General features: G+C 33.2%; 438 protein-coding genes, 1 tRNA gene, 5 pseudogenes and 2 riboswitches. Of the genes and pseudogenes, 68 read left to right on the forward strand and 376 right to left on the reverse strand.

Annotated features, from left to right (window positions below):
* Positions 1-205 precede the first annotated feature (205 nt).
* The 8 genes from AST02_RS03810 to parE form a co-directional block, all read right to left on the reverse strand.
* Positions 206-769, reverse strand: coding sequence for a hypothetical protein (locus AST02_RS03810; protein WP_069815745.1), 564 nt, complete (start codon positions 767-769; stop codon positions 206-208).
* Positions 770-1,218: 449 nt separating this feature from the next.
* The gene (gene mprF / locus AST02_RS03815; protein ID WP_069815747.1) at positions 1,219-3,744 is read right to left on the reverse strand and encodes a bifunctional lysylphosphatidylglycerol flippase/synthetase MprF; all 2,526 of its coding nucleotides are present in this window, start codon (positions 3,742-3,744) and stop codon (positions 1,219-1,221) included.
* A gap of 455 nt (positions 3,745-4,199) precedes the next feature.
* Positions 4,200-5,426 (reverse strand): AI-2E family transporter, encoded by a 1,227-nt coding sequence (locus AST02_RS03820; protein WP_069815749.1) that lies wholly within the window; start codon positions 5,424-5,426, stop codon positions 4,200-4,202.
* A 331-nt stretch (positions 5,427-5,757) separates the two neighbouring features.
* Entirely contained in the window at positions 5,758-6,855 is a 1,098-nt protein-coding gene (locus AST02_RS03825; protein ID WP_069815751.1) for an acyltransferase family protein, read from the reverse strand.
* A gap of 337 nt (positions 6,856-7,192) precedes the next feature.
* Positions 7,193-8,047: a glucose PTS transporter transcription antiterminator GlcT gene (gene glcT, locus AST02_RS03830; RefSeq protein WP_069815753.1), complete on the reverse strand. Its 855-nt coding sequence runs from the start codon at positions 8,045-8,047 to the stop codon at positions 7,193-7,195.
* A 160-nt stretch (positions 8,048-8,207) separates the two neighbouring features.
* Positions 8,208-9,653 (reverse strand): alanine/glycine:cation symporter family protein, encoded by a 1,446-nt coding sequence (locus AST02_RS03835; protein WP_069815755.1) that lies wholly within the window; start codon positions 9,651-9,653, stop codon positions 8,208-8,210.
* A 253-nt stretch (positions 9,654-9,906) separates the two neighbouring features.
* Entirely contained in the window at positions 9,907-12,309 is a 2,403-nt protein-coding gene (parC, locus tag AST02_RS03840) for a DNA topoisomerase IV subunit A (protein WP_069815757.1), read from the reverse strand.
* Complete coding sequence (parE, locus tag AST02_RS03845; RefSeq protein WP_141714411.1) at positions 12,306-14,300, reverse strand: DNA topoisomerase IV subunit B; 1,995 nt, start codon at positions 14,298-14,300, stop codon at positions 12,306-12,308. The genes parC and parE overlap by 4 nt, the downstream gene beginning before the upstream one ends.
* Positions 14,301-14,504: 204 nt before the next feature.
* Between parE and plsY the strand changes: the two genes are divergently transcribed.
* A complete protein-coding gene (gene plsY, locus AST02_RS03850) occupies positions 14,505-15,113 on the forward strand; it encodes a glycerol-3-phosphate 1-O-acyltransferase PlsY (RefSeq protein WP_069816476.1) in 609 nt (202 codons plus the stop codon).
* A gap of 353 nt (positions 15,114-15,466) precedes the next feature.
* A complete protein-coding gene (locus tag AST02_RS03855) occupies positions 15,467-15,763 on the forward strand; it encodes a HesB/YadR/YfhF family protein (protein WP_069815759.1) in 297 nt (98 codons plus the stop codon).
* A gap of 268 nt (positions 15,764-16,031) precedes the next feature.
* On the opposite strand, the gene menI is transcribed toward AST02_RS03855, so the two are convergent.
* From menI to AST02_RS03870, 3 genes are all read right to left on the reverse strand, one after another.
* Positions 16,032-16,490, reverse strand: coding sequence for a 1,4-dihydroxy-2-naphthoyl-CoA hydrolase MenI (gene menI, locus AST02_RS03860; protein ID WP_069815760.1), 459 nt, complete (start codon positions 16,488-16,490; stop codon positions 16,032-16,034).
* A 210-nt stretch (positions 16,491-16,700) separates the two neighbouring features.
* The gene (gene acnA, locus AST02_RS03865) at positions 16,701-19,406 is read right to left on the reverse strand and encodes an aconitate hydratase AcnA (RefSeq protein ID WP_069815761.1); all 2,706 of its coding nucleotides are present in this window, start codon (positions 19,404-19,406) and stop codon (positions 16,701-16,703) included.
* Positions 19,407-19,752: 346 nt separating this feature from the next.
* Entirely contained in the window at positions 19,753-21,396 is a 1,644-nt protein-coding gene (locus AST02_RS03870; RefSeq protein WP_069815762.1) for a glycine betaine uptake BCCT transporter, read from the reverse strand.
* 202 nt (positions 21,397-21,598) lie between these two features.
* On the opposite strand from AST02_RS03870, the gene mscL reads away from it, so the two are divergent.
* Entirely contained in the window at positions 21,599-21,952 is a 354-nt protein-coding gene (gene mscL, locus AST02_RS03875) for a large conductance mechanosensitive channel protein MscL (RefSeq protein WP_069815765.1), read from the forward strand.
* Between the two features lie 634 nt (positions 21,953-22,586).
* Here mscL and sbcC read toward each other — a convergent pair.
* From sbcC to AST02_RS14300, 13 genes are all read right to left on the reverse strand, one after another.
* The gene (gene sbcC / locus AST02_RS03885; RefSeq protein WP_069815769.1) at positions 22,587-25,616 is read right to left on the reverse strand and encodes an exonuclease subunit SbcC; all 3,030 of its coding nucleotides are present in this window, start codon (positions 25,614-25,616) and stop codon (positions 22,587-22,589) included.
* The gene (sbcD, locus tag AST02_RS03890) at positions 25,617-26,747 is read right to left on the reverse strand and encodes an exonuclease subunit SbcD (protein ID WP_069815771.1); all 1,131 of its coding nucleotides are present in this window, start codon (positions 26,745-26,747) and stop codon (positions 25,617-25,619) included.
* Positions 26,748-27,059: 312 nt separating this feature from the next.
* Positions 27,060-27,527, reverse strand: coding sequence for a CcdC family protein (locus AST02_RS03895; protein WP_002507699.1), 468 nt, complete (start codon positions 27,525-27,527; stop codon positions 27,060-27,062).
* A 397-nt stretch (positions 27,528-27,924) separates the two neighbouring features.
* Positions 27,925-28,110 (reverse strand): hypothetical protein, encoded by a 186-nt coding sequence (locus tag AST02_RS03900; protein WP_057512104.1) that lies wholly within the window; start codon positions 28,108-28,110, stop codon positions 27,925-27,927.
* A 526-nt stretch (positions 28,111-28,636) separates the two neighbouring features.
* Positions 28,637-28,858, reverse strand: a complete 222-nt coding sequence (locus AST02_RS03905; RefSeq protein WP_069815773.1) for a hypothetical protein — start codon at positions 28,856-28,858, stop codon at positions 28,637-28,639.
* Positions 28,859-29,009: 151 nt separating this feature from the next.
* Positions 29,010-29,228, reverse strand: coding sequence for a hypothetical protein (locus tag AST02_RS03910; RefSeq protein ID WP_069815776.1), 219 nt, complete (start codon positions 29,226-29,228; stop codon positions 29,010-29,012).
* Between the two features lie 136 nt (positions 29,229-29,364).
* The gene (locus AST02_RS14290; protein ID WP_069815778.1) at positions 29,365-30,081 is read right to left on the reverse strand and encodes a hypothetical protein; all 717 of its coding nucleotides are present in this window, start codon (positions 30,079-30,081) and stop codon (positions 29,365-29,367) included.
* Between the two features lie 3 nt (positions 30,082-30,084).
* The gene (locus AST02_RS14295) at positions 30,085-30,237 is read right to left on the reverse strand and encodes a hypothetical protein (protein ID WP_176723009.1); all 153 of its coding nucleotides are present in this window, start codon (positions 30,235-30,237) and stop codon (positions 30,085-30,087) included.
* 48 nt (positions 30,238-30,285) lie between these two features.
* Positions 30,286-30,486, reverse strand: a complete 201-nt coding sequence (locus tag AST02_RS03920; protein ID WP_069815780.1) for a hypothetical protein — start codon at positions 30,484-30,486, stop codon at positions 30,286-30,288.
* 32 nt (positions 30,487-30,518) lie between these two features.
* On the reverse strand, positions 30,519-30,830 hold the full coding sequence (locus AST02_RS03925; RefSeq protein ID WP_069815782.1) for a hypothetical protein: 312 nt from the start codon (positions 30,828-30,830) through the stop codon (positions 30,519-30,521).
* 158 nt (positions 30,831-30,988) lie between these two features.
* Positions 30,989-31,117, reverse strand: a complete 129-nt coding sequence (locus AST02_RS14505; RefSeq protein ID WP_256092376.1) for a hypothetical protein — start codon at positions 31,115-31,117, stop codon at positions 30,989-30,991.
* Positions 31,118-31,134: 17 nt separating this feature from the next.
* Positions 31,135-31,335: a hypothetical protein gene (locus tag AST02_RS03930; RefSeq protein WP_069815784.1), complete on the reverse strand. Its 201-nt coding sequence runs from the start codon at positions 31,333-31,335 to the stop codon at positions 31,135-31,137.
* A 51-nt stretch (positions 31,336-31,386) separates the two neighbouring features.
* Complete coding sequence (locus AST02_RS14300) at positions 31,387-31,545, reverse strand: hypothetical protein (protein ID WP_176723010.1); 159 nt, start codon at positions 31,543-31,545, stop codon at positions 31,387-31,389.
* A 353-nt stretch (positions 31,546-31,898) separates the two neighbouring features.
* On the opposite strand from AST02_RS14300, the gene AST02_RS03935 reads away from it, so the two are divergent.
* Positions 31,899-33,104, forward strand: coding sequence for an SAP domain-containing protein (locus AST02_RS03935; protein WP_069815786.1), 1,206 nt, complete (start codon positions 31,899-31,901; stop codon positions 33,102-33,104).
* Positions 33,105-33,218: 114 nt separating this feature from the next.
* Here AST02_RS03935 and AST02_RS03940 read toward each other — a convergent pair whose 3' ends face one another.
* The 31 genes from AST02_RS03940 to AST02_RS14510 form a co-directional block, all read right to left on the reverse strand.
* On the reverse strand, positions 33,219-34,931 hold the full coding sequence (locus AST02_RS03940) for a peptidoglycan recognition protein family protein (RefSeq protein ID WP_069815788.1): 1,713 nt from the start codon (positions 34,929-34,931) through the stop codon (positions 33,219-33,221).
* A gap of 67 nt (positions 34,932-34,998) precedes the next feature.
* Positions 34,999-35,304, reverse strand: coding sequence for a holin (locus AST02_RS03945; protein ID WP_069815790.1), 306 nt, complete (start codon positions 35,302-35,304; stop codon positions 34,999-35,001).
* Positions 35,305-35,465: 161 nt separating this feature from the next.
* Positions 35,466-35,810: a hypothetical protein gene (locus AST02_RS03950; protein WP_002507706.1), complete on the reverse strand. Its 345-nt coding sequence runs from the start codon at positions 35,808-35,810 to the stop codon at positions 35,466-35,468.
* A gap of 42 nt (positions 35,811-35,852) precedes the next feature.
* Complete coding sequence (locus AST02_RS03955) at positions 35,853-36,158, reverse strand: hypothetical protein (RefSeq protein ID WP_069815792.1); 306 nt, start codon at positions 36,156-36,158, stop codon at positions 35,853-35,855.
* 47 nt (positions 36,159-36,205) lie between these two features.
* The gene (locus tag AST02_RS03960; protein ID WP_069815794.1) at positions 36,206-36,385 is read right to left on the reverse strand and encodes a hypothetical protein; all 180 of its coding nucleotides are present in this window, start codon (positions 36,383-36,385) and stop codon (positions 36,206-36,208) included.
* Positions 36,375-36,758 (reverse strand): hypothetical protein, encoded by a 384-nt coding sequence (locus AST02_RS03965; protein ID WP_069815796.1) that lies wholly within the window; start codon positions 36,756-36,758, stop codon positions 36,375-36,377. Before AST02_RS03965 ends, AST02_RS03960 begins: the two co-directional genes overlap by 11 nt.
* Positions 36,751-41,634, reverse strand: a complete 4,884-nt coding sequence (locus tag AST02_RS03970; protein WP_256092377.1) for a phage tail spike protein — start codon at positions 41,632-41,634, stop codon at positions 36,751-36,753. Before AST02_RS03970 ends, AST02_RS03965 begins: the two co-directional genes overlap by 8 nt.
* Before the next feature lie 19 nt (positions 41,635-41,653).
* Complete coding sequence (locus AST02_RS03975; protein WP_069815799.1) at positions 41,654-43,138, reverse strand: distal tail protein Dit; 1,485 nt, start codon at positions 43,136-43,138, stop codon at positions 41,654-41,656.
* A gap of 14 nt (positions 43,139-43,152) precedes the next feature.
* Positions 43,153-48,219 (reverse strand): peptidoglycan DD-metalloendopeptidase family protein, encoded by a 5,067-nt coding sequence (locus AST02_RS03980; protein WP_069815801.1) that lies wholly within the window; start codon positions 48,217-48,219, stop codon positions 43,153-43,155.
* A 40-nt stretch (positions 48,220-48,259) separates the two neighbouring features.
* The gene (locus AST02_RS03985) at positions 48,260-48,580 is read right to left on the reverse strand and encodes a hypothetical protein (protein WP_231111887.1); all 321 of its coding nucleotides are present in this window, start codon (positions 48,578-48,580) and stop codon (positions 48,260-48,262) included.
* Positions 48,581-48,594: 14 nt separating this feature from the next.
* Positions 48,595-49,107 (reverse strand): hypothetical protein, encoded by a 513-nt coding sequence (locus tag AST02_RS03990; protein WP_069815803.1) that lies wholly within the window; start codon positions 49,105-49,107, stop codon positions 48,595-48,597.
* Between the two features lie 100 nt (positions 49,108-49,207).
* Positions 49,208-50,155, reverse strand: a complete 948-nt coding sequence (locus AST02_RS03995) for an Ig-like domain-containing protein (protein WP_069815806.1) — start codon at positions 50,153-50,155, stop codon at positions 49,208-49,210.
* 37 nt (positions 50,156-50,192) lie between these two features.
* Positions 50,193-50,603, reverse strand: a complete 411-nt coding sequence (locus AST02_RS04000; RefSeq protein WP_069815808.1) for a minor capsid protein — start codon at positions 50,601-50,603, stop codon at positions 50,193-50,195.
* Between the two features lie 2 nt (positions 50,604-50,605).
* On the reverse strand, positions 50,606-51,085 hold the full coding sequence (locus AST02_RS04005; RefSeq protein WP_069815809.1) for an HK97 gp10 family phage protein: 480 nt from the start codon (positions 51,083-51,085) through the stop codon (positions 50,606-50,608).
* Positions 51,075-51,419 carry a hypothetical protein gene (locus tag AST02_RS04010; RefSeq protein ID WP_069815812.1) on the reverse strand — a complete coding sequence of 115 codons (345 nt, stop codon included), beginning with the start codon at positions 51,417-51,419 and terminating at the stop codon, positions 51,075-51,077. Before AST02_RS04010 ends, AST02_RS04005 begins: the two co-directional genes overlap by 11 nt.
* Positions 51,416-51,796 carry a hypothetical protein gene (locus AST02_RS04015; RefSeq protein ID WP_069815813.1) on the reverse strand — a complete coding sequence of 127 codons (381 nt, stop codon included), beginning with the start codon at positions 51,794-51,796 and terminating at the stop codon, positions 51,416-51,418. The genes AST02_RS04010 and AST02_RS04015 overlap by 4 nt, the downstream gene beginning before the upstream one ends.
* A gap of 10 nt (positions 51,797-51,806) precedes the next feature.
* Entirely contained in the window at positions 51,807-52,091 is a 285-nt protein-coding gene (locus AST02_RS04020; RefSeq protein WP_237736275.1) for a hypothetical protein, read from the reverse strand.
* 20 nt (positions 52,092-52,111) lie between these two features.
* A complete protein-coding gene (locus AST02_RS04025; protein WP_069815815.1) occupies positions 52,112-53,206 on the reverse strand; it encodes a major capsid protein in 1,095 nt (364 codons plus the stop codon).
* A 23-nt stretch (positions 53,207-53,229) separates the two neighbouring features.
* Positions 53,230-53,598, reverse strand: coding sequence for a hypothetical protein (locus AST02_RS04030; protein ID WP_069815817.1), 369 nt, complete (start codon positions 53,596-53,598; stop codon positions 53,230-53,232).
* 3 nt (positions 53,599-53,601) lie between these two features.
* The gene (locus tag AST02_RS04035) at positions 53,602-54,252 is read right to left on the reverse strand and encodes a phage scaffolding protein (RefSeq protein ID WP_069815819.1); all 651 of its coding nucleotides are present in this window, start codon (positions 54,250-54,252) and stop codon (positions 53,602-53,604) included.
* A 256-nt stretch (positions 54,253-54,508) separates the two neighbouring features.
* A complete protein-coding gene (locus AST02_RS04040) occupies positions 54,509-54,763 on the reverse strand; it encodes a hypothetical protein (protein WP_069815821.1) in 255 nt (84 codons plus the stop codon).
* The gene (locus AST02_RS04045; RefSeq protein WP_069815823.1) at positions 54,756-56,642 is read right to left on the reverse strand and encodes a phage minor capsid protein; all 1,887 of its coding nucleotides are present in this window, start codon (positions 56,640-56,642) and stop codon (positions 54,756-54,758) included. Before AST02_RS04045 ends, AST02_RS04040 begins: the two co-directional genes overlap by 8 nt.
* A gap of 9 nt (positions 56,643-56,651) precedes the next feature.
* Entirely contained in the window at positions 56,652-58,361 is a 1,710-nt protein-coding gene (locus AST02_RS04050) for a hypothetical protein (protein ID WP_069815825.1), read from the reverse strand.
* A gap of 53 nt (positions 58,362-58,414) precedes the next feature.
* Entirely contained in the window at positions 58,415-59,809 is a 1,395-nt protein-coding gene (terL, locus tag AST02_RS04055; protein ID WP_069815828.1) for a phage terminase large subunit, read from the reverse strand.
* Positions 59,806-60,270, reverse strand: coding sequence for a hypothetical protein (locus AST02_RS04060; RefSeq protein WP_069815830.1), 465 nt, complete (start codon positions 60,268-60,270; stop codon positions 59,806-59,808). The genes terL and AST02_RS04060 overlap by 4 nt, the downstream gene beginning before the upstream one ends.
* A gap of 206 nt (positions 60,271-60,476) precedes the next feature.
* Positions 60,477-60,926 carry a hypothetical protein gene (locus AST02_RS04065; protein ID WP_002512354.1) on the reverse strand — a complete coding sequence of 150 codons (450 nt, stop codon included), beginning with the start codon at positions 60,924-60,926 and terminating at the stop codon, positions 60,477-60,479.
* Positions 60,927-60,948: 22 nt separating this feature from the next.
* Entirely contained in the window at positions 60,949-61,431 is a 483-nt protein-coding gene (locus AST02_RS04070; RefSeq protein WP_069815832.1) for a Holliday junction resolvase RecU, read from the reverse strand.
* A complete protein-coding gene (locus AST02_RS04075; RefSeq protein ID WP_069815834.1) occupies positions 61,424-61,666 on the reverse strand; it encodes a hypothetical protein in 243 nt (80 codons plus the stop codon). The genes AST02_RS04070 and AST02_RS04075 overlap by 8 nt, the downstream gene beginning before the upstream one ends.
* 34 nt (positions 61,667-61,700) lie before the next feature.
* Entirely contained in the window at positions 61,701-61,868 is a 168-nt protein-coding gene (locus tag AST02_RS14305) for a hypothetical protein (RefSeq protein ID WP_176723011.1), read from the reverse strand.
* An 825-nt stretch (positions 61,869-62,693) separates the two neighbouring features.
* On the reverse strand, positions 62,694-62,909 hold the full coding sequence (locus tag AST02_RS04085; RefSeq protein ID WP_141714581.1) for a hypothetical protein: 216 nt from the start codon (positions 62,907-62,909) through the stop codon (positions 62,694-62,696).
* Positions 62,906-63,040 (reverse strand): hypothetical protein, encoded by a 135-nt coding sequence (locus tag AST02_RS14510; RefSeq protein WP_256092378.1) that lies wholly within the window; start codon positions 63,038-63,040, stop codon positions 62,906-62,908. The genes AST02_RS04085 and AST02_RS14510 overlap by 4 nt, the downstream gene beginning before the upstream one ends.
* 98 nt (positions 63,041-63,138) lie before the next feature.
* On the opposite strand from AST02_RS14510, the gene AST02_RS04090 reads away from it, so the two are divergent.
* Both AST02_RS04090 and AST02_RS04095 read left to right on the forward strand, forming a co-directional pair.
* Entirely contained in the window at positions 63,139-63,597 is a 459-nt protein-coding gene (locus AST02_RS04090) for a hypothetical protein (protein WP_069815840.1), read from the forward strand.
* 131 nt (positions 63,598-63,728) lie between these two features.
* The gene (locus AST02_RS04095) at positions 63,729-64,337 is read left to right on the forward strand and encodes a hypothetical protein (protein ID WP_069815846.1); all 609 of its coding nucleotides are present in this window, start codon (positions 63,729-63,731) and stop codon (positions 64,335-64,337) included.
* A 12-nt stretch (positions 64,338-64,349) separates the two neighbouring features.
* Here the strand turns inward: AST02_RS04095 and AST02_RS04100 are convergent, their stop codons facing one another.
* The 30 genes from AST02_RS04100 to AST02_RS04245 all read right to left on the reverse strand — a co-directional run bounded on the left by AST02_RS04100 (position 64,350) and on the right by AST02_RS04245 (position 77,030).
* Positions 64,350-64,661, reverse strand: a complete 312-nt coding sequence (locus AST02_RS04100; RefSeq protein WP_256092381.1) for a helix-turn-helix domain-containing protein — start codon at positions 64,659-64,661, stop codon at positions 64,350-64,352.
* 49 nt (positions 64,662-64,710) lie between these two features.
* Positions 64,711-64,908 (reverse strand): hypothetical protein, encoded by a 198-nt coding sequence (locus AST02_RS04105; protein WP_069815850.1) that lies wholly within the window; start codon positions 64,906-64,908, stop codon positions 64,711-64,713.
* Between the two features lie 2 nt (positions 64,909-64,910).
* Entirely contained in the window at positions 64,911-65,123 is a 213-nt protein-coding gene (locus AST02_RS04110) for a DUF1381 domain-containing protein (protein WP_069815852.1), read from the reverse strand.
* Positions 65,111-65,623, reverse strand: a complete 513-nt coding sequence (locus AST02_RS04115; protein WP_069815854.1) for a helix-turn-helix domain-containing protein — start codon at positions 65,621-65,623, stop codon at positions 65,111-65,113. Before AST02_RS04115 ends, AST02_RS04110 begins: the two co-directional genes overlap by 13 nt.
* 13 nt (positions 65,624-65,636) lie before the next feature.
* Positions 65,637-65,900: a hypothetical protein gene (locus AST02_RS04120; RefSeq protein ID WP_081333346.1), complete on the reverse strand. Its 264-nt coding sequence runs from the start codon at positions 65,898-65,900 to the stop codon at positions 65,637-65,639.
* Positions 65,893-66,084, reverse strand: a complete 192-nt coding sequence (locus AST02_RS04125; protein ID WP_069815856.1) for a hypothetical protein — start codon at positions 66,082-66,084, stop codon at positions 65,893-65,895. The genes AST02_RS04120 and AST02_RS04125 overlap by 8 nt, the downstream gene beginning before the upstream one ends.
* Before the next feature lie 36 nt (positions 66,085-66,120).
* Positions 66,121-66,672 (reverse strand): dUTP diphosphatase, encoded by a 552-nt coding sequence (locus AST02_RS04130; RefSeq protein WP_069816479.1) that lies wholly within the window; start codon positions 66,670-66,672, stop codon positions 66,121-66,123.
* Between the two features lie 203 nt (positions 66,673-66,875).
* Positions 66,876-67,088 (reverse strand): hypothetical protein, encoded by a 213-nt coding sequence (locus tag AST02_RS04135; protein ID WP_069815858.1) that lies wholly within the window; start codon positions 67,086-67,088, stop codon positions 66,876-66,878.
* Positions 67,089-67,346 (reverse strand): hypothetical protein, encoded by a 258-nt coding sequence (locus AST02_RS04140; protein WP_069815860.1) that lies wholly within the window; start codon positions 67,344-67,346, stop codon positions 67,089-67,091.
* A gap of 16 nt (positions 67,347-67,362) precedes the next feature.
* A complete protein-coding gene (locus AST02_RS04145; protein ID WP_069815862.1) occupies positions 67,363-67,590 on the reverse strand; it encodes a hypothetical protein in 228 nt (75 codons plus the stop codon).
* Between the two features lie 12 nt (positions 67,591-67,602).
* A complete protein-coding gene (locus AST02_RS04150; protein ID WP_002507742.1) occupies positions 67,603-67,854 on the reverse strand; it encodes a hypothetical protein in 252 nt (83 codons plus the stop codon).
* A 4-nt stretch (positions 67,855-67,858) separates the two neighbouring features.
* A complete protein-coding gene (locus tag AST02_RS04155) occupies positions 67,859-68,065 on the reverse strand; it encodes a hypothetical protein (RefSeq protein WP_002507743.1) in 207 nt (68 codons plus the stop codon).
* Positions 68,066-68,104: 39 nt separating this feature from the next.
* Complete coding sequence (locus AST02_RS04160) at positions 68,105-68,323, reverse strand: hypothetical protein (protein ID WP_002507744.1); 219 nt, start codon at positions 68,321-68,323, stop codon at positions 68,105-68,107.
* A 2-nt stretch (positions 68,324-68,325) separates the two neighbouring features.
* The gene (locus AST02_RS04165) at positions 68,326-68,718 is read right to left on the reverse strand and encodes a hypothetical protein (RefSeq protein ID WP_069815864.1); all 393 of its coding nucleotides are present in this window, start codon (positions 68,716-68,718) and stop codon (positions 68,326-68,328) included.
* Between the two features lie 11 nt (positions 68,719-68,729).
* Positions 68,730-69,221: a hypothetical protein gene (locus AST02_RS04170; RefSeq protein ID WP_002507746.1), complete on the reverse strand. Its 492-nt coding sequence runs from the start codon at positions 69,219-69,221 to the stop codon at positions 68,730-68,732.
* A gap of 46 nt (positions 69,222-69,267) precedes the next feature.
* The gene (gene ssb / locus AST02_RS04175) at positions 69,268-69,771 is read right to left on the reverse strand and encodes a single-stranded DNA-binding protein (RefSeq protein WP_002507747.1); all 504 of its coding nucleotides are present in this window, start codon (positions 69,769-69,771) and stop codon (positions 69,268-69,270) included.
* Complete coding sequence (locus AST02_RS04180; RefSeq protein WP_069815866.1) at positions 69,764-70,153, reverse strand: hypothetical protein; 390 nt, start codon at positions 70,151-70,153, stop codon at positions 69,764-69,766. The genes ssb and AST02_RS04180 overlap by 8 nt, the downstream gene beginning before the upstream one ends.
* 11 nt (positions 70,154-70,164) lie before the next feature.
* Positions 70,165-70,905 carry an ORF6C domain-containing protein gene (locus AST02_RS04185; RefSeq protein ID WP_069815867.1) on the reverse strand — a complete coding sequence of 247 codons (741 nt, stop codon included), beginning with the start codon at positions 70,903-70,905 and terminating at the stop codon, positions 70,165-70,167.
* Between the two features lie 80 nt (positions 70,906-70,985).
* Positions 70,986-71,228 carry a hypothetical protein gene (locus AST02_RS04190; RefSeq protein ID WP_002507750.1) on the reverse strand — a complete coding sequence of 81 codons (243 nt, stop codon included), beginning with the start codon at positions 71,226-71,228 and terminating at the stop codon, positions 70,986-70,988.
* Positions 71,222-72,007, reverse strand: a complete 786-nt coding sequence (gene zapE, locus AST02_RS04195) for an AFG1/ZapE family ATPase (protein WP_069815868.1) — start codon at positions 72,005-72,007, stop codon at positions 71,222-71,224. The genes AST02_RS04190 and zapE overlap by 7 nt, the downstream gene beginning before the upstream one ends.
* 11 nt (positions 72,008-72,018) lie before the next feature.
* A complete protein-coding gene (locus AST02_RS04200; protein ID WP_141714582.1) occupies positions 72,019-72,876 on the reverse strand; it encodes a DnaD domain-containing protein in 858 nt (285 codons plus the stop codon).
* A gap of 90 nt (positions 72,877-72,966) precedes the next feature.
* Entirely contained in the window at positions 72,967-73,212 is a 246-nt protein-coding gene (locus AST02_RS04205; protein WP_002507753.1) for a helix-turn-helix domain-containing protein, read from the reverse strand.
* 89 nt (positions 73,213-73,301) lie between these two features.
* Positions 73,302-73,553, reverse strand: coding sequence for a hypothetical protein (locus AST02_RS04210; protein ID WP_069815872.1), 252 nt, complete (start codon positions 73,551-73,553; stop codon positions 73,302-73,304).
* Between the two features lie 3 nt (positions 73,554-73,556).
* Positions 73,557-74,372 (reverse strand): recombinase RecT, encoded by an 816-nt coding sequence (locus AST02_RS04215; RefSeq protein WP_065337918.1) that lies wholly within the window; start codon positions 74,370-74,372, stop codon positions 73,557-73,559.
* Positions 74,373-74,390: 18 nt separating this feature from the next.
* Positions 74,391-74,726, reverse strand: coding sequence for a hypothetical protein (locus AST02_RS04220; protein ID WP_069815874.1), 336 nt, complete (start codon positions 74,724-74,726; stop codon positions 74,391-74,393).
* Positions 74,727-74,855: 129 nt separating this feature from the next.
* The gene (locus AST02_RS04225) at positions 74,856-75,827 is read right to left on the reverse strand and encodes a YqaJ viral recombinase family nuclease (RefSeq protein ID WP_081333347.1); all 972 of its coding nucleotides are present in this window, start codon (positions 75,825-75,827) and stop codon (positions 74,856-74,858) included.
* Between the two features lie 107 nt (positions 75,828-75,934).
* Positions 75,935-76,201: a hypothetical protein gene (locus tag AST02_RS04230; RefSeq protein ID WP_069815876.1), complete on the reverse strand. Its 267-nt coding sequence runs from the start codon at positions 76,199-76,201 to the stop codon at positions 75,935-75,937.
* 18 nt (positions 76,202-76,219) lie between these two features.
* Positions 76,220-76,360 (reverse strand): hypothetical protein, encoded by a 141-nt coding sequence (locus AST02_RS14310; RefSeq protein WP_176723012.1) that lies wholly within the window; start codon positions 76,358-76,360, stop codon positions 76,220-76,222.
* 224 nt (positions 76,361-76,584) lie between these two features.
* Positions 76,585-76,815 (reverse strand): helix-turn-helix transcriptional regulator, encoded by a 231-nt coding sequence (locus tag AST02_RS04240; RefSeq protein ID WP_069815880.1) that lies wholly within the window; start codon positions 76,813-76,815, stop codon positions 76,585-76,587.
* Entirely contained in the window at positions 76,812-77,030 is a 219-nt protein-coding gene (locus AST02_RS04245) for a hypothetical protein (RefSeq protein WP_065337914.1), read from the reverse strand. The genes AST02_RS04240 and AST02_RS04245 overlap by 4 nt, the downstream gene beginning before the upstream one ends.
* Positions 77,031-77,216: 186 nt before the next feature.
* Between AST02_RS04245 and AST02_RS04250 the strand changes: the two genes are divergently transcribed.
* From AST02_RS04250 to AST02_RS04265, 4 genes are read left to right on the forward strand one after another with little or no spacing between them, the layout of a single operon-like run.
* Positions 77,217-77,606 carry a helix-turn-helix domain-containing protein gene (locus tag AST02_RS04250; protein WP_176723013.1) on the forward strand — a complete coding sequence of 130 codons (390 nt, stop codon included), beginning with the start codon at positions 77,217-77,219 and terminating at the stop codon, positions 77,604-77,606.
* A gap of 3 nt (positions 77,607-77,609) precedes the next feature.
* The gene (locus tag AST02_RS04255) at positions 77,610-77,966 is read left to right on the forward strand and encodes a helix-turn-helix domain-containing protein (protein WP_069815882.1); all 357 of its coding nucleotides are present in this window, start codon (positions 77,610-77,612) and stop codon (positions 77,964-77,966) included.
* A gap of 52 nt (positions 77,967-78,018) precedes the next feature.
* The gene (locus AST02_RS04260; protein ID WP_069815884.1) at positions 78,019-78,483 is read left to right on the forward strand and encodes an ImmA/IrrE family metallo-endopeptidase; all 465 of its coding nucleotides are present in this window, start codon (positions 78,019-78,021) and stop codon (positions 78,481-78,483) included.
* A complete protein-coding gene (locus AST02_RS04265) occupies positions 78,470-79,555 on the forward strand; it encodes a tyrosine-type recombinase/integrase (protein ID WP_069815886.1) in 1,086 nt (361 codons plus the stop codon). The genes AST02_RS04260 and AST02_RS04265 overlap by 14 nt, the downstream gene beginning before the upstream one ends.
* Positions 79,556-79,639: 84 nt before the next feature.
* Here the strand turns inward: AST02_RS04265 and AST02_RS04270 are convergent, their stop codons facing one another.
* The 4 genes from AST02_RS04270 to sosA form a co-directional block, all read right to left on the reverse strand.
* Positions 79,640-79,879, reverse strand: coding sequence for a YneF family protein (locus AST02_RS04270; RefSeq protein WP_002507765.1), 240 nt, complete (start codon positions 79,877-79,879; stop codon positions 79,640-79,642).
* Between the two features lie 211 nt (positions 79,880-80,090).
* Complete coding sequence (gene tkt / locus AST02_RS04275) at positions 80,091-82,079, reverse strand: transketolase (protein ID WP_069815888.1); 1,989 nt, start codon at positions 82,077-82,079, stop codon at positions 80,091-80,093.
* A gap of 77 nt (positions 82,080-82,156) precedes the next feature.
* Positions 82,157-82,405 (reverse strand): DUF896 domain-containing protein, encoded by a 249-nt coding sequence (locus AST02_RS04280; RefSeq protein ID WP_069815891.1) that lies wholly within the window; start codon positions 82,403-82,405, stop codon positions 82,157-82,159.
* 131 nt (positions 82,406-82,536) lie between these two features.
* Positions 82,537-82,770 carry a DNA damage-induced cell division inhibitor SosA gene (gene sosA / locus AST02_RS04285; protein WP_069815893.1) on the reverse strand — a complete coding sequence of 78 codons (234 nt, stop codon included), beginning with the start codon at positions 82,768-82,770 and terminating at the stop codon, positions 82,537-82,539.
* 141 nt (positions 82,771-82,911) lie between these two features.
* Here sosA and lexA point away from each other — a divergent pair, with 141 nt between their 5' ends.
* Positions 82,912-83,535 (forward strand): transcriptional repressor LexA, encoded by a 624-nt coding sequence (gene lexA, locus AST02_RS04290; RefSeq protein ID WP_069815894.1) that lies wholly within the window; start codon positions 82,912-82,914, stop codon positions 83,533-83,535.
* Between the two features lie 200 nt (positions 83,536-83,735).
* On the opposite strand, the gene AST02_RS04295 is transcribed toward lexA, so the two are convergent.
* From AST02_RS04295 to rpsN, 3 genes are all read right to left on the reverse strand, one after another.
* On the reverse strand, positions 83,736-84,758 hold the full coding sequence (locus AST02_RS04295) for a CAP-associated domain-containing protein (RefSeq protein WP_069815896.1): 1,023 nt from the start codon (positions 84,756-84,758) through the stop codon (positions 83,736-83,738).
* 11 nt (positions 84,759-84,769) lie between these two features.
* Positions 84,770-85,747: a GMP reductase gene (gene guaC, locus AST02_RS04300; RefSeq protein ID WP_069815898.1), complete on the reverse strand. Its 978-nt coding sequence runs from the start codon at positions 85,745-85,747 to the stop codon at positions 84,770-84,772.
* Between the two features lie 189 nt (positions 85,748-85,936).
* A complete protein-coding gene (gene rpsN / locus AST02_RS04305) occupies positions 85,937-86,206 on the reverse strand; it encodes a 30S ribosomal protein S14 (RefSeq protein WP_069815900.1) in 270 nt (89 codons plus the stop codon).
* Positions 86,207-86,435: 229 nt separating this feature from the next.
* Between rpsN and rpmG the strand changes: the two genes are divergently transcribed.
* Positions 86,436-86,585, forward strand: coding sequence for a 50S ribosomal protein L33 (gene rpmG / locus AST02_RS04310; protein WP_002507773.1), 150 nt, complete (start codon positions 86,436-86,438; stop codon positions 86,583-86,585).
* A gap of 578 nt (positions 86,586-87,163) precedes the next feature.
* The gene (locus tag AST02_RS04315; protein ID WP_069815902.1) at positions 87,164-87,412 is read left to right on the forward strand and encodes a hypothetical protein; all 249 of its coding nucleotides are present in this window, start codon (positions 87,164-87,166) and stop codon (positions 87,410-87,412) included.
* A gap of 100 nt (positions 87,413-87,512) precedes the next feature.
* On the opposite strand, the gene AST02_RS04320 is transcribed toward AST02_RS04315, so the two are convergent.
* Positions 87,513-89,000: a catalase gene (locus AST02_RS04320; protein WP_069815904.1), complete on the reverse strand. Its 1,488-nt coding sequence runs from the start codon at positions 88,998-89,000 to the stop codon at positions 87,513-87,515.
* 223 nt (positions 89,001-89,223) lie between these two features.
* On the opposite strand from AST02_RS04320, the gene AST02_RS04325 reads away from it, so the two are divergent.
* Together AST02_RS04325 and AST02_RS04330 are read left to right on the forward strand one after the other, a co-directional pair.
* Positions 89,224-90,669: an amino acid permease gene (locus AST02_RS04325; RefSeq protein ID WP_069815906.1), complete on the forward strand. Its 1,446-nt coding sequence runs from the start codon at positions 89,224-89,226 to the stop codon at positions 90,667-90,669.
* Between the two features lie 182 nt (positions 90,670-90,851).
* The gene (locus AST02_RS04330; protein WP_002507777.1) at positions 90,852-91,166 is read left to right on the forward strand and encodes a hypothetical protein; all 315 of its coding nucleotides are present in this window, start codon (positions 90,852-90,854) and stop codon (positions 91,164-91,166) included.
* Between the two features lie 125 nt (positions 91,167-91,291).
* Here AST02_RS04330 and AST02_RS04335 read toward each other — a convergent pair whose 3' ends face one another.
* Genes AST02_RS04335 through AST02_RS04350 form a run of 4 tightly spaced genes read right to left on the reverse strand, consistent with a single transcriptional unit; the run spans position 91,292 to position 95,412 of the window.
* Complete coding sequence (locus AST02_RS04335; RefSeq protein WP_069815908.1) at positions 91,292-92,098, reverse strand: Cof-type HAD-IIB family hydrolase; 807 nt, start codon at positions 92,096-92,098, stop codon at positions 91,292-91,294.
* A gap of 44 nt (positions 92,099-92,142) precedes the next feature.
* Positions 92,143-93,063: a homoserine kinase gene (thrB, locus tag AST02_RS04340; RefSeq protein ID WP_069815910.1), complete on the reverse strand. Its 921-nt coding sequence runs from the start codon at positions 93,061-93,063 to the stop codon at positions 92,143-92,145.
* A gap of 1 nt (position 93,064) precedes the next feature.
* On the reverse strand, positions 93,065-94,126 hold the full coding sequence (gene thrC, locus AST02_RS04345) for a threonine synthase (RefSeq protein WP_069815912.1): 1,062 nt from the start codon (positions 94,124-94,126) through the stop codon (positions 93,065-93,067).
* 5 nt (positions 94,127-94,131) lie between these two features.
* Positions 94,132-95,412, reverse strand: coding sequence for a homoserine dehydrogenase (locus AST02_RS04350; protein WP_069815914.1), 1,281 nt, complete (start codon positions 95,410-95,412; stop codon positions 94,132-94,134).
* A 190-nt stretch (positions 95,413-95,602) separates the two neighbouring features.
* Between AST02_RS04350 and AST02_RS04355 the strand changes: the two genes are divergently transcribed.
* The gene (locus tag AST02_RS04355; protein WP_069815916.1) at positions 95,603-96,970 is read left to right on the forward strand and encodes an aspartate kinase; all 1,368 of its coding nucleotides are present in this window, start codon (positions 95,603-95,605) and stop codon (positions 96,968-96,970) included.
* An 87-nt stretch (positions 96,971-97,057) separates the two neighbouring features.
* Here the strand turns inward: AST02_RS04355 and AST02_RS04360 are convergent, their stop codons facing one another.
* A complete protein-coding gene (locus AST02_RS04360; protein ID WP_069815918.1) occupies positions 97,058-97,651 on the reverse strand; it encodes a hypothetical protein in 594 nt (197 codons plus the stop codon).
* A gap of 111 nt (positions 97,652-97,762) precedes the next feature.
* Positions 97,763-98,218, reverse strand: a complete 456-nt coding sequence (locus AST02_RS04365) for a hypothetical protein (RefSeq protein WP_069815920.1) — start codon at positions 98,216-98,218, stop codon at positions 97,763-97,765.
* A 264-nt stretch (positions 98,219-98,482) separates the two neighbouring features.
* Here AST02_RS04365 and AST02_RS04370 point away from each other — a divergent pair, with 264 nt between their 5' ends.
* Positions 98,483-99,346 (forward strand): hypothetical protein, encoded by an 864-nt coding sequence (locus AST02_RS04370; protein ID WP_069815922.1) that lies wholly within the window; start codon positions 98,483-98,485, stop codon positions 99,344-99,346.
* A gap of 144 nt (positions 99,347-99,490) precedes the next feature.
* Here the strand turns inward: AST02_RS04370 and nucI are convergent, their stop codons facing one another.
* Positions 99,491-100,021, reverse strand: coding sequence for a thermonuclease NucI (gene nucI / locus AST02_RS04375; protein ID WP_069815924.1), 531 nt, complete (start codon positions 100,019-100,021; stop codon positions 99,491-99,493).
* A 210-nt stretch (positions 100,022-100,231) separates the two neighbouring features.
* On the opposite strand from nucI, the gene AST02_RS04380 reads away from it, so the two are divergent.
* The gene (locus tag AST02_RS04380; protein WP_069815926.1) at positions 100,232-100,423 is read left to right on the forward strand and encodes a hypothetical protein; all 192 of its coding nucleotides are present in this window, start codon (positions 100,232-100,234) and stop codon (positions 100,421-100,423) included.
* 223 nt (positions 100,424-100,646) lie between these two features.
* On the opposite strand, the gene AST02_RS04385 is transcribed toward AST02_RS04380, so the two are convergent.
* Positions 100,647-100,844 carry a hypothetical protein gene (locus AST02_RS04385; RefSeq protein WP_069815928.1) on the reverse strand — a complete coding sequence of 66 codons (198 nt, stop codon included), beginning with the start codon at positions 100,842-100,844 and terminating at the stop codon, positions 100,647-100,649.
* 731 nt (positions 100,845-101,575) lie between these two features.
* Here AST02_RS04385 and AST02_RS04390 point away from each other — a divergent pair.
* Positions 101,576-102,328, forward strand: a complete 753-nt coding sequence (locus tag AST02_RS04390) for a CPBP family intramembrane glutamic endopeptidase (protein ID WP_069815930.1) — start codon at positions 101,576-101,578, stop codon at positions 102,326-102,328.
* Positions 102,329-102,733: 405 nt separating this feature from the next.
* On the opposite strand, the gene glnA is transcribed toward AST02_RS04390, so the two are convergent.
* From glnA to hflX, 4 genes are all read right to left on the reverse strand, one after another.
* Complete coding sequence (gene glnA, locus AST02_RS04395) at positions 102,734-104,074, reverse strand: type I glutamate--ammonia ligase (RefSeq protein ID WP_069815932.1); 1,341 nt, start codon at positions 104,072-104,074, stop codon at positions 102,734-102,736.
* A 21-nt stretch (positions 104,075-104,095) separates the two neighbouring features.
* Positions 104,096-104,464 (reverse strand): MerR family transcriptional regulator, encoded by a 369-nt coding sequence (locus AST02_RS04400; protein ID WP_002507792.1) that lies wholly within the window; start codon positions 104,462-104,464, stop codon positions 104,096-104,098.
* Positions 104,465-104,729: 265 nt separating this feature from the next.
* Positions 104,730-105,968, reverse strand: a complete 1,239-nt coding sequence (locus AST02_RS04405) for a methionine gamma-lyase family protein (protein ID WP_069815934.1) — start codon at positions 105,966-105,968, stop codon at positions 104,730-104,732.
* Positions 105,969-105,984: 16 nt separating this feature from the next.
* Positions 105,985-107,220 (reverse strand): GTPase HflX, encoded by a 1,236-nt coding sequence (gene hflX, locus AST02_RS04410; protein ID WP_069815936.1) that lies wholly within the window; start codon positions 107,218-107,220, stop codon positions 105,985-105,987.
* A 95-nt stretch (positions 107,221-107,315) separates the two neighbouring features.
* Between hflX and AST02_RS04415 the strand changes: the two genes are divergently transcribed.
* Positions 107,316-107,789, forward strand: coding sequence for a glutathione peroxidase (locus AST02_RS04415; protein WP_065337888.1), 474 nt, complete (start codon positions 107,316-107,318; stop codon positions 107,787-107,789).
* Between the two features lie 132 nt (positions 107,790-107,921).
* Here the strand turns inward: AST02_RS04415 and hfq are convergent, their stop codons facing one another.
* From hfq to AST02_RS04430, 3 genes are read right to left on the reverse strand one after another with little or no spacing between them, the layout of a single operon-like run.
* Complete coding sequence (hfq, locus tag AST02_RS04420) at positions 107,922-108,140, reverse strand: RNA chaperone Hfq (protein WP_002507796.1); 219 nt, start codon at positions 108,138-108,140, stop codon at positions 107,922-107,924.
* Positions 108,112-109,089 (reverse strand): tRNA (adenosine(37)-N6)-dimethylallyltransferase MiaA, encoded by a 978-nt coding sequence (miaA, locus tag AST02_RS04425; protein WP_069815938.1) that lies wholly within the window; start codon positions 109,087-109,089, stop codon positions 108,112-108,114. The genes hfq and miaA overlap by 29 nt, the downstream gene beginning before the upstream one ends.
* A gap of 21 nt (positions 109,090-109,110) precedes the next feature.
* A complete protein-coding gene (locus AST02_RS04430) occupies positions 109,111-110,049 on the reverse strand; it encodes an alpha/beta hydrolase (protein WP_069815940.1) in 939 nt (312 codons plus the stop codon).
* A gap of 311 nt (positions 110,050-110,360) precedes the next feature.
* Here AST02_RS04430 and AST02_RS04435 point away from each other — a divergent pair, with 311 nt between their 5' ends.
* Both AST02_RS04435 and AST02_RS04440 read left to right on the forward strand, forming a co-directional pair.
* Positions 110,361-111,104 carry a sulfite exporter TauE/SafE family protein gene (locus AST02_RS04435; protein WP_069815941.1) on the forward strand — a complete coding sequence of 248 codons (744 nt, stop codon included), beginning with the start codon at positions 110,361-110,363 and terminating at the stop codon, positions 111,102-111,104.
* A 70-nt stretch (positions 111,105-111,174) separates the two neighbouring features.
* Positions 111,175-111,678: a MepB family protein gene (locus tag AST02_RS04440; protein ID WP_069815943.1), complete on the forward strand. Its 504-nt coding sequence runs from the start codon at positions 111,175-111,177 to the stop codon at positions 111,676-111,678.
* 83 nt (positions 111,679-111,761) lie between these two features.
* Here the strand turns inward: AST02_RS04440 and AST02_RS04445 are convergent, their stop codons facing one another.
* The 17 genes from AST02_RS04445 to AST02_RS04525 form a co-directional block, all read right to left on the reverse strand.
* On the reverse strand, positions 111,762-113,435 hold the full coding sequence (locus tag AST02_RS04445; RefSeq protein ID WP_069815945.1) for a glycerol-3-phosphate dehydrogenase/oxidase: 1,674 nt from the start codon (positions 113,433-113,435) through the stop codon (positions 111,762-111,764).
* A 146-nt stretch (positions 113,436-113,581) separates the two neighbouring features.
* Positions 113,582-115,084, reverse strand: coding sequence for a glycerol kinase GlpK (glpK, locus tag AST02_RS04450; RefSeq protein ID WP_069815947.1), 1,503 nt, complete (start codon positions 115,082-115,084; stop codon positions 113,582-113,584).
* Positions 115,085-115,267: 183 nt separating this feature from the next.
* Positions 115,268-116,086 carry an MIP/aquaporin family protein gene (locus AST02_RS04455; RefSeq protein ID WP_069815949.1) on the reverse strand — a complete coding sequence of 273 codons (819 nt, stop codon included), beginning with the start codon at positions 116,084-116,086 and terminating at the stop codon, positions 115,268-115,270.
* Between the two features lie 172 nt (positions 116,087-116,258).
* Entirely contained in the window at positions 116,259-117,293 is a 1,035-nt protein-coding gene (locus tag AST02_RS04460; RefSeq protein WP_069815951.1) for a S66 family peptidase, read from the reverse strand.
* Positions 117,294-117,518: 225 nt separating this feature from the next.
* On the reverse strand, positions 117,519-118,052 hold the full coding sequence (locus AST02_RS04465; RefSeq protein ID WP_069815953.1) for a glycerol-3-phosphate responsive antiterminator: 534 nt from the start codon (positions 118,050-118,052) through the stop codon (positions 117,519-117,521).
* An 11-nt stretch (positions 118,053-118,063) separates the two neighbouring features.
* Positions 118,064-120,013 carry a DNA mismatch repair endonuclease MutL gene (gene mutL, locus AST02_RS04470; RefSeq protein WP_069815954.1) on the reverse strand — a complete coding sequence of 650 codons (1,950 nt, stop codon included), beginning with the start codon at positions 120,011-120,013 and terminating at the stop codon, positions 118,064-118,066.
* A 12-nt stretch (positions 120,014-120,025) separates the two neighbouring features.
* Entirely contained in the window at positions 120,026-122,674 is a 2,649-nt protein-coding gene (mutS, locus tag AST02_RS04475) for a DNA mismatch repair protein MutS (protein WP_069815957.1), read from the reverse strand.
* Positions 122,675-123,119: 445 nt separating this feature from the next.
* Positions 123,120-123,617 (reverse strand): energy coupling factor transporter S component ThiW, encoded by a 498-nt coding sequence (thiW, locus tag AST02_RS04480; protein ID WP_069815959.1) that lies wholly within the window; start codon positions 123,615-123,617, stop codon positions 123,120-123,122.
* 34 nt (positions 123,618-123,651) lie between these two features.
* Positions 123,652-124,011, reverse strand: coding sequence for a RicAFT regulatory complex protein RicA family protein (locus tag AST02_RS04485; RefSeq protein WP_069815961.1), 360 nt, complete (start codon positions 124,009-124,011; stop codon positions 123,652-123,654).
* The gene (gene miaB, locus AST02_RS04490; protein ID WP_069815963.1) at positions 124,011-125,552 is read right to left on the reverse strand and encodes a tRNA (N6-isopentenyl adenosine(37)-C2)-methylthiotransferase MiaB; all 1,542 of its coding nucleotides are present in this window, start codon (positions 125,550-125,552) and stop codon (positions 124,011-124,013) included. The genes AST02_RS04485 and miaB overlap by 1 nt, the downstream gene beginning before the upstream one ends.
* A 222-nt stretch (positions 125,553-125,774) precedes the next feature.
* Positions 125,775-126,071 (reverse strand): thiamine-binding protein, encoded by a 297-nt coding sequence (locus tag AST02_RS04495; protein WP_069815965.1) that lies wholly within the window; start codon positions 126,069-126,071, stop codon positions 125,775-125,777.
* A 103-nt stretch (positions 126,072-126,174) separates the two neighbouring features.
* A complete protein-coding gene (locus AST02_RS04500; RefSeq protein ID WP_069815967.1) occupies positions 126,175-127,068 on the reverse strand; it encodes an NAD(P)/FAD-dependent oxidoreductase in 894 nt (297 codons plus the stop codon).
* Positions 127,069-127,140: 72 nt separating this feature from the next.
* A complete protein-coding gene (locus AST02_RS04505; protein WP_069815969.1) occupies positions 127,141-127,524 on the reverse strand; it encodes an RrF2 family transcriptional regulator in 384 nt (127 codons plus the stop codon).
* A gap of 106 nt (positions 127,525-127,630) precedes the next feature.
* Positions 127,631-128,266: a poly-gamma-glutamate hydrolase family protein gene (locus AST02_RS04510; RefSeq protein ID WP_069815971.1), complete on the reverse strand. Its 636-nt coding sequence runs from the start codon at positions 128,264-128,266 to the stop codon at positions 127,631-127,633.
* A gap of 196 nt (positions 128,267-128,462) precedes the next feature.
* Positions 128,463-129,329 (reverse strand): 2-oxoacid:ferredoxin oxidoreductase subunit beta, encoded by an 867-nt coding sequence (locus AST02_RS04515; protein ID WP_069815973.1) that lies wholly within the window; start codon positions 129,327-129,329, stop codon positions 128,463-128,465.
* Positions 129,330-131,090 (reverse strand): 2-oxoacid:acceptor oxidoreductase subunit alpha, encoded by a 1,761-nt coding sequence (locus AST02_RS04520; RefSeq protein WP_069815975.1) that lies wholly within the window; start codon positions 131,088-131,090, stop codon positions 129,330-129,332.
* A 113-nt stretch (positions 131,091-131,203) separates the two neighbouring features.
* Complete coding sequence (locus tag AST02_RS04525; RefSeq protein WP_002507824.1) at positions 131,204-131,992, reverse strand: TIGR00282 family metallophosphoesterase; 789 nt, start codon at positions 131,990-131,992, stop codon at positions 131,204-131,206.
* A 164-nt stretch (positions 131,993-132,156) separates the two neighbouring features.
* Here AST02_RS04525 and AST02_RS04530 point away from each other — a divergent pair, with 164 nt between their 5' ends.
* A complete protein-coding gene (locus tag AST02_RS04530) occupies positions 132,157-132,372 on the forward strand; it encodes a hypothetical protein (RefSeq protein ID WP_069815977.1) in 216 nt (71 codons plus the stop codon).
* Between the two features lie 394 nt (positions 132,373-132,766).
* Here AST02_RS04530 and rny read toward each other — a convergent pair whose 3' ends face one another.
* The 18 genes and pseudogenes from rny to rbfA form a co-directional block, all read right to left on the reverse strand.
* The gene (rny, locus tag AST02_RS04535; protein WP_069815980.1) at positions 132,767-134,326 is read right to left on the reverse strand and encodes a ribonuclease Y; all 1,560 of its coding nucleotides are present in this window, start codon (positions 134,324-134,326) and stop codon (positions 132,767-132,769) included.
* Positions 134,327-134,651: 325 nt separating this feature from the next.
* A complete protein-coding gene (gene recA, locus AST02_RS04540; protein WP_069815982.1) occupies positions 134,652-135,698 on the reverse strand; it encodes a recombinase RecA in 1,047 nt (348 codons plus the stop codon).
* 173 nt (positions 135,699-135,871) lie between these two features.
* The gene (locus AST02_RS04545) at positions 135,872-137,014 is read right to left on the reverse strand and encodes a CinA family nicotinamide mononucleotide deamidase-related protein (RefSeq protein WP_069815984.1); all 1,143 of its coding nucleotides are present in this window, start codon (positions 137,012-137,014) and stop codon (positions 135,872-135,874) included.
* A 297-nt stretch (positions 137,015-137,311) separates the two neighbouring features.
* On the reverse strand, positions 137,312-137,890 hold the full coding sequence (gene pgsA / locus AST02_RS04550) for a CDP-diacylglycerol--glycerol-3-phosphate 3-phosphatidyltransferase (RefSeq protein WP_069815986.1): 579 nt from the start codon (positions 137,888-137,890) through the stop codon (positions 137,312-137,314).
* A 54-nt stretch (positions 137,891-137,944) separates the two neighbouring features.
* A complete protein-coding gene (locus AST02_RS04555) occupies positions 137,945-138,337 on the reverse strand; it encodes a helix-turn-helix domain-containing protein (protein ID WP_069815988.1) in 393 nt (130 codons plus the stop codon).
* Between the two features lie 33 nt (positions 138,338-138,370).
* Complete coding sequence (locus AST02_RS04560; protein WP_069815990.1) at positions 138,371-139,201, reverse strand: YmfK family protein; 831 nt, start codon at positions 139,199-139,201, stop codon at positions 138,371-138,373.
* A 163-nt stretch (positions 139,202-139,364) separates the two neighbouring features.
* Entirely contained in the window at positions 139,365-140,069 is a 705-nt protein-coding gene (gene ymfI / locus AST02_RS04565) for an elongation factor P 5-aminopentanone reductase (protein WP_069815992.1), read from the reverse strand.
* Position 140,070: 1 nt separating this feature from the next.
* Positions 140,071-141,357: an EF-P 5-aminopentanol modification-associated protein YfmH gene (gene yfmH / locus AST02_RS04570; protein WP_069815994.1), complete on the reverse strand. Its 1,287-nt coding sequence runs from the start codon at positions 141,355-141,357 to the stop codon at positions 140,071-140,073.
* On the reverse strand, positions 141,357-142,646 hold the full coding sequence (gene yfmF, locus AST02_RS04575) for an EF-P 5-aminopentanol modification-associated protein YfmF (RefSeq protein ID WP_069815996.1): 1,290 nt from the start codon (positions 142,644-142,646) through the stop codon (positions 141,357-141,359). The genes yfmH and yfmF overlap by 1 nt, the downstream gene beginning before the upstream one ends.
* A gap of 10 nt (positions 142,647-142,656) precedes the next feature.
* Positions 142,657-143,370, reverse strand: a complete 714-nt coding sequence (locus AST02_RS04580) for a GntR family transcriptional regulator (RefSeq protein WP_069815998.1) — start codon at positions 143,368-143,370, stop codon at positions 142,657-142,659.
* 2 nt (positions 143,371-143,372) lie between these two features.
* Positions 143,373-144,839 (reverse strand): annotated as a pseudogene (locus AST02_RS14585) (DNA translocase FtsK); the annotation flags it as partial.
* Between the two features lie 155 nt (positions 144,840-144,994).
* A pseudogene (locus AST02_RS14590) lies at positions 144,995-145,823 on the reverse strand (cell division protein FtsK); the annotation flags it as partial.
* Positions 145,824-146,130: 307 nt separating this feature from the next.
* Entirely contained in the window at positions 146,131-147,804 is a 1,674-nt protein-coding gene (rnjB, locus tag AST02_RS04590) for a ribonuclease J2 (protein WP_069816002.1), read from the reverse strand.
* 419 nt (positions 147,805-148,223) lie between these two features.
* The gene (pnp, locus tag AST02_RS04595) at positions 148,224-150,323 is read right to left on the reverse strand and encodes a polyribonucleotide nucleotidyltransferase (protein WP_069816004.1); all 2,100 of its coding nucleotides are present in this window, start codon (positions 150,321-150,323) and stop codon (positions 148,224-148,226) included.
* A 154-nt stretch (positions 150,324-150,477) separates the two neighbouring features.
* A complete protein-coding gene (gene rpsO, locus AST02_RS04600) occupies positions 150,478-150,747 on the reverse strand; it encodes a 30S ribosomal protein S15 (protein WP_021338745.1) in 270 nt (89 codons plus the stop codon).
* Positions 150,748-150,851: 104 nt separating this feature from the next.
* Positions 150,852-151,823, reverse strand: coding sequence for a riboflavin biosynthesis protein RibF (gene ribF / locus AST02_RS04605; protein ID WP_069816006.1), 972 nt, complete (start codon positions 151,821-151,823; stop codon positions 150,852-150,854).
* Between the two features lie 13 nt (positions 151,824-151,836).
* Positions 151,837-152,754: a tRNA pseudouridine(55) synthase TruB gene (gene truB, locus AST02_RS04610; protein ID WP_069816008.1), complete on the reverse strand. Its 918-nt coding sequence runs from the start codon at positions 152,752-152,754 to the stop codon at positions 151,837-151,839.
* Positions 152,755-152,882: 128 nt separating this feature from the next.
* Complete coding sequence (gene rbfA, locus AST02_RS04615; protein ID WP_031265894.1) at positions 152,883-153,230, reverse strand: 30S ribosome-binding factor RbfA; 348 nt, start codon at positions 153,228-153,230, stop codon at positions 152,883-152,885.
* A 435-nt stretch (positions 153,231-153,665) separates the two neighbouring features.
* Between rbfA and AST02_RS04620 the strand changes: the two genes are divergently transcribed.
* Entirely contained in the window at positions 153,666-154,538 is an 873-nt protein-coding gene (locus AST02_RS04620) for an HTH domain-containing protein (protein ID WP_069816010.1), read from the forward strand.
* Between the two features lie 64 nt (positions 154,539-154,602).
* Here AST02_RS04620 and AST02_RS04625 read toward each other — a convergent pair whose 3' ends face one another.
* From AST02_RS04625 to ylqF, 26 genes are all read right to left on the reverse strand, one after another.
* Positions 154,603-155,601: a hypothetical protein gene (locus tag AST02_RS04625; RefSeq protein WP_069816012.1), complete on the reverse strand. Its 999-nt coding sequence runs from the start codon at positions 155,599-155,601 to the stop codon at positions 154,603-154,605.
* A 708-nt stretch (positions 155,602-156,309) separates the two neighbouring features.
* A complete protein-coding gene (gene infB / locus AST02_RS04630) occupies positions 156,310-158,430 on the reverse strand; it encodes a translation initiation factor IF-2 (protein WP_069816014.1) in 2,121 nt (706 codons plus the stop codon).
* A gap of 4 nt (positions 158,431-158,434) precedes the next feature.
* Positions 158,435-158,752, reverse strand: a complete 318-nt coding sequence (locus AST02_RS04635; RefSeq protein WP_002507846.1) for a L7Ae/L30e/S12e/Gadd45 family ribosomal protein — start codon at positions 158,750-158,752, stop codon at positions 158,435-158,437.
* Positions 158,749-159,033 (reverse strand): RNase P modulator RnpM, encoded by a 285-nt coding sequence (gene rnpM / locus AST02_RS04640; RefSeq protein ID WP_069816016.1) that lies wholly within the window; start codon positions 159,031-159,033, stop codon positions 158,749-158,751. Before rnpM ends, AST02_RS04635 begins: the two co-directional genes overlap by 4 nt.
* 17 nt (positions 159,034-159,050) lie before the next feature.
* On the reverse strand, positions 159,051-160,226 hold the full coding sequence (gene nusA, locus AST02_RS04645) for a transcription termination factor NusA (RefSeq protein ID WP_069816018.1): 1,176 nt from the start codon (positions 160,224-160,226) through the stop codon (positions 159,051-159,053).
* Positions 160,227-160,249: 23 nt separating this feature from the next.
* Positions 160,250-160,717: a ribosome maturation factor RimP gene (gene rimP / locus AST02_RS04650; protein WP_069816020.1), complete on the reverse strand. Its 468-nt coding sequence runs from the start codon at positions 160,715-160,717 to the stop codon at positions 160,250-160,252.
* 187 nt (positions 160,718-160,904) lie between these two features.
* Positions 160,905-165,221 carry a PolC-type DNA polymerase III gene (locus AST02_RS04655; RefSeq protein WP_069816022.1) on the reverse strand — a complete coding sequence of 1,439 codons (4,317 nt, stop codon included), beginning with the start codon at positions 165,219-165,221 and terminating at the stop codon, positions 160,905-160,907.
* 397 nt (positions 165,222-165,618) lie between these two features.
* Positions 165,619-167,319 (reverse strand): proline--tRNA ligase, encoded by a 1,701-nt coding sequence (locus AST02_RS04660; protein WP_069816024.1) that lies wholly within the window; start codon positions 167,317-167,319, stop codon positions 165,619-165,621.
* A 19-nt stretch (positions 167,320-167,338) separates the two neighbouring features.
* The gene (gene rseP / locus AST02_RS04665) at positions 167,339-168,625 is read right to left on the reverse strand and encodes an RIP metalloprotease RseP (RefSeq protein WP_069816026.1); all 1,287 of its coding nucleotides are present in this window, start codon (positions 168,623-168,625) and stop codon (positions 167,339-167,341) included.
* A 318-nt stretch (positions 168,626-168,943) separates the two neighbouring features.
* Positions 168,944-169,726, reverse strand: a complete 783-nt coding sequence (locus AST02_RS04670; protein WP_069816029.1) for a phosphatidate cytidylyltransferase — start codon at positions 169,724-169,726, stop codon at positions 168,944-168,946.
* Between the two features lie 17 nt (positions 169,727-169,743).
* Complete coding sequence (locus AST02_RS04675; protein ID WP_069816031.1) at positions 169,744-170,508, reverse strand: isoprenyl transferase; 765 nt, start codon at positions 170,506-170,508, stop codon at positions 169,744-169,746.
* Positions 170,509-170,741: 233 nt separating this feature from the next.
* The gene (gene frr, locus AST02_RS04680; RefSeq protein WP_069816033.1) at positions 170,742-171,296 is read right to left on the reverse strand and encodes a ribosome recycling factor; all 555 of its coding nucleotides are present in this window, start codon (positions 171,294-171,296) and stop codon (positions 170,742-170,744) included.
* 16 nt (positions 171,297-171,312) lie between these two features.
* On the reverse strand, positions 171,313-172,035 hold the full coding sequence (pyrH, locus tag AST02_RS04685; RefSeq protein WP_021338738.1) for a UMP kinase: 723 nt from the start codon (positions 172,033-172,035) through the stop codon (positions 171,313-171,315).
* Positions 172,036-172,167: 132 nt separating this feature from the next.
* Positions 172,168-173,046, reverse strand: coding sequence for a translation elongation factor Ts (gene tsf / locus AST02_RS04690; protein ID WP_069816035.1), 879 nt, complete (start codon positions 173,044-173,046; stop codon positions 172,168-172,170).
* A gap of 94 nt (positions 173,047-173,140) precedes the next feature.
* Positions 173,141-173,929 carry a 30S ribosomal protein S2 gene (gene rpsB / locus AST02_RS04695; RefSeq protein ID WP_069816037.1) on the reverse strand — a complete coding sequence of 263 codons (789 nt, stop codon included), beginning with the start codon at positions 173,927-173,929 and terminating at the stop codon, positions 173,141-173,143.
* A gap of 251 nt (positions 173,930-174,180) precedes the next feature.
* Entirely contained in the window at positions 174,181-174,954 is a 774-nt protein-coding gene (codY, locus tag AST02_RS04700) for a GTP-sensing pleiotropic transcriptional regulator CodY (protein WP_002507859.1), read from the reverse strand.
* Between the two features lie 23 nt (positions 174,955-174,977).
* Positions 174,978-176,393, reverse strand: a complete 1,416-nt coding sequence (hslU, locus tag AST02_RS04705) for an ATP-dependent protease ATPase subunit HslU (RefSeq protein WP_069816039.1) — start codon at positions 176,391-176,393, stop codon at positions 174,978-174,980.
* 134 nt (positions 176,394-176,527) lie between these two features.
* A complete protein-coding gene (gene hslV / locus AST02_RS04710) occupies positions 176,528-177,070 on the reverse strand; it encodes an ATP-dependent protease subunit HslV (RefSeq protein ID WP_002507861.1) in 543 nt (180 codons plus the stop codon).
* Between the two features lie 3 nt (positions 177,071-177,073).
* Positions 177,074-177,964: a tyrosine recombinase XerC gene (xerC, locus tag AST02_RS04715; protein WP_069816041.1), complete on the reverse strand. Its 891-nt coding sequence runs from the start codon at positions 177,962-177,964 to the stop codon at positions 177,074-177,076.
* Positions 177,965-178,082: 118 nt separating this feature from the next.
* Complete coding sequence (gene trmFO / locus AST02_RS04720; protein WP_069816043.1) at positions 178,083-179,390, reverse strand: FADH(2)-oxidizing methylenetetrahydrofolate--tRNA-(uracil(54)-C(5))-methyltransferase TrmFO; 1,308 nt, start codon at positions 179,388-179,390, stop codon at positions 178,083-178,085.
* Positions 179,391-179,555: 165 nt separating this feature from the next.
* Entirely contained in the window at positions 179,556-181,625 is a 2,070-nt protein-coding gene (gene topA / locus AST02_RS04725; protein ID WP_069816044.1) for a type I DNA topoisomerase, read from the reverse strand.
* A gap of 208 nt (positions 181,626-181,833) precedes the next feature.
* On the reverse strand, positions 181,834-182,703 hold the full coding sequence (gene dprA / locus AST02_RS04730; RefSeq protein ID WP_069816046.1) for a DNA-processing protein DprA: 870 nt from the start codon (positions 182,701-182,703) through the stop codon (positions 181,834-181,836).
* Between the two features lie 478 nt (positions 182,704-183,181).
* Positions 183,182-184,090, reverse strand: a complete 909-nt coding sequence (sucD, locus tag AST02_RS04735; protein ID WP_065367410.1) for a succinate--CoA ligase subunit alpha — start codon at positions 184,088-184,090, stop codon at positions 183,182-183,184.
* Positions 184,091-184,110: 20 nt separating this feature from the next.
* On the reverse strand, positions 184,111-185,277 hold the full coding sequence (sucC, locus tag AST02_RS04740; protein ID WP_069816048.1) for an ADP-forming succinate--CoA ligase subunit beta: 1,167 nt from the start codon (positions 185,275-185,277) through the stop codon (positions 184,111-184,113).
* Between the two features lie 107 nt (positions 185,278-185,384).
* On the reverse strand, positions 185,385-186,155 hold the full coding sequence (locus AST02_RS04745; RefSeq protein WP_069816050.1) for a ribonuclease HII: 771 nt from the start codon (positions 186,153-186,155) through the stop codon (positions 185,385-185,387).
* A gap of 8 nt (positions 186,156-186,163) precedes the next feature.
* Complete coding sequence (gene ylqF, locus AST02_RS04750) at positions 186,164-187,024, reverse strand: ribosome biogenesis GTPase YlqF (protein WP_002507869.1); 861 nt, start codon at positions 187,022-187,024, stop codon at positions 186,164-186,166.
* A 382-nt stretch (positions 187,025-187,406) separates the two neighbouring features.
* Here ylqF and AST02_RS04755 point away from each other — a divergent pair, with 382 nt between their 5' ends.
* On the forward strand, positions 187,407-190,004 hold the full coding sequence (locus AST02_RS04755) for a YfhO family protein (protein ID WP_069816052.1): 2,598 nt from the start codon (positions 187,407-187,409) through the stop codon (positions 190,002-190,004).
* Between the two features lie 36 nt (positions 190,005-190,040).
* Entirely contained in the window at positions 190,041-192,656 is a 2,616-nt protein-coding gene (locus tag AST02_RS04760; RefSeq protein WP_069816054.1) for a YfhO family protein, read from the forward strand.
* A 375-nt stretch (positions 192,657-193,031) separates the two neighbouring features.
* On the opposite strand, the gene rplS is transcribed toward AST02_RS04760, so the two are convergent.
* From rplS to rpsP, 4 genes are all read right to left on the reverse strand, one after another.
* Positions 193,032-193,382: a 50S ribosomal protein L19 gene (gene rplS / locus AST02_RS04765; protein WP_002507872.1), complete on the reverse strand. Its 351-nt coding sequence runs from the start codon at positions 193,380-193,382 to the stop codon at positions 193,032-193,034.
* Between the two features lie 101 nt (positions 193,383-193,483).
* On the reverse strand, positions 193,484-194,221 hold the full coding sequence (gene trmD, locus AST02_RS04770; RefSeq protein WP_069816057.1) for a tRNA (guanosine(37)-N1)-methyltransferase TrmD: 738 nt from the start codon (positions 194,219-194,221) through the stop codon (positions 193,484-193,486).
* Positions 194,221-194,724, reverse strand: coding sequence for a ribosome maturation factor RimM (gene rimM, locus AST02_RS04775; protein WP_069816059.1), 504 nt, complete (start codon positions 194,722-194,724; stop codon positions 194,221-194,223). The genes trmD and rimM overlap by 1 nt, the downstream gene beginning before the upstream one ends.
* Before the next feature lie 221 nt (positions 194,725-194,945).
* Positions 194,946-195,212, reverse strand: coding sequence for a 30S ribosomal protein S16 (gene rpsP, locus AST02_RS04780; RefSeq protein WP_069816061.1), 267 nt, complete (start codon positions 195,210-195,212; stop codon positions 194,946-194,948).
* Positions 195,213-195,468: 256 nt separating this feature from the next.
* Positions 195,469-195,567, forward strand: a riboswitch (TPP riboswitch).
* A 130-nt stretch (positions 195,568-195,697) separates the two neighbouring features.
* Here rpsP and AST02_RS04785 point away from each other — a divergent pair.
* Positions 195,698-196,450, forward strand: a complete 753-nt coding sequence (locus AST02_RS04785) for a 3-oxoacyl-ACP reductase (RefSeq protein WP_069816063.1) — start codon at positions 195,698-195,700, stop codon at positions 196,448-196,450.
* A 26-nt stretch (positions 196,451-196,476) separates the two neighbouring features.
* Positions 196,477-197,790, forward strand: a complete 1,314-nt coding sequence (locus AST02_RS04790) for an NtaA/DmoA family FMN-dependent monooxygenase (RefSeq protein WP_069816065.1) — start codon at positions 196,477-196,479, stop codon at positions 197,788-197,790.
* Positions 197,791-197,892: 102 nt separating this feature from the next.
* Here AST02_RS04790 and ffh read toward each other — a convergent pair whose 3' ends face one another.
* The 10 genes from ffh to fapR all read right to left on the reverse strand — a co-directional run bounded on the left by ffh (position 197,893) and on the right by fapR (position 209,180).
* The gene (ffh, locus tag AST02_RS04795) at positions 197,893-199,260 is read right to left on the reverse strand and encodes a signal recognition particle protein (RefSeq protein WP_069816067.1); all 1,368 of its coding nucleotides are present in this window, start codon (positions 199,258-199,260) and stop codon (positions 197,893-197,895) included.
* A 25-nt stretch (positions 199,261-199,285) separates the two neighbouring features.
* Positions 199,286-199,618, reverse strand: a complete 333-nt coding sequence (locus AST02_RS04800) for a putative DNA-binding protein (protein ID WP_069816069.1) — start codon at positions 199,616-199,618, stop codon at positions 199,286-199,288.
* Entirely contained in the window at positions 199,605-200,837 is a 1,233-nt protein-coding gene (gene ftsY, locus AST02_RS04805; RefSeq protein WP_069816071.1) for a signal recognition particle-docking protein FtsY, read from the reverse strand. The genes AST02_RS04800 and ftsY overlap by 14 nt, the downstream gene beginning before the upstream one ends.
* Positions 200,834-204,403: a chromosome segregation protein SMC gene (gene smc, locus AST02_RS04810; protein ID WP_069816073.1), complete on the reverse strand. Its 3,570-nt coding sequence runs from the start codon at positions 204,401-204,403 to the stop codon at positions 200,834-200,836. Before smc ends, ftsY begins: the two co-directional genes overlap by 4 nt.
* Before the next feature lie 155 nt (positions 204,404-204,558).
* Complete coding sequence (gene rnc / locus AST02_RS04815; protein WP_370736906.1) at positions 204,559-205,269, reverse strand: ribonuclease III; 711 nt, start codon at positions 205,267-205,269, stop codon at positions 204,559-204,561.
* A 234-nt stretch (positions 205,270-205,503) separates the two neighbouring features.
* Complete coding sequence (locus AST02_RS04820; protein WP_002507883.1) at positions 205,504-205,737, reverse strand: acyl carrier protein; 234 nt, start codon at positions 205,735-205,737, stop codon at positions 205,504-205,506.
* A gap of 248 nt (positions 205,738-205,985) precedes the next feature.
* Positions 205,986-206,720, reverse strand: coding sequence for a 3-oxoacyl-[acyl-carrier-protein] reductase (fabG, locus tag AST02_RS04825; RefSeq protein ID WP_069816075.1), 735 nt, complete (start codon positions 206,718-206,720; stop codon positions 205,986-205,988).
* Positions 206,713-207,639, reverse strand: coding sequence for an ACP S-malonyltransferase (gene fabD, locus AST02_RS04830; protein ID WP_069816077.1), 927 nt, complete (start codon positions 207,637-207,639; stop codon positions 206,713-206,715). The genes fabG and fabD overlap by 8 nt, the downstream gene beginning before the upstream one ends.
* Entirely contained in the window at positions 207,632-208,618 is a 987-nt protein-coding gene (gene plsX, locus AST02_RS04835) for a phosphate acyltransferase PlsX (protein WP_069816079.1), read from the reverse strand. Before plsX ends, fabD begins: the two co-directional genes overlap by 8 nt.
* Positions 208,611-209,180 (reverse strand): transcription factor FapR, encoded by a 570-nt coding sequence (fapR, locus tag AST02_RS04840; protein ID WP_069816081.1) that lies wholly within the window; start codon positions 209,178-209,180, stop codon positions 208,611-208,613. The genes plsX and fapR overlap by 8 nt, the downstream gene beginning before the upstream one ends.
* Positions 209,181-209,520: 340 nt before the next feature.
* Between fapR and AST02_RS04845 the strand changes: the two genes are divergently transcribed.
* Positions 209,521-211,080: a M4 family metallopeptidase gene (locus tag AST02_RS04845; RefSeq protein ID WP_069816083.1), complete on the forward strand. Its 1,560-nt coding sequence runs from the start codon at positions 209,521-209,523 to the stop codon at positions 211,078-211,080.
* A 78-nt stretch (positions 211,081-211,158) separates the two neighbouring features.
* Here the strand turns inward: AST02_RS04845 and recG are convergent, their stop codons facing one another.
* From recG to AST02_RS04870, 5 genes are all read right to left on the reverse strand, one after another.
* A complete protein-coding gene (recG, locus tag AST02_RS04850; RefSeq protein WP_069816085.1) occupies positions 211,159-213,204 on the reverse strand; it encodes an ATP-dependent DNA helicase RecG in 2,046 nt (681 codons plus the stop codon).
* A 2-nt stretch (positions 213,205-213,206) separates the two neighbouring features.
* Positions 213,207-214,076 carry an L-serine ammonia-lyase, iron-sulfur-dependent, subunit alpha gene (sdaAA, locus tag AST02_RS04855; RefSeq protein WP_057511997.1) on the reverse strand — a complete coding sequence of 290 codons (870 nt, stop codon included), beginning with the start codon at positions 214,074-214,076 and terminating at the stop codon, positions 213,207-213,209.
* Between the two features lie 13 nt (positions 214,077-214,089).
* Positions 214,090-214,755 carry an L-serine ammonia-lyase, iron-sulfur-dependent subunit beta gene (gene sdaAB / locus AST02_RS04860; protein ID WP_069816087.1) on the reverse strand — a complete coding sequence of 222 codons (666 nt, stop codon included), beginning with the start codon at positions 214,753-214,755 and terminating at the stop codon, positions 214,090-214,092.
* A gap of 502 nt (positions 214,756-215,257) precedes the next feature.
* On the reverse strand, positions 215,258-216,910 hold the full coding sequence (gene fakA, locus AST02_RS04865; protein WP_069816089.1) for a fatty acid kinase catalytic subunit FakA: 1,653 nt from the start codon (positions 216,908-216,910) through the stop codon (positions 215,258-215,260).
* Between the two features lie 14 nt (positions 216,911-216,924).
* Complete coding sequence (locus AST02_RS04870; RefSeq protein WP_069816091.1) at positions 216,925-217,296, reverse strand: Asp23/Gls24 family envelope stress response protein; 372 nt, start codon at positions 217,294-217,296, stop codon at positions 216,925-216,927.
* Between the two features lie 251 nt (positions 217,297-217,547).
* On the opposite strand from AST02_RS04870, the gene rpmB reads away from it, so the two are divergent.
* Positions 217,548-217,736 (forward strand): 50S ribosomal protein L28, encoded by a 189-nt coding sequence (gene rpmB / locus AST02_RS04875; protein ID WP_002507894.1) that lies wholly within the window; start codon positions 217,548-217,550, stop codon positions 217,734-217,736.
* Between the two features lie 106 nt (positions 217,737-217,842).
* Here rpmB and AST02_RS04880 read toward each other — a convergent pair whose 3' ends face one another.
* From AST02_RS04880 to AST02_RS05210, 72 genes are all read right to left on the reverse strand, one after another.
* Complete coding sequence (locus AST02_RS04880) at positions 217,843-218,478, reverse strand: thiamine diphosphokinase (RefSeq protein WP_069816093.1); 636 nt, start codon at positions 218,476-218,478, stop codon at positions 217,843-217,845.
* Positions 218,479-218,483: 5 nt separating this feature from the next.
* Entirely contained in the window at positions 218,484-219,128 is a 645-nt protein-coding gene (rpe, locus tag AST02_RS04885) for a ribulose-phosphate 3-epimerase (RefSeq protein WP_069816095.1), read from the reverse strand.
* Positions 219,129-220,004, reverse strand: a complete 876-nt coding sequence (rsgA, locus tag AST02_RS04890) for a ribosome small subunit-dependent GTPase A (protein WP_069816097.1) — start codon at positions 220,002-220,004, stop codon at positions 219,129-219,131.
* Between the two features lie 230 nt (positions 220,005-220,234).
* Positions 220,235-222,283: a Stk1 family PASTA domain-containing Ser/Thr kinase gene (pknB, locus tag AST02_RS04895; RefSeq protein ID WP_069816099.1), complete on the reverse strand. Its 2,049-nt coding sequence runs from the start codon at positions 222,281-222,283 to the stop codon at positions 220,235-220,237.
* Positions 222,280-223,023, reverse strand: a complete 744-nt coding sequence (locus AST02_RS04900; protein ID WP_069816101.1) for a Stp1/IreP family PP2C-type Ser/Thr phosphatase — start codon at positions 223,021-223,023, stop codon at positions 222,280-222,282. Before AST02_RS04900 ends, pknB begins: the two co-directional genes overlap by 4 nt.
* 4 nt (positions 223,024-223,027) lie before the next feature.
* Positions 223,028-224,122 (reverse strand): 23S rRNA (adenine(2503)-C(2))-methyltransferase RlmN, encoded by a 1,095-nt coding sequence (rlmN, locus tag AST02_RS04905; protein WP_002512298.1) that lies wholly within the window; start codon positions 224,120-224,122, stop codon positions 223,028-223,030.
* Positions 224,123-224,125: 3 nt separating this feature from the next.
* Entirely contained in the window at positions 224,126-225,433 is a 1,308-nt protein-coding gene (rsmB, locus tag AST02_RS04910; RefSeq protein ID WP_256092382.1) for a 16S rRNA (cytosine(967)-C(5))-methyltransferase RsmB, read from the reverse strand.
* A 2-nt stretch (positions 225,434-225,435) separates the two neighbouring features.
* Positions 225,436-226,368 (reverse strand): methionyl-tRNA formyltransferase, encoded by a 933-nt coding sequence (gene fmt, locus AST02_RS04915; RefSeq protein WP_069816484.1) that lies wholly within the window; start codon positions 226,366-226,368, stop codon positions 225,436-225,438.
* Entirely contained in the window at positions 226,361-226,849 is a 489-nt protein-coding gene (locus AST02_RS04920) for a peptide deformylase (protein WP_056935551.1), read from the reverse strand. The genes fmt and AST02_RS04920 overlap by 8 nt, the downstream gene beginning before the upstream one ends.
* 260 nt (positions 226,850-227,109) lie before the next feature.
* A complete protein-coding gene (locus AST02_RS04925; RefSeq protein ID WP_069816105.1) occupies positions 227,110-227,802 on the reverse strand; it encodes a GNAT family N-acetyltransferase in 693 nt (230 codons plus the stop codon).
* Positions 227,803-227,891: 89 nt separating this feature from the next.
* Entirely contained in the window at positions 227,892-228,086 is a 195-nt protein-coding gene (locus AST02_RS04930) for a helix-turn-helix domain-containing protein (protein WP_069816107.1), read from the reverse strand.
* A gap of 1,459 nt (positions 228,087-229,545) precedes the next feature.
* The gene (locus AST02_RS04935) at positions 229,546-230,772 is read right to left on the reverse strand and encodes a Fic family protein (protein WP_069816109.1); all 1,227 of its coding nucleotides are present in this window, start codon (positions 230,770-230,772) and stop codon (positions 229,546-229,548) included.
* Between the two features lie 180 nt (positions 230,773-230,952).
* Complete coding sequence (locus AST02_RS04940; protein ID WP_069816111.1) at positions 230,953-232,416, reverse strand: SH3 domain-containing protein; 1,464 nt, start codon at positions 232,414-232,416, stop codon at positions 230,953-230,955.
* A 14-nt stretch (positions 232,417-232,430) separates the two neighbouring features.
* Entirely contained in the window at positions 232,431-232,715 is a 285-nt protein-coding gene (locus AST02_RS04945) for a holin (protein ID WP_069816113.1), read from the reverse strand.
* Positions 232,716-232,762: 47 nt separating this feature from the next.
* Positions 232,763-233,065, reverse strand: a complete 303-nt coding sequence (locus AST02_RS04950) for a DUF7365 family protein (RefSeq protein ID WP_069816115.1) — start codon at positions 233,063-233,065, stop codon at positions 232,763-232,765.
* 36 nt (positions 233,066-233,101) lie between these two features.
* A complete protein-coding gene (locus tag AST02_RS14045; protein WP_081333349.1) occupies positions 233,102-233,254 on the reverse strand; it encodes an XkdX family protein in 153 nt (50 codons plus the stop codon).
* A 1-nt stretch (position 233,255) separates the two neighbouring features.
* Positions 233,256-233,657, reverse strand: coding sequence for a hypothetical protein (locus AST02_RS04955; RefSeq protein ID WP_069816117.1), 402 nt, complete (start codon positions 233,655-233,657; stop codon positions 233,256-233,258).
* Between the two features lie 13 nt (positions 233,658-233,670).
* The gene (locus AST02_RS04960; RefSeq protein ID WP_069816118.1) at positions 233,671-235,182 is read right to left on the reverse strand and encodes a BppU family phage baseplate upper protein; all 1,512 of its coding nucleotides are present in this window, start codon (positions 235,180-235,182) and stop codon (positions 233,671-233,673) included.
* Positions 235,183-235,193: 11 nt separating this feature from the next.
* Positions 235,194-237,809 (reverse strand): peptidase G2 autoproteolytic cleavage domain-containing protein, encoded by a 2,616-nt coding sequence (locus AST02_RS04965; protein WP_069816119.1) that lies wholly within the window; start codon positions 237,807-237,809, stop codon positions 235,194-235,196.
* A 20-nt stretch (positions 237,810-237,829) separates the two neighbouring features.
* The gene (locus tag AST02_RS04970) at positions 237,830-238,369 is read right to left on the reverse strand and encodes a hypothetical protein (protein WP_069816120.1); all 540 of its coding nucleotides are present in this window, start codon (positions 238,367-238,369) and stop codon (positions 237,830-237,832) included.
* Complete coding sequence (locus AST02_RS04975) at positions 238,362-239,948, reverse strand: prophage endopeptidase tail family protein (RefSeq protein ID WP_069816121.1); 1,587 nt, start codon at positions 239,946-239,948, stop codon at positions 238,362-238,364. The genes AST02_RS04970 and AST02_RS04975 overlap by 8 nt, the downstream gene beginning before the upstream one ends.
* Positions 239,949-239,957: 9 nt before the next feature.
* Positions 239,958-240,785, reverse strand: coding sequence for a phage tail domain-containing protein (locus AST02_RS04980; protein WP_069816123.1), 828 nt, complete (start codon positions 240,783-240,785; stop codon positions 239,958-239,960).
* 1 nt (position 240,786) lies between these two features.
* On the reverse strand, positions 240,787-245,112 hold the full coding sequence (locus tag AST02_RS04985) for a phage tail tape measure protein (RefSeq protein WP_081333350.1): 4,326 nt from the start codon (positions 245,110-245,112) through the stop codon (positions 240,787-240,789).
* Positions 245,113-245,287: 175 nt separating this feature from the next.
* Positions 245,288-246,256, reverse strand: a complete 969-nt coding sequence (locus AST02_RS04990; protein WP_069816127.1) for an HNH endonuclease signature motif containing protein — start codon at positions 246,254-246,256, stop codon at positions 245,288-245,290.
* A gap of 160 nt (positions 246,257-246,416) precedes the next feature.
* Positions 246,417-247,268 (reverse strand): phage tail tape measure protein, encoded by an 852-nt coding sequence (locus tag AST02_RS04995; protein ID WP_069816129.1) that lies wholly within the window; start codon positions 247,266-247,268, stop codon positions 246,417-246,419.
* A gap of 142 nt (positions 247,269-247,410) precedes the next feature.
* Positions 247,411-247,932, reverse strand: coding sequence for a phage tail assembly chaperone GT (gene gpGT, locus AST02_RS05000; protein WP_069816131.1), 522 nt, complete (start codon positions 247,930-247,932; stop codon positions 247,411-247,413).
* 15 nt (positions 247,933-247,947) lie between these two features.
* Complete coding sequence (gene gpG, locus AST02_RS05005) at positions 247,948-248,307, reverse strand: phage tail assembly chaperone G (RefSeq protein WP_069816133.1); 360 nt, start codon at positions 248,305-248,307, stop codon at positions 247,948-247,950.
* Positions 248,308-248,378: 71 nt separating this feature from the next.
* Positions 248,379-248,897, reverse strand: coding sequence for an Ig-like domain-containing protein (locus AST02_RS05010; RefSeq protein WP_069816135.1), 519 nt, complete (start codon positions 248,895-248,897; stop codon positions 248,379-248,381).
* A gap of 93 nt (positions 248,898-248,990) precedes the next feature.
* Positions 248,991-249,581 (reverse strand): major tail protein, encoded by a 591-nt coding sequence (locus tag AST02_RS05015; RefSeq protein ID WP_069816137.1) that lies wholly within the window; start codon positions 249,579-249,581, stop codon positions 248,991-248,993.
* Positions 249,581-249,988, reverse strand: coding sequence for a hypothetical protein (locus AST02_RS05020; RefSeq protein WP_081333351.1), 408 nt, complete (start codon positions 249,986-249,988; stop codon positions 249,581-249,583). The genes AST02_RS05015 and AST02_RS05020 overlap by 1 nt, the downstream gene beginning before the upstream one ends.
* Positions 249,989-250,008: 20 nt before the next feature.
* Complete coding sequence (locus AST02_RS05025; protein WP_069816141.1) at positions 250,009-250,398, reverse strand: HK97 gp10 family phage protein; 390 nt, start codon at positions 250,396-250,398, stop codon at positions 250,009-250,011.
* Positions 250,388-250,756 (reverse strand): hypothetical protein, encoded by a 369-nt coding sequence (locus tag AST02_RS05030; RefSeq protein WP_069816143.1) that lies wholly within the window; start codon positions 250,754-250,756, stop codon positions 250,388-250,390. The genes AST02_RS05025 and AST02_RS05030 overlap by 11 nt, the downstream gene beginning before the upstream one ends.
* Complete coding sequence (locus AST02_RS05035; protein ID WP_069816145.1) at positions 250,740-251,027, reverse strand: hypothetical protein; 288 nt, start codon at positions 251,025-251,027, stop codon at positions 250,740-250,742. The genes AST02_RS05030 and AST02_RS05035 overlap by 17 nt, the downstream gene beginning before the upstream one ends.
* A gap of 90 nt (positions 251,028-251,117) precedes the next feature.
* Positions 251,118-252,302, reverse strand: a complete 1,185-nt coding sequence (locus AST02_RS05040; protein ID WP_069816147.1) for a phage major capsid protein — start codon at positions 252,300-252,302, stop codon at positions 251,118-251,120.
* A gap of 11 nt (positions 252,303-252,313) precedes the next feature.
* Entirely contained in the window at positions 252,314-253,021 is a 708-nt protein-coding gene (locus AST02_RS05045) for a head maturation protease, ClpP-related (RefSeq protein ID WP_069816149.1), read from the reverse strand.
* On the reverse strand, positions 252,984-254,162 hold the full coding sequence (locus AST02_RS05050; RefSeq protein WP_069816153.1) for a phage portal protein: 1,179 nt from the start codon (positions 254,160-254,162) through the stop codon (positions 252,984-252,986). The genes AST02_RS05045 and AST02_RS05050 overlap by 38 nt, the downstream gene beginning before the upstream one ends.
* Before the next feature lie 15 nt (positions 254,163-254,177).
* On the reverse strand, positions 254,178-255,845 hold the full coding sequence (locus AST02_RS05055) for a terminase TerL endonuclease subunit (protein WP_069816155.1): 1,668 nt from the start codon (positions 255,843-255,845) through the stop codon (positions 254,178-254,180).
* Complete coding sequence (locus AST02_RS05060; protein WP_069816157.1) at positions 255,846-256,226, reverse strand: hypothetical protein; 381 nt, start codon at positions 256,224-256,226, stop codon at positions 255,846-255,848.
* 175 nt (positions 256,227-256,401) lie between these two features.
* On the reverse strand, positions 256,402-256,716 hold the full coding sequence (locus AST02_RS05065; RefSeq protein WP_069816159.1) for an HNH endonuclease: 315 nt from the start codon (positions 256,714-256,716) through the stop codon (positions 256,402-256,404).
* A 284-nt stretch (positions 256,717-257,000) separates the two neighbouring features.
* Positions 257,001-257,399, reverse strand: a complete 399-nt coding sequence (locus AST02_RS05070; protein ID WP_069816161.1) for a hypothetical protein — start codon at positions 257,397-257,399, stop codon at positions 257,001-257,003.
* Positions 257,400-257,948 (reverse strand): NUMOD4 domain-containing protein, encoded by a 549-nt coding sequence (locus AST02_RS05075; protein ID WP_069816163.1) that lies wholly within the window; start codon positions 257,946-257,948, stop codon positions 257,400-257,402.
* Between the two features lie 9 nt (positions 257,949-257,957).
* Complete coding sequence (locus AST02_RS05080) at positions 257,958-258,185, reverse strand: DUF1514 family protein (RefSeq protein ID WP_141714583.1); 228 nt, start codon at positions 258,183-258,185, stop codon at positions 257,958-257,960.
* Positions 258,185-258,319 (reverse strand): transcriptional activator RinB, encoded by a 135-nt coding sequence (gene rinB, locus AST02_RS14200; protein WP_141714584.1) that lies wholly within the window; start codon positions 258,317-258,319, stop codon positions 258,185-258,187. Before rinB ends, AST02_RS05080 begins: the two co-directional genes overlap by 1 nt.
* Positions 258,320-258,322: 3 nt before the next feature.
* A complete protein-coding gene (locus AST02_RS14655; protein ID WP_069816167.1) occupies positions 258,323-258,580 on the reverse strand; it encodes a DUF1381 domain-containing protein in 258 nt (85 codons plus the stop codon).
* Positions 258,580-259,110 (reverse strand): dUTPase, encoded by a 531-nt coding sequence (locus AST02_RS05090; RefSeq protein ID WP_069816169.1) that lies wholly within the window; start codon positions 259,108-259,110, stop codon positions 258,580-258,582. The genes AST02_RS14655 and AST02_RS05090 overlap by 1 nt, the downstream gene beginning before the upstream one ends.
* 16 nt (positions 259,111-259,126) lie before the next feature.
* Positions 259,127-259,267 (reverse strand): hypothetical protein, encoded by a 141-nt coding sequence (locus AST02_RS14315; protein ID WP_165349534.1) that lies wholly within the window; start codon positions 259,265-259,267, stop codon positions 259,127-259,129.
* A gap of 2 nt (positions 259,268-259,269) precedes the next feature.
* Complete coding sequence (locus AST02_RS05095) at positions 259,270-259,482, reverse strand: hypothetical protein (protein ID WP_069816171.1); 213 nt, start codon at positions 259,480-259,482, stop codon at positions 259,270-259,272.
* Positions 259,472-259,750, reverse strand: coding sequence for a hypothetical protein (locus tag AST02_RS05100; protein ID WP_069816173.1), 279 nt, complete (start codon positions 259,748-259,750; stop codon positions 259,472-259,474). Before AST02_RS05100 ends, AST02_RS05095 begins: the two co-directional genes overlap by 11 nt.
* Before the next feature lie 2 nt (positions 259,751-259,752).
* Positions 259,753-260,148, reverse strand: a complete 396-nt coding sequence (locus AST02_RS05105; RefSeq protein WP_069816176.1) for a hypothetical protein — start codon at positions 260,146-260,148, stop codon at positions 259,753-259,755.
* 12 nt (positions 260,149-260,160) lie between these two features.
* Positions 260,161-260,352 carry a hypothetical protein gene (locus tag AST02_RS05110; protein ID WP_069816178.1) on the reverse strand — a complete coding sequence of 64 codons (192 nt, stop codon included), beginning with the start codon at positions 260,350-260,352 and terminating at the stop codon, positions 260,161-260,163.
* Positions 260,353-260,365: 13 nt separating this feature from the next.
* Positions 260,366-260,554: a hypothetical protein gene (locus AST02_RS05115; protein ID WP_069816180.1), complete on the reverse strand. Its 189-nt coding sequence runs from the start codon at positions 260,552-260,554 to the stop codon at positions 260,366-260,368.
* 176 nt (positions 260,555-260,730) lie between these two features.
* The gene (locus AST02_RS05120; RefSeq protein WP_069816182.1) at positions 260,731-261,012 is read right to left on the reverse strand and encodes a hypothetical protein; all 282 of its coding nucleotides are present in this window, start codon (positions 261,010-261,012) and stop codon (positions 260,731-260,733) included.
* A complete protein-coding gene (locus AST02_RS05125) occupies positions 261,002-261,205 on the reverse strand; it encodes a hypothetical protein (protein WP_069816185.1) in 204 nt (67 codons plus the stop codon). Before AST02_RS05125 ends, AST02_RS05120 begins: the two co-directional genes overlap by 11 nt.
* Positions 261,202-261,417 carry a hypothetical protein gene (locus AST02_RS05130; protein ID WP_002512135.1) on the reverse strand — a complete coding sequence of 72 codons (216 nt, stop codon included), beginning with the start codon at positions 261,415-261,417 and terminating at the stop codon, positions 261,202-261,204. The genes AST02_RS05125 and AST02_RS05130 overlap by 4 nt, the downstream gene beginning before the upstream one ends.
* A complete protein-coding gene (locus AST02_RS14050; RefSeq protein ID WP_256092379.1) occupies positions 261,418-261,993 on the reverse strand; it encodes a DUF3310 domain-containing protein in 576 nt (191 codons plus the stop codon). It lies immediately after the preceding gene.
* Complete coding sequence (locus tag AST02_RS14320) at positions 261,983-262,153, reverse strand: hypothetical protein (RefSeq protein ID WP_002512133.1); 171 nt, start codon at positions 262,151-262,153, stop codon at positions 261,983-261,985. Before AST02_RS14320 ends, AST02_RS14050 begins: the two co-directional genes overlap by 11 nt.
* A complete protein-coding gene (locus AST02_RS05140) occupies positions 262,154-262,534 on the reverse strand; it encodes a hypothetical protein (protein ID WP_069816187.1) in 381 nt (126 codons plus the stop codon). It abuts the gene before it with no gap.
* Positions 262,534-262,719 carry a hypothetical protein gene (locus AST02_RS05145; protein WP_069816189.1) on the reverse strand — a complete coding sequence of 62 codons (186 nt, stop codon included), beginning with the start codon at positions 262,717-262,719 and terminating at the stop codon, positions 262,534-262,536. Before AST02_RS05145 ends, AST02_RS05140 begins: the two co-directional genes overlap by 1 nt.
* Positions 262,712-263,122 (reverse strand): RusA family crossover junction endodeoxyribonuclease, encoded by a 411-nt coding sequence (locus AST02_RS05150; protein ID WP_069816191.1) that lies wholly within the window; start codon positions 263,120-263,122, stop codon positions 262,712-262,714. Before AST02_RS05150 ends, AST02_RS05145 begins: the two co-directional genes overlap by 8 nt.
* 4 nt (positions 263,123-263,126) lie before the next feature.
* The gene (locus tag AST02_RS05155) at positions 263,127-263,345 is read right to left on the reverse strand and encodes a hypothetical protein (protein WP_069816193.1); all 219 of its coding nucleotides are present in this window, start codon (positions 263,343-263,345) and stop codon (positions 263,127-263,129) included.
* Positions 263,346-263,507 carry a hypothetical protein gene (locus AST02_RS14325; protein WP_176723015.1) on the reverse strand — a complete coding sequence of 54 codons (162 nt, stop codon included), beginning with the start codon at positions 263,505-263,507 and terminating at the stop codon, positions 263,346-263,348.
* Positions 263,501-264,274: an ATP-binding protein gene (locus AST02_RS05160; protein ID WP_069816195.1), complete on the reverse strand. Its 774-nt coding sequence runs from the start codon at positions 264,272-264,274 to the stop codon at positions 263,501-263,503. The genes AST02_RS14325 and AST02_RS05160 overlap by 7 nt, the downstream gene beginning before the upstream one ends.
* Before the next feature lie 10 nt (positions 264,275-264,284).
* Positions 264,285-265,004 carry a helix-turn-helix domain-containing protein gene (locus tag AST02_RS05165; RefSeq protein ID WP_069816197.1) on the reverse strand — a complete coding sequence of 240 codons (720 nt, stop codon included), beginning with the start codon at positions 265,002-265,004 and terminating at the stop codon, positions 264,285-264,287.
* Positions 264,994-265,245: a helix-turn-helix domain-containing protein gene (locus AST02_RS05170; protein WP_081333352.1), complete on the reverse strand. Its 252-nt coding sequence runs from the start codon at positions 265,243-265,245 to the stop codon at positions 264,994-264,996. The genes AST02_RS05165 and AST02_RS05170 overlap by 11 nt, the downstream gene beginning before the upstream one ends.
* Positions 265,242-265,910: a putative HNHc nuclease gene (locus AST02_RS05175; RefSeq protein ID WP_069816204.1), complete on the reverse strand. Its 669-nt coding sequence runs from the start codon at positions 265,908-265,910 to the stop codon at positions 265,242-265,244. The genes AST02_RS05170 and AST02_RS05175 overlap by 4 nt, the downstream gene beginning before the upstream one ends.
* Positions 265,911-266,462, reverse strand: coding sequence for an NUMOD4 domain-containing protein (locus AST02_RS05180; RefSeq protein ID WP_069816206.1), 552 nt, complete (start codon positions 266,460-266,462; stop codon positions 265,911-265,913). It abuts the gene before it with no gap.
* A 12-nt stretch (positions 266,463-266,474) separates the two neighbouring features.
* Positions 266,475-267,038, reverse strand: a complete 564-nt coding sequence (locus tag AST02_RS05185; protein WP_069816208.1) for a single-stranded DNA-binding protein — start codon at positions 267,036-267,038, stop codon at positions 266,475-266,477.
* Positions 267,039-267,068: 30 nt separating this feature from the next.
* On the reverse strand, positions 267,069-267,848 hold the full coding sequence (locus AST02_RS05190) for an ATP-binding protein (RefSeq protein WP_069816210.1): 780 nt from the start codon (positions 267,846-267,848) through the stop codon (positions 267,069-267,071).
* Positions 267,849-268,334 (reverse strand): siphovirus Gp157 family protein, encoded by a 486-nt coding sequence (locus AST02_RS05195; protein ID WP_069816212.1) that lies wholly within the window; start codon positions 268,332-268,334, stop codon positions 267,849-267,851.
* Positions 268,335-268,345: 11 nt separating this feature from the next.
* On the reverse strand, positions 268,346-268,612 hold the full coding sequence (locus AST02_RS05200; protein WP_069816214.1) for a DUF1108 family protein: 267 nt from the start codon (positions 268,610-268,612) through the stop codon (positions 268,346-268,348).
* Positions 268,613-268,681: 69 nt separating this feature from the next.
* Positions 268,682-268,867 carry a hypothetical protein gene (locus tag AST02_RS05205; protein WP_069816216.1) on the reverse strand — a complete coding sequence of 62 codons (186 nt, stop codon included), beginning with the start codon at positions 268,865-268,867 and terminating at the stop codon, positions 268,682-268,684.
* Between the two features lie 10 nt (positions 268,868-268,877).
* Positions 268,878-269,135, reverse strand: a complete 258-nt coding sequence (locus AST02_RS05210) for a helix-turn-helix domain-containing protein (protein WP_046465213.1) — start codon at positions 269,133-269,135, stop codon at positions 268,878-268,880.
* Positions 269,136-269,191: 56 nt separating this feature from the next.
* On the opposite strand from AST02_RS05210, the gene AST02_RS14205 reads away from it, so the two are divergent.
* Complete coding sequence (locus AST02_RS14205; RefSeq protein WP_069816218.1) at positions 269,192-269,404, forward strand: hypothetical protein; 213 nt, start codon at positions 269,192-269,194, stop codon at positions 269,402-269,404.
* A gap of 2 nt (positions 269,405-269,406) precedes the next feature.
* Here AST02_RS14205 and AST02_RS14515 read toward each other — a convergent pair.
* From AST02_RS14515 to AST02_RS05225, 3 genes and pseudogenes are all read right to left on the reverse strand, one after another.
* Positions 269,407-269,493 (reverse strand): annotated as a pseudogene (locus AST02_RS14515) (hypothetical protein); the annotation flags it as partial.
* An 11-nt stretch (positions 269,494-269,504) separates the two neighbouring features.
* Positions 269,505-270,260, reverse strand: a complete 756-nt coding sequence (locus tag AST02_RS05220; RefSeq protein ID WP_069816220.1) for a phage antirepressor KilAC domain-containing protein — start codon at positions 270,258-270,260, stop codon at positions 269,505-269,507.
* Between the two features lie 10 nt (positions 270,261-270,270).
* Complete coding sequence (locus AST02_RS05225; protein WP_081333353.1) at positions 270,271-270,471, reverse strand: hypothetical protein; 201 nt, start codon at positions 270,469-270,471, stop codon at positions 270,271-270,273.
* 210 nt (positions 270,472-270,681) lie between these two features.
* Between AST02_RS05225 and AST02_RS05230 the strand changes: the two genes are divergently transcribed.
* From AST02_RS05230 to AST02_RS05245, 4 genes are all read left to right on the forward strand, one after another.
* Positions 270,682-270,981, forward strand: coding sequence for a helix-turn-helix domain-containing protein (locus tag AST02_RS05230; protein ID WP_069816225.1), 300 nt, complete (start codon positions 270,682-270,684; stop codon positions 270,979-270,981).
* Positions 270,982-271,008: 27 nt separating this feature from the next.
* On the forward strand, positions 271,009-271,491 hold the full coding sequence (locus AST02_RS05235) for an ImmA/IrrE family metallo-endopeptidase (protein ID WP_256092383.1): 483 nt from the start codon (positions 271,009-271,011) through the stop codon (positions 271,489-271,491).
* 88 nt (positions 271,492-271,579) lie between these two features.
* Positions 271,580-272,242, forward strand: a complete 663-nt coding sequence (locus AST02_RS05240) for a VanZ family protein (RefSeq protein ID WP_069816229.1) — start codon at positions 271,580-271,582, stop codon at positions 272,240-272,242.
* Between the two features lie 58 nt (positions 272,243-272,300).
* Positions 272,301-273,506 (forward strand): tyrosine-type recombinase/integrase, encoded by a 1,206-nt coding sequence (locus tag AST02_RS05245; protein WP_069816231.1) that lies wholly within the window; start codon positions 272,301-272,303, stop codon positions 273,504-273,506.
* Positions 273,507-273,595: 89 nt separating this feature from the next.
* Here AST02_RS05245 and priA read toward each other — a convergent pair whose 3' ends face one another.
* The 4 genes from priA to gmk form a co-directional block, all read right to left on the reverse strand.
* A complete protein-coding gene (priA, locus tag AST02_RS05250; RefSeq protein ID WP_069816233.1) occupies positions 273,596-276,004 on the reverse strand; it encodes a primosomal protein N' in 2,409 nt (802 codons plus the stop codon).
* A 1-nt stretch (position 276,005) separates the two neighbouring features.
* On the reverse strand, positions 276,006-277,214 hold the full coding sequence (coaBC, locus tag AST02_RS05255; protein WP_069816235.1) for a bifunctional phosphopantothenoylcysteine decarboxylase/phosphopantothenate--cysteine ligase CoaBC: 1,209 nt from the start codon (positions 277,212-277,214) through the stop codon (positions 276,006-276,008).
* Between the two features lie 361 nt (positions 277,215-277,575).
* A complete protein-coding gene (rpoZ, locus tag AST02_RS05260; protein WP_002507908.1) occupies positions 277,576-277,791 on the reverse strand; it encodes a DNA-directed RNA polymerase subunit omega in 216 nt (71 codons plus the stop codon).
* Positions 277,791-278,414: a guanylate kinase gene (gene gmk / locus AST02_RS05265; RefSeq protein ID WP_069816237.1), complete on the reverse strand. Its 624-nt coding sequence runs from the start codon at positions 278,412-278,414 to the stop codon at positions 277,791-277,793. Before gmk ends, rpoZ begins: the two co-directional genes overlap by 1 nt.
* 159 nt (positions 278,415-278,573) lie before the next feature.
* On the opposite strand from gmk, the gene AST02_RS05270 reads away from it, so the two are divergent.
* Positions 278,574-280,271, forward strand: a complete 1,698-nt coding sequence (locus AST02_RS05270; RefSeq protein WP_069816239.1) for an Rqc2 family fibronectin-binding protein — start codon at positions 278,574-278,576, stop codon at positions 280,269-280,271.
* Positions 280,272-280,390: 119 nt separating this feature from the next.
* On the opposite strand, the gene AST02_RS05275 is transcribed toward AST02_RS05270, so the two are convergent.
* The 32 genes from AST02_RS05275 to bshC all read right to left on the reverse strand — a co-directional run bounded on the left by AST02_RS05275 (position 280,391) and on the right by bshC (position 316,028).
* Positions 280,391-280,792 carry a VOC family protein gene (locus tag AST02_RS05275; protein ID WP_002507911.1) on the reverse strand — a complete coding sequence of 134 codons (402 nt, stop codon included), beginning with the start codon at positions 280,790-280,792 and terminating at the stop codon, positions 280,391-280,393.
* Between the two features lie 128 nt (positions 280,793-280,920).
* On the reverse strand, positions 280,921-281,775 hold the full coding sequence (locus AST02_RS05280; RefSeq protein ID WP_069816241.1) for a YitT family protein: 855 nt from the start codon (positions 281,773-281,775) through the stop codon (positions 280,921-280,923).
* A 682-nt stretch (positions 281,776-282,457) separates the two neighbouring features.
* Positions 282,458-282,643: a hypothetical protein gene (locus tag AST02_RS05285; protein ID WP_069816243.1), complete on the reverse strand. Its 186-nt coding sequence runs from the start codon at positions 282,641-282,643 to the stop codon at positions 282,458-282,460.
* A gap of 22 nt (positions 282,644-282,665) precedes the next feature.
* The gene (gene pyrE, locus AST02_RS05290; RefSeq protein ID WP_069816245.1) at positions 282,666-283,277 is read right to left on the reverse strand and encodes an orotate phosphoribosyltransferase; all 612 of its coding nucleotides are present in this window, start codon (positions 283,275-283,277) and stop codon (positions 282,666-282,668) included.
* The gene (pyrF, locus tag AST02_RS05295) at positions 283,270-283,971 is read right to left on the reverse strand and encodes an orotidine-5'-phosphate decarboxylase (protein ID WP_069816247.1); all 702 of its coding nucleotides are present in this window, start codon (positions 283,969-283,971) and stop codon (positions 283,270-283,272) included. Before pyrF ends, pyrE begins: the two co-directional genes overlap by 8 nt.
* Positions 283,972-284,079: 108 nt before the next feature.
* Positions 284,080-287,253 carry a carbamoyl-phosphate synthase large subunit gene (gene carB, locus AST02_RS05300; RefSeq protein WP_069816248.1) on the reverse strand — a complete coding sequence of 1,058 codons (3,174 nt, stop codon included), beginning with the start codon at positions 287,251-287,253 and terminating at the stop codon, positions 284,080-284,082.
* Positions 287,246-288,346 (reverse strand): carbamoyl phosphate synthase small subunit, encoded by a 1,101-nt coding sequence (locus AST02_RS05305; protein ID WP_069816250.1) that lies wholly within the window; start codon positions 288,344-288,346, stop codon positions 287,246-287,248. The genes carB and AST02_RS05305 overlap by 8 nt, the downstream gene beginning before the upstream one ends.
* Complete coding sequence (locus AST02_RS05310; RefSeq protein ID WP_069816252.1) at positions 288,346-289,620, reverse strand: dihydroorotase; 1,275 nt, start codon at positions 289,618-289,620, stop codon at positions 288,346-288,348. Before AST02_RS05310 ends, AST02_RS05305 begins: the two co-directional genes overlap by 1 nt.
* Positions 289,598-290,518, reverse strand: a complete 921-nt coding sequence (locus AST02_RS05315) for an aspartate carbamoyltransferase catalytic subunit (protein ID WP_069816255.1) — start codon at positions 290,516-290,518, stop codon at positions 289,598-289,600. Before AST02_RS05315 ends, AST02_RS05310 begins: the two co-directional genes overlap by 23 nt.
* A gap of 29 nt (positions 290,519-290,547) precedes the next feature.
* On the reverse strand, positions 290,548-291,855 hold the full coding sequence (locus AST02_RS05320; RefSeq protein WP_069816257.1) for a uracil-xanthine permease family protein: 1,308 nt from the start codon (positions 291,853-291,855) through the stop codon (positions 290,548-290,550).
* A 277-nt stretch (positions 291,856-292,132) separates the two neighbouring features.
* Positions 292,133-292,660, reverse strand: a complete 528-nt coding sequence (pyrR, locus tag AST02_RS05325) for a bifunctional pyr operon transcriptional regulator/uracil phosphoribosyltransferase PyrR (protein WP_002507921.1) — start codon at positions 292,658-292,660, stop codon at positions 292,133-292,135.
* Positions 292,661-293,185: 525 nt separating this feature from the next.
* Positions 293,186-294,106 (reverse strand): RluA family pseudouridine synthase, encoded by a 921-nt coding sequence (locus AST02_RS05330; RefSeq protein ID WP_065337802.1) that lies wholly within the window; start codon positions 294,104-294,106, stop codon positions 293,186-293,188.
* A 12-nt stretch (positions 294,107-294,118) separates the two neighbouring features.
* The gene (gene lspA / locus AST02_RS05335) at positions 294,119-294,595 is read right to left on the reverse strand and encodes a signal peptidase II (protein WP_002507923.1); all 477 of its coding nucleotides are present in this window, start codon (positions 294,593-294,595) and stop codon (positions 294,119-294,121) included.
* A gap of 756 nt (positions 294,596-295,351) precedes the next feature.
* Complete coding sequence (locus AST02_RS05340; protein ID WP_069816259.1) at positions 295,352-295,825, reverse strand: CHAP domain-containing protein; 474 nt, start codon at positions 295,823-295,825, stop codon at positions 295,352-295,354.
* Positions 295,826-295,829: 4 nt separating this feature from the next.
* The gene (locus AST02_RS05345) at positions 295,830-296,624 is read right to left on the reverse strand and encodes a VOC family protein (protein ID WP_069816261.1); all 795 of its coding nucleotides are present in this window, start codon (positions 296,622-296,624) and stop codon (positions 295,830-295,832) included.
* Positions 296,625-296,815: 191 nt separating this feature from the next.
* Positions 296,816-299,566, reverse strand: coding sequence for an isoleucine--tRNA ligase (gene ileS, locus AST02_RS05350; RefSeq protein WP_069816263.1), 2,751 nt, complete (start codon positions 299,564-299,566; stop codon positions 296,816-296,818).
* 256 nt (positions 299,567-299,822) lie between these two features.
* Positions 299,823-300,440: a DivIVA domain-containing protein gene (locus AST02_RS05355; protein ID WP_021338697.1), complete on the reverse strand. Its 618-nt coding sequence runs from the start codon at positions 300,438-300,440 to the stop codon at positions 299,823-299,825.
* A 151-nt stretch (positions 300,441-300,591) separates the two neighbouring features.
* Positions 300,592-301,371, reverse strand: a complete 780-nt coding sequence (locus AST02_RS05360) for a YlmH family RNA-binding protein (protein WP_069816265.1) — start codon at positions 301,369-301,371, stop codon at positions 300,592-300,594.
* 106 nt (positions 301,372-301,477) lie between these two features.
* Complete coding sequence (locus tag AST02_RS05365; RefSeq protein ID WP_065337796.1) at positions 301,478-301,768, reverse strand: YggT family protein; 291 nt, start codon at positions 301,766-301,768, stop codon at positions 301,478-301,480.
* Positions 301,769-301,780: 12 nt separating this feature from the next.
* A complete protein-coding gene (locus AST02_RS05370; RefSeq protein ID WP_002507930.1) occupies positions 301,781-302,377 on the reverse strand; it encodes a cell division protein SepF in 597 nt (198 codons plus the stop codon).
* Positions 302,378-302,382: 5 nt separating this feature from the next.
* The gene (locus AST02_RS05375; protein WP_069816267.1) at positions 302,383-303,057 is read right to left on the reverse strand and encodes a YggS family pyridoxal phosphate-dependent enzyme; all 675 of its coding nucleotides are present in this window, start codon (positions 303,055-303,057) and stop codon (positions 302,383-302,385) included.
* A gap of 17 nt (positions 303,058-303,074) precedes the next feature.
* A complete protein-coding gene (gene pgeF / locus AST02_RS05380; RefSeq protein ID WP_069816269.1) occupies positions 303,075-303,863 on the reverse strand; it encodes a peptidoglycan editing factor PgeF in 789 nt (262 codons plus the stop codon).
* A 233-nt stretch (positions 303,864-304,096) separates the two neighbouring features.
* Entirely contained in the window at positions 304,097-305,269 is a 1,173-nt protein-coding gene (ftsZ, locus tag AST02_RS05385) for a cell division protein FtsZ (RefSeq protein ID WP_069816271.1), read from the reverse strand.
* Between the two features lie 29 nt (positions 305,270-305,298).
* A complete protein-coding gene (gene ftsA, locus AST02_RS05390) occupies positions 305,299-306,705 on the reverse strand; it encodes a cell division protein FtsA (RefSeq protein WP_069816273.1) in 1,407 nt (468 codons plus the stop codon).
* A 105-nt stretch (positions 306,706-306,810) separates the two neighbouring features.
* Complete coding sequence (locus AST02_RS05395; RefSeq protein WP_069816274.1) at positions 306,811-307,698, reverse strand: cell division protein FtsQ/DivIB; 888 nt, start codon at positions 307,696-307,698, stop codon at positions 306,811-306,813.
* A gap of 15 nt (positions 307,699-307,713) precedes the next feature.
* Positions 307,714-309,063: a UDP-N-acetylmuramoyl-L-alanine--D-glutamate ligase gene (gene murD / locus AST02_RS05400; RefSeq protein WP_069816282.1), complete on the reverse strand. Its 1,350-nt coding sequence runs from the start codon at positions 309,061-309,063 to the stop codon at positions 307,714-307,716.
* A gap of 1 nt (position 309,064) precedes the next feature.
* Positions 309,065-310,030: a phospho-N-acetylmuramoyl-pentapeptide-transferase gene (gene mraY, locus AST02_RS05405; protein WP_069816284.1), complete on the reverse strand. Its 966-nt coding sequence runs from the start codon at positions 310,028-310,030 to the stop codon at positions 309,065-309,067.
* Between the two features lie 206 nt (positions 310,031-310,236).
* Positions 310,237-312,477, reverse strand: a complete 2,241-nt coding sequence (locus tag AST02_RS05410; RefSeq protein WP_069816286.1) for a penicillin-binding protein — start codon at positions 312,475-312,477, stop codon at positions 310,237-310,239.
* Positions 312,458-312,868, reverse strand: coding sequence for a cell division protein FtsL (gene ftsL / locus AST02_RS05415; RefSeq protein ID WP_021338689.1), 411 nt, complete (start codon positions 312,866-312,868; stop codon positions 312,458-312,460). The genes AST02_RS05410 and ftsL overlap by 20 nt, the downstream gene beginning before the upstream one ends.
* Positions 312,869-312,882: 14 nt before the next feature.
* Positions 312,883-313,818: a 16S rRNA (cytosine(1402)-N(4))-methyltransferase RsmH gene (gene rsmH / locus AST02_RS05420; RefSeq protein WP_069816290.1), complete on the reverse strand. Its 936-nt coding sequence runs from the start codon at positions 313,816-313,818 to the stop codon at positions 312,883-312,885.
* A 15-nt stretch (positions 313,819-313,833) separates the two neighbouring features.
* On the reverse strand, positions 313,834-314,265 hold the full coding sequence (gene mraZ / locus AST02_RS05425) for a division/cell wall cluster transcriptional repressor MraZ (RefSeq protein ID WP_002507941.1): 432 nt from the start codon (positions 314,263-314,265) through the stop codon (positions 313,834-313,836).
* 149 nt (positions 314,266-314,414) lie between these two features.
* A complete protein-coding gene (gene bshC, locus AST02_RS05430) occupies positions 314,415-316,028 on the reverse strand; it encodes a bacillithiol biosynthesis cysteine-adding enzyme BshC (RefSeq protein ID WP_069816292.1) in 1,614 nt (537 codons plus the stop codon).
* A gap of 280 nt (positions 316,029-316,308) precedes the next feature.
* Between bshC and AST02_RS05435 the strand changes: the two genes are divergently transcribed.
* Positions 316,309-316,749, forward strand: a complete 441-nt coding sequence (locus AST02_RS05435) for an N-acetyltransferase (protein ID WP_021338686.1) — start codon at positions 316,309-316,311, stop codon at positions 316,747-316,749.
* 219 nt (positions 316,750-316,968) lie between these two features.
* Here the strand turns inward: AST02_RS05435 and AST02_RS05440 are convergent, their stop codons facing one another.
* The 4 genes from AST02_RS05440 to AST02_RS05455 form a co-directional block, all read right to left on the reverse strand.
* Complete coding sequence (locus tag AST02_RS05440; protein ID WP_069816295.1) at positions 316,969-317,655, reverse strand: YjjG family noncanonical pyrimidine nucleotidase; 687 nt, start codon at positions 317,653-317,655, stop codon at positions 316,969-316,971.
* Between the two features lie 146 nt (positions 317,656-317,801).
* Positions 317,802-317,936: a beta-class phenol-soluble modulin gene (locus AST02_RS05445; protein ID WP_069816297.1), complete on the reverse strand. Its 135-nt coding sequence runs from the start codon at positions 317,934-317,936 to the stop codon at positions 317,802-317,804.
* 42 nt (positions 317,937-317,978) lie between these two features.
* Positions 317,979-318,113 (reverse strand): beta-class phenol-soluble modulin, encoded by a 135-nt coding sequence (locus tag AST02_RS05450; protein ID WP_069816301.1) that lies wholly within the window; start codon positions 318,111-318,113, stop codon positions 317,979-317,981.
* 45 nt (positions 318,114-318,158) lie between these two features.
* Positions 318,159-318,293, reverse strand: coding sequence for a beta-class phenol-soluble modulin (locus AST02_RS05455; RefSeq protein WP_069816303.1), 135 nt, complete (start codon positions 318,291-318,293; stop codon positions 318,159-318,161).
* Positions 318,294-318,673: 380 nt separating this feature from the next.
* On the opposite strand from AST02_RS05455, the gene AST02_RS05460 reads away from it, so the two are divergent.
* The gene (locus tag AST02_RS05460) at positions 318,674-319,231 is read left to right on the forward strand and encodes a GNAT family N-acetyltransferase (RefSeq protein ID WP_069816305.1); all 558 of its coding nucleotides are present in this window, start codon (positions 318,674-318,676) and stop codon (positions 319,229-319,231) included.
* A 63-nt stretch (positions 319,232-319,294) separates the two neighbouring features.
* Here AST02_RS05460 and AST02_RS05465 read toward each other — a convergent pair whose 3' ends face one another.
* The 7 genes from AST02_RS05465 to AST02_RS14065 form a co-directional block, all read right to left on the reverse strand.
* A complete protein-coding gene (locus tag AST02_RS05465; protein WP_069816307.1) occupies positions 319,295-321,178 on the reverse strand; it encodes a glycosyltransferase family 2 protein in 1,884 nt (627 codons plus the stop codon).
* Between the two features lie 308 nt (positions 321,179-321,486).
* The gene (locus AST02_RS05470; protein WP_069816309.1) at positions 321,487-322,320 is read right to left on the reverse strand and encodes a glycerophosphodiester phosphodiesterase family protein; all 834 of its coding nucleotides are present in this window, start codon (positions 322,318-322,320) and stop codon (positions 321,487-321,489) included.
* A gap of 314 nt (positions 322,321-322,634) precedes the next feature.
* Positions 322,635-322,742, reverse strand: a complete 108-nt coding sequence (locus AST02_RS14055; RefSeq protein WP_081325319.1) for a putative holin-like toxin — start codon at positions 322,740-322,742, stop codon at positions 322,635-322,637.
* Between the two features lie 300 nt (positions 322,743-323,042).
* Entirely contained in the window at positions 323,043-323,150 is a 108-nt protein-coding gene (locus AST02_RS14060) for a putative holin-like toxin (protein ID WP_081330575.1), read from the reverse strand.
* 448 nt (positions 323,151-323,598) lie between these two features.
* A complete protein-coding gene (locus AST02_RS05475; RefSeq protein WP_069816311.1) occupies positions 323,599-324,339 on the reverse strand; it encodes an SDR family NAD(P)-dependent oxidoreductase in 741 nt (246 codons plus the stop codon).
* A 568-nt stretch (positions 324,340-324,907) separates the two neighbouring features.
* Positions 324,908-325,096: a hypothetical protein gene (locus AST02_RS14520; RefSeq protein WP_226957524.1), complete on the reverse strand. Its 189-nt coding sequence runs from the start codon at positions 325,094-325,096 to the stop codon at positions 324,908-324,910.
* Between the two features lie 303 nt (positions 325,097-325,399).
* A complete protein-coding gene (locus AST02_RS14065; protein ID WP_081332988.1) occupies positions 325,400-325,507 on the reverse strand; it encodes a putative holin-like toxin in 108 nt (35 codons plus the stop codon).
* 684 nt (positions 325,508-326,191) lie between these two features.
* On the opposite strand from AST02_RS14065, the gene AST02_RS05485 reads away from it, so the two are divergent.
* A complete protein-coding gene (locus AST02_RS05485; protein ID WP_069816313.1) occupies positions 326,192-327,217 on the forward strand; it encodes a DUF4352 domain-containing protein in 1,026 nt (341 codons plus the stop codon).
* Positions 327,218-327,536: 319 nt separating this feature from the next.
* Here the strand turns inward: AST02_RS05485 and AST02_RS05490 are convergent.
* From AST02_RS05490 to zapA, 13 genes are all read right to left on the reverse strand, one after another.
* Positions 327,537-327,610 (reverse strand) — tRNA-Arg (locus tag AST02_RS05490).
* A gap of 232 nt (positions 327,611-327,842) precedes the next feature.
* Positions 327,843-328,352 (reverse strand): YfcE family phosphodiesterase, encoded by a 510-nt coding sequence (locus tag AST02_RS05495; protein ID WP_069816314.1) that lies wholly within the window; start codon positions 328,350-328,352, stop codon positions 327,843-327,845.
* Positions 328,352-328,933 carry an XTP/dITP diphosphatase gene (locus AST02_RS05500; protein WP_069816316.1) on the reverse strand — a complete coding sequence of 194 codons (582 nt, stop codon included), beginning with the start codon at positions 328,931-328,933 and terminating at the stop codon, positions 328,352-328,354. Before AST02_RS05500 ends, AST02_RS05495 begins: the two co-directional genes overlap by 1 nt.
* A gap of 17 nt (positions 328,934-328,950) precedes the next feature.
* Positions 328,951-329,745: a glutamate racemase gene (racE, locus tag AST02_RS05505; protein ID WP_069816318.1), complete on the reverse strand. Its 795-nt coding sequence runs from the start codon at positions 329,743-329,745 to the stop codon at positions 328,951-328,953.
* Positions 329,746-330,021: 276 nt separating this feature from the next.
* Entirely contained in the window at positions 330,022-330,843 is an 822-nt protein-coding gene (gene sdhB, locus AST02_RS05510; RefSeq protein ID WP_069816321.1) for a succinate dehydrogenase iron-sulfur subunit, read from the reverse strand.
* Between the two features lie 2 nt (positions 330,844-330,845).
* Positions 330,846-332,609, reverse strand: a complete 1,764-nt coding sequence (sdhA, locus tag AST02_RS05515) for a succinate dehydrogenase flavoprotein subunit (protein ID WP_069816323.1) — start codon at positions 332,607-332,609, stop codon at positions 330,846-330,848.
* Positions 332,610-332,654: 45 nt separating this feature from the next.
* Positions 332,655-333,266, reverse strand: a complete 612-nt coding sequence (locus tag AST02_RS05520) for a succinate dehydrogenase cytochrome b558 subunit (protein ID WP_069816325.1) — start codon at positions 333,264-333,266, stop codon at positions 332,655-332,657.
* 340 nt (positions 333,267-333,606) lie between these two features.
* Complete coding sequence (uvrC, locus tag AST02_RS05525; RefSeq protein ID WP_069816327.1) at positions 333,607-335,394, reverse strand: excinuclease ABC subunit UvrC; 1,788 nt, start codon at positions 335,392-335,394, stop codon at positions 333,607-333,609.
* Between the two features lie 246 nt (positions 335,395-335,640).
* On the reverse strand, positions 335,641-335,955 hold the full coding sequence (gene trxA, locus AST02_RS05530; RefSeq protein ID WP_002507961.1) for a thioredoxin: 315 nt from the start codon (positions 335,953-335,955) through the stop codon (positions 335,641-335,643).
* 81 nt (positions 335,956-336,036) lie between these two features.
* Positions 336,037-338,388, reverse strand: a complete 2,352-nt coding sequence (locus AST02_RS05535; RefSeq protein WP_069816329.1) for an endonuclease MutS2 — start codon at positions 338,386-338,388, stop codon at positions 336,037-336,039.
* Between the two features lie 9 nt (positions 338,389-338,397).
* Positions 338,398-340,110 (reverse strand): DNA polymerase/3'-5' exonuclease PolX, encoded by a 1,713-nt coding sequence (gene polX, locus AST02_RS05540; RefSeq protein WP_069816331.1) that lies wholly within the window; start codon positions 340,108-340,110, stop codon positions 338,398-338,400.
* 119 nt (positions 340,111-340,229) lie between these two features.
* Positions 340,230-340,751: a CvpA family protein gene (locus AST02_RS05545; protein WP_069816333.1), complete on the reverse strand. Its 522-nt coding sequence runs from the start codon at positions 340,749-340,751 to the stop codon at positions 340,230-340,232.
* Positions 340,751-341,017 carry a cell division protein ZapA gene (gene zapA / locus AST02_RS05550; protein ID WP_002507965.1) on the reverse strand — a complete coding sequence of 89 codons (267 nt, stop codon included), beginning with the start codon at positions 341,015-341,017 and terminating at the stop codon, positions 340,751-340,753. The genes AST02_RS05545 and zapA overlap by 1 nt, the downstream gene beginning before the upstream one ends.
* A 317-nt stretch (positions 341,018-341,334) precedes the next feature.
* Between zapA and rnhC the strand changes: the two genes are divergently transcribed.
* Positions 341,335-342,276, forward strand: a complete 942-nt coding sequence (rnhC, locus tag AST02_RS05555) for a ribonuclease HIII (RefSeq protein ID WP_069816335.1) — start codon at positions 341,335-341,337, stop codon at positions 342,274-342,276.
* 327 nt (positions 342,277-342,603) lie between these two features.
* Here the strand turns inward: rnhC and pheT are convergent, their stop codons facing one another.
* The 6 genes from pheT to AST02_RS05585 all read right to left on the reverse strand — a co-directional run bounded on the left by pheT (position 342,604) and on the right by AST02_RS05585 (position 349,049).
* On the reverse strand, positions 342,604-345,006 hold the full coding sequence (gene pheT / locus AST02_RS05560) for a phenylalanine--tRNA ligase subunit beta (RefSeq protein ID WP_069816337.1): 2,403 nt from the start codon (positions 345,004-345,006) through the stop codon (positions 342,604-342,606).
* Positions 345,006-346,064: a phenylalanine--tRNA ligase subunit alpha gene (pheS, locus tag AST02_RS05565; RefSeq protein ID WP_069816339.1), complete on the reverse strand. Its 1,059-nt coding sequence runs from the start codon at positions 346,062-346,064 to the stop codon at positions 345,006-345,008. The genes pheT and pheS overlap by 1 nt, the downstream gene beginning before the upstream one ends.
* Before the next feature lie 340 nt (positions 346,065-346,404).
* Positions 346,405-347,145 carry a TrmH family RNA methyltransferase gene (locus tag AST02_RS05570; RefSeq protein ID WP_069816341.1) on the reverse strand — a complete coding sequence of 247 codons (741 nt, stop codon included), beginning with the start codon at positions 347,143-347,145 and terminating at the stop codon, positions 346,405-346,407.
* Positions 347,146-347,171: 26 nt separating this feature from the next.
* Complete coding sequence (locus AST02_RS05575) at positions 347,172-348,113, reverse strand: M23 family metallopeptidase (protein ID WP_069816343.1); 942 nt, start codon at positions 348,111-348,113, stop codon at positions 347,172-347,174.
* A gap of 132 nt (positions 348,114-348,245) precedes the next feature.
* Entirely contained in the window at positions 348,246-348,419 is a 174-nt protein-coding gene (gene rpmF, locus AST02_RS05580) for a 50S ribosomal protein L32 (RefSeq protein WP_002507971.1), read from the reverse strand.
* Positions 348,420-348,503: 84 nt separating this feature from the next.
* Positions 348,504-349,049, reverse strand: coding sequence for a YceD family protein (locus AST02_RS05585; protein ID WP_057511870.1), 546 nt, complete (start codon positions 349,047-349,049; stop codon positions 348,504-348,506).
* 126 nt (positions 349,050-349,175) lie between these two features.
* Here AST02_RS05585 and AST02_RS05590 point away from each other — a divergent pair, with 126 nt between their 5' ends.
* Entirely contained in the window at positions 349,176-350,309 is a 1,134-nt protein-coding gene (locus AST02_RS05590; RefSeq protein WP_069816345.1) for a nucleotidyltransferase, read from the forward strand.
* Positions 350,310-350,481: 172 nt separating this feature from the next.
* On the opposite strand, the gene coaD is transcribed toward AST02_RS05590, so the two are convergent.
* Positions 350,482-350,967, reverse strand: a complete 486-nt coding sequence (gene coaD / locus AST02_RS05595; protein WP_002507974.1) for a pantetheine-phosphate adenylyltransferase — start codon at positions 350,965-350,967, stop codon at positions 350,482-350,484.
* A gap of 1 nt (position 350,968) precedes the next feature.
* Positions 350,969-351,511, reverse strand: a complete 543-nt coding sequence (rsmD, locus tag AST02_RS05600) for a 16S rRNA (guanine(966)-N(2))-methyltransferase RsmD (RefSeq protein WP_069816347.1) — start codon at positions 351,509-351,511, stop codon at positions 350,969-350,971.
* A 69-nt stretch (positions 351,512-351,580) separates the two neighbouring features.
* Here rsmD and AST02_RS05605 point away from each other — a divergent pair, with 69 nt between their 5' ends.
* A complete protein-coding gene (locus AST02_RS05605) occupies positions 351,581-351,970 on the forward strand; it encodes a DUF7147 family protein (protein WP_069816349.1) in 390 nt (129 codons plus the stop codon).
* A 125-nt stretch (positions 351,971-352,095) separates the two neighbouring features.
* Here the strand turns inward: AST02_RS05605 and AST02_RS05610 are convergent, their stop codons facing one another.
* Entirely contained in the window at positions 352,096-352,347 is a 252-nt protein-coding gene (locus tag AST02_RS05610; RefSeq protein ID WP_065337752.1) for a YlbG family protein, read from the reverse strand.
* A 129-nt stretch (positions 352,348-352,476) separates the two neighbouring features.
* On the opposite strand from AST02_RS05610, the gene AST02_RS05615 reads away from it, so the two are divergent.
* Positions 352,477-353,397, forward strand: coding sequence for a glycerophosphodiester phosphodiesterase (locus AST02_RS05615; protein WP_069816351.1), 921 nt, complete (start codon positions 352,477-352,479; stop codon positions 353,395-353,397).
* 89 nt (positions 353,398-353,486) lie between these two features.
* On the opposite strand, the gene AST02_RS05620 is transcribed toward AST02_RS05615, so the two are convergent.
* Together AST02_RS05620 and AST02_RS05625 are read right to left on the reverse strand one after the other, a co-directional pair.
* A complete protein-coding gene (locus tag AST02_RS05620; RefSeq protein ID WP_069816353.1) occupies positions 353,487-353,921 on the reverse strand; it encodes a YlbF family regulator in 435 nt (144 codons plus the stop codon).
* Between the two features lie 17 nt (positions 353,922-353,938).
* Complete coding sequence (locus tag AST02_RS05625) at positions 353,939-354,988, reverse strand: CAP-associated domain-containing protein (protein WP_069816355.1); 1,050 nt, start codon at positions 354,986-354,988, stop codon at positions 353,939-353,941.
* 187 nt (positions 354,989-355,175) lie between these two features.
* Between AST02_RS05625 and AST02_RS05630 the strand changes: the two genes are divergently transcribed.
* A complete protein-coding gene (locus tag AST02_RS05630; protein ID WP_069816357.1) occupies positions 355,176-357,434 on the forward strand; it encodes an ATP-binding cassette domain-containing protein in 2,259 nt (752 codons plus the stop codon).
* Positions 357,435-357,575: 141 nt separating this feature from the next.
* On the opposite strand, the gene AST02_RS05635 is transcribed toward AST02_RS05630, so the two are convergent.
* Together AST02_RS05635 and cyoE are read right to left on the reverse strand one after the other, a co-directional pair.
* Positions 357,576-358,037, reverse strand: coding sequence for a DUF420 domain-containing protein (locus tag AST02_RS05635; protein ID WP_069816359.1), 462 nt, complete (start codon positions 358,035-358,037; stop codon positions 357,576-357,578).
* A gap of 24 nt (positions 358,038-358,061) precedes the next feature.
* Entirely contained in the window at positions 358,062-358,973 is a 912-nt protein-coding gene (gene cyoE / locus AST02_RS05640) for a heme o synthase (protein ID WP_069816361.1), read from the reverse strand.
* A gap of 284 nt (positions 358,974-359,257) precedes the next feature.
* On the opposite strand from cyoE, the gene AST02_RS05645 reads away from it, so the two are divergent.
* Positions 359,258-360,166 (forward strand): COX15/CtaA family protein, encoded by a 909-nt coding sequence (locus AST02_RS05645; RefSeq protein ID WP_069816362.1) that lies wholly within the window; start codon positions 359,258-359,260, stop codon positions 360,164-360,166.
* Between the two features lie 267 nt (positions 360,167-360,433).
* Here the strand turns inward: AST02_RS05645 and AST02_RS05650 are convergent, their stop codons facing one another.
* The 3 genes from AST02_RS05650 to AST02_RS05660 form a co-directional block, all read right to left on the reverse strand.
* Positions 360,434-363,889 (reverse strand): pyruvate carboxylase, encoded by a 3,456-nt coding sequence (locus AST02_RS05650; RefSeq protein WP_069816364.1) that lies wholly within the window; start codon positions 363,887-363,889, stop codon positions 360,434-360,436.
* A gap of 404 nt (positions 363,890-364,293) precedes the next feature.
* Entirely contained in the window at positions 364,294-365,529 is a 1,236-nt protein-coding gene (gene ftsW, locus AST02_RS05655; RefSeq protein WP_069816366.1) for a cell division peptidoglycan polymerase FtsW, read from the reverse strand.
* 387 nt (positions 365,530-365,916) lie between these two features.
* Entirely contained in the window at positions 365,917-366,192 is a 276-nt protein-coding gene (locus AST02_RS05660) for a YlaN family protein (RefSeq protein ID WP_069816368.1), read from the reverse strand.
* A gap of 323 nt (positions 366,193-366,515) precedes the next feature.
* On the opposite strand from AST02_RS05660, the gene AST02_RS05665 reads away from it, so the two are divergent.
* The gene (locus tag AST02_RS05665; protein WP_069816370.1) at positions 366,516-366,998 is read left to right on the forward strand and encodes a hypothetical protein; all 483 of its coding nucleotides are present in this window, start codon (positions 366,516-366,518) and stop codon (positions 366,996-366,998) included.
* A gap of 2 nt (positions 366,999-367,000) precedes the next feature.
* On the forward strand, positions 367,001-367,174 hold the full coding sequence (locus AST02_RS14070; RefSeq protein ID WP_081325282.1) for a DUF2197 domain-containing protein: 174 nt from the start codon (positions 367,001-367,003) through the stop codon (positions 367,172-367,174).
* Positions 367,175-367,444: 270 nt separating this feature from the next.
* Here the strand turns inward: AST02_RS14070 and typA are convergent, their stop codons facing one another.
* Positions 367,445-369,292: a translational GTPase TypA gene (gene typA, locus AST02_RS05670; protein WP_069816372.1), complete on the reverse strand. Its 1,848-nt coding sequence runs from the start codon at positions 369,290-369,292 to the stop codon at positions 367,445-367,447.
* A gap of 98 nt (positions 369,293-369,390) precedes the next feature.
* Between typA and AST02_RS05675 the strand changes: the two genes are divergently transcribed.
* Positions 369,391-369,582, forward strand: a complete 192-nt coding sequence (locus AST02_RS05675) for a DUF5325 family protein (RefSeq protein WP_069816374.1) — start codon at positions 369,391-369,393, stop codon at positions 369,580-369,582.
* 102 nt (positions 369,583-369,684) lie between these two features.
* Here AST02_RS05675 and AST02_RS05680 read toward each other — a convergent pair whose 3' ends face one another.
* A complete protein-coding gene (locus AST02_RS05680) occupies positions 369,685-370,503 on the reverse strand; it encodes an inositol monophosphatase family protein (RefSeq protein ID WP_069816376.1) in 819 nt (272 codons plus the stop codon).
* Between the two features lie 262 nt (positions 370,504-370,765).
* Between AST02_RS05680 and AST02_RS05685 the strand changes: the two genes are divergently transcribed.
* Positions 370,766-371,377, forward strand: a complete 612-nt coding sequence (locus AST02_RS05685; RefSeq protein WP_069816378.1) for a YktB family protein — start codon at positions 370,766-370,768, stop codon at positions 371,375-371,377.
* Positions 371,378-371,479: 102 nt separating this feature from the next.
* On the opposite strand, the gene AST02_RS05690 is transcribed toward AST02_RS05685, so the two are convergent.
* From AST02_RS05690 to AST02_RS05750, 13 genes and pseudogenes are all read right to left on the reverse strand, one after another.
* A complete protein-coding gene (locus AST02_RS05690) occupies positions 371,480-371,995 on the reverse strand; it encodes a DUF4064 domain-containing protein (protein WP_069816380.1) in 516 nt (171 codons plus the stop codon).
* A gap of 192 nt (positions 371,996-372,187) precedes the next feature.
* Positions 372,188-373,414 (reverse strand): lipoteichoic acid stability factor AuxB, encoded by a 1,227-nt coding sequence (auxB, locus tag AST02_RS05695; RefSeq protein ID WP_069816382.1) that lies wholly within the window; start codon positions 373,412-373,414, stop codon positions 372,188-372,190.
* A 73-nt stretch (positions 373,415-373,487) separates the two neighbouring features.
* Positions 373,488-374,561 carry an ABC transporter substrate-binding protein gene (locus tag AST02_RS05700; protein ID WP_069816384.1) on the reverse strand — a complete coding sequence of 358 codons (1,074 nt, stop codon included), beginning with the start codon at positions 374,559-374,561 and terminating at the stop codon, positions 373,488-373,490.
* The gene (locus tag AST02_RS05705) at positions 374,561-375,370 is read right to left on the reverse strand and encodes an ABC transporter permease (protein ID WP_069816393.1); all 810 of its coding nucleotides are present in this window, start codon (positions 375,368-375,370) and stop codon (positions 374,561-374,563) included. Before AST02_RS05705 ends, AST02_RS05700 begins: the two co-directional genes overlap by 1 nt.
* Before the next feature lie 5 nt (positions 375,371-375,375).
* Positions 375,376-376,179: an ABC transporter permease gene (locus AST02_RS05710; protein ID WP_069816396.1), complete on the reverse strand. Its 804-nt coding sequence runs from the start codon at positions 376,177-376,179 to the stop codon at positions 375,376-375,378.
* Positions 376,166-377,266, reverse strand: coding sequence for an ABC transporter ATP-binding protein (locus tag AST02_RS05715; protein ID WP_069816399.1), 1,101 nt, complete (start codon positions 377,264-377,266; stop codon positions 376,166-376,168). Before AST02_RS05715 ends, AST02_RS05710 begins: the two co-directional genes overlap by 14 nt.
* 12 nt (positions 377,267-377,278) lie before the next feature.
* Positions 377,279-377,672 (reverse strand): annotated as a pseudogene (locus AST02_RS05720) (helix-turn-helix domain-containing protein).
* A gap of 166 nt (positions 377,673-377,838) precedes the next feature.
* Positions 377,839-378,117 (reverse strand): UPF0223 family protein, encoded by a 279-nt coding sequence (locus tag AST02_RS05725; RefSeq protein WP_069816400.1) that lies wholly within the window; start codon positions 378,115-378,117, stop codon positions 377,839-377,841.
* 149 nt (positions 378,118-378,266) lie between these two features.
* Entirely contained in the window at positions 378,267-379,673 is a 1,407-nt protein-coding gene (lpdA, locus tag AST02_RS05730) for a dihydrolipoyl dehydrogenase (protein ID WP_069816402.1), read from the reverse strand.
* Between the two features lie 3 nt (positions 379,674-379,676).
* A complete protein-coding gene (locus AST02_RS05735) occupies positions 379,677-380,972 on the reverse strand; it encodes a dihydrolipoamide acetyltransferase family protein (protein ID WP_069816404.1) in 1,296 nt (431 codons plus the stop codon).
* A gap of 148 nt (positions 380,973-381,120) precedes the next feature.
* Complete coding sequence (locus AST02_RS05740; protein ID WP_069816406.1) at positions 381,121-382,098, reverse strand: alpha-ketoacid dehydrogenase subunit beta; 978 nt, start codon at positions 382,096-382,098, stop codon at positions 381,121-381,123.
* Positions 382,099-382,101: 3 nt separating this feature from the next.
* Complete coding sequence (gene pdhA, locus AST02_RS05745) at positions 382,102-383,214, reverse strand: pyruvate dehydrogenase (acetyl-transferring) E1 component subunit alpha (protein ID WP_069816408.1); 1,113 nt, start codon at positions 383,212-383,214, stop codon at positions 382,102-382,104.
* Positions 383,215-383,478: 264 nt separating this feature from the next.
* The gene (locus AST02_RS05750) at positions 383,479-384,105 is read right to left on the reverse strand and encodes a YkyA family protein (RefSeq protein ID WP_069816410.1); all 627 of its coding nucleotides are present in this window, start codon (positions 384,103-384,105) and stop codon (positions 383,479-383,481) included.
* Between the two features lie 126 nt (positions 384,106-384,231).
* Between AST02_RS05750 and def the strand changes: the two genes are divergently transcribed.
* Positions 384,232-384,783 (forward strand): peptide deformylase, encoded by a 552-nt coding sequence (gene def / locus AST02_RS05755; RefSeq protein ID WP_057511837.1) that lies wholly within the window; start codon positions 384,232-384,234, stop codon positions 384,781-384,783.
* Positions 384,784-384,842: 59 nt separating this feature from the next.
* On the opposite strand, the gene AST02_RS05760 is transcribed toward def, so the two are convergent.
* Complete coding sequence (locus AST02_RS05760; protein ID WP_069816412.1) at positions 384,843-385,115, reverse strand: hypothetical protein; 273 nt, start codon at positions 385,113-385,115, stop codon at positions 384,843-384,845.
* A 507-nt stretch (positions 385,116-385,622) separates the two neighbouring features.
* Here AST02_RS05760 and AST02_RS05765 point away from each other — a divergent pair.
* Entirely contained in the window at positions 385,623-385,838 is a 216-nt protein-coding gene (locus tag AST02_RS05765; protein ID WP_002508008.1) for a DNA-dependent RNA polymerase subunit epsilon, read from the forward strand.
* Positions 385,838-387,646, forward strand: a complete 1,809-nt coding sequence (rnjA, locus tag AST02_RS05770) for a ribonuclease J1 (protein ID WP_069816414.1) — start codon at positions 385,838-385,840, stop codon at positions 387,644-387,646. The genes AST02_RS05765 and rnjA overlap by 1 nt, the downstream gene beginning before the upstream one ends.
* Positions 387,647-387,899: 253 nt before the next feature.
* On the opposite strand, the gene AST02_RS05775 is transcribed toward rnjA, so the two are convergent.
* The 3 genes from AST02_RS05775 to AST02_RS05785 all read right to left on the reverse strand — a co-directional run bounded on the left by AST02_RS05775 (position 387,900) and on the right by AST02_RS05785 (position 391,026).
* Positions 387,900-388,559, reverse strand: a complete 660-nt coding sequence (locus AST02_RS05775; RefSeq protein WP_002508010.1) for a potassium channel family protein — start codon at positions 388,557-388,559, stop codon at positions 387,900-387,902.
* 98 nt (positions 388,560-388,657) lie between these two features.
* Complete coding sequence (locus AST02_RS05780; protein WP_069816416.1) at positions 388,658-389,674, reverse strand: cytochrome d ubiquinol oxidase subunit II; 1,017 nt, start codon at positions 389,672-389,674, stop codon at positions 388,658-388,660.
* Positions 389,674-391,026: a cytochrome ubiquinol oxidase subunit I gene (locus AST02_RS05785; protein WP_069816418.1), complete on the reverse strand. Its 1,353-nt coding sequence runs from the start codon at positions 391,024-391,026 to the stop codon at positions 389,674-389,676. Before AST02_RS05785 ends, AST02_RS05780 begins: the two co-directional genes overlap by 1 nt.
* A 202-nt stretch (positions 391,027-391,228) precedes the next feature.
* Here AST02_RS05785 and AST02_RS05790 point away from each other — a divergent pair, with 202 nt between their 5' ends.
* Complete coding sequence (locus AST02_RS05790; protein ID WP_069816420.1) at positions 391,229-391,459, forward strand: glutaredoxin family protein; 231 nt, start codon at positions 391,229-391,231, stop codon at positions 391,457-391,459.
* Between the two features lie 221 nt (positions 391,460-391,680).
* On the opposite strand, the gene ptsP is transcribed toward AST02_RS05790, so the two are convergent.
* The 5 genes from ptsP to auxA all read right to left on the reverse strand — a co-directional run bounded on the left by ptsP (position 391,681) and on the right by auxA (position 397,103).
* Positions 391,681-393,396, reverse strand: coding sequence for a phosphoenolpyruvate--protein phosphotransferase (ptsP, locus tag AST02_RS05795; protein ID WP_069816421.1), 1,716 nt, complete (start codon positions 393,394-393,396; stop codon positions 391,681-391,683).
* 1 nt (position 393,397) lies between these two features.
* Entirely contained in the window at positions 393,398-393,664 is a 267-nt protein-coding gene (locus AST02_RS05800; protein ID WP_069816423.1) for a phosphocarrier protein HPr, read from the reverse strand.
* Between the two features lie 163 nt (positions 393,665-393,827).
* The gene (locus AST02_RS05805) at positions 393,828-394,370 is read right to left on the reverse strand and encodes a DUF697 domain-containing protein (protein ID WP_069816425.1); all 543 of its coding nucleotides are present in this window, start codon (positions 394,368-394,370) and stop codon (positions 393,828-393,830) included.
* A 57-nt stretch (positions 394,371-394,427) separates the two neighbouring features.
* Positions 394,428-395,597, reverse strand: coding sequence for a class I SAM-dependent rRNA methyltransferase (locus AST02_RS05810; RefSeq protein ID WP_069816427.1), 1,170 nt, complete (start codon positions 395,595-395,597; stop codon positions 394,428-394,430).
* A gap of 204 nt (positions 395,598-395,801) precedes the next feature.
* Complete coding sequence (gene auxA / locus AST02_RS05815; RefSeq protein ID WP_069816429.1) at positions 395,802-397,103, reverse strand: lipoteichoic acid stability factor AuxA; 1,302 nt, start codon at positions 397,101-397,103, stop codon at positions 395,802-395,804.
* Positions 397,104-397,358: 255 nt separating this feature from the next.
* Between auxA and graF the strand changes: the two genes are divergently transcribed.
* The 4 genes from graF (at position 397,359) to AST02_RS05830 (ending at position 400,790) form a co-directional block, all read left to right on the forward strand.
* Positions 397,359-397,493: a glycopeptide resistance-associated protein GraF gene (gene graF / locus AST02_RS14450; RefSeq protein WP_218086511.1), complete on the forward strand. Its 135-nt coding sequence runs from the start codon at positions 397,359-397,361 to the stop codon at positions 397,491-397,493.
* A 303-nt stretch (positions 397,494-397,796) separates the two neighbouring features.
* A riboswitch (TPP riboswitch) is annotated at positions 397,797-397,898 on the forward strand.
* Positions 397,899-397,981: 83 nt separating this feature from the next.
* Positions 397,982-398,557: an ECF transporter S component gene (locus AST02_RS05820; protein ID WP_069816431.1), complete on the forward strand. Its 576-nt coding sequence runs from the start codon at positions 397,982-397,984 to the stop codon at positions 398,555-398,557.
* Between the two features lie 12 nt (positions 398,558-398,569).
* Positions 398,570-399,991 carry an ABC transporter ATP-binding protein gene (locus AST02_RS05825; RefSeq protein WP_069816433.1) on the forward strand — a complete coding sequence of 474 codons (1,422 nt, stop codon included), beginning with the start codon at positions 398,570-398,572 and terminating at the stop codon, positions 399,989-399,991.
* Positions 399,984-400,790, forward strand: a complete 807-nt coding sequence (locus AST02_RS05830) for an energy-coupling factor transporter transmembrane component T family protein (protein ID WP_069816435.1) — start codon at positions 399,984-399,986, stop codon at positions 400,788-400,790. The genes AST02_RS05825 and AST02_RS05830 overlap by 8 nt, the downstream gene beginning before the upstream one ends.
* A gap of 133 nt (positions 400,791-400,923) precedes the next feature.
* Here the strand turns inward: AST02_RS05830 and purD are convergent, their stop codons facing one another.
* The 11 genes from purD to purE are packed head-to-tail and all read right to left on the reverse strand — an operon-like array spanning position 400,924 to position 412,156.
* Positions 400,924-402,162: a phosphoribosylamine--glycine ligase gene (gene purD / locus AST02_RS05835; protein ID WP_069816437.1), complete on the reverse strand. Its 1,239-nt coding sequence runs from the start codon at positions 402,160-402,162 to the stop codon at positions 400,924-400,926.
* Positions 402,163-402,185: 23 nt separating this feature from the next.
* Positions 402,186-403,664, reverse strand: coding sequence for a bifunctional phosphoribosylaminoimidazolecarboxamide formyltransferase/IMP cyclohydrolase (gene purH, locus AST02_RS05840; protein WP_069816439.1), 1,479 nt, complete (start codon positions 403,662-403,664; stop codon positions 402,186-402,188).
* 16 nt (positions 403,665-403,680) lie between these two features.
* Complete coding sequence (gene purN, locus AST02_RS05845) at positions 403,681-404,247, reverse strand: phosphoribosylglycinamide formyltransferase (RefSeq protein ID WP_069816441.1); 567 nt, start codon at positions 404,245-404,247, stop codon at positions 403,681-403,683.
* A 2-nt stretch (positions 404,248-404,249) separates the two neighbouring features.
* Positions 404,250-405,278: a phosphoribosylformylglycinamidine cyclo-ligase gene (purM, locus tag AST02_RS05850; protein ID WP_069816443.1), complete on the reverse strand. Its 1,029-nt coding sequence runs from the start codon at positions 405,276-405,278 to the stop codon at positions 404,250-404,252.
* A complete protein-coding gene (purF, locus tag AST02_RS05855; RefSeq protein ID WP_069816445.1) occupies positions 405,271-406,758 on the reverse strand; it encodes an amidophosphoribosyltransferase in 1,488 nt (495 codons plus the stop codon). The genes purM and purF overlap by 8 nt, the downstream gene beginning before the upstream one ends.
* Positions 406,737-408,926, reverse strand: coding sequence for a phosphoribosylformylglycinamidine synthase subunit PurL (gene purL, locus AST02_RS05860; protein WP_069816447.1), 2,190 nt, complete (start codon positions 408,924-408,926; stop codon positions 406,737-406,739). The genes purF and purL overlap by 22 nt, the downstream gene beginning before the upstream one ends.
* Entirely contained in the window at positions 408,919-409,590 is a 672-nt protein-coding gene (purQ, locus tag AST02_RS05865; RefSeq protein ID WP_069816449.1) for a phosphoribosylformylglycinamidine synthase I, read from the reverse strand. Before purQ ends, purL begins: the two co-directional genes overlap by 8 nt.
* Positions 409,590-409,850: a phosphoribosylformylglycinamidine synthase subunit PurS gene (purS, locus tag AST02_RS05870; protein WP_057511817.1), complete on the reverse strand. Its 261-nt coding sequence runs from the start codon at positions 409,848-409,850 to the stop codon at positions 409,590-409,592. Before purS ends, purQ begins: the two co-directional genes overlap by 1 nt.
* A 2-nt stretch (positions 409,851-409,852) precedes the next feature.
* On the reverse strand, positions 409,853-410,554 hold the full coding sequence (purC, locus tag AST02_RS05875) for a phosphoribosylaminoimidazolesuccinocarboxamide synthase (protein WP_069816451.1): 702 nt from the start codon (positions 410,552-410,554) through the stop codon (positions 409,853-409,855).
* A complete protein-coding gene (gene purK, locus AST02_RS05880; RefSeq protein ID WP_069816453.1) occupies positions 410,554-411,687 on the reverse strand; it encodes a 5-(carboxyamino)imidazole ribonucleotide synthase in 1,134 nt (377 codons plus the stop codon). The genes purC and purK overlap by 1 nt, the downstream gene beginning before the upstream one ends.
* A complete protein-coding gene (gene purE, locus AST02_RS05885; protein ID WP_069816455.1) occupies positions 411,674-412,156 on the reverse strand; it encodes a 5-(carboxyamino)imidazole ribonucleotide mutase in 483 nt (160 codons plus the stop codon). Before purE ends, purK begins: the two co-directional genes overlap by 14 nt.
* A 204-nt stretch (positions 412,157-412,360) precedes the next feature.
* On the opposite strand from purE, the gene folD reads away from it, so the two are divergent.
* From folD to rihC, 7 genes are all read left to right on the forward strand, one after another.
* On the forward strand, positions 412,361-413,218 hold the full coding sequence (gene folD / locus AST02_RS05890) for a bifunctional methylenetetrahydrofolate dehydrogenase/methenyltetrahydrofolate cyclohydrolase FolD (protein ID WP_069816458.1): 858 nt from the start codon (positions 412,361-412,363) through the stop codon (positions 413,216-413,218).
* Positions 413,219-414,034: 816 nt separating this feature from the next.
* Entirely contained in the window at positions 414,035-414,352 is a 318-nt protein-coding gene (locus AST02_RS05895; protein WP_069816460.1) for a DUF5011 domain-containing protein, read from the forward strand.
* Between the two features lie 271 nt (positions 414,353-414,623).
* A complete protein-coding gene (gene qoxA, locus AST02_RS05900; protein WP_069816461.1) occupies positions 414,624-415,745 on the forward strand; it encodes a cytochrome aa3 quinol oxidase subunit II in 1,122 nt (373 codons plus the stop codon).
* The gene (gene qoxB / locus AST02_RS05905; RefSeq protein WP_069816462.1) at positions 415,745-417,733 is read left to right on the forward strand and encodes a cytochrome aa3 quinol oxidase subunit I; all 1,989 of its coding nucleotides are present in this window, start codon (positions 415,745-415,747) and stop codon (positions 417,731-417,733) included. Before qoxA ends, qoxB begins: the two co-directional genes overlap by 1 nt.
* Positions 417,723-418,328 carry a cytochrome aa3 quinol oxidase subunit III gene (gene qoxC / locus AST02_RS05910; protein WP_065337699.1) on the forward strand — a complete coding sequence of 202 codons (606 nt, stop codon included), beginning with the start codon at positions 417,723-417,725 and terminating at the stop codon, positions 418,326-418,328. Before qoxB ends, qoxC begins: the two co-directional genes overlap by 11 nt.
* Positions 418,325-418,615 carry a cytochrome aa3 quinol oxidase subunit IV gene (gene qoxD, locus AST02_RS05915; protein WP_065337698.1) on the forward strand — a complete coding sequence of 97 codons (291 nt, stop codon included), beginning with the start codon at positions 418,325-418,327 and terminating at the stop codon, positions 418,613-418,615. Before qoxC ends, qoxD begins: the two co-directional genes overlap by 4 nt.
* A 204-nt stretch (positions 418,616-418,819) precedes the next feature.
* Entirely contained in the window at positions 418,820-419,728 is a 909-nt protein-coding gene (gene rihC, locus AST02_RS05920; protein WP_069816463.1) for a ribonucleoside hydrolase RihC, read from the forward strand.
* 154 nt (positions 419,729-419,882) lie between these two features.
* Here rihC and AST02_RS05925 read toward each other — a convergent pair whose 3' ends face one another.
* Together AST02_RS05925 and AST02_RS05930 are read right to left on the reverse strand one after the other, a co-directional pair.
* Positions 419,883-421,031, reverse strand: a complete 1,149-nt coding sequence (locus AST02_RS05925) for a serine hydrolase domain-containing protein (protein WP_069816465.1) — start codon at positions 421,029-421,031, stop codon at positions 419,883-419,885.
* Positions 421,032-421,050: 19 nt separating this feature from the next.
* On the reverse strand, positions 421,051-422,709 hold the full coding sequence (locus tag AST02_RS05930; protein ID WP_069816466.1) for a phospho-sugar mutase: 1,659 nt from the start codon (positions 422,707-422,709) through the stop codon (positions 421,051-421,053).
* Between the two features lie 476 nt (positions 422,710-423,185).
* On the opposite strand from AST02_RS05930, the gene AST02_RS05935 reads away from it, so the two are divergent.
* The 4 genes and pseudogenes from AST02_RS05935 to AST02_RS05950 form a co-directional block, all read left to right on the forward strand.
* Positions 423,186-424,490, forward strand: a complete 1,305-nt coding sequence (locus tag AST02_RS05935; RefSeq protein ID WP_069816467.1) for an LCP family protein — start codon at positions 423,186-423,188, stop codon at positions 424,488-424,490.
* Between the two features lie 21 nt (positions 424,491-424,511).
* The gene (locus tag AST02_RS05940; RefSeq protein WP_002508047.1) at positions 424,512-424,982 is read left to right on the forward strand and encodes a DUF2538 family protein; all 471 of its coding nucleotides are present in this window, start codon (positions 424,512-424,514) and stop codon (positions 424,980-424,982) included.
* Between the two features lie 78 nt (positions 424,983-425,060).
* Complete coding sequence (locus tag AST02_RS05945) at positions 425,061-425,483, forward strand: GNAT family N-acetyltransferase (protein WP_069816468.1); 423 nt, start codon at positions 425,061-425,063, stop codon at positions 425,481-425,483.
* A 233-nt stretch (positions 425,484-425,716) separates the two neighbouring features.
* A pseudogene (locus AST02_RS05950) lies at positions 425,717-426,332 on the forward strand (GW dipeptide domain-containing protein); the annotation flags it as partial.

Genomic DNA, 426,332 nt, shown 5'->3' on the forward strand with positions numbered 1-426,332 from the left:
TAATAGAACAATCGTATGTTTTATTTATTAGATTAATTTTCTGTAGAGCTATTTGCAGTTTTTAAAAATAAAAAACGGTATTCTTTTAACTTTAGAATACCGCTCTAACATATCAATGCCTTTATCAAATCATATGTAATGTCGTTCAATACTATGACTATTTATCTGGATATATTAAATAACTATAATTGCCACTTTGTACTTTTTAATGATTGTCCGTTACTTGATCTATACTTTCTATCCCCTTAATTTCACCATTTTGACCTACATAAACTTTTACCGAGAATTTATTATTAGGATTATCATCATAGATCATTGTATTTTCTTCGTAGTTTATTGTTCTTGTACCATGTACTTGTCTAAATTGTTGGACATTCACGTCTTCCGGTATGATAAAGAAGCGGCTCACTTTATGATTGGTATAGTGAACCCCAATGTCACCGTATTTAACAACTTTCACACCGGCAATATTCATTGTTTTTTCACTTTTACCAAATTCAGCTTCTATTTTATCTTTGTGCATCCCCTTCGATACTTTATGATAACCATGTCTTGTATCACGATTCATGAAATCTGTGCTAAATTGCTGTGCTAATACATCTATTTTCGGCGGATGACCGTTACTTTTTTCTTTATTGTACTCATTACTCTGAGAAACTTGATTTGTCCCTTTATAATTAGAATTAAGGGATTGGTATAAAAACGTGCCTGCAACGATTAATGCAATAACTAATAAGGCTAAGATAATGCCAATTATGATCTTCTTCATTTTAATACGCCCCAATATTTTTAATTTATTTTATATCTTACTACAAATGATGAACTGATTGAATCTATTTTTAATATTAAATAATTATCATACAATTCTATTTTTAGCGATCGTTCCACTCCTAGCAAATAGTAATAATACAATTAAATTTTAAAAAGAAATTATGTAGATAAAATGTCATTTTTTATTTGAATAATCTTACTCCCCACCATTGAAAGCGTTTTCTAATGATGATATATTATGATTATACCTTAACAAAGGGGTAACGAGAAATTCATATATAGTTAGAGTCAAATGATATTTAGAACAGTTCTACCAGTTAGTTTATTTAAAGTAGTTAATAACTTCTCCAGATATTAACTACAGAAACCATTAAACACTTTTAAACTCCTTAAAAAAAGCAACCAACACATAAAACGTGTGTTGGTTGCTTTTATATTTCTTCCTTCTTATTTATGCTTTCTAATTACACGTATCACTTTTAACATACTAAGCCATAATGAATGATGTTTTCTATAAACTAAAAATCTTGGTTCCCAAAGAGGATTGAATTTCTCTTTGTATCTTCTGAGACCTTGAAATCTATATAGACCATTAAAATGTTCAAAAACTCTACCTGCGATCCTCTCTCCATAAAATGAAAACGGCACTTGCCCCACATTAGATAATGTAGCCATACCCATATTAAAATGCTCATAATTATGCGCCTTTGCCCATAACAACATATTCAAATACAAGCCATCCATTAAAGGTAACTTACTATCTGCCTTCCAACGAATTAAATCTACAGAAAGTGTTGCTTTGTAATACGTAGGCATAAAGGTACAAAATGCGATGATAGATTCATCTTTATCTTTAATGATCGCTATAGGTGCTTGCGATACATAGTATTCATTAAAGCTACCTACAGAAAAATGCATTTCATTCCTTTCTGCCAACCAATCGTCACTAATGTTTTTCAAATCCGCAAGTAATTTGGATGAAAACGGTGGGTCTAACACTTCAAAAGTTAGATTAAGATCATCAAACTTATTTAATGTTGCACGTAAGCCACGTTTCTTTTTACCTGATGTAGTAAATGTAGTTAAATCTATAACCGCTTCTTCGCCTAATTTGAAAAATTGATTGCCAAAATCATGGTAAAGTGACATATATTTATCAGTTACTTGATAAAATATCACATCATAACCTAAGTATTGTGCTTCACGGTAAAACGTTTCTAATAATTCATGAAACGATTCTGGATTGCCTACTGGGTCACCTAATACAATATAGGCACTGTATTTATAACGATACATAAGAAAGGCATCTTCTTTTTCATTAATAAAACAATGCTTATCTCCACTATACATTAAATGGCTTAAATAATTACCGCCATTTTGCGCTATGATTGCTTCACATATTTCAATATTGTTACTTCTATTCTTTACTCTATAACGATACTCAAACCACCAGACGATTGCACCGACAATAATAGCAACGAGTAGAATTGTAAACCAGAAATAATACCTTAATATTGAACTGTCCATTTCCAAATGATAAATATCTAATGTATAGAATGTCCCATCTATAACAATATGATTAATATACAAAATGAGTGCACCGACAGCGACACTTAACCATAATTTTGTATATCTGAATGGTCTTTTAATTGTATTTGAGCGTCTATAAAATACCAATAGTAGGACAAACATAACTGCTAGCCAACTCAGTAGTATAAAAGAAGCATAAGTATAAGCTGTAACAATAAATATTAAACTAATCGAAATCATTGAAAATAAAATAGCTCGTTTAGAGAGATGATATACACCAATTATATTTAATAATAAAAGTAAACATGCCGATGTATGTACTGATACGATAATGTAATAAATATAATGATTCGGATCATATAAACCATCATATATAATCGTCATATTATTTAAAAAACATATGAGGCTTGTATACATCAACAATAGTGCAATTGAAAACGATGGCACTCTTACAATTATATCTTTTTGATACGATGCTACGAGTGATGTCATATCTTTCACTGGTAACCTAAGCTTTGAATCTTCCCAATAGCGTTTTGCAGTACTTCTGAATTCAAATGTAGAAAGAATCAACGCGATTAACACTGGGAATAAATAATATGCAAAACGATAGAGCAATAATGCTAAAACAATTTCTTCTTCCGGTACATTTAGACTTTTCAAACCTAATAATACGACTAAATCAAATGTTCCAAACCCACCAGGAATAAAACTAATTAAACCTGATAGTGATGCTATAATAAATATGCCCATAAAAGCAGTAAATGGTATGTGGATGCCTACAATGACTAAAGCCATATATAATACAAATGACGCTATCATCCATTCAATACCAGAAACAACTGTGCAATAAATACCAAGTAATTTATGTGATTGTTTAACTGGTTTTACATAAGTAACTATGATAAATATTGGTAAAAATAGTGCCACAATATACAATAACCATCGAATCCATGGAAAAGGGCTAAATATGTGCGTCACGTCAAATACGTGAATCACTACAAGGATAGACAGTAAACTAAGTCCTGTTAACATTGATATTAAAACAATAGAGATTGTATGTACTAACGCCTTTTTATCATCAGTTGCGTTCTTGTACAATAGAAAACGTACACTTGCACCAATAAAACCTCCAAAGCCTACGACAGCATTAAGTGCATTTACAATATAACCAATACGAATCGTTTTCAATAAAGAGAGTTTCAACTTTAACGTTTTTACTAAGAGGACGTCATAAAGCGATAATACAATAATAGATAACCCACCACTTAAAAATAAAGCAACTAACCATACTCTATTAATTTCTCCAAATGATTTTACTGTTTCTTTAAGATTAATATGTGAGAGTTCTTTATATAATGTGAAAACAACAAAAATAAATAACGTAACTGCAAATACTATTTTTAATATAGAAAATAATTTACTTCTTAATTCCTTAGACATATCTTCACTTCTCTTTTCAGTGTTTCTATTGTGTCATAAAAAATATAGCACAACACTAAAATATAATAAATAAATTTTTAATGACATCTATATAACATAATTGTTAGGTGGCTTTCATTCAAATCATTTATACGATGCACAGTGAAGTCATTATGAAACGCAGAGCATATAAAAACGACAAGTTTCAGCCTTTGTCATTTTATGCGCGCTTTCTGCGGTCACAACCTTTATTGTTATATTAGCAATAGATTTCTATCCACTCCCATGCCCAGGCAAGCATATAATTTCAAAATCAAAAATTTTCTAATAAAAAAGGAGCGGTGATAGGAAATCAAAATCTGATTTCCTATCACCGCTCTATAAGACTGACTCGAAAAAGTAATACAGGAACTTGAAACAACTTCACTTAGGTATCAAGCAGCTACTATGCAATCTAATTGAAGGATGCGTTGATATTAACGAATTTCTTCTTCTGATGAAGTTTGATACTCGCCTGCATCTTGACCATAATATTTATTATATCTACGTTTATACATAGAATATAAGTGTGAAATAAGCACTTTTAAGATAGCGTATGCTGGTATACCTAAAATAACCCCAACTACACCGAGTAAGTTACCCGCACTTAACAAGATAAAAATAATTGTTAGTGGATGTATTTTCAGTGTTTTACCCATTACATTCGGTGAAATAAAGTGCCCTTCAATAAATTGTACAGCAGTCCACACGATAATTAATTTCAACAACATAATTGGTGAAGTAATTAATGCAATAATAATTGCAGGTGAAATTGCAATCGTAGGACCAATGTATGGTACTACACTCGTTACAGCTGCAATAGATGCTAAGATTAAACTATAATCTAATCCAATAATGCTATAACCAATAAATAATAGTATTCCAATACAGAACGAAACAACAATTTGTCCTTGGATATAAGAACCTACTTGAACACTCATTTTGTCTAATAAATCATGAAAATCTTTTCTGAATTTTGGTGGCATCAATTTTGTAGAAAAATCTTTGAAACGATAGCCATCTTTTAACATAAAGAATAATACAAATGGTGTTGTTGCAATTACTACACCAACATTGACTAATGCTTCGGCAAAATTCTTGATTTTAGATCCAAAACCATTAAAATAATCAGAAACCATACCTGGTAATTTTTTTGCTAATGTATCAAGTTGATCTTGAATCTGCGTATAGAAATTAGATATCACAGAAAATTTAGTAAGACTATCAATAAATTGATTCACTTTATCAACATAGTATGGAAAATTATTACCAAAACTTTTGAATTGTGACCCAATCACTGGGATAAGTAGATTAATTGCCAATGATATTACACCAACGATGAGTAGGAATAAAATGATAACGCCCCAAACTCTTGGAATATTATATCGTTCCATTAAATTAACTACCGGGTTAAATAAATAATAGAGAATAATTGATACAATGATAGGTGCTGCAAGCGTATTAAATACGATAATAAATGGTTTGAAAATGTAAGAAACTTGATCAAATATAAAAATTGAAAAACCTACTAATATTAAAATCAACAAACCAAAAAGTAAATCTTTACCGCCTAAAAACTTCATGAAGCGGGTTTCTGGAAAACTCAGTCTCAATTTATCTTTTCCACTCTTTTTTTCTTGCTTTATATTTTCTTCATTCGACATATACTCACCATACCTTAATTTGATTCTAAAATTATAATTTAACATTAAATGATACAAATCGTAGTACAAAACTACGAACATAAAATGCATTGTCGATTTATTTGCTAATATTAATATTAACACATTCGTCATCTTCCAAACATATATTTTACCACATTATATATCGTAAGAATCTTTTTGAGAAATTATACACATAATAAAAGTACAACAATACTTTCATTATTTTTGTACTACTACAGCTTTTAATAAAAAAAGACAAACCAAACGTGAAAATTTGCTTGGTTTGCCTAGAAGTTAGTATATTCCACAATAATACGAGAGCTCTAAATTGTTAATTTAAAGTGGGTTCATTTTCACGAACTGGTTCTTCGGTAATATCTTTATTTTTATTCGTCTTCTTTTTAGGAATCGGAACGATATAATTGCCATAAGGTAATTTACCAATTAAGTATACTAATAATGCAGATAGTGCAACTGCTGCAATAAAGACACTCACAAATTTACTTTGTGGTGCTATATTCTCTACAATTGGTAATCTTTTCACAAATTGTATGGCAACATAGTGAACTAAGTATATCCCCATTGAATAGTTACCAATTACCGTTAACGTATTTAATACAATCTTATTTTTCTTAACATGCTCGTACATGTAATTAAGAAAAACGATAAAGAATGGAATATAAATAATGTTCGATATTGTGATTGAACTATTGAGATTTTCTAAATCAATACTTATGAGTAAATCTATAAATAATATTGCAATAATTATAGTAAGCAGCGTTTTATACTTAAATATCAATTCTTTTATTTCATTATAAAATTTAGCATATACAATGCCTAGCATAAAGAATGAAATCCAATTCAAAATAAACAGTTTATCATTAACAAAGCGTTCGACGCCTCCGCCACCTAATGAAATTGGCTGAATGACGATCCAAACAATGTTGACAATGGTCGCTAAAATGAAAACCGATATGATTGGCCAACCTTTTTTAAATTTATGCACAAATGGAAAAAGAAAATAAAATTGAATGACAGTCAAAATAAAGTATAAATGAAAATTAGCTTTACCATAAACAAAATAGTTAATTAACTTACCGTCGTCCTCAAGGTTATGTAAAAAATATTCTCTATATAACAAATAAAAAATCGTCCAAATTATGTAAGGGATAAAGATTTTACTAAATCTAGATTTCATAAAGTAATTCAAACTAAATCCTCTATTAATAACTGATATCGTCAATAAAAAAGCACTAATAACAGCAAATATAGGCGTGCCTAATCTTGCCATTTGATTGATATATCCTAAAGCGTCAGAAGTAAAATCGCCTGTTGAAGCTGAATAACCAATACTATTGACTGTATGAATTGCTACAACTAACATAGCCGCTACTGCTCTTATAATAGGCACTTCATCATAATACTTCACGCAACTGTAGCCCCCCTACTCATAATTAACCTGAAGACTAAGTCTATAATGTTCAACATAAGCTGTAAACCTTGTTGGCGGTGAAAAGTTGAATCTTAATACATTATTATATGTTATTTAATATTTTCTAAACACTCTTTACATTTCAACATTTTTAAAAAGTAAAATTACTTTTTATTTAAATTAAAATAGCAAAGTTTTTTAATTTAGTTTGTGGTTTTAAAAAACAGCACCTAGTCATTTGAAATGACTAAGTGCTATTAGCAGTGTTAACTGGGTCATATAATAATTTTTATACATAAATTTATATCATTGTCCGATTTTGTGATGAATTAAATTACGTTTGATCTGACGGCTTAGCAGCCATAAAATGATAAACATGTAATGTTAAATAAATGACCTCTGCCTCATATATAGTAACATTCAGTTCTTGTTGCAACATTTTCATTATTTTCAAGGCGATATTAAAACACAAAGGGTACTGCGTTTTTAATAATTCTTCAAACGCACTTGTTTTTTGCAATACTTCCCCTTTATTTAATCTTCTTATTAAAAATTGAATATGTCTAATAAATCGTTGATATTGTACCGTTTCTTTATCTATTGTATGTTTCAAATCATGCTCTAAAATAAAGATGCTTTTATTAATCAACACATTTATCGTTTCCATCTCACGTATGGACACTGTTTCAGTATTAGAAGCGATATGTAATGCGATAAAACCAATCTCATCCTCAGGAAAATTCACTTCTAAAACATCGTTTAATCGTTCAATTACTTTTTCTGCTATTTCATATGCCTCACTATATAATTGCTTTGTTTCCATGACGAATGGATTATTAATTAATTGATTTTGTTTCATACGCTTATAAGCAAAAATAATGTGATCTGTTAACGATACAACCAATTTTTGATTGTCTATTTTCATTACCGAATTGGTAATAATATTTACTGCATCAATCACGGCTTGTATCAAGTTATCATCAGCTAATTCAACCAATGTTTTATAATGATCTTGTTGTGATTTTTGATCTAATATATATACTTTTTCAATGGATTGGTTTTCATGTAATGTCATTCCAATCTTTTTATTAAAACCAATGCCTTTTGCAATTAATACATATTCTTGCATTTCATTAGTACAAATAATTACATTGTTATTTAAAACCTTTGTAATAAGGTAAGAACTCATGTCACTCATCCTTCTTATTATGTCAATAAGCATTATATAGTGAAAATTATAAAATTGAAAGTAGTAAAACGCTTTTCTATTAATTTCATAGTATTATTACATAAAAAAACTATGCATTTCCATTTTATAGAAAATACATAGTTACAATCACTTTATATAATTATTTCTTTTTCATGCCCCAGCTTTCAATGCCAAATAAATTAATTTCTAATTCTTCTGGTTTAAAGACAGGCTTTTTACCTGCTTTACGTTGACGTTGGTAATCATTCATAACTGCAAATGCAATATTAGATAATCCTATAATTGCGACTAAGTTGACGATTGCCATTAAGCCCATAAATACATCGGCTGTGCCCCAAACAGTTTCTGTTTTAATTACTGCACCTACAAATACAAGTACAACAACTAAACATCTAAAAACAAATAATAATGCTTTGTTTTTTGATAAAAATTCAATATTTGACTGTCCATAGTAATAATTTCCTACCACAGATGAAAAAGCAAATAATGATATTGCTACTGTTAAGAAAATACCACCAGCACTACCTAAATGTTCATTAAGTGCAGATTGTGTTACTGCAACACCTTGTGCCGCATTTTCACCAAATTCTAATCCTGTATATAATAAAATCATAATCGCAGTTGCTGTACAAACAAGCATAGTATCAAAGAATACACCTAGCGATTGAATTAAACCTTGTTTTACAGGGTGAGGAACGGCTGCTGTTGCCGCAGCATTAGGTGCAGAACCCATACCAGCTTCGTTGGAGAATAAACCACGTTTAACTCCTTGTAAAATCGCTGCACCAACAGCACCACCAGTCGCCTGTTCAAACCCAAAGGCGCTCTTAACAATTGTAGTAATCATTGGAATAATTTGATCATAATTGATAAACAAAATAACAGCTACAAGACCGATATATATGATTGCCATAAATGGTACGATGACTGATGATATTTTGGCAATACTACGGACACCACCAAAAATAATAACACCTGTTAGTATTGCTAAAATGACACCTGTTACAACAGGGCTTACGTTATATTGTGTTTTTAATGATTCAGCGATCGTATTAGATTGCACAGTGTTAAACACAAATGCAAATGTCACTGTAATTAATATGGCAAATAAAACACCTAGCCATTTTTGATTTAAACCTTTAGTTATGTAATAAGCTGGTCCACCACGGAAACCACCATCTTCATCAGGTACTTTATATACCTGTGCTAAAGTTGCTTCTATAAAAGCACTCGCTGCACCAATCAATGCGATAACCCACATCCAGAACACAGCGCCTGGTCCACCTAAAACAATTGCAGTAGCCACACCTGCGATATTACCTGTACCGACACGAGATCCCGCACTTATTGCAAAAGCTTGGAATGGCGAGATACCTTTCTTACCACTATCTAGTGTTTCGGGTTTTTCGCCAATGGCACGAAACATTTCTGGAATCCATCTTAATTGAACAAATTTAGAACTAATAGTAAAGTATAAACCTGCTGTTATTAGTAGTCCAATTAGGTATTGCGACCAGATTAAATCATTCCCGACTTGAACAAAAGTTTTGAACCAATCTGGAATTAAACTATCAAAATTACTCAATTTAATCCCTCTCATCTATATAATTTAAATTTTATAGCAAAATCAAGAGATTTATAGTTATTTCATGTACATATTAATAATCAAAATGCATATGTGCACATGAAAGTGAGCAAAGGTTTAAAAGTGTTTAGCTAAAGGCTTTGCACTATCATATCTTGCTCCACTATAAATCTCTTGGTTTTATTTTTTATTGCACCTAAAAGGTATTTTATCATTATATAGTTGCATTTACTAACAGTTTTTTCAATTTATATTATTTAACAACTAAATTTTCCACTTCTCCAAAGTCATTAACATCTACTATGAAACTACCATTTGTGTATTGTTCTGATAAATGAATATCTTTAATCTCGCCTGTTTCTTGTTGTTTATTTGAATAGATTGTATATTGCTTTTGTCCTGGTTGGACAACTTCGGCAGCTACAATACGATGTGGCGCTTTCTTAAGTTCTTTCAACAATGTAAGGCCACGTTGTGCGCGTTTTGCTGTTTGCAATACTTTAAATCCTACACGTTTTAATGAACCTCTTTGTGTCGCCATTAGAATTGAATCCTTTTCAGATATCAATTGTGTAAGCACTGCATAATCTTCGTCTTTTAAGTTAATAGATTTAACGCCAGCTGCTCTTAAGCCAGTATCAGAAAGTTCATCACTACTATATGTTAAGGACATACCTTTATGTGTAAGCACTGTGATCAGTTGTGGTTCTTCTATGCGCATGACATTAATGATTTCATCATCCGTTTTTAACTTCATTGATACTAATGGTTTATTAAAGCGTGAAGTTTTGAACATAGAAACATTACTTTTCTTAATCATACCATCACGTGTAGCAAGAATATAAAATGCTTCAGGTTTAAAGTCACGTTCACAAAAGACATCTATGACATGTTCACCTTCATCAATAGGTACGATTTGTGATACGTGTTGACCCAAATCTTTCCATTTGATCTCTGATAATTTATGCACTGGAATATACAAGTAACGTCCTTTATTAGTAAAGACAAGTGCTGTATCTAAAGTATTAACTTCTTGATATTTTAGCAATTCATCGCCTTCTTTAACACCCACTTCTTCGGCGCCACTTGCATTAAAACTACGTAAAGAAGTACGTTTGATATAACCATGTTTCGTGACACTCATGATTACAGTTTCACTTGGTATCATAACTTCTTTATCAATTTTGATTTCCGTAATTTCCGCTTCAATTGAAGACAAACGTTTTTGTTTATAGCGATTTCTTATTTCAGTTAATTCTTCTTTAATAACATTTAATAAGGCATCATGATTATCTAGGATGTTTCTTAAAGCTTCGATCGTTTTTTTCAATTCATCATGTTCATTTTGTAATTCAACAATATCTGTATTTGTAAGACGATACAATTGTAACGTCACAATCGCTTCAGCTTGAGCATCACTAAAATCATATTCAGCTACTAAGTTATTTTTAGCATCTTTTTTATTTTTAGAACTTCTAATGAGTTTTATGACCTCATCCAAAATAGAAAGTGCCTTCATTAAACCTTCTACAATATGCATTCTACTTTCAGCATGGTTTAATTCATAGCGCGTACGTTTTGTCACAACATCAATTTGGTGATTGATATAGCTATCAATAAATTGGCGAATGCCCATAAGTATAGGACGTCCATCACTAATCGCAACCATATTAAAGTTATATGCAACTTGTAAATCAGTGTTTTTATATAAGAAGTTCGCCACCGCTTCACTATTTACGTCTTTCTTCAATTCAATTGCTATACGTAAACCAGTTCGGTCTGTTTCATCACGTACTTCAACGATACCATCTACTTTTTTATCTGCGCGTAACTCATCCATTTTTTTAACTAGTGAACTTTTATTCACTTCATAAGGTACTTCAGTAACGATAAGCTCTTTTCTACCATTTCGTAGTTCCTCTAATTCTACTTTAGAACGGACAATGATTTTACCTTTACCGGTTTCATAAGCTTTTTTGATACCGTCAATACCTTGGATAATACCACCAGTAGGAAAATCTGGCCCTTTAATATATTTCATCAATTGACTCACTGTAATATCAGGGTTATCAATATATTTAAGCGTTGCTTGTATTACTTCTGCCAAGTTATGCGGTGGTATGTCTGTTGCATAGCCTGCAGATATACCGGTACTACCATTAATCAATAAATGAGGTAACCTTGCTGGTAAGACCATAGGCTCCATTGTCGTATCATCATAGTTGGGCATAAATGGCACTGTTTCTTTATTAATATCTCTTAATAATTCTTCTGAAATAGGGCTTAATTTAGCTTCTGTATAACGCATAGCTGCCGCTGGGTCATTATCAATACTACCATTGTTACCTTGCATATCCACTAACACATGGCGTAATTTCCATCCTTGACTCAGTCGAACCATTGCGTCATATACAGAGGAATCACCATGTGGATGATATTGTCCAATGACGTCACCGACAGTTTTAGCACTTTTACGGAAATTTTTATCATATGTGTTTCCACTTGAATACATTGCATATAAAATACGTCTTTGAACAGGTTTGAGCCCATCACGAACGTCTGGCAATGCACGCTCTTGAATGATGTATTTACTGTACCTACCGAATCGATCGCCAATAACATCTTCTAGCGATAAATCTTGAATTATTTCACTCAATTTATTTCCTCCTCATCGGGGTTTTCCTGTTCTAAAATTTGAATTTCATTATTATCCAAAATACTTTGTTCTTGTTGTAAGCCAAATTCAACATTTTTTTCAATCCATTCACGTCGTGGCGCTACTTTATCACCCATTAATGTTGTCACACGTTTAGAAGAACGCAATTCATCTTCAATTTGTACTCTAATTAACGTTCGAGTTTCAGGATTCATTGTTGTTTCCCACAATTGATCGGCGTTCATTTCACCAAGACCTTTATAACGTTGTAGCGTAAAGCCTTTACCTAGTTTATTTTGTAATTGCTCTAATTCTTCGTCAGTCCAAGCATACTCAATTTTTCTCGAAGCACCTTTACCTTTTTCTAATTTGTATAAAGGAGGTAGTGCAATAAATACTCTGCCAGCTTCTACTAAAGGTTTCATATACTTAAAGAAGAATGTTAATAACAATACTTGGATATGTGCGCCATCGGTATCAGCATCTGTCATGATGATGATTCTATTATAATTGCTATCTTCAATCTTAAATTCGTTACCGACACCCGCACCAATTGTATGGATAATTGTGTTAATTTCTTCATTTTTGAATATATCATCCAGTTTAGCTTTTTCTGTATTTATTACTTTACCTCTTAGCGGTAATATAGCTTGATACTTACGATCTCTTCCTAATTTAGCAGAACCACCTGCTGAGTCACCCTCTACTAAGTATATTTCTTTCTTCTCAGTATTTTTACTTTGTGCAGGTGTTAATTTCCCAGAAAGTAATGTATCTTTACGTTTGTTTTTCTTACCTGAGCGTGCATCTTCTCTTGCTTTACGTGCTGCTTCTCTCGCCTGTTGGGCTTTCAGTGCTTTTTTCACTAGTGATTTAGATAATTGCCCTTTTTCTTCTAAATAATACGGCAATTTGTCAGAAACAACAGAATCAACTGCACTTCTAGCTTCTGGCGTACCTAATTTAGACTTGGTTTGTCCTTCGAATTGGAGTAATTCTTCCGGAACACGTAACGATATAATTGCTGTAAGCCCTTCTCTTATATCATTACCATCTAGATTCTTATCTTTCTCTTTTAATTCATTAATACGTCGCGCATAATCATTAAACACACGTGTCATAGCTGATTTAAAACCAACTTCATGCGTGCCTCCATCTTTAGTACGAACGTTATTAACAAAACTCAAGATACCTTCTGAGTATTGATCGTTGTATTGAAATGCTACTTCTACTTCAATCTTATTCGCTTCACCTGAAAAATTAGCGACTTCGTGTAATACTTCTTTGCCTTCATTAACATAACTCACAAATTCTTTAATGCCATCTTCATAGTGGTAAACATCTTCACGTTCTTTACCAGCTCTTAAATCTCTAAGCGTGATTTTTAGGCTTTTAAGTAAAAAAGCCGACTCTTGCAATCGTTCACTTAACATATCGTAATTAAATGAAGTTGCTGCTTTGAAAATTTCAGGGTCTGGTTTAAACGTTACTTTTGTACCTGTTCTTTTTGTTTTACCATGTTTTTCAAGTCCTGATGATGGTTTACCACCATTTTTAAAACTTTGGGTATATATCGTACCATCTCTACAGATTTCAACTTCCAACCATTCACTCAGCGCATTGACAACTGATGCGCCCACACCGTGTAATCCACCTGAAGTCTTATATCCGCCTTGTCCAAACTTACCGCCTGCATGAAGTACCGTGAAAATGACCTGAACAGTAGGTTTCCCTGAAGTGTGGATACCTGTTGGCATGCCACGTCCATTATCTTCTATTGTAATACTTTCATCTTTATTGATAGTTACTATGATTTCACTACCAAAACCGTTTAATACTTCATCGACGGAATTATCGACAACTTCATACACTAGATGATGTAATCCACGTTTATCGGTAGAACCAACATACATACCAGGTCTTTTTCTTACGGCCTCTAACCCCTCAAGAACCTGAATGGAATCATCCGAATAGTTATTTTGTTTATTCATTGCCAATCGTTTCGCCCTCCTACAAACATACGTTCGTTTTTAAAACTATACATTAGTTATTCTTATATAAATCTGGATAAATTGCAAGCACCAAATCAATTTTCAAAAAATAATTCATTCCTCTATGAAAATTTTTATTCGTCTTATTATGGTCTTGTATGGTAAAATAATTTTAATGTCATTAAAGGATGTGGATTATATATGATGATGATTATAATCATGTTGATACTAAGTTACCTCATTGGTGCATTTCCAAGTGGCTATGTAATAGGAAAATTATTTTATAAAAAAGATATCAGACAATTTGGTAGTGGCAACACTGGCGCGACAAATAGCTTTAGAGTATTAGGTAAACCAGCAGGCTTCCTAGTTACTTTTTTAGACATATTTAAAGGTTTCATTGTTGTCTTTTTCCCACTATGGTTACCTGTCAGTGCAGAAGGTCCTATTAGTTCATTTTTCACAAATGGATTAATCGTTGGTGCTTTCGCAATTTTAGGTCATGTATATCCAGTTTACCTTGGATTCAAAGGTGGTAAAGCCGTTGCTACAAGTGCTGGCGTTATACTTGGTATGAATCCTGTCTTATTAATTATACTAGCAGCTATTTTCTTTATAATATTGAAATTAACAAAATATGTTTCACTTTCAAGTATTATTGCGTCAATCTGTTGTCTTATTGGTGCTGTACTCATTCGAGACGTCATCTTGGTTATCGTTAGCATCGGTGTAGTTGTATTGCTGATTATTAGACACCGTTCTAATATTGTAAGAATTTTCAAAGGTGAAGAACCCAAAATAAAATGGATGTAACTATTACACAAGTCACTATGTAAACAATCAAGTAATTAAAATAAAAAGCTAGAGGACTTCATTGCCTCCAGCTTTTTATTTTTAGCTTAAGACCCTAACATCCACGTACGAAGAATTAATTTCTTCGATCACTTTAAAACATCATTACTTCTATTATACTACTAATGTAGCGCTTTAACATAGATTTTCGCTATTTCACATATGTCTAAATTGATTTTAAATAATTTTTTGATAATTTATGCTATAATATCTTTAGTATTACTCAAAACGGGTAATGTATATAATACTAATTTTTAGATTAGTCACTAACTATCATAAGTTAAGCACTTGTGAACCGAAAGGAGACTTTTATTATGGAAATAGAACTTTCAAATAATGCAGTGTCTTGGTTTAAAGAAGAACTTGAATTACCCGAAGGTGATAAAGTCTTACAATTTTTCGTTCGTTATGGTGGAGAATTTCAGTTAAAACAAGGATTTAGCCCTGCCTTTAGCGTAGACAGAAAAGATGAAGTTGAAATTGGTTACGAAAATAATTACGAAGGTTTAGACGTTGTAATCGCTGAAAAAGATTTATGGTATTTTAAAGATGATAATTTATTCATCGATATAAATGATAGTGTTGATGAAATTTCGTATACTACTAAATAATATATAGTTAAATTATTTTGAACTTAAGTTAATGTACAATCAGTGTTGATTATTATCTTCCTTCTATATAATATTGCTTACACAGTTGTATTTAAACTTTTAGATTCAAATGATTAATCATTAGTATAATTAAAGAAGCTTTCGAGATAAAAGAATTAAAGTTAAACAAGAAAAAGGATGATTTCTATTAAATAATATAGAAATCATCCTTTTTTATTTGTTTTATCATGTATCTTTTAATCAATACTTAACGAAAAGTATTATTGAGTTAAATACCTTGTACAAGCTCTAACGTTTCGCCCGCTTTATTTCTTTGATCAATATCAAGATAAGCTGCATGCCACTCTGGGAAATACTTATCTAGTCTAATTGGTTTAAAGTCTTCCTTTTTAATACAAGTTAAAGTAGTAGATCCTGTAGTCGCTAACTCGCCTACTTCATTAAAAATCTCATAACGATAAACATATCTCAATCTAGAGTATTTATCTACCCAAGTCTTAATTGTTACCTTTTCTGGATATGTGATGGATTTAATATATTTAATATCTATATCTGTTACTGGTGAGATAATACCCGCATCTTCCATGTCTTTATAACTGAAGCCCAATTTAGAAATATAGTCTGTACGTGCGACTTCGAACCATGTAGGATAATTACCATGATAGATTACGCCCATTTGATCTGTCTCTTGATAACGTGATTCTATTTTTGTCATACTGTAAATCATTTTACGTCCTCTTTTCAAATACACATAGTCATTATTACACATTAAATATTAACATAAAAAAGGGAGCAGGACAGAAATCAACGTTTGATTTCATTTTCCCACCCCCACAAGACTGATTAGATAAAGAAGTACAAGTGCTTAAGCTCTTGCATAAGAACTTAAAACAAGTGAATTTATATATCAGACAGCTACTGTGTAATCTTTAAGTTATTAATTACTAGCTAATTTTTTTCTTAATACAAGTTGTAAGATACCACCATGGCGGTAATAATCCATTTCTACATTTGAATCAAAACGTGCAACTGCTTCAAATTCAATGACTTTACCATTTTCTTTTTTAGCTTGTACTTTAACTAAATCATGAGGTTTAACATTTTCATCAATATCAACTGAAATAACTTCAGTTCCATCGATGCCTAAACTTTCTGAAGACTCTCCGTCTTTAAATTGTAAAGGTAATACACCCATCATAACTAAGTTTGAACGGTGAATACGTTCGTAACTTTGAGCAATAACTGTTTTAACACCTAAAAGGTTTGTACCTTTAGCTGCCCAGTCACGGGAAGATCCCATGCCGTAGTCATTACCTGCTAATACTACTAAACCAGTGCCATCTTCTTTATATTTCATTGCTGCATCGTATATTGGCATTTGTTCACCTGTTGGCCAATACGTTGTGAATCCACCTTCTGTACCTGGAGCCAATTCGTTTTTAATACGAATATTAGCGAAAGTACCACGGACCATAACTTCATGGTTACCACGACGTGAACCATATGAGTTAAATTGACGAATTGGAACATCGTGATCCAATAAGTATTTACCTGCTGGTGTGTCTTTACCAATAGCACCTGCTGGCGAAATATGGTCAGTTGTTACTGAATCTCCAAATTTACCCATAACACGTAAATTTTCAAGTGATTCAATTGTTCCAGGCTCTTTAGATAAGTTTTGGAAGAATGAAGGGTTTTGAATATAAGTAGATTCAGAATCGAAGTCATATAATGGTTTGTCTGTAACATCGATTTCGTTCCACATTTCATTATTATTGTATACCGTTGCATATTCTTCTTTGAACAATTCAGGTGTAACAACATTATCTACAGTATCTGAAACTTCTTTAATTGTAGGCCAAATGTCTTTTAGATATACATCTTCGCCATCTTTGCCTTTACCTAGAGGTTCATTTTGTAAATCGATATTTACTGTACCTGCTAAAGCATAAGCAACAACTAATTGTGGTGAAGCTAAGTAGTTACCTTTAACTAAAGGATGGATACGTCCTTCAAAGTTACGGTTACCTGATAATACAGATGTAACTAATAAATCTTCTTCTGCTATAGCTTTTTCAATTTCTTCACGTAATGGACCTGAGTTACCAATACAAGTTGTACAGCCATAACCTACAAGGTTGAATCCAAGTTTATCAAGATAATTGTTTAAACCTGAATCATTTAAATAGCCGGTAACAACTTTTGAACCCGGTGCTAATGAAGTCTTAACGTATTCTGGCACTTCTAATCCTTTTTCTACTGCTTTCTTAGCAACTAGTCCAGCACCTAACATTACATATGGGTTAGATGTATTTGTACATGATGTAATTGCAGCAATAGCTAGGTCGCCCGTTTTCATTGTTGTACTTGAACCGTCTTTAAATTCAATATCAACAGTTTTATCAAATTCGCTCTCATCAAATCCGTGACCTTGGTTACCTGCTGGTGCAGTAACTGATTTTTGGAATTCAGTTTTCATATCACTTAAGAAAATTAAATCTTGAGGACGTTTTGGCCCTGCTAATGAAGCTTCAACAGTTGATAAATCTAATTCAACAACTTTAGTATATTCTGGTTCATCATCTTCTACTGTGAAGAACATGTTGTTTTCTTGTAAATATTTTTTAACAAGTTGGATTTGATCCTCAGAACGACCTGTTAAGCGCATATATTTTAATGCTTCTTCATCTACTGGGAAGAAACCACAAGTTGCACCATATTCTGGAGCCATGTTTGCAATTGTTGCACGGTCTGCCAATGGTAGATGTTGTACACCTGGACCAAAGAATTCAACAAACTTGCCAACTACGCCTTGTTTACGTAACTCTTGAGTCACACGTAAAGCTAAATCTGTAGCTGTTGCACCTTGTGGTAATGCGTTAGATAATCTAACACCAATCACTTCAGGGATTGGGAAGTATGAAGGTTGACCAAGCATTCCGGCTTCGGCTTCGATACCACCTACGCCCCAACCTAATACACCAAGACCATTGATCATTGTCGTATGTGAGTCAGTACCAACTAATGTATCAGGAAACGCTACAGTTTCACCATCTACTTCACGAGCATGAACAACATTTGCTAAATACTCTAAGTTAACTTGGTGAACGATACCAGTTGCTGGTGGCACTGCACTGTAGTTGTTAAATGCTTTAGTAGCCCAATTTAAAAATTGATAACGCTCGTAGTTTCTTTCAAATTCTAATTTCATATTACGTTCTAATGCATCTGGATTTGCATAGCTATCAACTTGAACTGAGTGGTCAATAACTAAATCTACTGGTACTTCTGGGTTGATTTTATCCAAATCTCCGCCAACATCATTCATTGCTTTACGTAATGATGCTAAGTCTACAACAGCAGGAACCCCTGTGAAATCTTGTAGAATAACACGAGATGGTTTAAATGGTACTTCGCCTTCTGCACCTTTGTTAAAGTCAGATAATGCTTTGATGTGTTCATCAGTGATTACAAAACCATCTTCTTGTCTTAAAACAGACTCTAGTAATACTCTAATTGAGTATGGTAATTTTGATACTTTCGTTAAACCTTGTTCTTCTAACGTGTTTAAATCATAAAACGTATATGATTTTCCGTTAAGCTCAAACGATTTTTTCGCTTGTTGTTTGATATTAGAAGCCATAAAAATCCCCCTTGAAATTTATATTGATTATATGCCGTTATCTGAATTGTATAATTAAATGCAACTTAAAACAACTACATAATACTAGAAACCTATATAATTTAGATTTGATTTTTCAATCAGTATGTATAAGTATAACTTATCACGCTATGATTGTGTAATAAGTTAATGTTATCAATTGAGAATCATTATCACCTATATTTAATTATATATACAATTCTTTTTACTGTTTTACTTATATTTTTTATTTATATTAAACGCTTTAACAAAACCGCTCCTGCTTAATATTTAATCTTTTTGCGCACAAAAAAACTGGGGGTCCATTAGGATCCCCAGTTAATTCACATTATTTTTCGTTTTTTTCATCGTCTCTTAATGGTTTACGTCTTTCAATAATGTCATCTTCATAATCATCTTCTTGATGTTGTACATAATCTTGCAATCTATGTTTATTAGGTGCCAATGTTAAGCCTAAGAACTTACGCTCTTTGTTGGCATCTTTGTAGAATGAAATCATCATCATTATAACTACAAAGGAGAACGGTAAGGCACTTATAATGGCGGCACTCTGAATCGCGTTCAGCGCTTGTGCACCATCACCCCCACCTGCAAATAATAATACGAAAGCAATTAATGACTGTGCAATACCCCAAGTGACTTTAACGTAATTCGAAGGATTTAACGAACCATATGTCGTTTGCATGCCTAGCACGAATGTCGCTGAGTCAGCTGATGTAATAAAGAATGAAGCAATTAATAACAGTGCAACGATTGATAATATAATACCCATAGGTATTTCGTTAAACACAGCAAAGAGTTGTGTCTCTACGGTCATGTCGAATATTTCAGGATTTTTCTTACCAGTTTCAATACCTAGTACACCAAATACACTGAACCAAACGAAACTTACTAATGCAGGTACTAAAAGTACACCTGCGATAAATTCGCGGATAGAACGTCCTTTAGATACACGTGCAATAAATATACCTACGAATGGACTCCAGCTTAACCACCAGCCCCAATAGTAAAGTGTCCAACTAGACATCCATTCACTCTTTTGAGGATTTAAAGCTGCTGTATCAAATGAATTAAATAAGAATGTGTTCAATAAACTACCTGTTGAACTTGTCATCATATTTAAAATTAATACTGTTGGACCAATAATTAGTACAGCTACCATCAATATTAAACCTAAACTAATGTTTAGATTACTTAAATATTGGATACCTTTACTTAATCCAGACCAAGCACTCATAAGGAATAATATTGTTACTATTACTATGATAATTCCTTGTACCCATATGTTAGTTGGGACGCCAAATAAGTAATTCAGACCACCATTGATTTGTAATGCACCCATACCAAGTGATACGGCTACACCTACAACAGTAGCAAAGACTGCTAATACATCAATCATTGTTCCAATAGGACCTTCTACTTTATCACCTAAGATAGGTCGTAAAGTTCTAGAAATAAGTCCTGGTTCGCCTTTTCTAAATTGAGCATACGCAAGCGCTAATGCTACTACGCCATAAATTGCCCATGCGTGGAAGCCCCAATGGAAGAATGTTGCGCGTAAGCCTTCAGTATATGCTTCAGTTGTTTTTGGATCTGCAGTTGGTGGGGCAGCAAAGTTAGCCATTGGTTCAGCCGCTCCATAGAATACAAGTCCAATCCCCATACCAGCACTAAATAACATTGCAAACCATGAAATCGTATTAAATTCTGGCTTGTCATTTGGTTTACCTAGTTTCAATTTACCAATAGGGCTAAATATTAGGAAAACACAGAAGAAAACAATGAGCGTTGTAAGTATTAAATAATACCATCCAAGTTTGTCCGTTATCCATAGTTTGATTGTATTCGTTACAGTGTCAAACTGTTCTGGTAGAAATGCACCAATAAGCACTACAATCGCTACAATGATCGCACTATAGATAAAAACTGGAGATATCTTCTTACCGCTAGGTTCGTTGTTAGAAGAATTCATTAATAATAACTCCCTTTCTCATCTTATTTAATTTTTTTAAAATCCCAAATAGAAAAATTACAATAAATTCTATTTTTATGTTTCGCCACGTCTTAGAATAACAAACCCCCGTGTTAATATCAAATTTAGTTAAAAAAACTATTCTCTTTATTTAAAACATATTGTATAATAAAATTTATATTTAATTAAGAGGTGTTGTAAAATGTTGAAGGAATTTAAAGAATTTGCATTAAAAGGTAATGTCTTAGATTTAGCGGTAGCTGTAGTTATGGGTGCAGCTTTCAACAAAATCGTTACAGCACTAGTTGCATACATCATCATGCCTTTAATTGGTTTGATTTTCGGAACTGTTGACTTTGCAAAAAGTTGGACGTTCATGGGCATCGAATATGGTATGTTTGTACAATCAATTATAGATTTCATTATCATTGCTTTTGCATTATTCATCTTTGTTAAAATTGCAAATACCTTAATGAAACCTGAAGAAGAAGAAGTTGAAGAAAACACTGTTTTACTAACAGAAATCCGTGATTTACTACGTGAAAAAAATCAATAAAAAGCAATAAGCGTTTGATATTCATCGCTTCTTACTACCAACTAAGTCTAACGATTTTGTTGGTATTTTTTTATGCATGTTTACCGCAGACAAAGACTCAGTCTGTTGTAGTCTTTGACTAGCGTATTTCCTGCATGGGTCAACCCAAAGCACCATCATTTTCAAAAATTCAACAGTCAAAAAATATTGATGTATAACCAGTTTTGGTTTCTTGAATGCTATTTTTGTTTTCAAACGAATGTCACTTCGTGGGTTACCTAAAGTTAAACGAGAAGTAGAATTAGTATTAATAGCAATAAATATAAGTAAAATAGTAACTCATCGAGCTACTAAAATGGATAAGCGCATAAAAATGGTGGTTTCTACTTTATTTCACGTAGAAACCACCATTTTTTAGTTCACTGTGAATCCTATGTCTCAGACTCTTCTATAATTATATTGGCAGTAGCTGACTCAATTGAAAATGTGCTTATATCATGCTTTTAAAGAACGACTACTTCATTTATGAAGATACGTAGTTCTTTAAAAGCGCTTCAGCTCTTGTATTCCATTTTATAGTCAGTTTTGCCGGACTGGGCTCATGCGACGAAATCTTTTTAGAAAAACTAGATTTCCGTCTCAATCCCTTATTCAATTATTGCCTTTTAAATTGTGTAGTACTTTGATATTGCTCTGTACTAACTTCAAGTATTAACGGAATTCTTTGCTTAAGTTCACTTACGTGAGAAATAATACCTACCATTCTCCCTGTAGATTTCAAACTCAGTAATGTATCTAACGCTGTTTCTAATGTTTCTTGATCTAATGTTCCGAAACCTTCATCTACAAACATTGAATCTAAAGCAATTCCTCCAGACTCTTGTTGAACTACTTCACTAAGTCCTAATGCTAGGGCTAATGATGCTTGGAAAGTTTCTCCACCAGACAATGATGAAATATGTCGAGATTGATTCGAATGCGAGTCAAAGACGTCTATTTCAAGTCCACTGTAGCCCTGTGATATTTGTTCTCTTCTTGTTAATTGATAGCGTTGCCCTGTCATCAATGCTAAACGTTGATTGGCTTGAGCAAGAATTCGTTCCAAGTAGTAAATTAATACATAGTTTTCTAACGTTAACTTTTGATCATTTTTACCTGACAATATTTCGGCTAATTGAAACACTTCTTGCTGTGCTTTCAATTCCTTTTCTAATGTTTCTATAATTGTATTAATCTCATTGATTTTCTTCTGATTAAAATCAATCTTATATTCATGTTGGCTTAATTCCGTAGCTACCTTGTCTAATACTTGTTGCTTTTGTTGATAGATTTCTTTTAAATGTTGGCTATCTTCAAGTTTTTTATTTTTCGTTTCCTCACTAAGCTGTGTAATAATTAATTCTAATGACTGTTTCTCTTTATTGTAAGTATTGACCTCTGCTTCAATTTTATCTTTATCTGCTACTTTAACTATTGTTGCTTCCACCTGCTCAAATTGGGTGAAGCCAATTCTATCCATTTCTTCATCTATCTTCAGATTCATATTTTCCAATTCATTTTTTAATTCTTTTAAACTTGATTCTAAATATGTTTTACTATTTTCTTCAATAGACAGTTGTTGGTTATTATTTAGAATATTTTGTTCTAATTTATTAAAAACATTGTCATATTCTTTTATCTTTTCTAAATTACTTTCATAAGCTTTCACAAACTCAACAACATTATCAAATTCGGTGTTATGTTCGAAGTCATTTATAGTAATATCATTTTCTCTTAGAGTATGTTGCTTATTTTTCATATCTAATTCAAGCGTATGATGAGTTTGTTCGTTTTTTTGTAATTGCTCTTTTAATTGATTAATCTCTTCATTTTCTTTTTCTAAATTCTCTTTTTCATCATATTTATAATCAATATGCTTTTCAAGTTCATGATAATTCGTATTATTAAGCTCTTCTTGAGAAAATTTTTCTATTTGTTCATTTAAATAGTTTAATTCACTTTCACATTTTATTTTTTTCTCTTTTATATCTTTATGTTGTTCTTCTATTGCAGTTAACGCTTGATGTCTTTCCGTTAGTTCATCAAAGTCTAGATGTTGCTCAATTGAATGTACTTCATTTCCACAAACCGGGCATGTATCACCTGAATTTAATGCTGATTGAACTTTTGCAATAATATCCTTTTTATTGTTTAAATCTATATTCGTTTTGTCTATATTAGAGTATTTGTCATCTAATTGTTGAAGTTGCATATGAAATTTTTCTATATCTGTTAACTTCTGTTTTTTTCTGTTTTGTAAGCTTTCAAATTCAATTTTTTTGAGTTCATTCTGTTTTAACTCTTTGATTTCATTATTTAAATTGTAAATTTGTGCATTAAGCAATTCAACTTTTTTATAATCACTCTTACGATGGTTTAACTTCTTAGCGAGATCATCCAGTAGTTGCTTTTGTGTTTTAACCTTTTCTTCAAGTGTTTTATAAGCTTTATTTATTGTTTCACGTTGATGATATGCCTCTCGATATTTACTTGCTTTATCATAAAACAACTTACATTTTTCTACATACTTTCTAAAACCTTTTAATATATCTGAAGACTGTAAATGTTTTTCGAGTTGTTTTTTATTTTTATGTGACTTATCTTTGAGCGTATTAATCGATTTTTCTTTTTCTTCGATATCTTTTATTGATTTTTCTTTTTTTAAAGTTAACGTTTCTTTAGACTCTAACAAATTAGCTAACGGTCTTACTTCATAAATTTCATTTAATAGTTTGATTTTCTTTTTGATTTCGTCATCAACTAAAAGTAACTGTTCATATTGCAGTTGTTTCTCTTTAAGCTGCGTTAATGCTTCTTCAAGTTTTAAATTATAATTTAAATTATTTTCTGCCGAGGTCACTTCATCTTTATATTTACTCTTTTTTTCTTTTATTTCTTGTTGTATTTTTCGTGCTTTTTCTTTAAATTCTGGTAATACTTCCATAATTCGATTTGTTTGTCTAGCATTGATTGTTTTATATTCAGTTAATAGTTCATCGTTAAATGTTTCAATATCATGCCAATTATTTTCTAACATATTGAATCTTTTTTCAATTTGTTCTCTAACTTCTTTTACGTCGTTACTCAAGTGTTTCTGTATTTCTTCAAAACGCTGACTATTAAAAAGTGTCCTTAAAATTTCTTGCTTCTCTGAGCTTTTAGATAGTAAAAATCTCTTGAATTCTCCCTGAGGTAATATAAAAAGTTGTCTGAATTGCTCAGCGTTTACGCCTAATAAATCTCTGATAAATTGATTACCCGTATTTATTTTACTCTCTCTGAGATTATATTCATTGTCTTCGTATTGGTATATTGCTAACTGGCCTAGCGTTTTATTTTTATTACCTTCTTTAATAAATGCACCTTGTCGCACAATCTTAAAAATATGGTCTCTTAGTTTAAATTCAAATTCTACAATCATAGGTGTCTTGCTATCTGCAAAATGACTTCTTAAATCACTCTCTTTTCTATCTTTAGTAGACGCTTCACCAAAAAGTGCATACACAATTGCGTCAAAAACCATTGTCTTACCTGATCCAGTTTTACCACTGATTAAAAAAAGTTGATTATCTTTTACGTTATTAAAATCTATCATTTCTTTTAAGAAAGGTCCGAAATTATTTAAATTTAATGTTAAAGGTCTCATTTATTCAGATCCTCCTTCGAGTAAATCATTTAACACCTTAGCTACTGTTTTACTTTGAGTTTGTGTTAGTTCTTCATCAGTAATATTTTTATAGAATTTATCAATTATCGTTTCATCATCTAATTTTTGAATTTCATAGTTATCTTGATGAATGTGTGCACTAAAATCAAAAGTCTGGTTTGTAAGTGCTAATGTATTAGGATAAATTTGTTTTAAATGTACCATTGGATCACTGACATGAGACATATGTTTTAATTTGAAGTGTAAATAATTATCTTTATCTTTTACCTTTAATTTTTCTTGTATCGCGTCTTCGTAATCGCCTTCTATAACTTCTAATTGTCTTAAAGGCGCAATCGGTATGAATTTCTCTTTAATTGTATCTTCATTAATTTCAATGGTTCTATACCCTTTAGGTTGATTCACTTCAGAAAAAGAATATTGGAGTATAGATCCACTATAGCTTATAAAATCAGAATCTATGCTAAACGGATGGTGTAGATGACCCAGCATAACTCTATCAAACTGTTGAAACGAATCAGCTTCTACAGATTCGACTGTCCCTATAGATAAAGGTCTCTCTGATTCTGAACGCACACCACCTTGTACAGTTAAGTGACCAATAAGAATATTGGTATTATTCTTATTTATATTATTACTCATATATTCAATAGATTTACTTAAAGCTTGTTGATAAGTTTCTATCGTATTATCTTTTAAAAAGTGTTGAGTTTCATTAATTGTTGCAAACGGTAACGTATAAAAATCTATAGCTCCAATTGAAATAGGTGCATTCATATCTTCAAGTTTTGTACGTATATATAAATTTGATTTTTCAAACCACTTGGCACCATAGTTTAATCGTTCTTTACTATCATGATTACCGCTTATCATAATGAGCGGAATGCCCATCTCTAGATTTAAAGTATCAATTGTACTTTCTAATAATTGAATCGCATCTTTATTCGGATAACTTGTATCATATAAATCACCGGCAATCACTATGACATCCGGTTGTTCATTGTCCATCGCTTCTATAAAACGATTTAAAATATACGCTTGGTCTTCTAATAATGATTTACCGTTTAAAATTCTGCCTAAATGCCAATCGGCTGTATGTATTACTTTCATTTTAACACCTCTAATAGAACGTTTGTTCGTATTTATATATTATAATATTTTTACCACTAAGACAAGTATAACCATAATGGCGATGAGACAAAAAACTAATTTTTCTAATAAAATTTTGTCATATGACTCCAGTTCACAAAGATGACTATAAAAAAAGACAATAGCTTCAGCTCTTATATAAGAACTGCTTATCTTCATAAATGAAGAACTAATGCTTTAAAAGTTTCATATAAAGGAATTTTTACTTCTTTCAACTGCTGCCAATATAACAATTGAGGCTGAGACATGTATTTATGCCCCAGCCTCTCCAAACTATTGAATTAACGTGCTTTTAAGCTTTTTATATTTATATAACATCGCTAAACGCCAAGGAACAATCATAGAAAAACCAAGTAAGAAAAACATGCCACCAATTTCTCCTGGATCTATTTTATTGCTAATAAATATTTTAAGTAATGTACGTATTAACAGTAGTGAAATAAGAATGATAGGAAAAGCTTTAGAGCGCTTCATATATATTTCACTGCCCTGAGTTTCAAATTTAGATGTCCATATTAAAATTGTAGAAAACGCTATACCTAAAATAATACATTCTACAATTTCAAGACCAGTTAATCTAAAATATGGAACAACGTACATTAAAGCACCTGTTGCCATAAAAAATGGTGGTAATATAATTTTCTTTTCATTAACTGGAAAATTTTGCGCTTTCATTCGCACAAAGATAGCACCTAGTCCCATTATAAAAGCGAAAATTATAGAAATTACTAAATATAACACACTTACACCTTCTTTAAATTTCTATAAGATGATATTTACTTTCGATAGTATATCACTTAACAAAATATTAATCAGTATTTTTAATTCGTTTTCAACTATTTTATCGTTTCTAACATTACATAGTATATATTAGCATTTTTAAATTAAGTAAATAACAACTATCAATATCTTTTCCCTCTATAAATAATAAATTTCTTATACTAAATATGCTTAACATCTATGCGAATAATATAATTTTTTCTATTGTTTTATTCTTGGGAAAGTGAAGTGCTATGACTAAAGCTTTGTGAGACTATAAAATCTAAAACATACACCATAAAAAATGCCAACAAAGTCGTTAAGACTTTGTCGACAATGTGAATGAACCTTGGTAAAGGTTTATTCTATCATTTTTGCTCTATTGCACATGTGAATTAACACATGCTGATAATGCATCATTTAGTGTATATCTAAGATAATTCATATCATGAATTTGCATTGCGTTATGATATTTCTTAAAAGCTTCATCGTTCGGAAAGTTAATGTGCATATTAGCTAGTCGATCTAATACTTCTCTGTCTTCCATGTCATAAGCATCCTTCACTTATCGATACCTCCCTTATATATACACAATTATAACAAAAATCATATCACAATCAAATATTTTCTGAATATTTGAAATATAAATCTCACATTTTAATTATTGAATACTTTAGGGTTCGCGACATAAATCCCTTGATAAAACTATCATTCACTTTGAAATTATTTAATATGCCTAAGGGTTTAATGTTTTAATCTTATTGTTAAAAAATAAAGGTTCAAACCAATTCACTTATTGGCTCGAACCCTTTATAGAACATTATTTTGTTTTTTTCATTTGATCTTGTTGATTTTTGTTCATCATTGTCATCATTTGACCCGAACATTAACAAATACTTTAAAATCAACAATTTAATTTTAATTTTTTAAAATGTTTAAAAGGCGTCGTTAAAGGGTTTTAAAACTTTTTTTAAAAGTTTTGTTGCCAATCTGTTGCCACTAGGTGTTTAACACATCACTTTTATATGTTCGTGTAAACATTTGAATAATAGAACGTACATTCCCTTTTCCACTTAAAATAACACTACTCGTTATGAATAGTCAGTACCTAGAGATAAAAAGAAAACAATTATAAAAGTTGCTGTTGGTAGTCCAAAAAATATAAGACCTGCTATAACTTGAATAATATTGTTTTCTATTGCCATTAATGGTGTAACTGCATACATAACGACAAACAACATTATCAAAGTAACTATAATTGCCATAACTAAACTAATACCAATTTGCGACAATATACCACCTATCACAAACATCACTTACACCCCTTTTAAAGTCGTTCCTTCTTTTTACATTATAATGGAAGGAACACGAAATTATTAACGTATTTGATATGTATAAATGCAATACACTCAATATATCAAAAATTAATAATTCATGCGCTACCTAATAAGTGATTTACCGAAATTATTTTAATTCCGGGTACTTGTTGGCGTAATTGTATAAAACAACAATTTTACCAAATCTCAAATTATTTATTTTCGCTTTGTCGTTTCTTAATCTACTTATTATACCTCTATCTACGCCGGTATCAACTTGAATTTTATTTGCCGTTATATCAGAATCTAACAATCGTTGCACTTTATCATACATCTGTTGCGGTACATCGTTTGTGTTGTTTGTCATGCTGTTGCCTCCTTTACGTATCGTCCCAATTTAACCCATGCACTTGCATTAATTCGCTTATTTGCTCGTTTATGCTGTCTGTGACTCGCTGAGTTGCCTATGTGTTGAATCTATTCTCTAACATATGCAGCACCTCCTATTTTTCAATTGTTTCGCGTTTTGGCTCTTCAGGTTCAATTACTTTTTGCTCAGTGTTCTGCTTTTGTTGAGTTTGTTGTTGATGAGTCTGTTGAGTCTGTTGGGTTTCTTGAGTTTGCGGCTCTTGTTGAGTTTGTTGTTGCTCTTGCTGTTCTAAACTCTGTGACTGTTCGGTATTGTCGCTCTCTGCCTGTTTCTGTTTAAGCTGTTTTTCTTGTCTTTTTCTAAGTTCTTCTTTTTCTTTCTCTGTTTCAGGCGGTGTGATTAATGCCGTGCCACCTCCATTACCTTCTAATTCATTTCTTTTTTTATTATTATAGGCTTGATTCTTTTCATCATTTTCAGCAGGTGTACTACCTTTCATTTCTAATAATTCATCATAACGTTTTTGCTGTTCTTTTGTTAAATAAGACCTTTTTTGAGTTAATAAATATGTATCATATTCTTCAGGAGTCATTTCCTCAATAGGTTTAGCTTGATTTAGACCATCAGTATTTTTTTCTTGTTCCTCCTTTTGTTCGTTTGTCTCTTGCTCCTCCTCCTTTTGTTCGTTTGTCTCTTGCTCCTCCTCCTTTTGTTCGTTTGTCTCTTGCTCCTCCTCCTTTTGTTCTTCTTGATTACTCTTCTCTTGCTCTTTGTTCTCTGTTTCTGCTTTGCTGCAACCTGCCAACGTCAACAGCATTATTGGTATAACCAAAAGTAGTAGTTTCTTCATGCTTTACATATCCTCCCATGTTAGGTTTAAATCGTTCATAAGCTGCGTGATTTGTTCATCAAGTCGCTCCTTAGTGCTTGGGTCGTCCGTTTCTTCCATAATGTCTGTGAGGCTAGTTAGTAAGCCCTCGATTATGCTTTTCTCTTTTTTATCCATTATATTTCATCCTAAAATTTTAAAAATGGTAAATCATGGATCAATTTTTTATATATCGCTTATAATAAATTCGTAATCTATACCGGTTACCATTTCCAGCAATTTGCTATCGCTTAAATTTTCTACACTTGCAAAATCTGTTACCAACATTTCTTGCACTACATTTTTAACTTTTTTATTAAACTCTTTGATGTCTGTAGTTGCAAATAATGTTTCATTATATGAATCTGATAATCTGTATAGTTTCATATTAATTAGCCCTTTTTAGGTAGTTTTCAATTTCAGCTTTTTTTAGTTTTTCCGACATTGGCTTTTACAGTGTGCATGCCTATTCTATTTATATTTTTGCGCATTTCTTTTAAAGTTGACTCATCTATATAATTTTTCCATCTCAAAGTTTCAGTAATTGACCATAAAGCATGCTTTTGTGTAACAACGCCAAAATCCCCTTTTTGGAATTTGCAACTTATTCCGTACCCTTTAGCCCCTTTTTTTATTTCAAAATCTAAACCGTTACAGCTTAAGGTCATGTGTTTGTTGTCACCACTATGTTCTAAATTAAAATCTTTAGCGAATTTCTTAATATTTCTCATGCTGCTTTCCTCCAAGTTTATATGTAGAGGGCTTTCGCCCCCTCAGTATTATTTATTTAAGTAGTTTTCAATCTGCTTTTCTTTTTTCTCAATTTCAGATTTCATTTTTTCAATTTCCGTTTGGTCGGTTGTTTCTGTTATTTTTCTTTTAAGCGTTTTTATAGATGATTTTTTAATCTAACGTAACCGCTGTTCTCTGTTTTATTTCTCTCTAGCCCGTTATCTGAGATATTGCTTAATAAGTTCTTGCGTCTATCAATTTTCAAACCATGTGCTGATTTCTTCATAGTTATCGCCCCTTTTTTTAAATTTTGCTTATATTGAATTGATAGCCCATATCCGTTGCCGTTTGTAAAAGCCCTTTGTAAGTTAAGTTGTTCAAATCTTCAATTTCTATTTCCACTACTTCTTTTATTAGGTTATAAAGTTTTTTGTTAAACTCTTTAATGTCAGTGGTTGCAAATAACGTTTCGTTAAATGAATCTGATATTCTATATAACTTCATTTTTGTTTGCTCCTTTGTTTAGTATTTGAAAGGTCTATGCGCCCCTGTGTTTTATGCTTGACCTTTGATTACTTTGATTTGATTTAATACTCTTTCAATTTCGCTTACAACATGCGGAGCAAAGTTTGTTTTTTCTGCTACTTTTATTAAATCGTTCAATTCGTTTTGGTATTCGTTTAATTTTTTCTCTGCTGGAGATAGGTTATTCATTTTAATTCCCGCCTTTGTTTTTATTTGCCTCTGTTGGCTACAATTAATACTATACCACTTGCGTTGTTCTTTAACAACACTTAAACTAAAAAAAGTGAGTAGGTTCAAGAAAACCTACCCATAATTCCAGTCTGGAGAACTGCCAAACTATCTTAAAAACAGAATATCAACACAAGTATTATATTAACATCATTTGAATTATTTTAAAAACCGAATGTAATAAAAAATGTATAAAACAACAGAAATTATAAGTATGATGTTTTATGTTAATATATATAAATATCAATACTGTTCTTTTTTTATGAATAGATTTTTACTATAATAAATAAAATTAAAAAAGGAGTTAAGATTCTATGAATTTAAATGCAAATGATTTGTTAGTTTTACATAAAATTGTCACCCGAACGGTTGAAGAAGGTCCTTATGACTCATCATATTTCTTCTTAAATAAAGTTGATATTCCTAAGTCGATAAATAAACTAATCGACAACAAAGTGTTGGTGAAAGATAACACTTTAGAAATTAGCCTAAAAAAAATTAAGAACCCAAAATTATCAGAATTACTTAAGAACGCTGGGTTAAAATCAGGTGGTAACAAGAATGAACTTGTTACCCGTATGATTGACAATATAGATGAAGTTAAAACCCACAATGAAGACCTTGAGTTACCTTTAGTATACACCGCTACTGAAAAAGGCAAACAATTATTATATGAAACAACATACATACCACATTTTGTAAATACTACAATAAGTCTACCACGTGCGCATAAAATAGCTGAAACTTATCTAAGTAGTTCTTCAGAAGATAAAACTATAGATTTATATAACTTTGAAATTAAGCGTCTATTTAAATTGGATTCTAACGACCATGAATTGCGCAGAAACTTTGAACATTTAGCCAACTATTATTATGAATATAAAAATGACAATGAAAATGCAAGATTGTATTGTCATTTGGCTTATACAATTAACATAAATAATACTTTAGAAAACTTAAGAACATTCCCTCGCTCTTATTATGATTTTGAAGATAAGTTTGATTATGAAAGATTGAAACGTGACATAAGCACAGAAAATAATTTTCAAGTTGAGCAAGTTTATAATCAATTGATTTTTATTGATAAACTATCCAATGAAAGTGTACATGATTTATTTGTTAATGATATCGTTAACTATTATGAGCTAGACAGAGACCTATCAAAGAAATTAGTGGATTTCATGGTTGCAGTTAGAACAAAAGAAAATGAGAATCTAACATTTTCTAAGATTTTAGATTATATAAATGAGAATAACATTATAGATAAGGAAACTGTCGAAAAATTTTCTAGAGTTAGATTTGATGACGAATATATAGAAGATGAAGAAAATATAGAAGATGAAGAAAATATAGAAGATGAAGAAAACGAAGATAATTTTACTTTTAAAACTAGCCTTAATAAATTAATTGATAAAAATTTAGATGTGGAAGTAGAGGTAGATATAAATACCGGAGAATTATTTCTATTTTTAGAAGATAGTGATGTTAAAGGTTTAGTTGAAGATGAATTGGGAAATTAAAATAAATTAAATAAAAAAGTGGGTGGCTTTTATTAGCCTACCCACTTTTTATTATTCATCAAACTTACGTTGTAATAACGCCTTACAAACTCTCTAACTATGGTTTTATCATAATTAAAAAGTTTCTACAACTCGTAAGCGTTGATGCCATACCCAACCGTTGTTTGAAGATGAATAAACTCTTGCCCAACCGTCCAATATCTCGAATATATAAAATTGGTCGTAACCGGCATTATAGCTTTCGTTTGTTAAGTGCCAATCATAGTTACTACTGTTTCCAGTACGTTTAGTAACAGTAGCACCATAACTATCTATACGACCTCTAAAGTATGCACTATCAGACCAATTTAAATCACTTGGTGGAATTGAACCAATCGCTAAATCGTCTAATATATTATCATATGCACTCAAATTATCGTGTAGCTCATTACCACCAGCCGGTTTATATACTTTGTTTATGCGCAATCTTTCATACCAAACGAAACCGTTGTTATCCGGCGAATAAACTCTTGCCCAACCGTCACGAATTTCATATATATATAAGTCATTATAACCGGCGTTATAACTTTCACTAGTCACAACCATTACATTATTGTGGTTCGGTCTACAGATTGAAACACCTTCGCTGTCTGCTGTTGCTCTATAGTATGGTTGGTTAGACCAAGTTAATTTTTTAGGTGGTACATTGCCGATTTTAAGCGTTGTACCTTTCTTAACTTCTTTTATTGGCATCGGCGTAATGTCTGATAAATCTACATCTTCATCTACGAAATCGGGAACAATAAAGTGTGTTAATCCGGCGTAATTATCCGTTCTTAACATTGCCGGGCTATTTGCTAACGTGTCATAGTTTTGTTCTAAGATAACAAATGATTCAGTGCCTCCGCTGTTGTCCCAAACTAAACCAGTATGACCCCATTTTTTATAAATGCCTTCGGTAAATACTGCAATAGTACCGATAGGTGGCACATAATCGGGTGTGTTTTCAACAAATTTCCAACCTTTAGGTAAAGCAACCCATGTTAAATCTTTTGCATTACCCCATATTCTGTAGCAATTTGTTACGTGGTCTGCATAGTCTACGATTAAGTCCATACACTGATAAGCAAACGCATTATCGAAATCAACAAATATACCTTTGAGGCTGTGCATATACTCAATAGCCTCTTTATAAGAAATATCTGTATGTGGGCTTTCTGTTGGTTTCTCTTTCGTTGGTTCTGATAATTCTTTTGAAGGTTCGCTATCGCTTTCTTCGTCCACACCGTCGATATATTTAGCAATGATTTTATCTAAATCACTAACGTCACGACCATAACCAGCATGTTTTAATAAATTACCGGGGTCAACTTTACCTACTTGAATATCTTGATGTCCCGGCATACCTGTTTTGTAATCAATTTCCCAATAATTACATAGATAAGCTATTACACGTGCCAAATTATCTAGTGACTTTTGAGAACGTGATTTATCACTGAAATATGAACCTTCGGCACCAAATGCCCCATCGTTAGCATCTACACCATACATTTTATTATCTGCACTTGCACCATATAATACATGCCATGCCTTTTCGGTAACTGGTATACATACCACACATTCTTTATCATCTACAAAAATATGTGCGCTTGCTACTATAGACCAATCAATATTATATGAGTTTTTATAATAGTCTACATTATCTTGTGCTGTAGTATCTTTATTGCCTGTATCATGTGCAACCATAAATTTAGGATTACCAGTTGTTAATGGTTGCCCACTACGTCTTGTGCCTATTGGTAACCAGTCATAACGTACCGGAACACCATTCCATTTTTCTTTTGTCATTTGTAAAACCTCCATTTAAATTTTTGTATATAAAAACCGACTAGTTTAATAGCCGGTTAATAATTAACTATTTAATATTGCCCCCACCTTGTTTTTGGTGGTCTTGTTTTGTCTTTCCATTATGTTGTTTGCCTGTTTCCCATAATCCAGTAGCCATTAGACCACTGATAATACCGCCTAGAATACGTGCGCCAATAGATAAATCGGAAAATATTTCCGGTATGAATATAGACACACCACCGATTAGACCACCTATCATGATTGATATTAACGGTATAATATTTTTAGGTATTGCACCGGTCTGTTTAACGCCTTGTATAATTCCAATTGTTAACACTGAAATGATTGTTGCAAAAGTTATAATTTGTTCCATTTATAAAACCTCCGTCAAATTAGATAAAATTAAAAAAGGTCACTACCTTTATAGGTAATAACCTTTATGATTAGTTAAATGCCAAGTAATACTAGACCACAATGTACGCCATATAATATACAAGAACCCCAATCTAAAAACATGCTTAACACCTCCCTTCATTACATAAATAAAGCGTTTAAACTTGAAGTAATAACGAATATAATAACTAATGCCACAAGCCCCCACAATGCACCTAACAACCATTTTTGAAGGTCTATAGAACGTGCCTCGTTCTTTTGTGCTTGTTCTGTTTGTGCTTGTGATTGGTAATAGATTTTATTTAGCAAATCATTTTGTTGGTTGTTTGTTTCAAATAATGAGCTGTGACTTTCTTCTTGTTTTTTGGTTAAACTGTCGATTTTGTCATCTATCGTCCAATATTTCGCCTTTAAATCTTCAATTTCTGTTTCTAAAGTTGAAATTCTGTTTTTAACTTCTTTTAGTTGGTCGCTTTCAAGTTGCACACCTAAACACACCCCCTTTCTAATCTGTGATGTTAATTTAAATTATTGTGTTGATGTACTTTCTGTAGTGTTATCATCTATATTCTCGCCGTTTTTATTAAATAAAGTTCGTGTTATATTTTCTTCTGAATAATAAACAATGCTCGTTTCTCCAAACATTTCATTCATGCTGTTTTGCAATTGACAAGCTGATTTTACTTTCTCTACAGTGTCAAATTTATAAGCGTTGAAAGTTGTTGATGTTCGAGAAAATGAACTGCTATTATAATTTTTTTGTAAAGGGTATTCTTTACCTGTTTCATTGTCTTTCTCGACTAAATAAAATAATTGTTCTTTGCGTTCTAGCATAATAATTCACTCCTAATATATATTTGTATAATAAAAAAGCTAACGATTTAACCGTTAACTTCTTGTGATTCGTTTAACTCTTGAAATTTTTCGTTTTGCTCTTGGATAATTGCTTTTAACATTGCGTTTTCTTTAGTTAATCTTGCGTTCTCATCTACTAAGTAATTAACCATGTAGTCCGAATTAGGTTTGTGTTGTTGTGATTGTTCATTTTGGTTATTCTGCATTATATCCACTCGCTTTCATTTGTATTTCATAATTGTAATAAACACTTTTACCTACTTGTCCTAGATGTTCTTCAACTGTAAGGTAGCATTGTAAATCTTCATTTAATTTATCACTGTGTAAAATAGTTAAATATTTTTTCTTGTTACTACCACTTGGCATTTCAACCATTCTTAGTGGCGTTAATGTTTCTTCAAAATATTCTCTAATATCTGTTTGTAAATTTGAAGGCGTTACACCACTAAAACTCATTGATTCTTCATTTTCTGTAGTACGATATATTTTATTAGTATAATCATCTACATACAAATGCTCTTGGTATTCATAACCCTCAAATTTATATGTTAAGATTCCTAGTTTTTGTAATTTATCCATTAACGATAGCCTCCAATGATTTTATTTTTCTTTCTAATTCATCATTTCTTTCAATTTGCTCTTTTAGTGCTTTAGTGTTTGTTGAAACCATTTCATACAAATCAATTGTATCAGTCCCTTTAATATGGTCCGGTGTTTCTCGTTCTAAAATAACCCCATGTTTTTTTATATCTTCGCCACGTTCTAAGTCCGAAATATAATTGTATTCGTATAGTTTTGTGTCACGCAATGTTTGAGTTGCATCAATATTCCAATTTTCTATATTTGTTTTATATTTCTCAGAAGAATTGGGTTCAAGTGAACCATAAAAGGTGCGTGCTCTCACATTTTGATATTGCGTATCTCCACCGTTCCACCAATTATTTGCTGTGATTCTTAATTCGTTATAACCTACACCAAAATAAACATCAGACCCACTGTGGTTAGCAAATGCGTAACTATGATAGGTGTTTAAACGCATTGCCTCTATATCTCTATAATTAGGGTCGCCACCGTTATAACCCATGATGTCGGTAACTCTTAATGAACCATTACTTTGTACACAAGCGTATAAATTAGTGTTTTTAGTTAGCCAATCGCCTTGAAAACCTTCGCCGTAGAAATAGCCACTTCCCATGTCGCCATTGTCATTTGTAGCGTAAACTACTGGTGCGCTTTTACTAAATCTGATACCGGAACCCATTTTGGTGCCGGAACCTGTTAAGTTACCGTATAGTAATACGCCGTCTGTTGCGTCGGCTGTCGGATTGTCCTTAACATAATATTGAAATTCATTTACACCAACACGTGTATTTGCGAATGGTCTAAGGTATACAGAATATTTATTACTACCAATGTTTACGGTGTCGTCTGCCTCAATAACCATTCGGTTTGCATCAGCCCTTAATGCCACAACACCTAAACCGGATTGCAATGTCACACCACGTGCGCCACTATCGTATGTGTAATCAAAAAACTCTAGTGTCCCCGATGCGTTTCGTGGGTCGCCATCAAGATATGTTGAAACGCCAAAATCAGATAAATAAATAGAACGGCTTAAATCATTATTTCTAAATCTTAAATGACCGTCTTTTAATCTTGTAAAAACTTCGTTGTAATCTGTTGAGCCTTGCCAAGTTCTTGTGTAACTCCCATGTAATTCGATAGTGTCGTTTTCGATATTTAAGTATTGATTGTTGTCGCCACCTCGAATACCTAAATTATTAACGTCAATATCCAAGCCTTCGGTAGATAGGTTTAAACGGTTAATGATATTGTCTTGGTCTACTTTATTATCTACATCTTGCGCTATAACTTTAAAATCATCGTTCACTGTTATATCTACGCTATCGCCTTTGATTGTCACGCCATCATTTCCAACGTTAAAGTTTGTTATCTTGCCGTTTTCATCAAACGTATACGTTAAACCGTTTGTAGTGTCTTGTGTTAGCGTTGAAACCACTTGTGATAGTGTTTTATTACTTTCGTTAAATTCAGTTAAACTAACTCTATCTTGAATTTGTTCGCCGTTTTGTGAAATTGATGTTTCCATTTCAGTTAATCGTGTGTCGGCTTGTTCTGGTGCCTTGTCATAATCTCCGACTTTATTACCTTCAACTAACATTGCATTTTTAATAACAAAATCTTTTGTTGGGTCTGTTAAACCGGCAAGCCCTTTATAAAGATACATTTTTCCGCTTTTTTCTTTTGCTTTAAAAGTTGAAACCACTTTATTATCCGTGACAGATACATCTTTTCGTTCGCCCGCCGGTTCATATGGTAAATAACTAACTTGATTTATTGGTTCGCCGGATAAATCGTATATCTCGTAAGATAACGTGTATTCATTGCCTACTGTTAACGGTCTAGTTAATTGATATTCAATGTATCTAAACGTGTCATCTAAGCCTATGAAATCATCACGTTCTTTTGTGTCTAACATTAAGTTACGTGTACCAATATTAAGGTTTTGATATTCCGATAAAGTCACTCTATCGTTAATTTCGGTACTTAATTGTTGGCGTTCGGTTTCTGCATTATCCAAACGATTTACCACGTTTTCTTGGTCTGCTGTATATTTGCTTTCTGATACTTTGCTGTTGATTTCATCAGCTTGTATGCCTAACTGTGCTTTGTTGTCTTGTACTTTTGATTCAACTTCGCCCAATTGTTGTGTAACTGTAGATTTATCAGCTTTTAAATTGATGCTATCTTTCATTAGTGATAATTCTGTGTTTTGTTCCTCAACCGATGTACTAACACTATTAAGCTCGTTTTGAAAATCTTCGGGCGCTGGTGTCCAATCTGTAGCCACCGTACCTTTTTCAAGTTTCAAATTAGTGATTCTTATTGTGTCACTTTCTGATACTTCAATTGTTTTAACGGGTTCTTGTGTTGTACCGTCTGTTGTTGTGTTGTCTATCGTTGTATCTTGTGTAGGCTCTTGTGTAGTCGTTGTATCGTTCGTTGTTGATTCTATTGTATTTGTATCGGTTGTTGTATTTTGTTCGTCTGTGATAGGCTCTGTAGTTTCTGTGTCGTTATTTGTTTCGTTTTGCGTTTCATTATCTTTCATTACGTTACCGTTAAACAAATTAGAATAAGCTAATAAATCAAAATTACCCGATTTCATTTCAAATGTTTCTTCTATATGTTCGGTATAACCTATTTCTCGTGGCATTTGTTTTCTTGAACGCATTACATAATCATTTGTAATTTTATCAAAAAGAATTAAACCCGTTGATAATTCTGTAGGTTCTAACTGTTGGTCTACTTCCGTTAATCCAATAACTTCAACATCATATGAAATCGTGTACTGTGTTTTGGTTTTCAATTTTTGATTAATATATTCGTTTGAATACAAATCTACGTCCCAACCGGAAAAATCAAAACCTTGTGTGCTTTCAATATAAGGTTTGACCATTCCGTTATATTGGTCTGCATAACTTACTAATAAATTTCGTGCGCCTATTTCTAAGCCGTCCACTTGTTCTTGAACACTTGTAACACTTGCGCTTAATTCTTCTTTTGTCGCTGTAATATCGGTGTTAATTTTATCCACTAAATTATCGTTAAGCGTTTTTATTTCGCCGTCTACATAAGCATTAACGGTTGTTTTTAAATCGTTTAGTTGGTCTTGATTTGGTATATCAGCTAGTAATTGACCTGTTTCACTGTTCCATTCTCCGTTTGGTAGTGTTTTTGCTACTTCGGTCATTGCGTTATTAAATTTTTCTTCGGTGTATTGTTGTTGTAATAATTTTAAACGCTCGTCAATGCTTATTTTAGCGTTTTGTACGCTATCATTTAGTTTCTGTAGGTTTTCCCTATAGTCTTGAAACATTGCTTGCGTATCTATCAATTTGCCTATTGTAGCCGTATCTTTATCCATGCTATCTAAATTAGTTTTGATTTGATTAAATACAAGACTTACACTGTCTAAATCTGTTTGAACTTGGTCTTTTAACTTGGTATCAACTAAATATTGACTATTAATCACTTCGTAAACATCAGTTTGTAGCATTGAATGTTGCAACTGTAAATCATCAAAGGTTCTTGTTAATTCGTTGTATATCGTTTCTTCCCTTGTCATACCACCTAATTGTTGTACGTCGCTTGCTGTTTGGTTGTGCCACTCGCCGTTTCTGTATCTTCTTAATACTGCAACGTCCGGATTGCTTGTGTCGTACCATAACATGTCGTCAACGGGATTTGTGGGTGGTTCGGGCTGTTTAATAATCTTTTGTTCGTAATATTTTTCTGTATACTCTGCCGTTTCTTGTAGTTGGGTATTAAGATTTGTAATATCATCATTTAATTTATTTCTAATTTCTTGTAAACGTTGTCTAAAGAATTGTGTCAAATCTTCTTCGTTATACCTTATAACTTTACCAAATGAGTAAACACTTTCTTTTGATAATAAATCGTATTCTTCGCCAATTACGTCAGCCTCTAAATATAAGGGTTGGTTAAAATCTTCATCTTTAACTCTTATAGTATCGCCGATTGATGTTGATTCATGTTGATGTAAATAATCAATATCTAAAGAAGAAATTTCATAAGTAACGCTTGCTGTTTTGATTTTATCCAATTCATTTTCGCCCAATGCTTTCAAACGACTTTCGGTAATGTCATTATTTTGCGATTCTGGTTTGTACACGTCCCATATATAACGCTGTGGCAATCCGAATTGTTCTTGGGCTTGGTCGTCTGTTACGATAACTTCGGTTGTGTTTCCGTCGTTATCTTCGGGACCTACAACCATTAAAGCTGTTTTAATTTCAGTGAAATCTATTTGTCTTGATAGCCCTGTTAAGTCTTTACCAAAAACAATTTCTTTACCCTTAAACAATTTTTTAGGTTTCTTCAATACGGCGTAACGATGTTCAACTTTATTTGAACCTAGTTCGATATAGAAATCTAATTCCATATCATAAGTAGTTTCAAGCTGTAATGCTACATCGTAAGGGGCTTTGTGTTCCGTCCATGTTGTTGGTTTTAAGCCATTGTATTCTGTGTCGGGTGCTACTTCCCAACCTGTATCACGTAACGCCTCATAAAGCGCCTGTGAAGTTGTCATATTTTCAAGTTTGCCCGGTACAAATGGTTTAGCTGTGCCAATATCTTCAAGATATGATGCGTTACTTTCTATCTCGGTTAAACCGTCCATATCATCAGAAATACCAGTTATTATAAATTCTCTATATCGTCCGTTACTATCCTTAGTAATTACTCGGTTGCGTTCTCTGAATTTTTTAGCTCTACTTGAAAGTATAGTGAAATCAAACGTTTCTTTTTTATCTTTTTGTTGTCTGTCATGAGTTGCCTCAAATAAAGAACCGTCTTTTTCAGAAATGAAATCTATGATTTCGTCTTTGAAATTTAATAGATGAATCAATTAAACACCTCCAATCGTTTTATAAATATCTATCTCGCCAAAATATTGAAGTATCAAAAGTCTTTTCCGGTAGTATAACCAATTCGTTCGTACCACTTTCTATATTAAAGAAGTCACTTGCAAATGTTTTTTCTTGTAACATAGGTTCTTCGTTTACTACTACAATATTTTCTTGTGTATCTATTCTTATATCATCGCCTTTTTGGATTATCATATCTCTAGCGCCTTCGGGTTTCTCTAATAATTCTCTGTTATACGTTCCTAGAATATAAATGTTAGCAAAATCGGTATTTTGATACCTTGCCTCATAAAGTGTTGTGCTTGCTACTTTACGTTGGTAAAAATTACCGGAATCAGTAAAAGTCTTTTCATTAACTGCGATTGGTTCAAGTCTTTGTGGATATGGCGTTTCGTCATATTTCCAACTTTTAACAGTAAACTCATTACCTTTTCTAGTTAAAGCGATATATATAACAAAACTATCAAGCCCTTGTATATATGGGTCATTATCAAAGTCATATATTTTCACTTGTTCCCCACTTTGATTAAATAAAGTTACGATAATTGTTCCTGTTCTTCTTGATTCACTTTTCTTAACATATCCGATTGATGCCAATAACCTATTATCTACATCATAGATAAATTGTGAAAATTTAGCTGTTCCCTTTTTCGTGTTATTAAGTAGAATTTTAGCTGTTACTCTAAAATCTTGAACACTTTTGGAGAATGATTTTTTAAGACCGCCACCGTTCCAACCGTCGTTTCCTAATGTGTCTACATTAAGATACAAACTATTATTTGATGATGAGCTTTGTAATTCTCCACCAGTGGTGCCACCTAAATAATTATCGTTAATACTGCCATTACCTAATTCAATCCAACCTCTCATATCTCGCATTTCAGACGTTAATACGGGTGGGCTGTAATTATCTAACGGTTTATCTACATCATCATCGCCAATCATAAAAAATTCGTCGCTATCGCCGTTATATCCTTTTGCAATCATAAAGTGACTGCTTGGTTCTAAGGCTCTTGCTTGTATCTCGATTGGTGTATCTTTATTACCGGCATTGTATAACGTTGCTTGGTCTGATATTGCCGTTTGTTTTGTTCTTGTACTAGCGTATTTATAAGGGTCAATACAAAGAAAGTTAATTGTAGCTTTACCAAAATTAACAAAATAATCTTTATCAATAGTGCCTTCTAATATCCCGTAATAAATTCTATCGGGTTCTCTATCGAATTGTATTGTCTTTGGTTCATCAGTTGTTAACCAGTCTGCCAAATCTTCGGCGACGTGTTCCAAACTTTCGCCTACTTCCAAACTATCAACTAACAACTTAACTTCGATATTTCTAACTTTATCTCTAACAGATGTTAGGACGGTACCAGACCGTCCGTTTACATCAGTGGTATTAATTTCTCTATCTTGTCCCCAACTTGTTTCATAGTCGGTATAATAACAGTAATCTTTTTCGATACCATTAAATGAGAAATTACTCATTAGCAACCTCCTTTCTATTTACGATTAAAGCGTTTGTTTCTTCTTTCGATGTTTTCAATTTCAGTTTTAACCGTATCTGCAACTTGTTTACCAACTTTCTTATTATCAAGATAAATTGGATTGTTACCGTTGTTACGTGTATTAACTTCGATTGTTTCGTTCGTTTCGTTGCTTTCTTCAATGAGTTGCATAATACGTTGTAAAGTTTCGCCTTCGGTACTGAAACCTAGCTTGTCGCCTGTTTCTTTCCAAATTGCTTGTGATTTAACTTTGTTTGCTGGGTCGTGACTGATTACACTTTCGGGGAAACCACCTTCGGCAAGCCATGCAATTTCCGGACTATTGATAATACCACCATCAGCGTAACCATGCCCATGACCGATTACATCAAGTAATGAAGAACCGTATCTTGAACTTGCATACCGCATACCGGCAATTAAATTATCCATACCGTTCATGATATTGTTATGACCCGGTAATTGGAAAGCATCAAAGGTACCCGGTTTTACTTGTACTAAACCTTTTGCGTTACCGTCGCTTAATCCATCGTTGCCACCAATAGCTTTAGCGTTGCCACCACTTTCGGTTTGTATCTGTCTTTGCCATGCACTTACATAATCTTTTGAAGTTGGTAAACCGGCTTTTTTCAATGCACCTTTAACGTCCCATTTACCGCCGGAACCACCAACATGTGATTTCAACCACGGTAACGGGTCTACTGGTTTACCGTCTTGACGGTGTTCATAATGAAGATGTGGTCCCGATGAACGCCCTGTGTCGCCCGACGTTCCTAGTAGGTCGCCGGCTTTAACTTGTTTGTTTCCATCAAATGCTAAATCGCTTAAATGTCCGTAAATGACTTCTAAGCCATTTCCATTTTTTATTGAAACATGATTACCAAAACCGCTACCATCTTGTGGTATAGCTTTAGCAAGACCACTGATTGTTGAGTAAACTTTTTCATAAACGTAATTTAAATCAATGCCCATATGTGGACTATTAAAAGGATATCCCGGCGCCCTTCCATTCGGACTGAATGGGAAATTTAAATTCTCCGGCGAAAAGTCTAAGAAACTACTATTGCCGGCTGTTGCTTGCGCAAACCAACCTTTGATTTTTTCAACTGCGCCATCTTTAAGTCGATTTAAACCACCTTTAGCAAAGTCGCCAACAATTCCGGAATAATCTCCGAAATCTACACCAAAACCTTCTAATGCTTTATCTAAAAGTTTACGGGGGCTATCAACCCAATCCATAACATCGCCGACACTATCTTTTAACCAGTCTGCGCCTTTACCTACTTTGTCTTTAGTCCAATTATAGCCTTGACCTAATTTATCGCCCGCCCAACTTAATGCGTTGCCGACTGTACCACCGTTTAAGTGTGGGTATGCGTCGCCACCTAGCTTGCTGTTGGTTGGACTTTGATTTAATAGTGCGTGTGTTTGTTTACCACTATATACTTTTGAGCCTTTAGGTAAATAAGTGTTGGTATCTCTATTTGGTGTAAATGATATTTTGCCATTTGGATATTTAATCATTTCATTACGATAACCACCCGGTCCATTACCTCTACCTTTGTCGCCAACTGTAGCAAATGTACCTTCTTTTAATGCACCGTCACTTGATGTTTTAACTTTTCTATTAACTTGTTGATTGTGTGTTGTACCAGTGCTTAAATGTGGTATCTCTTTATCAATACCTAATTTGTCGCCAACCCAATTAATACCGTCAATTAATTTATTTAATCCGTCCTTAATTGAACCGACCATATCATCTATGAAACCTTTGATTTTATCAATAATATTTGATAAACCATTTTTCATATTGTTAAACGTTGATTCTACTCGGTCCCATAAATCAGCTACCGTATTTACTACTGTATTTCTGATTGTGTCCCAAATATCCGAAAGGTAGTTAAACACGTTGTTAAAAATACGTTTTGATGTATTCCATAAATCAGTAAAGTAATTTGACACTTTATCATATAAATCTACAACAAAATCTACTACTGTATTTCTGATTTTTCGCCAAGTATCATATAAGAAGTTTTTAACAGATGTGAATATTGATTTGATAGAACCCCACAAGGAATTAAAAGCGCTTTTCACTTTTGACCAAATATAGCGTGCAAATGAAATCACTTTATCAGAAATGTAATTCCAAGTTGAAACTAACCAATTCTTAACAGTTGTAATGATTGATTTAACATTTCTCCACAACCAAGTGAAATATTGCTTAACTTTAGACCAAATATTACGGGCAAAACTAGATACCTTATTATAAATATAGTTCCACGTACTCACTAGCCAATTTTTAACAGATGTGAATATTGATTTGGCGCTGTTCCATAACCACGTGAAGTATTGTTTTACTTTCGTCCATATCCAACGTGCGAAAGTCGAAATCTTGTTGTAAATATAGTTCCACGTACTTACTAACCAGTTTTTAGCTGTCGTAAAAATTGACTTCGTGTTATTCCATAACCATGTAAAATATTGTTTTACTTTCGTCCAAATTAGCCTTGCATAATATGAAATTCGATTTGTAATTGTAGTCCAAATAAATATTAACCAGTTTTTGACTTTGGCAAAAATCACTTGGATATTAAACCAAATTTTATTGAACCAAAATTTCACTTGATTAAATATTTGTACTACTCTATCAATTATTTGTGTTTTAATTAAATTCCAAACCCAAATAAAGAAATCTTTAATACCATTAAAAATCATAGCGATTGTAGTTTTCCAAAATAGGAAATTCGCTTTAAGGTTTTGCCACCACAATTTTATAATAGTCATTACTAGATTTTTTGCCTTCGTCCATATTGAAACTAAGAAGTTTTTAACGGCTGTAAAAATAGTAACTGCCCAATATTTAATTGAGTTCCATATTCCTATTACCGCATTTCTAAACCCTTCGTTGGTTTTCCATAAATGAATGAATATACCAACAAGCGCTGTAATGATACCAATAATAATTGTTACGGGTCCGCCCATGAAACGTATTGCTAAACCTACTGCCTTCATAATTGGTGGTAGTATTTTCAATACCATTGCTAAACGTCTGATAATTGGGAATAAAATTCCAATACCAATACCAACTACTTTAATAATTCCGGATAAGGCTACCGCCGACGCTACAAATTTTGTTATTTGTGGGTGGGCTTTCATAAACTCGGCTATCATCTTACTTACTTTAACTGCAATGCTTAATACCTTGGCACCAATCGGCGATACTGCTTGTACAAATTGTACAAACACATCAACGATATTACCGATTAAATCGCCGACCATCGGGGCATTTTTTCTTATATACGCTAGGAAGTTTTGAAACGATTTATTTTGACTTAATTCAGCCGACCAATTTTTAAACTTATTAGTCATACTATCTAAGCCATTTAATACCCAACCTGTTTCACTGCTAAATGCTTTGAATAAATTGATTATGCCATTAAATACATTGCCAAATATACTACCTAAAATCGGTAGGTTTGTTTTTGTATAGTTGATAAAGTCTTTAATACCGTTTGCCGTTGATGTACTATTTGCCCAATCTTGGAAACTTTTAGCCATGTTTTGAAAGCCTTTTGATGCCCATGTAAACAATGGATTGAGTTTGTTAAATAAGGCTACTGCTCCGTCGCCGAAACTACCAATAGCATTTAATATATTCTTGAACACTTTCGGTCCAATCTTATTTAAGATACTAAACATTTTTTGGGCGTTCTCGCTGTTCTTAACCCAATCAAGCAACTTATTTGATGCTTTTGATGTAATACTCGCAATTTCATTTATAGCCGGTGTGAGTTGGTCTAAGGCAAAACTTGCTGTATTAATACCATTTGTCATGGTGTTAAATATCTGTGCTTGATTACCTTTAACTAAACTATCAAATTGTGTTTTAATACCGGCTATCGCATCTTGATATTTTTGTGTTTCTGCTGTTGCTTTTAACAACCCTTCATCAAGCATTGCTAATGCACGTTTTGACATGCCAACCATTGTCATTGCGCCGGCACCAGCTATACCAAATGCACCACCAAGACCAATAGCACCACCAACTACGGCTGTTAATGATGAACCAATAGCCATAACACTTGAAACAACGGCGCCCGCAATTGGAATGATTGAAGTTAAACTTGAAAGTACAAGCCCTTTAAACATTCCACTCGCTACTTCGCCAACGTTACGCAAGCTAGTACCGATTTTGTTTATAGTTTTAAATGTTTTTGATACATCGTTTCTTACGCCACCGAATGTACGTTTAACCGAACCACCAACACTATTGACAACCCTTGTCGTCCTACTGAATTTATCGTTCATAAATACAATATCTTTGTTGAGTGAAGTCATTTCATTTCGTATTGAGCTAAACGCAATTTTTGCCTTACCCGGTAGCTGTGAAAATGAAATACTTTTAATGTCTTTATTTAATTTCTGCGTCGTTTCGTATGATACGTAACCAAATTGTTTAAATTCCTTTTCGGCTTGATGCAATGTTGCGTTGATTTCGTGCATACTTTTTGAATATGCTTTGAAATCACTGTCGTTCATTTTCTTTTGCATATTATATAACGACAATTCAGTGCTATTTAATTTACTTTGTAAGTCTTTAAAACTATATCCAACTGTTTTGAAATCATCGCCTAAAGACTTACCAAAATTAATTTTGTCAATCTCTGTGAGTTGTGTATCTAACTTGCCAACATCTTTTGACAATGTGTTAAATGCTTTACTTGTCTTGTTAGTCATTTCAGATGTATCAACTTTAGATATTGACTTTTGCAAATTGGTAAAGGTCTTTTGCGATACACTACCAGTGTCTTCAAATTCTTTTTTAGCACCGTTTAATTCTGATTTAACATTACTTAAATCTACATCATCGCCCATTTCAGCCATTGATTTATCTACTTTAGAAACTGAATTATTCATCATATCAAAGCGTTTGTTAACGTTCTTTTCAGTAGACGTTGTTTTGTCGTCAAACTCTCGCATTTTACGTTCCATACGGTCTACGGCTCTTGTAAATTTCGTAACATCAGCATTAAACTTTACATTAACTTTATCCATTTCAGCCATTCACTTTTTCCCTCCTTTCTTACCACTTATCGTTAAACACCTATGAGTTTTCGATTCGTTTTAACTTTTCGATATCGTCCCACTCTAATTCATCGCTCGAACGTGCTTGATTACTACCTTTGTCATTTTGTTGACCGGGTTCAATGTTCTTCATGAATTTTTTGTTAGCTTTGTCTTGGTTCTTGTCTTGTGGGTTTGCGTGCATACGTGATAGGTGGTTAAGATACAAGCGTTGTTTTTCTCTGTCTGCCTCTTGTTCTAAGGTTTCAAAGTGAATTAATAAATAACCTAGTAAATCAACCGCCGGTGCGTCTATGACTTGTTCACGACCACCAACGATTGGACTAAGCGTATATACCAAACTATCTTCAATTGTTATTGTTTCTTGCTTGTTGTTTGTTTTGCTGTCTTGTTGAAGTTGAGTGCCTTTCCCACTTTATCCATAAGTGATTTAACACGTTTAACAATTTTTTCGATATCGTTCACTTCAACTACTGCCTCGATAATTTCAAAGAAAGTATCCATATCTTGGTGTTCTAAATAAGCGCTGTCGATACCACTTGCTACACTTGTTAGTTCAATTGTTCTTTCCGGTACTTTCTCGATTAGGAAACCTAATGCGTCTAAAACATCGAAAATATTAAAGTCCTCATTACGGATTAAATCTTCAATATCAAAACCTTCTGTGTATTGTCCGAATAGGTTTGTTACTGTAGCTTGAAACTCTTTGTTGTCTTGCAAGTCTTTTTGAATTGAGTTAATAACTTTTGCAATTGCGCCTAACTGTCCGGGTCTTACTGGTTTGATTTCGATTGCTTTTGATTGGTCTGTTTCGTGTAGATTGCCTTGTTTGTCTTGGTCGAATAATTTGATATTTACTTTAGTCATTTAAAATTCCTCCGATTATTGTTTGTTTTTGCTTAAAATATTGATTTTTTGAAAAATAAAAAAGGTAGCCAATTTGACTACCTTGTAACTCTTGAAACTATTATGAAACTGTAACCGTTACCGTTGCCGTCACGTTGCTACCGTCATTTGCTGTTGCTGTAATTGTCGCCTCGCCTGTTGCTACTGCTGTAACTACACCGGCACTATCTACAGTTGCGATTGATTCATCGCTTGATGTGTAAGTTAATGATTTATCAACTGCGCCCGACGGTTGTACAGTTGGTTGTAATGTTACGGTTTCACTAACTGCTAACGTTTGTGTCTCGCTATTAAATGCAATGCTAGAAACTAATGTGTTATCTGTGTTTGAAGTGTTGCCATTTAATAAGTCGTCCCATTTAGGTAAAATACCGTTAGGGTCAAAGTTACCTGTATAGAAATAATTACCTTTACGTTTTGGTGTTGCACCGTCACGTGGATAAGCCACCATTGCAATTTCTAATGAACCTTGTTCGTTTGCACTTGAAATTTCTAGTTCCCCATTAGACGCCGCCTTATAAATATTTATATCGTTTTCATGTGTACTGTGCGAACGTTTATGAATACGTACTGATTTACCACGTTTGCGGTTTGATGCGCCTAATGGTGCGTCTGCTACACCTGTAACTTTTCCATCTTGTTCAACTGTTTCTGTACCTGCAAGCGCAAGTTTCAACATCTCGATTGTTTGTTGGGCTGCGACAATGTTAACTGTTACGTTATACCCTGTTGAGCGTTGGTCCCATGGACTGTTACCATGGTCGGCAATTGTGATATCTTCCATTTCTGGTTCAAATGATACCGAACCACCTTCGGCTTGGAAGTATGATTTTGCGTCGCCGTCTACACCGTCGAATTTAATAATTTCGTCGCCTTCCCCAATGATAATATCCGATAATCCGAAAATAATTTCATCTTCACCGTTACGTGTAGATTGTGCAAAGTGTTGTAAGTTTAATTTGATATGGTCGCTTTTATCAGCGAACGGAAATATTTTTTGTTGTGTCATTCCTTTTTCCTCCTTGATTGCATTAAAAAAGCGAACGCTATTTTTTGCGCTCGCTTGCTTTCTTGATTTGTGTTTCGAAATTCAAACTATATGACATAATGTTATCTTCATCTACACCCAACCTAGCCGGTAGGTGCAACCCGTCTATTGAATACACATTGTAATCAACTTCACATGTCTTATAACTAACTGTCATAGTATCGTTTCTATGTTGGTGTAATAACTCGTAAACTTTGATTGCTACATCGTTCGCTTTAGAAAAATCAGACGACTTAACAATTATTTGATAACGTGGTCTTATCAATTGCCCTTCATACATACTCGGCGGTTCTCCGGGGTCGCTATAAACAACGATTGTATCGTCGTTACGTGTAGTGAAATTCATAGAAATTAACATATCTGTTTGTATGTTCGATTTTAAAAAATTCATTATCGCTTGTTCTATCATGTTTAACCTCCATAAGTTTCAGTAACGACGTTAGCCAATTGACTGCGCCATCTACTTTGATTAAGTAGTTTTGCATTGGTTAAGAATTTTCTTCCCGGTTCAAAACTACCTACATTAGGTTTGGCACGTGTTAATTCGCCCCGTCCGTTAATATAATAATCGGTATAGGTAACGCCTCTAGCGTATTTATTGTACATACCTTTTCTTGAAGGTTCTTCGTGTCTACGCAAAGCATAAACTAACGGGGAACCAACAGATAAAGACAATTGACCGTTTGCATATTTTGCACCGGTACTTTGAATTGATTGTTCTAACTGCCCCGTATCTCGTGGTGCTAATGCTTTCGCATCTGCCTCCACTTGGTAGCCTACTTTATTCGCCTTTTTAATCATATTGGTAACTAATTTTTTATCAGACGTTTTCATTTTGGCAATAAAATTTTCGGTATCTTGGTTATTGATACCAAAATGTTTATTTGCCATTGATAATCAACGTTCTAAAGGTAGTACGACTAGCCGATAAATTAGTAGTTTCCGTATAACTTTTAACGGTACCTGTCTTAACTGTTCCACGTCTTGTCGTGTATTCAACTTCAATACCTGTATCTACGGGTACATCGTGCATTACGTCTACTTCGTCTACTGCATCATCATATACAAAAGTTTTATTCCTTTGTAATTCAGCGTGTTCATTCACACGACATTTGAATGTTGATGTATCAGTTAACGGCTGTCCGTAATCGTCGTAACTTTCATTACCGTTTTCATCAAGTATTGGTACCGACATTGTTATGCTTTGTCGCATTGGTGGAATCATATTAACCTACCTACTCTCATCGTTGTTTTCGGTGTACCGTTTTTCTCGTGTTCCTTTTCAATAATAGAAACAACATTAGGGCTTAATATTTCGTCTTGTTCTAATACGGCTTTCACATCTTTAACAGTATAATCAGTGATTCCCTGTCTTTTCAACATCGCTATGCCTTCATACTCTGATTCAACATTGTATAAAGTTTGTAGGGCTACCATACGCTTTGATAAATCTACATTAGGATAGTTTGTTAGGAAATCTTTTATTTGTTCCTGTGCGCTAAATATATGCTTTGTAAGTGCGTCATGTGTTAACTCGTCGAAATAATCCGGTGTAGGTAGTTTTGACAAATAATCTTTAACTTCTTGTTCGTTTACTTCCATACCTCACACCTCATTTCTCTAATTCTTCTAATGCTTTAACGTAATCTGATTTTTTAGCTTTACGACCAACTTCGATATTATTATCTTTTACTAGTTGCTGTAGCTCTTTAACTGTCATTGATTCATAGTCAACACCATTTGTATTGTTTGATTCTTTGTTGTCTATTTCTTCGATAACTTCGACCAAATGATTAAGGCGACTATATTCATCATCGTTTAGATAAATATAACCGCCTGTGCTAACTAATGATTTATGATGTGATATTGAGCCTTGTATAACTCTACATTTCTTCATCATAAAACACCTCTAATTAATTATGCTGTTGTTCCGTCGTCTACTGTGCCGTCGCCTGTACTTCCACCGTCTGTAGGTTGTTCGCTACCTGTTGGTGCTACATCTAAGTAAACTGTACCGTTAACGTTTTTAGTAACTGGCATAACAACTTGTCCGACAATTGTTTTTTCTGTTACTGGGTCTTTATCAATAACAGTGATAACAAATTTACCTTTTTCGAAATTGTTTTCAACACTTGGTCCACTCATAGTAGAACCTAATACAGATGAACGTAATACTACTTTATCGTCTGCTAAATGTTCATGTGTTTCAATCTCGCCAAGTTCGTTTTCAATCGCTGTTTCTGTATCATCAATAACGATTTGTGGTAACTTAACAGAATTTAACAATGCTGTAACGTCATCATCTTTAACGATGCGTGGACTGTTAGTGTCGTTAAACAATTCTGTTTTGATTTGTCCGGAACCAACTAACTTGTTATAAGTAGTTGAGTTCATGTTAATAACTTCCGGTTTCTTACGACCATTAGTTTTTTGGAATTGCTTAACGGCGTTTTGCAAGTCTGTAATTGGTGCGCCTTGTTCCGTTCCCCATTCGTTCGCTACTGTAATGTTGTTTTCTTTCGGACGGTCTAAGTCGAAAGTTAAACGTGTTTGCGTCATTGGGTCTGCATAATCTACACGACCGTTGTAAGCCATTTGAGAACGGATATACTCTACTGTGTCATCAACTGAAACCGATAACTCGTTCGTGTCGATTAAAACACCATCAACGATTTTTTGACGTTCTGAATCATTACGTGGGTTTCTGTAGTGATACATTTCAATTTCATCTAAGAAATTAGCGTTTTGAATTTTAGTAAGGCTTGCAATTGCTTGTTTGCCTTGTCCTTTGTTTCTAATTGGTGCGCCTGCTTTAAAGCCTGTAATTGATGCCGACGCATTAATTTGTTGTTCTACAATGTTGTAAACATTTTCGATTTCTTCTACTTCTTCAACCGGGTATGCGCTCGCTAAAGGGTACTGATTCGGCGTATCTTCCGAACGTAATTTATCAGCCTCTTTAACAAACGATTTTAAACTCGCTTGTTGTAAGCGTTTATCTTCTAATACCATTAATAATCCTCCTTATGATGTGATTAAATATCAAATCTGATATAACCTTGTGTCGCTTTCTTAAAGTTATCTGTAACACCTTTACAACGTGCCTCAATAACCGATGCGTTACGTACTGCACTAACAATTTCATTTTCATTAGGCTCTACTGTTACATCGTTCGCTGTTAATACTGCACCTTTCATTGATGCCGGTGTACTTCCTGTTACAAGTTCAAATAAACCTGTTTCTTCATTACGGAAAATAGCCGTACCAATTGGCACTTCTGTTACTTCTGTGAATGTTGAACCATCTAAAGTAGTATTACCTACTGTATATTCAACGTTCTTGCCATCACGTAAAAACTCAACTGATTTACCAAATGTTTTGTATGTTTTTGGTTTTAAATTCATTGGTTATTCCTCCTTACCTAATAATCTTTGTGCATTATTTTTCCCGATTGCCTCATCACTGTTATCAAAACCGTTATTGCCTTTTTTAGCACCCGGATTATAACCACTCGTTTGTGATTGGGCTTGTTGCTGTTGTTGTGAGCCTTGAGCTGGGTCATCAGAATTTGTTGAATCTAGGAATAAGTAAGAATCTGATTCACGTAACTTTTCCAATTGGTCTTGTAATCCTATAACCTCGTTATCTTCATCATTGAATTTAAGGTTTTCTGATTCAAGTAAAGACCTAACCGCCTTAACGTTACGTGCGCCCGAATCACGTAATTTATTTTCTAAACTGTGATTAAAGTTAAGGTCTTTAACTTCTTGTTTGCGCTGTTCTTCTTTATCTTGATTCGCTTGTCGTAAGTCACTAATTGTTTGTTGCAAATCATCGCCGTTTTTAGCTTTCTCTTGTAAGTCTTTTAACTCATTGTCTTTTTGCTCGTTATCTTCTTTGTAAGAATCAACGGTATTTTGCAACTCGTTAAGTTTCGTATCTTTTTGACTTACCTTGTCTTTAAAACCCTGTATTTCTTGACCATGTAGTGACATCACTTTTTCCAATGATTCATCATCAATTCCGATGTTTCTTAAATCTTCTCTTGTAAAACTCATTTACAATTCCTCCTTACGTTTTTTTCTACGGTGTTCGACACCGATAGGATTAAGCGTTGTATCGTAACGCCTACGAATCATGTATAAAGGGAACAAAAAAGGCACACACCTTTTATTGATGTGTACCTTCAAAATTTATGTTCGCCAAATACATGAGGGATATATAATGACCACAACTTTCGTTGCAAGTTATATTGTACCGGATTACGTTACTTTATAGCAAACTATGTTATATACGTCACTTGTGCCACTGTATTTAATTCATGTACGGCTTATAATCTTCTATATTTTTATCGTGTTCCTTCGCTATATCCTTGTCGGCATCATCTACGTATTTATACAACTCATTAGGCATCAACATAAATATATGTTCTAACGGGTCATCGTCTGCATACGCCTCGATTACATCATCAAAACTTTGTTCGTTTTCAAACGATTGCGCTATGTTATAACGTTCAATTGCTAACGCTAGTATTTTGTCTAGCCAAAACATTTGTGTTTCTCTAGTCATTTACAACACTCACTTTCCCACGATTTAATAATACATAATATTGTTGTCCTTCAATATACAACACATCATAGCCTAACATAATAGCTAAATTTGAAGAATTGCGTGTAATACCTTTTAATAAATCTTTTGTATTTGTATCTAAATCAGATAACTTAATATCCATTTCCCATTCCTTTTTAATCTTATTCAAATCTTTTTTACTTATTACGTTAGCATCATCATTAACTTTCATGTTCATTATATTGTTTGCGTTGTCTTTGGCATAACGTGATAAGACAAGTTCTTTATTTTCTTCGGTCATTACTGCCGTATAAGTACCATGCCCAAATATGCCACGACCTATATAATGTTTGCCTGTCTTGTATTGTTCTATTAACTCACTTGCCGGTGTATCGCCAAAATCATTAAGCCCTCGCATTAATTTATTACCTTCGTCTAACTTATCAAATTCATCTTGTGTAATTAACTGTGGTAATTCATTATATCCAAACATTTCAGAAATAACTTCCTGTGATTTTCTATTGAATGGTATTTCGCTTTCTTTATCAAAATCATCAAGTTCAAATTTAAATTCATTTTTTGGTGCATCTGCAAATTTAGTTCCTAATGTATTATCAATTGTTTCTAATAAACTTGGTGCTAAATCTATTAATTCATCTAACGTTTCAATAGGTTCTACTAAATCATTATCCTGTGTTTCGTTTTCAGTATCGTTTTTTGCTTGTTTATCTTCAACTTGATTATTTGTATCAGATATATTGTTTTTGTCTGTGTTTTCTTCCTGTGTGCTTTGTGGTTTATCTGATACTTTGTTAGGGTCATAGACTTTTTTCATCTGTGCGACCCATTCATTATATTTAGGTTTGTCATTCGTTTTAACTTGCAAATACTCTTTAAACGTTTGCGGTCCTTCATTGCCTAATCGGTTACGCATCTTGTTGTATGAAAGGTTATTGCGTCTTGCTTTAGCCTTTGCCTTTTGGTCTGTGTTGTATCGTTCCTTTTCTGCCTGTGTTCGATTGTCTGTAGATTCATCAAATGATTTCGAATGTTCCAAATCTCGTTTAATTTCATCATCGCTTTTAAAGTGTATGATATACGGTCTAAAGTTACATTGACAATTAGGGTGTTTAGGAAACGTTGTATATAAATTAATGTAAGGGAATTGGTCGCCACGTTCAGTAGCAAACACATGCCCTCTATATCTAACACATTCCCCGCATGTAGGAATATTACCCGTAACATACACATGTTTTATATCATCTTCGGCGTATCTATTTAAATGACTATGATTATATGCCGTTTGTGTTTTTGTTCTTACTACTGTTTCGGCGTAAAAGTCCAATGGCAAATGTTTGCCGTCTACTGTAACGAAAGAAGTCATACCCTGTTCTCCAAACTTTTTAGCAACTCTTTGTGACATCTGCTTATTAGTCATGCCAACCATTAAACCTTTTGCTATTTCTTCTTGTACATCTTTTACTGCAACGTCCACATTCTTTATTGAATATTTTTTAGCTGTCCTAAATGCACTTGCTAAGTCTTGCATAGTATCAGTGACGATTGATGTTATAGCGTCTGTATGAACAAACTCTTGGGCAATTGCATTTTGCACATTAAATGCGCCGTTACTTGTAATTAATCCTACATCAATTAATTGTTGTTGTGCGTTAGATAAACCATTTGCGTATTGCTCGTATATCGTTTGTGGCACTTCTTGTTGTACACTTGACCCTATGTTATCAAATAACTTTTCTATAGCCATATACATACGTTGTGTGTCCTTATCGCTTTCGATGTTTACGCCACTAACTAATTCTTTAACTTGATTCTGTAAAAACTGTGATAACTTCTTAATTTGTTCTGGTGTCAATGCCATTTATAACACCTACTCATTCAATGTTGGTGCATTTGTATTTTGTTCAATAGGGTTTCCCATTTCATCAAGTGGGTTGCCGTTGTCATCACGATTGTTCATAAAGTTTTGTAGTGATTGATTGCCTAAGTCCATACTCATGCTATCGCTTTGTGTCTGATTGCTTTGTATACGTTCAATTTCTTCTTGTACCCATTCTTCCGACTTTTCCGGATTAATGCGTCTTATTGTTTCTTCTAACGATTGAACACCGGCGTTATATTTAGAAATGTTTTCAGTGCTTACTTCTTCTTGTGGTTTCGGCAACATGTCTTTAACAATGATATTGGGTCTTTCGATAATGATTTCGTTGTCTTTATCATTCGCAAACCATAAAGCCGATTCAAAGGCATTTTGTAAAAACTCTACGTATTCATCACGTATCTTTTCAGATTTGATTACAGATAACATTAAGTCATAGAATTTAGCTATGCCGGATTGAGTACCACTACTTGATTCTTTTACTAACTCAATAGCACTTTCCGACGTTTGCGTTTCTGCTAACATCATACGGACGATATCTTTTACATACGACATATCGCCAATTTTACTTGTGTCGATTTGGTGTATCTCCATTGATTTACCGTTTTCGTCTATTTCTGTAACTTCTAAGTCCCTGTGGTCTATCTTGTTTTCATCTTTATATTTATCTTGCGCAATGATTTTAAGCTGTTCCATTGTTCCTTTTGGTATAGATATTCTAGGCTTGCCGTTACGTTCAAATGTTTGCGCTGTACGTGTTACCGTCCAATTGATTTCTTCTTGCTTACCAGATATACCACGTAAAGCCGAATTACCTAGTTTGTTAGTAAATGTTGAGTCGTTTGCTAGATAACTTACGAACGTACGTTGACGCCCTTTAAATACTTTGTGTGTGTCTGCTAAATCAATTTGTAGTTTCTCTTGGATTATTTCCGGTTCTTCCACTAATACAAGATTGTTTTCATCGTTAGATTTATATAATCTATCTAGTGTTTCAATAGCATCTTCGCTTTCCCTTTCAGTGTATACGTGTACAAACCTAACGCCTCGTTCTTCTTCTTGCTGTGTTGGTTCCAACTCATATACTAAATCAATGCCTTGCCCGTCATCGTGTGGATAATAAACATTACGTTCTTTAATATCAATTGCTATTTTACCGTTCTTAATCATTGGTACGGCTACGATTCCACCGTCAATTTGTAATTGGTTTAGATTCATAGTGTGATTGATATTACTATTCTTTTTAATTTGGTCTATAACTTCCTGTTGCTTGTCTGTTGTTTGACCGTTAAAGTCGTTTGTTTCTGTTTGCTCTATAAATTCTTCTTGTTGTTGTCCTTGTGTGCTTACTGTAGTTTGTTGTATGTTGTTTAACATATCTTCTTGGGCTAAACTATCGCTTGGATAATTGGTCTTAATTCCGTTAAGTGTGCGTGCTACAAGCATACTAGGTAAGTCAACTATCACACGACTAATATTAATCATTAGGTAAGGCGTGCGAACGTTCTTCGATGCTACTTCATTTTGTGTGCTGTACACGTCGATAATCTCGCCTTGTTCGATTAGGTTAATTGCACGTGGGAACAACTCGTGGTGTCTGCCTTCGTATAATCCCCTGTAGTAATACATATCGTCATGTACTTGCTTAATGACTTCTTTATCAAATTTAACCCATGTGTTATCTTGATTTCTAAATTGCATTGTGTACCTCCTTAATTCTATTTAGGTTATCTATTAACCTAATACGTTACATATTACCATGCGTTACCTGTTATCACATTAGCCGTTGGTTTAGATGCAAAGTAGTTTAACGCTTGTGTCATAGCATCTACGGTATCGTCATGTACTGCGTTATCAAACATTGTTAGTTCATCAATGAAATCATCAACACTAGGAACCTTCTTACCAACAAATACATTACCCGCCTCAAAGAACGGCGTTACTGCGTATGCTCTCGCTACCTTACTTTCTTTAGGTGTAATAGGTATAATGCCACTAATCTTTTGCTTTAATGTTGTAATGATAGCCGGTCCATTTGCTTTATCCTCAATCAATATCTTTCTACATTTAGGATATTTATTCTTCATGCTTTCTACTGCTCTAACGCTTTGTGTGAAGTCCATTTTTGCACGTATTTGGTCGATTAAATAAAAGTCTGCACCTTTCTTAATCCACACTTGCCCGACTGCATAGTCGCTTGATTCACTATCTTTAAAGGTAAAGTCCCAACTTACTAACATATCATCATGTTGTGGTGGCACTCTATCATAGTATTGTACCCATTCACGTTTAAATATGGTACCTTGTGCCGGCGACGGTCTTTGTTGATATAATGATGCCCATGTTCTCGAACCTACCTCACGTTTTTTAAGGTCTGCCCATTCTTCATCAAAGCCCAATTCTCTACATAACGGTTCGCCTTCATCACGATTTAATAAATCGTCGTCATCTTCTGCAATTGCCGGCAATCTTAACCTGTTCCAATCATAAGGCGATTGTTCTAATAAACGCCCTATAAAATCGTCTTGATGCCAACGGGTCATGATAACTATGACACTTGCGCCGTCGTGTAAACGTGTAGATAATGTGCTTTCCCATTCGTCCCAAATGTTCTCACGTATTGTTTTACTTTGTGCCTCTTTTGAGTTCTTAATAGGGTCATCAATTATCATTAAGTCGGCACCTTGTCCGGTAATACTACCGCCAATACCTGTTGCAATCATGCCACCGTTGTAATCTGCTAAACCCCAATCGGTTGTACTGTTGTTATCAGCCGATAAGCCAAGATTAAATAAATCACTCGAAAATTCTTCAAACTTGTTACGGTTTAATCTACCGAATTTACGGGCTAAGCCTTCGGAATAAGCCGATGTAATAACTCGTTTACTTGGGTTGCGCATTAAGAAGTACGACGGAAACGTTTCGGTAACTGTCATTGACTTACCATGACGTGGTGGCATTTCAATCATTAAGTGCATTTGCTCGCCGTCTGCAATACGTTGTAAATACTCACATATCAAATCAGTGTGTGCGTAATGTTCAAAGTTTCCATGGTGCACCGATTTAACATAACTGCGATAACTACGCCTTGCGCTTTCACGTCTTGCCTCTTGTATAATTAACTTCTTTTGTTCTGCTGTCATCGTCATTCTTCATCACTCATATTCGCTAATTTTTCTATATCTTTATCGCTTAATCCCGATAAATCAACTTTCTGTTCTATGCCACCGGCGTGTTCAATATTTTGTTTCTCTCGCCATACTTCTTGCTTACGGTTTTTAAGCCAAAATATTTGTGCTGTTGTATTAGGCTTTGCGTATTTCTCTACATCTACTACTTCGCCTGTATCTGTTAATTGTTGTTCTGTATATTTAAAGCCTATTGCGTTTTTAAACAAAGCGTTCTCTACTTGCCTATCAGCACTATCACGATTTACCTTTAGGGCGTTAAGAAAGTTAGTATCTCTTTCTTGCCATTTGTATAATGTAGGCTTTGTAATACCGATGTTATGGGCTATCTGTTCCATTGTTAGTCCGTCCCTCGCCCAACCTTGTACACGTATTAAATTATCTTCTTTCAACCAATCCTCTAACCTTATACGTTTTGCCACTTTCACACCTCCTTAATTAAAATATGGTAAAAAAATAAACGCCACTTAATTAAAAGTGACGTTTTAAACAAAATAAACAAAAGAAAAAGATAAACAGATGAACAAAAAACACTAGAACACCATTTATTGATGTTCTGTTTTGATTTTACCACCCGTTTAAAATAACGACTACGAATGTCATTCACTGTAATAAACGTCACTTATTGTTAAGCAATATCATGCTTTTGTTTATACTGCTTATATTCTTCGTCAGATTTGCACATAACTTGCGCCATCTCGTTAATAATGTTTTGTACCCTAGTTCGTTTAACTCTTAATGTATCTGCAATGTATTGGCACGTATGCCCTTGTATTCGTAAAGCAAATACAATAATATGTTGGTCTTTGTGTAGCTTGTATGCGTTATTATCTATAAATGCTATTTTCTGTTCTAAATTACGAATAACATTATTGCTTTTCATTAGTTGCTTTGCTTTTCTAAATGTTGGGTCGCTAACACCATTACCTTTTGGCATCATTGCATCAGTTCCATATGCCATTGCACTTGCGCCCGGTTCCATGCTGTCGTTATATTCTTCAACTAAACAATGTAATGTATGAACATCATCGTTGTATGTTTTAAGCATATTAATAACTTGCTTTGGTTCGTATATCAATATAGCACCCACTTTTCATTTGTTATGTGATATTTAAGTAATCGTAATAAATACCGTTTTTGCTTTTAATTTGCGTCTTGTTTTCTCTAAACCAATCTAACGGAATTGATTTCCGTTCCATGTTTTCTTTTAAATACTCGTACTCGCTTATTGTTAGCTTGTACAGTTCGTTTTCTTTAGTAAATAGTATTAATATAAACGCTAAGCCTTTTTGCTTATGTGCGTTCTTTAAATAGCTTTCTTGATGTTCTTGCAATCTACTAAAATCAAATCTAGGTGTATTACATTGTTTAGCATCGAATGAAACAAATTGACCTAGTGAAACACCTGTAAAATCAACTGTACTTTTCTTTGTATATCGAAATGTATTTTTTCTAGTGTTACCACTCATTGGCGTTGGTATTTTGTCTATCAATGCTAAACCACGTTCTAAATATTGGTTGTTGGACTTCTCTATTACTTTTTCTAAAAAAGCCCCTCTATTCTTGTATATTGTATTAGTCATTTATAATTACTTCTTTTCTTTTTAATAAGTCGGTCAAATTATGAAACGACGGTGTACCAACATGTATTGGCATGATGTTTAAATTCTTAATTTCCCAACCGCCTATAATCTCGTCATTCTCGTTAATCATTACCAAACTAGGTTCGCCCGGTATTGAGTACATAAAATATCTATCGTTTGATTCCTCACTTATGTGTTCATCTTGAAAGTTTAAATTTTCATGGTTGATGTGCATTGTAACGCCTCCAAAATCAATGTATCTCAATCCGTTACTTAACTTTAAATAAATAACTTTCCGGTCTTTCGTAAGCATCTTTAACGTGTGCTTTGGGTTTGTAATCCATATAACCTTTAGTAAATTGATATATAGTTTTTGAACATTCCCAAATAGATATTACTAGAAATCCACTTATTAATTTTAATACAATTTTCTTCATGCTATCCCTCTTTCCTAAAATAACGTAATACGTTACTACTGTCATTATTATATCATTTGTAGCCTTACAATTCATGTTAGATAAATAAAAAACCATTGAAATTAATCAATGGTTAAAAAGTTCGTACTTAATAAATAAAGGAGTTTGTAACATAGCTTTAAATTACGTCTGCAATTAAAAGTAAAACAAAAACTGTAAAAATATAAGGAAACAAATATATGGAAAAACTAAAAAAATAAGAAAGGTATAGATGAAATAATCTATAAATATATATTATAACGTATTACGTTATTTATCAACTCAAATGCAATAAAAAAACAACGCCTTTTATTGACGTTGTTTAGTAACACATAATATAGTATTGCGTTGATTTATACATAAACCGTTTTACATATTGGTATTAATGTAAGTAAAAAGTACAAGGAATAATATAAGCGTATATTTAATATAACGTATTACGTTATTAGTTACAAATAAAAAACAACGGTCTGTTTATATGCAAACCGTTGCTAACCTGCTAAGTGGGAATATTAAATTTGAAAAAATATAAAAGTTAGGTTTGAGCGACCTATTTACTATAATAACTTATTCCGTTACTTAAGTCTAATAAAAAATACTTGTTAGAACACAGTTGTGTCAATTAACAAATACACTGTGACGACCATATAAATAATTAAAGTAACTACAAATAAAAATATTCCAAACGCTATTTCTTTGTTGTCTTCATGTTCAATGCCCTTTTGTGCTGTAATAACACTATTAACCAATGGATATACAAGCAACACATAAGCTGTAATATAAAGAATGATTGTTAACACCTACTTGTTATACTATTTTAAATTGAATAGCCTCTATATCCTTCTCATATAGCATGTGTGCTTTTTTAGTTTTATCGACAACAAACATTCTTGATATTTGATAACCTTCGGCGTGTATATCTTCAACGCAATCAAATATACAATCCTCAATGATTTCATTTTTTGTTAAAACTGTTATGACTTCGCCCCTACGTATTTTATCAGTAATTAATTTTAAATTCATAATACCATATCCCATAACCAATATACACCGGCACCCAATACAGATACTACAAATAATGCTAGTGCAATCATTACGATTACCACAATAATGTTTATTACCTTATTTTCTATATCACTAAGATTATTTTTCAATTTATCCCTACTTTCTTGAAAATCAATTTTGAAACAGAATGTTTTTATAGTATAATTAATTTATACAAATAATAAATGAAAGGAAGTGAAACAACAAAATGGAAATATGGGCTTTTATAATTTCAATAGGTGCCTTTTTAGTATCTGCTTTTACATTCATAAGAACGTGGTACGTTAATAAATTTAAAATTGATGTAAAACTAATAAATACTTACGAAACACCGCATCAAGGTTTTTATGCAAAACTACAAATAGAAAACAAATCAGCAAGCCAAGTATCAGTAACCGGATTAAGTATTGATGGTATTCAATACAATTCGTCGGGTAAACTAGCTGTACAAGGTTCAGAAATAAACCCACCGATTTATAACCAAGTAATACCGGTAGATATTGGTGGATATAATGCCAAAAAGTTTTATGTGCATTTTAGAACCAACAAACGTTTGTACAATTTCGACGATGTAGTTAATTTAATTGTTTATACATCACGGGGAAGTCATGAAATTAAAGTGAATATCAAAGACGTTGAAAAACCTTTGGATAAAATATGGGACTAGACTTTTTGTCTAGTCTTTTTTATTTGCTCGATATTTTAAGTTTATCTTTACTCTCTATATATTGATATTCGATTTAACTTTATCTATAGTTAAAGTTAAATATAAATATAATTAGACTAGGGGTCGTTAATTTGAACATATCCAATATTCCACCAACATTTTTTAGTTCTGAAGATAATAGAAAACGTATAGAAATAATTAGCAATATAAACACCGAACGTTTGCTTGAAAATGTAAAAAAAGCCACTACTATCGACACTGATAAAATGATTCAAAATTTTAAAATTGCTACTACTATCGACACTGATAAATTAGTAGAATCTGTTAAATTAGCACCTAAAATAAATGAAATTATAAGTAGAAATGATATTCAAGCAATTTCAAATAAATTCTTTCAACAATATAACTTTTCAGAGACAATACAAAATTCTGTAATCCGTAATGTATCAAATTCAAAAATTAGATTAGATACATCAAACGGGACTTATAAAATAAAACCAATGAGTATACCTAATAAAGAAGTGATTAAAGATTACACACCAATTCTCGACTATGCTATAAAATGGAATGAAAGAACGGCGTTCGGTATTGAAGGTGGTTATAGTTTATATTCACTTATAGGTGATATGCCAACCGAATTTTTCATTTTTATAGGCTTTTTACACCTTTTAATTGCACTTGTACTTGTAAATGCTAAACATAATCAAAAGATTAAACTTGAACAAAATGAAAAGGAATAGTTATCTATTCCTTTATTTTCTGTCTAACACATTAACAATATCCCTTACTTGCTTTTGTTGTTCCTTTGTCATAATTTGCATTTTTCCAATTACTTCGAACATGTCATCACTAATATTCATTTTAAACTTATCATCGACGTTCTCGTGTCGCTTTCTTCCGACTAAATAATCTATTGATACATCAAAGTAATCAGCCAAAACACTCACTTTATCTACACTAGGTGAGCTTTTTTTCAATTTACCTAGTTGTCCGTTTGATAATCCTACTTCTCTTTCCAGTTGTGAAAGACTAATCCCGTTCATTCTACAAAGTTTTTTTACAATTTCAAATTTAACATTTTCTACTTTTTACAATCCCTCTTTTACTCTTAATCTAATTATCCATTATAAGAAACATCATACCGCCAATATAAAGCAACCATACACAAACTAATGCAATTGTGAAAATTACTACTACTTTTGTATAACCTCGCTTATATGATTCTTTAAGGTCTTTTACAAACCCAATCGTTTGGTGTAACAAGAAAGCAAACGCTATAGCGCCTACAACGTAAATCAAAACGTTTAACATGTTTACCCCCTTTTTTTTATTCTTTTTGAAACTTCATTCAGCTTATCTGCATAATATTTTATATTATTTCCAAATTGTTGCATATCCAATTTAGCTTTTAATTCTACTGAATTTTCAGCCTCGACAATCATATAACTTTCATTCTCTTTTACTTTCTTCGCATCTGCAAATACTTCGCCTGTATCGTGTTCTGTTTTTTTAACTAAATATTCCATTGTGTGACCTCCTTTAATGATTGCTTTGATATATACAGTTTAATCATAGGTCTTATGGTTTCTTTTATAAGTGCTTTCATATTATCATCTAAAACAACTTTTTTATTGATACCTTCTATTTCTAAATCAAATGTAGCATCATTTGAAATTGAGCTTAATATATAATTTAAATCATTCTTTTCAGTGTTCTCATTCAATAATTTATACTTGCTTTGCTCAAAATATTTTTCTTTCTTTAATATTTCCATTTTATCTTTTTCAGTATAACCTTCTATGCGTTCTAACAACTCATTCATAGTTTCAAATTTATCATAACCATATTTAGTAAATGCGTCTGCAATACGAACAACAATATCTGCTTTTGGGGAATTTTGTTTTCCTTTTTCAATATTATATAAATATGTTCTACTCATTGAAGCATCAACAGACAACTGTCTATTACTTATGTTTACCTTTTTTCTCTTTGTTTTAATAATTTCGCCTAGATTTTCAGTATTCATATAATCCCCCTAATCAAACCAATTCGTATGTTTTGTGGAATATATCCGGCTTGCATGGATAAACTTCGCCGTTAATACCTTTAATGATATAATCGCCTGCATTAACTAACATGTCACCTTCTAGTGTATTTACATACAAATGCTTTTGTAATGTATCATTTTCAAAAACTAATTCGATTTGGTCGTTAGACCAATCGTATAAATCGACAATGTTTGTACTGTTTGTGTACTCTACAAACTCAATTTCTATCGGTTTTTTTCTCGCTTTGTTAATCATTTTTAGACTCCTTTAATAACTCGTCTGCCTTACTTTTAACTTGCTGTCTTTCAATTTCTGCTACATTGCCATGTGATTCAGTTTCTAGCTTTAAAGATTGTACAAAGTGCATATTAACCAACCATTTAATAAATGCGTCTTTGTCTTGTATTTCGTCTAATTGTCTTTTTATAACACCTGTCATTTACCTAGCACCTCTTTTAATTTTTCGTATATATCTTTAGATTCCTGTTGACCCGAAACCGTTTTGCCCTCTTGCTGTTTCATTGCTAAATTCATCTACTTTCTGTAATTCCGGCGTCCATATCGGAACGATAACCAATTGAGCTAACTTGTCGCCTTTATTGATTTGGTACTTTTTGCCATTAACTATTTCGAACGGGTTACCATTGTCTATTTTTCGACCCTTTATATCGTATAACAACGGTTCTTTGCCTCGGTCTAACTCCTCGTTGTTTTGTATTGTATGCCAATCCAAACGCTGTTCATCGTTCTTAATATTAATCTTCATATGACCTTGAAAACCGGCGTCAATCTTACCTGTTTCTATTACAAGGTTTGAATCACTGCTTACCCCACTGCGACTTGTAAGTAATCCTACATAGCCTTTAGGAATGTTAACGGCTACGTCTGTTTTAATCTTTGTTTTGTCTTGTGGTTCTAATATCTTTGTTTCTGATGCGTATATATCGTAACCGGCGTCTGTATCATGGTGTCTTTCTGGCATTGTTGCCTTATCACTTAATAATTTGATTTCTAATGTATTGTTCATTGGTTCGCCCTCACATTCATTTTTGTTTATTTCATCAAATGCTTTTGCTTTCTTCTCTACCTCTTCAATGTATTCATTTTCAACATACACGAAACCAATTGGACGTGGTGCGCCTCCTTCTACCTCTAAATCTTCGTTATTCATTAAATTATTACTATCTACGTTAAAAATTGTTTCATCTTTCATTTATTCGTCCTCCTCATTTAACCCATAATATTATCGTTATCTAATCTATCAATATACTTTCTTGAAGAAACATTTTTATTTCCGGTATTATTTATAGCTTTGCAAATATGATTAGTTGCCACTGTTATTGTTGCAACTATGATTAAAGTATCAAATTTGAAATCGTGGTATTTATTCAACCCCTCTTTAAGATTTTGGTATACTTTTTCAAGTTCTAATAAAGAATACATTTACTCGCCCTCCACATTCATATTCGATTGTATATTGTGTTTTCTAGTTAATTCGTTTTTCTCGTTTCGCAATTGACCGTTCTCACGTTGTAATCTTACGTTTGATGCTCTTACAACTGGCAAATCGTCGATTAATGTATCTCGTTCTTCCTTCATCTTTTTATATTCATTCAGCAAAGTATTATAATCATTTTCTAAACTTGATAAATTCGCTTTTAATTCTTTAACTTGTTGTGTTAATTTTGTTTCATTTTCCATTTCGTGAACCTCCTAATTAATAAAGCACTACGCCCAATTCTTTTTCTAATTCAGCAACACTTACGCTTTCGGCAATCAACTTTTCAAATTGTGGGCTTTCTTCTCGTTTTGATAACCCACTTGCCATACGTCTGAATGTACTTGATTTAATATTCAACTTTTCTATTACTTCTTTTGCTGTACCCCCACAAATTACTTCATCGCCTTTATAAATCACGTATTCACGTTTTGGTTTGTATGCCATGTCTAAACCTCCTTACATAAAACTAAATAAATCTAATTGTTCTATTTCATTTTGTTTATAATCTTCTACTTTTGGTACCTCACGATTGTATTCAATTTCATAATCGCCAATGAAAAAACCTTCAATTGCTCGTGTGTTGCTGTTTCTGTCTTTGCCTAAGAACATATCAATGTTTCCTGTTTCACGTTTGAAAAACTCTATATATGCTACGTCGTTTATACCTACTTCCAATGCTTTATCTTTATTACAAACTTTTTCAATCATTTTATTACCCCTCTACGCTTTTTAAATTGTTATCAAAGATAATAAAGTTGTCGTTAATTTCTACTTTGATTCTTCCAATTCTAATTACTGCCGTACAGTCGCCGTCGTTATATATTAGGTCGTCCACAACCCCAAAATGTGATTGCGAATGACCTTTCTTAACAAACCAAACTTCTTGTTCTTGTATCAGCTCATGTGTTTTTAAGTACATATAAACCTCCTAACGTTACAAAGAAACTTATTACGTTACTCAATATTGCAATAAATCATCTAAACTTATTTGTCCTAATTCATATTCGCTTACAACGTCGAAATTTCGTTTGAATTCTTCCAGTTGATGTTCGGTTAACATTTCATCTTTGTAGCTTATATTCGTGCCTGTGTGTCCTTTCAAATGGAAATCAATAGCATTTACTTTTATAACTGTCGCTACTTTGTTTCTTGAATGGTCGTAAAGGTAAAATTTCAATGTTATACCTCCCTGTCTAAATCTTTATCAAATTCGATTTGTACATCGTGTAATTTTGCCAAATCACTTGTAATTGATTCCGTTGGGTCTGTATATCGTGTGACTATATTACCTATCGTGTCTGTTGAAAAATTTACGTTGCTTAATTTTAATACGGCTGTTAACAATTCGTTATAATCATAGTCTTTAACTTGATTAAAAATATCTTGCCATTGCTCGTTATTCGTTTCATATGTGACTAGCGCTATTATCTGTGGTGCGTCATTTTGTGGACTAACGCTTTTATAGTCGATTGGATAGATTATCGAATGACTACTTATAAAATCATTTAACAAATTTTCAAAGTCTGCCATGTTGTCCGTATATCCACTTATTGTTTCAACTTGTAAACTCATTTGTTGACCTCCTAGAATTGTTTCATCATTTGGTTATATGTGACTTTCCAATACTTACTAAATTTTACTTTTTGAGCTTTGTCTTGTTTAGTATCATTTCTTAACTCTTTTGCTTTGGTTACATTCTGTTTTTTATTTTCGTTATATTCTTCGATAAACAATCGTTCTTCAAAATCTTCTATGTTCTCACTTACTTTTCTTTTTATCGCAACTTCAAAAGGCTCCCCTTTCGCAATGCGTGTATAAATTCGGTTTAAATCAACGCCAATTTCTACTAAATGCAAATACTGTTCACTTGAAAGATGGTATAAATTACCTTTAACATTCAGTTGCTTATAAATTAATCCGTCGTTTGCCATTTTGAAAGTTCTTGGTAATGATATTGTTTCTTCTAGTGACCAACCTTGATTAATTCGTTTGTTAAACATCTTGTTTGTTACGCTGTTATGTTTCATTAGTGCTTTTTGTTCTTCCGTTAATTCCTTTACTAAGTCTATGTTCATTGTTCTTACTCCTTTTATTTCATTTTATATATTTTGTATTTTTAATTTAGAACGGTAAATCGTCATCTTGTATATCAATTGGACCATTAGCATTAGCAAAAGGGTTTCCTTGTTGTTGATTACCTTCTGCTTGGTTGTTTTGCTGTTGCCAATTATTTTGCGCTTGTCCTCGCTGTTGTTGTGGTTGTTGATTGTTAAAGTTGTTTTGCTGTTGTGATTCTTGGTTATTTCTACCTGTATTGATTAACTGAATGTTGTCTGTAACTACTTCTGTTAAATACACCATTTGACCTTCTTTGTTTTCGAATTGTCTTGTTTGCATACGTCCATGAATATTACATAAATCGCCTTTGTTCAAACGGTCATTCGCAATTTGCGCCGTACCTTTAAAACCTATAACATTTATAAAATCAGCTTGATACTCGCCGTTTTTGTCTTTAAAACTTCTTTGTACTGCAAGCGTAAACCTTGCTACCTGTACACCACTTGTTGTTACTTGATATTTAACTTCTTTTGCTAAGCGACCACTTAACGTTACCGAATTAATCATTTTTTAATTCCTCCAATTTCATAAAGTTTTTAAACATTATTAATGTTTTAAGCATTTCTATTTTTTTGTCTGTTTCTTGGTAAATTTTCGAAAGTAAATTTAATACATCATTTTTATTTAGTCGTTCAATATTTTTATAATTCGAATTAAATCTTTCGTCATTAACGAATAGACTATAAAGTAAAAGTTTGTTGATTCTGAAATAAGTTTCTTGTTTTTTTAAATCTTTAACTTTTAAATCTAAGGTTTTTGAAATTGTCTTTTCAGTTTCGTGCACATTTTCAACTTTCCAATTTTCTAACAAGAATTTCAGACCGTCTATACTCTCGTCTAGTTTGTCTAAAATTAAATCACTTTCTAAATCGTATAATAATTTATTCACTTTTTATCCTCCTACATAGCTTGTTGTTCGTTATCGTCATTAATTGCTTGCTTGATTAAAAATACTGTCGATTGTGACGGGTACCAATTTAAAATCATATCCAGCACATCGTTAAAGTGTTTTTGTTTTAATTGCGTTCTAGTAACGATACCTGTCATACGCTTAATTTGACCGTTGATATCCTTGTATAACTCTTTGTTAACCTCGTTTGCATTTGAAAAGTTATACGCCGATTTGATGTATTTAACCCTGTTAGATACCGAAATACTGATTTGATTATATTCGCCTGTATCTAGCCTTTGGTTTTCTTTTAAGTCTTGTACTTCATCTTGCAAGTAATCAACTTGTTCTTTCGTTTCCATTTGTGCTTGCATTGTTAACGTCAATTGTTCGTTAGATGTCATTGGTGGTTGGTAACTTCCGTTTTTTCTAATTTCTTTTAAAATCTCTTTAACTTGTTTCTTAAATACTTTTGCAATCTTTTTTTGTGATTGCATTAATACTTCATAAACTCCTTGTTCTGTTAAAAAGGCTTTACTACCGCCACTATTACTATTTGTAATAGTCGTTTTTTCATCTTCATCAATTGTCATAAGCATTTTAGACACGTTGTAATAGCCTTGACTTGTTTTACTGTAGTCTATCCATTCTGCTATATCTTTCGCTAAGAACAACGGTTCTTCTGCTGTTCCATAAATCATAAAATCATTACCTAATATATCTTTCTGTTCTAAAACTTTTAATTCATTCATAGTCTTGAACCTCCTATATTTTTACTTTATATCGTAATCCGTTACTAATTTCTATTTTAAAGTACCTCACAGTCCAAATATCAAGCGTATTTATGTTTTGGGATATAATCTAAAGGATTATGATTTTGCTTTAATTTGATACCTCTATTTTCTTCTTGTGGTTTAACTTCCAAAATCGCTTGATTATTTCGTTGTTTGTATAACTGTCTGTCGATTTGATAATTTAACTTGTCATCGTCGCCGTCTGCGTACTCTACAATCTTTTGTGCGTATATCTCACTACAATTTAAAACCTCTTGTATATCTTTAATTAACGTTACCATGCGTCGCCCTCCCTGTAATCATCGCCTAATACATTTAATCGTTTAGCATTAAACTTCATTCGTGAATAAACACGTTGCCAATTCAAATCATCGTTTAGTTGCTTGTTAGTATAGTTTGTTGTGAATATGTTGTTTAACCCTGTTCTATTATCAACGATATCCGATAGCTTGCTTATTGCGTGTGCGCTGTCGTCTACGCCTACATCATCAAGAACCAATAAATCTAATTCGGTTAATTGCTTTATAATATCCTCGATTGTTTCCGTTGCGTCACGTTTATAAGTTGATTTAATTCGATTCATTAATTTAGGTATGTGCATAAATGCTACTTTGTAACCTTGATTTTTTAGTGCTTTAGTTATTGCAAATGCTAAATGTGATTTACCTGTGCCAACAGAACCATGCAATATTAACGATTTAGGATTATCTAACGAAAAGGTTTTAACGTATTCAATGGCTACCTCTTTCGCTTTTTTCTGTTCTTGCGTTTGTGGTTGGTAGTTATTCACTGTAGCTTGTTTGATTGACGGGTTAATCTGTGATTGGTTAAACATTGCGTCAACTTTACGTTGCTCATGTTCCCTTTTGCGTCTTTCGTTTGTTTCTTTTGCTTGTCTGATACTTTCACACTCGCAACCGTCTTTTACTGTATAACCACTTTCAAACTTGTGTAAATCGTATTTATGCCCACAACGTTCACAATATAAATCATGTGTGACGTTTGTAGCCTCGTACTGCTTTAGTTGTTCTTTAATTTTTGGGCTTATTAATTTTTGCATTTGTTTACCTCCTAATCCCAATAATCCGGGTCTTGCATTGCATCTTTCAACGCTTGCCCTCTTAATTGTCCGTCGGTGCCATTACTTTGTTTAGTTCTTTGATTTTCTAGCGCTTGAATATCTTCAACGCTCTTAATACCTTTTTGATACCACGCTTTTAATATTCCGTTTGCATAGTTCCAATTAGTCTTATTATTCATCAGTGATACTTTCATTGCCTCGATAACTATTTCATCGCCGTTTTCTTTGAAGTCATCTAACCACGCCCCTATTTGGTCGGCTATAAATGGTTGTAACATTCCAAAACCATTTTGTTGGTAAAAATCAAACGATGACGACGCTTTTTTATTATTGCTAGTATCACTATTACTATTATTTGTATTATATATATAGTCGTCGTGGTCGTCTTTGGTAGTCGTTGTAGTAGTCTTTGTTGTAGTCTCTTGGTAGTCTCTGGTATAGGTCGGTTCATTTTGACCTACTCCATGAGGTCGTTTTGACCTATTCGTGAGGTCATTTTGACCTATTCGTGAGGTCATTTTGCTATCTTCGATGGGGTCATTTTGACCCATTCGGTCGTGTAGGCGTTCAAGCCTTATATAATCAATGCTATACCATTTCGTTTTATCAAATTTTGCCTTGTTGTAATTGCTAACAAATAATAATTTTTGATTTTCAAGACTTCTAATAGTTCTCTTAATTGTTGTTAAAGACCAAAAAGGAAATTGCTTTTGCCAATCCGGATAACTGTTATATATCCACGTTCTGTCATCGTGATTATTATTACTTTTCTCTTGCCAATAATGTATTTGCTGTAAAACTATTGATTCGTTTAATCCAATCAAATGCGCTAACTTTGGTAATACCATTATTGGGTAATCGTTTATTAATAATTTACTCAATTTGTATTACTCCTTATCTACATCGTTAACCGATGTTAATTTTTAACATGCTTGTTTTTACTTACTCATACTACCGGCTGTTACGTCCCTAATTTCGAAAATATCATCAAATTCCACACCTAAGTTATCGCAAATCTTTTGTGCTACTGCTGGTGCCGGACTTCTTCGGTGTCCTACTATCATCGAAATATAATTCTGTGTAATGCCACAACGTTTACCTAATTCAGTAAATGTTAATTCTTTTTGTAACAACAAAATTCTAAAATCAATACTTTTCAAAACAACTTTTCTTTTTAATATCATTGTTTTTCCTCCCGTGATTAACTGATAAATACAGTGTAACAGAAATTGATTTACTTGTAACGGATTATGTTACTTTTAGTTGTGAAAAGTTAATTCCAATAAATTAACTTGGCAAAAACTCTTTCATGTTCTGTTGTATGCGTTTCTATCCAATCATCTAAGTATCTTAACGATTCGCCCGTTACAAATTCTAATTCGTGTTCACTTTCAATCATTTCTTGGTATATAATTTCATTTTCTGATAACGGCGTAAGCATTAAAGCTACGCCCTTACCAGTTAATTCAATGTTTTTGTTAAATTTAAAACCTTTATAAATGAATGTACCTTTGTTGCTACGCATAAATTATTTGCCCTCCTGTAGTTGTTCCGGTTCGTCATTAACTTGTGAGTAGTTTGTAACGTCAATGATATTTCCGTCGTCATCTAATTGTTGTGCTTTACTATCACTTGATACTGCGTCGTTCATTTCGATTGATTTAGGCGCAAATTTCAATAAATCTTTTAATACTGTCTTTTTAGCCATTGCGTTAAAATTTGTTTTCCATGGACTTTGCCAACCTTTTTGTACGGCTTTAGAAAATTGGTTTGCGTGTTGGTCTACTTTTGCTCTACTCCAATATGCGAAATCATAGCCACCATTTAACAAGTGATAAACTGCATAATATCCAATTGGTTCGCTTTGTGGATTGTCTGCCGGCTTGTGCACTAAATCTTTTTGTAATCCATACTGATATTCAAAGTAATCTTCTTGGTACACTTCATGAGCGTAAATTGCCTTATATTGCTTACTGCGGTTTGCTAGTTCAATCATGCCTAAATATGAAACTTGCAATTGTACTTCTTTACCGTATGGAATTAAATATGCTTGTCCTAAATTTGTATTTGGTTCTAATCCTATTTGTGATGCTTGCATCAACGCCCCTATTAGTGATTTAGGGTCACACTCTAATAATTTCGGTGTACTTGATACTGCTGTCATTGCTATACGTGCCATTCTGTCTGCGTTCATGTGTTTTGGTAATGCTTTTTGTATTTGGGGTGCCATTTGGTCTAACAAGTTACTAATTTGTTGTTTTGGTCCTACTGCCTTTTGTTGCGGTTGGTTGTTGCCGTCTTTCTTTTGTGTTAATTGATTTTTAAATTGATTTTGTGTAGCCATGTTTATATTCCTCCATTTTTATATGTTATTAATTTCTTGTTTTAACTTCATTCTTATGTCTTTTTTAGCTTGTTCATAACCTTTTTCAAAACCTTTATCTAAACCGTCTTTATAAGTTTTTGGTTTTTTATCTTGGTGCTTTCTGTTAATTTCATCTGTACTTAATTCTAAAAACTCAATAAATTTTTCTGTAATTTTATCTGAATAATTACAGTTTGTATTTTGCAATTTTCTATAATATGTCCCCGTAATACCTAATATCACACCTATTTTATTAGTTGGTATGTTATATTCTCTTTTTTTATCCTCTACTCTATTAAATAGCTTTTGTTTTTCTTCACTTCTAGTTTTCATTTGTTGCCCTCCATATTTGCCCGTACAACGTTTATACGGGCTGTTATTTATTTTAAGTAGATTTATTCATAAAACTTATTTTTGTTTAATGTGCGCTTTGTATTTACAACATAACGTTACTTTGTATCTTCATCCGTTACTAACTTTCAGTTTTTTAACATTCAAAGTACGTGTTGTACTTGATTTCTTATATTGCTCGTATAATTCCGGGTTTTCTTCTTTAAAGCGTTTAGCATCAAATGATTCTCGGTTTTGTTTCTTCCAACTTGCTTTGTATTCTGATACTTCGCCAAACTCGTTTTCGCCTAATAACTCTTTGAGTTGGTTTTGATGCCCTTTTAATTGTTTGTCTAATTCCTTTTGTTGTTCTTTAATTGCTAAAATACCTTTGAACAATGCTGTTTTTTCTTCGTCAAAGTTTACGACATCATTTTTTGTTTCTTTCCAAAAATTATTTAATGCTTTTGAAGTAATTTCGCTATCGTCTGCCGGTGGTCTTTGACCCTTAACGATATATTCGTTCCAAAACTCAACTTCGGCATTTATAATATCGTTTATGACTTCTTCGTCACGTTCAATTGTTTCATAATGAAATTCACTGTTTCCAAACAATACGGCTATATAAACAACGTCCACGCCTGTTACTGCCATGTAGTGATAACATTGTGCCATGTAACTTTCCGGTACGTTTCCGTCTTTCCATTTATCCTTTAGAAACTCACTTGTTGTTTTACATTCTAGCAAAGCATTTTCGCCAATTACTACTCTATCAACGTTTGCACTAATAAAATCATAATCTTTGTGATACATCATTTTATTATGCTTGCGTAATTTCTTCCCTGTTTTTTCTTCAAATAGTTTCGCTACAAATTGTTCGTTGTAATGCCCAAATTTAACTTGTATCTTGTCGCTTATATCTTCTTCGTAATTGTCTGCCCACAATTTCTTTTGCCATAATGTGAACGGACTTTGGTAATTATTCATACCTAATATTGTGCCACAATCAGAACCCCCGATTGAGTGTGTTCTTAATTGTTTCCATTCTTCATCGCTCATATTTTTAGTGTTAATTGACTTCAATTTATTCATAGGTAATGACAAATGCTTATCCTCCTTGTTATCATGTACTTATGCTTTTCAATAAGCATATACTCTTTTTTAGATACATTTTTTATATTTTGGCGTTCGGCTGACAACCGGACGTTTTTTTATTTCAAAAAACAATAAACTTCTTTAGTGAAATTAAAGTTAGCGTTATTTTTTAACAAACAAGCCATAGTTTCTAAAATATCATTTTGGTTACTTCCACAAATGACTTGGTCAAAAGTGTTACTACTCATTTCATAATATTTATAATTTGATTTTGTTTTACGTTTAATAACAATTTCATAATCTGCAATGCTTAAAACCACATTTTCTTTTTCTTGCTTATAACCACACTTAAATGTTCTTGCAAACCTTTTTATTGTTTCCAATTGTTATACCTCCCATTATTAACCTCGTATATTTCTTTCTTCTCTCATTTCGTCATATGCGCTTTCTTCTAAATATCCGAAAACATTTTCTTTTTCGTCCTCGTCATGAATTGCGTCAAATTCTGCTAAACCATAAATTTGTCTGATTAAATCGTTCATTTATAATCTCTCCTACTTTTAAATGTGTTATTTGATAACGTATTACGTTACTATTTTACAAAAAATTTTGAACGTAATACTTTCCTATTTGCTTAATTCCAATCGCTATACCCATAAAGATAAAGAAGTAAAGGAATGTAAGCCATGCGCCGTCGTTTACAAAATACGATGTAAAGTGACTAAAAAGTAAAGTTAATGCAATTCCTGTAAAAACTAATGTTACATTAAACAACTCTTTTAATATTTTCATGTTCGCCGTCCTCCCAAAACAAATCATCTAAAGTCTTGTTGAAAAGTGTTGCTAGAATTTTCATTTCTATTGATGAAAAATCACGTTTGCCGTTTTCTTTTGCATTGTATGATTGTATCGAAATGTTTAATTTGTCTGCCGTTTGCTGTTGTGAATAACCTTCTCTATCTCTCGCATTTGATACCTTCAATCTTTTCTTTGTCATTGCTGTTCCTCCCCTATATAGACCTCAAAGTAATCTTCTAACTGACCTCCTAAATACTTCGACAACTTTAAAGCACCTTTTAATGTTGGTTTTTCTCCCACAATGTTATATAAATTTGTAGGCGACATACCAATTTCATTTGATACTTTTTTTAAATTTGTTTCTTTGTTAGCCAACGCTATATTTATAGCTTTACGTCTAGCTTTTATTTTCATCGGGACCTCCTGTATACAAAGTATAATTTTTTGTTAACTTCAATAACTTCGTGTATATAATGTATAATATATTTTATACTTTGTAAACAGTTTTTTTATACTTTCTTAAATTTTGTATCGAAATACGTTACTTTTTCATATATAATAACGTATGAAGTGAATTATAAAATGTGTGGAGGTCTATTAATGAGTAACAATGAAAAAACAGTTGAAGAATTGAGCGAATTATTATTGAAAACTCGTAAAGATAAAGGGTATTCTTTGCAAAAAGCGTCTATTAAAACTGGGATTTCTCATTCTTTCATATCCCAATTAGAAAGAGGCAAAAGACCTGTTCCGATTCCTAAAATTTTAAGGCAGTTTGCAGACGGATACGGATTAGATTATGAATATTTAATGGTTAAAGCCGGTTACTTAGATAAACCAAGAACAAACAATGGTGATGAACATTTAATGTTTAGAGATAAAGAGGCTTTTGATAGTTTAGCACCAGAGGACAGAGAAAAAATTTTAACTGCATTACATGAACAAGCCGATTTTATGATTGCTAAATATCAAAAAAACAAAGGAGATTAGAAAATGGAAGATTATAGTAAAAACATAAAATTTTTAAGGAAACAAAAAGGTATGACGCAACAAGATTTAGCTGATAAAACGGGACAAACAAAACAAGTTATTTCAAATTTAGAACGTGGTTATAGTTCGCCTAACAATAAGCAACTTTTAAATTTAGCACATGCGCTTGATTGTACAACTAACGATATATTGGGAGATGTTGAAGTAGACAAAAGAAATTATCAAGCCATTATGTTTAAAGATAAAGAGGCTTTTGATGATTTATCAAGTGAAGAAAAAACAAGGATTATACAATCTTTAGAGGACCAAGCCGATTATTTAATATCGAGAAGTATTGAAAGAAAAAATAATGATAAATGATTATTTTTCTTTAAAAAATAAAAATGACAACTTTATTTAAAGGGGATTATCTATGCTAATTGATGACACTGTGAATGATTTAACGAACGAACTTATTACTAATGAAGTTGAATTAACTATTGAAAGCGTATCTGATTATTTAGACATAATCGTTGTATATAACGATTTTATGAGCTGTAATATGAACGTAAAAGGTTACAAGGTATTATATATTAAGACTGATAGCGCACGTAAAATGTGGGAAGATTTTACGCACGAATTAGGTCATTATATGTTACATGAAACAGACCAACGCAATATGCACGACTTGTTTAATTATAAACAAGAAAATGAAGCAAACAAATTTAGCCTTTTATTTAGAATGCCACAACCGGAAATAGAAAGACACGAACTTTTTACAGAAAATGAAATTATGAGATATTTTGATGTTCCACACAATATAGCCAGACAACGTTTAATTAACTTGTGTAATTATTATTGTAGTAGTGAAACGAGAATACCAAATGACTGTTCATAAAGACCCTAACACCCTTAAATGGTTTTATTCTGTACGTGTCGAAAATGTACATGGCGAAAAAATACACAAGAAAAAAAGAGGTTTTGCTAAAAAGAAAGATGCCCTGCTTGCCCAACAACGTTTTTTAGAAACATATGATACCGAAATTGAAGAACAATATACCTTTCGTGAAATAGCCGAAAGGTTTATGCGTTACTCAAAAGGACGTAAAAAAGAAACGACAATATATAATCAAAACAATTTAATAAACCACATTTTAATTCCGCACTTCAAAAACACACCAATTAAAAATATCAAGCCAAAACATATTGATGATTTTTACCAATCCATTTTTGATAAGTACAGTAATTCAATGCTCGGTAATATACGACGCAACTTATCGGCTATATTTAACTTTGCTGTTAACTTCTACAATTTATCTCGTAATGTAGTAAAAGTCGTATCACTTCCAAAACATGAAGAACGACGTAAGCAAGAATATTGGACTATTGATGAATTTAACCACTTTATAAATGTAATAGACAATGTAGTATATAAAACTTTGTTTATGGTCTTGTTTTGGTCCGGCGCTCGTAAAGGCGAAATATTAGCCTTGCGATATTGCGATGTTGATTTTGAAAATGAAGAAATAGAAATAAACAACTCGTGGAATGATACAACAATCACTACCGTTAAAACTACACCGTCAGAACGTACTATAACGATTCCTAGCCACGTAATTGAACAATTAAGGGAATTGGAACAATTTCAGATTGATAAGTTTAAATACGTTAATGAAGATGATTTTATTTTTACAGTTAGAACGATAGCAAAACCAATGGCACTTTCAAATGTTAACAAACAATTTAAGATTGGTATTGATAAAGCAAATGTAAAACCAATAAAGGTACACAATTTGCGCCATTCACATGCAACATTATTGATTAATAACAATGTACAACTATACACAGTATCTAAACATCTAGGACATTCAGATATTACGACTACTGCGAACACATACGGACACTTATATCCGAACACTGAAAAGGAATTACAATCTATATTGACTAACGCATATAATGATAGTTTGTAATTTTGTTGCCAATTTGTTGCCAATAGCAAAAATGACGGGATTTACTAACACTTTTAAAAGTGTTGTAAACCCCGTCATTATGGTTTATTTGGACTTTTTCAATTGGTCCTGTTGGTTCTTGTTCATCATTGTCATCATTTGATTTATTTTCTTTTGAGATGGTTTTTGACCCATTTGCATCATCATCATACGTAGCATCTCTTCGTTAATTGGTGGGTTCTTTTTAAGATAATCCATCATATATTTTCTTGCAAGGAAAAATCCACCGACTAGTCCTAGAATTAGTGCTAACACGATTAATAAAATTGCTAACCAAGTTGCCATTGTTTCACCCACTTTCCTATCCTAATGAATTTTACTAAAATTGGTGCTCCTTTTCAAGAGCAACTCAATTAATATATTTTTTTCAACCTTATGTATTATATCAATTACAAAATCAATTTGTAAATATAAGCTATGCTTTATATCTAATAATAAAAATTGGTATGAGAACTTTCGCTCTCATACCAACAATTTAAATAATTAATTATATTAATTAGAATGTTTGTATTTGATTCAATACGTTTTCTTTAGTGAAACCATATTTTTCAATTACTAAATCGCCAGGCGCACTTGCACCAAATCCATCAATTGCGATGACTTTGCCTTGTGTGCCGACATATTTATGCCAACCAAGTGGTGAAGCCATTTCAATAGCTACACGTTTTGTAATTGATGATGGTAATACTGATTCTTTATACTCAGCAGATTGTTGATCGAATGCATTCCAGTTAGGCATTGATACAACACGAACGCCTTTACCTTGTGCTTCTAAATCTTTTGCTGCATCTACAGCAAGATTAACTTCAGATCCTGTTGCTAATAATAAGAATTCTGCTTCTTTGTCAGATTCAAACACTACATAAGCACCTTTACGTACACCCTCTTCAACTGTTTCTTTTGGTAAGTCCATTGTTGTAAGGTTTTGACGCGTTAATACTAATGATGTTGGTGTACTTTCTGATTCTAGAGCTACTTCCCAAGCCACACGTGTTTCGTTACCGTCTGCAGGACGAATCACATTCATATTAGGAATCGCACGTAAACCAGCTAATTGTTCGATTGGTTCATGTGTTGGACCATCCTCACCAACAGCAATTGAATCATGCGTAAAGATGAATGTTGAATTTAAGCCCATAATTGATGATAAACGAAGTGCTGGTTTTAGGTAGTCACTGAATACGAAGAATGTTGCACCGTATGGATGTAATCCACCATGTGCAGCCATACCATTTACTGCAGCTCCCATTGCGAATTCACGCACACCAAACCAAATATTTTTGCCTTCTGGTGTATCTTTGTCAAAATCAGCCGCATCTTTTACGTTTGATTTGTTAGAACCAGCTAAGTCCGCTGACCCACCAAAGAATGAAGGTACTGTTTTACTTAATGCTTGTATTACTTCACCAGAATCAGCACGAGAAGCACCACTATGGCCAGCTTCGAAGTTTGGTAACTCATCTTTATAATTTACTGGTAATTTACCACTAATAGCTAGTTTAAATTCTTCAGCTAAATCTGAGTACTTACTGCTATATTCTTCAACAAGTTTATTCCATGCTTCTTCGTTTTCGTTAGCACGTTTTAGCATAGTTTGTTGGAAAATTTCATATACTTCTTCAGGCACATTGAAACGTTTTTCAGGATCTAAACCATAATTTTCGAAAGCTAATTTTCTTTCGTCTTCACCTAATGGCGCACCGTGCACACCATGAGAAGCTTGTTTGTTTGGTGCACCATAACCAATAATTGTTTTAACTTCAATTATTGTAGGTACATCATTAGACTTCGCTTCTTCAATTGCTTTATCAATTGCTTCGATATCATTACCGTCTTCAATTAAAATATGTTTCCAACCGTATGCTTCGAAACGACCTTTAACATCTTCAGAAAATGCTTTATCTAAATCACCATCTAAAGAAATATCATTTGAATCATATAAAACAATTAGTTTATCTAATTGACTATGACCTGCTAATGAAGCAGCTTCATGTGAAACACCTTCCATTAAGTCACCATCAGAAGCAAGTACATAAGTATAATGATCTACAACTTGTGCGTCATCTTTATTAAATTTACCAGCTAAGTGTTTTTCTGCCATTGCCATACCAACTGACATAGCGAAACCTTGTCCAAGTGGACCTGTTGTTACTTCAATGCCATCCGTATGTCTAAATTCAGGATGACCTGGTGTTTTAGAATCCCATTGTCTAAATTGTTTTAGCTCTTCTAATTCTAAACTACCTGAAACATGTAATAAACTGTATAATAACGCAGACCCGTGTCCCGCAGATAATACAAAGCGATCTCTATCAAAGAAATCTTTTGATTGGGGGTTAAAGTTTAAATGACGCGTCCATAAAGTATAGGCCATAGGAGCTGCGCCCATTGGTAATCCAGGGTGACCTGAGTTTGCTTTTTCAATAGCATCGATACTTAACGCTCTAATCGTATCTATCGCTAATTGATCTTTTTCTATATTCATCTAACATGACTTCCTTTCTTCTAGCAAGATTCAATACCATTATACATTATTTTTCTTCTATTTAACAAAAAATTGATTTAGTTTTTATCTTCTTTGTCTTTAGAATCTAATATTTTTTTCACTTTATTAGGTGTAACATCATTTCCTTCTGAATCAATAATTCTAGTACTTTCAATTTGTTGCTTGAACTTGCCTCTAAATTCGTCTAAATAAGCTTTGCGCAACTTAGATTGCTCTTTGGCTTCAATTTGAGTAAGTCCCTGTTCTTTTTTCTTCTTTGCTAATTCATTAATACGTTCTAAATCTACGCTACCCTTGTTAGCCATAGTTAACCTCCGTAATTTATAATCTAGGGAAAATATAACAAAAAAGTGAGCGAAACTAAATCGTTTCGCTCACTTTATCCCTATTTACTATTAACATGCTTGCTTTCCCAAATCACTTCTATTTTAAAAAATTATTTAACAGCTGCTATAACCGGTTGTTGTTCGTGTTCGCTATTCTCTTCGATTTTCACATTATATTGTTCGCTTTGTGCTGGTTCATGCGTTATTTGATGATCGGTCATTTCGTACGTCTGTTCTGATTCTGCATTGTTATGTGCACTTAAAATAAATAATGCGCTTAATAGCATCGTAACAAGTAACACTGTTACATACGCTTTTATTTGGTGTTTATATATTTTCAACATTAATAGCCACTCCTAGAACGTTTGTTTGTATTTACACCTTACCAGAACACTTGTTCCGAGTCAACAAGAAACGAACAAACGTTTGTAATATATATATATGCATGCTATAATAAAAACAAATTAATCTAGGGAGTGCCTACTATGAGAGAGTTAACAAAGCGACAAAGTGAAATTTTCGAATATATAAAACAAACAGTTCATTCAAAAGGATATCCGCCAAGCGTAAGAGAGATTGGTGAAGCCGTAGGATTAGCATCAAGTTCTACAGTGCACGGTCATTTATCAAGATTAGAAGAAAAGAGTTATATAAGAAGAGATCCTACAAAACCTCGTGCAATTGAAATTGTATCAGAACAATTAGGCGATACTTTAAATATGGAAGAAACTATTCATGTTCCTGTAATCGGTAAAGTAACAGCTGGTATACCGATTACTGCCGTAGAAAATGTTGAGGAATATTTCCCGTTACCCGAACACTTCACTTCAACTCATAATAGTGACATTTTCATTCTCAATGTCGTTGGAGACAGTATGATTGAAGCAGGTATCTTAGATGGTGATAAAGTAATCGTTAGAAGCCAAACAATCGCTGAAAATGGAGATATTATTGTTGCTATGACTGAAGAAAATGAAGCTACTGTTAAACGGTTCTATAAAGAAAAGACACGTTATCGCTTACAACCTGAGAATAGTACAATGGAACCTATCTATTTAGATCATGTAACTGTATTAGGTAAAGTTGTAGGCCTATTTAGAGAAATGTAATTATAAATTGAATCCTTTAAAAACACTCTCACAAAAACAAGAGATTGAGCAATGAGCTCAACCTCTTATTTTTTGTCTTTTTTATCTAAGACTTCTTTTACTTTTTCAAGTATATCCTCTGTTTTATCTTTTTTATTTGTTGTCATAACTTATTCATCCTCACAAATTATAAGATACCCTCTTATAACAATCAATAAACACTATCCACTGTAATTTTCAGTCCAATAAGGTTGTCTATCTTCATTAAAGTCGACACCTACACCTAATGTTTTGAATTCTTTTTTTAGTATGTTCTTTCTATGTCCTAATGAATTCATTAAACCTTGGTGTGCATAAATGCTACTTGTTTGACCATAAGCTAGATTTTCACCTGCTGCATTAAAATCATGACCGTCAGCTTCTAATCTGTCGAACGGTGAATCACCTGATAAATTATCATGATCAAAATAATCATGCTCTGCCATATCTACACTATGTTTTCTAGCAGTATCAGAAATACTAGCCGAATAATTTAACGAGGCTAAATCACGTTGGACTCTCTCAGCGTTAACTAAATCAAAGTTTTGTAATTCAAAACTTTGCGCTAACCCTTCTGATGGTGCAGCGTATTGTTGTTGTAAGCGGTTTTCCATTTTTTCACTAACTTGTAAAAGTGCAGTTAAGTTATTGTTCTCATGTTTGTCGTAAAAAGCTGTTGTATAAATCTGATCATCATGGAAATTGTCGAATTCGTCATCTTGCACATCAAATTTTACATGACCTTTTTCTTTTTCAGTAATAGGTTCACCTAATCTATCTCTAACGACTTCTTTGGGTGTTCCATATTTAATTTTTGATTTTGATGAAATCACATTCTGATTACTATAAAGTGCATTTACTTTATCATCAATGTAACTCACCATCACAAATGATCTATAATCACCAGAATAGTAAGTATGCCAATTTGTACCGTACTCATTAGAAGACACACGTTGTGCGTCTCCTAACTTTTTGTCAACTTCATCTTTAGTCATGTTCATTTGAATATTATTCACAGCAAATTCTTGTTCACTCGGCACTTTCAACGCATCATCAGAAGTAGATTGTTCAGATGTCCAACCATCTACTTTTGATTTAAACTGTTGTTGTAACGATGTCATAGGAGTTGTTTCTTTGATTGGAACGACTAATACTATGATTAACAAAACAACTATATATAATAAAATTTTTCTGATTTTATACACCCACTATAAAACTAGTCTCTATCACCATTAAAAATAGAGTTTCTAACAATTACATAATCCACTTTTCTTAATGCATTCAAATCTTTGCCACCTGAATACGAAATTGAACTTTGTAAATCTTGTTGCATTTCTATTAAAGTATTCAATAAAGAACCTTTGTGTTCAACAAACATTTTTTTACCTTCAACATTTTTGTGTTCGCCTTTTTGGAATTCAGAAGCACTACCAAAGTATTCTTTATACATTTTACCATCTAATTCAACAGTTTCGCCAGGAGATTCTTCATGAGCTGCAAATAATGAGCCCACCATTACCATTGATGCACCAAAGCGAATTGATTTAGCGATATCACCATGTGTTCTGATACCACCATCAGCGATGATTGGTTTTCGTGCTGCTTTACTACAATGGTTGAGTGCTGATAACTGCCAGCCACCAGTTCCAAAACCAGTTTTAATTTTAGTAATACAAACGCGACCAGGGCCTATACCTACTTTCGTAGCATCTGCACCGGCGTTTTCAAGTTCACGAACGCCTTCAGGTGTGCCCACATTACCAGCTATTACAAATGTCTCTGGAATATGTGTTTTTATATGTTTAATCATATTAATGACTGAATCTGAATGACCATGTGCAATATCAATTGTAATATAGTCAGGGATTATTTTTTCTGCTGCTAATTTTTCAACAAAACCGAATTCACGTTCTTTCACTCCTACAGAAATAGATGCGAACAAACCTTTATCTTGCATCCTTTTAGTAAATGGAATACGAGCCTCTTCGTCAAATCTGTGCATAATATAAAAATAATTATTTTCTGCAAACCATTCTGCTAATTCTTCATTCATCACTGTTTGCATATTTGCTGGTACTACCGGCAATTTAAAGTTTCTTGAACCAAATTTAACAGTTGTATCACATTCAGAGCGACTATCAACAATACATTTATTTGGTATCAGCTGGATATCTTCATAATCAAAAATTTTCATAATTTAACAAACCCCTAACATTTTTAATAAAACAATAATATAATGGTAAGATTTTCATGATGATTTTAAATATATATAAGGAAAATACATGTTTTTACATCAGATTCCGAACAATAACTTTTTAATTTATCTTAACCAATTGATAATATACATTGTTTTACTATAAATGTAAACGAACTTGGGTCGTATTTACCAACTTGATTTTTTAACACCTGGAATTTGTCCTTTATGTGCATATTCACGAAAAGCAATTCTAGACATTGCAAATTTTCTATAAACACCTCTAGGTCTTCCAGTAACTTTACAACGACGTGTTAATCTTGTTGGTGAGGCATCTCGTGGTAATTTTCTTAAAGCTTCATAATCTCCTTTAGCTTTCAATTCTTGACGTAATTCATAATACTGAGCGACTAACCGTTCTCTTTTTTGTTCTTTTGCTATTTTTGATTTTTTTGCCATTAATGTGTCTCTCCTTATAAATCGTAATCATTTCGTTTTAAATCATAACACATCTATTTAATTAATCAAATAGAAAGTTCTAAATTCAAATCTTTATTACAATTTGTTTGAATGAGATAATTCGTATCTTCTTTAATGCATATATTTTTAGAAAAGTAATTGAAATTGAATAATTTATATGATAGAATTTTAAAGCGTAATCATTCCTGTTAAGAAAGAGGTGTCAACTTTGCGCGTAAATATTACATTGGCTTGTACTGAGTCTGGCGAGCGTAACTATATTACTACTAAAAATAAACGTAATAATCCTGAGCGTATAGAACTTAAAAAATTCTGCCCAAGATTAAACAAATATACGTTACATCGCGAAACAAAATAATATGATGTTAGACCTTATCTTTTGAATACGACATATTTAAAAGTAATACAGAACTTAAATGATTTGTTAAGTTCCAGAAATAAAGGTGTTTCCGTAATGGAGACGCCTAAGAACGGAGATAGGGAGTGGGACAGAAATCTAATTTTTCTAATAAAATTTCGTCGTCCCACCCCGGCACAGCTGACTAGAACTGAAAAAAGCTTGATATAAGCGCATTTTCAATTCAGTCAGCCACTGCCAATATAAAAATGAGCCTGAGGACATGTGCTATGTCCCAGGCTCTATTTTTTTATAATCATTTTTATTGAGAATATCTTTTTTGTTTATTTCATTATCTATAGTCTTTTCATAATAGGGCTGCGTTTATTTTTATTTGAAATCTTAAATTTCATTAGATCATCACACATAAATAAACCCTTTTGCCATGCATTCCATAGCTTTCAAATCTTATAGGTCATTAATAAGTGTTAATTAACATTTTACAACTTAATTGTCACTTTTAAATTTTTACGCAGTCTTCTAATCAACCGTAAAACATCTTATAATAGTATAAGTATCTATTATTGGAGGAGAATTTTATGGAAAATCGCCACATGTCAGACGAGCAGAAAAGTCATATCATTAATTCAATAACGACAAAAACAAAAGACAAAAGTATTTGTAATTGTGAACATCCCAAAATCGAAATTTTAAATGGGCATTATTTCGCGCCCTTATTAACAGCTTCATTAGGAAATGATGCAACGCCGTTAATTGCACTAATGTGCAATAATTGCGGTAAACTCCATTTTTATTCACAAAACTTTTTAGGAATTAAAACGAGATAACATAAAAAGGTAGCCTCCATTATATTGGAAGCTACCTTTAATTATAAATTCTGCTTTAAGGTTTTAAAAATCTTAAAAAGTTAATACCCATCATATTAACTTAGTCTGCTACTTCTAAATCTACATCATTGATATCAATACCTAATGCATTCGCCACGCCTTTACCATATTCACTATCAGCTTTGTAACAGTGACGGATATGACGGTGTTGAACTTCTAATGTAGTACCTTGCATTTCATTTCCAGTATTTACAAATATACGCTCTTGTTGCTCTTTAGATTGTAATCTAAACAAGCGACCTGGTTGTTCGAAGTAATTGTCATCATCTTGTCTATAATCATATTCATATGCTTCGCCTTCAATTGGTAATCCAGGTTTTTTAAATTGTGGTTGATCTTCAAAAGAACCATCACTATTTGGATAATAGTGTGTGCCACCGCCTTGATTATTATCTAAAATTCTCATTTGACCATCTCTACTGAATGGACAAATATTTTCAACACCTACACCTTTAGGTTGGTTTACTGGAATTTGCCAATGGTTAGCACCCAGTCTGTAACGTTGTGTATCACCATATGAGAATAAGCGGCCTTGTAACATTTTATCCGGTGAAAAATCTAATCCTGGAACAATGTTTGTTGGCGCAAATGCAGCTTGTTCAACATCTTGGAAGTAGTTATCAGGGTTACGGTTAAGTTCCCATTCACCAACTTCAATTAGCGGATAATCACCTTTATACCAAACTTTAGTTAAATCGAATGGATTATCTTTATGATTTCTTGCTTGCTCTTCAGTCATCACTTGAATATATAATTTCCATTTTGGATAATCTTTATTTTCGATTGCTTCGAATAAATCACGTTGTGATGATTCTCTATCGTTAGCAATAACGCTTGCTGCTTCCTCAGGTTGTAAGTTTTCAATGCCTTGTTGAGTTCTGTGATGGAATTTCACCCATACACGTTCACCTTTGTCATTGTACATTGAATAAGTATGAGAACCAAAGCCATGCATATTTCTAAAACCTTTTGGAATCCCTCTATCTGACATCAAGATTGTTACTTGATGTAATGCTTCTGGTAACGAAGTCCAAAAGTCCCAATTGTTTTGCGAACTACGCATATTAGTTCGTGGATCACGTTTTACTGCGTGGTTAAGACTCGCGAATAATTTAGGATCTCTAAAGAAGAATACTGGTGTGTTATTACCTACTAAATCCCAGTTACCTTCATCCGTATAAAATTTCAAAGCAAACCCACGGATATCACGTTCAGCGTCTGCTGCCCCACGTTCTCCAGCTACCGTTGAAAAACGTGCAAACATTTCTGTTTGTTTCCCAACTTCTGAAAAAATACTTGCAGAAGTATATTTTGTAATATCATTTGTTACTGTGAATGTACCAAATGCTCCAGAACCCTTCGCATGCATGCGTCGTTCTGGAATAACTTCTCTATCAAAATGAGCCATTTGCTCTAAAAAGTACCAATCTTGCATTAATAGTGGTCCTCTAGGTCCTGCCGTCATACTATTTTCTCTGTCCGAGACTGGCGCACCAAAAAGGCTTGTCAATTTTTTATCATTACTCATAAAAATTCCCCCTCGATTTTCTAAATAATAATAATTATTATCTAGCACTTATTTTAATGTAATATGATTTTAAAAGCAACAAAGTATCATTGAAATATGTGAAAGTTTTCTAAATATTTAAATATTTTATGAATTTTAAGTCATAAAAGGCATTGCTTGTATCACTTAAAAGCATTAAAATGGACTGTATATATAAAATTCAATAGATTATAGGAGATTTTTTATGGCACAAAATAATATGAATCGTGGTCTTAACTCTCGACATATTTCAATGATAGCAATAGGCGGCGCCATTGGTACTGGTTTATTTGTAGCAACTGGGAATGTTATATCTCAAGCTGGTCCAGGCGGCGCAATATTGGCGTACTTGATTATTGGCGTAATGCTATATTTCTTAATGTCATCTATCGGTGAATTAGCTACGTTTTATCCTGTTTCGGGGTCATTCAGTTCATACTCTACCCGTTTCGTGGATAGTTCATTAGGCTTTACGATGGGTTGGTTATATTGGGCAATATGGTTACTCGTAACGAGTGTTGATATCATTATATCTGCAAGCGTACTTTATTATTGGGATGTATTTCAATTCTTCTCACCAATGACGTGGAGTATTATCTTTTTATGTTTACTCTTTTTACTGAACATTTTTTCAGTTAAAGCTTTTGGTGAAACAGAATTTTGGTTATCACTTATAAAAGTTATCACAATTGTTGTATTTATTGTGATTGGTGTATTAACTATTGTTGGTATCTTAGGTGGTAAAACATATGGTTTAAGCAATTTCACAAGCGGAGAAGCACCGTTTGTTGGTGGAATTTCAGGCTTCTTAGGCGTATTATTGGTCGCAGGTTTCTCAGTTGGTGGTACTGAGGTTGTTGCTGTAACGGCTGGAGAATCCTCCAATCCGCATCGTTCAATGCCTAAAGCAATTAAACAAGTATTTTGGAGAATTTTATTATTCTATGTATTATCAATAGCTGTCATATCAGCAATTATTCCTTATACTGATCCAATGTTATTGAACAAAAGTGAATCAGTAGCGCAAAGTCCATTTACAATTGTATTTGACCGTGTAGGTATTGCATTTGCAGCATCTGTAATTAACGCTGTAATTTTAACTGCATTATTATCTGCAGCGAACTCAGGTATCTATACTACGAGTCGTATGCTATTCTCAATGGCAGAAGATAAGCAAGCGCCAAGATTCTTAGGTAAATTAAATAAAACTACAAAATTACCAATGGCTGCACTTTTTGTTACTTTTATCATTGTATTAGCTATAATTATTATCGCCCAATTCAAATCTGATATTATTTTCACATTACTTAATATCATTGGTTCTTTAGTCATTGTAATTTGGGGATCCAGTATTTTAGCACAAATAAGATTACGGTCAGCAATTAAAAAACAAAATAAAAATCCTGATGATGTACTTCCTTATAAAGCACCATTTTACCCATTAGGACCTATCATTGTAATTCTTGCTTTACTATTCTTATTTGTTGGAAATTCATTTGGTGCTGTAATGGCTGGTGATTTCGGAGCATTATTCCGAAATATTTTCCCTATGGTGATTTTAGCTATTGTTTACTTTAGTCATAAGTATTTCAAAAAAACTAAAATTGTTAAACTTGAAGAGTTGGATTTAAAGAGTCACGATTACAGTTAATGTCTTAGCATTGATGCAATGAAGCAATTATTTGTTTCTTGGGTCAATGCTTTTTCTTTTATAATAAATCGTGTTTATTGAATTCAACACATATTCAAATCTATAAGGCGATGATATTTTCAGTTGAAGAGAAATATAGTATAATGGATTATAATAATAAACGTAACTTAGAGGTGGAAATTATGATTGGACAAACGAATTTATTTGACGATATTTTAGAAACTGAGGAACGCTTCGTTATTGTTGTGCAATCACTTGAAGATAGACATAACCGCTTAATTAAACGCACATTAAGGGAGTATAGTAGTTTAGATCATTCACAAATGGAAAGTCTTTTTAACCATCTTAAAGATTTATTTCTCGAAGAAGATTTTGAAGAGAATCAATCCGCATTTTCTATTACAGTCTACACAAATTTAGATTATGCAGCTGATCAGGTATACGCGCATGTTAAACGACATCGCGGTAAAAATGAATGGACACATACAGCAAAATAAATACGTAAACGAACTTAAGACGATTGCTCTATTCATAAAACAAATCACCAATTCAATGGCTTGATATGCCAAGAAATTGGTGATTTTTTAAATTGAACAAATATAAACTAAACTTAAATCCAAGCCTATTTTATTATTTTTTGTAACGTATGTGGAATGCCATTATCAATATTACTTAAAGTAATTTCATCAGCTACAGCCTTCACAGCGTCATTTGCGTTGTCCATAGCTACTGCATAGCCTACAACTTCAAGCATTGATATATCGTTAGAACTATCACCAAATGCGACGACTTGTGCTATATCTATATCCAATTTCTCACATAGAGCAATAATTGCATTTCCTTTAGATACGTCTTTTGTCATAAATTCTAAAAAGTAAGGTTTGCTTGTTGTAACATCTACAGCTTCATTGAAACTGCCATCTAATTCAGTGTTAATAGCTGAAACTTTAGAAACATAATCAACGCCCATAATTTTAGGCACATCTGATTGAATATACGCCTTTATATCAACTACATGCTTCATTGGTAAACCAGTAAGCTCTGATTCAATGTTCATGTATTCGTGTTCACCTTCATATATGATGTGACCATCTTGATAAGTTAAAACAAACAATTCATGTTTTCTACAAAAATCTACAATTAAATCAAAATTTTCTTTCGTTATTGCTCGGCTCACTTCAACCGCTTCATCACGAACATTGATTGTTTGACCACCATTGTAACTAATCACATAACTATTATGTCGATCTAACTCTAACAATTTCGCAGTGGGTAGCATACCTTCAGTTGGACGACCTGAAGCTAAAATAACTTTATACCCTTGTTTTTGTATCTCAATTAAATAAGATTCTGTCTCAGGGCTGACTTTATTTTCAGCATTCATCAACGTATCGTCCATATCCATTACTATTACTTTATATTTACTCATGTTGCCTATCTCCTTTCAACATCTTCTTTCTATACTACACCAAATTAAAGATGTTGGTACAATACTTTAGTTTCTACACCAGATTCGTTGATTGTAACAAGTTCAGATCGGCAACTTTCAAATTCATGCTTTAATTCTCTTACCAACTCACCACTACGTTCAGGTGCAATTAAATTTAATACTGTAGGCCCTGCACCACTTATTACTGTCGCATAGGCTTGGTATTGTTTAGCAATCGCTTTAATCGATTGGAACTCAGGTATTAAATGCTGTCTATAAGGTTCATGGAAGCCATCTTGCTCCATCATCTTGCCAGCAAGTTCATAATTATGCTGTATGAGTGCACTAATCATCGTATTACTTATTGCACTGTTTTGAACCGCTTTTTTGTGTGAAAAAGTATCAGGCAACGCATTTCTTGAGTCAGTTGTCTTCAATTCATATGATGGAATTGTGATAATAATATCTACTTTCGGTGTATCAATATAAGACACATCTGTAACCTTTGTATCTGGATTATAATACCCGAGTACTAAACCACCATATATCGTAGGTGCGACATTATCAGGATGCCCTTCAAATTCTGTAGCAAGTTGAAGCAATTCATACTTAGACAATTCTATGTCACCAAAATAGTTAGCAATATAAAGCGCACCTACCAATGCAGAGGCTGAAGAACCTAATCCTCTCGCTAATGGAATTTCACTTCTCATTTCTATATCTAAGTTGGGTAAAGTAACGTTATACTTACGCGCAACCTTTTGAGCAACTTGGAAAATATAGTGACTGTCATCAGTTGGTAATCCTTCAACATTTGGGCCGTTATGGTTAAATGTCCAAACATTATTCTTACTTACTTTCACATCTAAATATAAAAATTTATTTAAAGCCATTCCTATAGAATCAAAACCGACACCTAAATTTGCAGTAGATGCCGGAATTTTTAAATATAACCTATCGCTCATGCTATAGTGCTCCTTTGATGTAGTCTAGAATACTCTTTCTATCATTTGGTAAAGGTTTAATAGGGTTATCTAATAAAGAAATTGCAGTGTCAGGATCTTTTAAGCCATTACCTGTTAATACGGCTACTACCTTTTTACCTTTTGGTAGTTTTCCAGAACGGTGTAGTTTAATTAATCCCGCGATTGAAGCATTACTTGCAGGTTCACTAAAGACACCTTCTTTTCGTGCCATAAGTTGATATGCTTCTAAGATTTCTTCATCAGTTACACTGTCGACTAATCCATTAGATTCATTCAATGCATTTGTCGCTTTATCCCAACTTGCAGGGTTCCCTATTCTAATTGCTGTTGCAACTGTATCAGGATCCTTCACTACTTTGTTTTGTACAATTGGCGAAGCACCTTCAGCTTGGAATCCGTACATGTTAGGTAATTGCGTATCATGCTTGTCGTGATATTCTTTAAAACCTTTCCAATAAGCCGAAATGTTTCCAGCATTACCTACTGGTATAGATAAAATATCGGGTGCAGCACCGTCCAATTGTTGAATTACTTCAAAGGCACCTGTTTTTTGACCTTCAATACGGTATGGATTCACTGAATTTACAAGTGCAATTTCACCATTTTTAGCAACTTCTTGAACAATTTCTAAAGCTTCATCGAAATTGCCTTCTATTGAAACAATTTCAGCACCATACATAACAGCTTGAGATAATTTGCCTAAAGCAATTTTCCCTTCTGGTATTACAACGATTGCTTTTAAACCAGCACGTGCAGCGTATGCTGCAGCTGATGCTGATGTATTACCTGTAGAAGCACAAATCACTATTTTTTTGCCTTCTTCTTTTGCTTTGGCCATAGCCATAACCATACCTCTATCTTTAAACGAACCTGTTGGATTTGCACCTTCATACTTCACATGTAATTCAATATCAAGCATCTCTGACATGTTCTCACAGTAAATTAAAGGGGTATGTCCTTCATTTAATGTTAACTGTGGTGTTGCTTCATTTACGGGTAAATATGATTTAAATTCTTCTACTAATCCTTGCCATCTTTTCATAAATATTAAACCCCTTCTACTGGATAAATTTTCTTAACAATATAACCTGACTCTGTAATAGAGGTCTCTGGTGCTTCATCGATACCAACGATGACTATACCTACAGTATGCGCATCACGCTCTGATACTGATAATGATTTATGGAAAGGTAATATACTTTTAATTTGAGTTTCAACTTTGTTTATTTCTTCACCATCTGTTTGGACTACTAAGTAATAACTTTCTTTATCTTTAAACGAAATTGTATCCTCGTCATCCATCATTTCTTTTGTTTCTGCAGTTTTCAATTCAAAGTGTGGTGGTAATGTATGCAAATTCGTTTCAAAATTTAATGTGACATTCAATAAGTCACTTACTACAGCACTACCTGTAGCTAAACTACCTGCACCTTTACCATAGAACATTGTTTCACCGACAGCATCACCGATAACATAAATTGCATTGAATTCATCTTCAACTGAAGCTAATTGATGCGATTTATTAACTAGTGTTGGCGCTACAGAAGCTTGTACTTGGCTATTTTCATATGTACCTTTACCAATTAATTTGATTTTATAGCCTAATTCATCGGCTACTTTAATATCTGAAAGTTCAACGTCACTAATACCATGTCTATCTACATCAGCTAAATTGATGACTTGGTTAAATGATAAATAAGACGTAATTACTACTTTTCTTGCTGCATCGATGCCTTCAACATCATCAGTAGGATCTGCTTCAGCAAAACCTAATCTTTGCGCTTCGTCTAAAGCATCTTTAAATGATGTTTCTTCTTGTGTCATTTTACTTAAAATAAAGTTTGATGTTCCATTTAAAATACCCATGAATTTACTGATATTATTTGCATTTAAACCGTTATTTATCGCATTGACGATTGGTATACCACCTGCAACACTTGCTTCATATTTTAAAGCTACATCATTTTTTTGAGCTAATTCTTCTAATACATTCAAGTGAACTGCCAATAAATCCTTATTTGCTGTAATAACATGTTTTTTCTCGCTTAAAGCACGTTTCAACCAATCTACTGTTGGTTCAATACCACCCATGACTTCTACGACGATATCAATTGAATCATCATTTAATATTTCATCAATGTCTTCCGTCAAATGATACTTCGAAACATTTATAGGTCTTGAACGACTCTTGTCGCGTACCAAGATATGTCTAATATTAATATCTTTGTTCATTGTTTCTTTAATTTGTTCTCTATTCTCTTCAATAATTTTTACTACACCTGAACCTACAGTACCTAAACCGAGCAGGGCTACATTTAATTCCTTCATAAATTCATTCCTCCGATTGTTCTTCTAAAAAATACAATTGTACAGTTGAAAAATACTTGAATATGGTATAGTATAAATTCATTCATTATTTTTGTAAAGCTTGAAAATCTAAATCGTATATCTATCCTATCACTCTCGTGATAAAAACTAAACAAAATTTTCTGATTTTTTAGAAAGGTTGTATGTCACTATGAAAGTTTCAAAATTTGGAGGAAGTTCTGTTTCTAATGCAGAACAAATAAAGAAAGTATTAAATATTGTTAATTCGGACGAAGATAGAAAAATCACTATTGTTTCTGCACCAGGGAAACGACATAAAGAAGATGTGAAAACAACTGATTTATTAATTCGTCTATACGAAAAAGTAATTGATCGTTTAGACTATGTTTCTAAAAAAGAAGAAATCATTCAGCGCTATGCCGATATTATTCATGAATTACATATGAGTGATACATTACTATCTACGATTGATCAAACACTAGAATCTTACATTGCTACATTAAAAGACAAACCTTCTCGTTTGTTAGATGCTTTATTATCTTGTGGAGAAAACTTTAATGCTCAATTGATCGCTGAGTATAATAACAGTCAAGGTATCCCTACCCGTTATATTTCGCCCGGAGATGCTGGCATAACTGTTACAGATTTACCCCAAAATGCCCAAATCTTAGATCAATCTTATGAAACATTGTATAAATTAAGAGAATATGATGAAAAATTAATTATTCCCGGTTTCTTTGGCCTTTCAAGACAAAATTACATTGTTACATTCCCACGTGGCGGTTCTGATATTACTGGAGCAATTGTCGCTAGAGGTGTTAGAGCAGATATATATGAAAACTTTACAGATGTATCTGGTATTTTCAGAGCCAATCCTTCTATAGTAAAAGATCCTGAAGTGATTGATGAAATTACTTATAGAGAAATGCGTGAACTTTCATACGCCGGCTTTGGTGTCTTCCATGATGAAGCACTGCAGCCATTGCATAAAGATAGAATTCCTGTCGTCATTAAAAATACGAATAGACCTAATGATATAGGGACATATATTCGTCATGATAGAGAAATAAACTCTAATAACGTTGTCAGTGGTATTAGTTGTGACAAAGACTTCACAGTACTGAACATCAAAAAATACTTAATGAATAGACAAGTTGGTTTTACACGTAAAATATTAGGTGTACTTGAAGATTATGAGATTTCATTCGATCACATGCCTTCAGGTATAGACAGTATCAGTATCATAATGCGTTCAAAAGAAATTCAACATAGAGAAGAGCAAGTCTTAAACGATATTCGTGAACGTTGTGATGTTGATGAGTTGAGTGTAGAGCACGATTTAGCTGTACTCATGATCGTAGGTGAAGGTATGCATAGAATTGTCGGCACAGCCAATACAATAACGCATGCGCTTGCCGAAGCTAATATAAATTTAAAAATGATGAACCAAGGTGCTTCGGAAATATCTATCATGTTCGGTATAGATGTAACAGATGCAGAAAAAGCGGTTAAATCAACATATGAATACTGCTATAATGATCAATGTTTAAAAATCTAACACGATGCATTCATAAATATTAAATAAAGAAATCCTTCAAATCAAATGTGCTTTAGTTAAAAGACTGACATTCTGATTTGAAGGATTTTATATTGCTTTCTTTTCTGAAATTAATGCTTGGTTAATACGTTCATCTCCAACAACTAAGCGTAAGATAACGAATTGATAATAACTTAATGAATCAATGACACTTCTATAATTAGGAATTTGATGATAATCGATAGGATCCAACAATTCATACATCAAGACGATTTCTGGTTTAACATAATCTACATCCCATTTGATTGAATGGAAATAAATATGTTTCTCAGGCATCCTAATATTATGATTCCATCTAAACATCCAATCTTCATCTTCTACATCATAAACAATAATCGTCATGATGATATCTTCGTTATCAAAGATATTAGCGTGTGTCACTTTAGGAAAATCAATTTTCGTGAAATCTGACGTTGAGGATGTGCCATCATATAGCACAGATTTAAATGTTTTAGGTATATATTTTAAAACTTCCCCTAAAAATTTTCTTTCAACACTTATGTCTACTTTTCCATTTAAATTAAATTTATCATGCAAAAATAATTGTTTAGCAACTTCACCGTTATATTTAAATAAACTAGCTACATTTTCATTTAGCGTCTCTACAATTTGTTTAATATTATTATTTTTAGTATCTGGCAAATGAGCACCTCCTATTCAAAGTAAGCGTTTCCAATAATATTCATTATATAATTTGTAGAAGCGTTTTTCAATGTATAAAACATGAAAATGTGAAATAAAACACATTTAATTTTAAAAATCACCTATATGTATAAAATCATGTGCTAATCTGGTATTTAAAAATTCAGGTCTATTAATAAGCAAAAATTGATCAGCACTTTGTATTAGCGCAACTTGAATTTCAGCTACTTCAGGTATAGTCTGATATAATGAATTATCTGCCATATAAGGCATAGCAGCAAAATACCGACTAATACGATATTTTGAAAATGTTTGGGCAACATCTGTACCTACTATAATATGATATTCACTGCTAACCACACCATTTGATAATATAATATTAAAATTTGTATGTTTAGCTACATATTTAATAATATCCGTAGAATAACTAATCACTGAGATTTTAATTCCATTATAAAATAATTGATCAATTATTTTATAAGCAGCAGGATGATTATCAAATGCGATAATTTCATTTTCATTGATCTTCTCAGTAATTTGCTCGAGATAACTTTTAATAGCACTCAAATTGTCGTCCTCCATCTACACTATTTATATTGCGCATAATTTATTATATCTATTTATAGTCATAAGTAAAACTATAAATCATTGTTCAAACGTTCACTTTGTTAACTTTTATTATAGAATTAATCGCACAAATCATTACAATTGTTATTAATAATGATTTTATTGTATTTTTTATAACAATTTAATAAATACAATTTGTACTACTTTAAAGAAAGGCGTAAAATAAACCTTGTTAAAAATTAAATTAAGATTAGGATGATACACATGTTTTTAATTTCTATTTTACTTATAATAATTGTTCTATTAATTATTATTGTATTTATAAATCATCACCTTATGAAACATAAGCTTGATACTGAAATATATTCTAAGAATCAATTAGTTAATAAAATCAGTATGGTTACGAGTGAAAACACATACTTAAAAAATCAGATGTTAGATATTGATGCAAATAACGATACATATCATCATGGATTAAGAAAAGCCAAACAGGATTTAAATGAAATTTTATCACAATACAAAACAGACGCTAAGATTAAGTTTTATGACATCATTGCTACAAGTAATCTTGCAGTAAAACATCCGTTATTTGAATATGCAAGAACATTCGATTATATCGTGATAACTGATAAAGGGCTCTTCAACATTAATGTTAAAAATTGGAAACAAAAAACGTTCTACCATTTTAATGTAGACCCTAACTTAGAATCTTTATCTAATAATGAAGACACAGTAAATCAAACTGTCGGTCGCTACATTGCGAATCAATATCATTCACAATTTCAAACAACACGAAAAACAAGTTATACATTTATAGAACGTATCAAAAATAACTCAGTGATTTTTGAATTTTATAATTATGATCCATATGAACAATCTTCTCAAAATGCCAAAGTATTAGAAGATAAAATAAATGAACACTTAAAACGTCAAATCAAGAGTATAGGACTTGTTTATTTTACAGATGGTAGTGTGAATATCATAGATGGACCAACAATTAGAGGAGATTACGCAGAAACCGTCTCTTCAAAATCGTCTTTAAAAGAAGTGATTGGTGAAACACTAGCATCTTCAAATGAATCATTAACTGAAGAACAATATAATAAATTAGTGAATCATATGCATTAATCGATATTACTAGAAAGAATAGTAGCAAAAATAAAAAGGTAGCTTCCTAAAATGGGTAGCTACCTTTTATTTTGTGCACAAAGTCACATGATTCCTTTTAGCATTTATATGCATTCTTTGTACAACCATGTGCGGTTAATTACTTTAACTCCAAATATTCTCATTGTTGTTTTTTGCTTGTTGTTCGGCTTTTTCAAATACGTCTCTGTATTTACCATTAGGTGCATAATATTTTTCTTTAGCCAAACCTTTTTTTATTAATTCTTCATTAAACATTGTATGCTTATCTAACCATAAATAAGCTAATGTTCTTCCATATTGATCTTCTTGTTCTTTATCATATTCCAAAAAAACATCTTTGTTTGTCAATTGTGCTTTAGAATAATCAGAAGCTTCTTTACCGTATGGTTGAACTGGAGTATCAGGTTTAACTGTTTCTGGTGTGTCCACTCCGATAAGTCTAACCTTCAGTTCTCTGTTATTGTCATCTTTGGCAACCAAAGTATCACCATCAACAACACGTTCAATGTGCACTTCCTCAGTTTCGTTAGGTCCAGACTTTGATTTTGATCCATTATTTTGAAAAGGCCCTGTTCCATTTATAAATTGAAACGCAAGTACACCTAACACAATCACACTAACAACCAATATTGTCATTTTTTTAGTCGATTTCACAGTTGCACCTACTTCTTTTGAATTGTCCAAATTATCATATAGAAAATCAATTAAGTCGTCAAGTTAGCGTAGTCCACAATATTTTATACTTTAATTCAAATGACAAAATTCTGTTATAATATTCAACGTAATTATAATGACGAATAATAATATTTTATTTTATATCACTGATAAACTCGTGCTATAATACATTAGATAGGAGTGAACAAATTGAGTATATTTAAAGAGAATATGATTACAATCATCGCAGTGATTATTGCAGTGATTGTAGGACTCATATTACAAAATCAATTTCAATTACCGTTAATGGTATCAGCAGTCGTAGCGATTTGTTTAGGTGTCCTTATTGGTTTCATTGTTTTTGTTATCCAAGCAGTCGTAACGAAATATAAAAAGAAATAACCTTTACTGCCGCATATCAAATGCAGGCAGTTTTTTTATGTATCATTTTAATACGTATTAACAATAGAACGATAAGAAATAAAATTTTTCACTTTAGTTTACATAACTATATTATAGTAGTTTTAACATCTTTCTTAAATTATCGTCGTTACTTTATAGATCCTTTTCACAAAATAAAAAAAGTCGAGTAAAAAGTTAAAACTTCATACTCGACTTTTTTATTTTAAGTATTTTTTATGAATGTCAGTATAGCATTAAACTCTTCTTCATTCGATGAGTATGTGCGTTCCTCAACTTCTCGCACTGTAGCATTTAGTAACTGATAACCTGCCACTTCATCATCTTCTAAAAATGCATTAATACTACTCTCTAATTCTTTTAATGATGCCGCTCTCAATGTACTTAGTTTAATCTTGTTCATCTTCCCATCCCCTTATCAAGATAAATAATGTTTATTAGTTACATATTACTACTTATACATCATACATACAATTAATAATACAATAGCTTCAAATATTAATGTGCATTATAATGCTCTTTGTTGACTGTGATAATCCTTTTATCTTAAAATTAAGTTTCAGTTTATAATGATTGAGGTGATTATTTTCTTCAAATCAAAAGAAGCGCGTGCATTTATTATATACTTTGGAATATGTCTTACTTTATTTACATTATATTTATTACCTTTCGTGCACGCGATATTCGGTTAATATAGGTGTATCATTACAATTATATTATCTCAACAAACAGCCCCAAATAACTCAAATCGAGTTATTTGGGGCTGTTCTTTATTAATAATGTTTTAACGTAAGATGTTATTAAAATAGCTAAGATTTGCATGAGTAATATAATTAATAGGTGTCGCTTCTTTAGACAACATATCCTGTGATTTAATTAATTTTTGTATTTGCAAATCATTTTTATGCTTGTTTTTCATCTGACTTTTAGTAATAAAGTGGGCTAAAAATGGTATAACTATGATAGTGATTATCCAGTTTGGAATTTAAAACCACCAATTAATACCTTCCATGAAAACTTCATCTATATCTTCGTCTCATTTTCATTATAAAATTTATACAATATTCTTTTTGAAAACCATTTCAATAGTAATTTTACTCTCTTTTTTGTATACTAAATTAAAGGAGGAATTAAATGAAAAATTTAATTAAAAAATACCCTATTTTATTCTTTTTCATTTTAACAGTTTTTTTAGTTATTTTACTTAAACTAACTATGAATTTTTTGCATTTTTCAGAATTTGTCAATACTATTATCGCGGAATCTTTTCTAATAATAATATTACTTGTAATATTGAAATACCTTAATTCACTAGATCTTTTTAAGTTTACAATAAATTCATTTTTCAAAGGAATTCTCTATGGTTGGTACGCTATAATTATATGTTTTATATTAATTGCTACTACTCTTAACGAGATTATTGAATTTAATCCAAGTGTTTATACATTATTGTTGATTATTGTAGCTAATCTATTAATTGGCTCATTTGAAGAAATATTATGCAGAGGGATTATCTTTAAAAATTTATTAAAAAAATACACCCCTTTAAAATCTGCTCTTATCTCGTCTCTAATATTTGCATTAGCCCATATAGGTAATTTTTTTACTAATGATAACAATCTAGAAGTAATTTCTCAGATAATCTACGCCTTCTTTTTAGGAGTGTTGTTCTCTGCTATATTCTATGTCACTAAAAATATTTGGTCAGTGATTTTACTACATGCTTTAATTGATTTTTCTGGAAGTTTATCACCAAATAAAAGTGCTCCAAACTTAGATATAATAAATATGATTATAAATGCATTTATGAGTTGTCTAATTGTTTTACCAGCACTATTTATAGGTTTAATGATATTCAAGAAAATTAAAGTTTCAAGAGTGTACTAATTTGTACACTCTTTTTTCTCAACACCTCTATAATTTTATCTAGTATATCTTATGCGTACAAGTTTTATTCTTTCACTATTTTTCTTTTCTATCTTTAATATCGTTAAAGAAGATTTGTACACACGATGTTAAGTCTGTATCATATTGTTTTGAAATGTAATCCAAGAAAGACTAGGTCATAAAACAATGAGTATAACTGAATAAGTGTATAGTCATGTAACAGAAAAAATGAAGCATAAATCAAAAGAAAACTTCGAAAAATTCATTCAAAATAAAGAACTCTTTTGAAACCTGCACCCAAAGCACTTCCTAACATTAAATCGGCGCAAAAAAACAACCCAAGATCATTCATTCAGAATGACCCGAGTTGTTGATATTACTCATATTATCCCTCTTGCTTAGCACCTAGTATTCTTTAAGGTATTGTTCTCTTTCCCATTCAGAAACTTGTGTTCTATAATAATCCCACTCAATTGATTTAGAGTTAATAAATTGATTATAAATATGATTGCCTAAAGCTTCTTTAATTGGTGCGTTATTTTTCATTGCTTTAACAGCAGTGTATAAAGTTGAAGGTAAATCTTCTATACCAACAGCTTCACGTTCTTCGCGATTCATTTCATAAATGTTTTGGTTAACTGGTTCTGGAACTTCTAGTTTATTTTTAATACCATCTAAACCTGCTTCTAAAAGTGCTGCTAATGCTAAATATGGATTGGCAGCTGGATCTACTGAACGTACTTCAACACGTGTAGATAATCCACGAGAAGTTGGTACACGGATTAATGGTGAACGGTTTTTACCACTCCAAGCGATATAACATGGTGCTTCGTAACCTGGAACTAAACGTTTGTATGAGTTTACTAAAGGATTACATACAGCTGTGAAACCACGTGCGTTTTTCAAAGTACCTGCTATGAAATGATAAGCATCTTTCGTCATTTGCATATCGCCATCTGGATCATAGAATGCGTTCTCTTTGCCCTTGAATAATGACATGTTAAAGTGCATCCCACTACCATTAACACCGAATAAAGGTTTCGGCATGAACGTCGCATGTAGATTATGTTGACGTGCAATTGTTTTTACAACAAGTTTAAATGTTTGAATGTTATCACAAGCTGTAATTGCATCTGCATATTTAAAGTCGATTTCATGTTGACCTGGTGCGACTTCATGGTGACTCGCTTCAATATCAAAGCCCATGTCTTCAAGTTCTAATACAATATCACGACGACAATTTTCACCTAAATCTGTTGGCGCAAGGTCAAAGTATCCACCATTATCATTTAATTCTAATGTTGGTTCACCTTTTTCATCTAATTTAAATAAGAAGAATTCTGGCTCAGGCCCTAAATTCAAATCTGAGAATCCTAATTCTCTCATATTTTCTAAGACACGTTTTAAGTTTGAACGTGGGTCACCTTCAAATGGTGTATGATCTGTTTTATAAACATCACAGATAAGTCGAGCAACTTTTCCTTGTCCTGCTGTCCATGGGAAGATAACCCATGTATCTAAATCTGGGTATAAATACATATCTGACTCTTCAATTCGAACGAAACCTTCAATTGAAGAACCATCAAACATCATTTCATTATCTAATACTTTTTCTAGTTGGCTAACTGGTACTTCTACGTTTTTAATTATGCCTAAAATATCAGTAAATTGTAAGCGTAAATATCTTACGTTTTCTTCTTTAGCAAACTTATGAATGTCTTCTTTAGTAAATGTACGTTTTGGCATTGTAAATGTCCCCCGTTAATATTATTTGATAAAACGTGATAAGTCACCACGATTTATCGGTATTGCTTCTCGTTGTGGTTTCTGGGTAGCTTCAACTATCATTTGTTTTCTTGTTTCTTGTTCATCATCAGAAAGATGACTTTGCTCTTCATTAAGAATTTGCTTAATACCCTTGATATTAAATCCTTTTTCAATCAGTTTTTTAATTTCTAAAAGTCGTTCCAAATCATTTAATGAAAAGAGCCTCTTATTGCCTTCTGAACGTTGTGGTTTAATCAGTTCATGTGTTTCATAGTAGCGAATTTGTCTTGCGGTTAATTCACTCAATTTAGTTACAACACTGATAGAGAATACAGGCATATTGCGTCTTAATGTATCGTTTGACTTCAATTCCCTCACCTCTATTTTTGAACTTGTTCTAAATTTAGCACAATTTTTCAATAATTTCAAAAATATGTAAGGTTTCCTCACATATACTTTGAACCCTTGGTATCACTAACGTGCGTCTTATCAACACTTGTAAATCATATTAATTTTTAGAAAATTCCTTTAATTTGTTCAAAAAAATCCATATATTTTATCTAAATTCACATCATTAGCAAGTATATTACTTCAAAATGTGTATTTGATACAATACATGGATTTCAACTTCCTTTTATATCAGTTGCTGTGATTTAAGATTTGCTGCAGCTCTTGTTACTGCCAATTTCACATGCTCGTAAGTTAAGCCACCTTGTACATAGGCTTCATGTGGTGGTCGAATTGGACCATCAGCTGATAATTCAATAGACGAACCTTGGATAAACGTACCAGCAGCCATAATAACATCGTCTTCATAGCCTGGCATAGAAGCAGGTTCTGGCTTAAAGTGCGCGTTAATCGGTGAAGCTTGTTGAATACTTTGGCAAAATTGAATCATTTGCTCTTTCGTATCAAATTCAACTGTTTGTATAAGATCCGTTCTTGGAACATCATATCTTGGTTTTGTACGCATGTTCATTTTTTCTAATAGTAGACTCGTAAACAATGCGCCTTTTAAACTTTGGCTAACAACATGAGGTGCTAAGAAAAAGCCTTGGTACATTTCTTGTAATGAGTTAAGAGAGGCACCCGCTTCTTTACCTATACCAGGTGCAGTTAAACGGTATCCACATCTAGCAACCAAGGATTCTTTGCCGGCAATATAACCACCAATTTTAGCTAAGCCACCACCTGGATTTTTAATTAATGATCCAGCAATTAAATCTGCACCACATTCTATCGGTTCACGCGTTTCAACGAATTCACCATAACAATTATCTACAAAAATAATCACGTCTGGATACTGTGATTTTATTGTTTGAATTGCGCGCTCAATCACTTCTAAATTAAGAGAAGGTCGTTGATCATATCCTTTAGAACGTTGAATTGCAATAACTTTGGTTTGTGGTTTGATTTGATTCATTACTTCTTCTATATCTATATCATCATCTTTTAAATCAACTTTATTATAACTCACGCCGTATTCTTTCAAACTTTCAATACCATTTCCATTTATGCCAATAACCTCTAATAAAGTATCATAAGGATTTCCTGTTATATATAACAGCTCATCACCATATTTTAATGTGCTTTGTAAAGCAATCGTTATCGCATGGGTACCTGAAATAATTTGCGGTCTGACAATAGCATCTTCTGCTTTAAAAACATGAGCATAAATTTCTTCTAAATGGTCTCTACCAAAATCATCATAGCCATAACCAGTAGTGCCTTGCAAGTCATTTTCAGTTGCTCTAACCGCATGAAATGCATCTAATACTTTTTCCTGATTAACATATGCTGTTGCCTCAATGTTTCTGAAATATGGTGCTAACGTTTCTTCTGTATTAGCAATCAGCTGTTTCATATCTTCCATTAATCATTACTTCCTTCTATTCTTTTTTATATCCTTTAATTTCATAAGTCGCATCATCTTCATTAAATATTAATTCTGAGACAAGTGTATGCTGTTTGAGAAAATATAATCTATCCGCATTCGCACTTGGTATGCTTTCTTCATAATATGTGAGTGATTTTTGTACTTGATCAAATAGCAATTGTTTTACTTTGTCTATATCTGCTTCATCTCGACTAGAAACAAATACCGATGGCTTATTCGTTGTCGGTGTCGCGCCTTCATGTAAATCTTTTTTATTAAATATAATCGCTTGCGGAATTTGTGCCATATCTAAATCTGCAACAATTCCATTCACAGTATCATATTGCGCTCTATACTCAGGATGACTACTATCAACGACATGTAATAATAGATCCGCATTTTTTGCTTCTTCAAGCGTTGATTTAAAAGCTGCAATTAATGTCGTTGGCAGCTTTTGAATAAATCCAACTGTATCTGAAATAATTAAGTTAAACCCATCGTTTATCTGGATTTGTCGTGTTTTAGGATCAAGTGTTGCGAATAATAAATTCTTTTCATATGTTGTTTCATTGGCAAGCATGTTAAACCAAGATGATTTACCTGCGTTCGTATAACCTATGAGTGCAACTTGGAAAACATGGTTCTGTTCACGTTTATTACGATAACGTTCACGATGTTCAACTACTGTTTCTAATTGATGTTTAATTTCATTCATTCTCGTTCTAATATGACGGCGGTCCGTTTCTAGCTTCGTTTCACCAGGGCCTCTTGTCCCAATACCGCCACCTAAACGTGACAAACTACGTCCATGTCCTTGCAATCTTGGCATTAAATAATCAAGTTGCGCTAATTCAACTTGTAATTTACCATCTTTACTGCTTGCTCTTAATGCAAAAATCTCTAATATTAATTGCGTTCTGTCGATAATTTTCACATTTAAATTTCCATTTAGAGCTTTTGATTGTGCTGTTGTTAATTCATCATTAGCAACAACGACATCGATATCATGATATTCAATATACGCTCGAATATCTTCTAATTTCCCTTTACCAACATAATATTTTCTATCAAAATGCGTTCTGTTTTGAGTAAACTGTTCTTGAACGTTTAGTTGACACGTTTCTGACAATGATGCTAATTCTTCCATTGTCGACTCAAAATCAAATTCCTCATCATTTTGAGCATGTACTCCAACTAAAATAGCTGTTTCTAATTCTTTTTTTGTATTATAAGTTTGTTGTTGGGTCATAACATGCACCTCTTTTCTTAGCTATTCTATCATAGTGTATATATAAAGACTACAGCGCCAATTTATGTTAGATTATTTATAAGAGGTGAATTAAAATGACTATATATGACATAGAAGTTCAGAAACCAAATGGAGAATCCTACAAATTAGATACGTACCAAGGACAACCCATGTTAATTGTTAACACGGCTAGTGAATGTGGTTTTACACCACAGTTCGAAGGACTTCAAAGTTTATATGATAAATATAAAGATCAAGATTTTATAGTATTAGGTTTCCCTTGTAATCAATTTGGAGGTCAAGAGCCTGGCACTGGTGAAGAAGCTACACAAAACTGTAAAATTAACTATGGCGTTACTTTCCCAATGCATGAAAAAGTTGATGTCAAAGGTGAAAATCAACACCCACTATTTGAATTTTTAACTAAAGAACAAAATGGTGTCTTCAATGAAAAAATCAAATGGAACTTCACTAAATTCCTAGTAGATAAAGATGGTAAAGTTGTAAAACGCTTTTCTCCACAGAAAAAACCTAATCAAATCGAATCAGAAATTGAAGCATTATTATAATTTGAAGATTCTATGATTTTCTGAAACAATATTAATCATTACAATATCTATAAATAAATATAAGCTACACTAGATATCAATTAATCTAGTGTAGCTTTTTTAGTTTTTAATTTTTAATTATATATTTTCTGATTATGATGTTTGAGGTGCATCATCAATTGTAAAAGTACTGATAGCATGTTTATAAATAAAATGCTGTTTACCTTGAGATAATAAGCATACTACATACTTATCATAATCCTCAATAACACCTTTCATTTGAAAACCATTCATTAAAAACACAATCACTTTTGTTTGATCAGTCTTAAATTGTCCTAGGAATTTATCTTGGATGTTTTCTGTTGTCTTCATGTTCTATACTCCTTTTCTTTATTTGGACTGAAACTTCATCTAACATCGATGAAAGTGACATTTTCTCTTTATCTAACCATACTACGTCTAGCTTATTTTTGAACCAAGTCATCTGTCGCTTTGCATAGTTTCGAGAATGTTGCTTTAATTTATCTATTGCGTCATTTTTATTTGTACCGCACTTCACTACAGGCAACATTTCTTTATAGCCTATAGCTTGCATACTTTGACATGATTCATATCCCGCATCTACGAGTTGTTTCACTTCATCAAGTAAACCACGTTCCAACATTATATCTACGCGTTTATTTATTCTTTGATATAATATGTCACGCGACATTTCTATCCCTAATAATAATGTATCATAATTTTCTGTATATTGTTGAACTTTCTTTCGAGAACTTAAAAGTTTTTTTGTTTTTAAATAATATTGTATTGCCCTGCGCACTCTTTTTCTATTATTAGGATGAATATCTTCTGCTGACTCACTATCAAATGATGATAAATACTGATGTAACGCTTCATTTGATAGCTGATCTAATTCTGCTAATGTTTTATCTACTACTTCACTTTCTTCTTCTGTGATTGTTTCATCTTCAAACGCATAATCGTGAATCAGAGACTGGATATATAAGCCCGTGCCTCCAGCAATTATAGGCACACATCCTCTATCAGTAATCTCAGTTATTAATTGCTGGGCTCTATTTTTAAAATCAAATGCAGAAAATGTTTCATCTGGTTCTAATATATCTATCATATGATGTGGCACGCCTGACATTTCATCTGGTGTAATCTTTGCTGTACCTATATCCATATGCTTGTATACTTGCATTGAATCGCCACTGATAATTTCACCATTAAATTTTTTCGCTAATTCAATGCTAAATTCTGTCTTTCCAACAGCAGTCGGTCCTACAAGTACGATTAAAAAAGGTTTATCGTTATGCACGTGTATATCAACTCTCTTTAGTTATTTACTATTATTATTTATCTTTTTTAAAATTTGCTTTTCAATCCATTCATACATGTTATTCCATGTAATATCAGAATCCGTATCGAATAAAACTTCATGGCGTTTATTTTTGTATAAATGGACGGTTACATGTTTCACACCACAGCGTTTATATAATTTTCCTAGTTTTCTAATACCTTTACCTTTGCCACCTAACGGATCGTCTTTACCCGATATGAGTAGTACAGGAAGCTCTGTATTCATTTTTTCAATATTTTTTACACGACTTGTGGCTAATGCGTGTTTTATTATTTGGTATATAAGTTGATTGGAAACTAAAAAACCAGTATTCGGATCTTTTATAAATTTAGCCACTTCTCGAGCATCGCTAGATAACCAATCGCTTGAAGTTTTTTGATTTTTGATATCTTTATTGAATGATTTATACATTAATCGGTTAATCCACTTCAATCGACGTCGTTTCCCTAATATTAAAGTAATGATTTTCATTAATGCAGCAATGGGTAGACCTAAATACTTTGGATATTGTGCTGTGCCACTAAGAATTAAACCTTGCGCTGCATCAGGATATTTTTGAGCAAATACACGCGCTATAATAGAACCCATAGAATGACCAATCATAATGTATGGGATGTTCGTATAGTGTGTACACATTGTTTGAGCAATTTCATATGTATCATCCGCTACTTGCGATATATCATCTATATGTCCGCGTTCTTTTTCATTTATTTCTTTACCATGACCTCTATGGTTATGGCGTAATACATCATATCCTTGTTGATTAAACGATTCAACAAGTTCATCATATCTTCCCATATGTTCTGCCATACCATGAAGCAAATGTACAACACCAATTGTTTCATGTTTGGCTTTATCTAATTTCACTTCTAACATTGTGCCATCTTCAACAGTAATCTTAAATTCCTTTTGACTCATGTGATAGCCCCCAAATCATGCATCATTTCAATCTTCTTATACTATACAATATACCCTCAAAATTCAATGTTATCAAATAGAATGCAAAACGTTAACCACTAGACAACGATATATTAAAAAACATTGATTTTATAAATACTTAAGAAAATCTTCTCACCAATAAAAATGCAATAATCCTTCGAAACCCTAATATGATTCTATTTTAAAAATGTTATACTCAATATCAAGTATTGAATCAATAATAGGTATTGAGTTAATCATGCTCATCATAAAATGTAAAACAAACAACAATTCGTCGAGGAGGACATCTAATGGATATAACGATTTTTATTTTTATTTTATTAGCTATATTCTTAGGTGCTTTAGTCCGAACATACTTTGGCTTTGGAGAAGCTTTAATCAGCATGCCTTTATTAGCTTTAATAGGTTTAGATATAAAAACAGCTATATCTTTAGTGGGTATCGCTGGTCTAACTGTGGCTTTATTCAATATTTTTTCTGAAATGAAGCATATTAAATATAAGACTTTGGCAGTCATGATGTCCGGTAGTTTAATCGGCATACCTATAGGCATATGGATACTCCATCATTTTGATACTGAAAAAATACAATTACTGTTAGCTATTTTTCTAATCTTTTATGGTATTTATGCATTTATCAAGACCGTTTTTCTTACCCATCACGCTAAAATTAAACTTAAATCTTCTCTATGGGAAGGTTTGGCAGGACTTGTTTCCGGCGTGCTAGGCAGTGTTTATAACTCTCATGGTGTACCAATCGTTATTTTCGGAACGCTAAGTCAATGGCATATTAAAGACTTTAAAAGTACAATTCAGGCTCATTTTCTATTAACAGCTATCTTTGTTGTCATAGGTCAATTGTTGGGTGGTATATGGACGAGTCAAACTATTCAATTATACTTAGCTACTTTACCTGTATTGATTGTTGCAGTTTTATTAGGTAAGTATTTATCGAAAAAGACACACCATAATCATTTTGAAAAATGGATTTATATTTTTATAGTTATCTTAGGTATATTAATGCTTTCAACATAGTAATTAGATTTTATATTACTTGATTCAGAAAACAAAGACTTAAATATAATTTAGCAAAGGTTGGTTTATTATGTTTGAAAATTATGCTTCTAAAAAGTTAATAAATAAAATGCACGAAATGGTAAATGACTTTTCTCCAATTAATTTTGAAGTTGAAAAATGGAATCATGAATATGAGGCTTTTAATTTTAACTTATCTCATCATACTTTTAAAAGTCGGTTAGCTAAGAAGACACCTAAAAAAACTGGTTATTTTGTTGCAATGTGGCATAAAAATGAAATAGCTCAAAATACTCCTTTTAATTGCGAGGGTTCTAAAGATTACTTGGTTATTAATATTATTGATGGTGATCGTAAAGGACAATTTATTTTTCCGAAAGATATTTTGTTAGCAAATGGCGTCTTAACTTCAACCCAATACAAAGGCAAAATGGCAATGCGTGTTTATCCCAATTGGGAATCAAATTTAAACAAGACTGCATTAAAAACACAAAAGTGGCAAAGCCCTTACTTTTTAGATTTATCTGTCCCCTTCAACGAAAAAGATATCTATACATATTATGATATAAAGTAACACAAAGATATATTGAGGTAGACAAACAAAAACTGGCGACAAAGTCCTAAGACCTTGTCGCCAGTTTTACTATTTATACATATTTATTCTTTAACTGCTGGTTGGTTATTACCTGTTTGTGCTTCTTTAATCGCAGTTTCTAATTCTTTTGTATATAATTCTTTTTGAATATTTGTATAGCCTAATAATTCAGCCATTACATCAATTACTTGTTCTTTATAATTTAATACATCATCAATTTTGAAATATAATTTACCTGTACGACGGATAAAGAAATCTGTTGGACGGTGAACCATTTCATTTTGAATTGAATAAATTAACTCTGTGTAGATATCTAATGGTAAACCAGTTTCTTGATATTGCGCAGTTTGTGCAATTTTGAATAGCTCTTCAGCGTTTGAACCATATTTAGATACAAAGTGACGTGCAGTCGCTTCGTCTATTTGATAAGCTTTTGCATCTTCAACTTTTTGTTCAATATATTTATCAAAGTTTTTACTGCCGCCTACATCGCCGCCAGAGATTGGTAAGTGTTTTGTTGCCGCTTTAGCGAAAGTAAGTTTATATTCTGATTTTAAGCGTTTTGCTAATAAATCAACAATTTCTACTGCCATATGACGGTAACCAGTTAATTTACCACCTGCAATTGTTAATAAACCAGATTTACCTTCCCAAACTTCGTCTTTACGAGAAATTTCTGAAGGATCTTTACCTTCTTCTAAAATAAGTGGTCTCACACCAGCCCATGATGATTCAATATCTTCATCAGATACGTTAACATCAGGGAACATATAGTTAATTGCTTCAATTAAATAATCTCTATCTTCTTGGTTAACTAATGGTGATGTCTTAACATTGTCATAAAAAGTATCTGTAGTACCAACATATGCTTTGCCTTCACGTGGAATAGCAAAAATCATACGGCCATCGTTTTCTGTATCAAAGTATACAGCTTGACCTAGTGGGAATTTAGATTGATCAATTACAACATGAACACCTTTTGTTAAACGTAATTCTTTATTGTTACGTGCATAATCGCCACTACGTACTTCATCTACCCATGGTCCACTTGCATTGATAACTTTTTTAGCTTTAATTGGGTAAGTTTCATTGCTAATTTGGTCTTCTACTTGAATACCATTAACTGTTTCATTTGAATCATATGTGAAATGAACAGATTTTGTATGGTTAATGATAGTAGCGCCTTTTTCTTCAGCACGTTTCATTACTTCAATAGTTAATCGTGCGTCATCTGTACGGTATTCAACATATGAGCCACCAGCTTTAAGTCCAGCTTTCTTAACAAGTGGTTCTTTTGCAAGTGTTTCTTTTGCATTTAACATTGTTTTACGTTCAGCTTTTTTAACACCTGCTAATCTATCATAAACGCCTAAACCAATCGATGTAGTGAATTTACCCATAGATCCGCCTTTATGCAATGGTAATAACATGCGTTCTGGTGTTGTTACATGTGGACCATTTTCATAAACAATCGCACGTTCGCGACCAGTTTCTGCTACAACGCCTACTTGTAACTGTTTTAAATAACGTAATCCACCATGTACTAATTTAGTAGAACGTGAACTTGTACCTTGTGCAAAGTCTTGCATTTCTACTAAAGCGACTTTCATACCTCTGTTACTGGCATCTAAAGCAATCCCAGCTCCGGTAATTCCGCCACCGATAATCACAACGTCATAAGCGTCATTTTTCAATTCTTTCTTAATCTGTTCTCTTTTTAAAGTTGATAAACTCATAAAATCCAGCGCCTCCTAAAGTATTAAAAAAAGAGAGACCCATCCCATACATATATAATTGTACGAATTGAATCTCTCATTTCTCATCTCGATATTATTAACTTACCCGTATTGTAGCACAGATAACACTTTTAAGTCTAATTTTTTTACTCATCATCTAATTTAAAGACTTGAGTAGCTTCTACAGCTTTCTTCCAACCTTTATAATGTTTTTCTCTTTCTTTTTCTTCCATGTCTGGATTGAATTGTTTTTCTAATTTCCAACGGTTAGCAATTTCATCTTTACTATCCCAGAATCCAACTGCAAGTCCAGCTAAGTATGCTGCACCTAATGCTGTTGTTTCGCTAATTTCTGGACGTTCAACACCAATGTTTAAAATGTCGGATTGGAATTGCATAATGAAATTATTCTTAACTGCGCCGCCATCGACACGTAAATTATTTACTTTAATACCAGAATCTTTTTCCATCGCTTCTAATACGTCACGTGTTTGGTAACATAATGATTCTAAAGTAGCACGAATGAAATGTTCTTTTTCAGTACCACGTGTAAGTCCGAAAATAGCACCACGTGCTTCTGCATCCCAGTATGGTGTACCAAGACCAACAAATGCTGGCACAACGTATACACCTTCAGTTGATTCGACACGTTCTGCATAATTTTCTGATTGTGGCGCTGAATTAATCATTCTGAGTCCATCTCTTAACCATTGAATTGCAGAACCTGAAACGAAGATAGAACCTTCAAGTGCATAATTGACTTTACCATCAATACCATACGCGATTGTTGTTAATAAACCACTCTTAGAAGTTACAGCTTCTTCTCCTGTATTCATTAACATGAATCCACCAGTACCATAAGTGTTTTTCGCATCACCACGGTCGAAACATGCTTGGCCGAATAGTGCTGCTTGTTGGTCACCAGCGATACCAGAAATTGGCACTTCTTTACCGAAGAAATGATAATCCACAGTATTAGCATAAACTTCACTAGAAGATTTTACTTCAGGTAGCATTGAATTCGGAATTTCTAAAATGTCTAATAATTCTTGATCCCATTCTAAATCATGAATGTTGTAGATTAATGTACGACTTGCATTTGTATAATCTGTGATATGTGCTTGCCCACCTGATAATTTCCATACTAACCATGAATCAATTGTTCCGAATAGTAAGTCACCATTGTCAGCTTTTTCTCTTGTACCTTCAACATTATCAAGTATCCATTTTACTTTTGTACCTGCAAAGTAAGGATCTAATAAAAGGCCTGTTTTTTCACGGAATTTGCTTTCTAAACCTTGGTCTTTTAAGTCTTGACAAATACTTTGTGTTTGACGCGATTGCCATACAATTGCGTGATAGACTGGACGTGACGTATGTTTATCCCAAACTACTGCTGTTTCACGTTGATTTGTAATACCGATACTCGCGATTTGATCTGCGCCAACATTTTCTTCATTAAGCACTTCAGCAATAACTGCCAATACAGACGTCCAAATTTCGTTTGCATCATGTTCTACCCAACCAGATTTAGGAAAATATTGTTTGAATTCACGTTGTGCTACGCCTTGGATTTTCCCATCTTGGTCAAAAAGAATCGCTCTTGAACTTGTTGTACCTTGGTCAATTGACAAAATATATTTTTTCATATTGATAATCTCCCTTTTATTATATTTGTTGAATAAATAATGTATGTGAAATGTATGTTTCCCAACAATCTATCTGTATACATTTCTTTTTAATAATTCAACAAACATATTCATATTATTTATTTTTTTATAATATAAGACCTGTTTATATTTTAACGTATAAACAGGACAGTTAAAACTTATTTAATAAATTGTTTCGATACCTTTTGCACTTTTTGCTTTGTTTAAAGCGATTCCAAGCGCAATTGTTACAATTAATAACACGATTGATACAACAGACATCATATCAAACGCACCTTTATAGAACAATCTATAAATGACCGCACCCATCATACCACCTGTAATAGGTCCTAAAACCGGAACAATTGCATAACTCCAATTTGATTTGCCTTTACCAGCTATTGGTAAAATGGCATGTGCGATACGAGGTCCTAAATCACGAGCAGGATTAATGGCATAACCAGTTGGACCACCTAAACTTAAACCAATCGCAACAATTAAACTACCAACAATTAATGGATTTAAGCCATCAGCTATTTTATTCATTCCAATGAATAATAAACCCATTGTTAAAGCAGCAGTACCAATAATTTCACTTAAAAAGTTGGCAAAGTAATTTTTTATTGCTGGTGCTGTAGAAAACACAGCTAATTTTGTATCTTTATCTTCAGTTGCTTTCCATTGTGCTAAATACATTAACCAAACTAAAATACCACCGATGATACCACCAAGTATTTGACAAATGATGTATCCAGGAACCATACCCCAGCTTAATGCACCGTCCATTGCGAACGCTAAAGTAACAGCCGGATTTAAATGCGCACCAGATATTTCACCAGTAGCGTAAACGCCCATAGTTACGGCAAGCCCCCAACCTGTAGCAATTACAATCCAATCAGCACCGTTACCATTGCTTCGTTTTAAATTAACGTTGGCAACAACGCCACCCCCAAATAATACTAATATTGCTGTTCCCAATAATTCAGCAAAATATACACTCATAGAGACTCCTCCTAAAAAAAGACAAAGAGACTCCTACAATTATGTCCAGTGTTGAACCACTGGTTTAATGACTGTAGAAATCTCCCATCTCTGTTCTAATTATTAACTTGTGTTTATCTTACACCTCTATTGAAAGCGTTGTCAATCTTTTTTGTAAAAAAATTGCCACAATTTAAAAATCAATAACAGCGCTTTCTTTAATTTCGAATTGCTGAGTATAACAATTGATTTTTGCTGATAAGCCATAAGGCATGCTGTGCTTGGGTTCATTGTGTCCAAATGACAAATTATATAAAATTGGAATGCTTGGTTTATTACTTCTTTTAATAATTTTTAATATTTCATTTTTATACGCTTCATAATATATTTGATTAAATGGTTTACCAAAAACAATGCCTTCTACTTTATCTAACACCCCTATTTGTAATAATTGATTAAACATTTCCGAAAATTCTAAAGGAGATGGTGTATCTTCTGAAGTTTCTAAAAAAAGTATCGCATGATTGAAATGCTCTAATTCCGGAAATATGGGAGTATCTATCAAACTCACAAATGTTTCTAAATTACCTCCAATTAAATGGCCACTCACAATACCTGCCCCATTTATAACTTCATAACTTTGGTTGTCTCTTTTAGTCCTAGCAATATTTTTATTTTCTACTTTCCATTCTAATCCTGTTGGTCTTGTATAAGGCGTAGGCAATCGTTCGCCAATTGCTGAACTATTGAACCAACATTTTTCAATATCTTTAATTGTATAGCTATCCATTTCTATATTCTCCGCAAAATCTGTCAATAAGGCTTGTCCATAAAAACTAACGATACCCATTTTATAAAACATCATGTGCACAGTCGTTGAATCGGAATAACCCGAAAAAATCTTGGGGTTATCATAAATTGCTTGAAAATCTACATAGGGTAATATGCTAATGGCATCTTCACCACCAATACAACTTATAATCGCTTTTACCTCACTATCTTTTAATGCTTCATTTAAATCTGAAGCACGCAGTTCAGGGTGTTCACGAACATATTTAATACCTTTGAGTGCATTGGGCATAATTTTTACATGCAAACCAAATACGGATTCCAGTCGTTCGATTCCTTGTTTTGTTCGCCATAAAATAGAATCTTCTCCGGCTAAACCAGAAGATAAAGATACAATTGCAACAGTGTCACCTCTTAATAATTTCCTCGGTTTTATCATTAAATGTTCCCCCTAGGTTTTTAATTTACATAAATTGATACTTAATCATTAAAAAATGGTATAAAAAAGAATTAGCTATAAGCTTTAGAAATGATTATACATTAATAAAATGATTTAATCCGTTTCTAAAATAGCTAATTCTATTAAGACAATTACATTATGATCAACATCATTCAATCTTTATGCTTTAATAGAACGATTGTTAATTTAACTGCTTTAGCTTTATTACCATAAATCCCGATCACTTGTAGTGATATATTTCGCACCATTTTTTACCGCAACATCAACTTCCTCAACGTCATTAATCAACCCACCAGCAATCACAGACGTATTCGTCTCTTCATTAATGATTTTTATGGCCTTTGTTGCTATACCTGGCAACACTTCAACAAAGTCAGGCTCAACACGTTTTATAAGCTCAATGCTTCTAGTTAGTGCATGACTATCTAGAATAAATACACGGAAAACCGTAGTCGTATTCAACGCTTTGGCTTTGTTTATAACTTTCGTTTTTGTCGATACGATGCCTTTGGGATGATAGTTTTGAATGATAAATTCACAAGCAAATTCATCGTGACTCATACCTCTAATTAAATCAATATGCATATACACTTCTATATTATTCTTCTTCATCAATTCCATAATACTTTTAATATGACCTATATGCGTATCTAATAACACACATTCTTTATAATCTGTCTGTATCAGTTTTTCTAAATCTTTCATTGAGCGAATAGCCGGTAAAATATATGGCTTCATCCACTAACCTCCTATATAATGCGCTTAAATAAGCGTTCTAATTCATAATTTGAAAAATTAATGATTATCGGTCTGCCATGTGGACATGTAAATGGATCTTCTGTTTCTCTCAATTGATTCACTAAATCTGCCATTTCATTATTTTTTAAATAGTGATTTGCTTTAATTGATTTCTTACAACTCATCATTATAGCAGCTTCTTCACGTATTTTTTTAACATTCACTTTTTTATGTTCTAAGACATACTCAATCATATCTTTAATAATTTCTTCCGCTTCAGCAGCAGGAAACCACACTGGATAACTATCAACAATATAATCATTACCACCAAACGGTTCTAAATGCACGCCCACTTTATCTAATTCTTCAACGTGTTGATTGATAATCATCAACTCGTCTTTGGAGAAGTGAAAAGTTAAAGGAATTAATAAATTTTGTATTTCATTAGATACATCACCTATTTTTTCTCTGAAATATTCGTATTTAATCCGTTCTTGCGCAGCATGTTGATCAATCATAAACATACCGTTCTCATTTTGCGCAATAATATATGTGCCATGTACTTGACCTACGACTTCCATATAAGGTATACGCTGTGAAGGATTGCTACTGATACTTCCTTTAATATCTGGTGCTTCAGCTACATCTTCAGAAGGTGCTAATGTATTAGTAATATCTTGTTCTTCCATATCTGTCAAGACATCTCTTTGCGTCTTAGCATAATCATAAGTCGATTCTTGTACTGAATAGGAATCCTCTGAGGAGGTATTCGGACTTGAGAGTGTATGATCTAAGGCTTGATTAGATTGATTTGTTTCATTCGGCTGTTTATCCTCAAGGTCAAAGTTCAAATTGGTTGAATGTGTAGTATCTCTTTGCTGTTTGCGTTTCTCAAAATCAATTTTCTGTTGTTCAAATTTATCCAGCACTTTATTTTTCTGCGTCAATTTATTCATATCATTTTGTGGTATTAAAATACGATCTTTAAAAGCTTCTCGTATTTTTTCTACAATCAATTCAAACAACTGATCTTCTTTAGATAAACGTACCTCTAATTTAGTTGGGTGCACATTGACATCGACCAGTATCGGATCCATTTCAATATTAATATAACAAATCGGGAATCTGCCAATCATTAGCAGCGTATGATAACCTTCTAAAATTGCTTTGTTTATCAAAAAGTTTTTGATATATCTACCATTAATAAAAATAGATATATAATGTTTATTACTTCGGGAATGTTCTGGTTTAGCAACATATCCCTCTAAGCGATAGTCGCTCGTTTCACCAGAGATATGTACTAAATCTTTAGCCACTTTCATTCCATATATTTCTGCCATTACTTCATTTGTACGTCCTGAACCATTTGTTTTTAAAATCGTTCTGCCATCTGAAATAAGTGAAATACGAATGCCTGGATGACTCATTGCCATTCGATTTACGATATCAGTAATTTTACCTAATTCAGTATATAAACTTTTAATATATTTTAAGCGCGCTGGTGTATTATAAAATAATGATTCAACTAATATATCAGTACCTTGTTTCGCTTTTGCAGGTTTTTGATTAAGAATTTCACCATTTTCCACATAAATCTCTTGGCCTTCTTCATTATCTGTACATGTTTTCAGTGTCACTTTGGAAACAGAAGAGATACTCGCTAATGCTTCTCCACGGAATCCAAGTGTGCGAATATGAAACAAGTCATCATCTGCATCTAATTTACTTGTTGCATGACGATGAAAGACGAGACCTAAATCTTCTATATGAATACCAGTACCATTGTCAACCACACGAATGGATGCTACGCCAGATTGTTCAACTTCGATATTGATTTCAGTCGCTTGGGCGTCAATGGCATTTTCTAATAACTCTTTGACTACTGAGCCTGGACGTTCAACAACTTCCCCAGCAGCAATCTTATTCGCTAATGATGTTTGCAACTCTTTAATTTTACCCATTTGACTTCACCTCTATTTCAATTGTTTTTGTAATTCACTTAATTTAATTAATGCTTCTATCGGCGTCATGTTAGATAAATTCAACGTCTTAATTTCATTTTCTATTTCAGATTGCTCGACCGGCGCATCAAATAGTTCAAATGCTGTTTGTTCAAATTGATTTCTATTATCATCCTGTTTTGCATATTCAGATTGCTCCGGATATGTTGCAACTGCTTCTTCTACATTTGAGTATTGCACTTCTTGAATACTTGAGTCTACTTCAAGTTTGTTAACTACGACTTGGTTTTCTTGTTTATCAGTCTGTTCAAACGCATCTAATATAACTTGCGCACGTGAAATTACTTCATCAGGTAAATGTGCTAATTTAGCTACTTGAATACCATAACTATCATCTACTGCGCCATCTTTAACCTTATGCAAGAAGATAAGTTCACCTTTATATTCGTTTGCTGCTACATGCACATTTTTCAAACAAGATAAAGATTGATCTAAAGTTGTTAACTCGTGATAATGCGTAGAAAATAGTGTCTTAGCATGAGACGTATTCGCAACGTATTCTATCATCGATTGTGCAAGTGCTAATCCATCATACGTCGATGTACCTCTTCCAATTTCATCAAAAATAATCAAACTATTTTCTGTCGCATGTGCGAGTGCTTTCTGTGCTTCTAACATTTCAACCATAAATGTACTTTTACCTGATACAAGATCATCTGCGGCGCCTATTCTTGTGAATATTTGGTCAAATACCGGTAGTGTTGCAGATTCACAAGGGACGTATGCTCCCATTTGGGCCATAATACTAATTATGGCTACTTGACGCATATAAGTGGATTTACCCGACATATTAGGTCCAGTTATTAAATAGACAAATGTATCTTGATCTAATTCACAATCATTTGGCACATAATCATTATGGTCCATCACGCGTTCGACAACCGGATGACGCGAATTTGTTAATTGTAGTGTTTTATCTTCACTAAAATTCGGACGTGCATAGTTATATTTTTGCGCAATTTCTGCAAAACTTTGTAAACAATCAAGTTCTGATATAACTTTAGCTTGTTTTTGTAAACGTTCTGTATAGGTTTTAATTTTTTCTCTTAGCTGAACAAACAATTGATATTCTAATTCGATTGCTTTATCTTCAGCGCCAAGAATGATGTCTTCTTTTTCTTTCAATTCATCTGTGATAAAACGTTCTGCGTTAGATAATGTTTGCTTGCGATGATAACCAAATGCTGTGGGATCGAAGTCTTGTAAGTTCGCTCTAGTAATTTCAATAAAGTAACCAAACACTTTATTAAAACTAATCTTTAATGATTTAATGCCAGTACGTTGGCGTTCTTTAGCCTGTAATTCAGCTAGCCATGACTTCCCATTTTTAGATGCCTCTAAATACTCGTCTAACTCACTATTAAAACCAGTTTTAAAAAGGCCACCCTCTTTTACAGAAATTGGTGGTTCTTCTTTTAAACTTTCTTCTAGTAAGCCAAGTAATTCATCTAAGGGCTCTAGCGCTTTAAATTGTGCAGTCATCTGTTCATCAAAATCATTAAGTAGATTTTTAATATTTGGGATTTCTGAAATAGAATGTTTCAACTGAATTAAATCGCGTGCATTGACGTTGCCATAACTTACACGGCCTACTAAGCGTTCAATATCATAAACTTGATTCAAATGATTTCTTAATGTATCTCTTTCGATGAAATGATTAATAAACTGTTCTACTGTATCTAAGCGAGATTCTATATGTGCTTTATGGATAAGTGGTCTATCAATCCACTGTTTTAATCGTCTGGCACCCATTGGCGTCTTAGTCTCATCCATTAACCAGAGCAATGTTCCTTTTTTAGTTTTTAAACGAATACTTTCTGTTAATTCTAAATTTCGTTTAGCGTAAAAATCCATTTTCATAAAGTCTACCGCTTCATATTTAACAACTGCTTCAATATGGGATAAATCTCTTTTTTGTGTGTGATATATATAATCTAACAACAATTGTGTCGCATTAAACAAGTTGTCTTCCGTCATAGTATTCACACTATACTGTGCATCTGAAATTTCCGATAATACCGTTATTGTTTCAGTTGTTAAACTGATTTGACGTTTTAAATCATCATCAATATTCTCATTTACGACGATTTCATTAGGATTAATAGTTGTAATTTCATTCATTAGTGTCGCTTCATCTTCGAAATGTGTAACTTTCAATTCTCCAGTTGAAACATCACAATAACTTAATGCGTAAGCGACATTATCTTTCACAAAACTTAATATATAGTTGTTTTGTTTTTCATCAACGCCACCTTTATCCATTACCGTTCCAGGTGTAACGATTCTAACAACTTCACGACGAACCATACCTTTAGTCTGTCTTGGATCTTCCATTTGCTCACATATAGCTACTTTATATCCATTGCTAATCAATGTTTCAATGTAGCCATCTGCTGCATGATAAGGTACACCACACATCGGTATCGGGTTCGTTTTTTTGGCATCCCTTTTCGTCAAAGTAATTTCTAATACTCTTGACGCCTCTTTCGCATCATCGAAAAACATTTCATAAAAATCGCCCAATCTAAAAAATAACAGACAATCTTGATATTGTGATTTTATTTTTAAATACTGTTGCATCATAGGAGTTTGGTTAGTCATTTTGATATTTCACAATCCTTCTATTAGTTTCTTACTTTTCAAAAATTAAATTCAATTATTATTGTATCTTTGAATATGTATGTGTAGTCATGTAGCACACATTTAAAATATGCACTGAGCGTGTTTTCATATTCATTTTTGTACCGAAAGCCTCTTTAATGTTATCCATTTTCGTTTAATTTTCTTTAACTTCATTAGTTAATTTAACTCTTAAATTTTAACATAACTTTAGATATTACGCCTATTTATTCAATCGTAGCGTTAAAGCTTAATTATTATCAAAATATTTATCAATAAAGTAACCATAGATTTAAATTCAAAAAACGAGACTAAGTCTCTATAAATAATCAAGAATAATAGCACGACATAACTTGTTTCGTTATCCATCTAAAACTTCATGATTAGTTATTTGAGTCTTAATCTCGTATCGTAAATCTGACATAGCTTATAAGAAGCGTTTTAATATGCCTTTTCTTTTCAATATCATTAATAATATATAACTGATGATAGCACCAATAATACTAGAAACGATAAATGCTAACATTAATGGTTTAATAGCAAAATCTGAAAAGCCAAGTATCCAAGCTAATGGAATACAAATTATACTACCAATAATACCTGTTCCTATCACTTCACCCACCGCAGCCATGAAGATATGCTTACGGTAATGATAAAAACCACTTGCGAGTAGTACACCTACCATACTTCCAGGAAAGGCGAAGAAGCTACCAGTACCAAAAATCATGCGTAATACTGAAGAAATAAATGCTTGAGCTAGTCCAAACCACGGACCAACAAACACAGCACATAGTACATTAATCAAATGTTGAATAGGTGCTGCTTTAATAGGGCCTAACGGAATGACAATGATACTACTCAACACTACATTAATAGCGATGAATATTGCGGTTAAAGTTAACCTTTTCGTCTTAATTGTCTTCATTCGGTTCATTCCTTTCCTGAAAGTACATTACACGCTAGTCGTCATTTTGTTCATGTTGATTTAAACGATCAGACATTGTACTTATCATCATTTGTAATAAATCGTTGGCTTCAGTTTGTGATTCTCTGAACTCTTCCACTATAGGTAATACATTAATATCTTGCTCAATACCTTGTATTTTACCCTCAGATTGTTTTAGCGCTTCTGTTTTACCGTAATTTTGTAAGTTTACGGATTGCTTTTGTGTTTTCTTTAAATCTTTCATGCGTTGTTCAATATTTTTATTGTAATGAATTTGTTGTTCTACAGTGTGATAATCTTTAACTGTATCCAATGATTTGATTCGTTCACTAATGCGATTTGCTTCAGCTAATATGTCATCTTTTTCATACATTATTGAGTCACCACTGCTTTTTCACTCATGCGTAAGAATGTACCATTTAATGAAAATTGTTTCGCTTCATCAACTTGTACATCTACAATTCTACCTATCATTTCTTTAGGTGCTTTGAAGTTAACGAGTTTATTTTTTGAAGTATAGCCTGCTAACACAGTATTATCCTTCTTACTGGCACCTTCACACAATACTTGGATGACTTCGCCTTCATATTGTTTCATAGCTCGTTCTGAATAATAAGCCACTTTTTTATTTAATTGTTGTAATCTATCTTTCTTCACGTCTAAAGGCACATTATCTTTCATCTTCGCTGCTGGTGTACCATCTCTTTGTGAATAAATATAAGTATATGCATGTTCAAATTCAACTTCGTCATACAATGTTAAAGTTTCTTCAAATTGTGCTTCAGTTTCATTTGGATAACCTACGATAATATCCGTAGTCAGTGCAACGTTAGGTATCTTCGTTTTAATTCTATCTACTAAATCTAAATAGCTTTCACGTGTATATTTACGTCCCATAATTTTTAATACTGCGTTGTTACCTGATTGAACTGGTAAATGTACGTGAGGTACAATATTGCCCCCGTTTGCAATAACTTCAATCATACGATCCGTAAAGTCCCATGGATGGCTTGTAGTAAATCTCACTCTTGGTATATCAATTTGTGTAATATCTTCTAATAAATCACCCAAACCATATTCTAAGCCCTCTATATCTTTACCATAAGCGTTAACGTTTTGACCTAGCAGCGTAATTTCTTGATAACCTTGACGCGCTAAATCTCTTACTTCAGCAATAATATCATCTGGACGTCTACTACGTTCTTTACCTCTTGTAAAAGGCACAATGCAATATGTACAGAATTTGTCACAGCCATACATAATATTTACCCAAGCTTTAATATTACCTTTTCTCACTTTAGGAAGGTTTTCAATAACGTCTCCTTCTTTTGACCAAACTTCTACAACCATCGCTTTTGATAAATAAGCTTCTTCTAAAATTTCTGGTAAACGATGAATATTATGCGTTCCGAAAATCATATCAACGTTCTGGTACGATTTGAGAATTTTGTTAACAACTGATTCTTCTTGTGACATACAGCCACATACGCCGATAACTGTTTCTGGTTTTTCTCGTTTTAAGTGTTTTAAATTACCAATCTCACTAAACACTTTACTCTCCGCATTTTCACGTATTGCACATGTGTTAATTAAAATCACATCAGCTTGATTGATATCTTCTGTTGCTGAATAACCTAAAGCGCCTAAAATACCAGCCATGACCTCTGTATCATGCGCGTTCATTTGGCAACCATATGTTTTAATTAAGAAGGTCTTCCCTTGACCCATATTACGATATTTTTCATCTATGTGAAAATCACGGTTATAGTTTACTTCTTCTTTACCGCGTTTACGTGCTTCTTTTAAACTTGGTGGTTGATAGACATGCTCAAAATACTTGCTATAATCTTTAGTCTTCTTATCTCGTTCAGCTAAAATATCTATAGAAGTACTTTTTCTTTGCTCTTCATTCACTCTACAAAATCCTTTCTATATCATATAAACTAAGAACAAGTGTTTTTAAATATGTTTTATACTTTGGTATTTCAACCTAGGCGTTCAAAGTTCTATAACTTTATCCATAATCATTACTTCATTATATTAAATTTAGCCCCAAAGTGCAAAAGGTCTTTCCCAATAAACAAAAACGATTCAACATCTTGATATGTTGAATCGTTTTTGTTTATTATCTATTTTTTAAATTTCGTCATATTTTCCAGTAAGAGTCTCAATTGTAATACCTTCAGGGACATGATAAAACTTAACCTGACTAATCGTACTCGGTATTTCTAATTCAACCATACGCTCATTTAACTTTTGAATCAAGATCAAACATTCATTCATCTCACCTTGTACTGTTGTTTCTAGTGGTCCAACTCTATAAGTTAAACCAGAATCATCAATTATCTTTATCGCTTCATCAACATAAGGTATAACATCTTCACCATTAGCAGTTTTCGGAATAATTTGGACACTCATTAACGTATCATGCATATTTCTTCAGCCCCTTATATGTTTTACTTATCTTTTAGTTTATCAAATAAGATGTTCAAGGCATAGATATAAAACGTTAATCATTTATATCATAAGATTTATTTTAAAAATCTTCACTAATTTGTGTCATCATTATCATTTTAGCAACCATACCACCATTAGCTGTTGCATCTATAATTTGACCCGCGAAATTATCTTTTGTTTCACCTGCAATATAAAAATGCTTAATCGAAGTTTCACCAAAAGCATTGACTTCAAATTTTTTATTTTCATCACGCTCTAAACTCAAATTTTCCAAGAAATCAAAATGAGTATCCCATTGCATTTGGCTAAATGCACCTTCAACTTCAACTTTATCGCCGTTTGACAATTTAACATGAGTTAATTGACCATTTTCCCCACTTAAATCAGCGATGGGTTCGGTATATATATCAATATTTTTAGCTTTAAGCCCAGCTTTGTCTTCGGCTGTAACACTTTCCCCATTTGTAAAAACGATAAGTTCTTTTGAAAAGTTGCTTAATAATTTAACCATATGTGTCATCATCTCAACGGAATATATGACAGCCAACTTACGATGACGCATTTCATAGCCATCACACCACGGACAATAAAATATAGATTGTCCATAAAAATCATTGAAACCAGGTATGTCTGGTCCTTGTTCTTTTAATCCTGTTGCGAGTAACACTTGTCTAGCTGTAAATGATTGTGCTTGGGTAAAAACTTCAAATCCTTCATCATTTTCTTTAATATCTATAACACGTTCTGCTAAAAATGATACATCTTTGTATTTAGCAATATCTTGTTTTGCTTTTTGTTTGAATTCAGTTGGTGAAATACCATCTTGTGTTAAATAACCATGTGATTCTGATGTCACTCGATTTCGTGGTTTATCCTCATCGATAACTAATGTATGCATCATACCTCTTCCAAAATTTAATGCTGCGCTTAAACCAGCAGGACCGCCACCAATAACGATGATTTCATAATCCATTTATTTCACTCCTTTACACCTTTTAAAGACTCTTAATATCTATAATTAATCGAATAATATAAGAACTTAGCGTTAAGCCAAGTCCTTTAATTTTTTTTGTTCTAAATTATTTATTAAACTACGTTCCGCTTCATCCATAATTTGTTTAATAGAACACCCTTCACCATGACTAAAACTATCTTCGAGTAAGCTTTGTTTGCCATCTATAGTTACAATAATTTCATAAATTGAAACATCTTGCCATCCATTTTTTAATTGATAGCCGCCTTTTGCACCACTATTTGCTGAAATTATCCCAGCTTTTACAAGTCGTGTTAAAATTTTAGATAAATAAGTCGTAGAAACTTTCAATACGGCTGCTAAGTCTTGTACTGGTATTCTTTTTGAATCGCCGTCACTTTTTATCATAAATAATAAAGCGTGTAATGCATAATCTGTTGCCTTAGAACATTTCATTTATTTATCAACTTCCTATTATAGATATAATATGTCTATAATATCTTATTATGTTTTGTTTTGCAAATATTATTTCTAATGTTGGTTAAAATGACATCATAAATGGTTAATTGCGCTCATTTTGATAATGGTTTACAGCATCAATGATTGCTTGCGTAAAATCAGCCATTAACGGAGACCAATTATCTCGATTTTCTCTATCATAAAGATTATATTTTTTGTTAATAAAGAAATTTTTTCTTAGACGCGCAGTTAATTCTAACTGAACGCCAGCTTTGTGTTGGCAACAATTAACAAAATTATCATCGTGAAGTCCAGATATATGGGATGGTGCATCTTTAACAATGATATTAATTTCAGATAAATAGTGTTTAATATATTTTATTAGTGTTTGATCTTTTCCTCCAATATACACTTCTGGTTTATCACCCATGCAACCATGAACAGAAATCGCATGCCGATTATCATCGATCATTTGTAACAGTTTTGGCTCATCAAAATGTCTTGATGTCACATGTAGTTCGTGATTTTTATTATGACGTACACCTTTAAAAGTATAAAAATCATAGTTACCACGCTCACTTATCGATTGAGCAAGTTCAGTTGTGCCACGTTCAATCGCCCCACCATGGACTGCCGTAATAATCATTGGCTGACTTGCTCGCCGCGTATGAATTTCCCAATCTTTACCTTCACTTGTCTGTAACAAAAGTTCAGTCATTGAATTAAATTGGTCTACCATCGTATTCCCTCCAAAGTATAAAGCACTGTTTAGCTTCTATAATACTATAAACAAGAATAAAATATTCCTACATTTACTAAAAAAAAGCTGATACTATACGATATTGAATGTGTCTTAATTCAAGCGCGTATGTAATCAGCTTATATGCTATCATTTAATTATTTTTACTATATGAATAATTATCTATACTTCGAATTTAAACAAATTGCTTTGTTAATTCATTGAACTGCGTTTCATCAATATGAATATCTCTTTTAGCTAATGGCGTATCTTCCATCTCTTCAATTTGAGATTCATATGAAGGTGTTTCCGTATCTTGATAAACAATACCTTTAATTAGAGAATCATACTCTAACACTTTTTGTGTTGCATTACTTTTATCTGTAACATCAAAACCTTCTATATCATCAATACTTGTAAGGTTTTCTTTAAACCAATCATAAGTATTCACTTTATTATATGTTACACATGGTGAAAAGACGTTCACAAATGAAAAACCGTCATGGTTAATAGCATCTTCAAGCATTTTTGTAAGTCCTTTTATATCACTTGAGAAGCCTTGTGCTACAAATGTTGCTCCAGAAGATAATGCGAGCTCTAATGGTTTAACATTTTGCTCGATATTTCCTTTTGGTGTTGATTTTGTAACAAAACCTGGCGCTGATGAAGGTGATGTTTGACCTTTAGTCAGTCCATAAATTTGGTTGTCCATTACAATATATGTCATGTTCATATTTCTACGCAATGCATGAACAGTATGGCCCATACCTATTGCGTAACCGTCACCGTCTCCTCCGGAAGCAATAACAGTCAAGTCTTTGTTCGCCATTTTCACGCCTTGTGCTAATGGTAATGAACGACCATGTATACCATGTACGCCATAAGAATTTACATATCCAGATAAACGACCAGAACAGCCGATACCAGTAATGATTGCTACTTCCTCAGGTTCCAAGCCAATATTGGCTGCTGCTTTTTGAATCGCTGCTTGGACTGAAAAATCTCCACAGCCCGGGCACCAATTGGGCTTAACATTATTTCTAAAATCTTTAAACGTTGCCATTTATACCAGCTCCTTTAAATCTTTGGCAATCTCAAGTCCTTTTGTTTCAATTTCATGTGGCAAGAATGGCGTGCCATCGTATTTTGTTTGGTTCACTAATTTATCACCCAATGTAACATTCATCTTCAAGATACTTGCAAGTTGTCCTTGGTAATTGTGTTCTACTACGACAACTTTCGATGCTTTATCAATAGATTTTTGAAGTGTTTCTTTAGGGAAAGGATGCAATTGTCTAATTTGTATATGATTTACTTTTAAGCCTTGTGCTTCTAGTCTATCCTTACCTTCTTGAATTGCGCCTTTAGTCGAAATGAAACCTAAATATAAAATATCTGCTGCATCATGTTGTTCATCTGCTTCTACTGGTTCATTAATTAGTAAATGCTCAGTTTTACGCATACGTTTATCCATTTGTTGTTGTCTGTTATCAGCTGCTTCACTCGTCTTACCTTCTTCGTTATGCTCGACACCTGTTACATGGTGTATACCACCTTTAACACCTGGAATAGGTCTAGGTGATACGCCACTCTCAGTCAATGCATAACGTTTGAAATAAGCTTTGTCGTCTTCTTCTCGTTCTATATCAGATTGAATTGTTTCGCCACGGTTAATTTCGATTTTGTTATAATCTAATTTTTCTACAGTTTGTTTGCCTAATGACAATTGTAAATCACTTAAAATAATCACTGGACATTGATACATTTCTGCTAAATTAAATGCTTCAATCGTAAGATAAAATGCATCTGCTGCATCAGTAGGTGCAACTACGATTTTAGGGATGTCTCCATGTGTACCGTATATCATCTGCATTAAATCAGATTGTTCTTGTTTAGTAGGCAATCCTGTAGAAGGCCCGCCACGTTGGGTATTAATCACTACAAATGGTGTTTCTGTCATACCAGATAAACCAATCGCTTCCATCATTAATGAAAGTCCAGGTCCCGCACTGGCAGTAAAAGCACGTACACCAGCATAGTTTGATCCAATAGCCATGTTTGCAGCAGCAATTTCATCTTCAGTTTGTACAACTGTGCCGCCTACTTTTGGTAGATTATCAATCATGTACTCCATAATTTCTGAAGCAGGCGTAATAGGATATGCCGCCATAAACCTTGATCCAGCTGATAAAGCACCTAAACCAATTGCATCATTACCAATCATATATAGATGCGGTGTTCCATTTGTTTCTTCTAAAACAAAGTCACCTTCAACAGTATTAAGTTGCTCTATCATTAAACGATAACCTTCATTTAATGCTTCTATATTCATTTCGACAACTTTTGCGCCTTTTCTAGTAAACATATTAGTAATAAGCGTTTCAAAAGCTGAAATATCTAATTTCATCACTGCACATGTCGCACCAATAGCAACCATGTTTTTCATTAAGGCAGTGCCTAATTCTTTTGCTGTTGCCGTAAACGGTAAATCTATGAGTTGCGCACGACAGCCTTCAGGTTTTTCTGGTTTTGCCTTGCTGTCTGCAATGATAATACTGTCTGTTCTCATTTCATGATGGTTAACTTCTATTGTTTCTTGATCAAAAGCGATTAATATATCTAAATCATCACTTATCGCGTGTACAGGTGATGTTGATACTCTTATTTTATTATTCGTATGTCCGCCCATTATTCTACTTGAAAAATGACGATATCCATATAAATAGTATCCTTTACGGTTCATCGCAGTAGCAAAGATTTCCCCCGTTGATTCAATACCTTCTCCTTGCTGGCCGCCAACTTTCCATGATACTTGTGATTTCATACCATCTTGCCTCCTAATGGTTATAATAATTCATAATCAATCATATCAAAATAAACCACCCTATTACTATGTAAAGAGTGGTTTATTTTAAAATTCATACTAACGGACGATAATTAAAATGGATGATCATCATTGATGAGCACGCGTTCAATATGCGTTGCTTTACCATCTTTATTAATATCTATAATAACACCAGATAAGACACTACGTCCTTCATCTGGCACTACATGTCTTTGTGGTAGGCTAGTAATAAAGCGTGTGATAACTTCTCCTCTATTGATTCCAAGTATACCATCATAAAATCCTGTCATACCTACATCTGTAATATAACCTGTACCACCTGGCAATATTCTTTCATCAGAAGTTTGAATATGCGTATGTGTACCTACAACAGCACTCACTCTATTATCTAAATACCAACCCATTGCATTTTTTTCAGAAGTTGTTTCCGCATGAAAATCTACAAATATATAATCCGTCTCTTTTTGTGCTTCAGCAATTAATTCATCTGCTTTTTTGAATGGATCATCTATATCTTGCATAAATGCACGACCTTGTAAGTTAATAATCGCCAATTTCAAGTCATTGATTTGAATAATGCGCATACCTACACCTGGTGCTTCATCTGGAAAATTTGCTGGTCGAACCATGCGCTTAGCACTTTCTATAAAGTCATAAATTTGACGTTGTCCGTAAGTATGGTTCCCCATAGTCATGAAATCTACGCCTTCTCTTAATAATTCTTTATATATCTTTTCAGTTAATCCTTTACCATGTGCGGCATTTTCCGCATTTACAATTGTAACTGTAGGACGATGCGTTTGTTTAAGCTTAGGCAAGTACGTGTTAATTGCTTCTCTACCTACTTTACCTACGATATCTCCAATAAATAATATTCTCATTTACTTGTTCATCCTCTCTTAATGTTAGTTTAATGTAAATAATTTAAGTTGAAAAGGTTCTTTAGTAAATATTTCTTTAATTTTTAAGTTTTATATTTTGTAATGGGGGTATAATTCATTATAGTAATTATTTTAATCCATAATATAGGAGTTGGAAGTAATACATGTCAATTAATATCGATCCACAACATTTTGCTGATCTAGTTGTTACAGCAAATCCATCAAAAAGTGAAGACGCAGAAGATATAGCAAAAGATAGTCTAGAGCTATATATCAATGCTTATCGTTTAGCAGAAAGATATGCAAATATCGCTACAAACTGCTATGATACAGCTGAAATTATCAAAGAAGTTAAAGTTGCAGATTTAGAATTAAACTAATTAATAAAAATATAAATTGCTTAGTATAGTGAAGTTTTACTTCAGTGTACCAAAGTTGAGGCTGGGACATAAATACATGTCTCAGCCTCAACTATTATATGGACAGTGGCTGACTGAAGTGAAAATGCGCTTATACCAATCTCTTGCACTCCATTTTGTCAGCTGCGCCGGGCTAGGCTCATACGATGAAATCTTATTAGAAAAATTAGATTTCGTCGTCCCACTTTTTTTAATGTTTGAGACTTCAAATATCTTTCACTATTTAAAAGCCGTATAATATCACTTTGTTCGAGAAATGTCATAAACACAATTAATGATACGAATCATAAAAAAACTGCCAACAAGTCTTATGACTTTGTTGGCAGTCTATCGTTAGTCATTGAATGGCTAACATTTATTTTGCGTATTCAATTGCTCTAGTCTCACGAACAACTGTCACTTTTATATGACCAGGATATTGAAGTTCGTCTTCAATTTGGCTTTTTATATCTCTTGCTAAGCGATGTGATTTTAAGTCGTCGATAGTATCTGGTGATACAATAACTCGAATTTCTCTACCTGCTTGAATTGCAAACGCTTTTTCGACACCATCATAATTTTCAGAAAGTGTTTCTAATCTTTCCAATCTTCTAATATAATTTTCTAATGTCTCTTTACGAGCACCTGGTCTCGCAGCTGATAATGCATCTGCTGCTGCTACCAATATAGAAATAATAGAAGTTGGTTCAACGTCACCATGGTGGGAATGAATTGCATTAATAACTGTTTCATTTTCAGCATATTTTTTCGCTAATTCTACACCTATTTCAACATGGCTACCTTCAACTTCATGATCGATTGCTTTACCAACATCATGAAGTAGACCAGCACGTTTAGCTAATGTAACATCTTCACCTAATTCAGCTGCTAACATACCACTTAAGTGTGCAACTTCGATAGAATGTTTCAATACATTTTGTCCATAGCTTGTACGATATTGTAAACGACCTAAGATTTTAACTAAATCTGGATGCATATTATGCACATTTATTTCAAATGTAGCTTGTTCCCCTGCATCTCGAATAATATCGTCTACTTCTTTACGAGCTTTGTCTACCATATCTTCTATTCGTCCAGGATGGATACGTCCATCCGAAACAAGATTTACTAATGCAGTTCTTGCAATTTCACGTCTAATTGGGTCAAAACCAGAGAGGATAACCGCTTCTGGCGTATCATCTATAATTAAATCAATACCCGTTAATGTTTCTAACGTACGGATATTTCTTCCTTCTCTACCAATGATTCGACCTTTCATTTCGTCGTTTGGTAAATTAACAACTGATACTGTAGATTCAGAAGTATGTTCTGCTGCTAATCTTTGAACCGTAGTTGCTAACAATTCTTTTGCATTTTTATCGACTGCTTCTTTTGCTTCTTTCTCTTTTTCCTTAACAAGTATTGCAATATCTTGTGACAATTCATCTTCAACTCTTTGAAGTTGCTCTTGTGCAGCTTCTTCTTGAGAGAGACCAGAGATGCGTTCTAATTCTTGTTCATGCTTATTTATTAATGTTTGAACACTACTCTCTTTTGCATCTACTTGTTGTTGTCGTTCTTCAAGTTTAGACTCTTTTTGCTCTAAAATCTCATCTTTTTTATCTAATAGATCAGATTTTCGCTCTAAGTTTTCTTCTTTTTGAAGAAGTCGAGCTTCTTGCTTTTGAAGATCACCGCGTCTTTCACGAAGTTCGTTTTCACTTTGTTCTTTTAAGATTTGATTTTCTTCTTTAGCTTCTAGGAGCTTTTCCTTCTTAGTATTCTCTGCTTCCTTATTACCTTGTTCAATAATATCTTCTGCAGTTTGTCTTGCTTGTAATTGCTTTTGATGCAATAGATTACGGGCTACAATGTACCCTACAACAACTCCGAGAATAATACCTAGCAAAATGAGTAGGAGGCCTAATAAACTCACACAAACACCCCCTTTTTATCTAGGATTTTGCTCTGTATATCAATTTCAATATGATTATATGAAGTTATATAAGAATCATACAATGTAATTGTACGGTTTTAAACTAAGAAGTGTCAAGGTTTCCTACACATTAATTCAATATTTGAGACCCCTCTTTTACACTATTTCTCCTATAACTATTGTTGTCACTTATGTTATTAAGCTTATATAGCAAAATATTTGTCATATTATATTTTAAAATTCTTATATTTATATAAAAAAATAAGCGCATATTTTTATATATACACTTATTTTATAGTAAATCTTTAAATTGTTTTAGATAACACTATTCGTCTTCAAGAAGCGTAGTTTGTTTTTCATCTTCGTCTTCTTTAACATCACCATCAATAATGCCTAGTGCTTCACGCAATCTACGATTAATATCTTCTTTAATTTCAGGATTTTCTTTCAGATATAATTTAACATTTTCTTTACCTTGTCCCATACGATCTCCATTGTATGAATACCAAGCACCTGATTTATCTACAATTTCATTTTCAACACCTAAGTCAATAAGCTCTCCTTCTTTAGAGATACCTTTACCATACATCATATCCACTTCTGCAACTTTGAATGGTGGTGCTACTTTATTTTTAACAACTTTAATTTTCGTTCTATTACCAACAATATCTTGGCCTTGTTTTAATTGTTCAGCACGACGTACTTCTAAACGTACAGAACTATAGAATTTTAATGCACGTCCACCTGGTGTTACTTCAGGGTTACCGAACATCACGCCTACTTTTTCGCGAATTTGGTTAATAAATACTGCTGTTGTTTTTGATTTGGAAATAGCGGCTGAAAGTTTACGCAATGCTTGTGACATTAAACGTGCTTGTAAACCAACATGTGTATCACCCATTTCACCTTCAATTTCAGCTTTTGGAGTTAAAGCAGCAACGGAGTCAATAACTACGATGTCAACAGCACCACTTCTTACGAATGCTTCAGTAATTTCCAATCCTTGTTCCCCATGGTCAGGTTGAGATAAATATAGATTTTGAATATCTACACCTAAAGCTTCTGCATAGACAGGATCTAACGCATGTTCAGCATCAATAAACGCCGCAACGCCACCATTTTTTTGTACTTCTGCAATAGCATGCAATGCTACTGTAGTCTTACCAGAACTTTCTGGTCCATATATTTCTATAATTCTTCCTTTAGGGTAGCCACCTACACCTAACGCATTATCCAAAGTAACTGAACCACTTGAAACGCTAGAAACTCTTTGGGCTTTATTGTCACCTAATTTCATAACTGCGCCTTTACCAAATGATTTTTCCATATTTTTAATTACTGTATCTAAAGCTTTTTGACGATCGTTATCCAATGCTGGACCTCCTAATTGAGATTAATCTCTGTAAAATATCTTAATCCTACTATACCTTGATTTAAATAATTCTGCAAGCTTTTTGCGAATATTTGTTCGCTTATATTGACGAAATTTACAACTAAAACAGAACACACGTGCTATATTTTTAAGTTTTTGCAGCCTTCAAATGCTTATTTAAACCAATTTAGTAATCGTATTAGTACATAATTTTGAGTTCTGCTTTTTATTGAATTTCTTCTTTGCGTCATTTTAAAGGACTGAATTTCAAGTCGTTCATTTTCTAAAATGCCTAAATAAATTGCATCCTTATAATACATTATTGAAATACCTACTTCTGTTTGATACAAATCTTTAACGATATTGGCAGAGACAGAAAGTTGAGTTTCAATTGTATCATGTTCATCTATAAATTGCGTATGATGTGGTAACATCCCTTGAAGTAATTGTGAAGTATTAAAATTCTTCAGTCTAGAATATAATTCTCCATCTGTAACAGCATCATATAGAGCAAATGATTGATGAATTTTATCCATCAGAGATTGTTCCAGTAGTATATCATCAGAACCATAATAATATTCACCAATACGTGATAAAATTTCTGATTTAATAGGAGCGATAAGTTGCTCGCATTCACGTTGCGTATCTCCATTTGCCGTTAATCTAATATTAACTTCATGCGTTCCTGCCAATGGCGCAATCGTAGGATTTGTCTGTGCATCTATTAAATCCATTAATACTGTTTCTACTTTAGATTCGCCGATGCCTGCAAAACGCAATAATTCTGAGAATATAGTGCTTTCACCATTGAAGAAGAATGGCAAAAGTTCGTTTTTAGCCATAGGTTGCATTTCTCTTGGTGGGCCTGGTAACAATACAATACGTCGTTCATCTTGATCTACTACCATACCAGGCGCCATGCCGACTTTATTTTCTAATACATGTGAACCTTCTATAACTAACGCTTGTTGACGATTATTTGGAGTCATTTCAATATTCTGCTCTTCGAAGAATTGTTCAATGTAATTCAAAGCATGTTTATCAATGATTAATTCTCGACCTAATACCTTAGCAACCGTATGTTTCGTTAAGTCATCTTTAGTTGGGCCTAAGCCACCAGTTAGTATAACAGTATCATAATGATTAAATGATGCTTTTATCACTCTTTCTAAGCGTTCTGGATTATCACCAATTACTGTATGTTCTACCACACTGTGACCTACACCATTCAGCAATTTCGATAAATATTGTCCATTGGTATTAGCTATTTGTCCTAATAATAATTCTGAGCCTACTGCAATGATAGATATTTTCACAACTTCTCCTCCTCAACACCAAGTTACATGATTTACTTTAGTTTATAGTTTTTATGCACTTAAAAGCGAGCGCAAAATTATTCGATAAACTTAATTATAAATCTTAATTCCTTAAAAAACTAAAGATTAGATTTATATATATTTTAAAAAGCTTAGTAAATCTTAATAAATCAATTATTATACTATTTTATCAAATAAAATAAAAACAGCCCAAATTTTATCACTTTGGACTGTTTTGCTATATTAAAGTACTTAATTTTATTGGTAAGTGTGGGACATGTATTGGAACTGCCCCCATTATTTCGCTTTAAATACATCTCTACCTTTATAGAAGTATTCAATTCCAGATAATATTGTGAAGAATACACCGATGTATAACAGAACTTGTCCTAATTCAAAACCAATCCAAGTTGCTAAAGGATCGCCTAGGAGAATCCAAACAATTGCGACCATCGTAACAGCAGTTTTAATCTTACCTAATTGACCTGCAGCACTTACAAAACCTTGCTCAATTTGTAATAGACGTAATCCTGTTACAGCGAACTCACGTGCAATGATAATAATCGCAACGATTGAATTTGTTAAATCAATTTGTACAAGTGCGATTAAAGCGCTTGAAACGAGTAATTTGTCAGCTAATGGGTCTAAGAATTTCCCCATATTAGTTACAAGCTCCCATTTTCTTGCTAAATAGCCATCAACAAAATCACTTAACGACGCGATAATAAAAATAATACCACTAATTAATAATTCAATTCTAATTTCATTGCCACCGATAAATGAAATGTTACCAAATCCAAAATCTATCAGTGCAAATAGAAGAAATATTGGAATTAGTATAACTCTAAAAACAGTTATCCAATTCGGTATATTCATAAGAAGTCCTCTTTTCTTTTTTATAACTTAATCGTTGCTTTATACTTTAACAGATTATAATACTAAAACAGCTAAAATCCATAATAGTGCTGAGATGATAACAACAACACTAACTATAACAGCTACTTGCAACGGTTCTTTATTCTTACTGCGATATGTTGGCTTATTTTCTTTAGAAAAAGCTTCAATCGTCTCTTGCATGCTTTCATCATTATTTGGGATTTCGTCTCTATGTGCTTTGATTAACTGTGCAGAATCAATATTAACAGCTTTTGCATACTTTTTAATAAAACCTTCTGCATAATCAACTTTATTCAAAGATTCAAAATCGTTATTTTCTATCAAAGTCAAAGTTTGACGTTTTATCTGTGTGCGTGTTTCTAATTCATTTAAAGTCATACCTAAGCGTTCTCGGCGTCCCTTTAAAGTTTGACCAACTGTGTTCACGATGTCAGTCCTCCTTGATAACTATTCATTTTTTTATTCAAAGAAACCAAATCCGCCACCAAATTCATCGTTACCAAAATCTAAGTTGTTTTTACTTTTAACAGTTTGTTTCTTCATTTCTTCATAATGAATTTCTTGATTTTTATTTTCTCTTAATTCAATAATATAATCGAAATCGCTCATCTCATAATCACTTGTTTCAACAAACAAGTCAGGATGCTCTACCACCTTGATTGAAGGCAAACTCATCACTTCTTTTACTAATTCTTGGTGTTTTACATTAGATTCTCTTGCTGTTACAGCACCATCAATAATATAAACATGATTAGGATCGTACTCGCCTTTGATTAATGAGCTACGCACAGTTTGTTTGATTAATGTAGAACTGATGAACAACCAACGTTTATGCGCACAGACACTGCCAGCAACAATAGATTCTGTCTTTCCAACTCTAGGCATACCTCTAATGCCTATTAATTTATGACCTTCTTCTTTAAATAATTCTGCCATAAAATCAACGAGTAAACCTAAGTCTTCTCTTTCAAAACGAAATGTCTTTTTATCGTCAGCATCTTGCTCTATGTACCTGCCATGTCTTACTGCCAATCTATCACGAAGTTCAGGTTTACGTAATTTAGTAATAGAAATATCGTCAATTTCAGTAACAATATTTTCAAATCTACTCACTTTTTCTAAGTTATCAGACTTAATGAGTAAACCTCTACGACCTTCATCAACGCCATTAATCGTTACAATATTGATACCCATCATACCTAACAAACTAGATACATCGCCTAATAAACCTGATCTATTCAACGTTATCTCATATTCTAAATACCATTCTTTTTTAGTAGCTACTGTCATGAAATAAACACCCCTTAGTTTAAAAACAACGGTTATTTTATAATAGACTGGTGCTGAAGAAACATCTATTAATATCACTTTTTTAAATCATGTGATTTATTGTACTGTTATTATATCATTGAATGTTTCATAGTTGGCTTATTTTTTTACACAATATTAAAATTTATAAATACCATGCGCCATTCACTTTTTGTACTGTTCCCGTGATACTCTTTGCTAATGGATGGCATAAATAACTACACGTATGTGCAACTTCTTCAGGTGTAATCAATCTTTGTTGTGGTAAATCGCTTGTTATGTCACTAAGTTCGTCTGCTGTCCAGACTTGAGTCATGTTGCCACTTACCAAACCAGGTGCAATAGCATTAACCGTAACATTTGTCATAGCTAACTCTTGGCTAAGCGCTTTAACAAAACTAATTTGCGCACCTTTCATAGCTGAATAAACAGTTTCCATGCTTGCGCCAGTTTCGCCCCAAATAGATGAGATAACGATGATTCTACCATTTGTACTTTGTCTTAATTGATCTGCAAAATATCGACTTGTTCGTATAAATTGACGCACATGTATTTGATAACTCGAATCGATCATTTCGTCTGTCATATCCTGTAATTGTCCATATAAAGCTGAACCACTAGTATAAATTAAACAATCTAAATTCTTTATAAAGCCAAAAGCTTTGTCCAATTCATTACACTGAGTTAAATCACATTTTACAAATTGTACTGACTTTTGTTCATAGCGCTTAGTTAGAGTTTCTATGTTTGATTTATTATAGTGTACGATGACTTCATACCCATCCGTTAATAAACGATCGACAATTGCAGAACCTATTGTACCAGATCCGCCCATGACCAAAGCTTTCATTTTATTTCATCTCCAAACGACTATCTACAACTTGTGTTAGATTTAAACATGTATTTGCTGTTTCGTTCACGCTATCTAAAGTGATACTCTCAACAATGTCTAATAAGTCGAATAAGCTTACGCCTTCAAAATAAAGTTTTGTGTATTGATTAGCAATATACTCTGGTGAGTTTAAACCTGAGATAAATTCTCCGATAAATTGTTTTTTCAATAAATTAAAGGCCTCTGCATCACTTAGTTTTCCTTGTGTGTTTTCTAATTCCTCTAATAATAGTGCTTTCAATTTATCAGGATATTGCGTGGCACTCGTGATAACTGAAAAGCTATAGGTTGGTTCTAAAACAAATTGATAACCAAATGTTTCATCTATTAAATCTTGATTAAGCAACGTTTGATAAAAATCTGTCTCTTCACCAAACACCATTTCATAAAATAGTGTCATTTCTAAATCACGTTTAACATAGGCTTCGTTAGGTTCATTTTTTAAAGTTTCATTTTTAAAACCAAGCATTAATCTTGGTGATTGAAGTTTCATGGATTCTGAGACATTGGCCTCATTAACTTCGCTTTTTTCCGCTAAAGCATCTCTGACAATTTGTGGTTGATTCACTTTATCTCTTTTATTTTCGTGCTCAGCAATGACTTCATAAATGTGCTCTGCATCTACATCACCTACAACAAATAACACCATGTTCGATGGATGGTAGAATGTTTCATAGCATAGATATAAATCATCTTTAGTTATTTCATAAATGCTTTCAACACTACCTGCAATATCTACACGAATTGGATGTGTTTCATACATAGCCTTTAGCGTATTGAACATTAATTTATAGCCTGGTTGTTCTTGATACATTTTAATTTCTTCTTCAATGATTCCTTTTTCTTTATCAACTGTCTCTTTAGTAAAATAAGGCGTTTCTACCATCGTTAATAAACGTTTGATATTGCGGTCTACATTATCAGTAGCACTGAATAGATAGCTTGTTCGATCAAAGCTCGTAAAGGCGTTAACTTGAGCGTTGTCTTCCGCAAAAGCAGTAAATAAGTCTTCTTCTTCATTTTCAAATAATTTATGTTCTAAAAAGTGTGCTACGCCATCAGGTACTGTGACATATGTATCGCTGCCATGTGGTTTAAATTTATTATCTAATGAACCAAATTGTGTTGTGTATGTTACGAAGGTTTTTTGAAATCGTTTTTTCGGAATAACAAATAATTTGAGTCCATTATTTAACTCAGCTTCATAAACTTTTTCGTCTATTTGTTTATAATATTTTTCATTCATCAGTCATTACCTCCTTTCGTCAAAATGTAAATCGTATCTAATATTGTTTCTTGTGCTAATTGCTGAATCTCTGCTCTAGATACATTTTGTATACCTTCAATAAAACTTGTTTCTGACATGTCTTCATCAAGTAAAATATTGTTATTTAATATTTCAATAATACTTTTTGGTCTATCATGAGATTCTTGACGTTGTGAAATAATTACTTTTTTAGCTAGCTCTAATTTATCGTCATCAAACTCACCTTGTTGGAATTTTTCAAATTCAGCTATTATTGTATCTTTAGCTATTTCATATTTGTCAGCTGAAACACCACTAAGTACAAACATAAAACCATTTTTAGCATCCATTTGAGAGTGTATTGAATACGCTAAGCTCTGTTTCTCACGTACTTCATTAAATAATACGGACGATGGATCACCGCCAAACATGACATTTAACACGACCATAGCAAAGTATTGTGGATCGCCATATCGTGCTGGGAATTTATATCCCATATTTAATTTAGCTTGATCCACTACATCTGTTTCAATAATTTCTTGTGGTAAAGTATGTGATGTCGGTGTTGGTACTGCATGTGATAATTCAAATTGAAAAGGTTTAAGATCAAAATATGATTGAATTTGTGATTTCACTGCTTGCTCATCTACGTTGCCTACTACATAAACCGCGCAGTAGTCATCTTTTAGCATAGATTGATATGTATGATATAAATTTTTTGGTGTTATGCCTGATATGTATTCTACTTGCCCTGACGCTATATGGCGATAAGGTTGGTCTCCAAACATATTTTTCAGTAAGTTTAAAAATGCAATTTGTGATTTATTATCAACTATTGCATCTAATTTTTTTGTTAATAACGATTTTTCTTGTGCAACAAAAGTTTCATCAAATTCACCATCTGTAATTAACGGGTTCCAAATCATTTCTTTTAACAGATTCAAACCTTTTTCAAATAATGGTGTCTGGTCTTTTAAATAACGTTCATTTACGATTTCTAAAGATATTGTAATTACATGCTTGTCTTTAAATTTTGAAATAAAACTGTTGACGTATGCACCATATAATTGTGATAAGTGTTGGTTAAATGCTTTATCCGTCGGCCATTGTTTTGTCGCACGAACGAGTACTTTGCTCAATAGCGAACGTGCTGTCATAGTTTCGCTATCTAATGGCGCCATAAATTTCAATGTGATTGTGGTTGTTTTAAATTTTGTTGTTGGCATTACTTTTATATGCAAGTCGTTTTGCTGTTTATCTATCTTCAAATTGTCATGCCCCGCTTTCATAATTTTGTTTTTATATTCTATTTCTAACCGTTTTAAATTTTACTAAACTACTTTTGAAATAATTAAAAGAATAAAGTATTGGATTATCTTCATTATCGTAATGTATTAATTTCAAAAGCATGAGCCCTTCATGCGGTGATGCGTCTAGCACGTCCGAGATATGAGGTTCGTAACTAATTGCCTCAATTTCTGTATTTGCATAGGCAACTTTTTTATTAGCGTAAGCTTCAATCGCGTTTAATAAAGATTCATCGCTATTTTGATACTGTGCACACGTTAAATCATAAGCGGGCACTTTATCTAAGCAATATACTACTGGTTGTCGATCTGCCAGTCTGACACGCTCTATAATGGTCACAGAAGCTTTATCAGGAATGTTTAATCTTAATGCATCCAATGAAGTAGCTGGTTTTTCATCTAAGCTTATAAATTCTGTTCTAGCATTAAAGCCTTGTTGTTCTATCATTTGACTAATACTTACAAGTTCACCTAAAGGATAGAAGAACGGGTGCAGTGATTTAACACTCGCACCTTCCCCTAAGTTATTAGATAATACTTGTTCTGTAATCAATTCATCTACGGCATCATAAACGTCATCTGTTTTAACGTTTAGTGTTCTAGCCACTGCTAAATTACTTGGCAATGGCTCTCCAGGACTCAATTTACCTTCTTTAATTTGTTGAATCATCCACTCTTTAACTTTATACACAGAAGTAAGTTCCATATTTACACCTCATCACTATCTAAATCCACAAGTATCTGTCTAGGTTTGCTACCTTTTTGTGGTCCAATAACTTGATTCCGTTCTAAATCATCCATCAGTCTTGAAGCTCGATTATAACCAATTCTAAACTGTCTTTGTAGCAAGGATGTACTTGCTTTTTGTTGTTCAATTATAAATATATATGCTTCATCATAAAGTGAATCTTCACTTTTCATTTCTGATTTTTCAACTGGTGCATCTGGTTCCATTTCTTTAACATAGTTCGCTTTTTGTTGTTCAACAACATAATTAACAATATCTTGTACCTCTTGATCGCTTAAAAATGCACCTTGCACGCGTGTTCTCGTAGAGCCACCATTTGCAACGTATAACATATCACCTTTACCTAGTAACTTATCTGCACCACCACTATCTATGATCGTTCTAGAGTCAATTTGTGAACTCACAGCGAAAGCGATTCTTGACGGAATGTTATTTTTGATTATACCAGTTATAACATCTACAGATGGACGTTGTGTTGCAATAATTAAATGAATACCTGCTGCACGTGCCATTTGAGTAATACGTTGAATTGCATTTTCCACATCTTTACCTGCAACCATCATTAAATCTGCTAATTCATCAACTATCACCACAATATACGGCAACTCAGATTTCTTCTCTTCTAGTTCCTTATTTTGTCGTCTAATTGCTTCGTTATAGCCTTCAATATTTCTAGTTGAAGAATGTTGGAATAGATCATAACGTCTTTCCATTTCAGCAACTACTTTTTCTAGTGCTTGTGATGCTTTATGTGGATTTGTCACAACAGGTATAAGCAAATGCGGTATACCGTTATATATATTCAACTCTACCATTTTTGGATCAATTAACATAAGTTTTACTTCATGTGGCTTAGCATTAAGTAAAATACTTGTAATAATGCCATTAATACAAACTGACTTACCACTACCAGTTGAACCTGCTACCAGCAAGTGAGGCATTTTATTTAATTCAACTGTAATTGGATCACCTGAAATGTCTCTACCTAATCCAACTTCTAATTTATTTTTGGCAGGAAACTTCTCATCTAATACTTCTTTTAATGAAACGAGTGATACTTTGTCATTAGGCACTTCTATACCGACAGCTGAACGACCGGGTATTGGTGCTTCTATACGAATATCTTTCGCAGCAAGTGCTAAAGCAATATCATTATGTAAATTAACAATTTTACTTACTTTCACACCTTGCGCAGGTTGTATTTCATATTGTGTCACCGCTGGACCAATTTTTATTTGAGTCACTCTAGCATTAACACCAAAGTTTTTGAGCGTGGTTTCTAGTAACTGGCCTTTTTTTTGTACTTCTGCCTTAGATGTAGCTTTTTGCTTAGCAGGTTGATTGAGTAAGGAAAGCGGTGGTATTGTATATGCTTCATTTTCAACCTCACCTGCTTCGGATATGGAATTTGCGCCTTCTTCATCTGAGGCTTGTTCAGATTCATCTATCAACTGATCTAATGAAGCTTGTTCCTCTTTAGAACTTTGTTGTGATGGTATCTGCTCATTGGCACCTTCTTGATCGCGCGTGCGTTGACTACGTTTGTATTTTTTATTTTCCGTAGGTTGAGCGCTATCTTCATCGTTATCACCATGCCCATATATAGGTATGGATTGTTGCTGTTCTGCAGTTAAATTAGAAACTTCAGGTAAATCACTTACATCTTTAACTTCATTATTAGCTTCATCCTGAGTAGCAGCTTGTTGTGCTTGTAATTCAGCTTTTTTCTCTGCTTTCACACGCACTTTAGCATCTTTTTTAATTTTATTTTGTTTTCTTTTTTCTTTTAAGTTTACTGAAGCATCTTGACTTTTAATTTTCACCTTTTCAAATACGATTTTCGATACATCACGATGACTTTGCTTTAAAAGTAAAATTGCACTTGAAGCAATCAATAAAATTGTCACAATAATAATACCAACAATAGAAATTAAAGGCGTGAATAAAGTTAATAAGTAATATCCTATTAACCCTCCACCAAAATTAGGGAAGTTAGTCTGTTCATAAGCCTTATAGACAAATGACAATACTGGTTCTCGTTCAGCTTGTGCATTATTAGTAAAGTAAAAGAAGATTTGTGTCACTAACAATAGTGCGAATTGTAATAGAAAAGCACCAACTGTACGTCTTGTCTTCGGTAATGCTTTATAATAAGTGATAAATATTGTGCCTATAATTAGTAATATATATGTTAAGAAACGGCTATTACCGAATAAATAGTTCAAGAAACTATCTATCATTGTTCCAATAATACCAAGTTGGAACGCGCCTAGTATAATTAATACAAAAGCGATAATAGCAAAAACATATCTTATAGGACTGTCGCTTTGTTTTTTCTTTTTATTTGTTGTTTTCTTTCTTGTATTTGTTGGTTTTCTCTTAGTTGTAGTTCTCTTTTTTGTTTGTGCCACGTTCCACACCTACTTTTCTAACTCTGATTTCAATTTTATTTTAATCCTATACCCATTGATTGCTATGTGAATCACTTTTCTTCATCGTAAATAATATGTATTTAGGTTTTATTATATAAGTATGTTTGTATAATAAAAGTTTATTTGTATTCTATAATAACATAAAAGAGGTAAGACAATGTTCGCTTTGAGTGGATTTAAAGGTTGCTTGCATGTCATATTTAAGATATAACAATCAACTGCAATCTACTTTTAAATATGTTTACCTAAGCGTTTGTCTTAACCTCTTTGTTTAGTATGGAAACTATTAAATTTCAGAAATAACTGGAATAATCATCGGACGACGTTTCGTGTTTTCAAATAATAACTTGCTAATTTGATCACGCATACTTTGTTTGATTTCAGACCATTCAATGCGTTTTTCTTGTAGTCCTAGTTCGACGATTTCACGTACTTTTTCTTCAGCTTCATTTAATAAAGCTTCACTTTCTCTAACATAAACGAATCCTCTAGATTGAATTTCTGGTCCAGCTGCAATTCGTCTGTTTTTCGGATCAAGTGTTACGACCGCAATAAAGATACCATCTTCTGCTAATAAATGACGATCTCTCAGAACGATATTTCCTACGTCTCCAACACCAATACCATCGATAAGTACATTACCAAAATTCACTTTTTCATTTAAAATCATTTCGTCACCATCATAGTTAACGACATCACCTTTTTCCACAAGGAAGATTTTCTCAGGTTTTACGCCTGATTCATTCGCTAATTTTGCATGAGCAATTTGCATTTTAAACTCACCATTTACTGGTATAAAGTATTCTGGTTTCATAATATTAATCATCATCTTCAATTCTTCCATGCAACCATGACTTGAAGTGTGTATTTTTTTACTACTAGGTAAGATTTCTGCACCAGCACGCGCTAATTCATTTAGCGTGTTACCAACGATGACTTCCATACTTGCAGAAGCAGTAATTGCTAGGAATACAGAATCCCCTTGTTCAATATTCATTATTTTATGTTTCTTTTGAGCCATCTGACTTAATGCTTCTACTGGTTCGCCTTGCATACCAGTTGCAATAATAATAACTTCATTTTTAGGATAATTTTCAACTTCATTAATTGGAATTAATAAGTCCTTAGAAATATCAAAATAGCCCATCTTTCTAGCGATATTAAATGAACTTTCTAATGAACGGCCTAAGAAAGAAACTTTTCTATTCAATCTCTGAGCCAAATTCAATACTTGCTGAATGCGGATAAAGTTCGATGCGTAACATGAAACAATTAATCTGCCTTTTACTTTAGTAAACGCATCATACATATGTGATTCAATTACATTTTCTGGTGTATTATAACCTGGTTTTTCCGCCTCAGTGGAATCACTGATGAGCGCAAACACGCCTGCTTCGCCTATTTCAGTCATTTTTTTCAAGTCTGGTGCATAATGACCTTGTAGACTTTGATCAAATTTAAATTCGCCAGTATAAACAATTGCACCATATGATGTATGAATACATACGCCTAAACTGTCTGGAATACTGTGCGTTGTATTGAAAAATGTAATGTTTACCCCTTTAAAACGCATAACTGATTCATTATTCACTGTATAATATCTTACTTTTTTATTAATATTACGTGCTTTCATATTTTCTTTAATTAACGCGATTGTCAATTTAGAACCGTACACAGGTGCATCTACTTGTTCTAATACATATGTGACAGCTCCGATAGCGTGTTCATGGCCATGCGTCAAAAATATACCTTTTAATTTATCTTTATTATCAATGACATATTGAATGTCAGGAATTACAATGTCTACACCTAGCATTTCATCTTCTGGGAACATCAGTCCTGCATCTAACATGAACATTTCATCGTCTACTTCAACGACATACATATTTTTCGCAATTTCTCCAACTCCGCCAAGTGGAATTATACGAATATTTTTATTTTTTTTCTTAATTAAACTCAAAATGTTACCTCCTATTTAAATTCCCGTCCATATATAAACTCATAGTATATTATAAGTTAAAATAGGCTTTATGTACACTATTAAAGTAATTACTATAAATAGTTCGGGATTGATATCAATAAATAAACAATTACTTATAAATCTTCAATATTTTCTATGTTTTGTTTTATATTTTCATATTCACGTTTTTACTACAATAGAAACTATGAATTTCCTAAAAATTAAACTTTAGTCTTATTCACTTATGTATTTAATTATTTACGCAATAATTCTGCTAATATTTGCATTTGCATTAAATAAAAAAGAAACCAGTATACTTTGATATGAAAACCGTTTAAAAATAGAACAGGAAACATTCTATCGTAACGCGATTCATATCATTTACTAGTTTCTAATAAAATTCGATTTTTTATTTTATATTAATTTGATAAAAGCACTTTATGAGACGCATTCACGCGACCTTGTTTATCAATTTCTGTTACTTTTATTTTAAATGTATCTCCAATTTTCAATACATCTTCTACTTTATCAATACGTTCATTTGCAATTTGTGAAATATGAACTAAAGCATCTTTACCAGGGAATAATTCAACAAATGCACCGTATTTTTCAATACGTTTTACTTTGCCTTCATAAACTTGGCCAACTTCAGCTTCACGCGTAATGTCTTCTATGATACTACGTGCTTCGGCGATTGCATCTTTATCAACAGCACCTATAAAGATTGTACCATCTTGTTCAATATCAAGTTTCACACCTGTTTGATCAATGATTTCATTAATTTTCTTACCGCCAGGTCCAATAACATCTCTGATTTTTTCAGGTTTGATTGTCATCGTAACGACTTTAGGTGCAAACGCACTTAACTCACCGCGTGTTGTATCAATTGTTTGTAGCATATGATCTAAAATAGCTAAACGACCTTCACGTGCTTGGTCTAAAGCTTCTCTAATAATCTCTTTTGTTAGACCATCAATTTTAATATCCATTTGTATTGCAGTGATGCCTTCAGACGTACCGGCTACTTTAAAGTCCATATCACCTAAAGCATCTTCCATACCTTGAATATCCGTTAAAATAGTGTAACTATCATCACGTGTTACTAACCCCATAGCAATACCGGCTACTGGTGCTTTAATAGGAACACCTGCATCCATTAAGGCTAACGTAGAACCACAAATTGACGCTTGTGAAGATGAACCATTTGATTCTAATACCTCACTCACTATTCTTACAGTATAAGGGAAGTCTTTAGTATCTGGAATAACATGACTCAATGCACGCTCACCTAAAGCACCGTGACCAATTTCACGACGTCCTGGAGAACGAACTGGACCTGTTTCACCAACTGAATAGTTAGGGAAGTTGTAATGGTGCATGAAACGTTTTTGTTGTTCCTCACCAAGGCCATCAAGAATTTGATATTCGCTCATTGAACCTAATGTTAACACAGATAGTGCTTGTGTTTGACCTCGTGTAAATAAGCCAGAGCCGTGTACGCGTGGTAACACACCAACTTCTGATTCTAGTGGACGAATTTCATCTGATTTACGGCCATCAGGTCTGATTTTTTCTTCAGCGATTAATCTTCTTACTTCTTCTTTTACTAAACTATTTAAAATGCCATGCACATCTTTAATTAGTGCAGCGTTATTAACATCTTCTTCATCAATAAATTCTGAAACGACTTTTTCTTTTAATGTGTCAAGATTGATATCACGTTGCTGTTTATCAAACGTTAATACAGCTTCTTTCAAACCATTGGCTTCAGTAAGCTGTTTCACTTTTTCTGCAAGCGTTTCGTCTTGTTCAACAGGTGTGAATGGTGTTTTCACTGGTTGGATGTGATCCACGATTTCTTGTTGGAAATTAACTAAACGTTGTATTTCATTATGACCAAAGAAGATTCCCTCAAGCATTTCACTTTCAGTAATTTCACTTGCGCCTGCTTCAACCATATTTACAGCATCTTTGTGACCAGCAACTTCTAAATCAAGACGCGACACTTCTTTCTGTGCAACAGTTGGGTTAATTACGTATTCGCCATCAACATAGCCTACGTTGACACCAGCAATAGGTCCTTGGAATGGAATGTCTGAGACACTAAGTGCCATAGATGAACCTATCATCGCTGCCATTTCTGGAGAACAATCAGGATCAGCACTTAATACGGTATTCATGATTTGTACATCATGCTTATATCCTTTAGGGAAAAGCGGACGAATTGGTCTGTCGATTAAGCGCGCAGTTAATGTTGCTTCGTCGCTTGGACGTCCCTCACGTTTTTTGAATCCACCAGGAATTTTACCTGCTGCATACATTTTTTCTTCATAATTTACCATTAATGGGAAAAAGTCAACATCGCGTGGTTCTTTTGAAGCTACTGCAGTAGATAATACTACTGTATCACCATAACGAACTAGCACGGCACCATTAGCTTGTTTAGCAAGTTGCCCTGTTTCAATCGTTAATGATCTATTTGCCCATTCAGTTTTAAAAACTTTTTTCTCTTGAGACATTACGAATCTCCTCTCATATATCTATTAGTTACATCATATCATTTCTTAGAAAAATTTTATATTAGTATATTACTTTTTAAATAATATGCTTTCTAGATTATAAAAAAGGGAAAGGACCCTGAAGGTTCTTTCCCTTTCAATATCCATCTTAAAATTAACGACGGATACCTAATGATTTAATTAATTCACGGTAACGTTGTACATCTTTGTCACGTAAATAGTTAAGTAAATGTCTACGACGACCTACCATTTTTAATAGTCCACGACGTGAATGGTGGTCTTTCGTGTGTTGACGTAAATGTTCGTTTAATGTAGTGATTTCTTCAGTTAACACAGCGATTTGTACTTCTGGAGATCCAGTATCCGCTTCGTGTGTACGATATTCTTTAATTAGTTCATTTTTACGTTCTTGTGAAATTGCCATAGTCAATTTCCTCCTTTAATTTTTATGCGCCTTTAACCGAGCGAACCGTTGGAGACTCGGACTGCCAAGATAAAGGTGCCTTAAATGTGTAAAACACATTCGACTTAAATATTATATGATATTTCGTCTCCAAAATCAACTGATAATAAGTATTTCGCTTTTTCTTTATCTTTATTCATTTGTTCTACTAAAGGATCTATCCCATCAAATTTAATTTCTGGTCTTAAATAATGATGCCAAAATACAGTGACACGCTCGCCATAAATATTTTCATTAAAATCAAATAAATTCACTTCTATGACTACTTGAGCTTTAGAAGGATCATGAAATGTTGGTTTCACACCAACATTAGCCACACCTCGATAGACCTTTTTATTCGCCCCAATTTCCATACTTACCGCGTAAACACCATTTTTAGGCAACACATAATCACCGCTAGGTTGAACATTTGCTGTTGGAAATCCAATGGTTCTTCCACGTTTTTCACCTTGCACAACTGTCCCTTTAATACGATAGAGATAATCTAATTCTTCATTAGCCTTTTGCAAGTCACCTGTTTTAAGCGATTTTCTAATTTCAGTAGTTGAAATTTTTTCAGATTCTATTTCTTGCTTACTTACCACTGTCGTATTAAATTCAGTCATTTCATTTAATATCATCATATTACCTTTACCAAATTTACCAAATGTAAAATCAAAACCAGCTACTACTTCTTTAACATTATTTTTTATAATATACTCTTCTATGAAAGTTTCAGCGGGTACATTAGCAAATTTTGAAGAAAAGTTAATAACAATACAATAATCTATGCCATAGGACTCTAATATTTCAACTTTATCTTGTATTGGTGTTAAATAATCGGTACGTTTACGTTCAGGATTTAGAACTACCGAAGGATGAGGATCAAACGTCATCACAGCTTTTTTTAAATTGGATGATTTTGCTTTTTGCTCTAAAATATCAAATACTTTCGCGTGTCCCTTATGCATGCCATCAAAAAAACCAAAAGCCATGGCAACGTCTTCTGTTATATATTGATCTTCTTGAATTGGATGAGCTACTTCTATCACTTTCATGCGTATTTCTCCTTTAGTTAAATACCTTCTTAGGCTTAATTTCGTCAATTTTTTCAGGATGTGGCGCATAAATTGCTAAGACTTTATTGTCTGTAACATCTACCAATGCCACTATCGTATCTATTGTTTCTGTGAATTCATTTTTATAGAATTTTTGGCCATTTAAAATTTTGCTTTTTACTACTGCATCTGAAACCAAAATTTGTTTTAAACCTTTTAATCCATATTCTATAGGAAATAACTTTTCTTGTAACGCGTCATGCTCATGTAATGCTGCAACGTCATTTAGTGTAAGACTTTCATCTACATCAAATCCACCACTTTGAATTCTAGTTAATTTTGACATATGGGCTGGATGTCCTAAGGCTTTCCCAATATCTGTCGCTAATGTTCTGATGTATGTTCCTTTGCCACATTCAACCAAAATTTCGAAATGACAACTGTTATCTTCAAAGCGTAGTTCGGATGTACGGTTAATATGCATAATATTAACTTGTCGTTCTGGTCTTTCTACTACTTCGTTATTCCTCGCATATTCATATAGTTTTTTACCATTCACTTTTACTGATGAGTACATCGGTGGTATTTGAGTAATCGTTCCTTCAAATTGATTCAATATTTTGTCAATATCTTGAACTGTAATTTCATCTTGCGCAATAGTTGTTCGCTCAAGAATTTCACCGGTTTGATCCTCAGTAGTTGTACTACTTCCAAGTGTAACAGTCGCTTTATAAGATTTTCCCATATCCATAATGTAATCACTGACTTTAGTTGCACCACCAATACATATAGGTAAAACGCCTGATACTTCTGGGTCTAAAGTGCCAGTATGTCCAACTTTTTTTGTTTTTAAAATTTTCCTCAATTTAAATACTACATCGTGGCTTGTTAAACCACGTTCTTTATACACAGGCAAAATACCGTTATACATCTTTACGCCACCTTTAATGCTCTTTTTTTACATTACTCTCATATTAACATGACTTAGCTTACTTTGTGTTATGTAAAAAAGCTGAAACATAAAATCTAAAGAGATTTTGTTCCAGCTTGGTATAATAATTAATCTTTTTTGTGCAAATCTTGAATCATTCTTTCAATTTTATTTCCGTAATCAATTGATTCATCATATTCAAAATTCAATTCAGGAATAATTCGTAATCTCATTCTTGAACCTAGTTCAGATTTAATAAAACCTTTTGCCTTTTCTAACCCTTTAAAAGTATCTTCTTTTTGTTTTTCATTACCTAATACTGTTAAATAGATTGTTGCAATTGATAAATCATTTGTTAATTGCACATCGGTAATCGTTAAAAATCCGATTCTTGGGTCTTTGACTTTGTTATTAGCGATATCCATAATTTCTTGCTTCATCTGTTCGCCAACACGTTCAGCTCTCATATTCATTATATTCACCTCACACGATTTATTTGTCCGGGAAATGTTTCCTTACTTAAAGATTATATGACAGTTCATTTCATAACGTCAAACAAATTTATTATTTCAGTTGGTTATATTTTTAAAAGTTTCGTTCGAGTCCTGTACACTTTATATTGTACGTTATTAACAAAAAATAAACATTTTATGACAGTTAGGCATTATTTTAATTCCTAACTGTTAAGTTATGAAACATTTTTTCATTAATAGTCAATAAAATCTATTTTAAATTGCTCAAGTGTTTAATATTATGCCCAACTGTTATTTTAAGAAGATTTTTTGACATACAAACACCTAACCCACGTTTATAAATGTTTTTTATAAAGTTTTACGCATTATATAAATTGTAATGTTATACTGTAAACCAACTTAATAATTAAGTTTATTTATTTTAGGAGTTGTGAATGATTGGAAAAACCAGAAAGACTTTTATATATTTATACCCGCTTTTTAAACGGAAAGAAACTCAATAAAGAAGAACTCGCACAGCAGCTTAACGTCAATGTTCGTTCAATTCAGCGAGATTTTAGTGATATTAACAGTTTTTTATATGAAGATAATGAATGGCATGGTATTGATGGAGAAATAATATACGATAATAACTTTGAAAAACATTGTTTAAGAATCAACCAATATAAATTTAAAAATAATAGATTACTTAACTTGTTATTTAGATTGAAAAATTTTACACCGATAATACATGAAGACACTTATAATCTTATTAGAGGGCTTAATGCAAACTCTAATTTTGCTGAAAAAATCCTGTCTAACAAACTCTTAAGCCAGTTCAAGGTGACGCGTGAGATGAGCAAAACCACGTTAATTTTCAGACTCCAAATGGCCATTGAAAATAATAATTTTGTTGCAATACATATAACTAATAATTTGACTATAAAAGTAATACCTATATATACTAGATATTTTTCTAACAAATACTGGTTTACTTATTTGTATCAAGGGAAGATACAAATATTAAATTTGTCTTCAATTATAAATATCGATCAACTTAATGAAGTGTTTGATAAAAGTATTTTTTCAGATATTCAGTCTGTAAAGTTACTCATTAAAGATCCTCTGTGGTCAGAAATACAAAGACAGTTCATTATTATAGACAGAACTGAAAGTGATCATGGGACTAACGCACATATTATTATTTCAAAAAAAGAAAGCATACAAATTGCATATGACTATCCACAATATATTACAATTATAGAACCTCAACATTATGTAGATGAATTCAAAGCACATATCCAGACTTTGTTTAAAAACTATTACATTTAAAATTAGCCTATACTCAACTTAGATATCTTCTATGCTGAATATAGGCTCTTTTATAATTAATATTTCAGTGTTGATGCTCTACATTTTTTTGCATTGCGCTAATTTTTCTATAAAAATCTGAATTACCTTTTTCTCGCTTTTCTTTTTGTTCTTTATTCCAGTTGTAATATTCTATTTTACTCAATTCTTGTTTTTTTCTTAAACGTATTTTGTGTTCTTGGTAACTTAACACATTGCATAAAGTAACATGGCGGTTTTGTTTTGAAGCAAGTACGAATAAATGATCTATTAGGTAGTCACATATTGAACTATGAGCAAAATTCTTCAAAATCGAAATATATAATTCTTCCTCACTAACAAGATAAATGCGATGCTTATCATCGTTTAAAAGTTTCAACAACAAATCAAAACTCATTCTCTGAGAAGGTAATCCATGTTTAAATGTTAAAAAATCTTTTGGTATTCCTGCAGTATGCCCCGATTGATAAGGGAAAAAATTAAGTACCATAACTCTGTTTGGATCAATATTAAAACGTTTTAGAGTCGAAGAAGCGTTATATAAATATTTCATAAACCATCTATGTTTATCTATATAGGGTAAAAACAGTTTCTCACCATTAAATGTTAATCTACCTTGTATATCCAATAATATTCTTTGCCGATAATCTATTACTACAGATTCTGGTATATCAGGTTCGTACATTTTAAAATCGTTTTCTGGCTGCTTTTTTAATATAACAATATCAGCTAAATCAGGGTTCCCAAAATATGGTCTAGCTATAGCAGGATTTATTTCTGCATTTTCAAATAAAATTCTTTGTCTATTTTTATCAATAATTACTTTTCCGTTTGCAAAATCTATCATTTTTTTAAATCTAGGTATTTCAGCAAAGTTATTCCCAAAATGCTCTTTAAAATATGCTAAATCTTGTGGATGTAAAAACGCTGTCGTATCATCATTTTTTATAATTTGTTCTAAAGTATTTTGATCATAAATAGAGTTATATTGCTTCAAATATTCTTGCCAAAATTCATTGATCTCCCTTAAATATTCACTCATCATTTATAACCTCCTATTTCATTTAATTGTAATTAAGTACATAGACAGCTAGTGTCAGTAAAATAGTTATCCCAAAATTTCACTATAATATTTTGACTTATTCGCAACCAAATAAATACATATGATTTATAAAACATATGCTACCCTTTTTAATATTTAATTATTGTGAAAACTGTTTGGTTAAAGCGTTTTATAATTTGATTTTTAAAGTAAGCTACATCATTACGAGGGGTTAAAATTTTTTTCTAATTGAAGTTGTAATATTAAGTTATATTATATTTTAATACATAAACTAAATCGCTAGTTTGTTATGTAATAATATCATTATACTTATATATTTCACTTTTGGATAGCACTTTAATATTAATAATTATATTAAAAAATACAGCCATAGCATCTTTTCCAGATAAAAAGCCTCCAATAATTTGTATGCTTAAGAAAGACTACATACTAATTCCTATAAAGGCATTTGATTTATTTTTATATAGAAAATCATTGTTCAAATTCAGTTATATATTTTCACTTAAAATATGACAATACTTTGAGCCAACTCTTGCGACAAAGCACTAGCCAAAAACTACAGGTTGAAGCTGTGCCTGCTGAAATCGTGCATAAAAAAATGCCAACAAAGTCAGAGACTTTGTTGACACTCTGAAAGCCTCTAAATTATTGGAGGTTTTCTATCATTAAATTGGATTCATCTCCAATTATTTATCTTTTTATTTCGACCATTTCAAAAGCTTCAATAATGTCGCCTTCTTTTAAGTCATTGTATTTCTCAACTGTGATACCACATTCGTAGCCTTTAGCAACTTCTTTAGCATCATCTTTAAAACGTTTTAGAGTGTCTAATTCGCCCTCAAATTGCACAATATTATCTCTGATGACACGAACGCCAGCGTTACGCGTGATTTTACCATCAATAACATAACTACCTGCGATTGTACCAACTTTAGAAACTTTGAATGTTTGACGAACTTCTGCTTGTCCAATTATTTGTTCTTCGAATTCTGGATCTAGCATACCTTTCATCGCGAATTCAATTTCTTCTATAACACTATAAATAACACGGTGTAGACGCATATCAACGCCTTCAGTCTCAGCAGCACGTTTCGCACCTGTATCAGGACGCACGTTAAAGCCAATAATAATACCATTTGAAGCGTTAGCTAATGTAACGTCAGATTCGTTAATTGCACCCACAGCAGTGTGAATGATACGTACATTGACGCCTTCAACGTCTATCTTCATTAGAGATGCAGCAAGTGCTTCTACTGAACCTTGCACGTCACCTTTAATAATAACATTTAAGTCTTTCATTTCACCTTGTTTCATTTGTTCAAACAAGTTATCTAATGAAACGCTCTTACTTTCATGACGTTGTTGAATTACGTTCGCTTCATGACGAGATTCACCAATACGTCTTGCTTGTTTTTCATCTTTGAAAACCACAAATCGATCGCCTGCTTTTGGCACATCATGAATACCAGTAATTTCAACTGGTGTAGATGGTCCTGCAGTTTTAATACGTTGGCCTAGGTCATTGACCATAGCACGAATTCTACCATACGTATTTCCAACTACTAAAGAATCACCAACGTTAAGTGTACCATTTTGTACTAATAATGAGGCTGATGGACCACGTGATTTATCTAATTCAGCTTCGATTACTGTACCGACAGCTTTTTTACTTGGATTAGCTTTTAATTCTTGTACTTCAGAAGTAAGTACAATCATTTCTATTAAATCATCAATGCCATCTCCACTTAATGCTGAGAGTGGAACAAAGATTGTATCGCCGCCCCAGTCCTCAGGAACTAAACCATATTCAGTTAGTTCTTGCATTACACGATCTGGATTTGATGTTGGTTTATCAATTTTGTTAACAGCAACAATTGTAGGTACATTTGCTTCTTTAGCATGATTGATTGCTTCAATTGTTTGAGGCATAACACCATCATCTGCTGCTACAACTAAAACAGTTATATCCGTCACTTGTGCACCACGCGCACGCATTGTTGTAAACGCTGCGTGACCTGGAGTATCTAAGAACGTAATTTTTTTACCGTCATTTTCAATTTGGTAAGCACCGATATGTTGTGTAATACCACCAGCTTCTGCAGCTGTTACTTTTGTATGACGAATAGAATCTAGTAACGTTGTTTTACCATGGTCAACGTGCCCCATGATTGTAACAACCGCTGGACGTTCAACAGCATCTTCATCTTCAGTTTCATCATCGAAGTAAATTGATAAATCTTCTTCATCAATAACAATTTCTTTTTCAGCTTCAACGCCGTAATCATCAACGATTAACTCAAGTGTTTCTTCATCTAATGATTGATTAATATTAGCCATAATACCAAGTAAGAATAACTTTTTAACAATACCTGAAGACTCTACGTTTAATTTCTCAGCAAGTTCACCTACTGTAATACCTTCTTGATAAGTGATTTTTTCTGGAATTTCTTTAGGTTCTTCTTGTTTCATTTGTTTTGCTTTTTTATTATTCTTTTTGTTGTTTTTGTTATTCGGTTTATTATTGTTTGATTTATTATTTTGGTTACCTTTGTTATTTTGATTATTCTTGTTGTTTTGGTTACCTTTATTATTTGATGATTGTTGCTTGTTTTGAGCAGTTTTTTGTTGTTTTTTCTCTGCTTCTTTTGCTTTTTCAGGTTTGTAAATTTTATCTAATGCGTGGATTTGATTATCTTCTAACGTTTGCATATGACTTGTTACCTCAACGTCCATCTTTTGCAATTCGTCGATAATATCTCTACTCTTTAATTTTAAATCTTTAGCGTATTCGTAAATTCTTTGTTTACTCATATAGTCACTCCTTACGATATTCATCAATCATTGACAATAACTTTTTAGCAAAGCCTTGATCAGTGATTCCAATGTTTACACGTTCTGCTTTACCTAAAGCCTGTCCTAATTCAGCTCTCGTTCCAAATATGCGTAATGATATATGGTAACTTTCACATTTGTTCTGCATCACTTTCATTGTGTTGTCAGAAGCATCTGTTGCAATGATTACGAGCTTTAATTTATTGTTCTTCAAATCATTTATAATGACTGATTCGCCTGTTTTCACTTTTCCTGCACGCATTGCTAATCCTAAAAAATTCACGATTTTTTCTTTTGTCATTTAGGTATCTCTTCACGATAGATAAGACGTATAATCTCTTTATAAACAGGCTCTAACGTTTCAGCATTAGATTTGAAATATCTTTCTAATGTTTCCTTTTGTTGTGCTTCTTCTACTAATTTAACATTTTTAGATACATAAGCGCCACGGCCTTGTTGTTTGCCAGTTGCATCAGCAAAAATTTGTCCGTCTTTATTAATTACAACTCTAATCATGTCATTCTTAGGGTACATTTCATTTGAAAGTATACATTTACGCATTGGAATTTTTTTCTTTTTCATAAAGTTATCACTCCAAGTTATTTTTCAGCGTCTTCTTCTTCAGTTACTGTTTCAGAAACTTCATTGACTGTTTCTTCCAAATCAACATTTTCTTCGTCAACAACATCATTAAGTTGATCTTCTGTATCTTCAACATCTACCGGATAGACACCTGCTTCTCTAGCATCTGTTTCTGATTTAATATCAATTTTCCAACCAGTTAATTTAGCAGCTAAACGGGCATTTTGTCCACGTTTACCTATAGCTAATGATAATTGATAATCTGGCACTACAACTACGGTTGATTGGTTTTCTTCATCAACAATAACTTGTAATACTTGTGATGGGCTTAAAGCATTTTTTACAAACACTTTAGGATCTTCATCCCATTGCACAATATCAATTTTCTCTCCGCCAAGTTCTTCAACAACAGCTTCAACACGACTACCTTTAGAACCTACACAAGCACCTACTGCATCGATGTCATGGTTGTCTGAGTGTACACTGATTTTTGAGCGATCGCCAGCTTCTCGAGCTACAGATTTAACTACAACTGTACCGTCAAAGATTTCTGGTACTTCTTGTTCAAATAAACGTTTTAATAAACCTGGATGGCTTCTTGAAACGTATATTTGTGGTCCTTTTGTAGTTTGTTCAACTTTGTTCACATACACTCTTATTCTTTCGTTAGGAATGTAGCTTTCATTTGGACTTCTTTCTGCTTCAGACAATACAGCTTCAGTACGCCCTAAGTTTACATATACATAACGATGATCTACTCTGTCAATAAGACCAGTAACAATATCATCTTCTTTGTCGATGAATTCATCATAAAGTATTTCACGTTCAGCATCACGTAAACGTTGCATAACAGCTTGCTTAGCTGCTTGCGCACCTACACGTCCAAAATCACTTGGTGTTACGTCTTCTTCGTAAATATCACCAATTTCATATGCTGGGTTTTTTACTAGTGCCGTACTTAAATCGATTTCTTCTCTGTTATCAAATGATTCTTCAACCACTTCTTTACGTGCGATAACATTGAATGTACCTTCATCCATATTTAATTCAACACGAACGTTTCTTGCACTTTCATAATTCTTTTTATAAGCAGTAATTAACGCCGCTTCTATAGCATCAATTAATACTTCTCTAGGAATTTTCTTTTCTTTTTCTAAGTACTCAGTAGCTAATAATAATTCATTACTTGACACGATTTATCATCCTCCTCGTCACGTTATATAATTACTGCATGACGTGCTTTAGCGATTTTACTTCTTGGTATTTCAACTTGTTTTGTTCTTGACTTATCTTTGACTTCCATAACTATTGTTTCATCATCAACTGATTGCAATATACCTAACCATTCTTTTGCGCCTTCGATTGGAGCATATAAAGAAACAAATACGGGTTTAGTCACAGCGTTGTGATAATCTTTTTCTTTTTTAATTGGTCTTTCAGCACCAGGTGAGGCAACATCTAAATAATACATCTGTTCGATAGGATCTTCTGAGTCCATTACTTCACTGATTTTTTCAGAAGCAAGCGCACAATCATTTAAATCTACGCCACCTTCTTTATCGATAGATACTCTTAAAAAATGATCGTTTCCTTCTTTTGTAAACTCAACTTCTACTAATTCAAAATTTAAGTCGTCAAGGACAGGTTGAATTATTGCTTCAACTTGCTCAGTTATTTTACTCATGCTGACCTCCTGTTTTGGCAAATAGAAAAGAGCGGGTATTATGCCCACTCTTTCTGCCTGAGTCTAATTTTTTAAGCACTGTTATTATATCATATGTTTATTTGGTAGACAAATAACTATATTTGTAAAAAGCCTATAATGACAAGTTAATTCATGCTTTTTGTTTTTTATTAAGTCTTTTCGTTCATTACATATCGAATATTGATAATTGCGCTTTATCAGGTAAATTAGGTAAAGAGCCTAATTCATCTAAGTATTCTATTACTTTTTGTGATAAACCAGCCTTTTTATTTAAATCTTCTTTAGATAAAAATGGGCCTTCTTCTCGAGCTTCTACAATTCTTTGCGCAACATTTTCACCTAAACCTGGAACAGATATAAATGGTGGAATCAATGTATCGCCTTCAATAATAAACTCAAATGATTTACTTTTTTCTAAACTAATTGGCTGCATACGAAAACCACGCTGTGCCATTTCATTCATTATTTCAAGCACTGTTAAAGTATCTTTTTCTTTTTTAGCTAAATCCATATAACGTGAATACATATCATTAACAGTATTACGAATACTTTCTTTATCTTTAATCATTGTAATTAAATCAAAGTCAGATGCACGTACTGTGAAATAACTTGCATAATAATATAGTGGATAATGTACTTTAAAGTAAGCAATTCTTACCGCCATTAACACATAAGCTGCGGCATGGGCTTTAGGGAACATGTATTTTATTTTTCTACATGAATCTAAATACCAATCAGGTACTTCATTGTCTACCATTGCTTCAACCATATCGTCAGTCAATCCTTTACCTTTACGCACAAATTCCATTGTCTTAAAGGCAAGTGACGGCTCTAAACCGTTATACATTAAATAAACCATAATATCATCACGACAACAGATTACACTCGCTAAATCACATTTACCTGAACGTATTAAATCTTGAGCGTTCCCTAACCATACATCTGTACCATGTGATAATCCTGATATTCTAACAAGCTCTGAAAATGTTGTTGGTTTCGTATCTTCTAACATTTGTCTAACAAAGCCAGTACCAAATTCTGGTACACCAAACGTGCCAGTTTTACATAAAATTTCCTCTTGTGTGACACCTAAAGGTTCAGGTGAACTAAAGATGCCCATTGTTTCTTTATCATCCACTGGAATTGTTTTAGGATCTATTCCTGATAAGTCTTGTAACATACGAATCATTGTTGGATCATCGTGTCCAAGGATATCTAACTTCAGAACGTTATCATGAATGGAGTGGAAATCAAAATGCGTTGTCATCCAAGATGAAGACTGATCGTCCGCTGGGAACTGTACAGGTGTAAAATCATATATATCCATATAATCAGGTACAACAATAATCCCACCTGGATGTTGTCCAGATGTACGTTTAACGCCTGTACAACCTTTAACAAGTCTGTCTACTTCTGCACCACGTTTATGGATACCTTGGTCATTTAAATACCCCTTCACATAACCAAAAGCTGTTTTCTCTGCGACTGTACCAATTGTTCCAGCACGGAATACTTTATCATCACCAAATAATTCTTTTGTATAATTATGTGCATTCGGTTGATATTCTCCACTAAAGTTCAAGTCAATATCTGGTACTTTATCGCCTTTAAAGCCTAAGAATGTTTCGAAAGGAATATCTTGACCTTCTTTAATAAGGACGCTACCACAAGTTTCACATTTTTTATCTGGCAAATCAAAACCAGAGCCAACAGAGCCATCATCAAAGAATTCACTCGTTTTACATTTCGGACAAATGTAATGTGGTGGTAATGGATTAACTTCTGTGATTTCTGTCATGGTTGCTACAAAACTTGAACCTACAGAACCACGTGAACCAACGAGATATCCATCATTTAAAGACTTTTTAACAAGCCGTTGTGAAATAAGGTATATAACAGAGAAACCATTACCTATAATACTTTCTAATTCTTTTTCAAGACGATCAATTACAATTTGTGGTAAATCTTCACCATAGAGGTCTTTCGCATTAGAATAGCTCATTTCTCGAATTTCTTCATTTGCGCCTTCCATTCTCGGTGTATATAGCTCATCTTTGATTGGAACAACGCGCTCTATACGATCTGCTAGCTCATTTGTATTCTTAATGACAAGTTCATAGGCTTTTTCTTCACCCAAGAAGTGCAGTTCATCTAACATTTCGTCTGTAGTTCTAAAATGCGCCTTTGGCAATGTAGAACGGTTTAATGGATTACCAGGTTGTGCAGCAATCAATATTTTACGCGCAATCGAATCATGTTCATTCAAATAGTGTGCATTGCCTGTAGCTATGACTGGAATATCGTTGACTTCACCCGCACGGATTAAACGATTATATATTTCATGTAATGTTTCATTATCACGTATCAGTTCTCTATCAATTAGGCCTTGATATAAAGCAGGCGGTTGAATTTCAATGAAATCATAGTATTGAGCTATACGTTCAACTTGAGACTGGTCTTTTTGCATTACTGCAGTAAATACTTCTCCTTCGTCACATGCAGAACCAACGAGAATACCTTCACGATATTCATCTAATAGTGAACGTGGAATTCTAGGTGTTCGATAATAATATTGAACTAAGGACGCACTTACAATCTTGAATAAGTTTTTAAGACCCTGTTGATTTTGAACAATAAGCGTGACGTGGTTCGGACGTGCACGTTTGTAAGCATCTTCGTTTGATAATGATGTATTAATATCTTGGTGATTATGAACACCGAGTTCTTCTAATTGTTTAAGCATTTTAATAAACATATAAGCCGTTGCTTCCGTATCGTAAATCGCTCTATGGTGTTGAGTTAACTCTACACCGTACTTTTTGGCTAAGAAATTCAGTCCATGTTTACCGTATTCAGTATTGATTGTTCTTGATAATTCAAGTGTATCTATTACAGCGTTTGTAGACGCGCCAATACCAACATGTTCATATCCTGTATCAATAAAGCCCATATCAAAGGATGCGTTATGTGCCACGAAAATAGCGTCCCCTACCCATGCTTTAAACTCAGTAAGAACTTCTTCAATTTCTGGTGCATCAACTAACATATCATCCGTGATATGTGTCAAATTAATAATAACGTCGGATAAACGTTCATGTGGGTTACTAAAACGTTCAAACTTATCAATGATTTCTCCGTCTTTAACTTTGACTGCAGCGAGCTCGATAATTTTATCATATTGATTAGATAAACCAGTCGTCTCAACGTCAAATACAACGTATGTTGCTGTTTTCAAATCACGATCCAAAGGTTTGTATGCAATAGGAACACCATCGTCAACTAACATACCTTCCATTCCGTAAATCATTTTAATACCATTTTTTTCAGCTGCCGCATGGGCGTCTGGAAAGGCTTGAACACCATTATGGTCAGTCACTGCAATGGCTTTATGACCCCACTTTGCTGCTTGATCTACGTACGATGAAATATTAGGTATGCCATCCATTTGACTCATTGCCGTATGCAAATGGAATTCTACTCGTTTTTCTTCAGATTTATCTTGTTTCGTAGCTTTTTTAATTTCTTCAATATCTGACATCATCATCACTAAATCACGAACAAATGAATCTTCTTCTATGCGTCCTTGTGCGCGAACCCATTTACCGACGCTCAATGCCTTAAAGTTATCTAAATCATCTTTATTTTTACGAGTGAACATTTTTAATACGAGCGAATCTGTATAGTCAGTTACCTTCAACTCTACAATGTGTCGCCCACTCTTCAACTCTTTTAAGTTAATATCAAAAATAACGCCTTCAACTGCTACTTTGAATTCTTCTTCAATAATTGAATCTATCGGTTTAATATTATCAATTTGGATTGGTTTACCTATTTGACACTTAGTTACCGAACTTTCATTATTATCTTGTTGTTTTGCCTTCTCGGCTTTCATTTTTTCTAATTTTTCAGTAGCTTCACGTGCACTCTTTTCATCTTCTTCTTGAATATGAGCTTCTAATGATGCTAAGTCATCTTCGTTGCCCACACTATCCGTTTCAAAAACTATCTTACTAATATCGAATCCACACTGTTGAAAAGCTTTAACTAAGCTACCATTACAGGCTTTATCAAAATGGTCTCTCTCGATATCATTTTGACAAGTTACTTTCAGTACATCCCCCGACATAATTAAGCGTTTTTGCTTTAATTGTCCTTTTACTTTAGGTGAAAGTTTTGTTTGGTCGATACAATGATTAAAATACTTTATCGCATATTCATCTTGGTTTGATTTATTATTTATCGTAATATTACATTCTACATTTGCAATTGATTTAAACTCTTCTGTAATTGCACCTGTAAAAAGCAAATAATCTTCTATTGATAGAAAGTGTGGTAATGTGATTTGAAACACCCATGTACGATCTGTTGTCTTAACATCCACACGCGTTAGTTCACTTTGCTCCAAAATTTCTGGTTCCAAATGGTTTGTTATTTTAATTTGGTCAGCTAGGATTTTAAATTTTTCCTGATTTGTCATTGCCATGACGATAACCACCTTACTATTAATTACACTGCTTTACTTGTATATGCTTACTTACATTAAATGACGGTGTATGTATTATTATTCCATTCTCTATATTATAACGGATATGTGTGAAATTCTAATAGTTAAACTTAATAACTTATATTCATATTTTTGTGAATAACAAATGGGAGCGGAACAGAAATCAAACTTTAAAATTTGATTTCGTATTCCCGCCCCCTCTTTAAAATTTTGAAACAAACACATTTAGAAATCAGACAACTATTGTGCTTTCTCTAATTTACAGTCACTAATATAGTATGCCGTATTTATGTGCCAGCCTCATGATTTTGTATAAGTAACATCTACCAATTCACTTTATATATTATAACAAATTATTCTGGTTTTCACTTTTTAATTATATATTTGTATATAATTCATTTACATAATTAATTAAATTATCAATATGCACATCTTCACTGTCACCAGTATCGCGGCGTTTAACTTCTACAATACCTTCTGTAGCATTTTTGCCTACGACGATACGTATTGGTAGACCGATTAAATCAGCATCATTAAATTTCACACCAGCACGTTCTTTACGGTCATCATAAAGCACATCATAATTTTCTTTTAATTGCGTATATAATTGATCCGCTAATTCACGTTGATCATCTTTTTTAGGATTGATTGTGATTAAATGTAATTCAAATGGTGTGACTGATTTTGGCCAAATAATACCATTTTCGTCGTTATTCTGTTCAACGATTGCACTTAAAGTTCTTGAAATACCAATGCCATAACATCCCATTAATAATGGTTGCGCTCTACCTTGGTCATTTAAGAACGTGGCGTTCATTGATTCAGAATATTTTGTTCCAAGTTTAAAGACTTGGCCTACTTCAATACCTTCTGCAAAGTGCGCTTTGTCTGAGCTATCTGCTAATAATTCACCTTCTAAAATAAATCTGAAATCTCCATAGGCTTCTACTTCAAAGTCACGACCTACATTTGCGTTTAACAAGTGATACCCATCTTCATTCGCACCAACGATGATATTATTCAAATCTTGAATGAAATTATCTGCATAAATTTTAATGTCTTTATCAAAAACTGGACCCAGTGAACCCGGTTTTGCACCTAAAATATTAATAATTTCATCTTCAGTTGCTAACTCCACATTGTCGGTACCAAAATAAGCTTTTAATTTAATATCGTTAATTTCATGGTGACCACGAATTAATACTAATATAAATTCACCATCGACATTAAATATCATAGATTTAGTAATTTCGTCTAATGGTTTATTTAAAAATGTCGCAAGCTCTTGTGCTGTATGCACATTTGGCGTTTCAATTTTTGTTAACGGTTGTGCATCTTCATGTTTTTTATTAGGATGGTAAACCACTTCAGCTTTTTCTATATTTGCAGCGTAATCACTTTGCTCACTGTACACAATCGTGTCTTCACCGATTTCGCTTAACGCCATAAACTCATGTGTATGACTACCACCGATTGCACCTGAATCAGCAACAACAGGTCTCGCGTTAATGCCTACACGGTTAAAGATGCGACCATATGCATGGTACATATCTTCATACGCTTCATCTAGTGATGCTTCATCAGCATGAAAAGAATAAGCATCTTTCATTATAAATTCTCTACCACGTAATAGACCGAAACGTGGGCGCTTTTCATCTCTAAATTTAGATTGTATTTGGAAAAGCGTCATTGGCAGTTGTTTATATGATTTCAATTCATCACGGACAATTGAAGTCACAACCTCTTCATGTGTTGGACCAAGCGCAAATTGGCGGCCATTACGGTCTTGCAAACGCATAAGTTCTGGACCATATGCACTCCAACGTCCTGATTCTTCCCATAATTCTGATGGTTGTAATGCTGGCATTAATATCTCAACGGCATCAATACGCTCCATCTCTTCACGTACGATGGCTTCAATATTATTTAATACTCTCGCAGCAATTGGTAAGTAACTGTAAATCCCACTTGTGCTTTGTTTGATTAAACCTGCTTTTAATAATAGTCGATGGCTTAATGCCTCAGCACCAGCTGGCACTTCTTTCATAGTTGGTATAAATACTTTTGATTGTTTCATTTAAATGCTTCTCTCCCTCTTATAAGAAATAACGCTGAATATCGTTCCAAGTCACTAATACCATAACGATTAATACAAATACGGCACCAATGGCGATAATTGTAGTTTCTGCTTTTTTATTTACTGGTTTTCTAAAGATTGCTTCATAAATTACAAATAAAATTCGTCCACCATCTAACGCTGGTACTGGTAGTAAATTCATTAATCCTAAGTTAACACTTAGCAAAGCAGTCCATGAAATCAAGTTAATTATACCAGTTTTAACGACAGAGTCGACAGTATGATATATACCTACTGGACCATTCAACATATCAAATGAGAATTCTCCAGTGAAAATACTCGCGATCATACTTACAATTGCAGTGAAAATAATTTTACCTGCACTAAGTGTTTGTTCCACACCCGCTGCAATTGGTTTGAAAATAGTGTGTTCAGTCGTTGCACTATAACCTAATAAATATTTTGTTTCTGAGTGTGTTTTCGTTACTTTTTGTTCAATTTTTTTAGGCTTAATATCAAATGTTTGTTTGTTGCCATCACGTTCGACGACTAATTTTGTCTTATTATCTTTTATATCTTTTACTGCTTTATCGATATCATCTTTACCATCAATATTATGATTTCCTACTTTAACAATCGTATCTCCAGATTTAAGACCTGCCTGTTCAGCAGGTGAATCTTTAACAACTTCATCAACTGAATTTGTTGCTGTACCTTGATAATATGCTAGACCAATAAATAATACTAATGTAAGTAAGAAATTAAACAGTGGTCCTGCGAATAAAGTTAAGAATTTTTGATAAGGTTTTTTATACGTGAATTGACGATCTCTAGGTGCAATTTGAATTAAACTACCATTCTCTACAAAGTATGATTTCTTAGCTATTGCATAGCGTTGTCTTTCTTGATCATATGATGTTACACCTTCAATGAATAAGCCATCTTTAAAATCACATTGTTTTACTTCTATTGCTTCAATTTGTTGAAATTTGTGTTGATCATCTAAAATGATGTGCGTAATTTCATCTTTGTCATTTAATTTTATTTTCACATGCATACCTGGTTGAACTGGTGGTTCTTCTAAACCATCACCAGCCATGCGTACATAACCTCCGACAGGTAATAATCTAATCGTATATAATGTTTCATTTTTTCTGAAACTAAATATTTTAGGTCCCATACCAATTGCAAATTCCGGACACATAATGCCTGCGCGTTTTGCAAAAAACATATGTCCGTACTCATGAACTGTGACAAGGACACCAAAAACGATTATAAATGAAATAATTGTTACTAGAAAACTCACTTTGCTACACCTCATATTTTCGAAATAAATTGTTTGCTCATACTATATATTAATTCATACGATTCATTTTCTTATGACTACTTGCTTACTTTAGATTATAAAAGTATAACACAACAATGCTGAGTGACACACGTAACTTTAATATGTCTTCAAGTCATTCACTTACATTATACTTATCATTTTGCAGTCGTAATTACACAAAGTATTTTTGCTTGTGAAAAGGAGTTAAGAAATAAAATAACTGTATTGCAGTTATTTTATTTCATTAACTCCTTATTTTTGTTTATATAATTGTATAGTATCACTTTGAATCTATAGTTAAGCTTGTATTAACAAGATGTTTAATAGTGGCAATACAAACATAAAACTGTCAAAGCGATCTAAAATACCGCCATGGCCAGGCAAAATACGACCAGAGTCTTTTACACCAAAATGACGTTTGAAACCTGACTCAACAAGGTCACCAAGTTGTCCAAACATACTTAAAACAATCGTAACAATTAATAATATCCATGTTGCAATATTAAAGTCTACAAACATAATCATAACAAGTGGAATAATTAAACTACAAATCAATCCGCCAACAAAACCTTCTATTGTTTTATTAGGACTAATCACAGGCCATAATTTATGTTTGCCCATTAAGCGTCCAAAAATATATGCCCCTGTATCTGTTGACCATACGATTAGAAATGCAAATAGTATGTAGTGTAAGCCTTCAGACCTTGTTTCATAAAGATACATAAACCCAATACCAACATACGCAATCGTCATTAAACAAAATGCAGCGTCCATAAAACTAAATCTATTTTTAGAAAGCACTGTATAACTTAATAAAATAAAACTCATTGCTATTAAAGACTTTAATTGTAAATCATTAACCCAGTTACCGGCGCCTTGAGGTAACATAATAATTAAAATTCCTAGCGCACTTATGATACCTGGTACCGATAAAAACTTAATCATATTCATATTAAGCAATTCTTTTAATGCTATGAACGCTAATAAATACGAAAACAGCATTAATATAACTCCGCCCTTCAGTAAGACCGGGAGGAAAATGATAAGCGCTATGATTGCCGTCAAAGTTCTAACTTTCATACTATTCTCCTAACTACTTATAATCCCCCAAAACGCCTTTGACGAGATTGATAAATTTTAATACAGTTTATTAATTCTTCTTTATCAAAATCTGGCCATAATTTTTCATTGAATAAAAATTCACTGTAAGATACTTGCCAGATTAGGAAATTACTAATACGTTGCTCTCCTGATGTTCTAATCAAAAGGTCCGGGTCAGGGTAGCAATGAGTCATTAAATGGTCATTAATCATTTCTTCAGTGATTGCTTCACTTGTTAAACCTTCAGCAGTCAATTTGTCGTAAATTGATTTCACACTGTGAACAATTTCGGCTCGTCCGCCATAATTTATAGCAAAGACCAATTTTAAGCCCGTATTATGCTTTGTTTCTTCTTTTGCTTTATCTATCGCTTTAAGTGTAGATGTTGGTAAATGCTCAATAAAACCAATCGTCTCTACTTTAACATTATTTTCTATCAACTCTGGTAGAAATGTTCTTAAAAAGTTAACTGGCAAGTTCATGATGTAATTCACTTCATTTTTAGGTCTTGTCCAATTTTCTGTAGAGAAAGTATACAATGTTAAATATTTAATTCCTAAATCACTAGCTGCTTTAGTGATTTTTTTAACAGTTTGCATACCTTGGTAGTGGCCTTTTATTCTAGGCAATTTTCTTTGTTTAGCCCAACGACCATTACCATCCATAATTATAGCAACATGTTCGGGTATATTATGTACTTCCAAATCTATATCGGATTGCTTATACTGATTTTCTTTCTTCTTTTTTAACTTTTTAAACATGGTATTTCCTCCGAGCTTGATCATCTCTGTTTATTATAATTAGATTCTAGATGCAATTATCTACCATTTTATCATAATAGATAGATGCATTGAATAAACAAATAAAAAAACTGTACCAAAGTCTGATTTGATACAGTTCAGATAAATATATGATATACCTCTGCTTCAAGCTCTAACTATAAGTAATTATATACCTTAATGAGTGAATAGAAGTATAATCATCATTACCATGTTTATACTGACATTATATCTTTTTCTTTTTCTTCTAATAATTTATCAATTTCTTTAATTGAGTTGTCAGTTAATTTTTGTACATCATCTGTTTGTGATCTTAAATCATCTTCAGTGATATCGCCATTTTTCTCTTGTTTTTTAAGTACATCATTTGAATCACGACGAACATTTCTAACTGCTACTTTCGCATCTTCGCCAATTTTCTTAACATCTTTTACAAGCTCTTTACGGCGCTCTTCAGTTAATGCCGGAATAACAATACGTATAACTTCTCCATCACTTGAAGGATTCACACCTAAGTTAGCAGCGTTGATTGCTTTTTCAATATTACCAACAGATGATTTATCATATGGTGCAATTACTAATAAACGTGCTTCTGGCACATTGATACTAGCAAGTTGTTGAACTGGTGTTGGAGCACCGTAGTAATCAACATTTACGCCATTTAATAAATTGGAATTGGCTCTTCCAGCACTAATATTAGCTAATTCTCTTGAAAGATTATCAACAGATTTTTGCATTTTTGATTTCGTATCATTAATAATGTCGCTCATTGTCATACACCTCTAATTATTTTGTTATTATTGTTCCTATTTTTTCACCCATTACTGCACGTTTAATATTACCTTCTTCAGTAATTGAGAACACATTCAACGGAATATTGTTATCCATACAGAATGAAGATGCTGTTGAATCCATTACTTGTAAACCATCTTGTAACATTTGAATATGAGTAAGATGTTCATACTTAATAGCATTAGGGTCTACTTTTGGATCAGCAGAGTAAACGCCATCAACATTATTTTTACCCATTAAGATAACATCGGCTTCAACTTCAGCCGCACGTAAAGCTGCTGTAGTATCAGTTGAGAAGTATGGATTACCAATTCCCGCTGCAAAAATAACTACACGTTTTTTCTCTAAGTGTCTAATTGCACGACGACGAATGTATGGTTCTGCAACTTGTTTCATTTCAATTGAAGTTAAAACGCGTGTGTCGCATTCTAATTGTTCAAGGCTGTCTTGTAACGCTAAAGCATTCATTACCGTTGCTAACATACCCATGTAATCAGCAGTACCACGATCCATGCCTAAGTCACTACCCGTTTTACCTCTCCAAATATTACCTCCGCCAACGATAACTGCAATTTCGCAATCCATCTTTGCAACTTCGGCTACTTGTTCAGCCACACTTTTAATCGTAATTGGATTAATTCCAAATCCATCGTTACCTGCTAGTGCTTCGCCACTTAATTTTAAAACAACACGATCGTATTTAGAAGTTTGAGCCATTGTCTTATCCTCTCTATTGTAAAAATATGTAATTGATACAAGTAAAGAAGACACAATAGGTCTTCCAATACAAAAGTAAATCTTTCATACGGAGCACAAAGGTGTCTTCTTTCTTGTTTTAACTATGAAAAATTATTTCATTTGTCCTTTTACTTCGTCAGCAAAGTTTTCTTCACGTTTTTCCATGCCTTCGCCTACTTCATAACGTAAGAAGTCAACAAGTTTTCCACCTTTTGATTTCAAGAAAGCTTCAACTGTTTGATCAGGATCTTTTACAAAGTTTTGGTCAACTGCACAAATTTCTTGTAAATATTTACGTAAACGACCTTCAACCATTTTTTCTACAATTTTTTCTGGTTTGCCTTCGTTTAGTGCTTGTTGTTTTAAAACTTCTCTTTCGTGATTAATTTCATCTTCGCTTACTTGTTCAGATGAAACATATTTAGGGTTGATTGCAGCAATGTGCATAGCTACGTCTTTAGCAGCTTGGCCATCAGTTGAACCTTCAACTACAGTTAACACACCGATACGTCCGCCCATGTGTAAATAAGAACCAAAAGCATCGTTATCTGATTTTGTTCTAATAGCAAAACGACGGATACTTAATTTTTCGCCGATAGTTGAGATAGATTCTTTAACACGTTGGTCTACTGATTTACCATCAGCTAATGTAGTTTCTAATAATGCTTCTACTGTTTCAACTTTTGTTTCTAATACTTGGTTAGCAATTTCTTTCACTAATTCTTGGAAACCTTCGTTACGAGCTACGAAGTCAGTTTCTGCATTAATTTCTACAATTGCTGCTTCATTGCCTTTTTCTTCAACATGAACTAGACCTTCTGCCGCAATACGGTCAGATTTTTTAGCAGCTTTTGCGATACCTTTTTCACGTAAGTAATCAACAGCTTTGTCGATGTCACCATCAGTTTCTGTTAACGCTTTTTTACAGTCCATCATACCTGCACCAGTTTTTTCACGTAATTCTTTTACAAGTTTAGCTGAAATTGCCATTTCATATTCCTCCATTATTTAATGAATTTTAATATATTTGTTTTTAAAAAAGGGTGATAAGCTTGAATATCTTATCACCCATTTTACATTATTCTTAGTTTGATTCAACAGAAGTGTTTTCTTCAGTTGTTCCTGCTTCAGTAGCTTCTTTTGATTCATTTAAATCAATATTTTGTTCTGCTGCTACTTCTTCATTAGATACACCTTGTTGACCTTCTAAGATCGCATCTGCCATTTTACCAGTTAATAATTTAACGGCACGAATAGCATCGTCGTTTGCTGGGATAACGTAATCAATTTCATCTGGATCACAGTTAGTATCCACAATACCAACGATAGGGATGTGTAATTTGCGTGCTTCAGCAATTGCGTTGCGCTCTTTACGAGGGTCAACTACAAATAATGCTTGAGGCATTGATTTCATATCACGAATTCCGCCTAAGAATTTGATTAAACGGTCGTATTCTTTTTTAAGTTCTACAACTTCTTTTTTAGGTAATACTTCGAATAAGCCATCTTCTTCCATTTTTTCAATTTCAGAGATGCGTTTGATACGTTTAGAAATTGTTTTATAGTTAGTTAAGATTCCACCTAACCATCTTTGGTTTACATAGAATTGACCAGCACGTTCTGCTTCAGCTTTCACTGAGTCTTGTGCTTGTTTTTTCGTACCAACGAATAAAACTTTTCCGCCATCTTCTGATACTTGTTTAATGAAGTTATAAGCTTCTTCTACTTTTTTCACTGTTTTTTGTAAATCGATAATGTAAATACCGTTTCTTTCAGTGAAAATGTATCTTTTCATTTTTGGGTTCCAACGACGTGTTTGGTGACCAAAGTGAACGCCTGCTTCTAGTAATTGTTTCATTGAAATTACTGCCATAATTAAAATCCTCCTATTGGTTTATTACCTCCACAAAAAGCTCATATAAACACGATAACTAAATATCGCACCCTTTATACTTATACTTTTTATGTGCGTATTGGCTTCATAGCCGTGAATAAATATATCATATTTGTGTTTATAAAGCAATACTTTCACATTACTATTTCACACATTAAAAGAACATCTAAAAGTCTTATGATTTAGACGCTCTTTTTGATGATATATTTTTAAATTCATTTACGTATTTATTATTTAATTCTTTCTAGCTCATCTAAGAATTTTTCTTTTTTCACTTTAATAAATGTACCTTTCATTCCTAAAGAACGCGATTCAATAACACCAGCACTTTCAAGTTTACGCAAAGCATTAACAATAACTGAACGTGTAATACCTACTCTATCAGCAACTTTTGATGCAATAAGTAATCCTTCTTTACCACCTAATTCTTCAAAGATATGCTCGATTGCTTCACTTTCAGAATATGATAAAGAATTAATTGCCATGCTAATAGAAGCTTTGTCTCTTGCTTCTTGTTCAACTTCACTATGTTTTTCACGTAAGATTTCCATGCCAATAACTGTAGCAGCATATTCGCCAAGAACTAAATCATTCTCAGAGAAATCTTCTTGAACACGTCCAAGGACTAAAGTACCTAATCTTTCACCGCCACCTAAAATCGGGAAAATTGTAGTTCTGCTGATTTTGAATAAATCTTTGTTTTCTGGTGGGAACACTGATAATACGTTTTCAATATCAATGTTAGATTGTGTCTCTCTAACATCCATTAGTTTATCCGTATATTCTTTAGGTATGTGTCTATTTTCAAGCATTTGTATAATACGATCATTTTTCAATAATTCATTTAAACTTGATCCTAAAATCTTTCCTTTTCTAGAAACAATAAATACATTTGTTACTGTTACACTACTTATTGTTTGTGCTACATCCTTAAAATCAACGGCAATACCTTTGTGCTTTTGCAAAAGTGTATTTAATTCTCTAGTTTTCGATAATAAGCTCATATTCCTTCTCCTTTTTATTTATATTATAAAATAAATGCACTTAAATCTTTGTTTGTTGAAATTGATTTCAACTTATCATCAACATATTGTGGTGTGATGTCTACAACCGCATTGGGCATACTTGGTGCTTCAAATGATAAATCTTCTAGCATCTTTTCAAGTATGGTATGCAAACGACGTGCGCCAATGTTATCAGTATCTTGGTTTACCTGGAAGGCAATTTCTGCCAGACGTTTAATCGCGTCATCGGTAAAGTTGACTGTCACTTCTTCTGTTTGAAGTAGCGCTTCATATTGTTTGATAAGTGATAATTTCGGTTCAGTCAAGATTCTTACAAAATCTTCTACTGAAAGACTTTCTAATTCAACACGAATTGGGAAACGACCTTGCAGCTCAGGAATTAAATCACTTGGTTTAGCCACGTGGAATGCTCCAGCACCAATAAATAGCATATGTTCAGTGTTAACAGTACCATATTTCGTTTGTACCATGCTACCTTCAAGTATTGGTAAAATATCTCTCTGAACGCCTTGTCGAGACACATCTTGACCTGAATTTTGATTGTTAGTTGCAACTTTATCGATTTCATCAATAAATATAATACCCATTTGCTCGGCAAGTTCGATTGCTTGTTGATTTGCTGATTCTTGATCAATCAGTTCATCGGCAAATTGATCCGTTAATATTTTACGTGCTGTTTGTACAGGGACTTCTCTTTCAACTTTTTTCTTAGGCATGAGTTGTTTCATCATATCTTGCATTTGTTCATTTTGATTTGTGCCTAACATCCCCATAGCGCCTGGGTCTTGCTCTACTTTTAATCTTACTTTTTCTTCTTCCAATTCACCATTCAATAATTGTTGTTTAATTTCAGAACGCTTTGTCTTGATTTCTTCTGTAGGCGTATCCTCTTCTTCTTCATTGTTTTGACCAAAGTTTGGCATCGAACCACCAAATAATGATTCTAAAGGATTATTCCCACTGTTATTCGCATTATTCGCTTTTTGCTTCATACTAGGTACTAAAAGTTTTACTAATTTTTCATTTGCTTTTTGCTTCGCTTCTTCTTCGACTAAAGCTTTCTTTTGTTCTTTAACTAGTCTAATAGCTACGTCAACTAAATCTCTTACCATGCTCTCAACATCTCGACCGACATAGCCTACTTCTGTAAATTTAGTTGCTTCTACCTTTATAAAAGGTGCACCTACAACTTTAGCCATTCTTCTTGCTATTTCTGTCTTACCTACACCTGTTGGTCCAATCATCAAAATATTTTTGGGTGCAATCTCTTGTTTAGCTTCATCAGCTAAAAGACTTCGTCTATATCTATTTCTTAATGCAATTGCTACTTTGCGTTTTGCATCATCTTGTCCAACAATGTATTCATTCAATTTTGAAACGATATCTTTTGGTGTTAATTTAATGCCAGTCGTTTCCATAAAATAAATTACCTCCGTAATTTTGATTTCAATTATTCTAAAAATTATTTTTAAATTTATTTATTATTACTATATCCTAAATTTTTACAATTATACATTTTTATTTTTTCATTGCGCTTTTTTAGTTTTAACTTTTATAATTTTTCAACTACGATTTGATCATTTGTAAACACACAAATATCAGATGCAACTTTTAAACTTTCATAAGCCATTTCTTCTGCAGTTAAGTTTGTGGCATGACGTTTCAAGGCTCTTCCAGCACTCAAAGCGTAATTACCACCTGAACCAATTGCTATTAAAGCATCATCTGGTGCAATCACTTCTCCTGTACCACTTACAACAAGGATTGAATCCTCATCCATAACGATTAACATTGCTTCTAGTTGACGCAGTTGTTTGTCACCTCTCCATTCCTGAGCTAATTCAACTGCGGCTCTTTCTAAATTACCACCAAATTGTTGTAGTTTAGTCTCGAACTTTTCGAATAACGTAAATGCATCTGCAACGCTTCCTGCAAATCCTGCTAAAACTTTATCGTTGTATAAGCGTCTAACCTTACGTGCTGTTTGTTTCATGATCACTTGTTCACCAAGTGTTACTTGACCATCACCTGCCATTGCTGAATGGCCGTTATGTTGCACTGCAAAAATCGTTGTCGCATGAATAGATGTACTCATAATCTAATTCTCCTTTTTTGCACGAGGATGTGCGTTTAAATATACTTTTCTTAATTGTTCATTTGTAACATGTGTGTAGCGACCTGTAGTCGATAAATTCACATGACCTAGCAATGATTGAACGGTACGTAAATCAGCACCCTGATTAAGCATGTGTGTTGCAAATGTATGTCTTAATTTATGTGGGTGAATATCCGTGACGCCAGCTGTACGTTTTACAACATCGTTCAACACATAACGAACGCCGCGCTCTGTGATAGGCGCACCGTTCATATTTACTAATAAATAATTATGATCACTTTTGTTTTTAGGTTTAAATAATTCTAAATATCGTTCTATACTTTGTTTACAAAATTCCCCAAACGGAATAAAACGTTCTTTACCGCCTTTACCTAACACTTTTACACCAGGTGAATTCATATCTAAATCACGCTCTTTTATATGGACTAACTCCGAAACCCTTATCCCTGTTGCATAAAGGAGTTCCAAAATCACTCTATCTCTCAAACCTTTTTTCGGGTCTTTTTCAACAGTATCAAATAAAGCTTCCATTTCTTCTTCATAAAAAAAGTGTGGTAAGTATTGTTCTTTCTTGGGATGCACTAATTGAACAAATGGATTTATAACTTTTTCATCTTGCGTCATCCAATATTCATAAAAACTTCTCAGCGTAGAAATTTTACGAGAAACTGAGGTTCTTTTCAAGTTTTTCGAATATAAATAACTTAGATAGTTTCTTGCATCTTTATATTCGAATGCAGATAACTCTAAATATTCTTGACTTAAAAATACATTAAACTGTTCTAAATCATCGTGGTATGACTTTAAAGTATGCTCTGAAAACTGTCGTTCAACTTTTAGCATAAATAAATATGCCTGCTGGATTTCTTCCAATAAAAACCCCTCCATCAATATGAATTGTAGCATATTGATGAAGGGGACTGCGAAAAATAACTATTAAATTGAGTCAAACTTACAAAATTTTTAGAAAATGGTTATATCAACGAATATTTTATAAAGTTTGCTTATAATTATCTAGATACGATAACGCGCGATCTGCAAGTTTTTCATAACGTAATTTTTTATCTTTAACACGATTTTCTAAAGTTGGCAGTAAACCAAAATTCGCATTCATTGGCTGGAAATTTTTCTCGTTTTTAGCATGAGAAATATAATATGCCATACTTCCAATCATTGTTTCTCTTGGAAATACTACGCCGCCTTTACCTTTAATTTTATGCGCTACGTTGATGCCTGCTACTAAACCACTTGCTGCACTTTCAACATAACCTTCAACGCCAGTCATTTGGCCAGCAAAATGAACTTCTTCTCTACCTATCAACTCATACTTTTCCGTCAACACGTCTGGCGAGTTAATAAATGTATTTCGATGCATCACACCATATCTTACAATTTCTACATTTTCTAAACCAGGAATTAAACGTATAACGTCTTTTTGTGCTCCCCATTTTAAATGTGTTTGAAAACCTACAAGATTATATAATGTACCAGCTGCATCATCTTGTCTCAATTGTACGACTGCATATGGACGTTCGCCTGTCTTAGGATCTTCTAGCCCAACTGGTTTCATAGGTCCAAACAATAAAGTTTTACGCCCACGTTCCGCCATAACTTCAAAAGGCATACATCCTTCAAAATATTTTTCTTTCTCGAATTCATTTACTGGTGCAACTTCTGCTTCCATCAATGCATCATAAAATGTATTGAATTCTTCTTCAGTCATTGGACAGTTCAGATATGCTGCTTCACCTTTATCATAACGAGATTTCAAATATACTTTATTCATATCTATACTTTCTTTTTCAATTATTGGAGCTGCGGCATCATAAAAATACAATTGATCTTCACCAGTAGCTTCAACAATTTCAGCAGCCAATTTTTCTGTTGTTAATGGACCAGTAGCAATGATTGTATAACCTTCAGGTATGCTATTAATCTCTTCATTTAACACTGTAACATTGGGATGATTTTTTAAAATTTCTGTAACGTAACCAGCAAAATCATGTCGATCTACTGCTAACGCACCACCAGCAGGTACTCTTGCTTTGTCTGCTGCATTAATAATAAGTGAATCAAGACGTCTCATCTCTTCCTTGAGTACACCAACTGCATTCGTTAACGCATTGCCACGTAATGAGTTTGAACAAACTAATTCAGCAAATTGATCAGTGTGATGTGCTGGTGTTTGCTTCACTGGCCTCATCTCTATTAAATTAACTTTAATCCCTCTTTGAGCTAATTGATATGCTGCTTCTGAGCCAGCTAGACCAGCCCCGATAACATTGACAGTTTGAGTCATTTAATTTCCTCCAATACATTAAAAATAGCAACTACGACATCATATCATAATTATAAATATATGCGTCTACATTATAAATATGTGTCGTTAGTTGCTTATAGAATTATTAACAATATTCGTAATGTACGTTTGTATTACGCAATAATTAATAAATGATATGTTTGTTTATTTTTGCAGTTCTTCTTTATAATCACAGTTTGAACAAATAACCTGACTTTTACGTCCTTGTTTTTTCTCAACAAGATATTGTTCACATTTAGGACAATCACGACCTACAGGTTTATCCCATGTAACGAAGTCACACTCAGGATATTTTGAACAACCGAAGAAAATACGGTTCTTTTTAGATTTGCGTTCAACGACATCGCCCTCTTTACATTTAGGACAAGTCACGCCAATCGTTTTGATAATGGCTTTCGTGTTACGACAGTCTGGGAAGTTAGAACATGCCATGAATTTACCATAGCGTCCCATTTTAATTACCATCGGAGATCCGCATAGTTCGCAATCTTCTCCAGCTGGTTCATCTTTAATTTCAATTTTTTCCATTTCTTCTTCTGCACGTTCAACATCTTGACTAAAACTACTGTAAAAATCACGAATTACTTTTTTCCAAGGAATTTCGCCATCAGCTACTTTATCCAATAATGTTTCCATGTTTACAGTAAAGTCGACATCAATGATTTCAGGGAAATAATCCTTCACTTGTTCATGAACGATTTCACCTAGTTCAGTTGGAACAAATCGCTTACTTTCATTTTTTACATAATTTCTTTTTTGTATCGTATCTATTGTCGGTGCATACGTAGATGGTCGACCAATTTTCAATTCTTCCATTGTTTTTACTAAACGCGCTTCAGTATAACGCGGCGGTGGTTGCGTGTAATGTTGAGAAGGTTCGATATTAGTTGCTGTAACCATTTCGCCTTCTTCAATATTAGGTAATTTATTTTCTTTACCGCCTTCATCGTCGTCTGTAGTTTCAATGTATAGTGTCATGAAGCCTTTAAACTTAATTGTTTGTCCATTCGCACGGAATTTTAAATCATTTTGTGTTAAATCCATAGCAACAGTATCAAGAATCGCAGGTGCCATTTGACTTGCGACAAAACGTTCCCAAATTAATTTATATAGTCTGTGTTGATCACGCGTTAAATAATTTTTCATTTCATTTGGTGTACGCAATGTTCCAGATGGTCTGATTGCTTCATGGGCATCTTGATCGCCTTGTTGTCCTTTAGCTTTACGATTTGACGTATAGTTATTACCATACGTTTCTTCAATATAACTTTTCGCTTCAGTTTTAGCTTGATCAGATACTCTTGTTGAATCTGTACGCATATATGTGATTAAACCGACTGTACCTTGTCGTTTCAAATCAATACCTTCGTACAATTGCTGCGCAAGCATCATTGTTTTTCGTGCTTTGAAGTTCAATTTGCGCGCAGCTTCTTGTTGTAATGTTGATGTTGTAAATGGATTAGATGGATAACGTGTTTTTTCTTTTTTAGTTACTTTCGTTACCTCGAACTGGTCTCCATCTAATTGTGTTGTAATTTTTTCTACATCATCTTTATTCGTTAACTTAAATGGCTTATTTTTTAAATGAAGGAATTTGGCATTGAATTTGGATTTCTTATATCTAAATTCGCCTTCAATTTTCCAATATTCTTCTGGTTTAAAGTTTCTGATTTCATTTTCGCGATCAATAACTAATCTAAGTGCAACAGATTGGACACGTCCAGCTGATAAACCTTTTTTAACTTTTTTCCACAATACCGGCGATATATTATAACCAACTAAACGGTCTAATATACGTCTCGCTTGCTGAGCGTCAACAAGATTCATCTCTATGCCTCTAGGATGTTTAAAGCTATCTTTCACAGCATCTTTTGTTATTTCATTAAATACTACTCTATTTTCTACTGATTCTTCTAAATTTAATATGTTCGCCAAATGCCAAGCAATTGCCTCACCTTCACGGTCAGGGTCACTCGCTAAGAATATTTTTTTTGCTTTCTTAGCATGTTTTTTAAGTTCTTTAACAACTGGACCTTTGCCGCGTATCGTAATATATTTTGGCTCAAAATCATTTTCATCATCTACGCCCATTTGGCTACGTGGCAAGTCTCTAACATGCCCCATAGATGCGATAACTTTATATTTTTTACCTAAATATTTTTCAATGGTTTTAGCTTTTGCAGGCGATTCAACTATGACTAAATTTTCTGTCAAAGTAGTTACCCCCTTGCATTTCTAATTACAAAGATAAATGATAAACGGTCTATTTTGTTTTTGTCAATGTTTTTAATTTTAAGTTACCTGGATTTCTAAGAATATTGACTAAAAAACAAAACAAATGTCATCGTAATTTCATAATTATAAAATGCCTTTTCTTTCATTAATAAACTTCCATTTAATGTCCATTAGATTCAATTAAATTTCAATTATAATCTATTAATATATCACTTGCTTTTAAAACAATTTTTGCTCCTTCTTGAGCACTTAATAAATTTCCTTCAGTCATCGGATTAAAGATAGAACCTGGTAGTATGTATACTTCTCTATTTTGTTCTAAGGCAAAATTCGTTGTAATACATGTGCCACTATTTGCTTTAGATTCTGTAATCAATACACCTTTTGACAATCCACTTATTATTCTATTACGCTCAGGAAAATGATGCTTTTGCGGTCTTTGAAAAGGAAGGTATTCACTCACTACAAGTCCTTCGCTTTCTAATCGTTTTCTAATTCCAAACGTTTCTTTTGGATAATGTTGTAAATGACCAAAACCTAGTACTGCAATTGCAGACATATTCATCGATAAAGCATGTTCGTGTGCCATTTTATCTGCGCCTTTAGCTAAGCCAGAGATTATGGTTAAGTTTCCTTTTTTAAATGAAGGAAAAAGAAAGTTCAATGCTTTTTGACTATATTCTGTCGCATGCCTTGACCCTATAATAGCAAGAGTTTGAGGAGATTGCATTAAAGATAGCTTTCCCTTATAGAAAAGAATGAGTGGTGGTTCATAGATTTCACGAAGTAAAATGGGATATGTAGACTGTTCTATTGAAATGTACTTTAAATTCCATTGTCGTAACAATGTTATTATGTTTTTAACTTCTATATTTAGATATTGCTTATAAATTTCTGCTTTTCGCTTTGTTTTTAATGTACTTAAAAATTGTTTGAGTCCATGATTTTGTTCCACTTGATCATAGTCTAAAAAACTAGGATTACACCTTAACAGTTGATGTATTTGGTGTGTCGTTAAACCTGAAAAACGTAATTTTAAATATTCGTGTTCTCTCATTATAATTCTCCTTTTCATCTCAATTATAATGGAAAACAGCAGTAGTTTAGATTACAAAATTACATCATTTTCTATTGAAAAGTAACAAGATTTTAAGGAGTAATTCTCTATTTTAAATTCACTTCAAACTAGAATTACCTTATATTTTAATGACTAAAATAAAGCTTATGTACGTATTACTTCTAACTAAGATTAACCAAGTACTAAAAACTTTCAATCATTTTTCTTCTATTATAAAAGTAACTACAACAAGTGTCATAAAACAATGGTTATGCAACTTAAAATTTCTCTTCTGTAAATTGAATCCTTCAAATTTATAAAACTTATAAAGAAATTTACGCAACAAAAAACGGTTGATAAGAAAAGAATATCTATGCCTATCAACCGCGAGTATTATATTATCTAAAATGTTTGAATACGTAAAATAGCACAAACTCCGACATATTTTCGGAATTTGTGCTGGGTTTGTACAATACAATTATTGTTTTACAGTTAATAATTGTTCATAGATGCCTGCTTCTTTAGCTGCATCAATTAATGTTGTACCAATTTCTGATGGTGTATCTGCAGTTTTAACACCACAATTGTTAAGTGTTTTAACTTTTTCTTCAGCAGTACCTTTACCGCCTGAAATAATCGCACCGGCATGGCCCATACGTTTACCTGGAGGGGCTGTTTGTCCTCCGACGAAGCCTACTACAGGTTTAGTCATGTTAGCTTTAATCCATTCAGCAGCTTCTTCTTCTGCTGTTCCACCGATTTCACCAATCATAACGACTGCTTTTGTTTCATCGTCTTCATTAAATGCTTTTAGCACATCAATAAAGTTTGTACCATTGACTGGATCGCCACCGATACCTACGGCTGTTGTTTGACCAATACCTTCTTCAGTTAATTGGTGTACAGCTTCATAAGTTAAAGTACCTGAACGAGATACTACGCCTACGTGACCTTTTTTGTGAATATAGCCTGGCATGATACCAATTTTAGATTCATCAGCAGTAATAACACCCGGACAGTTAGGTCCAATAACACGTGTTTCTTTACCTTCTGAGTAACGTTTAACTTTAACCATATCAATTACTGGAATATGTTCTGTAATACAGATAGCTAAATCTAATTCTGCATCTATACATTCTAAAATTGCATCTGCTGCGAATGGCGCAGGTACATAGATAACAGATACTGTAGCACCTGTTTCTTTTTGTGCTTCTTCAACTGTATTGAATACTGGTACACCTTCTACTACTTGTCCGCCTTTACCTGGTGTTACCCCAGCAACAATTTGTGTACCATATTCAAGCATCTGTTTTGTATGGAAAAGGGCAGTTGACCCTGTGATACCTTGTACAATTACTTTTGTATTTTTATCAATAAATACGCTCATGTTAGTGCTCCCATCCTTTCCTACGCTTCTTTAACAAGTTTTACGATTTTTTGTGCGCCTTCTGCCATAGTTGCAGCTGATTCAATTGCTAAGCCAGAATCTTTAAGAATTTCTTTACCTTTTTCAACATTTGTACCTTCTAAACGTACAACAAGCGGTAAAGTAAGCTCTACTTCTTTAACTGCAGCAACGATACCTTCAGCAATAATGTCACATTTCATGATTCCACCAAAGATATTAACAAAAATACCTTTTACGTTGTCATCACCTAAAATGATTTTAAATGCTTCAGTAACTTTTTCTTTAGTTGCACCGCCCCCTACATCTAGGAAGTTCGCCGGATTGCCACCAAAGTGGTTAATTGTATCCATAGTTGCCATAGCTAAACCAGCACCATTTACCATACAACCGATGTCTCCATCTAATGCAATATATGATAAATCGTACTTAGAAGCTTCGATTTCTTTTGGATCTTCTTCTTCTAAATCGCGTAATTCTAGGATATCTTTATGTTTAAATAATGCATTATCATCAAAGTTAACTTTTGCATCTAATGCCAAAACATTACCATCATTAGTTGTTACTAATGGGTTTATTTCTACAATAGAACAGTCTTTTTCGATGAAAACATTATAAAGTGAAACTAAAAATTTAGCTGCTTTATTAATTGATTCTTTTGGAATATTAATATTAAAAGCGATTCTTCTAGCTTGATATGGTGCTAAACCAACAATAGGATCAATAGTTTCTTTGAATATTTTTTCAGGTGATTCAGCAGCAACTTCTTCAATTTCAGTTCCGCCTTCTTCTGATGCCATCAAAGTAACACTGTCAGTCGCACGATCAATTACAAATCCAACATAATATTCTTTTTGAATATCGCAGCCCTCTTCTATGTAAAGGCGCTTAATTTCTTTACCTTCAGGACCAGTTTGATGTGTTACAAGCGTCTTACCTAATAATTCTTTAGCGTAAGTTTCAACTTCAGATAGTGATTTAGCGATTTTAACTCCACCTGCTTTACCTCTACCCCCAGCGTGAATCTGTGCTTTTACCACATATACTTTTGAATTTAATTCTTTTGCTTTTTCTACCGCTTCGTCAGCAGTGAACGCTACGCGTCCTTCTGGGACAGCAACGCCCATAGTACGAAATAATGCTTTACCTTGATACTCGTGGATATTCATTCTCCATCCTCCTGTTTCTTAGGTTAAGTTCATAACTAATTATATGAAATGTAAGCGCTGTTGTAAACTCATTTAGCCCAGTTATTTAAATCTTTTGTTTTTTACCATTAATTTGAAAGTGATTTAATTGGTTCAAAAGTTTTTCTGTGTTCATTTATAATGCCGTGCTGACTTATACCATTTAAATGTTGTTGAGTGCCATACCCAACATTTTTTTCGAAGCCGTAACCTGGGTGTTTAACTGCAAGTTCGCGCATATATCTATCTCTATGTTCTTTGGCTAACACACTTGCTGCTGCTATAGATACACTTTTGGCATCTCCTTTAACTAATGATGTTTGAGGAATATCTACATCTAGTGTCATCGCATCTATCAGTAAATGTGTAGGCTTAACAGATAAAGCCTCAACTGCTCTTTTCATTGCCAATTTAGTTGCTTCATAGATATTAATTTGATCAATTTCTTCAACTGTCGCCACACCATACGCGTATGCGTATACTTCTGATAATAATTGCGTTTCTAAAAAATTTCTTTTCTTTGCAGAGAGTTGTTTTGAGTCATTTAAGCCTGTGAAATGGTGATCCTTATTTAAAATGACTGCACAAGTAACAACAGGACCAGCTAACGGCCCTCTCCCCACCTCATCTATGCCACAAATTAACGCTTTGTCATCATCAGCTAGTATTTGATTTTCATAATAAGACATCACTTTATAATTTTCTAGTAATGTTTGAACTTTTTCCAATTGTTTTCTTCTAGAAACAATTGCATTTTGTACACCCTTACGATCATCGTTGTTGACAGAATGATTTTTTAAAGTTTCTAGTGAGTGAATATCTTGTAACAATAATTTAATTTCTTGAATAGTTTGTTTCATAAATATATTTACACGTCCATTTCACTAGCGATATCAAAAGTGTAGGTACCGATTCTGGCATTTCTCACTTCATGTATAACTAAATCAATAACCGCTTCATAATCGACTTCATTACCACGTCTTAATAATCCGCGACGACGCCCTATAGCATCAAACCACTCTAGGTTCTCTGCGTCGATTGGCACATCAACTTTGTAATGTTCTTTTAACCCTTCATAGTCATGTGCTTTCATAAATTCTAAGCCATAAATTGCTACTTCATCTAAATGCACGATACTATCTTTGATAGCCCCAGTGATACTTAATTTCTTACCAACTAATTGGTCTTCAAATTTAGGCCATAAGATACCTGGTGTATCTAACAATTGTAATGATTTCCCTACTTTAATCCATTGTTGTTGTTTCGTTACACCTGGTGTATTACCAGTTTTAGTAACAGATTTATTTGCTAATTTATTAATTAATGTTGATTTTCCAACGTTAGGAATGCCAACGATCATTGCTCTAATCGCACGTGGTTTTAATCCTTTTTGCTTTTCTTTCTCGAATTTCTCTGTTGTTGCTTTTATTGCTGCTTGCTCTACGAGTTTTAAACCCTTGCCGTGTTTTGCATCAATTGCAACAGGGTAAAAGCCTTTGCCTTTAAAATAATTTTCCCATTTTACTAGCTCTTTTAAATTTGCCATATCTTTTTTATTTAAAATAACCACACGTGGTTTTTGTTGTATTACTTCATCAATCATTGGATTTCTTGAACTATATGGGATACGTGCATCTACAAGTTCAAACACTACATCTACTTTCTTTAACTCCTCGGATACTTCTCTTTTTGCTTTAGCCATATGGCCTGGATACCATTGAATTACCATATACATCACCTTTCTCTATTTACGCTCTATTTAATTAAAAGTTTTAATTATATACTTATGCTTTAATTTCGTTTTCTATTCTTTGACTTTAAAATCATAACACGTCACGTATAACGATATAAATAAAATAATGTCATTATTATCTCATTAACTTTAATTTTACAACATTATTTAGTAATATACTTCAAATTATTTTAGACACCACGTTTAAATCTCTAAAAACGATTAAAATTCGACTGTTTTTTATTTAACCTGTTTAACTTTTAAAACGCTTAAGACTTAATGAATTATATTTTTCTAAATAAATAATAGTTATTTTTATCTAAATTCATAAAATATCGTTACAATGGAATTATATTTATTACATATACAGGAGTCGTTTATGAAGCGTAAATTTTTGTACACATGTTTATTCTTATTACTGGCTGTTATTGGACACAGTTATGTTATTTATAGATTTATCCATGATGGCGTTTTATTTACAGGGCCTAATGATGGTATGGAACAAATGGTGCCAATTCAAATGTATTTATTTGATAATTGGAGTCATGGCAATTGGTTTTATGCTTCTGACTTTGGTCTGGGCGGAGACTTTTTCACTGACTTAAGTTATTACTTTTCAACAAATATTATATTTATTTTGAACGTCATTATTGTTGTCTTACTTAAAATAGTCATCCCAATGGATACCTCTGACGTGATGTTTTGGATGACAAATGCCTTAGTCGTTTCTATAATTAAATCTGCTATAGCAATGATAGCAACATTTATCTATGTTCACTATATTTCACACAATCGCAAAGTGGCTGTATTAGCATCATTTATTTTTGTAATGTCACCACTTTATTTTAGGTTCACTGTTTATTGGCCATTTTTTAGTGATGTTTTTATATGGTTACCATTATTACTATGGTCAATCGAACGCTTCTTAAAAAGTGGTAAACCAGGTTTCTTTATTATTATCGTAACTATTTCTTTAATTAATAATTTTTATTTTGCCTATTATCAATTATTAACAGGACTTTTATATTTCATAGCTCGAATGATTTTCAAACATAAAAATGATCTCGTAACTAGATTCAATGCATTTATGACATTATGTATTTCAGCATTAATTGCATTAGGTTGTAGTTTGTTTTTCTTTTTCCCAGCAATACAAAGTTACTTTAATAATAGACGCATCCCTTTTAATGGAGATGTAGACTTATTTGAACCTTTTAACCAAAACACAAATATATTTTACGACAATTATTTAATCGTCATACTTTTCTTAACACTTCAAGCATTGCTATCATTCAAGTTATATAAGCATTTTTATTTCAAATTATTCTCGATTTTTACGTTGATTTCAATTTGTGCTAGTTTTCTACCATTTGTGGATCAAGTATTTAATGGCTTTTCAGCACCACAAAAACGCTGGCACTACCTCATCGCTTTTAATTCGGCTATTTTAATAGGACTTTATGTAAAATATTTTAGAACCTTATCTTTAAAAACGTACATATTATCTTCTTTAGTCTCTTTAGGTTTTGTCTTTGCAAGTGCTTGGCAATATGACAAGTTTGTTTCGTGGCTATGGTATATGCCTATAGTCAGTATGATTGGTTTACTCATACTTTTCGTTAAAGAACCTAAAATAAGAACCAAATTAACACATTTCTTTATATTGTCTATTATGATACTTTCTGTTTTAGTGTCTGTCGTTTTTATACGCAACCAAATTTATTTTGATGATCATGTTCAACGCGCAAATAGCTATTATGTAAATGCAAGTCTCTTTGACACGCCACTTCAGCAACAGTTAGTTTCTGATATGAAAAAAGGAAAATCTGAAGATGAGCGCATTGATTGGCGCGTTAATGAGCAAGATAATACACCGATGTATCAACATTTTAAAGGAATGAGTCTTTATTCAAGTATTTTTGACCACAATATACTTGATTATTATTACGATGATTTGAAAATCAACATGAAAGAAGAATCTGTAAGTAGATACCAATCAACGAATAGCAGACAAAACATTAATAGTTTATTATCTGTTCGTTATTTAATGTTAAAAGATTACCAAAATAACGTGCCTGCACATTTCAAAAAAGTTAAAAAAGATGGACAATACCAAATCTATGAAAACACTTTAAACTTGCCTTCAGTGCGTGTTTCAGATCAAGTCTTTGATGCACAAAAGCTTAAAGAACCTATAGATAGGGAACATGCAATGATTGATGGAATAATTTTAAATAATGAGGGTAAAACATACACAGATAAAGCTGAAAACTTATTAAATCAAACCGAAATTACCTATCAAAACATAAATCGTAAAGCAGACAAAAAAATATATATTCCTAACAATAATAAACAGGGGCAAGTACAAATCCATGTTCCAGAAAACATTAGATCACAATATAAAGATTTTTACGTGACGCTAAAAGTTAAACGAGGCAAACCTGACAGCAATTTTTCCGTAAATATAAACGGTTATTCGAACAACCGTTTATTCAACAACTCTACTTATCGTACTGGGGTTGACACACAACTTTATAGAACACAACCAGATGAAAATGGTAATATAAACATTGCACTTAGCCCTAGTGGTAATTATGAATTTGAATTACAAAGTTTACATGGAGAAAATTATAAAAAGCTTGAAACCGCACATAGCAAACAGGACAATGTGGGTCATTATCAAGATATTAAAAATGGCATTAGAGTAACATTAGGTCGCCATAAGAAAGGCATTGCTTCTATTAATATTCCTTATAGAAAAGGTATGACTGCATACGTGGATGGTAAAAAAGTAAAACCTTTAAAAGTAAATTATATGATGACAGGTGTGCCTGTAAATAAGGATAGCAGTGAAATTACAATTAAATACAGACCACAATACTGGTATACTATGATCGCAGTTTCAGTCATAAGTTTCATCTTGAGTGTGATTTGGTGCATTCACAAAAATAAAAAACCACAGCGCAATTCAAATTAATATTTAAAAGGAGTTTGTCAGAGATGAGGTATGACTATGTTTCGTAATCTTTGGGCCCACAAAGTTACAAGATTTATTTGTATCGTTGCGCTAGGTATAGGCGTTGCTTTACTAACATTCACACCATATATCTTTCGTTATTTAACTGAAGGTATCGTTTTTAGTGGGAGTGGTGATGGCTATAGGCAAATGATGCCATTTCAAATGTATTTGTATGAACATTTTAGCCAATTCAAAAGTTTTTATGATCATTCATTTGGATTAGGTGGCGATTATGTAAAAGATTTAGCTTATTATTATGCTACTTCTCCATTTACTTTGGTTAATTTTATTTTTGTTTGGCTATCAGAAGTGTTATTTAATAGTAATCCAAGTAACATAACATATTGGGCAAGTAACCAACTGATTGTTGCTTTTGTTAAAGGTGTAGTAACGTTCGTACTAGCCTTTTACTATTTTAGATATATAAAATTTAAAAACCATGCTGTTTTTCTGGCTTCTATGTTATATGGGGCCTCAACAGTAGTAATTTATTTTAATTTTACCTGGTCATATTATGGAGATTTGCTTATTTTTCTTCCACTCTCCTTATTGGCTATTGAACGATTTTATAGAGAAAAGAAAATAGGTCTATTTATTTTTGCTGTAGCTCTAACTTTATTTTCAAATTTCTATTTTAGTTATTATGAATCTCTTGTACTCTTTGCATATTACTTTTATAGATTAGTGTTCCCCCACCCGAGTGATATCGTAACTCGCAAGCAAAAATTATGGATTATTCCTGTAGCAATAGTATTAAGTACACTAGTCAGTATTTGGGGATTCTATACTGGGGTTACTTCGTTTTTCAACAATGATCGAGTAAGTAATCCACATTTTAAAATAGATATGTTTACAGATTTCGCACGACAAAAACACTTTTTTAGCAACGGCTTTTATATCACTGTTTCAATTATCGCTATGGTAGCATTGCTATCATTTAAGTTATATAGACATTATTATTATAGGTTTTTTGCAATTATGACTTGGATTATGTTAGTTGGTTCATTGACACCCTATTTTGATAGTATGTTTAATGGTTTTTCGACACCCGAACGCAGATGGGTTTACATATTTGCTTTCGCCACTGCAGCATTAATCGCGTTATTTATTCAACACATTTCAGAATTAAAACTCAAGTCTTATATCTTAGCATGTGTACCCGCCTTGCTGATTATGTCAATCATGACAATTATAGTTGAGAAAGAAAAAATGACTTGGATGCTCGCTTGTCTCATTATTATGATCTTTATTGGAATACTTTTATTTAAAAGGTCACTACTGAAAAAACGTTGGCCATTAGCCGTATTATTAGTATTATTTATCGTTCAACAAAGTATGATTCTTTCTAATCATCACTTTAATAATGTGAGGAACTATGAATCCACAAAATCAGCTATGCATGCTTCAAAATACAAAAGTCCTGCTTTATCCAAGAAAATATCTGAAATCAATCAACAGCATAATGACGATCCACTGAGTAGAATTGATTATATGTCGCAATATGGTCTTAATTCACCAATGATCTATCATTTTAATGGTATTTCTTTATATTCAAGTATTTTTGATGGTGACATATTAAAATATTATGATCAGACATTACAAATTAATATGCATACTGATAAAAATAGTACTTATCGATTATTATCAAACAGAGCGAATTTAATGGCATTATGGAACGTTAATGATCGTATACGTCGACCAGATGATTCGAATATGTCTTTCGGTTTTGAACCTAAAGATACGATTCATCATTCAAAACAAGAGTCATTTATTCATTCAACAAACGAAATTAAATATCCAAGTGCTCATATAACCAACAAGGTGTATGATTCAAAAGATCTTAAATCACCGCTTGATAAAGAACAAGCAATGTTGCAAGGTGTCGTGCTCAACGATAAAGATGCTAAACCTAACAGCCAATTTAAGGCTAATGAGAATTTATTGGGCAAAACCTCTACCTCATTAAATAATGCACATAGGGATAAAGACGGAAAGCTTATAGTGACAAAAGACAAAGGTGGCATAACTTACACCCTGCCATCCTCCATTGCAAATAAATACAAAGATATGTATATAGAAATGGATGTTGAACTATTAAGCCCTGACAAGCAACATGACGTCGGTGTGAACGAATACAATCAAGGTCGTAATGAATTGACTTATAAATATCGCCGGTTTGTCACGCCTGTTACAATGCGTGTAAAAGCAGATGAAAAACTACAAGTTAAATTGTCACAGGGTAAATATCGTTTTAATATTAAAGGCATTTACGGTGAAAACTATGAAACTTTAAATAAAGCATCTAAACAGTTAGATAATGTACAAGTGTCTGAACAACGTTCTGGTTATACAATTAAAAAGAACAAAAATGACGAAGGCTATCTTGTCTTACCAATGGCATATCGTGATGGTATGAAGGCGTATGCCAATGATAAAACACTCCCTGTAAAACAAGGCAATGGCATTATGACCGTAATTCCAGTTGAAAAAGGACAAGAAAAAATCGAACTCAAGTATATGCCACCCCATACAACTATCTTGGTCGTTTTAAGTATTCTAGGTATTATATTGAGTATTGGATTCACGAAATGGATTAAACCAAAGAATTAAGCACGATAAAGGGAATGAAACAGAAATCTAACTTTTCTAACAAGATTTCGTCGTCTCACCCCGGCAAAGCTGACTGTAAAGTTGAATACAAGGGCTGAAGCACTTGCATAAGAACTACTTGTCTTCAAAAATGAAGTAGTAGTTCTTTAAAAGCTTGATATAAACGCATTTTCAGTCCAGTCAGCCACTGCCAATATAATAATTGAGGCTGAGACATGTACTTTGTCTCAACCTCTTTAATGAGCTACTTAGATTTGCTAGAAACGTCGACTAAAATTGTGTTTCTAGCAGGACAACCTAATGCAGCTCATGTTATATATGTATCAAAAAAAGCGACTCCCATTGGGAATCGCTTTTTTATGTCTAATTTGCTGATTAACGAATTTCTTTAATTCTAGCAGCTTTACCACGTAATTCACGTAGGTAGTATAATTTAGCACGACGTACTTTACCACGGCGTTTAACTTCAATTTTTTCGATTTTTGGAGTGTGTAATGGGAATGTACGTTCCACACCAACACCTGAAGATATTTTACGTACAGTGAAAGATTCTGAAACTCCTCCACCACGGCGTTTAATAACTACACCTTCGAATAATTGGATACGTTCGCGAGTACCTTCAACAATACGTACGTGAACTTTTAAAGTGTCACCTGGACGGAATGAAGGTATATCTGTGCGTAATTGCGATTGAGTTACTGCTTCGATTAATTTGTGATTACTCATTATTTTTCTCTCCTTCAACCTATGTTCTTGCCTAGACAAAATATAGCAGCGGACCATAGTGATTTTCGTGTGTCGCACACTTAAAATATATTAGCATATTACTAGTCTTTTTTCAATTGCTTTTTATATCTTTCTATAATTTCTTGGTCTTTTTTAGTCAACGGATACTGTTCTAATAAATCCGGTCGTTTTTCCCATGTTCTTAAAATTTTCTGTTCATGACGCCAGTGATCAATGTGTGCATGGTTACCTGATAATAAAACGTCTGGTACATTCAAATCCTTATATATACGTGGTCGTGTATATTGTGGAAACTCTAGTAAACCATCTTGAAAGGAATCATCCATGTGAGATTGTTGATTACCTAAAACACCAGGTAAAAGTCTAACTACCGCATCTGTCATTACCATCGCTGGTAGCTCGCCACCAGTCAATACATAGTCCCCCATTGAAATTTCGTCAGTGACTAAATGTTCACGGATTCTTTCATCATAGCCTTCATAATGCCCGCAAATAAATACTAAGTGTTCTGCCTGACTAAGTTCATTAGCAATTGCTTGAGTAAATGGGCGACCTTGAGGACACATTAAAATGACCCTTGTGTCTTCTGTTCGCTCAATACTATCCATTGCATTGAATATTGGTTCCGGCTTTAACACCATCCCCTGACCGCCTCCAAATGGGTAGTCATCCACTTGATTATGTTTGTTTTCAGCAAAATGTCTAAAATCCACTGTATTTACTTGTAACAAATCTTTTTCTTGAGCGCGTTTTAAAATAGATTGATTTAAAACACCTTCAAACATACCAGGAAATAATGTTAAATAGTCGATTCTCATTAATCTAATAATCCTTCCATAGGCGTGATTTGTATACGTCTACCTTCTACATCAATTTCTTTGACCACGTCCGCGATATAAGGAATGAGGTATTCTTTGTCGCCTTTGACTACCCACACATCGTTTGCACCTGTTTCAAATATCTCAATCACACGACCAATTGGAGTATCTTCATTAAAAACGGTACAGCCAATGATATCTGAATAATAAAATTCGTGTTCTCCAAGCTCTATTTCTTCATGATCACGTTCTTGTAAAAGTGTTTCACCTTTTAAGTGCTCGATATCATTAATGTTATTGATACCTTCAAACGTAAGCATATGCAGTCCTTTATGCATACGATATGAAGCAATTTTAAATTCAAGTGGTGCTTTATCTTTACGTGCTATTTCAACTATTTCCCCAGGTTGAAAACGTTTATCTGTAAAATCAGAATTAGATTTTATTTTTACTTCGCCTTTAATACCATGTGTATTTACAATTTTTCCAACTTCAACTTTCATATATGTGCCTCCGATAAATGTATCTTATAAGTGTTGTGTAATTTTTATGTATTATTTAATTATTATAACATGTATAAATCTAACATAGTAATACATTCCTCACTAGAAAATTTTCTTATTCTCAACTATTTTAAAGCACTGATTATAATATTTCTCATTAAAAAAAGAGCACCTAAAACGGTACTCTTACAAATACTATATTTGTTTAATAAGTTTAAAACTTATTTTTGGTCGTCGAATTTTTTCAAAATACCTTCTCTTGATAAGATATTGTGAACTGTATCAGTCGGTTTAGCACCGTCTTTTAACCATTTAAGCGCTAATTCTTCGTCGATTTTAACTTCTGGTGCTTTCACATTAGATGGGTTGTAAGTACCGATTTGTTCGATATTACGACCGTCACGTGGTGCACGAGCATCTGCAACTACGATACGATAGAATGGATTTCTTTTTGAGCCTAAACGTGTTAAACGAATTTTAACTGCCATTTATATTCTCTCCTTTTAATTTCATAAGTATTTATTTTCTACAAGAAATAATGATACCAGTTCTTCTGATATTTGTAAAGAGGTTATCCTTTACCAATTTTAAAAAAACTTTTTTTCATCAATTACCTTGTAAACTACGTGCTTTTGTCAATTTCCTCTTTTCATGCATTTTATACAACTATGATATACCTCACCTTATTTTAAGTCTCTTGACATCTATATTTAAAAACTATACATTGAGACTAAATTAAATAAGCGCATGCACTAGGGGTGTTTTTAACTGAGATGAGTACAACTCAAACCCTTTGAACCTGATCTAGCTGAAACTAGCGGAGGAAAGTGTGAAAGATTTTATATCATATATTCAAGGGGCAATCTTGTCTTTTTGCAATATCACTATTTTATCATTTCTAATACACAACTTTCTATAGTGAGGGTTGTGTATTTTTTAATTTGAATTTTTTAAAATTTTAGGAGTGAAAGTTATGAAAAAAACTGTTTTAGTAACTGGTAGTAGTAGAGGTTTAGGTGCAACGATTGCAAAAACATTATCGCAACAAGGGTATAATATTATAATCAATTATTACAAAAATAAATCGTTAGCAGAAGATCTTGTTTCTGATATCGGCTCAGATTGTGCAATTGCTATTCAAGCTGATGTCACAAATAGAGATGATATTGATCGCTTAATTGAACAGGCCACTCAATATTTCGGAAAAATTGATGTCGTAATTAACAATGCACTCGTAGGTTTTAAATTTGATCCTACACAGCAAAAATCATTTAAAGATTTAACGTGGGTTGATTACCAACAACAAATAGATGGTACTTTAAAAGCTGCCTTCAATGTAACACAAAGTGTCATGCCTCAATTTTTAGAAAGACAGCAAGGTACTATTATTTCTATCGGTACAAATTTATATCAAAATCCTGTTGTACCTTATCATGAATATACAACTGCAAAAGCTGGATTAATTGGTTTTACTCGTAATATTGCTGCTGAACTTGGTCAATTTGGTATTAGAGCCAACGTGGTGTCAGGAGGCCTCTTAAAAACAACTGATGCAAGTGCTACAACGACGCCTGAAGTATTTGACATGATTGCACAAACAACACCGCTTAAGCGTGTGACTTCACCACAAGACATTGCAAACATGGTTGCATACTTAGCTTCTGAACAAGCAAACGGTATAACTGGACAAAATTTCACTGTTGATGGTGGCTTAACGATGAATTAAAAAATTATAATTAGGAGGTGCTTTCTATGTCTGATAAAAATCAAAAACAACTTAATATTGGCGTTTTACTATATGCTTGTGGTCATCACCAAGCTGCGTGGCTAATGCCGAATTCTAGTGTGAATCGTATTGGTGAAATTACTTATTATCAGGAATTAGCTCAACTTGCTGAAAAAGGACTATTCGACGCAGTATTTTTCGCTGATAATCAATCTTTTCCTGCAAAATCTTCTACTGATATGCCAGCATTTTGGTTCGATCCTATCGTCAGTTTATCTGCTATTGCTCATGTGACAACACACATTGGACTTGTCGCAACAATTTCAAGTACGTTCTCAAACCCTTTTACTGCATCTAGACAATTGCTCAGTCTAGATCATGTATCACATGGACGTATAGGTTGGAATCTTGTCACCTCTATGACAGATTTAGAAGCCTTAAATCACAGTATGGAAATGCTCCCTGATCATAATGAACGTTATGAAATTGCTGCTGAATTTGCAAAAGTGATGAATCAGTTATTCACATCTTGGGATAACGAACATTTTCTACATGATCGAAAGAACAAAAAAATTATTAATGATGATTACATTAATGCTATTAATCATCATGGTAAACATTTCAAAGTTAAAGGACCATCAACAACACCAAGCAGTCCACAAGGTCGTCCAGTAGCTATGCAAGCTGGCGCATCTTCACAAGGTATTGCTTTGGCAACTCAATATGCAGATGCAGTGTATTCAGTATCCTGGAACTTTAAACAAGCACAAGCTTTTCGAGAAAAGCTTGATCAACAATTACAATTATCACAAAACAGTAATAGATATATCAAAATTTTTCCGGGTCTAGTTACATATGTCGCTGAAACTTACGAAAAAGCCTATGCTAAGAAAGAAAAATTAGACAAAGCCTTACCTGTGGAAACTGCATTAAAACAATTAAGTTTCTTTATTCAACAAGATTGTCAAAACTGGGCGTTAGATGAACCCGTGCCTCCCCTACCTCCTGTAGAAGATTTCACAGGACCAGTTGGACGTTACGAAACAATATTGGAAATCATTCGTGATACTCGTCCAACTGTACGAGAACTACTTGGTTACTTAAATGCTGGTGGTGGGCATTTCACATTGATTGGCACTCCTGAAGCTATCGTAGATCAAATGGAGTACTGGTTACTAAGTGGTGTAGCCGATGGTTTTAATTTGATGCCTCCTGTCTTTCCAGATAGTTTAGAGGATTTCGTAACATTGATTGTGCCAGAATTACAAAAAAGAAATTTATTCAGAACAACTTATAATGGTCATACTTTCCGTGATCATTTGGGGTTAGAAAAATTTTAATCATTCTACAAATAATATAGTTGACGAAAAAACCAGAACAACGATTTGGTTACAAGTCGTTGTTCTGGTTTTTTTATTTATAGTTATACAAAATTTATGATTTTAGAATGGTAAATTCATACCGTTCATCATGTTTTCCATTTGTTTGCGTTTGCCTTTTTTGCCTTTGCCGCCACCGGAAAATTGTTTCATCATTTTTTTCATATCAGTGAATTGTTTCATTAATCTATTGATTTCTTGCACTGAACGTCCTGAACCTTTAGCAATACGTTTTTTACGAGAAACATTTAAAGTCTCAGGTTTGTTACGCTCATTAGGTGTCATTGATTGAATAATGGCTTTAATATGATCAATTTGTTTATCATCCATATTCATATTTTCAATGCCTTTCATTTTGTTCATGCCAGGAATCATTTTCATAATGTCATCAAGTGGCCCTAGACTTTTAACTTGGTCTAATTGTTCTAGGAAATCTTCCAATGTAAACGAAGATGTACGCATTTTCTTTTCTAAGTCTTTTGCTTTATCTTCATCCACATCTGTTTGTGCTTTTTCAATTAAACTCAATACATCTCCCATACCTAATATACGAGATGCCATACGTTCAGGATGGAATGCTTCTAACCCATCTAGTTTCTCACTCATACCTACAAATTTAATCGGTTTTTGAGTAACTGATCTGATTGAAAGTGCAGCACCACCACGTGTATCACCGTCTAATTTTGTTAATGTTACGCCAGATACTTCTAATTGAGAATCAAAAGATTCTGCAACATTCACAGCATCTTGACCAGTCATTGCATCGACAACTAACATAATTTCATCTGGTTTCGTAATTTCTTTTACATCGCTTAATTCTTGCATTAACGCTTCATCAACGTGTAAACGACCAGCAGTATCAATAATAACAAAATCTAAATGCGCTTCTTTTGCATGTGCGATTGCATTTTCAACGATTTGTTGTGGCTTAACTTGATCGCCTTCACTATAAACTGGAATGTCGATTTGTTTACCTACTGTTTGCAATTGATCAATTGCCGCAGGACGATAAATATCTGCTGCTACTAATAATGGTTTTTTATTATATTGTTTACGCATTAATAATGCTAATTTACCAGCAGTGGTAGTCTTACCAGCACCTTGTAAACCAACCATCATCACTACAGTTGGCGGCTTGTTAGCCATTTTAATCGTAGCATTTTCCCCTCCCATAAGTTGGGTAAGTTCTTCTTGTACAATTTTGATGACTTGTTGCCCAGGTGTTAATGATTTCATAACATCTGAACCTAAAGCTCTATCTGATACAGTCTTGACAAATTCCTTTACCACTTTAAAGTTAACATCGGCTTCTAATAATGCTAATCTTACTTCACGCATCATCAATTTAATATCTGCTTCAGTAACTTTACCTTTGCCACGGATTTTTTGCATCGTTCCTTGCAGACGATCGGATAATCCTTCAAATGCCATATCAAATACCCTCCTTTATATACTTTTATTCTAAATCTTCAAGTGTTTGAATGTATTGTTTTATTTTTTCTGGATCATTTATGTGCTGTTTCATATGTTCATATATTTTTTGTCTTTGTTCAAAATTTCGGTATAACCCTAATTTTTCTTCATAATCTTCCACTAAATCGCCAGTTCTTCTTATATTATCATACACTGCTTGGCGACTCACATCAAATGTATCAGCAATCTCACTTAAAGAATAATCTTGTAAATAAAATAATTCTAAATAATTTCTTTGTTTATTTGTTAATAATGATTGGTAAAAGTCAAACAGATAATTCATACGTATCGTTTTAATTAAATCATTTTGACTCATCTGAATTACCTTCAATTTCTGCTTCATTCTGATTTGACTCAGGTGCTTCTTCGACATTTTGCTCAATCATATCAGCGAATAACCCATACACATAGCTTTCAGGATTGAATGGTTGGAGATCATCTAATTTTTCACCTAAACCTACGTATTTAACTGGAATATGAAGTTCATTACGAATTGCTAATACGATACCACCTTTAGCAGTACCATCTAATTTTGTTAATACAATACCTGTAACGTTTGTAACCTCTTTAAATGATTTTGCTTGTGACAATGCATTTTGACCTGTCGTTGCATCAAGACAAAGTAAAACTTCATGAGGTGCCTCTGGTACAGCACGTCCAATAACTCGTTTAACTTTCTCTAATTCATTCATTAAATTGGATTTATTTTGTAAACGGCCTGCAGTATCACATATTAAAATATCTACGTTTTTACTTTTAGCTGCGTTAATTGCATCATACATTACTGCAGCTGGGTCTGAACCTTCTTTTTGGCTCAACACTTCAACACCGACGCGTTCGCCCCATACTTTAAGTTGTTCAATTGCACCGGCTCTGAATGTATCTCCAGCAGCAAGCATTACTTTTTTGCCTTCAGCTTGGTAACGATGCGCTAATTTACCAATTGTTGTTGTCTTACCAACACCATTCACTCCGACCATAAGGATTACATTTAATCCTTCATTTTCTATATTCATCACTTCTGAGTTATCATCATCTTGGTGATAGATTTCAACAATTTTCTCAACAATAACTTCACGTAAATCCTCTGTTTCAGTAATATTGCGACGTTGTGCTTCTTCACGTAATTCTTCTACAAGTTGCATCACAGTATTAAATCCAACATCTGCAGTAATTAACATTTCTTCTAGTGCTTCGAAGAACTCTTCATCTACCTTACGATAACGTGCGAGTAAATTATTAAGTTGTGCTTGGAAATTCTCACGCGATTTTTCTAAACCGGCTCTAAATTTGGCACCGAGCTGTTGTGCTTCAATTTCTTCAAAATCTTCAATAGAGATTAAACCATCATCATCAAAGTCAGCTTCTTTTAATTTTTTAACTTTTTTCGCTGGTTTATCTTGAGTTTCGTCCTCTCTATCTTGTGATGCTTCACCTTGTTGTTCTCCGTCTTGTTGTTCTAATTCTTCAAGTTGTTGCTTTTGTTCTTCTGAAGGTGCTGAAAATTTATCTTTTAATCGTTTGAAAAAGCTCATGTTTGTTCCTCCTTAATCACTTCATCAATCGTATTTAAATTAACACTTACTAGTTTGGAAACTCCAGATTCTTGCATTGTTACACCATATAAGCGATCTGAGAATTCCATTGTACCTTTACGGTGTGTAATCACAATAAATTGAGTTTGGTCTGATAGATTTTTTAAATATTGTGCATAGCGTATCACGTTTGCTTCATCAAGCGCCGCTTCAACCTCATCTAAGATAACAAATGGCGCCGAGCGAACTTTTAAAATCGCAAATAATAATGCAATGGCACTCAAGGCACGTTCTCCACCACTAAGTAGTGACAAATGTTGTAACTTCTTACCAGGTGGTTGCACAATGATATCTACTCCTGCAGATAGATAGTCATCATCTGTTAAGCGGAGTTCTGCTTGGCCTCCGCCAAACAATGATTTAAATACATCTGAAAAATATCCTTGAACGGCATGAAATGTTTCTTTAAAACGATCTTTCACTTCTTGATCCATTTCTTCAATAAGTTGTTCTAAAGTTGTTTTCGCTGCTCTTAAGTCAGCACGTTGTTCATCTAAAAATGTAAAACGCGTATTAATTTCTTCAAATTGTTCAATCGCATTTAAATTAACTGGTCCTAGCTCTTCAATAGACATTTTAGTTAATTTTACTTTTTTGCGTAAAACGTCTATATCTTCATCTAAATCATATAATTCACTCGCACGTTCATATGTTAAGTGATAATCTTCGCTCAAATGATCAATCGCATAATTAATTAATACATCTAAACGGGACTGCTCTGATTTAATATCCTGATAGCGATTTTCTATAGAAAGAATATCTTGATTGGCTTCTTGAAGTTTTTGATCTGTCACTTCAATTGTATCATTCAATTCGAGTCTACGCGATTTAACGTCTTCTATGTTTTGAGATAATTTTACTTTTTCGTCTTTACTTTGTTCCATATTATATTGAATCGTTTCAAATGCTTTTTCGCCGGTCATTTCATCTGAATTAAAGAGTTTAATTTGCTCTTCTAATTTTTGATGTTGCACAATAACATCATTAAGTTGTTTTGCAATTTTTGACTCAGTTTGTTTCTGAGTATTTAAACGTTCTTTTACAACTGCCAAATCGGATTGCTTTTGATGTAATTGTTGCTGGATTTGCGTTGTGCTTTCTTTACCTTCTTTAGAAAGTTTTGTATAAAGATTGATATCATCTTCTAATTTTTGTAGTTGTGTTTTGATTTTAGATAATCTTTGTTTTTTATCATCAAGTGTTTGCTTACTTGTTTCGCTTTGGTAACCATCATTTTTTTCAAATTCAAACTCTTCATGCTCGTCTTTTAAATGCGCTTCACTTTTACGTAATCTGTCTAGTTCTAATTCATAATTATGAGCATTTTGTTTAATAGCATTATAATGTTGACTTGTATCAAAATATTTTTCGCTCAGTTGATCTGACTCATTTTTAATATTTTGAAATTGTTTTTCAAATGCTACTGTTTGCTGTTGATAATCTTCGAGTTGTGCACGCATCGTTGATAGTTCATCTTTTTGAGCTAAAATACTTTTAGATTTACGATCTCCACCGCCCGTCATTGAGCCACCAGGATTCACGATATCCCCTTCTAAAGTCACAATACGCGTACGATAACGAATTTTACGTGCTAATTCGTTGGCGTTTTTCAATTCATCTACAATTATTGTATTACCAAGTAAATTTTGAACTACATTTTGATAATCTGATTCTACTTCAATTGCTTGTGCAGCAATATTAATAAAACCCTCACTATTTTGTGCAGTTTTCATAATTTCATTACTAATTTGGCGAGGTTGAATCACATTGAGTGGTAAAAATGTCGCTCTACCCAAACCGTTTTGTTTTAGATATTGAATTGCCTGTCTACCATCTTTTTCCGAATCTACAATCACATGTTGTAGTGATGCACCAAGTGCAGTTTCAATTGCTTTAGTTAAATCGGATGGCACTTGAATTACTTCAGCAACCGCTCCACGTATCCCTGAAAGTTTATTATTTTTAGCCTTAAGTATATGTTTTACACCATTAAAGAAATAGCTGTATTCTTCCTGTTGCGTGGCCAAACTATCAATACGAGATTTTAATTTATCGTTAAATCGATACGCTTGATGCAATTTTTCTTCGTACTCAGACTGTTGCTGTTTAAGTTGTGTTAATTTTTTTTCATAATTATTGAGCTGTTGCTCAGCATTTTTCAATTCTTTTTGAGTCGTCGCGGTTTGCTTTTCAGCTTCATTAATGTCGCTTTGAATTTTCTTCAGTTGTTCAAAGGCTTCTAGTAACCTACTATCTAAACGGGATTGCTTCGTTTCATTTTCTTGAATGGTATGTTCTAAAAAGCGAATGTCATTATTTACATCAGATTGTTCAGACATAAGTTGATAATATTCATCTTTGATTGTCTCTAATTTTTCGTCATGCTGTTCATCACTGACATAGAGTTGTGATTCAAAGTATTGAATTTTTTCATTTAACTCTTTTTGTTGGTTTTTTAATTTATCTATTTGATTTTGTGCATCTATCTTTTCTTTTTTTAAGGCTTCTGTTTGTATTTTAAGACTTTCTTGTTCTTCTTCAAAACGTGCGTTCGTTTGTGATTGATTTTTCTTACGTTCTTCTAACACGTTAAGTTGTCCTGCATACTTTTCAACTTCTTCTGTCGCTTTAACAAGTTGAAAATTTAATGATTCAATATGTTCATCAAGTTGTTGTCTTTCAGATTTATATTTATTTAATGCTTGTGTATATTGTACTTTCTCTGCATCTTTTGTAGCTTGATGACTCTTTAAATTATTTAAATTATCATCAAGTTCATGAATATTTTTACTATATTGTTCAATATCATAGACCGTTACAAGTACATCACTTCTTTCCATTTCTTTGGAAAGATGTTTATATTCTTTAGCAATAGCTGCTTCTTCTCTTAATGGTTCAACTCGTCCCTCTAAATCATATAGAATATCTTGTATTCTTGAAAGATTGTCTTCTGTTTGGTCGAGCTTTTGTACAGAGGCAGCTTTACGTTTTTTATATTTTAAAACTCCTGCAGATTCTTCTAATATTTGTCTTCTATCCACTGGTTTTGCATTTAGTATTTCATCTACACGTCCCTGCGAAATAATACTAAACGCTTCTTTTCCTAAACCTGAGTCTAGAAATAAATCAATAATATCTTTTAATCTTGCACGGTCATTATTAAGATAATACTCACTTTCACCACTTCTGTATAATCGACGTGTTACAACGATTTCTGTCGCGTCTAATTGTAACTTGCCGGAGCTATTATCTAATTTCAATTTAACTTCTGCATAATTTTGAGCTTTTCGATGTTCTGCGCCTGAAAAAATAATATCTTCCATTTTAGCACCACGCAGTGATTTAGCTGATTGTTCACCTAACACCCATTTTATTGCATCTGTTATGTTACTTTTCCCACTACCATTAGGTCCTACAATTGCTGTTACACCTTCATCAAATTGTACATTTGTGTGCTCCGCAAACGATTTAAACCCAAAGGCATCTATAGATTTCAAATATACCATGCTATTCTCCTTTAAAGTGTTCCTTGCTGTTTCACAGTTTAGAAATACCCATGTATTAACCTGAAGGCTAATATATTTCTTAATTAACTACATTGCTATTGCGAAGGTTTTAACAATATATGATTCACTTCTTATCATATTGTTTTATAACAAAGTTATTTAGCTTTGTTTTTCATTGATTTATATGCGCTTTCTGCTGCTTTTTGTTCGGATTCTTTTTTAGTCTTCCCTTTACCTTCCGCTACTGCAGCATTTTCTAAAATCACTTCAGAAGTAAATAAACGATGATGCGCTGGTCCTTCTTCATTAATTAAACGATAAGTGACATCACCTTTATTTTGTCTATGGACAAATTCTTGAAATTGGGTTTTAAAGTCAACAACGCCATCAAGTTCTTCATCTTCGACATACGGAAAAATAATTTGTTCTGCAAACTTCCACACAGATTCTAAACCTTGGTCTAAATATAATGCACCTACAAATGCTTCAAATGCATCTGATACGAGTGAGGGACGGGTTCTGCCACCTGTTTTCTCTTCACCTTTACCTAACAAGATAAGTTCATTGATTTGAATTTTTTTCGCAAATATTACAAGTGAAGGCTCACAAACAATTGTTGCACGCATTTTTGTTAAATTACCCTCTGGCAATTCTGGATATTTATCAAATAAATAACGTGAAACCGTCAATTCTAATACCGCATCTCCTAAAAATTCTAATCGTTCATTATGCTCTAAACGATTCATATTAAAATCATTTATAAAACTCGAATGCGAAAATGCTTGCTGATATAATTCTATTTGTTTAAAATTCAAGTCTAATTCTTGCATCTTCTGCGCAAATTTTTTTTCAAATGCTTTAACCATTTCTATTTTTTTATAATTGGTCAATCTATTTCCTCCTCAGATTTAATGCTAAAGTACTAATACCTTTATATTTTACGTGAAAATACAATAAAACTAAAGAAAAAACTGTCTACTGTATTTACCATCTATATATCTAGTAAAAATCGCTATAGCAGTATTATCTTACAATATAAATTCTGTTTAAAATCAATAAAAAATCTGAGCCGTCATCTCAACGACTCAGATATTTTTTTATTATTTTTCGATACTATTAATAAAGTTTACTGCGTCACCAACAGTGTTGATTTTTTCAGCTTCTTCATCAGGAATTTCAGTACCAAATTCGTCTTCTAATTCCATAACTAATTCAGCAATATCAAGTGAGTCAGCGCCTAAATCATCTTTGAAAGATGCCTCTTTAGTTACTTTTTCAGCGTCAACACCTAAACGGTCAACGATGATATCTTTTACTTTGTCGAAGTTTTCCACGTCGATTCACCTCCTTTAAAAAATCTAATTATAGACTTATATATTTTCCCACTTTATCAATTGAAATACAAGTAGTATTTCGAATGATTGTACTGTATAACATTATATTAATGGATCTTATACAATAAAGTGTAGTAATGAAGTTGTGACACAATCATTTTAAATCTATACTTTATACCTTATCATAATCTCCTATGTGAGATCAGAAGTTTTACAAAACAAAATTTGTCATGCTGTGTAGCACTTGCTTACATGTACATACCACCATTGACATGTATTGTTTGACCCGTAATATACTTCGCTTTGTCTGAAGCTAAAAATGCTACAGTGTGAGAAATGTCTTGATCTTTCCCAAATTTTGCTAATGGGATTTGTTCTAACATTTTTGCTTTAAGCTCATCACTTAAAGCATCCGTCATATCAGAAACAATAAAACCTGGTGCAACAGCATTTACTGTGATGTTTCTTGAAGCCAGTTCACGTGCTGCTGATTTCGTTAAACCAATTACGCCAGCTTTAGTCGCAACATAGTTTGCTTGGCCTGGATTACCCATAGCTCCAACAACACTTGATAAATTAATAATTGCACCACTCTTTTGTCTTAGCATTTGTGGTGTCACTTTTTGAATACAGTTGAAAACACCTTTTAAGTTTGTATCAATTACGTCATCCCATTCTTGCTCTTTCATACGCATAAGCAAATTATCACGGGTAATACCTGCGTTATTAACAAGGACATCAACTGAACCAAATTCGCCAACAACCGCTTTAATCATTGCTTTTACTTCATCACCATTTGCAACATTTGCTTGAATAGCAAAACTTTCAACGCCTATCGCTTTAATTTCTTCTACGACAGCATCCGCTTTTTCTTTGTTTCCCGAAAAATTCACAGCAACATTGTATCCTTCTTCTGCCAATTGTATCGCTATACTACGTCCTATACCTCTTGAAGCACCAGTTACTAATGCACTTTTAGTCATTTTCATTCCACGCTTTCATATCTTCTAATGTTTGAATTGAAGTTATTTTCACATCTCTATTTATCTTTTTAATTAAACCTGAAAGTACTTTACCAGGACCAATTTCAATAAAGTGATCTACACCTTGATCAATTAACCATTGTGTTGAATCAATGAATTGTACTGGTGAATATAATTGTTTAATCATATTATCCTTAATTACATTTGCATCTGTTTCACCTTTTGCGTGCACATTTTGAACTACAGGGAATTGCGCATCATTCCAATCAAATTGTTCAATATACTCAGCAAAATCGTCTTTGATCACTTGCATCATAGATGAATGAAATGGGCCAGACACAGCAAGTGGTAGGACGCGTTTCGCACCTAATGCTTTACCTTCTGCCACTAATTTATCTATTAATGTTTTATGTCCAGAGACAACGATTTGTCCAGGTGAATTAATATTTGCTGGTTCAATAATTTCTTCATCTGTTGAAAGTTTTTGACATATTGCATTAACATCATCAAAATCCAAACCTAATACTGCAGCCATACTTCCAACACCATCAGGAAAAGCGACGGCCATCAGTTGTCCACGCTTACGAACAATTTGAACTGCATCGTCAAATTTCAATACACCACTCGCTACTAGACTCACATATTCACCTAAACTATGACCCATTGTATAATCAGCATTTAGATTATTAAGTGCTTGTAATAAAGCTGAGCTATGTGTTAGCAACGCAGGTTGTGTATTTTCTGTTTGACCTAATTTGTTTTCTTCATCTGAAAACATTGTTTCTAAAATATCAAAATCCATTTTTGCTTGTGCTTGATTAAGAATCTTTGTTGCAGCATCATTTTGATTAAATAAATCATTTGCCATCCCGACTTTTTGTGATCCTTGGCCTGGGAAGATAATCGCAGTTTTACTCATTTACTTTACCCACCGTTTCTCTCATAGTTTCTACAATATTTTGTTCTCCAGCTATTTTAGCTTGACGGATTGCTGAATAAAAAGCTTTCGCACTAGAACTACCATGTGCTTTTACTACAATGCCATTCAATCCTAATAATACCGAACCACCATATTCTGCATAATCCATTTTTGACATCAAACCATTTAAGTCTTTACGTAATACAAGTGCGGCAATTTTATTCTTGAAACTACTTAGAAGCGTTGTTTTAAGCATTTTACCCATCGCTTTTGCAACACCTTCTAAATTTTTAAGAATCATATTACCAGTATATCCGTCTGTAACTACAACATCAGCTGCATCATCCATTAAACCTTTTGCTTCTACGTTTCCTGTGAAATTGAAGACATTTTGTTCGTCCATCAAACTAAATGCTTTTTTAGTTAATGTGTTACCTTTAGCTGCCTCTGTACCAATATTCAACAAACCTACTGAAGGCTGTTCAACGCCCCTGATTTTTTGGGCATAAACATTGCCTAATTGGGCATATTGTAATAAGTGTTCCGGCTTGGCATCTGCATTAGCACCTACATCCATAAACACAAATCCTTTTCCAGAAATTGTTGGCAAAGTGAGGACTAATGCTGGGCGTTCAACACCCTTAATACGTCCTACTATAAATAAACCAGCAGACATCAATGCACCTGTATTTCCTGCAGATACACAACCATCTGCTTCACCAGCTTTAACCGCTTCAGCCATACGAGCCATTGAGCTATCTTTTTTACGTTTAATCGCTCTAACTGGTTCATCGTCCATCGTAATTTCTTCTGTACAATGACGTACTTCTACACGACCATGTTTGAGTGTGCATTTAGTTTGATCACCAAATAAAATTATTTCTAAATCTTTAAAATCATTCACAGCTTTTTCAACAGCTTCTAAAACGATTTCAGGTGCATCGTCTCCACCCATCATATCAATCGCTATTTTAACCATCTTGTTCATCCTCACTTGTATAATACATTTTGAATGTACCTCTAAATACCAAAGTATCTTTGACATACGAATTTACTTTTATCATATAATATTTACTTGTAATTTCAATCGCTTGTGCATCAGCACATACTGTATCATTTAATTTCACTGTTTTTAAAAATGCTACATTACTTTCCTGAGTTAACACAACAGGTTTATGTATCAGTGCTACACACAGGGAATTCGCTTGTGCAAAAAGTACATGTCCTCTGGCAATTTTATTTCTAGTAAATACAGAATCTTCATCAATATCTATAATTGAAGTTGCGAGTTGATCAGGCTGAACATTTATTACATCGCCTATGATTTCACTACCATCAATGGATCGAATACTTTCATAATTTTTTCTTGCTACGGATTTAATTCGTTTTCTTAGTTCTGGAATATCTAAGTATGTACGATCTAACCTAATAGTTTGAATACTCACTGAAAAAAGTGTACTCAAATCTAAATCTGTAATAAAGGGGTTTTTTTCAATTTCTTTTTTAATTGCTTCGCGTCGTTCTTGTTTTTTTAACTTCATTTTATTCTAACCACCTAAATCACCTAATTTTTAGTACCAAGTCTTAAACATTCCTAACATATCATAACACTTTCTATTTCATTAGCTCAACAAAAAACATACTTCCTTAGATGTTTTTCACGTCAGATATCCAACATAAAAAATATTATAACGTTTAAAACGATTTTCAGTGGGATTAATTAGCAAAATAAATACAAATACTAATCATTCTATATAAATATTTATTAAGATATTGAATTAAATAAAATTGAAATGTATAATTTGAATTGTTTTGAAGATTCATTATATTTATTTTCCAAAAATCATTCCATTAATTGGATACTTTATTTAGGAGGATCTAATGAAAAAAATATTATCAACTACATTACTGTCATGTTCATTATTAGCCTTCACTACAAGCTATGCTGATGCACAAGAAAGTAATAGTATTAAGCCTGAAAGTTTAGAGTCATCAAATACCCCTGCGATTAATAATGATGCAGATGTAGAACAATTTTTACAAAATAATGCACAATCTCTTGTTAACCAATCATCCAAGACTAAACAAGAAACTATCAATAAAGAAGCTTTCAAACAATATAACGTGATAGATAAACAACAAGATAAAACTGGCGTCACACATTACGCATTGAAACCTAAAGTAAACGACATTACATCAGACGGCACAACAATCAAAGTACATGTCAATAAAAACGGTAAAGTAACATTGATAAATGGTAATGTAGATAAACCATACATAAAAGTAGAAAATGAAGCTAAATTATCTTCTGCTAACGCTGAAAACAAAGCTTTTGAAGCAATAGGCAAAGCAAAGTCTGATGTAAAAAACATAAAAAGCTATCCTGTTGTCAGTAAAAACAATATTGATATAAATAGTGATAAACAAAGACTTGTTTATGATATTGAACTTAATTATATTTCTCCTAAAGCAGCACATTGGAAAATCCAAATTGATGCTACTACCGGTGAAGTATTAAAAAAACAAAACGTTATTAAAAATGCAACAACTGAAGGTAAAGGTACAGGCGTTAATGGAGATGAAAAACAACCTTTAAGCGTTACAAAAGCAAATGATTCATATTCATTACTCGATACTTCTCAAGATGCAGTCATAGAAACTAAAACTGCAAATGAAACGACAAATGCCTATTCACCTATTACAAATGACAGCAATCATTTCAATAAAGAAGAACAACGCGCCGGCGTAGATGCCCATTATTATGCCAAAGAAGTCTATGACTATTTCCTCAATAAACATGATAGAAACAGTTATGATAATAACGGCGGTGACATTGATTCGGTCGTTCATTATGACAAAAACTTTAATAACGCCGCCTGGACGGGTCAATATATGATTTATGGTGACGGGGACGGCCAGACGTTTAAGGCATTGTCAGGTGCGAATGATATCGTTGCCCATGAGCTCACACATGCAGTAACAGAACGCACTGCAGGTTTAGAGTATAGTCATCAATCGGGTGCATTAAACGAATCTTTCTCTGACGTTTTTGGTTATTTTGTTGATTCAGACGATTGGTTACTCGGTGAGGATGTTTATACACCGAATAAAGATGGCGATGCATTAAGAAGTTTGAAAAATCCAGAACAGTATAACCAACCTGCGCATATGGATCAATATTTACAAGGCAGCCAAGATAGCGGTGGTGTTCATACCAATAGTGGCATTCCTAACAAAGCTGCATACCTAACAATTAATGCGATTGGCAAAGAAAAAGCTGAACAAATTTATTATTTAGCACTCACACAATATTTAACGCCTAACGCTCAATTTTCTGATGCAAAGGCATCATTAAAAGAAGCTTCTAACCACCTTTATGGTACGAATAGCGAAACATCTAAAGCAATTGAAAAAGCTTGGTCTGACGTAGGCGTTAATTAACAAACATTATACATTCAATTTAAGAACGGGGCCGAGACATAAATACATGTCTCGGCCCTGCTTTTTATACTTTCTCTATTAATCAAAACTCATATATAATAAGTTTTCTTCAACAAATGTTCTCAACATTTGATATTGAGATTCGAAAAAGACACCCGATTGAATCAATTCAGCTGCTTCATCTCTTGCTACTTCTAACATTTTATAATCTTCAACAACATTTGCGACTAAGAAGTCAGGCAAACCACTTTGTTTCACACCAAAGAAATCGCCAGGCCCTCTCATCTCTAAATCACGTTCACTTAATTCAAAACCATCTGTCGTTTGTGTCATAATATTCATGCGCTCTATACCTGTTTCTGTTTTCGGTGAAGCAATGAGTACACAATAACTTTGTTGTTCACTTCTACCTACACGCCCTCTTAACTGATGTAAAGTAGATAAACCGAAACGATCAGCATCATAAATCATCATGAACGTTGCATTAGGTACGTTCACTCCTACTTCTACAACGGTTGTAGATACTAAAACGTCTATTTCATGATTACTAAATTGCTGCATTACTCTATCTTTTTCTTCTGAATGCAACTTACCATGTAGTAACCCTACTTTTTCAGTACCATAATATATCTGTAGCGATTCATACAACTCAACAACGTTCTGTACATCTTCTAAATGCTCAGAACTTTCAATTAGAGGACAAATTACATATGCCTGCCTACCTTTTTTTAATTCCGAAGTCATTTGATTGAGTACACTTTCATAAGCTTCATGTTTGGACCATGAAGTAATAATCGGCTTTCTGCCTTTTGGTAATTGTTTAATGGATGACACATCCATTTCACCAAAAACGGATATAGCTAATGTTCGTGGAATGGGTGTAGCTGTCATGAAAAGGACGTTAGTCATCGCACCTTTTTCTCTCAACAATTGACGTTGATTCACACCAAAACGATGTTGTTCATCTGTTATTACTAGACCTACATTATTAAATACTACATCATCTTGTATTAAGGCGTGTGTGCCGATAATACAATCAATTTCATTATTTTGTAGTTGCTCTAGTAGCAACTTTCGTTTTTTACCTTTTACTGAACCTGTAAGTAAGGCCACATTCATCCTGTCACCGAAAATTCCAACTAAACTTTCTGCATGCTGTTCCGCTAATATTTCAGTAGGCACCATCAATGCTGATTGAAATCCCGCAGTTTTCAGTGCATACATACAGATTGCTGCTACGACAGTTTTACCTGAACCCACGTCACCTTGTAAGAGACGATGCATTCTTATTGGTGCTTTTAAGTCTCTGAATATTTCATTAACACTATGCTTTTGCGCGTCAGTGAGTTCAAATGGAAGGCTGTCTATGAAATATTTCACTAAATTGATATCATAATCTACTTCAATCGCTTCATCTGATGTTTTCTCTAATCGGTTTAACCATTGCATTCGTAACTCAAACATAAATAATTCTGTAAAAGCATATGTTCTACGTGCTTTAAGCAAAGATGCCTTGTCTGTGGCAAAATGCAACGCTTTAATCGTATCCTCTAATGATTCTAATTTATATTTTTGTCTCAATTCATCAGAGAGCCATTCATGTATAGTGACTTCTCCCAACGATTGTCGAATCATATCCCTCAATGGTTTTTGTTTAATGCCTTCTTTAACACGATAAACAGGTTCAAATTGTGAGTTTTGAGTCTCTTGTTGATTAAAAAACATTCTACTGCCATTTATCTCTTGTTTACTTCTATTCCATTTACCTTTTACCGTAACTGTACCATGCAATTCAATTTTCTTTTTTAAATATGGTTGGTTGAAAAAAGTGCATTTTACAGCAATATTATTGACTATGATATGTACGGTTAACTTAGATTTATTACGACCAAAAAAAGCGACAGTAGGCGTCGAATATACTTCTCCTACCACTGTCACTGTCGCTTGATCTTCGGCCGTATTCAAGTCAATTACTGTATTATCTTCGTAACGGGTTGGTAAATATAAAATTAAATCCTCTACAGTATGGATATTTAATTCATTTAATACGGACAACCTTTTCGGGCCCAGCCCTTTTATCTGTGATAAAGGAAAGGGACTATCTATTAAATTGACTTTTGACATTTTTAATCACCAAATATTTCTTGTTTTAGACGCTGACCTGTTGGTGTACCAGCTAAACCTCCACGACCAGTTTCACGCAATGCTGATGGCATCGTTTGGCCAATCTTATACATTGCTTCAATCACTTCATCTGTGGGAATTCTTGAAGTTACACCTGCTAAAGCCATATCAGCAGAGACAATTGCGTTTGATGCACCTGCAGCATTTCTCTTCACACAAGGCACTTCAACTAAGCCAGCTACTGGGTCACATACTAAACCTAGCATATTCTTCAAACAAATTGCAAAAGCTTCAGCCGATTGTTGTGGCGTTCCGCCAGCAAGTTCTACGGTTGCACCTGCTGCCATCGCTGCAGCAGAACCTACTTCTGCCTGACAACCGCCTGCTGCACCTGAAATTGATGCATTGTTTGCCACTACAAAACCAAACGCACCAGAGGTAAGTAAGAAGTTCAACATATCTTTTCTTGTAGGTTCAAGGCGTGGTTTGAGTCCAAATAATACGCCTGGTACTACACCTGCAGAGCCGGCAGTAGGTGTTGCACAAATTTTACCCATTGCTGCGTTGACTTCATTTGTTGCAACTGCTTTACTCACTGCATCCAATAAAGTTGGTCCAGCTAATGATTTACCTGTCTTCAAATAATTTTTGATTAACACAGCATCTCCACCAGTTAATCCAGTAGTTGAAGTTACGCCTTCTAACCCTTCATCAAGTGCATTTTCCATCGTTTGTAAGTTTTTATCCATGCCGGCATAAATATCAGCTTCGGATAAGCCAGTTACTTCCATTTCTTGCTCTAGCATGATTTCATGAATTTTTTTATTTTCTGTTTCACATTTTTCTACTAGTTCTTTCACACTTTTAAACATGCGTTACCCTCCATTAGGCGTCGCCCATGAGTGAAACTGTCACTACACCTTCGACGTTTTTAATTTTATCTATAATTTCATCTGTCACAGATTCATCTAATTCACAAGTCATTAACGCTTGGTCGCCCTTTTCTTTTCTAGAAACTTGCATACTCCCCACATTGATACTAGAATCACCTAAAATATTTGCTACACGACCAATCGTGCCAAAAGTATCTTTGTGAAACACAAGCAGTGCTGGATAATTACCGCTTATCGCAATATTAAATCCATTAATAGCAACTACCTCAATTTTACCGCCACCTATAGAAACACCTTCAACAGAAATTTCTTTATCAGCATCTCTCATATTGATAATAGCAGTGTTAGGATGTGATCTTTCTTCAGCCATTTCTATAAAATTCACTTTCATTCCCATTTGCTCAGCTGTTTCTAAACTTGTTTGTATGCGGTCATCATCTGTATCATAACCTAGCAAACCACCAACAAGTGCTACATCTGTACCATGTCCTTTGTACGTTTCCATAAATGAACCATAAAGATAGATATCAACTTGTTTTGGCAATTGATTAAATAAATCTTTTGCTACTAATCCAATTCTTACTGCACCAGCAGTATGAGATGAAGACGGCCCCACCATTGTAGGTCCTATAATATCGAAAACTGTTTTATATTTCATAATTATACCCCACTCTTATTTTTAATGTTTCTAATGTAATGCGCTTACATTTATATGCATGCAACTCATTATAACAATTAAGCAAGACATTATAAACCAATACTGGTTGCATTATTCTCATTTAAAAGAAGAATAATGTTGTATAAGGTTTAATTAAATAAAAATGTTTACTTTTAATTTAATTATACAAATCTTTACATACAATAAAATAATTACTGTCACAAAATTTATCCTTAGTAGACTAACTCTATATTTTTTAGTTTATGAACTTTTTTCATCTAAGACGCCTGCCATGATACGAATAATCCAAAACAAATCGCAGCCTATAGGTTGAGGTCATATCCTAGTGAAGCAAGTATGTAATATATCGTGAAGCTATAGTTCTACTCACAGAAAACGTGCACAAAAAAATTGTCAACAAAGCTTTTAGACCTTGTCGACAATTTAAAATAGCTTCCTAAAGTGGAAGCTATTCATATATACAAGTGTTCAATAAATATATTTATTCTACAGAGAATAGATATTGATATACAGGTTGTTGGCCGTCATGTTGATCTAATTCTACTTCTGGATAAGATGCTTCAAGCCAAGTTTCAATATCCGAAGTCAATGATGCATTTGCATCTTCGCCGATAATCATCGTAATGATTTCACTATCATCTTGAATCATTTCAGACAATAAACCTTTAACAGTTTCAAATTCATTTTCGTTACTCGTAACGATTTTGTCTTCAACTAAGCCCATAAACGCATCTTTTTTAATTTCAACACCATCAATTTTTGTATCTCTTACAGCATATGTTACTGAACCTGATTTCACTGCTTCAAGTGATTCAACCATGCGTGTTTTGTTAGCTTCAAGCGCATCTGATTCATCATAATTAAACAGTGCTGCAATGCCTTGTGGTATAGATTTAGTTGGGATAACGACAGCTTCAGCACCTACGATATTTGCAGCCTGTTCGCTCGCCATCATAATATTTTTATTATTAGGTAAAATAATTGCGCGTTTACATTGTGACTGTTCAATTACTTTAACGATATCTTCAGTTGATGGATTCATTGTTTGACCACCACTAATCATATGTGTTGCACCCATTGATTTGAACAAATCAGATATACCATCTCCCATTGAAATAGCAATAACTGCGGTTTCAACTGTTTCAGGTGTTTGAGTCTCTCTTTGACCTACTTGTTCTTTTTTTACAACTTCTCGGTGTTGTTCACGCATGTTTTCTACTTTTAATTTAATAAGTTCTCCATACTGTTGGCCATAATTAAACACATCACCTGGTTTTTCACTATGTACATGTACTTTAACAATTTCGTCGTCGTTAATGACTAATAATGAGTCACCATATGTACTCATATCTTCTCTGAATGTTTGTTCATCAAATACTTTTTTATTTTTCCCGAAACGTACCATCATTTCTGTACAGTAACCGTAAACGATATCTTCAGTATTAATTACACCATGAAAATCATGGGCTTCATTAACTAACGAATCTTTATCTAATTTAGCTGTTTCAGCACTTACCGTTTCACCTTTTAATGCTTTAAGGAAACCAGCATAAACGACAACCAAACCTTTACCACCACTATCTACTACACCCACTTCTTTTAATACGGGTAATAAATTAGGCGTGTTTTCTAGTGAGATTTCTGCTTCTTCTAAAATATATGTCATCAATTCGATACAATCTTCAGTTTCTTCTACTTTGCGCATAGCAGCATCTGCAGCATCTCTAGCTACAGTTAATATCGTACCTTCTACAGGCTTCATAATTGCTTTATATGCAGTTTCTACACCGGCTTTGAAACTTTCTGCTAATTGCTGTGCATTGATCTCATCATACGCTTCTAAACTTTTACTAAAACCTCTAAATAGTTGTGATAAGATGACCCCAGAGTTCCCTCTAGCGCCCATTAACAAACCTTTTGAATAGGTTTTCCCTAGTTCACCGATATGCTGCGACAAGTTTTCTTCCACTGCTTCTCTTCCAGATGTCATCGTTAAATTCATATTTGTCCCTGTATCTCCATCTGGTACTGGATACACATTTAATGAATCAACCAAGTCTGCATGATTTGATAAATTTTGTGCCCCTTGTATAATCATTTCGGCAAATAATTTACCATTTATTTTGCTAACCATTCCGTATTGTCCTCCTAGTTCTTAGTGCCATTATTAACTCGAACACCTTGTACAAATATATTTATTGAATTTACTTTTACTTTTAATGTTTGCTCTAATGTGTATTTTATTGTTGACTGTAAATTGCTCGCTACTTCAGATATCTTAGTACCATAACTTACAATGATATACATATCAACATCTATAACGCCATCGCCTTCTCTTACAACAATACCTTTAGAATAATTTTCATGCCCTAATATTTCAGCAATTCCATCTCTTACTTGTTGTCTAGAAGCCATTCCTACAATCCCATAACATTCTACTGCTTTGCTACCCACAACTGAAGCTATTACTTCGTTTGAAATGTCTATACTACCATAATCATTTGTGATTTCTAATGTCATTTAAATTGGGCCTCCTAGTTTATGGTTGTTTAATTAACTATAAAATTAACAAATAATATAATTTATCTAATTAAGCAAATTTCTACATTTATCCACAGTTTATAATTATACCATAATTTGATTTTAACAAAAGTAGAATCTATGTAAATAGAAAAAATCATTCTTCTTATTTACATCCATTTTTATTTGTGGTACATTATTCAAGTATGTAGTAGATGCGTGTATTTATATTTATTAAAGGAGGTACTTTCATGGGCAAACAATGTTTCGTAACAGGTCGTAAAGCTTCAACTGGAAACAATCGTTCTCACGCTTTAAATTCTTCTAAAAGAAGATGGAATGCTAACCTTCAAAAAGTTAGAATTCTTGTAGACGGAAAACCAAAAAGAGTTTGGGTTTCTGCACGTGCTTTAAAATCTGGTAAAGTAACTAGAGTTTAATAAATATAATGCACGAAAAAGACCAGTCCTTATGTGGAGGATTGGTCTTTTTTTATGCGCTCATTTAAATTAATTCATAAACTTGAGCATTATTTGTCGTTGTATTTTAATCTTTACTTCTCACCATTAATACATTACCTTCAGTAATATTCACATTACCTTCTGCTTGGTTGAGTTCGTTGGAAATCGTTAACGTAGATCCAAGTTTAAGTTGTTCCTTTTCAAGATTATATTTAAAATTATTTAACGAGATAATCGTAGGGTACGTAACTGGAATAAATGAGATATAACGATAATTGTCATTTTTCTGAATCGTATATGATCCTGTTTTTAAAAATTGAATTTCATTATTCACATCAATAAGTTTTATGACAATATTTTGCTCTGTATATTCTGGTTTTTCTAAAATTTGTAATGCACCCATAAAATGATCTAATCGACCGCCTGTAGCACCATAAACACAAATTTCTTTATAACCATTGGTCACTGCTTGATCAATACCTAAAGCTAAGTCTGTATCATTTTTTTCCGAATTAAATGGATTAATGTCAATTCTTTTTTCAACAAATGCTTTTTCTTCACTAGTAATTGAGTCAAAATCACCTACAGCGAATCGAGGTGTTATTCCTGCTTCTATCAAAAGTAACGCTCCTCGATCAACCCCAATCCAATGCGCATCTGTTTCAGTGTTTAATAAACTTTCAGGCAAATTTCTATTACCACACAATAAATTCACTTTCATTAGCTTCAGCCTTTCAATGTCTTAGTTACTACTTTGTAATCATCATGTTTGAAAAAATATGACCCCGCAACTAACATTGTAGCACCATGGTTTATAACAGTTTCAACAGTCTCATTGTTAATACCACCATCTACTTCAATTTCAAAGTCTAAATTTAATTCATCTTTGATTTTCGATAGTTGATCTAATTTATCAACAGTATCACTAATAAATGATTGACCTCCAAAACCAGGATTCACTGTCATCACTAATACAAAATCTACCATTTTTATCACTGGTAAGATTGCATCGACTGGTGTTCCAGGATTAATTACAACACCTGCTTTTACATGCTTATTCTTTATTTGTTCTATCACTCTATGAATGTGAGGTGTTGCTTCTACATGCACTGAAATCATATCAGCACCGTAGTCAGCAAATAATTCGACATATTTTTCTGGTTCTTCAATCATTAAATGAACATCAATTGGCAGTTTGGTACCTTTACGTACTGCTTCAAGTATCGGTAAACCAATCGAGATATTTGGCACGAATTGGCCATCCATAACATCAAAGTGTACACCGTCTACACCTGCTTCTTCTAATGCTGTTAATTCTTCTTGTAATTTTAAAAAATCAGTTGATAATAATGATGGATAAAGTTTTGCCATTTAATATCTTTCCTTTCTATTTGCAATTTCATTAAAGAGTTGTAAGTAATGATCATATCTAAATTGTGCGATATTTCCTTTTTCCAACTCTGTTTTCACGTTACATTTCGGCTCATTAATATGATTACAATCTCTAAATTTACACTGTTCGCCGTATTCATTAATCTCCATAAAGTAATTTTTTAATTCGTCTTTTTGGATATGTGTAAAATCTAACGCACTAAACCCAGGCGTATCTGCAATATAACCATGGCTTCGTTCAAAAAGTTCTACATGTGTTGTAGTATGGCGACCGCGGTTAAGCGCTTTTGAAATATGTTGTGTTTCAATATTCAGTTCTGGAAAATATTTATTTAATAGTGTTGATTTGCCGACACCTGATTGACCACTTAATACAGCAAGTCCTTCTCCCCAAGCAGCAAAAACAGGTTCAATATCATCATCGATACTAATGAATTGTGTTTTATAGCCCATATTTTCATAAACATTTAACAATTGCATAACTTTTTGCTGCATTTCTGCTGAGGCTAAATCTCTTTTAGTTATGAGCATACGCGGGCGCATATGATATGAATGCGCAATGACTAAAAATCTATCTAGTAATTGCGTTGAAAAATCAGGCTCTACTGCACTCATTACTAATATAAGATGATCCACATTGCTAACAAGTGGCCTTTTCAATTCATTTTTTCTATCATGAACGTATTGAATATATCCTTCTGTTATATTCTCAACTTCGAAATCAACTAGATCACCAACGATCGGTGAAAATTTATTTTTTCTGAATAAACCGCGTGGTTTCGTATCGTATAGTTCCCCTTCTACATCTACACGATAAACGCCACTTAATGATTTTATAATGCGTCCTGTCTTCACTTAGACACCTCTCTTTAAAAACTATTATCTTATATATTATAGCAAAGCCTTTTTAATTTAAATATGATTTAAGACTATTTCGTATAAAAATAATAAAACCTATAAAATAAAACACCATTTCAACAGACTTTATATCAGTTGAAATGGTGTTTACTTATATTGGTAAAGGTAAATTAGCAACACTAAACTTACTTCGTTCGTTAAGTGCAAGTTCGGATCATAAGCTTTGGCTAAAAATCATATGGAATATCTTTATCAGCGACGATTTTATCGTCAACGCGAATGGTATATCCTGCCGTCTCGCCTTTTTGAATTGTCATTGGGATTTTTACTGTTTTGTTTTCTTTTATCTTGTACGTCTGTGAAGCTGAATCGCCTTCGTCATCTTTATCTCTTACATAAACTTTGACTTCTTGGCTCTCATCATCATCACCCGTATACTGTACCTGATATGTCTCTGTATACGTCTTGTCTAGTTCATCATCTTTAGACTTATCTTCATCTTTTTTATCAGAATCTTCTTTGTCTTTGTCCTTGTCTTCATCTTTTTCCTCAGGTGCTCCTTTAGAAACTGTGAATCCAATCGTTGAACCTTCATCAACTTCTTCACCTTTTGGTGATTGGCTGATAACGTGATCTTTTTTAACTTTGTCGTCGTCTTGCTCTTCATTAACTACAACTTTAAAGCCTTTAGCTTCTAATTCTGACTTAGCAGTTTTAAAAGATTTGTTTTCATAATCTTCGACATAAACTTGTTTTGTACCTAATGATTCAGTTAATTCGATATTACTATCATTCACTTCAACTTTATCGCCAGGTGATACGTTTTGTCCTTCGATTAATCCTTTAGCTACATTTTGGTTCGTATACGCTTGTTTTACTTTAGCGTCTTTAATGCCTAAGTCTTTCAACTTATCCATCGCTTCTGATTTAGGGATACCATAAAGACTAGGCATTTTTGCTAATTTAGGTCCTTTAGATAAAACGATATCCACCTTACTCTTCTGCTCTAAACGCTCACCTTTTTTAGGTGTTGTTTTAATAATTTTATTTTCAGAGTATTTATCGCTATATTCACGAGAAATATCACCCAGTTCTAATTTATTATCTTTTAATATTGTTTCTGCTTCTTTTTCAGTTTTACCAGATAAGTCTGGCGTCTCTAAATACTTACTCCCAAACATTCCCATAGCCATAAAACCAAATAAGCCAAATAATAAAAGAATAATTACAATAGCATAGAAAAACTTCTTTTTCTTTGAACGTTGTTTCGTTGGCATTGCATATATATGCTCTTCACTAGATTGGAATTTTTGTTGATTCACAATAGGGATTTGCATCGTTTCTTTAATATTTTTATGTTGATTTTCTGATTGTGTTTGATTAGCAATTTCTTCTTTATTTATAGGCACTGTTTTAGTGTTAGCATCATCTGAAAGATATTTCGCTTCATGCTCTCTACTTTTTGATAGTGCACTATCAAGATCTTCTTGCATATCTTTAACAGTTTCATAACGTTCGGATCTATCTTTTTCAGTTGCTTTTAGCACAACATTACTTATAGCTTGTGGCACATCTGAACGATGCTCAGTAACATTGGGCATCGGGTCTTGTATATGCTTAATTGCAATACTTACTGCGGTTTCTCCTGAAAATGGAGGCTTCCCAACAAGCATTTCATACAATACTACACCGATGGAATAGATATCAGTTCCATTATCTGTAGACTCTCCTCGTGCTTGTTCTGGAGATAAATACTGTACTGTACCTAACACATGATTCGTTTCGGTCATTGTTGTTTCACTTAACGCTTTAGCAATACCAAAATCTAATATTTTTAAAGTTTTATCTTTTTCCACCAAAATGTTTTGTGGTTTTATATCACGGTGAACAATTTTAGTATCATGCGCATGCTTGATACCATCGATAATTTGTCTCGTAAAATTCAACACAGTTTCAATATCTAATGGACGATTTTCTTGAATGTATTCTGATAATGTTGGACCTTTTATGTATTCCATCACTAAAAAGAAGTTCTCTTCATTTTCTGTTACATCAAATACACTAACAATATTGTCGTGTGAAAGTTGAGTTAAGTTATGTACTTCACGCTCGAAACGTTTAATTGTTTCTTCTTTTTCACCCGATGGAATTCTAATTGCTTTAATTGCTACTTGTCGGTTGAGTATCGAGTCTTCAGCAAGATAGACAGTACTCATACCACCGCCACCAAGTTTTTTAATCACTTCATAGCGTTCATTTATTAATTTGCCTATCATACTTTATCACCTTCAATCTCAGCCAAAATTAAACTTACATTATCATTCGTATCTTGTGATAATGCAAGTTCTATTAAATTTTGTCCCTGTGTTTCTAATTCATTATCTTGAATTAATACTTCTTGAATCATATGGTTACGAACAAAATCAGTTAGACCATCAGAATTCAACATTAAAAAGTCATAAAAATTCGTTTTTTTCACAAAAATATCTGGCGTAACTAATTTATCCGTACCCATCACTTTCGTAATAATATTGCGTTGTGGATGCGTAAACGCTTCTTCAGCGCTAATTTGGCCTATCATCATAAGATGATTCACGAATGAGTGATCGTTCGTAATTTGTTCAATATCTCTACTATTCACTAAATACGCACGTGAATCCCCAATATTTGCAACAACTACATAATTATCAAATACTAATGCACAAACACAAGTCGTACCCATACCTTGATATTTTGGATTTTCTACTGACAATTGATATAATTCACGGTTAATCGCTTTTAGTGTTGTTCTCAACCAATCTTCAGCTTGATCTGCCTCGATGAGATTTTCTTCTTCAAATCGACTTTGCAGTTCATTGGTTACAAATTGGCTTGCGACTTCACCTGCAAGATGTCCGCCCATACCATCACAGAGCACTAATAACTGTTGCTCTGTTTGATTATAAAATACGCCACCTGCATCTTCATTTTTATCACGATATTGTCCCGTGTCAGTAAAAAATTGTGCTTTTAGCATGTCTCTACCTCGTTTCTACTTTTCGTTCCTTCGCTCTTAATTGACCACACGCAGCATCTATATCTGCACCTTGTTCACGTCTAATTGTTGCATTAATACCTAAACGTTTTAATTCTTTCTCAAATTTAAATATGTCTTCTTTAGGTGTTTTAACATAATTACGTTCCGGTACGTGGTTAACAGGAATTAAATTAACATGACAATTTAAGTTTTGAATTAAATGCGCTAATTCTCTAGCATGTTCAAGTTGATCATTAACGCCACCAAACAAGCCATACTCAAACGTAATACGTCTATTTGTTGTTTCTTGATAATAATTAATAGCTTCCATTAATTTTTCAACGTTGTATGCTCTGTTAATAGGCATTAATCTAGAACGTATTTCATCATTTGCACCGTGTAAACTCACAGCAAAATTAATTTGAATGTCTTCATCTGCGAAATCATATATACGTGGAATAATACCTGAAGTTGATACCGTAATGTGACGAGCACCAATATTCAACCCATTATCGTTATTGACAATTTTTAAGAAATCCATCATTTCATCATAGTTCTCAAACGGTTCACCAATACCCATGATAACAATTTGTGATACGCGTTCTTCTGATTCATCTAGTGCTTTTTGAACAGTAAGTACTTGCGATACTATTTCACCCGCTTCTAGATTACGTTTCAATCCACCTAATGTAGATGCACAGAACGTACAACCAATACGGCAACCTACTTGTGTCGTCACACATACTGAATTCCCATATTCATGTCTCATAAGAACTGTTTCAATTGTATAGCCATCTTGTAGTTCAAATAAAAATTTGATTGTACCGTCTCGGCTCTCTTGTTTAACGACTGTCGTCATAGTTGTCATTGTAAAACTTTCTTTTAAAACTTCTCTAAGTTCCTTAGATAAATTCAACATTTCGTCGATGCTATCTACGCGTTTTTCGTAAAGCCACTCAAAAATTTGTTTCGCTCTGAATTTTTGCTGACCATTTTGTATCAACCAATCTTGCATCTCGTCATATCTAATTGAATAAATGGACTGCTTTTCAAAATTGGGAAGAAACTTATTCTTTTTCTTCTTTTCTTCAGTAATCATAATTTAATTTTCCTTTCTTCTAATCCTAGTAATGAAAAAGCCATCAGAGTTGAAATCTTGAGGTAGTACTTGCATCGTTTTCACTTTTTCTCCAGTAATCGGGTGTTCAAATGTGTCAAATTCAAAATCTTTATTATCTTTTAAAAATGTATATACTACATTCTCATTTTCTAATTGTTCAATTGTGCATGTAGAATAGACTAACGTGCCACCTGGTTTTAAATTATCTTTCACATTATTTAAAATTTCCAATTGAATTTCAACTAATGATTGAATCGATTGTTGCGATTGTTCATATTTAATTTCAGGTTTATGTCTTAGGACACCTAAGCCACTACATGGTGCATCAACTAAAATCTTATCATACACTTTACCATATTTTTCAGTCGCGTCGTGTTCAAAAGCAGAAATGTTAGACAATCGTAATTTTTTAATATTGAAATCTATCAAATCTATCTTATGTTCATAGATATCAGTTGCATCAATATGACCTGTGCCATTTAATACTTCTGCAATATGACACGCTTTTCCACCTGGCGCACTACATGCATCTAATACTTCGTCGCCCTCAGTTAATCCCATTAATTCAGCAACGAACATAGAACTTTTATCTTGGATAGAAACTAAACCATCTTTGAACATACGTGATTCGATAATTGGTTTGCCACTGATGTGCAAACATGTATCAATTTCGTTATCTTGTTCCACGATATAATCATCTTCAACTAATCTTCTAATTGCATCTTCAATTGAAATTCTTGTTAAATTTACACGTACAGTTGTCGCTACTTTTGTTAAAAATGATTCCGCGATTGCTTCAGTTTTTTCAATACCAAAGTGTGTCGACCAATGATCTACTAACCATTTTGGCAAACTGTATTCGATAGCGATTCTTTTTTTATCATCAGTGATTTCAGTGAAGTCTGGCAAATCACTGCGCATAATATTACGTAATATACCATTTACTACGTTACCGTTATGCGGTCCGCCCTTACGTTTAGCAATTTCTACTGCTTCGTTAATAATCGCATGTTCAGGAACCTTGTCTAAATAAACATATTGATAAATACTCATCCATAGTAATTGTCTTACCCAACCTTTGAGCTTCGTTTGAACGAAAGGTTTTAATAGGTAATCCAGCGAAAATTTTCTTTTTAATGTGCCATAAACGAGTTCAGTAAATAATCCCTTATCTGCACGATTTAATTCATTATTAGATAAAACTTCATTAATGATGATATTGCTATAAGCTTTGTCATTTATGATGTCTTGTAAAGTTTCAAACGCTAATTGTCTTACGTTCGTGTCTATTGTCATAATAATACCTTCCCAACGAGTGGCGTTTGCACTCCACTTAAGTAATTTGCAGCAAGCATTCGTTTTTTACCTGCAACTTGTATGTCTGTTAAAGCAATAGCATCTTTGGAACCAGTCGCGACGATAATTGCTTTTTTAGTTGTTTCTATAATCGTACCTGGTTCTCCAGTTTTATCTTTTTCAATTCTAGATGCATATATTTTTAAATTTCCGTCATCCATTACTGTATAAGCAACAGGCCATGGTGACAGGCCGCGAATATGGTTATATATCTGTTCTGCTGAAAGTGTCCAATCAATTTTCTCGTCTTCACGATTAATATTAGAGGCAAATGTCGCTTCACTTTCATTTTGAGCAATACTGTCGTTCGTGCCACTTATTATAGATGGCAACGTTTCTTTCAGTAAGTTTGCACCTAAAAAACTCAATTTCTCGTGCATCGTACCTACATCATCTTGCTGTTCTATCTCGATAGCGCGTTGAGATATAATATCACCAGCATCTAATTTTTTAACCATATACATAATAGATATTCCTGTTTCCTTTTCACCATCAATAATCGCTTGATGAATTGGAGCGCCACCTCTATATTTAGGTAACAATGAGGCGTGGACATTAATCGCACCCAGTTTAGGTGATGCTAATAATGTTTCTGGTAATATTTGTCCAAAAGCTGCTGTGACGATTAGGTCTGCATTTAAATCAATAAGTACTTTTAAGTCTTCTGATTGTGCTAATTTTTCTGGCTGGTAGACCGCAATGTCATGTGCTACTGCCACTTTTTTTACAGGTGGTGGTGTAAGCGTACGTTTTCTACCAACTGGTCTATCAGGTTGCGTTACAACTGCGATTACATCATGTTCAGCAATTAGCATTTCTAAAACTTTAGTTGAAAAATCAGGTGTCCCCATAAATATTATTTTACTCATTGTCAAAATACGCCTCCATTTCAGCTTCACTTAAAAATTTACTTACGCGCTCAGTAAATAACTTACCTTCAAAATGGTCAATCATATGTAATATCATACGTGCAATATCATCATATGCGGTCATTTCAACCTCATTACCATTTTTATCATTACTTTTAACAACGATCATTTTACTTCTTGTAACTTCACCATATACGTTAGGTATACTAATAGATCCTTCTAAATCTGTAACTTTCTCATTAGATTCGCTTATTAATTGAGGATTAATCAGTTGTAACAAGCCATCTACTTCCATATCTATAATCGCTACTTTTTGCGATATACCAATTTGTGGTGCACATATAGCGGATGCACCTACGTCATACATTGTATCTTCTAAATCGAGTAACAACTCCGCTAATTGAGCGTCAAATAAAGTAACATCAGGTATTGATCTTTTTAGAATTGGGTGTTGACTCGTAACAAGCTGCTTAATTGTCATCATATTTCTCCTCACAAAAATTCATCATATCATTATAACTTATTTTGACTAAAAATGCATCATGCATTGTGCAACAGCTAATTGAAATAGCTGTACTAGCCGTTTATATTTCAATTTGAAAATATATTTCATGCGTTTTTAATACTACATATAGCTTAACAATTCCAAAGAAAAAAAAGGAAATATTTTATCGGTTTACAATAAAATATTTCCTTCGTTTTACATATACTTCGGTTATATAAATTTTGGTTTTCTTTCTTCTAGTCCATAGACAATCTAGTGAGCTGTTTGCCAAACTCATCAAAATTATAAGGATTCAGCCATTTTTCAAACTTAATTTTATATTCATACCATTCACTTTCTATCATAGATAACCAACATGTATCTCTATTTCTATTTTTATAAATTGTATGATTTCTAAAGATACCTTCATATCTAAATCCAAGTCTTTTGGCCGCCTTAATAGAAGGTTGATTCAAAGCATCACATTTCCATTCATATCTTCTATAACCTAATGTTTCAAATACATAATTTGCTAATAAATATTGGACCTCAGTAGCAATACGTGATTGTTTTAAAACATTTGAATAATGAATATGGCCCACTTCGATTGAGGCATTTTTTTGATTTATTCTTAACAATGACAAAATACCAACCGCTTCATCCGTTTCGTTGTCAATAATTGAAAAGAAATAGGGGTCTTTCGATTGAATTTTATTATTTATGTAGACTTTAAATTGGTTAAAATCTTGAGTTTGTTCATCAGGTAGATATGTCCAATTCGGCGCATCTTCTTCTACGCTAAAATGATTGAATAAATCATCGATATGTTGTGTTGACAATTTTTCCAAGCGACTATATTGTCCTTTCAATGACTTTGCTTCAGGAAAACCTGGCAATTCAAAATCATTTATTATATCACCAATTGGTTGATTGTATTCATTATATACCATTGCCATACCGCCCCTTTATTGACTCGTACTATGCCGAAATTTATAGCTCATTATACACTCATTTGGATGAATTTTTAAGTCTATTTGATTTACATTAAATCTTCAGAGGTTGTATTAAAAAATTCGGCCAATATTTGTGCATCTTCATTTTTTAATTTCGTTTGCTTACTTTCTATGCGTTCAATTAATTCAGGACTTAATTTCGTATTATATAAAGATGCGATGCGATTTGATAATTCAACTATACTTAATCCTGTAGCTTCTCTCATATTCATTAAACTCATAGACAAATCCCCTTAGATATTATATTTACATGATGAAAAATACCCACCATTGTATTTTATTGTTGATTTTAAAATCTCAGACCTTTATTTTAAATAAGTTCGATATCAATTTATATTGGACTCGTTACTATTCAATATAACTGTACAAAGCATTAAATGCAAATTTTAAATTTGATATGTTTTTTATATATTAAAATTACATACATAACAATTGTTATAGACATTTTTAATTTTAAAAATAAAAAGTTAAAAAGACCTTTATAATAAATGGTAGCTCGCTATTTACTTTTAATAACATTGTTAATTTAACTTAAAGATTTAATTACATTCACCCTATGTTATTGATTTTAGTTATTCTTTTATAATATGGTTACCATATACTTTTACAAAGGATGAATAAGTTTGGATAAAGAAAACTGGTTTATAGCTATTCTAGTAATACTTATGTTTTTAGCGTATTTATTCCCCTTTATAGATGCTATTTATAATCATTAGCAATATTAATGATTTGTATTTTCCTCACAAAAACTCCTCCAATATAGTATTTCACTGATGCAAATCGACGGATGCCACATATATTAACCGACATTGTAAACAATCATTCATATATATAACACTAAAAAAGACAAACAGTTAACTAAGACTTTAAAAACGTCTCAAGTTAAACTATTTGTCCTTTTTTGAAATTTATTTAATTATACAAACCGCTGTAAACTTTGGATCACCTGTAGTCAATATATTCAACCAAATTACTTACATCATCATTTGGGGATTAAAAAGTCTGTTTTGTCATTGTTTCACAGCGTCTATAAACACTGTCATATCAATGTTTTAAGGGTATTACACTGTTTATGGATTCCCACAGTGTTCGCCCTTTTCTAATTAATCTGCCCTTTTTTTGCCCTTAAAATATCCATCTATTAATTTAGGTGGGTTATTTTATTGCATAAAAAATAGCCGCCTCGAAAGGCGACTGTACACTTAAAAGTATACGGAAAAGAGTTAAACAATAAAAAGTTAGGGGCCTTCGCAAACCCTATACTCAAATTAACATTATTTTTATTTTATTTCCACAATATCCTTTAAATTTATCTTACTTAAACCAGTTTCTTCATATAAATAGAGTACTCATTAAACAAATAAAAAACCCCCTCTAGTTATAGAAGGGGCAAAGTATAAAATACTACTAAAGGAGTCCGTGTAAACGGATAAATCTATTTTAACATAAGCATAAAAATAGGCAACCTATTATGGTAGGCTGCCTAAATACTTAAGAGGACTTCTTAATTGTTAGGAAATAAAGAAGTATATATACTATAACATAAAAAACACCCAGTGACATGCATGGGTGTTAGGGATGTTTTTACAAATAATGCGTGAGAGATTGCAAACGGGATTGCAAAAGCATGTAATCATATTTTACCACAAAACAAAAACACCCACTAGTTGAGTGAGTGTGTTATTTTTGAGAAAGTAATTCTTCTATAAATTTATCATCTATTTCATACACTACTGGATTACTCTTTATCTTAATAAGTTTGGTTTCATATTCTTTTATAACTTCATTTATTTTATTTCTAGAAAAACTAGTCACTTCTTGCATTTTTTTCAAACTAATCCGAGAGTATTTACTTCCAAACACTTTGTCTTGTAATAGGACAAAAAGTATATCAAAATCATATCTATTTTTTGCTACATTGGTTAATGCAATGCCCAACTTATCCAAAATACTATTATTTTTTTCAAAAGTTTCTATAATGTTGCTCTGTCCTTTTAATAGTAAATCTAACATTTCTTTAATAAAATTTGTCAATTCACCTTTATTATAATAATTAGATGTATTTTCAAAAGCTTTATAATATTTACTTTTATTATTATTAACAGTATATGAAAATGTAAGTGCGGTGAAAGGATCTAAGCTATCATTCAACATTTTAGCTATAATGTATCTCCCTACTCTGCCATTCCCATCGTAGAATGGATGAAGATATTCAAAAATAAAATGACTTGCCATTATCTTATATACTTGAGGAGCATCAAAATATTTAACAAACTCTAACATTAAAGTTAAGTGTTCAAAAAGCTCAGGTTCAGTATATTCATTTCTATGAATCCACTTATTTTTAGATTCATCATAAACGCCAATTCCTTTCCTTCTAAATAAATCTCCATCTGGTAAGTCGTTTTCTTTAATTTCGCCTGATACGATTGAATCAAATATTTTTCGAATATCTGAGATCGAATTAATCTCTATATTGTTATTTTCAATCATTAAATATTGGTTAACTAGCCCATCAAATCTTTTATTATATCCTTTAGTTTTATTTATAGATTCAGCTATTTCTTCTTTCGTACTTCTTATATTTTCTGTTTCATTGGTACTTTGTAATTCATTTATAAGTAAGTGATTAATATATGAATCATTAGCTACTCCTGGCAACTTGGAAGATAACTGTTTAATTTTTTCAGAATTAGTCAAAATGCTTTCTAAATTTGAAGCTAGTTCTTTGGTCAAAACAAAAAACAATGGATAGCAGGTTTCAGTCTTTTGCTCCCCGTTTTGAATAGGGTGAATATTTATATTTATTAAATAGGATGAAAAACTGTTTCTTCTCATTTCATATTCTGTTTCTACGTTTTCCCAACCATACATATGAAATAATGTTTTCAAAGGCTTATAATTCATAAAACCCCTCCTTTTATTAATCATATTTTGAAAATATGACGTTTATCATTGTTTTGATTATAACTAATTCTCCCAATTAAATAAAGGATTATACAATAATTTATAAAAACAACGTAAAAAATAGGGCAAGTGCATGACGACACTTACCCTTAGTATGATAGCTATTCATATTGTAACATATTATTTAATTGTTCCCCATAATGAACCTAACTTACCAGTTTTACTATTCCACGTTCTGACCGGCATGTATACTGTTTCTCCTTCAAATGTGTCCCACGATACCCATACATGACCGTCATATTTCTGTATTTCACTATAATTAATAGATTGCCCTTTCTGTAACACTCCAGCTTGTGGCCAACCAGTCCACGGTCCTGTATAACGTGTAATGATTCCTTCGTTTGCAGTTACAGTGAACGTTGCTTGCTCTGCTTTGTATAGAACGCCATCTGCATTCTCTTTCCAATCAGTAGAAGATACTATTTGTTCGGTTTTGTGTTCATTAACTTCCTGTTTTACATCTTCTTGTTGAATTGTTTCTGCGTTACCAGTTTCTAATTTACCACCATCATAATAATGTTTGATACGTTTTACAAGGTAATCTTTCATCTTGTTATTATTAGCAGTTGTATTAGCTGCACCTTTACCAACGTGAATATCCCAAGAACGATGTGGACAAGATGTACCGAAATATTGACGATGTAGATTAACAGTTGATCTATTGACTGGTAAATCATAAGACTTCAAAATATCTGCTGCCACTTTTAATGTAGCTTCTTCATTTTCTAAAAATATTTTATCAGAAATACGTCCCGGATAACTTTCACAAACTTCAAGTCCGATTAAGTTATTGTTTGCCCACGTGTTACCACAATGCCATTCTGCATAATCTGTTGGGTGGTACCATAAGCATTCGTTACGGTTAACATAAACGCTTGCCCAACCATTAACATGCGTACCAGCTTTTTCACGACCGTATAACCATGGTAAATAACTAGAAGGTGTCATACTACCATAATCATTATGGATAACAATTCCTTGAATACTTGGCTTAGGTGATGTTATTTTATTACCTTTAATATGACTAGAATAAATATGTTTCAATTCTTTCACGCTCCCATTATTAGCTTTATCTTGTTTTTTATTCAGTTTGCTAATGTCGTATGTTTCTATTGGTAATCCTGTACAAACTTCTGCTTTTTCATCTGATAAATCAGTACCTTTAGGTCTTAGTTGAATGTGTAGATGGACTGCCATAGGATTGTTGTCATAATTTGATGAACCTTGTAGACCTACAATATCGCCTTGGTTAACTTTATCTCCTTTGATAAAACGTAGTGAATCACGTTGTAAGTGTCCATATATCCAATCATTACCATTTGCATCTCTTATTTCTAATGTACCTCCAAAGTTACCATGTGTTTCTGCTGTTACCACCGTTCCACTTGTAACTGCAGGTACATCGCTTGTAGCATTAGAATACACATCAAACGCTTTGTGATAACCCCCACAGAACGAATCATAGTTAATTCCATTTTCTACATAATTACGATAGCCATAGTTCTTTGGATAGTTATCGTATTGACGTGGGTCTGATGATATCTTCCAACCTTTTTCAGTTAGATAGTCAATAGCATTCTTCATATATAAATCTCTCCTTATTTCATATTATTATCTTTAGTATTACCTGTACGTCTGTTGAACGTTTCCCAAATGCCTGTAGCCATTAGCCCACTAATTAATCCAGCTAACAAACGACCAGCAATTGATAATTCAGTTACTATTTCTGGAATAAAGACAGTAATACCACCAACTGCTACACCTATTACCATTGAAATGATTGGTATGATGTTTTTAGGCACAACACTCGCTTTCTTAATAACTTGTGTTAATGCAATTGTGATTACTGAAATAATTCCTGCAAATGCTATAATTTGTTCCATATCGTTATTTCCTCCTCCATAATAAAAAGCCGACTCAATGAGCCGACTTAATTGTTAGTATCTTGTTTGTCATAAAATCTATTTTCAAAGTTTTCAAAACGTGAATTTAAAGTGTCAATCTTTGAACTAATTTGCAATATTATTTTAATTTCTTCTCTTTGTTGTCTTTGTTCGTCTTTCACTTCTTTAATATCTTCAGTATTTCTCGTCACTTCGGATTCAATTCGAGTAATACGATTTTCATTATCTTTCTTATCCTTACTTATCTTCCACGCAAAAGTTGCTATCGCTAAAGCAATAGGCAAAACAGAGAAGATAAACCATGTCGTTAATTCATTTACATTCAACATCGGACCTCCTACTTTCTACAAAATAAAACCACAAGCCTAAGCCTGTGGTTCTTCCGGATAATCTTCTCCAGTGATTACTTTATATTCTTCTTTAGTCAATGCGTCTAGCTCAACATACGTCTGAATGTCCTCGTTTGTGTAACAGTTAATGTCATAAAAATATTTGATAGAATCGAATCCTGGATACATATTAATTTTCCCCTTTCAATTTGGCAATCTCAAGCATTGTTTGTGCTTGTTGTTCTTCAATTTCTTTTAGTCGTTGTTCTTTCTTAGTCAACTCTGTTAATGTTTCTGCTTGTTCCTTTTGAGTTTTAACTAATTGGTTAGCTGTCTTGGTTACTTGCATTTGTGCTTGTGCTAACATTATTTCGTTTACCTTTGGAATATGAGGTTCCTTTTCAGGTCTATGAGATTCCCATTCTTCTTTTGTAGCGCCTATCCATTCATTACCATCAAAGTAATATGGAGAGTAAATACCTTCAGGTGGAGCCACATCTGTCCATTCGTCTTTCGGATAATCATATTCACCATCTTCATTCATGTAAGCTAAATAAGGTGTACCGTTATATAAAAACACTTGTTTAAACATTAATGTTTTCCTCCTATTCTAACCAACTGATTGTGCCGTAGATATATTTGCTATTAGATTTTTCCCATTCAGCTTCATTAGCTATATAGAGTTTTACTTCTCCATCGTTCTCAATAATAATACTAGTTGAGTTATGTGCTAATGGAGCTCTTATATAACCTACTTGAGGGCTCTTAGCAAAGTTAGCAGGTAATTGTGCTATGACTTGACTATGAACAACATTGTCTGCGTTAACTCTTAGGAATTTCTGAGTCATAGAGCCGATGGTTACCGTTCTATAAGAACAGCCATAACCATTACGAGAACCACCATTACCATAAGCAGGGTTAGTTCTACCTCCATTAATGATAGTGAAAGGAATCCAACCTGTGTCGAATTGAGTATTTGTTAGCTCTTTCCAACCGGTATCAGCCCCGTTAGTATGAAGCGTTTTTACATATGTTTTATTGAAACTACTTCTAGTTGCCATGATTAAACGTCTACCACTTGAAGATACACTTATATCTGTTTCTATAAAACCAGTGTCGGGTTCTCCATTTTCTTTTAATGGACCATTGATAGTGTTCGTACTTTCATACTGTCCAGGTGGAGCGGTGAGTAAATTTAAACCACTCATAAACTGTCTACTTCCATCGTCATTAGTGAATTTATATTTCTGCCATTCTAAAGCTTCTATTTCTGTTGTTAACATTTCAGGAGATAGGAAACCATTGTCTTCGACAGTTTGATTAAACTCACTTACTTTAGCATCTACATGTTCAGTAGCTTCAGTAGTTGTTGCCTTAATAGCATTGATACTTGTGGAAACTGTATCTTGTACACTTGATTTAGCATTATTAGTTAGCGTAGTTATATCTTCAGTAGCATCATCTTTTGTTTTCTCTAAGTCTTTTTTAGCTTGAGTTATATAAGATTGAATATCGGTCTTACTATCATCAACAAGTTTATTAATTGTTTCTATACCTTGTTGTAATACTGATTTCATTTCTGCTACATAATCTGCACCATTGGCTATAGCTTCTTCAATATCTTTCACTTTTTGTTCAATACGCATTTTCAATTGGTCAAACATACGGATATATTCCATCTTAGTAAATGATGAAATTTTGTTAATTAATGCGTCTGCTACTTCAAATGTGAATTCTCTAAACACGGCAACTTCATTATATTCAGGATTCCCACTTACATTGTTCACGCCAATATAAACTTGTCCTTTAACCTTTGTAGATGTGGAAGCTTGTAAGAACGCTTTATCTAAAGTGATCGTTACAATACCTTTGTGAGAATCTTCAACTTCTAACTCAATTACATCTGAAGCACTTCCATTATCCGATTCAAAATAAGCATAAGCTATAAGGTTATTTTCATGAATCAATAAAGGTCCTTTTGCGTTACTTAATTGAAATCTTAGTATCGCCGTGTTTTCATCTAAATTATAAAAACCAACCCCTAAATCAGAGATTGGTTTTAAATAAGGTTCAGATTTTAAATTGAATAAGGCTTTTTTATCTATACCATTAGCCATTTATTTCCCCCCTATTTTATTAATACGACTGCTACACCGTATCCTTTTTCATTATCGTAAGGTGTTGTTACTTCTAACACTCTGTAATAACCATTATTATTATCTTTCGTACCAATACCTTTATTAGGCTTGATATAGTCGTTAGCTTGTACTGTAGAGTCTATTCTAGTAAAAACTTGTCCCATAAGACCTACTACATTCCACTCAGGACGTTCAGAGCGTGAAATATAATCATCTTCTGATTCTTTCCAATCAGGATTAGGGATAGGAATTTCCACTTCTTCTGAGTAGGTATTTCCATCATCATCTAACCATTCTTTAGTAGTCCATTCAGTAAGTGTTACACCAAACTCATCTTTAAGGTTCTTATCTTTATGATGAAACATTTGGTCACCAAGGATAACCCCTGCTGTACCTGAGATAACTCCGATTGGTTTATCATTACTATTAGCTTTTCTTATCTTCCTCCCATCTAAAGTAACTAGATATCCATTAGGGATTTCTTGACCACTTTGTGATTCGAAATACTCCGCATAGTCACCAAAATCTTGACCTGAGGTAATCTTGCCTTTAGTGTTAATATTCCCACTGATACTGCGCATTTCAATACTTACACTTTCTGTAGAAGGTCCGTCTGTACCGTAACCCATTACCCAAGAATAGTTTTTATCTGTTCTAACACCACGAGAGTTTGAAATCATTTGAGTATGATTACCTTTAGTAGTTTCTGATTCTAAGGCATTCATAATACCCGAACGTGAACCATAAACATTTGAGTTAGCTCCTACTCCCATAGCCCAACTTCTATCACTGTGAGCGTATGTGTTACCAGTCGAAGCGATTACTGCTGACCGTTGTGCAATAGCTGCGGAACCAGTAGAACCACCACTGAATCCACCTTTTATAACTGTAGGAACAACTGTATAATCTCTTTCAGTAATTCTAGCTGGTTTACTATAGTTCTCAGCATTAACCGCAATGATTTCAGCAGTATTATTATAAAGTTCTAAACCTGTTCCAGTACCTTGGCCTTGTAAGTTAGCATTAATAATACGGAAGTCATAGATTCTACCTCCACCTGCAATACCAATGTTTTGTGAAGAGTTCCAAATGTTAATGTTACTCAAAGTAATTTTCTTACCTCTATTACCTCCACCGAATATTTTAATATCGGCTTGTGAGTTTTTGAATCCTGTAACGTTAATGTTGTTTAACATAATGTTCTCACTCATAAATTGAACAGCAATAGCAGGTTGTCCTGCAGTAAACTTACCGTCACCCACAGCACTAAAGTTAGTTACTTGTACGTTTCTATAAGCTGAGATAATCAATGCACGAGGTGTTGTATTCGGATAAACTTTATTGTCATAAGGCTCTATGGCTGTACAGTTACTTAATAGTAAACTATGAGCTGTTTTAGATTTAGGGTCTCCTGCTCTGTGATGACCGATATGTCGTAAGTTGTAAGCACGTGAATCGTGAATAGACATGTGATTACTAATCATTACATTATTAGGAGCTGATGTAGGAGCATGGGCTTTAACCTCTATACCGCCATAGTTCATTTCAGTGGTATTGTTATCTAACATTACGTGCTGTGAACCATCGTCAATTTCAATACCGTTGTTATTTCCTCCACCAGTTGCATGATGTAGGTAACTGTTAGTGATTAACAAGTATCTTGAATGGTGAGTAGTTATCCCATCATCACCAAAACCGCTTGCTTCACAGTTATCAATATGCACATATTTACTTTCTAAAGATTCATTGACTCTTACCCCGTCACCTTCATAGAAGTAATCATCACTTGCAAATGTAATATCGAAACCGTGAAGTAATGCGTCAATTGATTTAATATTACTTGCAAAACCCTGTTTAACACCGGCAAATCTAACGTTTGATGATCGTGACCCGCCAGCCGCCTTGAATTTTTTATCTTGTCTCCACTTGTTACCATCAATAGTAAAGTCTTTAATACCGATGTTACGAGCATTACCTGACATATCATCATTAGTGATAACAATGTTTTCTGCAAGTGCCTCATCTGAAAGCTTGATTGTGGTAATATCTTTTCCTTCACCTGATAACACTGTATTATTTGGTAATCTAATACCCAACACTTTATACGTTCCTTCTGTCATATGAACATGAACGTTTCCACCTCTTACAGCCTCTTTGAAAGCTTCTGTAGAATCTTGTTCACCTGTTGGGTCAGCACCAAAATCATTTACGTTTCTGATGCGTTCAATCTTTGTATCAAGGTAATTGAAATTTTCTTCCATCTTATTCTTAATAATTTCAAAGTCATATTTTAAACGAGTAGATAATAATGGTTGATTAGAACCATCTAGTGCTGTTCTAGCATCTTTAAGTTCTTCTACGCCATCACCATTATGACCAATAACCAACCCCTCAATACGTCCATCTTGGTATTGTAATTCATCGTGAACGTTTGAGAGTTTATAATCAATCTGCTTAGCTTTGTGTGCATGCTGTTCTTCAGTCTTGTGAAACTCAAAATTCTTCTTAGATGCTTTATGTTCATCCAATAAATTTTTAAAGTTCTCAACTGTTTTATATCTATATTCTTGTCCTAATTCAATAGGAAAGTCTGTATATAGTCTCATCTATAAATTGCTCCTTTTCATTATTCTAGCCAAGTAAACTCTTGATACACCCAGTTTGTTTGTTTTTGGTCGTCAGGGTGAACAAAAGCCATTACCTTCCCATTACTCAAGCACTCAATTGTTACTGCATGTCTATAGCCTTGACCTCTAGCCATGAATGACTGGTTATTTGTAACAAACCCAGTTGGTAGTTGAGCTATCTGCATATTTGACCCTGTAATGTTAGAAACGTTTAATCTTATAGAACGTACAACAAACATATGAGGTATTAAGCTATTACCTGCTCTAACTTCTCTAATACCACATTTAAACCCTGCTTTGTTAGCATCATTTTTCATGTTAGGTGGTACGTCAATATCAATCCAACCCGTATCTCCAACCATGTCTCCAAGAGCAACATCCATGAGTTTCATTTTGTCGTTTATCTCACTGATCTTGTTGTTAATATCAACAATACTAGCTGCCTTCTCCAATTCTTCGATAGCTTCTCCGCTTGTTACTGGGAAGTACTCTGCACCGTCATTATCTTTCAAATATCTGTGTGGTATTTCTCTATCCATCTATTAACGTCACCCCCACAATGTCTGAATAGTTTTCAGGCATAGAAAAAGACGACCCACTAAGTGAACCGCCCTTGATTAGATTATTCATTGTTTTAATATTTCTGTTAATGCGTTGTTGAATTTTTATAATATCCGTAGGTGAATTACTAAAATCAACTTCTACTGGTTCATTCACAACTGGATGTGATTCGGTTATTTTTACTACTTTCAAATCTAAGTTATAACCTAGTGGTTGATGAATAAAACGGATCATATGATTTTCTTTCACATCATCATTACGAATATAATGTTTTTCTTCCATACTACCTAAGTAGTTTGTTGAAACTTCAACTGTTGGTTGATCATTGAGTTGTGCTTTGATTGTTTCGAGCAATTCGTCTTTATCTAACGTATCATCATCAAACGCAGTTGGTGCTTCTGACCAACCAAACGTTTCTACATTAGGCGATTCATATTCAGCGTAAGTGTGATAAACATCACTGCCTTTTAATACGGCTGTTAAGTTCAAGGTTGTTGATTTCTCTGTACCTACATACATGACTGGTGCTGTTTTATATTCTTTAACTTCCGGGTCTGGACCAACAAAAACTGCTTTAAATGTGTGTTTGCCCTTGCTTAAATTACGAGCAATAACGATTGATTCAGTACGTGCAGTATGACTATAACAACTATATCTATCAATTTTCACATTATCGATATATACATCTAGTAATCCACCACGTGATAACTTTTTAAGCGACCATGTTAGTGTTTCATTGCCCCACTTACAATCCAACTCTTTTGAGTAGTATGCTCCTTCTTCTTGTGTACGCCATGTACCTTCTTTGAAAAATTTACCACTATAATTTAAATCGGGTGGCTTAACTGGGTTGTAATTCTTTGTTTCAGTCTTGGTTTTCTTCTTGCCATAACCTTGTATATAAGTTCGTACATCAGTTGTGGAAGTTGTAGCTTGTACCTCGCTTGAATTGTATTTATAAATAAGTGGTAAATCAGACATTTGATAAAATAATTCATCATCATAAATATAAATTTTCTTGTTATCTGCAAAGTAAGTGTAATTGAACAACTCCGCACCTTCTGTTAGAAACTCCATGCCATTTTTACCACCCAATTCATCAATGGCAATACGTTCGTCAAACTCACCTACAATTTCATATGAGAAACCTAACTTATTATTTCTAAATCCAAACTCAAGATACTGTTCCAGTGTCATGGTAGGTTTGCTTTCTTCTTCCGTGTCCTCATTATTTAATTCTTCGTTTTCCAAATCTTTTTGAATATAATGATTTTGAAACTCCATGAATATGTGTTTAGCAGTAATTTCATTCGTAACAATCACACCATCATACTTAATAGATGTAGATTTAATCACATACTCTTGACCTTTCCACAGTATCAACATTTCATTTAACAATGTGTCGAATATATCAGTATTTAATGACGTTTTGTAAATAGTAAAACCAATGGATCGTTCGTTGTTTTTCTCATATTCATATTTGAATGAACCGAAGTCAAAATCAGTGAGTATTTCACCAAACGTACCCTTTCTATTCTTTAAGATTAAACTTTCCAATTCATTCACCTACCTATATATGAACGGGAATATCCATTGAGTTGATACATTACTAATATTCTCGCCTGTAATTTCTATATTATTAAAACGTTCAGCTAGTGTTAACCACTGCCAATTAGTATCTATGCCTACACGATTGTTATTAATAAAAGGATGTACGCCATTTATGGTTAGCGTTTGATTACTCTTAATTGCTTTCTTGTACTCGAATGTGTCTCCAGTAGTTTTATTAGTTACCTTAAATCCTTTAGGTGCATCTATATTAATGATTAACTTAAATCTATGTCTTAACAAAGGATTAATTACATCAGAAGAACCATTGTAAATTTTAAAACTCGTTGTATCATGTTTGTACTTAATTTCATCATCAGATAACAACCCACCTTCGAACTGCCAATCACCACTAGATAAACTAAATTCATCTGTATCTTTCAGTGATTCGGAATAACCTTTGAATACTACAAAAGTCACTGCAAAAGTAGCAAACGAGTTAGTTAAGTTTTCATTATCATTACTATCACAATACACTGCATATTTCTTACCAGGCATATCTGAATGCCATACGTAATATGGTTCACGTTGATATAATATATTTCTCAACTTCTGCTTATACAACTTCAAATCTTTAGTATCCAACCCTTTAAATGAAAAGTTTAAAACTAAATTAAAAGGACCGAACGTAGTCGGTCCCATAAGTACTCCATCAGTACCATTGATTTCAGTTGTGTTTGCATTAACTTCCACATCTTCTTCAATGTGATCTAAAAACAATAAATTAGCTGTATCAGTTAACTTAATATCAAATTTATCATTAAATAATCTAACTTCCTTTTTCAAATTAGAAAGCACCTCCTAAGTTATATGCCATCATTTGTGCTTTTTTACCTTGAGCTTGAGAAATATCACGTTCTGTAAATCCTTTAGGTTGTCCTTCAATACTCTTATTACTACGTACAATTTCTTTCAAGTAACCGTTTTGTTCTTGTAATTCACCAATCATTTGCATTAACAAGTTAGTGTTGTCTCCACCGTTTGATTGAGAACTATATTTATTACTCATATCATTAGGTCGTTTGTTTTTCTTATCCTTAATCTTACTTTGTGCATAACCAATTAATTTCATTGCGTCGTTAGCACGTGCGGGATCTAATGGAACAACTACTTCACTGTGTCCGTCCTCTGCAAGGTTATACATTCCTTCACTGTTGATGATTCCACCAGTTTTGTAAGGTAAGCCGTGTCCAATACGGTCTAACATTTTCTTAGGTCCGTATGTTGCTTTAGCGTATCTCATACCAGCGATTAGGTTGTCTAACGGGTTCCAGATATCTCCGTGACCAGATAATTTAAAAGCATTGAACGTTCCAGGTTTAACTTGTACTAAACCACTAGCACCGGATGCGTTTCTAGCTTTAGGATTAAATGTTGATTCTGTTCTTGCCTGTTCTTGCCAAGCCTTAATATATTTAGAAGTTTGAGGTAATCCAGCCATTCCTAATGCTTTCTTAATCGTACTACCATACTTGCCACTGGCTTTACCGCCACCACCATTGTTAGTTTTCAACCAATTAGTAGGGTCAAATGGTTCACCATTTCTCCTCATCTCATAATGTAAATGAGCTCCTGTAGAATCCCCGGCAGAAGCACCTTGTTTACTAGGGTCGCCGCCAGATTTACCAAGATAGTCACCTGGTTTTACTTTCTTACTACCACTAAAAGCAAGTTCACTCATATGACCATAAATAGCTTGCATAACACCAGACTTTATCCACATACTGTTACCGAAGCCACCATTGTAACCTGATTTAGCTGTAGCTGTCCCACCTAGTGTAGAATAGAGTTTGCTACCATAAGGATAGTTAATATCTAAGCCCATATGTGGACGAGCAAACGGATAACCTGCGGCTTTCGCAGATGCTGCTGTTTTATGGAATCCAAAGTTAATACCTTTAGATAAGTCAATGTATCCACCATCGCCGCCTGAACTAGCTTCTGTTAACCAACCATCGAAAAGTGATTTAACGCCACCTTTGAGACCTTTCCACATACCGTCCCACATCATGTCTTTAGGAATTTCACCTTTGACATTTCCAAAATCTACGCCAAATTTTTTCAACATAGCGTTTACTAATTTACCGGGACTACCAACGTAATCTAGTAAGTCACCGCCAATTTTAGCAGCAGACTTAGCACCAGCTTCTACAACTTTCTTACCAGTGTCTGCGCCTTCTTTAACTTTCTTAGCACCATTTGCAAGTTTACCAACTATAGCTTCTTGTATTGGATTTTTACCGCCACCAGATGGACCAAATGCACCAATAGCATCCATGCCACCATGTTCGTGTTTTTTCTTTTTACGGTCTTTCAATAAGTCTAAGCCTGTACCTCTACTGAACTTAGGTAATACTCCGGCTCTTTGTGCTTTCTGTACAGAACGTCCACTGTGTACAACATCGCCTTTACCTAATGGTACAGTTACGTCTCTACCTTTAGGTGCGAATATTTGACCGTTAGATCTTTGAATAACCTCTTGATGTCCACCGATACCCGAGCCATTACCCGGTCCTCTATCGTTAACTGTAGCTAATGTTGGACTACTGATTGCACCATTCGATACTACACTGCCACTTGCACCCGATGTACCAGTTGATAAATGAGGTATTTCTTTATCTATACCTAATTTTCCACCAACCCAGTTCACACCGTCGATTAATTTATTAAGTCCTTTTTTAATTCCGCCAACCATTCCATTGATCGTACCGCCAATTTTATCGGCAAAACCTTTAATACCATCTTTCATGTTCTGGAAAGTACCTTTTACAGTAGACCATAAACTAGAAGCAACACCTGTTACTTTGTTCCAGATTTTATCCCAAGTGTCGTATAGGTTATTTTTTACTTTTCCTATGATATTTTTTATTGAGTTTCTCAAACTATTAAATTTACTACGAACGCCGTTGTACAGAGATGTAGCGACTGAAACGACTTTATTTCTAATTTTGTTCCATATATCGTATAGGAAAGAGCGTACAGAATTAAAAATTGAGGATATAGAATTTTTTAACGAATTGAATCGACTTCGTACTCCATTATATAAACTCGCTGCATATGATATTACCTTACTTCTTATCAATAACCATGTTTTTAAAACAAAAAACTTAACAGCATTAAATATAAATGTTATAGAATTTTTTAAAGAATTGAATTTAGATTTAACACCATTCCAAAGAGATTGGGCAAGTGAAACCACTCTATTTCTTACAGCAGTCCACAATCCATATAGGAAGTTTCGAACTGAATTAAAAATTGATATAGTTCCGTTTTTCAACCAGTTAAACGCATTTTTTACTCCATTCCATAAACTTTTAGCGAAATTGACTACTCCATTTCGGATAGAAGTCCAAACATTAATAGTAAAAGTTTTAACGGAATTAAAAATTGATACTGTACTATTTTTTAACCAAGTAAAAGCGTTTTTTACGCCAGTCCAAATACCTTTTGCTAATCCAACTATTGTATTTTTAATTACGCCCCAAATTGTCTTAGCTATACCTAAGATTCCAGCAAACGCTAATTGGAAAAGATTTTTCAAGATACTTAGGAAACTTCTAGCAACTTGTTTTAATCCTTCACCGAATAGTTTCCAGTCACCTGTGAAAATACCAATAAACATTTTAACGAATCCCATTACAACGTTTAGGACACCCATGATAATTCCTTTAATAGCATTAAACGCAATCATCACAGTATTTTTCACCATATTAAACGCATGTACTAAACTACCCATTATCAGATTCTTGAAGAAGTTTATAATAGGTATGGAATCGCTAAACGTACTCTTGAATAATCCACCTATGAATCCTAATACTGGTTGAATGAATGTCCAAAATGCTAAGAATCCATTCTTAATATTGTTTATCGCTTGCATGAATTGTGCGCCATATTTAGACCAGAAGTCACCAATAGCTGACTTAATCTGTCCACCAAACTTCATGAAGGCTTGACCTATAGGTGTTAGTACAGTCATAATTCCTGACCATAATAATTTGAATCCATTAACCACACCTGTGACCATACCGTTCACAATATTTCTAAACGTTTCAGATTTCTTGTAAGCTACAACTAATGCTGCGCCTAACGCTACCACACCAGCAATAACTAGTCCCCAAGGGCCTAACATGAATGTAGCTGCGGAACCAATGCCTTTTAATGCCATTCCTAAAAGTGGTGAAGCTTTTGTAACAGTTGCCATTACTCCAGATAGGTATTTCATTACACCACCAGCTTTTGTAATACCAACCATTATTGGTCCAAGTGTAGTCATAATACTACCTAATGAGGCTGTAAATACTCCAATAACTAATGCTAGTGGACCAATTGCAGCTGCTAACGCACCAAACGCTACTATCGTACCTTGTAACCAACCAGGTAGATTAGTTAATTTGGTTGCTAAGCCTGCGATAGCGTCTGCTGCTTTTCCTATAAATGGTGCTACCACATCACCAATACTAATTGCTAGTGATTCAACCGCAGATTTCATTTTACGCATTGAACCACCAATACCGCCTTCCATTTCTTTAGCCATTCGTTTGGAAGCGCCACTCGAACCATCGATTGATTTAGTAAGCTTTTTATAATCCTTTTCTGATGCGTTAACCACTGCCAACGCACCACTCATAGATTCTTTACCAAATATAGTTGCTGCTGCAGCTGCTTGTTGGTCTTTAGATAAACCACCCATGCTACTTCTCAATTGATCCATAACATCACGCATTGGTAACATTTCACCATTGCTATCTGTTATAGATATACCAAGTTCGTCCATCTTATCTTTCATTGCTTTAGTAGGCTTAGCAAGGTTAGTAAACATAGTACGTAATGCTGTACCAGCTTTTTCACCTTTTATCCCAGCATTACTCATTAAACCTATAGCGACTGATGTGTCTTCCACACTGTAACCTAATGCACCAGCTACAGGTGCTGCATATTTAAACGCATCTCCTAAACCTTTTACATCTGTATTGGCTTTAGAACTTGTCTGTGCTAGTACATCGGCAAACTTACCACTATCTTTTGCTTCCATGCCAAAAGCTGTTAAACTATCCAAAATGTTATTACCCGCAAGTTTTTTATCATGCGCTCTGGAGGTTTCCCTCATTTTCATCGACCAATCATTTTTGGTCCAGTTTAGCGTACCTTTTCACCTTCGTCTTTAACGGTCAGGTGTCCGACACTCTTGGAGGGATTATTTCACCCTCTACGCGTTACGGTGCTATATAGTCTTACTAATCTATATAGTTACCACGGGATTGGCGTAGTGCATAATAAAAAGACACCGCTTATGCGAGTGTCTTAAAATTATTCTTATATTCTTCAAACTGTTTTTTTGTGTTATTACCATTTCCGTATATCTTGTGGAAATTTATGTGACAACTAGAACATAGAGTTATTCCGTTATCAACATCTGTTCTTTTTTCTTCAGCCCAATTATATCCGTCTAAATGGTGTGCGTGTAAATTCCCACCCTTAGAACATCCACATAATTGACAAGTAAAACTATCTCTTTCCATGACTGATTTCTTCCATTCTCCATATCCTTCTACAATTCTATATCTAGCTCTGTAGTTGTGAGATAACCCATTAGTATAGTTAGGATTATTAGGACCACTGTAGAGTAATCTGGTGTGTTTATACTTGCATTTTAAAGAACAGTAATTATTTTTTCTTAATTCGATATTATGCATAGGTCTTTCTATATCTTTATTACAACAATCACATTTTATATACCCCGTTCGGTTTTTGAAATTAGGATTGTTCTTGCCTTTCAATATAACCATTTGATGAATCGATTTACATTTTTGTGAACAATATTTATTTTCACTATTAAAGTAATCTTTATATTCAAACGGTTTACCACAACATTCACATTCGATTATAGATGTCTTACCTTTCCAATTAGGGTTGTTTTCACCTTTGACCCTATAACTCAAATGTTTGTTTCTACATTCGATAGAACAATATGCTGTTACCACATTTGATGTCGACGGTGTCCTTTTAAAAGTTTCTTTACAATATCCACATTTTCTTATGACTGGTTTCTCCCTACTTGTAGATCTACAAGAGATACTACAAAATTTTTGGTGTTTTTTAGTGGAAGTGAATTCATTGTTACAAACTTCGCAATTTAGACTATACCTTTTAGCGTTTTTATATTTGCATTTCTTACAAGAACTTTCGAACGAATCTCTTTTTTTATAAAATTCAGAAACAGGTTTTTTAACAAAACAACTCTTGCATACTCTTTCCATATCAACAACCTCCCATAGTTGGTCCCATAATTAATGAAAAAGGAAGGCGATTGGGAAATCGCTTTTCGAAACGGGTAATTAATCCGAGTCTATCCTTCTATCTCTATTATAACACAAAACAGCTTATACACCTTAGCTTTCCCCGTTTTTGCCGGATGTTTTATGCTGCCGATTTCTCGACAACCGACCAATAGTTTTTAGTCACAATATCACTTACTTGACCTAAGTCTTCACCCGATGCTGCTGCTAAATCCATAACGCCACCGATACCAGACATCATTTCTTTGGAACTCCAGCCGGCTAAAGCCATAAAATTAAGAGCATCCGCTGACTCACTCGCGCTATATTTAGTTTTAGCGCCCATTTCCAACGCTTTATCACGTAGTGAGTTAAACTCTTTACCAGTAGCTCCAGATGTCGCTTTAACTTTACGCATAGAATCATCGAAATCTATACTAGTCTTCGCAGCTAAGCCAAATCCAGCTACAACTGGTGCTGTAACATACATAGACATTGAACGACCAACACTTTTCATTGATTCGCCCACTTTATTTATCTTAGGACCCATTTCAGTAAAACTCTTACCTAGTCTTCCGAAACTACTGTTAGATACTCTAGCAGCTGCTTGTGATTCCTTTTGAAAGTTTTTAAACGAACTCGTAGTTTGTTCTAACTCGTGTTCTAGGTAATTTAAAGTATCAGCTTGTTTGTTATACTCTGTTCTAAGTCTTGCAGCTTTCGCACTATTTGCTCCTTGTTCTTGGGCTGTCTTTTGATATTGTGCGCGAAGTTCTTTAACATTATTCCTTTGTTGTTTAGTAGCTCCATCAAGTTCACGAATTCTGTTTTTGTATGAAGTCATAGACTTCTCGGAATTTTTAAAGTTATTTCTTGATAACTTCAAATCAGAATTCAATGTCTTAAAACTACGTCTAACACCAGCAAGTGTGGCACCAATACCCATATCTTTCATGGATAAATCTATTTGAAGTCCTTTTATTCTTTCTGCCATTGTTCCACCTCCTTACTTATAAATTGCTAATAAAGTAATTAAAAGATACAAGCAGTCAACATGCTGTCACATTTGTAATGAATAGGCGCTTCAATAAACGCATTTAACATTTGTTGTTCCATAATTCAAAACCTCCTACCTATTACTGTCCAAAGGCTGATAGCATAGACGACTTACGTTCCGCTTTAGCTTTCGTATTTAAATCATCGAACACCAAATAAAACGGAATATTTAACACATCGTTGTACGTCTGTTCACCGTCTTTGACCATTTTTTTAATAGTTTTTTTCAAATTTTCCTTATGATCTTCCCAGCCATTTACTGATATTGATTGAACTTTTTCATTTGACTCAACTTCATCATCTAAATTTTGCCCACTACCTATGAATACAACTTGTTTGTATAGTTCATGGGTACCTTCATATGATGTTAGACCGTCAATAAGTTGTCTTTTAGAAAACTGGTTATCGAATATACGGACAACTAGGTCTATCATTACGTGTAACTCGTCATTGTCTGGATTTCCTTTTAACGAAGCTAGAAAAGAAACACATTCATATACCAAAGAAAAAGGAATGCTCGGACGTGTGACAAATGTTTCATGTCTCCCCGGCACTCCTTCACTATCAAAGTTAGTAGCTAATTCTATTTTGCTGTGTTTCATTCATATCACCTCTTATTACTTTAGAAGCTGTTTCAAACGCTTTTCGTTTTCTTCTGATTGTTCACCTTGTGAAACAAACTGTATTTGTGCTCTTATCTCTGGCATTGCTTCTGGTGCATGTAATCCGTCCATTAACTCTTGTACAGTGAATTGTTTTTTATAAATATCTTCTGCAACTAACTTAAACATTTCTCTAATGCTTTCAATTCCTGAATCTTCTTCTAGTTTTTCAATTTCTTCCACTTTCTCAAATACATTCATTAACTCACTGAAAGGTAAATGTTTAGGTGTGAAGTATACTTTTGTTTCAAATTCACCATTTTCTTTTTCACCTGTAATTAATTCGATAAAGTTTAATTTAGTTTGTTTAGCCATTTATAATTGCTCCTTTGTTTTTTGTATTTTTATTTGCAAATAAAAAGAGGGCATTAAGCCCTCAATAGTAGTTATTTCGCTGATACGTCAGCGCTATTTGTTTTTGTTTCTACATTTAATGCTTCTGGTTCTTCTACTTCTTTTTCAGTTATTGTAACTGTACATTTAGCTGTCTTATTACCGTCTGTCGTTGTAACTGTGATATCAGCGCTACCTTTAGCAACAGCAGTGATATTACCTTCACCGTCTACTGTAGCCACATCTTTATTAGAAGAAGAATATTCAACTGACTTGTCTGTAGCTGTTCCAGGTGCTACGGTTGCCGTAATTTTTTGTTGATCACCAACCGTTAAATCCAACGCTTCCTTATTTAACGTCACACCCGTTACTAGAATAGGTTTTGTTTTAAATGCTGGGACGTCTTTTTTCTTTGATTCTCCATTTTCATTTTCACGTGATACTTGATAAGTACCTTTTGGATAATCAGTATCTGCATCTAAGCTATCAATAGTTACGTTTGCTTTTCCTTCAACGTAATTCTCACTCTTTAAAAGTTCTTCATCTTTGTATAAATTTAATTTGTCTTCCATTTCAATTCCTCCATTTTTTATTTTTAAAGCCCCTATTCAGCAAAAATAACAGCTGATTTACTGTTAGCTGTTACCTCTACCTTTTGGGGAACCTTAGGGTGTTACTACTGCGTCTGGGTGTTCTTCGCCAAAGACTTTCTTCCAAATGCTGTGTAATGCTGTATCAGTACCTTTAGGGTCGAAACCTAAGTACATTGCTTTTGGTTCGTCATAACCTTCAACATCTTTCGCAATGAATGTTCCAGTTGTTGATTGACTAGAGAATTCGATTTCGTCAGATGTTGTAGAGCCTTCCACCTCTGCAAATGTGAACTTACCAGAGATTAAACCTACAACTTCACGACCTTCTGCCGACGTACGTTCTAATAAGACTGCTACATCGTTTGGTGTGTCATTGCCAACTGCTACGATTCCATCTTCGTCAACTTCTAAACCAAATAAAGCTGTACGATCTTCAAGGCTTAATGTATGGAAACCACTTTCTATTTCCACATCACCATTACTTACTGCAGTTTCCATTGTTCTGTTATCACCGTGTGCTTTAACAACTTCTTGTTCTTTAGAAATTGTTATTTCTTGTAAACCTTTGATACGTTCTGGTGTTTTAACACCTGCACCATCTTCATTCAATACTTTGTAGTTAAAGTTATCTAAACCTGTAAAACTTGTTGTTTGTTTTGGCATTATAATTCCTCCTGTAAATTTAATTCAGAACGATAAAAGGACCCCTCGTATCTACGAGCGGACCTGTATATTTTTAATTCTCTATCGTATTCTGGTTGTGCATTTGCTGTATTTTCCATTTGTAACTTTTCTTTCATCAACCTAGATATGTGATAACTAAGTTGGTTTCTAACGTGATAGGCTTGATAATCACTTGATTCTGGTACAAACAAATCAATCTGTACCAAATAACTTAAAGCTAAATTATCGTTATCGGCATATCCAACGGGTAAAGTATCGTCAATTTCACTCATGACAATGTAAGGTTTTGATGCGTCAGAGGGTTCTGGGTATTCGTAGAATTTAATTCTTTTTCCTACATGTTCTATAACTTGATTGTCGTTTATCAGCATATTATAAATGTTCATTAAGATATCCCTCATCTACATCACCCTTTCTCTAAATGTCTTTTAACCACTTTGAAATAGGTATCTCTACCACTTCTTAAAGCTCTATCAATTGAGCCTTTACCACGTGGATTAGGATTTTTTATCGTTCCAAACTCATTAAGGTGTACAATACGATAGCGTCCATCAGGACCCTTCCAATGTATTTTTATTGTACGTACACCGTTTAATGAATAGGGTCTGGATAATGTGATTTCATCAATACTGGCACCCGTATCTTTAAATGATTCGAAACTTTTCTTTATTTCTTTAACTATTACTTGGCCACCAGCAAGTAACGCTTCATCACTTATCTTCTTCATTTTTTGCCTACCATATTTCCGTTCTAACGCTCTTTCTAATTCTTTCATGCCTTTTAATTTAACTGTCATGAGCGACACCCACGACTTTTATAATTTCTTTATTACTTGAATTGAGTGCAAAATCAATGACTCTAAACGTTAAATCTTGATACAGGTCATGAATTAACTCGAACGTATCTGAATGTTTAATATGATAATCAGAATGAGGGTTTCTAAAGTTAATTGTTACCTTATTTGTACCTGTAATATTGCTTGTTTTTTCTAAGTCTTTAGTTGAGCTTTCGTAAACTTCGCAAAGTGTAGTGAAAACATCCTCTGCTTTGCTACTACCAGGTAAAGGCCCTTCATTTTCTACCATACGAAAAAAAGTAACGGGAACTCTAAGGTCTCCGTTACTTATCTCTGGTGGTTTATAACTTTTCTTCATAATCAACCTCCTCCATGTTTTCTAAAGCGAAAGAAGTTATTTGTGGTAAAAAGTTTTCGTGAAAATATTCTAATGCGTCATTATAAGCATATCTTGTACGCTCATACACAAGTTCTGTACCTCTAATGTTCTTGCCTATTACAAACTCTTGACATCTGAATTGAATGTCTTCAAACGATTGTTCGAGCAAAGACTTGATATGTTCATCTTCAAATGTATGGAATATTTTCAATCGGCGTTTCATTTCGTTTACTTGTGTCTGAGTGATCATCTAATCACCACTTTCAACTTAATCTGCCCCTATTCCGCAGAAATGCTAACAGATTTACTATTAGCTATTACTTCTACGTTTTGGGGTGTATTAGGGCGTTACCGGTTTTGCAGCGATATCTAAGTCATAAACTAACGAAGTTTTGTTATCGTCAGGCATACCGTGTGCGTATTGCTTAGCGATGAATACATCAGCGTCTTCTAAAGCTAACGTTTGGTCGTAAGACTTAATGTTAACCGCGCCAGTTTGAACTGCATAGTAACGACTACCTACTACGAATAGCGCTTGGTTTTCTTCTACAAATTCAGATGCAATAACATCTACATTAAATGGTAACGATGTAACCCATGAACCATTAACTGTTTGCATAGTGTTTTGAGCTTTAACATAGAATTGGTCTGCAGGGTTAACCACTAAAGTTACGCCAGCCGTTACATCTACTTTATGTCCGTTTTCTTTAGTAGATAATGTTGTTAATGCTTCAGCAAGCTCATTAGCAGTAGTTTGAGCGTCTGCAAATGTTAAAGTACCAGCCGATGTTTTATCTGCTGCACCTGTTACAGTTACTCCATCAGTATCATACGTTAAGTCTTTAGTTAAACCATATGGTTGGTTAGATGCTGCACCTTTACCTAAAACAACGCCTTCTTCTAATTTAAGCGCCATAGCTTCTGCTAATTGTAAGCGTACATAACGTTCAACCCATTCTGGACCAAAGTCGAGCATGTCTTTAGGTACAATTGCAAATGCTGTTAATTTATTTTGTGAGAAGTTTAATTCTTTAAAATTAGCTTGGATTTGTCCTTGGATTTTACCAAAGATTTCTCCCCAGATTGCAGCACCGCTTGGGTCTCCAACAATCATACGCGTTTTAATTCCAGCAATTTGGAAATTAATTTTAGATAATAAAGGACGTGCCTTTTGCATATCTTCGAAGACACGTAATACAGTAGATTCAGGTAAGATAACTTCTTCTTTATAAGTATCTAAGTTAGCTTCATCTTCTACCAAGTTTGTGAAGAAACGATTTTCTTCTGCTGTTAAGATATTGTCTCCACGATTCATACGCACTTGTTTATCTGTAGTAGTGTTGTGGACTTCTTCACGCGCTTCTTTTAAAACTTCATTGTGTAAGTTTTGAGAAAAGGCAGCCATGTATTCAGCATATTTATTCTCTACTACCTCTTGGTCTTCTTCATTACGTACTGCATTGAAATATTCATTCTTTAAATTCTCAACGTCTTTGTTGATTGCGTCTTTAAATTTCATCGTCATACTTTTTCCTCCTATAATAACCTTTTAGTTTTCGGTTTCTTGTTTTGATTTTTAAACGACTTAACTTCATTTGTTAAGTTCTCAATTTGATTCTGTAATTCAATAATTTCTGCGTTATTTTCTACTTGAGGGTCTTTAGGTGTTCCAACCTTCTCTTTTGTATCATCTGCAAAACCTTTGTCTACTGCATCTTTAGCTGTAAACCAAGTTTCTTCAGACATCATTTGAGAAATTTCATCACGATCTAATCCTGTTTTTTCTTGGTAAATGTCCACAATAGATTCATCAATAGTTTCTAAAGCGTTTAGCGTTTTTTTAATATCGGCTTTATTACCAATAGCTAAAGTTGCAGCTTCATGTACCATGATTGAAGCACCTTTTTCCATTACAATAGAATTAGCAGCCATAGCGATAATTGATGCAGCACTTGCAGCTAAAGCAGTAACTTCTACTGTGATGTTCGATGGATGATTCTTAAGGTAGTTGTAAATTTCAATGCCTTGGAATACATCACCACCAGGACTATTTAATCTAATAACAACGTCTTTGTTCACATCGTCTAATACATTCGCAATGTCTGCACTGTTGATAGTTTCATCTGCAAAAAATGACGCTTCTGCAACGGGTCCTCCTAAAGTGAGAATGACTTTATCGTCTTGTACTTCATTCTTAAACGAATATTTAGACGTTGCTTTGATTAGTTCCTTTTTCGTCTCCATTATCAGTCTCACCTCCTTCCGTTGAATCTTCTTTCTCATAGTTTTTAGTCAAAATAAAACGGTCTCCACCTTCAACAGGTTCAAGACCGAGCATTTCACGCACTTCATTTTGTTTAGCTGCGCTTGATGATATTAATTTGTCTACTTTTTCCGCATTCTTAATAGGGTCTACCTTGTTAATGCCTACTACTTTGACACATTGTCCTTTTAAATATTCTTGTTCTGTAAAAAACTTACTATTTAATTCATCTTCAATCTTAGTGACAAGTGGATTAATACAGAAATCAATGTAAGCTGTCATAGCGTTGCTAAGGTCTGCCACATCACCATGGATAAGGTTAGATGGTATTCCAATGATTTTAGTTACATCATCAATAAATAAACGTTTAACTTTTTGTAAGTTTTCTGCGCCATTATCAGTACCATTGGCGTTATCTTTGGATAATTCTTCGTAATCAAATCCGGGTACTTGTGGTACGATTGCGACACCATTGTTTTTAAATTGACTGTATATTTTATCTATATACTTCTGTAACCTTGTCATTTTCTTATCGTCTAGTTGACCACCGCCATTACCAACACTAACAATACCTCTAATCTGATTCTTTCGTAATTGTGTGTCCATCATACGACCAAACAACTCACCATAATCACCAAACAATCCATCCACAAACCTTTGAAGCTTGTCATTGTTGTAGTTCAGATAAACTACTTCATCCATCTTAAAATTACGTTTAAATACATAGTCTTTAACTACGACATCTTTAAACAAGTCATCATAGACTGCATATTCTTCTCTATAAAAATCATCGGCAATCAACAAGTCATCGCTATCAGTCTTTATAATCAATACTTCGTTGTCATACACAAGTTTATAAATAACCTTATGCCAAAAGTCTGAAGCACTAGAATCAGTATTAGGTCGTACATTTAATTTGTAATACAACTTATCTCTAACTAATTCTTGCCCATCTTTAACCCAAAATTCTGATTGGCTAAAGGTACGAGCAATAAAGTTAATAGAGGTTTCAAGTGCAATACGTTTTAAATACGACCTACTTGCAGGGTCATAAGCTAAATCTAAATCAAGCATGTCTCGTAATTCTAAATTCCTTTTAAATACTGAATCAAAAATCCCCAATAAATCACCTCCTAACTAGAAATTTAATTTATCTAATAAATCAAATGCTTGATCTAAATCGATTTCTTCGATTTCTTCAAGTTTATAAAGTGCATGTAGAAAAGCGTGAAATCCGTCTGTTTTTCTTCTATGTTCATCTTTTTTAATAAATTCTTTATTGCCATCTTTCTTAACTTGTACTGCTACATTATTTGTATACCAACGCATTAATGGATTATCACCAAATATAATGTGATGATTAGCAAATAATGTTTCAATTTGAGGTGCTAATTTACTATGGACACCTCTAGGATTACGTAAAACTTCTATATCAAATCCCGCTTCTTCAAATAAAGGTCTAAGTAATGAAACACGGAAATTATCTGCAACTATTTCTTGTATCGCATATTTTTTACGCATTTCTATAAACCAATTAACAATATGTGCAGGATTAATTGATGGTTCATCGACTATTGTTAAATGACCTTCTTTTTCCCATTGTTTGATAGGTGGCTTAAGGTTAGCTTGATCTAAATACTCTTTTCTTGCGAAAGAATGTGATAACCAAACCACGTCATCTCCGTTTTTAAATAGTAATCCAACTGCTGCAAAGTCTTTAATACTTGCATAGTCAACACCACCAATAGCTGTTTTATTCTTCAATGGTGGTATGTCTCGACTTGTTGCCAGTACATCATCTCTATCAGCCACAATCTTACTTAAGTCTTCTTCAGGTAAGTTCATACGCTTAGTCATGAAGTTTTCATAACCACTAGGACTATGTTGCAAGTCATTGTATTGATTTAACACTTTCCTGTATAGACGTTTTCCATAATCACTCGTAGGCTCTTCAAACATGGGATTTGCTTTTGACCAAGTTGTAGGGTCGTCTTTTTCTTCTTTATCATCTAATCTACAAATGAATGGGAACAACCTATCATCAGTTGAACGTCCTTCTAAAATATCTAAAGAACGATCTTTCATCTTATCTAAGAAACCTTCACGAACAAAACCATCTGTGCCTATAAAAAATTCCCTAGGATGCTTTACTTTACCAAGCCCACTAGAGAATACATCTACTATGTCGTTGTTTTCATATCTATGAACCTCATCGTAAATAACAAAACCTTCACGTCCACCATCTTTACTACCAGCATTACTTGTTGCATACTCAAATTTACTTTGTGTTTTTGTAGAGGTAATTCTTAACTTAGTTAAATCAAAAATACCTGCACCTTCTGAATCATTTATCGACCCTGTATAAAGACCATGCTTAGTAATTTGTCTGTGCATTTCTTCAAAAGATGTTTTAGCTTGTTTTTCTGTGTTAGCTACAACTGTGCCATCGTAATTATCTACGCCATGTAGCTCACTTATTAAGTAGGTAGATAATCCACTAATCAAACCATTTTTACCAGCACCACGTGCTACTAACCAAAAGAACTGTTCAAAGTAAAGTTCATCTTCTTCATCAAAAAGAAATACAAATGCGATTAAGAATTTTTGGAATGGTTGCAATTCAAAATATAGTCGTTCAATGAATTTAATACACAATTCAATTTGTTCATCATCAAAATGCAAATCATCTCTATGCAAAACATTTAATTCAAGATGTTCTATAAGTAATCTTCGTTCTTTATTTAGATTAATTTCACCATGCTTATATTTGTCGATATACCACTGAACATGTTTGTTTATCTTCATTTATCTACCTCCCTTAAACATGTCTTTTAAGCTATTATCACTTTTCTTCTCTTCAACAATATCTTCAGGTAACAACCGCGTGAGTTGTTGTATGATTTTCTGATAAGCACCATCACGAGAGTTGAAAAGTTTAGCTATTGGTCGTTCACGTTCGTATGGAGGGGCATTTTCTGATTGAGTGAATAACTCGTAATCACCTTTTTCTTGGATATCTAACCAAGCGTCATCAAGTAACACACGCATTCTTGCTGCTTGAACAATTAATCCTTGCGCTACTCTCTTTTTATCATCAGGTATAGACTGAAAAACCTTATCTAATCGCTTTTTTTCCTTATCTACTCGTGCTTCATGTTCCTTAAGTTGCTGTTCATCTCTTTCCACAGTTATCACCTCTTTTCTATATATGCTTTAGGGAGGGGTTATACGCGATAATTGTTAACAAATGTCGAGAAAAGACTCCCCACCTCGTTCCCCGAGGTTAAAATAAAATTAAAAATATTTTGGCGGGGGGATTAAATATTTTTTTATATAAATTTATTTTTTTATTTTTTAAAAATTACCACCATTCATCATTCCAATTATCTTTTTTCTTTTTATAAATGTTTCTATCGTGATGATTTTCATGACAAGCAAAGCAAACTGTAACTAAATTATCTATATCTAATGCTAAGTCTGGTCTATCCTTTAACTCTTGCTTATGATGAACAATCAATCTCGTGTCTTTAGACGTAACTACTTTGCCACTATATTTACACCACTGACATTCATCATTATCAATCTGACGTCTTATCGCCTTTATGTCTTTCCATTCTCTCTTCTTATAAAATCTCTTACGATCATTCACATCTTTATAGTTAATATCATCTATCATATGTAATCACCTTATCTTTATTAATGAATGACATATGCTAACTCATATCAACACTACGAGCATGACTAAAAGTTATATAGTTGGAGTTCATGTGTAGTGTTCATATCAATAAGCACAAAGAAGACACACAGGTAATCACCCCTGCGTGCCTCAATATAATATAGTATTGTTATTTATAATAAGTCACTGGAACTTATCGTATATCGATATTATATACCATACCTATGTATAGTACATAATAGTGTCACAACTGTCCTAATGTGTCACAACTGTCCTGATGTGTCCTAACTGTCCTTCTGCATGTAGTATAGCTTATCAATGATTTCCTTACGTCTATCTCCATAAGTGTTCTTGTTCATCTCTACTTCAGGTAGTATCTCATGACGCTTATATCCTTTCATTACTTCTAAGAATATAAAGTCATCCTCATCTAGTTTATCTTGACAGTCATTGATGAACGCTATCTTATCCATCTTACTCTTTACGTGTCTGTGAGCTTTCTCTCTAGCAAGTACAACCGATTCTACCTTACTACTATTAACGCCTTGTGGTTTAGGTAATGTAGCCTCTATGCCGTACTGTGCAATACTATTACTATCCACATCTGGAAGTATCATTGCTAATGTATTGCAGTTACTTCTAAAGTTATCAATCATATATCGAATATCTTCCTTTGTGTACATCTAATACCCTCCAAATTGTTTATGCCACTTGTATCCTTTGTGAGTCTGTCTTATACCATTAACACAAGCGCTAATATGTCCATTATTAAAACCCTTAGTTCTGGCTTCAGTCATTGATTTGAATTCTATTTTTTCTCCTGTTTTTACATTTATACCGATTACAGGAACGGAAAGCTTTTCAGAAACTTTTTTATAACCATCGTAATTTTTCCCGCTTTTAGTTTTTAATATTCTTTTTATACAAGTCCCGTGATTCATATTTTCTTTGTAAGTACACCATTCTAAATTTAAGAAATAATTATTAGATTTATTTTCATCTATATGATTAACTATTTCTTTATTTTTAACAGGTTTTAAGAAAGCTAATGCAACCAATCTATGGATTCTATAAGTTTTAACTTTTCCTTCTTTAGATAACACTATTTTTTTGTATCCACTTTTCTCTGTAGAAGGCTTCAAAGTTCTGTTATAAGTACAACTCCAAACTCTACCTTTGTTAGATATCTTGTACAAACCTTCGTAACCTATGATATCCTTCCATTCTTCCATTCTCTCCACCTACTTTATTCGTTTATCCCATTTATCTTTAATCTCTCTAATATCTTCATCAGTATATTCATTTTCCTTCAACCTCAATACAACATCGCCATGCTCATTGAATATAATATCTAGCAAATATGCTACCTCATATTCCAGTGCATCTATCTTAGTATCTTTAACTGCATTGTATATAAGCGAAATGACTGCGATTACCCCTAGAAGAATAGTTGTTATAATCCAGAACATCATTCACTCACCTCATAATCTATCGGATACTGATCCACCGCATCGTTTGCTTGTCTGCGTGTAATAATTTCATTCGTAACATATTTGCTTAGTTCGTATAGAGTAATGATTAGTAGTGTTTTAAGTATTCTCATTGGTCACTGTCCTTTCTTGTAATCTTTACCGAATAGGCTTTCCATTGTTTCTTCCGAAGGTCTATCAAAACTAACTATTCTGGAATCATTGAAGTTAGACTTCACATAATTCAATAAACCCTTAGGTCTCTTTGATATCTCCTCTGCCTCTGCCTTACTATCAGCACTCACAATCTCGTAACACTCATTCTCACGTGGCTTAATCACTTCTGTGAAAGTGTGGTTAGTAGAGTCGGTTATGTGTCGGATTAAAAATTCCATTACACATATCCCTTACCAATATCAACTGCACCATCTTGTCGTAAGTGATTGTGAGTCATTTTCATTTTATATGCTGTGATTAGTTGGTCGATGGCGTAGTAATTATTAGCAATTGCAAATGGTAAGAATAAATTGTTAGCGTACCAACCATCATATATTTCATCTATATCTGACATGAATTCATCAACCACATCTCTGTCATTAAAGTTTATTTCTACTCTGTCTAGGTATTCATAGAAAATACCATCATCAGCATATTCAAGGATTTCTTCCATATCTTCTGCTTGTTGATTCGCAATACTCAATCCAAACGCTAATAAGTCTGCCAATTCATCTAATTGTACATCTAACGGTTTACCCGGATTCTCCTTCCAGTTTTTAAACGTTTCTAATGTGTTAAACCATTCAAAGAACTCAACCACATACGCTACCTTGCTATCCTGTAAATTAAGTGCCTGTATTCTACTGTCAAAGTCCTTTTGTATTTGTAGTAATTCTTTTAATTGATCTACTGTAATTGTGTTAGTCATTTTGTTTGTCCTCTCCTTATTTATCCTGATTAATAATTCCCACGATGATACTTCCTACACCAGCTAAAATTACTGGCACAACCTTAGTTGCTATATCTTTGCCACCATTCTTCATCGTTGCTTTAGTTGCGTCTGTAAAACTCTTTTTATAATCCATGTTTATTTGTCCTCCAAATCACTTAGTAAGTTGCTAAATTCATTTGTGTTGTCTTTCATATCCATATATTTACCTATGTCTTTTAACTGATCTACTCTTCCGGGTAAAGTTTCTATATTGCTTGGCGTTTCTTCTGTATGAATTAATCGAGTGTAATCAATCATCACATCAAGTTTCATTTCATTCCACACATCTTTATATTCTCTATCTTTCATCGTCTGCACGCTCCAGTTCTTCTATTACGTCTAATAAGTTATCAACTAAAGAATGTACACTATACATGTCGGTATTGAATGGCTCGTCAGTAGCATGTGTTAGCGCTATTTCTTTAACTGCCATTATGTTATGTTTATATTCAATTATTGCATCAAACGCCTTAGCTTTAGCATATAAATCATCTAATCCGATTTTTATATCTCTTTCTGTTTCTTCTGAACAATTAGACTCTAGCACTATTTTCCAAAGGTCTATTCCAAATGTCATATCTACTCACCCACCTTAATCCCAATACCATCCAACTTCGCTCTAAAATACTTATACTTGCTGCTCGATGGTTTGTTGCCTATGTGTTGGGAGAATTCGGAAAGTAGGTTGCGATTTTCTTTGTGTAGTTTTTGATTATCATAGTCATGTTCTAAAAATTCATCTAACCTACTTTGTAACTTCTCTTTCTCACATTCCATTTCTTTACATATGCGTATCATATCTTTATATCTATTTTTGTAATATTCACGTTCTAGCAACATGTCTTCGTTTCCATCTTCCAACCTACTAACCTTTGCTTTATACCAAGATAGATCGTCGATAAGACTGTTTCGTTCTGCTATCATCTTGTTGTATTGTTCTGATAGCTTTTCATAATCTTTAACTGTGCGTATCATTACCATCACTCCTTATTGATTAGGTAATCCATAACTCATACATTCGTTGTACAATTCTTCTTCTGCAATCGCTTTTTTAAGTTCATTTATGACATTACTAATTTCGTTGTAACTCATATTTCTAATTTCTTTTTTTGTGTAATCGTCTGCACCGTACTGTTCCTGTAGTGCTTGGACGTACTTTACTTGTTTGTCTGTAGCCATAGCCATCACTCCTTTATATTCCAAATTGAATTAATGTCCAACGTGCTAATGTGACAATAACTAATACAATCAATACTAAAGTGAATAAGGCTACTATATAAGCATGGCTACCAAATTGCATAACTAGCAAGTGTATTAATGGTACTATTAGTATCAATGCTAAAATTACTACTGTAAACAACAATAAGATTGCACCTATCACCCTCACCACTCCTTTACATAGTTGTCCACATTATCAATAGCATGATTGCCAGTATTATTACGACTGCTAGCCAAACTGTGAATTGTTTCATTATTCGACCAGTCCATTCTCATGTGTCCAGATAAGTTTATATTCACCATCTATATATGCGTGTATTTCTTCGGTACCTATATATATTAAATCTTTAACTTTAAAAAAAACTTTGTATAATGTCCGTCATCTTTTGTGACTTTTATTAAATGTTTGAAAAATGTATCTTCCGTGATTTCTTCCTCGACTTCAACTGTGAAACGTGCATCTTTCGAGCAATCTTCGACAGATACATCTCCATTCTTCCCGAAGTAAACTGTTGTTACAAATCCATCAGATTGAAAACGTACACCAGTTGCGTCATCGTTATCCCATGCCCACTCAATCAACTGTGGTAAATTCATTTCTACTTTACGTTTAATCTTCATTCCTAATCCCCTCCATTATCTTCCTATTCCGTTTTATATCCTCACGTGGTACTGCTACGATTACATTTCTATCATTCGAGGATATTACGAATCCCTTAACACCTTTATCACGTAGTAACTTTGCAACTTCATGTGTCTGTAGCTCACATGTATTTAATTTATATTTAACTTTTACAGTGTCGGATAGGATCATAGCGCTAACTCTTTCTCTATCTCTGCAATACTTACTTTTTCTGCTATTAAACGTGTACCTTTATCTTTATTCTTCAATGTTGGTGAACTCATGAACATGATTGTTTGCTCAGATACACCTAACTTTTCTGCACATTCCTTACGTGTACCATGACAAATAATGTCATCACCTTTATAAATAACGTATTCATATCTTTGTTTTCCGCCAGCCACTTACTTCACATCCCATTTATCAAATGCACGTTCGATGTACCATTTAGCTTTTGCCACATCTTCTTTACCATTCTTGTGTGGACTGCGTGCTAGATACTTAATCGCATTGCCAATGTGATAAGCCACATTAGAATTGTAGTGTTGTGTGACCTGCTCAATGAAATCTATTACTTCTATCTCACCGTAGTTATAATGTGATGGGTGATTAACTGTGTTATGTGAAAGCACGCCCTCTCCTGGTTGTATAGTTGCTTGTATTGCTTTAGTTACCACACCTTTACGTTTACGTTGTTGTACGTCGTTGGATAACAATTTTACTGCTTTCTCCGTATTCTCTTTATCAAATGCAATATGTTCCGTCTTATCTTCAATACTCTTAGTCCATAACTCGAACTCGTTATCGTCTGTGATATCGTATAAGTTACCTAATGAATTGATAGTCGCTGTATTCTCTCCATCATCATTGAACACAATTTCTTCCACACGTCCTACTACTGTCATACCTTTAGTATCTTCACCCTTACCAATGTCATACACGATTACATATTGATCTAAGTCTAATTCTCTAATCTTCATCTACTTCACCACTTTCAAATTTATAACGTTGCTTTCTTAACTCGTTACGTTTGCATTCAAGTGCTTTAATGTGTTGTTCAACATTTGATTTTTGAATTTTCCAGTAAGTTAAACGGTTTATCACTCTATTTTCTTCTATCATCAATTCTTTAGTGTCCATCTACTTCACCACTTTCGGAAATACATCGTTCTCTGATAAATGTTCGAACCACTTACTACTACGCTTAGCATCATCTATCATCTGAAGTCGTTCCTGTTCCTTACGTTGCTTATGTTCTTCCAACTCAACCTTACGTTCAGCACGCTCTCTGTCCTCTGCATTGAGTCTGTCCACACCTTGACGTTGGTCATACTTTCTAATGTAGTTTTTTAAGTGTCGTCTACCTTTTTTAGCATGGTGTTTAATTCTCGTGTAATGGATACCAAGTTGTTTTGCTTCCTTGTAATCTTCCACATCTACAAATACTTCTTCGTTATCATCTATCATTACGAAACATAAGTTACCTTTATCATCTTTAGCTCTACTTAAATTGATGTTCATTAGTCTTTTACCTCCGGGTCACTAAATTCTATAAATGTTCCATCTAAATAATCATTCACGTATTTATCCATGTCTTTACCAATGCGATCTAACACATCGTTTACTTCTTCATTTGGTCTTTGTATAAATGGCACAGTCTTTTCAAACGATGCAGTATACTTAATCTTTATTGTTTCTTCATTCATCGGAATCACCTTCTATATCTATATGCATGATTATCTTTGGTTCTTCTGCATACTTCTTAAAACTTGTGATTTCTACAATTTGGTTATCGTCATTCCATAAGTGACCATTAGCAGCATCTAATACTGTTTTGATTAAGTTATCTATATCTGGTTTCGTACGTTTGTATTGTCCAACCATCGCTACATGTTTCTTCTTACTCCATGACTTCAATAATGGAAAGTGAAACTCTATTGTTAGTTTGATTGGTTTATCTATCATTAACATTGGCATTTGCCACTGTAAGTCCTTTTTATGGTCTGTATACTTCTTAGGCATGTAAGTCTGTACAAACTTCCCAGCATTTCTAAATCGTGGTCTAGGTGATGACATAGGTGCATCAACTTTTAACTCGATTGTTTCCATGTCCTCACTCCTGTATAAAATCAAAAATGCTTGTTTGATCTACTCTAGTTAAATTGAAATGTTTCTTTATTTTTTCTAATCTGTTATCTGTAACGATGAATTCATCTAATCCATATCGTTTATATAATCCAAATAACCTATTCGTATTATTATTTAGTGGTATAACAGAAGCAACCACTTTACCTGTACTATCTTTCAAATCATATTCAGTGCTTAATCCCAATTACCTCACCTCTTGAATAGCAGGTCGTATTTGACGTTCAGCAAGCTTGAAGTAGTATAAGCTCTCTAACTTATGTTCGTCTCCATTTGCCCACTCAATCATTTTCTGAATGTACATATCTGAACATCCAAGGTTTTGTTTTATTTCATCAATTGTTACCATGCGTCTCTCTCCCTGTAATCATCACCAAGAACTCTCACTTGTCTTGAATTATGTTTCATTCTTGAATTAATACGTTGCCAATTCATATTTTGATTTAATTCTTTATCGCTGAAGTTAGTAGTGAATATATTATTTTTACCTACTCTGTTATCTACAATGCTGAATAGTTTATTTAATGTATGTTCAGTGTTTTCTACACCTATATCGTCTAATACAAGTAAATCTATGCTACTTAGTAACTTAACAAGTCCATCTGTCGTTTCTACTGAATTTTTGTTGTAAGTAGCTTTGATTCGGTCCATTAACATTGGTATGTGCATAAATGCTACAGAATAACCTTGGGCTTTAATTGCTTTTGCTATGGCATAAGCTAAATGGGATTTTCCAGTACCATATGAGCCTTGTAATATTAAACTCTTAGATTCATCTATAGAAAATGTTTTAACGTACTCTATAGCTGTCTGTTTAGCGTCTTCTTGTGTTTGATTTTGTGGCTGATAATTATTTACTGTTACATCTTTAAGCGAGCGATTTACATTAGATTGACTAAATATACGATTAACTGCTTTTTGTTTACGTTTTCTTTCTGCTTCTTTCCCCGCTGCAATCATGCTACACTCACAACCATCACGATATTCGTAACCATTTTTGAATTTGTGTAAATCATATTTGTTATCACACTTTTTACAGTACAGTCCTTTTTCTATTTCAGTAGCTTCGTATTCCTTTAATGTTTCAGTTATTCTAGGATTTAGCATCCGTTTCATTTAATCCCTCCTAATCCCAATAGCTAGGATCATGTTTCATTCTTTCTAATTGATTCTGTCCTGTAGGTTTTACTTCTTCTGTAAAGTCGTTCATATAACTTTCTTGCCCTAAGAATGTTTTAGGATATTTCTGATACTGTTTGTTAGTAATGGTTTTGAGATAATCTCTAGTACCATTCATAATTTCTTCGTAACTATGCTTTTTAAGCGCTGATTTAAATAAGCTAAATGCTTTTTTCTTGTCTAGCTTTTTATCATACAGTTTCCACCATTCTTCAAAACGTTCACGCGTAACGTCAGTTGCGCTAGTATTAATTGTCTGACTGTTATTTGTATTACTGTTAATTATAGAACTGTTAATTGTAGTACCTACGTTTTGTACCGGTAGATTTCTTCCCGGTAAGTTTTGTACCGGTACGAAATGACCTGATACGGGATTGTGTTCTATGGTATAAATATTTTTACTGAAGCCATTACTTGTTCTTTCTCTTTTAATTGATAAGTAGCCATTATCTTCAAGCTGTTTTCTATACTTCTGAAACCTTTTATCACTTATATTAAGCTCGTGACATATTAAACTTACTCCTGGAAAAGCTGTTTCATTTGCTCCTGCATAAGCAGACAAGTAACTATACAAGGCTTTAGCTTCTATACTTATATCTGTATCTTTCATAACTCTTTTGAAAACTAATCCATAACCCGAGACGGAACTTTTAATACTATCTGCCATCTTTTTCACCTTCTCCGTATAACAGCCATTCAAGTGTTACGTTGAATATTCGTTGCATTTTTCTTAATCTATCCATACTAGGTAAATGAATACCTCTTTCCCATTTGCTTACAATACTTTTATTTGCTTTGAATATATTTGCGAATTCTTCTTGTGACCAATCATCACTAGCTCTAAGTGATGCGATTCTATATCCGATAGCTATTCTATCTATTGGTTTAATCATTCTAGGCATCATCATTGTTTCTCACCTCGTAACATACTGTTTAACTTGTCATCTACTGATATCCAACTATTGTGTAAGTGATATAAATCATCGAATGATTTAACACCTATTGCGTGCTGTTGACTATGGTGTTTTCTGCATAGTGCAAGAACATGTTTCCCGTGATGATCCATTGTTTTACGGTTCATTCCACGTCCGACTGTTTCATAATGTGCGAGATCTGCTTTCTGGTCCCCACAAATTACACAATTGCGATTAACAGTTGCCCAATACAACATCGCTTTATCACCTTGTAATAGTTTGCTTGTTTCAATTCTCATTGGTATTTGATTGTGGAATATGAAAGTTATGATTAGTTCGATTAATTCACCAGCTATCTTCCTTGTGCAGTCACGTAAACTAATACGTTCATATCCATTCATAATTTCTAATTCACATTGAAATCTTTGTCTCAATGCTTCAACTGGCTCTCCCCAGTGCAATTCAATATCTCTACACATCGCAAATATCTTTTTACGTTGGTCAATAGAAATCAATTTATTATCCGGTATAGTTACATCAGCATTTAAGCTATAACCGTTATCTATAAGTTCTATGTGACTGGTTTCTAATTCAACACCAGTGGCAACGACGGAATAAGTACCGTCGTTATCCAATTGGTATCTAGTAATTTGTTGCATTTATATCAACTTCTCAACATTATATTTAGTATTGTCACTAGCTATCACTATATTGTGTCCTCTTAGTAAACGACCGCTTGTATATCCAGTCGCTCTTTTTAACCACTTATCTGCTCTAGCCATACTTATAAATTCAAGTTGTAAATCAGTATCTATATGCGTTAATTTCACTGACTTTTGTGTATCTATAAGGTTATTTTCGAAAGCATGTCTATTGTTTTCTAAATGATTACACCACTCAAGATTTTCCACATTATTATTCTTAGGGTTTCCATCAATATGATTAATACATTCTTTATTTTTCATAACTGGTATAAATGCAAAGGCTACTAACCTATGAACAAGATAGTCTTTAGGCTTACCTGCTTTCCATAACGCTACTCTTACATCTCTACCATTGGGTGTCTTGTTTTTTAAGTAACGTTGTTGCCAATGCCTTGTGCCATGTTTTTCTGTATAAGTTATTTTATTTTTATGTGTCCTAACCCTTCCAAAGTTACTTATTTCGTAGATGCCTTCGTAATCCACTACATCTTTCCAAATTTCTGTCATATAATCACCTCATTAAAACGGTAATTCTGAGTCATTTATATCAATAGGACCGTTAGCATTTGCGAATGGATTACTTTGGTCACTTAGCGACTCTTTTTGTTGTCCTTGTCCATTTGCTTGTTGTTCTTCACGTTTCATTTCATCAGTTTTAGGTACTGGTTTATTAACTACTTCATCGCCTTTATTCCAAAGTTTTACGAATGAAAGTCTTACAAAGTATTTGCCTTGATCTTCATTTAATTTATGTTTTAAAACGATAGTTCCTGCCTTATTAATTAATTCATCTGTGTTAAAAGATAAGTCTGGTAAGTTTAATTTGATACCTAGTCTACTTAGGAACTCTACATATTGTTTTTCTTGGAAGTCTTGTTGGAATGGTGGTACGAACTGATTATGTTTATATTGCTTACCTTCGCTGTTTTCAAATACAACTGTGAAATATCTGTTTTGACTATCATTAAATTCAACGTCTTTAACTTTGACTGTGAATTCTCCAGCGCCTAAGAAGTCGCCACCCTTTAAAAATGCATCTTGATTAGTTTCTTTAATGTGTTTAGCTTGTCCTGTAATATTCATAATTTATATACCGTCCTTTTAATTTTTAATTTAGTTTCCGTTTCTAATTGCTTGTACAACGTCATTGATACTCGGATTAATAAATCGTTTGTCACTTATTGTCACGTTTTGTGAATGCCTAATTTTTGTTTCATATAAGCTTGATGGTTCTGCATTCAGTACATAATCAAATTGCTTTTGACCATCTTGTTCCGTTTCTTCTATGGTCATTCTTGCTAATACATCTGATTGGCTTACTACAGCCTTTTTAATCTGCTCTTGTGCTTCAATTGTGATAGTAGGATTAATAGTTCCACCTTCATCATCCTTGTCCTTGTTGATGCCCTCATGACCACTTATAGCTAGATGAAATTGGTAATGTTCTTGTAGCTTAGAAATATATCTATACATGCTTACTATTCGAGTAGCTGTTTCGCCCCAATCGTTGAATGTGGCTTTACGTGTCTTACCAGCCATTACATCGTCCATTGTTATATCTCTAAGTTTTTGTATTGTTTCAATAACTACTACATCAATTTGCTTACCGTTATTTCTAAGCTGTTCTAATATCTGTGGAATCATTCTTATTACATAAGAGAAATGTTTATAATTCTTAACCGCCACTACTGCACCATCTTCTGAAACTGTCGTGCCATCTTCGTTGATATCAAGTACAAGTGCATTGTTATTTTTAGTTAGAAAGGTAGTTTTACCAGTTCCAAACTTTCCGTATATCGCAAACTTATAAAACTTATTCGCATTCTGTTGACTAATATCCTTAACACCTAATTGAGTTAAAAGATCTACTTGTTCATTGTTTTGTTCAGTCATTTATCTCACCCTCAAACTTTGTGTTTGTTTAATTTCCACACCATCAACATCGTTGTTTTCTTTAATGTGTTTCAATAATGATTTTTTATCTAACTTAGGCGCTTGTGATAACCAAAAGTCACTAGGTATGCGTTTTTCTTCAATTACATTTAAAGAAGGTGGATTGTTTTGAATGTTGTAACTGTTCAATGCTGTTTTGAATTTAGTCTTACCTGTTGATTCCATAGACGCTTTCAATGATTCTTTCAAGCGATCAATACCATTCTTGTTAGTTGTCTTACGTTGTTGTAGCCTTTTGATTTCATCATCTATGGCTTTGTTGTCACTCTCTAGTGATTTGATAACTGATACATAACCATCTGCCTTATCTTCTAAAGCGTCGTTGATGCTATCTAGTGTGTCGTTTAGTAGTTGTTCATCACCTTGTTCTGCTATTAAGTCGTAAACTTGTTTATAATTGTCAGTTAGATTAAATAATGTACTCATTTATATTCCTCCTACCATGTCATCACAGCGCTCATTACTCTATCTGCTTCATCGGTGTTCTCATCTATCCATTTGAATACGGATTGTTCTAAGATTTCTCTTGCAGTGTTTACGCCTAGTTCTTCATCAGCTACTAAAATTTCATCTATAAATACGTTGTCTAACGTTTCAACAGATATATTTACTTCTAATTGCGTCATTTTTCTAACACGTAGGATAAATTGGAATCCTTGAACATTGATTACCTTCTTACTTTCATCATTGATTCTGTAATACATTTGACTACCTCCTATGTTTTAGGGCATAATCTATATAGATTCTTTTTTTATATAGATAAGCCTTGACTGTTAAGCGCTCCAACGCTTAGCGGTCTTTTTTTCTGTCTTTATATAGTTAATCCAACTGTCCCAAGCCATGTAGCTAAAGCAAACGGCTACCCAGTAAATTAGAAACAAGTGGATAAAGTCTTTAGTGAATATCAAAGCTATGAAGAATACGACTATAGCTGTTGATAATGCTAGTAAACCTCTCATGTTACCCCTCCTACATCCATTTTTTATTTCTAAGTTTTAAATACTCTCTCAACTTTTCAATGTCGATTCTTGTCATATTTGCAGATAAATCAAGATACAAATCTTTAACACCTAAATCATCTTCATCATAATCGCGTAACCATCTGTAAACAGTTGATACTCCAACATCAAATATTTTCGCTATAGTTGGTGGTTTTCCATACAGTGGGTAAAACACAACTTGATTAACATCTTCTACAACGTTTTGTTTAGTTGGTAAATGTGTCATCTTAACCACTCCTTTCTGGTATAATTTATTTATCTGTGTGCAAAGGGGGTGAGAATATGTCTGAGTTTGTGAATTATAATGCCGAACGTTTTGCCGAAGCTTATATCCAAACACTTCCTCATGTTTCAAAACCTGAAGAATTTGATAGTGAAGAAGATTTTGTCGATTATATGGATAAACGTCGCGAGCTTTATTTTAATCACTATCTTGATGCTATAGACTTTGCTAATGGCCGAGCTGAAAGTACTGAAGATGTTGATGATAAATAATTTTTTCTAGTGTTACTTTCAATTTCCCAAACCTTCCATGTCACAACTGCCATTGTGATGAGGAGGGTTGTTTTGTACAGTTTGTTCATTCCGTTTCCTCCTATTGTTCGATTGTTGGTAATACATCATTTTCTTTTAATAAGTTGTATATGAACAAACGTCCTTTTTGTGTCCACTTAGTATTCATTCTCACTGATGTACTTCCATCTTTATGTTCAATTTCCGTAGTAGATGAATGTGTATAACCTTTATCGTGTAAGTTTGAGTAAAGTAACCACTGTCCAGATTGTTTGTACTGTACTTTTAAATCGTGAAGTAGTTTGTTCAGTCCTTGTGCAGACATGCCATAATCTTTTGCTATCTGTCCTACCGTTACTAAACTTTTATTTTGTAAAATTGAATCAAGGTATGATGCTTTAGGTTCGTATTCGGCGATTTTCTGTTTGCTCATGTTATTTTCAAGTTGTAACTTTTCGTTTTCTTCAACTTTTACTAGTAATTCAGTTAAAGCTTCTTTATACGATCCTGGCAATTTATTCTGTATTTGTTGTTCCATTTCATTGAATTTATTAATGTAAGCCATTTTGAAATTATTATGACCTTGAATGTTGAACATGTATAAAGTAAAACCGTCTTTAGTTAATAGGTATTCTTTATAACTTCTTTTTTGCCCTTCAACTTTGTAACTGCTTGGTATAATTAGAGAACTAACATTTGAGGTTTCTGACATCATTGCTTCTAAACCTTTCACCACATTGTCATGTCTCTTTCCTAACTCATCTGCTACAGTTCTACTGGAAACTACTGGTCCAAGTGCTGTGTTATTTTCAATTTGAATTGTTTGTAATCCTTGCATTTTTTTCCTCCTATTTTTTAATTTCAAATAATTCTTCTGATTTATAACCAGGAAACAATTTTTTGTTTATTAACATTGCTTGTTCAAAAGTAAATGAATATTTCCCTTTTGTTCTATCTCTTACGGTTGTGTAAGGAATGTTCAAAACCCTAGCTATATCTTTTTCTGTGATGTTATGATCCTTCATCGCTGTAAGTAGTTTTGGATACAAAATGATCACCTCCAAAGATACGATGTTTTGCATCTGTATACGATGTGTCGTATCTACAAGTAATACTATATACGATTAATCGTACACATGCAACCATTTCATTTAAAAAAGTACGATTTTTCGTAATAAAACTCTTTACTTCCTATTTAAATGCGTGTATACTTAATTTATAAAATACGAAATGTCGTACAAACAACGGAGGACTTTACAATGAATAATAGAAGCGAATTTGTAGAAGAAAATATCAAAGAAATGGGCTACAACACACGATCATTTGCGAAAGAAATCGGCGTTAGCTACACAACTTTACGTTCTATGTTGGAAAGAAACTTCGAGGGAGCAAAAATAGAAAATGTTATTGCTGTAGCAAAAGGAATTGGCGTAACAGTTGATTATTTATTTAATTTAGGTACTGAATTTGAAGAAGTTGAAGCTGCGCATTCAGAAGATGACCTAACTGAAGAAGAAATTAAAGAAATTAGAGAATTTATGCAAAAATATAAAAAGTAATTGTTTTAGGGGTTGAGTGCATTGCAAATGAGAGAAGAATTATTGAGCAACTATGAGAATTTAAGTGTAGTTGAAACTCAGTTTCCTGTAGATAAAGTTAAGGGGTATTATAAAAGAAACAAATACTTACCTAATGGGTTAGTTATTTTAAACAATGATTATGACCATTATATTCAGAACGGCGTATTAGCAGAAGAATTAGGGCATCATGAAACATCTTATGGAAATATCACAGGAGTATATTCAAGAAAAGATAATATCAATGCTGCTCGACAAGAATTGAAAGCTAGAAGATATGGATTTAAATTGGCTGTCCCTTTAGAAAAATTAATAAAGTGCTATAAACAAGGGGTATGGGGAGATTTATATGAGATGTGTTTGTTAATTCAAATTGATAGATCATATTTCTTTGAAGCTATAGAAGATTATAAAAAGCAATTTGGAAACTATGTAAAATATGATGGTTACTTCATACAATTTGAACCATTAAAAATAATGAAGAAAGATTAATCCAACTTACATTGAGTGTCTGGGTACACTCATATCTAAATGTAGGTTGTTAAATATAAATTAAATTTATTATAAGGGAGAATGTTGAATGAATAATGAAAGATGGTATCAAAGAAATTGGTTTATTATTTTAACATTAATTATTTTCTTTCCAGTTGGATTATTTTTAATGTGGTATTTCAAAAAATGGAATAATTCAGCGAGATGGATTGTTACTGGCATTTTTGCTTTATTATTAATAATAAGTTTTTTCACAGAAGATGAATCTCAATCAGAAAATCAAGAAAAGAGTACTACTAAAAATAGTGAGAAAACTGAAGAAAAAGCAAAACCTAAAGAAGAAAAGAAGAAAGAATTAACTGATAAACAAAAATTAGAAAAAAGTGTAAAAAAAGAAGTTGGTAAAAAGAATTTTTCTGACATCGTCTATAACGAATATGATAATGCGGCTGTCATTACTTTGAAAGATTACGATGGTTTTAGTGAAAAGTCAGCGTTAAGAGAAATGCAGTACGGAGCAGCAAATGCATTGATAGGTGTTAAAAAGTCTAAGTTAGATATTGATAATGTAGATATTGTTGTAGCAATGGATATGGAAGATGACAAGATGAATACTTCAAAAGATAATGTTTTAAAAATGACGTTCGATAAAGATTTAATTGAAAATATGAATGATGATAATAAATACAAACTTCGTGAAGATGCAGAACGTTATGCAAGTGAATATTGGGTACATCCAGCTTTTAGATAATCCAACGGGCAGTCACCACTGCCCTATATATTTTTATCTTTTTTAGGAGGAATGACTCATGTGGAGTGAACAATTTAAAGATAAACAAGGCCAAACTAAATATCGCTATTACGAGAAGTATAGAGACCCGTATACAGACAAATGGAAACGAGTAAGTATTGTTATGAACAAAAATACTAAAGCTTCTCAAAAAGAGGCTGTGTTCCAATTAGACGATAAGATAAAAAGTAAGATGTCTACTAGCACTAACAACAATTTAAAATCATTAACGATTCACAATTTACTAGATGAATGGTTTGAGTATCATAAAAATACATCTGGTTTAAAAGTAACAACTCTAAATAACTCTAAAGTTCGACTAAGTAATTTAAAGAGCAATATAGATGAACATACACTAGTTTCAAAGATAGACGTAAAGCATGTTCAAAAACTAATCAATACATTATCTGAAATTTATTCAGAGAACCAAGTCAGACGACAACTTAATGATATGAAAAAAGCTTTATCATATGCATCGAAATTTTATGGATACACTGACAAACACATGTTAAATGATGTGGAAGTACCCAAGAAGGCTAAAACACTAGAAGATATAGAAAAAGAAGAACAAAAAATATATAACTATCTTGAAATGAATCAAGTGTTAAAAATACGTGATTTTATATTAACAAAAAAACATTCGGACAAAAGGTTGAATTTATTTGTAGCTAGTTTAATAGAACTACAAGCGCTAACTGGTATGAGGATTGGAGAAGTTCAAGCATTACAAGAAAAGGATATCGATTTTCAAAATAAAACAATAGATATAAATGGAACAATTCATTGGATTAAATATGAAAATGGATATGGATATAAAGATACAACTAAAACTAGAGGTTCAAGAAGAACAATTTCTATTAATAAACGTGCAGTTGAAATCTTAAAAAAAGTAATATTGGAAAATAAAAAATCTGCACATTGGGAAAAAGATTACATTGATCGTGGTTTTATCTTTACTACAAGATTTGGCAATCCATTATATTCTCATAAAGTAAATAAATTATTATCAGACGCTGCACTTGAATTAGGTATAAATAAGAAAGTTACTTCCCACACCTTCAGACACACTCATATAAGTATACTCGTTGAAATGAATGTATCACTCAAAGCAATTATGAAAAGAGTTGGACATACAGACGAAAAAACAACGATTCAGATATACACCCATGTAACAGAAAAAATGGACAAACAGTTAACCGAGAAGTTAGAAAACATTCCCAATTAAACAATCTGCCCTTTTTCTGCCCTTTTTATAATTCCAGTAGCCCCTATAACCCCTGTAACTACTGGTGTTAAGCCATTTCACGCCCCCTATTACATCATCATTTGGGGATTAATATCAATTTTCAATGATAGCTTGTCTTTTAAATATTGATCATGATAATAATCATCTAAATACTTAAGCGCTTCGTGTAGCGCTGGTTCACTTTTATATTTAATTAAGATTTGGAAGCGATATTCATTATTTATCCTTGATAATGCTGCTGGTGATGGTCCTAATACTAACGCTTTGTCTGATAAATGCTGTAATAAAATTTTATGAATATGTTTCGATGCTTCCATTACTTTCTTCATATCTTTGTGTGCAATAGTGAAATTAATTAAAAAGAAGTAAGGAGGATATTTCCCTATTTTCCTATAATTCATCTCTTTGTTAAAGAAAGCTGGATAATCATTTTCTTGAACATCTTTAATCGCATAATGTTCTGGATTATAAGTTTGAATGATTACTTGTCCTTCTTTTTCGTGACGTCCTGCACGACCTGATACTTGTGTTAATAATTGGTAAGTACGTTCACTTGCTCTGAAGTCAGGAAGGTTCAACATTGTATCCGCATTGAGTACACCTACGAGTGTGATATTAGGAAAGTCTAACCCTTTCGCAATCATTTGAGTACCTAATAAAATATCACCTTTACCTGAGCCAAAATCATTTAATAATTTTTCATGCGCACCTTTACGAGATGTAGTATCAACATCCATTCGTATAATGCGTGCTTCTTGGAACACTTCTTGTAATAATTCCTCAACTCTTTGTGTACCAGTACCAACCTGTCTGATATGTTCACTTTCACAATTAGGACATTTGTTCGGTGGTGTTTCTTGATGACCACAATAATGACACTTCAATTGATCCGAAGACTTATGATAAGTCAATGAGATATCACAATTGGGACATTGTGGTACATGACCACAATCTCTGCATAACATAAATGATGCATAGCCTCGACGATTTAAAAACAATACAATCTGTTCTTGTTTATCTAAACGAGTTTGAATGGCTTCACGTAATTGTTCTGAAAACATAGACCGGTTGCCTGAACTTAATTCAGCTCTCATATCAACGATTTCAATTTCTGGCAATGCCTGTTGATTGACTCTGTTAGGTAAAGATAACAGTTCATAAACACCCTTATCTGCGCGCGCGTAAGTTTCTAAACTTGGTGTAGCACTCCCTAATATCAATGGACACTGATGATATTGACTGCGCCACTCTGCGATATCACGTGCATGGTATCTAGGATAATCCTCTTGTTTATAAGATGATTCATGTTCTTCATCAATAATGATCATGCCTAAATTTTTAAATGGTGCAAACACACTTGACCGTGCACCAACACTTACCCGAGCTTTACCATCTCTGATTTTTTGCCATTCATCATAACGTTCACCTTTTGACAAACCTGAATGGAGCACGGCTACTTCATCACCAAATCGTTGCTTAAACCTTAAAACCATTTGTGGGGTTAAGGCAATTTCCGGCACTAGCATCATAGCTTGTCTATCTAAATGCAAGACTTCTTCAATTGTTTGCAAATATACTTCAGTCTTTCCTGAACCAGTCACACCATGAAGTAAAAAAGTTCTCTGTTCATGTGCCTTAATATTTTTAAGTATTGCTTCAAACGCTTGCTGTTGGTCAACTGTGAGTTGTTGCTTTTCGTCTTGTTCAAATACACGCGTTTCAAAGGGGTCACGTTCAACGATTGCATCGTATTTTTCCACAAAACCTTTGCGCATCAGTGTATCAATGCTCGACTTTGAAAAGTTCATTGCTTCTAATTGTTTCAGTAATACAGTATGATGACGTTCATCAATTAAATAAGCATATAAATCATATTGCTTTTGAGACTTTTCTAAAGAACCAAGTACAGCATCATATTCAAAACCTTCTATCACTCTCACAGCACGTTGTTTCTTTTTACTGAGACTTTGAGAAAGCAATGTTACTTCACTAATATCACCTTGCTTTAACAAAGGTGATATGACGGATAAATCATCATTATATTGAGCTTCTTTATACGCATAATGCCCTTCGCTATCAAAACGACGACGTAACTGTTCAGGAATTGCTTCATCATTTTCAATTGAAAAAACTTTTGTATATTTAGCTTTAATTGCACTCGGTAACATCACTTCTAACATAGAAATTCGCTTCGTCACAAAATAATTATTATACCAATCTGTTAACTTAATAAGTTCTTCAGTTAATTCTGGTTTAATATCTTGAATTTCTTTTATCTCTTTTAACTTAGCTATGTCTATATTTGCGTCAGGTTGTTCTGTTATTTCCATAATATAGCCTTGAATTGTTCTTGGTCCAAAAGGCACAATGACACGCATACCAACTTGTATCATAGATTGTAGTCTTGTAGGAATAATATAATCGAACGTAAAGTCCACACTTTTAGAAGGTATATCAACAATTACTTTTGCTATCATTTTATTCCCACCTTGTTTCTAAACTATCTAAGATATGCTCCGCCAATATGACTTTTTTGTGTTTTCCTAAACTAATAGGACCTCCATTTTTAAAATACATCGTATAGTCATTATCATCCGAACTAAATCCTATTGAACGATCGCCTACGTTATTAGCAATAATCACATCTGCATTTTTATGTTGCAGTTTTTTCTGAGCATATGTTTCAATATTTTGTGTTTCTGCCGCAAAGCCTACTAAGAATTGCTTTGTTTTGTGTTCACCTAGATATTTCAAAATATCTGGCGTACGTTTAAAAGTCACAGATAATGTACCGTCTTGTTTTTTAAGTTTGTGCTCTAACATTTCAGCAGGTGCATAATCTGATACTGCTGCAGCTTTAAATACGATATCTTGTTCATTAAAGCGTGTTTTTACCGCTTCAAACATTTCCTCAGCACTTTGAATTTGAATAACATTCACATTTTCTGGAGGTGTTAGGTGTGTAGGTCCAGATACGAGTGTGACGTTCGCTCCACGCTTAGTTAGTGATTCTGCTAATGCGTAACCAATTTTTCCTGATGATCGGTTAGATAAATAACGTACTGGGTCCAACTCTTCGACGGTCGGTCCAGCAGTGATTAATGCGTTCATACCTTCAAATCGACTGTCTATCGAATAAGATGCTTGTTCGTTCTCTTTGAAAAACTGGTTTAACCTTTCAACAATTTGCAAAGGTTCTTCCATGCGGCCTTTTGCTACATAGCCACATGCTAAAAAGCCCTCACCGGGTTCAAGAAAATAATAACCATCTGAACTCAGTGTAGCGAGATTGTGCTGTGTCCGCTTATTTTCATACATATGCACATTCATCGCTGGCGCAATAAATTTAGCTGTTTCAGTAGCAAGCAATGTCGACGTCACCATATCATCTGCAATACCATTTGCAAGTTTGGCAATGATATTTGCTGTCGCTGGTGCCACTACGATTGCGTCCGCCCAATCACCTAATGCAACATGTTGTATTTCTTCCGGATTCTGTTCTAAAAAAGTACTTGTATAAACTGGATTTCTACCAATTGCTTGAAAAGCTAATGGGGTCACAAATTCTTGTGCATGATCTGTAAGCATAACTCTAACGTCATAGTCTGCTTGCGTTAATTTACTTGTTAAATCAATTGCTTTATACGCAGCAATGCCACCTGTAACAGCAAGTAATATTCGTTTCATTGCAAATCTCCTCCAAATAATTTAAATATGACCTCTTAATAGGCTATAAATTTATGTTTATAAATAACACAAAGGTTAATTTGTTATTAAATGCTTTAAATAGATGATTAATCACCATTATACACAAAATTTTAAATTAAATAAAAAAAGGGAGCAGGATAGAAATCAAAATTTGATTTCTATTCCCGCCCCCGTAAGGCTTACTAAAAAAGTTTGAAACAAGTACAATTAGATATCAAACAACTACTGTTCAATCTAACAATTGAGTCTGAGACATGTATTTATGTCCCAGACTCGTTTGAAAAACTTTTAATTAGCAGCATGCTAGTTGTTATTTATATGTTTCAAGATTAACTTTTAATTACTTAGATGGTATTTTGTAAAGTCCGTCAGGATAAACATCTCCGCCAGCGATTTCTTCTAGCGCTTTACCTACAGGTTTTTTTGCATCATATTTGCTTAACAATGCAGATTCTGGATTTTCATCTATTTCACGAGCACGTTTTGCAGCAGTAGTTGCAATTAAATATTTTGAATTAACTTTTGCTGTTAATTCGTTTAATGGTGGGTATAACATTATTTTTTTGCCTCCAATATCATTTTTCTATATTTCGCTTCAATACGTTCTCTCTTCAAATGCTCAGCTTCTACAATAGATTGAATACGTTGTTTAGCTAACTCTACTTCATCATTAACTACAACATAGTCATACAAGTTCATCATTTCTACTTCTTTACGTGCTTCATTCACACGACTTTGAATTTTTTCATCAGACTCCGTGCCACGACCGACTAAGCGTTCACGTAAATGATCTAAACTTGGCGGGGCAAGAAAAACAAACAATGCATCAGGGAATTTCTTACGCACCTGTTTCGCACCTTCTACTTCAATTTCTAAAAATACGTCATGGCCTTGTTCCATCGTATCTTTAACATATTGAACAGGCGTCCCATAGTAATTTCCTACGTATTCAGCATATTCTATAAATTCATCTTGTTTAATTAATTCTTCAAATTCTGCTTTTGCTTTGAAAAAATAATCAACGCCATCTACTTCACCTTCACGCTTACCACGTGTGGTCATTGAAATAGAATATTTATAAGATGTGGTTGGATCATCAAATATTTTTTTTCTAACTGTCCCTTTTCCTACACCAGAAGGTCCAGATAGTACAATCAATAAACCTTTCTCATTATCCATGACTTACTACCTCTCTAAGCTAATCTTCTATTATTAACATATGATACCATAAGAAACATTCAATTGTATAGCGTCCCACAACACAAACTTTGCTCATGACCTAATCTTTACGCCATGTTACAATATGTTGAATGACTAAAAATAAGGTGGCTGATAGTAATGGCATATGATGGTTTATTCACTAAAAAAATGGTGGAATCTCTACAATTTCTTGTAGGTGGTAGAATCCACAAAATAAATCAACCAGAAAACGACACACTTCTTGTCGTTGTGCGTCAAAATCGTAAAAATCATCAACTTCTACTTTCTATCCATCCAAGTTTTACTAGAATGCATTTAACTAATAAAAAATATGACAATCCATTTGATCCTCCTATGTTTGCACGTGTGTTCCGTAAACATATTGAAGGTGGCTTTATAAAAGCAGTAAGACAAATTGGTAATGATAGACGCGTAGAAATAGATGTACAGAGTAAAGATGAAATTGGCGATACAATACATCGTACAATTATATTAGAGATTATGGGTAAACACAGTAATTTAATATTAGTAAACGAACAGCACAAGATTATTGAAGGCTTTAAGCATTTAACACCAAACACAAATCAGTATCGTACTGTAATGCCTGGTTTTCAATATGAAGCACCACCCGCGCAAAACAAAATTAATCCATATGATATATCTGGAGAAACTGTATTAAAATATATAGATTTTAATAGTGGAAAAATAGCTCGACAATTACTAGATCACATCGAAGGGTTTAGTCCATTAATTACTAATGAAATTGTTAGCAGAAAACAATTTATGACTGCCCAAACTTTGCCTGAAGCATTTGATACAGTAATTGAAGAAACTAAGGGTGAGCCCATACCTGTTTTCCATAAAAATCATAAAACAGGTAAAGAAGATTTTTACTTTATGAAATTAAATCAATTTTATGATGATGTTGTAGAATACGATTCACTGCATGATTTACTTGATCGCTATTATGATGCACGTGGCGAAAGAGAGCGTGTCAAACAACGTGCGAATGATTTAGTTAAATTTGTACAGCAACAACTTCATAAATATCAAAATAAATTAAGTAAATTAATTGATGAGCAAGAAGGGACCAAAGAAAAAGAATTACAGCAACTATATGGTGAGTTAATAACAGCCAATATTTATCAAATTAAGCAAGGCGATAAAGAAATTACGACGCTTAATTATTATACTGGGGAAGAAATTACAATTCCTCTTAACCCAACCAAAGCCCCTGCTGTCAATGCGCAGAATTATTATAAAAAATATAACAAGTTGAAAACAAGAGCACACGAGTTACTCCATCAAATTGAATTAACTCAAGAGAATATTGCTTATTTTGAAAGTATTGAACAACAGCTCGCACATATCTCTGTTGATGAAATTGATGATATCCGTGATGAGCTTGCAGAACAGGGCTTTATGAAACAACGCAAACAAAACAAGAAGAAAAAGAAACAAACCATTCAATTGCAAGCATATGTTTCAACTGATGGTGATACGATTCTTGTCGGTAAAAACAATAAACAAAATGATTATTTAACGAATAAAAAAGCAGCAAAAAATCATCTTTGGTTCCACACGAAAGATATACCAGGCTCACATGTTGTAATACTTAGTGATGCACCAAGTGAAGAGACGATTAAAGAAGCGGCCATGTTATCTGGTTATTTCTCCAAAGCTGGTAATTCTGGACAAATTCCAGTAGATTACACAGAAATTAGACATGTGCACAAACCTTCAGGTGCCAAACCAGGTTTTGTAACATATGATAATCAAAAAACGCTTTTCGCTACACCAGATTATGATCACATTCAAAAAATGAAAGTAAAATAATTTGTTATTATATATTATGCGTTAGGATTATCAAAGCGCATAATAAAAAAGCTAGGATAAAGTCGTTTGATTTTTCAAAAACGATTATATCCTAGCTTTTTTCATTCTATAATTTAAGTTTATTCTGGCAATGCTAGTTGAAAATTAACACCAAATTTATCTTGTATCCAAGCAAATTCCCTAAATGGTGGCATTTGAGTTTTAGGCATTAAAATAGCCCCACCACTTTTCAGATTACTGAATAAGCGTTCCATTTCTAACGCACTGTCTACAGTGACATATAATGATACGGCTGGATTCATTTCTATATCGACACCATTCATATTATCAATTGCCATAAACACTTGATCTTTCAACCTGAAAATAGCGTGTTGTACAGCCCCTGTTGGTTCTTTATCACTTTCACTATATCTTACCAATGCCAATATTTCAGCATCTTCAAATGTATTAACATATAAATTAATTGCTTCTTCTGCATCTCCATTGAACATTAGAAATGTAGTTATTTTTGGTATAGCCATTATCCAACCTCCTTAATTTCTTCTTAATACTAGAATAAATGATAAATTGTAAAAAATCGAATATACAACGTTATTATAAGTAGTAAAATATTTTCAAATTCTTATTTGCAAACGTTCAAATTATTGGCTTATGTTAAATTAATAAATCCACTACCTAGCACGTCACGAACATCATGTATAACTAAGAAAGCTTTGTCATCTTCTTCATTCACTAATTTTTTGACACGCGTGACTTGAGATTGTGGCACTACAACATATAACATACTTGTTTCTTTTTTACCGAAACCACCCTTGCCTTTAAGTAACGTTGAGCCCCTGCCTGTAAAACTGTTAATTCTATCACTAATATTTTCATTTTCATCTGAAATAATTGTAACAGCTTTTTTAGGATTAAAGCCTTCAATTATAAATGCAGTTGCACGTTCAGTAATGAATATCATAATAATCGTAAACAACACATTTTCTAACGGTAATACAAATAAGAAAGAGAGCACAACTAAACCATCTAATAAAAATATGCCTTGTGACGTTTTTATATCAAAGTACTTATTCAGCATTTTAGCTACAACTGAAGTTCCTCCAATGACACCACCTGCTGCAATAACCAAGCCGATGCCCACACCTACAAACACACCACCAAAAGCAGCGTTGATTACAAAGTTATCTATACCAGTACTAAAATTTTCAGTTAAATCTAAAAATAGAGAAATTGCTGTATTTGCAATAAAAGTATATACAGCAGTTCTTGTACTTAAAAATTTCCAACCTACAATAATAACAATTGTATTAATAATTAAAGAAGTTAAAGCTGGTGACCAACCAAAAGCATATTTAAGCGCTAAAGATATACCAACTGTGCCTCCATCCCCGAGATTAGATTCTAGAATAAAGCAATTTACTGCAATTGCACTGACAAATGCGCCAATTAAACAAATAATGATATTTTTAGTATGATCACGGAATAATTGTTTCATCATTTTCATTTAAGCACCCCTTACATTTTCAAAAATTAAACCCTTTTGGTAAACAATTACGATTGGTATTTTCAATTCAGTCAGCTAAAATTAATATAACTATAGAGGCTAAGACATATATTTATGTCCCAGCCCCATAAAAATATATTATTGTAATTCTAAGTTATACATCGTATTATAAATGCAAATGTACCACAACAATAGTGGTCACACCACTTTGTATTTCTTGTAACGCTTTTAACCCATTGCATTCAAAAAAATGTATAACTGTCATCTCTTTTTAGTTGAATGACAATATCGTCTTTATTTCTTTTACTTTCTAATATTTACAGTTAGAATAAATATAAATCCAATTGGAGGTATTTCATGTCTTTTTATATTATTCCATTACTTATTGCAGCATTAGTTTTATTAGTAGGTTATATTATTATTAAAATTATGATCCGCTAATAATAACTTTACTACACAATGACACATTTTAGTTTTAAAACGGTCAGCACATATAATAAGTATTATAAATTATATTGATAAACTTTGTTATTACAAAAATAACCTTAATTTAACGAAGTTCAACAAGAAGTTTGCTATGTCAAAATGATTTAATATAAAGAGGAAGGTCAAAATGAAATTCATTCTGATCTTCCTCTTTATTATGATCTTAAATACGTCTATACATATTACATTTTATGAATTACTTAATATGTCCTTTTTGTTTAATAGTAGTCTTTGATTTCTTATATATATTTGCTTCTGATGTATTAGATAGCCATTCGTTTTTATCGTTTGAATGAGATGGATGTCTATAATCGTCTTCTTTTTTTAAAAAATCGTTTAAATGTGCAAAGTGATTATATGCTTTTTTTGGGTCTTCTGTCATAATATCCCCTCCAACTCACATTTTAAGACAAGTTGTCTCGCCATTCAACTAATGTACCAATATCATTGTCAGAAATTTCTCCCTTTTCTTTAGCTACCTCAATTAATTCATTATAATTACTTAAAGTAAAGAAAGGTATTTGGGCTTCTTTAAATTGTTCATCCGCTTTTTTTAGACCGTACGTAAATATAGCTACTACGCCTAGAACTTCAGCTCCTGCTTCTTTTAATGCCTCTACAGCAGTTATAGAAGATCCACCTGTTGAAATTAAATCTTCAATGACTACCACTTTTTTACCTTTGCTTAACGCACCTTCAATTTGGTTTTGTTTACCATGGCTCTTACTCTTAGAACGCACATAATTCATCGGTAAATCTAGCGCTTCAGAAACATAGGCAGCATGTGGAATCCCCGCTGTTGCAGTCCCCGAAACGATTTCGACATCCGAAAAATTATTTTTAATTAACGAACTTAAACCATCTCTAATATTACGTCGTACTGACGGATGACCTAATGTCACACGGTTATCGCAATAAATAGGTGATTTAATACCTGAACTCCATGTAAACGGATCGTTGGGCGAAAGTGAAACTGCTTTAATATCTAATAGTGATTTTGCTATTGCTTTAGCCATTCTTACTTAACCAACTTTCTTTAATTTTATGATAACTTGCGACCGGATTATCACTTTGCGTAATTGGCCGACCTACTACAATATGTGTCGAGCCTAATTGTTTCGCATCTTCCGGTGTAGTAATCCTTTTTTGATCATCTGAATGCGCATTTTCTGGTCTGATACCAGGTGTTACTTTTAAGAAGTTTTTACCGAGTTCACCTGTAAGTAATGCTGCTTCAAGCGGTGAACATACGACACCGTCTAAACCAGACGTTTTGGCTAGATACGCATAATTAAGCACTGCATCTTCTATAGAACTTTGAATGTTTTGTTCATTTCTTAACATAGATTCTGTAGTTGAAGTAAGTTGTGTAACTGCTATAATTTTAATATTTTGGTTGTGTTTTCTTAAACCTTCTAATGCGCGTGTCATCATTTCAGTTCCACCAGCAGCATGTACATTGACTAAATCAACGTTTAATTTACTTAACCCTTCCATTGCCTTACCCACAGTATTCGGTATATCATGTAATTTTAAATCTAAAAAAATATCATGCCCACGTGCTTTAATAGATTCTATAAATTGTGGTCCAGTTTGATAAAAAAGTTCCATACCCACCTTTACAAAAAGTGGCTCATCAAATTGATCTAAGAATGCATCCACCGTTTCTGATGAATCAAAGTCTAGTGCGATAATTGGTAAATTATTCATAATATGTTCTACACCTCGTATTTTAAGATCTTCTACTATATGAACTAAGATAAAATAATGTTATGCACTCGCACTGTTATTTTATCTTAGTGGTATCAAACTTAACTATTACATATTTTTCATTGTAAATGTCATGCTTTCAATCACTGACGTTAGTGCATCAGCTGTGTCTAATGAAGTGAGACAAGGTACGCCATTTTCAACTGATGTACGTCTGATTTGGAAACCATCACGTTCGAATTCCTTACCTTTCGTCATCGTATTTACTACAATTTGTACTTCACTTTGTTGAATACGCGTTAATAAATCATCTTCTTTGCCAATTTTACCGACAATTTCTGTTGGTATATGATGCTCAGCTAGTTTATTCGCAGTACCTTCAGTTGCTAAAATTTTATAGCCTACTTCATTTAAACGATGTGCGATACTGACTACTTCTTCTTTATCTTTATCACTCACTGTCATCAATACAGTACCATGATCTTTTACTTCCATACCGCTGGCTGTTAATCCTTTGAATAGGGCTTTTTCCATTGTTGTATCTTTACCCATAACTTCCCCTGTTGATTTCATTTCAGGTCCGAGCGTAATATCAACATTTTTCAACTTATTAAAGCTGAACACTGGTGCTTTGACAAAAACACCTTCAGTATATGGTTGTATCCCTGCTTTATAGCCTAAGTCTACAAGTTTTTCACCCATAATCGCACGCATTGCTAGCTGAGCCATCTGGATGTCCGTAATTTTACTTAAAAATGGTACCGTACGACTCGAACGTGGGTTCACTTCTAAGACGAAGACGCCATCATGAGCGATAACAAATTGGATATTAATTAATCCTATAATATTTAATCCTTTAGCTAGTCTAATCGTATAGTCTTCTAACGTATCCATTTCTTGTTGCGTTAATGTTTGTGGTGGATAGACTGCTATAGAGTCTCCAGAGTGTACACCAGCTCTTTCGATATGCTCCATAATGCCAGGGATTATAACAGTTTCCCCATCAGATATCGCATCCACTTCAATTTCTTTACCTGTCAAATAACTATCTACTAGTACCGGATGATCTGGGCTCGCTTTAACTGCTTGGTTCATGTAATCTTCTAGTTCTGCATCACTATTCACGATTTCCATCGCACGTCCACCTAATACATATGAAGGTCTTACAACAACTGGATAACCAATATTCCTTGCATTTTCTAATGCTTCTTTAGGAGACGTTGCTGTTTTACCTTTTGGTTGAGGTACATCGATTGTGTGTAATAATGCTTCAAATTCTTTACGGTCTTCAGCACGATTTAGATTTTCTAAAGATGTTCCTAAAATTTGAACGTCATGTTTAGCAAGTTTATCTGCTAAGTTGATAGCTGTTTGACCACCAAATTGTACAACCACACCCTTAGGTTGCTCTAAATCAATAATATTCATAACATCTTCTTCTGTTAATGGCTCGAAGTATAACTTATCAGAAATTGAAAAATCTGTTGATACAGTTTCTGGATTGTTATTAATGATAATTGCTTCATAACCTGCACGTTGAATTGCCCAAACTGCATGCACTGTTGCATAATCAAATTCTACACCTTGTCCTATACGAATTGGTCCTGAACCGAGTACAAGAATTTTTTCTTTATCTGTAACAATAGATTCGTTTTCGTATTCATACGTACCGTAATAATATGGCGTTGCTGATTCAAACTCTGCAGCACAAGTGTCTACCATTTTATAAACTGGCGTTATACCATTTTTTATTCTTAAATCATGAACTTCTTCTTCGGTCATATCAAAACGGTGTGCAATGACACGATCACTAAAGCCGTAATCTTTCGCAAATTTCAGATATTTTATGTCACCTTTATTAGCCTTCAAATCATGCTCAATATTAATGATGTGTTGGAATTTATTTAAGAAGAAGTAATCAATTTGTGTCATTTCATGAATTTCTTCTAATGTTGTTCCGCGACGAATCGCTTCACCTATAAAGAATAAACGTTCATCATCTTGGTCATTGATACGTGCTTTAATATAATCTAAATCATATGAATCTCCGTTAGGCAAACCAAGGTGATGTACACCATATTCTAATGAACGGATTGCTTTAAGTAATGACTCTTCGTAAGTTCTACCAATTGCCATAACTTCACCAGTTGCTTTCATTTGTGTTCCTAAAACACGTTCACCTTTTTCAAATTTATCAAATGGGAAACGTGGGATTTTCGAGATAACATAATCTAAAGTTGGTTCAAATGCCGCGTAAGATGTTTCTGTAATTGGATTTAACATTTCATCTAACGTTAAACCAACTGCAATTTTAGCTGCTAGTTTAGCAATTGGATATCCTGTTGCTTTAGAAGCTAATGCTGATGAACGGGACACACGTGGATTCACTTCAATAATATAATAATCCATAGAGTGTGGATCTAAAGCTAATTGCACGTTACAGCCGCCTTCTATTCCTAAGGCACGGATTACTTTTAATGACACGTCACGTAGCATCTGATATTCAATGTCTGACAATGTTTGGCTCGGCGCCACAACAATCGAATCGCCTGTATGTATACCAACTGGATCAATATTTTCCATATTACACACAACGATTGCGTTATCGTTTTTGTCACGCATTACTTCATATTCAATTTCCTTGAAACCAGCGATTGATTTTTCAATTAAACATTGTGTTGCTGGACTATAATGTAGACCGTTCGCTACAATTTCTTTAAACTCATCATCATTATGACAAATACCACCGCCAGTGCCTCCCATTGTAAATGCTGGTCTTACGATGAGTGGATAGCCTACTTTTTCTTTAAACATAAACGCTTGTTCTACGGTGTTTACAATATCACTTTCAGGCACAGGTACCTCGAGTTCATTCATTAATGATCTGAATAATTCTCTATCTTCTGCCTGTTGGATAGATTCTAATTTAGTACCTAAAAGTTGCACATTGTTTGCTTCAAGTTCACCACTATCATGTAGTTGAATGGCCATGTTCAATCCTGTTTGTCCACCTAATGTAGGTAACAAGGCGTCCGGTTGTTCTTTACGAATAATGCGCGCTATAAAATCATGAGTTAATGGTTCAATATATACTTTATCTGCAATTTCTTTGTCAGTCATAATTGTTGCTGGATTCGAGTTTACTAATATTACACGATAGCCCTCTTCTTTTAAGGCTAAACAAGCTTGTGTCCCTGCATAATCAAACTCTGCAGCCTGACCGATGATGATTGGACCAGATCCAATAACTAAAATCGTTTCTATATCTGTACGTTTAGGCATTTGACATACGCTCCTTCGCTTTATGATTATTCATCATGTCGATAAATTCATCAAATAAGTAATTTGAATCAGATGGCCCTGGACATGCTTCAGGGTGATATTGAACTGAAAATGCCGGTAGTGACTTATGTCTTAAACCTTCTACTGTCCCATCATTGATTGCAATATGTGTAATTTCTAAGTCACTATCAATTAATGAGTCTTTATCGATTGCATAACCATGATTTTGACTCGTTATTGCAATTTTTCCTGTTTTAAGATCTTTCACAGGATGATTGGCACCTCTATGACCGAATTTCATTTTAAACGATGTTGCACCTTGGGATAAGGCGAAAAGCTGATGGCCTAAACATATACCAAAGAAAGGAACGCTTCCTAATATACCTTTAATCATTTCAACTGCAATTTTCACTTCTTCAGGGTCTCCCGGTCCGTTAGATAGCATTACGCCATCTGGAGTCATTCTCATAATCGCTTCAGCTGAAGTATCATAAGGTACGACGGTTACATTACAACCACGCAAATTCAATTCTCTAACGATATTTTGTTTTTTACCAAAATCGACCAATACAACACTCAAATCATACCCAGTTGAAACGTAAGGTGTTTTCGTTGATACTTCTGTTACTTCATTTTTTGGTAATTCAGTCGTTTTCAACTGTTCTACTAATGATTCAATTTCAGCTTTATTATCAGTAAAAGCTGCTTTTAACACGCCGAAATTTCTGATTTTTCTGGTAATACTACGCGTATCAACACCTGAAATACCAGGAATATCATATTCAACTAATACGTCATGTAATGTTTTTTGTTTTCTAAAATTACTTGGATGATCACTTGCTTCTTTAACAACTACACCATTTAGGGTAGGTACAAGTGATTCAAAATCATCTCGGTTTATACCATAATTTCCGATAAGTGGATATGTAAATGTAATAATTTGGCCCGTGTATGACGGGTCCGATATGGTTTCTTGATAACCCGTCATTGCAGTATTAAAAACAATTTCTCCTACTGTTAATTGATCAGAACCAAGGGGATAGCCTTCGTAATATGAACCGTCTTCTAAAACTAGATAGCGTTTCTTCAACATTATTTTTCCTCCTTAAATTTAACTTCACCTTCAACCATTGTTAATACTGGCGTACCATATACTTTATAACCGATAAACGGCGTATTACTTCCTTTAGATGCAAAGTCCTCTGCTTTTATTTCACTTTCTTCATCTAGGTTAATAATTGTTAAATCTGCTAATCCGCCTTCTTCTAATGTACCATAAGGTAACTCGAAAGTCTGAGCGGGTTTAATCGTTAAATAATCTACTAACTGTTGTAACGACCAGTCACCATTTTTCACAAAATGCGTATACAATAATGGGAAAGCTGTTTCGCTTCCAACAATACCAAATGGTGCTTTTGTCATAGGCTGTGCTTTTTCTTCTGCAGCATGTGGCGCATGATCTGTTGCAATACAGTCTATCGTACCATCTAATAAACCATCAATCAGTGCTTCTCTATCTTCTTTGCTTCTTAATGGAGGGTTCATTTTATAAATCGCATCATCACCTGGAACATCATCTTCAGTTAATAATAAATGATGTGGTGTAACTTCTGCTGTCACATGTATACCTGCTTTTTTAGCATCGCGAATTGCTCTGACGCTCTCTTTTGTAGAAACGTGACATACATGATAATGTGCGCCAGCCGCTTCTGCTAATAGTACATCACGTGCAATTTGTACTGCTTCACAAATATTTGGAATACCAGGAATGCCTAAAGCTTCACTGCGTTGCCCTTCATGCATAGCGCCACCATAAATTAAACTATTATCTTCACAATGTGCTACGACTGCTTTATTCACTTTTGCTGCCGCTTGCATGGCCTCATACATCATATTAGCTTGTTGAACACCTACACCATCATCTGTAAATGCAAACGCGCCGTTGTTAGCAAGTGTTTCAAAATCGACATGTTCTTTACCAGCTTGTCTCACTGTAATAGCTGCGTAAGGTAATACTCTTACTTCAGCGTTATCTTCTATTAATTGATTTAAATGATTTAAATTTTCTTCTGAATCAGGTACCGGACGTGTATTTGGCATTGGGCAGACGGTTGTAAATCCACCTCTTGCTGCTGCTTTTGTGCCCGTTGCTATTGTTTCTTTATGTTCCCCGCCTGGTTCACGTAAGTGCACATGTACATCTACTAAACCTGGAGAAACAAATTGTCCTTTAACATCTATAACTTCAGTATTTGTATCTACCTCAATTTGCGTAGCTATTTGTTTAATATGTTGTCCTTCAACTAAGATAGACACCGTTTCAAATTCACCATTTTTTAAGATTTTAGCATTCGTTAATAATTTCATTTGTTTCTGCCCCTTTCGATTGTAAAATATAATCTATAACCGCCATGCGTAAGTACATGCCATTTTCCATTTGTTTGAAAATGCGTGATTTTGATGCTTCTACAAGTGAATGTTCTATCTCCACACCTCTATTTACTGGTGCTGGATGCATCACGATTGCTTGTGATTTCAGCCTATTATATCTTTCTTGCGTTAAACCGTATTGATTATGATAGTTACTTACTTCAAATTGTGTTGTGTTCTCATCAGTATGTCTTTCGTGTTGTACTCTTAATAACATTACTATATCTACCTCATCTATAACAGTATCAATATCTTTATACGGCGCATCTAAGGAATCATCTTTCCAAGCATTTGGGCTAGAAAACATTACATTAGCACCAAGTGTTGTTAGACTTTGATAATTACTTCTGGCGACACGAGAGTTTTTAATATCACCACAAATTAAGATATTTAAGCCTTCAAAAGTTTGATATTCTTCGTAGATTGTCATGATGTCTAATAAGCTTTGTGTCGGGTGTTGCCCACTGCCATCTCCTGCGTTAATAATTGGTACGTTAAGCGATTTTAATTCGTCATAATAAGTGGTTTGTGAATGTCTTATTACCAGAACATCTGCACCTACTTGTTCTAAAGTTTTACATGTGTCATATAATGTTTCCCCTTTTTGAACAGAAGATGTATTTGTTTCAAAATCAATTAATTTCAGTCCTAATTTTTGTTCTGCTACTAAGAAACTACTTTTCGTACGTGTCGAGTTTTCAAAAAATAGATTTGCTACAAACTTATCTTCATAACGTTGAGGTTGTAGTTCACCATTTTTTATTGCACTCGCACGTTTGACTAATTCATATATTTCATTTGTAGTTAGATGTTCCATCGATAATAAGTTATCCAATTTTTTAGCCTCCTCATAATGATCAATGCTTATTTATTCGCGGGTGTTTCCTTAGGTAAGATAAGATTGAGTATAATGCCTGCTAAAGCTGCTAATGCCATACCTTCAATTTGCATATTGATACCGACGCCATTTAAGTTAAAGACGAGATTACCAATACCAATTACAAGGATGACTGATGCAATAACAAGATTGCGGTTACTTGCAAAATCAACTTCACTTTCGACTAGCATCCTCAGACCACTTGCTGCGATAATACCAAAAAGTAATATTGATACGCCTCCCATTACAGGTGTAGGTATAGATGAAACGAGCGCTGTAAATTTACCAACAAACCCTAAAATAATAGCAATAACTGCTGCGCCTCCGATGACGTAAACACTATAAATTTTTGTAATGGCTAAAACGCCAATATTTTCACCATAAGTCGTGCTTGGGGGGCCACCAATCAAACTTGCAAACATGGTAGAAACACCATCGCCAATAATCGAACGATCTAAACCTGGGTCTTTAAAAAAGTTACGCCCTACAATTTTATTAATAACCATTTGATGACCAATGTGCTCACTTACAGTCACAAAGACAATAGGAATCAGGACAATGATTAATCCCATGTGAATGGATGGTGTATAGTCTTTAAATGGCAAATACACGTCCGGAAATTGTAACCATTTTGCTTGCGCTATTGGCGCAAAATTGACAAGTCCCATCAATGCTGAAAGGATGTAACCTGTGATAATACCAATTAATACTGGTATCAAGGATAGGAAGCCTTTGAAATAACCCTGCACTATGATTGTTACAATCAATGTGGTCATTGCTACTGCTAAATAACTTAGATTATATCCTTGCATCTCTGAGGAATTCTCAAACATTGCCATATTCACTGCCGTAGGTGCCAAACTTAACCCTATAACCATAATGACTGGTCCTACAACAACCGGCGGCAGTAAATGCATCAGCCATGCTGTTCCAGTTAATCTAATTGCTAACCCGATGAGTACATACATTACACCGCTCATAAACAACGCCATCAACATGTCACCTAAGCTATGTGAATTAAGTCCTGTAATAATGGGTGTAATAAATGCAAAGCTCGACCCTAAGTATGCTGGTATCTTCGCTTTGGTAATTAGTATGTATAACAATGTCCCTACACCAGAAGCTAATAACGCTGAAGATATAGGTAATCCTGTTAAAAATGGTACGAGTACAGTTGACCCAAACATCGCAAATAAATGTTGTGTACTCAGGAATGCCCATTGTCCTAATTTAGGTCTATCTTGCACATCTAATACTGGCTTAACTGTCCGTTCAAACATTGTTTCATTTTCCATGTTTTATGCTTCCTCTCATAAAAAAATCTCTTTACATTAAATTCATGTAAAGAGACTAAAAAGTATATATCTTGATTATTGCTAAGTTGATTTATAGCCATTGACATTTTGACTATAGATAACTCGCAATAAAACAAAGTATATGTGAAGAGGAATGTTATCAACATCGTGCATTTGACAACTATAAATGAATTGCTTACGTATCTAATGCTTAGATCGTAGCTGAAAATTTAAATCCTCTTCCCTTTTCCAGTCTCTCGTACTGAATTAAAAGGTGCTATTCAATTACTACTGCATTTCTATCATCGATTTCTTCAAGAAAAACTGCCACAGCTTCTTCCCTTGCTGTTGGTATGTTTTTACCAACGAAGTCTGCACGTATCGGTAATTCTCGATGTCCTCGATCAACCAGTGTAGCTAACCCTATTTTCTTAGGTCTAGCGTATTGTAACACTGCGTCTAAGGAAGCCCTCACCGTTCGTCCTGTATATAAAACATCATCAATGATAATTACGACTTGATTTGTAATATTAACATCAATTTCATATGCGCTTTCTTCAGCTTCATTTATTGTCTGTTCTAAATCATCTCTAAATTGAGTGATATCAATCGTTCCAGTTGGTACAAGTTTCTCTTCTATGCGTTCAATTTTTTGTTGAATACGTCGCGCTAAAAATGCACCGCGCGTTTTAATACCTAGCAATATTAAATTATCAGTACCTTTATTATACTCTAAAATTTCATGTGCAATACGTGTCACCGTTCTTTGAATCGCTGCTTCATCCATAATAACTCGTTCTGACATTTTAGGCACCTTCCTTAATTTGATAAATATCTATCTCATTTAATACAAAGAAAACCTCATGTCTTTATTAAGACATGAGGTTTAGTTATAAGTTATCATAAACAAACAAGAGATTTATCTTCACTTAACTTAGATGCTTTCTCTACACAGGGATTTAACCGCTATGTTTCCCATTGCGCTGATAAACTTCAGCTACAACAGTGTTCATTTGCTTTCACAAACACACAATATGTTTATGTACCTTATATTAACTACATGTCTTCGAAGCCTCTCTGGACTTTCATTTAAAGACGTATGACGTTCTATTAAACTGTCACTATACTACCATGAATACAATTCACTTGCAAGCGGTCAATTAAAATTCAAGTTAATCATTAGAAGATGTTTATTTCATTCATATGGTGATTTTTCTTGCTTATAAACAAACATAAAAAAGCTACTAGGTTCTAAATATAGAATTCTAGTAGCTTGTGCTTATATATTAACTTGAAATCTTCAAAACTTTATCTTTCAAGTTTATGCTTATTATTTAGTATCACTTTTACGAATATCTGCTAATAATTGCTCAAAGTCTTCAGGGAGTGGTGTAGACTTTTCAATATATTCTTGTGTCACTGGGTGTTCAAAACCAATGATACCTGCATGTAGTGCTTGTCCACCAATATTCAGGGTTTTCTTCTGTCCATATTTTGGATCACCTACAAGAGGGAATCCAATATATTTCATATGTACACGTATTTGGTGTGTACGCCCTGTTTCTAATTCACATTCTACTAAAGTATAATTGTTAAAATGCTCTAATACATTAAAATGTGTAACCGCTTCTTTACCATCATCAACCACTGCCATTGATTGACGATCGTTTTTATTTCTACCAATTGGTGCCTCTATTGTACCGTAATCATGCGGTATATTGCCGTGAACAAGTGCTACGTATTTACGTGTCACAGTTTTCTTAACTAATTGATCCACTAAACTACGATGTGCAATATCATTTTTGGCTACCATTAATAGACCAGATGTGTCTTTATCAATACGGTGTACAATACCTGGACGTACTTCACCATTAATGCCAGATAAATTTTTCATTTGATACATTAAACCATTTACAAGTGTCCCTGTTGAATGCCCAGCTGAAGGATGCACCACAATGCCTTTAGGTTTATAGACGATTGCTACATCATCATCTTCATAATATATATCTAAATTTAAATTTTCTGGATTGATATCTGCTTCTACAATTTCTTTTTCAGTTACTACAATATGGTCGTTTAACTTCGTCTTATAATTTGGCTTAATTAGCTTATCATTTACTTTTACAAGTGATAATTTAATCCAATCTTGGATCTGTGTACGTGACCAATCTGAATTGAATTCAGGTAATACTTTGTCGATACGCTGGCCTGCGTCATCTTTATTTTCTATTTTATACTCATGTATAGTCATGCAAAATCTCTCCTATTCTTCGTTCTTCATATCTGTTAACAAAGCGATAATAATTAACAAAACGCCTATCGTCAAACTAGAGTCAGCTACATTAAATATTGGGAAGTTATAACCAAATATATATGTGTCAATAAAGTCAACAACTTCGCCGTGCAACACGCGATCAATAAAGTTACCTAAAGCACCTGCAAATAATAAACTAATAGCGATTTGCATTAACAAACTGTGTTTTGCTTCTTTAATATAAAATACAATGAGCACTACGAGTATAATAACTGTAATTATATAGAAAAAGCCCATCTTCCCGCTCATAATACCCCAAGCGGCACCATCATTTCTGTGAGAAGTTATATTTAAAAAGTTGGGAATAACTTCAAATGTTTCTCCAACCTTCATTGAACTAGCAACAATAAATTTTGTGATTTGATCTAATATTAATATAACGATTGTTATGAATAAAGAAATACCAATATAGTACGGACGTTTCATGTCTGTACCTCCTATTCTAATCTCAGTCGCTTTTACAACATCTTTCATTATATCCTAATCAAACTTATAAAAAAAGTTACAGTTTGAATATCTGGTAAAAAAGTTACATTATTAATACTTAAAACGCTAATATTATTCACATAGACAATAAACCAATTAAAAAATCATCTACATTTAACAATCAAACGGCTCACCATGTTGCCTAGTTTTAAATGTAGATGAAATATTTTATGTTGATGTAATAACAGTATGATATAGAAGCGCCTACACCCAGCATATGTTTCAACATGAGTTGAATACTGCAAGTTGAAGTTGTGCCCGCGGAAAGCATGCACAAGTACTGTAACAAAATAAAAAACTATACAAATATATATTAAATAAATCTTGCTATTAAAAATATAGTCATGAGTTATCGAAAATATATTTCATATTATTTTACTATTAAATCAAGGTAACGACTTGTGCTGACTCCTGCGGGAAAAGCACGTGCCGAAGACTACAGGCTAAGGCTGTGCCCGCGGAAAGCATGCTCAAGTACTGTTACAAAATAAAAAACTATACAAATATATATTAAATAAATCTTGCTATTAAAAATATAGTCATGAGTTATCGAAAACATATTTCATATTATTTTGCTATTAAATCAAGGTAGCGACTTGTGCTGACTCCTGCGGGAAAAGCACGTGCCGAAGACTACAGGATGAGGCTGTGCCCGCGGAAAGCATGCACAAGTACTACCTGTATATACTATTATGTTTAAACACTTGCGTTTTTCTTAGGATGGATATATTTATAATCTTTAACTTCGTCTTTCGTTATAATTCGGTTTGATATTTCAAAAGGCTTGTTATAATTCATTTCACTCACTTCTAATGAACCATTGTCATTTCGTTGTTCAATATAAGCTACATGACCATACTCACCTTCAGCAGTCTGTAAAATGCTCCCTACCTTAGGTGATTGATTTACTTTATAGTCACTTTTTTGTGCAAACGATGCCCAATACTTTGCGTCGTTCCAATTTTTCCCTATTTTCATACCATCTTCTCTTACTTTTTCAAAGACGTAGTGCGTGCATTGTCCTTTAGTATACGTATTATATTTCATTGGATCTAACGACCAAAAATGATTTGTTGGCTCAGTCATATCTTGGTTATCTAATCCTTCATATGCGGCAGCAACAATAATAATAGTACTTATCGCAAACATCGTACCAAGTCTTTTTTTCATTAATTCACACGACCTTATTATAATTAAATCGAAATTGTATACCATCTGGGCCTGTTAATAATTTGTGAGTAGTTTCAGGGTAATGAAAATCAATAATTGCTAAACCATATGTTCTATTATTTTCAATTCGTTTAATACTTGATAGCCAATTATTAACCACTAAATGTTGGTGATAACCATTAGAGGATAAGTAAAATGCGCCATCTGTTTCTAATGATGATGTTTCAAGTCCGAAATAATTATTATAGTACTGCTTTACTTTGCTTAAATCAATCGATTTTAAATTCAAATATCCAATGACGCTTTCATCTGGAATACCTTGCCATTTTTCATTTGAAGTAAACGTTAATAAATTTGGCACGTTAATCGGTTGTGTTTCAAGCACTACTTTTTCATCTTCAAATAACCAGTCTTCAATTGGATTATCAACATAAAATTCTAATCCATTGCTTTCAGGGTCTTCTAAATATAATGAGGTCGTCACATCATGCTCTCCACCATGTACTGGAATACCCGCTTCACTTATTTGAACAAGCAAATCTGCAAGGTCTGTCTTTGCAGGCAACCTAATCGCCAAGTGAAATAATCCTGCTTCTGAACGTAATGGCTCTCTGCCCTGTATAACTTGATTAAAAGTCATAAAATGATTTAAATTACCAATCTCATATTGGATTGTTGAATAAGATTCATTTACTACATTCATACCTATGATATTTTCATAAAATTGTTTCATTTCATCTTTATCTCTAACATTTAACGTAATGCCATTTACAAAATGTGCGCTTTGACTATGGAACATGTATAACACCTTTCTAAAACTCTAATAAATTCAGTATACTTGAAATCCATTTTTATACATTAAAAAAGCTCATTCAATACTATTATTTTTATTTATTTCTTCATAATTATCTTAGGAGTTCAAACATGAAAAGAGCCTGAGACAAAATACATGTCTCAGACTCAATTATTAATAATTGATGGTGCTACGTTTTATACGAGTGTCTTTACAACTTCTTGACAACGCGGACATAAATCATCAAGTTCGCCAACTGAACCGAGTTCTTCACTATAATTCCAACAACGTTGACATTTTTCACCATGCGCGTGTTCAATACGGATATCACCATATTGATAAGCCACACCGTTTTCAACTGATTCCACTACTTCTGCTTGAGAAGTGATGAATAACTGCTGTAAATCAGAGAATTGTTGTAAAAATGATGTTGCATCAAAGTTCTCATTACTGCCAATTATAACTTTAGCTTCTAACGATTTACCAATTACTTTTTCACCACGTGCTGCTTCTAATGCACGGTTAACGTCATCACGTAAATTCATAAATGTATTCCATCTATCTAAAAATTCACGGTCAACTTCAGTGCGTTCTGGCATACGAGTTAAGTGAATACTTTCTTCTTCAACATGAGGAATATGAGACCACACTTCTTCAGCAGTATGCACTAAGATTGGTGCTAATAGTTTCGTCATATCCACTACAATTTGGTATAACACTGTTTGCATACTACGACGTTTATGAGAATCACGTTCTTCAATATATAAAATATCTTTACCATAATCTAAATAGAAATTACTTAGTTCTACGTTAATAAAGTTTTGAACTTCTTGATAGATGTCTAAGTAGTCATAGTTATCATAATGATCTAAAGTATTTGCTGTAAATTCACGTAGTCTATTTAATAGATATTTATCTACTTCTAATAAATCTGCTTCAGCTAATGCATCGGTAGCAGGGTTATAATCACTCACGTTCCCTAACATAAATCTTAATGTATTTCTGATTTTACGATACACATCAGAAGTTTGTTTTAAGATTTCATCTGAGATACGAACGTCAGCTAAGTAATCAACACTACTTACCCAAAGTCGTGCAATATCTGCACCTTTTTGTTTAACAATTTGATCTGGCACAATCACGTTACCTAATGATTTACTCATTTTTTTACCTGATCCGTCCATAACAAAACCGTGAGATAAGAGCATTTTATATGGTGATTTACCTCTTGTCGCAACAGAAGTTGTGATTGATGAGTTAAACCAACCACGGTATTGGTCACTACCTTCAATGTATAAATCAGCTGGATAAGATAGTTCCGGGCGGCCTTCTAAAACGCCTCTGTGAGAAGAACCAGAATCAAACCAAACGTCCATAATATCTGTTTCTTTAGTAAATTCACCATTTGGACTACTTGGGTGTGTAAATCCTTCTGGTAATAAATCTTTTGCATCACGTTCAAACCAAACATTAGAACCAAATGTTTCAAATAAATCTGCAACATGATTAACAGTTTCGTTTGTCATGATGATGTCACCATTTTCAGCATAAAATACTGGTAATGGTACGCCCCATACACGTTGACGTGAAATAACCCATTCACCACGGTCACGGATCATATTGAAGATACGTGTTTTACCCCAATCTACTTTAAAATCAGTTACTTCGATTGCATCTAAGATATCTTGACGTACTTTATCAATAGAAGCAAACCATTGTGGCGTTGCTCTGAAGATAACAGGTTTTTTCGTACGCCAATCATGAGGATAACTATGTGTGATAAATTCTAAATTTAATAAAGCGTCTTTTTCTTTTAACACATCCGTAATTGCTTTATTAGCTTTGTCATAGAACATACCTTCAAATTGACCAGCTTCTTCTGTAAAGACACCTTTATCATCAACTGGGCTAATTACAGGTAATTTGTACTTCTGACCAACGATATAGTCATCTTCACCATGACCAGGCGCTGTATGAACACAACCTGTACCAGCATCAGTAGTAACATGTAAGCCATTGATAACCAATGAAACACGGTCAACAAATGGATGTTGTGTTTCCACATACTCTAATTCGCTACCTTTAAATTCTTTTTCTAATTCAAGCGTGTTTTCATCCCAGCCTAATGCTTCAACAACATCACTCGCTAAGTCTTTACCGATAATGTATTTTTTACCATTCACATTATATTGACCATAAGTTAAATCAGGATGTACTGTAATCGCTACGTTAGAAGGTAATGTCCATGGTGTTGTTGTCCAAATGATGAATTTTGCATCTGAATCTACAACGCCCTTACCATCTTTAACATCAAATGCTACGTAGATAGAAGCCGAACGTTTATCTTGATATTCTATTTCTGCTTCTGCAAGTGAAGATTCACTTGATGGTGACCAATATACAGGTTTTTTACCTTTATAAATTAATCCTTTGTCTGCCATTTCGCCAAATAAACGAATTTGCGCTGCTTCATATTCTGGTTTTAACGTGATATATGGATTATCAAAATCACCTTTAACACCTAAACGTTTAAAATCTTTTTTCTGATTTTCAATTTGTTCTAAAGCAAATGCTTCACATTTTTTTCTGAATTCAGCAATAGATAATTCTTTACGTTTAACACCTTTTTTAGTTAGTGCTTGTTCAATAGGTAAACCGTGCGTATCCCAACCTGGGACGTAAGGTGCATAAAAACCACGCATTGATTTATATCTAATCATCATGTCTTTTAAGATTTTATTCAGTGCATGTCCCATATGCAAATTACCATTAGCGTATGGTGGGCCATCATGTAAAATGTATGATGGATTCCCTTCATTTTTATCTAACACTTTTTGATAAATGTTTTGAGCTTCCCATTCTTCTTGGATTTTAGGTTCTTTATTTGGTAACCCTCCGCGCATTGGGAAATCTGTTTTTGGCATTAATAACGTTTCTTTATAATCCATTTTATACACTCCTTGTTCCGATTTTCATACTAAATTCAATTCATTCGTACAATAAAAAGAACCCTAAGTTCAATTAACAGGGACGATTAATACCGCGTTACCACCCTGATTAACTCAACTTAGAGTTCTCTCATTGTTCATATATTTTTTTAAAATAACAGTGATATAAACATCTTACATATGAAAGGCTCTCACTGTCCCTAACTCGCTTTGATATGCAAAGAGATGCTTACGCGTCTGTTATTTATATTAATTACTATTTTTTATCTGTTTCAGTATTTGTAGCCTGAGCGTCTGCTTCTGCAGTACTATCTGCTTCTGCTTTCGCTTTCATCGCTTTTTCTTCTTCAGTCAAATCATTTTCATGTAAATGATTAATATTCTCTTGAGTTACTTGTTCAGAATCAAGATCATAATTTAATAAATAATCCCAATCTTCGCTTTTTAGTAAATCAAGTTGAGCCTCAACTAACATACGGAAACGTGATCTAAATATTTTTGATTGGCGTTTCATGTCTTCAGTTTGGAATGAAAGACGACGTGCTTTTTCAACTGCATCATTAACGATTTTATTAGCTTCACTTTGTGCTTTAGAAACTGTTGCTTCAGCATCTTTAGTTGCAGCTAATTTTGTTTCTTCCCCAGCTTGTTTCGCATGAATTAAAGCATCACTTACAGATTGATGAACATCTTTATAAGACTGGATGTTTGTATCTTTATCTTCAATGACTTTCTCTAATTGCTTTTTGTCTTCTTTTAAACGTTCAATTTCGTTACTTAGTTGTTCTAAATAGCTTTCAACCTCAGTTGGTTCAAAACCAGTTTTTACGCGTGTAAAGTCTTTGTTTTTTATTTCATTTGGTGTAAAAGGCATGCGTTATCCTCCTTCTATAATACACTATTTTAGCACTTCTTTAAATATCTGAAATAGTGCTTTATGTCTATATTTTCTATTTTTTTATTTGTATGCATTTTTATTGATTGAAATCTAATTTGACTTGTTTATACGTTAGATAAGTATAACATTATTTGAATAAAGTTTTATACGAAATTCTTACTTTATCTTTTTTAGTTTTACCACCAATATCAGTAATCATTGCTCTACCATAACCTTGGATTGACAATAAGTCACCACTATCAAGTTGAAAATCTGTAGCGTCAATCATTGTATGATTGACCTTGACACGCTTTTTATCAATTAATTGTTTAGCAATTGTACGCGATTTGCGAATCATTTCTTTTAGGATGACATCTAAACGCAAACCACTCACAGTAGTTTCATATGTTTGCCAATGCTCTTTTGATTGTATCATATCTTTTATAGGAATAGAATTAAGTTTAACTGTAGCACCCTTAATTCTATTTAGCTCTAACATAATATAAGATTCCAATTGCTTTGTCAAAGTAAATTGAATTGAGTCATCTACAATAATATCTCCTAATTGCTCTCTTTCTATCCCTAAAGACATAATTGTTCCTAATATATGTTGATGTTGTAGCGTTACAAACTTTTGAGGATAGTCTATTTCAAGCAATACAATTTCAAACAGTTCTTCTTCTGGCACAAAATAATCAGGCGCAACAATAGCCCTTTTGCGTTCTGCATAAGGCCCACCAAAGTATGTCACTTCTAAATCACCATAGCTACCGACTATGACACTCATAATATATTGTCCACGTGGATCTAGAAATGGTGTTAATATAGGCGCATACTGCTCATTCGCACGATTACACTTATCCATAAGTTGATCTATTAATTCATGTTCTTCTTTTCTAAAATGCTGGTAAATATCGATGCTAATCACTCCACATACAAGAGAAAGCACCTCGCGTCATACAACGTTAGGTGCTTCTCATTTATTTTATACATTAGTTATAATTAAACTTAAATTCTATTTAACGTAAATTTATTTAAGCTAAATTACTCAAAATTAGATTAAAAATACTTGCTAAACCTGATCTGAATAAGACAAGTACAATTATTGCTACAATTGATGATATATCAATCATACCAATTGGAGGAATAATTTTACGGAACTGTTCTAAAAATGGTTCATAGATTTTAGCCAAAAATTGACCGAATTTATTTTCTCGTGCATTAGGTATCCATGACATAAAGAAATAAACAATCATTCCGTAATAATAAATTTGAACCAAGAATAAAATAAAACTAAATATACTTCCTAATAAACCTATATCCATTTATTATTACCTCTATTCACCTTGGTATTCCATATTTTCTATGTGATCTGTTATACTACCAGCTACTTCTATATTATCTGGAGTACATAAGAATATATCTGATCCTACGCGTTGAATGTCTCCACCGATTGCATAAACTGTACCGCTTAAAAAGTCGATAATACGTTTAGCAGAAACTTTATCAATACGCTGTAAATTAACTAAAGTTGCGCGACGATTTTTGAGTTCGTCTGCAATATCTTGAGTATCTGAAAAAACACGTGGTTCAAATAAACACATTTTAGAACTTTCTTCTGTAAAACCGAATTGATCTTGTTCTTGATTATTCATATTCACAACGTTCCTTGCATTATTTTTTGATGAAGTGTTATTCATTTGATACTTCCTTTCACCTGAGGATTGCTGTAATCTTGATGACTGCTTTTTGGGAACGGATTGTATGGATCTTTGTCGCTCTGTATTTTCATTATTTTTATATTCATTGAAATTCGTTTGAGACTGCGCTTGTTGCTTGTTTTGTTGTCTACCTTGTTCTTCTTCTGGTGCTTCTAATTCGTCATCTTCTTCTTCAACCACGAAAAATCCACTAAATAAATCTTTTAAAGCCACGGGGCTCACTCCTCTTTTCCTACAAGTTTAGTCCCAATTCTCACAAATGACGCACCTTCTTCAGCAGCTAAATGGAAATCATTACTCATTCCCATCGATAACTCAGTACATGGTGCATAATTTAAATTGAGCGCTTTAATCTCATCTCTTTTATTCTTTAATGATTGAAATAAGCTTTTTATATATGACTCGTCATCAGTTAATGGAGCCATAGTCATAAGACCAACTACTTCTAAATTTTCATATTGTTCCAACGTTTCAATAAAAGTATTCACATCTTTCAATGCAACACCTTGTTTAGATTCTTCACCTGAAACATTTACTTGAACAAAACACTTTATTTTGTGTTCCGCCCTTTTGTTAATTTCTTTTGCTAATTTAAGACGATCTAATGCATGAAAGTAATCAATTTCATTGATCACTTCTTTCACCTTTCTTGTCTGTAACGAACCAATAAAGTGCATTACAACATCATCAGGTAAAGCTTCTTTTTTAAGTTGAAATCCTTCTAAACGATTCTCACCAAAATGTCTAATCCCCGCATTATAAGCATCATTAGCTCGGTCTATTGTAACATACTTTGTCACTGCAATCACGTTTGGTAACGTTGAAATATTACCTTTTTCGGAGTATGTTTTTAATTGTTTTTCAATTTGTTCTAAATTCTGTTGTACGTTCAAATCTCTACACCTCTTCATTATTGACCGATAAATGCTAACATACGGCCAGTATTCCCTTTCTCTACTCTATATGAGAAAAATAAGGATAAATCTTCAGATGTCGCATAGTTGGTAATATAAATATTATCTTTAGGAACACCTGCATTTTCAAGTAATAAAGCATTTGCACGTTTTAAATCAATGCCATGTCTGTCATTGGCTCTTGTCTTAATGTATTCATTCATATCTATCGGTAATGATTCAAATTTTGCTTTAATATCATCATTAATTTCATAAGTTGTAGAAGTTGCAGGTCCAATAACGATATTCAAATCATTTAAATTAAAATCGATATAGCGGATGACTTCATTCACAATTTGACCGACAGTGCCCCTCCAACCAGCATGTGCTAAAGCGATGTAATGATGTTTTTCGCTATAAAAATATATAGGTACACAGTCCGCATAACACATTGTAAGCAGAAGATCAGATTCATACGTATATAATGCATCTACACCATGTAAAGCATCCGTTAAAATATCAATATTCGTACCTCTATCTTTAGCTGTCACCTCTACAACTTTATTTTCATGCGTTTGTATAGGAAATACCCACTGTTCTCTCGGGTATTGAATTACAGCTGCAAGCTCTTCTTGGTGTTGTGTAACGTGCTGTGGATCATCGTTAATATATCTAGCCATATTAAAAGCTGATTTGGGATAGGGACTCAAACCTTCTTCTCTTGTTGTTATACCCAATTTTACATTATTTAAATGGCTATCCTCATATTTCAATATATGATTATCTTTAATAAATTTATCATGCATACTATGACCCTCCATTAATTAAAACTGCAATTTCTCGCTATGACTTCTTATAGGAGACCCGCGACAATAATTTATTCTAAAATCTCAGACAAATATATGATTAAGTTATACTCATAGATAGCAATAAAATTCAAAAAAGTCATCAGATCTTTGGACCTGATGACATCATTGTATTTATTATTGACTACTTTAAGCTTTAAGCCCTATGTACACAAGGCGAGCTAGTTCGAAAATTAACGTCTAGTTCTTCTTGAACGTCTTTCTTCTCTATTTCTGATAAAGCTTGGAATGTCATCTTCATTTGTAGTATGACTTCTGCCTTCACTAGCACTTTCTGATGGTTGAGAAGTATTTGCTGTATTTGATGCAAATGTATCTTCTTTTGTGCTGTTACTACTTGTTGCACTTGTACCGAAACCAGTATTTGAAGCTTTACGTGCTTGTGATGAAGGTTTATCTTCAAATCCAGTAGCGATAACTGTAACTACAATTTCGTCTTGTAATTCTGGATTAATTACAGTGCCGAAAATCATATTTACATCTTCATCTGCTGCATCTTGTACGATATCAGCTGATTCTTGTGCTTCGAAAAGTGATAATGACTCTCCACCAGTGATGTTCATAAGTACACCCTGTGCACCAACGATTGAAGTTTCTAATAATGGTGACGAAATCGCCTTTTTAGCTGCTTCTACTGCGCGGTTTTCGCCAGAAGAAACGCCGATACCCATTAATGCTGAACCTTGGTTAGACATGATTGTTTTCACATCTGCAAAGTCAAGGTTTACTTCACCTGATACTGCGATTAAATCAGAAATACCTTGAACACCTTGACGTAATACGTTGTCGGCTTCTTTAAATGCTTCCATCATTGGTGTTGATTTATCAACGATATCCAATAATCTGTCGTTAGGAATAACAATTAATGTATCTACAGCCGCTTTCATTGCTTCTACACCAGCTGCTGCTTGTGTTTGACGCTTACGACCTTCAAAACCAAACGGACGTGTAACGACACCTACTGTTAATGCTCCCATTTCTTTAGCAATTTTTGCTACGACTGGTGCAGCACCAGTACCAGTACCGCCACCCATACCAGCAGTTACGAATACCATATCTGCGCCTTGGATAGCATCTTCGATCTGTTCACGAGATTCTTCTGCAGCTTTTTTACCAATGTCTGGGTTCGCTCCAGCGCCTAGACCACGTGTTAATTTTTCACCAATTTGGATTTTAGCTTCAGCTTTAGACAGGTTTAAAGCTTGTCCATCCGTATTGATTGAAATAAATTCAACATTATTCATACCATGGTCAATCATACGGTTTACAGCGTTGTTACCGCCGCCCCCTACACCGATGACTTTCAACGTCGCTAAATGATTAAATCCTTGTTCAAATTCTAACATTTATATTTCCTCCTAGTTTTAATGGCCAATCAATCGAATAGAGATTTCATAAGTTTTTTGAATTTACCTTCTTCTTTGTCTTGAGGTTTACGTTCTTCATCTTGGTTGACGTCTACTTTTTCGTCGTATTCCTCAGGTGCTTCTGGTTCTTCCATTTCAGAAGCTGACGTTTGTGGCTCTTCTTGTTTGTTTGATTTTTTCTTGAACCAGTCAAATCCGCTTGATTTTGTGCTATGTTCTCTTTCATCAGATTCGATGACTTCTTCTTCGAATTCTTCACTGTCATGATTACTAATTGTAACATAATCTAACAATTCGTCGAAAGTAATGCTACTAGAAATTGTTGAAATTGCTGAAGAAAATTCAGGTTTTCTAATACCCATTTGTGATGGTGTATGAATTCTTACTTTTTCACTGACCATATCTTGTAGTAATTCTTTAACTCCTAATAAGTTTGCTGAACCACCAGTAACAACGAAACCGCCGTTAACTTTAGTAAGTCCTAGATCTTGTAATATATCAAATGCATTAAAGAAGATATCTTCAACACGTGCTTCAATAATATCTGCTAAATCTTTTTGAGTAAATTGAGCTTCTTCTTCACTATCCACTTGATCCACACTAAATACATCATGATCAGAAGCAGATTCAAAGAAAGCGTGACCATATTGATGTTTAATTTTTTCTGCTGTTTCATAAGATGTGTTTAAACCTTGCGAAATATCTTCTGTGATATCTCGACCAGCCATCTCTATTGCCTCAGCATCAACAAGCTCACCGCGTTCATAAAATGCAAGTTGTGTAATGTCTTCACCGATATCGATGATACATGTGCCTAGCTCTTTTTCAGTAGCTGATAGCACTGAACCATAGTTATACGCATCTGAATACACATCTAATACATCTACGCCACAAGATTCCACACATTTAATCATATTGATTAAAATTGATTTTTGAATTGCAATAACACCAGCTTCTACTTTCAAACCATGTCTAGCAATTAATTCTTTTGGATCTGAAACTTCATTTTCTCCATCAACAATAAATTTAATTGGGAATGCATTTATAATTTCAGTTTCTGGCACATCATTTTTTTCGCGAATACCTTCAAGCACACTTTCAATATGTGTACCATTCAATTCTGTATCTTCATGAAATTCTATTTCATTTGCTTCATCAAATACTTCAGTTCCGACTATTGGAAGTTTTAAAAACACTTCTTTAATATCAACACCTGAAGCAATAGAGGCTTTTTTGATTGTATCTTTTATCGCTTGTTTAGCGATATCGAAATCATCAATAAGACCATTTTTAATCCCACTTGTGTAGGTCTGTCCTGTACCTATCACATTTATACCATTGTGAAATTTTTCGCCCACTATCGTTTTAACGCTTGATGAACCAATATCTATACTTACATAATAATGCTCTTCCATAGATAGGCACCTCCTGACAATAACTTATTCAAGTTCACACTATTAACAGTTTACAATACGTTTTGATGCTTGTGAACTATAAACACGTGTATTTGTCGAAATTTTTTAATTATTTTTGTCTGATTCTTTATTTATTTTGTTTAATGCACTTTGTAACTCGTCTTTTGCAGCATCTGTTTCTGTTGTTTGTTCGTCTACATTTTTGTCACTTGCTGATTTTGTTTCATTACCACCACCATAAGGAATAAATGATGCACCTACTGATAAATCAATATATCCTGACTTTTTCAATTCGCCTGATTCATCACGTTCTAACGATTGAGACATTTGCGGATAATATTTCATTTTATTAGCAATCGTATTGAGATTACCAAGAATTTGAATGTCATCAGATGTGAATAATTTGATTTGATTTTGTAAATTTTCTTGAGGATCATATTTAATTTCTGCAATCATACCTCTCACATTTGCTGGCATTTTTGCAAGTTCATTAATAATTTTTTCTTTCTCCTCTTTTTCAAATCCTACTAATATGGGTCCATCATCCGTTGCATTACCATCATAGTTTTTCAATTCTGTACCATTTTCTAGAATAGGCACATAATTATCTTTCTTTTTCGTCATTCCAACAATTTGATTTTCAGTGACTTCAACCGTTAATTTGTTAGGCATTTGTTTCGTGATTTTCGCGCTTTTTATCAATTTGTTGTCTTTTAATTTATCCGTCGCTTTTGAAGTGCTATATGTGTACATTCTGGAGTTGTCTTTAACGTCAATCGCTTTATTGATTGCACTTTTGGAAACATTATCATTGCCTTTTATTTCCACACTGCTTATCTTACTTAAAGGCGTGAACATATATATAAGAATCAAAATGATAATAAATAACAATACACCAAATACTGAATATTGAATTTGCTTTTGTCGTTTTCGACGTTTTGCTCGTTTTTCTTTTAAGTATTCAGAGTCAAATTCACTTACTTTATTAGTCATTCATTTTCACACCCTTTAAAAAGAAGGTAAGTGCGCTTGGAAACTTTTTATAAATTTATTTCCACGCTCTTCAAAAGTATTGTATTGATCCCAACTTGCACAGGCCGGTGATAAAAGTACAACGTCATTTGGTTCTATAGCGTCTTGTATTTTATCGACTGCATCTTGTACGTCAGTCGCCGTTATTACGTATTTGCCCTGACTTTCACCTAGCTTCACAAATTTACTTTGCGTTTCTCCAAATGCGACCATCACCTTGACGTTTTTCATATAAGGAATAAGTTCATCAAAGTCGTTACCACGATCTAAACCACCACATAACCAAATAATTGATTGATCAAATGAATTTAATGCAAATTGTGTTGCAAGTGTATTGGTTGCTTTTGAATCATTGTAATATTTATTCGTTTTGTTCGAGCCGATATATTGTAATCTATGTTCAATACCAGAGAATGTTGTAAGACTATCAATGATTGCTCTTACTGATACACCAGCTAAAAGTGCAGCTAAAGTCGCAGCAAGTATATTTTCTAAATTATGTTCACCCGGTAAAACTAAATCATCTTTATGAATGATTCTAAATCCTTTGAACACAATAAAACCATCTTTTACATAAATACCATCAACTTCTTGTTGTGTAGAAAAGTAATAGGTTTTGGCACTTAATGATTCCGACTCAATTAAATGACGCTGGTGATAATTACAGATTAAATAATCGTCCTCAGTTTGATTTTTATAAATTTCTTTTTTAGCATTTTGATAGTTCTCTAATGATTCATGATAATCAAGATGTGCCGAGTATATATTTGTGATAATAGCAATATGCGGCTTGTATCGATCTATACCAAGTAGTTGGAATGAAGATAGTTCCGTAACTAAATAATCACTTGCTGTGACCTCTTGAGCTACTTTAGAAGCAACATATCCAATATTCCCTGATACTTTACCTGTTACTCTACTTTTTTGAAACATATCGCCAATTAATGACGTTACTGTAGTTTTACCATTTGTACCTGTGACACCAATAATAGGTGCTTCTGATATCAAATAACTCAATTCAACTTCTGTTAAGATTTTCAAGCCTTTTTCTACAGCTGCTTCAAGTAAAGGTACAGTATAGGGTATTCCAGGATTTTTAACTATAATAGGATTGCTATCAAGTAAAGACAGCGGATGTTCTCCACCAATGACTTTAACCCCTCTATTTTCTAAGTCTTTCGCATGTGAGTCTTGGCTTAAATCTTTGCCATCATTAACTATGACATTCGCGCCCAACTTATTTAACAACTTAGCTGCTTCATAACCACTTTTTGCTAAACCAATTACTAATACATTTTTATTTTCTAACCCTGTATATTTCAGCAATTTAATTCACTCCAATCCATAGGCCAATTAGTCCTGAAATCAAGCCTACTGTCCAAAATACCGTAACAACTTTCTTCTCATTCCAACCAACTAATTCGAAATGGTGATGTAATGGTGACATTTTGAAAATTCGTTTGCCTGTTAATTTATAAGATGTAACTTGAATAATTACTGATAAAGTTTCTGCAACAAACACAAAACCAATAAAAATGAGTGATAATTCTTGGTTTAGCATAATTGAAATTGTGGCAAATATACCACCTAATGCCAAACTACCTGTATCTCCCATAAACACTTTAGCTGGGTTTAAATTGAATGGTAAGAACCCAACTAATGCAAAAATCATAATAATACAGAACAGACCGATAGATGTAGCACCTTGGAAATAAGCCATAATTGCATACATAACAAATCCAATTATAGATAAACCGGTTGCGAGTCCGTCTAAACCATCTGTTAAATTCACTGCGTTAGAGAACCCTACTTGCCAAAACACAATAAATAATACATATGCAATGGATAGTGGTATTTCTGTATTCGTAAATGGAATATGTATTCCTGTAGAAAAATCAGTTAAATTAAACGCTTGGCTCAAAATGAAGAAGATGACTGCTATCGCAATCTGTGCTAAGAATTTTTGTTTACTTGTTAATCCTTCATTGTTCTTTTTCACAACAATGATGTAATCATCTATGAAACCGATTAAGCCAAACCCTATTGTTACAAATAATAGTAAAATTATTGGGTTAGGATTTTCCATAAAAATAATTGCAAGTATCGAAGTTACAATGATACTAATCAGGAAAGTAAGTCCACCCATTGTAGGTGTGCCTGTCTTTTTCATATGACTTTGTGGGCCCTCTTCCCTGATACTTTGCCCAAATTTCATTCTTTTTAACGTTGGTATCAATACTGGGACTAATATAAAAGTGATTAAAAGTGCAATAATTGCGAGTAAATAAACCATATTATGCTCCTTTATATATTTAATTGGATTATTTCTTAGTGCTAAGTGGCTACAATATGTATAGAGGTAAGTAGCTTTACCAGTTATTTAATTAACGTCATACGCTACTAAATACTGACAAGCTACTATTTTTGAATACCTCATAATCATGAAACAAATATTCTAACATGAGTTAAAATTGAAATCAGAAGTTGTGCTAAATAAATTTATTCTTTATCTTCTTTGTTTTCTTCATTGTCTTTAGATTTTGATTCGTCATCAGCTGTTTCTCCATTTATTTCTTCAGAAGACAACGTTACTTCTATCTTATCTTTTTTACTTATCTTTTGACCTTCTGTTATAGATTGCTCAGAAACAAATCCGCTACCTTTGGTAGTTACTTTTGTATTCGTGAGCTTTTCAAATGCAATGACTTCTTCTTTAGTCCAACCGGACATATTTGGCATCGTAACATCGCCATCAGTCAATAATAGCACTCTACTATTAGGCAATACCTCTTTATCTGCAGTAACAGATTGTTTTGTGATTTTCTCACCGTCACCTATAACGATAGGTTCTAGAGATTTACTATTCACTTTGTCTTGTGCTTTTTGTGTTTCTTGACCTTCAACATCTGGCACTTTGCTGTATTTCACATCTGATTTGTCTTTCGAATTTTTATCACCGACATTCAGATATTTCAACGTGTTCTCCATAATTGGTTTAAAGGCCTTACTTACACCACTTTCATATGCTTCTTGATCATTTTTCTGAGCTAAACTCATACCAGCATAAACAACAACTTCAGGGTCATCTTTTGGTGCATCACCGATAAAGCTTACGAAATATGGATTTTCACCCTCTACGTATCCACCATTATCTGAATCTGCTACTTGTGCTGTTCCGGTTTTACCTTCTATTTCATAACCATCGATTTTATAGTTTTTAGCATTACTGTCTTCGCTGTTAACAACCTTATCCATTTCAGTACGTACTTTTTTAGCCGTATCTTTTTTGATTGGTTTACCAGCGATTTCTTTTTCACCTTTGTAGAAAGTATCATTACTTACAGGATTAGATACACTATCTATAAACCACGGTTTCAACATATTACCTTCATTATAGAACGCTGATTGCGCTTGTAACATTTGTACTGGTGTTACAGTCGTTGATTGACCAAATGCAGATGTTTTTTGTTGTGCTTCATTATCCCATGCGATATCACCAGTAGCTTCACCATCAAACATACCGTTCGTTGATTCACCGAATCCAAATTTTTCATACCATTCTTTCATCTTATCTGAGCCAACTAAATCTTGTAAATGCATCATTAGGGTGTTTGAAGAATATGTGAAACCAAGTGACATTGGTATCTCTCCCCAACCTACTTTGTTCCAGTCGGAAATTTTCGATCCCATGACTTCTCTTGGTTCTGCCGTATATTTTTTATCTGGTTTAAATTCTCCTTCTTCAATTGCTGCCGCTAAACCAAAGTTTTTAAATGTGGAACCTGGTTCATACGTATTTTGATACAAATCATTCGCCCATTTTTTACCAAAATCTTCGCCAGTTTCTGGGTTGAACGTAGGTCGTTGACTGTATGCAAGAATTTCACCTGAATCTGCATCCATGACTACAGCAAATAAATCTTTCGGTTTATAATGCTCAACCATTCCATCTAGTGCTTCTTCAACAAAGACTTGAATGTTGGAATCTATAGTTAAATGGACATCATCACCGCGTTGTGGTGTTTTCTCTTTTTTTGTATTTGGCGCAATGTAGCCCCAAATATCATGAATGTAAGATAACGCACCTTTTTGTCCTGATAAATAACTATCGAATATCTTTTCAACGCCCATAGCACCATTTAATTCCCCAGTATCAGGGTCTTTTTGTGCTATGCCAATAAGATGTGACGCAAAGTTACCATTAGGATAGAAACGTTCAGTTTCTGGATAGAGCGTGACACCAGGTAGATTCATTTTCTCTATCTTTTCTTTTTCTTGATAGGTTAAATCAGAACCTTTTTGTCCAAATTCAACTTGAAATGCTTTCTTATTATCCAGCCTTTTTTCAATATCTTCCTCAGACATATCTATCACTGTCGCTAATTTCTTCGCAGTTTCTTTTTTGTCTGTAACATGTTTCGGCTTCTCGCTGCCTTCACTTGCTTTTTTATCAACAATAGCAACGACTTTATATCTTTCTACGTCTTCTGCTAGTACTTTTCCATTACGATCATATATTTTTCCACGTTCAGGTTGCTCTTGGCTTTGGACTAAATATTTTTCGTTTGCCTTCATTATTAAATCTTCGCCGGAAGAGTGCCCTGTCAACATAATATATGAGTATCTTAAAACCAACGTAAAAAAGAGCAGTCCAAATCCGAGAACGAGTAGGACTGCCCCTATTTTACTTTGTTTAATTAGAAAGTTCGGTTTTTTAAATCTAATTTTTCGCTTCGCCATTATTACGCACTACCTTTACATTGTCGTTCTTAAGGCTCATTCCTTCGTCTTTTGCCTTATCGTAAATGCGTTCATATGAAGAGTTCTTTTTAATTTCAGATTCTATTGCGCTGTTTTCACTTGATTGTTGTTCGATTTTAGTATCTAAATCTGCAATTTTCCCTCGAGTATCATACGCATCCATTTTTAAAGATAGCATATAAATACTTATTAAAGCAATTACTGTTATAAGTCCTATGTATAACATTTTCTCAAACTTTGTAAGTTGAACTACTACTTTGCGTTTTACGGTTTTGGTTTTAGGTTGCGTTTTAGGTTGTTTCCTCGGTTGTGATTCGGGAATCTGTTGTTCTGATCCATTATAAGGTTGATAAATCTTCTCTACTGCCACTCATCATTCACTCCTTATTTCAATATTTCTGCAACACGTAACTTCGCACTACGCGCACGGTTATTTGTATCTAGATCTTCTTCAGCAGCGGTAATGGGTTTACGGTTAACGCGTTTCAATTTAGGCGTGTACGCTTCAGGTATGACTGGCAATCCCCGTGGAACATCTGGACCTTTTTCATATTCTTGAAACATCTGTTTGCATAATCTATCTTCCAATGAATGGAAAGTTATGACTGAAATTCTACCATCAATTTTTACTGCACCTATCGCTTGTTCTAGTGAATCTTCGAATGAAGATAATTCATCATTCACTGCAATTCTAATTGCTTGGAAAATCCTTTTTGCAGGATGTCCGCCTTTTCGCCTAGCTTTTGCAGGTATACCTTCTTTTATTACATCAACGAGTTCTAACGTTGTTTCGATTGGCTTTTGTTCTCTGTTCTGTTCTATACGACGCGCAATTTGTTTTGAAAATTTTTCTTCGCCATATCGATGAAAGATTCTGACTAATTTTTCAAATTGCCAATCATTTACAACTTCATAAGCTGATAACGATTGTGTTTGATCCATTCGCATGTCTAATTTGGCATCGTTATGATAACTAAACCCACGTTCAGGTACATCCAATTGCGGACTGGACACACCTAAGTCGTAGTAGATGCCGTCTACTTTTTCAATATTCAAATCATTTAAAATTTCAGTTAATTCTCTAAAGTTGCTATGGACAAAGGTCACTTTATGTAAGTGTTCTTTCAAAACTTCTTTAGCATTTTCAATCGCTGTTGTATCTTGGTCGATTGCTATAAGCCTACCTTCGTCACCCAATTGATTTAATAAATAGAGGGCATGCCCTGCGCCACCTAATGTACAGTCGACATAGACACCATCTTCTTTAATATTTAAATAATCAATGGTTTCTTTAAGCATAACGCTGACATGATGAAACAAATTTAACTCCTCCTATTAAAAATCAAAATCAATCAGGTCTTCAGCAATATCTTCGAAACTATCTTCAGATTCTTCATAGAAACTGTTCCAAGTTCCTCTATCCCAAATTTCAATACGATTTGAGACACCTATTACTGTACATTCTTTGCTTAAGTTAGCGTATTGTCGCAAGTTTTGCGGAATGTTAATACGCCCTTGTTTATCCAGCTCTACTTCTACGGCTCCCGAGAAGAACATACGCATAAATTTACGTGCGTCCTTTTTAGTCATTGGTAATGTCTTCATCTTCTCTTCGATAATTTGCCATTCTTCCAAAGTATAGCCAAACAAACATTTGTCGAGGCCTCGAGTGATTATAAAACGTTCATTTAAGTCATAGCGAAACTTGGAAGGCACTATCATACGTCCTTTTGTATCCAACTGATGCTCGTATTCTCCCATGAACATTTATAATCACCTCACCTTCTCATATATATAATTTACCACATCTCACCACTATCCTCCACTAATTATACAAATATAACCATAATTTCTTATTCAACGTAAAAAAACACCCGATTCATCAAAAAGATGAATCGGGTGCACCCTTACTGTCTCTAAGGTTTTATTATAATATGATCAAAAGTGTAAGAAAGTGGTGGATAAGTGGAGGGATTGAACACATTCATCCCAAAATCATTCATAATTTGTAAAGGGTTCCATATTCTTTCTTGTAACCCTCCCATTGGATGAAGTGTACCACTTAATACTTTGAAATGTTTCATGCTAATTTCATTTTCTCGTTCAATATTTAATAAATATCTATTTATCAAATAGTCGTATTGCTTTTGATGAATTGAATTATTTTTTTCTAATAACAATGTATTATCATTGTTGCCTTTTACTTCTGCTTTTAGCGATTGATATAGTGTTTCTTGCTGTGCTTTCATTGATTCAATTTGATCAATGAATGTTTGAGATGCTTGTGCTCTAACAAATTTTTGTTTAGCATCTTCAATTCCATTTTCGATAATTTGGTTTTTATCCAGTTGATATTGTGCTATTAATTTTTCAATTCTGTGATTAATATAAGTAATTCGTAAGCGTGGTAAGACGATTGGCATTGAAACATCCAATGTTCTAAACACATCGTTTAATTCGGTCCAATACTTTATTTCACTTGGTCCACCAATAAAGGCAACAGTGTTAAATAACCATTCTTCCATAACAGGTCTTGTTACCACATTATTTGAAAACCTTTCCGGCTCTGAATCTACTATATCTAAAACCTCTTGAAGCGTCATTGTTTTATCTGATTTATTCAAATAGAATTGACCCTCTTTGAATGTCAGTAATTGTCTCATATTATCTTCGTGTAAAAACAAATGCACATTTGTGTCTGTTTGAATCATTTGCTCCAAACCACTTGCTGTTGTTTGTGCTTGTGTTTTTCTAAAGGCTGCATCAACATCAAGATGGTTTTCCACAATTTTTCTGATAAACGGTTGCTCTAATCGACGTAGTTCAGGATCATTAGCGTCCAACAATAATAAACCATATGTTTTAAATACTTCATGTAGCAATGCTTTAAACATATCGGACCAACTATCATGTGCATCAATAATATTACGACACATTTCAATTAAAGGTCGTGAATGTTCAGTTTCATTCAGTTGTTGGAAAAATTGATTCAAAGTTTCCTTGAGCTGAGCTTTATCAGGATTATAATGTGAGACACTTGCTTCTGGTGGCTCCATCGTATGATATTTGATTTTATGTAACTTAGCATCTTGATTATTATATGCATAAGTATGATTTACTTCGTCAAAATCATGGTCTTCCCCTGCAATCCAAAACACAGGCACGACATGTTTATTATAATCTTTAGATAGTTGTTGACTTAGTGTAATAATAGAAAATATTTTATGGAATGTATACAAAGGTCCACCAAATAAACCTGCTTGTTGTCCGCCAACAATTACTTTTGCGCCATCACTTAATAATTTAATATTACTTTCTTGTTCCTCAGTCAAAGATAAATCACTCATATAATTTTCAATCACTTGCGCTAATGCAACTTCTCTTCCATTATTTTCACTTAGAAGTCTTTGTTTATAGTTATTCTTATCCATTGCATCTAAATGATAAAACTGAGCTAGTGTTGAATCACTTTGTTTAATTTTTGAAATAAATTGATCTTTTTCGTTAAGTTTCCTAGTCATACAATCCATTCGTAATTCTCCTTATGTTACTCTATTCCTAATCAGTATAAAGTTTATGTACTATATTGACAATTTAACGGCTTAAAATAACCTGTATTTTTTACTTTTTAATTCAATGCACATACTATAATAAACGATTTTTGAAAAATTTAAAAAAAGTGTGTTTATGTATTTGAAATAAGCATTGTATACAGTCTACTTTAACAGTATGTTTCGCGTCGTCATTTTTGTGAAATATCATTAGAAATAAGGTATAATAAAATATAATAGTACAAAGGGGGAAGACGCTATGAGTAACGTAAAACGTCTTGATATAAATTATAAAACAGACGAATTATTCGAAGATTTTAGAAACTTCGGCAACAAAGATTTGTATATGGTTGATGAACTTCGTGGAGAAATGATAGATGCGAGTTCAGATTCACCTTTTTATGGTATTCAAATCGGAGATAGATTAGGCGCAAGAATGGCATTGTATCGTAAAGGCGATGTTGAAGAAGTCTACTTCCCTGATTTCGACGATTACAACGTATTGTGGAAATTAGAAGTATTAAACGACTTTCAGAATCGTGGTTACGGTAAAGAGTTGTTGGATTTTGCAAAAAAACAAGGACTTCCTATTAAAGTAATTGCTCGTAACCAATCTAAAGCATTCTTTATTAAACAAGGATTCAAAGATGTAAATGCAGTAAACAAAGATGGACATGATGTTCTAGTTTGGACACCATAAAAAGAGTACGAAAGATAAAACATATGTCTCAGTTGTTTTATTTTCATTAGCAGTCTGATGCTAAATGCATTTGTTTTCAGCTTTAAAAAAACTACGCGTCTACATTAAGGTAGACGCGTAGTTTTTTACGACTGCTTCAACTCTTGGAATCCTCTTTAAGTTATCCAAAAAATAGCGGGGATCCGAAATCCAATTTAATTTCGTATTCCTGCCCCTTTTTTATTTCATATAAATTAATAATTCATTGAGTGATTTTATTGTATAATCTGGTTTGATATTAGTTTCATTTATTTTATTTCTAGGATTAAACCAACACGTGCCAATTTGGGCATTTTTACCACCTAAAATATCTGATGTCATAGAATCTCCGACGATTATGGCATTATCTCGTTTGTCTTCACCAATTTCCTTAAATACATAATCAAAAAATTCAGGCATTGGTTTTTGGTAACCTGTTTGTTCTGAAACAAAAACACCTTTAAATAATTGACCAAACTGTGCCTTCGCAATACGGCGCTCTTGCGTTTCTAACACACCATTCGTCACAATATATAAATCATGATTTTGTTTTAAATACTTTAAAGTTTCAACTGTGTTAGGAAAGAATTTTATTGGTGCTTTCGCTAATTCATCTCTAAATATGTAATCCGCTTCTTTACCATCCACGGTCATTTCATGTAAATCAAAATATACTTCAAATCGCTTACTTAGAACCTCTTCCTTCGTTAACTTATTAATTTGAAAAGCTTCCCAATGCGCTTGATTCACTTTCATAAAGGTTTTTAAATCGTCATGATTAGCGATCAATTTATATTTTTCTGCCATTTTGAAAAATGCATGTGATTCCGCATCATGAAAATCTACGATTGTATCATCAAAATCTATGAGTAGACTTTTAGAATTCATTTTTATTCCCCCTCTTTTTATACATATTCATTAATACAATTGAATACATTTATTGCTTTTATTCACTCAATAACAGTATACACATTTTGAACATACAAAAAAATGGCCAAGGTTATCACCTTGACCACTACTTCCTATTTTAATAATTAGAATCCAAACAATTGACCTAATAATCCGACACCGCTTGATACAATATCTACTATACTAGTCCCTAATTCTACACCATTACCTGATTGTGCTGCTTGTATAGTATTTGCGATAGCTTCTGCTAATTTAGACATAAAAATCTCTCCTCTATTTATAAGTTTTATAATTTATTTTTACTAGAATCCGAATAATTGTCCTAATAGACCTACACTGCTTGATACGATATCTACAATGCTTGTCCCTAATTTAACTCCGTCTCCTGCAATTCCTGCCTGTACTGTTTCTTTTATTGCGTTAAATAAATCTGACATATTGATTATCTCCTTTAAAGTATTATTTTTTAAAATCTACTTAGATTAAAATCCTAATGCTTGAGAAATTAATGCTGACCCATTAGAAATGATGTCTAAAACGCCACTTCCAATTTTCATGCCATCTCCTGCAATACCAGCTTGTACTGTATTTTTAATTGCTTCAAATAAACCTTCCATTGTAAACACTCCTTATAAAATAATATTTGCTCTGACTGAAAATTATGTTTAAAGTGATACTTATAAAATACTTTTTATTTGTGTATCACTTATTATGTATAATATAAGATAATACTTGATTATATTGTTCGAAATTCCTTACTTAATCAAAAAATTGCTGTATCTGTTATTTAATTGCTAGTTTGAAACAGTTATGAATCCTTAATTGTATTTCACACAATTAAATAACTTTTCATAATGTTGGTGAATTATTAATTTTTTGTTAGAAAAGCATTGATTTTATCAGAACTTTTTAAAATTAATGTATAATCACAATTAATTTGTAGTATGCTGATATAAATAAATTCAACAGACTATCTGAATAGATTGGGAGGATCATTATGAAAGCAGTGCTTAAAATTAATAACCATCTAAGTTTAAGAGATGCTCAAGCAAGTGACATTGAAGATTATCTCTCAGTCCCTTTTAATGAAGAGCTTTTAAGAATGTATGGCTCTAAAATAAATTCAGAAACTGAAAAGCAAGAATCTGGTGCTAAATTATTAATCGCGAAAATTATGGCTAACCCATATGAATGGGTTATTGACTATGACAATTTATTTATTGGACAAGCTCGTTTAACTTTAGATGAAACAAATAATAAAGCTAATTTTGCAATAGGTATATTTAATCCACAGTTTTGGAATGGAGGAATTGGTACTCAAGTAACACATCACATTTTGGAATATGCCTTTAATGACTTAGGCCTCCATAAAGTTTATTTAAGAGTCCTTTCATATAATTATAGAGCTATAAATTCTTACAAAAATGCAGGTTTTATAATTGAAGGTAGTGATCGTGAAGGTTCATATATAAATGGAAATTATGAAACCGACTTATATATGAGCATCTTATACGACGAATTTAAAAGTAATTTAATCAATAAAGGTAAACATTAAAAAAGAAGACTCCAAAATTGGAATCTTCTAGTAATCTCTATAAAGTCACTGTTCCTTTTCAATTTAAACCTCTTTAACAAAATTTCTATTTGCGGTTATAAATGTACCATTCATTGTTTTAAGTCGTGGCGTACCCTTTGAAGATGCCACTACTTTTTGAATAGCTACTTTTTCATTAACCTTAAGCTCTGTCAAAACTTCACCACTAAAGTCCCTATTTTGATATTCCTTACAATCTTTTGTAATCATTACTGTTTCAGGTTTCTCATAAATATATTTATTGGCTTTACTAGTAGCAACACGATAAATAAACTTTTGATTGGCTGTTAACACTAATCCATCCACTGTGATAAGTCTTGGTGTATTCTTTTTAGTATAGCCAATGTCTTTAATTTCTATTATCTCACCTATTTCAACATTAACATCTGCGCGTTCTTTAAACTCCAGATCTTTATATAAATTGACCTTTTTCGCTATACCAATCGTTATTGGATTATAGGTGAAATATTTATTAGGCGCCTCTGTCTTTCCAGATTTTTTATCATTCACAATAAATTCAGATTTAAAATTTTGTCTATTAAGCTTGAGCGTCTGCGTTGCGTTAGGTAAATTCATGTTAATTGTATACTTCTTATAGTTATCGTGAATTAAATTAATGTTAAAGTCAAAATTGCACTTACTTAAATCTTCAGTTTTTACGTATAATCGATGCTCATCTTCAGAGAATTCAACTTCGATTGCGTTGAGCTCATAATTAATTTCAGTAAGTAACACTTGATTAATTGTAGTTTCTGGAGCTTTATAAACTCTTATAACTTCTCTTAATTCATCATCAATAAGATGCGTGCCTTCATAAACAGCAAATAGTTCTTCTTTCATTGGTAAATAATCTTTTACAGATTCAGGCATTAAAAAGTGAATTTGATTATCTTTCACATATCTATCTGCTTTTCCACCTTTTAATAGCATGCCGATAAAGTCAAAAAGTTTCTCATATTCTTTATTTATAAGCATTTGATAAATATTTTTATATTTATCTCCAATGATATAATCTTCAACATTTTTATCATGTTCATTTAAAGTATCTATCATTTGTTGAAATAGACTATAGAATACATCTTTATTTTCACTTTTTACAAATCTTCTATTATTAAATAATCTAGAAACGAAATCTACTTCAACAAGTCGACTTAATGATTGAAATTCTGCTGGCTTAGGTATATCCAATTTCAACACTTCTTGTAGTACCAATAAATTAAAATGTGTTTTTTCTATAATATTTGTTTCACCTACAAGTGATTGATTATATGAATATCTATTCACATGATAAACAGGCGTTGAATTCATAGAAGCTGTTTTACATTTAGAAATTGCATTGATAAAGAACAATTTATCTTCACCAAATTTCATATGCTTGAATTCTATATTATTATCAATAATGATATCTCTTTTAATAATTTTACCTGGTGGTCCTACAGCTCTAAAAATCTTATTAATTTCATATGGTACTAAATTATTTGCAACTTTATATGAAGTAAATCTTCCTAATTTGCTAATTGCTTTATCTGTATGTTTAATACTGTGTCCAAACGCAACATCTGAATTATTCTCTTCAGCTTGGTTTAATAGCGTCGGCAAACCAGTTGAATCTAACCAATCATCTGCATCAAGAAAAGTTATGTATTTTCCATTCGCATTTTTAATGCCTACGTTTCTAGGTTCAGCAGGACTACCCGTGTTCTCTTCTAATTTAATGAGTTTTAAAAAACTGTATTTATTTTTATATCCTTCAATTATTTTTAATGAGTTATCACTAGAACAATCGTCTACAAATATCGCTTCAATTTTATCTTCTTTAATATTTAATGCCCCAATTGATTCTATACATTCATTAAGAAATAATTCTTTGTTGTACACTGGTACAATGATAGACAGCAATTTTTCCAATTCCTAATTCCCCTTTTAGATGATTTAGTATTCATTATATAATATAAATGATTACTTAAGTATTTTTTATAAAAAAACAATCCCTACTTATTTCTATAAGTCGTTAAATTCTTAAATATGTATAAAAATCGTTCGTTATGTATTTATTAATATTTTAAAAACTACTACCTAAAAATAACATAAAATGGTAATACACAACACTTTAAATGGAATTATTTTTAAATACTTATCATTCAAGTATTTAATGCAATGGAAATTATAATTGAAATACGCATCCTCTTTATATTTATAGCGTCTATTATTGTTAATTACTTTACAATATCATCTCCATAATTTGTAAAAAAACCTTTCACTCCTATTTTTTTCAAGGACTTATAGTCATTCCTACTGTTTACAGTAAATGCGTGTACTTGCATAGCATTGTTTTCAACACTTTCTATAAGCTTACGATCTATTTTTTTATGCGAAACTCCAACTGCATAACTATAACTACTTATACTTTCTAACATATTATTATCTAATTTGCTTAATTCATTATCATCAATCAATTTGACCAATGGTATGTTTTCATTCTCATTTTTAATTTTTTTTAAAGCTTTATCATCGAACGCTTGTATAACGATGTATTTAGAGTTAAATAACTTTTTATTTTTTAATTTTTCTACCGTAATATGTGCCATATTAGGATTATCTTTAGCGTTTTTTAACTCAATATAGTATTTAACATCGTTACCATATTGGTCTAAAACCTCATCTAAGGTTGGAACCTCCAAATTTCGATTTTTCTTATCTATTAACTTCAATTTTTTTAGCTCTTCAATTGTATAGTCTTCTACCTTACCTTTTCCATTTGTAGTTCTATCTATTGATTCATCATGCATAACGACTAAATTATTATCCTTAGTTGTTTGTAGATCCAGTTCCAAATAGTCAATATTCATTTCATGAATCGCTTTATTATATGCTGGAAAGCTATGTTCAGGTTCATAACCACTAGCACCCCTATGAGCAATAATTAAAGGGTTCTTTTCAGTACCTTCATAGCCTTTAACTTTTGGTATGAAGATTATTATAGATACTATAATAATCAGAATGATCCCAGGTAAAACATATGTATAAAATGATTCTCTCTTAATTGACATCGCCCCACTTTGTTTTAAAAAACTATAAAAAATACATTTTTCTTAATTCTTTAATTATATTGTATTATCCATATATTTAATATACCATATCATACTTTTTTTACATTCATACTTTTTCCTCCTCATAATAAAAAGTCGACATGACTATGCCGACTTAAACAATTGATAATATTTTTGTGTTGTGTTAATTTATAGATAGAAAAAGGGCAACACACTTTAAGTGTATCGCCCAACTGAGCCCGTTAAAAAGACGGTGGCTTTAAAATGATAATTTATATAAAAATAACCATTTAACCGGCCAAAGTTAGCGATGGTTATTTTTTATGGTTTAATTTAACAACTGTAATAACTAAACCCAACAAGGTAACGATGAAAGTACCGAAACCTAACATTAAGTGAAGCGCTTCTACAATTGAAACCACACAAGGCGTCTCCTTTCTAAAGTTTTTAACGGTACTTTCATAAGCACCACCTCACTTTATACTGAGATTAGCCACCATCTATCCAACTTGCTCGCTCTAATTTTACTATATTTTTAATCTATAGACTATTACTTTTGTCGACCTATAGAATTTGATTATATTTTTATATTGTGGTAATTTATAGATAGAAAAAGGGCAACACACCATACGTGTATCGCCCTAGTGAGCCCGTTAAAAAGACGGTGGCCTCGTTTAATAAATGATTAAATAACCATCAAACTCGGTCAAAGTTAGAGATGGTTATTTTTTATGGTTTAATTTAACAATTGTAATAACTAAACCTAATAAGGTAACGATGAAAGTACCGAAACCTAACATTAAGTGAAGCGCTTCTACAATTGAAACCACACAAGGCATCTCCTTTCTAAAGATTTTAACGGCACTTTCATAAGCACCACCTCACTTTATACTGAGATTAGCCACCATTTATCCAACTTGCTCGCTCTTATTTTACTATATTTTCTAATCTACTGACCATTACTTTTAATGACCTTTTTTCACTGCGTTATGATCAAAATATTTCAAACTGATAAGTATAGGATTAAAAAAGAACCCCGTCGCAACTATCCTATTTCAACAAGTTTTATAATACCTATCTTTTCGAAAGTAAAAAACTTTTAGTTACTATACAAAAATCAATGTGTGATTCTAATACAGTAAGTATAAAAACTGAAAATTTATATATAGAGTCCAAAAAATACAAAAATTATCGTAAAACCTAATTGAACCCACCTATTCAATTAGGTGAGTTTAAAATGATATTTATCTAGTCATAATAGTAAAGAAAAGCACAAAATCACCAAGGAACAACGTCATTATTATTTGTAAAAGTTATATTTTTAATATTTTTACCTTTTTCTATTAAATCAATAACTCTTTTGATACCTACATCAATTGAGTTTGCTCCCATTTGTTTAGCAGTTTCTGGGTCTAGACCTCCAAATTCTGTGGCTACCATTCCAGGATCAACTAAATCTACAGTGATATCATAGCCTTCTTTTTCTAATTCTTTTGATAATTGAATAGAATACATATTTAAAGCTGCTTTTGATGATTGATAACCAGCGACACTTGCACCATATACGATTGAATCCTTATCTAAAGCTGAATTAAGAGACCCCATCATACTAGACATATTAATGATTTTTGCTTCTTTCACTTTTTTGAGTAACGGTAATATTGCTGAAGTTACATTCATAACTCCAAAAACATTAACATCAAACTCATTTTTCACTTTAGTGACATCAAGTTTAGATGGACTTGACGCTTCTAAAGCTATACCTGCATTATTAATTAAAACATCTAAAGAGTTTATTTCTCGAGCTGCATTCTGTACAGAGTTAATATCAGTAACATCTAGTTGAACTGTAGTCACGGACAAGCCTTTTAACTTTAATTCTTTCACAATAGATTGACCATCTTGTAAACTTCTAGCACCTAAGATAACATGATAGCCTTTCTCCGCTAATACTTTTGAACTTTCTTTTCCCATTCCCCTAGTAGCACCTGTTACTAGTACTTTCTTTGGGTTATCCATACTTTAAAATCCCCTTTTCATATTAACGTTACAAACATTTAATAATTTCCCTTTTGAACTAAATACAAACATTATCGCTTTATTGGCTTTCAGACTAAAAACTACTTACTTATTTTGTTTAGATTTGTGTATTTTTATAGTTCTCAATTTCAATGAATTTACCTTTTCTGATATATAATCTCCTAGTACTTAGATAAATTACAGATTGACTTCATATATCAAAATTTTTAGACATACTTTAAAATGTTTTGGTTTCGAATATTTTATTTATCTTTTGATTGATTTCTTTGAACACATTCATTACGCAATTTCGATTTGAAGAATATAAATTATTTTCAAATTCTTCAAGTTTTTTAAACTATTTTATCTCCACAATATCTTTCAAATTAACCTTACTTAATACTATATCTACATAAAAATGTAGTATTTGTGTGTATGCATCTACTCTGTGCATATAACCTTCTTTAGTTTAAATATAAGCCATCAACAAAATATCGTAATTCTATAGATGGATCATGATACATTTTAAATATTAAAGTATCGTTTAAATCGTTCCACTGATCATCATTTAGTGTATATCTATTTTATTTTGATCTTGTTTAAATTGATTTAACATTTCATATTGTTCAGGCATTGTAACGAATGGTGCCCACTTAACCATGTCTTGTCCTTTGGGTATACGTGGTTTGAGATATTCTCTAGATATATTACAGTAGTTAGATTCATATTTATATTCACCAAGTGTGTTTTGGTTCATAATCATATAAGCACCTGATGAACACAATAGAGCTTATGTTTTATTGTGTAAACAAAAATTAAACTTAATACTCTTACGATTACTATTACTTTTGCATTCGTACTTTTTCCTCCTTAAAATAAAAAGCCGACATGACTATGCCGACTTAAACAATTGATAATATTTTTGTGTTGTGGTAATTTATAGATAGAAAAAGGGCAACACACCATACGTGTATCGCCCTAGTGAGCCCGTTAAAAAGACGGTGGCCTCTGTATCTAGTTATAGTATAACCTTCTACTGCCAGCCAAAGCGAATAGAAGGTTATTTTTTATGGTTTAATTTGACAATTGTAACCACTAAACCTAACAAGGTAACGATGAACATACCGAAACCTAACATTAAGTGTAGCGCTTCTACAATTGAAACCACACAAGGCGTCTCCTTTCTAAAGATTTTAACAGTACTTTCATAAGCACCACCTCACTTTATACTGAGATTAGCCACCATCTATCCAACTTGCTCGCTCTTATTTTATCATATTTCTTTTTACTACTTCTTCAAATCTTGTTTGATTTCATCCATCATTTTGAGCATCATATCACTCTGTTTATTGTGTTTTCAATTCATCCTTTATGTCTTTCAAATCTTCATCACTTAGTTTCTTATAATTATTCCTAAACAAGTATTTCATTTAGATAAAATTTATAATTCCAGCCTTTATTTCATTATCTCGTTGCATTATTTAAAATTAAAATATACAATAAAAGTATAAAATACATTAAAAAAATTAAGGAATATAAGTTGAATTAAATAGCTGGTCGTATGTTAGTTAATGAAGGACTTAATGTTGGATAAAGATAGCTACTCTTTTCATTAATAAGCAAAATCAAGTTATTAACAATACCATTGCTTTAGTCCTGTTAAATAATGCAGCATTAATTAACAAAGTCGTATTTAATAATAACACTAGAAATTGGTATCTTTTAATCCTTATTATGAGTACATCTATGTAAAAGATAATAACAACTTTAGAGTTATTGGGAGAATTGTTCTTTAATACTCAGCATATTTTATGCTTTAGTATATATTTTAGAAGCAAAGGAGCAACTTAGAATGAAACAACATCAAGAAAAAATATCTCAATCAGAATGGGAAAAATACCAAGCATTTCAGAAGTACACAGCTAGTAAAAAAAGAAAAAATTGGCTTATTGGTTGTGGAGGATCTCTAATTTTAATTGTTTTAATTATTATTGGAATTTCAGCATGTACAGCCATTTTTGTAAATAATGATGAAAAAACAACATCTAGTGATAATAGCGATAGCGATAAAAAACAAATATATAAATTAGGAGAAACTGTTAAAAATGGAAACTTAGAAGTAACAGTTAATAATGTTGAAACTGCTAAACAGGTCGGTCCTTCTATTTTACCTACAACACCTAAAGATACTTTTATCATTGTAGATGTGAAAATTAAGAATAAAGGGAATACTGCTTTAACTATTGATAGTAATATGTTTAAGTTAAAATCAGGTAAAAAATCATTAGAAGCAGATTCTCAAGCTTCTATCTCTGCCAATCAAAGCGAAGATGGATCTATACAAAATTCTTTCTTCCTTGAACAGGTAAATCCAGATAGTATCACAGAAGGAAAAGTAGTTTTTGATGTTTCTTCTGAAATTATTAAAGCTAAAAACAATAAATTAGAAGTCTCTTCTAGTTTCTTCAGTATTAAAAGCGTAATTTTTGATTTGGGTAATATTAAAGAAATCGCAATGAATAATCAAAATGAACAGGAATTAAATAATTCAGTTATGAATATATCTAATGAAAGAAATTCACTAGTCCAAACTACCAACAATAGAACCTTAGATTCTGATATAACCTCTGATAATAACCCACGTAGTCAAGTCGAAAGTCCTACCAAAAAAGAAAACAATAGTTTTAACTCAGAACTTAACTCACAATCAGAACAAGATAAAAATAAGACTGAAGTAGATGAACGCACAGATAATTTTTATAATCAAGAACTAGATGAAATTAACACATCATGGATTGACGAAGATACTAATTTTTATGATGATTTTCCTCAGTCGAATTATGAAAAAACAGATATGCAATCAAATGAATTAGAATAATATTTAAGGGAAGTTCTTAAATCCCTATATATTTTTATTAAAAAGCACCTAGTGATTTAAATATAAAATTAAATATGCTTGAAATATTTGATATATTATAAGTAACAATTCGTGATAACCATTCCACTTCCCACTCTATAAAGTAACTCATTTCAAATTAAATCCCACTATACCAGATGTTAATTCATCTGGTATTTTTTTGGTCATTTATCGTATCCCTATATATATTTATCTTTTTAGCTCTTTGAAAAAGAACCTAAAAAAAGAACCCCGTCGCAACGGAGTTCTTTTTTGAATAATATGTAATTTATTCTCTTAGTGTCCTGGGAGGGATTCGAACCCCCGACCGATGGCTTAGAAGGCCATTGCTCTATCCAACTGAGCTACCAGGACATATTCTTTTTGAACACAAGAATAATTATATCTAACTTAGCCTAATAAAGCAATACTCCAAGCATTAAAAATAAATATGATTTTTCACTATAATAAACCTTTTATCTTATTTTCATACTTTTTTTGAAATTTAAATTAAAACAACCGCTGAAACTGCCATATTAATTATTTATTCTTTTTAATAATATATAAGAGCGCATATTCATAATGACTCGAATATGCACTAATCATATTATATACTAAATGTTTCACTATCAATTATATCGTGATTTCGATTACGGAAATTTAATTTTGCGCTTTGTTCTTCTTCATTGATCAATAGCTCTGCATAAGTTTCTTCAACTCGGCTTCGTGATTGTGAAATACTACCAGGATTGATAACATGAACGCCGCCAATATTTTCATATTTTGCTACATGTGTATGACCATAAAAAGCAAATTTACAACCTAGCGCCGTAGCCTTTTCAGCTAATTTCATTCTTGTCCGATTAACGCTATATAAATGACCATGCGTGGAGAAAGCATGAATGCCATTTTTTTCTATTTTTTCTTCATTTGGAAATTCTGGAGAAAAATCTGTATTTCCTTTCACTCTATGAAAATGACTTAGTTCACTATCATCATAAGCAAATTCAGAATCGCCTAAATGCAATGCAACATCTGCATCTTCATGATGATTGATGACATCAAAAAGCACGCCTTGTTCAGTGTGATTGTCACTGACTATAATCCATTTTGTCATTAAGCATCACCTTCTAAATAGTGTTGTAACTGCTCTATTGCTCTACCTCTATGACTTATTTCACTTTTTTCCTCAACAGTGAGCTGAGCCATTGTTTTATTCTTGTCATCTATATAAAATATCGGATCGTAACCAAATCCATTTTCTCCAATTTTATTTAATGTGATTTTTCCTTGTACTGTGCCTTTAAATTGAACTGTTTCTTCATTCGGCGTACTCATGCTAATCACACATACGAACTGTGCACTACGATCTGTTTCCCCGCCTAATTTGGAAAGCACTTTTTCTATATTAGCATCGTCATCTTTAGCTGTGCCAGCATATCGAGCCGAGTATACACCTGGCTCTCCGTTTAAAGCAAATACTTCAAGTCCACTGTCGTCTGCAATCACACGTTTGTTTAATGCTTTTGCCGCTGCTTCTGATTTTAATTTTGCATTGGCTTCAAAAGTATCACCAGTTTCTTCTACATCAAAATCTTCAATAATTTCAGAAATACCTACGACATTAAAATCTGGAAAAATAACTTTAAAATCATTTATCTTACCTTTATTATTTGATGCAATTACAATATCCTCCACTATGATGTTCCCTCTTTCTATACTTCAATTTTTTCTACTTTCGCTTCCATATTTAACCATTCTTCAATTATTCGTTCGATATGCTCTGTTTCACCAGTAGCAAAAAATCTATGCTCTGGGTGGGCTGTATAAGCAGCATGTTCATTACTAAACGTTAATAGTGCACTTACTTCACGTGCTGTCTCTAAACCAGAAGAAATCACCACTTTTTCGCCACCAAAATAATCGTTTATTGGCTGATAGAGTAACGGATAATGCGTACAACCTAATATAACAGTATCTGCATTACTATTCCTCCAATGTTTCAATGTTTGATGCACGATAATACTAGTTATTGTAGGATCTTTATAACGCATTTCTTCAACTAAAGGAACAAAGCCAGGACATGCAATACCAGAAACCTCTACATTAGGATTAATATTTTTAATATGATATCTATAAGCCTCAGATTTAATTGTACCTTCTGTACCTAAGATTAAAACATCATTATTTTTTGTTGTCATAATTGCCGTTCTCGCACCTGGCTCAATGACACCAATGACTGGAATAGCTAATAATTTTTGTAAATGTTTTAAAGCAACTGCAGTAGCAGTATTACAAGCAATAACAAGCATTTTTATATCAAATTCCATCAGCTTTTCAGCTAATTCTGTTGTGAATTTCCTAACTTCTGCGCCTTCTCTTGGGCCATAAGGGCAACGTTTAATATCACCCAAATAATAAATTGTTTCGTGTGGTAGTTGGCGCATGATTTCTTTTGCTACTGTTAATCCACCGACACCCGAGTCTATTACACCAATTGGTTTCTCCATATTCAATTACATCCTTATTCATTTGCTTGTCCTTTATTGTAGCACAGCCTTGATTTCAAAATCATTTATCAAGACTGAAATACAATATTATTTTTTGTTATACAGATATAATTATAAGATCATTAAAGATCTGACCACTAGTGGAATAATATGAATGAGAGATAAAAGACTCTAGCCATATTCCATGTCTTTTCAAAATCCGAAGATCCTTAAAATAAAAAAGACTTAACATCTGTTTTAAATAGATGTTAAGTCTTTAGTTTATATTATATGTTATTAATTGACTTGGTGATCTGAACCAAAGAATGATTTAAACATATGGAATGATGTTTCTCTATTTAATGCTGCAATCGATGTTGTTAAAGGAATACCTTTAGGACACGCATTGACACAGTTTTGAGAGTTACCACATGCTTGTAATCCACCGCCACCCATTAAGGCTTCAAGACGTTCATCTTTTGTCATTGAGCCTGTTGGATGTAAATTAAATAATCTAACTTGTGAAATTGCTTGTGCGCCAACGAAATCATTATTACTTGTAACGTTAGGACAAACTTCTAAACATACGCCACATGTCATACATTTTGATAATTCATAAGCTGTTTGACGTTTTTTCTCAGGCATACGAGGTCCAGGACCTAAATCATAAGTACCATCAATTGGAACCCAAGCTTTCATACGTTTCAAGTTATCGAACATTCTAGTACGGTCAACTTGTAAGTCACGAACAACTGGGAAGGTACTCATTGGTTCTAATTTAATAGGTTGTTCTAATTGATCAACAATTGCAGAACATGATTGTCTTGCTTGACCGTTAATCACCATTGAACAAGCACCACATACTTCTTCCAAACAGTTCATATCCCAGATAACCGGTGTTGTTTTTTCACCTTTACTGTTAATTGGGTTACGTCTGATTTCCATTAAACACGCTATAACGTTTAAGTTTTCTCTATAAGGAATTTCAAACTCTTCCTCATAAGGTTTTGATTCTTCTGTATCTTGACGTTTGATAATTAATTTGATTAATTTTTGGCTTGGTTGTTGGTTTTGTTCTTCTTGCGCTGCTGTTTCATTTACTTCTTTTGTATCTGCCATAATTATTTACCTCCTTTAGACGTCGTAGAGTAGTCTCGTTTACGAGGTGGAATTAAGCTTATATCAACATCTTCGTAAGTGAATTTAGGCGCTTCTGTTTTTCCTTGATATGTTGCTAAAGTAGTTTTTAACCATTCTTCATCATTTCTATCAGGGAATTCTGGTTTGTAATGTGCACCACGAGATTCATTTCGGTTGTATGCACCGATTGTAATTACACGGGCAAGTACAAGCATGTTCCATAATTGACGAGTGAAGAATACTGCTTGGTTACTCCAAGTTTGAGTATCTTCGATATCAATATTGTTATAACGCTCCATTAATTCTAAAATCTTTTTATCAGTTTCTAATAAAGTTTTATTTTCACGAACAACGGTTACGTTGGCTGTCATAACTTCTCCGAGCTCTCTATGCAATTTGTACGCATTTTCTGAACCTTGCATATTGAGTAATTTATCAAATTTCTCTTGTTCTTCTTTCACGCGTTTTTCAAAGATACTATCATCTAAATCAGTGTAAGAAGATTCGATATTAGAAATATATTCGATAGCATTTGGACCTGCAACTGTGCCACCATAAATTGCTGACAATAATGAGTTGGCACCTAAACGGTTACCACCATGTTGTGAATAATCACATTCACCAGCTGCGAACAAGCCTTTGATGTTTGTCATTTGGTCGTAATCTACATAAAGTCCTCCCATTGAGTAATGTACCGCTGGGAAGATTTTCATTGGAACTTTACGAGGATCATCACCTGTGAATTTCTCGTAAATCTCAATGATACCACCTAATTTTACATCTAATTCATGTGGATCTTTATGTGATAAATCAAGGTATACCATGTTTTCACCGTTGATACCTAATTTTTGGTTAACACAGACATCAAAGATTTCACGTGTAGCAATATCACGCGGAACAAGGTTACCATAATCCGGATATTTCTCTTCTAAGAAGTACCAAGGTTTACCATCTTTATAAGTCCAAATACGTCCACCTTCACCACGTGCTGACTCACTCATTAATCTGAGTTTATCATCACCTGGAATTGCTGTTGGATGGATTTGAATAAATTCACCGTTTGCATACATTGCACCTTGTTGATAAACAATTGATGCTGCTGAACCAGTATTAATCATTGAATTTGTAGTTTTACCAAAGATAATACCTGGTCCACCTGTAGCCATGATAACTGCATCAGAACCAAATGATTCAATATCAGAAGTCGTTACGTTTTGAGCAACAATACCTCTAGCCATGTTGTCATCATCTTTAACTATGCCTAAGAATTCCCAGCCTTCGTACTTAGTAACCAAACCATCTACTTCAAAACTACGAACCTGCTCATCTAAAGCGTATAGTAGCTGTTGACCAGTCGTTGCACCAGCATATGCTGTTCTGTGATGCATTGTTCCACCAAAACGTCTGAAATCTAATAAACCTTCATTCGTTCTGTTGAACATTACACCCATACGATCTAATAAATGAATAATTTGAGGTGCTGCATCTGTCATCGCTTTAACTGGCGGTTGATTTGCTAAGAAATCTCCACCATATACTGTATCGTCTAAGTGGACTGTTGGTGAATCGCCTTCACCTTTTGTATTTACTGCTCCGTTGATTCCACCTTGTGCGCACACAGAGTGTGAACGTTTAACAGGAACAAGTGAGAACAAGTCGACATGTGCGCCTTGTTCTGCTGCTTTAATTGTTGACATTAGACCGGCAAGTCCTCCACCGACAACAATAACTTTCTTCTCTGCCATAAATAGTCACTCCCCTAAATATAAATCTGAAACTTATTTTTTATCTTATAAAAACGCAAGAATAGCACTTATACCAATGTATGAAACTACGATAAATACCACTAAAGAAACCCATGTGAAAATTTGTTGCGATTTTTGTGATTGTAATACACCCCATGTTACTAAGAATGACCATAAACCATTCGCAAAGTGGAATGTAACAGCTAATAAACAGACAATATAGAACACTAACCAAAATGGGTTAGTTACGATGTCATGTACCATGTCAAAGTTGACCTCATCGCCTAACGCACGTTGAATACGTGTTTGCCATACATGAATAGCAACAAACACAAAAGTGATAACACCTGTTATACGTTGTAGTAGGAACATCCAGTTTCTAAAAGCTGAATAATGACCTACGTTCTCTTTTGCCGTAAAGGCAATATGTACACCATAAATTGCGTGATACAGAATCGGAATGTAAATCAATACAAATTCCAATACAATTAAGAAAGGTAAGGATTCAATGAATCCAGCCGCTTGGTTAAATGCATCTGCACCTTTCGTCGCTTGGTGGTTTACGAGTAAATGGAATATTAAAAATCCACCTATAGGTATGATACCAAGTAAAGAATGTAAACGTCTTAAATAGAATTGATTTTTCGAGTATGCCAAAAGGAAGTTCCCCCCTGTGAAACAGTTGATTTTTTTTGAAATTCTTTCTTAGAAATATATAAAGCGATTACATAATTTCTTTCAAAAACAAACGTACAACACTAAATTATAATATTATATATTTGTTGCAATACAATATTATGCCGTATAATTCTAAACATTTAAGTGAATCCTTAATTGAATATTACTTATTGTTTAAAAGGTTTGATTTCAAATGATAATTTTTCTCAATTAGAAAACGCTTCCACATACTTTTAAAAAAAGAATTCCTCTTATTTGCTATTGTAACACTAATTAAAAACAATTTGGGCATGAGAATGATTCTCATGCCATAAACATTTTATTTTTTATTGTGTAAGGCTTGATGTAAATTTTGGGCTACATTTTGTGGTAAGCCTGATGTTTTCAAATCATCAATACTTGCTTCTTTCATTTTCTTTATTGAACCAAACGTTCGCAATAATTTCGTTTTACGCTTAGCACCGATACCATCTACTGTATCTAATACTGATTGCAAACCTGTTTTTTGGCGTGTTTGTCTATGGAAAGTAATAGCAAATCTATGCACTTCATCTTGTATCCTTTGTAACAGATAAAATGCTTGGCTATTTTTTTTGAGCGGAACGATTTCAGCACTTTCTCCATATAATATCTCTGACGTTTGGTGCTTATCATTTTTACGAAGACCTGAAACAGGGATATCTAATCCTAATTCATTCTCGAGTACATCTATTACACCACTCATATGGCCTTTACCACCATCTACAATAATTAAATCTGGCAATGGTGTGCCTTCATTTAGGACACGTGTATAACGTCTACGTACCACTTCACGCATCGATTTATAATCATCTGGTCCATCTACTGTTTGAATTTTATATTTCCGATAGCCTTTTTTATTTGGTTTACCATCAATAAACGAGACCATAGCAGAAACTGGATTCACACCTTGTATATTAGAATTATCGAACGCTTCAATTCTAATTGGTGTTTGAATACCCATGCGGTCACCAAGCTCTTCAATTGCTTTAACTGTTCGGGACTCGTCTTTTGCGATTAACTCGAATTTATTTTCAAGCGTCACTTCAGCATTATGATTAGCTAAATCTACCAATTCTTTCTTTTTACCTTTTATAGGTTGCACAATTTTTGTATCTACAACCGAACCAACCATAGCTTTATCTAGATGTTGTGGAATGTGCACTTCTTTAGGTAACAAATGTTGATTCAAATCATAAAATTGCCCGATAAAAGTATAGAATTCTTCTTCTTCTGTTTGTTGTATTGGTATCATCGTCGCATCACGTTTAATCATATTACCTTGGCGAACGAAAAACACTTGTATACACATCCAACCTTTAGATACGCTATAGCCAAAAACATCTCTAATTGTATAATCCGATGTTGTGATTTTTTGTTTTTTAGTTAAATTATGAATATGTTGTATTAAATCTCTATATTCTTTTGCTCTTTCAAAATCCAATGTTTCACTAGCATCTTTCATATTTTGTTCTAAATTACGCAAAATCGTTTTATCTTCACCATTTAAGAAATCTGAAACCTCTTTAGTCATTTCTGCATACTTTTCTAATTCAACTGGATAGACACACGGCCCTAAACATTGACCAATGTGATAATATAAACATAATTTGTCAGGCATTTTATCACATTTTCTAAAAGGATAAATGCGATCAAGTAATTTTTTAGTCTCTTGTGCAGAATACGCATTAGGATATGGTCCAAAATACTTACCAGTGCCTTTTTTAACTGTTCTTGTAACAATTAATCGTGGGTATTTTTCTTTAGTAATTTTAATAAATGGATAACTTTTATCATCTTTTAATAAAATATTATATCTTGGTTGGTATTGTTTGATAAGGTTAAGTTCCAATAACAGTGATTCTGTCTCACTAGACGTGACAATAAATTCGAAATTTCGAATCTCTCCAACTAAACGTGTTGTCTTTGCATCGTGAGCACCAGTAAAATAAGACCTTAATCTGTTTCTTAATTTCTTCGCTTTACCGACATAAATAATTTGGTCATTACGATCTTTCATCAAATAACAACCTGGTTCAGTTGGCACAACTGTAAGTTTCTGTTTGATTTGTTCTTGATACGTCTCCACGTTAATGTCTCCTCCTTTCACTTCATATTTCCTTTAAATCTATATAATATAACGACATGAAAGTAAATATACATCATGTTTCAGTTAATAATTTTTAATCATATATACATCTCATTGTTTGAGTTTTAAATATTACCTACAATCTATTATAAATAGTACCAGCGCATTAAACAATCTATTGAAACGCTAATAAATTGAAAACTGGGACATTAAATAAATTAATGTCCCAGCTTTGCTAATGGTTTACTATAAATGTTTCTCGATTACTTCTGCTAAGTTTTCTTTAGGTTGGAAACCTACTACTTTATCTACTGGTTCGCCATCTTTAAATACGATTAAAGTTGGGATACTCATAACTTCAAATTTAGCAGCTGTTGATGGATTTTCATCTACATCAAGTTTTAAAATATTAGCTTTGCCGTCATAGTCACCAGCTAATTCTTCTAATACTGGAGCAATCATCTTACAAGGGCCACACCATGTTGCCCAAAAATCTACTAAATTTACACCTGATTTGATGTTTTCATCAAAGTTTGAATCTGTTGCTTTTACGATTGCCATAACTGCCAATCCTCCTTAAATTTCAAATGATGAAGAAATTATAACAGACTTTATAACATTCTGCATATCTCTTGCTCACGTTTATTTTAATTCAGCCACGGTAACGCCAAATCCACCTTCGCTTGGCATTCCGTTTCTATATGATGACACACTTTTATGTCGTTTTAAATGTTTTTGCACACCTTTTTGCAAAGCACCTGTTCCTTTACCATGAATAATATAAACTTGTTCATAATTACTCAACACAGCTTGGTCTAAATATTGATCCACAGCCACCATTGCTTCATCATATCGATAACCACGTAAATCGAGTTCCATTTTAATACTTTGTCGATTTTCTCGCTTAATCATCTTGGCAGGAGCTTCTTTGGTTTTCTTCGTTTTTTCTAAATCTTCTAAGGGTAATTTCATTTTTATGATACCCATCTGTACTACAGCTTCTTTATCACCAATAAGTTCTAACACTTCACCTTTTTGGCCATATGTCAGGACTTTCACTTCGTCTCCAGCCTTAATCTCGTCCCATTTTTGCTTTTGGACATTTTGTTTCAGTGACTTAGCTTCGTACTGATCTTCAAGCTGTTTCTTCTTATCGATTAATTCATGCTCTTTAACATCGGCGCCTTTTTTATCTCTAAGTTCACGTAGCTCTTTAAGAATGTCATCTGCTTCTTTCGTAGCTGATTTCACACGTTGATTTGCTTTCTCTTTGGCTTCGCTTAAAAGTTGTTTTTCATAATTCTGATATTGTGCGTACTGTTTAGCAAGTGCGTCACGCGATTCTTGTGCTTCTCTTACTAATTGATCTAATTCGATACGCTGTTCGTCAACTCGTTTAGAATTATTTTCTAATGATCCAATCATTTCATTAATCTCTTGTTCATCTTGTCCAATCATAGATTTGGCTTTTTGAATCACTTGCATATTAAGTCCTAATTTTTTAGAAATATCAAACGCGTTTGACCGTCCAGGAACGCCCATTAATAATTTATAAGTCGGACTTAATGTATTTACATCAAATTCCACACTGGCATTCATTACGCCTTCCCTATTATAGCTGTATGCTTTTAATTCAGGATAGTGTGTCGTAGCCATTACAAGTGAACCAATTTCATGTACATGATCTAATATGCTCATTGCTAAGGCGGCACCTTCACTTGGATCTGTTCCGGCGCCCAATTCATCAAATAAGATTAAACTATTTTTAGTCGCATTTTGAAGTATTTCAACAATAGTTTTCATATGTGAAGAAAACGTTGATAATGACTGTTCAATGGATTGTTCGTCCCCGATGTCACAATACACATTTTCAAAAATACTTAATTTACTGCCATCAAGTGTAGGAATTAGCATGCCTGATTGAGCCATTGCTATAATTAACCCCAGTGTCTTGAGGGTCACCGTTTTACCACCCGTATTTGGTCCTGTTATAATCACAGTTTCTATATCTTGAGCAAATTCAATCGTATTCGCAACAACAGAAGTTCTATCTAGCAACGGATGAAATGCTTTCGGTAAATAAACAGTTCTATCCTTAGTAAATTCTGGTTTCGTGCCTTTAATTGAACGTGCATAACGTGCTTTAGCTGTTAAAAAATCAATTTGACCCATAATAGATTCTGAAATCAAACAAGCGTCTGCTTCTTCAGCAACCTGTACAGTTAGTTCAGTCAATATACGTTCACGCTCTACAGCTTCATCATTACGGAAACTACTAATTTGATTACTCATTTCTACTATTGAGGAAGGTTCAATATACAATGTTTGACCAGATGCAGATTGGTCGTGCACAATCCCGTTGAAATCTTGACGATACTCTGCTTTCACTGGTATAACATTACGATCGTTACGCACTGTCACAATTGCATCAGATAGCTTTTTTTGATTGCCTTGATGCTTTACAATTTTATCTAAATTTTGTTTTATGCGTTGCGTTGTTTTAGAAATCTTACTTCTAATACCTTGTAATTCGTAACTAGCATCATCAAATAAATCATAGGCATCACATTTTTGATGTATATTTTGATACAAGTCTGATAAAACAGGTAGTTGTTCCATTCTATCGTTTAGAATTGGGTAATTAATTTCTTCTTCTTCTTCGTTCAACAAACTATTATAAAATGTTTTATATTGATTTTGTATTTGTATTAAGCGTTTAATTACATTTAATTCGCTAACATTGAGTACGCCACCAATTGTTGCTCTATGAATAAATGAAGATATTTTTGCTAAACCACTTAAACTTGGCATGCGATGCTTATTATAGATTTGAGCTATTTCATCTGTTTCATTCATTTGAAATTCGACAGTATTGAAATCAGTTGCTGGAGTCATCGCTACAACTTTTTCTTTACCTAAATCACTTATTGCTTCATTCTCTACAAGTGCTTTTATTTTGTCGAATTCCAGGACATTTAATGATTTCTGCCTCATATAATCCCTCTATTTCTTCAATTTAATATTATTTTCTATAAGCGATTTAAACGCCTCTCGTGACATCGTATTGATTACTCTGTCTTTTTTAACGAACCCTTTTTGTGCAGTCGCCACACCGTACTTCATGAATTCAAGATGATCTACATGATGGGCATCCGTATTAATAGTTAATTTAACATTCGGATGTTTTTTAACTGTTTCGGCATTTAAATCTAACCGTTTAGGGTTTGCATTAATTTCTAAAATCGTGTTTGTCTCTTCAGCAATTTTACATAATCTATCAATATCTGGTTCATAACCTGGACGTTTTCCAATAATACGACCTGTTGGATGTGCAATATGTCTGACATATGGATTGCGACATGCGTTTTCTAAGCGTTTCATAATGTCTTCCTGCGATTGGTTAAAACTTTGGTGTATTGCTGCAATGACATAATCTAATTGCGCCAACACTTCGTCATCATAGTCTAAACGACCATCAGGAAGTATGTCCATTTCAATACCTGAGTAAATATCAATTTCTTCATATTTGTTATTCAAAGCTTTGATTTCTTCATTTTGGCGTAATAGGCGCTCAACTGACAAACCATTAGCAACTTTTAAGCTTTGAGAGTGATCTGTAATCACCATAAATTGATGACCTTTAGCAATGTTTGCTTCTATCATTTCTTCAATACTGAATGCACCATCGCTATACGTCGTATGCATATGAATATCTCCATTAATGTCATCTAATTTAATAATATCTGACAGGTCTTTATCGAACTCACTTCCATCTTCACGCATTGCTGGGTCAATCCAATTCACACCGAAATGTTCATAAATTTCTTTTTCACTTTGATATTGAAGCAATTCGCCATTTGCTTGTTCGATACCATATTCACTCACTTTTTCATCATTTTCTTTAGCTAACTGACGAATACGAATATTGTGATCTTTAGAACCAGTGAAGTGCTGTAGTGTGTGATAGAAAGCTGAAGGTTCGATTAACCTGAAATCTACACCTATTGTTTCATCATCATAAGTTACTTCTAATGATACTTTTGTTTGACCAACAGCTACTTCTTTAACTTTATTAGGAATATCAAGTAATGCTTGTTGTACCTTTGTCGGTTCATTTGTACTTATAATATAGTCTAAATCTTTACTCATTTCTTTAAATCTTCTGTAACTACCCGCTACTTCGTATTGTTCAATATCTGCAATTGAGGCTAAATGTTCGTTAATTTCAATGTTTAAGCCTCTCATTTGGTCAATCGGGTATTTATCTTTTTTCGCACCAAGCGCTTTAACTGCCTCTAAGATATTTTGCTCGGTTTTTTTAGCAAAGCCGCTTAATTCACTCACTTCACCTGCTTCACAAGCTTTTTGTAATGCTTCTTTGCCATCTATATTTAATTCTTTATAAAGTTTAGCTATTTTCTTACTGCCTAATCCTTGTATTTTCAATAAAGGAATTAACCCTTCTGGCACTTCCTCTTGTAATGACGCTAAAGTCGAAGATTTCCCCTCTTGACGATATTCTTTAATTACGTCTCCTACACCTTTACCAATGCCTTTTAATTCTGTAACATCCTCAATTTGATCAAGCGGACGTTCATCTATTTCAAGGCTTTGTGCTGCTTTTCTATACGCTGAAACTTTAAATGTGTTTTCACCTTTTAATTCCATATAAGTAGCTATTTTTTCTAATAATTGAATAATATCTTTTTTTGTCATTACTTTCACTCCATAAAAAAAGGTCAAGACAGATTACTGTTATGCGTTCATCAGTAAATTGGTTATGCCCTGACCTCCTGTATTTTAAAAATCTATATATTTTACGAAAATTATGCTAACTATATGTTTAATACGAATGTCGATACATAAGGAATATGTAATAACATATATTCGGCAATCATCGAGCTTGAGAGTTGCTGTTGGATGAATTCTAATGGATAAAGTGCTGCACTATACAATAATGTTGCGCAAATAATAATTGAAGATATTATTCCCATTAGCATACCAATAAATCGACTTATTAAATTGAGCCCTTGGTATTGAATCACTTTATCAAAGACTACAATAACCCCATAGCAAAGCATTTTGGTAATTGTCGCTACGATTAAAAATGCAATAATGTGGTCGAATCGCTGTTGTAGATTATCAAATTGAAAAGCATAATTCAAATCGTAAGCCTGTGTTTTAGGAAAAGGTATAAATAATTCCAATCGTTGAGATATTTGCAAATAAAATCGTTGTGCTACCCATAATGAAAACAGCGTAGCACCTAGATGCAATGCACTTAACCATACACCTCTTCTAAACCCAATCATTCCTATGTATATAAAAACAATTACTATTAGTATATCAAAAATCATTATTCATCACTGTTTTTCAGTTGTTTTATTTCTTGTTGTAGACGATGATTTTCCTCTTCTAATTGTACTTTTTCATGCATGATATTTACCGCTGTTAATATTGCTTTTCTTGTCGTGTCTAGACCTGCACTTTTACTGCCCAATTCCTTAATCCTTTCATCGACGAGATGTGCTACATAACGGATATGCTCAGGATTGTCCTCTCCGACAATTGTATAGCGCTGATCATTTATAGTGACGTTAATCCGATTTTTAAACTCTCCCATATAATAACTCCTGACTTTTGTTTATATTTCCGAATTCATTCTCTGATTGATTCTTTTAAGTGTTTAATTTAGTAATTTATACTATTTATTACGAACCATTATACACGACAAAATATTATTTTGTAAGAGGTGTGATTTGTAATATTTGAAATATTTGTTATTCATAATATTTTTGACAATGTAAACGAAAATGCCTCTACATAAACTTTTAATAGATGGTACTTTCACAGGTAGCTCGGTTATTTATACTTGTGATATGATGTTCAGTGTCGAAATATAAATATTAGCAATCCATATAAAGTGAGGCCAAAAAAAACATGACAAATGTTGTACTTAAATTAACAAATCAAGAAATCCAGCAATTAATGTCTAAAATTCAATTTGATACATCGAATGTTTCTCAGGGAATGAAAGGCAAAACTAAATATAAAAGCACTTCAATTTCAATTTATAATTCAAATAAAGTCATGTTTCAAGGTAAAGATGCAGACAATATAGCATCCCAACTCTTACCTAATACAGCTAAACCTGCAACATCTACAACGAATTCACCCAAAAAAACTTCGAGCACTAAACAAACTATTCGATATAACAATTATCAATGTATTGGTAGTGATGAAGCAGGCAGTGGTGACTATTTCGGACCACTTACTGTGTGTGCTGCGTATGTTTCTAAGAAAAATATTCAAATATTAAAAACGCTTGGCGTCGATGATTCTAAAAAATTGACTGATGCAAAAATCATCGAATTGGCTGAACAGCTTGTGACTTTTATCCCTCATTCTTTGTTAACTATGCACAATGAAAAATATAACGAAAAACAAAAATCTGGCTGGTCACAAGTTAAAATGAAAGCAGTATTACATAACGAGGCAATCAAAAATGTAACGCAAAAGATAGATACTGATGAATTAGACTATATTGTCATTGATCAATTTGCTGAGGCGGGTGTATATAAACGCTATGCGCTAACCGACTTACCCTTCAGCACTAAAACAAAATTCGAAACAAAGGGTGAATCTAAATCTATAGCAATTGCGGCAGCCAGCATTATTTCACGTTATGCCTTTGTTAAAAATATGGATAGCCTCTCCCGTGCTGCTAAAACAGAGATTCCTAAAGGTGCTAGTAATAAAGTCGACCTTGCAGCAGCTAAAATCATTGAACGCAAAGGCATTGATTACCTAGACTCTATCACTAAAAAGCATTTTGCCAACCGTGCCAAAGCAGAAAAATTAGTACAAAAGAAACATCGTTAGCAAATAAAAATCTTGATAGTCCATTTGCGATGGTCTACCAAAATTTCATAACGAGATAAACCAATTGCCATAAAAGCATTTGGTTTATTTTTTTATAAGCATTTATCATTGAGACAATCTTTGTTCAATAATGAAATTATTATTGTTTAAATAAAGTCAGTGGTTTGTGCCGACTCTTACGGTAAAAGCGCTAGCTGAAGACTACAGGCTGAGGCTATGCTCGCGGAAAGTATGTACAAAAAACTACCAACACATAGACTTTATCGACAATCTAAAAACCTTGGCAGTCCATAATAATGGTCTACCAAGGTTTTTAATTACACTATTTTATCTAATTGTTGCACCTTCTGCTTGTAAAGCAGCTAAGATGTCTTCATGTACTGCATTTACTTTGTCATCTGTAAGTGTTTGCTCTGTATCTAAATAAGCTAAACGAATTGCAATTGATTTCTCATCTTCAGCAATATGTTCACCCTCATAAACATCAAATACTTCGGCATTTTGTAAAATGTCCCCACCATGATTTTCAATGACTTTCACTAATTTTGCTGATGGTATTGTACGGTTAATAACTAAAGCAATGTCTCTTGATACACCTGGGAATCTAGGGATAGGTTGATAATTAATATATCCAACTGTGACAGCCATCAATTTCTCATAATTTAATTCAAAAACGTATGTGCGTTTTAAGTCATGCTCTTTTTCAACTTGAGGATGCAATTCACCCACAAAGCCAATGATTTCATCGTTTAGTTTAACCATAGCTGTTCTACCAGGATGTAAACCATCAATTTCTCCAGATTCATAGTCAAATTGGATATCTAATTTTTCGGCAATGCGATCTACGATTCCTTTGACAACAAAGAAATCAATTTCTTCTTTCTTACCTTGCCAAGCATTAACTGTGTAATCACCTGTTAAGATACCACTTAAATATTCAACTTCATCTGGTAATTCACCTTCGCCATTACCAAAGAATACGCGACCTAGTTCATACAAGCGCACATTATTATTTTTACGTGCGACGTTATAAGAAACTGCATCAATTAAATGAGGTACCAAACTTTGTCGTAAAGTAGCATGCGCTTCACTCATCGGCATTAATAAATCAATTGTAGCGCGTTCTTGTAGCGCGAAATCTTGTGCTCGTTGTTTGTCTACCAATGAATAGTTAATTGCTTGGCTTAATCCAGCGCCTTCTAGTGTTGCTTTCACGACACGAGACTTACCTTGTCTATCAGTTAAAGCACCATGTGTGACTTCCTCAAACACAGGTAATGTTGATGGGATTTCGTCGTAACCATAAATACGTGCAATTTCTTCAATTAAGTCTTCTTTTATTGTAATATCTTTACGACGAGAAGGTACCATAACAGTTAAGATATCTTTATTTCTAGTTGTTTCAAAGCCTAATTGTACAAAAATCGCTTCAATTTCTTCCGCTGATAGTTCAAAACCTACTGTTTTATTTACTTTATCTATAGAAATTTCAATTGGAGTAACAAATTGACCTAAATCACCTTTTGCTACACGACCTTGTGTTACTGAACCGCCCGCATAAGTTTGAAGTAAATAACACGCTCTATCCACCGCTTCATCTACAAATTCTGTAGCAATACCTTTTTCGAAACGACTAGAAGCTTCACTTCTTAAGTTTAATCTTCTTGAAGTATGTCTAATAGAAACAGGGTCAAAAATTGCGCCTTCAATCACAACATTCGTTGTTGATTCAGTCACTTCTGAGAAATCGCCACCCATTACACCAGCAATTGCTATTGGATTTGTGCCGTTTGTAATAACGATATCACTGTCTTTCAATGTTCTTTCTTGATCATCTAGTGTAGTCATTTTTTCATCAGCATGAGCTTGACGTACTTCTATTTGACTTGAACCTATTTGATCTTTATCAAACATGTGTAGCGGTTGTCCGTATTCTAAAAGTACATAGTTTGATATATCTACGACGTTATTGATTGGACGAATACCTGCTTTGATTAAACGCATTTGCATCCACTCTGGAGATGGCGCTATTGTTAAACCATTCACTACTCTTGCACTATAATATGCAACTTTATCTTTATTTTGAATGTTCAGGCTGATTTCATCTGATGCTTGTCCAGAAACCTCTTTACTATTTGTTTCTGATTTCTTCATCGACACATTGTATAATGCTGCTGTTTCATAAGCTGTACCAATCATACTTAGTGCATCAGCTCTGTTTGGTGTTAAATCAAATTCCATCACTTGGTCATTTAAATATAACGCAGTCATAGCATCTGTACCTGGCGTCACTTCTGATGAAAAGACATAAATACCATCTTCAAATTTTTTAGGGACAAGATTGCTTGGCACACCAATTTCTTGAAGCGAACAAATCATACCCTCTGAACGTTCTCCACGTAATTTAGCACGCTTAATTTTTATGCCGCCAGGTAATCTACCACCTACTGTTGCAACAATAACTGTCTGACCAGCATCAACATTAGGCGCACCACACACGATTTGTACCGGTTCTGCTTCACCGATGTCTACTAAACAGATATTTAACTTGTCAGCATCTGGATGAGGCGCTTTAGATTGTACGTAACCGACCACTAAATTTTTAGTTTCTTTTGTATAATCTACAACATCATCTACTTCAATCCCAGTACGTGTAATTCTTTCTGCAAGTGCATTTATTGGTTCATTAATATCTACGTAACTTTCTAACCATTCTTTTGAAATAAACATTACTTTTCACCTCTATCTTCTACAGCTTTAAATTGATCTAAGAAACGTACATCATTTGTATAGAAATGACGTATATCCTCAATACCATATTTCAACATTGCAATTCGATCAGGCCCCATACCAAATGCAAAGCCAGTATATTTATTTGAATCGAAACCTGCCATTTCTAATACATTAGGATGTACCATACCAGCGCCTAGAATTTCTATCCAACCTGTTTGCTTACAAACATTACAGCCTGCACCTTCACATTTGAAACATGACACATCTACTTCTACTGAAGGTTCAGTAAATGGGAAGTAACTTGGACGTAATCTAATTTCTCTATCTTCGCCAAACAATTGTTTAGCTAATAATTCTAACGTACCTTTTAAATCGCTCATTTTAATATTTTCATCTACAACTAAACCTTCAATTTGAGTAAATTGATGACTATGCGTTGCATCATCAGAATCGCGTCGATAAACTTTACCGGGGCATAAGATTTTTACAGGACCTTGACCATTGCGTTCTTCCATCGTTCTCGCTTGCACAGGAGAAGTGTGTGTACGCATTAATATTTCATCTGTAATATAAAAGCTATCTTGCATATCTCTTGCTGGATGTGATTTAGGTAAGTTTAATGCTTCAAAGTTATAGTAATCTTTTTCTACTTCAAAACCATCAACAATTTCGTAACCTAAACCTAAGAATAAATCTTCAATCTCTTCAATCGTTCTTGTTAAAGGATGTTTAGAGCCTATTGAAATTTTACGGCCAGGTAATGTGACATCAATTTGTTCTTCTTTTAATTGTTGTTCTAATTGTTCATGAGCTAAAAGTTCTTGACGTGATTCAATTTCACCTTCAATGGCTTGTCTCACTTCATTCACTTGTTGACCATAGGCTGGTTTTTCTTCGTTTGATAAATCTTTCATATGTTTCATTAAACCAGTAACTGAACCTTTTTTACCTAAATATTTAACTTTTACGTCTTGTAATTCTTTTTCATTTTGAGCTTCATTAATATCAACTAATGCTTGCTGCTTAAGCTCAGTCATCGCTTCTGTTTGTGCCATACATAGTCCTCCTATATTAAAATCTAAATGTATAATGATTGTTTGTAAAAACGCAAAAAAAAGACTTTCATCCCTTGAAACTGGGACGAAAGCCTTCCGTGGTACCACCCAAATTTATGCCTAAGCATACACTTGTTGTCATTGATAACGGAAATGAAGTCCGACTTAAATTTCTTTAAGTAACCAAAAAGGTGAAAAAAACTAAATACAGTGGATTATCTTGCAGTCTTAGGATAATCTCCCTTAAGCAACTGTATGAAAATAGTCTACGTCTTTTTAAAGGTTAATATTTATTTTCTAATATCATTAACTATATTATATACGATAATTGATTAAAGGGTCAACCTTTCAAGTGATACATCACGATACTACCAGCTATTGCTACATTTAAGCTTTCAGCCTTGCCATATATAGGTATTGTTAAATTTTGAGTCGTTTTACTCAACAATTCAGGGTTTACACCTTCACCTTCATTACCTAAAAGTAACGCGAACTTTTCTTGGCTTTGTATTTGATTATAGGCTACTGCATTATCCAACGCAGTACCATACACTTCACCTTCAAATTCATCAATAAATTCACTTAAATCTTGTGACACAATTGGAATATGAAAGACACTGCCTTGACTCGCACGCATAACTTTATCTTGATAAGGGTCTGCTGTGCCTTTTTCAAGAACAATTAAATCTAATCCTGCAGCATCAGCGGTACGGATTAGTGTTCCTAAATTACCTGGGTCTTGAATACAGTCTATTAATAGCACTTGTTGGGCTTTCCGTGTTTCATGAACAGGTTTTTCAATCACTGCAAAGAAGCCTTGTGGCGTAACTGTACCTGATAATGCTTCAGCAACTTTTAAATTGATTTCAAATACTTCTTCAGCATAATTAATCATACCATCATCGAGTCTTTCAATATCAACGACATACAATTGTTCAATTTTTAAATTGCTCTTGTATGCCTCTTCAATCAAATGATAGCCCTCGATAAGTGCACGTCCTGTTTTATCTCTTTCACGTTTCTTTTTTAATTTAATTGCATTTTTAACTTTACTATTTTGAGCCGAAGTAATCATTTCCATAGCATAGCCTCTTTATTTTAGTATTTTTAACTTTTAAATTTATGTTTAATATTTGTACTAATATTTTTAAAAAATGTAGAAAATTGACTTTCACTTTCCACTAAAATATTATCTCCTGTATATGTTACTATATCACCTTTGACTGGTGAAGCGTTATTGAGAAATCTAACTTTCAACGTCTGAGTTGTTTTTATGTTTTTATGATTCATCACTTGAAAATGTACATGTGGTTCAGCAGCATTTCCTGAATTACCTACATTTGCGATATGTTGTCCACGCAACAACGTATCTCCTTTGTTAATTTTAAATGAATCCGGTTTGATATGTGCTATCATACTATATTCATTACGTCTGTGTTTAATAATTATATAATTACCCTCAGGATGCATTGTATTATATTCACCAGGTGTGCAATCAGGAATCCCGTCTACAATTTCTTCTACTACTCCATTTGCTGGAGCTAAAATAGGCGCATTATAACTAAAATAATTCTCACACAGCGTAGAATCACCATTATATGTAAAACCTTCAATTACTTTTACAAAATCAAAAGCATTGCGTTGGTTTTTATATCGATAGTGATGATTTAATAATTCATTTGAGCCACCAGTATGAACAAGCCAATCTTCTTGTAAAGGGATGGTATAGCTACATTTAGAGAACTTAATCAAATGTGATTGTTTGATCGGAATTAGCGCCATTCCAATAATTTCTTGATATTTATTTAAAATGACACTTGCACCTGATTCCATATTACTGTCAAACCAAATGTACTCATCTTGGCGATTTATATGTAAATGTTTATACAACCTGTTTGTTCCTCTAATACCATTATATGCACTCAACAATTTTTTGAATTCTTTATAAGAAGAAACTTCTTGAAAATAATCACTAAAATGCTCATAAAGCCAAATAGCATCACTATTTTCTATTTTATCTATAATTATTTGTGCATTCATTGTTTCCATAATTTTACACAACCTATCAGTTGAATATAAATACTATCTATCTCTAACATAAAAAATCGCTCAAAAATTATCAAGTGAATAATTAGTGAACGATTAGAATAGGCTATTATTAAGCCATTTAATTAAATGAAATTATTTTGATACAACGTCTTCGCCATTGTATGAACCACAGTTCTTACAAACGCGGTGAGATAATTTATATTCTCCACAACTTGGGCACTCTGTCATACCAGGTACTGAAATTTTGAAATGCGTACGACGTTTATTTTTTCTTGTTTTTGACGTTCTTCTTTTTGGTACTGCCATGATATATCCTCCTTATATTCAAACACTAAATAGAAATTTTCAGATTCAATAATCCATTATACTATAGATTATTAAAATCCGCTATTACTCTTCGTCATATAATTGTTGTAGTTTTTGAAGCCTAGGATCAATTTGCTTAGATTCAGATTCTTCCTTATCTTTTGCAAGCTCAACCGCTTCTTCTTCGTCAATAACTTCCCAACCATTGCCTTCACTTAACATCTGATCGCTTTCGCTTGAAAAAACACGCATTGGCTTTCCAATGATAACTAGTTCTTCAGTAATATCTTTTAGATTTATCATACCGTTTGTTGCATCATGGTAATGTTCATCTTTATCTTCGCCATTACTATACTCATCATATCCTTCTAAATCAAAAATCTCTTGAGATTTAATATCTATAGGAGTTTCTACAGGAACTAACGTACGTGCACATGGCATCGTATACGTTCCGGTTATATGCATATCTGCAATGACTTCATTTGATCTGACGGTTAATTCACCTTCAACATCAATATCAGATAGATCTATTAAATCTAATGATTTTACTAAATGATCAAAATTAACCGTTTGATGAAATTCAAATGGTTTATCTTGGAATTTTCTTAATTGTGTTATTGACCATTTCATAGGGCTTCACCTCTAACAAGCACAAAATTTATTTTAACTTTATAGACATAAGTTGTCAAGATTTTTTCTTAACACATTTACATCTGTTACAATATATATAATGAATTCTGAAAGGAAGAATTGCAAATGAAAAGCGTTGCACTAGTCACAGAATATAATCCTTTCCACAATGGTCACTTATACCATGCCCAGAAATCAAAGTCAATTACCGAAGCCGAAGTTTCTGTCGCAATTATGAGTGGAAACTTTGTAATGAGAGGCCAACCAGCAATTTATAATAAATTCACTCGAACACAAATGGCGTTAACCGCTGTCGACTTAGTTATTGAATTACCTGCCTACTCTGCTATATCTGCAGGACAGTATTTTGCAGAAACTGCAGTTCAAGTAGCAGATTATTTAAATATTAATCATTTATCATTTGGTAGTGAATCTGGTGATATAAATGCATTTCTATCACTTGCTCAAGAAATGAATAAAGTAGAAGATTCCCCACAATTTTCTGAGAAATCTAAAGAAGGTAAAAGCTACCCACGAATAATTAGTGAACTTATCTCTGATCATTCGTTACTTTCATCACCTAATAACACTTTAGGGATATCATATGTGCGTGCGATTCAAAAATGGGCACCAAGCATCCAACCTTGGACGATACCTCGAGAACAAAGCGCTCATCATGATGATTTAATTTCAAACTTTGCTTTTGCGAGTGGTACTTCGATTCGTAAATCGATTCAAACAGGTGATGAACAATGGAAAAAGGTTGTTCCTGAATCAACTCAAACACTTTATGGAGCGCCTCACGTCTCAATTGAAGACACCTTCACTTATATAAAATACGCGATTTTAAGCCAAGACGTGCAAGCTTTAGAACAAATCCACTTAATGAGTGAAGGCTTAGAACATCGTTTAATACTTTTAATCAATGAAGCGACTTCTTTTGAACATTTAATGAAATTAATTAAAACGAAGCGTTATACATATACGCATATCCAACGTTTACTTATGAACATTTTACTGAATTTCAAACAACAAGATAAACCTTCAACAATTAAAGCCGTTAGAGTATTAGGCATGACACAAAAAGGACAGCAATATTTAAAATATTTAAAAAACGCTTTTCCAGAACGTAATTATATAACTCAAGTCAATAAACAAAACGCACATTATTTTACGAATGAAATACACGCCACTCAGATTTATAATTTTCTTTCTAATAGTACCGCTACCGACTTCAATACACCTGTGATACGTGTTTAAGACAGTATATATTAACCATAAATTAAAAAGGGCTGACCGCATACCTAAAAGTATGATGTCAGCCTTAAACTAATTTTAATTATCCCTTTACCTATTTGACTAGATACAGTTCAGCGATTTTGTATACAGTCTAGAACCACTATTCAATTTGTTAAGTATCGGTTCTTTATAGTTATTTTCTAAATTTTTTGTTCAATGCTTTTTCCACATGTACTGGGACGAAGTCTGAAACATTTGCCTTATATGCAGCAACTTCTTTAACTACACTTGAACTAATAAACGAGTAATTTGTACTTGTCATCATATACATTGTTTCTACATCACTATTTAGCTTCTTATTCATTGAAGTCAGTCTCAATTCATATTCAAAGTCACTTACAGCTCTCAAACCTCTAATTATTGTCTGTGCGCCAATATCGTCACAAAAATCAACAAGTAAACCATTAAAGTGATGAACTGTAACGTTATCCAAATGTTTCACTGATTCTTTAATCAATTCTATGCGTTCTTCAATTGAAAATGTTCCTGCTTTACTACTGTTTTTTAAGACACAAATGTGAAGCTCATCAAAGCGATCAGCACTTCTATCTATAATATCTATATGCCCATATGTAATTGGATCAAAACTTCCGGGAATAACTGCTTTAGTTGTAGACATTTTAATCTCCTTTTTCTAATAACAAAGTGTCTGTCAGTCCATAATGATAACGCTTTATCACATGGAAAGGATCAGTATTAATTTTTTCGTGATGATTGAACTCACAAACGATAATACCACTTTCTTTTAATAAATTAAACTTTGCGATTTCTTCCAATGCTTCATCTATAAGTCCTTTTTCATATGGTGGGTCCAAAAAAATTACATCAAATTGAATATCACGTTTCGAAAGTGCTTTCAACGCACGGTCTGCATTGTTTTTATATACTTCAGTTTGCGATTCTATATTTAAATTTTTTAAATTTGCTTTAATCACTTTAACGGCTTTAAAATTTTGATCTACAAAGATCATTTTATCAATACCACGAGACAAACCTTCGATACCTAAAGACCCACTACCTGCATATAAATCTAAACCTATACCTGAAACTTCATGAAGACTATTAAAAATACCCTCTTTCACTTTATCCATCGTAGGTCTTGTATTGCGCCCTTCTAAACTCTCTAGCGCTTTACTTTTATATATTCCTGAAATCACTCTCATATTATTAACACTTCCATTCTTAAATCAAATTTTATATAATGCATATTGCATGTTAAGGAGGTTACAATATTGAAACAATCATTTATAAAATTAGGCGAAGGCCTCACAGACTTATTCGAATTTAACACTTTAATAGCATATAATTTCAAACGTATCGACCATATTGTGTATTTCCACACTGCTACTTTTGAAAAAAAACCTTCTTCAGTAGCAATCGTTATGCATCCTACAAGTGAAAATCACTTCCAAGCTATGTATATCATGGTTAATGCTTTAAATTATCCCTATCCTAATTCAAACAAAAAGTTTGAATTAATCAATGAGCAAGCAAGACTATACAATATAGATATCAAAGAGGTAGATGTACAACCGAGTGACACCTTCCACGACATCGATTTATATTTTAATTACTTAATCAGCGTTTTAAGACTGCAACGATGGATTCCACCATTGCAATAATTGAATAAAACGAGCCACTGTAGACTATGATTGTACTATTGTGGCTTGTTTAACTGCCCTATATTAAGTCATTAGCTAGATTGCTATGGGTTAGATACAAAAATAAAGCTTTTAAAACTTTTGAATCAAGATATTTCATGCTGTTCTTTTTCATAAACCTTTTTTAAATATTTATAAGGCGAACCTTCAATATTTTTCACATATTTGAGCTTCATTAATTTCTCAACAATTTGATCAGCTTCTTCTTCATTTATATACATTACGACATAGCGTTGTTGTCTATTTACACTTACGATATGACCAAATTTTCTTACTTGTCTTTCGTGTTTCATATGTTTTAAATAAATTATCAAACTTGTTCTAGCTATAGTGTTCATTTTTTTCACTCCAATTATTAGCCATTATATAATATCATGTCTTTTTCTTTTTATAAATAACAATTATTTTGATGTATCACAAACATTTGCTATATTACTTTATATACTCAAAACTGAGGAGGATTGCTCGTGACAAAAATTAATAAATTAATTAAGGGCGGATTTTTAAGTACGCTAGGTTTAGTCGGTAGCGTGTTATTAATTACTAAATATAAAGCTAAACCGAATAATCAAAGTATACCATCTTTCTTTTCTAAACCTGCACCATATATATTTGCCCATCGTGGTGGTATGGCTGTAAGACCAGAGCAAACTAAACTTGCTTTTGATAATGCAGCAGCGCACGGGATTGATGGATTTGAAACAGATGTGAGACTTACAAAAGATCGAAAACTCATCGTTTTCCATGATGTAGACGTGGATCGTACGACTAACGGTTCAGGTAAAGTATCAGAACATACTTTAGCAGAGATAAAACAGTTAGATTCAGGATATCATTTTGTAGATATAAACGGTCATAAACCTTATCGAGGTCACAAAGATGCTTATATTTTATCTTTTGATGAATTACTTAAATTATATCCAAATCAATTGATTAATGTTGATTTAAAAGACAACCCTGAAAGTGAACATGGCCATCTTGTACCAGAAATTATATTTGAGGATATTGTTGCTAATAATGCTCAAGATCGCGTATTAGTAACAAGTTTCCACAGTAAACAAATTGAACGTTTTAATATAATAAGTAATGGCACTGTAGCTATTGGCGCAGGCCAAAATGAAGTCGCAGAAGGCTTCTTAAAGTTCTATTTAGGTCTAGGCGATACCTTTCAGCCACGTGCGCACACCTTCCAAATGCCTGTTTCGTTCAAAGGTATTAAACTAACTTCACCAAAATTCATTCAGTGGCTTAACACGCGTGATATCATCCCAGGTTATTATGGAGTGAATAATCTCGACTTAATGAATGATTTGATTTTTAATGGTGCGCATACACTTGTTACTGACAGACCCGATTTAGCAGAACGATTTAAACATACTTATCACTAACAACGCATGCGTCACAATAAAGCTGGGAAACCTCAATGAGGCGTCCCAGCTTTTTCAATATTTATTATTAATGACTCTAAAAATTCAACTTAAAGTGAACAGCTACATGATCCACCTGTAGCACAGCCACTTGCATCTTTTTGGAAAAATGGATTGCCTGTTTCAATTTTTACATTTTCAGAAACAGCGTATGCAATTTTAACAATCACCTCATCTATTAAATCCTGTAATAAGACTTCTTTTTGTTTAAAATCCATTACAACTGGTAGCATTTCATAAGCACGTTTACGTTTACGTGTATCTAGCATCACCGTTTGGTAATCAGGGTGGTATTTACCAAAACGCATAATTTCATCATACTTATCTTTTGATTTCAAAAATGCTTGGTATAGTAAATGTGCTTCATCATTATCCACTAACTGTTGTTCAGCCTCTTTATATTCTTTATATAATCTTGATTCAAGTATTTTATCACTAAGTGCTTCAATTTCATCAAGCACTGTTAATGTTTCTTCAGTAATCATCGTTACAAATCTCCTTTCTATTTATCTTCAACAAAAATAATTGTGTAGTAACCATTTGTTACTTCGCCACCCATTTCATTATATTTAGAGTTTAACATCCTTGATCTATGAATATCTGAGTTGAGCCAACTATGTATTAACGTTGGCACTTCGTTGAAGTCATAGCCAACATTTTGACTAGCAGATACAAATGGCACCTCTTGCTCATTCAGCTGTTGTTTTAAAGCATCTTCAGTAAATTCAACACTATCAGTACCAATTGCTTCATACAAGTTAAATGAGGCAATATGCGTTAAATGATTATTAACTTTTAATGGCTTGGCATCTTTTAACTTTCTCATTTCATTTGTAATTTCATAAAGTGTCGTCAGCTGATTTGAGTTTTGCTCATAAGTAATATTACTATATTTACTTTTAACCTCTTTATCTTCTTTGGTAGATAACATTTGATAGGGTTTAAATGCTGCTAGAGCTTCACTATCTAAATATCTAACTGCTACAACCTCATTAGATTGTTGATCTATGTAAACTTGCGCATACATATCTTCAAATTTAATTAATGCTTGTGTTTTCATATCTGAATCAGATAGCTCTAATTCATATTGCTTACCATTAACAGAAATCGTTGGTTCTGGATTAATACTATATTTTTCAAAAACGTGTGACGCATCGTCCTGTATTTTTATTGGATTTACATTAGCATCTTTACCTGTTGCATAAACAGATTTAACGATACCTTTTTTAGTAGTAATCAAATAATATTTATCTTTTTGCTTAAACACATAGTTTTTAAAATTATTTTTATATGGATAAACTCGATCAGCTTGACCATATTTATCAGTTAATTCATCTAAGCTTTGACCAACCCACGTACTCACACCCTTTTTAGGTTTCGGGTTTTCAGCGTTTGTCTCAGTTTTTTGAGCATCCTTATTTTGTGTCGTTTTAGTTGAATCTTTATTAGGATTTTCGAGTACGTCAAACTTTAAACGCGGTGAGTAAAATAGATAAATTAAAAAACAAATTAATAATAATACACCAATAATTTTAATTATTAGTTTTTTCATCGCTCACCCACCTATATATTACTTTCATTTATTGTACATGTTTCATTATGTCACAAGCAAGGTATGTCGTTGTAAATTCTTTGTTAAGATTAGCACAGGTCATTCAAAATACACATTTTTACGATTCAGCGATACAAGTGATACATCATCTTTTTTCGGGTATAGTTATAATTGAGAGGTGAAAGTCATGACAACAATTCGTATTCACGGCGCAAAGCAAAACAATTTAAAAGATATTTCTGTCGATATACCAAAGCATCAAATAACGGTTTTTACTGGTCGCTCAGGTTCAGGAAAATCTTCATTAGTATTTAATACAATTGCTGCCGAGTCAGAACGTCTTTTAAACGAGACATATTCTACATATATACAACATCAATTAACTCAATATTCAAAACCAAAAGTAGATTTGATTGAACACCTACCAGTTGCTATGATTATCAACCAAAAACGATTAGGTGGCAATTCACGTTCAACAGTAGGAACAATATCTGATATATACGCTTCAGTGAGATTACTATGGTCTCGAATCGGAGAACCTTTTGTGGGTTACTCTGACATATTCTCATTTAACAATCCTAAAGGAATGTGCGATACATGCTCAGGTCTAGGATACGTGGAGGACATAGATTTAAATGAGCTGTTAGATTTTAATAAATCTTTAAATGAAGATGCGATACGATTCCCCTCTTTTAGACCAGATAGTTGGAGAGGAAAGCGTTATTTATATACAGGTTTATTTGATAATGATAAAAAATTAAAAGATTATACACAAACAGAACTTGATACGTTGCTGTACACAAAGCCTACTAAACTGAAAAACCCGCCTGATAATTGGCCTAAAACAGCCAAATTCGAAGGTTTAATTCATCGCTTCAGACGTTCTTTTTTACTCAATGATAATTTTGAAAAAAATAAATTTAGAGAAGCCATAGATCGTGTCGTGACTTCAAAAGAATGTCCGAAATGTCATGGAAAAAGATTACATCCAGATATTTTAAAATGTAAAATTAATGGTTTTGACATCGCAGATTTCACTCAATTATCCATTGATGATGCATTAGATTTCATTAAAAACATTCATTCAGATAAAGCGCGTGTCATCATTGAACCACTACAACAACAGTTACAATCTTTAAGTTATATTGGGCTTAATTACTTAACTTTATCTAGAGAAACTACCACGCTTTCAGGTGGTGAATCACAGCGCATTAAATTAATAAGACACCTTAATAGCCCTTTAAGTGATTTGGTGTACATTATAGATGAGCCTAGTGTTGGTTTGCATCCTGATGACATACAACGTATAAATGAAATCATACAATCTTTAAAAGACAAAGGTAATACTGTGTTGGTCGTTGAACATGACCCTGATGTTATACGTATTGCTGACCATGTTATAGATTTAGGCCCGCTTGCTGGAAAAAATGGTGGCGAGATTACATTTACTGGGTCTTATAATGCTTTATTAAAATCAACTACCAGTACAGGCGTTGCCTTACGAAGAATGCATAAGCTTAAATCACAACCTAGAGAGCGTCAACGTTTTATTAAGCTTTCTAATATATCTCGTAATAATTTAAAAAATGTTTCAACTCAAATACCAGAAGAGGCTATGACTGTAGTGACTGGTGTCGCAGGTTCCGGCAAAAGTTCTTTAATTCATGAAGGATTAGAGCAGTTACAAGACACTATTTTTATTGATCAAAAACCTGTGCATGCTTCAAGTCGTTCTAACTTACTCACTTATTTAAATATATTTGATGAAGTTCGAAGCTATTTCAGTGAAGAAACAGGATTAAAAAAATCTATGTTTAGTTATAATTCAGAAGGCGCTTGTCCAGAGTGCCATGGTAAAGGTATTTTAAAAACCGAACTTGCATTTATGCCAGATTTCACTCAAACGTGTGATGTTTGTAACGGACTAAGATATAAACCAGAAGTGCTTGACGCTAAAGTAGCAGGTTATTCCATCGCAGATATTCTTGCGCTAACTGTAGATGAAGCAATTGAATTTTTCCATTCAAAACACAATATCTCAACACCTTTGAATGCTTTAAAATCCACAGGTCTTAATTATATGACATTAGGTCAAACGTTAAATACATTGTCAGGTGGCGAAGTTCAACGTGTGAAACTAAGTAAATATTTAACACGTACTGTAAATCACCACACTTTTGTCTTCGATGAACCTACAACAGGATTACATGAAGATGACATACCTATATTATTAGACTGTTTTAATCAACTCATTGATGACAACAACACAGTAGTAGTTATAGAACATAACCTAACCATGATGACGCATGCAGACTGGATTATTGATATCGGTCCTTATGCTGGTGGACAAGGCGGACAATTACTATATGAAGGACAACCAAAAGGATTATTAGATACTAAAGATTCTGTAACTGCTAAACACTTAATACGATACTTGAATAATTAGACTGAATCTCTAGTATTATTGTTTATTAACTATATCACTGTAACTAAAAAAATGGTAAGCAATCAAAATTTGATTGCTTACCATTTTTATTATATGCCGAAAATCTTTCCGTAAAATGACTAACAGTCATTTAAACATTAGTTATAATCCAAACGTTGCTTTGATTAGCGATGTTGTTTCTCCACCAGGATAGATTACATAAAGTAATGCGTATACTGCTAAACCAGTGATTGCAGTGAAGAACCATACAATTGATGCAATTGGACCGACAAATCTATGCACTTTAAATTTCTCTTTAAAGGCCGTGATAATTTGTGATACACCTAAAATTGCGCCAATTGTTGCTAAGTTGATATGGAATACTAAGAATATAGTGTAATAAATCTTCATTGAATCAGGACCGCCGAAAGCAGTGTTACCAACGAAAATCGTTCTCGAAGCATAAATGATAAAGAACGCGAGTGCAAAAAATGCCGCACTTAGCATTACTTTTTTATGACTTTCGATTTCTCTTTTCCAAATTTTGCGCCAACCTATTGCAACTAAGATAGCACTAATAACTATAAAACTTGTACTTAAAGTAGGTAAAATTGGTAAATTCATATATTACATCCTCATTATTAATTATTAGAACATTTGAATTAATGACACGACGACAACGAGCACAAAGAATACTACTAAATAATTCAATGAATAAACGAACATTTTTGTTGCCCATTTCGTTTGATCTAAATCTTTCTTAAAGCTTGTTAACCACATATATACCCAACCTAAATTTAGCAGTGTTGCTATCACAATAAACGTTGTGCCTAATGTGCTAAGTAAAAATGGTAGTGGTAGTAAGAATACAAGCCATATAAACATGCTCACTCTCGTACGGCTAAACCCTTTAACAGATGGTAGCATTGGTATATTTGCTAATGAATATTCATCTTTACGTTTAATTGCTAACGCATAAAAATGAACTGGTTGCCAACAGAATACTACTAAGAATAGTGCTACTGCTACCAAACTGAGGTTTCCTTCGATTGCAGTCCAACCAATTAATGGTGGCACTGCACCTGGAAAACTACCAATGACTGTATTCCAAACTGTATGACGTTTAGACCAAATAGAATAAAATGAAACATACCCAACGATGCCTATCAAGCCAATTACTCCCGAAGGTATGTTTAACGCAAATAGTAATGCCTCCCCTATAAGCATCATTCCAAAACTGAGAATCAATAAATTTCTTTCTGAGATTCTCTCATTAACTGTTGGTCTCTGTTGTTTACTTGGCATGATACTGTCAATATCTTGATCATAGTAATTATTTAAAGCACATGCGCCCCCCATAATTAACGTAGAGCCCACCAACATCATTAAGATTTGTGGTATTGACGAGAGGAAGGAATGATTCGCCAACACAATTGCAAGCCATGAACCAGCAAATGCGGGTAGTAAGTTTCCTTGTACAAGCCCCATTTTGATGATTTGCTGTAACTCTTTAAAAGTTACACGACTAGAATTATGTGACAAAGTTTGTTCTTTGTTCATAATTTCCCTCCTATTTTTTTCATATAATACAATGATATATTAAATTTGTGTTATTGACTACATTTATGTAAAGTTATTTGTGACACTTTAACGACTTTCACAAATAGTCATTTTTGTGACACAATTTAATCTATATTTCTTGTTATAATGTTAGTTAAGATTTATTTAAATTTTATAAGTATGTCTTTTCGAGATTAATAATTACAATAATTACGACAAATGATGTTACAACTAAATGTAATTTAGTGTCTCAAGAGTTTTACATATAAGTGGGGGGTTAATTCTTGTTTAGCAAAAAAAACCTAAAATGGTTATCTGTTTTAGCAACGCTCATTATGGCTTTTGTTCAATTGGGTGGTGCCTTAGTTACCAAGACTGGTTCTGAGGATGGATGTGGATCTGACTGGCCTTTATGTCATGGTGCATTTTTACCTCAAAATTTACCAATTCAAACATTGATTGAATTAAGTCACCGTGCAGTTTCAGGCATATCCATGCTTGTTGTCTTATGGTTAGCGATAGTTGCTTGGAAACATATTGGTCATATTAAAGAAGTAAAACCGTTAAGTATTATAAGTGTTGGATTCTTAGTCATCCAAGCGCTTGTTGGTGCAGCAGCAGTAATGTGGCAACAAAATTCATACACATTGGCTTTACACTTTGGTATTTCATTGATTTCATTCTCATCAGTGTTTGTCTTAACTTTAATTATTTTTGAAATTGATCGAAAATATGAAGCTGATGAGCTATTTATCAGAAAGCCATTAAGAATTTATACATGGATTATGGCAATTGTTGTATATTTAACTATATACACGGGAGCACTAGTAAGACACAAAGAAGCCAGCTTAGCATATGGTAAATGGCCACTGCCATTTGACGATATCATACCGCATAATGTACAAGACTGGGTAAACTTTACGCATAGAGGTATGGCTTTAATTGCTTTCATTTGGATATTACTTACATTTATCCATGCAGTAAAAAATTATAGCCATAATCGTACAATACGTTTTGGTTATACATCTGCCTTTGTCTTAGTAGTTTTACAAGTTATTACAGGTGCTTTATCTATGATGACAAATGTTAATCTATTCATTGCTTTGTTACATGCGCTATTTATTACTATATTATTTGGCTTAATCGCATACTTTATAGTACTAATGCTTCGAACAATTCGAAGTGGCGGATAAATAATTTTTATTGGTTAATAAACAAAAAAGTACTTAGACAAACCAAATGCCGTTTCAGCATTTGGTTTTTTTATAGATATTATTCATTAAGATCACCTTGCTGTATTGATATCAATATCTATTCCTTCTTGAAATAGCATTTTTCATTGATTGTGTTACATATATTCATTTTCATTTGTGCTTACATTTTAAAAATCCCAACATAAAACAGCCGTCAGATTCCTATTTAGAGGAACCTGACGGCTGTTTAATTGTACAATAATACATTTAATCTACTGGTTCTTTTTCAATTTCAATCAATAAGTCACCTGTTTGGATTGCTTCTCCACTTTGAACTGTAACCTTCTTAACCACACCATCAAATGGTGATTGGATTGTTGTTTCCATTTTCATTGCTTCTGTAATTAATAAAGCTTGGCCGCTCGTAACAGATTCGCCTTCTGAAATTTTAACTTCAGTAACTGAACCTGGCATCTGAGCTCCGATATGATTTGGATTTAATTTATCCGCTTTTGGTTTCACACTTTCACTTGCCTTGACGTTTTCATCTTGAATGAAGATACGACGTGCTTGACCATTCATATCATAGAAAATTGTACGAATACCTTTTTCATCTGGCTCTGTAATCGTCTTAAGTGTGATGATGAGTCTCTTGCCTGTATCAATTTCAATTTCTACTGTCTCGTTAGATCTCATACCAAAGAAGAACGTTGGCGTATCTAATAATGATACATTACCAAATTGTTCTCGCGTTGAGATAAACTGTTCATAAACTTTTGGATATAACACATAACTGATTATATCTTGTTCTGTAACTTCTCTTTCTTGTTTCTCTTCTAATTCTTTTCTAACCGCTTCAAAATCAACAGGCTCTAGGTATTCACCTGGTCTATCTGTTAAAGCTGTTTGACCTTTTAAGATGACTTTTTGCAATTGTTTATTAAAGCCACTTACTGGTTGGCCAATTTCCCCTTTAAAGAACGATACAACAGATTCAGGGAAATCTAATTTATAACCATCATCGATGATAGTTTGTTCATCTAAATCATTTTGTACCATGTATAGAGCCATATCACCTACTACTTTAGAAGAAGGTGTTACTTTTACAATATCGCCAAATAAGAAGTTGACACGTTTGTACATTTCTTTCACTTCATTAAATCTATTGCCCAGTCCTAAACTTTTAGCTTGTTGACTTAAGTTTGAATATTGTCCACCTGGCATTTCGTGTTGGTAAATTTCAGTATTAGGTGATTTAATATCACTTTCAAAATCACTATAATACTGACGCACTGTACCCCAATAATGAGATAATTCTTCCATGCCATCAATATCTGCACGCACATTTCTACCAAAACCGTTTAATGCATAATATAACGAATTAGAACTTGGTTGACTTGTTAAGCCACTCATTGACGCTACAGCAGTATCAATGACATCTACGCCAGCATCTATCGCTTGTTTGTAAACAAGTATGCCATTGCCACTTGTATCATGTGTATGCAGATGAATAGGTAAATCTACTGCAGCTTTTAATTCTCCAATTAACTCGTTCGCAGCTTTAGGTTTCAATAAGCCGGCCATATCTTTAATCGCTAAAATATGGAATCCTTCTCTCTCAAGTTCTTTCGCCATATTCACATAATATTCTAACGTGTACAGGTCAGAACGATTCGGATTCAAAATATCGCCTGTATAACAAATTGCACCTTCCGAAATTTTACCTGCTTCTTGTACTGCTTCGTTTGCTATTTTCATTTGATCTACCCAGTTTAATGAATCAAATATGCGGAATACATCAATTCCAGCGTCTGCACTCTCTTTGACAAACTTTTTAATTACGTTGTCAGGGTAGTTTTTATAACCAACTGCATTAGAAGCACGTAGTAACATTTGGAATAATACATTTGGAACAGCTTTTCTCAATCTTTCCAATCTTTCCCACGGGTTTTCTTTTAAGAAGTTAAATGCGACATCGAATGTTGCACCGCCCCACATCTCTAATGAAAAGCTATCTTTCATTACATCCGCAGTTTTAGAAGCGATGTTCATCATATCTTTCGTACGTACACGAGTAGCAAGTAATGATTGATGTGCATCTCTAAATGTTGTGTCTGTAATTAATACGTCTTCTTGTTGTTTTAACCAATCTGCAACTGCTTTAGGTCCTTGTGTGTCTAATAGTTGCTTAGTACCTTCTAATTGATCAACTTCTTTTTTAGCAATCTTCGGAATTGGAGATGCTTCATAAATCGGTTTTGGTCGTTTTTCGACATTAGGGAAACCATTAATTGAAACATTACCTATATATTCTAGTGTTTTTGTACCACGGTCGAGTGTTGGTGCTATATCAAAAAGTTCTGGCGTTTTCTCGATAAATTTCGTTGTATAATCGCCAGTTTTAAATTGTTCATGTCTCATCACATTAATCAAGAATGGCACATTTGTTTTAACGCCACGTATTCTCATTTCTTGTAACGAACGATCCATTTTTTCGTTTGCTTGTTTAAATGACATCGCATGCGTAGATAGTTTCACAAGTAATGAATCATAATATGGTGAAATTTCTGCACCTTGGAAACCATCACCAGCGTCTAATCTTACCCCAAAGCCGCCACTTGAACGATAAGCTATGATTCTACCCGTATCAGGCATGAAATCATTTGTAGGATCTTCCGTAGTAATACGACATTGTATAGCGTATCCTAACGTTTGAATATCTTTTTGTTTTGGCATACTAATTTCATCATCAAATAATACTTCGCCGTCTGCTACAAGTATTTGAGTTTTAACAATATCTACGCCTGTAACCATTTCAGTAATTGTATGTTCAACTTGAACACGTGGGTTCACTTCTATGAAATAGAACTCATCTCCTGATACTAAGAATTCTACAGTACCTGCGTTAACATATTTTATATTTTCCATAAGTTGGATCGCAGCATCAGAAATTTGTTCTCTTAAATCATCAGACAATGCAACAGAAGGCGCTACTTCCACTACTTTTTGATGACGTCGTTGCACAGAGCAATCACGTTCATATAAGTGTACGATATTGCCATGTTCATCACCGATAATTTGAACTTCTATATGTTTTGGATTATCAATGTATTTTTCAATATATACTTCACTATTACCGAATGATTTTTCAGCTTCAGACTTAGCTCGGTGGAATGCGTCCTCTAATTCATCTTCTGCATGGACGATACGCATGCCTTTACCACCGCCACCACTTGTTGCTTTAATCATAAGTGGATAGCCTGCTTCATTTGCAAAAGCTATAGCATCTTTTTGATTATCAATCGGTCCATCAGTACCTGGGATAACTCTTAAATCTGCTTTAATTGCTGTTGATCTTGCTTTAACTTTGTCCCCAAACATATCTAAATGCTCCACACGAGGCCCAATAAATTTGATGCCTTCTTCCTGACATCTGCGTGCAAATGTTTCATTTTCACTTAAAAAACCATAACCAGGATGAATTGCATCTACATCGGCACGTTTCGCCACTTCTAAAATGCGTTCAATATCTAAATATGATTCTGCAGGACCTAAATCTTCGCCTACTAAGTATGATTCATCCGCTTTATATCTATGTAAAGACCCTTTATCTTCATTTGAATAAATCGCAACTGTTTGTACATTTAACTCAGTTGCTGCTCTAAAAATTCTTATTGCTATTTCTCCACGATTGGCTACCATAAGTTTATTTATTTTTTTCACAACATGGTCCCCCTTAAAATTTGAATTTTCTAAAAAGTTTGATATAGAAACCATTATAGCAAAATGCGAACAATGTATACAAATAAAAGTTTGTTCGTATATTCTCGAATAACTACTTAAACGGTTGAATTGTGATCACTGATAGATAAAATTTTATCCGTCTGTGATAGTCTCTAAACACTGTAGTATACGCGCATTTCTATGGAATTATATCATAGCTTAACTATAATAAAAAATTATTAAAATCGATAACTTTTTATTATCATTAACTTTAAAAACACTAAGTTTTTCAAAATTAAGATGTCTGATTATAAAAATAAGCAAACGTTTTCAACATTTTACTGTTGTAACGTTTGCTTTTACAAATTACATTTTTTATATCATAACTACCATAATAAACTAACTTATGATTTTCTGGAGATCCCTGAATTATTGTTAATTTTATTTGCTTTTTTCTTTCTTAATTCTTCGATTTTAATTTGTTTCGCTGTAATTAGCAGTAGACCCATAGCGATACTTAAACTAATCATTGAAGAGCCACCAAAGCTTATGAATGGTAATGGCACACCTGTTAACGGAATTGTACCTGAAATACCACCTAAGTTAACAAATGTTTGACTACCGATATAACTTGCAATACCTACACAAACCAACTTGTAAAAGTAAGAGTTAGTTTTATTTGCTAGTTCAAATGCTCTGTAAACTATAAAGAATAGTAAGCATATCACGACGACACAGCCTACCAAGCCTAACTCTTCAGCAATAATCGAAAAGATAAAATCAGTATGTGGCTCTGGTAAGTATCCTAATTTCATAATACTATTACCTAACCCTCGTCCAAACAGTCCACCATTTCCGATTGCAATCAAGGAGTTAGAGATATGATACCCAGTACCTTCTTCATTACTAAATGGATTTGTTAATGTACTAAAACGGGCAGTCAAGTAATCTGGAACTAATCCTAATAGTAAGAACAGTGAGCCTATAATAACTACACCGAACAAAATCATCAAACCATATTTGAGTGATTTTTGAACACCAATGCCTGCATAAAATATGATTGAAAAGAAAATAATTAAAATTAATAGCGTTTGTCCTACATCTCTTTGTAAAAGTACAAGTGCTATACAAATTGAAGCCAAAATAATCGGTGAAGCTAATAGTTTTGGTTCTTTAAAAACTTTCGGTCGTTTCTTTTCTATCATATAAGGTATATATACAATGATTGCAATTTTCAATAGTTCCGAAGCTTGTAGGTTCATAAAACCTAAATTGAGCCAACTTTTCGAACCATTAATATTACTTCCTACAAGTAACGTGGCTAAGAGTAAACCAACCATTATCATCATCATCCATTTCTGAAATCTGATGGATTCAAGGAATTTGACATTCATAAAGAATGCCATGAAAAAGACAAGAATTAAACTCATGATTACATACATTAATTGTCTTGTATAAAAGTAAGTCCCAGTCACTGGAACGCCACCTGTCAATGAACCTTTTGTAGCTGCAACCATACTTGCGCTATATACCATTACTAAGCCTATTAGACATAATAAAATATATGTAATTACTAACGGATAATCAATAAATTTGGCATTTCTACCAATATATCGAAAAAATTGTTTTATGTTATTCATTTGACATATCATCCAATTCTAATTATTAATATCATTTATCATTACCAGCTCAAATTCGTAACTTTAAAACGATATTTATTGTTGTAAATCGTCTTAAGATATTGGGTCTGTTTCATAAAAAATAAATTACACTTTTAACATTATATCAAACATCACTCTAATATTTCGAACAAATATAACACTAAATACCATTATTTTAACCATTAATTTCGTCATTTGTCTATTTTAAACAAAAGAAAATGGCTGCGATGCAATCAACAATATATTGATGTCCCAGCCACTCTGAAATATGTTATGTAGTTTTGAAGATACTACTTATACAAGTTGTGTGTAATTTTAAAGCTGGTCAAAATCTTTCCAGCTAAAAACTCTATTTATTTAACCATATTAAACATTAGTAAATGCGTCATGCAATTTAGAAAGTTCTTTTTCTAATCGTAGCATTAAATCTTTGCCCACTTCTACATCGACTAAACCGAGTTGAACAGCAAAATCTACTTCTTTTTGCAATCCAAACATTTGAGTATCGAGTACTTCTTCATATAACGGGCATTGAGGTAACGTGAGATTATCCATTTGTACTTTTATAAGTTGGAGAATCCTATCAGCATCTTTATTCAACTGGTCATATGCCGCACTGTTCATTTTTTGATTCTTTACCATGACATACTCCCCCCTATCAATTGTAACTTTATATGTAGAAGTGTATCTTACTGATTCATAAAAAGCAAGTGAATTCCTTAATATACTAAACCGTGTTATTTGTGATAATATTGATATTAAAGAAATCTTTATCTCAAATATATTTATTTATGGAATCGTCAGCATGCTGGCATCTGTAGTGTAAACGTTTTATTTCAACACGAATTTTATAGTACAATGCGTATATGAAATGTTCACTTACAAGTGGAAAACATTCACAAAAAATTCATTTTTACATATTTTTGTTATAAAGATAGATAAGATATACAAATAGGAGTGGGACTATGATTCAAATTAAGGGCGCAGTTAAATTTCCAATATCATTAGATAGTACAACTTGGATTTTTGATGATAGAAAAGTACTAATTGAAGATTTAGAAAAAGGTGTATTTGACGGTACAAAACCAATCAATTTTGACGATAACCGTGAATGGAATCGTGCAATTTTAGAAGGTCAAACTAATCCACCAACTTTAAATTCTGAAATAAAATATAAAAGACGTGCAGTATTGGAACAATCATTCGTTATCAATATGACACCTTTTTTCAAAAATGCTGAACCACATGATTCTGCAAAAGCAATCCGTTTATATAATGAAAATGATGCTATCGAGGTTCCGATTGACTTATTACCTTACCTCTTTTTCCAATTCGCTAAAGATGGTAAAAGATTATATGATGACTATAGCGTAGATAGCTTTGTTTACATTCCAAATGAAGGTTATTCTTACCAATTTGCATATGTTACTCATATTGAGGTGATCTAAGTATGAAAAAAGTTCAATGTATTATTTGTGATATGGAAGTATTTATCGATCAAAATACATTAGAAGCGAAAAGACTTAGAAATGATCCGATGCACACATTTATGTGTGATGAGTGTAAAAGTAGACTTGATACACCTAAACAACGCAATCAAGTAACGACTTATAATCATCTTTAACACATAGTTTTATATCACATCAATTTAATAAACTAACTTTATAATTATAATAGCTAATTATTCAATAATTATGAGCCGTAACAAAAATGCAGCTCAAATTGTTAAATGATTAGCTATTTTTATATGTTATAAAACATCATGTACATATGTTGTTAGTAACAATATATATTTAATTTACTTAACCGCGTTAACTTAGATGCCAATTCTAAAATAAAAGAACCAAACTAGAAATTATTATCTAGTTCGGTTCTCATATTAAATCTTATTTAATTATTCATTATCTTGCATCATTTGTTTGACACGTTTAGATTCTTTTTCACGTGCTGATTTTTCTAGAACTGTTTTTCTAATACGGATATTTTCTGGTGTAACTTCTACAAGTTCATCGTCATTGATAAATTGTAATGCTTCTTCTAAAGTTAAAATTCTTGGGCGTTTCATACTTACAGTTTGGTCTTTATTAGCAGAACGTACGTTTGTTTGGTTTTTTTCTTTTGTAACGTTAACTGTTAAGTCATTATCACGGTTATGTTCACCAACAACCATACCTTCATATACTTCAGTACCAGGTTCCATGAAGTTTGTACCACGGTCTTCTAAGCCCATAATTGCATAAGCACTAGCTTTACCTTGATCAAGAGATACAAGTGCACCGTTTCTTCTGCCACCGATACGACCTTTAACACGTGGTCTGAATTCTTCAAATGTATGGTTAATGATACCGTAACCACGAGTTTGAGACATAAATTCTGTAGTATAACCAATTAAACCACGAGCAGGAACCATAAAGAGAATGCGTGTTAAGCCATTATCTGTTGTAACCATATCAAGCATTTCACCTTTACGTTGGCCTAATGACTCGATTACAGGACCTGTATACTCTTGCGGCACTTCACATTGTACACGTTCAAACGGTTCACATTTCACACCATCAATCTCTTTTAAAATAACTTGAGGTTTAGATACTTGTAATTCAAAGCCTTCACGTCTCATGTTTTCTATTAAGACTGATAAATGTAATTCACCACGCCCTGCAACAATCCATTTATCTGGAGTTTCAGTAGGCGTAACTTTTAATGAAACGTCTGTTTCTAATTGTTGATCAAGACGTTCTTGAATTTGACGAGATGTTACATAATCACCTTCACGGCCTGCAAATGGCGAATTGTTAACTCTAAATGTCATTTCAAGTGTTGGTTCATCAATTCTTAATACAGGAAGTGCATCTTGGTGATCACTTGGCGTTACTGTTTCACCAACGTTAATATCTTCCATTCCTGATACGGCAATTAAATCGCCAGCATATGCTTCGTTAACTTCTTCACGTTTTAAACCGAAGAAACCGAAGATTTTTGTTACGCGGAAGTTTTTAACAGTTCCGTCTAATTTAATTAAAGATACACTGTCACCTACACGCATCGTTCCTCGGAACACACGTCCTACACCAATACGTCCTAGATAATCACTATAGTCTAATAGCGCGATCTGGAATTGTAATGGTTCGTCTCTGTTATCAACTGGTGCTGGTACATAATCGATAATTGTTTCATATAGAGATTGCATATTTTCATCTTGTGCTTCTGCATCTAAACTTGCAGTACCATTAACAGCTGACGCGTAAACGACTGGGAAATCTAATTGTTCGTCAGAAGCTTCTAACTCGATAAATAGGTCTAATACTTCATCTACTACGCCTTCTGGACGTGCTTCTGGTTTATCAATTTTATTTACAACTACAACTGGTTTTAAGTTTTGCTCTAATGCTTTTTTCAATACGAAACGTGTTTGTGGCATCGTTCCTTCATAAGCATCTACTACAAGTACAACACCATCAACCATTTTCATGATACGCTCTACTTCTCCACCGAAGTCAGCATGTCCTGGTGTATCTAAAATATTAATTCGATTGTCTTTATAATTCACTGCTGTATTTTTAGCAAGGATTGTGATACCGCGTTCTCTCTCAATATCGTTAGAATCCATTGCTCTTTCATCTACTTGTTCATTTTCACGGAATATTCCTGATTGTTTTAATAACTCATCTACTAGTGTTGTTTTACCATGGTCAACGTGAGCGATGATAGCTATATTACGAACGTCTTCTCTTCTATTAGTCATTTATACAAATTCCTTTCTCGAGTAAATTCCCACTTTTCTTTGCAACTTTTTTATTATATCATATAATTGGTTAAAGAAAACTATAAAGGTGTGGTAGTATGCAACAAAAAAAATCGAAAGCAATATTCTGGGTACTTGCTGTAGTAGCTGTAGTATTCTTGCTTTTATTTAGCTTTAGTTTAGCTGCAACAAATGTTCCATTGATGATTTTAACACTTATATTACTCATTGCAACATTTGGTTACGGTTTCACTTTAAAAAAGAAATATCGCGAAAACGATTGGCTATAATCGAGTCAAATTTTATATACAATCTATAAAAGCGTCTCAATTCTAACAAATAGGATTGAGGCGCTTTTCATAGGTTGTTTTTTCTTCTAAAATGCTCTTTTATTATTTGTTTTTTAAACGTTGTTGCAATAATCCAATGATTTCATTATTTTTTTGAAAATGTTGTTCAATGAGTTCAGCATGCAATTGTTTATTCGCCATTACAATCGAACTAGGTTCATAAATTGATAATGCATCTCCCATTAAATCTGTACCTTTTCCACCTACTTCATTTAAGACAATGAGTCCACCTGCAAAATCCCAAGGTTGTAATCTAGGTGTAATATATCCAGCTAATTTTCCAGTTGCGACATGAATAATTTCTAAAGCAGCTGATCCATAAGCTCTGGCACTCCTGGATTCTTCTACTATAGGTTTAAATAATTCTCCTAAACGTGGTTTGGTTAGCCAGTTAGGATTGATACCGATAATACTTGTACTTAAAGGCGTCGATTTTATTTCAGGAAGTCGATTTTCATTTTCGAATGCTCCTTCCCCAGTCTTAGCATGATATAGTGCATCGTTCATTACATCATATACAAATCCTGCATAAGGTTGTCCATCATTATAAATACCAATGGAAATTGCGAAATTTTCTTTTTGATGAACAAAATTCAATGTGCCATCAATTGGATCTACTACCCATACAACACCTGACACATTATTCAGGTCATGGCCATGACCTTCCTCACCAATAACGTGGTGGTTAGGATATGTCTGTAAAATATTTTCAAAAATATAGTTTTCTGTAGCTTTATCTACATTTGTCACTAAATCATTAGGATTTGATTTCGTTTCTATTTCTATATCTTCTTTCATTATTTTTTTTACATTATTCCCTGCCTCTAATATGAGACCTTTAGCAAACTCGTAAACAGTCATTGTATCAGCTCCTTATTCACTTCTCATTATACAGTAATTAATACTCAAAAAGTTAATGCGCAACTTTTCTATTTTCTAATAATAATATGTATAAAAATATATTTTGAATATTTTATGGTTTCTTACATGTATACCCTATTTTATCTTTTATACACGCGCACTATAAAGTTATGTTTTAGGTGCGCATAATGGGCAAAGACAATGTTAATCCAATTATATTATGCTACAATACAGACGTATATAATGTTTACAGGAGGCCCCAATGACTAAGTACATATTTAAACCTAGAGATTTCAAAGCATTCACAGTTGATGGTCTTGATGCAAGAATGGAAGCGTTAAATGAACGTATCCGACCACAGCTGAATGAATTAGGTGATTATTTTGCACAATATTTAGAAACAGTAACCGGTGAAAAATTTTATCCACACGTAGCTAAACATGCGCGTCGAAAAGTTAACCCACCAAAAGATACATGGGTCGCATTCGCTACAAATAAACGCGGTTATAAAATGCAACCACATTTTCAAATAGGTCTGTTTGAAAATCAATTATTTGTCATGTATGGTATCATGCATGAAACAAAAGACAAAGCACAACAAATAAAAGCTTTCGAGGACCAATTTGAAACACTTAAAAATTTACCAAATGACTACAGCATTAGTCCTGATCATATGAGCCAAGAAAAAATTTACATTCATGAAATGTCAGATGAAGACCTAACAAAAGCGCTCAATCGTGTTAAAGAAGTTAAAAAAGGTGAGTTCTTTGTAGCTCGTACATTGTCACCAAATGCCGAACAATTAGAAAGCGACAAAGTCTTTTTAAACTTCCTCGAAGAAACCTTTGAACAATTACTCAAATTTTATAAATAATTCATCTGAAATATCTAAAAAGCACGCGACTTAAAATGAATTTAAGTCACGTGCTTTTTCTATTATTACTTATTTATCTTTATAAATGATTGCTAGGAACATTTAATAAATGTACGGGTCATCATCTTTTTTTCGTTTCATTTCTGCCTCAGGATCCATGTCTTGCTGCTGGGGCTTTTCTCTTTCTTTTTCGTTATTATAAATATTATAATTTGGCATCTGATTAATTTGATTACCTTGATTCGTATTATCTTTTTTCGAAAATAACATAATACCTACAATTAGCCATAAAATCATTGCGATAAAGTTCCCACCAGATATACCAATAATAGCCGAAACAATAAATAAACATCCTGCTAGTATGCGATTACCTTTAATTGTAAAGACCGCAATAATAGCCAAAATCGTTGAAATAAGTGTAAAGATACCTTGTAGTACGATAGAAGCTTTAAAAGCTCCTGAGGTAATTTCTGTCCCTTGTTGTTGGTTCATTTCATTAAATACTGCTTTAAATTCTGGTACGTTGATGAAATTATATGCAATAACCATAAATAATAAGTATATTAAACTAAGACTAATTGCTATCCATGCTAGGGTACGTTCTGCTTTCCTACTCATATGCTTCCTCCTATAAATTCATTAATTATATCATAGCAAATTTATGAATAATTAAAAATAACCACGACCTATCGCTAAATGATATTATGTTAGAGCGATATAAATAAAAACCCGATTGCCTCACATTATGTGAACAATCGAGTCTAGTAGTTGAATACCAAATTGAATTATTATAAAACAACACAACTTTTATTATGATTTGTCTTTTGTTTCAGAATCATTTTGTTCTTCAGATGTTGTATCTTGTGTTTCTTCAACATCTTGTGAAGTCATTTTCTTACGTTCTTCGAAATTCTTTCTACGCTGATTTGCTGCACTCGGTTGTTGTTTACGTTTTTCTTTTTCACGTTTTCTGCGTTCTTTTTTCTCTTGTTTAATACGTGCTTTTTCTTCAGCTTTTTCTTGCTTCAATCTAGCAGCTTCTTCAGCCTCTTCTTGTTTACGACGTTGTTCTTCTTCTTGCTCAGCTTGTTTTCTTTGTTGCGCTTCATACGCTTCTTGTTTACGGCGTTGTTCTTCTTCTGCTATACGTTGATTTTCTAATTCTGTTTCTTTAGCTTGTTGTTCTTGTTGCTCATTTGTTACTGCATCTTTGCTACTTTGATCTTCGTTGGCAACTGCTTCACCATCTTCATTATATACATTGCTAACTTGACCGAAATCATCTTCAGTACTTTGACTGTCATCATCAACATTATTGTGTTTTCTTTGCTTATAGTTATATTTTGCTTGTCTAGAAAGTACTTGTGGTTCTTCATCAGATGCATTATTTTCAGAGTTTACTTTTTCTGCAACTTCAGAGCTATAACCACCTCTTCTTAATTGATTATCATTACTTTGTTGTTCTACGTCAGAAGTTTGTTGCTTTTCAATATATTGAGGTGAGTTTGGTTCTGATTGTTGCTCATAATTTGAATAACGCCCTTGGTACCCTTCTGCATAATATGCAGGCACTGTTTCTACTTTTTCTTTTCGTGCAAACATCATGATTGCCACGATTAAAAATAGAATAGGAATAATTAGTGGTACAAATAACAACACTAATGGCAACGTCACTATCGTTGCGATTAAGAATAAGAATCCTGATAAAATTCTTATATTCATTGAAATTAAGGCTAAAAATGATAAAAGCAAGCAGACAATGAAATATACTATAATCGCCCACACGCCATTTTGTAGCCATATTACAAATTGGATTGTGTTTAATCCATTATTCGCTAATATTTGTTGAACAAAATCATTGCCATTCAATGAAGTCTCCAAATTTTGTATTGATGCTTCACTACTAAAAGATACTAGTGCAATAAACATCGTAATAATGGTTAGTAATAATAAGAATATCCAACTCAACCAACCTAATACTTTTTCTGCTAGTCGACTCACCGGACGTCTAACTTGAGTATATTGCTCTCCTGACATGTCTTTACAACTCCTTATATTGCTTGTCAAACTATTATATCGAATTAACGATCAAATAACTACTAACTATGACTTATTTTAATGACATTTTAAAATTTAAAAATCTTTCATTATATTCACTTAACGCCTCTTTACCTAAATCTTTATAAACTTCTAAATTGGCTTGTTCTTCCTTTGTAGGATAAAACCGTTCATCATTTTTTATGCTTTCAGGCAATTGAGTTCTTGCTGCCTTATTAGGTGTCGCATAGCCCACCCATTCTGTATTTTGTTTACTATGTTCAGCATCTAATAAAAAGTTCATAAACTTATAGGCACCTGCTTTATTTTGTGTGGTCTTAGGTATAACCATATTATCAAACCACAGATTTGAACCTTCTTTAGGTACTACATAATCAAATCCTTCATTTTGTTGTACAATAGGAGCTGCAACACCGCTCCATACCACTGCAATATTTGCTTCATGCTGTTCTAACATCATTGAAATTTCATCACCTACCACGCCTTTAACATTAGGTCCTAAATGCGTTAAGTCTTTCTCAGCTTCTGCTAAATATGATGAATGTGTCTCATTTATACTATAACCTAATTTATTTAAAGCTACACCTATCATTTCTCTCGCACCATCTACTAATAATATATCATTTTTATATTTTGCTTTATAAAGCTGATCCCACGACTCAAAGTTATCATTTGGGTATATATTTTTATTGTAAATAATACCTACAGTACCAAAAAAATAAGGTATTGAATACGTATTATCTTCATCAAATGGCATATCAAGATAATCTGCATCAAGATTTTTCATATTAGGTAGTTTCTCATGATTTAGAGGTAATAACAATTGTTGTCTTTTCAATTTTTGAACTGTATAGTCACTCGGAAAAGCAACATCATAATGAGTGCCACCATTTTTAATTTTGGCTTCCATCGCTTCATTTGAATCAAATGTTTCATAAACGACTTCTATTCCTGTTTCTTTTTGGAATTGTTTTAATAAACTAGGATCAATATATTCTCCCCAATTATAAACATAAATTTTTTCACCAGTGTCAGAGTGCTGCTTTGAAGTGAATCTTTGGCTGATAAATAAACATATCAGACCAACGACAATAGAAATTATAATTAACTGTAAAAAACGTTTCATTATAATATACCCCGTTTCACTTGTTTTTTATGCTTAAGTATTTTTTTAATAAAATAATACCCTAGTATACTTAACATAATACCAACAAATAAAATGGTAGATATTGCATTAATTTCCATGCTAATACCTTTTCTTGCCATTGCATAAACTTCTACGGAAAGCACACTAAATCCATTACCAGTAACAAAGAAACTGACAGTGAAATCATCTAATGAATAGGTCAACGCCATAAAAAAGCCCCCGATAATTGCTGGCATTAAATGAGGCAACATTACCTTATTCAATACTTGAAACTCCGTTGCACCTAAATCACGAGCCGCGTTTAATGTATGATTATTCATTTCATACAATTTAGGTAACACAATAATTACCACAATAGGAACACAAAAAGCAATGTGTGAAATAAGTACCGTTATCAACCCAAGACCTATACCAGTAAAATGTCCTATAGCAGTAAACATAATTAAAAATGAAGCGCCAATAACAACATCAGAAGATACCATTAAAACATTATTTAATGTAAGTAATGAAACTTTTAATTTCTTGTTTTTTAAATGATATAAGCCAATTGCACCTAATGTTCCTATTACAGTAGCACATCCAGCGGCTAATAATGCTACACCAATCGTATTAAAAATGACAGACATTAATCGGTCATTACTGAATAACGATTGATAATGTTCCAAAGTAAAGCCATCAAAATGAATCATATTACCAGCAGCATTAAACGAATAAACCATTAAAAATAATATTGGAGCATATAAAATAGTAATTAATATACCGATATATAATTTGCCATACCATCTCATATGATTCACCTTTTCCTATTCGTAACATTAGTATTCGTAATAATTAAGATGAACGCCATAAATACGATTAAAAACAACGCAATCGTTGAACCCATTCCATAGTTTTGTATCACTAGAAATTGTTCTTCTATGGCTGTCCCAATATTAATCACTTTATTACCTGCAATAAGTCTCGTAATCATAAAAAGCGACAATGCAGGTATAAACGTGACTTGAATTCCTGTCAGTACACCTTGCTTCGTAAGTGGTAGGATGATTTTTCTAAATGTTGTTAGCTTATTCGCACCTAAATCACTTGAAGCTTGCAAAATATTTTCAGGAATATCCTTCATACTATTAAAAATAGGTAAAATCATAAATGGAATATAAATATAACTTGCTACTATTAAAAAAGCAGGAACAGTAAATAACAATTCCATTTTAGGCAAATGTAAAAAATTCATTATTTGATTGATAATACCATCATGACTGAAAATGCCTATAAATGCATAGGTCTTCAGTAGTAAATTAATCCAAGTTGGTACGATGAGTATAAGTAACCATATATTTTGATGTTTAGATGAACTTATAAAATATGCAGCTGGATAGCTTATAAGTAGCGTCATACACGTAATTGCTGCAGCAAAACATACCGAGTCCCAAATCATCGTGAAATATTTCAATGAAATCATCTGTTTATAATTTTCCAAACCAAAATGCCCTTGCATATCAATAAACGAGAAATAAACAAGAAGCATCACAGGAACAACGATAAATAAAACCATCCACATTATATAGGGTATAAATAAAAATGTATTAATCTTGCGCATAATCGATTTCCTCGTAACTTTCAATACGCTTATCAAATTCAGCTTCACTTTCACCTGGTACCATAATATGAATTGCTTCTGGTTCAAAGTATAAACCAACTTTACTATTAACTTCTGCTTTTTTAGTAGAGTGAATCAGCCATTCGTAACCTTTACTATCAATGCAATTGATTTCATAATGTACACCTCTGAAAAGCATAGAAGCAACTGTCACTTCGAATAAACCTTGCTCCAGTTGAATCAAGGATATATCTTCTGGCCTAATCACTACTTCTACATGCTGTTGTGGTGGTATACCCATGTCTACACATTCTATATCTTGACCGTAAATATTCACGATATAGTCCTTTATCATTGTGCCTACAATAATATTTGATTCTCCTATGAAATCGGCAACGAAACGATTTACTGGTTCGTCATATATATCAGTTGGCGTGCCAAATTGTTGTATTTTACCATTTTTCATTACAAATATATAATCACTAAGCGCTAACGCTTCTTCCTGATCATGTGTAACAAAAATAAATGTTATACCTAATCTAGACTGTATTTCTCTTAATTCATACTGCATTTGCGTTCTTAATTTTAAATCAAGTGCTGATAAAGACTCATCTAATAATAATATTTCTGGCTCATTTACGATCGCACGTGCAATTGCAATACGCTGTTTTTGCCCCCCACTCATACCTTCAATTGTTCTATCTTCATAGCCAGTGAGTTTAACAAGATTTAATGCTTCTTGCACTTTTTTATTAATGGCGCTTTTGTTCATTTTCTTTAATTTTAATCCAAAAGCAACATTATCATAAACATTTAAATGCGGAAATAATGCATAGTCTTGAAATACTGTATTCACCTTGCGTTTGTTTGCTGGTATATGATTAATTGACTGATTTTGATATATAATATCGCCTTCATCGGCTTGTTCAAATCCTGCAATAAGTTTTAAAATTGTTGTTTTACCACAACCAGAAGGTCCAAGTAATGTATAAAAATGACCTGACTCAATATCTATATTAATTTTATCTAATATGGGTGTATCATCATAAGCTTTACTTACAGCATTAAAAGATAATAACGGACTCATTTGTGCTTCCTCCTATAAATATGATGCAGTTGCAACAATCATAACTCGAGCTTCATTTGATGTAGAATTAATTAATTTATGTTCTTGCTTTGCTTTAAAATAAAGCGCATCTCCCATTTCAGCATGAAACACGTTACCACCTAACAATAATGTAACTTCACCTGCTAAACAATATATAAATGTATCCGAATTTGAAGGTTCAAAATTTTTATATGCAGCATTTCCATTTAAAGTAATTATAAGTGGTTCCATTTCAAACTCATTAGATTGCGAAATTGGCCAATGAAGTATATTGATTCTCAATTTGAGTAATATAGCCTTTTGATAAATCTGTGCGTTCAGCTAACTCTCCTTGAGTGAGATTTTTAATTTGTCTTAGTGTTTTAATCTTCTTACCTATATTCATCATGACATTCTTTATATAAATTAACTTTTTAGGATTATACGGCATTTTATGATGTGCACTACACTAAAATTTCGCAAAAATAAAAAAGCTATATACTGTTTACTTTTATCAAACGTTTTATTTAATGCTTAATAAAAATATCAGAATATAGCTTATATAACAATAGTTATTTTTTAGTTGCACTGAAAAACTTTTGACTGTTGTCAGTTTGAACTGTTTTTACTGCTTGGTAACTATTATATCCACTACTTTTTTCGAATTCTTTAAAAATCTGTTTTTCTTCTGCTTTTCCAGGAACAATTGTTTTGAATTGTCTGTAGCGATCTAATAATAATTTACCTTCTACTTCTGATTCATAAAAAGATTCTACAGCATTGAAAAATGATACAACTTGCATCATTTCATCATTTGACCACTCAAGATCTATCGGATATTGATACTCCATATAAGTATCCCTCCTACTTTTTATCAAATATTTTAGTTTCTTTTAGATTTTACATTTTAAAATAAAAAAGGGAGCGGGACAGAAATCAAAATTTGATTTCGTATTCCCGCCCCCACAAGGCTATCGTTATATCTGTTACAACAATGAAATTACATTGTGTGTACTGGTAAACCTATAGCTTTTTCAGCAGCTTCCATAGACATTTCACCTAATGTTGGGTGAGCATGTACAGTTAATGCTAAATCTTCAGCATTCATTCCAGCTTCGATTGCTAAACCTAACTCAGAAATAATATCAGAAGCGCCAGTACCAACTACTTGAGCACCTACTAATGTATTATCTTCTTTAAGCGTAATAAGTTTAACAAAACCAGTAGTGTCATCTAATGATAACGCACGGCCGTTAGCTGCATAAGGGAATTTAGAAGCAGTAATTTTTAATCCTTCTTCTTTAGCTTGAGCTTCTGTATAACCTACTTGAGCAAGTTCTGGCTCAGTGAAACATACAGCAGGCATACCGATGTAATCTACTTCTGATGCTTCACCAGAGATTACTTCAGCTGCTACTTTAGCTTCATAGCTTGCTTTATGCGCAAGTGGTAAACCAGGAACGATATCACCAATTGCAAAAATGTTTTCAATTGAAGTGCGGCTCTGTTTGTCTACTTCGATTAATCCACGTTCTGCAAATTTAAGACCTAATTCTTCTAAGCCTAATTCATCAGTGTTAGGACGACGACCTACAGTAACTAATACATAATCAGCATCGATTGTTTGTTCTTCGCCGTTTACTTCGTAAGTTACTTTAACGCCGTTTTCAGTTTCTTCAGCCGATTTAGCCATAGCTTCAGTTACAATGTCAACGCCTTTTTCTTTCATACCTTTTTTAACAGGTTGCGTCATTTGTTTTTCAAAACCGCCTAAGATATCTTTAGCGCCTTCTAAAATAGTAACTTCTGAACCAAAGTTTGCAAAAGCAGTTCCAAGTTCAGAACCAATATAACCGCCACCAACAACTACTAATTTACCAGGAACTTCTTGTAAATTTAGAGCGCCAGATGAATCAATTACACGATTTCCAAACTCGAAGTTAGGGATTTCAATTGGTCTTGAACCAGTTGCAATAATCGCGTTTTTAAAGTTATATGTTTGAGCACTTTTCTCATCCATAACACGTAAGCTATTGTTATCAACAAAGTAAGCTTCGCCTTTAACGATTTCTACTTTATTACCTTTTAACAATCCTTCAACGCCACCAGTTAATTTTTCAACTACTGATTGTTTGAATTCTTGAACTTTATTAAAATTAAGTGAAACACTTTCAGCAATAACACCTAAATTTTCTGAGTTCTTAGTTTCATCATAACGGTGTGAAGCGTGTAACAATGCTTTAGAAGGAATACATCCAACATTAAGACATACGCCACCTAATGTGCCTTTTTCAACGATTGTTACTTTTTGACCTAACTGTGCTGCACGAATTGCTGCAACATAGCCTCCTGGTCCTGCTCCGATTACAATAGTGTCTGTTTCAATTGGGAAATCTCCAACTACCATATTTTACCCCTCCATTAATAATAATTCTGGATTATTCAATAAACGTTTGATATGATTCATAGCATTTTGGCCAGTAGCACCATCAATTTGTCTGTGGTCAAAGCTTAATGATAATGATAATACTGGTGCAGCTATTATTTCTCCATCTTTAACAATTGGTTTTTGTGCAATACGGCCAATGCCTAATATAGCTACTTCTGGGTGATTGATTACTGGAGTGAACCATTGTCCACCAGCAGAACCGATATTACTGATCGTACATGTAGCATGTTTCATTTCATCTGCAGCTAATTTTCCGTCACGTGCTTTAACAGCAAGTTCGTTAATTTCGTCTGAGATGCTGAACATTGATTTACGGTCTGCATGTTTAACAACAGGAACTAATAATCCTCTGTCAGTGTCTGCAGCAATACCGATGTTCCAATAATGTTTGTGTACAATCTCGCCAGCATCTTCGTTAAATGAAGTGTTAAGCGCTGGATATTTTTTAAGTGCAGAAACAAGTGCTTTAACAACATAAGGTAAGAAAGTTAATTTAGTACCTTGTTCAGCTGCAACTTCTTTGAATTTTTTACGGTGATCCCATAATTCTTGAACATCAATTTCATCCATTAATGTTACGTGAGGCGCAGTGTGTTTTGAGTTAACCATTGCTTTACCAATTGCTTTACGCATTGCAGGTATTTTCTCAGTTGTTTCTGGGAATTCGCCTTCTGTAGAAACTGTTGCTGATTGTGCTGCACTTGAAGTTTCTTCAGTTGTTGTAGCTGCACTTTCATTTGAAGCTGCTTCTCCGCCACCATTTAAGTAAGCGTCCACATCTTCTTTAGTTGTACGGCCATTTTTACCTGAACCTGAAACAGCTTTAATGTTAACGCCATTATCACGAGCATATTTACGAACTGAAGGCATTGCTTTAACGCGTTTGCTTTCATCTATTTCTTCGTCTTTAGAAGCTTGTGCAGGTGCTTCTTCTTTAGTGCTTTCTTCTGCAGGTGCTTCTGTTTCTTCACTTGCTGAATCGTCACTTTCACTACCTTTGAATTGCATTTCTTCTGCATCTGGTGAATCGATTTTTACGATTGTGTCACCAACAACTGCTACAGTACCTTCATCTACTAGTACTTCTTCAATAGTACCTGAAACAGGTGATGGGATTTCAACAACTGATTTATCGTTTTGTACCTCAGCTAAAATATCGTCCTCTTCAATTGTATCTCCAGATTTAATAAACCATTTTACAATTTCACCTTCGTGGATACCTTCACCAATGTCGGGTAATTTAAATTCAAATGCCACGTTATTATCCTCCTAAAAATTCATATTAAGTCAAAAATTAGAAATTGAGCGATGAACAATTAAGTCACTATCTCATGCTATAAATATATATTTAGATGAAGTAGGTGTATCAACTAAACTGATATCATCCTACTTCATTAAATATATATTAAAATTCTAAAGTTTCTTTCGCTTTTTCAATGATGTCGTTTTTGTTTGGTAACCAAACATTTTCAGCTTGTGTAAACGGATAAACTGTATCTGCCGCTGCAACACGAGCGATTGGCGCTTCTAATGAAAGAATAGAGCGTTCTGCTAATTCAGAAACAACTTGTGCTCCAACACCAGCTTGACGTTGCGCTTCTTGTATTACTACAGCACGTCCTGTTTTTTCTACTGAAGCAACAAGTGTTTCGATATCGATTGGTTGAACTGTACGTAAGTCAATAACTTCGACTGAATAACCATCTTTTTCTAACTCTTCTGCTGCTTTTAATGACTCTTGTACCATTGCACCATATGCAATAAGCGTAATGTCATTACCTTCTTGTTTCACACTTGCTTTACCAATTTCGATTGTGTACTCTTCTTCAGGTACTTCATCACGGAAAGAGCGGTATAATTTCATATGTTCTAAATATACAACTGGGTCATTACTTCTGATTGCTGAGATTAATAATCCTTTAGCATCATACGGATTAGACGGAATTACAACGTGTAAACCTGGTGATTGAGCTAAAAGACCTTCTAAGTTGTCAGCATGCAATTCTGGTGTATGAACGCCACCACCAAATGGTGCACGAATAGTAACAGGTGATTGTTTAGAGTTACCAGAACGGAAACGCGTACGCGCAATTTGTCCTGCTATAGAGTCGAATACTTCAAATACAAATCCTAAGAATTGTACTTCCATTACTGGACGGTATCCTTGAGTAGATAAGCCTAAAGCTAGACCACCAATACCAGATTCAGCTAAAGGTGTATCAAATACACGGTCTTCACCGAATTCTTTTTGTAAACCTTCAGTTACACGGAAAACACCACCGTTAACACCGACGTCTTCACCGAAAAGTAAAACATTTTCATCGTTTTGTAATTCGGTTTTAAGCGCGTTGTTAATCGCTTGAACCATTGTCATTTGTGCCATCGGTTACTTCGACTCCTTCTCTTTATAGATTTCATATTGCTCTGCTAAATGTGGAGGCATTTCTTCATACATGTTTTCCATCAAGTCAGTAACTTTTTGTTTTTCAGTATTATCTGCCTCTTTAATAGCAACTTTAATTTCAGATTTTGCACGTTCGATAACTTCATTTTCTTTATCGCCAGTCCATAAACCTTTATTTTCAAGATATTTTCTGAAACGAACTAATGGATCCTTTTTCTCCCATTCAGAATCTTCATCAGATGTTCTGTATTTCGTTGGGTCATCTCCAGCCATAGTATGTGGACCATAACGATAAGTGATTGTTTCAATTAAAGTTGGACCTTCACCATTAACAGCACGATCACGCGCTTCTTTAGTTGCTTGGTATACTGCTAAAGCATCCATACCATCAACTTGAATACCTGGGATACCAACTGCAATAGCTTTTTGAGCTAATGTAGTAGCAGCAGTTTGCTTGCTACGTGGCGTTGAAATCGCATAGTTGTTATTTTGTATAACGAAAATTGCAGGTGCTTTATATGCAGAAGCAAAGTTAATACCTTCGTAGAAATCACCTTGTGACGAACCACCATCACCAGTATAAGTAATTGCTACAGCACTTTTACCACGTTTTTTAATACCAAGCGCTACACCAGCAGTTTGAACATACTGTGCACCGATAATAATTTGTGGGCTTAATGCGTTAACGCCTTCAGGCATTTGATTACCTTTAAAGTGTCCTCTTGAGAATAAGAAGGCTTCAGTTAAAGGTAAGCCTTGCCAGATTAATTGTGGAACATCACGGTAACCTGGTAATATAAAATCTTCTTGTTCTAAAGCGTATTGTGAAGCTAATTGCGAAGCTTCTTGTCCTGCTGTAGGAGCATAGAAACCTAATCTCCCTTGTCTGTTTAATGAAATAGAACGTTGGTCAAGAATACGTGTCCAAACCATTCTCTCCATTAATTCAACTAATTGCTCGTCTGATAAATCTGGTACTAGATCTTCATTAACGATGTTACCATCTTCATCCAAGATTTGGATCATTTCAAATTGAGATTCAGTATCTTTCAATACTTTCTCTGCATCGAATTGGGCTTTCAATTTCGGAGCCATTCAATTCACCATACCTTTCCCGTATAATAGAAACTTATTTTATCCTTCAATATTGTACCACAAAACTGTTACACTGTTAAATAATTTGAAAAAGTTCTGTAATACTTAAGACAAGTACAGTTTTTAATCTGTACTACTGTTTTTCATAGCGCTGTACTACTCCAAAACCGAGTCACTATAAAGTAATTCCCTTAAAATTGTAAGCGCCCTCATATCATATGCTATAACGTAGCTATTTAAAATTCAAATTTATCGCTTTTAAATTTAAGAAAGATTGTCTACATCTTCTTTTTCTTTGTTCACTTTATTCATTGCATCTGAGTATTTTTCAAATGATTTATTCATATTTTTATATGATTTCGAAACCGCTTCTGCTTTATTGTCTATTTGCTCTTGACTCACTTCGTCACCCGAAGTATAACCAAACATATCTTTTTCCTTATTCAAAATGTTTTTATATGCTTTGGCGTATTCATCATGTGCTTTGTATTTATCTTTAAGCGCTTGGTTCAATTGTGTCACTTCTTTTTTCTTATCTTCATCGCTTATATTATCAACATGCTTTTCAGCTTTTTTAAATGCTTTTTCTGAGTTATCTAAAGCTTCTTCTTCTTTTTTAAATGTTTTTTCTCTTTCTTCAACATTGTCCACGACTTTTTTCGAAGTATCTTTCACTTCTGCTTGGTCCTTACCATTAATTTGCTCAACTAATTTTTGCTTGTCTTGTTCAAGACTATTTAATTTCTTCCCTACTGAAGATACAGGTTTCTCTTCATCAAATGCTTTTTGTACTTTTTCGTTATAATCTTCTATTTCACCTTTGTCTGTTGTACACCCCGCTACTAACATTGTAGAAGCGAGTATCGCACCGATGCTATACTTTAATTTCATTTTTTGAGAAATCCTCCTTTATTTGTGTGTTATATTATATAATATTTTATAAGAAATCAAATGTATCACTGTATTTTAAGCGTTAAACTTTGGTATATTTTATATTAAGGAAGGTGTATGAACAAAATGATAACAATGAAAGATATTATCCGAGATGGTCACCCCACACTTCGTGAAAAAGCAAAAGATGTAACAATACCGCTTTCTGACGAAGATCGTGAAACTTTAAAAGCTATGCGCGAATTTTTAATTAATAGCCAGGATGAGGAAACAGCTAATAAGTATGGACTTCGCTCAGGAGTTGGACTTGCTGCTCCACAAATTAATATTGCCAAAAAAATGATAGCAGTTTATTTACCAGATGATGGTGATGGCAAAAGTTATGATTTAGCATTAGTTAACCCTAAAATCATGAGCCACAGCGTTCAAGAAGCTTATTTACCAACTGGCGAAGGTTGTTTAAGCGTAGATGAAAATATTCCAGGACTCGTCCACCGTAAATATCGAATCACGGTAAAAGCTACAGATATAGATGGTAATGACGTGAAATTACGTTTAAAAGGTTACCCAGCTGTTGTCGTTCAACATGAGATAGACCATATAAATGGCGTAATGTTTTATGATCATATTGATCCAAACAACCCACTTACGCCACATGAAGATGCAGTAGAAGTTTAAGCTATTAAAAATAATATGCCGTTAGCACATTGAGGATTTCTCAAAGCTAACGGCATTTTTTACATAAAGTCATCTCTTCGTTCAGTAAATGGTATATCTAATTTTTTGAGTTCTGTCTTTAAGTCGTTTAATTCTTTAATGTCTATAAATTCTGGGTCATGATTATGTTTAACGTAATTTTGATCACCATTTACAGTATCAATTATTTCATTATAATTAAAAAACATGATTACTTGTTCTGTACGGATTTCAAAAGTGATATCTTGAAATATTTTATCGTTTCGATTTTTTTCTTTTTTAACATCTTCTATAATTCTTTTCACTCGATCCATTTCTATCACCCTTACCCATCTATCGTTTCTATATTTAATATATTACTCTGTGCAATATTAAATAATAACTCTCTTTCATCATAATTAACTTTCAACGCACACTCAAGTTTTATGATGATTTATTGCAGTATTTTACATAACTAAAGATTTGAATTTGCGGATTAAATATTAATTATAATAAAAATGAAATTATTTGTACTTATTAAAAGAGGCACTAAAGATAAAACTGCTTTATTTATTCTACTACATCATGTAAAATGAGAAATAACTGAAAACATATGAAACATAGTGTTTGTAGTTTTCTAAACGAACGAACTGAAGATCTCCCTAGAAACATACTGGGCAAAAAAACTAGTATGTTCTATTTATATACAGTATCAGTGTCCATGCATAATTAGAAGTGCAGTTAATTTCAAATAACCAATGGATACTTAACACTTTTATATTACTAGGGTTTTACTATACAAAATTAAAAATCAAACATGATTTTAGGAGGAAATATATAAAATGGCAGTATTTAAAGTTTTTTTTCAAAAAACAAAAGAAGAAGTAATAGTACGTGAACACACACAAACAATTTACGTTGAAGGACAAACAGAAGAACAAGTAAGAAGATATTTAAAGGATCGTAACTTTAACATTGAATTTATTACTAAATTAGAGGGCGCACATTTAGAATACGAAAAACAATCAGATCACTTCAATGTGGAGCAAGCTGAATAATGAAACAAATTCACAAAAATGAAGTTGCGGTTTATGCGCTTGGTGGCTTAGGCGAAATTGGTAAAAATACTTATGCCGTTGAGTATCAGGACGAAATCGTTATTATCGATGCAGGTATCAAATTCCCTGATGATAATTTATTAGGTATCGACTATGTCATTCCTGATATTACTTATTTAGAACAGAACCAAGATAAAATTGTTGGTCTGTTTATCACTCACGGACATGAGGACCATATAGGTGGTGTGCCCTACCTATTAAAGCAAATTAATGTGCCTATATATGGTGGACCATTAGCTTTAGGTTTAATCAGAAATAAATTAGAAGAACATCATTTATTAAGAACTGCAGAACTTATTGAAATTGATGAAAGCAGTGTCATAAAATCTAAGCATTTTGAAGTTTCATTCTATCTAACTACACATAGTATTCCAGAAGCATATGGTGTTATCGTTAACACGCCAGAAGGAAATATTGTGCATACGGGTGACTTCAAATTTGATTTCACACCAGTTGGTGAACCTGCAAATATAGCTAAAATGGCAAAATTAGGTGAAGAAGGCGTACTTTGTTTGCTTTCTGACTCTACTAATTCACTTGTACCAGACTTTACGCTAAGTGAACGTGAAGTTGGTCAAAATGTTGAAAAGATATTCCATGATTGTAAAGGTCGAATCATATTTGCTACATTTGCATCAAACATTTACCGTGTGCAACAAGCAGTTGAAGCTGCAATTAAACACAATCGTAAAATTGTTACATTTGGTCGTTCAATGGAAAACAACATTAAGATTGGTATGGAATTAGGCTATATCAAAGCACCACCAGAAACGTTTGTTGAGCCAAATAAAATCAATACCGTGCCTAAGCATGACTTATTGATTCTATGTACAGGTTCTCAAGGTGAACCAATGGCAGCATTATCTAGAATTGCCAACGGTACACATAAACAAATTAAAATCATCCCTGAAGATACAGTTGTATTTAGTTCTTCACCTATTCCAGGTAATACGAAAAGTATTAACCGCACAATAAATTCACTTTATCGCGCTGGTGCTGAAGTTATTCATAATAAAGTATCTAATATTCACACTTCTGGTCATGGTTCTAAAGGTGATCAACAATTAATGTTACGTCTGTTACGTCCTAAGTTCTTTTTACCAATCCATGGTGAATATCGTATGCTAAAAGCACACGGTCAATCAGGTATTGAGTGTGGTGTTGAACCAGACAATGTGTTTATCTTTGATATTGGTGATGTCTTAGCATTGACACATGACTCTGCTAGAAAAGCTGGTAGAATTCCATCAGGTAATGTATTAGTTGATGGTAGTGGTATTGGCGATATCGGTAATGTAGTCATTCGTGATCGTAAACTATTATCAGAAGAAGGTTTAGTGATTGTCGTTGTAAGTATAGACTTCAAAACAAATAAACTACTTTCTGGACCTGATATTATCTCACGTGGTTTCGTATACATGCGTGAATCTGGACAATTGATTTATGATGCACAACGTAGAATCAAAACGGATGTTATTTCAAAATTAAATCAAAATCCAGAGATTCAATGGCATCAAATTAAATCATCAATCATTGAAACGTTACAGCCTTATCTATTTGAAAAGACTGCACGTAAACCAATGATCTTACCAGTCATTATGAAAGTAAATGAAGATAACAATCAATCATTTGCTAAGAAACCTAGCCCTAAAAATGATAAACCTAAAAACAACAACACGAAAGCACCAACAAAAAATCCAAAACCTAAACCTAAAAAAGATGAAACAAATCAATCATCTGAATCATAGGTATTATAAAACAGTCCACACATTGTCAAAACATTGTGTGGGCTGTTTTGCTATGACTAATCTATTTTATATAAATTGATTATTTTGCAATGTAAAAGGAATTCTATAATTTCTACTGCTTAAGATGGTATTTTAAGTCTTTTACCATTGATTAACATACCTCGTTTAATTAATAGTATTTTAATGATTCTGCAACTGAATTGGATATAAAAAAGAAGCCTCCTGTTTTGGAGACTTCTTCAATATTACTCATTTATCGAACCACTTTTTTCTCAAAACGATTTAAGTCATTATCATGCCCTATCATAATTAATATATCACCGATTTCAATACTAATATTAGGGTCAGGAGAAACTAATATTTCTTTACCTCTTTTTATAGCAATAATACTTATCCCGAATTGTGCTCGAATATCTAATTCTATAATGGTTTGGCCAGCCATTTTTTCGCTCGCTTTAATCTCTACAATTGAATGTTCATCTGCAAGTTCTAAATAATCTAACACACTTGCACTTGCGACATTGTGAGCAATTCTTCTTCCCATATCTCTTTCAGGGTGAACAACCGTATCCGCGCCAATTTTATTTAAAATTTTTGCGTGATAATCATTTTGCGCTTTAGCTGTTACTTTTTTTACACCTAACTCTTTTAAAATTAAGGTTGTTAACGTGCTTGATTGTATATTCTCACCTATAGCTACGATGACATGATCAAAATTTCTGATACCTAAACTTTTCATAACAGCTTCATCTGTTGTGTCAGCAATGACAGCATGTGTCGCAATATCACTATATTCGTTTACACGTGCTTCATTCATATCAATTGCCATAACATCCATATCTAATGCGTTAAGTTCTCTTACTATACTGCCACCGAATCGACCTAAGCCGATAACCACATACTCTTTGTCCATATGCGTCCTCCAATTTAAAAAATCACGGATAAGATAGCCATCCATCAGTCAAGACGAACTAGTGAATAACTATCAATACCTCATTTCAAAAAATTAATTTATTTTTTTCCTTCAACATAATCTTTGTCGAAAACAAATAATCTTAATAATAATATTAACGATGGAATGAGTAAAAGTAAACCTAAAACAAATGCAATAATTAAAGCAATGGCCATGCTACTATTAACAACGCCTTCATCTATACGAACATATGGGTATAGAATGTATGGCATTTTGCTGGCACCATATCCGAAAAATGCAAATCCCATTTGTAGTATAACAAGGATAAATGCAAATCCGTGCCATTTTTTCATTAATGTAAGTACCATAACACCTATAAAGCTTATAAAGCTTAGTAGGAACATCCACCAATAATCAGTTACTGCGCTTAAGAAATGCGCTTCGTTTTGTAGTCTTAACGATACAAATACGAATAATGAAATTGCGATCATCGGTGGCCCCCAGAATAGGAACCAATATCTTAATAAATCATATGCTGGTTTGTCTTTAGCTTTTGAAGCATAGTACGTAAGGAAGCCTGAAGAAATGTATAGCACTGATATAACAGCTAAGAATACGACAGACCATGAATAAGGACTCAAGGCTAATTCAAGCCAGTCCAAATCTATATTATCACCTGAACCTGTAATAAAGCCCCCTTCTGATATTGTTAGCGTTGTAGCAAGCGCTGCTGGAATAAACAATCCTGACAGGCCGTACATTGCTAACCAAATAAGTTTTGAATCAGGTCCATAATTTTCAAATGCGTAAAAGCTACCTCTAATTGTTAGTAATATTAATGCTATTGAAGCCGGTACGAGTAGTACCGTACCAAAATATTTTGCCGCATCAGGGAAAAATCCTACGATGCCAACGAAAAAGAATACAAAGAAAACGTTTGTTACTTCCCACACAGGATTTAAATAACGACCTATTAAATGGTTAATTTGTTTATCTTGTTTAGTTACTTTTGCGTGAAGTGTAAAGAACCCAGCACCAAAATCAATAGAGGCGATAATAATATAAGAGAATAAAAATATTCCAAGTACTGTAATACCTATATAAGCAAATATCATTACTCATCACCTCTTTCTGGTGTATTTTCTTCTACATCTTTATATGCTGGTTTATTTCTGAACATACGAATTAATACGTATGCGGTAGTCACGATTAAAATCATATATAAGATACCGAATAATATTGTCACGAGTGTTAAACCACCTGCTTGAGTTGCAGCATCAGCTACTTTAAGGTAACCACGAACCAACCATGGTTGACGACCTTGTTCAGTTAAGAACCAACCAGCTTCTATTGCAATCATTGCTGCTGGTCCAGTTAATAATGCACCATACAATATTGGTTTTGAATAAGTGAATTTGCGTAATTTCTTAAATATAAGCGTTAATATAAACGCGCCTGATACGATTAAGCAGAAAACACCCATAGAAACCATAATATCAAAGTAATAGTGTACAATCATCGGTGGATGCAGTTCTTCTGGAAACTCATTTAATCCTTTTACTTCAGTATTTGTATTATTGTCAGCCAAGAAACTGAGTATACCAGGTATTTTTATGGCACCTGATACTTCTTGTGTTTCTTCATCTAAACTACCAAAGAATATTAAATCTGCATTGGACTCTGTTTCAAAGTGCCATTCATAAGCAGCAAGTTTTTCTGGTTGCTCTTGATGTAGAAACTTAGCTGATAAATCTCCAGCTAACATAGAACCTAAAGTAAATACTACGCCAAGAATCATTGTTAGTTTCAATGCTTTTTTATGATATTCTGTATCTTTCTTGAATTTGTTTTTCAATAATTTAAATGCAGCAATTGCAGCAAGTACAAATGCCATCGTCATAAGTGCTGTAGCAACAACGTGGAACGATCTAATTAAGAACGATTCGTTAAACATCGCTGCCCAAGGCTGGACGTTAACCATTTTTCCATCTTTCATATCGAAGCCAGCTGGTGTATTCATAAATGAATTGACCGCTGTAATGAAAAATGCTGAGAATGTACCACCTATAATGACGGGAATACTAATAAGGAAATGGGTCCATTTACTCTTAAATCTATCCCATGTATATAAATAGATACTTAAGAAAATTGCTTCAAAGAAGAAAGCAAATGTTTCCATAAATAATGGTAATGCAATAACGTGACCACCCATTTGCATAAATGTTGGCCATAATAGTGATAATTGCAGTCCAATAATTGTACCTGTCACAACACCAACAGCTACCGTAATGGTATATCCTTTAGACCATCTTTTGGCTAATGTTATATATTTTGGATCATTTCTTTTTATACCTAAAAATTCAGCAACAGCAAACATTAATGGCACGCCCACACCAATCGTTGCGAATATGATATGAACCGCGAGTGTCATCGCAGTTAAAAAACGGGCTAATTCAACTGAATCCATAATATCACCTTTTTTATTTATTTGTGACAAAAATCACAACGTTTATTCATTATAAACTGCTTTACGTTGTATTGAAATAAGTTGCGTTCAAAATATAGTGACAAATTAATGACCACTTGCATGTAAGTCAAAGATTTGTAATAATTTAAAAAGTTTCTTATATTAAAGTATATCGAATTTAAAATAGGAAGGATGAGTTTTAATGGATCAAATAATTATTTATACGCAAAATGAATGCCCACCTTGTACTTTTATTAAAAACTATTTGTCAGATAAAGGCGTGTTATATAGCGAAAAAAACATCTCAAATTCCAAATATAGAAATGAAATGATAGACTATGATGCTTTCGCCACACCTTTTATCTTGTTGAATAATGAGCCGATGTACCAAATTGATATTGATAAAATCAACCGTACTTTAAATATAGAATAATCATCAAACAATGTAGCTATCCTACATTTGAATGAGTAAATCTTTCACTTTCTAAACTATATGATTTTTAGTGTTATTACAAAGTTACTGTTTAACAACATGCAATGACTTACTACATTAATTCTTAATTTTTTTAATTCATAGCAAAATAAAAAAGCTGATAGCGCCACTATAAGTGGTCTATCAGCTTTTTTCGAACTCAAATGTTCAATTATTATTTATTATTTAGCATATTGCTCAACTAGTTCTTGTACTTCTTCAGAAGTTGCACAATTAATTGCTCTTTGTGACAATTCTTCCATTTCATTTTGGCTTAAACCTTTGATTTGACGACGCGCTTTAAGTACTGATGTAGCACTCATTGAGAATTCATCTAATCCTAAGCCTAATAGTAATGGAATAGCGATTTCGTCGCCTGCCATTTCGCCACACATACCAGTCCATTTACCTTCTTTATGTGATGCTTCGATCACTTGTTTTACTAAACGTAAAATTGAAGGATTGTATGGTTGATACAAGTATGAAACGCGTTCAGACATGCGGTCAGCCGCCATTGTATATTGAATTAAATCATTCGTTCCAATACTGAAGAAGTCAACTTCTTTTGCGAAGACATCTGCTAATGCAGCAGTTGAAGGAATTTCAACCATGATACCTAATTCAATATCATCAGAAACTTCTGTACCTTCTTGTTTTAAGTTTTCTTTTTCTTCAAGTAATAATGCTTTAGCATCACGGAACTCATTGATTGTTGCAACCATTGGGAACATGATATTTAATTTACCGTAAACAGATGCACGTAATAATGCACGAAGTTGCGGTCTGAAAATATCAGGTTGGTCTAAACATAAACGAATCGCACGATAACCTAAGAATGGATTCATTTCTTCAGGTAGATTCAAATATGGTAACTCTTTATCGCCACCGATATCTAATGTACGTACAACAACACGTTTATCTTCCATCGTTTCTAAAACTTTTTTATAGGCTTCAAATTGTTCATCTTCAGTAGGCATTTCATCTCTACCCATATATAAAAATTCCGTACGATATAAACCAATACCTTCTGCACCATTTTCAATAACACCTTTTAAATCATTAGGTGTACCGATGTTTGCAGCTAATTCAGCATGTTTACCGTCAATTGTTTTTGTTTCTTCATTGCGCAATTTTTGTAATTCTTTTTTATCTTCGAAGAAACGTTCACGTTTATTTTCATAAGCGATCACTTCATCATCTGTAGGATCAATAATTACTTCACCAGTTAATCCATCAACGATAATCATATCGCCTTGTTTAACGTCTTTAGTAATAGATTTTGTACCTACAACTGCAGGAATTTCTAAAGAACGGCTCATAATTGCTGAGTGTGATGTTCTTCCACCAATATTTGTTACAAAGCCTTGCACGAATTCTTTATTTAATTGAGCAGTATCTGAAGGTGTTAAATCGTTTCCGATTATAACAACGCTTTCATCAATGATACTTGGGTTTGGTAACTCTACACCTAAAATATGTGCTAACACACGTTTAGAAACGTCACGGATATCAGCAGCACGTTCTTTCATGTATTCATTATCCATATTTTCAAATATAGTAATGAATTGTCCAGTTACTTCAGATAATGCAGTTGGTGCGTTAACTTGGTCATTTTTAATCTTGTCTTCAATCGGTTGAATTAACTCTGGATCATCTAAAACTAATAAATGAGCATCAAAAATTGCTGCTTTATCAGCACCTAGATTTTTTTCAGCGTTATTTCTTATTTTTGTTAATTCAACTTTAGATGTTTCGATGGCATCATTGAACTTAGCAATTTCAGCGTCGGTATCTGTAATCTTTTCACTATTATATGAAAGATCTGGTTCAACTAATAAATATGCTTTGGCAATCGCTACACCATCAGATGCAGCAATACCATTTATATAGTTAGACATATTATTTAGTTAATCCTTCTTTAGATAAAATCTCAGTGATTGCTTCGATTGCGTCTTTTTCATCGCTACCATCAGCGTAGATAGTGATTTCAGCATCTTTACCTACACCTAAACTCATAACACCCATGATTGATTTCAAGTTAACTTTTTTACCGTTATATTCTAATTGAATATCTGAATCAAATTTTGAGGCAGTTTGAACAAGCATTGTCGCTGGACGAGCGTGAATACCTGTTTCATCGATAATTACATATGATTTTTGTTCCATAATTTATTTCTCCTTCGTATAGTTAGAATCGTTAGTTTATTATAAAACCTAACATAGTTTTATATAATAAGATTACCAAATTATATATATAAATTCAATTCCTTGCACCCATGTCATGACAATATTCAGCGATTATTTAACAATTTGTGAAAACGCTGTAGTTTTACACGAGTGATTTAACAACTTTTTCACATTTTTGGATATGATCATTGCCTATTTTTTTCATGAAATAATAACTTATAGAAGCAGTGATTGCTTGACCTACTACTGGGAACCATTTCGTTTGTTTTGCTGCAGTACGTTTCGCTACATCACGAATAACTACTTTGAGGATAGCACTTGATACTTTTTTACCGATAAATTGACTACCTTGAATTGCCGCCGTAGTTAGCACACGTTCTTTCATGTCGTCTCCCATTGTATTAACTTGTTTATGATCAAGACCATAAATCTTATTTACGTCCTCGATAACATCTTTCATAAGTTTAATATCTACACTGAAACCTAAACCTGGAATAGGTACTACACTTACGCCAGATGATAGCATTGATTTTTTTCTCACTAAAGCCTCTGCACGTTGGCGACGCTCTTCAATTTCGTTATATGTTGATGGTATACTACCTTTATTTTTTATATCTTCTATATTTAAAACTTTGTTTCCTACTTTTTGTGTAACGTTATTTGTGATTTTATTTTTAAAACCCATTATATTCACTCCTTAGTAATTTCTATACACTAAGAATAATACCCGTTTTTTCACACTTTACTGTATTTTTACAAAAATCGCTTTTAAATATTTTGAAGGTTTGTAGTGTGCATGCGTTTTAAAATCTTTTGGTAAGCCCATAACATCAATAATTTCAAAGTCCACTTCTTCTTTAGTTAACGTTTCCGTAACTACATTTTTAAATGCTTTTAATGAAAATGTACTGTTGTTTGTACATAATAGTAATGTACCTTCAGGACCTAGTATATCCAGTGCACTAACGATTAATTTATCGTAGTCTTTTAATACAGAAAATGTTTTTTTCTTGTTTCTCGCAAAACTTGGTGGATCAATCACAATTGTATCGTAGAAGAAATCATGACGACGTGCATAATTATAGAAATTAAAAGTATCCATAACATAAATATATTGTGACGCCGGGTCTATAGAATTTAAACCGAAATTACTTTCAGTAAGCGCACGAGAGCGGTTAGCTAAATCAACACTTGTTGTCATCTCTGCATTATCTGCAGCTACAACTGAGAATGCCCCTGTATAACTGAATAAGTTTAGTAAATTTTTATCTTGCGCGTATTGCTCTTTTAATTTCTTTCTTACTTCTCTTTGATCTAAAAAGATACCTGTCATAGGTCCATCGTTTAAATGTACATTGTAAAATGTGAAGTTTTCTTCGATGACAATTGGAAATTCTGGTGCATCTCCGTCAACGAAGCCACCTTCTACAGCGGCATCTTTAAAACGTAATTTTTCAAAAATTGACGTATAACCGAATATTGCTTTCAGTGCACTCAAAATATTATAACGGAACTTATAGATTCCTTTAGAATACCATTGAACTAAGTAATGACCATTGTAGTTGTCGATTGTGAGACCACCAACACCATCACCTTCGCCGTTAAATACTCTAAATGCATTTGTGCCCTCTACATTATAAAAATATTCACGTTCTTTTTTCGCAATATCAAATAATTTTTCAAAAAATTGTGTATTAACCACTTCATCACGTGAGTAACTCAATACCCAACCGATGCCTTTATGTTGACGTCCAACATACGCAGTTGCAATATACTGATCTTTATCATTTAGTAGCTGAAATAAATCTCCTTCATGTAAGTGATCATGTGCGTAAATATCATCTTCACTTACCAATGGATATTCATTTAAATATTTTGTTTCTTTACCTCTATTTAATGTGGCAGTTTTCATAAAATTATGTCAGCCTTTCTACTATTTTTTTATATTTATCTGTCGCTTACCTATTTTATCATTTCAAGTACATCGTAACATCATTAATATTCATTTAACTCAAACGTTTTGACTAAGTATTTGTCATTCTTAAACTTTCTTAATAAAAAAACCTATCTTCCAACCGATTGGAAGATAGGTTCGTTAAACAACATTATTAAGTTTTTAATCTCTAGAAGGTTCTCGTAATTTAATTATAAACGCTACTACAATTGCAATTAACATCATAACTAAAATCGGTGTAATGAATATTGAAAGTAATAATCCGTGAACCATAATATTCATAAATTCAGTAAATAATTTAAAGAATAATAAACTTACCATAAATAATTGTAGATAATAAAATCGACCTTTCAAATAATTCGTCAATGTCGTTAAAATATAAATAATGATGATAATCATTAAGATGAACAACGTTATCCATTCAATGACATATTGCGTTTGGCCAATCTCCCAATTACCAGAAACAAATAATGAATTTCTATTATTAAATTCAATTAATGTGAAGAATAATAAAACCGCGCCACAAAATAATTCTACATAACTAGGTTTAATCCATTTTGGTTTCTTCATCCAATTTGGAACATCATCTTCTTGTATATCAATAATATTCTTCCATTTTTCAATAAATTTATCTTTCTTATCTCTGGCTTTCTGAATATCTACACTTCTACGAGTCTTACGCGTAAATTCTGTCGTTTTGTCTTGTAAAGTTTTCCAACGTTCCATCGTTTGGTTCGTTACAGTGTCTTTACTCGTTCTAGATAATTCTGGTTCTTCTTCGCCTAATTCCTGTTTTGTTAATGGTAATGATCTTCTTAAGAATAAGAAATTCCAAATTGACATTTGTCCCAGTAACCACATAATTATGAAAAATGTGTTAACGCTTAAGATGTCAATTGGTATAATTTCATCACTCTCAATTCTTCCATATAACACCAATTGTGTTATCAAATAACTAAACCCATAACTGAAAATAATCCATAAATAATGATATTTTCTATGTTCTTTATTTAACTCATCTTTATAAACGATATAACCAATGTGAATCACAAATGGTATTACGAAAATAATAGCGAAAAAACTATAAACTTGGGTCATCAAGATTAGCGTTATGATAAAGAAGAGAATACCAATAACTAAAAAGAATATTGAAATATCGTAGTCATATCGTGTTGTTCTAAATAAAGTCATTCCTAGCATAATTAATCCAATGCCAAATATAATTATTAAAATGGCGCTAACTACTGGAAAATTCCCTATGTAATTGCTCATTACCCTAATTATTTCAGCAAAAAATGCGTTTATAAAATCCCATACATTATGAATGTGTAAATCAATTTTACCTTTGCCATTTAATTTATGAATCATTGGTAAATTAATTAAAATGATGAGACCTGTGAAAAGCGAAACGATGCCTATAATATAACTATATAATATCTCAGCGTGTTTCTTCATAAAAGACATACCATTCACCTCAAAGTTATTATATATTAACATTTAGCTCTTGTCTTTAATAATCTCAATAAATAAGTCTATAGTATGATATAAATTAGTTGTATAGTCAAATTTCCACATATACCTTTACTCTAAACAATTTATTTAATATTACTTTTAATTTTACAGTTTTCTCCTCCATTTTTTAAGTACTTTTGTTTAGCCCTTTGCTCTTCGTGGTATTTAGGTTGTATAGATGATTAAACATGAAGGAGTGTTTTGTTTATGAGCAAAGAAGAATTAAATAAAAAAGCAGCTGAAAAAGCTAAAGAAACTGAAGATAAATTAAAAGATGAAAAAGATTCATCTGAAAAAAATAGCGAAGAAACGCAAAAAAATATTCAAGATACTTTTGATTAATAAAAGTATCACTTAGACATCAATACCTGTGTCTGGCTTAATTATTATACTAGTAGTAGCTATTTGATAGCTATTCTACTTTGTGGGAGCGAAAATGCAGAATCAAATTTTTGATTGCTGTTTCGCTCTTTTTTTAGTTTTCTGCCATATTCCCTCACTTTCCGCCTAACATGAAACATATAGTTTTTTTAAAGTAGTGGAAGGCTAAATATATTTTAAAAATACATAATATTTTTGATTAGCTTCATTTACAACCTTGACAGAAGTGATTAAAAATCATACATTAGAGTTAAATTAAATAATCATTCGCACTAGGGGTGTTTAGTGACTGAGATGAGGTATACCCTCAAACCCTTTGAACCTGATCTAGATTAAACTAGCGTAGGAAAGTGTACTGCGATACTTATTAAAAGATGGTATCCGTATGCCTGTATTTAACGCGCACCTTTCTAGAAGGTTGTGCGTTTTTTTATATAGGAGGAGTATATATGTCAAAAGGATTAAAACTTTCTGAGATACTAGTAACTGTATTAATAGCAGTAGTTTTCGCCGTCATTTATAACATTTGGAATTTTGTCTATAAAGCACTACAAGTTACAGGGCTTCATTTTGAAGAACTAACTTACGGAGCCTGGTTTATGGCAGCTATTGTAGCTTATCTTATTATTCCAAAAGCAGGTATCGCTATTTTAGCCGAATTTGCTGCAGGTGCTGGTGAAACGATTGTCATGGGCCGTTTTGATATTGCTACAATGGTTTATGCTTTAATACAAGGATTAGCATGTGAACTCATCTTTGCGCTTTTCAGATATAAATCTCGCTCAGCAATGGTTGCAATGTTAGCCGGTTTCTTGGCTTCAGTATCAACATTGCCATTAGATTTTGCTTATGGTTATCTCGGTGAAATAGCTGGTTGGAACCTTGCATTATATATAGTATTTAGACTTATAAGTGGAATTGTCGTAGCAGGCCTTTTATCTTACTATATTGTGAAAGCCTTAGATCAAACTGGTGTCACTAAATTATTCAGACCTGCAACTCAGAGCGATTACGACAATTTATAAGGAGCAATAAACTTGATAGTCACAAAAAAATTACGTTTAAAATACCCTAACGGTCATAATAAAATATTTGATAATTTAACCCTTCATATAAAAGACAAAGAAAAAGTATTGCTCTTAGGTCCTTCTGGTTCAGGTAAAAGTACGTTATTAAACGTTTTAAGTGGTATCGTTCCTAATCTTATAGATTTACCTATGAAATATGATGAATTACAAATTGATGAGGATTGTGGTGTTATTTTTCAAGATCCAGACACTCAATTTTGTATGCCTAAAGTATATGAGGAACTCGCTTTTGTTTTAGAAAACTTGCGTGTACCACGCGATGAAATGGAAAGCCGTATTCAATCTGCCTTATCAGCAGTAGATTTAAATGTCGATGAAAATCAACATATTAATCAATTAAGCGGTGGAATGAAACAAAAATTAGCAATTGCAGAAACTTTGTTGCAACAAGCAAACACCCTATTCTTAGATGAACCAACAGCAATGCTAGATGTTGATGCAACTGCGGATTTATGGCAAAAAATAAAAGCATTGTGGCATGACCAAACTGTATTAATTGTAGAGCACAAAGTAGAACATATTTGGCAACATGTTGATCGTGTCATTCTATTAAATTATGATGGTGCCATAATAGCCGATGCACCTCCTAATAAGATATTGCATGACTATGAGCATCTATTAACGGAATATGGTGTGTGGCATCCTAATGCTTGGCAATCCGCCCCACCATCATTAAAAACACAACATGTTTCAACTACGCAACAATCAGATGATACCTTTAAATTTAAAAACGGCTTGATTAAACGAGGTAAACAGCAACTGATTAACATATCAGAATTAAACATTTGTGCTGGCGAATGGATCACCATCACTGGCTCAAATGGTAGCGGCAAAACTTCCTTATTAGAATCGATGATGCAACTCATTAAATATGATGGGAAAATGTATTTTAACAATCATGCATTATCAAAAATTAAAACTGCCGCAAAGCATATGTATTTAGTTTATCAAAATCCCGAATTACAATTTATTACTCATTCTGTATATGATGAAATTTACATTCAATATAAGAATAAAACACGTTCAACTGTTGAAGCTGAGCGAGAAACACAGAATATGCTTGAAATACTTAATTTACAAGCAGTTAAATCACAACATCCATATGAACTGTCTATGGGTCAAAAAAGACGTCTAAGCGTTGCAATTGCTCTAAGTTCATCTTCTGACTTTATTTTACTTGATGAACCTACCTTTGGTCTCGACAGTCATAATACATTTAACCTTATTAAATTATTCCAAACACGTATACAAAATGGACAAACGATTGTAATGGTAACGCATGATTCAGAAATTATTGCACGGTATCCAACCCGAAGACTCCATGTCGATCAACATCAATTAACTGAACTAAAGGGTGATACTTATGTTTGAGATATGGAAAAAACACTATTCATTTGTTGACGACGTCAACATTATTACTAAATTAGCAATGGCAGTCATTTTGTTTTTCTTTGTTATCTTTGTACATCAATTTGATTACATGCTCTATATAATGTTATTAATGTTGATATTTCTACTTTTATTTAATGGATTGCAATTCAAAATCACTTTTATTTTCATACTTTTTACTATCACTTTTAGTTTGATATCTGCTTTATTCATGATTTTCTATGGTGATGGCACACATACAATATTTAAATTAGGCTTTATTCAAATTACTACCGAAAGTTTATATCGTGGTTTGCACTTAGCAATGCGTACGACAACCATTTCTCTTTTTGGAATTTTAATTGCCTTCACATCACAAATCGTCATGATTTTTTATAGTCTTATGCAACATCTCAAAGTTAAACCTAAAATAGCATATGCATTTATGGCAGCAATTAGAATGGTTCCTTTAATGTTCACTTCATTATTTCAACTCAGAAAATCATTGAAAATGCGCTATCAAATGATTGATTCACGTAATTACAGAGGCTTTAAACGTTTAAAACATCTTGTAATACCACTACTAAGTCAAAACATTAGAAAAGCGCATCAATTATCAGTTGCTATGGAGAAGAAAGGATTTAAAGACGGACCTAGAACATACTATTATTATGCACCTTTCTCGTATAAAGATCTTTTATTAATCGTAGTTGTAAGTTCTATTTTAATTGTTGCATATTTCCTAGCACAATATGTTCCAATCACAGGAATTAATGATGTGCGTATTTCAAGTATTTACTAAATTACATTACTGTCCATGTAATTTAAACACAAAAGCGTTAAGACAAAACTTAAACCACTTTGTCTTAACGCTTTTTTGATAACTTATTCAATTTATATAATTCAAAATATCTATATATAAATTACTTTAATTGTTATTTAAGTGCTTTATCACTAATGTCCTTTCGATAAAACAATGCATTGCTTTTGATTTTATCGACCGCTTCATATGCTTTAGCTTTAGCACTTGCAATATCTTTGCCTTCACCTAAGGCCAGAATAACACGCCCACCAGATGTCACATATATATCTTGTTCTTTTTTTAATCCACTCACAAAGTATTGACCATCTAAATCGAAACCTGAAACAGTTTTACCCTTTTCATATTTTGCTGGATAACCTTTAGATGCAAGCATAACGCCTACTACAGAATCGGCTTTCCATTGAAAAAGAATTGGTTTTTTAGCTTCTAAATCTAAAATATGCTGCATTAAATCACTTTCCATACGTGTTAAAAGTACTTGAGCTTCAGGATCACCAAAACGGGCATTAAACTCAATTACTTTTGGTCCTTCATCAGTAATAATTGCTCCAATGTATAGTACACCAAAAAATGAATAGCCTTCACTAACCAATGCTTTGGCAATAGGCTGTGCAATTTCTTCATTTGTTTGTTTGATAATAGCATCCTCAATGTGAGGCACTGGACAATACGCACCCATACCTCCGGTGTTCGGACCTAAGTCACCATCAAATGCCCGTTTATGGTCTTGCGCTATACAGTTAAATGGCACAGCATAGTCATTATTTACGAAAGTCATTAACGAGAATTCTTCACCCTCAAGAAATTGTTCAAAAACAACAATGCCTTCTTCTTCCGGGTAAAGTTCTTCTACACCTGATAATGCTTCCTCATAGCTTTCCGCAATGATAACCCCTTTACCTGCTGCTAATCCATCTTTTTTCAATACAACTGGATACTCACATGATTGAATATAAGCTAATGCATCTTGCTTATTTGTAATTTCTGTATATTCAGCAGTTGGAATACCATATTTTTTCATTAATTCTTTAGCAAATAATTTTGAACCTTCGATTTGTGCAGCTGCTCGATTAGGTCCAAATACTTTTATTTGTGCAGTTTCTAATTTGTCAGCTAATCCATCTGTTAAAGGTTGCTCAGGGCCAATGATTGCCCATGTAATATCATGTTGTTGTGCAAATGCTACAATTTGTTCATGTTCTGTTTCTGCTATTTCACTATGTACCTGTGCAACATTCGACATTGCGTCATTACCTGGGATTGCAAATATTTCATTAACAAGTGGTGATTGCTTCAATTTGTGCGCTATAACGTGCTCTCTGCCACCTGCACCAATTACGAGTACTTTCATAAAGTTTATTGCCTCCAATTCCCTTAATGTTTAAAGTGTCGAACGCCTGTAGTTACCATTGCAATACCATATTTATTTGCCATATCAATAGATGCTTGATCTTTAATTGAACCGCCTGGCTGAATAATCGCTTTGATACCTGACTTAGCTGCCAATTCAACTGTATCATCCATTGGGAAGAAACCGTCTGATACCATTGCAACCTGATCATTCATTTCTATCGCACGTTCTATGGCGATTTCTGCTGACCCAACACGGTTCATTTGTCCTGCGCCAATTCCGACTGTTTGTTTCGCATTACTGAGAATGATTGCGTTACTTTTCACAGATGCAACCACTTTCCATCCTAATAACATTGCATCCCATTGCGCTTCGGTAGGTTCAACTTCTGTGACTACTTTCATATCGTCACGTGTTAATTTCACATTATCTTTATCTTGTATTAAATAGCCACCTGAAACAGACACGACTTCTTGTTCACTGTTATCAATCGTCATATCAATTTCTAAAAGTCGTATATTTTTCTTTTTACTTAAAATGTCTAATGCTTCTTGTGTGAATTTTGGAGCAATAATAACTTCTAAGAATATTTCATGTAAAGTTTCTGCCAACGTGCTATCTACAGATCTATTTAAAGCGACAATTCCACCAAAAATAGATTGACTATCCGCTTCAAAGGCATATTGATAAGCATCATTAATTGATTCTCCAACACCTACACCACAAGGATTCATATGTTTTACTGCTACTGCCGCTGGTTGTTCAAATTGCTTAACAAGTGATAAAGCTGCATCTGCATCTTTAATATTGTTATAGCTTAATTGTTTACCATGTAACTGTTTGGCGCCTCCAAGTGTGTGCGCTGCAGTAGATGTACGAACAAACTGTGCTGATTGTTGTGGGTTTTCACCATAGCGTAGACTTTCTTTATTATCTTTAAAGAATTCAACAATTGCTGCATCATATTGATTTGTGTGATCAAACACTTTGATCATCAGTGACTTACGGTATGCTTCATCCAAATCGTCATTTTTCAGTTTTTCAATAACTTCATTATAATCTGCTGGATGTACGACTGTCGTGACATGTTTAAAGTTTTTAGCTGCAGCACGTAACATAGTTGGTCCACCGATATCGATGTTTTCGATTGCATCGCTTTCTGTAACATCAGGATTCGCTACAGTTTCTTTAAATGGATATAGATTAACTACCACCATATCTATAAGATCAATATGCTGCGCTTTTAATTGTTGCAAATGCTCTGGCTTATCTCGATCAGCTAGTATACCTCCATGAACAGATGGATGTAATGTTTTAACTCTTCCATCCATAATTTCTTCAAATTGTGTTAATTCTGAAATTGATTTTACTGGAACATTTGCTTCTACTAAAGATTGCATCGTGCCACCTGTAGAATATAACTCATACCCTAATTCATTTAAGGATTGGGCAAATGCCACAACACCACTTTTATTAGACACACTTAAAATTGCTTTTTTCATTTTGTATTGGCACCTCTTATTTAATGATTTTGGATATCACTTTCGGATATAATTCATGTTCCATCACTTTAATTCTTTCTTCTAGTTGTTCTTTCGTATCGTCCGGGTATATATCACATGTCCATTGTTCGATAATTTCTCCTGTGTCCATCCCACTGTCCACATAATGCACTGTTGTACCTGTAATCGTATCACCGCTCTCCAGAGCTTGGCCTACTGCGTCTTTACCTTTATATTTAGGTAACAGTGAAGGGTGTATATTAATAATACGTCTATTGTATGCTTTTAATATATTTTCACCAATCAGCTTCATATAACCTGCTAGAACAATCCATTCTACTTGTTCTGAAGTAAGCCATTCGATAATTTTACGCTCATAATCTGCTTTAGAAGGAAAATTTTTAAGTTCATTGATGTGAACATCTAAATTATATTTTCTAGCACGTTCAATACAATAAGCACTTACTTGGTCTGTGTATAAGGCAGTGACTTCTATATGAGGTAAATTACCTTCTTCGATTTGAGTCATGATGCTTTCAAAGTTACTACCTGATCCTGACGCAAAAATAGCTATTTTAGTCACAGTTATACCCCCAATAATTGAATTGGTTGATCACTTTTAACGATTTCACCAATTTGGTATGCCTTTACTTGTTGTTGTTCCAATATATTTAACACTGCTGCTTCATTTTCTTTGTCTACAATTAATGTAAAGCCAATGCCCATGTTAAAAACATTATACATTTCTTCAGTTGAGATTTCCCCTTGTGTTTGTAACCAGTCAAATATTTGCGGTGTTGGGAATTTTGACACATTAATTTTTGCTGTAACTCCTTCAGGTAATGCTCTAGGAATGTTTTCATAGAAACCACCACCAGTAATATGCGTCATTGCATGGATTTTCACTGCATCTTTTACAGCAAGCACTGGTTTAACATATAAACGTGTAGGTTCTAAAAAGACATTTAAGAATGTGCGTTGTTCATCAAACTTATCATTTAAATTAATTCCTGATTTGTTAATTAAATTTCTAACTAAACTATAACCATTTGAATGAATACCACTAGATTCAAGACCTATAATAACTTGTCCTGGTGCAACTGAAGTGCCATCGATATATTCATCTTTTTCTACAGCGCCTACAGCAAAACCTGCTAAATCATATTCTCCTTCGTGATACATTTCTCCCATTTCAGCTGTTTCTCCACCAATAAGTGCAGTGTTTGTTTCTTCACAGCCATCGCTTACCCCTTTGACAATCTGTTCAACGACTTCTGGAATTACTTTATGTGTTGCAATATAATCTAAGAAATAAAGTGGCTCTGCACCGGTCGTTAAAATATCATTCACACACATTGCAACGGCATCGACACCTATCGTATCGTGCTTATTGTTATCTATAGCTAATTTCAACTTTGTTCCAACACCATCAGTTCCTGAGACAAGTAAGGGCGCTTTCATATTCAATTGCGACAAATCAAATGTTGCACCGAAACCGCCAAGTCCACCAAGTACTTCCTTACGCATCGTTCTTTTAACATGACTCGACATACGTTCTACCGCTTCATAACCTGCGTTAATGTCGACACCTGCTTGTTGGTATGCTTTAGACATTTAAATTCCCCTCTTTATCAAAGTATTGTGTATGATTTGCTAAATATTCTTTTTGACGTTCACTTAAATGCTCTAGATAGTCTGACTCATAGTCATAAAGTCCAGCTGGGTAATCTCCAGTAAAACTTTCCACACATAAACCACTGTAAGGTGCATCTTCATTCAGACCAATAGATTGAATAAGCCCATTGACAGTTAAGTATGCTAAAGAATCTGATCCAATATGGTCACTAATTTCTTGAGGCGATTTATTCGCAGAAATCAGTTCAGCTGTTGTCGAGACGTCTATACCATAAAAACTTGGAAACATAAACTCTGGCGAAGCAATACGAACGTGCACTTCATTAGCGCCTGCGTCTTTTAGCATTTGTACAATGCGTCTACTTGTCGTACCTCTTACAATGGAATCATCTACAAGTACAATATTTTTATTATGAACGATATCTTTAACTGCAGACAGCTTAACTCGTACGCCCTGCTCTCGTAATTCTTGTGTAGGTTGAATAAATGTACGCGCTACGTATTGATTTTTAACAAGTCCCATCTCATAAGGTAATCCGCTTTCCTCTGCGTAACCTGAAGCCGCAGATAGAGAAGAATTAGGTACACCAATGACCATATCCGCATTGTCAGCTGGACTTTCTTGGGCAAGCTGTTTACCTGATTGTTTTCTAATTGCATGAACATTTTTACCAGCAATCGTAGAATCAGGTCTTGCGAAATAAATATATTCCATTGCTGAAATTGCAGTTGTCGTATGTCTTGTATAAGACTCTACTCTAATACCCTCGTCATTAATCACAACATATTCACCTGCATGAATATCTTGCACAAATTCTGCGCCTAGTACATCAATCGCACATGTTTCACTAGCAATGATATATGCACCAGTCTTCATTTTGCCTACAACTAACGGGCGAATTGCATTAGGGTCAACTGCACCATACAACGCATCTTTTGTTAATAATGCGAAAGTGAAGCCACCTTTGATTTTTCTCAAGCTTTCTTGAAGCGCATCTTCAAAGGTTGGCGCCTTACTTCTACGTATTAAATGCATAATTACTTCTGTATCTGATGAAGAATGGAAAATAGACCCCTGATGTTCTAATGATCTTTTTAAACTTTGTGCATTAATTAGATTACCGTTATGACAAACGGCGGCACTCATATCATAAAAATGATATAAAAATGGTTGGATATTTTCTATTCCTTTATTACCAGAAGTGGCATAACGTACATGACCGATTGCATGTTTATAGGATTTAAAAGATTCAAGTTGGGTATCTGAAATTGCTTCAGTAAGTAAACCCATACCGCGTTGCCCAACAAGTGATTCGCCATCCGAACACACGATACCAGCGCCTTCTTGGCCACGATGTTGTAAACTGTGTAACCCCATATATGTTAACTGTGCAGCTTCTGGATGATCCCAAATTCCAAATACACCACACTCTTCATTTAATCCACTGTAGTCATACATTTAGGAATAGCCCCTTCCCATAATTCATTCAGATTTTTAACTTCTCGCGTTACTTGAACTTCCTTGTTTGATACGAGGAATTGGCCGTCTTGAGTTAACTTACCAATTTCTACTGCGTTTTCTACATCGAACGATTGACCTTCTTTAACTGCAACAACATAACGTCCTTGTGTTTCACTGAAAAGTTGTTCGTTTGTAATATCTAAATTAACGTTCATGCCTAATTGATGATATGCACTTATTCGTGCCAATGTCACTAATAACCCACCCTTACCAACTGTTTGTACATGTGACGCAACACCATTACGAATTGTTTGTTTAATAGCTTCGCCTTTACGTACTTCATCTGATAAATCAATCGCTTCAAACTCATGATTGACCTCTTTGTAAAGTAGTTTCTCAATTTGACTTCCGCCAAAATCATCTTTTGTTTCACCAACAATGTATAAAGTATCTCCTGCATGCGGCGTAAATTCATTTAGATATTGAATATCTTCAATTAATCCAACCATACCTACAACCGGTGTTGGGAAAATAGATGCTTCTCTATTTTCGTTATATAATGACACGTTACCAGACACGACAGGGGTGCTTAAAACTTCACAAGCTTCTGCCATACCTTTTGTTGAGTCTGCAAGTTGTTGATAGATTTCTTTATTTTCTGGAGAACCATAATTCAAACAATCTGTCATAGCTAATGGTGTAGCACCTACAGATATTAAATTGCGATATGCTTCAGCAACGACCATTTTCCCGCCTTCATATGGATTATTAAAGACGTAACGTGCTTCGCCATCGATTGTTGATGCGATAGCTTTATTTGTACCTTCAACACGTACTACAGATGATTGTAAACCTGGTTTAACAATAGTATTTGCACCGACTTGTTGGTCGTATTGTTCGTATAAATAACGTTTTGATGCAATCGTAGGATGTTGTAGTAATTGGTCAAACACATTTTCTACATCAATATTGCTATAATCATTTTTTGCTGTATTATATTCTGGCGCTTCACCTTCTAGAGTGTATACAGGTGCTTCGTCTGATAACGGTTGTACTGGTATGTCAGCATATACTTCGTCTTCATAAGTAAGAACAAAGCGATCTGTATCTGTTACCTCACCAATTACTGCGCTATCTAGTTCATGTTTGTCGAATAATTCTAAAAATTTATCTTCTGTACCTTTTTCAACTACAAGTAGCATACGTTCTTGTGTTTCAGAGAGCATCATTTCATATGGTGAAATGCCTTCTTCTCTCGTCGGTACATTTTCAAGTTTAAGATGTAAGCCACTGCCACCTTTTGCTGCCATCTCTGAAGATGAGGACGTAAGTCCGGCTGCACCCATATCTTGTATACCTACAAGTTCATCAAATGTAATTGCTTCGAGCGTTGCTTCCATTAATTTTTTACCAACAAATGGATCACCAATTTGAACAGATGGTCGTTTACTTTCACTATCTTCACTTAGTTCTTCAGAAGCGAATGTAGCACCATGAATACCATCACGGCCGGTTTTTAATCCAACATAGATGACTGGGTTGCCTTCACCTTTAGCAGTCCCTTTTTGAATCATATCGTGGTCAATAACACCCACACACATAGCATTAACTAAGGGGTTACCATCATATCTACTATCGAATTCAATTTCGCCTGCAGTAGTCGGGATACCAATACAGTTACCATAACCGCCAATACCAGCGACAACACCACGTAATAAACGACGATTTTGTTTCTCTGTTAATTCACCGAAGCGTAAACTATTTAATAAATTGATAGGTCTTGCACCCATAGAAACAATATCTCTAATGATACCGCCAACACCTGTAGCTGCGCCTTGGTAGGGTTCTACTGCTGAAGGATGATTATGTGATTCAACCTTGAATACTACTGCTTGTTCATCGCCAATATCTACAACACCAGCGCCTTCACCTGGTCCCATCAATACATGTTTACCAGTAGTTGGAAATTGTGTTAAAAATGGTTTTGAATGTTTGTATGAACAATGTTCACTCCACATTACAGAAAAAATACCTATTTCAGTAAAATTAGGTTCACGTCCTAAGATTTCACAAACTTTATCGTATTCTTTATCAGTTAAACCCATATCTTTATATAAGCGCTCTAATTTAATTTCCTCTGAACTTGGCTCTAAAAATTTAGACATTTTGTTCCCTCCAACTATTTACCATTGCTTCAAATAATTTCACTCCACTATCAGTGCCTAAAATTGACTCAATTGCGCGTTCTGGATGTGGCATCATACCGCACACATTTCCTTTTTCGTTAATAATTCCGGCTATGTCATTATACGAACCATTCGGATTGTCCAGATATTTTAAAATAATTTGATTGTTGGCTTCTAATGCTTCATACATTTCTGGCGTACAATAATAGTGACCTTCACCATGTGCAACTGGATAAATTACTTCTTCATTCGCTTCATATAAATTGGTATACATCGTTTTATTATTTATAACTTTTAAAGTTTCATTACGGCTAACAAATAAATGAGAATCGTTATGCAATAATGCACCTGGTAACAATCCAATTTCAGTCAAAATTTGAAAACCATTGCATACACCTAAAACCGGTTTCCCTTCATTTGCAAAACGTTTAACTTCTTCTGTAATCGGTGCAACACTCGCCATCGCACCTGAGCGTAAATAGTCCCCGAATGAGAAGCCGCCAGGTATAAGTACACCATCAAACCCTTCTAAAGAAGTATTTCTATAATCTACAAATTCTGCTTGGACACCAGCTTTCACTGCCGCGTTATACATATCTCGGTCACAGTTTGATCCTGGAAATTTCAACACTGCAAATTTCATTAAGCTTTCTCTCCTTCATCCAAAACTTTGTAACTATATTCTTCAATTACAGTATTAGCAAATAATTTTTCACTTAGTGTTGTAATGACATTGTGTACAGCTTCGTCAGTTGCTTCATCAATTGTCATATATAAAACTTTACCTACACGAATATCGTTTACTTGTTTATATCCTAAATCATGTACTGCGCGGTTTAACGCTTGTCCTTGTGTATCCAGTACTTGCGGTTGTAAAGTGATGTGTAATTCGATTGTTTTCATTTTTATAATGCCTCCAATTTATTTAAGAAAGTTTGATATGTTTCAATAATTGATCCCGTGTCCTCACGATATACATCTTTATCAAAATTTGTATCGCTATGTTTATCCCATATGCGACAAGTGTCTGGTGAAATTTCGTCAGCTAATATTATTTGACCATCTGTCGTACTCCCAAATTCAATTTTAAAGTCTACTAACCTTAAATCCATTTTATCCATTAACTGAACAAGTATCGCGTTTATTTCTTTAGCCGCTTCTTTTAAAATAGCAATTTCATCATCTGTTGCTATGTGTAATAATTTAATATGATCTTCAGTAATCAATGGATCATTTAAATCATCATTTTTATAGAAAAACTCTACGAGTGGAGCATCAAATTCATGGCCTTTTTCAAAACCTAATCTCTTTGTTATAGAACCAGTTGCAATATTTCTTACTACTACTTCCAAAGGAATAATATCTACCAATTTCACAAGTTGTTCAGTTTCAGAAGTTTGTTCAATAAAGTGACTATTCACGCCTTGAGCTTTTATAAAATTAAAAATTCTAGAAGTAATTTGATTGTTTAATCGTCCTTTACCTTCTATGAAATCTTTTTTAGCCCCATTTCCAGCTGTCACTTCATCTTTATATTCAACGCGTAGTATTTCAGGTTCTCCAGTTGAAAAAATTCTTTTCGCTTTCCCTTCATATAACAAAGACATTAGTTGTATCTCCCTTCAAATGTGTTTAACAATGTTTCTTCAGAACGAGTCACATCATCAGTTAAAACAGTTAAATGACCCATTTTTCTATCTGCTTTACGAGTGTTTTTACCATATATATGCACATGCCAGTCTGGATGATCAGCAAATTGATCTTCTAAAAGATCTAAATCTCTACCTAATAAATTCATCATTACTGCAGGTTTTAGCAATTCAATAGATTGCGGTAATTTTTGTCCTGTAATCGCTAATATATGTGTGTCAAATTGAGAGTAATCACATGCTTCTATAGAATAATGTCCCGAATTATGTGGTCTCGGTGCAATTTCATTAACATATAAATGATTGTGTGCATCGATAAAGAATTCCACTGTAAATGTGCCTACAAAATGGATGTGGTCAACAATTTTTTTAACTTCATTTTGTGCTGCCTGTTCTTTTTCGATATCTGTACGGGCTGGTACAATTGTTTTAAATAGTATTTGATTTTGATGTTCATTTTCTTGGAGTGGAAAGTACGTGATTTGGTTATCATTGCCAATCGTCACTGTAAGTGAAACTTCTTTTTTTAAGTCTAGAAATTGTTCGGCTACACATTCTTGTTCATCAACAAGCAACTTTGCTTCATCAATATTAGTTGAGTCTTTAACCAAAACTTGGCCTTTCCCATCATAACCACCGAAACGTGTTTTTACGATAAATGGATAACCAATGGTTTCAATTGCTTGATTCAAATCACTTGGTTCAGATAATTGAACGAATGGTGCAATTTGAGTTTGTGCTGCTTGCAATGTTTGTTTTTCAGTCAATCGGTCTTGTAGCAACTGAATTGCTTGGTAGCCTTGAGGAATATTGTATTTTGAGACTAGTGTTTGCAGTTGACTAGCTGAAATGTTTTCAAATTCGTAAGTAATGACGTCCGATGATTCACCAAGTTGATTTAAAGCTTCTTGATTATCATAAGCGGCATTAATAAATTCATGGGCAACATATTGACATGGGCACGCTTGATCAGGATCGAGTACAATAACTTTAAACCCCATTTTTTGTGCAGATTGTGCCATCATTTTACCCAGCTGACCTCCGCCAATAATGCCAATAGTGGAACCGAATTTTAATTTACTGAAGCTCATGTTGCATTTCACTCACTTTCTCAACTAATGATTTTTCGAAATTTTCCAAATTCTTTTGGACTTTTTTATTGCCAATGCTTAAAATCCTAGCCGCTAACACGCCTGCATTCTTGGCACCAGCTTTGCCTATTGCAGTTGTTGCTACTGGTATACCTCCAGGCATTTGAACGATAGATAATAGCGAATCTAATCCTTTTAAACTTTTTGACTCGATTGGCACCCCAATCACAGGTAATGTTGTCATTGATGCTACCATACCTGGTAAATGTGCTGCACCACCTGCTCCAGCAATAATGACGTCGTACCCTTTGTCTCTTGCTTCTTTAGAAAATTCAAACATTAATTGTGGCGTACGATGCGCTGAAACTACTTTTTTATTGTAAGGAATTTCTAATTGATCTAGCATAAGGCAACTTTCTTTCATTGTCTCCCAATCAGAAGAACTCCCCATTATAACTACCACTTTCACAATGAACACCCTTTCAGAAATTTGAAATGTTACTACTATTAGATGTATATTACAGATATAGCATAACAACTAAACGATGGTTTTTCAATCAAAAATCGAACTTTAAATCAAAAAAAAGATCCAATCTACGTCTTTTGGTTGTTATTCATCAAGTTTTTTATGTTAAAGTTAAGTAAAGTACACACATTGGAGGAGGATTTTTTCATGGTCGCTAAAATTTTAGACGGAAAACAAATTGCAAAAGATTACAGACAAGGTCTTAAAGATCAAGTTGAAGCATTGCAATCTAAGGGTTACACACCTAAATTATCTGTAATACTTGTAGGTAACGATGGTGCAAGTCAAAGTTATGTAAATTCTAAAAAGAAAGCAGCAGAAAAAATTGGTATGATTTCTGAAATCGTACATTTAGATGAATCAACATCTGAAGAAGACGTTCTAAACGAACTTAAACGTTTAAATGAAGATGATACTGTGAGCGGTATATTAGTACAAGTACCTTTACCAAAACAAGTAAGCGAACAAAAAGTTATAGAATCTATAGATCCAGCAAAAGATGTGGATGGCTTCCACCCTGAAAATATTGGTAAACTTTATATAGACCAACAAACTTTCGTTCCATGTACACCATTAGGTATTATGGAATTATTGAATCATGCTGACATTGATTTAGAAGGAAAAGATGCAGTTGTTATCGGACGTAGTCATATCGTAGGACAACCTGTATCTAAATTATTATTACAAAAAAATGCTTCTGTTACGATTCTTCATTCAAGAACTAAGGATATGCACAGTCATTTAAAAAATGCTGATGTCATCGTTAGTGCTGTCGGTCGTCCAGGATTAGTTACAAAAGAAGATGTCAAAGAAGGCGCAGTTGTGATTGATGTTGGTAACACGCCAGACGAAAATGGTAAATTAAAAGGTGATATTGCTTACGATGAAGTAAAAGAAGTTGCAGGTGCAATTACTCCAGTTCCTGGTGGCGTTGGCCCAATGACTATTACTATGGTTTTAAATAATACACTTATGGCGGAAAAAATGCGTAGAGGCATTGAATAATCGTTCGAGAATGATCAGTGCGTATTGTTACTATTAATATATGAATAAAGAGAGGTTAGATATCACAAAGTGCAATCTAACCTCTCTTTTTTATATAATATTCAAGATTCAAATGCTTCATCTAAATAATACTTACACAGCAACAATTATTTTAGGTATAAATAATTTAACATGTATTTTCAATTCATCGACGCCTATTTATCGTAAAGTTGTGATAATAGATTTCAAGAAAAAGCTTCCTCCATATCCATATATTTCTAAATCTCTTAAAAAAACTGTTCCAGTTAAAATTTTGCTATATAACCTTTTTTCCGCTGTTGCTATGCTTTCTAACTTACTATTCATTTATTATGGTGTAGATAAATGAATAAAGTCATTTTCATTAAGCCCATCATATATTATTGAAGAAACTTCACATTCATAATCTCTATTATCATCTCTTTTGACAGTATAAGTAAGTGATTTAAGTCATCTCCTACTATTAAATAGTGTCTTTTACATGGCATTCCAATTTTCCACTTTCTACAATAATATATCGCTTCGATCACTTCGATAAAAAATTGACTGAGATTTTCCGACGATATCTTTTAAATTTCAATTAAACCCCCTACGCTACTTTCGTATAAAATTTTATATCATTTGAAGTTTGTTATGTCAAAATTCACAGAACGTTCAATTTACTAAATATTAACTGAAAATTACAGCTAGATTCAAAGTCATAAGTTATATTAGGACTATAGTACGATGTATTCTAAACTCATTTAAAGTATAGTATAGTTGAATAAAACAAATGACGGTCATACGGAGGTTAACGTTATGAACAAACTAATACAGTCATTATCAGCCTTAGGCGTATCTGCTACACTTGTGTCACCTAACTTAAGTGCAGAAGCTACTGATAATTCAACACCAGAACTAAAAGGTACTAATGATACAATCATCGAAAAAGGTGACGATTACAATTTACTTAATGGTGTAAGTGCCTTTGATAAAGAAGATGGCGATTTAACTCATAAAATTACCGTTGATGGAGATATAAATACAAATAAAACTGGAAAGTACAAAGTTGAATATAAAGTTGAAGATTCAAATGGCGCTATAAAAAAATCAATACGTTATGTTGAAGTTAAGTAACACATAGATTTCATACATAGTCTCAAGAAATCGTAAATGATAACGATTATCACAGTTTTTAAGACAAAATTACTCTTTCGACTTAATTATGACACTTTTCACAAAATGTACACATAATTTTAACAAATCTTTAAAAGCCCGTCAGACATTGGTTCTGTTGGGTTTCTTTTAATTTTACAATAATTTTTTTCGCACAAACACTTGTAATAATTGCGTAATATCTTAAAATTGATGTTAAGCCCTACAATTGTAGTATTAGGAGGTCAAAAAAGTGTCAAAATTTAAGTCTTTGCTTCTACTCTTTGGCTCGCTAATTTTACTTAGTGGTTGTGAGAATGTAGAAGTTTTAAACCCAAAAGGGCCAATGGCAAGTGATACGAAGTTCTTGATTATCTATTCAATCATCTTCATGCTTGCTATAGTTGTCGCTGTAATTCTCTTGTTCACAGTCTTTCTATACAAATATAGAATGGGCAAGACAGAGGAAACAGGAAAGATGCACCATAGTTTTTTACTTGAATCGATCTGGTTCATTATTCCAATAATCATTGTAATTGCTATAGCCATTCCAACGGTTAAATCACTTTACATGTATGAGGAAACACCAGACAAAGAGGATGATCCTATTGTAGTTTATGCTACAAGCGCTGGTTTCAAGTGGTTCTTTAGTTATCCTGAAGAAAAAATTGAAACTGTTAATCACTTAACAATACCGAAAGATCGTCCGGTTGTTTTCAAACTCCAATCAATGGATACGATGACAAGTTTCTGGATTCCACAACTTGGTGGTCAGAAATACGCGATGACAGGTATGACGATGGACTGGACATTAACATCCAGTGAAGAAGGTACGTTCCGTGGACGTAACTCAAACTTCAATGGCGAAGGTTTTTCTCGTCAAACTTTCGATGTTAACTCAGTAAGTCAAAGTGAATTTAATGATTGGGTCAAAGATGCTCAAAGTAAAAAAGAGTTAGATCAAGATACATTTGATAAGCAACTTTTACCAACTACTGAAAATGAAGAGTTAACTTTCAGTGGTACCCATCTAGCATTTGTTGATCCTGCAGCAGATCCTGAGTATATTTTCCACGCTTATGATCGCTACAACTACGTACAAAAAGATCCGAACTTTAACACTGAAGAAGAATTAACTGAAGATGTGTTAGATGAACCCGATCAACCTGCACGTAAACCGCAAATCACAAATGCGAACTATGAGAGACATGGTATGAAAGCCATGATTCTTGGCAACGATGAACCATACAACAGTGAATTCAAAGACGAGGAAACACATAACGTCGAGGAAATGGACAAAATCTCTAAAGGTGCTAAAGACGAAAAAGTATCTGAAATAGAGAAAAAAGAGCATGAATCTGGAGGTGGACATTAATGAATTTTCCATGGGATCAATTACTTGTTGAAGGTTCTTGGATGATTACAATGGCACAAATCGGTGCCCCATTTGGAATCATTGGACTAATCGCAGTAATTACTTATTTTAAATTATGGAAATATTTATACAGAGAATGGTTCACATCTGTCGACCATAAGAAAATCGGGGCAATGTACTTAATCTGTGCTGTATTAATGTTCGTTCGTGGTGGTATTGACGCATTAATGATGCGTACACAATTAGCGATTCCTAACAATACGTTCTTGGACTCAAATCACTATAACGAAGTTTTTAGTACACACGGTGTTATCATGATTATCTTTATGGCAATGCCTTTCATATTTGGTTTATGGAATGTCATTGTACCTTTACAAATTGGTGCTCGAGACGTTGCATTCCCTGTATTAAATAGCGTAAGTTTCTGGTTATTCTTCTCAGGTATGATTTTATTCAACTTGTCATTTATAATCGGAGGCTCACCTGCAGCTGGTTGGACTAACTATGCACCACTCGCAGGCGAATTCAGTCCCGGGCCAGGTGTCAATTATTACTTAATTGCAATACAGATTTCTGGTATCGGTACACTGATGACAGGTATTAACTTCTTCGTAACCATACTTAGAATGAAAACACCTACAATGAAATTTATGGAAATGCCAATGTTTACGGTTACTACTTTCATTACAGCTTTAATCGTTATCTTGGCTTTCCCAGTACTAACAGTAGCATTAGCACTATTTACAACCGATAATATATTCGGTACAGCATTCTTTACAGTTGCTAATGGCGGTATGCCAATGCTTTGGGCTAACTTCTTCTGGGTATGGGGGCACCCCGAAGTATACATCGTTATTCTCCCGGCATTCGGTATATACTCTGAAATCATTCCAACGTTTGCGCGTAAACGCCTATTTGGTCACCAAAGTATGGTTTGGGCGACTGCAGGTATCGCATTCTTAAGTTTCTTAGTTTGGGTTCACCATTTCTTCACAATGGGTAATGGTGCATTAATTAACTCATTCTTCTCGATTTCAACAATGCTTATTGGTATACCAACCGGTGTTAAAATATTTAACTGGTTGTTCACGCTTTACCAAGGTCGTATTACCTTTGAATCACCAATGCTATTTGCATTAGGATTCATACCTAACTTCTTAATTGGTGGGGTAACTGGTATTATGCTTTCTATGGCAGCAGCAGATTACCAATACCACAACACGTACTTCTTAGTAGCCCATTTCCACTACACATTAGTAGCGGGGGTTGTATTTGCCTGTCTAGGAGCTTTAATATTCTGGTGGCCTAAGATGACTGGATTTAAGTTGAACGAGAAATTAAATAAATGGTGTTTCTGGTTCTTTATGATCGGTTTCAACATTTGTTTCATACCTCAATTCATACTAGGTCTTGATGGTATGCCACGTCGTTTATACACTTACATGCCAGAAGATGGTTGGTGGTTACTAAACGTAATTTCAACTTTCGGTGCCCTATTAATGGCATTAGGCTTTATGTTCTTAGTCGCAAGTATTGTATACAGCTTCTTCAAAGCACCACGTGAAGCAACTGGTGATAACTGGGATGGCTTAGGTCGTACATTAGAATGGTCAACTGCAGGAGCAATGCCACCTAAATACAACTTTGCTATCACGCCAGACTGGAACGACTATGATACATTTGTTGATATGAAAGAACATGGTCGTCATTATTTAGATAACCATAATTACACAGATATCCACATGCCGAATAATACGCCAGTTGGTGTGTTCATGGGAATATTCTTCACTATTGGTGGTTTCTTCCTAGTATTTGAAACAATGCTACCGGCTATTCTTTGCTTAATTGGTATCTTTGGCACTATGATTTATCGTAGTTTCCAAGTAGATCACGGTTATCATATACCAGTTTCTGAAGTAGCTGAGACTGAAAAACGTTTACGTGAAGCACGTATAAAAGAAAAGGAGGCTGTAAGTCATGAGTCATGATGCAAACACAATTGATCAACGTTCGCATGAAGGTGAATTAAATAAGCTTGGCTTTTGGATTTTCCTTACAGCTGAATTCTCATTATTCGGGACGTTATTTGCAGCATTACTAACACTGCAACACGGTGGCGATTATGCTGGTAAAATGACTACCGAGTTATTTGAATTACCGCTCATTTTGATAATGACATTTGCTTTATTAATTAGTTCTTATACATGTGGTATTGCAATTTACTACATGAGAAAAGAAAAAGAAAAATTAATGATGATTTGGATGATTATCACTGTATTATTAGGTATCGTCTTCGTAGGTTTTGAAATCTATGAATTCACGCACTATGTACATGAGGGTGTTAATCTTTCTATTGGTTCTTATTGGTCTAGTTTCTTTATACTATTAGGAACACATGGTGCCCACGTATCGTTAGGTATCGTCTGGATTATCTGCTTATTAATTCAAGTAGCCATGCGAGGATTAAATAAAGACAATGCTCCTAAATTATTTATAGTAAGTTTATATTGGCACTTTTTAGATGTTGTATGGATCTTCATCTTCACTGCCGTATATATGATAGGGATGGTGTTTAGCGGATGAATACAATAGTAAAACACACAGTAGGTTTTATTGCCTCAATCGTTCTGACAATATTAGCAGTGTTTGTAACTTTATACACATCTATGGAACTTAACGTTAAGATTACCATCATTTTTGGTTTTGCTTTTATACAAGCTGCAGTTCAATTATTAATGTTCATGCACTTAACTGAAGGTAGAGACGGAAACTTACAAGCATTTAAAGTAGTATTTGCGATTATCATTACCTTAATTACTGTTATTGGTACTTATTGGGTAATGCAAGGTGGACACTCAGCTCACTTATAATCCAAGAAAAGACTTCTCTTTTAGAGAAGTCTTTTTTTTATTATTTATTAAATTATAGAAGTTAATTTCTATTGATTTTATGATGTTCCCCTACTTTTATGTTCAATTTAAATTCACATTCATTTTATATACAACACTTTTAACAGAAAACAATGTAAAATGGATTTATACGATAATAAAATGACTTAGGAGGACTTAACAATTATGAAACAACCAATCATTATAGATACCGATCCTGGTATTGATGATGCCGCTGCTATAAGCATTGCGCTGAATCACCCTAACTTTGATTTACGAATGATTACGACAATAAATGGTAATGTTGGCATTGAAAAAACAACAGCGAATACATTGAAACTTAAGCAATTTTTTGCAAGTGATGTACCCGTTCATAGAGGCTCCTCTCAACCATTAGTTTCCGAAATTGTAAATGCAAGCAAAGTTCATGGTGAGTCAGGTATGGATGGTTATCCATTTCCTGAAGCAAATGAAAAAGATTTAGCTTCAACACATGCTGTGGAAGCAATGCGAAAGGCTTTATTAAATAGTGAAATTCCTATAACACTTATACCTATAGGTCCATTAACGAATATTGCCTTATTACTTTCTACTTATCCAGAAGTAAAAGATTATATTAAAGAAATTGTGTTAATGGGAGGAAGCGCAGGACGCGGTAATGTCACCCCTTTAGCGGAATTCAATATTTATTGTGACCCTGAAGCTGCACAAATCGTTTTTAATTCTGGTTTGCCTTTAACTATGGTAGGACTTGATGTAGCAAGAAGTTCAACCTTAAGCCATTCATTTGTAAATAAACTCCAAACACTAAATGAAACTGGTGATATGTTGCATCAAATCTTCAAGCATTACAAAGGCGATGATTTTGAAAAAGGGATTAATGTATACGATGCATATACTGTGCTTTATTTGCTTCATCCTGAAAAATTCAATGTGCAGGAAGCCGATGTTCAAATAGAAACGAATGGCACGTTTACAAAAGGTGCCACAGTAACAGATTTTAAATCTCGCTTCCCTAATTGTTCAGTGGTCATGTCCATTCATCCAGATACGTTTGAGGACATGTTCGTCAATGCACTAAAATACTGTAAATAAATTAAATATGATTTATACCATATTATGACTATTACTTATACCTAAGAAAAAAACACTCCTAATACTGTCATCAAGTTAAAGGCTATACCTTTGTTCTTGGCAGTTAGGAGTGTTTTAAATTTCATGATTTTAGGTTATTACAATAATCAAGTAATTAATAACGTTGCCCTACTTTATTATAAGGCTTGTCTTGTTTTAGTAATTCATTAAAAATATGTTTTATCTTTTTCTCATTATTAACTTCATTATGCTCATAATTTGTCCCAAGCACTACAATATAATCGTCATTGAAGTATGCTGTAAATACTTGTCCAAAAAAACCACCATTAATCCTATTTTTAGTGGGAAGTGAATAAAAACCATAACGATACGCTATTGGGTAACGTGGCGTTAAGCTTTCATGTAGTAAAGGCGTTGTTATATTATCTTTGAACAATTCATTCTTTTGTATACTTAAGATCAATTTACCCATATCATGAGGCGTCATATATAAATTACCTGCGCCGTAATATTGGTTTAAAATATTAGGCTTCTGTCTCACCGGGTTTCCTGTATTTTCATCATTTTTATATCCTTCAGCCATATCTTTTTTGAAAGTTTCATCATTAAAGAATGCTGTATGTTCTAATCCATATGGCTTTGATAATCTTTTTGCAAAATTCTTTGAAAAAGATTCACCAGTTACTTCTTCTATCACACGAGATAAAACTAAGTAATTAGCATCATTATATCTATTTTTATTATAAAATTTAGGCTCAATCCCTCTGTGCTGTATTGACTGTACTGCACTATCTAAATTTTTATAAGAGGTTGAAGCTTTATATTTATATAAACCGCTTTGATGAAGCATAAGTTGATTTAATGTAATAGGTTTTGATGTTTTGAACCATGGTAAATACTGATTAACCGTATTATTCATATTTATTTTTTGCTCATTTTCTAATTGCTTAAGCATTAAACCTGTAGTGAATTTTTGAGATGAGCCAATTAAATATAATGTATCTGCCCTATTCTTTTCCTCTGTTTCAAAATTTTTGAAACCATAGCCTTTATTTAATTTAAGTTGTCCCCGTTCAAAAACAGCTGCAGTCCCATTAAAATTAACTTGTTCTAAATATTGATGAATCGCATTTATTTGTGGATTATTTTTATCCATCACTGTTTTTAAATGATTCGTATGAACACTTTGGTATTTCGTATCCTGTTTATTATCTTGATAATATCTGTATCCAATTGTAAAAGTGATGATTGCTAGAATAAAAATTAAAAAAATTGTAAGTTGTTTTAGTTTTTTTGCTGTCATCTTGCTGCCTCTACATAAATTAATCTATATTTTGAATATAGTCTTTTTCAAATTGATCTGTAATTGCATCTATATCTTCTACATTCAGAGAGAAATAGAGCTTAATTTTTGGCTCTGTTCCAGATGGTCTAAGAGCGATAAACCCATCCTCAAAAATAAATCTAATTAGATTCGTTTTTGGTAATGTTAATGCTTCTGTTGTACCTTCTACAACATTTCTATTTTCACCCGTATGATAATCTTCTATTTGTTTTATATCCATACCACAAATTGAGAATATATCTTTATCTCTAAATTGACTCATTATATTCGAAATCTTTTCTACACCTTCCGCCCCTTCAAATGACGGTGCGAGTGTTCTATCTTTAAATGCACCAATATTTTGATAAATATCTTCCATAGTGTCTTTAAATGTCAAACCATTTTTAGATAATAGATTCTTATATTTAACTAATAAAGGTACCATTTGAATTGCATCTTTATCTCTAGAAATTGATTTTGCTAAATAACCGTGACTTTCCTCAAATGCAAGTAATAATTGCGTCTCGTTATCTGCACTTTTTTGCTCAAGTAAATCAGAAATATATTTGAATCCAGTTAGCACATTGTTAACTTGTACATTTAATGCTAATGCTAATCTTTCTGCTAATTCACTTGTCACGATAGATTTTATAATATAAAGCGGTGCACCAGCTTCAACCAAGTCTTGAAATCTCAATTTCATAAATAGTAATCCAATTTCATTACCATTAAAATATCGATAATCATTTTTTCCATAACGCTCAATAAAACCAAATCTATCTGCATCAGGATCTGTAGCTATGACAAGTTGTGCGTCTGTTTTTTCTGCAAGTGCTAAGCCGTAATTAAAAGCAGTTTCATCTTCAGGGTTAGCAATTTCTACAGTTGGGAAATTGCCGTCCGGTGTAGATTGCTCTTCTTCTATCACAAAATTTTGGTAATCCAATTCTGTTAATATATTTGAAACCAACGGTAAACTTGTACCATGTAAACTGGTTAATACTACTTTTGCATCTTTTTCATCAATCGAACCTACTAAATCTTTAACTTCACTTTTATATTTGTCGGTTACTTCACTAGTAATATACTTAATTTTGTCATTTTCTTTTAATACTTTAAAATCGCCCTTTTCAATTGATAATGGGGATTCTATGGTATTAATATAGTTGCTAAGTTGTTCGGATTCATCAGGTAGTAATTGACCGCCTTTTTCATCATAAATTTTTATACCATTATAATTTTTAGGATTATGACTAGCTGTTATCATCACACCTGCATCTGCATTCAAATGTCTCACAGCAAATGATAACTCTGGGGTAGATTTATAATCTTCTGATAAAATAGGTGTAACATTATTATTAGCAAGCACACTAGCCATTTCTTGTGAAAATGCTTTAGATAAAAACCTCGTATCAAAGTGTATGACTACTGTTGGTGAATCACTTTTATTACTTAAATATTGAGCTAAGCCTAAAGCTACTTTGCGAATCGTAAATGCATTTAATCTTCCTGGTCCTAAACCAAAAGTGCTTCGAATACCTGCAGTTCCAAAAGCTAAACTTCCTTTGAACCCTTCTTCTTTTTCTGTTTCTGTTTGTACTTCATAAAAATCTTTCACTAAACTCTCATCTATTTTATCTAACCATTCTTGCTTCATACTCACATTTCCTCCTTATATCTTTCACTAAAGATATATCCATTTCAATTATTAATTTTTAAAATATTTTATAGAAAGCATTGTTCTTAAATTATAACGTAGCAAAGCTCTTTTTTCTTATATTTATAATTATTTTGTCATTTCCTTGCAACACAGTTATTGTTCACAAGATGATATTTCTATTATATATTATAGCTCATGTATCGCTATAAATCATTTCTAAGCAAATGACATTTTTGTTAGTTTCTATTGATAAACTCCAATGTAAAAGCCTTATACTTCACATACCCTCATTTAATTTTACTTTAAACTTGAAAATAACACATTCATAGTTGATATTTACTAGCTATAGTAATAAAATTATAAGTTATAGTACATTTTCTTCTTTACAAATATTTAATATAGTTAAAAGAGCTATAACATTTAACGATAATATAGTAACATGTACAAAATCATATACATGGGGAGCTTCAAACATGAATAAATTTTTTAAATATTTTTTAATATTTCTATCTTTAGTTCTTGTCGTTGTTCCGGTTATATTTGCTATCATTCTACTCAAATCATCTCAAGGTGCTTTTGAGAATTCTTTTAACGATGGTGATTCCTCGAGGAAATCAAACATTCGTGAATCTAAAGTCGATCCTTCAAAAGATCCTATTTCTATCTTATTTCTAGGTATTGATGGAAATAGCGGGCGAGAAAAAAATGGGCAAAGTACTGAACAATCAAGAACCGATGCAATGATTCTTTCAACATTTAGTTCTGATAAAGAACAAATAAGAATGCTAAGCATTCCACGTGATACAATCAGCTATATTCCAAAAGTAGGTTATTATGATAAAATCACGCATGCACATGCTTATGGTGGACCTACAGCTTCAATGGATTCTGTAGAAGCTACTTTAAATGTACCCGTTGATTATTATGTACGTATTAATATGGACGCATTTGTAGATGCTGTTGATGAACTTGGTGGCATTGAATATGATGTCCCTTATGACATCAGTGAACCAAATACAGATGACAGTGGCAAAATAAAAGTTGAAAAAGGCCTTCAAAAGCTAAATGGAGACGAAGCATTAGCAGTCGCAAGAACGCGACATCAAGATTCTGATTTAAAACGCGGTCAAAGACAAATGGAGTTAATTAAAAAACTCTTTGCTAAGGCACAAAATGCTGATTCCTTTAGTAAACTAGATGATGTTATTGAAATAGTTGGGAATAATTCAAAACACAATTTAAGCTATGACGAGGTAAAAGCACTTGCGACATCTTATTTAAAAGATGATGTTGAAATCAAAAGTAAACAACTTAAAGGTGAAGATGATTACTTAAATGGAATCTATTATTACAATCCAGATATTAAAAGTATTCAAGACACTTCAAATTTATTACGTGATGATTTAAATTTACCTGAAATTGAAGATACAAATGAATTCTTAAATCAACGTGTCACTGATTTTTATGGTACACTCGTACCACAAACAGAGTTAGACAGTAGCTTACTTAGAAAAAATCAAAATGATACTTCCAATGATGAAGATGAAGACAATTCATCTGAATTAAATGACACTGAAAGCAACGATAATTCACAACAACAGAATAGCGACCAGCAACAGACTGATCCTAATCAACAACAAGTAGACCCTAACCAACAACAAAACAATAATAATCAGCAACAACAGAATAACAACATGCAACAAACTGATCCTAATCAGCAACAGGTAGATCCTAGTCAACAACAAAATGCTCAAGAAGTACCAACTAATCAATATTAACTGTGGAGAGGAGCTCACTATATGTCACGCAAAACATACGAAAAACTTGCTCATATAAACGGAATGTTTAATGTTTTAGAACAACAAATGATACACAGCAAAGATATGGCGCTTTTTAGAAATGAATTTTTCTATGTCAATCATGAACACCGTGAAAACTATGAAGCTTTACGCATATACTATAAAGATAGTGATAATAACCCTATCATCGATGGTGCATGTTATATTGTTGGACTTCCAGAAATATTCGAAAAAGTTGATGTTTTTGAATCAGAATTACCGTTTTCATGGGTTTATAATCAAAATGGTATAACAGAAACAATGAAAGAAATTAGCGTACCTATCCAATATCTTATTGCCGCTGCATTAGAGGTTACAGATGTTAATTTATTCAGACCGTCTGGTTTTACTATGGGTATGAATAATTGGAATATTGCTCAAATGCGAATTTTTTGGCAATATACTGCGATAATTAGAAAAGAAGCACAATAATCAATAAATTAACGCCCTATCATATTAAACTTTGATAGGGTCTTTTTTTAACCAAAATAAATGAAATGAGGAATTGTTATGTTTAAAATTGTTACCACACCTTCCATGATGGAAGATGCATACAGTGTTCGAAAACAAGTATTTGTTCTTGAACAAGGTGTACCGCTAGAAAATGAAATAGATCAATATGAAGCTATTGCTACACATATCGTTGGATATGATGAAAACAACCTCCCCTTTGCCACTGGTAGATTTCGTCCTCATGACAATGGCGTTAAAATAGAAAGAGTTGCTATTATTGCGTCTCATAGAAAATCTGGATATGGCAAATTACTTATGCGCTTTATAGAAGATGTTGCTAAAAACCAAGGCCATCATTCGTTAATGCTAAATGCGCAATGTCATGCTCAAACATTTTATGAATCTCTAGAATATGATCCTTTTGGAGAAGTTTTCATTGAAGAAAATATTGAACATATTGCTATGGCAAAATCAATTTAACACAATTCAATATTTTTTTACATTTATATTGCAACTATTCTTTGTAATATTTCACAACGTGTAATATTTCAATATTTTTTAAAATAAGCTTTATAACGCTTTAAATCAGATGTTATAGCTTTTCCAAAACTTAATTAGATTAATTTTATATTACAAGTCAGTAAAATTAAGCCACTCAACCAAAAGTCGTATTATAATGGATATTAAATATATATAGTTAAAGGGGCAGTTTAATGACTAAGAAAAATTTTACTTATAAAGTACCGTCGATGGTAGCACTAACGTTAGCAGGTACAGCTTTAACAACTCATCAAGCACAAGCTGCAGATGATGCTCAAAATCAATCTACAAATGGGAATGTGTTAGATGATAAGAATACACTTAAACAAAGTGAACAAATCAAATCTGAAGTTAGTAAACCTACCGCTAATATTTCAGGTACACAATCATATCAAGACCCTACACAAGTTCAACAGACTTTAGCAAACGAAGTTAACACTTACGATGCAGAATTAGATGAGTTGAACTCTGAACAAACACCAAGTCAAGATACATACAATCAACAAACTGAAGAGCAAGCGAACACGCAATCAGAAGCTAATGAAGTAACTGAAAACAATCAAGATTCTGAAAATGCTCAAAGTATTGAACAAAATTCAGCTCAAGACAACGCTTCTTCTGATGTAAACGAGCAACAAATTGAAGAAGATACTTCTGCTCAAAATGTTCAAGACAATGAAGATAATTCAACTGATGATACAACTACTCCAGTTGATAACAGTCAGGCTGTTGAAAATTCGCAATCTACTGAACAAAATTCAGCTCAAGACAACGCTTCTTCTGATGTAA

Origin of the sequence: Staphylococcus equorum, assembly GCF_001747895.1 — a bacterium.
Lineage (GTDB): Bacteria > Bacillota > Bacilli > Staphylococcales > Staphylococcaceae > Staphylococcus > Staphylococcus equorum_A.

What these genes read in the sequence shown, in the direction of transcription:
- AST02_RS03810 (WP_069815745.1), bottom strand. Translation starts at nt 769, where the DNA reads ATGAAGAAGATCATAATTGGCATTATCTTAGCCTTATTAGTTATTGCA.
- mprF (WP_069815747.1), bottom strand. Translation starts at nt 3,744, where the DNA reads ATGTCTAAGGAATTAAGAAGTAAATTATTTTCTATATTAAAAATAGTA.
- AST02_RS03820 (WP_069815749.1), bottom strand. Translation starts at nt 5,426, where the DNA reads ATGTCGAATGAAGAAAATATAAAGCAAGAAAAAAAGAGTGGAAAAGAT.
- glcT (WP_069815753.1), bottom strand. Translation starts at nt 8,047, where the DNA reads ATGAGTTCTTACCTTATTACAAAGGTTTTAAATAACAATGTAATTATT.
- parE (WP_141714411.1), bottom strand. Translation starts at nt 14,300, where the DNA reads ATGAATAAACAAAATAACTATTCGGATGATTCCATTCAGGTTCTTGAG.
- plsY (WP_069816476.1), top strand. Translation starts at nt 14,505, where the DNA reads ATGATGATTATAATCATGTTGATACTAAGTTACCTCATTGGTGCATTT.
- AST02_RS03855 (WP_069815759.1), top strand. Translation starts at nt 15,467, where the DNA reads ATGGAAATAGAACTTTCAAATAATGCAGTGTCTTGGTTTAAAGAAGAA.
- menI (WP_069815760.1), bottom strand. Translation starts at nt 16,490, where the DNA reads ATGATTTACAGTATGACAAAAATAGAATCACGTTATCAAGAGACAGAT.
- acnA (WP_069815761.1), bottom strand. Translation starts at nt 19,406, where the DNA reads ATGGCTTCTAATATCAAACAACAAGCGAAAAAATCGTTTGAGCTTAAC.
- AST02_RS03870 (WP_069815762.1), bottom strand. Translation starts at nt 21,396, where the DNA reads ATGAATTCTTCTAACAACGAACCTAGCGGTAAGAAGATATCTCCAGTT.
- mscL (WP_069815765.1), top strand. Translation starts at nt 21,599, where the DNA reads ATGTTGAAGGAATTTAAAGAATTTGCATTAAAAGGTAATGTCTTAGAT.
- sbcC (WP_069815769.1), bottom strand. Translation starts at nt 25,616, where the DNA reads ATGAGACCTTTAACATTAAATTTAAATAATTTCGGACCTTTCTTAAAA.
- sbcD (WP_069815771.1), bottom strand. Translation starts at nt 26,747, where the DNA reads ATGAAAGTAATACATACAGCCGATTGGCATTTAGGCAGAATTTTAAAC.
- AST02_RS03905 (WP_069815773.1), bottom strand. Translation starts at nt 28,858, where the DNA reads ATGTTTGTGATAGGTGGTATATTGTCGCAAATTGGTATTAGTTTAGTT.
- AST02_RS03910 (WP_069815776.1), bottom strand. Translation starts at nt 29,228, where the DNA reads ATGACAAACAACACAAACGATGTACCGCAACAGATGTATGATAAAGTG.
- AST02_RS14290 (WP_069815778.1), bottom strand. Translation starts at nt 30,081, where the DNA reads ATGAAGAAACTACTACTTTTGGTTATACCAATAATGCTGTTGACGTTG.
- AST02_RS14295 (WP_176723009.1), bottom strand. Translation starts at nt 30,237, where the DNA reads ATGGATAAAAAAGAGAAAAGCATAATCGAGGGCTTACTAACTAGCCTC.
- AST02_RS03920 (WP_069815780.1), bottom strand. Translation starts at nt 30,486, where the DNA reads ATGAAACTATACAGATTATCAGATTCATATAATGAAACATTATTTGCA.
- AST02_RS03925 (WP_069815782.1), bottom strand. Translation starts at nt 30,830, where the DNA reads ATGAGAAATATTAAGAAATTCGCTAAAGATTTTAATTTAGAACATAGT.
- AST02_RS14505 (WP_256092376.1), bottom strand. Translation starts at nt 31,117, where the DNA reads ATGAAGAAATCAGCACATGGTTTGAAAATTGATAGACGCAAGAACTTA.
- AST02_RS03930 (WP_069815784.1), bottom strand. Translation starts at nt 31,335, where the DNA reads ATGAAGTTATATAGAATATCAGATTCATTTAACGAAACGTTATTTGCA.
- AST02_RS14300 (WP_176723010.1), bottom strand. Translation starts at nt 31,545, where the DNA reads ATGAATAACCTATCTCCAGCAGAGAAAAAATTAAACGAATACCAAAAC.
- AST02_RS03935 (WP_069815786.1), top strand. Translation starts at nt 31,899, where the DNA reads ATGAATTTAAATGCAAATGATTTGTTAGTTTTACATAAAATTGTCACC.
- AST02_RS03940 (WP_069815788.1), bottom strand. Translation starts at nt 34,931, where the DNA reads ATGACAAAAGAAAAATGGAATGGTGTTCCGGTACGTTATGACTGGTTA.
- AST02_RS03945 (WP_069815790.1), bottom strand. Translation starts at nt 35,304, where the DNA reads ATGGAACAAATTATAACTTTTGCAACAATCATTTCAGTGTTAACAATT.
- AST02_RS03955 (WP_069815792.1), bottom strand. Translation starts at nt 36,158, where the DNA reads ATGCTAGAACGCAAAGAACAATTATTTTATTTAGTCGAGAAAGACAAT.
- AST02_RS03960 (WP_069815794.1), bottom strand. Translation starts at nt 36,385, where the DNA reads ATGCAGAATAACCAAAATGAACAATCACAACAACACAAACCTAATTCG.
- AST02_RS03965 (WP_069815796.1), bottom strand. Translation starts at nt 36,758, where the DNA reads ATGGATAAATTACAAAAACTAGGAATCTTAACATATAAATTTGAGGGT.
- AST02_RS03975 (WP_069815799.1), bottom strand. Translation starts at nt 43,138, where the DNA reads ATGAGTAATTTCTCATTTAATGGTATCGAAAAAGATTACTGTTATTAT.
- AST02_RS03980 (WP_069815801.1), bottom strand. Translation starts at nt 48,219, where the DNA reads ATGGCTGAAATGGATAAAGTTAATGTAAAGTTTAATGCTGATGTTACG.
- AST02_RS03990 (WP_069815803.1), bottom strand. Translation starts at nt 49,107, where the DNA reads ATGACTAAAGTAAATATCAAATTATTCGACCAAGACAAACAAGGCAAT.
- AST02_RS03995 (WP_069815806.1), bottom strand. Translation starts at nt 50,155, where the DNA reads ATGACACAACAAAAAATATTTCCGTTCGCTGATAAAAGCGACCATATC.
- AST02_RS04000 (WP_069815808.1), bottom strand. Translation starts at nt 50,603, where the DNA reads ATGATAGAACAAGCGATAATGAATTTTTTAAAATCGAACATACAAACA.
- AST02_RS04005 (WP_069815809.1), bottom strand. Translation starts at nt 51,085, where the DNA reads ATGGCAAATAAACATTTTGGTATCAATAACCAAGATACCGAAAATTTT.
- AST02_RS04010 (WP_069815812.1), bottom strand. Translation starts at nt 51,419, where the DNA reads ATGATTCCACCAATGCGACAAAGCATAACAATGTCGGTACCAATACTT.
- AST02_RS04015 (WP_069815813.1), bottom strand. Translation starts at nt 51,796, where the DNA reads ATGGAAGTAAACGAACAAGAAGTTAAAGATTATTTGTCAAAACTACCT.
- AST02_RS04020 (WP_237736275.1), bottom strand. Translation starts at nt 52,091, where the DNA reads ATGAAGAAATGTAGAGTTATACAAGGCTCAATATCACATCATAAATCA.
- AST02_RS04025 (WP_069815815.1), bottom strand. Translation starts at nt 53,206, where the DNA reads ATGGTATTAGAAGATAAACGCTTACAACAAGCGAGTTTAAAATCGTTT.
- AST02_RS04030 (WP_069815817.1), bottom strand. Translation starts at nt 53,598, where the DNA reads ATGAATTTAAAACCAAAAACATACAAAACATTTGGTAAATCAGTTGAG.
- AST02_RS04035 (WP_069815819.1), bottom strand. Translation starts at nt 54,252, where the DNA reads ATGAGTTTTACAAGAGAAGATTTAAGAAACATCGGAATTGATGATGAA.
- AST02_RS04040 (WP_069815821.1), bottom strand. Translation starts at nt 54,763, where the DNA reads ATGACTAGAGAAACACAAATGTTTTGGCTAGACAAAATACTAGCGTTA.
- AST02_RS04045 (WP_069815823.1), bottom strand. Translation starts at nt 56,642, where the DNA reads ATGGCATTGACACCAGAACAAATTAAGAAGTTATCACAGTTTTTACAG.
- AST02_RS04050 (WP_069815825.1), bottom strand. Translation starts at nt 58,361, where the DNA reads ATGCAATTTAGAAATCAAGATAACACATGGGTTAAATTTGATAAAGAA.
- terL (WP_069815828.1), bottom strand. Translation starts at nt 59,809, where the DNA reads ATGACGATGACAGCAGAACAAAAGAAGTTAATTATACAAGAGGCAAGA.
- AST02_RS04070 (WP_069815832.1), bottom strand. Translation starts at nt 61,431, where the DNA reads ATGACTAATACAATATACAAGAATAGAGGGGCTTTTTTAGAAAAAGTA.
- AST02_RS04075 (WP_069815834.1), bottom strand. Translation starts at nt 61,666, where the DNA reads ATGCACATCAACCATGAAAATTTAAACTTTCAAGATGAACACATAAGT.
- AST02_RS14305 (WP_176723011.1), bottom strand. Translation starts at nt 61,868, where the DNA reads ATGAAGAAAATTGTATTAAAATTAATAAGTGGATTTCTAGTAATATCT.
- AST02_RS04085 (WP_141714581.1), bottom strand. Translation starts at nt 62,909, where the DNA reads ATGAATTTAAAATTAATTACTGATAAAATACGTAGGGGCGAAGTCATA.
- AST02_RS04090 (WP_069815840.1), top strand. Translation starts at nt 63,139, where the DNA reads ATGGAAATATGGGCTTTTATAATTTCAATAGGTGCCTTTTTAGTATCT.
- AST02_RS04105 (WP_069815850.1), bottom strand. Translation starts at nt 64,908, where the DNA reads ATGTTAAACGTTTTGATTTACGTTGTAGGCGCTATAGCGTTTGCTTTC.
- AST02_RS04110 (WP_069815852.1), bottom strand. Translation starts at nt 65,123, where the DNA reads ATGGAATATTTAGTTAAAAAAACAGAACACGATACAGGCGAAGTATTT.
- AST02_RS04115 (WP_069815854.1), bottom strand. Translation starts at nt 65,623, where the DNA reads ATGAATACTGAAAATCTAGGCGAAATTATTAAAACAAAGAGAAAAAAG.
- AST02_RS04120 (WP_081333346.1), bottom strand. Translation starts at nt 65,900, where the DNA reads ATGATTAACAAAGCGAGAAAAAAACCGATAGAAATTGAGTTTGTAGAG.
- AST02_RS04125 (WP_069815856.1), bottom strand. Translation starts at nt 66,084, where the DNA reads ATGACAGGTGTTATAAAAAGACAATTAGACGAAATACAAGACAAAGAC.
- AST02_RS04130 (WP_069816479.1), bottom strand. Translation starts at nt 66,672, where the DNA reads ATGAACAATACATTAGAAATCAAATTATTAAGTGATAAGGCAACAATG.
- AST02_RS04135 (WP_069815858.1), bottom strand. Translation starts at nt 67,088, where the DNA reads ATGTATTCTTTATTAGAACTTGAAAAAGTATACCAAAATCTTAAAGAG.
- AST02_RS04140 (WP_069815860.1), bottom strand. Translation starts at nt 67,346, where the DNA reads ATGGAAAATGAAACAAAATTAACACAACAAGTTAAAGAATTAAAAGCG.
- AST02_RS04145 (WP_069815862.1), bottom strand. Translation starts at nt 67,590, where the DNA reads ATGGCATACAAACCAAAACGTGAATACGTGATTTATAAAGGCGATGAA.
- AST02_RS04150 (WP_002507742.1), bottom strand. Translation starts at nt 67,854, where the DNA reads ATGATTGAAAAAGTTTGTAATAAAGATAAAGCATTGGAAGTAGGTATA.
- AST02_RS04155 (WP_002507743.1), bottom strand. Translation starts at nt 68,065, where the DNA reads ATGTACTTAAAAACACATGAGCTGATACAAGAACAAGAAGTTTGGTTT.
- AST02_RS04165 (WP_069815864.1), bottom strand. Translation starts at nt 68,718, where the DNA reads ATGAGTTTACAAGTTGAAACAATAAGTGGATATACGGACAACATGGCA.
- AST02_RS04170 (WP_002507746.1), bottom strand. Translation starts at nt 69,221, where the DNA reads ATGAACATAGACTTAGTAAAGGAATTAACGGAAGAACAAAAAGCACTA.
- ssb (WP_002507747.1), bottom strand. Translation starts at nt 69,771, where the DNA reads ATGATTAATTCGGTAACGTTAAGTGGTCGCTTAGCAAAAGAAGTTAAA.
- AST02_RS04185 (WP_069815867.1), bottom strand. Translation starts at nt 70,905, where the DNA reads ATGAATGAATTAAAAGTTTTAGAACAGAAAGATATATTAGGTAATGAT.
- AST02_RS04190 (WP_002507750.1), bottom strand. Translation starts at nt 71,228, where the DNA reads ATGGTAACGTTAATTAAAGATATACAAGAGGTTTTAAATTGTAGTGAG.
- zapE (WP_069815868.1), bottom strand. Translation starts at nt 72,007, where the DNA reads ATGCAAAAATTAATAAGCCCAAAAATTAAAGAACAACTAAAGCAGTAC.
- AST02_RS04200 (WP_141714582.1), bottom strand. Translation starts at nt 72,876, where the DNA reads ATGGTATTACCAAAGTTAGCGCATTTGATTGGATTAAACGAATCAATA.
- AST02_RS04205 (WP_002507753.1), bottom strand. Translation starts at nt 73,212, where the DNA reads ATGATATTAAAAAGAAAAGTTGTTTTGAAAAGTATTGATTTTAGAATT.
- AST02_RS04210 (WP_069815872.1), bottom strand. Translation starts at nt 73,553, where the DNA reads ATGCGTAGCAACAAAGGTACATTCATTTATAAAGGTTTTAAATTTAAC.
- AST02_RS04215 (WP_065337918.1), bottom strand. Translation starts at nt 74,372, where the DNA reads ATGGCTACACAAAATCAATTTAAAAATCAATTAACACAAAAGAAAGAC.
- AST02_RS04220 (WP_069815874.1), bottom strand. Translation starts at nt 74,726, where the DNA reads ATGAAAACTAGAAGTGAAGAAAAACAAAAGCTATTTAATAGAGTAGAG.
- AST02_RS14310 (WP_176723012.1), bottom strand. Translation starts at nt 76,360, where the DNA reads ATGAACGATTTAATCAGACAAATTTATGGTTTAGCAGAATTTGACGCA.
- AST02_RS04240 (WP_069815880.1), bottom strand. Translation starts at nt 76,815, where the DNA reads ATGACAAAGAAAAGATTGAAGGTATCAAATGCGAGAGATAGAGAAGGT.
- AST02_RS04245 (WP_065337914.1), bottom strand. Translation starts at nt 77,030, where the DNA reads ATGAAAATAAAAGCTAGACGTAAAGCTATAAATATAGCGTTGGCTAAC.
- AST02_RS04250 (WP_176723013.1), top strand. Translation starts at nt 77,217, where the DNA reads ATGAGTAACAATGAAAAAACAGTTGAAGAATTGAGCGAATTATTATTG.
- AST02_RS04255 (WP_069815882.1), top strand. Translation starts at nt 77,610, where the DNA reads ATGGAAGATTATAGTAAAAACATAAAATTTTTAAGGAAACAAAAAGGT.
- AST02_RS04260 (WP_069815884.1), top strand. Translation starts at nt 78,019, where the DNA reads ATGCTAATTGATGACACTGTGAATGATTTAACGAACGAACTTATTACT.
- AST02_RS04265 (WP_069815886.1), top strand. Translation starts at nt 78,470, where the DNA reads ATGACTGTTCATAAAGACCCTAACACCCTTAAATGGTTTTATTCTGTA.
- AST02_RS04270 (WP_002507765.1), bottom strand. Translation starts at nt 79,879, where the DNA reads ATGGCAACTTGGTTAGCAATTTTATTAATCGTGTTAGCACTAATTCTA.
- tkt (WP_069815888.1), bottom strand. Translation starts at nt 82,079, where the DNA reads ATGAATATAGAAAAAGATCAATTAGCGATAGATACGATTAGAGCGTTA.
- AST02_RS04280 (WP_069815891.1), bottom strand. Translation starts at nt 82,405, where the DNA reads ATGGCTAACAAGGGTAGCGTAGATTTAGAACGTATTAATGAATTAGCA.
- sosA (WP_069815893.1), bottom strand. Translation starts at nt 82,770, where the DNA reads ATGTTGAAAATATATAAACACCAAATAAAAGCGTATGTAACAGTGTTA.
- lexA (WP_069815894.1), top strand. Translation starts at nt 82,912, where the DNA reads ATGAGAGAGTTAACAAAGCGACAAAGTGAAATTTTCGAATATATAAAA.
- guaC (WP_069815898.1), bottom strand. Translation starts at nt 85,747, where the DNA reads ATGAAAATTTTTGATTATGAAGATATCCAGCTGATACCAAATAAATGT.
- rpsN (WP_069815900.1), bottom strand. Translation starts at nt 86,206, where the DNA reads ATGGCAAAAAAATCAAAAATAGCAAAAGAACAAAAAAGAGAACGGTTA.
- AST02_RS04315 (WP_069815902.1), top strand. Translation starts at nt 87,164, where the DNA reads ATGGAAAATCGCCACATGTCAGACGAGCAGAAAAGTCATATCATTAAT.
- AST02_RS04320 (WP_069815904.1), bottom strand. Translation starts at nt 89,000, where the DNA reads ATGAGTAATGATAAAAAATTGACAAGCCTTTTTGGTGCGCCAGTCTCG.
- AST02_RS04325 (WP_069815906.1), top strand. Translation starts at nt 89,224, where the DNA reads ATGGCACAAAATAATATGAATCGTGGTCTTAACTCTCGACATATTTCA.
- AST02_RS04330 (WP_002507777.1), top strand. Translation starts at nt 90,852, where the DNA reads ATGATTGGACAAACGAATTTATTTGACGATATTTTAGAAACTGAGGAA.
- AST02_RS04335 (WP_069815908.1), bottom strand. Translation starts at nt 92,098, where the DNA reads ATGAGTAAATATAAAGTAATAGTAATGGATATGGACGATACGTTGATG.
- thrB (WP_069815910.1), bottom strand. Translation starts at nt 93,063, where the DNA reads ATGAGCGATAGGTTATATTTAAAAATTCCGGCATCTACTGCAAATTTA.
- thrC (WP_069815912.1), bottom strand. Translation starts at nt 94,126, where the DNA reads ATGAAAAGATGGCAAGGATTAGTAGAAGAATTTAAATCATATTTACCC.
- AST02_RS04350 (WP_069815914.1), bottom strand. Translation starts at nt 95,412, where the DNA reads ATGAAGGAATTAAATGTAGCCCTGCTCGGTTTAGGTACTGTAGGTTCA.
- AST02_RS04355 (WP_069815916.1), top strand. Translation starts at nt 95,603, where the DNA reads ATGAAAGTTTCAAAATTTGGAGGAAGTTCTGTTTCTAATGCAGAACAA.
- AST02_RS04370 (WP_069815922.1), top strand. Translation starts at nt 98,483, where the DNA reads ATGTTTTTAATTTCTATTTTACTTATAATAATTGTTCTATTAATTATT.
- AST02_RS04385 (WP_069815928.1), bottom strand. Translation starts at nt 100,844, where the DNA reads ATGAACAAGATTAAACTAAGTACATTGAGAGCGGCATCATTAAAAGAA.
- AST02_RS04390 (WP_069815930.1), top strand. Translation starts at nt 101,576, where the DNA reads ATGAAAAATTTAATTAAAAAATACCCTATTTTATTCTTTTTCATTTTA.
- glnA (WP_069815932.1), bottom strand. Translation starts at nt 104,074, where the DNA reads ATGCCAAAACGTACATTTACTAAAGAAGACATTCATAAGTTTGCTAAA.
- AST02_RS04405 (WP_069815934.1), bottom strand. Translation starts at nt 105,968, where the DNA reads ATGGAAGATATGAAACAGCTGATTGCTAATACAGAAGAAACGTTAGCA.
- hflX (WP_069815936.1), bottom strand. Translation starts at nt 107,220, where the DNA reads ATGACCCAACAACAAACTTATAATACAAAAAAAGAATTAGAAACAGCT.
- AST02_RS04415 (WP_065337888.1), top strand. Translation starts at nt 107,316, where the DNA reads ATGACTATATATGACATAGAAGTTCAGAAACCAAATGGAGAATCCTAC.
- hfq (WP_002507796.1), bottom strand. Translation starts at nt 108,140, where the DNA reads ATGAAGACAACAGAAAACATCCAAGATAAATTCCTAGGACAATTTAAG.
- AST02_RS04430 (WP_069815940.1), bottom strand. Translation starts at nt 110,049, where the DNA reads ATGAGTCAAAAGGAATTTAAGATTACTGTTGAAGATGGCACAATGTTA.
- AST02_RS04435 (WP_069815941.1), top strand. Translation starts at nt 110,361, where the DNA reads ATGGATATAACGATTTTTATTTTTATTTTATTAGCTATATTCTTAGGT.
- AST02_RS04440 (WP_069815943.1), top strand. Translation starts at nt 111,175, where the DNA reads ATGTTTGAAAATTATGCTTCTAAAAAGTTAATAAATAAAATGCACGAA.
- AST02_RS04445 (WP_069815945.1), bottom strand. Translation starts at nt 113,435, where the DNA reads ATGAGTTTATCAACTTTAAAAAGAGAACAGATTAAGAAAGAATTGAAA.
- glpK (WP_069815947.1), bottom strand. Translation starts at nt 115,084, where the DNA reads ATGAAAAAATATATTTTGTCAATTGACCAAGGTACAACAAGTTCAAGA.
- AST02_RS04455 (WP_069815949.1), bottom strand. Translation starts at nt 116,086, where the DNA reads ATGAGTGTATATTTTGCTGAATTATTGGGAACAGCAATATTAGTATTA.
- AST02_RS04460 (WP_069815951.1), bottom strand. Translation starts at nt 117,293, where the DNA reads ATGATAAAACCGAGGAAATTATTAAGAGGTGACACTGTTGCAATTGTA.
- AST02_RS04465 (WP_069815953.1), bottom strand. Translation starts at nt 118,052, where the DNA reads ATGAAGCCATATATTTTACCGGCTATTCGCTCAATGAAAGATTTAGAA.
- mutL (WP_069815954.1), bottom strand. Translation starts at nt 120,013, where the DNA reads ATGGGTAAAATTAAAGAGTTGCAAACATCATTAGCGAATAAGATTGCT.
- mutS (WP_069815957.1), bottom strand. Translation starts at nt 122,674, where the DNA reads ATGACTAACCAAACTCCTATGATGCAACAGTATTTAAAAATAAAATCA.
- thiW (WP_069815959.1), bottom strand. Translation starts at nt 123,617, where the DNA reads ATGAAGACAATTAAGACGAAAAGGTTAACTTTAACCGCAATATTCATC.
- AST02_RS04485 (WP_069815961.1), bottom strand. Translation starts at nt 124,011, where the DNA reads ATGTATGAAAAAGATGACATATTAGCTGAAGCAAATCGCATTAGTGAA.
- AST02_RS04495 (WP_069815965.1), bottom strand. Translation starts at nt 126,071, where the DNA reads ATGCATGATACGTTAATGAGTGTCCAAATTATTCCGAAAACTGCTAAT.
- AST02_RS04500 (WP_069815967.1), bottom strand. Translation starts at nt 127,068, where the DNA reads ATGGATTATGAAATCATCGTTATTGGTGGCGGTCCTGCTGGTTTAAGC.
- AST02_RS04505 (WP_069815969.1), bottom strand. Translation starts at nt 127,524, where the DNA reads ATGAAATGTTCTAAGGCAACAGATTATGCATTACACGCTTTATTATTT.
- AST02_RS04510 (WP_069815971.1), bottom strand. Translation starts at nt 128,266, where the DNA reads ATGGTAGACCAATTTAATTCAATGACTGAACTTTTGTTACAGACAAGT.
- AST02_RS04515 (WP_069815973.1), bottom strand. Translation starts at nt 129,329, where the DNA reads ATGGCAACGTTTAAAGATTTTAGAAATAATGTTAAGCCCAATTGGTGC.
- AST02_RS04520 (WP_069815975.1), bottom strand. Translation starts at nt 131,090, where the DNA reads ATGAAATCACAAGTATCATGGAAAGTTGGCGGCCAGCAAGGAGAAGGT.
- AST02_RS04525 (WP_002507824.1), bottom strand. Translation starts at nt 131,992, where the DNA reads ATGAGAATATTATTTATTGGAGATATCGTAGGTAAAGTAGGTAGAGAA.
- AST02_RS04530 (WP_069815977.1), top strand. Translation starts at nt 132,157, where the DNA reads ATGTCAATTAATATCGATCCACAACATTTTGCTGATCTAGTTGTTACA.
- pgsA (WP_069815986.1), bottom strand. Translation starts at nt 137,890, where the DNA reads ATGAATATACCGAATTGGATAACTGTTTTTAGAGTTATACTAATTCCA.
- AST02_RS04560 (WP_069815990.1), bottom strand. Translation starts at nt 139,201, where the DNA reads ATGACAGTAGCTACTAAAAAAGAATGGTATTTAGAATATGAGATAACG.
- ymfI (WP_069815992.1), bottom strand. Translation starts at nt 140,069, where the DNA reads ATGAAAGCTTTGGTCATGGGCGGATCTGGTACAATAGGTTCTGCAATT.
- yfmH (WP_069815994.1), bottom strand. Translation starts at nt 141,357, where the DNA reads ATGAATGAAAAATATTATAAACAAATAGACGAAAAAGTTTATGAAGCT.
- yfmF (WP_069815996.1), bottom strand. Translation starts at nt 142,646, where the DNA reads ATGAAAGCGGGGCATGACAATTTGAAGATAGATAAACAGCAAAACGAC.
- AST02_RS04580 (WP_069815998.1), bottom strand. Translation starts at nt 143,370, where the DNA reads ATGGAACTTACTTCTGTGTATAAAGTTAAAGAGTGGATGATTCAACAA.
- pnp (WP_069816004.1), bottom strand. Translation starts at nt 150,323, where the DNA reads ATGTCTCAAGAGAAAAAAGTTTTTAAAACTGAATGGGCAAATAGATCA.
- rpsO (WP_021338745.1), bottom strand. Translation starts at nt 150,747, where the DNA reads ATGGCAATTTCACAAGAACGTAAAAATGAACTAATTAAAGAATATCGT.
- ribF (WP_069816006.1), bottom strand. Translation starts at nt 151,823, where the DNA reads ATGAAAGTGATAGAAGTAGCTCATCCAATTCAAGAAGATCAATATATA.
- truB (WP_069816008.1), bottom strand. Translation starts at nt 152,754, where the DNA reads ATGTATAACGGTATTTTGCCTGTGTATAAAGAACGTGGTTTAACAAGC.
- AST02_RS04625 (WP_069816012.1), bottom strand. Translation starts at nt 155,601, where the DNA reads ATGATGAGTGAATATTTAAGGGAGATCAATGAATTTTGGCAAGAATAT.
- infB (WP_069816014.1), bottom strand. Translation starts at nt 158,430, where the DNA reads ATGAGTAAACAAAGAATTTACGAATACGCTAAAGATTTAAAATTAAAG.
- AST02_RS04635 (WP_002507846.1), bottom strand. Translation starts at nt 158,752, where the DNA reads ATGACAAAAGAAAAAATCGTGAATTTTTTAGGATTAGCAATGCGTGCA.
- rnpM (WP_069816016.1), bottom strand. Translation starts at nt 159,033, where the DNA reads ATGAAAAAGAAAAAAATTCCAATGCGTAAATGTATACTTTCAAATGAA.
- rimP (WP_069816020.1), bottom strand. Translation starts at nt 160,717, where the DNA reads ATGAGTAAAATAACTGAGCAAGTTGAAGCAATAATTCAACCTGTCCTT.
- AST02_RS04655 (WP_069816022.1), bottom strand. Translation starts at nt 165,221, where the DNA reads ATGGCAATGACAAATCAGGAAAAATTTAAAATCCTAGCTGACCAAATT.
- AST02_RS04660 (WP_069816024.1), bottom strand. Translation starts at nt 167,319, where the DNA reads ATGAAACAATCAAAAGTATTTATACCAACTATGAAAGAAGTGCCAGCT.
- AST02_RS04670 (WP_069816029.1), bottom strand. Translation starts at nt 169,726, where the DNA reads ATGAAAGTTAGAACTTTGACGGCAATCATAGCGCTTATCATTTTCCTC.
- AST02_RS04675 (WP_069816031.1), bottom strand. Translation starts at nt 170,508, where the DNA reads ATGTTTAAAAAGTTAAAAAAGAAGAAAGAAAATCAGTATAAGCAATCC.
- frr (WP_069816033.1), bottom strand. Translation starts at nt 171,296, where the DNA reads ATGAGCGACATTATTAATGATACGAAATCAAAAATGCAAAAATCTGTT.
- pyrH (WP_021338738.1), bottom strand. Translation starts at nt 172,035, where the DNA reads ATGGCTCAAACTTCTAAATACGATCGTGTTGTTTTAAAATTAAGTGGC.
- tsf (WP_069816035.1), bottom strand. Translation starts at nt 173,046, where the DNA reads ATGGCAATTTCAGCTAAACTTGTAAAAGAATTACGTGAAAAAACTGGT.
- rpsB (WP_069816037.1), bottom strand. Translation starts at nt 173,929, where the DNA reads ATGGCAGTAATTTCAATGAAACAATTACTAGAAGCAGGCGTTCACTTT.
- codY (WP_002507859.1), bottom strand. Translation starts at nt 174,954, where the DNA reads ATGAGCTTATTATCGAAAACTAGAGAATTAAATACACTTTTGCAAAAG.
- hslU (WP_069816039.1), bottom strand. Translation starts at nt 176,393, where the DNA reads ATGGAAACGACTGGCATTAAATTAACACCAAAAGATATCGTTTCAAAA.
- hslV (WP_002507861.1), bottom strand. Translation starts at nt 177,070, where the DNA reads ATGAGTACATCTATTCATGCGACAACGATTTTTGCAGTGCAACATAAC.
- trmFO (WP_069816043.1), bottom strand. Translation starts at nt 179,390, where the DNA reads ATGACTCAAACTGTCAATGTTATCGGGGCTGGTCTAGCTGGCTCAGAA.
- dprA (WP_069816046.1), bottom strand. Translation starts at nt 182,703, where the DNA reads ATGAGAGAACACGAATATTTAAAATTACGTTTTTCAGGTTTAACGACA.
- sucD (WP_065367410.1), bottom strand. Translation starts at nt 184,090, where the DNA reads ATGAGCGTATTTATTGATAAAAATACAAAAGTAATTGTACAAGGTATC.
- sucC (WP_069816048.1), bottom strand. Translation starts at nt 185,277, where the DNA reads ATGAATATCCACGAGTATCAAGGTAAAGCATTATTTCGTACTATGGGC.
- AST02_RS04745 (WP_069816050.1), bottom strand. Translation starts at nt 186,155, where the DNA reads ATGAAACAAACTATTCAAGAAATTAAATTATTGTTACAAGATATTCAC.
- ylqF (WP_002507869.1), bottom strand. Translation starts at nt 187,024, where the DNA reads ATGGTAATTCAATGGTATCCAGGCCATATGGCTAAAGCAAAAAGAGAA.
- AST02_RS04755 (WP_069816052.1), top strand. Translation starts at nt 187,407, where the DNA reads ATGAAGCGTAAATTTTTGTACACATGTTTATTCTTATTACTGGCTGTT.
- AST02_RS04760 (WP_069816054.1), top strand. Translation starts at nt 190,041, where the DNA reads ATGTTTCGTAATCTTTGGGCCCACAAAGTTACAAGATTTATTTGTATC.
- rplS (WP_002507872.1), bottom strand. Translation starts at nt 193,382, where the DNA reads ATGAGTAATCACAAATTAATCGAAGCAGTAACTCAATCGCAATTACGC.
- trmD (WP_069816057.1), bottom strand. Translation starts at nt 194,221, where the DNA reads ATGAGAATCGACTATTTAACATTATTTCCTGGTATGTTTGAAGGTGTT.
- rimM (WP_069816059.1), bottom strand. Translation starts at nt 194,724, where the DNA reads ATGAAAGTTGAAGTTGGAAAAATTGTAAATACACATGGTATTAAAGGC.
- rpsP (WP_069816061.1), bottom strand. Translation starts at nt 195,212, where the DNA reads ATGGCAGTTAAAATTCGTTTAACACGTTTAGGCTCAAAAAGAAATCCA.
- AST02_RS04785 (WP_069816063.1), top strand. Translation starts at nt 195,698, where the DNA reads ATGAAAAAAACTGTTTTAGTAACTGGTAGTAGTAGAGGTTTAGGTGCA.
- AST02_RS04790 (WP_069816065.1), top strand. Translation starts at nt 196,477, where the DNA reads ATGTCTGATAAAAATCAAAAACAACTTAATATTGGCGTTTTACTATAT.
- ffh (WP_069816067.1), bottom strand. Translation starts at nt 199,260, where the DNA reads ATGGCATTTGAAGGATTATCCGATCGTCTGCAAGGAACGATGCAAAAA.
- AST02_RS04800 (WP_069816069.1), bottom strand. Translation starts at nt 199,618, where the DNA reads ATGAGTCAAAATGATTTAATTAAAACGATACGTATGAATTATCTGTTT.
- ftsY (WP_069816071.1), bottom strand. Translation starts at nt 200,837, where the DNA reads ATGAGCTTTTTCAAACGATTAAAAGATAAATTTTCAGCACCTTCAGAA.
- smc (WP_069816073.1), bottom strand. Translation starts at nt 204,403, where the DNA reads ATGGTATATTTGAAATCTATAGATGCCTTTGGGTTTAAATCGTTTGCG.
- rnc (WP_370736906.1), bottom strand. Translation starts at nt 205,269, where the DNA reads ATGGTTAAAGCATTTGAAAAAAAATTTGCGCAGAAGATGCAAGAATTA.
- fabG (WP_069816075.1), bottom strand. Translation starts at nt 206,720, where the DNA reads ATGACTAAAAGTGCATTAGTAACTGGTGCTTCAAGAGGTATAGGACGT.
- fabD (WP_069816077.1), bottom strand. Translation starts at nt 207,639, where the DNA reads ATGAGTAAAACTGCGATTATCTTCCCAGGCCAAGGATCACAAAAAGTC.
- plsX (WP_069816079.1), bottom strand. Translation starts at nt 208,618, where the DNA reads ATGGTTAAAATAGCGATTGATATGATGGGTGGAGACGATGCACCTGAA.
- fapR (WP_069816081.1), bottom strand. Translation starts at nt 209,180, where the DNA reads ATGAAGTTAAAAAAACAAGAACGACGCGAAGCAATTAAAAAAGAAATT.
- AST02_RS04845 (WP_069816083.1), top strand. Translation starts at nt 209,521, where the DNA reads ATGAAAAAAATATTATCAACTACATTACTGTCATGTTCATTATTAGCC.
- recG (WP_069816085.1), bottom strand. Translation starts at nt 213,204, where the DNA reads ATGTCAAAAGTCAATTTAATAGATAGTCCCTTTCCTTTATCACAGATA.
- sdaAA (WP_057511997.1), bottom strand. Translation starts at nt 214,076, where the DNA reads ATGTTTAAAAGTGTGAAAGAACTAGTAGAAAAATGTGAAACAGAAAAT.
- sdaAB (WP_069816087.1), bottom strand. Translation starts at nt 214,755, where the DNA reads ATGAAATATAAAACAGTTTTCGATATTATAGGACCTACAATGGTGGGG.
- fakA (WP_069816089.1), bottom strand. Translation starts at nt 216,910, where the DNA reads ATGGTTAGCAAAATAAATGGTAAATTATTTGCCGAAATGATTATACAA.
- AST02_RS04870 (WP_069816091.1), bottom strand. Translation starts at nt 217,296, where the DNA reads ATGACATTAGAAATCACAAATGATTATGGTAGTATAGACATTTCAAAC.
- rpmB (WP_002507894.1), top strand. Translation starts at nt 217,548, where the DNA reads ATGGGCAAACAATGTTTCGTAACAGGTCGTAAAGCTTCAACTGGAAAC.
- AST02_RS04880 (WP_069816093.1), bottom strand. Translation starts at nt 218,478, where the DNA reads ATGAAAGTGAATTTATTGTGTGGTAATAGAAATTTGCCTGAAAGTTTA.
- rpe (WP_069816095.1), bottom strand. Translation starts at nt 219,128, where the DNA reads ATGGCAAAACTTTATCCATCATTATTATCAACTGATTTTTTAAAATTA.
- pknB (WP_069816099.1), bottom strand. Translation starts at nt 222,283, where the DNA reads ATGATAGGCAAATTAATAAATGAACGCTATGAAGTGATTAAAAAACTT.
- AST02_RS04900 (WP_069816101.1), bottom strand. Translation starts at nt 223,023, where the DNA reads ATGCTAAAAGCACAATTTTTTACTGACACGGGACAATATCGTGATAAA.
- rlmN (WP_002512298.1), bottom strand. Translation starts at nt 224,122, where the DNA reads ATGATTACTGAAGAAAAGAAGAAAAAGAATAAGTTTCTTCCCAATTTT.
- fmt (WP_069816484.1), bottom strand. Translation starts at nt 226,368, where the DNA reads ATGAGTAAAATAATATTTATGGGGACACCTGATTTTTCAACTAAAGTT.
- AST02_RS04920 (WP_056935551.1), bottom strand. Translation starts at nt 226,849, where the DNA reads ATGACAATTAAGCAGCTTGTTACGAGTCAACACCCAATTCTAAAAAGA.
- AST02_RS04925 (WP_069816105.1), bottom strand. Translation starts at nt 227,802, where the DNA reads ATGGTATATAATGAATACAATCAACCAATTGGTGATATAATAAATGAT.
- AST02_RS04930 (WP_069816107.1), bottom strand. Translation starts at nt 228,086, where the DNA reads ATGAGTTTAATGAATATGAGAGAAGCTACAGGATTAAGTATAGTTGAA.
- AST02_RS04935 (WP_069816109.1), bottom strand. Translation starts at nt 230,772, where the DNA reads ATGAATTATAAGCCTTTGAAAACATTATTTCATATGTATGGTTGGGAA.
- AST02_RS04940 (WP_069816111.1), bottom strand. Translation starts at nt 232,416, where the DNA reads ATGAAGAATGCTATTGACTATCTAACTGAAAAAGGTTGGAAGATATCA.
- AST02_RS04945 (WP_069816113.1), bottom strand. Translation starts at nt 232,715, where the DNA reads ATGGAACAAATTATAGCATTTGCAGGAATTATTTCAGTAATCACAATT.
- AST02_RS04950 (WP_069816115.1), bottom strand. Translation starts at nt 233,065, where the DNA reads ATGTTGAATGTAAATGAATTAACGACATGGTTTATCTTCTCTGTTTTG.
- AST02_RS14045 (WP_081333349.1), bottom strand. Translation starts at nt 233,254, where the DNA reads ATGTATCCAGGATTCGATTCTATCAAATATTTTTATGACATTAACTGT.
- AST02_RS04955 (WP_069816117.1), bottom strand. Translation starts at nt 233,657, where the DNA reads ATGTTTAAACAAGTGTTTTTATATAACGGTACACCTTATTTAGCTTAC.
- AST02_RS04960 (WP_069816118.1), bottom strand. Translation starts at nt 235,182, where the DNA reads ATGGCTAATGGTATAGATAAAAAAGCCTTATTCAATTTAAAATCTGAA.
- AST02_RS04965 (WP_069816119.1), bottom strand. Translation starts at nt 237,809, where the DNA reads ATGAGACTATATACAGACTTTCCTATTGAATTAGGACAAGAATATAGA.
- AST02_RS04970 (WP_069816120.1), bottom strand. Translation starts at nt 238,369, where the DNA reads ATGGATAGAGAAATACCACACAGATATTTGAAAGATAATGACGGTGCA.
- AST02_RS04985 (WP_081333350.1), bottom strand. Translation starts at nt 245,112, where the DNA reads ATGAAAATGAGGGAAACCTCCAGAGCGCATGATAAAAAACTTGCGGGT.
- AST02_RS04990 (WP_069816127.1), bottom strand. Translation starts at nt 246,256, where the DNA reads ATGGAAAGAGTATGCAAGAGTTGTTTTGTTAAAAAACCTGTTTCTGAA.
- AST02_RS04995 (WP_069816129.1), bottom strand. Translation starts at nt 247,268, where the DNA reads ATGGCAGAAAGAATAAAAGGACTTCAAATAGATTTATCCATGAAAGAT.
- gpGT (WP_069816131.1), bottom strand. Translation starts at nt 247,932, where the DNA reads ATGAAACACAGCAAAATAGAATTAGCTACTAACTTTGATAGTGAAGGA.
- gpG (WP_069816133.1), bottom strand. Translation starts at nt 248,307, where the DNA reads ATGGCTAAACAAACTAAATTAAACTTTATCGAATTAATTACAGGTGAA.
- AST02_RS05010 (WP_069816135.1), bottom strand. Translation starts at nt 248,897, where the DNA reads ATGGAAGACAAATTAAATTTATACAAAGATGAAGAACTTTTAAAGAGT.
- AST02_RS05015 (WP_069816137.1), bottom strand. Translation starts at nt 249,581, where the DNA reads ATGCCAAAACAAACAACAAGTTTTACAGGTTTAGATAACTTTAACTAC.
- AST02_RS05020 (WP_081333351.1), bottom strand. Translation starts at nt 249,988, where the DNA reads ATGAACATTTATAATATGCTGATAAACGACAATCAAGTTATAGAACAT.
- AST02_RS05025 (WP_069816141.1), bottom strand. Translation starts at nt 250,398, where the DNA reads ATGACAGTTAAATTAAAAGGCATGAAAGAATTAGAAAGAGCGTTAGAA.
- AST02_RS05030 (WP_069816143.1), bottom strand. Translation starts at nt 250,756, where the DNA reads ATGAAGAAAAGTTATAAACCACCAGAGATAAGTAACGGAGACCTTAGA.
- AST02_RS05035 (WP_069816145.1), bottom strand. Translation starts at nt 251,027, where the DNA reads ATGATCACTCAGACACAAGTAAACGAAATGAAACGCCGATTGAAAATA.
- AST02_RS05040 (WP_069816147.1), bottom strand. Translation starts at nt 252,302, where the DNA reads ATGACGATGAAATTTAAAGACGCAATCAACAAAGACGTTGAGAATTTA.
- AST02_RS05045 (WP_069816149.1), bottom strand. Translation starts at nt 253,021, where the DNA reads ATGGAGACGAAAAAGGAACTAATCAAAGCAACGTCTAAATATTCGTTT.
- AST02_RS05055 (WP_069816155.1), bottom strand. Translation starts at nt 255,845, where the DNA reads ATGAAGATAAACAAACATGTTCAGTGGTATATCGACAAATATAAGCAT.
- AST02_RS05065 (WP_069816159.1), bottom strand. Translation starts at nt 256,716, where the DNA reads ATGATAGATGATATTAACTATAAAGATGTGAATGATCGTAAGAGATTT.
- AST02_RS05070 (WP_069816161.1), bottom strand. Translation starts at nt 257,399, where the DNA reads ATGTACACAAAGGAAGATATTCGATATATGATTGATAACTTTAGAAGT.
- AST02_RS05075 (WP_069816163.1), bottom strand. Translation starts at nt 257,948, where the DNA reads ATGGAAGAATGGAAGGATATCATAGGTTACGAAGGTTTGTACAAGATA.
- AST02_RS05080 (WP_141714583.1), bottom strand. Translation starts at nt 258,185, where the DNA reads ATGTTCTGGATTATAACAACTATTCTTCTAGGGGTAATCGCAGTCATT.
- rinB (WP_141714584.1), bottom strand. Translation starts at nt 258,319, where the DNA reads ATGAGAATACTTAAAACACTACTAATCATTACTCTATACGAACTAAGC.
- AST02_RS14655 (WP_069816167.1), bottom strand. Translation starts at nt 258,580, where the DNA reads ATGGAATTTTTAATCCGACACATAACCGACTCTACTAACCACACTTTC.
- AST02_RS05090 (WP_069816169.1), bottom strand. Translation starts at nt 259,110, where the DNA reads ATGACTAACACAATTACAGTAGATCAATTAAAAGAATTACTACAAATA.
- AST02_RS14315 (WP_165349534.1), bottom strand. Translation starts at nt 259,267, where the DNA reads ATGGATTATAAAAAGAGTTTTACAGACGCAACTAAAGCAACGATGAAG.
- AST02_RS05095 (WP_069816171.1), bottom strand. Translation starts at nt 259,482, where the DNA reads ATGAAAGATAGAGAATATAAAGATGTGTGGAATGAAATGAAACTTGAT.
- AST02_RS05100 (WP_069816173.1), bottom strand. Translation starts at nt 259,750, where the DNA reads ATGACATTTGGAATAGACCTTTGGAAAATAGTGCTAGAGTCTAATTGT.
- AST02_RS05105 (WP_069816176.1), bottom strand. Translation starts at nt 260,148, where the DNA reads ATGATACGCACAGTTAAAGATTATGAAAAGCTATCAGAACAATACAAC.
- AST02_RS05110 (WP_069816178.1), bottom strand. Translation starts at nt 260,352, where the DNA reads ATGGCTACAGACAAACAAGTAAAGTACGTCCAAGCACTACAGGAACAG.
- AST02_RS05120 (WP_069816182.1), bottom strand. Translation starts at nt 261,012, where the DNA reads ATGAAGATTAAACGTAAAGTAGAAATGAATTTACCACAGTTGATTGAG.
- AST02_RS05125 (WP_069816185.1), bottom strand. Translation starts at nt 261,205, where the DNA reads ATGATCCTATCCGACACTGTAAAAGTTAAATATAAATTAAATACATGT.
- AST02_RS14050 (WP_256092379.1), bottom strand. Translation starts at nt 261,993, where the DNA reads ATGAAGATTAGAGAATTAGACTTAGATCAATATGTAATCGTGTATGAC.
- AST02_RS14320 (WP_002512133.1), bottom strand. Translation starts at nt 262,153, where the DNA reads ATGGACACTAAAGAATTGATGATAGAAGAAAATAGAGTGATAAACCGT.
- AST02_RS05140 (WP_069816187.1), bottom strand. Translation starts at nt 262,534, where the DNA reads ATGAACATCAATTTAAGTAGAGCTAAAGATGATAAAGGTAACTTATGT.
- AST02_RS05145 (WP_069816189.1), bottom strand. Translation starts at nt 262,719, where the DNA reads ATGAATGAAGAAACAATAAAGATTAAGTATACTGCATCGTTTGAAAAG.
- AST02_RS05150 (WP_069816191.1), bottom strand. Translation starts at nt 263,122, where the DNA reads ATGGAAACAATCGAGTTAAAAGTTGATGCACCTATGTCATCACCTAGA.
- AST02_RS14325 (WP_176723015.1), bottom strand. Translation starts at nt 263,507, where the DNA reads ATGGTAACAATTGATGAAATAAAACAAAACCTTGGATGTTCAGATATG.
- AST02_RS05160 (WP_069816195.1), bottom strand. Translation starts at nt 264,274, where the DNA reads ATGAAACGGATGCTAAATCCTAGAATAACTGAAACATTAAAGGAATAC.
- AST02_RS05165 (WP_069816197.1), bottom strand. Translation starts at nt 265,004, where the DNA reads ATGGCAGATAGTATTAAAAGTTCCGTCTCGGGTTATGGATTAGTTTTC.
- AST02_RS05170 (WP_081333352.1), bottom strand. Translation starts at nt 265,245, where the DNA reads ATGATGATGCCTAGAATGATTAAACCAATAGATAGAATAGCTATCGGA.
- AST02_RS05175 (WP_069816204.1), bottom strand. Translation starts at nt 265,910, where the DNA reads ATGCAACAAATTACTAGATACCAATTGGATAACGACGGTACTTATTCC.
- AST02_RS05180 (WP_069816206.1), bottom strand. Translation starts at nt 266,462, where the DNA reads ATGACAGAAATTTGGAAAGATGTAGTGGATTACGAAGGCATCTACGAA.
- AST02_RS05185 (WP_069816208.1), bottom strand. Translation starts at nt 267,038, where the DNA reads ATGAATATTACAGGACAAGCTAAACACATTAAAGAAACTAATCAAGAT.
- AST02_RS05190 (WP_069816210.1), bottom strand. Translation starts at nt 267,848, where the DNA reads ATGACTGAACAAAACAATGAACAAGTAGATCTTTTAACTCAATTAGGT.
- AST02_RS05195 (WP_069816212.1), bottom strand. Translation starts at nt 268,334, where the DNA reads ATGAGTACATTATTTAATCTAACTGACAATTATAAACAAGTTTACGAC.
- AST02_RS05200 (WP_069816214.1), bottom strand. Translation starts at nt 268,612, where the DNA reads ATGTATTACAGAATCAATGATGAAAGTAAGAAGGTAATCAATGTTCAA.
- AST02_RS05205 (WP_069816216.1), bottom strand. Translation starts at nt 268,867, where the DNA reads ATGAGAGGTTTACTAGCATTATCAACAGCTATAGTCGTATTCTTCATA.
- AST02_RS05210 (WP_046465213.1), bottom strand. Translation starts at nt 269,135, where the DNA reads ATGACACATTTACCAACTAAACAAAACGTTGTAGAAGATGTTAATCAA.
- AST02_RS14205 (WP_069816218.1), top strand. Translation starts at nt 269,192, where the DNA reads ATGTCTGAGTTTGTGAATTATAATGCCGAACGTTTTGCCGAAGCTTAT.
- AST02_RS05220 (WP_069816220.1), bottom strand. Translation starts at nt 270,260, where the DNA reads ATGCAAGGATTACAAACAATTCAAATTGAAAATAACACAGCACTTGGA.
- AST02_RS05230 (WP_069816225.1), top strand. Translation starts at nt 270,682, where the DNA reads ATGAATAATAGAAGCGAATTTGTAGAAGAAAATATCAAAGAAATGGGC.
- AST02_RS05235 (WP_256092383.1), top strand. Translation starts at nt 271,009, where the DNA reads ATGAGAGAAGAATTATTGAGCAACTATGAGAATTTAAGTGTAGTTGAA.
- AST02_RS05240 (WP_069816229.1), top strand. Translation starts at nt 271,580, where the DNA reads ATGAATAATGAAAGATGGTATCAAAGAAATTGGTTTATTATTTTAACA.
- AST02_RS05245 (WP_069816231.1), top strand. Translation starts at nt 272,301, where the DNA reads ATGTGGAGTGAACAATTTAAAGATAAACAAGGCCAAACTAAATATCGC.
- priA (WP_069816233.1), bottom strand. Translation starts at nt 276,004, where the DNA reads ATGATAGCAAAAGTAATTGTTGATATACCTTCTAAAAGTGTGGACTTT.
- coaBC (WP_069816235.1), bottom strand. Translation starts at nt 277,214, where the DNA reads ATGAAACGAATATTACTTGCTGTTACAGGTGGCATTGCTGCGTATAAA.
- rpoZ (WP_002507908.1), bottom strand. Translation starts at nt 277,791, where the DNA reads ATGTTATACCCACCATTAAACGAATTAACAGCAAAAGTTAATTCAAAA.
- gmk (WP_069816237.1), bottom strand. Translation starts at nt 278,414, where the DNA reads ATGGATAATGAGAAAGGTTTATTGATTGTACTATCTGGACCTTCTGGT.
- AST02_RS05270 (WP_069816239.1), top strand. Translation starts at nt 278,574, where the DNA reads ATGGCATATGATGGTTTATTCACTAAAAAAATGGTGGAATCTCTACAA.
- AST02_RS05275 (WP_002507911.1), bottom strand. Translation starts at nt 280,792, where the DNA reads ATGGCTATACCAAAAATAACTACATTTCTAATGTTCAATGGAGATGCA.
- AST02_RS05280 (WP_069816241.1), bottom strand. Translation starts at nt 281,775, where the DNA reads ATGAAAATGATGAAACAATTATTCCGTGATCATACTAAAAATATCATT.
- AST02_RS05285 (WP_069816243.1), bottom strand. Translation starts at nt 282,643, where the DNA reads ATGACAGAAGACCCAAAAAAAGCATATAATCACTTTGCACATTTAAAC.
- pyrE (WP_069816245.1), bottom strand. Translation starts at nt 283,277, where the DNA reads ATGGCTAAAGCAATAGCAAAATCACTATTAGATATTAAAGCAGTTTCA.
- pyrF (WP_069816247.1), bottom strand. Translation starts at nt 283,971, where the DNA reads ATGAATAATTTACCAATTATCGCACTAGACTTTGATTCATCAGAAACG.
- carB (WP_069816248.1), bottom strand. Translation starts at nt 287,253, where the DNA reads ATGCCTAAACGTACAGATATAGAAACGATTTTAGTTATTGGATCTGGT.
- AST02_RS05305 (WP_069816250.1), bottom strand. Translation starts at nt 288,346, where the DNA reads ATGTTGAAGAAACGCTATCTAGTTTTAGAAGACGGTTCATATTACGAA.
- AST02_RS05310 (WP_069816252.1), bottom strand. Translation starts at nt 289,620, where the DNA reads ATGAAATTATTAACGAATGCTAAAATCTTAAAAAATGGTGAATTTGAA.
- AST02_RS05320 (WP_069816257.1), bottom strand. Translation starts at nt 291,855, where the DNA reads ATGGAAAATGAAACAATGTTTGAACGGACAGTTAAGCCAGTATTAGAT.
- pyrR (WP_002507921.1), bottom strand. Translation starts at nt 292,660, where the DNA reads ATGTCAGAACGAGTTATTATGGATGAAGCAGCGATTCAAAGAACGGTG.
- AST02_RS05330 (WP_065337802.1), bottom strand. Translation starts at nt 294,106, where the DNA reads ATGACTATACATGAGTATAAAATAGAAAATAAAGATGACGCAGGCCAG.
- lspA (WP_002507923.1), bottom strand. Translation starts at nt 294,595, where the DNA reads ATGAAACGTCCGTACTATATTGGTATTTCTTTATTCATAACAATCGTT.
- AST02_RS05340 (WP_069816259.1), bottom strand. Translation starts at nt 295,825, where the DNA reads ATGAAAAAAAGACTTGGTACGATGTTTGCGATAAGTACTATTATTATT.
- AST02_RS05345 (WP_069816261.1), bottom strand. Translation starts at nt 296,624, where the DNA reads ATGTTCCATAGTCAAAGCGCACATTTTGTAAATGGCATTACGTTAAAT.
- ileS (WP_069816263.1), bottom strand. Translation starts at nt 299,566, where the DNA reads ATGGATTATAAAGAAACGTTATTAATGCCAAAAACAGATTTCCCAATG.
- AST02_RS05355 (WP_021338697.1), bottom strand. Translation starts at nt 300,440, where the DNA reads ATGCCTTTTACACCAAATGAAATAAAAAACAAAGACTTTACACGCGTA.
- AST02_RS05365 (WP_065337796.1), bottom strand. Translation starts at nt 301,768, where the DNA reads ATGGATATAGGTTTATTAGGAAGTATATTTAGTTTTATTTTATTCTTG.
- pgeF (WP_069816269.1), bottom strand. Translation starts at nt 303,863, where the DNA reads ATGCATGATAAATTTATTAAAGATAATCATATATTGAAATATGAGGAT.
- ftsZ (WP_069816271.1), bottom strand. Translation starts at nt 305,269, where the DNA reads ATGTTAGAATTTGAACAAGGATTTAATCATTTAGCGACGTTGAAAGTC.
- ftsA (WP_069816273.1), bottom strand. Translation starts at nt 306,705, where the DNA reads ATGGAAGAGCATTATTATGTAAGTATAGATATTGGTTCATCAAGCGTT.
- AST02_RS05395 (WP_069816274.1), bottom strand. Translation starts at nt 307,698, where the DNA reads ATGACTAATAAAGTAAGTGAATTTGACTCTGAATACTTAAAAGAAAAA.
- mraY (WP_069816284.1), bottom strand. Translation starts at nt 310,030, where the DNA reads ATGGTTTATTTACTCGCAATTATTGCACTTTTAATCACTTTTATATTA.
- AST02_RS05410 (WP_069816286.1), bottom strand. Translation starts at nt 312,477, where the DNA reads ATGGCGAAGCGAAAAATTAGATTTAAAAAACCGAACTTTCTAATTAAA.
- mraZ (WP_002507941.1), bottom strand. Translation starts at nt 314,265, where the DNA reads ATGTTCATGGGAGAATACGAGCATCAGTTGGATACAAAAGGACGTATG.
- bshC (WP_069816292.1), bottom strand. Translation starts at nt 316,028, where the DNA reads ATGGATTGTATGACTAGGAAACTTAACGAAAAAGATCAATTTATTTCA.
- AST02_RS05435 (WP_021338686.1), top strand. Translation starts at nt 316,309, where the DNA reads ATGAGTAACGTAAAACGTCTTGATATAAATTATAAAACAGACGAATTA.
- AST02_RS05440 (WP_069816295.1), bottom strand. Translation starts at nt 317,655, where the DNA reads ATGAATTCTAAAAGTCTACTCATAGATTTTGATGATACAATCGTAGAT.
- AST02_RS05445 (WP_069816297.1), bottom strand. Translation starts at nt 317,936, where the DNA reads ATGTCTAAATTAGCAGAAGCTATCGCAAATACTATACAAGCAGCACAA.
- AST02_RS05450 (WP_069816301.1), bottom strand. Translation starts at nt 318,113, where the DNA reads ATGTCAGATTTATTTAACGCAATAAAAGAAACAGTACAGGCAGGAATT.
- AST02_RS05455 (WP_069816303.1), bottom strand. Translation starts at nt 318,293, where the DNA reads ATGGAAGGTTTATTTGAAGCAATTAAAAATACAGTACAAGCTGGTATT.
- AST02_RS05460 (WP_069816305.1), top strand. Translation starts at nt 318,674, where the DNA reads ATGAAAGCAGTGCTTAAAATTAATAACCATCTAAGTTTAAGAGATGCT.
- AST02_RS05470 (WP_069816309.1), bottom strand. Translation starts at nt 322,320, where the DNA reads ATGTCAATTAAGAGAGAATCATTTTATACATATGTTTTACCTGGGATC.
- AST02_RS05475 (WP_069816311.1), bottom strand. Translation starts at nt 324,339, where the DNA reads ATGGATAACCCAAAGAAAGTACTAGTAACAGGTGCTACTAGGGGAATG.
- AST02_RS14520 (WP_226957524.1), bottom strand. Translation starts at nt 325,096, where the DNA reads ATGAACCAAAACACACTTGGTGAATATAAATATGAATCTAACTACTGT.
- AST02_RS05485 (WP_069816313.1), top strand. Translation starts at nt 326,192, where the DNA reads ATGAAACAACATCAAGAAAAAATATCTCAATCAGAATGGGAAAAATAC.
- AST02_RS05495 (WP_069816314.1), bottom strand. Translation starts at nt 328,352, where the DNA reads ATGACAAAATGGATTATAGTCAGTGACAATCACACTGAACAAGGCGTG.
- racE (WP_069816318.1), bottom strand. Translation starts at nt 329,745, where the DNA reads ATGGAGAAACCAATTGGTGTAATAGACTCGGGTGTCGGTGGATTAACA.
- sdhB (WP_069816321.1), bottom strand. Translation starts at nt 330,843, where the DNA reads ATGGCAGATACAAAAGAAGTAAATGAAACAGCAGCGCAAGAAGAACAA.
- sdhA (WP_069816323.1), bottom strand. Translation starts at nt 332,609, where the DNA reads ATGGCAGAGAAGAAAGTTATTGTTGTCGGTGGAGGACTTGCCGGTCTA.
- trxA (WP_002507961.1), bottom strand. Translation starts at nt 335,955, where the DNA reads ATGGCAATCGTAAAAGCAACAGATTCAAACTTTGATGAAAACATCAAA.
- AST02_RS05535 (WP_069816329.1), bottom strand. Translation starts at nt 338,388, where the DNA reads ATGAGGCAGAAATCATTAAATGTCCTGGAATTCGACAAAATAAAAGCA.
- polX (WP_069816331.1), bottom strand. Translation starts at nt 340,110, where the DNA reads ATGACAAAAAAAGATATTATTCAATTATTAGAAAAAATAGCTACTTAT.
- AST02_RS05545 (WP_069816333.1), bottom strand. Translation starts at nt 340,751, where the DNA reads ATGATTTTTGATATACTAATAGTAATTGTTTTTATATACATAGGAATG.
- zapA (WP_002507965.1), bottom strand. Translation starts at nt 341,017, where the DNA reads ATGGGAGAGTTTAAAAATCGGATTAACGTCACTATAAATGATCAGCGC.
- rnhC (WP_069816335.1), top strand. Translation starts at nt 341,335, where the DNA reads ATGACAAATGTTGTACTTAAATTAACAAATCAAGAAATCCAGCAATTA.
- pheT (WP_069816337.1), bottom strand. Translation starts at nt 345,006, where the DNA reads ATGTTTATTTCAAAAGAATGGTTAGAAAGTTACGTAGATATTAATGAA.
- pheS (WP_069816339.1), bottom strand. Translation starts at nt 346,064, where the DNA reads ATGGCACAAACAGAAGCGATGACTGAGCTTAAGCAGCAAGCATTAGTT.
- AST02_RS05570 (WP_069816341.1), bottom strand. Translation starts at nt 347,145, where the DNA reads ATGGAAATGATTACTTCGGCTCAAAATAGTAAAGTTAAAAATGCAATT.
- AST02_RS05575 (WP_069816343.1), bottom strand. Translation starts at nt 348,113, where the DNA reads ATGGAAACAATGAATGCACAAATAATTATAGATAAAATAGAAAATAGT.
- rpmF (WP_002507971.1), bottom strand. Translation starts at nt 348,419, where the DNA reads ATGGCAGTACCAAAAAGAAGAACGTCAAAAACAAGAAAAAATAAACGT.
- AST02_RS05585 (WP_057511870.1), bottom strand. Translation starts at nt 349,049, where the DNA reads ATGAAATGGTCAATAACACAATTAAGAAAATTCCAAGATAAACCATTT.
- AST02_RS05590 (WP_069816345.1), top strand. Translation starts at nt 349,176, where the DNA reads ATGAAAAGCGTTGCACTAGTCACAGAATATAATCCTTTCCACAATGGT.
- coaD (WP_002507974.1), bottom strand. Translation starts at nt 350,967, where the DNA reads ATGTCTACAACTAAAGCAGTTATTCCCGGAAGTTTTGATCCAATTACA.
- rsmD (WP_069816347.1), bottom strand. Translation starts at nt 351,511, where the DNA reads ATGAGAGTGATTTCAGGAATATATAAAAGTAAAGCGCTAGAGAGTTTA.
- AST02_RS05610 (WP_065337752.1), bottom strand. Translation starts at nt 352,347, where the DNA reads ATGAACACTATAGCTAGAACAAGTTTGATAATTTATTTAAAACATATG.
- AST02_RS05620 (WP_069816353.1), bottom strand. Translation starts at nt 353,921, where the DNA reads ATGATTACTGAAGAAACATTAACAGTGCTTGATGAAATTGAAGCACTT.
- AST02_RS05625 (WP_069816355.1), bottom strand. Translation starts at nt 354,988, where the DNA reads ATGAAAAAACTAATAATTAAAATTATTGGTGTATTATTATTAATTTGT.
- AST02_RS05630 (WP_069816357.1), top strand. Translation starts at nt 355,176, where the DNA reads ATGACAACAATTCGTATTCACGGCGCAAAGCAAAACAATTTAAAAGAT.
- AST02_RS05635 (WP_069816359.1), bottom strand. Translation starts at nt 358,037, where the DNA reads ATGAATTTACCAATTTTACCTACTTTAAGTACAAGTTTTATAGTTATT.
- cyoE (WP_069816361.1), bottom strand. Translation starts at nt 358,973, where the DNA reads ATGAACAAAGAACAAACTTTGTCACATAATTCTAGTCGTGTAACTTTT.
- ftsW (WP_069816366.1), bottom strand. Translation starts at nt 365,529, where the DNA reads ATGAATAACATAAAACAATTTTTTCGATATATTGGTAGAAATGCCAAA.
- AST02_RS05660 (WP_069816368.1), bottom strand. Translation starts at nt 366,192, where the DNA reads ATGGTAAAGAATCAAAAAATGAACAGTGCGGCATATGACCAGTTGAAT.
- AST02_RS05665 (WP_069816370.1), top strand. Translation starts at nt 366,516, where the DNA reads ATGATTCAAATTAAGGGCGCAGTTAAATTTCCAATATCATTAGATAGT.
- AST02_RS14070 (WP_081325282.1), top strand. Translation starts at nt 367,001, where the DNA reads ATGAAAAAAGTTCAATGTATTATTTGTGATATGGAAGTATTTATCGAT.
- typA (WP_069816372.1), bottom strand. Translation starts at nt 369,292, where the DNA reads ATGACTAATAGAAGAGAAGACGTTCGTAATATAGCTATCATCGCTCAC.
- AST02_RS05675 (WP_069816374.1), top strand. Translation starts at nt 369,391, where the DNA reads ATGCAACAAAAAAAATCGAAAGCAATATTCTGGGTACTTGCTGTAGTA.
- AST02_RS05680 (WP_069816376.1), bottom strand. Translation starts at nt 370,503, where the DNA reads ATGACTGTTTACGAGTTTGCTAAAGGTCTCATATTAGAGGCAGGGAAT.
- AST02_RS05685 (WP_069816378.1), top strand. Translation starts at nt 370,766, where the DNA reads ATGACTAAGTACATATTTAAACCTAGAGATTTCAAAGCATTCACAGTT.
- AST02_RS05690 (WP_069816380.1), bottom strand. Translation starts at nt 371,995, where the DNA reads ATGAGTAGGAAAGCAGAACGTACCCTAGCATGGATAGCAATTAGTCTT.
- auxB (WP_069816382.1), bottom strand. Translation starts at nt 373,414, where the DNA reads ATGTCAGGAGAGCAATATACTCAAGTTAGACGTCCGGTGAGTCGACTA.
- AST02_RS05700 (WP_069816384.1), bottom strand. Translation starts at nt 374,561, where the DNA reads ATGAAACGTTTTTTACAGTTAATTATAATTTCTATTGTCGTTGGTCTG.
- AST02_RS05705 (WP_069816393.1), bottom strand. Translation starts at nt 375,370, where the DNA reads ATGAGATGGTATGGCAAATTATATATCGGTATATTAATTACTATTTTA.
- AST02_RS05710 (WP_069816396.1), bottom strand. Translation starts at nt 376,179, where the DNA reads ATGCGCAAGATTAATACATTTTTATTTATACCCTATATAATGTGGATG.
- AST02_RS05715 (WP_069816399.1), bottom strand. Translation starts at nt 377,266, where the DNA reads ATGAGTCCGTTATTATCTTTTAATGCTGTAAGTAAAGCTTATGATGAT.
- AST02_RS05725 (WP_069816400.1), bottom strand. Translation starts at nt 378,117, where the DNA reads ATGGAGTATCAATATCCGATAGATCTTGAGTGGTCAAATGATGAAATG.
- lpdA (WP_069816402.1), bottom strand. Translation starts at nt 379,673, where the DNA reads ATGGTAGTTGGAGATTTCCCAATTGAAACAGACACTATTGTAATCGGA.
- AST02_RS05740 (WP_069816406.1), bottom strand. Translation starts at nt 382,098, where the DNA reads ATGGCACAAATGACAATGGTTCAAGCGATTAACAACGCGCTTAAAACC.
- pdhA (WP_069816408.1), bottom strand. Translation starts at nt 383,214, where the DNA reads ATGGCTCCGAAATTGAAAGCCCAATTCGATGCAGAGAAAGTATTGAAA.
- AST02_RS05750 (WP_069816410.1), bottom strand. Translation starts at nt 384,105, where the DNA reads ATGAAATTAAAGTATAGCATCGGTGCGATACTCGCTTCTACAATGTTA.
- def (WP_057511837.1), top strand. Translation starts at nt 384,232, where the DNA reads ATGATAACAATGAAAGATATTATCCGAGATGGTCACCCCACACTTCGT.
- AST02_RS05760 (WP_069816412.1), bottom strand. Translation starts at nt 385,115, where the DNA reads ATGGATCGAGTGAAAAGAATTATAGAAGATGTTAAAAAAGAAAAAAAT.
- AST02_RS05765 (WP_002508008.1), top strand. Translation starts at nt 385,623, where the DNA reads ATGGCAGTATTTAAAGTTTTTTTTCAAAAAACAAAAGAAGAAGTAATA.
- rnjA (WP_069816414.1), top strand. Translation starts at nt 385,838, where the DNA reads ATGAAACAAATTCACAAAAATGAAGTTGCGGTTTATGCGCTTGGTGGC.
- AST02_RS05775 (WP_002508010.1), bottom strand. Translation starts at nt 388,559, where the DNA reads ATGGACAAAGAGTATGTGGTTATCGGCTTAGGTCGATTCGGTGGCAGT.
- AST02_RS05780 (WP_069816416.1), bottom strand. Translation starts at nt 389,674, where the DNA reads ATGATATTTGCTTATATAGGTATTACAGTACTTGGAATATTTTTATTC.
- AST02_RS05785 (WP_069816418.1), bottom strand. Translation starts at nt 391,026, where the DNA reads ATGGATTCAGTTGAATTAGCCCGTTTTTTAACTGCGATGACACTCGCG.
- AST02_RS05790 (WP_069816420.1), top strand. Translation starts at nt 391,229, where the DNA reads ATGGATCAAATAATTATTTATACGCAAAATGAATGCCCACCTTGTACT.
- ptsP (WP_069816421.1), bottom strand. Translation starts at nt 393,396, where the DNA reads ATGTCTAACTATATAAATGGTATTGCTGCATCTGATGGTGTAGCGATT.
- AST02_RS05800 (WP_069816423.1), bottom strand. Translation starts at nt 393,664, where the DNA reads ATGGAACAAAAATCATATGTAATTATCGATGAAACAGGTATTCACGCT.
- AST02_RS05805 (WP_069816425.1), bottom strand. Translation starts at nt 394,370, where the DNA reads ATGGGTTTTAAAAATAAAATCACAAATAACGTTACACAAAAAGTAGGA.
- AST02_RS05810 (WP_069816427.1), bottom strand. Translation starts at nt 395,597, where the DNA reads ATGAAAACTGCCACATTAAATAGAGGTAAAGAAACAAAATATTTAAAT.
- auxA (WP_069816429.1), bottom strand. Translation starts at nt 397,103, where the DNA reads ATGTCTTTTATGAAGAAACACGCTGAGATATTATATAGTTATATTATA.
- graF (WP_218086511.1), top strand. Translation starts at nt 397,359, where the DNA reads ATGAGCAAAGAAGAATTAAATAAAAAAGCAGCTGAAAAAGCTAAAGAA.
- AST02_RS05820 (WP_069816431.1), top strand. Translation starts at nt 397,982, where the DNA reads ATGTCAAAAGGATTAAAACTTTCTGAGATACTAGTAACTGTATTAATA.
- AST02_RS05830 (WP_069816435.1), top strand. Translation starts at nt 399,984, where the DNA reads ATGTTTGAGATATGGAAAAAACACTATTCATTTGTTGACGACGTCAAC.
- purD (WP_069816437.1), bottom strand. Translation starts at nt 402,162, where the DNA reads ATGAAAGTACTCGTAATTGGTGCAGGTGGCAGAGAGCACGTTATAGCG.
- purH (WP_069816439.1), bottom strand. Translation starts at nt 403,664, where the DNA reads ATGAAAAAAGCAATTTTAAGTGTGTCTAATAAAAGTGGTGTTGTGGCA.
- purM (WP_069816443.1), bottom strand. Translation starts at nt 405,278, where the DNA reads ATGTCTAAAGCATACCAACAAGCAGGTGTCGACATTAACGCAGGTTAT.
- purF (WP_069816445.1), bottom strand. Translation starts at nt 406,758, where the DNA reads ATGTATGACTACAGTGGATTAAATGAAGAGTGTGGTGTATTTGGAATT.
- purL (WP_069816447.1), bottom strand. Translation starts at nt 408,926, where the DNA reads ATGTCTAAATTTTTAGAGCCAAGTTCAGAGGAAATTAAATTAGAGCGC.
- purQ (WP_069816449.1), bottom strand. Translation starts at nt 409,590, where the DNA reads ATGAAATTTGCAGTGTTGAAATTTCCAGGATCAAACTGTGACCGAGAT.
- purS (WP_057511817.1), bottom strand. Translation starts at nt 409,850, where the DNA reads ATGAAAACAATCGAATTACACATCACTTTACAACCGCAAGTACTGGAT.
- purC (WP_069816451.1), bottom strand. Translation starts at nt 410,554, where the DNA reads ATGTCTTTGTTATATGAAGGGAAAGCGAAAAGAATTTTTTCAACTGGA.
- purK (WP_069816453.1), bottom strand. Translation starts at nt 411,687, where the DNA reads ATGAGCTTCAGTAAATTAAAATTCGGTTCCACTATTGGCATTATTGGC.
- folD (WP_069816458.1), top strand. Translation starts at nt 412,361, where the DNA reads ATGGTCGCTAAAATTTTAGACGGAAAACAAATTGCAAAAGATTACAGA.
- AST02_RS05895 (WP_069816460.1), top strand. Translation starts at nt 414,035, where the DNA reads ATGAACAAACTAATACAGTCATTATCAGCCTTAGGCGTATCTGCTACA.
- qoxB (WP_069816462.1), top strand. Translation starts at nt 415,745, where the DNA reads ATGAATTTTCCATGGGATCAATTACTTGTTGAAGGTTCTTGGATGATT.
- qoxC (WP_065337699.1), top strand. Translation starts at nt 417,723, where the DNA reads ATGAGTCATGATGCAAACACAATTGATCAACGTTCGCATGAAGGTGAA.
- qoxD (WP_065337698.1), top strand. Translation starts at nt 418,325, where the DNA reads ATGAATACAATAGTAAAACACACAGTAGGTTTTATTGCCTCAATCGTT.
- rihC (WP_069816463.1), top strand. Translation starts at nt 418,820, where the DNA reads ATGAAACAACCAATCATTATAGATACCGATCCTGGTATTGATGATGCC.
- AST02_RS05925 (WP_069816465.1), bottom strand. Translation starts at nt 421,031, where the DNA reads ATGACAGCAAAAAAACTAAAACAACTTACAATTTTTTTAATTTTTATT.
- AST02_RS05930 (WP_069816466.1), bottom strand. Translation starts at nt 422,709, where the DNA reads ATGAAGCAAGAATGGTTAGATAAAATAGATGAGAGTTTAGTGAAAGAT.
- AST02_RS05935 (WP_069816467.1), top strand. Translation starts at nt 423,186, where the DNA reads ATGAATAAATTTTTTAAATATTTTTTAATATTTCTATCTTTAGTTCTT.
- AST02_RS05940 (WP_002508047.1), top strand. Translation starts at nt 424,512, where the DNA reads ATGTCACGCAAAACATACGAAAAACTTGCTCATATAAACGGAATGTTT.
- AST02_RS05945 (WP_069816468.1), top strand. Translation starts at nt 425,061, where the DNA reads ATGTTTAAAATTGTTACCACACCTTCCATGATGGAAGATGCATACAGT.